The following is a 337482-nucleotide window of genomic DNA, read 5'->3' as shown; positions in this document are numbered from 1 at the left end:
TCTATATATAAAAAAAATTGTTTTTTTTCCTTTCTAAAAAAACAACAAAAAAAAAAACTTCCCACCCCCCGCACCCCCCCTTCCCCCCCCCCCGCCCCCCCACCCCCCGGGCCCCCCCCGGCGCTGTACCATCGCATTCAGGATTGCCGACATGTCGCTGCTGACCCGCATCCGAATTCTTCCCAAGATCCTCTCCGTGATCGCCCTGCTGGGCGCCGTCGCCGGCGGCGGCACCTGGTACGCCGGCCGCACCATGACGGCCATCGACGCCGGCTACTCCCACTTCCTGGATACCGACATGACCGCCTGGATGGCGATCGCGCGGATGTACCGGGCCGTGTACCAGCAGGGGATGTTCACGGTCCGGGCGATCGCCGAGACCGACGAGGGCGAGAAGCGGACCAATGCCGCGCGGGCCGAGAAGGCCCTCGACGACGTCCTCGCCTATGCCGCGGTCGCCAAGTCGAAGATGCCGCGCCTTTCCGCGCGCCTCGACGAGGCGGATCGCACCGTCGCGGAGATCAGGTCCAAGATGAAGCCGGTCCTCGATCTCGCGATGAAAGGCGAGCAGGCCCGCGCCAACGAGCTGATGCGCGCGACCGTCGATCCGCCGATCCGCAAGGTGCTCGCCGATGTCCTGGAGATGGCCAACCAGCTCGACCACGAGGTCAAGCAGGGCTCGTCGGACCTGACCGCGACGACCGAGGCCGCCGTCGTCACCACCTACACCATCGTCGGCTTCGGCATCGCGCTGGCGGTCCTGCTCGCCTTCGCGGTGGCGCAGTTCGGCATCGCCCGGCCGATCACGCAGCTCGGTACCGGCATGCGCCGGCTCGCCGACGGCGACTTCGACGTCGTGCTGGCGGGCGTCGGCCGCAAGGACGAGGTCGGCGAGATCGCCGACGCCGTGGAGGCGTTCAAGATCAAGGCGGCCGAGAAGGCCCGCCACGAGGCCGAGCAGAAGGCCGAGCAGGACCGCATCGCCGAGGCCCAGCGCAAGGCCGAGATGATCAGGCTCGCCGACGGCTTCGAGGCGGCGGTGGGCGACATCGTGAAGTCCGTGTCGTCGGCCTCGACCGAGCTCGAGGCGGCCGCCGGCACGCTCACCCGCACGGCGGAGAGCACCCAGGAGCTGTCGACCACGGTCGCGGCCGCGTCCGAGCAGGCGTCCGCCAACGTCCAGAGCGTCGCCTCGGCGACCAACGAGATGTCGTCGTCGGTCGGCGAGATCGGCCGGCAGGTCCAGGAGGCGACCCGCATCGCCGGCGAGGCGGTGCGTCAGGCCGAGAAGACCGACGGCCAGATCAACGAACTGTCGCAGGCGGCGAACCGCATCGGCGACGTCGTCAAGCTGATCACGGCGATCGCCGAGCAGACCAATCTGCTCGCCCTCAACGCCACCATCGAGGCGGCGCGGGCCGGCGAGGCAGGCAAGGGCTTCGCGGTCGTCGCCCAGGAGGTCAAGGCGCTGGCCGCCCAGACCGCCAAGGCGACCGGCGACATCGGGTCCCAGATCGCCGGAATGCAGAGCGCCACCCAGGTCTCGGTCGGGGCCATCAAGGAGATCTCCGGCACCATCGGGCGCATCGCCGAGATCTCGGCGGCGATCGCCGCGGCCGTGGAGGAGCAGGGCGCCGCGACCCACGAGATCGCCCGCAACGTCCAGCAGGCGGCGGCGGGCACCACCCAGGTCGCCGCCAACATCACCGAGGTCAATCGCGGCGCCGGCGAGACCGGCTCGGCGTCGAGCCAGGTGCTCGCCTCGGCCCAGTCGCTCGCCCACGAGAGCGCCCGGCTGCGCGTCGAGGTCGATCGCTTCCTCTCCGGCGTGCGCGCCGCCTGACGGCCGGAGTCGGACAGTGTCGCGCGTGGAGCATCCGATGCACCCGGTCTCGCCGTCCGCCGACGACGAGGCCGCGGATCACCGCCTCGCCGAGGTGCGGCGGCGCTCCGACCGGCTGTGGACGCTGCTGTTCTGCGTCGGCAGCTGCCTCGACGTGCTGGCCGAGGCGGCGCTCGAGCTGGAGGCGCGCGACGCGCAGGCCCTGCAGGACCGGATCGCCGGCGCGAGGGAGAGGACCGCCGAGGTCCGGCGCCGTCTCCAGGAGACCGAGCGGCTGCTCGGCCGCCGCGCCTGCGCGCCGCCCGACGACGTGGTGTGGCGCTTCGAGGCGTGACGCCCGTGCCGGCGCCGGCGGTCTCACGCCGGCGTCGGGAACTCCGCGCCGCTCCACTCGTGCGGCACCGTCAGCCGGCCGGCGACGATGTCGGCGGTCAGCCCGGCGATGCGGTCCCGCACCTCCGCGGGCACCCGCGGCGCCATGGCGAGGCGCACCGCCTCCGGCGTCTCCAGCCCGACCTGGCGGACGTGGCCCGCGGCGAAGCGGCCCGCCGCCTTGTCGGCGACCGCCTGGTAGACGGCGCGGCCGGAGTCGGCGCAGGCCGAGGCGACGAACACGTCGGGCACGATGGTGGTCCAGTCGACCACGTTGCCGATCTGCTGCGCGCCGGTCTCGCGGCACGCCTCCACGGCCCCCGTGCGGCCGGCATTGAGCATGGTGAAGACGATGTCGGCGCCGGCCGCGATCATCGCGGTCGCGACCTTGCGCGACAGGGCGTTGTCGTCCTGGCTGCCGGAGAAGTTGGTGAGCAGCTTCGCGCTCGGATTGACGTGGGCGACGCCGGCCGCGTAGCCGGCCCGGCCCTTGAGGCCCGGCGTCACCCGGATCCCCGACATGTGGCCGACGATGCCCGTCTTGGTCATCAGGCCGGCGAGGGCGCCGGCCAGGAACGCCGACTGCTCCTGCAGCACCTCGTAGCTCGCGAGATTCGGGCCCGTCACGTTGCCCTGGGTGACCACGAAGGCGACGTCGGGAAACTCCGCCGCCACCGCCTTGGCGGCCGCATTGTTCTGTCCGCCATGGGCGACGACGAGGTGGGGCTTCTGCCGCGCCAGCTCGCGCAGCGCGGCGGCGAGCGCCTCGGGTTGCGGCGGGATGCCCTGGGTGAAGGCGATGGTGGCCGGCACCTGCCGCTCGGCGAGCTTCAGCCCGTCGTAGCCGGCCTGCATGAAGCCGCGATCGTCGACCTTGCCGGCGAACAGCGCGGCGACGGTCGTGGATGCCGCGGCGGCCGCGAGGGGCCCGAGCAGCGGCAGCAGGCCGGCGGCGGTCGCGGTCGTCAGCAGCGCGCGGCGGTCGGTGATCGGTCCCAATGGCGGTCCTCCTGGCTTGCCGGGCCTCAGGCAAATGCGGTGCCAGCCATAGTCGATGCCGCGCATCGTGCAAGCCCGGCTTCTCCCCGCATGCGGGGAGAAGCCGGGAAACGGCGTCGGCGGATCTCAGTCCAGCGCGATGTTGGCCTCCTTGATCACTTCGGCCCAGCGGGCCCGGTCGGTCTCGACGAGCGTCCGCAGCACCGCAGGCGGGCCGCCCATCGGAGTCTGGCCCTGCGTCTCCATCGCCTTCCTCACCTCGGGCAGCTTCAGCACCTCGTTGACGCGGGCGTTGAGCTCGCTCACCACGGCGGCCGGCGTGCCGGCGGGCGCGAACATGGCCCACCAGTTGTCGACGTCGACGTCCTTGATGCCCTGCTCGGCGAAGGTGGCGATCTCCGGGGCGATCGGGTTGCGGGTGCTGCCCATCAGGGCGAGCACATGCACGCGGCCCTGCTTGGCGAGCTCGGTCGCGGCGTTGATCTGCATGAACATCGCGCTGATGTGGCCGCCGGCGAGGTCGGTGACGGCCGGCGCGAGGCCGCGATAGGGCACGTGGACGAGCTCGATGCCGGCGCGGCGGCGGAACAGCTCCATGCACAGGTGGTGCGGCGTGCCGATGCCGGGCGAGCCGTAGTTGATCGGGTCCTTCGCCGCCTTCGCCTTGGCGACGAACTCGGCGAGCGTCTTCGTCCCGAGCCCGGCGCTGACCACGAGGGCGAAGTTCGCCGTCACCAGCGCGGCCACCGGCTCGAAGCTCTTCACCGGGTCGTACTGCAGCGACTTGAACAGGCTCGGATTCATCACGATCGTGTTGGCCGTGACGAGCAGCGTGGTGCCGTCCGGCGTCGCCCGCGCGACGCTGAGCGTGCCGAGATTGCCGCTGGCGCCGACCCGGTTCTCGACGATCATGGTGCGGTCCATCAGCTTGTGCAGGTGCTCGGTCAGCAGCCGGCCGAACAGGTCGGGGGCGCTGCCGGCCGTGTAGGGCACCACCACCGTGACGTTCGGGCCGCGCTGTGCGAGGGCCGGCGGCGCGAGGCCGAGCCCGGAGAGGGCGAGCCCGGACACGGCGAGGCCGTTGAAGGTGCGCCGCGAGATTCTTGTCATGACGGATCTCCTTGTGCGGGGGCGAAGCTCCGGAGAGCGGGGTCGATGCCGTAGAGGCGCGCGGCGTTGCCGGCGAGGATCGCGGCCTTCTGGGTCGCGTCGAGGAAATCGGCGTCGGTGACGAAGGTGGTCGGCCGCGGGTCGCCGACCGGATAGTCGGAGCCGAGCAGCACCCGCTCGGCGCCGACGGTCTCGACCAGGATCCGCAGCGCGCGCGGATCGTAGACGCAGGAATCGTAGTGCAGCATGCGCAGATAGTCGGCGGGCCGCTTCGTCATGTTCTTCCGGGTCGCCGGCTTCTCGACGTAGTTCCGCTCCACCCGGCCCGTGTAGAACGGCATGTAGCCGCCGCCGTGCGAGATGCAGATGCGCAGGTTCGGAAACGCGTCGAGCACGCCCTCGTAGAACAGCGAGGCGATCGCGAAGGTCTCCTCGATCGACTGGCCGAGGCTGTTCCACATCATGTAGGGCGAAAGGCGCGCGTCGGGATTGCCGGCCGGGTGGACGTAGACGACGGCGCCGAGCGCTTCCGCCCTGGCCCAGAACGGCCGCAGGGACGGGTCGCCGATCTCCCGGTCGCGGACGCGGCTCGAGATCTGCACGCCTTTCAGCCCGAGCGCGCCGACGCAGCGTTCGAGCTCGGCGGCGGCGAGATCCGGTGCGTGCAGCGGCACGCCGCCGAGGCCGGCGAAGCGTGTCGGCGCGGCGCGCACGATCGCGGCGATGGCGTCGTTGTTGCGCCGCTCGATCGCCAAGCTCTCGTCCGGGTCCGCGAAGTAGCTGCACTGGTGCACGAGGCTGGCGCTCAGCACCTGCACGGCGATGCCGGTGCGGTCCATGACGGCGAGGCGCTCTGTCACGTCGGCCATGCGCCGTGCGACGTCGTCGTTGCGGGCGACGACCGCGGCCTTCTGCTCCGGGCCGAGCGACGGGTCCGATTCGGCGCGCGCGAACAGGCTGTGCGGCTTGGTCACGGCGTAGACGGACGGCACGATCACGTGCGCATGCACGTCGATCGCGAAGGGCCGCGGGGCCGGGTCGGTCGCTGGGGTCATGGCTGGCGCAATGTGAGATCGGTGAGCACTGACGCGGAGACGTGCGCGCGCCGTCGACTGTAGGCGTGGTGATAACGCCCGCTCAAGCCGGCGCGTCCGGGAGGTGATCCCCGATCAGCGCATGGACGCGCGTTTCGGGCGGTGGGTCTGCGCGGCGCGCGCATGCGATGCTGATTGTGCCTGCGGCATAGGCACTTCTTGCACTGCGGCGAGGATCGTCGGGGCACCGCGGGAGCGCGTCCCATAAGGCGCACCAATGGTCATCGAACAAATCACTATTTTACGGTCGGGCCGCGCCTGCGTAGCCTTCGCCCCACGGGCGATAGTCCGGCGTTGGGCCGCGCGTCTCCGCACACCGCCCGTCTTCTGAAACGATGAAGCCCCGGGGAGGGTCCCCGGGGCTCCGATCGCTCGCTCCGGCCCGGATCGGGGCCCGGTCCGGACGCGCGAGAGAGACCGGCCAGCTCCTGGTCAGTACCGGGCGAGCACCGGCGCGCCGCCGAAATTGAACAGGTAGTTCACGCCGACCTTGAAGATGTGCTTGTCGGCGCTCGCCGGGAAGCTCCCGACATAGCCGCAGCCGCCGCCATCGCACGCGGTCCAGTCCAGGCTCTTCGAGCCGAAGCCGATGTAGTTGTACTCGAACTTCGTGGTCCAGTTCGGTGCGAAGGCGTATTCGGCGCCGACGCCGAGCAGCAGGCCGTCCAGCGTGCCGGACGCCGAGGCGGAGCCGACGACCGCGCCGGCGGTCGTGAACACGTTCGAGTAGTCGAACCCGCCCCAGGCCCAGCCGATCTTGCCGTAGACCAGGGTGCGGTCGAGGGCGTAGCCGAAGCGGGCCGCGACCGTCGCATCCCACTTGTTCTTCGCCTCGAAACTGGAGCCGAAGCCGAACCCGAAGTTGGTGTCCTCCTCGACCTTCAGGCCGGACCAGTAGCCCTCGCCCTCGATACCGAACACGAACTGGCCGGTCTGGTAGTTGCAGCCGACCTGGCCGCCGGCGACCGCGCCGGCGCCGCGGCCCGCGATGAAGCCGTCTCCGAACCCGGTGTCGTCCTGCAGCACGCCGCCGCCGACATGGGCGCCGATGTAGCAGCCGGTCCAGGAGAACACCGGCGCCGGGATCGGCGCGGGCGGAGCCTTGACCGCCATGTCGGCCGCGAAGGTCGAACCGGTGAGCGCGAGCAGCGCCGCCGTCGTCAGAAGAACCCGTTTCATGATCACCCCCCGTGGATCAGTTCGATGGGCGAAACGGTACTCCGGGTACGCGCCAAAGTGGTGATATAATCGCCACACGTGTGCACGCTAAAGTGGCTGAAATATCATGAACAATCAAGATGATATCCACTTCGTGACGATTCGGTCGAAAAGGCGGCTAGCCGCCGGGCGTTAGTCGGCGCAGCGCCGGGCTGTGCGCATTGGCGCCAACCGCGCAAACGCCGGGCGTCAGAACGCCCAGCGGCCGACTCAGGAGCTCAGGAGCAGCTCATCACCTTGAACTCGACGCGGCGGTCGAGCGCGTCGGAGGCGTCGTCGCGGCCGGTGCCGACGATCGTCTCGCGCGAGCCGGCGCCGCGGGCGACGAGCCGCGGTCCCAGGCCGCGCGAGGCCGAGTCGAGCCGGTCGCGCACCGTCTCGGCCCGCAGGGCGGAGAGCCGCTCGTTGACGGCGGCCGGACCGGTCGGGCTGGTGTGACCGACGATCTCCAGGCAGGCCTCGCCGGCCGCGGCGCGCGCCGCGATCCGCGACAGCCACATCGGATAGGCGCGCGCCTCGCGGGTTCGCACGAACTCCGGCGTGCCGGGCCGGAACAGGATCTTCACGGCGAGGTCGCGCCGGCCGAGGCCGTGGTCGATCAGCCGGGCGAAGGCGGCCTCGGCCTCCGTCTTGCGGCCGAGCCGGTCGAGCGCGAGATAGACCCCGTTGAGCACCCGCAGCTGCTCGCCCTCCGGCATGGCGGCGGCCCGGCGGTAGAGCGCCAGCGCCTCCTTGTAGCGCTTCGCCGCGTAGGCCCGGTTGGCGTCCGCCACCACGGCGGCGACCGGAAGCTGCGCCACATAGGCGGGCCGAAGCTCCTCGCCCACCTTGGTCTCGCGGCAGCTCTCGATATAGGCCGCGGTGGCGGCCTCGCGCCGCCACGCCGGGCTGTCGGCCTCGGCCGCGAGCGGCGAGGCGTTGACGTCGTTGGCCACCGCGGGGGCCTGCGCCTTGGCGACGATGCGGTTCGTGCCGGTGTCGGCGAGCGTGAACCACACCGTGTAGGCGCCGGGCGTCTGGGCGGCGGCGGCGTCCGCGCCGCCGGCCTGGCCGGCGCCCTGCTCGGCGTTCTGCACGGCCGTGATGGTGCCGATCAGCAGCAGCGGCTTGCGGGCCAGCGCCTCGGGCGTGAACGGCACGATGCGCAGATGCGGATAGGCGCGGGCGATCTCGGCGGCCCGGCGCCCCGCCTGGGCGGCCGAGGCGGTGTGCAGCCCGGTCTTTCCGTCGACCAGCGGATCGACGACGATCTCGACCACGACGCCGTCCTTCGGCCGCTCGATCCTGTCGAACAGCGCCCGCGTCACCTTCGAGACGGCGTCGCCGAATCGGATCGGTGCGGGCCTCGGGGACGGCGCCGCCGGGGCGGCTGCGGGGGCAGGGGCGGTCGCGGGAGCGTCGACGGGCGCCGGCGCCTGGGCGCGACCGTCCCGCGGTCCTGCTCCGAGCCAAGCTGCCGCCGCCGCGACGGCCAGCATGGTGGCCCGCCTGCATCGCCTGTTCCCCGTCATCGCCGCCCCGCTTCCATCTCGTTTCGTGGCCGGATTGTCGTCCGCGCCCGGGAGCGGGTCAAACCCACCCGGCCCGTCGGAGTAGTGGCTAGGATGACGAGACGGTTCGAGGGGACAGGACGGGACGGTCGCCCGGTGCATCGATGCGGGCCGCGCCGGCATGGTGCACGGGGGACGTGCGGACGCCCGGCGGTCGCGGCGCATCCGCCGACGCGGAGCCCGGATGTCGGCGCGGAGCCCGGGTATCGGTGCGCCTTTACGCCTCCGGGGCCGGCGTCGTCGGCGTGCTCGGGATTTCGAGCGGGGTGCCGGGAGGTACGCCGATGGGCTCGCCCGGCGCCGGCGCGTCGGCGGGCGACGTGGGCGGAATGCCGATCGGCTCCGCCGGAGGCGTCTGGTTCGGCTCCGGCGGTCGCGCCGGCGTCGGGTTCGGATCCCCCGGGGTCGGCGTGGTCGGCGGCGGTTTCGGCTCGGGTGTGTCGGTCATTCGGCTGTCCCTGTTCGAGGACAAGCCCGGGAGCGGCCACGCCGTTCCGCGATTCGCAGCAGCGCACCGAACGGCTCCCTCCGTCCGCCCCTGCGACGGCATCCGCGGTGAGCCGCCGCCAGCAACACCCGCGCCGGGACATGATCTCGGCAGGAGAACGAGGCGCCGCCCCGACCGAGGCAAACGAGCCGGCCTGGAGAACTCTTCCAAGTCAGGGGCGGCGATCTTCCAGAACCTTCGGCGGCGCCCGTGCTCGGCACGGCCTCACGCAATCGTTATGGTCGCGGGACGAAAGAAATGCGATCTGCAGTTGATTGGCATTCCGTTCGTATCACAATTTCTGGTGGCGTTTTGTCTCGATCCACGATCGGAGGGGGCAGATGGGGGTCGGGTATTCTCTCCATATCGGACTTAACAGCGTCGATCCCGATCATTACGCGGGATGGGATGGTCGGCTGAAGGCGTGCGAGGCGGATGCACGCGACGTGGCGGAGATCGCCAAGTCGCTCGGCTATCAGCAGACCGAACTCCTGCTGACCAAGGACGCCACCTCGGCGAACGTGATCCGCAAGGTCCTGGACCACGCCAAGACGCTTCGCGCCGGCGACATCCTGCTGCTGAGCTATGCGGGCCACGGCGGCCAGATGCCCGACACATCGAACGACGAGGACGACAAGCGAGACGAGACGTGGTGCCTGTACGACCGCGAGCTGATCGACGACGAGATCTATCGCATCCTCGGGCGGTTCAGGCCGGGCGTGCGGATCGTGATGCTGTCCGACAGCTGCCACAGCGGCACGGTCGCGCGCGCCAGGGTCGACGCCGGCGGTCCCTCCGCCGAGGAGGTCGCACGGCGAACGGCGCGTGAAGCCGTCCTGGACGGCACGGACCCGGACGACGTCCGCCCGCGCATGATGCCGTTCGAGGTTGCCGTCAGGACGTTCGAGCGCAACAGCGATCTCTACGTCGCGCTACAGTCCGCCAGCGCCGGCGCGGACGAGACGCCTCCGCAGGCGTCCGTGATCCTGTTGTCGGGCTGCATGGATCATCAGCTCTCGCTGGACGGGGCGCGGAACGGGCTATTCACGGCGACGCTGCTCAAGGTCTGGGCCGACGGCGGGTTCGACGGCGGATACAATCGCTTCCATCAGGACATCGTGAGTCGCATGCCGCCCGGGCAGACCCCCAACCTCTTCAAGGTCGGGCCGGTCACCGCGGATTTCATGAACCAGAAGCCGTTCTCGATCTGATCGGGTCGGCACCCGCGGACGGCTGCCGTTCCGGTCAGAACCGGCTCCAGCGACGGCCCGACAGGGGAGGGAGCGATGGCACGGATCCGTGTTCCGGGAGAACGTGACGCCAATCCGCCTCCGCCGGAGCTCGGCGTTCTCCGCGGCGTCGCCGAGGTCAAGAACGTCCAGGCCATGCAGGCCGGCTCCGTGCGCGCTGCCGCCCAGCCGCGGGAGCTCGACGGCCTCACGTCCGACACGATCGTCGAGCTGACGCTGGATACCGGCGCGCGCTTCTATCACCGCTACGGACAGCTCGTGGAGGACCTGACGCCGAGCGCCAAGCGGGGTGGTGACGGGGATCGCGACACCCTCGAGCTCCCGGTCGTGCTTCCCGGGCCGGCCACCCGCAGCGGCGTCGGTCGCGCCGTCATCCAGACGGTCCGCACCTTCGACATCGATCTGTCCGCTCTCGGCGACGCCGCCGGCGGGCTGGCCGGCAAGCCGGTCGCCGAATGGTTCGACGGGCGGCGCAGCGCGGATTACGGGCTGCATCGCTGGGACCTGTCGTCGCTGCCGGCGGCGACGTACACGGCGGACGACGGCGCCTCCGGGAAGCCGCAGCTCCTGTTCATCCACGGCACCGGTTCGAGCACGATCGGCGGCTTCGGCGCCTTCGCGGCGACCGACCGGCCGTGGTGCGCGGCCGCAGCCGCGACGCTGCGCGCCCGATACGGCGACCGCATCCTGGCGTTCGACCATCCGACCCTCAGCGTCAGCCCGAGTGCGAATGCGCGCGCACTGCTGGAGGCCCTGCCGACCGGCGCCCGCCTGCACCTCGTGAGTCACTCGCGCGGCGGCATGATCGGCGAGCTGCTGTGCTGGCCGCAGGACGGCGACGGGCGCACCTTCAGGGACACGCTCGACAAGCTGAAGAAGGCGGCCGAGCGGAAGGGGGCGTCGGGCTACGAGGTGGAGATCGAGACCCTGGAGCAGGTCGGGCGGCTGCTGCGCGAGAAGCGGCCGGTCGTCGAGCGGTTCGTCCGGGTCGCCTGCCCGGCCGCCGGCACCACGCTCGCTTCGGAGCGGCTCGACCGCTGGCTGTCGCTGGCGACCAGCGTCCTCGACCTGAGCGGCCTCGGTGGATCGCAGGTCTACTCGTTCCTGAAAGGATTCCTGCTGGCTGTCATCAGGTCGCGCACCGACCCGAAGTCGGTCCCCGGCCTCGAAGCGATGATGCCGCAGTCGCTGCTCACCACACTCCTGAACCGGCCCGGCGTGGAGACGAGCGCCGACCTCTCGGTCCTCGCCGGGGACATCGACGGTGGCTCGCTGCTCGCGCGTCTCGGGTTGCGGGCGGTCGACTGGTTCTACGGCGGCGACCACGATCTCGTCGTCGACACGGTCTCGATGTACGGCGGCCTCGCCCGCGTGAATCGCGCCGCCCGCTTCTACTTCGACAAGGGCGCGGAGGTGAGCCACTTCAACTATTTCCGCAACGACAAGACGCTGAAGCGGCTGCTCGCCGGGCTGTCGCGGCCGGACGGGGACGAGGCGGGCTTCCGCCGGCTCGAAAAGGCCGAGGAGGTGAGCGCCTTCCTGGCGACCAAGCGCGGCGGTGGCGCGAGGCCGACCGTCATCGTCGTGCCGGACTGCATGGGGGCGACCCTCGAGGCGAGCGGCAAGCGACTCTGGATCGACGTGGCGGCGCTGGCGCAGGACGGGCTCGACAAGCTCGCGCTCGGCAGCCCCTCGGCCGTGATGCCGCAATCGATCCTCGCCGAGGCGTACGGCGCTCTCGCCCGACGGCTCGACAAGACCTACGACGTGGTGGCGTTCCCCTACGACTGGCGCCTCTCGCTCGAGGACAACGGCGGCCGGTTCGCGGCCTTGCTGAAGAGCCATCTGGAGGCCGGAGCGGCCGACGAGTCCGTGCCGGTCCGGATCGTCGCCCACGGCACCGGCGGGCTCGTCGTGCTGGCCGGGTTCGCCGGCTGCACCGAGCTCATGGAAGCCTACGTGCGCCGCAGGGGCGGGCGGATCCTGCTGCTCGACATTCCGCGCTGCGGATCGTTGCGCATCGCCCGTCTGCTCGCCGGGCAGCACCGGCTGACGCGGCATCTCGCGCTCCTCTCGCTCGGCGACGAGATCGACATCGTCGAATCGTTCCGCGGCTTTCCCGGTCTCGTCGATCTGCTCCCGCGGGAGCTGCTGGACGCGGCGGTGTGGGCGCGCATCGGCGGCACCGGCAGGCCGGTGTCGCCGTCGGCGAAGCTCCTGGAATGCGCTCGCCGGGTCCGCGACGCCATCGACGGGTTCGACGCGACCCGCCTGCCGCTTGTCCAGGTGAACGGGACGCCGGCGGTCGAGATCGAGATGGATGTGAACGCCGGGCTGCAGTTCTTCATCGGCCGGGCGTCGGCCCGCACCTCCGCCACCGTGGCGGTTCCGGGCCGGACCTGGTGGGCTCCGGCGGAGCCGGGAGAGCTCGCCTGCTACGAGCCGGCCTTCGACGCCTATCTCGATCTGCTGGCGAGCGGCGGGACGATCAGGCTGCCGGAGCAGGCCCCCTCGTTCACGACCGGCTTCGGCGAGCGCCGGGCTCTGCCGGCCGAGATGCCCAGCGTCTTTCCGGACGAGGCGGAGCTGGTCGCCGCCGCGCTGGACTATGCGCGCCGTCCGCCTGCCGCGGAGCGGCACAGGACCCGGCTCCGTGTGGTTCACGGCAGCCTCGCCTTCGCGCGCTGGCCGGTGGCGGTCGGGCATTACGAGGGCGACACGATCGCCGGCAGCGAGGCGTATCTCGATCGTGCGCTGAACGGCCGGCTCGGCCGACGCCTCGGGGTGCGCGTCTACCCCGGTCCGATCGGCACGGCCGAGATCGTGCTCGACGGCACCCAGTCGCCGCCCGGCGCCGTGATCGTCGGACTCGGGCCGATCGGCTCGCTCACGCCGGGCAACCTCAAGCGGACGGTGTCGCGGGCGCTTCGACGCTACGCCCTGGCGGTGCGTGAGATGCGCACGCAGCCGGCCGACGAGATGGGACTATCGATGATCCTGATCGGCACCGGCGAGGGCGGCCTGCGGACCCGGGACGCGCTCGCCGCGCTGCTCGGAGCGATCCGCTCCGCCAACGACGTGCTCGGCACCGACGCCTTCACGAACGTGGAGTTCGTCGAGCTCTACCGCGATCGCGCCATCGAGGCCGCGCACCTGCTCGACGATCTCGGAGTCGGCGCCCACGGGGCGTTCGACGATTTCGCGTTCGATCGTCTCGTGGCGACCGTCTCGGGCGGCCTGGAGCGCCAGACCGCGCGGGAGGATCAGGCGTGGTGGCGCCGGCTCAAGATCGAGATGGACGAGACGGGCTCGCTGCGCTTCACCGACCTGACCGACCGGGCACGCGCGTCGGTGTCTCTGGTCGGCTCGCCCCGCAAGGTGAGGGAGTTCGTCGATCGCGCCGTGACCGAGGTGAAGGCGGCCGGCGAGGCGTCCGCCGCGGAGGTTCTTTACGAGCTGCTGCTGCCGGCCGACTTCAAGGGCGAATCGGCCGACGATCGGCACCGCGTGCTGGTGATCGACGGCGAGGCCGCGAGCTATCCGTGGGAGCTGCTGCGGCGGCCCCGCGCCTGGGGCGACAAGCCGCTCTCGGTGCGGGCCGGCATGGTGCGCCAGTTCACCAAGCCGAGCTTCGCCGACCGGCGGATCGTGACCAAGGGGGTCGAAGCGCTGGTGGTCGGCAATCCGCCGACCGGGCTGTCCGTCTTCCCGTCGCTCGGGGGCGCCGCCGAGGAGGCCGCACGGGTGCGCGATCTCCTGAAGGCGAACGGCTTCCTGGTCACCGAGCGGATCGGCAAGAGCAACGGGACCAGCAGCCTTCCGGCGATCTTGTGCGGGCAATGGCGGATCATGCATCTCGCCGGGCACGGTGCCGTCGGTTTCCGCAAGCCCGGTGCGGCGGACGGCACGCGGACGGCCAGCCGCGACGAACCGCGCCGATGCGACTCGGATCCGGCGAGCCAGGCCTTCACCGGCATGGTGCTGGAAGGCGGCCTGTTCTTCGAGCCCGAGGACGTCGCCCAGATGGAGGCGATCCCCGAGCTCGTGTTCCTCAACTGCTGCTATCTCGGGTCGACGGACCCGAGCGCGGAGCGTCGCGCCACGGCGCGGTTCCACGAGCTCGCCGCCAATCTCGGAACCGCGTTCATCACGCTCGGGGCACGGGCCGTGATCGCGGCCGGATGGGCCGTGGACGACGCCGCGGCGAAACGATTCGCGGAAGTCTTCTATCAGGAGATGTTCGCGCGGCGCTCCTTCGGCGACGCGACCCTGGCGGCCCGGCAAGCCGTCTACGACGATCCCGCCTATGCGAACAGCAACACGTGGGGGGCGTACCAGTGCTATGGCGATCCGTCGTACCGCCTGCTGATCGACGGCACCCGCATCGAGGCCCCGCGCCAGGCCGCCACCCGCGTGCACGTGCAGGAGCTGATCAGCGAAATCCGGGACATCGAGCAGAACGCCCAGACGCTCGGGATGCGCGATCCGAAGCCGCTGCGCGACCAGCTCCGGACGATCTCCGATTCCCTGTCCGGCGCCGCCGCCCGCTGGGCGGACGATCCCGAGGTGCTGACGGCGCTCGGGGCGGCCCATGCGGCGCTCGGCAAGTTCGACGACGGAATCGCAGCCTACGAAAGAGCCCTGAAAGCGGAGACGGCGAAGATCTCCATCTGCGTGATCGAGCAGCTCGCGCAGCTCAAGGCGCGGCATGCGGCCCGGACCTGGGCGAGGGCGAAGCCCGGCACCGAGCCGGAGGCGAGACGACACATCGAGGACGCGATCCGGTTGATCGAGAGCCTGAAGCCCTACGGTCCCGGGGGCGACTACACGGCCGCCCGCTGGTGCATCCTCGGCGACTGTTACAAGCGGCTCGCCCAGGTGCTGGCGGACCAGGAGCAGATCGAGGCCCTGAGCCAGATGTGGCACTGCTTCTGCAGAGCGCAGGCGTGCCAGGTCGGCGGCGGTGCCGGCTCCACCGGCGCCCTGCTCAATCGCCTGCTGGCGGAAGCTCTGCTGAAGGCGCTGAAGGTCGAGGCGCCGATGCCGTCGCACTATGCGGCAGCGGGGGCGAGCCTGGCCTGGCTCGCTCCGGCCGAGCGGGAGGACCGTCTGCGCCGGACCGAAAACGCGGTCCAGGAAGCCGATCAGGACAGGCCGAGCTTCGAGAACGGCGTGGCGCTCGCCGACATCGCGCTCGGCCGCGCCCTGCTCAAGGATGGGCTCGAAGAGAACGAGCAGCGCGAGATCGTCGCGGCCTATCTGCAGTCGTGGCGGCGCGGCGCCTCGGAGTTCGCCTTCGCGGAGGTGCTTGAGCAGATCGAGTTCGTGGCGACCGTGGTCGAGAAAGCCGGGACGGTCCAGGCGAGCCTCGCCGCCAAGCTGCGGGCCATGTCGCATCAGCTCCAGACCGCCACCGGCGTGGTGGTGTGAAGGTTCGGGATGTCCGCGCCGCCCGCGGCGGGCGGGGCGACGAGCGCGGGCGGCGTCCGTTCACGTCATCGTGGACAGCGACGGCGCGAGCATGCGTGCCTCGGCGACGAGCGCGGCGGTGAGCGGCGTCTGCGGGTCACGCTTGGCGACGACGAGGCCGATCAGGGTCGACGCGTCGGGGGCGACGATCGGGATCGAGACGATGCCGTCCGGCATGGCGAGCTCCTCGGCCATCGCGCGCGGCATGACGGTGGAGAGGACCCCGGCGCGCAGATGCGTCGCCAGCACGGCGATCGAGCTCGACTCGAGCGCCGGCTCGACGGCGACGCCGGCCTCCGCAGCCCGTGCGGCCGGCCAGCGCGCGCTTGCGGGTGGCGTCGGATCATCGTCAGTATAGACGATCGAATCAACAGCTGGATACGGATAGGCCGGCGATGGATCGCGAGGCGCGCATCGACGCCGGCCGGGTGATCGTCTCGATCGACCTCCGGGCCGGCCGTGTCGCCTCGGCCACCGTGCGCAGCGAGCGGCCGCGTGGCTTGGCGACGCTGTTCGTCGGCCGCGCGCCGGATGCCGTTCCCGATCTCGCCCGGCGCCTGTTCGCGCTGTGCGGCCTGTCGCAGGCGACGGCGGCGCGGCACGCGCTGCGCGCCGCCGGTGCGGCGCTCGCGGGGCCGGCGCCGGACGCCGAGCGCGACGCGCTCGCCGCCGAGCGGCTGGCCGAGCACCTGCGGGCGACCGTGATCGACTGGAGCGGCGCGGTGCCGCTGGCGGCGGCCGAGCGTGCCGCCGTCCCGGCGGCGTTGTCGGCGCTCGCCGGGACGGCCGTGGACGCGGCCGCCCTCGGTCCCGCGCTGGCGGCGCTCGGCCTCGCCGGGGGTGCCTCGGCCGAGTGGGTGGCCGGCTCCTGGGCGGGCCGCCTACTGGGCTTCGCGCGGACGGCCCTGCCGCGGCTCGCGGCGGGCTGGCCCGATCCGCTGTCGGCCGCCGACGACGCGGCCGTTCTGGCGGCGCTCGACCGCGACGGCGACGCCTTCGCGGCGCAACCCGGGCTGCCCGGCCGTGCGCCGCAGACCGGGCCGGCGGCGCGGGCGGCGCTCGGCGGCGCCCCGGCGACGCAGCCGGCCGCGCGGCTCGCGGCGCGGCTCGCCGAGATCGCCGCGGCGGCCGCCCATCTGTCGGGCGTGCGGCCGCTCGACGCGACGCCCGTCACCGCCGGCCGGCTCGACACCGGCACGGGCTTCGCGGCCGTCGAGACGCCGCGCGGCCGGCTTCATCATCTGGCGGCGCTGGATCGCTCCGACCGGGTCGCCCGCTATCTGATCCTGGCGCCGACCGAGTGGAACTTCGCGGCCGGCGGCCCGTGCGCCGCGGCGCTCGCCGGGATCGAGATCGGTCCGGGCGACCCGTCCGGCACCATCCGGCGGCTCGCTTCGCTGTTCGACCCGTGCGTCGAATGCCGGGTCGAGGTCCGCGGCACGGCCGGCGGGGCCGACGACCGGCAGGAGGGGTCGTGATGTGCCGCGTGTGCGGGTGCGGGTCTGGATCGGTCGAGGGGGCCGCGGGCGCCCCGGAGCACGGCCATCGGCACGCTCAGATCACGCGCTTGCGCACGATCACGTCCACGGCGCGGACCGCACCGGTCCGGCGTCGCGATCGCGATCGAGGAGGAGGCGGCCCCGGAGAGGCCGAAGGTGCCCGCCGAGGTCCTGCTCGATCGTCGGGTCGGGCCTCGGCGCGCCTCACCATCCGCGTCCGTCCGCTCAGGCGGAGACGGCGTCCGTGCAGGCAGGCAGCCGCACGGTGACGCAGGCGCCGCCGCGCTCGCGGCCGCCGAGCGACAGCGAGCCGCCGTGCTCGGTGACGATCGAGTAGGAGATCCACAGGCCGAGGCCGGTGCCCTTGCCGACCGGCTTGGTGGTGAAGAACGGCTCGAACACCTTGTCGGCGATCGCCGGCTCGATGCCCGGACCGTTGTCGGCGATGGTGATCACGGCGTCGCCGCCCTCGGCCGCGAGCGTCACCACCACCTCCGGATCGGCGACCGCGGCGACGGCGTCGAGCGCATTGTCGACGAGGTTGACGACCACCTGGTGGATCTTGCCCTCGTCGCCGACGGCGCAGACGCCGGCGGCGAGATCGAGCGTCACCCGGGCGGCGCCGGCCTTGGCGCGCTGCGCGAGCTGGGCGGCGGTGCGCACCGTCGCCTCCAGGTCGACCGGATGCCGCTCGCGCGGGCTCGTGAACGACAGCCGGCGCAGGTTGCGGACGATCTCGCTGATGCGGACGGCGCCTTCGAGCGTGCCGTCGAGCAGCGGGGCGAGGTCGGCCAGGATGGCGTCGATCTTCAGCTCGCGCCGCAGCCGCCCGGCGTCCGGGGGCTGCGGCGTCGCGTGCAGGGCGTCGAGATAGCGCACGATCGTGTCGCGGTAGCGGGCGAGCGCGTGCAGATTGCCGTAGACGAAGCTGATCGGATTGTTCAGCTCGTGCGCGACGCCGGCGACCAGCCGGCCGATGCTCGCCATCTTCTCCTGCTCGATCAGGGTGCGCTGCGCGTCCTTGAGATCGCGATGCGCGTTGTCGAGCGCCATGTAGGCGCGCCGGAGCTCGCCGATCGGCCGGCCGGTGAGCACGGCACCGGCCCGGCGGGCGTTGCGGCCGCGGCGGACCGAGGCGGCGATCGCCATCAGGTCGGAGGATCCGGCGGTCGTGCGGAACCGCACCTCCACTTCGCCGGTGCCGGCGCCGCGGGCGAGGGCGTCGGCCAGCGGCCGCCGGTCCGGGGGTTCGACGAGGTCGAGGAGCGAGCGGCCGATCAGCGCCGCCTCGGGCTCGCCGACCAGCCGCTCGAAGGCGGCATTGACCTGGACGATGGCGGCGCGCTCGTCGACCACCACCAGGATGTCCGACACCGAGGCGAGCACGCTCGCGATGAAGGCCTGCGCCTCCTCCAGCGCGGTGTTCTTGCGCTCAAGGTCGCTCTCGTAGCGGAGCAGGTCGGAATAGACCTCGTCGATCTTGTCGATCACGTCGATCCACACCCGCTCGTGGTCGCCGTCGAGCGTGATGGTGCCGTCGCGCGCCATGTGGGCGACGAGGTTCTTCGGGCGCTGTGCCTCGATCGGATGCGGCCGCGACCGCGGCGCGGCGGGCGGCGGCAGGCGGCGGCCGTCAGTGCCCATCGGCCGCTCCGCCGCTGCCGTTCCGGCGCGGCACGCCGAGGCGCTGCATCTTGGCGCGCAGGCCGACGCGGGACAGGCCGAGATGGCCGGCGACGCGGCTGATGTTGCCGCCGCAGCGCTCCAGCGCCTCCTGGATTTCCGCCCGCTCCAGCGCCTCGATGCGGTCCCTCAGGCTTCTCCCTGTCGCATCGCGTCGCGTCGGACGCAGGATGCGGGGCGAGAGGAGATGCGGAGCGAGCGGCAGGTCGGCGTCCGAGAGGGCGACCATGCGCTGGATCTCGTTGTGCAGCTCGCGCACGTTGCCGGGCCAGTCGTAGGTCGCCATCCGCCGCAGCGTCTCCGCCTGGAAGCCGGCGACGGCGCGATGGAACGACTGGTTGACGTCGCGCAGGATGCGGGCGGCGATCGGCGGAATGTCCATGGGCCGGTCGGCGAGGGCCGGCACGTGCAGCGGGAAGGCGGCGAGGCGATAGTACAGGTCGCGGCGGAAGCGGCCGGCCGCCACCTCGGTCTCGAGGTCGCGGTTGGTGGCGGAGACGACCCGCACGTTCACCTTGCGGGGGCGCTGCGCCCCGAGCGGACGGATCTCGCCCTCCTGCAGCACGCGCAGCAGCTTGACCTGGAACGACGGCGACGTCTCGCCGATCTCGTCGAGGAAGATGGTGCCGCCGTCCGCCACCTCGAACAGGCCGATGCGATCCTGATAGGCGCCCGTGAAGGCGCCCTTCTTGCAGCCGAACAGCTCGCTTTCCAGGAGCTGGTCGGGCAGGGCCCCGCAGTTCTCGATCACGAACGGCTGTCCGGCGCGGCTCGACCCGTGGTGAATGGCGCGCGCCAGGAGCTCCTTGCCGGTCCCGGAGGCGCCGGTGATCAGCACCGAGATGTCGTACTCGGTGGCGCGGCGGGCGAGGCCGATCACCTCCGCGATGGGGCTTTCCGGCGCGTGCACGATGGCGTCGAAGCCGGAGCCGGCACGCTCGGCGCCGCGGCGGGCGGCGACGACGCTGCGCAGCCTCGCCTCGCTCGGCTTCGCCTCGACCGTGACGCCGCCGGCCTCCTTCTGCAGGCGGAACAGCTCGGCCGCCTCGCGCACGCTCTCGATCAGCTTGTCGGGCTGCCACGGCTTGGTGATGAACTGATAGATGCCGGCCTCGTTGATGCCGGCGATGATGTCCTCGGAATCCATGTAGCCCGAGATGATCAGGCGGACCGGATCCGGCCACTGCTCGCGCACCCGCTTCAGGAAGGCGACGCCGGTCTCGCCCGGCATGCGCTGGTCGCACAGGATCACCTGCACCATCTCTCCGGCCAGGACGGTCTCGGCCTCGGCGGCGTCGTGGGCGCCGATCACCTCGAACTCGTCGGCGAGGACGCGGCGGATCGATTCCACCGAGCGGATCTCGTCGTCCACCACCAGGACCGTGTTGGGCGAGGGCATGCGGGCGGCCTCAGCAGATTCTGGGGAGCTGCTCGCCGGCGAGCCAGTCGACGATTCGGCCGCCGCCGAACGCGGTGGTCATCTGGACGAAGCGGTGAGGATCGTCGACGACGGTGCCGACGCACGCGGCGTCGCGGCCGAGCGGATGGGCCCGCATGGCGGCGAGCAGCGTGTCGGCGACCTCCGCCGCGACCACGGCCACCAGCTTGCCCTCGTTCGCCACGTTCAGCGGCTCCAGCCCGAGCAGCTCGCAGGCGGCGGCGACCTCCGGCTTCACCGGGATCGCCTCCTCCTCGATCACGATCCCGACGCCGGACTGGTGGGCGACCTCGTTGAGGGTCGCGGCCAGCCCGCCCCGCGTCGGGTCGCGCATCAGCCGCAGCGACGGGCCCGCCGCCGCCACCATGGCGGCCACCAGCCCGTGCAGGGCGGCCGAGTCGGACACGATCGCGGTCTCGAACTCCAGGTTCTCGCGGCTCGACATGATGGCGACCCCGTGGTCGCCGATCGAGCCGGACAGCAGCACCGCGTCGCCGGGCCGTGCCCGGTCGCCCGACAGCTCGAGCCCGGCCGGCACCAGCCCGACCCCCGCCGTCGCGACGAACACCCCGTCCGCCTTGCCGCGCTCCACCACCTTGGTGTCGCCCGTCACCACCGGCACGCCGGCGTCCCTTGCCGCCGCGCCCATGCTCGCGGCGATGCGCTGCAGGTCGGCGAGCGGAAAACCCTCCTCGATGATGAAGCTCGCCGACAGCCACAGCGGCACCGCCCCGCTCATCGCGATGTCGTTGATGGTGCCGTGCACGGCGAGCGAGCCGATGTCGCCGCCCGGGAAGAACAGCGGCGACACCACGTAGCCGTCGGTCGTCATCACCAGCCGCCCGCCCGCCGCGCCGGCCGGCAGCGGCATCGCGGCCTGATCGTTGCCCTGCGCCAGATACGGGTTCGCCAGCGCCGGCGCGAAGATGTCGGCGATCAGCTGCGCCATGGCTCGCCCGCCCGCCCCATGGGTCAGCTCCACCCGGCCGGTCCTCACGTCGAGCCGGCGATGCCGCGGGCGCGGGAGTGTCTGGTCGTTCATGCCGAAGCTCCTTCGACCACGCCGGCCTCGCGCGCCCGGGCGTGCTGGCGGAACCGCCCATAGGTCCAGTGCGCCGCGCAGGCGCCCTCCGAGGACACCATGCACGACCCCATCGGCGTCTCCGGCGTGCACGCCGTGCCGAACAGCCGGCAGTCCGCCGGCCGCTTCACGCCGCGCAGGATGGCGCCGCAGTCGCAGGCCGGATTGTCGCGCGCCGGCACCGTGACGATGCCGAAGCGCCGCTCCGCGTCGAAGCTCGCATAGTCTTCGCGCAGCCGCAGCGCCCCGAACGGCACCTCGCCCAGCCCACGCCACTCGAAGCTCTCGCGCGGCTCGAACAGCTTCGCCACCAGCGCCTGCGCGGTGCGGTTGCCCTCCGGCGTCACGGCCCGGATGTACTGGTTCTCGATCTCGGTCCGGCCCTCGTTCACCTGCCGCACCAGCATCAGGATCGCGTGCATCACGTCGAGCGGCTCGAATCCCGCCACCACCACGGGCTTGCCGTACTGCGCGGCACAGAACCCGTAGGGCGCCGTGCCGATCACGGTCGACACGTGCGCCGGCCCGACGAAGCCGTCGAGCGACACCTCGCCGCGCTTCGCCTCCGGGCTCTCCATGATCGCCCGGATCGCCGCCGGCGTGAGCACGTGATTGCAGAAGATCGTGAAGTTCTTCAGCCCCCGGCGCGCCGCCGTCTCGATCGCCACCGCGGTCGGCGGCGTCGTCGTCTCGAACCCGATGGCGAAGAACACCACCTCGCGGCCGGGCTCCGCCGCGGCGATCTTCAGCGCGTCGAGGGTCGAGTACACCATCCGGATGTCGGCCCCGGCCGCCTTGGCCTTCAGCAGGCTCGATCCGTCCGAGCCCGGCACCCGCATCAGGTCGCCATAGGTGCACAGCGTCACGCCGGGCCGCTGCGCCAGCCGGATCGCGTCGTCCATGCGGCCCACCGGCAGCACGCAGACCGGGCAGCCGGGCCCGTGGATCATCCTCACGCCGCGGGGGAGCAGATCCTCGATGCCGTAGCGCGAGATCGCGTGGGTGTGGCCACCGCAGAACTCCATGAAGTGATAACGGCGGTCGGATCGGGCCTCGGCCGCGATCGCCGCGGCGATCCGCTTCGCCAGCGCGCCGTCGCGGTACTCGTCGACATACTTCATGGCGAAGCCTCCCTCAGAGCGCCGCGGCCGGTCGCGCCCCCGCCTCGGCGAGCAGCGCCAGGGTGCGCTCCGCCTCGGCGGCGTCGATCCTCGCCAGCGCGTAGCCGACATGCAGCACCACGTAGTCGCCCGGCGCGACGCCCTCGACCAGCGCCACCGAGATCACCTTGCTCACCCCGTCCAGGCTCACCTTGGCCATCCCATCGGGCAGCAGCGCCGTCACCCGGGCCGGTATCGCGAGGCACATGGCACTCTCCTTCACTGCGACCCGCCGGCCGCGGCCGAGGCCGAGGCCATGGCGGCGCGCGCCATCACGGCCTGGCCGAGCGACAGCCCGCCGTCGTTGGGGGGAAGCTTCCGGGCGAGCAGCGGCACGAGGCCGCGCCCGCGCAGGTCCGCGGCGAGGCCCTCGGCCAGCACCCGGTTCATCAGGCAGCCGCCGCCGAGCGCGACGGTTCGGTGATCGCGCGCCTGCGCCGCCTCGCCGATCCAGGCGCCGAGCCCGGCGATCAGCGTTCCGTGGAACAGGGCGGCGCCGGCGCGCGCGTCGTCGCAGTCGGCGAGCGCCGCCAGCAGCGGGGCGAAGTCGAGCACGCCGTCGGCGAGGACGAACCCGTGAGCGAGCGTCCGGGGCGCGCCGCAGAGCGCCTCGAGCTCCATGGCGGCCTGCCCCTCGTGGGCCTGATGTGTGCGCACGCCGAGCAGTCCGGCCGCCGCGTCGAACAGCCGCCCGAGGCTGGTGGTGACCGGCGCTCCGTCGATGCGCGCCGCCAGCGCGCCGGCGATCGTAACGGCGGGGAAACGGCACGCCGCCTCGCCGGCGCGCCCGATCGCGGCGAGCGCCGCCACCGCCATGCGCCACGGCTCCCGCGCCGCCCGGTCGCCGCCCGGCAGCGCCAGCGGCGCCAGATGGCCGAGCCGGCGCCAGCCGGCACCGTCGACCTCGATCAGCTCGCCGCCCCAGTTGCCGCCCGGCTGGCCGTCGGTCTCGCCGATGCCATGGCCGTCGAGGGCGACCCCCAGCACCGGTCCCGGCACGCCGTGTTCGGCCGCGACGGCGGCGACGTGCGCCGCATGGTGCTGGACGCGCACGACCGGGGGTCCGAGCTCCTCGGCGAGCCGGGTCGAGCGGTAGTCGGGATGCAGGTCGCAGGCGACGCCCTCGGGCGTCACGTCCAGGATCGCGGTCAGATGCGCGATCGTCTCGCGATAGAACGTCACCGTCTCGGCGGTGTCGAGGTCGCCGACATGCTGGGACACGAAGGCCTCGCGGCCGCGCGTCACGCACACGGTCGCCTTCAGGTGGGCGCCGAGGGCCAGCACGCAGGGACCGTCGCGGCCGAGGTCGACCGGGTCCGGCACGACGCCGCGGGCCCGGCGGACGAAGGCCGGTGCGCCGTCGATCACGGTCATGACCGAATCGTCGGCCCGCACCACGATCGGCCGGCCGTGGCCGACGATCAGGTCGGCGATGCCGGCGAGGCGGCGTCGCGCATCGGCGTCGTCGACCACCAGCGGCTCGCCGCCCGGATTGGCGCTGGTCGCCACCAGCGCCACGGGATGCGGGGCCTCGCGCCACGCGCGGCCGTCCGGACAGCCCAGCAGTGCATGGAACAGGAGATGGTGCACGGGCGCGTAGGGGAGCACCAGGCCGACCTGGGCGAGGCTCGGGGCGACGGACGGTGCGAGTCTCTCACCATCGCCTCGCAGCGGCATCAGCACGATCGGCCGTGCCGGGGTCTCGGCCAGCGCCAGATGGGCGGCGCCCGGTGCCGCGAACAGCGCGAGCGAGGCGGCGTTCGCCACCATCACGGCGAACGGCTTGGCGTCGCGGCGCTTGCGTCGGCGCAGCTCGGCGACCACGGCCTCGTCCGTCGCGTCGCACATCAGGTGGAAGCCGCCGATGCCCTTCAGCGCGACGATCCTGCCGGCCCGAATCGCTGCGGCGATCTCGCCGGCGGAGTGGCTCAGCTGCGGGCCACAGACCGGGCACGCCACCGGCTCGGCATGGAAACGGCGGTCGCGCGGATTCTCGTAAGCCGCCGCGCAGGCCGGGCACATGGCGAAGCCCGCCATCGCGGTGTTCGGCCGGTCGTAGGGCACCCGCCGCGTGATGGTGTAGCGCGGCCCGCAATGGGTGCAGTTGACGAACGGGTACAGATGGAACCGGCTCGCCGGGTCGAACAGCTCGTCCAGGCAGGCCGTGCAGGTCGCGGCGTCGGCCGGGACCAGGGTCGCGGCGCGGCCGCCGACGCTCGCGACGATGGCGAAGCCGCGCTCGCCGGTCGGCACCAGCACGGTGCGCTCGACCGCGTCGATCCGCGCCAGCGGCGGCGCATTCTCGCGCAGCGCCGCGACGAAGGCCTCGATCGCGGATCCCTCGGCCTCGATCAGCACCCCCTCGGCGTCGTTGCGCACCGACCCGGCGAGGCCGAACCGCTCGGCGAGCCCGAACACGAACGGCCGCATGCCGACGCCCTGCACGACCCCGCGCAGCCGCAGCCGCTCGCGCGACACCGGCGCGCCGGGCTCTTTCGGCGGGGCGGAGAGCATCGCGGGTCACTCCGGCGGGATCGGCGCGGCGGCCGCGGCCGAGGCCGAGGCCTTGGCCAGTGCCGCGCCCGCCTCCAGCCAGGCGTAGAACGCCGGCAGCCCCTCGCCGGTGCGGGCCGACACGACCAGCGTCTTCAGCCGCGGATTGACCCGCAGCGCGGCGGCGACGCACGCCGCGACGTCGAACTCGACATGCGGCAGCAGGTCCGACTTGTTCAGCAGCATCAGGTCGGCCGCCGCGAACATGTCCGGATACTTGAGCGGCTTGTCCTCGCCCTCGGTGACCGACAGCACCACCACCTTGTGGGCCTCGCCGAGGTCGAAGGCGGCCGGGCAGACCAGGTTGCCGACGTTCTCGACGAACAGCACGCCGCCGGCCGCGAGCGGCAGCTGCGCCAGCGCGTGGCCGACCATGTGGGCGTCGAGGTGGCAGCCCTTGCCGGTGTTGATCTGGATCGCCGGTGCGCCGGTGGCGCGGATGCGGGCGGCGTCGTTCGAGGTCTGCTGGTCGCCCTCGATCACGGCGACCGGCAGCCGGCCGGCCAGATCCGCGATGGTGCGCACCAGCAGGGTCGTCTTGCCCGAGCCCGGGCTCGACACCAGGTTGAGGGCGAACACGCCGGCGGCGGCGAGCCGCACCCGGTTGTCGTGCGCATGGGCGTCGTTGTGGGCGAGGATGTCGCGCTCGATGCGGACGATCCGGGCCTGGCTCAGCCCCGGCACCGACGCGCCGCCCGTCCCGGCCCCGTAGTCGAGCGTGCCGTCCGCGCCGTGGACGTGGTCGTGCGCATGGTCGTGCGGCGCCCCCTCGGCATGCAGGTGCGCGTGATCATGATCGTGCGGGGTCCGATCGTGATCATTGTCATGGTCATGGCCGTGATCGTGCGAATGGCCGTGCGCATGGGTGTGGCCGTGGGCGTGGCTGTGCACGGTCCCGTCGGCATGCATGTGCGTGTGGGCGTGCACGTGCTCGTGCGCATGGTCGTGATCATGGCTGTGCGGATGCGCATGCCCGTGCACGTCCGCCGTGCCCACCCCCTCCACCGACCCCGTCCCGCATCCGCACACGCTGCACATCAGTCGACCTCCAGCTCGCGCACCCGAAGCTCGTCGCCCGCGGTCATCTGCACCCGGCGGCCGCCGCAGTCGGGGCAGGCCCCGAACCGTTCCGACAGGGCCACCGTCCTGGCGCAGTCGAGGCACCAGCCGGCGCCCGGCACCCGCACGATGTCGAGCCGCGCGCCCTCCGCCACGGTGCCGCGGCTCACCGCGTCGAAGCAGAACAGCATCGCCTCCGGCTCGACATGGCCGAGCTCGCCGAGCTCCAGCACCACGACCCGGGCGCGCGAGAAGTTCTCGCGGCGGGCCGCGTCCTCGACCAGGGCGATCACGCTCGCGCTCAGCGCCATCTCGTGCATGCCGATCCGTCCGGGTCCGGCGGGGCGAGGTGATCAGTCCGCATGGGCGAGCCTGAGGAAGCGGTCGCGCGGCGCGTCGCAGTGGGGACAGCGCCAGTCCTCGGGCAGCGCCGCGAACGGCGTGCCGGGGGCCACCTGCCAGACCGGGTCGCCGCTCGCCGGATCGTACACGGTCCAGCACACGCCGCATTCCATGCGGTCGCCGGGGGCCGGAGGATCGGGGAGCGCCGGATCGCGGCTCATCGGAAATAGGCCTCCTCGATCTGGCGCAGCCGCGCGGCGGAGTCGCGGAAATCGTCGGCCGCCGCGCAGGCGGCCGCCGGCACGTCGCCGATCTCCAGCGTGTCGAGGACGATCTCGTCGGCGGCGTTGAAGAACTGCACCGACCAGACGTGACGGGCCCCGGTGGCGAGCACCCGGCAGCTCCCGTAGCCGCTCGACACGATGCGCACCGGTCCGTCGCCCAGCGTCGCCTGCAGGAAGGCCATGTCGTCGGGCGACATCGGCAGCAGCGAGAACGTGATGGTGTGGTTCGGCGCGCCCGGCCGCCAGGCCGTCATGCGCTCGCGGATCTCGGCGAGCACCGGCAGCGCGTTCATGGCGCCGGCCGGCGGCGCGCCGACCGCGATCGCCGGTGCCGTCATGGCGGCGGCGCGGCGGACCGCCTCGGGGATCGCACCGACCTCCAGATAGTCGGCGAGCGGCCGCCCCTCGGCGTCGACGAAGCGGACCCGCCACAGGCCGGCCATCACGGCCTCGCAGATCTGCGCGACGACCCCGTCCGGCAGCGCCACCGTGGCGGCGACCTCGCCTTCCCCGATGACGTCGGCGATCAGCTTCAGCTCGGTCTCGTCGAGCCCGGCGAGGTCGAACAGCCGCCCGGGCCGGTCGGCCGTCTGGGCGGCGAGCGCCTCGACCAGCAGCGGGACCAGGGCGGCGACGCGCGGGCAGCGGGCGATCGTGTCGGCGCCGTCGCGGCCGGCGAGCAGGGCGCCGGGACGGCGGTCCCGCTCGGCGCCGACCGGCAGGAGCGTCACGACGCTGTCGGCGCCCTCCGGCGCGATCCAGAATCCGGCCTTCATGCCGAGGCCCTCGCCGGCGTGACGATCTCGACCTGCGGCCCGCGCGAGGGCGCCAGCACGGGCGCCGACGGATCGAGCCAGACGGCGATGCGGGCCGTGTAGTCGGCCCAGTCGCAGATGCGCGGCAGGACGCCGAGCGGCTCGGTGCCGCGGGTCATCACCAGGCTCGGCAGCACCGCGACGTGGAACCGGCGCTTCAGCGTGTCCTCCGCCGTGCGGGCCACCACGGCGGCCCGCAGCCGGCCCCGGAAGGCGGCCAGGAGCTCGGGCAGGACGACCGCCACATCCGGGGTCTCGCGATGCGCGGCCGGATCACCGGCGAAGAACAGGAGGACGTGCGCGGGCGCGCCGGCGGCGGGCGCCAGGACGGCATCGATCGAGGCGGCATCGACCACGGGCAGGTCGTATCTCTCGATCAGGCGGTCGACACATGACGGCGTCACGTCATCCTCCCGGGCGTGCTTGCGCGGCGGCATCGTTCGGTGCGCCCGGCCTTGTCGCGGCGAAGAGGATGGCCGGGTGGAAACATTGCTGCCACTTCGGAAGATCACTTATCAGGTGGCGGGGTCCCGGCGGGATCCGCCGCAGCGACGAGGTGGGCGGGCAGCGCGGGCTCGCGATCGATCAGGTCGGCGAACAGGTGCTCGAAGGCGCCGCCCGCGAGGGCCGCCGCGACCCCGTCGAGCGCATCGTCGATGCGTCGCGCCTCGTCCGGGTCGAGCACCCGCACGGCGGTGCCGAGATGCACCAGCACCGGCGTGCCGACCGGCTGCGGGCCGACGAGCAGGAGCGAGACGATCTCGACGGCGCCGCGCCGTTCGCAGGTCGCCGTGAACGCGTCGGCCGCGACGATCCGCATGGGAAGGCCGATGCACATGGTCAGACGGCCCGCCGTTCGTAGGAGGCGAAGTCGAGGTCGTGGGCGAGCAGGCGCGCCCGTGCGCAGCCGCCGGCGCCGCGCGGCGACACGGCGACGCCCCACTCGCGCAGGATGTCGACAGCGGCCGCGATCGCCGGCGCGACGGCGTTCCGCACCGGGTCGGTGAGGGCGCCGCCCCAGTTCTCCAGATCCAGCGGCTGACAGCCGACCAGCGCGAGCCGCGCCGGATAGCGGCCGAGCAGGTCGGCCGCCGAGAGGACCTCCTGGAAGCCGGTCTGGTGCAGGCTCATCTTCTTGGCGCCGGTGAACTTCGGCACCTCGCCGTCGCGCACGATCTTCAGCGTTCCGGGCGGCAGGCCGTAGTCGATCGCGTCGAACACCAGCAGGCGATCCGCCCCGGTGACGAACTGCACGAGGTAGAGGCCCTGGGTGCCGCCGTCGATCACGGCCACGTCCTCGGGCATCGACCAGGCGCGGAAGAACTCCTCCACGGCGCGGATGCCGAAGCCCTCGTCGCCCCACAGGATGTTGCCGATCCCGAGCACCAGGGTCCGGGGCATGTCGTGCGTCGTGTCCACGGGCTCACTCCCGGAAGTCGTCGCGGAACACGCGCTCGCCCGAGACGATCGACGAGATCATGCTCTGGCGCGACAGGATGTCCTCGCGCACCGCCGCGTAGACGTGGCCGATGACGAAGACGACGATGCCCCACATGCCGAGGTGATGCCAGGTGTGGACGTCCTGCGAGTTCGGGAAGATCGCGAACACCCAGCCGAACATCCGGTACTGCCAGGACTCGATGCCGGCGCCCTCGCCGTACATGGCGAAGCCGGTGCAGATCATGAAGGTGAGCATCAGCACCAGCGCGAACATCGAGGCGTGGCCGGCCGGGTTGTGGCCGATGTACTTCTTCGGGTCGCGGACGAGGAACAGGTACCACTTTATCTCGTAGATCAGGCCCCACCACCAGGCGCGGTCCCACACCGGCAGGACGAAGATCTGGCGCGACCACTTGTTGCCGACGAAGGCCCAGAGGAAGCGGAAGACGAAGCCGATCGCCAGCACGTAGCCGGCGGCGAAATGGGCGAAGCGGATGTAGCCCATCTGGTAATGGGCGCTCGCCTCGCCGGACAGCGAGGGCGGCGGCGAGCCGATCAGATAGCCGGTGACGCCGAGCACCAGGATGCACAGCACCGTCGTCCAGTGCCAGATGCGCACCGGCGCCTGATAGACGTAGACGGTCTGCCGGCGCGGCGCGCGCTCGTCGACGCGATCGATGACACCGGGGAGACCGGATGCCTGGGCCATGGCGTTTCCCCTCTCCTGTACGAGATTCTTTCTCGTTCTTCGTCATGGCCGGGCTCCTCCCGGCCATCCACGTCCTGGTCTGCGGCTCGGCCGTGACTACCTCACCCGGACCGCTCCGCGGTCCGACCTCTCCCCGCAGGGGAGAGGTGAAGATCGCCGCTGCGGCGGGCGGAGCTACCGCACCGTGACGGTCGCCATCTCCCGGCCGTCCGGACTCATCACATGGGTCGAGCAGGCGAGGCACGGGTCGAAGGAGTGCAGGGTGCGGATGATCTCCAGCGGCTGGTTCGGATCCGCCATCGGGGTGTCGAGGAGGGCGGCCTCGAAGGCGCCGATGTTGCCCTTGGGGTCGCGCGGGCTGCCGTTCCAGGTGGTCGGCACGACGCACTGGTAGTTGTCGATCTTGGTGTCCTTGATCCTGATCCAGTGCGCGAGCGCGCCGCGCGGCGCCTCGGTGAAGCCGACGCCCTTCGCCTCCTTGGGCCAGCTCGCCGGCTGCCAACGGTCGGTGTTGGCGGTCGCGAGATCGCCGGCCTTGATGGTGGCGACCAGCTTGTCCTGGTAGTACCGGAGCTTCTGCGCCGCCCACTGGCACTCGAGGCCGCGCGCCGCGGTGCGGCCCAGCGTCGAGAACAGCGCCGTCACCGGCACGTCGAGCGTCTTCAGGAGCTTGTCGACCGGCTCCTTGAACTCGGGCTTGCCCTGGGCGTAGCCGATGATGTAGCGGGCGAGCGGCCCGACCTCGACGGCGTTGCCCTTCCAGCGCGGCGCCTTGATGAACGAGTATTTCGCGCCCTCGTCCAGCGCCTCGATGTTGGTCCTGGTGCCCTTGGTCGCCGGGCCGAGCGCGAAGTTCGGCTCGGTGACGCCGTCGTAAGGATGCAGGCCGCGGCTCTCGTCCGGATATCTGTACCAGGAGTGGGTGACGAACTCCTGCACCTCTCCGGGCGCCTCGAGGTCGATCGGGAAGATTTCCTTCAGATTGCCGCCGAGGATGACGCCGCGCGGCAGCTGCAGGCTCCGGTCGGAGTAGTCGTTGGCGTATTCGGGAATGTCGCCGTACGACATCACCGAGGTCGACGACAGGCCGCCGCCGTAGAGCCAGTCCTTGTAGAATCCGGCGATCGCCACCAGGTCCGGGATGTAGACCTGCTCGACGAAGGCGAGCGTCTGGTCGATGATCGACGAGACGAGATTGAGCCGCTCCATGTTGACGGCGCCGACCGCCCCGGTTCCGTCGACGTTGATGGCGCACGGAACGCCGCCGACCAGCCAGTTCGGATGCGGGTTCTTGCCGCCGTAGACCGTGTGGATCTTGACGATCTCCTTCTGGAAGTCGAGGGCCTCGAGATAGTGCGCGACTGCCATCAGGTTGGCCTCGGGCGGCAGCTTGTAGGCCGGGTGCCCCCAGTAGCCGTTCTTGAACGGTCCGAGCTGTCCCGAATCGACGAACTTCTGCAGCCGGATCTGAAGGTCCTTGAAGTAGCCGGGCGACGACAGCGGCCACGGCGAGATCGACTGGGCGAGCGCCGAGGTCGCCTTCGGGTCGGCCCTGAGCGCCGAGACCACGTCGACCCAGTCGAGCGCATGCAGATGATAGAAGTGCACCAGATGGTCGTGCACCTGCAGGGTCAGCTGCATGATGTTGCGGATCGTGTTGGCGTTCTCGGGGATCGCGATCCCGAGCGCGTTCTCCACGGCCCGCACCGAGGTCAGCGCGTGGGTGCCGGTGCACACGCCGCAGATCCGCTCGGTGAACGCCCAAGCGTCGCGCGGATCGCGGCCCTTCAGGATCACCTCGATGCCGCGCCACATGGTGCCGGTCGACACCGCGTTGCGGATCACGTTGTTCTGGTCGAGGTTCACCTCGACGCGCAGGTGGCCTTCGATCCGGGTCACCGGGTCGACGACGACGCGCTTGCCGGCGTTGTCGAGCGAGAAGCCGTTCGGAGTCTGGATGGTCATGGCGCGCTCCTGGGGGCTCAGGCGTGCGGGTGATGGTCGTCTCGGCCGCTCAGCTTGCGCACCGCCGTGACCCCGGCGTGCACGGCGAGGCCGGCCGCCACGGTGCCGGCCGCCACCATGCCGATCTGGTCGGCATTGGCCTCGATCCCGAAGGCCGAGATGTTGGTCAGCCGGTCGTAGAACGAGCCCTTGTCCCAGAAGCCGTCCTCCGAGCAGCCGATGCAGCCGTGGCCCGACTGGATCGGGAACGAGACGCCGCCGTTCCAGCGCGTCGTCGAGCAGGCGTTGTAGGTGGTCGGGCCCTTGCAGCCCATCTTGTAGAGGCAGTAGCCCTTGCGCGCGCCCTCGTCGTCCCACTCCTCGACGAACTGGCCGGCGTCGAAATGCGGCCGCCGGTAGCACTTGTCGTGGATGCGCTGCGAGTAGAACATCTTCGGCCGGCCCTGGCGGTCGAGCTCGGGGAGCCTGCCGAACGTCACCACGTAGCCGACAACGCCGGTCATCACCTCGGCGATCGGCGGGCAGCCCGGCACCTTGATGATCGGCTTGTTCCTGATCACCTTGTCGATCGGCACCGCCTGGGTCGGGTTGGGCTTGGCCGCCTGCACGCAGCCCCACGAGGCGCAGGCGCCCCAGGCGATCACGGCGAGCGAATCGTCCGCCATCTCGACGAGCTTCTCGACGAACGGGCGGCCGCCGTCGATGCAGTACATGCCGTTCTCGTTGAGCGGCGGATTGCCCTCGACGGCTAGGATGTACTGGCCCTTGTGCTTCTGCCGCGTCTCCTGGAGGATGGCGTCGGCCTGATGGCCGGCCGCCGCCATGATCGTGTCGTCGTAGTCGAGCGAGATCATCGACAGGACGACGTCCTTCACCAGCGGATGGGCGGACCTGATGAAGCTCTCGGAGCAGCAGGTGCATTCGAGCCCGTGCATCCAGATCACCGGGATGCGCGGCTTGGTCTCCAGCGCGTTCGCGACCGTCGTGGCGCCGCTGGCGCCGAGCCCGAGGCTCGCCGCGGTGAGGCTGCAGAATTTCACGAAGCTGCGGCGCGAAATCCCCTGGCGCCGGATCACGTCGTAGAACGTCTCGCGCGGAGCGTCCATCGGCCGTTTCCCCCTGGTGTGGCGAGGCCCGTTGGCCGGGCCGTTCGGAGAGGGATCGGCAAGAAGCGGGCCAGCCGGCCGGCCGTCACCTTCGAATTGGACTATTGCTGATAATAGAACGTTCTACTCGGCCGCGTGCGGCGCAGCAGAACGCGGCGGGTCCGCGGCGGGCCTGGAAACCTGGTTGTCAGTGTCGGTCGTTCTGTTTCCAGACGCGGTTCGCCCGGGCCTCGTCTCAATGCGCCGTGCAGACCATGCAGGGGTCGAAGGACCGCACGACGTGCTGGATCGCGGCGGCACCGGCACCGCGCTCGCCGACCGCGGTGCCGACCAGCGCCTGCTCGAGCGGGCCGGGCACGCCGGCGGAATCGCGAGGTGAGAAGTTCCACGTCGTGGGAGAAATGATCTGATAACGCGCGATCTCGCCGTCCTGGATGGTGATCCAGTGGCCGAGGCTGCCACGGGCCGCTTCGACCAGACCGTCGGCGGCGGCGTCCGATACGGGCGGGGCGGCGGTGCTGAACGGCTGGCCGGGATCCAGGGCGCCGACCCAGCGCTCCATCGCGAGGGCGACGCGGGCCACCTCCACGAGCCGCGCCACCACCCGGGCCAGGACGTTCGAGCCGCCGCCGTCGATCAGGGCGCGGGCGAGCGGAAGGCCGTCGACGACCTGGCGGGCGAGCGCGCCGACCTCGACCGGCTCGCCGGCGAGCCGCGGGGCCTTCGACCAGCCGTAGGCGCCGGGCTTGTCCGGCGCCGGATGGGTGTCGGCCTCGGCCGGATGCGCAGGGCCGCCGGCGAGCCAGGCCGAGCTCGTGTCCTCGCGAATGTCGGCGCCGGCGACGGGGCGGACCTCGCCGGTCGCCGGATCGAACACCCCGGCCCGGAACAGCGGTTCGCCGCCGCCCCGATAGGCGCCGTAGCTCATCAGCGCGGTCGTGCCGCGCCCGAGGCTCTGCAGGTCGAGGTCGCCGGCTATCCTCAGGAACGCGGCGAAGTCGCCGCCGCGGCTGGACGACGCCTCGGCGAAGGCGTTCAGCGCCGCCGGATCGGCCAGGGCCGCGACGGCGTCCAGCGGCGCGGCGAACAGCGTCCGTTCGAGAAACCGGCGGAGCTGCGCGACCGTGGCGACGAGCCGCATCGTCTCGCCGAGATCGACCGCGCGGGTCGTGCCGCCGGGGCGGAAGGCGAGGGCGTGCGGCCACTTGCCGGCCAGGATCCCGACCACGTGGAGAAGCCGGGCGCGGGCGGGTAGCAGGTCGCCGGCGGCGCTTCCCTCGACGGCCTTGAAGCGCGCGGTGATCGCCTCGAACCACGGCCGGCCCGCATATTCGGCCCGGCAGAAGTCCGGCATGAAGAACAGGTAGAAGTGGCTCAGATGGTCGGCGATGTTCTCGGCCGCGTGGGCGAGGTCGGCGGCGAGCCCGCCGTTCGGGGGCGGCGTCACGCCCATGGCGGCGCGCAGCGCCGCGGCCGCCGCCATCGACTGCGACACCGAGCAGATGCCGCAGATGCGCGGCACGATGGCGAGCGCGTCCTCGGGCGGCCGCCCGACCAGGATGCGCTCGAAGCCGCGGAACAGCGGCGCCGACACCCGCGCCGCTGCGACGGCGCCGTCGGCGACGTCGAGCGTGAGCTCGAGGTCGCCTTCCACGCGGTTGAACGGACCGACGACGAGACGCGTCATCCGGCGCCGCCGCCCGGCGGGGCACCGCGCGGCGGCACCACGGTGCGATCGGCGCTCGCATTGTCGCGCACGCGCCGCGGCGTCGCCGACTTCGACAGAGCGGCGAGGGCGATGAACCACGCCTTCGGCATGTCGAGCGGCAGGCCGACCGGGATGCCGGCGACCTTCGGGGTCGTGGTGAAGCCGCGGATGTCCTCGAACCCCGGCGACGTGCAGGCGATGCAGGCGTAGCCGGCGTGCGTGCAGCCGCCACCCCCCGACCAGCTCCGCTGATTGCAGTCGCCGACCGACTGGGTCGCCTTGCAGCCGAGATGCTCCATCAGGCAGCCGCGCTCGCCGGCCGCGGTGGCGCTCGCCTTGTACTCGTAGAACTCGTTGCGGCTGCAGCCGTGATGGGCGAGGTGGTCGGCGAAGAAGCGCGGCCGGCCGTGGGCGTCGAGCCCGTCGGCGTCGAGGGCGCCGGCCGCCAGCGCGGTCAGCGTCTCGACCACCCAGCCGGAGTGCGGCGCGCAGCCGGCGATGTTGACGACCGGCAGTCCGTTGCGGGAGCGGAAGTCGGACCCGAGCAGGCCGCCGAAGAAGTCCTTCTCGAACTGCAGGCCGGTCGCCTCCATCGGATCGGGGCTCGCGGCCGAGACGCCGCCATAGGCGGCGCAGCTTCCGACCGCGACGCAGCAGCCGGCCCGCGGCGCGAGCGCGCGCACGATCTCCAGCATGGTCCGGCCGGTGCCGGCGAGGCGCTGGGCGAGGCCGGTGCCGTGCGGGCCGCGCAGCACCGCGCCCTCGATCAGCAGGGCGTCGAGCGGCCGCTCGCCGCGCTCGATCGCCGCGAGAAGGTCGACGACGGCGCTGCCGGTCTCCTCGCTGAAGGACGGATGCCACAGGAGCCGGATGCCGAGCGCCCGCAGCTCGTCGAACAGGCCGGCGTCGCGGTCGAGCAGGGCCATGGTGCAGCCGCCGCATCCCGCCGCCTGGAGCCACAGCACCTCGAAGGTCCGTCCCGCCATGCATGCTCTCCCGCTCGCCAGGATAGAGCAGCGGCCGGAGCCGGCAAGGGCGGGCCGGGCGAGCCCGGCGGGGACGCGGTCGTGATCAGCGCAGCGCCGGCAGCTCGCACGCGGCGATGCTGCACTGCACGGGCGGCTCGAACCGGGCGAGCAGCCGCGCCTTGATCACCGGCGCGAGATCGGTGCGCAGCACGGTGGCGATCAGGCGCGCCGCCTCGAAGTCGGTCGCCTCGCGCAGCGCGGCGTCCGGCCAGCGCGCCGCGAACGTCGCCGCCTCGTCGGCCCGCGCCGGCGCCGACAGCGCGACGCCGGCGAGCACGAGGGCGATGGCCGTGATGGTTCGCATTGTTCCGTCTCCCGTCCCCTGTCGACGGGAGGTATAGGCCGGAGACCTTAGGCCGCGCTTTCCGGAGCTGGTTAACCGACTGCGAGCGCACGACATGCCTTCGCGACCGTAAACGCCGGCGGTCGCTCCGGTTGCCGGGATCGAGACGCCGGCCCCGGCGACAGGTCGGGCGTGCGGCCGGCCGGTCGCACTCGGCGGTGCGGAGGGCGGCCTGTTCCATCTGTCGTGAACCTGTGACGTTCGGCGCCTATCTCGACAGAATGCCGACGAGGCGCAGGCCGGCGCCGTCCGGTCTGGCGTGGTGCGCCGTTGCCGCGGATACGGCGCCGCGACGGTGCCCGAGCCCGGCGGCAGCGGTCACCGGTCGTCGGACGAGGATATGGACGGCTCCTCGGGGGGGGGACGCGTGTTCGGGGGTCGAGGGCGGCCGGCGGTCGCAGCGATCGTGGCGCTGTCGCTCGGGCTGACGCCTGCCGTGGCGAGCGACGCGGGATCGCGCATCGGACCCGAGCTCTCCTTCGACATTCCGGCGCAGGATCTCGACCGGGCGCTCGATGCGTTCGGCGCCGCCACCGGCGTCCAGATTCTGTACGAGACCGCCCTGGTGGCCAACCGCCGCTCCGGCGCGGTGGCCGGCGTCCTCGATCGCGACGCCGCCCTGCGCCGCCTGCTCGCCGGGTCGGGCCTGGTGCCCCGGGTGATCGCGACCGGCACGATCGCCATCGCGCCGTCGCGCGAGGCGGTCACGGATCCGGGGCTTCTGCGCGCCAAGCAGGCGGCCCACGTCTATTACGGCCACGCCCAGTCCGGCCTGGTCGCGGCGCTGTGCCGGGACGCCGCCACCCGGCAGCCCGGCTACCGGGTCGTCCTGCAGTACTGGCTCGATCCGGCCGGCCGGATCGTCCGCCTGCGGGTGATCGGCTCGTCCGGCGACGACGCACGCGACCGCGCGGTCGCCCGGGTGGTGACGGCGGCGCGCTTCGATCCGCCGCCCGCCGGCATGCCGCAGCCCGTCACCGTGGCGGTCGAGCCGGGCCGGGGCGGGGCGGCGGGCTGCCGGTCCGAGGCATCGCTGGTGAGATGATGTCCGAGACCCGCCCGGCCACGCTGCGCGAGACCATCGTGTCGCGATACGAGCACGTCCGGGCGCGGCTCGCCCGCCTGCTCGGGCGCGATCTCGCCGAGGACGTGCTGCAGGAGACATGGCTCCGGCTCGAGCAGGGCGAGACGGCCGGAGCGATCCGGCAGCCCGAATCCTACATCTTCCGGGTCGCCCTCAATCTCGCCACCGACCGGCGTCGCGCCGAGCGGCGGCTCGCGACCCGGGCCGAGGTGCTGGCCACCATCGGGCGGGCCGATCCCCCCGACCTCGCCCGCGAGATGGAGGCACGGCTCGAGGTCGAGGCGCTGAAGAAGGCGATGGCGGAGCTGTCGCCGCGCCGGCGGGCGATCCTGATCGCCGCCCGGGTCGACGGCCTGAGCCACGACACCATCGCGTCCCGGCTCGGCATTTCGCGGACCATGGTCCAGAAGGAGCTGCGGCGTGCCGTCCAGCACTGCGCCGCGCGGCTCGGACAGTCGCCGGACGATCAAAAATCGTCGGAGGACCGGTGAGCGATCGCCCGGCCGAAACCGTCTCTGTAGAGAGAGGCACGCGCCTCCCTGATCACCGGATCATGACCACGACCCCTCCCGACAGGCTGCAACGTGCCGCGCTCGACCTCCTGGTCCGGGCGACCTCCGGACGTGCGACCCTCGCCGATCTGCGCGCCCTGGAGGCGTGGCGCGCACAGAGCCCGGCCCATGCGGCAGCCTATCGCTCCGCCCTGCGGGCCTGGGAGACGGCGGCGGCCGCGGCCGCGACGGCGGCGACCCCGGCGGACCGGGCGATGCTGATGGCGCCGACCCGTCCGGTGCTGCTCGGCCGCCGGGCGCTGCTCGCCGGCGGCGGTCTCGCGGCCGCTGCGGCCGTCGTCGGCCTGGCGGTGCGGCCGCCCCTCGATCTCTGGCCCTCCCTGTCGGATCTCCGGGCCGATTTCCGCACCGGCACCGGCGAGCAGCGCTCGGTGGCGCTGGCGGAGGGCGTCTCGGTCGAGATGAACACGCGCACCAGCATCGTGCGGCGGCCGGCCGACAGCGGGCTCGGCATCGAGCTGATCGCCGGCGAGGCGGAGATCGCCGCCGCCCACGCCGTGCCGCTGACCGTCGTCGCCGGCGCCGGCCGCATCGTCGCGACCGATGCTGTGTTCAACGTCCGCCGGGACGCCGCCCGGGTGGTGGTCACCTGCCTGGCCGGAGGCGTTCGGGTGGAGTGCGCCGGCCACACCGCGCCGGTGACCGCGGGACGGCAGCTCGCCTACACGGAGGAGGGGAGCGACGCCGCCGCCGCGGTCGATGCCGCCACCGTGACGGCGTGGCGGCGCGGACTCCTGATCTTCCACGACGAGCCGTTCGCCCGGATCGTCGACGAGGTGAACCGCTATCGGCCGGGCCGCATCGTCCTGCTCGACGCCGAGCTCGCGGCGCGGCGGGTGTCGGCCCGGCTCGAGCTCGGACGGATCGACGACGTGATCGCCTATGCGGGCAGCGTGCTGGGCGCCGGCGTCCGCACCCTGCCGGGCGGCGTCGTGCTGCTGATCTGAATCGATCGTTAAAAAAATCGCGGGCCCGGTTAGCCGCCGGCCCGCAGCGGTCGTCTCATGGCTGGAACGGGATGCCGGCGCGGTTCGCCGGCCGGAACAGTCGTGACGGGAGCCATGCCGGTGTCGATCGGTCAGTGCGGAACAATCCGGGGTCGTGCGCGCGCGATCCTGCTCGCCGGAGCAAGCGCCGCCGCCCTCGCGGCCTCGACCGGGGCGGCCACGGCCGACATGCGGGCGATGCGCTCGACCTCCGGCACGGCGGCCGCGGCGGCGGCGACCGCCGCCACGGCATCGGCACAGGCGGCCCAGACGGCCGCGGCGCAGGCGATGACGCGGGTCAACACGTCGCTGCGCGCCATGCGCGACGCCCAGGCGGCGGCGCGGGCGGCCGCGCAGGCGGCGGCCGGCACGGTGCCGAACGGGCTCGGCGCCGGCGGCCTGGTGGTCGCGCCGGGGGCGGTGCCGAGCGCCACCGACGGCGGCGTGGGCCTGTGGCAGGGCGCCAACCTGCCGACCCAGACGACCACCTCGGGCGGCCGCACCCAGGTCGAGGTGAAGCAGACCGAATCCAAGGCGATCCTGACCTGGGAGAGCTTCAATGTCGGCCGCGAGACCGATCTGTATTTCAACCAGACCGCCGGCGGCAGCAATGTCGCCAATTGGATCGCGCTCAACCGCGTGCTCGACCCGACCGCGGCGCCGAGCAAGATCCTGGGCACCATCAAGGCCGAGGGGCAGGTCTACGTCATCAACCGGAACGGCATCATCTTCGGCGGATCGAGCCAGGTCAACGTACACACGCTGGTCGCCTCGTCGCTGAGCCTGTCGAATGCGCAGTTCATGGCCGGCATCGGTACGACCTTGGTTGCAAAGGCTGACTTCGTACTGGGCGGAGCCGACACTGTCGCGTTGCCGACCTTCGGTGAGCACGGATCCCTTCTGGATTACTGGCAAAGTGCTGCCGCCCAATCGAAACCGGCCTTCGTTCCGGGAAATCCTCCCGGCGACGTCCGCGTCGAGTCCGGCGCGGTCATCGAGACGGCGGCCGGCGGCAAGGCTATGTTGTTCGCACCCCACGTCATCAACGCCGGTACTGTCAGGGCAATCGACGGCCAAGTGATACTGGCGGCCGGCGAGCAGGTCTCTCTCTATCCGTCGCTCGACGTTCGCGGCTTCGACGTTGCCGTCTCGGCTCCGATGCCCTGGTTGTTTTCCCGCAACTGGGTGACACAGGTGCTCCTCGGCGAGCCGAGTGACTGGCAGTATGCGTTTCAAACCGATTTGGTCAATTCGATCCTGCCGGGCATGGATCAGCGCGCAGCCGATGTCGGTTACAGCGTAGCCAACACGGGCATCGTGTCATCGCTCCGCGGCGACATCACCTTTCAGGGGCGCGACATCGCTCAGAGTGGGCTCATTTATGCCAACACCGCGCTCAACAACCAAGGCGGCTCAGTGCGTCTGCAGGCGTGGTCGCAAGGGTCGCTTGCATACAGCACGGACGGCGATCCGTCGGCATCGAGCTGGAGAGCGGGCACCCTGACGCTCTCGGAAGGTAGCATCATTCTGGTCGAGCCCGATCTCGGCGACACCTCGACCATCGAGCTGAGTTCGCTGTCGACCCGCTACGAGCCCGGCCGGGTCGAACTGCGCGGCTACGAGATCACGGTGGAATCGAACGCCGGCGTGGTGGTGCCGGCCGGCAGCATCAGCGTGGTGGCGAGCGCCCAGCCGACGGCACCGGACGAACCCAACGGCGTGAACGGCGGGGTCGCCGACGGCAGCCTGATCACCATTGCCGAGAACGCTTATCTCAGCACGGCCGGATTGATCGGCGTCACGCTGTCGATGGAGAGCAATGTCGTCGCGGTCGAGCTGCGCATCGCCGAGCTGGCGGATTCAGCCCTCTATCGGGATTCGTGGCTGCGCGGCGAGACCATCTATGTCGACAGGCGCGAGAGCGGCATCTTCACCGACGGCGTCATGGCCGGCGTCGAGTGGATCGAGGGCGAGACCGGCAAATGGGTCGGCACGCCGCTCGCCAACGTCTCCGCCTGGCTCGGCACCTCGACGACGACGCTGGGCGAGCTGTCGACCGTGGGCGGCAGCATCGTCCTGAAGTCGGGCGGCTCGGTGATCACCCGCGCCGGCTCGGTGCTCGACGTCGCCGGCGGCTCGATCACCTACACGGGCGGCTGGGTCAACACCACCAAGCTGGTCGGGGCGGACGGCAGGATCTACGATATCGCCGACGCGACGCCGGACCGGGTCTATGTCGGCTTCGCCGGTGATACGACCGTCGATCACGCGCACTGGCGCATCACAGAGGTCTATTCATCGCGGCTGCGCCGGGCGGAAAGCCGCTACGAAGCCGGCTATACCGAGGGCCGCGCCGCCGGCGCGATCCAGATCTGGGCCGGCGAGGCCATCGTGCTGGAGGGCGGATACGCGGGCGGCACCGTGGTCGGCGAACGCCAGGCCGCCAAGGGCACGACGGCCGCAGCCGGCACGCTGACCATCGGCGACGCGAGCAACTCGAACCGCATGTGGCTTCCCGACAACGTGGTCATCTCGAACTCACCTCTGTTGCTCGCAGAGGATCTTAGCAATCTGCGTGAGTTCTACGATTCCGCTACCCAGACCACCACGCTGCGGCTGGACAGCGACCTGCTGGCGGCGTCACAGCTGGGCACGATCGAACTCAATCTGCGCACGGGCTTCGAGCTGACGGAGGGCACGCGTCTCGAGCTCGATTCGGGAGCGGCATTTACGGCTAACGCCAACTCGGGTGCCGCTACGGATGTCCACTACACGGTCAATGGCAGCATCCGCATTGCTGGCGGTAGCGTCCACCTGATCGGGGATATCGATAATATCAAGATCGGCTCCAAAGCCAGCATCGACGTATCAGGACAATGGATCAACGAGGTCAGCGATCGTTTCATCACGCTGAACCGGCGCGTCGACGGCGGCTCGGTCCGCGTTGAAGCCGGGATGTTCGACGTGGCGGCCGGCGCGCGCATCGATGTTTCGGGTGGCGGTTTTATTGCTGTGCACAACGGCGAGATCGGTGCGACGGCAGGTGACGGTGGCAGCATAACACTGCGCGGCATCGACGGCGAGAGCTTGGGCAACCTCGATCTTAGCGCCTATGCGGCAGGCGCTGGTGGAAGTCTCGAGCTTACGACCCCTGCCCAGGTGCAGCTCGGTGGTGGCACGCCATCCGATGCTGCCGTGATGCACATCGGCGATGCGCTTTATTCAGACCGCGGCTTCCGCTTGCTTTCGATCGAGACCACTCAGGGCATTGAGGTGCCCGAGGGTGCTCACCTCTCGCAAGTGCCGGTCAGCATCGACCTCTTGGGCAGCAACTACTTCTCGGTTGCGTCGGGAAGTCACATCCTTGATGTCGCGAGCCCTACTGTGCTGCCGCTTTGGCGGCGTGCGGGTATGCCGGGCACAAGCGTCGACCTGACCGCGGGTCAGAGTGTTGTGTTTGGCCATGAGGCCTCTCTCGTTACCGATGTCCTTGGCAGTGTTGGCATTGGGGGCGCCAACATCAGGCTGAGCGGCACCATCGAGGCCCCGGCGGGAAACATCCACCTGTTCTCACCGGCAGGGGAGATCGTCCTCGGCGATGGTGCGGCCCTGCTCGCCCGCGGTGTCCCGATCATCTACGCAGGTCAGGGGCAGCGTCGTATCGGCGACGTTTTGGACGGGGGAACTGTGGTGCTCGACGCTCCGGGCGTCGAGATAGGTGCCGGCAGTCTAATTGACGTGTCGGGCGCCTCCGGGGTGATCGATGTCGGTGGTCGCGTTGCTGAGGCGGTGACGCTGGGGAGCGACGGCGGCTTTCTGAGCATCACTGCGAATTTCTTCGATCTCACCGAGGACGCCGACCACATCGTCAGGGCGGACGGAGGCGTCGGTGCGACGAACGGCAGATTCTCATTCTCCGCAGGGAAATCCGGCACCGACGGTACCACGCTTTCGGCACATGTCGGGGCGAGCGGCGTCGGCTCCTTCTACGGCACCACAACGCCGGGTGGCCCCACAGCCAGCTTGGGCAATGTGTACCTGACGAACCTGTTCGCAAATGCAAGCGCCGAGGATCTTGCGGCGGCGGCGACCGCCTACGACGCCAATCCCACGGCATACGGTGGCGCGGCGGGCGCGACATTTGCTGCGGCGAGACTGACCAGCGGTCTGCTGAACCCGTTCCGGACATTGCTGGTCAACTCGGCGAAGACCATGACGCTTTCGGTGGGTGAGGGAGGAACCGGCGGGTCTGCCAGCCTCGGCATCACCGATCCTGTGTTCAAGCTGCTGCTCGGGATCATGACCGGTGACTTGGTCCCAAAAAATAACAGCAGTCTGAATGTCACCATTGTCAACAAGGTCAATTTGGCGGCGATCAATCCCACCACCGGCACTTACAATTACATGAATCGAGCGGCGTTCGATACACGCCTGCTCGAGCATGCGGGGTTCAGCAGCATCAGCCTCCAGACGAACGGTGGGGCGATCAACTTCGGATCAGGCGCATCGTTGCCGGCCGCCGACTTGATCACGCTCAATGCAAGCATCATCGGCACCGCAGCAAGCGGTGCGACAAAGCTGTCTGCTGGATACGTCAGGCTGATCGGGGCAGGAAGCGCCACGCCTCAACAAAGCGGTTCCGCTGTTCTCGACATCGACGCCAGTGTCATCGCGATCAAGGGCAGCATTGGGTTTGCAGGCTACGACGTCGTTAACCTCACCGCATCATCCGACCTTCAGTTGGAGGGAGGTTACAACGGAGCGGGGGCGAGCATCTATGCGCCCGGCGACATCATCATGACCGCGGCCCAGATCTATCCGCTGACCCAGGCGAGCCAGAGCATACAAGCTGGCAGGACGATCATCGTGAATAAGGCGTTGGACGGAACGGGCGCGCCAATCCGAGCTCCATTGCCGCTGTCGGTGGCAGGCTCGCTGACGCTCGAAGCGCCGATGATCGCGCAGAACGGCACGCTGGTGGCGCCGTTCGGCGCGATCACGCTCACGGCGGACGATCTCACCCTCGGGGCCGGCAGCGTCACCTCGGTGTCGGGCGCCGGGCTGACGGCGCTCTACGGCACGTTGCTCAACGGCGAGCAGTGGCAGGTCGATAGCGGCAGCGGCACGGCGACGACCATCACCGGCCTGCCCGAGAAGACGATCACGCTGAACGGGTCGACCGTCGGCGTCAGCAGCGGCGCCATGGTGGACATTTCCGGCGGCGGCGACCTCCTGGCCTGGGAATTCGTCGCCGGCACCGGCGGCTCGCACGACGTCCTGGCGATGAGCGGCATGTACGCGATCCTGCCGTCGCAGGCGTCGGCGGCGACGTCGAGCGGCCAGCGCATCTGGCTCGACGGCGGCAACGGCCTCGTGGCCGGCTGGTACACGCTGCTGCCGGCGCGCTATGCGCTGCTGCCGGGCGCCTACGCCATCCAGTTGGTCGATGGCAGTGCCGGCAAGGCGATCGCCAAGTCGGTGACGCTGGCCGACGGCACCGTGCTGATGTCCGGCAAGCTTGGCAATGTCTACACCGGCACCAGCGACGTCCTGTCGTCGACCGTCCGGATCATGTCCGGCGAGGTGGTCCGCAGTTACTCCGATTATAACGAAGCCACCGCCAACACCTACTTCGCCTCCGACGCGTTCAAGACCACCATCTACCGCCTGACCGGCGTCCGGGTGGCGACGCCGCGGCTGCCGATGGACGGCGGGTCGGTGGTGTTCAATGCCAGCCGGACCCTGGTGCTCGACGGCAGCCTCGAGGCGCAGGGTGAACGCGACGGTCTCAGCGGCCTGGTCGACATCACAGGCAGCAAGATCGCAATCGTCGGCACGGGCGTCGCGACCGGCGATCTTTCCGGCTATCTGCTGCTCGACGCCGACAGCCTGACCGCCTTCGGCGGCAGCCTGCTGATCGGCGGCACCCGCACCGAGGGCACCGACGGCCTGCATCTCACCGTGACGGCGAGCGACATCGTGGTGCGCAACGACGCCGGCAGCGAATTGTCGGCGCCCGAGGCCGTGCTGGCGGCAACGGGATCGATCATCGTCGCCGACGGCAGCGTGGTGACGGCGGCCGGCTCGACCGAGAGCAGCGCGATCCTGATCGTCGATCCGCAGTCCGGCACCCAGGATTTCGGTTCACTCATCCGGGTGTCGAGCGGCGGCGCGGTTATGGTGACGCGCACCAATGCCGACAGCAGCGTCGCCGCCGGAACCATCACGATCGGGGCCGGCGCGGTCCTGCGCGGCCGCTCGGTGCTGATCGACGCCACCAACGCGGCCGGTGTCACCATGGCGGCGAGCGCCAGCTTGATCGCCGACAACCTGTCGCTGGCCTCCGGACGCATCGGCTTCGGCGGCGGCAGCGGCCTGGTGCTCGACCAGGCGAGCCTGACGCAGCTCGCCACCGCGCAGAACCTGACTCTGCGCAGCTACACCACCTTCGACTTCTACACCGGCCTCGACCTGACCGGCCTGACCGCGGTGACGCTCGACGGTGCCGGCTTGGTCGGATACGGCGACCACGCCATCGCCATCACGGGCAACACCATCACGCTCGCCAACACCGGGAGCGACTTTGCCGAGCCGACCGGCACCGGCAGCGGCAGCCTGGCGATTGGTGCCGACGAGTTGATCCTCGGCGCCGGCGCCAAGGCGTTGCGTGGGTTCGCGACAGTGACGCTGACCGGCGCCAACGGCATCGTCGGCGAGGGCAAGGGCTCGCTCGATGCCGGCGCCGCGGCGGTGACGCTGGCGACGCCGGTGCTGACCGGGCGCAACGCCGCCAACCAGGCGGTGACGACCACCGGTGCGCTGAGCCTGGTCTCGACCGGCGGCAACACCACGCTGTCGGCCGCCGACAGTCTCGGGTCGATCGTCTCGCTCACCGGCGGCAACGTGCTTGTCGCCGGCACCATCGTGGCGCAGGGCGGCGCGGCCAATGTGGCGGCGACCGGCGGCGCCCTGACGTTGGCGGATGGGACGGTGATCGACGTCGGGGCGGTGTCGAAGACCTTCTACGACGTGGCCGAGTACGGCGACGCCGGAACGATCGCGCTGACCGCGATCGGCGGCGACCTGCTGCTCGCGTCGGGCGCGACCCTGAACCTCGCTGGCGGGACGGATGGCGGAGCCGCCGGCACCTTGTCGCTCACCTCCTCGGGCGGAAACGTGTCGCTTCTGGGTACGATCGACGCGCATGCGGCGGCGGGCGAGGCCGGCGGCACATTCGCGCTCGACACGCTCACCCTCACGAGCTTCTCCGGCCTCAACCGGGCTCTCGACAGCGCCGGCTTCACCGCCTCGCGCCAGTTCCGTATACGCGAGGGTGACGTGACACTGGATGGCGCGACGGTGGCGGAGGAGTTCGTGCTGGTGGCCGACGCGGGTTCCGTCACCATCACCGGCAGCGTCGATGCGCGCGCGACCTATGGCGGCACGATCTCGATCTCGGCCGGCAACGGCCTGGTGATGACGAGCAGCACCGTGCTGGTGGCCGGCGCCACCGACACGACCGATGGCATCGGCAGCGGCCGCGTCACCCTGGAGGCGAGCGGCGGTTCGCTCGACATCCGCGGCGGCACCATCGACGTTTCGGGTGGAGACGGCGGCAAGGTGCGCTTCCGCGCCGTGCAGACCGCGACCCACGACGGCGTCGCCGTCGAAGACCTGATCGTCGCCATCGTCGGCTCGCGCTCGTCGATGCTGGAAGGCGTCGCCGTCTACGACGCCAGCGCCACCGGCACGGTCGAGCAGGTGTGGTCGGCGGCGGTCGGCGATGCCGGTACCTTCATGGCAGCGGCGCCCGCCATCGCCGCCACCATCAGTCCCGGCATCGCGGTGATGGCAGGAATTGACATTAGAAGCTCCGGCGATCTGACGCTCGGCTCCAACATCGATCTTTACAACACCTTCATTTCGGCTCGTGAAGGCGGGCTGACACTGCGGGCAGGCGGCAATCTCAACATCAACGGCAGCATCAGCGACGGATTCTCGACCGCTACGACAACGGGCACGCTGCTCAATACGAAGTCCTGGGACCTGCGGCTCGTGGCCGGTGCGGATCTCCAGTCAGCCAGCGCGGTCGCCCTCCAGAGGACAGAGGCACTGCCTGCGAGCAAGGGGTCGCTGATCGTCGGCGACGCGACGCACGGCTATCTCATTCGCACCGGTAGCGGCGACATCGACATCGCCGCCGGTCGCGACATTCGTCTCACTGACTACGCCGCCGCGATCTATACCGCCGGTCGGGCGGACACCACCGTCTATTCGGACTTCACACCCAAGGTCGGCGCCGTCTATGGTATCGAAGGCGGCAACCTGTCCGTGGCCGCCGGCGGCAGCATCGCCGTCGACATCGCATCGACTGAAAATCTGTCCTTTGTCAACTGGCTGAGCCGAACCGGGACGATGAATGCGACCACTGGTCTGTTCTCGACCGCGGCCGGCGGCCAGTCGAGCTGGTGGGTCAACTATGGCGGCTTCCGGCAGGGCGTGGGGGCGCTCGGCGGTGGCAATGTTGCCGTAAAAGCCGGCGGCGACATCGGCAACCTCGTGGTGGCGCTTGCGACCACGGGCCGCGTACACGGCGGGACGGTCACGCCCGACAGCAAGATCCTGGAAACCGACAACGGCGGCGCCCTGACGGTGAGCGCCGGCGGCGCGATCCGTGGCGGCCAGTATTACGTGGGCCGCGGCAGTGCCGACATCCGTGCGAACGAGCTGGGTGTCGGAACCGGCTCCGGCGGCACGGCCAACACGTTCGGGCTTGCTCCACTGCTGGCGCTCGACGACGCAACGATAAATGTCACGACGTCCGCAAACATGGTGGTGCAAACGGTTGCCGATCCGCTGCTCGCCAACGCGAGCTTCGGCGCCTACATGAGTGGCTACACCGTCGATACCGCAATCGATCTGCTGTCGATCGGTGGGGACATCGTTCTCGTCAATCCGAATTCGAGGTCCAACGCGACCAGACACACTGATCGCTATCCCGCCAAGACCCGGATCACAGCCCTCAATGGCTCGGTGGAAAATAGGGGCTACATATCGATGATGCCGAGCTCGAGTACCGAGCTTCGTATCCTCGCCGCCGAGAACGTGGTGACTGGCGCCATCGTGATGGGGCGAGCATTGACGACGGCGATGCCGTCTCCGTTCAAGCCGTTCGCAACCATCCACAGCAACAATGCCACCAATGATCCGGATTGGCTCTTGCTGAACGACCTGACACGTTCGGCGTACGCCATTTACGGGGGCGGAAACCCGGACGTTCTCGAACTCGCGGATGATTACGAGCCCAGCCGCATCTATGCGTTGGCCGGATCCATCGACTTCAAGAGCTTGCTCGCAGTCGAAGCGAATTTTTCAGGTGTGGCGACCAGCGAGCAGACCTGGTTCAGGGCCGGCACGGATATCCGCAACCTGAACTTCCATTTGCGCAACATCCACGCCACCGACGTCAGCCTGCTCGAGGCCGGCAACGACATCATCGGCCCGGCGATCTTGCCCACAGTCTACGGCAATGAAATACAAGGGCCCGGGTCGCTGTTGCTATCCGCAGGGCGCGAGATTTATGCCCCCGTTCTGCCGATCTACAGCACCGGCAACCGCGCTTTCGACTACACGACCAACACTCCGATCTTGAACTCGGAGATCAAGGGCTTGCCGGCGCGAGGCGCCAGCGTCACCCTGATGGCCGGCATCAACGCCGCGGTCGGCTACGACGCCTTCGCGGCCGCCTATCTCGATCCTACCAACGTGTCGTCGATGGCGAGCTGGCTCACCACCACGGTGAACGGCGTCGTGGTGCCGCTCTATCTCACCGACGCCTACGAAACCAGCGTCGGCGGCGCGACGCATCGATCGCGTCAGGGGCTCGTCTCCTTCGTCGAGGAGGTGACCGGCGAGACGCTGTCGCCGCTCGATGCCTGGGCGCGCTTCCAGACCCTGCCGGCGCTGACGCGGCAGCAGTTTATCCGCAGCGTCTATTTCCAGGAGCTGCGTGCCGCCGGCCGCGACCAGACCGGCGGCCTCGCCAGCGGCGGCTACAACCGCGGCTATACGGCGATCGAAACGCTTTTCCCCGGCGACTCGTGGAGCGGCGACGTGAAGTTCGACAACGCCCTCGTCCGCACCATGGCGGGCGGCGACATCCATGTCCTCACCCCCGGCGGCGGCTTTCAGGTGGCGGCGCTCAACCAGGCGGTCGAATCGGGCTACGGGCTGGTGACGCTCGGCTACGGCCACATCAATGTCTTCGCGCAGGACGATATCGTGGTGAACCAGTCGCGCGTCCTCACCTTCTCGGGTGGCGGCATCGTCATGTGGTCGACCGAAGGGGACATCGACGCCGGCCGCGGCGCCAAGACCCAGCGCGTGCCGTCCGCGCCCGTGGTCGATACCGACGCCGACGGCGTCACCCGCGTGACGGAGCGCGCCGACATCTCCGGCTCCGGCATCGGCACCATCGAAGGCTACACTGGCGTCGAGCCCGGCGACGTCGATCTGATCGCGCCGCAGGGCACGGTCAACGCCGGCGACGCCGGCATCCGGGTCTCGGGCGACTTCACGGTGGCGGCGCGCTTCGTCCTCAACATGGACAACATCAAGGTGTCCGGCGAGACCAAGGGCGTGCCCAAGGAGGACACCAAGGTCGCCCCGCTCACCGTCGAGACCAAGGACAAGACCGCCGCGGAGGCGGCCGCCGCCGCGACCCAGCAGGCGACCGGCGACCGCCCCTCGGTCATCATCGTCGAGATCCTCGGCTACGGCGGCGGCGATGGCCAGATGCGCAGCCCGGAAGAGGGCGACTTGGACGAGCGCAGGAGGGATCGGCGGAGCGGCCCGGCGCCGGTCTACGATCCGGCCGGCCCGGTGCAGATCATCGGCGTCGGCCCGCTGACCGAGGAGGAGCGGCTGCGGCTGCGGGCGGAGGAGCGCGGCCGGCTGTGACGCCGAGGTGCTGGAGCGATGCGGGGGGGGGCAGGCGGTGCCCCTGCTCGCCAAGGCGGGTGGCGCGGTTGCCTTGCGATCAACGCGTGTGTCACAGGCGTGAAAGACAGAACCGTTACGTCTAGTAATAATCGCCTACCTATGTGTTCGCCGTGTCCAATGTGATCATCGTCCGTCATTGAGTGCCGTCGATGGCCGTCCCGATTCGCCGATCGTTCATGGCGCGTGCCTGGCAGGGTCTGGTGATGACCGTGCTGGCGCTGCCGGGGGGCCATTCCGCGGCTGCCCAGGGCGCCGCCTACCAGGCCGGCGACCAGGCCCCCGCATCGTGGACGCAATTCGCCCAGCTGGTGAAGGTGCGGTTCGAGGAATGGGTCGCGGCCGATGACGAGGTCGCGGGGCGCTTCCGCAGCTACGTGAAGGACCGGGCCGGTCAGGCGGGCGGGCCGCCCGCTTCCGTCGTCGTGCGGGCCTGGGTGAACCCGGACGGGTCGGTGGAGCGGGTGTCCTTTCCGCCGCTTCCGGATGCCCGGGCGGATGCCGACCTGAGGACAATCCTGCAGCGAGGCAATGTCGGCGGGGCACCGCCACCCGAGATGCTGCAGCCGCTGAACCTGCGGTTTGCGATCGGAACGGGGCCGTGACGATCCGCTGGCGATGGCCGAGGGGCGGCGTCCCAGATGCGGTTCGGTGCGGCGCCATCATCATCGGCGCGGCGGGAGCCGCGTGACGGTAAGGTGACGTGAGGCCGGCGCATGCAAGGGGCTCCTGGCGGACCCTGGTGTCCTGTCCGGAGGTGAGGGGCCACTCGTGATGGCGACGCAGCCGGGGATGCGAGGGTGCATCCGCGAACGGCGCTTACGGCCGCGTCACCGGCCGGGGCACGGTGAGGCGGGTGGTAGCACGACGGGGTGACGTGGTGGGTGGAACGACGCGGACGAAGACCTGGGGCCGGGCGGCGGTGCTGCCGCTGACGGCCTGGGGCCTGCTCGTCGTTCGGGCGCTGGCGGGTCTCGCGCTCGCGCCCGACGCCCTCGTGGTCGCGGCGGCCATGGGCGTCTCGACGTTCGGTGCCTCCGCGGCCGCGGCCGCGGCGGAGCCGGACCGCCGCGCGGCCGGCGGCCTCGTGCGCTTCGACATCCCCTTGCAGCCGCTGGCGACGGCGCTCGACGAGTTCAGCCGCGTCACCGGCGTGCAGGTCCTGTATGAAAGCCGGCTGGCGCACGGCATGCTGTCGCCGGGGCTTCGCCGCACCGCCACGGTGGAAGCGGCCCTCGCCGCCCTTATCGACGGGACCGATCTCACGGCGCGTTTCGTCGGCCCGAAGGCCGTGACCCTGGTGCGGCCGGTCGCCGCCGATGCGAGCGAGCTCCCGTCGCGTCGCGCGCTCGGCGCGCCGCAGCTCGTGCTGCGGACCATGCGGGTCGTCGAGGAGAACGACGACGGCAAGCTGCGCGCCTACGACATGGTGCTGCGATCCGACATCGAGCAGGCGCTGAAGCGCGATCCGATGACGCGCGCCGGTCCCTACGTGGCGAGCCTCCGGCTGTGGGTCGATCCGTCCCGCGTCGTGCGCCGGATGGAGCTGGTCGACACCACGGGCGACGACCGCTACGACGCGGCCATCTCCAAGGCGCTGCGGGGGCTGGTGGTCAGCCAGCCGCCGCCGCCGGCGATGCCCAACCCGATCAACGTCAAGATCAGCGTGCGGGGCCTATGAGACGCCGGCCGGAGCAGGCGCCGGTGCCGATCTGGCCCCTGCCCGGGGAGGAGGAGCCCGACCGCTCGGCGCGCGTGCTCCTGGTCGGCGCCGGCCTGTCGGTGCTGGCTGTCGCCGGCATCGTCCTGCTGGTCTGGACGCTCGCCGTCACCGGCGACCGCGTCGCCGGCCGGCGCGGGGACGGCGTTCGGGTCACGCTGATCGATCCGCAGCCGTCGGCCACGACTGCACCGGCTCCCCGCAATCCGACGCCGGCCGAGACCGCCGAGACGGTGCCGCCGCCGGCGCACGCCCCCGCGCAAGACGCCGCCGAACCCGCCGCGGCGCCGGCGCCGCGACCCTATGTCGATCTGCCGCGGGTCAGTGGCAGGGCCGCGACCGATGCGCTGGTCGACGATCCCGGCCTCGGCGCCGCCGCGTCGTCCTATCAGGCGAGCCTGGAGACCCATATCGGGCGGTTCCGCCGCTACCCGGATTCGGCGCGGCGGCAGCGTCTGCAGGGAACCGTCCAGGTCAGGTTCGAGGTCGATCGCGACGGCACGGTTCTCGACGTCCGGGTCGTCTCCAGCTCGGGCCACGCGGCGCTCGATTCCGCCGCCATGGACACGATCCGGCGCGCCGCCCCGCTGCCGCCGATTCCGCAGGGTTTCCCGGATCGGCTCGACGTGCTGCTGCCGGTCGAGTTCGCCCTGTCGCGCACCGGGGCGGACGCCCGCCGGCTCTGAGCGGGAGCGGCGGTGCGGCCGTACTCCGTCCATCCGGCACGACTTCATGTGACACGAGCATGTCACATGGCTGTCGAGAATGGGGCCTATCCCAGCGTCGGGTGAGGGCGGACCTTCGGGGTCCGGGAGAGCATGCAGATCGCGTCTCCGGAGACCAACCGAGCGATCCTCCGTGAGTTGCTCGTCGAGCACTATCATGATCTCGGTCGGCAGCTCGCGCAGCGGCTCGGCTCGATGGAGCTCGCCCGCGAAGCCCTCCAGGAGACCTTCCTGCGCCTGGAGCGGATCGGCGACATCGGGCCGATGCGCAGCCCGAAGGCCTATCTGCTCAGGATCGCGCTCAACGTGGCGATCGACGGCCGCCGCGCCGAAAGCCGTCGCTTGACTGACGACGAGGTCGATTCTCTATTGGCCCTGCCCGATGATTCACCGGACCCGTACCGGACCATCGAGGCGCGTTCCGACGTCGAGGCACTGAAGCGCGCGATCGCCGAACTGCCGCAACGCCGGCGTGATATTCTGGTCGCCGCCCGGGTGGGCGACGTGTCGCACCGCGATCTGGCGGAGCGGTTCGGCGTCTCGGTGCGGACCATCGAGATCGAGCTGAAGTCCGCCGTCGAGCATTGTGCGGCGCGACTCGGACGAAAATGGAAACGTCGATTCGGTCCGCGGCCCCGAGACGCGTCTTCTGAGTAGAGCCGGAGCGAAGGGCGCGACCCGGCACGAAAGCGGCGGGCCGTGACGGACAGCGACCACACCTTCCTGGATCACGATCCCCTGAAGCGCGAGGCCCTCGACTGGGTCGTCCGTCTCACGTCGGGCACGGCGACCGTCGCGGATGCCGACCGCCTCACGGCGTGGCGCGCGGCGCATCCCGATCACGAGGCGGCGTTCCGTGACGCGGTCCGCACCTGGAAGCTCCTGGGCGATGCCGCCCGTGCAGCCGGCGCTGCGCCGGCCACCGCGGCGCCGGCACGTCGGCCGGCGGTGCTCGGCCGACGCGCCCTGCTGGTCGGCTCCGTCGCCGCCTCGGTCGCCGCCGTGGCGGTTCTCGGCCGCAATCCGCCGCTCGGCCTGTGGCCATCCTTCGACGAGCTCGCGGCGGACTACCGCACGGCCAAAGGCGAGCGTCGGCGGATCGTGCTGTCCGACGACGTGTCGGTTCACCTCAACACCCAGAGCAGCGTCGCTGTGCGGACCTCGCCCCACCGGCTCTCCCTTGTCGCCGGCGAGGCGATCGTGACCTGCCGGGCCGGCGCCGGCGAGGCGGTCGAGCTGGTGGCCGGCCACGGCCGTGTCGTCGCCGGCGAGGCGGAGTTCAGCGCCCGGCTCGACGGTCAGACCGCGAGCGTCGTGTGCCTGGAGGGTGACGTCGTGATCCATCACGGCAGCCGTCGCCTGCGGCTGTTGCGCGGCCAGCAGGCACGCTACTCGGCCGATGGGCTCGACTCCGCCGCTCCGGCCGACGTCGAGACCGCGACGGCGTGGACGAACGGACTCCTCGTCTTCAAGAATCGTCCGCTCGCCGAGGTGATCGACGAGGTGAACCGCTATCGGCCGGGCCGCATTCTGGTGACGCGATCCGAGCTCGGCGGCCGTCTGGTCAACGCATCGTTCCACATCGATCGCCTCGACCTGATCCCGGCCCAGATCCGCGACGTGTTCGGCGTCTCCGTCACGGAGCTTCCCGGCGGCCTCGTGCTGATCGGCTGACGGACGTCTGCGCCTGGCGATCGACACCGCGGGGGCCGCCCGTGGCGCGCCGTCGCGGCTCGTCGTCTCCCCTGCTTCACCAGATGGTCGGGGCCCGGCCCGGTGGACGCGCGTTCGCGCACCGCATCGGTGGGGCGTCTTCTGCGCCGCGCCGGTGCGACATCGCTACGGCGTCCGGTGCCGGCCGACGGCGATCAAAATTTTAGAGATTCGTAACTCCTCCCTCCGGCGCGTCTGTGATTCGGAAGCAGGGATCCGGGCGCGTCTCACCGCCGTGTCCGGAAGGAGGTGCATGTTGTCCGGTGGTCTACGAGCGAGCCGTCGCGTCCAAAAATCCGCCGGTCAGCCCGGGCGAACCGAGCGGCGCGCGATCGAGGTCGCGACGGCGCTCGCCGCGGCGCTCGCGGCCTGCCCGCCGGCAATCGCGGCGCCGGAGCGAGGCCCCGAGCCGCCGGCGGCGACGAGCCCGGAGAGCAAGCGGCCGGCCCGTTTCGACATCGACGAGTTCGAGATCCGCGGCGCCGACGCGCTGGCGCAGATCGACATCGAGGAGGTTCTCTATCCCTTCACCGGCTCCGGAAAGAGCGGAGCCGACGTGGAGAAGGCGCGGGCCGCGCTCGAGAAAGCCTATCACGACCGGGGTCTCCAGACCGTCGGCGTCGCGATCCTGACCGAGGAGCCGGCGGGTGGCGTCGTCGTGCTGAAGGTGACGGAGCAGAAGGTCGGCCAGCTCCGGGTGAACGGATCGCGGTTCTTCGACATCGACCGGATCAAGCGCACGGCGCCGTCCGTGCAGGAAGGCAAGCTGCCGAACTTCAACGACATCAGCCGCGACATCGTCCGCCTGAACCAGTGGCCCGACCGCCGGGTGACGCCGGCGCTGCGGGCCGGCGTCTCGCCCGGGACCGTCGACATCGACCTCAATGTCGAGGACAAGCTTCCGCTCCACGCCACGGTCGAGGTCAACAACCGGCAGAGCCCGAACACGCGGCCGCTGCGGACCACGGCGACGGTCCGTTACGACAATCTCTGGCAGCTCGGGCACTCCGCCAGCTTCACTTATCAGGTGGCGCCGCAGGCGCCCGATCAGGTCGAGGTCTTCTCCGGCTCCTACCTCTGGCGGCCGACCTTCACGGACCGGTTCAACCTGCTGTTCTACGGCGTGAAATCGAAGAGCAGCGTCGCCACGATCGGGGGCATCAACGTGGTCGGCCCCGGCGAAATCCTCGGCAGCCGGGCCGTCATCACGCTGCCCGGGTTCGAGAACTTCTTCCACACGCTCTCGGCCGGCATCGACTACAAGCACTTCGATCAGACCACGGAGCTCGGCGGCGTCCAATCCTCCTCGCCGGTCACCTATTGGCCGGGCTCCGTCAACTACAACGCGACCTGGCAGCGCGAGAACTCGCTGACCCAGCTCGGCGCCGGCCTCGTGTACGGCTTCCGCGGCCTCGGCAGCGACTACGACACCTTCGACATCAAGCGATACAAGGCGACCGCCGCCTTCACGGTGCTGAAGGGCGACCTCACCCAGACCTTCGACCTGCCTGGCCGCTTCCAGGCCTACGGCAAGGTCCAGGGCCAGATCTCCGACCAGCCGCTGGTGTCGAGCGAGCAGTTCAGCCTCGGCGGGCTGGACACGGTGCGGGGCTATCTCGAGTCCGAGACGGTCGGCGACTACGGCGTCGCCGGCACGGTCGAGCTGCGCACGCCCGACATCGCCGGCTGGTTCCGCGAGACGTTCAAGCCGCCGGCGCCGCCGCCCAAGCCGTTCGACATCACGATGGTGAACGAGCTGCGCCTGTTCGCCTTCGGCGACGCCGGCTTCGTTCGAATCCACGAGCCGCTGCCCGAGCAGCAGCAGCAGTTCGATCTCGCCAGCTACGGGTTCGGCACGCGGTTCCGCGTGTTCGACTACTTCAACGGGTCGGTCGCCTACGCCATGCCGGTGATCGGCCAGACCTACACGACCGCGAACAACCCCCGTGTGCTGTTCCGCTTCTGGGGCGAATTCTGAAGGGACCGCTTCGATGACTCTCGGCCTTGTATCACGCGTGCGGCGCCGGCCCGGAGCGGCCTCGTGTCACGCCTTCCGCAGCGTCGCCATGGCTCTGGCGATCGGGCTCGCGGCGGCGGCGCTCTGGCCTGCCGGCGCCGCACAGGCGTGGTGGAACGACGAATGGTCGATGCGCAAGAAGATCACGCTCGACACCAGTCCCTCCGGCGCCAACGTCGTCGAGCCGGTCGGCACGGTTCCGGTCCTGGTGCGGCTGCACGTGGGCAACTTCCGCTTCGCCGTCGCCAAGGAGGACGGGGCGGATCTGCGCTTCGTCGCCGGCGACGACAAGACGCCGCTCAAGCATCACGTCGAGAAATACGACTCGCTGCTCGGCGAGGCGCTGGTCTGGGTGCAGGTGCCGAACGTGGCGCCGGGCGCCAAGAGCGACCTGTGGCTCTACTACGGGAACAAGAAGGCGGTCTCGGTCGCCGACGCCAAGACGACCTACGATCCCGATTCCGTGCTGGTCTATCACTTCGGCGAGCGCGGCACGCCGGCGCAGGACTCCTCGCCCTGGGCGAACCACGCCCAGAGCGCCGGCCAGCCGGCCGACGGGGCGATGATCGGCACCGGTCTGCGGCTCGACGGCCGCACGCCGCTGACGCTGCCCGGCAATCCCTCGCTGGCGCTGGCCGACGCCGCGCCGTTCACCTGGTCCACCTGGGTGAAGATGGCGGCGCCGCAGCCCAACGCGGTCCTGTACGCGCGCCGCGACGGCCGCAACGCGCTGGTGATCGGTCTCGACAACGGAGCACCCTTCGTCGAGGTGACGCGCGACGGCGTCACCGACCGCAGTGCGACCGCGGCTCCGATCGCGCCCAACGCCTGGCGCCACATCGCCGTGGTGTCGAGCGGGACGCAGATGTCGGTGGTGCTGGACGGTCAGCCCTACGGCGTGCTCGCCGCCGCCACGCCTGCGCTGAGCGCGGCCGCGACGGTCGGCGGCGACAGCGCGCGACCGGTGACGCCGCCCCCATCGTCGGCACCGCTCGAGGTGTCCCCCTCGTCGGGTGTCGACGGTGCAGCGGCCGAGGGCGCCGGAGCTTCAACCCCACCGGCGTCCTCGGCCGAGCCCGGGGCGACGCCGGTCGATCCGGTGGTCGCGCCAGTGCCGGTGTCCGTGCCGGTCGTCATGTCGACCTTCGCCGGCGACATCGACGAGCTGCAGATCGCCAAGGTGGCGCGTCCCGCCGGCTTCGTCCGGGTGCAGGCGATCGGGCAGGGCGGCGACGTCGGCAAGCTGATCGGCTTCGCGCCCGACGAGGAGACGGCGAGCTGGTTCACCGGCTACTTCGCCGTGATCCTGCGCTCGGTCACGATCGACGGCTGGGTCGTCATCGCGCTCCTCGGGGTGATGGCGGTGATCAGCTGGGTCGTGATGATCGACAAGGCGTCCTATCTGGCCCGGCAGGCCAAGGCGAACGCCCGCTTCATGGCGGCCTTCCGGGAGCTCTCCGCCGACATCACGGCGATCGACGACGGCGATCCGGACGACGTGTCGAGCCTCGGCGGGCGGTTCAAGCCGTCCGACGCCAAGATGCTGCGCAACGCCTCGCTTTACCGGCTCTATCACGTCGGTGTCGCCGAGCTGAAGCACCGCTTCACCGACGGGCAGAAGCGTAAGCTCAAGGGCGCCTCGCTCGCCGCCATCCGGGCGACGCTCGACGCCACGCTGGTGCGTGAGTCGCAGCGGCTCAGCCGGCTGATGGTGATCCTCACCATCGCCATCTCGGGCGGACCGTTCCTCGGCCTCCTCGGCACCGTGGTCGGCGTGATGATCACGTTCGCGGCGATCGCGGCGAGCGGCGACGTCAACATCAACGCCATCGCGCCCGGCATCGCGGCGGCCCTGGTCGCCACCGTCGCCGGCCTCGTCGTCGCGATCCCGGCGCTGTTCGGCTACAACTACCTGATCACCCAGATCCAGAACCTGAACGCCGACATGCAGGTCTTCGTGGACGAGTACGTCACGAAGATGGGCGAGGCGTATCGGGCCGACGGTGCCGATCATGCGCGCGCCATCGCGGCGGAGTGAGCCATGAAGATCCAGAGCCAAGCCAAGCCGTACGACGACATCAACATCACGCCGATGTTGGATCTCGCCTACGTGCTCCTGGTGATCTTCATCATCATGACCACCGCGACCGTGCAGGGCATGAAGGTCAACCTGCCGAAGGCGACTGCGGCGCCCAGCCTGGCGCAGCAGACCACCAAGGCGATCACGGTGACCAACGAGGGCCGCATCTTCCTCGACACCATCCCGGTCACGCTGGCCGAGCTGGAGCAGCGGCTGGTGCAGCAGAAGGCGCTGACGCCCGAGTTCCCCGTGGTCCTGCGGGGCGACAGCCAGACCCAGTACCAGAACGTGATGGACGTGCTCGACCTGCTCGGTCGTCTCGGCATCACCCAGGTGGGCCTGGCGACCAAGCCCCTCGTGATGTGAGACGGCGACCATGACCGCAAATCGCGACTCGCGGGACGGCAGGCGGCGCTTCGGGATCGCCGCCGGGGGGGCGGCGATCGTCCTGGCGCTGGCCGCCGCCGGCATCGTGCTGGTGCAGGGATCGGAGTCCGATCCGCCACGACGTGTCCAGGAGTTCGTCGTGGTCGTGCTGCCGCCACCACCGCCTCCGCCTCAGGTGCAGCCGCCGCCCGAGGAGAAGATGATCGAGGCGCCGAAGATGGCGGAGCCGGAGTTCAAGCCGGAGAAGCCGGCCGAGAAGCCGATCGACGAGAAGCCGGCCGAGTCCGCGAGCGACGAGCCGCCGGGCCCCCCGGCGCTCGACGTCGACGCCAGCGGTCCGGGCGACATGGCGGCCAAGAAGGGCGGCCGCTCGCTCACCGCCGGCGGCGGCGGCAGCCTGTTCGCCTGGTACAACGGCGTCGTCACCAGTCAGATTCAGCGTGCCCTGATGGCCAACCCGAAGACGCGAAGCTCGGTGGCCCAGATGCAGGTGCGGGTGTGGGTCGACGGCACCGGGCGGATCGTCCGGATCGTGCTGGGCTCGTCGAGCGGCAATGCGGAAATCGACAGCGCGGTGCGCGACGAGATTCTCTCCGGGCTGGTTCTCCGCGAGCCGCCGCCGCCGAACATGCCGATGCCGATGGTGGCCCGCATCGTCATGCGGCGACCGACATGAACCGAACATACGACGACGCCGGCGCGCAGGCGACCGGCGCGAATGACCAGATCGAAGCAGTGAAGGGGCGGGGGTGATGTTCCAGACGAAACACGAGAGCGCGCGGCGGTCGATGCTCGCGATGACGATCGGCGCGATCTGCGTGGCCGCTCCCGCGGTGGCCCAGGACGCCAAGCCGGCGGCGAAGCGGCCGACCGTCTCCACCGAGAAGGCGATGAGCCCGAACGCGATGGTCAACCTGGTCAACCGCCTGGTGAAGCGCGGCGTGTTCACCGAGGAGGAAGGCGAGCTCCTGATCAAGCAGGCGCAGGACGAATCCTATGTGGTCCAGGAGGCCGCGCGCGGGGCTTCGGCTCGAGCCGAGGAGGCCGCCAAGACGGCGGCCGCGGCGGCCGCCGCCGCGTCGCCGCCCGGCACCAAGCGGGTCAGCCACGTCCCCGAGGTGGTCAAGCGCCAGCTGCGCGAGGAGCTCCGGCAGGAGGTGTTCGCCAAGGCGAAGGCGGAAGGCTGGGCGTCCCCCGGCACCTATCCCGAATGGGCCTCGCGCATGCGCTTCTACGGCGACATGCGGGTGCGCTACGAGAACCAGTTCTTTCCCAAGGGAAACCTGCAGGACTACGCTTACGACTTCAATTCCATCAACACCGGAAATCCCTACGACTACGGCTGGTCGGAGGCCTGGTATCCGACCTACAACGTGACCGAGGATCGCAACCGCCTGCGGCTGCGGGCACGGCTCGGCTTCGACGCCGACCTCACCAATGGGTTCACGGCCGGAATGCGGATCGCGACCGGCGATTCCAGTGCCCCGGTGTCGACCAACCAGACGCTCGGGGGATCGGGGAGCAACTTCAGCAAGTACTCGCTGTGGCTCGATCGCGCCTTCATCCAGTACCAGCCGGCCTACGAGTACATGGGGGTGATCGGCCGGTTCGACAATCCGTTCTTCACGGCCGGCGACATGGTGTGGAACCGGGATATCGGCTTCGACGGCGGCGCGATCAAGTTCAAGCGCGACCTGGTGCCGGACTTCACCGGCTTCCTGAACGCCGGCGTGTTCCCGATCTACAACACGTCGCTCAACGCCGGCATCAATCTCGGCTCGCAGGCCGACGACGAGCCCTACAAGTACAAGAGTCACGACAAGTGGCTGCAGGGCGCCCAGGTCGGCTTCTCGACGCGCTTCGCCGAGTTCTGGGACTTCACGGTCGGCGGCGCCTTCTACAACTTCACCGGCGTCAAGGGCCGTCTGTCGAGCCTGTGCGACACGACTCAGAGCAGCATCGCCTGCGACACCGACCTCTACCGTCCGCTGTTCGCCCAGAAGGGAAACACCTATATGCTGCTCCGCAGCCAGGATCTGGCCGCGTTGGCGCAGTATCAGCTCGACAACAGCGGTGCCGGTCACAATTATCAGTATTTCGGCCTCGCCACCGAGTTCCGGCCGCTGGTCGTCTCCGCTCGTCTCCAGAACAAGATCTTCGCGCCGATCTGGATCACGCTCGAAGGCGAGTTCGTGAAGAACATGGCGTTCGACAAGGCCGAGGTGGCGGCCCTGGCGGTCAACAATCGCGGCCCGAACATCACCTACAGCGACGGAACGACGGTCGAGGGCGGCTACGAGGGCGGCGACACCGGCTACTACGGCCGGCTGACGGTAGGCCACCCGGCGCTCAAGCAGCTGTGGGACTGGCAGGCGCATGTCGGCTACAAGTACGTCGAATCCGACGCCACCGTCGACGCCTTCACGGACTCGGATTTCGGCCTCGGCGGCACCAATCTCAAGGGCTATTTCGTCGGCGCCAGCCTCGGCCTGAGCCCCAATGTCTGGGCCACGGTGCGCTGGATGAGCGCCAACGTGATCGCCGGTCCGGCAGCTTCGGTCGACATCCTCCAGGTCGACCTCAACGCGAAGTTCTGATCATGGTCCGGCTCGTTCTCATCTCCGCCGTCGCGGCGCTGGCGTTCGCCGGCCCGGCGCAGGCCCAATCCGAAACCGACCGGCTGCGCGAGGCGCTGCGCAGCGCCACGGCGCAGACCCGGATGCTGGAGGACCAGCGCACCCAGCTCCAGGCCCGCCTCGCCGAGGCGGATCGCGCCCGCACCGCGCTGCAGGGCCAGGTCGACCAGCTCAAGGGTCAGCTCAAGGAGGTGGAGGTGGCCCACCGCACGGCAGTCGAGACGTTCAACCAGAAGCTCGAGGAACGCAACGAGGTGCTCGAGCGCTGGAAGTCCGCCTATGCCGAGGCCGCCACGGTGGCCCGCACCAAGGACGCCGAGCGCGCCAAGTTCGAGGGCGAATCCAACGCGTGCAAGGTCCGGGCGAAGAGCTGCGAGGGGAAGAACAAGGAGCTGGTCAAGATCGGCCAGGAGCTGATGAGGGCCTACGAGGGCGTCACCATCGGCGACATCGTCGGCGGGCGGGAACCGATGTTCGGCCTCCGTCGCGTGGATGTCCAAAACCTGCTGCAGGATTACGGCGGCAAAATCCGTGAACAGAAGGTCGCTCCATGACGTCGCTCGTCTCGTATCGCGTTCGCGCAGGTGTCCTCACGGCCTTGACGATGGTCCTGTCCGGTTCGGTGGCGCTGGCCCAGGCCACGGTGCCGGCCGCCCGGCCGAACCCCAGGCCCGCCGCCACGGCGGCGGCGCCGGCGGCGAGGCCTGCCGCCGCGCCGGCCGCCCGCGCGGCGCCCGCGGCACCCGCGGCGGACGTCGTCGCGCGGATCGGATCGATCGACGTGAAGGCGGACGAGGTTCGAGCCCTGGTGGCGGGGTTGGGCGAGCGCGAACGGGCGGCGCTCGACGCCGATCCGTCGCGGCTCGGGCAGGCGGTCCGCTCCATGCTGGCGACCCGGATGCTGCTCAAGGAGGCGCTGGACAAGAAGTGGGATCAGACCCCGGCCGTCGCCGAGCATCTCCGCAAGGTCCGCGAGGCGGCGATCGCCGAGACCTATCTCGCCTCCGTCGCCAAGGTGCCGGCGGACTATCCGCCGGAGGCCGACATCCGGGCCGCCTACGAGGCGAACCGGACGGCCCTGGTGGTGCCGCGGTCCTTCCAGGTCGCCCAGATCTTCGTGGCGGGCGCCCGCGACGCCGACAAGCCGACGCTCGACGCCGCCCGCAAGAAGCTCGCCGAGATCGAGGCGAAGCTGAAGCAGCCGGGTGCCGACTTCGGCGCGGTCGCGCGTGACCTCAGCGACTCGCGCCAGACGGCCGAGCGCGGCGGCGAGATCGGCTGGGTGTCCGAGTCGCAGATCCGCCCGGAGCTGCGCGCCATCCTGCTCGGCCTGGCCAAGAACGGCGTGGCCGATCCGGTCCAGCTCGACGACGGCTGGCACATCCTCAAGCTGGTCGACACGCGGGCGGCCGCGACGCGGCCTTACGACGAGGTCCGCGACCAGCTCGCCGGACGGCTGCGCGAGGAGCGGGCCACGCAGATGCGACGGGCCTACATGGCCGAGCTCCTGCGGCGCACGCCGCCGGTCGTCAACGAGTTCGCCCTCTCCAAGGCGCTCGAGGACGGCAAGTCCGCCAAGCCGTGACGCCGGTCGATGCCGGCGATCCATCCATTCTGTCCGTGACAACGAGTGAATTCCGACCCATGGCCATCGATCCGAACGTCCCGTTCCTCGACATCGACTTCGACCGCTTGACCGAGCTCCTGCAACAGCAGGGCTATCGGGTCGAGCGCGTGACCGAGCCCTCCGGCCGCGAGGTCCTGCGCTCCGCCACCGGCGGTCTCGCCTTCGAGATCCAGGGCGGCAGCCCGGCCCCGGCGGGCGCCGGCCGCTATCTCGATGTCCGTTGCGTCGCCGCCTTGAAAGTGGAGGGCGAGCTGAGCTTCGTGGTGGTGAACGCCTGGAACGACTCGCGGCGCTACGCCCGGATGCTGCGTCACGGCGACATGCTGGTGCTCACCCAGGACGTCTCGGTCGCCGGCGGCGTGCTGCCGGCCCATGTCGCGACGCAGTTCACGCTGTGGGATCGGCTCGTCCAGGATCTTCCGAGCTTCCTCCGTACCGAGATCGCACGCGTCACGTCCCGGGCCCCATCGACCCGTCCGGCCGCCGCGACGGTGGCCGAGGCGGCGGCGCCGGCGGCCTAGCCGCCGGGCGTTTTCCCGGCGCGAGTCGATCTGCAGAGGAGGCTGTCGTGGCAGAGCGAGCGGGATCCAGGCACGGGGCGCACGCCGCGGCGGCGCTCACGGTCGCGACCTCGGTGATGATCGCGATCCCGATCGCGGTCGTCGCGGCAGCCACGCCGGCGGCGGCGCAGTTGTCGGAGGCGATGAAGCGCTGCATCGAGGTGCAGATCGGCAACGAGAAGTCGCTCGACTGCTTCAATCTGCACTTCAAGAGAGAGGTCGACCGCGTCAACCCGACCCTCAATACGCCGCCGATCGGGCCCGGCTCGACCGACCTGCAGAAGGGAATCGTGAACCTTCCGGCCGTGCAGCAGCAATATGGCCCGAACTTCGGCCGGTCCGTGGTGCCGTTCCGGCCGACCACGACCTTTTCGACACCGATGCGCTGAGACGAGCAGCCGAACGGGACGGCGGCTGCGGCCGCCGCGGCGGGGGACGACGATGATGCACACGCGACGGCTCCGCCGCTCGGCCGTGCCGGCTGTCCTGCTCGGCATCGCGCTGGTCGGCGTCGCGCTGGTCGGCTCGGCGATCGGGATCCCCGGCCGGGCCGGCGGAACCTCGCTGCCGAACGAGGCGGTTCCGAACGAGGCAGTGCCGGCCGTCGCCGCGAATCCGGTGGACCCGCGGGGAGACGAGACGGTCCCGTCCGGCAGCGTGCCGGACCCCGGGACCGCCGACGGGGCGACGGTCCCCGGCGACACGGCGGCTCCCGGCGACACGGCGTCGCTCGAAAACCCGGCGGCGCGTGCCGAGGAGCCGGAGGCGGCGGACGGGCTGATCAGCGCGGACACGATCCTGGCGAGCATCGCCCGGGTCGACGCTGCGGCGTCGGCGGACGAGCCGCCGTCCTCGGTCTACGGGCGGGTGCGGCTGCGCCTGTCGCTGGCGGGCTACGGCGTCGGCGCCGGCATTTATCGTCCGCTGATCGAGGCAGAGGCGCGTCTCGCCGGGATGCCGGCCGAGGTGGCCGAGGCCGTGATGGGCGTCGAGAGCAGCTACAACCCGCGCACCGTCGGTGCCGTCGGCGAGATCGGCCTGATGCAGGTGCTGCCCTCGACGGCGCGCATGATGGGATTCACCGGAACGCTCGAGCAGCTCGCGGTGCCGGAGATCAACATCCATTACGGCGTGCGGTATCTGGCGCAGGCGTGGAGCCTCGCCGGCGGCGATCTCTGCACGGCCGTGATGAAGTATCGGGCCGGCCACGGCGAGCGGCGCTTCTCCTACCGCTCGGTCGACTACTGCCTGAAGGTGCGGGCGCGTCTCGCGGCCCGCGGCCATCCGGTGATCGGCAGCGTGCCGGTCGCCACCTTCGGCGAGCCGGTCGGAGCCTGCGGCACCTGCGGACGGGGCGCCCGCCGCGGCGCCGCCGCCGACTATGCCGAGATCAACGCCCGGCTGGATCGCGCCGTGGCGCGCCTGTCCGGAAAGACCGAGCCGGAGCGGTGACGGCGATCGTCCAGGCGGCTGGGTACGGCCGGGGCAGGGCTCGCCGGTCGAGGCGCCCGGCGACGCCGGGCCGTTACATTAGCTTCGCGCTTCTCCGAATAAGATGGAGGTCGGCCGTCGGCGGCCCGGCTTCTCGGGGGCGCGTGCTTGCATATTCGGACGGTCCTGCGGCACTGGACGGCCGTCGTCGTTCTCGGTCTTTCCCTGGACGTCGCCGGGAGCGTGCCGTCCTGGTCCGGCACGACCGCGGATTCCGGCACGACCGCCGACGAGGCCGCTCGGGCGCTCGGGCGCGAGGTCGTGCTGTCGATTCCGGCGCAGCCGCTCGCCGATGCCCTGACGGCGTTCGCCCGTGCGACCGGGATCGAGATCTTCGTCGAGCACGGTCTCGTCGCCGGGCTGCGTTCGGATGGGATCGCCGGACCGTTCGAGGCCGAGGCGGCGTTGCGCCGGCTGCTGGCCGGAACCGGGCTCGACTATCGCCGGGCCGGGCCGCGGGGCTACACGCTGATCGCCCGACCGGCCGTGGATCTGCCCGCGGACCGGGTGCCGGCGTGGGCGCACGATCCGCGGCAGAGCCGCTTTCTCGCCACCCTGCAAGCGAATCTGCGGGCGGCGCTGTGTGCGCGGCCGGACGCGCTTCCCGGCCGTTACCGCGCCGCCCTGGCGCTCTGGATCGACGCCTCCGGGCGGGTGACCCGGGGGCGCCTGCTGGGGGAGCAGGAGGCGGCGCGCGCCGAGGCGATCCTGGACAGCGTGAAACGGATGCCGGCCGGGCCGCCGCCGCCCGCGGGCCTCGGGCAGCCCGTCGTCCTCGTCGTCCTGCCGCGCCTGCCGGACGAGACCGGCGACTGCGGTCCGCGCGCGGTCGGAGCCCGATGACGATGGCGGGTGCGACGATGGCGGGCGTGCCGGTGCGGGCCACGGTTCGGCGCGCGGGCTCCGCGCCATGACCGAGGGACCGCCCGGGTCGCTGCGGCGCCGTCTGGCCGCGCGCTACGGCGAGCTCAAGCGGCGCCTGTCGCGGCGCCTCGGCTCGGCCGACCTCGCCGGCGACGTCCTGCACGAGACCTATCTGCGCCTCGATCCGAGCAGCGACGTCGCCGCCATCCGGCGGCCCGAGGACTACATCATTCGCGTGGCGCTCAACATCGCCAGCGATCACCGGCGCAGCGACGTCCGGCGCCTGAAATACTCCGAGGTCGAGGCGCTTTATCACCTCGCCGACGCGTCGATCGATCCGGAGCGCCGGACCGCGGCCCGCTCCGAGCTCGCCGCGCTGGGGCGCGCCCTCGAGACGCTGACGGCGCGTCAGCGCGCCATCCTGATCGCCGTCCGGGTGAACCGCACGCCCCATGCCGAGCTGGCTCGCCGCTTCGGAGTTTCCGAACGGATGGTCGTCAAGGATCTGCGGCGCGCCTTGGAGCATTGCGCGGATCAGCTCGAGCGGACCGCGATCACCCGCTTCGGGTCCTGCGGCGCCGACCCGCCCGGGGAACAGGCCGGGAGCAAGGACCGGAGATCGAATGGGCGGTGATCGCGACGAACACGGCGTGCGGCCGGCGGACGAAGCAAGCGAGCGCAGGCGGCAGCTGACGCGTGAGGCCGTGGCCTGGATGGCGCGCGTGTCGTCCGGCGAGGCGACCACGGTCGACGCCGCCGCATTGCGCCGCTGGTGCGAGGAGAGCCCGGAGCATCGCGCGGCGTTCGCCGGCATCGCGCGGGCCTGGGACATGCTCCTGCCGGTGGCGGCCGAGGCCGCGCGTCGGGCGCCCTGTCCGATCGGCCGCGACCGCCCCCCGCGCCTCGCCCGGCGCGCCTTCCTGGGCGGCGCCGCCATGGCCGCGACGACCGGTGCGGCGGTCGCGGTCCTGCACCCGCCGTTGAGCCTGTGGCCGTCCTTGTCGGAGATGCATGCGGACGTCCGCACCGGCCCGGGCGAGCTGCGCGTGATCGACGTCACCGGCGTGTCGGTTCATCTCAACACCCGCAGCAGTGTCGACCTGCAGGCGGACGGCGAGGTCCAGTTGATCGCCGGCGAGATCGTCGTCACGGCCGATCGCGAGACCGGCCGGGCCGTCGTGGCGGTCGGCGACGCCCGCGTCGAGGCCCGGGAGGGGCGGGTCGATGTCCGGCACGACGGCGCCGGAACTTGCGTCGCCTGCCTGGACGGAACCGCCCGGGTGACGCGCCGGTCCGCCCAAATCTCCCTTTCGGGGCGACAGCAGGTCGTTTTCGCGCGGGCCGGCTTCGGCGAGGTGTCGCCGGTCGACCCGACCGTCGTCACGGCATGGCAGCAGGGACAGCTCGTGTTCCGCGGCGAGCCGCTGGCCCGTGTCGTCGACGAGGTGAACCGGTACCGGGCGGGCCGCATCGTCCTGGTGGACGCGGCCCTGGGCCGCCGTCTGGTCGACGCGGTCTTTCACATCGACCGGCTCGACGCGGTGACGATCTATCTCGAGCAGGCCTTCTCGGCCCGCATCACCCGACTTCCCGCCGGCCTGGTCCTGATCGGCTGAGCGGCGGCGTCCCGCCGTCCGCCGGTCGCCGCCCGGCGGCCGAACGATGGCCGCCGGAAATTTTCGCCGGTGCGGTTCCGATGGCGACGCCGTCGCTCGTCGAGGAGGCGGGGAGAGACGACAGGGTCGGGCCTTGCCGGGTCTCCTCGCGTCGTCTCTCGAGATCGCGCCGGATCGCCGCGCCAGGAAGCCGCCATGTCCAACGATCGTCAGCCGTGCCCGCCGTCCGCGACGGGCGGTGCGGGCCCCCGCGGGATCCTGCGGCCGTGCTTCACGAATGCCGGCCGGTCGCGGCGGCCGCTGTTGCTGGCGGGCGTCAGCCTCGCGGCCCTGCTGATCGCCGGCACCCCGGCCGCGGCCGACATGCGGGCCAACCGGTCGTCCTCGAGCGCGACTGCCGCGGCGGCGTCGGCCGCCACCACGGCCGCCCAGGCCGCCCAGGCGGCCGCCGCGCAGGCGATGACCCGGGTGGACGCCTCGCTCCGCAGCATGCGGGCGATCCAGGCGGCGGCGCAGGCGGCCGCCCGGGCTGCGAGCGTCACGGTGCCGAACGGGCTGACCCCGGGGGGCCTGGTGGTCGCGCCGGGGGCCGTGCCGGGCCCGGCCGACGGCGGCAGCGGGCTGTGGCAGGGTGCCAACCTGCCGACCCAGACGACGACGAGCGGGCGCACCCAGGTCGAGGTCGTGCAGACCGAGAAGAAGGCGATCCTCACCTGGGAGAGCTTCAATGTCGGCCGCGAGACCGACCTCTATTTCAACCAGACGGCCGGCGGCGCGGACGTGGCGAACTGGATCGCCCTCAACCGCGTGCTCGATCCCACCGCGGCGCCGAGCCGCATCCTCGGCAGCATCAAGGCCGACGGTCAGGTCTACATCGTCAACCGCAACGGCATCATCTTCGGCGGCTCGAGCCAGGTGAATGTCGGCTCGCTCGTCGTCTCGTCGCTGGCGCTCTCGAACGCGCAGTTCCTCGCCGGCATCAACACGTCGCTCGTCGGCGAGATCGCCGGCAACTCCATCGACCGCCTGCCCACCTTCGGGGAGCTGGCGCAGACGACCGATCCGAGCGCGCCGCCGCCGGCGGCGGCGGGCGACGTGCTGGTCGAGGCCGGTGCCGAGATCGCGAGCGGCCAGCACGGGCTGATCGGGCTGTTCGGCACCAACGTGACGAACCGCGGCACGATCACCACCGACGGCGGCCAGGTTCTGATGGCCGCCGGGGAGCGGATCTTCCTGCTGCCGCACGACGCCGACACGGGCATGATCGGGCTGCGCGCCTACGTCTCGGCGGCGACCGGCTACTACACCGGCTACGTCGACGATGCAGCATATTATGCCGCGCTCGCCGCACGCACCGCCGAGGTCGGCATGGTGGTCCGCAACGACGGCCTGATCACGGCCGACGGCGGCAACGTCACGCTGGTCGGCTCGACCGTGGCGCAGAACGGCATCGTGCGCGCCGTGACCACACTCGAGTCCCCCGGCAGCATCTTCCTCGCCGGCGAGGATTCGGTGCTGTGGAACTACTACGGAACGATCAAGCGGCGCGCCGGCACGGTCGTGTTCGGAGAGGACAGCATTACCCAAGTGGTGGTGGATCGCAGCGGCGAGCTCGGCACCGGCGGCTCCGACGGCAACTCCTCGACCGTGCGGATCGTCGGGCAAACCGTCGAGCTGAAGGGCAAGACGTCGGCGGCGCAACATGAGCTGCAGGGCGCCTACGTGCAGGCCGAGGCCGGCACGATCGACATCGACCTGCGCGGCATCGAACTCGTCTATGCCAATCTGAACGAGGGTTTCCCGGTCTCGCCGAACGAGCCGATGACCGGCACGCGGCTGCTGATGCAGTCCGGCTCCGTCCTCGACGTCGCCGGCGCCAAGGACGTGGTGGTGCCGATGGAGCGCAACTCCGTCGCGGTCGAGGTGCGGGCCAACGAGGTGCGCGACGCGCCCCTGCAGCGCGACGGGATCCTGATCGGCGAGACGGTCCATGTCGACCGCCGCGTCAGCGGAAAACGGGCCGACGGCTCGGTCTGGTACGGCAGCGAGGTCGTCGACGCCAACGACTACATCGCCAACGCGCCGAGCTCGATGGCGGAGCGCGCCGTGGCGGGCGGCAGCGTCACCGTCCACGCCGCCGAGGTGGTGGTCGCGTCGGGCGCCACGATCGACATCTCGGGGGGATCGATCCGCTATCTCGACGGCGTGGTCAGGACGACCCAGCTCACCGGCATCGACGGCAAGCGGTACGATATCGGCAACGCCCCGGCCGACATGATCTACGTGGCGGTCGGGGACGGCAGGGTCGTCTCGCACGGCCGCTGGAGCATCACCGAGACCTGGACGAACTCGTTTCGGCGATCGACATCGTCGGTCGCCGAGAAGGGCTATGTCGAGGGCACCACGGGCGGCTCGCTCTCCGTCTACGCGCCGACCGTGGTGCTCGACGGCACGATCGACGCCCACGCCGTCGCCGGGGAGCGCCAGATCGTGTCGCCGCCGGCGGGCGGCACCCTGAAGATCGGCTCGACCTCGCTCCCGGATTCGAACTTCAACGCCGAGAACGTCTATTTCCGGGCGGCGGCGCCGGCGCTCGCCGACGTCACGGCGACGTCACCGCTGCCGGCCGAGCGGGCCGGAACCGTGGTGCTCTCGACCGACATGCTGAGCGACAGCGGGCTCGCCAAGATCGAGGTGCAGGTTCGCGGCGACGTGACGTTCGATCACGACGTCGATCTGCTGCTTTCCCCCGGCGCCTCGCTGATCGTCGTCTCGGGCGGTGCCGGCCGGTCGGTCGTGGTCGACGGGTCGATCCGCATACCCGGCGGCAGCGTCGGAATCACCGGCACGGGCGCAACGACGCTCCGGGCCGGCACCGTGATCGACGTGAGCGGCCTGTGGACCAACCAGCTCCTCGCCCCGTCCTCCGGGCCGGTGGCGGTCGACGGCGGCACCATCGACCTGGGAGGGGCACTGGTGTTCGAGCCCGGCGTCGTCCTCGACGTCAGCGCCGGGGCGCGTCTGACCTATGGCGGCGACGTCGAGATCGGCACCGCCGGGACCATCCAGCTCGGCGTCACCGATGCCGCAGGCCTCGACCTCGATCTGGTGACATTGCGCGGATACGGCGTCACGTCGGGCGAGGGGGCGCTCGCCTCGACGGGCGGCAAGCTGATCCTGCGGGTTCCGGACGTGGTGGTCGCCGCCGACGGCGGCGCGACCGGCGGTGCCACTTGGCTGGACCCGTCCTTCTTCGAGACCGGCGGCTTCACCACCTATGTCGTGCGTGCCGACACGATCACGATCGCCGACGGGCTGACGCTCGCGCCGGCGCCCCAGACCCGGGTGTTGGACGGAAGCTTCCGCTGGCAGGCATCCGGCGATGTCGCGGCCGTGACGTCGCCGACGACGCCTGCGCCCGAACTGCGCGCCGGCAGCGCGCTGACGTTCCAGGCGGCCGGCGACCTGGTGCTGCCGTCCGGCAGCACCCTCGCGCCCGGCGTCGGCGGCAGCGTCGCGCTGTCGGGCGCGACCGTGACGGTCGCCGGCACCATCGACACGCCGGCCGGGACCGTGACCCTGAGCGGCGACGACGTCACCCTGGCGGCGACGGGCCGCCTCCTGGCGCGGGGCGCGACCCGGATCGTCACCGACGCGCTCGGCCATCGCAGCGGCGAGGTGCTGGCGGGCGGGGAGGTCGACATCCTGGCCGAGGGGTTCGTGGCGCTGGAGGAGGGCTCGCTGATCGACGTGTCAGGTGTCAGCGGCACGATCGACGTGGTCGACGCCGGGGCCGGCGCGCGCCCCGCCTACCGGCCGCTGACCCTTGCCGGCGACGCCGGCGGCATCACCATCACGGCCAGCGGCGGCACGATCGCGGGCACGCTGCGTGGCGAGCCCGGCGGCGCCGGCGCATCGGGCGGCACGCTCAGCATCTCGATGACGGCGAGCGGCGATCCCAGCCTGCCCGCGCCGCGCACGATGCTCGAGCAGTTCCTGCTCATGCTGGAGCCCGGCTGTTACGGCTATGGCGACGGCTCGTGCGACGGGGATTCGCAGGAGGCGATCGGCTTCGACTTCGGGCCGATGTTCCAGGACTTCGGGCTGATCGGCGACGGCACCGACTTCCCCTACATGTCGCTCGTCTTCACCCAGGCGCTGTACGACGCGCTGTCGCCGACCTCGACCGGTGGCATCGTGTTCTCGCAGACCGCCGCGGGTGGCGGCCCGATGGACCTCGCGAGCTACGGCATCACGCCGGAGTTCATCGCGGTCATGGAGTACGGGATCGATTCCTCGTTCGGACAGGTCTTCCGGCCGGTCAGCCCCCTGGTGGTGCGCCCGTCCTCGTTCCAATCGGGCGGCTTCGCGACCATCGCCGCCGCCGGCGCCAACATCGAGCTCGACGGCGTCACGTTGTCCGCCACCCGCTCGATCACCCTGGACGGCGCCCTGATCAACCGCAACGGCACCAGCTCGCGGATCGAAGCGCCATACATCCAGCTCGGCGGGAGCGGCCTGACCGCCGATCCGGCGGCGGCGCTCGCCGGCCAGCTCACGCTCGCCGCGTCGCTGCTCGACGTCGGGCGGGTGGACTTGCGCGGCTGGTCGCAGACCCGCATCGAGACCGACGACCTGCGCATGGCCGGCGCTCCGGTGTCGCGCCTCGACGTCGACGGTGCGCTGGTGATCGTCGCCGGTCAGGTCTATCCCGCCACACAGACGACGGCGACCATCAGGGCCACCGACTCGATCACCATCCTGCCCAACGGTACCCAGCCGCTGCCCCTCTCCGCCGGCGGCACGCTGACGCTGTCGGCACCGGTCATCACCCAGGGCGGCACGCTGCGGGCGCCGTTCGGCCAGATCGTCCTCGACGCGAGCGACACGCTCACGCTCGCGGCGGGAAGCATCACCTCGGTCTCCGGCGCCGGCCTCGTGGTGCCCTACGGCACCATCGTCGATCAGAGCCTCTGGTACGGCGACGATCCCAACAACCCGCTCACCGCCCCGCCCGAGAAGCGGGTGACACTGAAGGCGCCGACCGTGGACATGCAGGCCGGCGCGGTCGTGGACCTGTCGGGCGGCGGCGACCTGCTCGCCTACCAGTTCGTGCCGGGCTCGGGCGGCTCCTCCGACTATCTGACCTACGGCAACGCGGTCGCGATCCTGCCGATCGCGATGGTGTCGGCGAGCGCCGGCCAGGAGATCGTCCATCTCGACGGCGGCAATGGGATCCCGGCCGGTGACTACGTGGTGATGCCGGCCGGCTACGCGCTGCTGCCGGGTGCCTACCGGCTCGAGGTGGTGACCAGCAACGGCCAGCCCGTTTACGACATCGCCGGCTCGGCCCGGTTGCTGGACGGCTCGGTCGTCGTGTCCGGCTACGGCGCGGTCGGGGGCACCGACATCCGCGACCAGCGCCGCACCGCATACAAGGCGGCGGGGCGCGAGACCATCGCGCTGCGGTCCGAGTACGAGATCTGGACCGCGAACGACTACTTCTCGTCCGACACCTTCGTCGAGACGATGCGCCGCCAGCTCGGGCTCGAGGTGACGGCCGTGCCGCGCCTGCCGCGGGACGCCGGCGCGCTGCAGATCCAGGCCACCCTGTCGGCGACGCTCGACGCGACGCTGCTCGGCGCGGCGGTCGACGGCGGCCGCGGCGCGGCGGTCGACATCGCGGCGGACAAGATCGCGGTGGTCGGCGGCATCGACGGCACGGCCTACGCCGCCTCCGGCTATCTGGTCCTCGATTCCTCGGCGCTCTCCGCCCTCGGCGCCGAGAGCATCCTGCTCGGCGGCGTCCGCCGGCAGACCGCGAGCGGGCTGGAGATCGACCCCACGGCGACGGGCGTCGTCGTCGCGACCGACGGCAGCATCGCGAACGCGTTGGCCGCGCCGGAAATCCTGCTCGCCGCGACGGACACGGTCACGATCACGGATGGCAGTCTGGTCGAGGCGCGCGGCACCGTCGGGACCGGCTCCGGCGACATCCTGATCACGCCGGTGGTCGCCGCCGTGATCGACACCCGCGGCACCACCGACCCGTCCGACGACGTGGTCCTGACGCCGGCGCGGGACTACGGCGCGCTGGTGCGGGTCTCGAACGGCGGATCCGTGGGCGTGGTCCGCGACGGCGCCGAGCAGAGCGCGGGCACGCTGGCGATCGGCGCTGCGACCCTGCGCGGCAATGCCGTGACGCTCGACGCGACCCGGACCACCACGGTCGCCGCCGACGCCACCATCGTCGCCGAGGCGCTGGACGTCGCGAGCGGCCGGATCAGCATCGGCGCCCCGACCGGCACGCCCGACGGCCTCGTGCTGTCGGGCGGCTCGCTCGGCGCTCTCGCCGGCGCGCGCGACCTGCGCCTGCGCAGCTACTCGTCGATCGACTTCTACGGCGACGTGACGCTCGGCACCCGCTCGGCCGGCGGCGGCTACGCCCTCGAGACCTTGCGCCTCGACGCCGCGGCCGTCACGGCCGACGCCCGCGTCGACATCGTGGCCGGCGAGGTGGTGTTCGCCAACACCAGCGACGTGACGGCGACGACCGGCGCCGGCACGGCGGGGCAGCTCGCCGTCGTCGCGAAGACCGTGGTGCTCGACGCCGGCGCCAAGGCGTTCGGCGGCATCGGCCGGGTCGAGGTGACGGCCGACACCGCGATCCTCGGGCGGGGCACCGGCTCGGCCGACTTCGGCACCGCCGATCTCGTCTTCTCCGCGCCGGTGCTCACCGCAGAGAGCGGTGCCTCGCAGGAGTGGACGACTGCCGGAACGTTCGATTTCTCCGGCGCGACGAACGGGGCCGGCATCGAGACCCTCGGCGCCCGCCTGGCGATCACGGCGGCGGCGATCCGCCAGGCCGGGCTCGTCGATCTCACCGCCGGCTCGGTGACGCTGCGTGCCACCACGGGCGACGTGGTCCTGGCGTCCGGCTCGGTGACGCGGGCGACCGGGTTCACGCGGACCTTCTTCGACCAGGGGGCCGACATCGCCGGCGGCACCATCAGCCTCGTCGCCGACCACGGCGAGGTGACGGCGCAGGCGGGATCGCTGGTCGACGTCTCCGGCCGCGGGGCGGGGGCCGCTGGAACGCTGAAGATCGCGACGCCGGAGCGCACGCTGCATCTCGACGGCGAGATCCGCGCCGGCCGCGGAGGCGGCTTCGAGCTCGACACCGCTTCGCTCGCGAGCTTCGCCGACCTCGCAGCCGGCCTCGCGGCCGGCGGCTTCGACGGTGCACTGAGCGTCCGGCTGCGCACCGGCGACGTGATCCTCGACGGCACCACCCGGGCGAGCACGTTCTCGCTCTCGACCGACGTCGGCAGCATCACGGTCACCGGCGTCGTCGACGCGAGCGGCAGCGCCGGCGGCACCATCCGGCTCGCCGCCCAGGGCGACCTCACCGTCGCGAGCGGCGCCCGCCTGCTCGCCGACGCGTCCGATGCCGACGAGTCGTCCGGCACCATCGCGCTCGTCGCCGCGACCGGCACCATGGATCTCGCGGCGGGCGCGACCCTCTCGGCGACCGGCGGGCGCGCCGGCGGCGGCGAGATCCACCTGCGCTTCCAGCGGGACGATGCGGCCGGCACGGTGAAGCTGGCGAGCGCGGCCGCCACCATGACGGCGCGCACGATCGTCGCCGAGGCCTATCGCAGTTACGCCACGACCTCGGTCGATGCGTCGCTGCCCGGCGCGCTCGCGGACGCCGCCGCCTTCATGTCGGCCCACGCCGCCACGATCGAGGCGGCGCTCGGCCGCGCCGGCGACGCGACGTTCCACCTCGTCCCCGGCGTCGAGCTGGCATCGACCGGCGACCTGACGCTGACCGCGGCGGTCGACCTGCACGGCGAGCGCACCGGCGGGGAGGCCGGCGTGCTCACGCTGCGCGCCGCCGGCAACTTGGTCCTGAACGGCAGCCTGTCGGACGGCTTCTCCTCGGCCGCAGCGAGCGCCGAGGTGCTCGCCGACACCGCGTCGTGGTCCTACCGCCTGGTCGGGGGGGCCGACCTCGCCGCCGCCGACCCGCTGTCGGTGCAGCCGCTCGGGGCACTGGCCGCCGACACCGGCAGCGTGCGGCTCGGCACCGACGTCCGCGTCCGCACCGGCACCGGCTCGATCGCGGTCGCGGCCGGGCGCGACGTCGTGCTGACCGACCAGACCTCGGTGATCTACAGCGCGGGCGCCAGGGTCGCCGATGCCTCGCTCGGCGGCACCTACACGGGCAACGTCTACGATCCGGTGTTCACGCAGGGCGGCGGCGACGTGTCGGTGACGGCCCAGAACGACGTGGTGACGCTGACGGCGAGCGACCAGATGATCGTCGACTGGCTGTGGCGGGAGGGCGCCTCCGACACCGGCGTTCCCAACGCCGGCGACATCGGCACCGGCGCCTTCACGGAGAACCGCCAGACCGCGTGGTGGATCAGGTTCTCGAACTTCCAGCAGGGCATCGGTGCCCTGGGCGGTGGCGACGTCACGCTGACCGCCGGCCGCGACGTCGTCAACGTCTCGGCCGCGACGCCGACCCAGGGCCGGGTCGGCGGCGGACGCACCGCCAACGAGGCCAAGACCGTCGCGATCACCGGCGGCGGCGACCTGCGCGTGCAGGCCGGCCGCGACATCGTCGGCGGGGCGTACTATGTCGACGGCGGCAGCGGCACCGTGGCGGCGGGCGGCGCCGTCACCTCGAACCGCACCACCAACATCCATTACGACTACAGCCCGGACAGCTACGTCATCGGCGAGGTGGTGCCGATCCGCACCGTGCTGGCGCTCGGCGACGCCGATCTCACGGTCACGGCCGGCGGCTCGATCGACGTGCTGTCGGCCAGCAATCCGACCCTGTGGGCCCAGTCCAAGGATCAGGTCGGGACCGAGTACAACGCCCCCCGCAGCGCGTTCTCGACCTATGGCGAGAGCTCGTCGGTGACGCTGCTGTCGGTCGGCGGTGACGTCGACGTCTCGGTCGACGCCGAGTCGCTGCGGGTCGTGACGCCGGCCTGGTCCAACTACAATTCGGAGAACGGCTCGAGCCGCGCCGGTGCGATGACGGCGTTCGCCTATCTGCCGGCGCGCACCAAGGTGATCGCGGCCGACGGCGATGTCGGCCTGTCGGCCGTCACGATCTATCCGGCCGCCGACGGCAACATCGACATCTGGGCGCGGGGATCGGTCGAGCTGCGCTCGAACATCTATCTGTCGCCGGTCGCGCTCGACTTCATCGGCACCGTCCTGCGCCCGCTCGCGAACGCCCCCTCGGTGACGGCGTTGGTCGGGCTTCCCACCGTCGACGGCGGCGAGCTGTTCGGAACCGTCCGGATCGGGTCGCGCGGTGACTATCGCGACGGGCTGCTGCACGCGGACGACGACGAGCCGAGCCGGATCTACGCCGTCACCGGCGACATCACCAACGGAGATCCCGCGAGCTCCACCTCCATCGTGCCGGCGCATTTCTTCGCCGAGCAGACCTGGTTCCGGGCCGGGCACGACGTCGTCAACCTGCAGGCGCGCATCCAGAACAACCGCGCCTCCGACCTCACGCTGATCGCCGCCGGCCGCGACCTCAATCTCGGCCGCGGCTACATCACGGTGGACGGGCCGGGCTTCGTCCTGGCCGAGGCCGGGCGCGACGTGTTCCTCGGCCGCGGCGGCGGCATCGAGACGGTCGGCAACGGCGAGACGCCGCCGGCCGCGACCGCACCGGCGGGCTCGCCCGTCACTTACCGGAACCCGGACCTGCCCCGCGAGGGCGCCGATCTCACGGTGCTGGCCGGCACGGCGGACGATCCGCGCTACGACGCCTTCGCGGCCGCCTATCTCGACCCGGCCAATGTCTCGGCCATGCCGTCCCATCTGGTGAAGGACGGGCGGCCGCTCTACCTCGACGACCTCGTCGCCTTCATGCGCCAGGTCACGGGCGACGCGACGCTGTCCGAGGCTGCGGCTTTCTCGGCCTTCCAGGATCCGCGCTACGCCGAGCATCGCAAGATTCTCGTCGAGCGCGTGCTCTCCGCCGAGCTGAAGGCAGCGGGCCGCGGTCAGGTCGACGGCCTCGGTCCCGACGGGCTCGGCTACGAGCGCGGCTACGCCGCCATCGCCACCCTGTTTCCCGGTGCCGAGCAGGCCGGCGGCCCCGGCTGGCAGGGCGACGTGATCATGGACGTGTCGGCGATCCGCACCTACCGCGGCGGCGATCTCGACATCGTCGCGCCGGGCGGCATCCTGCAGGTCAGCGCGCTCTCCTCGACCGCGACCGGCGAGCGGAACGGTGTGCTCACCATCAACGGCGGCGACATCCGGATCGTCACCGGCGAGGGCACGATCATCAACAAGTCGCGCGTCCTCACCGCGCGCGGCGGCGACATCACGGTGTGAGCGACCTTCGGCGACATCGACGCCGGCAAGGGCAGGAAGTCGGCCCTCACCACGCCGGCGCGCAGCTATTCGCTCACCGACGACGGCAACATCTCCTACCGGACCAACCCGAGCTTCACCGGCAGCGGCATCTCGACCCAGAAGGGCACCGCCGACGCCCTGCCGTCGGACATCGATCTCTATGCCCCGAACGGCATCATCAATGCCGGCGACGCCGGCATCAGCAGCTCCGGCTTCGTCTATGTCGGGGCGTTGGAGATCCGCGGCGTCGACAACATCTCGTCCTCCGGCGAGATCAAGGGACTGGCGAAGCCGGCTCCGTCGGTCGCCACGCTCGCGGTGGAGACCAAGGACAAGGCGGCGGCGGACGCCGTCAGGGACGCGGCCCAGCAGGCGACCCCGGGCGATCGCCCCTCGGTGATCATCGTCGAGATCCTCGGCTATGGCGGTGGCGGCGACCCGGCGCGCGACGGCGACGAGGACGAGCGCCGCCGCCTCGGTCCGCGGTCCGACGCGGCCGGCGACTCCCTCCAGCCCCGGTACGACACCCGGAGCGCCGTCCAGGTGATCGGCGCCGGGGCGCTGGGCGACGATGAGCGCCGCTACCTCACCCCGGCCGAGCGGCGCAGCCTCGCCGATGCCGGTGCGGAGGAGGGGACGCCCGGAGGGCGGTGACGACGGTCGTGCAGTTCCGATCGGTGCGCCGGGGCGGCGGGTCGAGCCGAGCCCGATCGGCCCCGACGTCATCCGTCCTCCGGCTCCGTCGGCGCCGTCCTGCCGCGGATCATCGATCTGTCACATCCGGTTCGTAAACGGGTGGGCTCGTGAGGATCAGGCGCTGCCCGCCGGGATCCGGCGGAGACGTCGCGAGACCGTGGCGCGGTCCCGGTGAGCCGCCCGTCACGGCTCTGTCGCCGGCCGGCCTGTATCCTCGTGGTCGAGGTGCGACCCGCGTGGCCAGATCGGACGGTGGCAGAAGAGTGCGGCTCGGAGCGGCCGAGCCGGAACGTGGCCGTGCCGGCCGGCGGCGCGCGCGCGTGCTCGCCGTCGCGATCGCGCTGCTCACCGTCCCGGGCCTGCCGGGAGCGCGCGACGCCGGCGCCGAGACGGCGTCCGTCGCGCCGGCCGGGCCGCATTGGTTCGACATCCCGACCCAACCGCTCGCCGCCGCGCTGGAGGCCTACAGCCGGCGAACCGGGCGCATGGCCGCTTACAACGGAACGCTGGCGACGGGGCGCAGCTCCCATACCGTCCAGGGAACGCTCGACGCCGACGAGGCTCTCGATTTGCTTCTGAGAGACACGGGATTGCAGGCGGTGCGCACGACCGAGACGACCTTCGTCGTGGTTCCCGAGGATCCCCGCACCCGCCCCGTGACGTCGGCACGGGCGGTCGCCGCCGCGGCGCTGGCCCGCCAGACGGTGACCGAGCGTCGCTACTCGGGCGTGCTGCAGGCGGCCGTCAACGACGTCCTCTGCCTGCGCGCCGTCACCCGCCCGGGCGGCTATCGGCTGGCGGTCAGCTTCTGGATCACGCCCTCGGGGGGCATCACGACGCCGAGACTTCTGGGCTCCACCGGCTCGCCCGAGCGCGACGCGGCCGTCCTCGGCGCGTTGCGGTCGGCGTCGGTGGGCGAGGCTCCGCCCCCCCGCATGGCGCAGCCGTTCACGATCCTGCTCCTGCCGCAGCCGCCGGGGGCCCGTACCGGCTGTCCGTCGCTCGAGGCGTCGCAGCGCCATGGATGACCAGGGCGCGCCGGCCGGGCGGATGCCGCCGGCACGGCAGGGGTCGCACGCCGACACGCTGCGGACCTATCTCGTCGAGCGCTACACCGATCTCCGCGATCGTCTCGCACGGCGTCTCGGTTCCTCCGACCGCGCCGACGATGCGCTCCAGGACACCTATCTGCGTCTCCACGGCACCGAGATCGCCGGCGAGCTCCGCAATCCGGGCGCCTATCTGCTGCGGGCCGCGTACAATGCCGCGCTCAACCGGATCCGCTCGGAGAACCGCCTGCTCGGGCCCGGCGACATCGACGCGCTGATGCACGTCGCCGACGACGCGCCGAGCGCCCAGCGCGTTCTGGAGGACCGCCTGGATCTCGACCGGCTGAGCGCCGCGCTGCGCGAGCTGCCGCCCCGCCGGCGGGACATCCTGCTCGCCGTGCGGCTCGACGGTGCGTCGCATCGGGAGATCGCCGCCCGCTTCGGGATTTCGGCGAGCCTGGTCGAGAAGGAGCTGAAGAAGGCGCAGGAGCACTGCGCGCGCCGCGTGAAGCGGAGGAGGGCGGGGACGTGACCACCGACGTCGAGCTCTCGTCGATCGAGGTGGAGGCACACGCCTGGGTGCGTCGCCTTCATTCCGGTGCAGCGACGGTGGCGGATGCGCGCGCCCTGGAGAGCTGGTGCGCGCGCAGCCCCACGCATGCCGCCGCGTTCGACGACGCGAGCCGGCTCTGGCGGGCCCTGGGGTTCGCCGGCCAGGGCCTGCGCGACGACGAGCGGCGCCTCCTGCGGGCGCGCCGGGCGGGGCCGATCGGCCGCCGCGCCCTGCTCGGCGGGGCGCTCGCCGCCTCGGCCGCGGGTCTCCTGCTCACCCGCCCGCCACTGTCGCTGTGGCCGTCGCTTTCCGAGCTGGCGGCGGACTACCGCACGGGTGCGGGCGAGCAGCGGAGCATCGCCGTGGCCTCCGACGTCTCGGTCCAGCTCAACAGCCGAACCAGCATGTCCGTGTCGCTCGGCCCGACCGCCGATGTCATCCAGCTGATCGCCGGGGAGGCGTCGTTCCGGACCGGTGCGGCGCGCTCGAAGCCACTCGACGTCGACGCCGCGTCCGGGCGGGCCTCGGCGCGGGCCGCTCACTTCGACGTCCGGGTGACCGGCGCGCGCGTCTGCGTGACCTGTCTGTCCGGAGAACACGTGCGGGTGGCCGTCGGGGCCGCGACGGTCGATCTGGCGCCGCGCGAGCGGGTCGTCTACGACGCCGGCGCGCTGGGCCGGGTCGCACCGGTCGACCCGGCGGTCGCGGCGGCGTGGCAGGAGGGCGTCCTGGTCTTCGAGATGACGCCGCTCGCCGAGGTGATCGAGGAGCTCAATCGCCATCGCAACGGCCGCATCGTCCTGCTCAATGCCGAAGCCGGCCGCGCGCCCGTCAATGCGCGATTCCGGATCGACCGGCCGAACGACGCCCTGCTGCAGATCGAGCGGGGCTTCGGGCTCCGCGGCCACACCCTGCCGGGCGGACTCGTGCTCCTGACCTGACCCGACCCGACGGGCATCGCCGGCCGACATCGGAAATTCATAAAAAACCGTTGAGGATTCTCCGCCGGGCCGGTGTCTCCGGGTGACTCGGCGCTTCAGACGGGCGCCTTCCCGATCGACAATCGAGAGACGACGATGCCCATTCGCGCGCTCGCCCCCCGCTCCCCGCTGTCGCTCCGAGGGCTCCGCTGGGCGGGCCTTCTCGCCGGCACCAGCATGATCGCCCTCGCGGCCGGCTCGGATGCCCATGCCGGCAGCCTCCGCGACACGCGGGCGACCGCGAGCGCCGCCGCCGCGGCGGCGACCGCCGCAACGGCATCGACGCAGGCGGCCCAGACGGCCGCCACGCAGGCGCTCACCCGGCTCAAGACCTCGCTCAGGAGCATGCGCGACGCCCAGGCGGCGGCGCGAGCCGCCGCCGCGGCGGCGGCCAGCACGGTGCCGAACGGGCTCACGGCGGGCGGGCTGGTGCCGGCGAGCGGCGCCACCCCGACCGCGACCACCTACAGCACCACGGACCTTTGGCAGGGCGCGAATCTGCCGACCTCGTCGACCACCGCCGCCGGCCGCACGACGGTCGAGGTGAAGCAGACCGAGCAGAAGGCGATCCTGACCTGGGAGAGCTTCAACGTCGGCGCCGCGACCGACCTCTACTTCAACCAGACGGCGGGCGGCAGCGACGTCGCCAACTGGGTCGCGCTCAACCGCGTGCTCGACCCGACCGCGGCGCCGAGCCAGATCCTGGGCACCATCAAGGCCGAGGGGCAGGTCTACGTCATCAACCAGAACGGCATCGTGTTCGGCGGCACGTCCCAGGTGAATGTCGGCGCGCTGGTCGCCTCCTCGCTCAGCCTCACCAACGCCCAGCTCCAGGCGGGCATCAACACGCAGCTCTACGTCGCCGTGACCGGCGGCAATAATTACGGCATCCCCACGTTCGGCGTCTACGGCTCCGCACCGGCCACCAACAAGGCGGCCGACAGCCAGACCGGCGCGCTGGTGCTCGGCGACGCCCCGGGCGACGTGACGGTCGAGGCCGGTGCCGTGATCACGACCGCGAGCGGCGGCAAGGCGTTGCTGTTCGCGCCGCACGTCACCAATGCCGGCATCATCGCGGCGCCCGACGGTCAGGTCATCCTGGCGGCGGGCGAGAACGTCTGGCTGAGCGACCGGCTCGGATACGTCGACGGTCTCCTGACGACGGTCCGCGGCCTCGACGTGGCGGTCTCGGCGCCCTCGAAGTTCCTGTACAACTACTCCGATTACATGGGCGCAATCGGCAAGTGGACCGCCTACGGCAATTACACCAAGAGCCTCTACGCCCAGGTGCTGACGCCGATGGTCGAGCGGGCGGCCTCGGTCGGCTACAGCGTCACCAACACCGGCATCGTCACGTCGGAGCGCGGCGTGATCATCATGCAGGGACGCGAGGTGAACCAGCTCGGCGCCCTGTACGCGACGACCGCGCTGGACAACCAGGCCGGCGAGATCATCCTGCGCGCCTGGGGCCAGGGCATGTACGCCCACTCCTCCTCGCTCGACTACAGTCGCCTGGATCACTGGTCGCCCGGGACGCTGACGCTCGGCGTGGGCAGCGTGACCCTGGTCGAGCCCGATCTCACCGACACCTCGACGATCGAGACGAGCGCGACGGACACACTCTACACGCCGGGCAGCATCACGCTGCGCGGCCTGCTGATCGACATCGAATCCAACGCCAGCGTGGTCGCGGTCTCCGGCACCATCGTCGCGGTGGCGAGCGCGGCTGCGGACGCCTCCGACGAGCCGAACTCGTCCGACACCAGCAAGCAGAACGACGGCAGCCGCATCTACATCGGAGAAGACGCCTATGTGAGCGTCGCGGGTCTCGCCGACGTGACGTTGTCGGTGAGCAGCAACGTCGTCGCGGCCGAGCTGCGGGTCAACGAGCTGCGCGACAGCGTGCTCTACGCGGACTCCTGGCTGACCGGCGAGACCATCTATGTCGACAAGCGCAAGAGCGGCACCTTCACGGACAGCGTCATGTCCGGGGTCGACTGGGTGGACGGCGAGACCGGCGCCTGGGTCGGCACCCCGCTCGCCGACGTCACCGGATGGGTCGGCACCGGGACGACGACGCTGGCCGAGCTGGCGACGACCGGCGGCACGATCACGCTGAAGTCCGGCGGCGACATCATCACCCGCTCCGGCTCGGTGATCGACATCTCGGGTGGTGCCGTCACCTACACGGCGGGGTTGGTCGATACGACCAAGCTGCTCGGCGCGGACGGCAAGATCTACGACATCAGCGAGGCGACGCCGGACCGCGTCTATGTCGGCCTCGCCGGCGACACGGTGGTCGGCCACGACCGCTGGGGCGTCACGGAAACCTACTCCAACAAGCTTCGCCGCACCTCGACCTGGGAGGAGGGCTACACCGAGGGTCGAGCCGCCGGGTCGCTGGCGATCTATCAGGGGTCGGGCCTCGTGCTCGAAGGCGCGATCGAGGCCGGGGTCATCACCGGCGAGCACCAGGCGGCGAGCGGGCAGACGGCGACGGCGGGCACGCTGATCGTCGGCGGCGCCGGCAACGAAGACCGGCTCTGGCTCGCCTCGAACATCGTGATCACGTCGAATCCCGTGACGCTTCCGTCCGGCTTCACGGCGTCGTCGGCTCTGCCGTCGTCGTTCTCCGACATCTCCGGCGGCACCAATGCGGTCTACGCCAAGACGGTCTATCTGAACGACGACATGCTGTCCGGCTCCGGCCTCGGGACGATCGAGCTCTATTTCAACGGCACGTTCACGCTGGCGGCCGACGCCCGTGTCGACCTGGCGGCCGGCACGAGCCTTTCGATCGGCGCGAACGCCGCGACCAGCATCACGACACACGCGGTGCTCGACGGCTCCATCACGAGTCCCGGCGGTTCCGTCTACGTCACCACGGGCAACCTGACGCTCGGCTCGACGGCGGTGCTGGACGTCGGCGGGGAGTGGTACAATAGCGCCTCCACCGGCGCGGTCGCACCGACCGTCGACGGCGGCTCGGTCGCGCTCAACGGGGCGCTCACGGTCGCGCCGGGCGCGATCATCGACGTGTCCGGCGGCGGCTGGTACAAATCACTGGCGGGCGAGGTCGGCGTCAGCTACGGCGATGCCGGCTCGATCAGGCTCGGCGGCCTCGACAGCGCCGCCCTCGCGGCCCTCGATTTGCGGGCCTTTGCGGCCGGATCCGGCGGCAGCCTCGTCCTGACGCTCGATGGTGCGGTGCAGATCGGCGGCACCGACCCCGGCGACGGCACGTTCTATCTTCCGGCCACGCTCTTCGGCGACAGCGGCTTCCGCTCCGTCTCGATCACGGCGGACACGATCACGGTGCCGGACGGCGTCACGGCGACGTTGGTGCCGACCAGCATCGACCTGATCGGCGTCGACCTGGCCAGCGTGGCGACCGGGACCAGGCTGAGCGAGGTCGGCACCATCCGGGTGCTGGATCTGGTGGATCGGGCGAACCTGGACACGACTTCGATCGACCTGAGCTCCACCACGAGCATCACGATCGGAACCGGTGCCAGCCTCACCTCCGACGTCGGCGGCAGTATCGACCTGACACAGTTAGATACGAGCACGACCACGGGCATCGTACGGGTGAACGGCACCGTCTCGGCGCCGGCGGGACGCATTTCCGTCTCGGCGAGCAACGTCGTGCTGGGGGAAGCGGCGCGGCTGCATGCGCTGGGAGAGGCGGTCGTCTACACCGACCCGACCACCGGCCTGCGCTCCGGCGAGGTGCTGGACGGCGGATCGATCACTCTGTCGGGGACCACCCTCGACATCGCGACGACCGTGGTGATCGACGCCTCCGGCACCTCGGCGACGATCGACGTCGTCACCGGCCGCTCGGTCCAGCCGCTGACCCTGGCGAGCGACGGCGGATCGATCAGCATCACTCTGCCGGGACAAACCGATCTCGAAGCCACGCTGATCGCTCGGGCGGGCGGATCCGGCGCGGCCGGCGGCACGCTGACGCTGATCGATGGTGCGACAGCGTCGAGCAGCAGCGGAAGCACCACGACGATTCCCACCTATCTCGGATACTACGATCCCACGACCGGCAAATTCACACGCAAGTCCTATTCGAGCTTCGATCTCGATCTCTACGACGAGTTCGGAACGGACGCGATCAAGCTGACGTCCGCGGAACGGACCGCGATCAATGCCCTCAAACAATCGATGGCGGGGGGAATCGTCATCGTCGACGGATCGATTCCGGACGAGGCCATTTCCATGGCTGTCGATCCATGGGTGACGAATTCGGCGATCCGCGAGGCCGTCGTCTACTTGATCAACAAGTACTTCTACAACACGGTCAACGCGACGACTCCATCGACCAAGATCACCATCGCGGATGTCGCGCTGACATTCTCGCGGGTATCCGACACGAGCTTCCGGAACGGTGGCTTCTCGACGATAAACATCAACACGACGAACGCGCTGGGCCTCACCGATGGGCTCGATCTCAGCCTGCCGCAGACGGTCCTGAACATCACGGCACAGAAGATCATTCCGGTTTCCGACGATACGGTGGCACGGATTCAGGCCGCAGCGATAACGTTGGCCCGGGGCACGTCGACGGTTCCTGCGTGGAGTGCGACCTCGTCCGGCACCGTCACGCTCGAAGCGTCGCTGATCGAGATCGAGCGCGCCTCCCTCCGCGGCTTCGCCGAAACCGAGCTGGCCGCCGACGAGATCCGTTTCGTCTATCCGGCTCTCGGCACGGCCGCGACGCTCGATGTCGACGGCACGCTGGTGATGACGGCGGCGCAGATCTATCCCGCGACCGAGACCACCGCGACCGTCACGGCGGCCGACAAGATCGTGGTGCTGGGCAACGGCAGCTCGACCACGCCGCTGTCCGCGGGCGGGTCGCTGACGCTGTCCGCGCCCGATATCGAGGTCTACGGCACATTGAGGGCGCCGTTCGGGTCGGTCACGCTCGCGGCCACCAATTCCGTGACCCTGGGCGAGGGCGCGCTGGTGTCGGTCTCGGGTGATGGTCTGGTGGTGCCCTACGGGGTGATCTACGACGGCGAGTATTGGGCGCGGTACGCCAGCTCGAGCGACCCGGAACCCGACAGCATCACCGAGCTGCCGGCCAAGTCGGTGACCCTCGACGCGCCGACCGTGACGATCGCCGGCGGCGCGACGATCGACGTCTCCGGCGGCGGCGATCTGTTCGCCTCGCAGTTCATCGCCGGCACCGGCGGGTCGCACAGCGTGCTGGCGATGAGCAACACCTACGCCATCGTGCCGCTCGCCTCCTACGCGTCGGTGACGGCGCCGGCCGGCAGCGGCATCGCCGCGGGCAGCAAGATCTATCTCGCGGGCGGCAACGGCGTCGCCGCCGGCTGGTATGTGCTGCTGCCGGCGCAATACGCCCTCGTCGATGGCGCCTATGCGGTCCAGCTCGTCTCGGGCACGACCGGCACCAGCATCAAGTCTGCGGTGACGCTGGCCGACGGCTCGGTGCTGATGGCCGGCTCGCTGGCCAACGGGCTGACCGGCACGTTCGACCAGCAGAGCTCGCTGTGGCGAGTGATGTCCGGCGACGTGGTCCGCTCCTACAGCGAGTACGCCGAGGCCCGCGCCAACACCTATTTCGCCTCGGACGACTTCAAGACCCTGCAGTATCGCCTGACCGGGACCACCGTGGTGACGCCGCGCCTGCCGATGGACGGCGGCTCGCTGGTGCTGCAGGCCACCTCCAGCCTGACGCTGGACGGCACGCTCCGGTCCTCGGGCGTCGACGGCGGGCGCGGCGGGCTCGTCGACATCGCCGGGGCCAAGATCGCGGTGGTCGGCGCCGGCCAGTCGACCAGCGATCTCACCGGCTACCTGATCATCGACGCCGACCAGCTCTCCGCCTTCGGGATCGAGAGCCTGCTGCTCGGCGGCGTGCGCACCCCCACGGCCTCCGGCATGACGATCGCCGTCACGGCCGGCAGCATCGTGGTGCGCAACGACGAGGACACGGCGCTCACCGGCCCGGAGATCGTCCTCGCGGCGACCGGGGACGTCACCGTGGCGGCGGGCAGCGTGATCCGCGCCGAGGGCACGATCGCGGGCGGCGGCGGTGACCTGATCATGACCGAGGCGGAGGCCACCGGCGACCACGGCGTGCTGCTGCGGGTCTCCAACGGCGACGCGGTCGGCGTGATCCGCGCCAATGTGGACAGCAGCAGCCATGCATTGCTCACCATCGGCGAGGGCGCGGTGGTGGCGGGCGGGGCGTCGCTGATGCTCGACGCCACGGGCGAGTTCACGCTCGCCGGGTCGGCCGGGATCTCGGGAACGGCGGTCACGCTCGGCAGCAGCCGGATCAGCTTCGGCGCCACCGGTGCGGTCACCGGCGTGGCGTTCGGGACCGACGCGCTGACGCGGTTCGCCGGCACCGAGGTGCTGACGCTGCAGAGCTACTCGACCATCGACTTCTACGCCGGCGTCGATTTCGGCGCGATCGGGCTCGACACCGTGGTGCTCGATACTGCGGGCCTGGTCGGCTACACCTCGGGCACCGTCACGGTGGCGGCCGGCACCATCGCGCTGCAGAACACCAGCGGCCGCTATGCCGGCACCAGCACGTCGTCGGGCACGCTGGTGGTCGCGGCCGACGACCTGGTGCTGGCCGCCGGCGACAAGACGCTCGGCGGCTTCGCCGCCGTGACGTTGTCCGGCGCGACGACGATCCGCGGGCTCGGCACCGGCAGCCTCGATGCGGGGTCGGCCGGCCTCACCCTGGCGGCGCCGCTGATCACCAGCGAGGGCGGATCGAACCAGTCCGTCGTCACCACCGGCATGCTGGCGGTGATCCCGGGAGGGGGCGGCGTGTCGACCGCCGCGCGGGATTTCGGGAGCCAGGGCGGCGTCTGGTCGTTCACCGGCGCCAGCGTGTCGCTCGCCGGCCGCATCGATGCGCTCGGCGGCAGCGTCGGCCTGACCGCGACGGCGGGCGACGTGACGCTGGCGAGCGGCGCCGTGATCGACGTCGGCGGCTACGCCAAGACGTTCTACGACGTGGTGGCCTACGCGGATTCCGGCGACATCGCCCTGACCGCGGTCGGCGGTGACGTGCGGGTGCTCGCGGGCTCGGCCCTGACTCTGTCGGCCGACGCCGGCGGCGGCGACGCCGGCAGCCTGTCGGCGACCGCCTCGGGCGGCGGAACCGTGGTGCTGGCCGGTGCCATCGACGCGCATGCGGCGAGCGGGCGAGGCGGATCGTTCGCGCTCGACGTCGCGGCGCTCGCCGACTTCTCCGCCTTCTCGTCCTGGCTCGACACGGCCGGCTTCAGCGGCGCGCGGACGTTCCGCATCCGCAACGGCGACGTCGTCATCGACGGCACCACCACGGCCGAGACCTTCGTGCTGTCCGCCGATACCGGATCGGTGACGGTCTCCGGCACCATCGACGCACGCTCGACCTATGGCGGCACGATCACCATCACGGGCGGCGGCGGCCTGACGATGACGAGCGACGCCGTGCTGACGGCGGCCGCCACCAGCTCCGACGATCTGGGCAGCGCCCGGGTGACGCTGGAGGCGACCGGCGGCACGCTCGACATCCGGGGCGGCAGCATCGACGTCTCCGGCGGCGACGGCGGCAAGGTGGTGTTCCGGGCGCTGCAGAACGCCACCCACGACGGCATCGCCGTCGCCTCTCTGGCCCCCGTCATCACGGGCGCGCGCCTGTCGACGCTGGACGGCGTCGCCGTCTATTCCTACGACAGCGACGTCACCATCGATTCGGCGCTGGCCGCCGCCTACACGGCAGACGCTGCGACCTTCGTGACCTGGGCCGCGACCTCGAGCCTCGGCGCGGCCAGCGGCATCCTCGTGATGCCGGCGATCGAGGTGCGCAGCACCGGCGACATCGCGGTGACGGCCGACTGGGACCTGTCCACCATGAGCGCGCATGCGGGCACGCTGACGCTGCGCGCGGCGGGCAATCTCGTCGTCACCGGCAATATCAGCGACGGCTTCGACGGCGCGACGCGGTCGAGCAACACGCTGCTCGGCCGGGAGTCCTGGAACCTGCGGCTGGCCGCGGGGGCGGATCTGTCATCCGCCGGCGCGAGTGCGGTCCGGCCCAATGCGGCGCTCGCCGACGGCGAGGGCGGCCTGACGCTCGGCAGCACCACGGCCGGGTCGCTGGTCCGGACCGGGACCGGCGACATCACGATCGCGGCCGCGGGCGACATCGGCCTCGTCCATTACCAGTCGGCGATCTACACGGCCGGCCGCGCCGACCCGACCGTGTACAGCAACTTCAGCGCGCCCAGCGGCGCCCAGTACGGGGTCTGGGGCGGCAACCTCGCCATCAGCGCCGGGGGCGACATCAGCTCGGTCTATCTGACGGGCAGCAGCAGCACCTCCAACATGAACTATGCGCAATGGCTGAAGACGGCCGGCTCGGTGAACAGCGCCTTCCTGTTCCTCGACTACACCGCCAGCGGCATCACCAATCGGGGCCAGCAGTCCACCTGGTACGTCGATTACAGTGGCTTCGTGCAGGGCGTGGGCGCGCTCGGCGGCGGCAATGTCGGGGTCGATGCGGGTGGCGACCTCGACAACCTGGTGGTGGCGCTGGCCACCACCGGCCGCGTGCTCGGCGGCACCACGACGACGACCGACAAGCAACTGGTGACGAACAACGGCGGCCTCCTGAGCGTCGATGCCGGCGGCACCATCTACGCCGGCTACTACTACATCGCCCGCGGCGCCGGCGAGATCGAGGCCGCCGCGCTGGCCGTCGGCCACACCGTGACGGTCGGCAGCACGGTCTATTCGGTCGCCCCGGTGCTGTCGCTCGGCGACGCCTCGCTCCGCGTCACCACCAAGGGCGACATGCGCGTGCAGGGCGTGATCGATCCGCTGATGGCCTACGATGCCGCGACGGGCATTTATGTTCAGGCGTACATGCTGGGAGTGAGCGAGCGCGCGACCCTCGAGCTCGTCTCGGTCGGCGGCGACGTCGTCCTGGTCAATCAGGCGAACCACGTCTCCGACGACAGCTCGGACTCGTACGCCGCCTACTACGATCGCGCCAATCTCTATCCTTCGATCACCACCGTCGTCGCCCTCGACGGGAATGTCAGCAATCTGGCCAGGATGATCATCCTGCCGGGCAGCGAGATCGACCTGCGCATCCTGGCGGCCGACGACGTCACGCCGGGCACGATCCTGATGAGCCGCGCGGTCCGCGAGATGCTGCCCTCCGCCTTCGTGCCCTCCGGCGGCTCCGGCTCGGCCACGCAATACGTCAAGTATTCGGGCACCGACAATTGGGTCACGGTGTTGACCAACTATGCGGGAGCCCAATACTTCTCGTCCACTCCGACCTTCGAGAATTATCTGGAAAGCGTCAGGAATCCGACCACGTTGCCCAATGCGGGCGACCACGAGCCGAGCCGCATCTATGCCCTCGACGGGACCATCTGGGGCGGCAGCCTGACCGCCAACGAGTCGGTCCAGATCCTCGCCGGAACCGACATCCGCAACCCCACCTACGCGATGCGCAACCTCCACGAGGCCGACACGACGTGGATCAGTGCCGGGCGCGACATCGTCGGCGGCACCTACCAGATCGATGGTCCGGGCAGCCTGCTGCTGACCGCCGGCCGCGACGTCTACTCGACCAGCGGTCTCTACTCCGCGTCTCCCATGTCCATCCTGGCCAGCGGCAATCAGGTCTACAGCCTGACCGACGGCGCCGTCACCTCGTACGGGACCATCAACGGCCTGCCCGAGACCGGCGCCTCGATCGAGGTGATCGCCGGCCTCAATGGCCAGCAGCCGGCCTATGCGGCGTTCATGGCGGCCTATCTCGATCCGACCAACGTCGCCGTCATGTCGGGCTGGCTCACCACCACGGTCGGTGGCGTCACCGTGCCGCTCTATCTCACCGACGCGTACGAGACGCTGTCGGACGGGACGGTGAAGCAGACCCGCTTCGGCCTCGTCTCCTATGTCGCGCAGGTCACCGGCCGGACGCTGTCGGCGAGCGAGGCCTGGGACGTGTTCCAGACCCTGCCGGCCCTGACGCAGCAGCGCTTCGTCCGCTCGGTCTATGTCCAGGAGCTGCGGGCGGCCGGACGCGACCAGTCCGGCGACCTGACCACCGGCGGCTACGATCGCGGCTACACGGCGATCGCGACCCTGTTCCCGGGCGACGGCTGGGACGGCGACATCCAGTTCGGCAACGCCTTCGTCCGAACCAATGCGAGCGACGGCGACATCCGCCTGCTGGCCCCGGGTGGCGGCGTCCAGGTGGCGAGCCTCAACACGGCACCCGACGCCGGCTACGGCATCGTCTCCCTCGACTACGGCCGGATCGAGATCGTCGCCCGGGACGACGTGATGGTGAACGCCTCGCGCATCCTGACCTTCGGCGGCGGCGACGTGACCATCTGGTCGACGGTGGGTGACGTCGATGCCGGACGCGGCGCCAAGACCACCCGCATCCCGGTCTCGTCGATCATCGATACCGACGAGGACGGCGTCACCCGCATCATCCCGCAGGCGGACTTCAGCGGCTCGGGCATCGGCACGGTCGAGGGCTTCACCGACGTCGAGCCCGGCGACGTCGACCTGATCGCGCCGGAGGGCACGGTCAATGCCGGCGACGCCGGCATCCGGGTCTCCGGCGACTTCAACGTCGCGGCGCGCTTCGTCCTCAACATGGACAACATCAAGGTGAGCGGCGAGACCAAGGGCGTGCCCAAGGAGGACACCAAGGTCGCGCCCCTCGCGGTCGAGACCCAGGACAAGACGGCCGCGGAGGCGGCCGCCGCCGCGACCCAGCAGGCCACCGGCGATCGCCCCTCGGTCATCATCGTCGAGATCCTCGGCTATGGCGGTGGCGGAGAGGAGCGCACGCCCGACGCGGACGAACGCGACCGGCGGTCTCAGGTGCCGCGTCCCTACGATGTCGACAGCGCCGTGCAGCTCGTCGGCAACGGTTCGCTCGGAGAGGCCCAGCTCCAGGCGCTCACGGTCGGCGAGCGGCGGAACCTCGCGCGGCGGTGAGAGCCGGTCGGAGCTCGGGAGAGCCGTTGCACGTTTCGACGTCGTCCGGGACGCGCCGACCCCCGCCCGAAGACTTGCTCGGTCGATCCCGTGGCCGCGGCGCCTTCCGCGACCGGCAGGTCAGGCGACGGCGAGAGCCGTCAGGCTGACGGTGGGATCATCGCTCGAACCGGGCGATGGTTTCCAGCACGTCGGTTTCGGCCTCGTTCGGCTGGGGTGTGCCAGTACGCGGCCGGGGTACCGGTTGCGCCGGGCGATCCGCTCGGCGCTCGTCTCGCCGGAGGCCGCTCCGGTCCGTTCCTCGATCTCCAGCTCCATCAGCGGCTGGGCGGCGAAGCCGCCCATCTCCCGCAGCACATCGGCGTCCGGGGGCTCCGCCACGAGGGCGTGCAGGTCCACGCCTCGGCTCGCCATTCTCTGCCGGATCGCGGCGGTGGTACGCCAGCGTCCGGCCGGTTCGCTGGACCGGTCGCGAATTCGGGCATCGATCAGGTGGTGCGAGACCGCGCACGCCGAGCGAGATTCCGTCCCGGTGTCTCCACGGCGAAATTTCGCTCGCGACCCGTCCCGGTGCGGAATTTTGATCGAATTTCAGGAAGTTATACTGACCGCATCCCCGGCGCGGCCCGCGCGGGCGTGACCGCGACCTCGGGCTGGCGGTGGGGATCGAGCGGCCGTCCGGTCACGAACGGAGTGCGCCGGCGGAAGCCGCGACCGGAGAGTCTGACCGGCTCTGTCTGGAACGGCGCTTCTCGGGCTCGACGAGGTGCGAAGGAATTGCCCTGCTCCACGGCTTCCGGAGAGACGAGCAGGAGCCTTCGAAGCCGGTCAGGTCGTCGCGAGGCTTTTCCGCAGCGCTTCGCGCAGGTCGCGGCGGCTGGTCTTGCCCACCGCGGTCTCCGGGAAGGCGGCGACGAAGACGATGCGGTCGGGGATCTTGAAGGCGGCGATGCCGCGCTCCGTCAGCCAGGCCTTGAGGGCGCGCGCCGTCGGCGCGTCGTCGCGCGGCAGGACGAAGGCGCAGGCGCGCTCGCCCCAGACCGGGTCCGGCACCGACACCACGGCGGCGTCGCGCACCTGCGGATGGGCGAGCAGATGGTCCTCGACCTCCTCGGGGGAGAACTTCTCGCCGCCGCGATTGATGCGGTCGGTGAGCCGGCCCTGCACCGAAAGGTAGCCGTCCGGCCTCATGATCACGACGTCGCCGGTGCGGTAGAAGCCGTCCGGCGTGAAGGCGGCGGCGTTCGCCGCGTCGTCGTCGTGATAGGCCCGGATCGTGTAGGGGCCGCGGGTCAGCAGGGCGCCGGGCGTGCCGGGCGGCACCGGCCGGTCGTCCGGGTCGACGACCAGAAGCTCGTCGTCGGGGCTGATCGGCCGTCCCTGGGTTTCCAGGACGCGATCCGGGTCGTCGTCGAGCCGCGTGTAGGCGACCAGGCCCTCGGCCATGCCGAACACCTGCTGCAGCCGCGGCCCGAAGGCGGCGACGATGCGGCGCGCCATCGCGGGCGTCAGCTTGGCGCCGCCGACCTGCAGCACCTTCAGGCTCGACAGGTCGTGCGGCAGGCCCGGCGCCGCCTCGGCCCACAGCAGCGCCAGCGGCGGCACCAGACCGGTGATGGTGACGCGCTCGCGCGCGATCAGGGCGAAGGCCTCCTCGGGGCTCGCCGACGGCGCCATCACGACGGTGCCGCCGGCGTGGAGCGTGCCGAGGCTGCCGGGCGAGCTCATCGGGAAGTTGTGGGCCGCCGGCAGGGCGGTCAGATACACGCTGTCGCGGCCGAGGCCGCAGATCGCGGCGCTGCCGCGCAGGCTGTAGATGTAGTCGTCGTGGGTGCGCGGGATCAGCTTGGGCAGGCCGGTCGAGCCGCCGGAGAGCTGCAGGAACGCGACTTCCGAGGGAGATCGTTCGGGCAGGTCGCGCGGCGCCTCGGCTTCGAGCTGATCGAGCGGCACGCAGTCTGCGGCGTCGCCGGCCACCACGACATGGCGCAGGCCGGGGCAGAGCGTGCGCATCTCGCGGGCGAGGCCGCGGTGGTCGAAGCCGTCGATGGTGTCGCGCACCACACAGGCGGCCGCCTCGGCGCGCGTGATCAGATGGCGGATCTCGGTGCGGCGGTGGGCCGGCAGCGCGAACACCGGCAAGAGCCCGGCCCGGAAGAGCCCGAACACCAGCGACAGGAACCGCGCCTCGTTGCCGAGCTGCAGCAGCACCCGCTCGCCCGGCACGAGACCGAGTCGCAGAAATCCGGCGGCGAGCGCGTCGGCGCGGGCGTCGAGGTCGGCGTAGCTCCAGCGGTCGCAGCCGCCGACGACGGCGAGATGCGCCGGATCGGCGGCGGCGCGCGCCCGCAGCAGCGCCCCGAAGGTCTCGCCGCGCCAGTAGCCGAGCCGGCGATAGCGCTCGGCGAAGTCCTCCGGCCAGATCTGCCGCGCCGGGATCATGCGTCCCTCCCGTCGGAACCGGCGACGGCCGGCGCGGCCAGGCCCGCGGCAATGGCGTCCGGAGCGGCGACGGCCGGGCGCAGCGGCCGGCCGAGCGGGCCGTCGAGGAAGCGGCGCTCGAACAGATGGAACGACAGCGCCGCCAAGGCGATCGTCAGCGTGTAGCCGATCGCGAAGACGGCGAGGCGCTGCAGCGGCGAGCCGGCGATCCAGCCGGGCAGAGCGATCATCGCCGCGAACAGCGCGAGCGCGTGGTAGACGTAGCCGCCATACGAGATGCGGCCGATGTAGCGGACCACCAGCGGCCGGCACATCCACACGATCGGCGGCAGGCGCGCCAGGATGGCGAGGATGGTGGCCACGGCGGCGAGGATCAGCACCGAGTAGACGATCGCCTCGCGGCCGGCGCCGATCGCGAGGCCGAGCCGCGGCGTGCCCGCATGGTCCCAGTAGACGACGAGATAGAGCGCCGCTGCGGTCACGGCGAGCAGCACCGCCGTCCAGGCGAGGCGGGGCGTGACGGCGCGCTCGTGGGCGGCGATCGCGACCAGAGCGCCGGCCGCGAAGCCGTCGAACTGGCCCGGGCTCAGCATGAACACGCCGAGCGCCCGCATCTCCTCGGGGACCCCGAGGGCGCCCAGCCACTGGCTCTCGCCCCAGCGGATCAGCGGGCTCAGCGCGACGACGGCGAGCAGCAGCACGACGACGCGGCGCGGCGCCACGACGGCGAAGACGAGCGGCAGCAGCAGATAGAACTGCTCCTCCAGGCTCAGCGACCACAGATGGCCGACGCCGCCCACCTTGAACAGTGCCGGATCGTGGAGCCCCGCCAGATTGTACGTGAAGGTCGCGAGGAACGGCAGGGCCTCCGGAAAGCGCGAACCGGGGTCGAGCAGGCCGAGCCCGCCGACGATCGACAGATAGAGGACGTAGACGGGCAGGATCCGCGCCGCCCGCCGTCGGACGAAGCCGAGCAGGAACGCCGTCCGGGTCGGGCGGCGCTCGGGGTGCTCGAGGATCGACCGCGTGATCACGAAACCGCTGATCACGAAGAACAGCCAGAGCGCCCCCCAGCCGGAGGCGACGACGTTGCTGTGCAGGAGCACGATGGCGGTCAGCGCGAAGCAGCGCAGCGCGTCGATCTCGGGCACGAAGCCGCGCTGCGGCCGGGGTGCGGTGGGGATGGAGTCCATGTCGGGTCCGTCGTTAGGCATGGGCGACGGCGGGGCGGCCGGATGGCCCGAGGCGGGGCGACAGGCGGTCGACGACGATCCGGCAGATCGCGTCGACGCTGTCGTGGATGAAGAAGTGGCGCCCCGGCATCACCGTGAGCGTGAAGGCGCCGGTGGTGTGGGCGCGCCAGCGGTCGAGCTCGCGATGGTCGACCTCCTGGTCGTCGTCGGCGCCGATCACGTCGAGCGGACAGGCGACCGCGTCGGTTCGCGGCGCCCGGGTCATCAGCTCGCTGGCGACGAAGTCGGCCCGGATGATCGGGCCCATCAGGGCCATCAGCTCGGTGCTGGCGAGCGCCTCGTCCGGGGTGCCGCCGAGGAAGCGCAGCTCGGCGAGCAGCGCCGCGTCGGAGAGGCCGATGCGCGGCCGCAGCCGGCCCGCGAAGGAGGGCGCATGGCGTCCGGAGACGAACAGATGCGCCGGCGGTCGTCCGGCCCGCTCGGCCGCGAGCGCCACCCGGAAGGCGAGCGCGGCGCCGAAGCTGTGGCCGAGCAGCGCGAAGGGGCGGTGCTGCGCCCCGATCAGCTCGGCCGCGAGCTGCGCCACCAGCGCCTCGGGGTCGGCCAGCGGCGGCTCGCCCATGCGGGCGCCGTGGCCGGGCAGCTCGATCGGGCGCACGCTGATCCACGCCGGCAGCCGCTCGTCCCAGCGGCGGAACACGGCGGCGTTGCCGCCCGCGTAGTGGAAGCAGATCAGGTCGAGCGCCGCGAGCGGCTTGCGGCAGCGATAGGGCAGGCAGGGCGGAACTGTCATGCGGGAGGCGTGTCCGGGCGCGGCTCCGCCGCGCGGTGGGCGAGCGCGGCGTTGAGGCTCGCGAGGGTCGGATGGGCGAACAGATCCGTCACCGACAGGGCGACACCGAGTTCGTCGCGCAGCCGCCCGTGCGCCTCGACGAGCAGCACCGAGGTGGCGCCGAGCTCGAAGAAGTTCTCGTCGGGCGGGATGTCGGCGCGGCCGAGCAGGCGCCCGAGCACGGCGGCGATCCGGCGCTCCAGCTGTGACGCGGGGCGTGCGGAAGGCGCCGCGGCGGCGAGCACCGGCAGGGCGCGGCGGTCGATCTTGCCGTTGACGGTGAGCGGCGGCGCGGCGAGGCGCCCGATCAGCCGCGGCACCATGTGGCGCGGTAGCAGGCCCTGCACATGCGCCCGCAGCGCCTCCGGCTCGACCGTCGCGCCGGGCCGCGGAACCACATGGGCGACCAGCATCGGGGCGCCGCCGGCCTGCACGGCGGCGACGGCGCGGGCGACGGCGGGATGGGATTCGAGGGCGTGCTCGATCTCGCCCAGCTCGACCCGGTGGCCGCCGATCTTCACTTGTGTGTCGGCGCGGCCGAGGAACTCCAGCGTGCCGTCCGGCCAGAAGCGGCCGAGATCGCCGGTCCGGTAGAGCCGCTCGCCGTCGGCGGGGTGCCGGACGAACGCCGCGGCGGTCCTCTCGGCGTCGTCCCAGTAGCCGAGGGCCAGCCCGGCGCCGCCGATGTGGAGCTCGCCGCAGACGAGGTCGGGCCGGTCGGCGCCGGCGCGGTCGAGCACCCGATAGTGCTGGCCGCGCAGCGGCCGGCCGTAGGGCACCGCGCGCCACTGCGGCGGCACGGTCTCGACCTCCTGGGCATTCGACCAGATCGCCGCCTCGGTGGCGCCGCCGAGCACGATCAGCCGCGCCGCCGGGGCGAGCCGACGCAGCCGGCCGGCGAGGTCGAGCGGCATCCAGTCGCCGCTCGCCAGCACGAGGCGCAGCCCGGCGAGCGCCGCCGCGTCGATCCGCCAGGCGGCGAGCAGCATGGCCAGGAAGGTCGGCACCGAGTTCCACACCGTGACCCGGTGGGCGGCGAGGAGCGCCAGCCAGTGGTCGGGATCGCGGGTCCTGTCCGGGTCCGGCATCACCACGGCGCCGCCGGCGGCGAGCGGCGCGAACAGGTCGTAGACCGAGAGGTCGAAATCGAGCGCCGAGAGCGCCAGCACGCGATCGTCGGGGCCGAAGCCGAACCGCGCGATCATGTCGTCGATGGTGTTGCGCACCGCGCCGTGCGCCATGGCGACGCCCTTCGGCACGCCGGTCGAGCCCGACGTGAACAGCACATAGGCGAGGTCGTCGGGACCATTGGGGCGGCGCGCGAAGCGCGCGGCGGGCGCGATGTCGAGCGGATCGTCGAGCCCGACCGCGACCGTCGGGAGCCCGGTCTCGAAGGCGTCGCCCGCGCCGTCGCGCGAAGAAATCACGGCGGCGGGCCGCGCCTGGGCCGTCATGGCGGCGGCGCGCGCCGCCGGCTGGTCGGGGGCGATCGGGACATAGGCGGCGCCGAGCGCGTGCACGGCGAGCACCGCGACCGCCTGCAGCGGCCCCTTGGCGAGCCGGATCGCGACCCGGTCGCCGGGCGCGACGCCGGCGGCGTCGAGCCGTGCGGCGAGCGCCAGCGCCCGCTCCGCCAGCGCGCCGTGAGTGAGCGTGCCGCCCGACCAGATCACGGCCGGCCGCTCCGCCCGTGCGTCGAGGCCCGCCCAGAACGGCGCGTCGAGGCCGGCGTCGGGTCCGGCCGGAATGCGGGCGGCGCCCGCCTCGGCCCGCACGGCGGCCCGCGTCGCCCGTTGCGCGCCCGGCAGCGTGCGCGGCAGCGGCTGCGTCCAGGCTTCGGGCTCGCAGGCGAGCCGGTCGAGCGCCGCCTCGTAGGCGGCCAGCATCGGCGGCACGGCGTTGAGGTCGATGCCGGCCGCCGAGATGTCCCAGTTGAACAGCATGGCGCCGTCGCGCTCGATCACCTGATGGTCGAGCGCCACCTGCGGGGTCTGGCTCAGGCCGTAGACCTGCCGCCAGGAGATCGGCCGCGCGGCGCGGGCGTCGCCCATCAGCATGCTGGTGAAGACGACCGGCATCAGCGCGCCGCCGAAGTCGCCGCGCAGCCGGGCGAGCTCGCGCAGCAGCGTCACGCCGTCGACGGCGCCGTGCTCGATGTGCTCCAGGAGCGCCGTGCCGGCATCGCGCATCTGATCGGCGAGCGGCCGCTCGATGCCGCAGAAGCCCAGGAACGTGACGTCGGTGAACTCGCCCAGCACCCGCTCGATCTCGGGATGGATCGGCGGCCGGTTGAACAGCGTCACGTCGAGGGCGACGTCCTCGTTGCGGCTCCAGCGCGACAGCACGTTGGCGAACACGGTGCACAGCGCGATCGACGGCGTCACGCCGGTCGCCCGGCAGGTCGCCTTGAAGGCCGCCCAGCGCGGCGCCTCCAGGCGGCCGGCGAAGCGGCGGAAGCGGTTCGGCGTGCCGGCGGCGGGCGGCGGCAGGGTCGGGGCCGGCGGCAGCGCCGGAAGCGCGTCCCGCCAATAGGCCCGGGCGGCGGCGCGGCGCGCCGCGCCGGTGTCGCGGCCGGAGAGCAGCACGTCGCGGAACAGCAGCGTCGGCGCCGGCGGCGGCACGATGCCGTCGACGAGGTCGAGCCATTCCTGGAAGAAGAGCTGCCAGCTGAAGGCGTCGAGCGCGATCAGGTCGACGCTCACATGCAGCCGCACGACGTCGCCGCGGCGCGTCGCCCGGATCTCGAACAGCGGCCAGGTGCCGGGATCGCGGGTGCAGCTCTCCATCTCGCGCCGGATCGCCACCAGCGCCGCGGCCCAGTCCGACTCGGACAGCCCGGTCAGGTCCGTGGTCGCGATCTCGTAGGCCGGCACCGTCTCCAGCACGCGCTGCTGCCCGCCCTCGCACATCACCACCCGCAGCATGTCGTGGCGGGTGATCACCTCGTCGAGGCAGCGCGCCACGGTCTCGACCCCGACGCCGCTCCGCTCCAGCTCGACATAGCTGTGGGCGGCGACGCCGCCGAGCGCCATCGCCTCCGACCGGCCGACCCGGTAGGCCTCCTGGATCGGCGTCTGCGGAAACGGGCGGAACCGGTCGGCCGGGCAGGGGACGATCGGCGACGCAGGCGCCGCCGGAGGTACGGCAGCGGCTGCGAGCGTCGCGAGCCGGGCCATCAGGTCCGGCTTCCTCGCGGCGATCTCGGCACGCAGGGGAGCGTCGAGCGCACCGGCGCGAGCCTGGTAGCGGAGCTGGCCGTCCTCGACCCACAGGCGGATGCCGCGCGCATCGAGCCGGTCGAGCAGATCCGAGAGGCTCACAGGCTGCCCTCCAGGGTCGGCGCCACCGATCCGACCGGCGCGGCCCGCCACGCCGCGAGATCGGCGGCCGCGATGGCGCCGCCGGCGGCGACGTGCAGGCAGGGCTGGTCGGGGCCGAGCCGCAGCGCGGCGTGCAGAGTCTCCAGCGGCGCGTCGCCGACCTGGCAGAGGCCGAGGCCGTTCTCCATCGCCGCCGTCTCCAGGAGCTGGCAGACGGCGCCGCACTCGATCAGCCCGAAGGCGAGGCTGGCCCGATCGTAGAGTGGTGCGACGACGTCGAGGGCGAGCGCGAAGCAGAGGACGAAGGCGGCGCCGTCGAGCCAGCCGGCATTGCCGGGCGTGGCGATCGGCGGACAGGGCGCCGCCACGCGATGCACCAGCCGGTGGCTCTGCGGATCGTACCACCACGCGCCGGCCGCCAGCCCGGCGACGCGGCCGGGCGCGATCCACACATGCGTCTCGAGCGGGTACCGGCCGCCGGCGGACGCATAGGCCCGGCGCGGCTGGCCCGCCACCTCGGCCTCGCGCAGCACGGCGAGCGTCGCGGCGAGCCTGTCGCGCGCGAACGGCGCCCGGTCGAAGGCCCGCCAGCTCCGCCGCGCGAGGATCAGGTCGTCGATCGGCGCCGCCGCGAGGTCGATCGCCTCGCCGGCCGGTCGCCACCGGCGCAGGCTCCGCTTGAACAGGCGGCGCGCCTCGGCGTCGAGGATCGGCGGGCGCTTCGCGACATAGTCGTCGAGCCGCCGCTCGGCCGCCGACCAGGCGGCCCGCGCCGGCGGCCGGCCCGCCTCGGCGCCGGTGCCGGTGCCGCCGAGCTCGGCGACCAGCGCGGCGAGGTCGCGCAGCTGCGCCGCCGCGGCGAGCCGCGGCAGCGGCGGCCGGGTGCCGGTCGCCGCCTCGATCCGGGTCGCCAGCGTGATCAGGTCGACCGACGAGGCGCCGAGTGCGACCAGCGAGTCGTCCGCCGTCGGGGCCGGCCCGCCGAGGATGTCCCGGACCATGGCCAGCACCGTCGCCATCGCGGGGCTGTCGTCGATCGGGTCCGCCGCGGCGGCGGGCGGGGCGACGCCGGCGGCTGCGTCCGGCTGTGCCGGCACCGTCTCGGCGCGGCGGAGCGCGGCGCGGTCGACCTTGCCGTTCGCGGTCAGCGGCCAGCGCGTCACCCTGGACCAGCGCGCCGGCACGAAATGGTCCGGCAGGCGGCTGCGCAGCCAGCGGTCGAGCTCGACGAAGGCGACGTCGTCGGCCTCGACATGGGCGACGAGGCGCCGATGCGCGCGGCCCTCGGTGGCGAGAACGACCGCCTCGCGCACCGCCGGATGGGCGCGCAGCGCCGCCACCACCTCGCCGGTCTCGACCCGGTGGCCGTCGATCTTCACCTGCTCGTCGCGGCGGCCGAGGAACTCGATCGTCCCGTCCTCGCGGTAGCGGCCGAGATCGCCGGTGCGGTAGAGCCGCAGTCCGGTGCGCGGATGCGCGAGGAACTGCGCCGCGGTCCGCTCGCCGTCGCCGTAGTAGCCGCAGGCGAGGCCGCGGCCGGCGACGAACAGCTCGCCGGTCTTTCCGGGCGGCGCGATCGCCAGCCCCTCGTCCAGCACGAACACCTGCTGGCCGCCGAGGGCCCGGCCGTAGGGGATGCTGGTCCAGGCCGGATCGACCGTCTCGATGCGATGGAAGATCGACCAGATCGCCGCCTCGGTGGCGCCGCCGAGGCTGATCATTTCAAGGTTCGGCCACAGCGCCCGCGCCCTGCCGGGCAGGTCGACCGGGATCCAGTCGCCGCTCAGCAGCGCGGTGCGCAGCGCCAGGCTCCGGCTGGCGGCGGGCGCCAGCGCGCAGGTCTCGACGAACAACCCGAACAGGCTCGGCACCGTGTTCCACACGGTCACGCCGTGCTGCCGGCACAGCGCCAGCCAATGGCTCGGATTGCGCTGCTCGGCCGCGTCGGGCAGCACCAGGCAGCCGCCGGCGCCGAGCACGCCGAACACGTCGTGCACCGACAGGTCGAAATGCAGCGCCGACAGGCCGAGCACCACGTCGCCCATGCCGAGGCCGAAGCGGGCGTTCACGTCCAGCACGGTGTTCACGGCGGCGGCGTGCGAGACCGCGACGCCCTTCGGCGCGCCGGTCGAGCCGGACGTGTAGATCACGTAGGCGAGGTGGTCCGCCGAAGCACCGGCGTGGCCGGTCAGGTCTTCGGTGTCGCCCGGCGGCACCGTCGCCACGTCGATCACGGTGCCGGCGAAGCTGTCCGGCGGCCGGGCTCCGGCGGCGAGCGTGAGGCGCGGCGCGAGGTCGGCCAGGATGGCCGACTGGCGGGCCGCCGGCTGCGCGGCGTCGATCGGCACATAGGCGCCGCCGGCGATCGCGACGGCGAGGCAGGCGGCGATCTGGTCGACGCCCTTGACGCCGAGCAGGGCCACCGGCTCGCCCGGCCGGACGCCGTGCCGGCGCAGCAGGTCGGCGATGCCGGCGACCCGGGCGGCGAGTTCGCCGTGCGTCACGGTGCCGGAGGCGGTGGCGACGGCGGGGCGGGCCGCGGCGGCGGGCAGGCGGTCGAGCCAGAGGTCGTGCAGTCGCGTGGCGGGCGCCGGCGCGACCAGCGGCGGCACCAGGTCGGCGGCGCTCGGGTCGGGCCGCGCCGGCGGCGCGTCGATCAGGCCGGGATCGTCGGCGAGCGCGGCGAGGTGGTCCATCATGGCGGCGAGCAGGCGAGCCGGCACCGGACCGGCGAAGGCGGCCGGCACCACGTCCCAGCGCAGCCGCAGCGCGCCCTCCCACTCGATCATCTGGTTGTCGAGGATCACCTGCGGGGTGCGGCTGCGCACGCAGATCTGGCGGCCCGGTTGCGCCCTGGCCCGGCCGAGCAGGCGGGTGTCGTTCTGGGTCAGCGTGCTGGTGAACACCACCGGCATCGGCACGCCGTCGAGCCGGCCGCGATACCGCGCGAGGTCGGCCGCCATCGCGAGCCCGCTGCAGGCGCGGTGCTCCATGTCGCGCCAGAGGTCGCGCTGCAGCCGCTCGATCAGCCCCCGCCACGTCTCGCCCGGCTGCACCTCCATCTCGAACAGCATGGTCGAGGTGAAGTCGCCGACCAGGGCGTCGACGTCGGGATGCAACGGGCGGCGGTCGTACATGGTGGTGTTCAGGCAGAAGCGCGGCGCGTCCGAGAAGCGTGCCAAAACCTCGCCGAACACCGCGAGCAGCAGCACCGACGGCGTCACCGCGAGCCGGCCGGCGAGCGCCTGGAGCCGGCTCCAGCGGGCCGGGTCGATCTCGGCGTCGAGCGTCTCGAACGCCGGCGGGGTCGGCACCGCGCCGAGCGGGCCGGCGAGCGGCAGCGCCGGCGCGTCCGGCAGCGTGTCGCGCTTCGCCCGCCAGTAGCCGCGGTCGCGCGCCTGCGCCTCCGGCTCGTCGCGGACCTGCAGCACGTAGTCGCGGAACGACAGGCCGATCGGCGGCAGCACGGTGTCGGGATCGGCGTAGAGGGTCGCGACGTCGTCGAGGATGCGCAAGAAGCTCTGCTGGTCGCAGATCAGCATGTCCATGGCGACGTGGACGCGCCGGTGGCCGTCGGGCAGCAGCGAGATCTCGACGGCGAACAGCGGCCACGCGTCGTGCGGCCGCGTCTCGCCGGCGAGCCGGGTGCGGATCGGCTCCAGCATCGCCTCGGGATCGGCGGCGTCGCGCAGGTCGTGCACGGGCGGCACCAGCGGCGGCACGGCGGGCAGGATGCGCTGGCGCGTCGCGTCCTCGATCACGGCGCGCAGCATGCCGTGGCGCGCGATCGTCCGGTTCCACGCGCTCGCGTAGCGGTCGATGTCGAGCGCGTCGCAGTCGATCTCGTAATAGACTTGGCAGGAGGTGCCGCCGAGCGGCAGCGAGGGATCACGCCCGATCAGGTAGCTGCGCTGGATCTCGGTGAGCGGGAACGGCGCCGCCTCGCGGGCCGGATCGGCGACGATCGACGCCGCGGCGTCCGCCGCGGTGCCCGGTGGTCCGACCGTGCCGTCGAGTCGCAGCAGGCGCTCCAGCAGGGCGCTGTCGAAGCCGGTCGGGTCGGTCGTCGAGAGCGTCATGGCAGCCTCGTGTCAGGTCGGGCACGCCAGCCGGCGGGCGAGGTCTCGGCGCTCGCCGGCCGACAGCGCGTGGAGATGCAGCAGCGCCGCGGCGGTGCGCTCGATGTCGGGGCGGTCGGCGAGAAGGCCGGCCAGCGCCGCGGGCGAGCGGTGCGCGACGAAGTCGGGCAGGCTCAGCTCGGTCTGGAAGGTGCGGCGCAGCCGCGACAGCAGCCGCACCGCGGCGAGCGAGTCGCCGCCCAGCGCGAGGAAGTCGTCGGCCGGCCGCACCGCCGGCTCGCCCAGGGCCTGGGCGAAGATCAGGCAGAGCGCCCGCTCCAGCGGGCTGCCGTCGGACGGCGGCGCGGCGGCGCCGGCCGCGCCGCCGTCCGACGGCAGGACGATCGGCGCGTCGCGGCGGGCCGCGAGCGCGTCGATCTCGCGGCGGCGGGCGTCGATGTCGCCGGTGCAGACCAGCACCCTGCGCAGCCCGCTCGTCAGGATGCGCCACAGCGTGTCGAGCCCTTCGGACGGCGTGATCGCGCGGGCGATGTCGCGGGCGAACAGGCCGGAGTCGTCGGTGCCGGCCAGCGCCCGGCCGAGCGCGCCGACGTCGCGCCACGCGTCCCAGGCGATCGAGACGATCGGGAACGGCTGCGGCTCCGCCGCGGCGATCGCGTCGAGCCCCCGGTTGGCGGCCGCGTAATCGGCGACGCCGACGCCCGAGATCTCCGCCGTGATCGAGGAGAACAGCGCCAGGAAGCCCGGCCGCAGCGGCGCGAGGACGTCGCGCAGCATCAGCGTCGCCTCGATCTTCGCCCGAAAATTGCTGTCCGTCTCAGCGAGCGAGAGGTCGGCCAGCGTCTGGTTGACGTAGAGGCCGGCGAGCTGGAAGACGCCGTCGAGCCGGCCGGGCTGCGCCGCGAGGTCGGCGGCGACGCGGCCGAGCAGGGCGCGGTCGGCGGCGTCGCCGCGCCAGGCCGTGACCCGCGCGCCGCGATCGAGGCACGCTTTCAGGACCGGGTGGCGCGCCGGCGTCGCGACCACGTCCGGGTCGATCGAGCGGCCGACCACCACGATCCGGCTTCCCGGTCCGGCGAGCGCCGGCAGCAGCACCGATCCGATGCCGCCGAGCCCGCCGATCACCAGCCAGGTGCCGCCGGGCGCCGGCGGGCCGGCCGCGGCGAGCGTCACCGGCGCGAGGCTGCGCCGCCAGGCGCGGCCCTGACGGACCGCCAGCGCGACGGGCCGGGCGCCGTCCGGCCGGGTGGCGAGCAGGTGGCGCAGCAGCGTCGGGTCGGGCAGGGCATCGACGTCGAGCCAGGCGGTCCGCACGGCCAGCTCGACCGCGATGCTGTGCAGGGCGCCGAGCGCCGCCGCCTGGACGGGCTCGTCCGGCTCGCCCGCCTGGATCGCGGCGAGGCGCCGCGTCATCAGCACCAGCGGGCCGACGATGTCGTTCGTTCGCTTGGCATCGATCGCCTGGGCGAGCCGCACCAGACTGCCGTAGCCGAGCGCCCGGCGCTCGCGCGGGCCGGTCGGGGTGTCGTCGAGCAGCCAGGCGTGCAGGATCGTGCCGAGCCGGGCGCCGCGCGGCGCGAGCGCGTCGACGAGGGCGCGATGATCGGCGGCGGCGTCCGGGCGGACCCGGAACGAACCGTCGGCGAGGCGGCGGAACTCGCGGCCGGGCCGGACCACGGTGCCGCCGGCGCCGGTCGGCGGCGACAGCCCGTCGGGCAGGAACCAGACGGCGTCCTCGGGCCACGGCGGGGCGTTCGTGAACGGCCCCGGATGCTGGCTCCACACCGGGACGTGGCACCATTTTTCGGGCGGCCGGCGTGGTGACGCGGCGTCTGGAGCAAGAGCGTCGACCGCCGGGCCGCCGGCCGCGGCGAGCAGCGGCAGGCGATGCGGCGTGCGGCGGAACGGGTAGAGCGGCAGCGGCACGCGGCGGCGCGGCGGGCCGCCCAGGCGCAGCTCCGGCGCCACCGCGCAGCCCTCGACCCAGGCCTTGCCCATGGCGGCGAGGAAGTCGGCCCGCTGCGTCGCCGCGCTCCGCATGGTCGGGGTCGCGTCGGCGAGCGCGGCGGCGCCGCATTTGCGGGCGAGCCCGCAGAGCGTCGCGCCGGGGCCGAGCTCCAGCGCCAGCGCGTCCGGGACGGCGCTCGCGAGGCTGGAGAAGCCGTCGTGCAGCCGCACCGGGGCGCGCAGGTGCCGCACCCAATAGTCGGGCGTCGCCACCGCGTCGGGGTCGGCGAGCGCCCCGCTCGCGTTGCTCACCAGCGGGATCGTGGGCCGGGCGAGCCGGATCGTGGCCAAAGCCTCGGCGAAGCGGTCGAGGATCGGCTCCAGCCGGTGCGAGTGGAAGGCGTGCGAGACACGCAGCCGGCTCGCCGGCACGTCGCGCGCCGAAAGCGCCGTTTCGAGCCGCGCGATCGCCTCGCCGTCGCCGGCCACGACGCAGCGATCCGGCGCGGCGACGACGGCGATCGACAGGTCCTCGCCGAGCAGCGGCCCGAGCTCCCCCTCCGGCAGCCCGACCGCCAGCATGGCGGCCGGCGGCAGCGACGCGACCAGCCGGCCGCGCGCCGCGACCAGCGTCAGCGCGTCGCGGAACGACATCACGCCGGCGACGCAGGCGGCGACGTACTCGCCGATGCTGTGGCCGAGCAGGGCGGCCGGCCGCAGCCCGGCGTCGACCAGCGGCCGCGCCTGCGCATAGGAGACGACGAACAGCGCGAGCTGGGTGTTGAGCGTCCGGCGCAGCGCCGCCTCGTCGTCGCCGAACACGATCGATCGCAGGTCGCAGCCGAGCGTGGGGGCGAGCAGCGCGGCGGCTTCGTCGATGATCTCCCGCGCCGGCGCGTGGGTCGCGTGGAGCCACGCGCACATGCCGGGGAACTGGCTGCCCTGGCCGGGAAACAGGAAGACCGGATCGCGCCGGGCGCCCGGCACGCGCGCCGCCAGCACGGCGCCGGTCGCGACGGCGCGGCCGGCCTCCGCGGCGCTCGCGGCGACGACGGCATGGCGATGCGGGAAGGCGCGGCGGCCGAGGGCCAGCGTCGCCGCCTGGTCGGCCAGGGTGTCCGGCCTCTCGCCCGCGAGAGGTCCGGTCCAGTGCGCCGCCATCGCGGCATCGAGGGCGGCGAGGTCCTCGGGCGTCCGGGCCGACCAGCCGAGCAAATGCGGCGCGTCGACCGCGGCCGGCTCGCGCGCCGTCGGCGGCTCGGAGACGATGGCGTGCACATTGGTGCCGCCGAAGCCGAACGAGGAGACGGCGGCGACCCGCGGACCCTCGGGCCGCCAAGTCTCGGGGGCCGTGGCGATGCGGAAGCGCGTCGCCGCGAGGCCGAGCCGCGGGTCGGTGCCGCGATGGCCGGCCAGCGGCGGCACCACCCCGTCGCGCACCACCAGCACGGCCGCGATCAGCCCGGCGATGCCGGCGGCGGCGTTGAGGTGGCCGACATTCGCCTTGATCGAGCCGAGCCGGCAGGGCGTCGCGGCGCCGCCATAGACCTGCGTCAGCGCCTCCAGCTCGATCGGGTCGCCGAGCGGCGTCCCGGTGCCGTGGGTCTCGACGAAGCCGATCTCGCCGGCGTCACGGCCGCTCAGTCCGAGCGCCTCGGCGAGCGCGCGGGCCTGGCCGGCGGCGCTCGGCGCGGTGAAGCCGGCCTTCAGGCGGCCGTCGTTGTTGGCGACCGTCGCCTCGATCACGGCGTGGATGGTGTCGCCGTCGCGCTCGGCGTCCGCGAGCCGCTTGAGCACCACGGCGGCGGCGCCGTTTCCGCCGACGATGCCGTCGGCGTCGTGGCCGAACGGCGCGATGCGCCCGCTCGGCGACAGCGCGCCGCCCTCGTCGGCCGCGTAGCCGTCCTCCAGGTCGAGGCAGATCGAGGCGCCGCCGGCCAGCGCCATGTCGGTCTCGCCGGCGAGCAGCGACTGGACCGCGACATGCACGGCGAGCAGCGCGCTCGAGCAGGCGCTCTGCACCACCACGGCCGGTCCTTGCAGGCCGAGATGATAGGCGACCCGCGACGCCAGGAAGTCCTTGTCGTTGCCGAGCAGCATGGCGAAGTAGTCGGCGGCGCCGTCGCGATAGGACCGCGGCCCGACATGCTTGAGGACGTGGTCGTTGAAGCCGCAGCCGGCGAACACGCCGACCGGGCCGGCGTCCCCGCGGCCGCCCGCGTCGCCGTGGCCGGCATGCTCCAGCGCGTGCCAAGCGACCTCGAGGAAGACGCGCTGCTGCGGATCCATGGCGGCGGCCTCGGCGGCCGGGATGCCGAAGAACGCCGCGTCGAAGCAGTCGGCATGCGGCAGCCGGAAGGCGCGGCGGACCAGCCGGCCGACGGGTCCGGGTCGATCCTGCGTCGCGTCTGGCCCGGTCGCGGCCTCGCTCCCGTCCCCGTCGAGCACGACGAGGCCGCTCCGCCCGGCCTTCAGCATCGCCCACAGGGCGTCGACATCGTCGGCCCCCGGGAACCGCCCGGCGAGCCCGATCACGGCGATGTGGCGGTCGGTCGACACGGTCCGGGCCGTCACGGTCCGGTCCGACACGATCGGTGTCGCCATGGCCGGTGTCGCCATGGCTGGTGCCGCCACGGTCGGCGGACCGTCGCCGCGTGCGTGCGCGCCATCGCCGTCGTGCTCCCCCTCGTCGTCCACGGGGCTTGATAGAGGGCAGGGTCGCCGCCGAGCGCCCGGTTTTGTGCTTGTCCGGGACGTATTGTGCGATCGCACTTCGGAACACCTCAAAGCTTTGTGTCGGATATCCGCCAGCAATGAAAGAATTACCGGGAAAGGAGGAAATCGACGGGTTCTTTTCAGAAGCTTTCGAAACAAGAGCTCGACCGTGGACAAAAACCCCATGGGCGGCCGGTCCTCGTATAGATGAAAGGAAAGGGGCGCCGCCGCGGAGCGACGCGGAGGAGGTGGAAGATGGCCGAACCGATCGCCGTGCTGGGACTGGCCTGTCGTGTGCCGGGTGCGCGCGACATCGACCGGTTCTGGTGCAATCTGCTGGAGGGACGCTCGTCCATCGAGGCGCTGTCGGACGACCGGCTCGCGGCGCTCGGCCGCGGCGACTTCGCCGGCGATCCGGACTTCGTCAATGCCGGCACGGCGGTGCCGGACGTCGCGGCCTTCGATCACGCCTATTTCGGCTACGGGCGCGACGAGGCGATGCTGATCGACCCGCAGCAGCGCCTGTTCCTCGAGGAGTGCGTGCGGGCGCTCGATCACGCGAACCGCCCGCCGGCGTTGCTGCGGGCGCTGTGCGGCAGCCGCGTCGGGGTGTTCGCCAGCTGCCGCAGGTCGAGCTACGAGGCGCTGCTGCCGCGCTTCGCCGCCGAGGAGACGTCGGACCCGCTCGCCTTCGCGGTGCTGGCCGGCACCGACAAGGACTATCTGGCGACCCGCGTCGCCTACAAGCTCGGCCTGTCGGGGCCGGCCCTGTCGGTGCAGACCGCGTGCTCGAGCTCGCTCGTGGCGATCCATCTCGCCTGCCGCAGCCTGCAGAGCGGCGAGTGCGATCTGGCGCTCGCCGGCGGCGTCGGGATCTCGCTGCCGCAGGGCGTCGGCTATCGCCGCCGCGACGGCTCCGTCTTCGCGAAGGACGGCGTGTGCCGTCCGTTCGGCCGCGACGGCAGCGGCATCGTCACCGGCAACGGGCTCGCGGTCGTGGTGCTGGCGCGGCTCGCCGACGTCGTGGCGAGCGGCGACGTCGTGCACGCCGTGATCCTCGGCTCGGCGGTCGGCAACGACGGCGCCGAGCGGGTCGGCTTCGCGGCGCCCGGCCTCGCCGGGCAGCGGCGGGTGATCGAGGCGGCGCTCGCGTCGGCCGGCGTCTCGGCGCGCGAGATCGGCCTCGTCGAGGCGCACGGCACCGGCACGCCGCTCGGCGATTCGATCGAGGTCGCGGCGCTCGCGGCGGCGTTCCGCCGCGACACCGCCGCGCGCGGCTTCTGCGGGCTCGGCTCCGTGAAGGGCAATGTCGGCCATCTCGACACCGCGGCCGGCGTCGTCTCCTTCGCCAAGGCCGTTCTCGCGGTGCGCGACGGCGTCCGCCCGCCGACGCTGTTCTGCCGGCCGGTCAATCCGTGGCTCGACCTCGACGCCTCGCCGTTCGTGCTGGTCGAGGCGGCGGCGGCATGGGAGGCGGACGGCGGCCGGCGCATCGCCGGGGTCAGCTCGTTCGGGGTCGGCGGCACCAATTGCCACGTCGTCGTCGCGGGGCCGCCGCCGTGCAACGATGAGATGGAGCCGGCCGGCCGCACCGTGATCGCGCTGTCGGCGCACAGCGAGACGAGCCTCGCGGCGCTGATCGCCGCGACCGCGCCCGTGCTCGACGATCGTATGCTCGCCCGCCAGGCCCGCACCCTCGCGCTGCGACGGAGCCCGCGGCCGTGGCGGATCGCGGTCGCCGCGGCGACCGCCGCCGAGGCGCGTACCGCGCTCGCCGGCACGCCGCCGCGCCGTGCGGCGGCTCCCTCCAGAATCGCCCTGCTGGTGCCGCACGATCCGGAGCCGGGAGACGCCGCGCTGTCACGCCGTGTCGCGCTCGGCGGACGGCTCGCCGCCTGGCAGGTGACGCCGGTGGCGATCGCCGGCGTCGGCACCGGCGTCTTCGCGGCGGCCGTGCTGGCGGGCGCGGCCGATCTCGCCGACGCTTCGGCGCGATCGCAGGCCGATCGATCCGGCGTTGGTCCGGATGGCTGGCCCGCGCGCGAGGGCGATGTCCCGCTGTTCGGCGACGCCGCGTCGCTGTGCGCGCACGATCCGGATCTCGTCATCGTGCTCGGCGAGGCCGACGACCGCCGCGACGCGGATCTCCGGGCCACGCTCTCCGGTGCCGATGTCTTCGTGTGCGCCGGCGACGACGCGGGTCTCACCGATCTCGTCGCGGCGCTGTTCCGGCACGGCGTCGACGCGCCGCTGCGTGCCCTCCACGCCGCCCGGCCGGGCCCGTGGGCGTCGCTGCCGCCGACCGTCTTCGACGCGACCGAGGTGTGGCCGGATGCCGGCGCGCCGACGTCGAGGGGCGACCCGGCCGAGACGTGTGCCGACGTCGCGGCGGACCCCGTCGCATCGGACGACCTCGCGGCGCAGATGGAGGAGGGCGTTCTCTGAACGGCCTCACTGCGTGTGCCGGCGCCACGCGGTCGGGTTCATGCCGGTGTGGGCCCGGAACGTCGAGGCGAAGATGCTCGGATTGCTGAAGCCGAGCGAGAAGGCGATCTCGGTGATCGACTCCTCGCTCGTCTCCAGCAGATGCGTCGCCTTGGCGATGCGCTGCTTCTGCAGGAACCGGTGCGGCGTCATGCCGGTCGCGGCCCGGAACGCGCGGGTGAAGTGCGAGCGGCTCAGCCCCACTGTCTCGGCCAGCTCGGTGATCTTCAGGTCCTTCGAGAGATTCGCCTCGATGTAGTCGCTCACCCGCCGCAGGCGGGCCGGCGTCAACGCCGTCGCGGCCGAGTCGGGCACCGGCGTCTCCTGGCCGGCGAGCACGAGGTCGAGCAGGCCGGAGGCGAGCAGCTGCCGCGCGCGGGCCTCGCACAGCGTGCCGCGCAGCACCTCGCGCCGCACCGCCAGCAGGCCCTCGCGCAGCAGCGCCGAGCGGTGCGGCCGCGACGCCAGCCGGGAGGCGTCGGACTCGCCGTAGGCACAGGCCGCCGACATGACCTCGCGCACGAAGTCCGGCGCGACGCCGATGCCGAATCCGCAGGCGCGCGGCCATTCGCCGGTGCCGTGGCTGTTCGCCGGCGTGATGGTCACGCTGCCCGGCTCCACGAAGCCGGAGAGGTTCTGGGCCGCGCTGCGCTGGACGATGCGGCCGCGGCCGGCGAGGCACAGCGTGAAGCACTCGAGCGGTGGCGCCCGGAACGGCCCGGTGCAGCAGGAGCAGGACAGCTCGACGACGCACAGGCCGGGGCTGCAATACAGGACCGAGCTGTGCATCCCTTTGAGCTTTAAACACTCTCCGAGCATCATTATCTCCAAATTCCGATCTGGCACTTTTGAATTGTTCTTATGTAAGCACTGAGATCGCTAAATAGTTTACGGTCGACGATACAACACCATCTGTCGCAGCGCAAAATAGGTAGAGTACGTTATCCCGTCGGCTTAACTGGTGGTCGAAACGGGATCGGGGCGGCGCGCTGTCGCGCCGGTGGGTCCCGGGGCTGTGCCCCACGAGGCTGTCCCTCACGTCCGTGCGCAGCACGGCGCGGGCGGAGCGCCGGGGATCGGCCGTCCGACGACATCGGGGAATCGCGGCGTGTCGATCGACGCCTTCATGACCCGCCTGCGGGCGGACGGGATCGAGATCTGGGCCGAGGACGGGCGGCTGCGCTTCCGCGGTCCGCCGGGACGTCTGGACCAGCCGACCCGCGACGCGATCGCGGCGCGGCGGGAGGCGATCCTGGCGGCGCTGTGCGCGGCCTCGCCCGGCGGTGGCGACACGGCGGATGCCCGCGGGGCCGACGCCCGCGCGATCGTGGCGGCCTGCTGGCGGCGCGTGCTCGGGAGCACGGTGCCGGACGACCGGCCGTTCTTCGAGGCCGGCGGCTCGTCGCGCCTCGCGCTTCGCCTGCAGGCCGAGCTGGAGGCGGGCTTCTCGCGCGTCGTGCCGATCGCGGCGCTGTTCGAGCACCCGACCATCGCGGCCCAGGCGGCGTTCCTGGACAGCCGCCATCGTGATCAGGAGGACGTCGCGTCGTGACCACTCGCGCGTTGCAGGGCGTCGCCGTCGTCGGCATGGCCGGCCGGTTCCCCGGATGCCCCGACATCGCGGCGTTCTGGTCGGCGCTCGTCGCCGGCCGCATGCCGCTCACCCGCTTCACGGACGACGAGATGGAGGAGAGGCAGGCGGCCGAGGTGCTGGCCGATCCGCGCTTCGTCCGGGCCGCCTACGTGCTCGACGACATCGACCGTTTCGACGCCGCCTTCTTCGGCATCGCCCCGCGCGAGGCGGCGGCCCTCGATCCGCAGCATCGGCTGTTCCTCGAATGCGCCTGGGCGGCGCTCGAGGATGCCGGCCACGTCCCGGACAAGACGGCGGCCGTGATCGGCGTCTATGCCGGCGTCAACTACAACAGCTATGCGCCCCTCCTGCGCCGCACCATGCCGGTCTCGCGGCCGGAGGACTACGTCGATGTCGTGCTCACCGACGACAAGGACTACGTGGCCGGGCGCACCGCCCACCGGCTCGGGCTCACCGGTCCGGCGCTGTGCGTGCAGACGGCGTGCTCGACCTCGCTCGCGGCCGTCGCCGTCGCCGCGCGCGACCTGCTCGCCGGCGGCTGCGACATGGCGCTCGCCGGGGGCGCCGGCGTGCGGGCGATCCAGCGCAGCGGCTATCTGCGCCAGCACGAGGGCGTGCTGGCGCGCGACGGCGTCTGCCGGCCGTTCGACGCCGGCGCCTCCGGCCTGGTCGACAGCAGTGGCGTCGGTGTGGTGGTGCTCCGGCGGCTCGCCGACGCGATCGCCGATCGTGATCACGTCCATGCGGTGATCACCGGCATCGGGATGACCAACGACGGCGCCGTCAAGGCGAGCTTCATCGCGCCGAGCGTCGAGGGGCAGGCGCGCGCCATCCGGGCGGCGCTCGACATGGCCGGGGTGCCGGCCGGGAGCGTCGGCTTCGTCGAGACCCACGGCACCGGCACGGCGATCGGCGATCCGATCGAGATCGCGGCGCTGCGGCGGGCGCGCGGCACGACGGACCCGTGCCGGCTCGGCGCCCTCAAGGCGAATTTCGGGCACATGGGGGCGGCCGCCGGCGTCGCCGGCCTGATCAAGGCGGCGCTGGTGGTCGAGCGCGGCGTCGTCCCGCCGCATCCGACCTTCGCGGCGCCCAGTCCGGAATGTCGGCTCGCCGACGGCGGCTTCGTGATCGACACGGCCCCCGTGGCATGGCGGCCGGACGGGCCGCGCCGCGCCGGCGTCAGCTCGTTCGGCATCGGCGGCACCAACGTCCATCTGGTGATCGAGGAGGCGCCGTCGCGCGAGCTGCCGTCGGGATCGCCGGACGGCGTCGTGGTGCTGCCGCTGTCGGCCCGCACCGAGGCGGCGCTGGCGGCCGCGCGCGCGCGGCTGCTCGACCGTCTGGAGTCCGCCGATCCGCCCGATCTCGCCGACGTCGCCCACACGCTGGTGCACGGCCGCCGCGATTTCGAGCGGCGGCTCGCCGCCGCCGGCCGGACCGCCGCCGAGGCCGCTGCGTCGCTGCGCGCCGCGATGCCGGCCTGCGCCGTGTCGCGTCGCCCGGTCGTGTTTCTGTTCCCGGGCGCCGGGACCCCGTGCCGTGGCCGCGGGGCCGCCCTCTACGCGGCCGAGCCGGCGTTCCGCGCCGCGGTCGACCGGGTGGCGGCGGCGGCCGTGGCCCACGGCGCCGCCGATCCGCGCGACCTGCTGTTCGCGCGCCCGGATGCTCGCGGATCGGACGAGACGACGCCGGACGATCCGGCGACGCCTCCCGCCGACCAGATGATCGCGCTGCTCGCCCTGGAGATCGGCCTCGCCACGGCGCTGGTCGAGGCCGGCGTCGAGCCGGCCGGGATGATCGGCCACAGCCTCGGCGAGTACGCGGCGGCCTGCCTGGCCGGCGTGTTCCCGGTCGAGGCTGCCGTGGCGATCGTGCTGCGCCGGACCGCCCTGATCGAGGCGACGGCCGCAGGCGGCATGCTGCTGATGCCGGCGGACGCCCGCACGGCGGACGACCTCGCCCGCGCCGGCCTGTCGGTCGCCGCCGTCAACACGCCGTCGCTCGTGATGGTCTCCGGCCCGGTCGATGCGGTGGACGCGCTGGAGCGCGCGCTGCGGGCCGAGCGGCGCGTCGTGTCGCGCCTGCCGGTGACGCGGGCCGGGCATTCGGCGCTGCTCGATCCGGTGCTGCCGGACTTCGCGGGGGCGCTCGCCGCCCATCCGCTGGCGCGTCCGACCCGCCCCTTCGTCTCCAACTTGAGCGGCGACTGGGCCGATCCCGATCTCGTCGCGACTGCCGGCTACTGGGTCCGCCACCTGCGCGAGACGGTGCGGTTTTCGGACGGCCTCGACGCCGCCGTGCAGCGTCTCGACGCCCCGGTGCTCGTCGAGGTCGGGCCGGGGCAGGGGCTGACCGCGCTGGCGAAACGGCATCCGGCGGCCAAGGCCCTGCAGCTCGTCCCGCTGCTGCGGGCCGCCGAGGCGTCGGACGGCGACGACGTGGCGATCGGGGCCGCGCTCGCCCGGCTGTGGACCCTCGGCGCGGCCGACGGCGCGCCGGCGCGGCTCGCCGCCCGCCGGCCGGGGAACCGGATTCCACTGCCGACCTACGCGTTCGCCCGCGAGCGCCACTGGCTGCCGGTGGCGTCGCGGCAGGAGGGGACCCACGACGGCGAGGCGGCGTCGGCAGGTGCCGCGGGCCGGCCGGCGGCAGCCCCGGTCGACGCCTGGCTGGCGCATCCGGTGTGGGCCCAGCATCCGTTGCCTGCCTGGGCGTCGCTCGCCGGCGAGACCCATCTGCTGGTCGGCGGCGGGGCGTTCGCTGCGCCGCTGAAAGCCCGGCTCGAGGCCGCCGGGGCGGCGGTGCGGGCCGTGGACGACGCCGACATCGACCCGGCCGCGACGCTCTGGTGCCTGTGGCCGCTCGACACGCCGCCGCGCAGCACCCACGAGACGGCGCTCGACCACTATCGCCGCGTCGCCGCGCCGGCCTTCGATCGCCTGGTGGCGCTGATCGGCACGCATGCCCGCCTGTCCGCAGGACGACCGCCGCGGCTCGTCCTGCTGGTCCACGGCCTCGGCCGGATCGGCGGCGGCGAGGCGATGGCGCCGGAGCTGGCGCCGCTCGACGGGCTGCTGCGCACGCTGCCGCAGGAGATCCCCGGCGCGGTCTGCCGGACCGTCGATCTCGACCGGCTGGAGGTGGCGGTCGATGCGCCCGAGGTGGCCGACCGGCTGGTCCGCATCGTCGCCGCGCCGCCGCCCGAGACGCCGCTCGACCAGCTCTTCGCCGTGCGCAACCGGGCGATCTGGCGCGAGGAGCTGCGCGCCAGCGACACCTTCCTGCGCCGGGCGCCGTCGCCACCGGACCCGGCACCGCTGCCGCTGCGCGAGCGCGGCCGTTATCTGGTGCTGGGCGGCACCGGCGGCATCGGCACGACACTCGCCCGCGTGCTGGCCGAGGCGAGCCCCGGCGCCCGCCTCGTGCTGGTCGGGTCGGCGCCGCCGGAGCCCGGATCGTCGCGCGCGGCCGAGCTTCAGGCGCTGCGGCGCGAGCTCGCCGACCGGCACGGCGCCACCGTGGTGCTCGATCACGCCGACCTCGCCGATCCGGCCGCGCTGCGCGCCGTGGTGCTTCGCGCCGTCGCGGCGCTCGACGGGCTCGACGGCGTGATCCACGCGGCCGGCGTCACCGGCGGCGGCCTCGTCCAGGCGGCGCTGCCGACCGGCCGCGACAGCAACCGCGAGATCAAGGTCGCGGCGGTGCTCGGCCTGCAGGATCTGCTGCAGGATCAGCTGCGCGACCAGCCCCTCGACGTCCTGGTGCTCACCTCGTCGCTCGGCTCGCGCTTCGGCGCCGCCGGGCAGGCCGACAACGTCGCCGCCAACCGGTTTCTCGACGTCTACGCAGGCGCCGGCCGGCTGCCGCGCTGCGCCCGCGTGATCACCATCGCCTGGGACGTCTGGCGCGAGGTCGGCCTGGTCCGCCGCCTGGCGCAACGCCACAAGGAGCTGACCGGCCACGATCTCGACCACGGCCTGCGGCCCGACGACGGTGCGCTGTGGTTCCGCCGCCTGCTCGCCGACGGGCGGCGCGAGGCGGTGGTGTCGACGCTGCCGCTCGACGTGCTGCGCGAGGCGGTGCGCCAGACCATGGGCGGCGCGATGGCGCGCTTCGCGGTCGCCGGCGCCGGGGCCGGGACGGTGCCGAGCGGCGATGCGGCGGTGGTGCCGGAGGCCGGCGACGGGGAGGCGCCGTCGGGCGCGCTGGAGCGGCTGATCGCGCGGCTCTTCGCCGACCGGCTGGGCCGTCCGTCGCCGGGCCGCGACGACAGCTTCCTGGCGCTCGGCGGCGACTCGCTCGCGGCGCTCGCCGTGATCGCCGCGCTGCGCGACAGCCTCGGCGTCGAGGTGTCGGTGCGCACCCTCTACGAGACCGCGAGCCCGCGCCGCGTCGCCGCGCATCTGCGCGACACGGCCGCCGATCCGGCCCGCCTGGAGAGCGACGCCGGCCTCTATCTGGAGGTGCTCGACATGTCGGACGAGGCGGTCGAGCAGGCGCTGGCGGACGAGCCGCCGGCGCGACGCGCGGCGGTCGGTTCCCCCGCCGCCCTGGAGGTCGGATCATGCGGCTGAGCCCGGCCCGCGAGCGGCTGCTCGAACGCCTGCGCGGCAACGGCACCGGCGGCCCGCCGGCCCCGGCCGCCGAGTCGTCCCGTGGACCGGCACCCGGCTGGGCCCCCGTCTGGGCACCGGACCCGGCGAGCCGGTACGCGCCGTTCCCGCTCACCGACATCCAGCATGCCTACTGGCTCGGCCGCTCGGCCGACCTGGCGCTCGGCAGCGTCGCCAGCCACGGCTACCAGGAGGTCGTCTTCCGCGATCTCGACGTCGACCGCTACGAGGCCGCCTGGAACCGGCTGATCCGGCGCCACGACATGCTGCGCGCCGTGGTGCGGCCGGACGGGCTGCAGCAGATTCTCCCAGAGGTGCCGCACTTCCCCGTTCCGCGCGACGATTTCCGCATGCTGTCGGCGGAGGCGGCCGAGGCGGCGCTGCAGGCGGCGCGCGAGGTCATGTCGCACCGGACCTACGACCCGGCCCGCTGGCCGGCCTACGAGGTGCGGGTGGCGCTGATGCCGGACGGGACGACCGTGATCCGGGTCAGCGCCGACGCGCTGTTCGGCGACGTCTACAGCGCCGTCGTGATCCGCGGCGAGCTGGAGCGGCTCTACGACGATCCCGCCGCCGAGCTGCCGCCGCTCGGTGTCACGTTCCGCGACTACGTGACCTGGCTGAAGGCGCAGGAGGAGGGGCCGGCCTGTGCGGCGGCGCGCGACCACTGGGCCGCCCGGGTGGCGACCATGCCGCCGGCCCCGGCGCTGCCGACGCTGCGGCCGCCGTCCGGCGGCGGCGCGCCGCGCTTCGCCCGCCGCGAGACGCGCCTCGCCCCCGAGGACTGGCGGAGGCTGCGCGCCGCCGCCGCCAAGGCCGGCGCGACGCCCTCGGTCGTCGTGCTCGCCGCCTTCGCGGACCTGCTGCGCCGGTGGAGCGGCAGCGACCGCTTCACCGTCAACGTGACGCTGTTCAACCGGGCGCCGATCCATCCCGACATCGGCGGCATCGTCGGCGACTTCACCGAGACGCTGCTGTTCGTCTGCGACCTCGAGCCGGACGAGGACTTCGCGGCGACGGTCGCCCGGCTGCAGCGCGACTTCGCGGCCGATCTCGACCATCGCGCCTATGGCGGCGTGAAGGTCCTGCGCGACTACGTGCGGACGCGGGCGACCGAGGGGGCGGCCGCGCTGATGCCGATCGTGTTCACCAGCGGGCTCGGCGCCGGCGACCTCGCCGGGCGGACGGGCGACGCGGCGCGGCGCTTCGGCGAGCCCGGCTTCGAGATCACCCAGACGCCGCAGGTGCTGATCGACCATCAGGTGCTGGAGGACGGCGGCGCCCTCGTGGTGCGCTGGGATCACGTCCGCGACGCCTTCCCGCCGGGCCTGATCGAGGACATGTTCGCCACTTACGCGGCGGTCCTGCACGACCTCGCCCGGGTGCCGGCGAGCTGGATGCGCCGTGGCCTCGCGCAGGCGCCGGCCGCCCAGCTCGCCGCGCGCGACGTCGTCAACGCGACCACGGAGCCGCGGCCGCCACGCGCCCTGCATGCCGCCTTCGCGACGCGGGCGCTGGAGACGCCGGCCGCCGTGGCGGTGGTCGCCGGCGACCGCCTCTGCGGCTATGGCGAGCTGCTCGGGCGCGCCCGCGCGGTCGCGCGTGCTCTCGGCGAAGGCGCCGGTCCGGACGAGACGCGGGTCGGCGTGTCGATGCCGGCCGGGATCGAACAGGTCGCCGCCGTGCTCGGCGCCAGCATGGCGGGCCTCGCCTATGTGCCGATCGATCCGGCTTGGCCGCCGGCGCGGCGCGACCAGGTCGCCCGCGCCGCCGGCCTGCGCCGGGTGCTGGTCGCGGCGAACGACGCGGCCGGCGGGCCGCTGCCGGGCGGCTGCGCCGCCGTGCCGGTCGCCGTGCCGGAAGCGACGCCGGCGCTGCCCGACCCGAGCGACGCCGCCGGCCCCGATCCGGATCCGCGCACGCCGGCCTATGTGATCTTCACCTCGGGCTCGACCGGGCAGCCGAAGGGCGTCGTCGTCACCCATGCGGCCGCGTGGAACACCATCGCCGACGTCACGGCGCGGTTCGGCATCGGCCCGGACGACCGGCTGCTCGGCCTGTCGCCGCTCGCTTTCGACCTCTCGGTCTACGACGTGTTCGGCGTGCTCGGCGCCGGCGCGACCCTGGTGCTGCCGGAGCCGGAGCGGCGGCGCGACGTCGGCCACTGGATCGAGCTTATGGTGCGCCACCGGGTCACCGTGTGGAACAGCGTGCCGGCGCTGCTCGACCTCGTGCTGCGCGCCGGCCATGCCGGCTACGCCGCGGCGGCCGGGCTGCGCACCGTGCTGCTCTCCGGCGACTGGATCCCGCTCGACCTGGTGCGGCGCTTCCGCGCCATCGCCCCGCAGGCGGCGCTGCACGGGCTCGGCGGCGCCACCGAGGCGGCGATCTGGTCGATCGCGCACCCGATCCTCGGGGCCGAGGAGGGCTGGACCTCGGTGCCCTACGGGCTGCCACTGGCGAACCAGCGCTGGCACGTGCTCGACGCGCGGCTCGACCCGTGCCCGGACTGGGTGGCGGGCGACCTCCACATCGCCGGCGACGGGCTGGCGCTCGGCTATCTGGACGATCCGCAGCGCACCGCCGCGGCCTTCTTCCGGCACCCGCGGACCGGCGAGCGGCTGTACCACACCGGCGATCGCGGCCGCTACCGGCCGGGCGGCGTGATCGAGTTCCTGGGCCGGCGCGACGGCCAGGTGAAGATCGGCGGCCAGCGCATCGAGCTGGGCGAGATCGAGGCCGTGCTGGAGCAGCATCCGGCGGTGCGCCGGGCCGTGGTCGTCGCCGCCGGGGAGGGGAGCGCCAGGCGCCCGGTGGCCTATGTGGTGCCCGAGCGCGCCGCCGACGCCGGGAGGCTCGCCCCTGAGACGCCGGCCCAGGAGACTTTGGCGCAGGAGATTCTGGCCCATGTCGAGGCCCGGCTGCCGCGCGTGATGGTGCCGGCCGCCGTGATCCCGATCGCGGCGGTGCCGCTGACCCGCAACGGCAAGGTCGACCGCGCCGCCCTGCCGGCACCCGACTGCACCGCCGAGAGTCACGTCGCGCCGGCGACCGCGCTGGAACGCAGCCTCGCGGCACTCGTCGCCGCCGAGCTGAAGGTCGAGCGGGTCGGCGTCACCACGCGGCTCGCCGAGCTCGGGGTGACCTCGATCCACCTCGTGGCACTGCATCAGGCGATCGGGCGCGAGCTCGAGACGGCGGTGCCGCTCGCCGCGCTGCTCGGTGCCGCGACGGTGCGGGATCTCGCGGCCGCGATCGCGGCCGGGGGCGATGCGGCCGCGCCCGTGGCGGCGACCGCCGACGGGGCGCTCGCCGCCCGGCGCCAGGCCCGCCGCCACGCGGCGGAGCGGCGCCCGCCCGGCGCGCGCGTGGATTGACCGAAGCGGCGAGCCGGTCGCCGACCGGCAGGACCGGAAACCAGACCCAGATGGCGGAGCCGACCATGTCCCTGTTGTCGAAATCGCCGATGTCGCCGGAGGCGCTGGCCGGCCTGGCCTGTTTCGGCCGCGCCGGCATCGCCGATCTCCTCGAGATGCCGGGGCTGACCGTGCGCGACTACGCCGCGATCGCGCTGCCGGAGGAGATGTCGGCGCTCGCCGTGCTGGCCGAGGACGAGGAGCGCGTCGCCGCGGTGCCGCCGCCGGACCGGCGCGCCTCGATGTTCCTCCATCATGTCCGGGTGCGGACGCCGGAGCCCGGACCCGGCGAGGTGCTGATCGCCGTGATGGCGGCCGGGCTGAACTACAACAGCGTCTGGTCGGCGACCTTCCAGCCGGCCTCGCCGTTCCGCTACCTCAAGCAGTTCTCGTCGTACCGTCCGAAGAACCGGGCTCATCTCGCGCCCTACATGATCATCGGCAGCGACGCCGCCGGCATCGTGCTGCGGCTCGGCCCGGGCGTCGAGAACTGCCGGCCCGGCGACCATGTCTGCATCCATCCCCTGGTGGCCGACGAGCAGGTGAGCGAATGCCACGAGGACTCCATGCTGGCGCCGACCAGCCGGGCGTGGGGGTTCGAGACCAATTTCGGCGCCTATGCCGAGTTCGCGCTGGTGCGGGCCACCCAGATCCTGCCCAAGCCGGCGCATCTCACCTGGGAGGAGGCGGCGACCCTGCCGCTGGTCAACTGCACCGTCTACCGGATGCTGGTGAGCGAGCACGGGGCGAAGCTGCGGGTCGGCGAGAACATGCTGATCTGGGGCGCCGGCGGCGGCCTGGGCATGCTGGCCTGCCAGTACGCGCTGCTGGCCGGCGCGCGGCCACTCGCCGTGGTGTCGAGCGACGAGCGCGCCGCGGCGGTGAGACGCATCGGGGTCGAGGCGGTGATCGACCGCCGCCGCGAGGGCCTGTCGCTGTGGACCGCGGACGGCGCGCCGGACGAGCGCGGCATTGTCAAGCTGCGTCGCATCATGCGCCGCCTGCTCGACGACGAGGATCCGGACGTGGTGTTCGAGCATCCGGGCGCCGAGACGTTCTACGCCAGCGTCACGCTGCTCCGCCACGGCGGCCGGGTCGTCACCTGCGGCTCCAGCAGTGGATACGAGCACCGCTTCGACAATCGCCGCCTGTGGATGCACGTGAAGTCGATCATCGGCAGCCACGGCGCCAACTATCACGAGGCGTGGCTCGCCAACCGGCTGGTCTGCAAGGGGCTGGTGCAGCCGGTGCTGACGCGCTGCGCCCCGATGGCGGAGGGGCCGGCGATGATCGACCTGCTCCAGTCCAACCGCCATGTCGGCAAGTGCGCGCTGCTGTGCCTCGCCCGCGAGGAGGGGCGCGGCGTCACCGATCCGGCGGCGCGCGAGCGCTTCGGAACCGAAGCGTTCCTGGCTGCGGTGAGGCCGCAATGACGGCGCGCGACCCGGCGCCGCCGCACGCCGTCGCGGTGGTCGGCATGGCGGTGCGCAGCGGCGGGGCGGCCGATCTCGCCGGCTTCGATCGCCTGGTGCGCAGCGGCGGCACGGCGATCCGCCGCCTGGAGCGGAGCGAGCTGATCGCCGCCGGCGTGCCGGCCGCGGTCGCCGACGATCCCGACTACCTGCCGTTCGCCGCCCCGATGCCGACCGCGCCGGCGGACGATCTCGTGACTCTCGATCTCGCGGCGCTCGGCATCGCGCCGGAGGAGCGCGACCTCGTCGATCCCCAGCACGTGCTGTTCCTCGACGGGGTGCGGGCGGCGCTCGACGACGCCGGTTACGGGGCGGAGCGGGCGCGACCGCGCACCGGCGTGTTCGCCTGCGCCCGCTACGGGACGCATGGCGGGCTCGCGCTCGATCCCGGCGGGCGCGATCTCGCCGCCGTGGTGCGGCGGCTGGTCGCCACCGAGAAGGACTATCTGGCGACCCGGGTGTCGTTCGCGTTCGATCTGCGCGGCCCCAGCATGACGGTGCAGAGCGCCTGCTCGTCGTCGCTGGTCGCGGTGCATCTCGCCGTACAGCACCTCCTCGCCGGCGAATGCGACATGGCGGTCGCCGGTGGGGTCGCGGTGCTGGATCCGCAATGCGTCGGCTGGTTCGCCCAGGACGGCATCAATCTGTCGCACGACGGCGCTTGCCGGCCGTTCGACGCCGAGGCCTCCGGCACGGTCGGCGGCCACGGGCTCGGCGTCGTGGTGCTGCGCCGGCTCGCCGACGCGCGCGCCGCCGGCGACCGCGTCCACGCGGTCCTGCGCGGCTCCGCCGTCAACAACGACGGCGCCGGCCGGCCCGGCTACACGGCGGCGAGCGCCGCCGGCCAGGCCGAGGTGATGCGCGAGGCGATGGGCATCGCCGAGGTGGCGCCCGAGCACATCGGCTTCGTCGAGACCCACGGCACCGCGGCGCCGCTCGGCGACCTGATCGAGATGACGGCGCTGCGGGCGGCCTTCGGCGATACCGGCCGCTGTGCGCCGGGCGGCTGCGCGCTCGGCGCCGTCAAGGCGAACATCGGCCATCTCGGCGCCGCCGGCGGCGTCGTCGGCCTCATCCGCACCGTTCTGGCCCTGAAGGCGGCGGAGATCCCGCCGCTCGCCGGCTTCCGCCGCCCGCATCCGCAGCTCGGCCTCGACGGCTCGCCGTTTCGCGCCCCGGTCGCGGCGGAGCCGTGGCGGGCGAACGGCGGACCGCGCTGCGCCGGCGTCCATTCGACCGGCTATGGCGGCACCAACGCCCACGTGATCCTGCAGGAGTGGTCCCATGACTGACGCGACGTCGCTTCCGGCGTCCGATGCGGCGGCGGTCGAGGCCGCGGCCGTGCCGCACGACGCGGATGCCGCGCGACAGGCCAAGCCGGTCGTCTTCCTCGGCGTCTTCGCCTGCTATCTCGGCATGACCGTGATCCTGCCGATCGTCTCGCCGCTGGTGCGCGAGCTCGGGCTGAGCGAGAGCCAGGGCGGCTGGATGGTGTCGATCGGCGCCGTCGCGGTGGCGCTGGCGAGCACCGGCTGGGGCCGCTGGAGCGACCGGGTCGGCCGCCGTCCGGTGATCCTGGCCGGCTTCGCCGGGCTCGCCGCGAGCTACGCCGTGTTCACGGCGAGCGCGCTCGCGGGGCTGTCCGGCGTCCTCGCCGGCACCGCGCTGTTCGCCGCCCTGGTGGCCGGGCGCGCCCTGGTCGGCGCCTTCGTCCCGGCGGTGCCGACCGCCGCCCAGGCCTACATGGCGGACGTGACCGACGCGGCCGGACGCAGCGGCGGCATGGCCCTGATCGGCGCCGCCAACGGCATGGCGATGGTGCTCGGCCCGGCGCTCGGCGGCCTGCTGCTGCTCGGCGGCCTGATGTGGCCGCTCTACGCCGCCACGCTGCTGCCGCTGGCGAGCCTCGTGCTGGTGACGGCTCTGCTGCGGCGGACCGCGCCGCGGCCGGCGGCCGTGCCGGAGCGGCTGCCGCCGTGGCGCGCCGGGCTGTGGCCGTGGCTGCTGGTCGGCCTCGCGGTGATGACCGCGATCGTCACGCTGCAGATCAATGCCGGATTCTTCCTCCAGGACCGGCTCGGCCTGACCGCGCTCGCCACCGCCCGGACGCTGGCCGTCGCCCTCACCCTGACGGGGCTCGCCCTCCTGGTCGTGCAGGCGCTGCAGATGCGGCTGCGGTGGCCGGCCGTCCGTCTGGTGGCGGTCGGCCTCCCGGTGCTCGTCGCCGGCGTCGTGGCGCTGCTGCTCGCCGGCGCCTCGCCGTGGGGCTGCTACGCCGCCTTCGTGCTGATCGGGCTCGGCGCCGGGCTGATCCTGCCCGGCTACATGGCGGGCGCCTCGCTGGCCGTGTCCGAGACCCTGCAGGGCTCGGTCGCCGGGCTGGCCTCCGCCGTGCAGGGGGCCGGCATGATCGTCGCCCCGGTGGTGACGACCCGGCTGTACGAGATCGATGCGGCACTGCCGTTCTGGCTGATCGTCGCCGTGCTGGCCGTGGCCCTCGTCGTGTGGGCCGGCGCGCTGCGGATTCGTCCGGCCCGCGGGGGAGACGCCGATGGACATCCGTGACGAGCACGCGCCGGACGGTGGCGCGGCGCTCCCCGGCACCGCTCCCGACCTCGACAGCATCGACGGCCTGTGCGGCTGGCTCGCCCGGGCGACAGGCGTCGACCCGTGCGAGATCGAGCCGGACGTCCCGATGCTCGAGCTCGGCGTCGACTCGATCACCGTGATGCGGCTCGCCACCGCCTGCGCCCGCCAGGGCGTGACGGTGACGTTCGCCGAGCTGATGCGAGAGCCGACCGTCACGGCCTGGGTGAAGATCATCGCGGCCCGGCGGGCGAGCGGGTCGCTTGCGGGCGACACCCCGAACGCCGTGGCTCCACCGGCCGCCGACGCGGTTCCGGCCGCGGACGACGCGGCGTCGTCGTCCGTCGACGATCCGCACGCCCCGTTCCCGCTGACCGACGTGCAGCGCGCCTACTGGCTCGGGCGCAGCGACCTGTTCGAGCTCGGCCGGGTGGCGGCGCACGGCTATGCCGAGATCGAGGCCGGCCTCCTCGACCTCGACCGGCTGGAGCGGGCCCTCGACGCGACGATCGCGCGGCACCCGATGCTGCGGGCCGTGGTCGGCTCCGACGGGACCCAGCGTGTCCTCGCGTCGGTGCCCCGCTATCGCATCGCCCGCGGCGACTGGCGCGGTCTCGCCGAGGCCGACGCCGAGCAGCGCCTGCTCGACACGCGGCAGGCCATGGAGGCGGCCGTGCTCCCGGCCGAGCGCTGGCCGCTGTTCGACATCCGCGCCTCGCTGCTGCCCGGCGAGCGCACCGTGCTGCATGTCGGCTTCGACGTGCTGATCATCGACCTCGCCTCGCTCGAGCGCTGGATGACCGAGTGGCGGGCCGAGTACGACGAGCCCGGCCGCCTCGGCCGCGCCGCGCCGACCGCGCGCTTCGCCGACTATGTCCGGCGGATCGCGACCCTGCGGGCCGAGCTCGCCGGCACCCGCGCCCGGGCCTACTGGGATGCGCGTCGGTCCACCCTGCCGCCGTGCCCGGATCTGCCGCTGGCGCGCGATCCCGCCGAGATCGACGTCTCGCGCTTCGTCCGACGGCAGGCGACGATCGCGCCCGGCGACTGGCTGGTCCTCAAGCATCGCGCCGCCCAGGAGGGGCTGACGCCGTCGAGCCTGCTGCTCGCCGTCTATGCCCAGGCGCTGGCGCAGTGGAGCCGCAGCCGGCACTTCACCATCAACCTGACGCTGTTCAACCGCGACCTCGCCGGCCCGGGGTTCGAGGAGACGCTCGGCGACTTCACCTCGCTGGTGCTGGTCGAGGCGGATCTGCGCCCCTGCGAGGGGTTTTCGGCGGCGGCCCGGCACATCCAGTCGCAGCTCTGGTGCGACCTCGACCACCGGCTGGTGAGCGGCGTCGAGGTGATGGCCCGCTCGGCCGAGCGTCAGCGCGCCCCGCGGCGTGCCACCATGCCGGTGGTGTTCACCAGCGGGGTCGGGATCGGCGGCTATCTCGAGGCGTTCGAGCGGTTCGGGCGGCTGCGCCACGGCGCCACCCAGACGCCGCAGACCTGGATCGACTATCAGGTCGTCGAATATCGGGGCGGAGTCCGCCTGATCTGGGATTCGGTCGACGCGCTGTTTCCCGACGGGCTGATCGGCGACCTGTTCGCCGCCCACACCGGCCTGTTGCGGCGCCTGGTGGCGACGCCGGAGGCCTGGACCACGCCGGTGCCGGCGCTGCGGCCGCCGGCCCAGGCCGCCCGCGCGGCCGCCGCCAATCGCACCGGCCGGCCGGTGGCCGCGGGCCTGCTGCACGCGCCGTTCGTCGAGCAGGCGCGGCTGCGGCCGGAGGCCGTCGCCGTGGTCGCGCCCGACCGCACCCTGACCTACGCGGCGCTCGACCGGGCGAGCGACCGGCTGGCGCAGGCGCTCCTCGACGCGGTGCCGCTCGGGCCCGGCCGGCTGGTCGCCGTCTGTCTGCCGTCGGGCTGGCGGCGGATCGTCGCCGTGCTGGCGGTGCTCAAGGCGGGGGCCGCCTATGTGCCGCTCGATCCGGCGGCCCCGCCGCTGCGGCTGCGCGGCCTGATGGCGACGACGCGCGCCGCCGTGGTCCTCGCCGCGCCCGGCGACGCGCTGCCTTGGGCGGCCGGCGTCGGGGCGCTCGCGGTCGACGACGCCCTGCTCGACGACGCCCTGCTCGACGGTGCCGAAGTCGCCGCGGTCGCCGCGCCGGCGGCGCCGGAGGATCTCGCCTACGTGATCTTCACGTCCGGCTCCACGGGCGAGCCGAAGGGCGTGATGATCGAGCACCGCGCGGCGCTCAACACCGTGCTCGACGTCGCCGCGCGGTACCGCATCGGGGCCGACGACCGGGTGCTCGCCGTGTCGGCGCTGACCTTCGACCTCTCGGTCTTCGACATCTTCGGCGTGCTGGCGGCCGGCGGTGCGCTGGTGCTGCCGGCGCCCGACGAGACGACCGATCCGGCCGCCTGGGCGCGGCTGATCGGGGCGCACCGCGTGACGGTGTGGAACAGCGTGCCGGCGCTGATGCGCCTGCTCGTCGACCACCTGCGCGATCACGACGCGCTCGCCGTGCTGGAGCGCCTGCGCGTCGTGCTGCTGAGCGGCGACTGGCTGCCGCTGCCGCTGGCGCGGGAGATCGCGGCGCTGCCGGGCACGCGCCGCTTCGTCTGCCTGGGCGGTGCCACCGAGGCGGCGATCTGGTCGATCGCGCAGCCGATCGACGCGGTGCCGCCCGACTGGCCGAGCGTTCCCTACGGGTGCCCGCTCGCCAACCAGAGCGTCCACGTGCTCGACGGGCAGCTCGCGCCGCGGCCGGACTGGGTGCCGGGCGATCTCTACATCGGCGGGGCGGGGCTGGCGCGCGGCTACTGGGAGGACGCGGCCCGCACGGCGGCGAGCTTCCTGATCCATCCGGAGACCGGCGAGCGGCTCTACCGCACCGGCGATCTCGGCTGCCGGCTGCCCGACGGGTCGATCCGCTTCCTCGGCCGCGAGGACGATCAGGTCAAGGTCAACGGCCTGCGGGTCGAACTCGGCGAGATCGAGAGCGCGCTGTGCCACGACGAGCGCATCCGCCAGGCCGCCGCGCTGGTGATCCGCTCCGCCGAGGGCGACCGGCTGGTGGCGTTCGTCGTCGACGGCGGCGACGCGGCCGAGGTCGACGCGGCCGGTGTCGGGCCGGTCGACGGCGAGGCCGTCCGCGTCGCCCTGCGCGAGCGGCTGCCGGCCGCCCTGATCCCGACCACCGTGCATCGCATCGCGGCGCTGCCGCTCACCCGCAACGGCAAGATCGACCGGGCGGCGCTGCTCGCCGAGGCGGTCCGGCGGGACGAGGGCGCGGCTCGCGCGGCGGCACCGGCGGCGAGCGAGACCGAGCGGGCCGTGGCGGAGGTCTGGGCCGAGGTGCTGTCGCGGCCGCCGGCCGGCGTCGATCTCAACTTCTTCGAGGCCGGCGGCACATCGCTGCTCGCCATCCGGCTCGGCGACCGGCTGGCGCGCCGGTTCGGGCGGCCCGTCCCGGTGCTGACGGTCTTCCGCAACCCGACCGTCGCGGCGCAGGCCCGCCTGTTCGCCGGCGAGGAGAAGAGCGCCGCGGCCGAGACCGCGATGGTGGAGGCGGCGATGCGGCGCGGCGCCCGCCGCCGCGCGCTGCCGAGCGGCGCGGCGTGACGGCGCCGCCGCAAGCCGACGCCGGCGGGGCGCTCGCGTCCGCGTGCCGGCGCACGCTCGCCGACGGCGGCGTGCTCGTCGTGATGACGACGCTCGACTCCTGGCCGGTCTCCGGCGCCTGCCTGAGCGCGGCGGAGACCGAGCGGCGCGCCCGCTACATGCGCGACGGCGACCGGCGCCGCTTCGCGCTCGGCCGCGCGCTCTTGCGCGCCGCTCTGCCCGGGCAGGCCGGCGTGCCGCTGCTGTTCGGACCCTACGGCAAGCCGTGGCTGCCCGACGGCCCGGCCTTCAGCATCTCGCACGCGGCCGGGACGGTGGCGCTCGCCGTGGCGCCGGCCGAGCCGATCGGGCTCGACGTCGAGGCGCAGGCCGCGTTCGCGCGCCGTGCCGACGAAGCGTTCGCCATCGCCGATGCGGACGAGCGCGCCTGGCTCGGCGCGGGCGACGACGCCGAGCGGCCGATGCGCAGGCTGCGCTGCTGGACCCGCAAGGAGGCGGTGCTGAAGGCGCTCGGGGTCGGCTTCGCCCGGGAGCCGACGACGATCGCGACGCGGCCCGACCTGGTCGCGCCGGTGCTGCCGATCGGCGAGGGGCTGCGGGTCGTGGATCTGGAGGAAGATGGCGGCCGTCACGGCGGCGCCGTCGCCTTCGACGCCGCGACGACATTCGTCCGCGTGATCGCGATCGGCTGCGTCTGGTCGTCACCGTGGGACGGCTGCCGGAGCCTGGCGCGGAATGGCGCGGCGACGTGACATTACAATTCCTATCGAGAGGACCGATTGAGCAAATAACGAGGGCGAGCCGCACGAAACGCGTCGCCGCTCTCGACCTTCTCGCCTAACCAACCCTCGCGCCTGCAACGAACGAGAGGATGGACCGCGGCCATGGACGACTGCAGTCGGATCGACGTCGTCGGCGTGGCGATGCCGTTCGCGCTGGTCCGCGACGGCGAGCAGATCTGCGGCGAAGGCGTGCGCCGCCGCCTGCCGCTGGCGGTGCGTGAACTCGGCACGAACGTCGTGCGGGACTTCCTCGCCGCCGGCGAGCCGGGCGATCCGGCGATCGTCGTCGGCGCGCTGCCGTTCGATCGCGACCGCCCCGCGCATCTCTATCAGCCGTGCCGGTTCGGCCGTGCCCGCACCGCGCCGTGGGCGGAGCCGTCGCCCGCACCTTGCGCCGGCGACGCCGTGCTGTCGGCGATGCCGCATCCGCAGATCTACGCCGCCGGCGTGGCGAGCGCGCTCGCGGCGATCGCCGGCTCGGCGCACGAGGCCTGCCCGCTGCGCAAGGTGGTGCTGGCGCGCAGCCTCGTCGTGAGTGCGGCCGGCGGCTTCGACCTCGCCGCCGTGATCCGCCGCCTCGCCCGCGACCGTGCCGTGACCATCTTCCGGGTGCCGCTCGACACCGGGATGCTGATCGGGGCGACGCCCGAGCTGCTGGTCGAGAAGACCGGCGGGACGGTGGTGTCGTGGCCGCTCGCCGGATCGGCGTGCCGGCGCGCCGACCCGGCCGCCGACGCCGCCGCGGCGCGCGCGCTCCTCGCCTCCGACAAGGACCGGCGTGAGCACGCCGCCGTGGTCGAGGCGATCGCCGACGGCCTGGCGCCGTTCTGCCGGCGCCTCGACGTTCCGTCCGTCCCGTCGCCGGTCGCCACCGCCACCATGTGGCATCTCGGCAGCCGCATCGCGGGCGAGCTGAAGGATCCGGAAGTGTCGTCGCTCGAGCTGGCGGCGCGCCTGCATCCGACGCCGGCGGTGTGCGGCGAGCCGCGCGAGCGCGCCGCCGCGCTGATCCGCGAGCTGGAGCCGTTCGACCGCGGCTTCTACGCCGGCGCGATCGGCTGGACGGACGCCCGTGGCGACGGCCGCTGGTACGTGACGCTGCGTTGCGCCGAGTTCACCGGCTGTACGGCGCGGCTCTATGCCGGCGCCGGCATCGTGCCGGGGTCGGATCCGGGCGAGGAGACCCGCGAGACGCGGGCCAAGTTCGGTGCGCTGCTGGCGGCGCTCGGCGTCGCCGTCGTGGACGACGTCTGAGACACGCACGCGGCCGGGAGGGAGAGACCGACACCATGGGACTGCCCGAGATCGCCGGCTATGCGCTGCCGGCCCGGGACGAGCTGCCGACGTGCCGGGTCGGCTGGCGGCCCGACGCGGCTGCGGCGGCGCTGCTCGTCCACGACATGCAGGGCTACTTCGTGCGCGCCTTTCCGCCGCGCGCGGCGCCGATCGCGCCGATGCTGGCCAACATCGCGCGGCTCGCCGCGCACTGCCGGGCCCGCGGCGTGCCGGTGATCTACAGCGCCCAGCCGGGCCGCCAGGATCCGCGCGACCGCGGCCTGCAGGGCGACATCTGGGGCCCCGGCATGGGCGAGGACGGAGCCGACAGCGACATCGTCGCCGAGCTCGCGCCGGAGCCGGGCGACCTCGTGATCACCAAGTGGCGCTACAGCGCCTTCCAGCGCACCACCCTCGAGCCGATGCTGCGCGCCCGCGGTCGCCGTCAGCTGATCGTGGTCGGCGTCTATGCGCATATCGGCTGCATGCTGACCGCGGCGGACGCCTTCATGCGCGACATCGAGCCCTTCCTGGTGGCCGACGCCGTCGCCGATTTTTCACGCACACGGCACGACGCGGCGCTCGCTTACGTGGCCGACCGCTGCGGCCGCGTGATCTCCACCGACGATCTCCTGAAGATCTTGTGAGGACTGCGATGGAGCTGGCCGGGTTCGACGAACGGGTCGCGATCGTCACCGGGGCCACCGGAGGCATCGGGCGCGCCGTGATGAAGAGCCTGCACGACGCGGGCGCCGTCGTCGCGGCGCTGGATCGCGACGCTGCCGCCTGCGCGGCGCTGGCCCGGGAGATCGGCGCCGGCGCCCATGGCTACGGTCTCGACCTGCGCCGGGCGGACGACATCGATCCCGTGGTCGACCGCGTCGAGCGCGATCTCGGACCGATCGCCTGTCTGGTCAACGTCGCCGGCGTGCTGGTGGCGGCGCCTGCGCTGGAGACCGACGCGGCGGCGTGGGACGCCATGTTCGACGTCAACGCCCGCGGCGCCTTTCTCGTCTCCCGCGCCGTGGCGCGCCGGATGCTGCCGCGCCGGCAGGGCGGCATCGTCACGGTGGCGTCCAACGCGGCCGGCGTGCCGCGCCACGGCATGGCGGCCTATGCGGCCTCGAAGGCGGCGGCCGTGATGATCACGCGCAGCCTCGGCCTCGAGCTCGGCCGCCACGGCATCCGCTGCAACGTGGTGGCGCCGGGCTCGACCCGCACCGCCATGCTCTCCGCCCTGTGGAGGGATCCGTCGGACGAGGCGCAGGTGATCGCCGGCTCGCTGGAGACGTTCAAGCCCGGGATTCCGCTCGGCCGCATCGGCGAGCCGCAGGATGTCGCGAACGCCGTGCTGTTCCTGCTTTCCGACCAAGCTGCGCACGTCACCATGGCGGTGGTCGCTGTCGACGGAGGTGCCGCCCAGACGACGTGAGCGGCGCCGGTGCGGTCGTCGTCCGTCCGGTCGTCGCAGCCCGGCGCGTGCGCCGTGGTCGGGGCACAAAATCGATAGCGGGATCGGCCGCCGTGCCGCATGGTCGATGCTCGGTTCCCCGCTTGTTTCGAGAGTTTCCAGACAGTTCCGGGCTGCGTGCCCGCATCCGTGGACCGGTTCGGCCGTGAAGCTCCTGCGCTCCGTTTCCATCGTCGGCGTCCTCGGCCTCCTCGCCGCCGGGAGCTGGTGGTGGCTCGTCGGACGCGGCCCGGCGGTCGCGACGGTCGGGCTCACCCGCGGCACCGCGGCCCAGATCGTCTACGCGACCGGCGTGGTCGAGCCGGTGACCTGGGCCAAGATCGGGCCGGCGGTGCGCGGCCGCATCGTCGCGCGCTGCCGCTGCGAGGGGCAGACCGTCGCCGCCGGGCACGTGCTCGCGCGGCTCGACGACCGCGAGGCGCGCCATACCCTGCAGGAGCTCGAGGCGCGGCGTGATCAGGCGCGGCGCGATCGCGACCGTCAGGTCGAGCTCGCCGCCCGCGGCGTCGCGGCGCCGCAGGCGCAGGAGCGCGCCCTCACCGAGCTGCGTCAGCTCGAGGCGCTGATCGCCGCCCAGGCCGAGCGCATCGAGAACTACCGCCTGGTGGCGCCGCTCGCCGGCATGGTGCTGCGCGAGGACGGCGAGGTCGGCGAGATGGTCGACACCGCGGCGGTGCTCTACCGGGTCGGCGAGCCGCGGCCGCTGCGGCTCGTCGCCGAGGTGAACGAGGAGGACATCCCGCTCGTCGCGGTCGGCCAGCGCGTCTGGATCCGGGCCGACGCGTTCCCGGACCGCGACCTCGAAGCCCGCGTGCACGACATCACGCCGGCCGGCGACGCGGTCGCCAAGACGTTCCGGGTGCGCATCCGGCTGCCCGACGACACGCCGCTGGCGATCGGGATGAGCGTCGAGGCCAACATCGTGGTGCGCGAGCAGGCCGGTGCGCTGCTGGCGCCGATCGAGGCGGTGCGCGACGGCGCCGTGTTCGTCATCGAGGGCGGCCGTGCAGTGCGCCGCCCGGTCCGCACCGGCATCCGCGGTCCACGCACCGTCGAGATCGTCGCCGGCCTCGCCGACGAGGACCGGCCGATCTCGCCGGCGCCGCCGGCGAGCCGGGCCGGCGGCCGGGTCCGCGACGTCGCGGCCGCGGCTGCCGCGACCCCGACCGCCACCGCCGCAGCGCAGAGTGGCCCGCGATGAGCCTGGTGCTGGAGATCGCCACGACGCATGTGCGGGCGCGGGCCCGCCAGTCGCTGGTCGCGGTGCTCGGCGTCGCCACCGGGGTCGGATTCGCCATCATGATGTCCGCTCTGATGCAGGGCTCTCAGGTCGATTTCGTCCAGGCCCTGGTGAACGCCCTGCCGCACATCACGCTGAGCGACGACCGGCCGGCTCCCACCGTGCAGCCGGCCGAGCGCCTCTACGCCAGTGCCGAGATTCACGGGCTGATCCCGCACAGGCGGCGCAAGGGCATCAAGAACCCGCTCGCCACCATGGCGGCGCTGGAAGGCTGGATGCCGGGGGCGATCGCGCCGGCCGTCAACACCCAGGTGATCATGAGCTACTCCGGCCGCGACGTCTCGGCGACCGTGGTGGGGGTCGACCCGGCGCGCGAGCCGCAGGTCTCCAACCTCGCCGTCAAGATGCGGCAGGGCACGATCCGCTCGCTCTATCGCGCCACCAACGGGGTGCTGCTCGGCTCGCGGCTGGCCCGCAAGATCGGCGCGCGCGTCGGCTCCAACGTGTCCCTGACGCCGCCCAACAACGTGCGCATGAATGCCGAGGTGGTCGGCATCTTCCATCTCGGCGTGCGGACCGCCGACGAGGGGACCATCTACACGCTGGCCAAGACGGCGCAGATCCTCGCCGACCAGATCGGGCTCGTCAACGAGATGCGCTTCAAGCTCGCCGATCCGATGATCGCCCGCGACGTCGCCGGACGGATCACGGCCGAGACCGGCTACCTCGCGGTGAGCTGGGACGAGGCGCACGAGGAGCTGCTGTCGGCCTTCCGGCTGCGCGAGAACATCACGGTGCTGATGATCGGGGCGATCCTGCTGGTGGCGAGCTTCGGCACCTACAACATCGTCTCCACCATCACGCACGAGAAGGCGCGCGACATCGCCATCATGAAGTCGCTCGGGCTGCGCGAGCGGACGGTGCGGCGCATCTTCGTGCTGGAGGCGCTGATGATCGGCGCCGCCGGCGCGGCCCTCGGCTCGCTGCTCGGATTCGCGCTGTGCCTGTTCCTCGGCTCGCTGGAGTTCGAGTTCTCCGCCTTCACCGACATGACCCGGATGCCGATCCTCTATTCGCCGGCCCACTACGTGACGGCGACGGCGGTCGCGCTGGTGTCGTCGGGTGTCGCCGGCTTCCTGCCGGCCCGCAAGGCGGCGCGCCAGCATCCGGTCGCGATCATCCGGGGGGCGACGTGAGCGCCGCCGCCCCGGTAGCCCCCACCGGTCCGCTGATCGAGGCGGTGCGGCTCACCCGCGTGCTGCCCGAGACCGTGCCGGTGACGCTGGTCGAGGATGCCGACCTCGCCGTGGCGGCCGGCGAGTTCGTCGCCGTCACCGGCCCGTCCGGCTCGGGCAAGTCGTCGCTGCTCTATCTGCTCGGCCTGCTCGACCAGCCGAGCCGCGGCGAGATCCGGCTGCTCGGGGCGCCGACCGCGGGGCTCGACGGCGACGCGCGGGCGCGGCTGCGGCTCGCGACGCTCGGCTTCGTCTTCCAGTTCCACTTCCTGCTGCCCGAGTTCACGGCGCGCGACAACGTCATGCTGCCGATGCGGGCGCTCGGTCGCGTGGGCGCGGCCGAGATGCGCGAGCGGGCCGAGGCGATCCTGGCGAGCCTCGGCCTCGCCGACCACGCCGGCAAGCGGCCGGACCAGATGTCGGGCGGCCAGCGGCAGCGGGTCGCCGTGGCGCGCGCGCTCGCCAACGCGCCGGCCGTGATCCTCGCCGACGAGCCGACCGGCTCGCTCGACACCCGCTCGGGCGAGCAGGTGTTCCGGCTGCTGCGCGACCTCGTCGACCGTGACGGCACCACCGTGGTGGCCGTCACCCATTCGCCCGAGTTCGCCGCCGGGGCCGACCGGCGCATCCACATGGTCGACGGCCGCATCGTCGACGACGAGAGGCGGCCGTGACGACGCTCTCCGAGCCCGCGACGATCACCGGCGACGGCACCGCCGCGCGCGCGCCGGCGGGACGGCCCGACCAGGCCGCGGCGCTGCGCTTCCTGCTCGGCGAGATGCGGGCGCACCGGGCCGCCGTGGTCGCCGGCGTCGGGCTCGCCGTGCTGGGCGGCGTGCTCTCCTTCGCGCCGCAGTTCTGGCTGTGGTGGCTGTTCGGGCCGGGCGCCGGCGATCATCAGGCCGCGGGCGTCGCCGTGGTGATCGCCGCCGTGGTGGCGGGGCGCGCCGCGACGGCGCTGTCGGGCGGGCTCGCCCATCGGGTCGCCTTCCGGATCCAGGCGCGGCTGCGGGTCGCGGCGCTCGCGGCGCTCGGGCGCACCGCGCTCGGCTTCCTGGTCGGGCGGCATTCCGGATCGCTGCGCAAGATCGTGCTCGACGACATCGACAAGCTGGAGGACGGCATCGCCCATCTGGTGCCGGAGACGACCGCGGCCGTGTGCGCGCCGCTGGTGGCGCTGGCGAGCCTCGTCGTGCTGGACTGGCGGCTGGCGCTGGCGGCGCTTCTCCCGTCGCTCGCCGGCCTCGCGCTGTTCGCCGGCTTCATGCGGCGCGGCGAGGGCGCGGCACGCGCCTATTACGAGATCGTCGGCCGCATCGGCGCGGCGACCGCGGACGCGGTGCGCGCCGTGCCGACCATGAAGGTGTTCCGCCAGGACGGCGCGGCGCTGGCCGAGATCGACCGGCTGTACGACCGCTACGTCGCCTTCGCGCACGCCTGGATCGCCGACCTCGCGCGGCCGATGGGGATCGCCAACGGGGTGATGTCGTCGAGCGCCGCCGCGACGGCGGCGGCCGGCGTCGTGCTGGTCGGCCTCGGCGCCGTCGACTGGCCGACCGCGCTGGTCGCGGTCGCCTTCGCGCTCGGCATCGACGACCTGTTCACCTCGGCCACCAGCCTGTCGTTCCGGGTCGAGCAGATCGCCGAGTCGCACGCGCTCGTGCGCACGCTGCTCGACGCGCCGCCACAGGCCGTGCCGGCCGTGCCGCGGCGGCCCGCCGGGGCCGCGCTCGCCTTCGAGGACGTGAGCTTCCGTTACGGGGCGCGATCGGCCCTCGACCGCGTGAGCTTCGTCGTCCCGGCCGGATCGGTCGCCGCGGTGGTCGGCCCGAGCGGCGCCGGCAAGAGCACGATCGTTCGGCTGATCGGACGCTTCTTCGACGTCGACGAAGGGCGCATCGCGATCGGCGGCGTCGACCTGCGCGACATGGATGCGGACACGCTCGCCGCCACGGTGTCGTTCGTGCTGCAGGACGTCTTCCTGTTCCGCGGGACCATCGCCGACAACATCGCGCTCGGCCGCCCCGGCGCCTCCCGGGCCGAGATCGAGACGGCCGCCCGGCGGGCCCGCGCCGACGATTTCGTCCGCCGCCTGCCGGACGGCTACGACACCGTGCTGGACGATCGCGGCGCCGGCCTCTCGGGCGGCGAGCGCCAGCGCCTGTCGATCGCCCGGGCACTGCTGCGCGACACGCCCGTGCTGGTGCTCGACGAGGCGACCGCCTACGCGGATCCGGAGAACGAGGTGCTGATCCAGGCGGCGCTCGACGAGATCGTCCGCGGCCGCACCGTGATCGTGGTGGCGCACCGGCTGCGCACCGTCTGCCGGGCCGACCGCATCCTGGTGCTCGATCGCGGCCGGCTGGTGGAGGCGGGCCGCCACGACGACCTGATGGGGGCGGACGGACTCTATGCGCGGCTGTGGCGCCGCCAGACGGACGATGCGCCTGACGCCGGCGACGCGGCCGGCATCGCGGGGGAGGGGGCGGCATGAGGCTGACCGGTCTTCTCGCCCGCGTGCCGCCCGGCGTCCGGCGCGGGCTCCTGCTGCAACTCGTGCTCCACGCCGTCGCCGGGCTGGCCGGGGCGCTCGCGGTCGCCGCCGTCGCCCTGCCGGGCCTCGTAGCGCCGGGCGACGTCGCCGGGCCGGGCCTGCTCGCCGGGCTCGGCGTGGCGGCCGCCGTCGCCGGGCGGATCGTCGCCACGGTCGCGGCCGGCCGGGTCGGCATGCCGGCGGCCTTCGCGCTGACCACGGGGCTGCGCCGCATGCTGCTCCGCCACGTCGTCGACGTGCCGCTCGGCACCTTCTCGCGCTGGTCTTCGGCACGGCTCGGCCTGGTCGCCACCGACCAGGTCCGCAAGGTCGAGATCGCCGTCAGCTTCGCGGCCGGGGAACTCGCAGCCTGCGCCGGGACGGCGGCGGCCCTGGTCGCGCTGGCCGCGGTGTTGAGCGTGCCGGTCGGCCTCGCAGCGGTCGCCGGCGTCGCGCTGCACGCCGCGACCAGCCTGTGGAGCGACCGCCTGATCGGCGGCGCCCTCGCGCAGCTCGCGCCGGCGACCACCGACGCGGCGCGGCGGATCGAGGAGCACGTGCAGGGGCTCGCCACCATCCGGGCGCAGGGCGCGCGGGCTTCGCGCGAGGCGGCGCTCGCCACGGCGGTCGGGCGCGTCCGCGACATCCTGACGGCGCAGAGCCTGATGGTCTCCGGAGCGGTGCGATCGGGCGCCGTGGTGACCGACGTCGCCGTGATCCTCGGGGTCGCTCTCGCGTTGGCGTCCGCGGCGGACGTGCCCGGCGGGGCGGCGCCCGGCGGTCTGGCGCTCGTCGCCTGCGCCGGCGTGCTGGCGCTCGGCGCCAACCGGGCGCTGGCGCGCGCCTCGGCCTATCTCGCCTTCCTGCGGCTCGGCGAGGGCGCCGCCCGCGAGGTCGACGCCTTCCTGGCCGAGCCGGTGCTGCCGCGGGCGGCCCCGGCCGCGACGCCGGAGCGGTTCGACATCACCTTCCGGGACGTCGCGCTGACCTACGAGGGACGGGACGCGACCGCCTTGTCCGGCCTCTCCTTCGCGGCGCCGGCCGGGCGCGTGACGGCGATCGTCGGCCCGAGCGGCGCCGGCAAGAGCTCGATCCTCGGCCTCGTCGCCCGCCATCGCGATCCGGTCGCCGGGACGGTCGAGATCGGCGGCGTCGACATCCGCCGCATCCCGCCCGACGACCTCGCCCGGCTGGTCACCTTCGTCGAGCAGGAGCCGTTCCTGTTCGACCGCTCGCTCGCCGAGAACGTGAGGCTGGGACGGCCCGGCGCGACCGACGCCGAGCTCGAGGCGCTCGCCCGCGACGTCGGCCTCGACGAGGTGGTGGCGAATCTGGCGGCCGGCTGGGACACGGTCGTCGGCGAGGCCGGCGGCACGCTGTCGGGGGGCGAGCGCCAGCGCGTGGCGATCGCCCGCGCCGTGCTGGCCGAGGCGCCGATCGTGCTGCTCGACGAGGCGACCTCGTCGCTCGACGCCGACACCGAGGCCCTGGTCCGCCGCGCGCTGGCGCGCCGCTTCGCCGGCCGCACCGTGCTGATCGTCACGCATCGCCTGTCGATCGCCGCGGCGGCGGACCGCATCGTCGTCGTCGACGACGGCCGCGTCGTCGGGACCGGCACGCATGCGGAACTCGTCGCCGCCGGCGGCGTCTATGCGCGCTTCTGGGCGGCCGAGCAGCGGGCCGCCGCGTGGCGCCTGTCGACAGCCGCGGGCGACGGCGAGGCGACGCCGGCCGCGACGTGATCAGTTTCGAAGCGTTCTGATCGGTGGCTCCGACGTGTGTCGGCGCACATTTCCACGATTCGGCGCACCATCCACCGCGTCATGATTCCTCGGCTGTGCCTAGAGTTGCCGGACCGCCGGTGCTGTGGGGCTCAGGGGACGCCGGCCGGTCCTGTCCTGTCCGTGTGGCGGGACGGTGCGAGCATGCTCGGAGAACGCCGGCGGCGCCGGCGAGAACAATCCGGTCGCTGCGGTCGCTCGTCCCAGGCCGTCGCGGAGCGCGGGAGACTGTCCGCGCGCCGCAGTTCGAGAGGACAGACACATGATCATCACGACTCGCGACGCCGCGATCCGTCGGGCCGACGGGCGCAGGCCTGGGCGCGGACTGCTCACCGGCTCGATCGCGGCGCTGCTCGGCAGCACGATCCTGATGCCGGTCGTCGACGTCGCCGTCCACCGCGCGCTCGCCCAGACGGCCGAGACCGCGGGCGCGGTGCAGCTCGACGAGCTCGTCGTCACCTCGCGCCGCCGCGACGAGAAGCTGTGGGAGATCCCGTTCTCGGTCGACGTGCAGAGCGGCGAGCAGCTCGAGGAGAAGCGCGCCCTCGACACGCTCGAGGCCCTGCGGGACGTTCCGGGCGTCGGGGTGACCAGCTCCGGCGACCGGATCAACAACACCATCACGATCCGCGGCGTCGGCCCGATCGGCGGTGCGCTCAGCCCGGACGACAGCTCCGTCATCACCTTCGTCGACGGCGTGCCGCTGCCGGTCGGCGCCGCCAACTCGGCGATCTTCGACGTCGAGCGCGTCGAGGTGCTGAAGGGGCCGCAGAACGTGCTGTTCGGCCGCAACACCATGGGCGGCGCGATCAGCGTCGTCCCGGTCGAGCCGGCCTTCGCGACGAGCGGCTACATCCGCGCCGAGTACGGCACCGACTCCACCCACCGGATCGAGGGCGCGGTGGGCGGCACGCTGGTGCAGGACAAGCTGGCGGCCCGCTTCGCCTTCCGCAAGAGCGGCGCCGGCGGCTATGTCACCAACATCGCCGGGTCCGATCTCGGCGAGGACCAGGTGCTGGCCGGACGCGCGTCGTTCCTGTTCACGCCGACCTCGGACATCCGCTGGCTGGTCAGCGCGACCTACGAGAAGGCCGACGCGGTTCCGGTCTACTCGATGCTGGACGCGCCCGGGCTCGGCATGCTCGCGGCCCGCAATCTCGGCAAGGACAACAACGAGCTCGCGGTGCTCAACTCGAAGTTCGAGTACACCATGGACTGGTCGACGCTGACCGTGCAGACCTCCTACAGCAAGCTCGACAACGTCCAGAACTTCAACAATTTCGACATGCTCCTCGGCCAGCAGGTCGTGCAGGGCCTGGATCCCATGATCCAGATGCTCATCGCCACGTACGGGCAGCCGCTCACCGATCCCCGCTACAACTACACCAACACGGAGCGGGAGATCTCGAGGTTCACCCAGGAGGTCCGGCTGACCTCGCCCGAGAACGCGACGACGACCTGGATCGGCGGCCTCGCCTACTATCGCGACACGGCGAACATCGACCGCAGCATGAACCTGATGAACTTCTTTCCGTCGTTCTCGGGCCTGACCACCTACGATCTGACGACCACCGGCTACTCGGGCTTCGGCGAGGTCACGCAGCCGCTGGTCGATCGCCTCAAGCTGTCGCTGGGCGGCCGGCTCTCGCGCGAGACGAAGGAGTTCTCCAGCGAGTACTTCGCCGACGGCACGATCGCCAACAACCCGATCTTCGTCATGGCCGGGGGCTTGCCCATCGTGCCGTACTTCGCGGAGGAGGACGAGACCGTCTACAAGTTCTGGACCGGCCGGGCGGCGCTCTCCTACGAATGGAACAACCACCTCACCACCTATGCCAGCGCGGCGCGCAGCTACAAGACCGGCGGCTACGGGGAGTACTTCTCGCTCACCTACGCGGGCGTGGCGCGGGAGCCTTACGACCCGGCCAAGGGCATGACCTACGAGGCCGGCGGGCGGGCGTCGCTGCTCGACGGGCGGCTGCTGATCAACGCCGCGGCGTTCTACAACGACGTGAAGGACGAGCAGATCCTGCAGCTCGACCCGAGCGGCCTCACCGCCTACTACGTCAACATCGACACGACCAGCAAAGGCTTCGAGGTCGAAGCGACCTGGAAGGCGACGCCGTATTGGACGCTGGCGGGCGGCGTCGGCTACACCGACGCGCGGCTCTACAACGTCACGGCGGGACTCGCCGCGACCACGCCGGGTCTCGCCGACGGCAACCAGGTTCCGAACGTGCCGCCGTGGTCGGTCAAGGCGTCGGTCGCCTACCGGGCGCCGGCGAGCGAGCTCGGCTTCGGCGGCTGGATCGGCGGCCAGACCGTGTACGGCCGCGTCGGCTACAACTACTACTCCGAACGCTTCTACGACACCGGCAATCAGAACGAGCTCGACGCCATCCATCTGGTGTCGGCGCGGCTGGGCTTCGACTGGGGCGGCGGCGAGGCCTATGTGTTCGGCGAGAACCTGCTCGATCAGCAGTACCTGATCCTGACCCAGCTCATCAACCTGAGCGGCAACTCCGCGATCCGCGGCAGCGCGTGGTCGCGCGGGGCAGTGGTCGGCGTCGGCGCGGCGGTGCGGTTCTGACGGCCGCGGCGACGGGCGCCGCGTCGGTGCCGCCGGCGGTCTTCTCCCGCGAAGCAGGCTGCCGGTCCTCCGGCAGCCTGTGAGCCGGCGGTCGCAGGTCGGCCTCCAGTCCCTGCGATGTGCCGGCCCGTCTGTCCGGTGCCGTCTTCGGCGGTCGCCATGCCCGGCCTCGTCCGCCGTGCCACGTCAGGGACCGGTCGTGCTGTCTCGTCTCCTCACTCGCCGCAGCGGCCGCATCGCGGCGACGCTCCTCTGCCTGGTCGTGATGCTCGGACGATCTCCGGGCGTCGCGCAGGACCTGCCTGCCAGGGGCGATGCAGCCGAGCAACCGGCCGCGTCCGACGGCGTGGAACGACGTGATCCGGAACGACCAGTCCCCGGAGGCGTGAACGCACCCGCCGGGAGCGGGGAGGGCCCTCCGGCGACGCTGGCGGCGCTGCCGCGCGACCTCTCGCCATGGGGCATGTTCCTGGCCGCCGACATCGTGGCGAAGATCGTGATGGGGGGACTCGCGGCCGTCTCGGTGCTGACCTGGACGGTGGCGATCGCCGAGATCTCCGAGCTCGGCGGCGAGCGGCGGCGCGTCGCCGGCGCACGCGCCGCGCTGACCGGTGGGATGCGCTTCACCGATACGGCGGCGGTGCTGGAGGCGCGCGGCGGCGTCCCGGCCATGGTGGCCGCGGCGGCGGCCGAGGAGCTCGCGCAGTCCGACGGGCTGCCGTCGGATGGTGTGAAGGACCGGATCGCCCTCGCCCTGTCGCAGAGCGTGGCCGTGACGATCCGACGGCTGCGGCGCGGCGCCGGCTCGCTCGCCACCATCGGGGCGACGGCACCGTTCGTCGGGCTGTTCGGGACCGTCTGGGGCATCATGAACAGCTTCATCGGCATCTCGCGGGCGCAGACCACCAATCTCGCCGTGGTGGCGCCCGGCATCGCCGGGGCACTGCTCGCCACCGCGCTCGGCCTGTTCGCGGCGATCCCGGCCGTGGTGATCTACAACGCCACAACCCGCAGGATCGCCGACCACCGCGCGGCGCTCGAGGATCTGTCGAACGACCTCCTGCGCCTGGCGGGCCGCGATACGACATCGTCAACCGCGCCGATGGCATTCTGCTCGCATCGGTGGCGTCGCGGCTGGCGACTGCGGGCTGATCACGACGGTCCTGCGGCTCCGGACACCCCCGGTGGCGCCGGCGCGCGCGGCGGATGCGACGCCCGCGTTTCATCGGCCCGGCTTTCGGCGCGGCCGTGGCGCGTTGCTTCGCGGGCGGCGATCACGATCCGCAGCATGTGAGCCTGCCCGTCCAGGGGGGCGCGCGCGACGCCGGCGATCGGCATGGGGACGCCGTCGAGCCAAGCCTGTGCGGGGGTGCCGGGCGGCGCCGTCTCGACCCGAATGTCGTAACCGGTCGACCCCACGCTCACCCGCGCCTCGAAGCCCGGCCAGCTGGCCGGGATACAGGGGTCTACGACGAGCTCCGCGCCTTCCCGGCGCAGCCCGAGAATACCCTCGATGCCGGCCCGGTACATCCAGCCGGCGGCGCCCGTGTACCAGCTCCAGCCGCCGTGCCCGACATGCGGCGTGACCGAGTAGACGTCGCCTGCCACCACATAGGGCTCGATCCTGTAGCGCGCGACCGCGCCGGGCGTGCGGGCATGGTTGATCGGGTTGACCATGGCGAACAGGCCGGCCGCCCTGTCGCCGTCGCGCAGCGTCGCGAAGGCCAGGATCGCCCACATGGCGGCGTGGCTGTACTGGCCACCGTTCTCGCGCAGGCCCGGCGGGTAGCCCTTGATGTAGCCGGGATCGTGCAAGGTGCGGTCGAAGGGCGGCGTGAACAGGAGCGCGAGGCCGTCGCCACGCCGCAGGAGACGCTCGTCCAGCGACGCCATCGCGGTCGCCGCCCGGGCCGGGTCGGCGGCCCCCGACAGCACCGCCCAGGACTGGGCGATGGAATCGATCCGGCATTCGTCGCTGTCCTGTGAGCCGAGCCAGGTCCCATCGTCGAACGTGGCGCGGCGATACCAGGCGCCGTCCCACGCCTCGCGTTCGATCGCCGCGCGCACCGTCTCTGCATGCGCGGTCCAGCGTCGCGTCCGGTCGGCGTCGCGGTCCTTGGCGATCGGCGCGAACAGCGCGATCGTGCGCACCAGGAGCCAGCCGAGCCATACGCTCTCGCCGCGGCCCTCGTGGCCGACCCGGTTCATGCCGTCGTTCCAGTCGCCGCTGCCGATCAGCGGCAGGCCGTGGGCCCCGGTGAGGGCGACGCTCTGATCGAGTGCGCGGGCGCAGTGCTCGAAGAGCGTGGCCGGCGCGTCGCCGATCGTCGGCTGGAACAGCGCGTCGTGCTGGCCGGGCGCGAGCGCCGGCCCCTCGAGGAACGGCACCGACTCGTCGAGCACGCCGGTGTCGCGCGACCAGGCCACATAGGTCGCGGTGGCGAAGGCGAGCCAGGCCCGGTCGTCGGAGATGCGGGTGCGCACGCCGAGGCCCGAGGTCGGCAGCCACCAATGCTGGACGTCACCTTCGACGAACTGCCGCGACGCGACGCGCAGGAGGTGGCTGCGCATCGCGCCCGGCTCGGCGAAGGTCAGCGCCATGCTGTCCTGGAGCTGATCACGAAACCCGTAGGCACCGCTCGCCTGATAGAAGGCCGCGCGGGCCCGGATGCGGCAGGCGATGGTCTGGTAGAGCAACCAGCCGTTCAGCATGATGTCCATGGCGCGGTCGGGCGTCTTCACCTCCACGGCCCGCAGCCGCGTCTCCCAATCCGCCGTCACCTCCGCCAGCATCGCGTCGAGATCGGCCGTTCGATAACGAACGATCAACGCCCGCGCGCCGTCGGCCGTGGGGCATTGTCCGAGGACCATCGGGATCTCGGCCGTCTCGCCCGGCGCAAGCTCGACGACGCGTTGCTGGGCGACGCAGGGGTCGAGGCCGGCGCCGGTGGCGCGCGACAGCGGTCCCCGTCCGGAGAGCGCGGCCGGTGCCGCGAGCGAGCCGTCGCGACCGATGAACTCGGTCCGGTCCGCCGTCCAGGCGGTCTGCCGGCCGGCCATGTCGGCAAAGGCGACACGGCCGGCGAACGCGACGCTCCACGGGTTGCGGGCCAGGATGGCGCCGGTCTCGCGGTCGAGCTCGGTGGTGATGAACGGCCCCGACGCCGACCGCGAGGCGCCCAGCACCCACTCGGCATAGCGGGTGACCGAGAGCCGGCGGGGCCGCCCCGAGAGGTTTCGCAGCGTCAACCGCGAGATCTTGATCGGATCCATGATCGGCACGTAGTGGAGGAGGTCGGACACGATGCCGTCGGCCCGATGCTCGAACCGGCTGTAGCCCCAGCCATGGCGTGCCAGATAGGTGCCGCCGTCGTCGATCGGCCGCGCCGTCGGGCACCACAAATCCCCGGTCTCCTCGTCGCGGATGAAGATCGCCTCGCCGGCCGGGTCGGTGACCGGATCGTTCGACCACGGCGTGAGCTGGTTCTCGCGACTGTTCTCGGCGAAGGTGAAGCCGGTCCCCTCCGCCGCCACCTGGAAGCCAAAGCCCGGGTTGGCGATCACGTTGATCCACGGCGCCGGAGTCGTCCGGCCGCCATCGAGCACGATCACGTATTCGCGGCCGTCCCGGTCGAAGCCGCCGAGGCCGTTGAACAGCTCCAGGGTCGTGGGCATCCGGATTTGCACATGCCGCGGCGGCAGCGACGGCTTGCGCCTCGGCTCGGCCGGCGCCCGGCGCGGCGGCACAGGCAATCGAGCGATCTGGGCGGCGATCGACCCGCGTCGCGCCACCAGCACGACGCGGGCGACCGACTGGAGCAGGGCGCGCGCTTCGGCGCCCATCAGATCGGCACGCAGCGTGTGGACCGACCCCTGCGCGAGCGCGTCGCCGAGCCGCGGCCGGGTCTGGCTGCTGCGCACTGCGGTCTCGATCGCGACCTGGAGATCCTGCAGATAGGACGAGGCGTGCTCGTTGACGATGACGAGATCGACCGCGAGCCGCTTGATGCGCCAGTACTCGTGCGCCCGCAGGAGCTGGCGGACCTGGGCGATGTCCTCGACGTCGTCGATGCGCAGGAGCACGATCGGCAGGTCGCCCGAGATGGCGAGCGGCCACAGGCCGGTTTGCGAGCCGGCCCCGCGCAGGATCGCGTCGGGGGCCGCCCGGAAGCGCCGGTCGGCATAGAGGATCGGGGCCGCGAGATCCTGGAAGTCCGCGGCTTCCTCGGCGTCGATGCCGAGATGGCGGAGCTGGACCTGGGCTTGCGTCCAGGCGAGCGTCCCGGCGCGGTCGTAAGCGTTGCGGTCGTGCAGCGTGTCGACGAGATCGAGCAGCTCGGCACGCGACGATGCGACGACGGTCCAGAACGCCACCCGCACGGTCCGTCCCGGCGGAACCACCACGCGCCGCCGCTGCGCGAAGATCGGGTCGAGGACCGTGCCGACCGTGTTGGACAACGGCCGGCCGTCGAGGAACCCGGCCGCCGTGGCGACGGTGCGGCCGCGTCCGACGAAGCGGGCCCGATCCGTCTCGTATTGCGGATCGGCGGCGATCTCGCCCTCCACAACGGCGAAGTGCGCGGCGAACACCTGCGGCTCGCCGTGCGCGCGTGGGCGGCGTGTCGCGACGAGCGCCCCGAGCTCGGCGACGTGCTCGGTCTCGACGAACAGCTTGGCGAAGGCCGGATGCGCCGCGTCGGCGGCTGGCGTCGTCAGCACCACCTCGGCATAAGAGGTGAGCTCGATGTCGCACGTCTGACGTCCGTTGTTGGTCAGCGTGACGCGGCGGACCTCGCCGTCGTGCTCGCCGGAGACCAGCACCTCCATGGCGGTCGTCAGCGTGCCGTCGTGGCGGACGAACGCGGCGTGATCCTCGCCGAACACGACGTCGCTGCTGTCGGCTGCACCGATCGGCTGTACGCCGGCCGACCAGACGCGCCCGCTGCGCACATCGCGAAGGACGATATAGGAGCCCCAGTCGTCCTGGGTCGCGTCCTCGCGCCAGCGGGTGACGGCGATGTCGCGCCAGCGACTGTAGCCGGAGCCGGCGGCCGTCAGCATCACGCTGTAACGGCCGTTCGACAGGAGATGGGTGATCGGGGCGTGGCCGGTCGTCGCCGACACGCGGCGCACCATCGGCACAGCGGCGCCGGCCTGCAGCGTCGCGGTGTTCAGCTCCTCGGCGCGCGGACGCGCGACCACGACCTCGCGCGGCATGCGCTCCTGGAGCAGCAGCTCGCTGGCCTGGATCATCGGCTCGCGGTGGAACCGGGCCCGCATGCGGCCGCCCTGGACCGTGTTGGCGATCGCCACGATGGTCATGCCCTGGTGATGGGCCATGACGGTGCGGACGACGGCGACGCGCTCGCCCTCGGGCAGCCGCGCCGGGGTGAAGTCGAGGGCTTCGTAGAAGCCGTAGCGGCCGCGCCCGCCCATCGTGGCGATCCGCGCATAGTTGTCGCAGGCGCCGTGCGGATCCACCATGGCCGCGAGTCCCGTCGCGTAAGGCGCGATCACCACGTCGTCGGAAAGGCCGCGCTTCAGGCCGAGGCCGGGGACGCCGAAGTTTGAATACTGATAGGTGAATTCTGCGTCGCGGGCGTTGTAGGCGGATTCCGAGATGCCCCATGGAACGCCGAGCGAGCGCCCGTAGGCCTGCTGGCGCGCCACCACCAGCCGGCTGGTCTGCTCCAGCAGGCTGCCGGCCGGCGCCCGCATCACCAGGGCCGGCATCAGATACTCGAACATCGAGCCCGACCAGGACACGAGCGCCGAGCCGCTGCCGAGCGGCGTCGCGGTGCGGCCGAGCCGGAACCAGTGACGGGTCGGGACGTCGCCCTTGGCGACGGCGAACAGGCTCGCGAGCCGAGCCTCCGATGCGAGCAGGTCGTAGCAGCCCGGATCGAGCCGGCGATCGGCCACCGAATAGCCGATCGACAGGAGCTTGCGGTCGGGATTGACCAGGAAGGCGAAGTCCATCGCCATCGCCATGGCGCGCGCCGTGTCGGCGAGCGCCGCCAAGCGGGCTCCGAGGTCGTGACGGGCGTGGTCCCGGTCACGGTCGTGCTCTGTCACCGACCGGCTCAGCGCCTCGATCCAGAACACCAGATCCGGAGCATCGTCGCTCGCGGCGGCCGGCACCAGCGCGCGGGCCATCCGGCCGGCCTTCTCGGCGAGCCGCTTCAGGGCCGGCGACGCCGCCTCGATCGTCTGCCCGCTCCCGAGCTGGACGTCGATATCGTCGAGTGCGGCGGCGAGCCGCCGTCCGGCCTCGCTGGCCGCCGCGGGCAGCGACCCGGCCGCCTCGCGTGCCAGGTGGAGGTGATCGCGCATGCCGCTTCGCGCGTCCGGCGCCTGGACGGCATCGACCCATTCCTCGCAGGCATTGGCGAGCGCGAGCAGGTAGCCGGCGAGATTGCCGCTGTCGACCGACGAGACATAGGCGGGCTCCAGCACCCGGCGGTCGCGGGTGCCGTACCAGTTGTAGAAGTGCCCCCTGAAGCGCGGCAGCGCCCGCATCGCGCCGAGCGTCGCCTCCAGGCGCTCGACCGTCTCGCTGGTGCCGGCCCAGCCGAGGTCGCGCGCCGAGACGGCGGAGAGCAGATAGAGGCCCATGTTGGTCGGCGAGGTGCGGTGGGCGACGACCGGCCTCGGGTCCTCCTGGAAATTGTCCGGCGGCAGCATGCCGTCGTCCGGCGTCACGAAGGTCTCGAAGAACCGCCAGGTCCGCCGCGCCACGAGGCGCAGCGCCCGCGCGTCCTGATCGGAGACCGCGAGTCGTCCGGCGATGCTCGGCGACCGGCTCACCCGTTGGGCCAGCGCCGGCGCCGCCAGCCACAGGAGCCCGAACGGCAGCGCCACCGGCCACGACGACGGCGCGAGCGCCACGGCGCCGACCGCGACCGCGATCCCGAGTGCGGTGCCGCCCGCCATGTCGCGATAGAAGCCGCGGACCCCGAGGTGCGGCTTGCCGGTCGACTGCGCCGCCGTGGTCCATTCGAGCAGATGCCGGCGTGTCGTCAGCAGGCGGACCAGCGTCCGCACGATCGCATCGCCCGCCCGCCAGGCCTGATCGGCGAGGAGCGCGACCGTCATGGCGGTCTGCAGCCCGGCGAGCCGCAGATCGTCGGCGAGCGTGCGGAGATGGTTGCGGATGCGGATGCCGCTCCGGCGCGGCAGTACCGCGAAGGCCGTGGGCAGAAAGGCCGGCACGGCGACGGCGGCGACGAGCATCAGCGTCGCGGTCGCGGCGGCGGACCACGGCAGCAGCCAGCCGGCTCCGAACGTGGCGAGCGTGAACGGCGCGAGCAGCGAGCGGCGGAGATTGTCCAGCATCTTCCAGCGCCCGACCGCCGGCACGGCGCGCGATCCGGTGCGCCGGCCGAACACCCAGGGGAGGAGCTGCCAGTCGCCACGCACCCAGCGGTGCTGGCGCTTGGCGGCGACGTCGTAGCGCGATGGAAAGTCCTCGACCACCTCGATGTCGGAGGCGAGGCCGGCCCGCGCGAAGATGCCCTCGAACAGATCGTGGCTGAGCATGGTGTTCTCGGGCACGCGGCCTTCGAGGGCGGCTTCGAACGCGTCGACGTCGTAGATGCCCTTTCCCGTGTAGGACCCCTCGCCGAACAGATCCTGATAGACGTCGGAGACCGCGGCCGCATAGGGATCGATCCCGCCCGGCCCGGACACGATCCGCTGGTAGAGCGAGCCCTCGCGCCCGACCGGCAGCGACGGGGTGACGCGCGGCTGGAGGATGGCGTAGCCGTTGACGACGCGCTGCTCCGCGGCACTGAACTTCGGGCGGTTGAGCGGATGCGCCATCTTCCCGATCAGTCGCAGCGCCGCGTCGCGCGGCAGCCGCGTGTCGGCATCGAGCGTGACGACGTAGCGCACGTCGGCGGGAACGTGCGGGGCTCTCCCGCCGACCGGCATGAAAGTGGTGTCGTTCGCGCCGCGCAGCAGCCGGTTCAGCTCGTGCAACTTGCCGCGTTTGCGCTCCCACCCCATCCACTTGCCCTGGCCGGGATTGTAGACGCGGCGGCGATGCAGCAGCAGGAAGCGGTCGCCGTCCGGACCGGGGCCGTGCCGGTGGTTCAGCGTCGCGATGGCGGTGGCCGTCGCGGCGAGCAGGACGGCGTCGCGCGCCACGACCTCCTTGTCGGCATCGATGCCGTCCGACAGCAGCGCGTAGGTGAGATCGCCGCCGGTGGCGAGGTGATGGACCTCCATCCGCTCGACCTGCTCCAGGAGATCGGCTTCGCCGGTCAACAGCGTCGGCATCACGACGAGCGTCCGCGACGAGGGCGGGATGCCGTCGGTCAGGCCGAGGCCCGGAAGCGTCACGGCGCCGAAGTTCCAGGTGATCGCGCGGTCGACGAGCGCGACTGCGGTGGAACTCGCCGGCAGCACGCCGACCAGCGCGAGGAGAAGCAGGGGGCCCGCTCCGGCGACGGAGGCCAGCATCCAGACCACTCCGGCCAGCAGGACCGCTGTGACGAGAGCGATCGCGCCGACATAGCCGCCGATCCCGAGCCGCACGTTGAAACGGCTGATCCGCAGCCGCGCCGGCGGCCGGAAGCCGATGGCGTGCTCGAGCGCGCGACGGCCTTCGGCGATGAGATGGTACCCGGGATCGCCGGCCCGCTCCTTGTCGATGGAGTCGGCACCATCGGCCGGATCCTGCCCGCTGCGGCGGGCCGCATCGAGCGCGTGATCGGTGACCTCGAGCTCGGTACTGGCCGACCCCCGCGCCAGGAGCTCGATCGCGCTTCGGTACAGGTTGCGGGTCGGGAAATCCATCGCGGCGAAATCACTCGCCGCACGCAGGCGCGCGTCCACGAGACTGACGCTCTCGAACAGATCCGACCAGTCGAGATCGGAGATCCGCCGCATGCTGGTGATGACGTTGCGCACCGAGACATTCGACGCGCCCTGCCGCTGCTGGGCGTGCCGCACGGCGTCGTCGATGGTGATGCCCTGGCGTGCGAGACGCTTCTCCAGCCAATCGAGGGTCGGGGTGGTCTGCGGATCCTGGTCCCTCAGCCGCTTGGCGAGCTGCGCGGCGAAGATCTCGGACAGCGGCGCGGACGACCGCGCGGCGATGTCAAAATCGAGGGCGGAGCGGGCGCCGTCCGGGGCGAGCAGGCGGTCGGCCAGCGCATCGGCGTCGGCTCGCGCGGCGCGGCCGGCCGTGATCTGATCGGAGAGGCGCCGCAGGTTCTCGACGAGGACGATCCGCAGCGTGATGGCGACGGCCCACAGCTCGCCGATGGTCAGCGGCTGCACCCGCTGATAGGCGACGATGAAGTGGCGCAGCGTCTCCGGATCGAAATGGCTGTCGGTGTGTGCCGTGTACGCCCAGGCGAGCCCGAAGACGCGCGGATAGCCGGCGAACGGGCCGGTCGCGAGCTTCGGAAGCTGGCGATAGTAGCCGGCCGGCAGGTCGTCGCGGATCTCTCGGATCTGATCCTCGACGAGATGATAATTGTCGAGCAGCCACTCCGCCGCTGGGACGATGCCGCGACCGCAGGCGAGTTCCGCCGCGCTCGCCCGGTAGGCCGCGAGGAGAGCGGCGGCGTCGGCCTCCAGGCGCGTCCGAAGCGGCAGGACCCGCGGTGGTCTCGTGGTGACCGACTGGGCCTCGGCGAGGCTCTCGGCATGCTGCTCGAGGCGCTCGACGCCGAACAGCTCCTCGCGCACCGGCGCCGGGTCGTTCCATGGCGAGGCGCCGCGACGTGCTCCGAGCACGCGAGAGAGACGGATGGTCATGTCTGCCTTTCAGGTCGGGATCGACGCGCGGGGACTTCGGTCGGTCGGAGACGGAAGGATGTCCGGTTCCGAGGAGGAGGCCAACGCGGGACGTGACTTCGGGTGAAGCCGCGGGACGTTGTCGCTGGTCTGCGGGACACGGAGGCCTGCCACCGCGTCCGGCGATGGCGTGAGCCGGATCACAAATTCTTCGACGCGCGATATCGAACGATGCGATATCGTTCCTTGCACGAGACGTTGGTGCACGAGACGTTGGTGCACGAGGCGGGACGAGTGCGAGCGCCGACACAGCTGCCGGCTCGACCGAGCGCCTCAATCGAGGACGGTCAGCCTCTCAGCCCAGGTCCTTCCGGTCTCGGGATCGGTGGCGACCTCGAAGTCACCTTCTGTCCTTCGTGCAGCCGGTGAGGCAGGCACGCTCGATCGCATCGATGTGAACGAAGGTCTCGATCTCGGCGCCGTCCGCCGAGATGAAGCCGTAACCCTTCTGCGGGTCGAACCACTTCACGGTGCCGTTCATCGCCGGGACCACCTCCGTCGAAGGAACGCCGCCCTGCGTCGCGGGCGATCGGCGTACTGCGTTCCAGCAGGACTGTCCGGGCGCGGATCCCGATGAGCTTCCGATCCGCCTCGCCGGATCATCTATCGATGGACATCCTCATAATGGAGATCGAACCCGGGAATTACAAGCGCGTCGTCGCTCGAAGAGCGTGAGAGACGGATCAGACGATCGACGGATCTTGTCACGAACCGGTGACGATGTCGCGCAGCTGTGTAGAGTAAGTTGAGAGTTCCGTCCGTGCCGTATCAGGCGCTCGCTCGCCGCGTCCCCATGTCATGACAGAGCGCCCGAGCAGCACGGCAAGATGGAGCTGGTGGAGTTTCGCGCCGGCCTGATGCAACTGCCTTACGATCAGCGGGAATCGCTGATCCTCGTAGGCGCGTCGGGCTTTTCGTACGCCGATGCCGCGACGATTTGCGAGGTCGCGATCGGAACGATAAAGAGCCGTGTAAATCTTACCCGGCAGCGCCTCGCGGCACTTCTCGCGATAAATCGTCTCGACACCCATGGACCGGCCCCGACGACGCGCGCTGTCCTGAACGGCACCGGCAGACCTGATAGCCGGAAGGTCTGACGTCGTGCGGTCAATGGAGCCGTGTGGTTCGTGATGGAGCTCGCCGCGGATCACAGCCGGGTCGGCACGAGCTTCGCCGCCTGCCGTGGCGATCGAGTTCGGCCAACCAAAATCGCGCGACAATCGACCTTCCGGCCCAGCGCCGCAGATGCGGCCCGATCGAGAACGCTCTCTCCGAGCCGAGGACAGTCTCCGCAAGGGGCCGAACGGCCGAGATGCGAATGACACTGTCGTGCCCGATCGCGAAAGGATAGGGACGAAGTCTCCGCCGCCCTCTAGCTCTGCTCGGCTCGGTGGACCTCGCCGGCAAGATCGTCACGGCCGTCTCGCTGCACTGCCATCGTCGGATGGAGAACCGCATCGTCGCCCGGGCAGCGGCCACAGCTTCGCCTGAAAGGGAACCAGGAGTCGCTGCGGAGAGATGCCGACGTTTGATTCCTGACGATGAAAAAGACACACATCCCACGCCGAGACGACCGAGCGCCGCCTCGGTCGCACCGAGACGCGGTCGCGGCCGCCGTCGGACCGGCGATCTCGGCGGCTGGCATCAGCTTCCCGGGCCTAAGGCCTCCGGCCGAGAGCTCGCGTCGCCGGTGTGTCTCCAGCGGGAACGTGCTGGCCAACCGTCTCGGTGCGGAATTTTTTGATCGGATTTCAGGACGTTAGATGGTGCCCAGGGGCGGAATCGAACCACCGACACCGTGATTTTCAGTCACGTGCTCTACCAACTGAGCTACCTGGGCGTGCCCGCGAGAGCGCGATGCCCAGGGGGCATCGGCGAGCGGGGGCGGTTATAGAGGCTCGCCGGACGGATGGCAAGCCGACGCGACGGGATTGCGACACGCGTCGGCGGCGCCTTGACGTCCATGCCGAATCCGGCCGGGCATCGCCGCGTCCGGGACCGGGCAGGGGGCTTGCCAGGAGGCCCGGGCAAGGAGGCCTGGCAAGAGGCGTTCGCGCCGGTCACGCCGGCACGTCGGCGCCGGCGGTCGCCCGCACCGCCGGGGTCGGCGGATCCTCGGGAGGCGCCATCAGCACCGTGAGGGCGCGCGGCGCGACGCCGTAGTGCAGCGGCATCGGGGCGCGGACGAGCTCGCCGTCGGTCGCCGTCCAGGCGCGCCGGCGGACATGGGCGATCGTCACCTCGCGGGCCGTGATGCTGCGGATGCCGGGGTTGTCCCGCCAGCCGCCGGTGAGGAGATCGGCGCCGGCGCGCGCGAGGCCGAGCGTGCTCGCATCCTCGGCGATGTGGACCTCGAGCAGGCCCTCGTCGAGGCGCTGCCGCCGCCAGTCGGGGCCGAAGCGATTGTTGGTCACCAGCACCGCATAGGCGTCGACGACCTCGCGCCGGCCGTCGAGCGCCACCGCGAAGCGGAAGCGGCCGGTCCGCCGCAGCGCCTTCACGGCCGCCCAGGCGACGCCGAGCAGGCGGCCGAACGGGTGGCCGCGGGTCTCCTCGCGGGCCCGCGCCATCTGGCTGAAGAAGCCGATGCCGGAGAGCGAGTGGAACGCCCGGCCGTCGAGGGTGGCGAGGTCGACCTCGGCCGGCGCGGCGGTCTTCAGCGCCGCCACGGCCGCGTCGATGCCGGCCGGCATGCGCAGGTCGCGGGCGAACAGGTTCATGGTGCCGAACGGCAGCACGCCGAGGACCTTGGAGGTCCCGGCGAGCGCCCGGGCGGCGAGATTGACCGAGCCGTCGCCGCCGCCCACCACCAGCGCGTCGTGCGAGGCGCGGGCGCCTTCGGCGATCGCGGCCGGCATCGCCTTGGGGGCGACCATGTGGACGTCGATCTGGCGGCCGCCCTCGCCGAGGGCGGCGAGCGCCGCCGTCACCGTCTCCGGCCCGCAGTCGACCACGGTGCCGGCACGGGCGTTGAGCAGGACGAGAATGCGGCGCATGGCGGATCCGGGGTGTTCGCGTGCGCGCCCGGCCGGGAGAGCCGGGCGGCAGAGCACGTCGGGGCATCAACGCCGCACCGGCGGAGTGGTTCGGTCCGCCGGGGCCGCCGCCCGCGCGGCGCTCGGCCGCAGCCGGGCCATGCCGCCGCCATGCTGGAGCGGCGCGCGATGCGCCGTTATGAGGTGGACCGTCGAGGGAGAAGCGGATGAGCGTGCCCGAAGAGCTCGTGTACAAGATCTGCCCGGCCGGGCTGTGGCGCGAGGCCGAGGCGACCGGCGTGTTCAAGGGCGCGGCCGTCGACCTCGCCGACGGCTTCATCCACTTCTCCACCGCCGGGCAGGTCGCAGAGACGGCGCGGAAGCATTTTTCCGGGCAGCGCGATCTCCTGCTCGTCGCGGTCGCGACGGCGGCGCTCGGCAACGCCCTGCGCTTCGAGCCGTCGCGCGGCGGGGCGCTGTTCCCGCATCTCTACGGGCCGCTGCCGCTCACCGCGGTGCGCGGCGTGGTGCCGCTCGACACCGCCCCCGACGGCACGGTGCGCATCCCCGCCGTGCTCGGCTGATCGCGCCGGCGTGATCGCCGATCGGCGGTGGTCCTGAACCTCCGGGGCCGGGGCTGCGACCAAAAGCCCGGGACACGTTTTCGCGTGGTCATTGCCAGGGGCGTCGCGCCGCATCTTCGGCCGGCGACGCCGTTCGTTTCGGAGGGGAGTCATGCCCGATCTCGTCCGCCGGCGCCTCGTCGCCGGCACGCTCGCCGCCGCCGCGGCGCCGGTCACGGCCGCATTCGGCCAGGCCGGGTCCGACCCCGCGACCTCCGCGACCGAGACCCGCACGCTGCACGCCCAGGCCACGCTGACCGAGACCACCATGACCACGCTGTTCAAGATCGTCACCGTCAAGGACGAGATCGTCATCGGCCTCACCGACGCCGAGCTCGACGCGCTCGGCGGCCGCGACGCCGGGGCGGTGGCGCGGGCGCTGAAGACCCGCGGCGAGCTCACGGCGTGGCAGTACGCGGTGCGCAAGGCGGCCACCGGAGAGCTCGAGCAGGCGCCGCGCCAGAAGGTCGGTCTGCTCGCCCACGAGTCGCTGCGCGTCGAGCCCTATCCGACCCCGCTCGCCGTGCGGGCGCACGACTGATCCTCCCGTCGTGACGGCATCTCTTCTTCCGACCCTCCCTGCGTGACCTTTCGGTTCGGGTGAGCGGGCCGGCCCGCCGAGGCCCCCCGCGGCTGCGCGCCGTCCGCCGGCCAGCGCGCCGCGTGGCGGGCCGGTCCCTCACCCGGGCCATCACGATTCGCGGGCGACGCCGGTGTCGGCGGTGTCGCGGTCTTCGCGGGGCGGTGGGTCGGCGTCGATCACTGGGCGGCGAGATCGGACGGGTGGGTGGCGAGCGGCGTCACCTCGATCGTCATGTAGGGGTAGAGCGGCAGGTCCTGGAGGATCTGGTGCAGCTCGTCGTTTCCCGCCACGTCGAAGATCGAATAGTTGCTGTACTGGCCGACGACGCGCCAGATGTGGCGCCAGCGGCCGTCGCGCTGCAGGCCGAGCGCGTAGTCCTTCTCGCGCGCCTTGATGCGGGAGAACGCCTCCGGATCCATGTCGCGCGGCGGCGTCACGTCCATGCGGACCAGATAGAGCATCGTCCTTCTCCCATGCGAGCGGGTGGTGTCGACAGGACCGGTGTCGACGCCGAGCCTGCTAGCAATTCCGACGCATCGTTTCAATGACGGTTGCCCTCGCACAAGTCCAGGATCGAAGAAGACATTGTTCAGGGATCGGCAACAATCGCGACGACTTCGAGACAATCGAATGCCCGAAGTATTGTCTCTGAAGATGCGTTGACAGGCCGGTCCCGCGTCAAATAGAGACCTCGGTCGGAGCCGACCGGCGCACGACCCCCCGAACGTCATTCTCCGCCCGTCGGACCGCCGCTTCGGCGCGGGTCTCGTCCTCTCGGAACGCCACGTGGCCGGAACGCCACGCGGCCCCGGGGCGCCACGTGCCGCCGCTCGCCTGTCCTCGATCGTCAACGCCTGAGGGTGCCTCATGACTCTGCTCAAGCGCCTGTCCCTGATCGTCGCCGCCGCGATCGTCGTCGCATCGCCTGCCGCCTCGGCCCAGGAGTTTCCGTCCGGCCAGATGCGGTTGATCGTCCCGTTCGCGGCCGGCGGTGCCGCCGACATCATCGGCCGCACCATCGCCGAGAAGCTCGGCGCGCTGTACGGCAAGACGATCATCGTCGAGAACATGCCGGGGGCGGGCTCCAATCTCGGGGTCACGGCCGCGGTGCGGGCGCAGCCCGACGGGCACACCCTGGTGCTCGCCTCGGTCGCGGTCGCGGCCAACGTGGCGCTGTTCAAGTCGCTGCCCTTCGATCCGCTGAAGGACCTCGCGCCGCTGACGCTCGCGCTCGAGACGCCCAACGTGGTGATCGTGCCGGCGAGCGGGAGCATCAAGACCGTCCAGGATCTGCTCGCCCATGCGAAGAAGACCCCGTCGAGCTACGCGTCGGCGGGGGTCGGCTCGTCGCTGCATCTGGCGGCCGAGCTGTTCAAGCAGCAGGCCGGCGTCGACATCACCCATGTGCCTTATCGCGGCAGCAGCCCGGCCCTGACCGACCTGATCACCGGACGCATCGACGTGATGTTCGACAACGCCTCGACGGCGCTGCCGCAGGTGCAGGGCGGCAAGGTCCGCGCCATCGCGGTGACCACCAAGGCCCGCATCGACCAGCTCCCCGACGTGCCGACCGTCGCCGAGAGCGGCCTTCCGGGCTACGAGATGAGCAACTGGTGGGCCCTCTACGTCACCGCCAAGACGCCGCCCGCCGTCGCCGCGAAGCTCTCGGCCGATCTGCGCAAGGTTCTCGCCGATCCGGATCTCAAGAAGCGCTTCGACGAGGTGAGCGGCAGGATCGTCGCCTCGACGGCGGAGGAGCTCGGGGCGCACACGGCGCGCGAGGTCAAGAAGTGGGAGCAGGTGGTCGAATCCGCCGGGATCCGCGCGAGCCAGTGAGAGGCTCGTGTCGAGGGCCGCGACCGTGAGAGACTGCGCGGCGGCGCGCGTGCCGACGGCACGGGTTCCGCCGCGCGTCACGGCACGCTCGGGTGATGGCCATGGATCTCGGTGACCTGCGGGCCTTCGTCGCGGTGGCGGAGGAACGGCATTTCGGACGCGCCGCGGAGCGCCTCGGCATCTCGCTCGCCCAGGTGTCGCAGCGCGTGCGGCGGCTGGAGGACTCGCTCAAGACGGAGCTCCTGTTCCGCACCACCCGGTCCGTGTCGGTCACGCGGGCCGGCGAGGAGCTCCTGGCCGAGGGCCGGTCGCTGCTCGCGCTGGTCACGCGCGTGGAGGAGCAGGTCCGGCAGTTCGGTGCCGGCAAGGACGGCATCCTGCGGCTCGGCGCGGTCGGCTCGGTGAGCCACACGCTCCTGCCGCGTCTCGTGCGGATCGTCGAGCGGACGATGCCGGGCGTCCGGCTCAAGATCACGGCCGGCATGTTCACCTCGGCCCAGGAGCGGGCTCTGCGGGAGCGCGAGATCGATCTCGCGCTGCTGCGGCTGCCGGTCCGCCTCGCCGGCCTGGCGTATCGGCTGGTCGGGCGGGATCCGCTCGTCCTCGTGCTCGCGTCCGACCATCCGCTGGCGGCGCGCGATCAGGTCCGGGTCGAGGATCTGTGCAGCGAGGCGTTCGTGACGTTCCCGGAGTCGTCCGGCTCGGTCGTGCGCGAGGCGGTGCTGACGCAGTGCGCGCGCGCCGGCTTCATCCCCAACAGCCTCGTCGAGGTCGGCGACACGGGCACGCTGCTCGGGCTGGTCGCGGCGGGGCTCGGGGTCGCGCTGGTGCCGCGGTCGGCCCAGAACCTGACGCGGTCCGGGGTCAGGTTCGTCGACCTCGGCGTGACCGAAAACATCGACATCGCGCTCGCCTGGCTGCCGCAGAGCGGTTCTGCGCTCGTCCGTCAGGTCCTGACCGCCCTCGAACAGGACGGGCTGTTCCTCGGCGCGACGCGATATTCCGAGAGTGACACATGAAGATCACCAAGGTCGAAGCCATTCCGTTCTCGATTCCGTACACGCATCCGCTCAAGTTCGCCTCGGGCGAGGCGCACGTGGCCGACCATGTGCTGATCCGCGTCCACGGCGAGGACGGGGTCGTCGGCCATGCCGAGGCGCCGCCGCGGCCCTACACCTACGGCGAGACGCAGGACGGCATCAGGGCCGTGGTCGAGACGATCTTCGCGCCCCAGATCGTCGGGCTCGACGTGTTCGACCGGGAGAAGATCCACGCCCGGCTCGACCGCACGGTGGGCAACCCCTGCGCCAAGGGGGCGGTCGACATCGCGATCTGGGACGTCATCGGGAAGGTGCTCGGACGGCCCGTGACCGCGCTGCTCGGTGGCTACACGGACCGCATGCGGGTCAGCCACATGGTGGGCTTCGACGACCCGGCGCGGACGGTCGAGATCGCGCAGCGGTTCAAGGAGACCTACGGGATCACGACCTTCAAGATCAAGGTCGGCCGCCGTCCCTGGACGCTCGACGTCGCGGTCTGCCGGGCGATGCGGGCGCATTTCGGCGACGCCGTCGATCTCTACATCGACGGCAACCGCGGCTGGACCGCGGCCGAGGCGGCGCGGGCGCTGCGCGCCATGGAGGATCTCGACCTGCTGATGGCCGAGGAGCTCAATCCGGCCGACGACGTGCTCGGGCGCCGCTGGCTGGTCGGCCGCACGAAAATCCCGTTCTACGCCGACGAATCGGTGTCGCGCCCGGCCGAGGCGGCGCGGGCGCTGCTCGACGGCGCGGCGACCGCGATCTCGATCAAGACCGCGCGGACCGGCTTCACCGGCTCGCAGCGCGTCCACTTCCTGTGCGAGTCGCTGGGCATCGAGAACTACATCGGCAACCAGATCGACGGGCAGGTCGGCACGATGGCATCGCTGGTGTTCGGCGCCGCCTACAAGGGCACGGCCGAGCGGGCCGGCGAGCTGTCGAACTTCCTGGACATGAGCGACGATCTCCTGGCGGAGCCGCTGCGGATCGAGCACGGCGAGCTGAAGATCCGCGACCTGCCGGGCACCGGCGTCGTCATCGACGAGGACAAGCTGTCGCGCTACCGCTGCGACCGGTGACCGTGGGGCGGCCATGCGCCGCCCCATCTGCCTGCGGACGAAATCGCGCTATGATGCCGGCCCCCCGGGGACGGCCGGCCGGCGCCTCCGGCGCGGTGATTTCGACGAGGACGCGATGGACGCCATCCTGCAGCAGAACCCCGACTTCTCGTCCGAGGAGCGCGATGCCGTCTACCGCTGCATCGCCACCCGGCGCGACGTGCGCGGCCAGTTCCTGCCCGATCCGATTCCCGACGAGGTGCTGGCGCGCCTGCTCGACGCCGCCCACCACGCCCCGTCGGTCGGCTTCATGCAGCCGTGGGACTTCGTCGTTGTGCGCGATCCCGAGGTGAAGAAGCGGGTGCACGCCGCCTTCGCGACGGCGCACGACGAGGCGGCCGGCATGTTCGACGACGGCCGCGCCGCGACCTATCGCCGGCTGAAGCTCGAAGGGATCCTCGAGGCGCCGGTCGGCCTGTGCATCACCTGCGACCGCGAGCGCACCGGCCCGGTGGTGATCGGCCGCACCCACCAGCCCGAGATGGACCTCTACAGCGCGGTGTGCGCCGTGCAGACCCTGTGGCTGGCCGCGCGGGCGGAGAATCTCGGCGTCGGCTGGGTCAGCATCGTGCGCTACGACGACCTGCGCGCCGCCCTCGGCATTCCGCCGCGCATCCAGCCGGTGGCCTATCTGTGCATCGGCAGGGTGTCGCACTTCTTCGACAAGCCCGAGCTGGAGACCGCCGGCTGGCTGCCACGTCTGCCGCTGCGCGACCTCGTCTGGTTCGACGGCTGGCACCAACGCCGCGGCGACGAGAGCCTGCTCGACGCGCTCGGGTGAGGGGCACGTTTCGGCCTGCGCGCCGTGCCGGGCCGCCGGGCCGAGTTCGTCGGTCAAAAGCAAACAGGGCGGCCCGTGGGCCGCCCTGTCGCATTCGGTCGGTCGCTGACGCGGGCGGCGATTACTCGCCGGCCTCGCGCGGCTGCTCGCCGGTGCCGTCGGCCTTCTGCTTGGCCTCGAGGTCCTCGCCGGTCTCCTGGTCGACCACCCGCATCGACAGGCGGACCTTGCCGCGCTCGTCGAAGCCGAGCAGCTTCACCTTGACCTTGTCGCCTTCCTTGACGACCTCGTTGACCTTCTGGACCCGGCGCGAGGCGAGCTGGCTGATGTGCACCAGGCCGTCCTTGGAGCCGAAGAAGTTCACGAAGGCGCCGAAGTCCATCACCTTGACGACCGTGCCCTCGTAGATCTGGCCGACCTCGGGCTCCGAGGCGATCGACTTGATCCAGTTGATGGCCGCGCGGATCGACTCGCCGTTGGCCGAGGCGACCTTGACGGTGCCGTCGTCCTGGATGTCGATCTTGGCGCCGGTCTTCTCGACGATCTCGCGGATCACCTTGCCGCCCGAGCCGATCACCTCGCGGATCTTGTCGACCGGGATCGAGAACATCTCGATGCGCGGCGCGTGCTCGCCGAGCTGGGCGCGGGCCGAGGTCAGCGCCTTCGACATCTCGCCGAGGATGTGGTGACGGCCCTCCTTCGCCTGGGCGAGGGCGACCCGCATGATCTCCTCGGTGATGCCGGCGATCTTGATGTCCATCTGCAGCGAGGTGACGCCCTTCTCGGTGCCGGCCACCTTGAAATCCATGTCGCCGAGATGATCCTCGTCGCCGAGGATGTCGGAGAGCACCGCGAAGCGCTCGCCCTCGAGGATCAGGCCCATGGCGATGCCGGCGGTCGGCGCGCGCAGCGGCACGCCGGCGTCCATCAGCGCGAGCGAGGTGCCGCACACGGTCGCCATCGAGGACGAGCCGTTCGATTCGGTGATCTCCGAGACGACGCGGATCGTGTAGGGGAACTCGTGCTTGAGCGGCAGCATCGGCCGGATGGCGCGCCAGGCGAGCTTGCCGTGGCCGATCTCGCGGCGGCCCGGCGAACCGATGCGGCCCGTCTCGCCCACCGAGAAGGGCGGGAAGTTGTAGTGCAGCATGAAGGTTTCCTTGTAGGTCCCCTCCAGCGCGTCGATGAACTGCTCGTCCTCGCCGGTGCCGAGCGTCGCGACGACCAGCGCCTGCGTCTCGCCGCGGGTGAACAGCGCCGAGCCGTGGGTGCGCGGCAGCACGCCGACCTCGGCCACGATCGGACGCACGGTCTTGACGTCACGCCCGTCGATGCGGCGGCCGGTGTCGAGGATGTTCCAGCGGACGATCTTGGCCTCGAGCTCCTTGAAGACGCCCTTGACGCGCAGCTCGTCCCAGCGCGGCGTCTCGCCCTCCGGGAAGAAGTGCGCCTTCATCTTGGCCTTGGCGGCGTCGACGGCCTTGTAGCGCTCCTGCTTCTGCGGGATCGCGTAGGCGGCGCGCAGATCCTGCTCGACGACGGAGAGCATCTCCTTCTCGATCTCGGAGTTGTCCTCGGTGACGAGATCGCGCGGCTCCTTGGCGCACTTCTCGGCGAGCTGGATGATCGCCTCGATGACCGGCTGGAAGTGACGGTGGCCGAACATCACGGCGCCGAGCATCACCTCCTCGGGGAGCTCCTTGGCCTCGGACTCGACCATCAGCACGGCGTCCTGGGTGCCGGCCACGACGAGATCGAGCTGGCTCTCGGTCATCTCGTCGAGCTGCGGGTTGAGGACGAACTCGCCGTTGATGAAGCTGACCCGGGCGGCGCCGATCGGGCCCATGAAGGGAATGCCCGAGATGGTCAGCGCGGCCGAGGCGGCCACCATGGCGACGATGTCGGGATCGTTCTCGAGGTCGTGCGACATGGTCGTCACGATGACCTGCGTGTCGTTGCGCCAGCCGTCGGCGAACAGCGGGCGGATCGGGCGGTCGATCAGGCGGGAGGTCAGCGTCTCCTTCTCGCTCGGCCGGCCCTCGCGCTTGAAGAAGCCGCCGGGGATGCGGCCCGCTGCGTAGGTCTTCTCCTGGTAGTTGACGGTCAGCGGCATGAAGTCGATGCCGGGACGCGGGGTCTTCTCGGCCACCACGGTGGCGAGCACCGTGGTCTCGCCGTAGGTGGCGAGCACGGCGCCGTCGGCCTGCCGGGCGATGCGGCCGGTCTCCAGCACGAGCTTGCGGCCGGCCCAGTCGATCTCCACGCTATGCTTGTCGAACATGTTGGTCTTCTCTCATGGTTTGGGGGATGCCTCGGACAGCCATGAGCAAGACGGCGAGAGGCTGCCGCGCGCGCGTCATGCGCGATCCGCGACAGCGTCCGGCGATCCTGCCATGGCGATCTCCAGCGTTCGCCGGGCGATCTCGCCCGGCTCGGTCGGCGGCGACGTGCCGCCGCGTTCGGCGCGGCGCGCGGACCCGTCCGGTCCTGGACCGTCGTGTCCCGCCGCCGGAGCGCCACTCCGACCGAATTCGCTGCGCTCCGGACCTTTCGGCCGCCTGTCGTCCGCGGTCCCGCCGCGGGACCGGCCGTTCCGGCACGGCGATCTGCGCCGTGCCGCCTCGTCGTGCGGGCCGTGCCCGTGCGGGCTGTGCCCGCCAGCGGGTCTCGGCCCGCAGGCCGCGCTCAGCGACGGATGCCGAGCTTCTCGATGATGGTCTTGTACCGGCCCTCTTCCGTCCGCTTGAGATAGTCGAGGAGCTGGCGACGCTGCGACACGAGCTTCAGCAGGCCACGCCGGGAATGGTTGTCCTTGGTGTGGGTCTTGAAGTGCTCGGTCAGGTTGGTGATGCGCTCGGACAGAATCGCGATCTGCACCTCCGGCGAACCCGTGTCGCCGGCCTTCGTACCGTACGTGGTGATCAGCTCGGCCTTGCGGCCCGTCGTGATCGACATCGGTCAAACACCCTGCTTTCGGCCGGCTCTGCCATGCAGGCCGGCGAGGTTGAACACGCGCTTGGGGACGATCTCGCCACGGTCCATGTCGGCGAGGGCCAGAAGCTGGCCCGCGACCGTGACGGAGACCGTGCCGCGGACGATGGGGGCGTCCCGCCCGCGCACCAGAACGGCCTGGCCCCGCTGGAGCCTGGCCGCATCCGCCCGACTGACGGCCAGCGCCGGGATGTCGTCCAGCGCGGTCGAGACAGGCAGAAGTGCGTCGGCGAGGCTGCCCTCGCCAACTGCGGCTCTATCGCACACCGCCTGCAGATCCGCCAGAGGAATCATGTCCTCTCGGGCGAACGGGCCGACGGCGGTGCGGCGCAGCGCCGAGACGTGGCCGCGGCAGCCGAGCAGGCGGCCCATGTCGCGGGCGATCGCCCGGACATAGGTGCCCTTGCCGCATTCGGCCGCGAACACGGCGTGGTCGGCGTCCGGGGTGGCGATCAGCTCCAGGGTGTGGATCTCGACCGGCCGGGCCTTGAGCTCGACCGTCTCGCCGTCGCGGGCGATGTCGTAGGCGCGTTCGCCCTCGATCTTGATCGCCGAGTAGCGCGGCGGCACCTGCTCGATGGTGCCGGTGAACTGCGGCAGCACCGCCCGGATCGCCTCGGGGGTGGGGCGGTCGGCGCTCTCGGCCACCACCCGGCCCTCGGCGTCGTCGGTATCCCGCTCCTCGCCCCAGCGCACCGTGAACTCGTAGCGCTTGCGGCCGTCCATCACGAACATGACCGTCTTGGTCGCCTCGCCGAGTGCGATCGGCAGGCAGCCCGACGCCAGCGGGTCGAGCGTGCCGGCGTGGCCGGCGCGCTTGGCCGAGAACAGCCGCTTGGCGATCGACACCGCATGGGTCGAGGTCATGCCGACCGGCTTGTCGAGCACCAGCCAGCCGTGGACGTCGCGCTTGTCGCGCTTCTTCTGCGGGCCGCGCTCGCGCCGGGGCCGGGCCTCGCCCGGCGTGCCGGCCCCGGCCGCCGGGGCGGCATCGGTCGGCACGGCAGCATCGGTCGGCACGGCGGCCTGAACGGCCGGCGCGTCCGCGCCCGGGATGTCGTCGTCGGCGATGGAGGGCGTCATTCGTCGTCGCTCGTCTTGTTGTCCGTGGCGTCGCCGTCCAGGTCGCGCTTCACGGCGGGCGAGCGCAGCAGGCCGTCGATGCGGGCGGCCTCGGCGAAGCGGTCGTCGATGCGGAAGCGGATGTCGGGCGCGAATTTGAGGTTCACCCGGTGGGCGATCTCGCCGCGCAGGAAGCGCCTGTTGCGCTCCAGCGCCGCGAGCACTTCCTTCTCGTCGCTGCCGCCGAGCGGCATGACGTAGATGGTGGCGAGCCGCAGATCCGGGCTCATCCGCACCTCGGGCACGGTGATCAGATGCGTCTCGAGGACGGGGTCGTGCACGTCGCCGCGCTGGAGAATCTCGGCGATCGCGTGGCGGATCAGCTCGCCGGCGCGCAGCGCGCGTTGCGACGGGCCGGCGCCCTGGTCACGATTGTGGTGATGCTTGGCCATGATCTTCTTGCCGGTGGCGCGGGATTCGAACCTGCGCCGGCTGCGCTCCGCCGACCCCGTCGGTCTCCACGGTCCCGAACCGGGAGGGGAGGCGAGGGAGTCGTCGGCGGGGCTGGATACGGAAACGGCGTGCCCGGCGAAATCGGCCGGGCACGCCCGATCCTCGATGAAACCACCTACAGCGAGCGCTGCACCGTCTCGAGCCGGTAGCACTCGATCACGTCGCCGACCCGGATGTCCTGGTAGTTCTCGAACGACATGCCGCACTCGTGGCCGGACGTGACCTCGCGGACGTCGTCCTTGAGGTGCTTGAGCTGGCCGAGCTTGCCTTCGTGGATCACCACGTTGTCGCGGATCAGGCGGACATTGGCGCCGCGCTGGACGACGCCGTCGGTGACCCGGCAGCCGGCCACCTTGCCGACCTTGGTGATGTTGAAGACCTGCAGGATCGAGGCGTTGCCCAGCATGGTCTCCCGCGTCGTCGGCGCGAGCAGGCCGGACATGGCCTTCTTCACGTCGTCCACGAGGTCGTAGATGATGTTGTAGTAGCGGATCTCGATGCCGAGCCGTTCGGCCGCCTCGCGCGCCTCCTTGTGGGCACGCACGTTGAAGCCGATGATCGCGGCGTTCGAGGCCTCGGCGAGCGTCACGTCGGACTCGGTGATGCCGCCGACGCCGGACAGCAGCACGCGGGCCGCCACCTCGTCGGTGCCGAGCTTCTCCAGGGCGCCGACGATGGCCTCGATCGAGCCCTGCACGTCGCCCTTGATGACCAGCGGGAATTCCTTCTGCCCCGAGGTCTTCAGCTGGCTCATCATCTGCTCGAGCGAGCCGCGCATGCCGCTGGCGCGGGCCGCCTGCTTCTCGCGCTTCTGGCGGGCCCGGTAGTCCGTCACCTCGCGGGCGCGGCTCTCGTTCTCGACCACCGCCAGGCGGTCGCCCGCCTCCGGGGTGCCGTTGAAGCCGAGCACCTCGACCGGAACCGACGGGCCGGCCGTGTCGATCGTCTTGCCGGTGTCGGAGACGAGGGCGCGGACGCGGCCCCACTCGGCGCCGGCCACGACGATGTCGCCGACCTTGAGGGTGCCGCGCTGGACCAGCACGGTCGCCACCGGGCCGCGGCCGCGGTCGAGCTTGGCCTCGATCACGGTGCCCTCGGCCGGGCGGTTCGGGTTGGCCTTCAGCTCGAGGATTTCCGACTGCAGCCCGATCACGTCGAGCAGCTTGTCGAGATTGGTCTTCTGCTTGGCCGAGACCTCGACCTCGAGGGTCTCGCCGCCGAAGGTCTCGACCTGCACCTCGTGCTGCAGGAGCTCGGTGCGGACCCGCTCCGGCTTGGCGTCGGGCTTGTCGATCTTGTTGATCGCGACGATCAGCGGGACCTTGGCGGCCTTGGCGTGCTGGATCGCCTCGACCGTCTGCGGCATCACGCCGTCGTCGGCCGCGACCACCAGCACGACGACGTCCGTCACCTTGGCGCCGCGGGCGCGCATCGCCGTGAAGGCGGCGTGGCCGGGCGTGTCGATGAAGGTGATCTTGGCGCCGGACGGCGCCGTCACCTGGTAGGCGCCGATGTGCTGGGTGATGCCGCCGGCCTCGCCGGCCACCACGTTGGCGTGGCGGATGGCGTCGAGCAGCGACGTCTTGCCGTGGTCGACATGGCCCATGATGGTGACGACCGGCGGCCGCGGCTCCAGGTCCTCGGACGCGTCGGCGACGTCGAACAGGCCTTCCTCGACGTCCGCCTCCGACACGCGCTTGACCGTGTGGCCGAGCTCCTCGGCGATCAGCTGGGCCGTGTCGGCGTCGATCGTGTCGGTGATCTTCGCCATCTGGCCCTGTTTCATCAGGAGCTTGATCACGTCCACGGCGCGCTCGGCCATGCGGTTGGCGAGCTCCTGGATGGTGATCACCTCCGGAATCGTCACCTCGCGCACGAGCTTCTCCTTCGGCTCGTTCGACGCGTGGCCCTTCAGGCGCTGGACGCGACGGCGGAACGCGGCCACCGAGCGCTCGCGCTCCTCGCCGGCGTCGAGCGCCGTGACCACGGTCAGACGGCCGCGGCTCTTCTGGGTGGTGGTCTTGGTCGGCTTGGGAGCCGGGACCGGGCGGGCCGGACCGGCGCCGCTGCGGCGGACCGGCCGGCGCTCGTCCTCGTCGGGCTCCTGCACGGCGGTCCGGGCATTGACCGACGGGGCGGCACCGGCGGGCGTCGCGGCACCGGCCGGGCGGGCCTGCGTACCGGCGGGCCGGGTCGTCGGCGCCCCCGCGGGCCGGGCCGCCGGCTTGGCGGCCGGGGCGGATGCGGCGGCCTTGGCGGCCTCGTCGTCACCGAAGCGCTTCTTGGCCTCCTGCTCGGCCTTGCGCTTGGCCTCGTCCTCGACGCGGCGGCGCTCGTCCTCTTCGCGCTTGCGGGCCTCGGCGGCCTCGCGCTCGGCGCGCTCGGCGGCCTCGCGCTCCTTGCGGCGGCGGGCCTCCTCCTCGGCGATCTTGCGCTCCTCGGCCTCGCGCACCCGGGCGTCGGCGAGCGCCAGGGCACGGGCGGAGCGCTCCTCCTCGGTGAGGGTGCGCAGGACCACGCCGGACGAGCGCGACCCGCCGCCCTGCGGGCGCGGACCCCCGCCGGAGCCGGACGAGCGCTGTCCGCCGGCGCCGCCGCCCTGCGGCGGGCGCTGCTGCGGACGGGCATGGCTCGGGGCCGGCGGCGGCGGCGGCTCGGACTTGCCCTCGGGACCGTGGGCGCGGCGCTTCACCTTCTCCACGACGACAGCCTTGGTGCGGCCGTGGCTGAAGCTCTGCCGCACGACGCCCTGCTCCACCCCGGAACGCTTGAGCGTCAGGGTCTTCGGCTGCGCGACCGACAACGTCTTCTCGCCGGGATTCTTGGTATCAGTCATTACGATCCTAGTCTCGGGCCGGGTCTGCGGCCGTCTGCCTGGCGCCCCGCGGATCGGGGACGCCGGTTCGGAACATTTCGAGCATGCGCCAACGCCCCAGGACCGCCTCGCTCGCGCGCCCGGGCAGAAGGGCAGCATGTATCACATTTGTCCGTCCGAGTGCCAAATCCAAATCGACGGATTCGAACGAACCGACCACCGGAATCGGCATGGCGTCCGTTCTGGGACGGCGCGCCGCGGCGGCGTCGATCTTGCGGACCCCGTCGGGGCTCGCGTCGCGGGCCCGGACCAGCCCCACCGGGGTGCCGGCCGCGAGCGCCGCCTCGACCTTGGTGTAGCCGGCCACCACGGCGCCGGCCTTGTGGGCGATCGCCAGCGCGTCGAGCACGGCGCGCTCGAGCAGCCGCTCGGTCGCCTCGACCAGGCCGGCCTCGGCCGTCGCCTTGCCCTTGAAGGCGCGCTTGAACGCGCCCTGCTTCACGGCCGTGGCGAGCGGCCCGCGGGCCGCCGTCACCCAGGCGCCGCGGCCCGGCAGCTTGCGCTTGACGTCCGGCACGACGCGGCCGTCCGGGCCGGCGACGAAGCGGATCATCTCGTCGATCGGGCGGACCGTGCGGGTCGCGATGCACAGACGCTCCCGCCCGGCGGCGGCGCCCTTCGGGCCGCCGTCCAGCAGGGTCTCGTCCGGTGCGCCCTGGGTCGCGCCGGACGGCGCGTCCACCTCGATCCGGGCCAGCATCGCGATCGTGGTCCTCCGGTCAGGCCTGCGGCGCCGCGGCGCCCTCGCCCTCGCCCTCGCCCTCGCCTTCGCCGTCCTCGGCGCCGTCCTCGCCGTCCTCGGCCGGGCGGGCGAGGTCCGCCTCGCTGATCCAGCCGGCCTTGACGCGGGCCTGCATGATCATCGCCTCGCACTCGTCACGGGACAGCTCGAAGCCGTCGAGAATGCCGGCCTCGCGCTTGGTCTCGCCGTCCTTGCGCTCGGTCCAGCCGGCGAGGTCGTCGGTGGCGCAGCCGGCCAGGTCCTCGACCGTCTTGATGCCGTTCTCGCCGAAGGCGACCAGCATCTTGCCGGTGACGCCCGGCACCTCGCGGACCTCGTCTTCGACCCCGAGCGCGCGGCGCTTGTCGTCGTACTCGGCCTCGATCTGGGCGAGGTACTCGCGGGCGCGGGTCTGCAGCTCCTGGGCCGTCTCCTCGTCGAAGCCCTCGATCCCGGCGATCTCCTTCTCGTCGACCACCGCGAGATCCTCGACCGAGCCGAAGCCTTCCGAGGCGAGCAGCTGGCCGACCACCTCGTCGACGTTCAGGGCTTCCATGAACAGCTTCGAGCGCTTCTCGAAATCGGCCTGGCGGCGCTCCGACTCCTCCTGCTCGGTGAGGATGTCGATGTCCCAGCCGGTGAGCTGCGAGGCGAGGCGGACGTTCTGGCCGCGCCGGCCGATGGCGAGCGACAGCTGCTGGTCCGGCACCACCACGGCGATGCGCTCCTTGTCCTCGTCGAGGACCACCTTGGCGACCTCGGCGGGGGCGAGCGCGTTGACCACGAAGGTCGCGATGTCGGGCGACCACGGGATGATGTCGATCTTCTCGCCCTGCAGCTCGTTCACCACGGCCTGCACGCGCGAGCCGCGCATGCCGACGCAGGCGCCGACCGGGTCGACCGAGGAGTCGCGCGAGATCACGGCGATCTTGGCGCGGGAGCCGGGGTCGCGGGCCACCGCCTTCACCTCGACGATGCCGTCGTAGATCTCCGGCACCTCCTGGGTGAACAGCTTGGCCATGAACTGCGGATGGGTGCGGGACAGGAAGATCTGCGGCCCGCGCGGCTCGCGGCGGACGTCGTAGATGTAGGCGCGGATGCGGTCCCCGTTGCGGAACACTTCGCGCGGCAGCATCTCGTCGCGCCGCACGATCGCCTCGCCGCGGCCGAGATCGACGACGACGTTGCCGTACTCGACCCGCTTGACGATGCCGTTGACGATGTCGCCGATGCGGTCCTTGTACTCCTGGTACTGCCGGTCGCGCTCGGCCTCGCGCACCTTCTGCACGATCACCTGCTTGGCCGACTGGGCGGCGATGCGCCCGTATTCGAGCGGCGGCAGCGTGTCCGCGATGGTGTCGCCGACCTGGGCGGCGGGATTGTGCTTGCGGGCGTCCTCGAGGCTGATCTGGTTGGCGGGGTTCTCCACCGCCTCGACCACCAGCATGTGGCGGGCCAGCCGCAGCTCGCCCTTCTTGGGATCGATCTCGGCATGGACGTCGGTCTCGCTGCCGTAGCGCGAGCGCGCCGCCTTGGCGATCGCATCCTCCATGGCCTGGATGACGATGCTGCGGTCGATCGACTTCTCGCGCGCGACGGCGTCCGCGATCTGCAGAAGCTCGAGCTTGTTGGCGCTGACGACAGCCATGGATCAGTCTCCGTCGGGAGGCGGGGGAGCCGGCTCTTGCGCCGCGGTCCGTCCGTCGTGAATCGAATTGCCTCGGGTCGATTTGCGGGATTCGATGCGATCCTTGCGGCGCGCCGCCCGCTCCCGGCGCGCCTCTTTCTCTTCCGCCTTGCCGCGACGCAGCGCGTCGGCGACCAGCGCGTCGGTGAGGAGGAGCTTGGCGTCCGCCATGTCCTCGATCGGCAGGAGCACCTCCTGCGGCGTGCCGTCGCTGCCCTGGATATGGAGGCGGGCCGTGTGCCCGTCCACCCCGGCGAGCGTCCCGCGGAAGCGCTTCTTGCCGGCGGCCGGAACCGCCATCTCGATCTTGGCGAGATGGCCCGCGGCGCGGACGAAGTCGCAGAGCCGGACCAGCGGCCGGTCGATGCCGGGCGAGGAGATCTCCAGCCGGTACTCGCGGTCGATCGGGTCGACCTCGTCGAGCACCGGCGACAGGGTGCGCGACACCGTCTCGCAGTCCTCGATCTGCATGGTGCCGTCGGGACGCTCGGCCATCACCTGCACGGTGCAGCCGTCGAGCCCCGAGATCCTCACCCGGACCAGGCGGTAGCCGAGCGGCTCCAGCACCGGCACGACGATGGCGGCGACCCGCGCGGCGAGGCCGGTCTCGGCGATCAGCCGCGGCTCGTCGAGCGCGCTGTCGGCCGGGGCCTTCGCCGTCTCGGCGTTGTCGGTCGTCTCCGTCATGTGTCGCCCAGTGGGTCCTTTCGAAGGCTCGCCCGGGGTGCGCGCCGGCTTCAGGGCCGGCCGCAAGTAACAAAAAAGAGCGGGTCCCGGGCGGGCCCCACTCTCACGAACCGATCGACGAGCCGACCGTTATGAGGTGTCCTCAGACACGCCGGAATATAGCGAAGGCTGCCGATATCGCAAGAGGAACCGGCAGAGGGGGCGAACGCAGCCGCCCCGGGGTGGAGCGGCACCGCCCGGCCCGAGAGTCGACCGGGGCGGGCGGATCGGCGATCCTGGTGCCCCTGGAACAGCGGGAGGAAGGCATGACGGAGGCGGGGATCGGGGCGGGCGACGATCGGCGGCCCGCGCTGGACGTCTGGTTCGAGTTCGCCTCGACCTATTCGTATCCGGCCCTGGTGCGGATCGGGCCGCTCGCCCGGGCGGCCGCGGTGCGGCTGCGGTTCCGTCCGTTCCTGCTCGGCCCGATCTTCAAGCGGCAGGGCTGGGATACCTCGCCCTTCGTCATCTATCCGGCCAAGGGCCGCTACATGTGGCGCGACCTGGAGCGCATCTGCGTCGATCTCGGCCTGCCGCTGCGGCGGCCGCCGGTGTTTCCGGCGAGCAGCGTGCTGGCCGCCCGGGTGGCGCTGGTCGGCCTCGACGTGGCCGCGGGCGCGGCGGGCGAGGGGGCCGGCTGGGGCGAGGCGTTCTGCGTCGCCGTGTTCCGGGCCTGCCTGGGGGAGGGGCGGGCGATCGACGATCCCGCCGTGATCGCCGACCTCCTGTCCGGCCTCGGTGTCCCGCCCGAGCCCGTGCTGGCGCAGGCCGCGACCCCGGCCGCCAAGGCGCGGCTGCGCGAGGAGACCGAGGAGGCCGAGCGGATCGGGGTCTTCGGCGCCCCGAGCTTCGTCACCGCGGACGGCGAACTGTTCTGGGGCAACGACCGACTGGAGCAGGCGCTCGCCTGGGCGACGCGGCGGGCGTGAGCCGCCCGAGTCGTCGGCGCCTCGCGGTGTGGCGGCGTTCCCCCTCCCTGTCCCTCCCCCGCGAGCGGGGGAGGGACAGGGAGGGGCGCCGCGCGACGGACGCTCTCGGTGTCGGACCGCGCCTTCACCCTCGCGGCCGGCGGCGGAACACCAGGTAGCAGGGCCTGCGGCCCTCGCGGATCGCCTTGGCCTCGTAGCGGGTGCGGGTCCAGCCGGCCCAGGGCTCGCGCCAGTCGGCGGCGCGCTCGGCCGTCCATTCGAAGTCGGGCGAGCGCATCAGGTGCTCCAGCGTCCAGGCGGCGTAGTGCTCCCAGTCGGTGGCGAAGCGGAATTCTCCGCCGTCGGCGAGGAGGCGGGCGAGCGTCGCCACGGTCTCGTCCTGGACGAAGCGGCGCTTCCAGTGCCGGCGCTTCCGCCAGGGGTCGGGATAGAGCAGGTCGACCCGGGCGAGCGACGCCTCCGGCAGCCAGGCCAGCACCTCGGCGGCGTCGCCGTGATGGATGCGGATGTTCGAGAGGCCGGCCGGCTCGACATGGGCGAGGAGCTGGGCGACGCCGTTGACGAAGCCCTCGCAGCCGATGAAGCCGGTCTCCGGCGCGCCGGCCGCCTGCGCGGCGAGATGCTCGCCGCCGCCGAAGCCGATCTCCAGCCGCACCTCTCGCGCCGGCGGATCGAACAGATCGCCGAGCCGCGGCGGAGCGGGGCGCGAGACGTCGAGCGCGAGGCGGGGCAGCAGCGCGTCGAGGAGATCGGTGTGGTGCCGGCGCAGCGTGTGGCCCTTGCGGCGGCCGAAGAAGGCGCGGGCCGGCGTCGGGTTCGGGTCCAACGAAAGCGGCTCCATGGGCTCGGACCGCGTAGGGTGGGCAAAGGCGCGGAACGCGCCGTGCCCACGCGGTCCTGGCCGGCCGCGGACCGCGTGGGCACGGGCCGCCTTCGGCGCCCCTTTGCCCACCCTACAATTCGACGATTCTACGACTCGATCACGGGTCGGGGTGAACACGAAAGAAGCCGGCGAAGCAGCACTCCGCCGGCTTCCGGTCGGTGAGGTGCGGCCCGCGTCGGCTCAGCCGACGGCGCTCTTGATCGCGTCGACGAGGTCGGTCTTCTCCCAGGAGAAGCCGCCCTCGGCGTCCGGCGTCCGGCCGAAATGGCCGTAGGACGAGGTGCGCGCATAGATCGGCTTGTTGAGGTCGAGATGCCTGCGGATGCCGCGCGGGGTGAGGTCCATCACCTCGGCGACCGCCTTCTCGAGCTGCGCCTCGCTCACCTTCCCGGTGCCGTGCGTGTCGATGTAGATCGACAGCGGCCGCGCCACGCCGATCGCGTAGGCGAGCTGCAGGGTGCAGCGGTCGGCGAGCCCCGCCGCCACGATGTTCTTGGCCAGATAGCGGGCCGCATAGGCGGCCGAGCGGTCGACCTTGGTCGGGTCCTTGCCCGAGAAGGCACCGCCGCCGTGCGGCGCGGCGCCGCCATAGGTGTCGACGATGATCTTGCGGCCGGTCAGGCCGGTGTCGCCGTCGGGACCGCCGATGTGGAACTTGCCGGTCGGGTTGATGTGCCAGATCGTCCCGTCGGTGATCCAGCCCTCCGGCAGCGCTTGGCGCACATAGGGCTCGACCCGCTCGCGCACCTGGCTCGAGGTCATGTCGGCGATCAGGTGCTGATGCGACACCACGATCTCGCGCACGCCGACCGGCTTGCCGTTCTCGTACTGCACCGTGACCTGGCTCTTGGAGTCGGGGCCGAGCACCTTCTCCCGGCCGGAGTGGCGGGCTTCCGAGATCAGCCGCAGGATCTTGTGGGCGTAGAACAGCGGCGCCGGCATCAGGTCGGGCGTCTCGCTGGTGGCGTAGCCGAACATGATGCCCTGGTCGCCGGCGCCCTCTTCCTTGTTGGAGCCGGGCTGCAGCGCATCGACGCCCTGGGCGATGTCGGCCGACTGCGGATGCAGCAGGATCTCGATGTCGCAGGTCTCCCAGTGGAAGCCTTCCTGCTCGTAGCCGATGTCCTTGATGGCGGCGCGGACGACGCTTTCGATCTGCGCGTTGTCGACCGAGGCGGGGCCGCGGGTCTCGCCGGCGATCACCACCTTGTTGGTGGTGGCGAGCGTCTCGCAGGCGGCGCGGATTGCCCACGGGTCGATGCCGGCCTTCGGGCCTTCACGGAAAAAAAGGTCGACGATCTCGTCGGAGATGCGGTCGCAAACCTTGTCGGGATGGCCTTCGGAAACAGACTCGCTGGTGAAAAGATAGCTCGCGCGGGACACGTTCGACTCTCCAGTCGGGGACGCGGACCTCCGCGTCGTCCACAATTCGGCGCCTGTTCTTGCAGCGTCACCCTGCCCGGTCAAGATGCACGGGGGCGGGGAAAAGCCGCGCGACGGCGCCGACGACGGCTCGGGGAGCGGTCTGGCGGCGGCTCGGAGAGGCGAGGGGGTCCGCGCGTCCGGCAGACGCGCGGTCCGGGGCGGGCGGGCCGGCACGGTCCGCCCGGTCCGAAAAACACGAACGGCGCGCCACGGGGGCGCGCCTGGGTCGTGTCTCGCGATGGGGGCGGGTCGGAGGCCGCCCCAGGGTCAATGCTCGGCGCCGTTCCCGTTGCCGTTCTCGACCGGCTCGCCCGCGATGTGCTCGACGAGATCGACGATGCGCCGACGCAGCTTGGCGTCGCGGATGCGCATGAAGGCCTTGGTCAGGGCGAGCCCGTCCGAGGTCGCCAGGAAGTCGGAGATGTAGGCCGGCGACGGAGCCTCTGCGAGGCCGTTGGTCGGACCACCGTCACCGAGATCGGGGGCACCTTCGAAGAAGAACGCCACCGGAACCTGCAGGATATGAGCGATCTGCTGCAGTCGGCTGGCGCCGATCCGGTTGGTGCCCTTCTCGTACTTCTGCACCTGCTGGAAGGTCAGGCTGAGCGCGTCGCCGAGCTTCTCCTGGCTCATCCCCAACATCATGCGACGCATTCGAACACGGCTCCCGACATGTCTGTCGATGGGGTTCGGAGCCTTCTTGGCCATCATTTTCTGTCTCTCCTCATGTCCCCGCCGACCACCTTCTCGTCCTATCTCTCTCTCGATGCAATCACAGGATTGCATAGCTGTTCCAAGCGCCGTTCAAACAGAGTCGAAATCGTTTAGAGTTGGAACAAAATAGATGCTACCCTCGTTTGAGAGGGTTTACCAATGCAAGTTAATAAACAATGCTGTAACTTGCTTGATCAATCCGACGACTTCTGCAGGCGAGCGATTGCAGGACCGAGCAGAATTTGCCTGGAGCGTGGATTTCGGACAGCGTGTGGCCGCGGGTTGTGCCCGTCCTATGTAGCGCTCCGAGGCGTCCGTGTCAGCAGGATGGTACCTGTAATTGTACTGGTTTTGGCCGCTCCCGGCGCAGAACGGCTATGCACACGGTAGGGCTGTCGACAGCCGAAGTTCATCTTCTTTGTCGGCATTGTTGTGGCAATCGCTACCAAAATACCATCGTCAGCGCGACAATTCGTCGCGCCGCCGCACGCGACTCTCTCAACCCTACGGTAATAAACGGCGCGATTCGCCAGATCGGGCGCGGCGTCGCCATCCGGATGCGACCAGAACGAGAACAACGAGGGCCGTCACCGGCGCATCGCCGACCTGCGCATAAGGCGGCGGATCGACCGCCGCCGGCAGCTCCGAATCGAGAATGCCCTCGCGGCCCAGGCCGAGCTGCGCGATCGTGCGGCCGGCCGGGTCGATGACGGCCGAGATGCCGGTGTTGGCGGCCCGCACCAGCGGCAGTCCCTCCTCGACGGCGCGCATGCGGGCCTGCAGCAGGTGCTGCCACGGCCCCGGCGTGATCCCGAACCAGGCGTCGTTGGTCACGTTGAGGAGCCAGCCCGGGCGGGAGCCGCGCGGCACCACGGCGTTCGGGAAGATCGCCTCGTAGCAGACCAGCGGCACGAAGGCGGGAGCGCCGGGCGTCTGCAGGCTGCGCAGCCGGTCGCCGGGCAGGAAGCCGCCCGGCACCCGCACGAGCTGCTCGATCCCCAGCCGCTGCAACAGGCCGCGCAGCGGCACGTACTCGCCGAACGGCACCAGATGGACCTTGTCGTAGATCGACAGGATGGTGCCGTCGTGGTCGAAGACGTAGACCGAGTTGTAGGCCTGGATGTTGCCGGGCCGCGACGATTCGGCGAGCCGCGCCGCCCCGGTGATCAGCACGGTGCCTTCGGGCAGCAGGTCGGCGATCGCGGCGAGCGCGTCGGGCTCGCGGGCGACGAAGAACGGAAACGCCGACTCGGGCCAGATCAGATGGGTGGTGCCGGCGAGGCCATGGCCGCCGGCCGGCCGCTGCGACAGCGCGAGATAGCGGCGCATCACGTCGGACTTGGCGGCGTAGTTGAAGCGCTGGTCCTGCTGGATGTTGGGCTGCATCAGGCGCAGCCGCACCCCGTCCACGGTGGCGGTCGGCAGGGCGGCCAGCCGCACGGCGCCGAACAGGCCGAGGGCGATCAGCAGCACCCCGGCGACCGCCGGCAGCAGGGCCGGGCGCGGCGTGTCGGCCGGGGCGTCGGCGAGGGCGGCCGGGGCGGCGAACACCAGCACGGCCAGGAACGTCATCCCCCACAGGCCGACCAAGGCGAACCCCTGCGCCAGCGACAGCGGCTCGGCGAGCGCGTAGCCGAAGGCGTTCCACGGGAAGCCGCCGAGCAGGTGACCGCGCAGCCACTCGCTGGTGGTCAGCGCCGCCGCCAGCGTCACGATCCGGAACGCCCCCGGCGCCCACAGGAGGCGGGCGAGCGCGAAGCCCGCCGCCATGAACAGCGCCAGTCCGGCGGGCAACGCCAGCACGGCCGGGGCGAGCAGCCAGCCGAACTTGTCGGCGTCGACCAGGAAGGCCGATCCGATCCAGTAGAGACCGGCCAGGAAGTAGCCGAAGCCGTACCACCAGCCCGCCGCCGCGGCGGCGCCGAGCCCGTTCCAGCGGCCGGCGCCGGAGCCGTCGACCAGCCAGACGATCACCGGGAAGGTGAGGAACAGGGCGGGCCAGGCGTGCAGCGGCGCCATCGCCAGCGTCGAGGCGGCGCCGGCCAGGACGGCGATCAGGGCGCGGCGGAGTCCCCAGGCGAGAACCACCGGCTGCGCGACCCGGGCGAGCGCGAGGGTCACGGCGGAGGCCGTCACGGCGACGCCGCGCCGCGTCGCGATTCGGGTCCTGCCGGTCCGGCGCCGTCGGGCGGAGCGGCATGCGCCTCCGCCGTGGTCTCGCGCTTCGCGTCGCGGCCGGCCCGGCGCTGCTTGCTGCGCGAGATCTTCACCTTCTTGACCCGGCGGGGATCGGCGTCGAGCACCTCGATCTCGAACGGCTCCGGCCCGGGCACGATCTCGCCGCGCACCGGCACGCGGCCGACCCGCGTCACCAGATAGCCGCCGAGCGTGTCCACCTCCTCGGCGGCGTCGCCGACGTCGAACTCGGCGCCGACGATCGCGACGACGTCCTCGAGCGGCGCCCGCGCGTCGGCCAGGAAGGAGCCGTCGGGCTGACGCACCACGCTGCGCGCCTCGCGCTCGTCGTGCTCGTCCTCGATGTCGCCGACGATCTGCTCGACCAGATCCTCGATCGAGATGATGCCGTCGGTGCCGCCGTACTCGTCGATGACGAGGGCGAGATGGACGTGCGTCGCCTGCATCTTGGCGAGCAGGTCGAGGGCCGGCATCGACGGCGGCACGAACAGGATGTCGCGGACGATATTGGCCTCGCCGAGCGGCATCGCGAGATCGATGGCGCGCAGATCCAGGTCGGCCGGAAAGCGCTTCTTGCGCTTGGAGGTCGGCGGCGGCGTGGCGGCGCGCGTCGCCATGAAGCCGACGAGGTCGCGGATGTGCACCATGCCGACGGGATCGTCGAGCGTGTCGTCGTAGACGACGAGGCGCGAGTGGCCGGCCTTCTCGAACACCTTGACGAGCTCGCCGAGCGAAATGTCCTTCTGCACCGCGACGATGTCGGCGCGCGGCACCATGATGTCCTCGCTGCGCCGCTCGCGCAGGCCGAGGATGTTCTTGAGCATGGTCCGCTCTTCGGCCGAGAAGCCGGTGTCGGTCGGCGTCGTGCCCTCGAGCAGCACGGCGATGTCGGAGCGCACCGAGCCGGGCTTCCAGCCGAACAGGGCGCGCAGCATGCGCTGCACCCAGCCTTCGCCGTTCTCGCGCGGCAGCACCTCGCCGCGCAGGGCCGGCACGGCCGGGCTGTGGAACTCGTCCGCCGCGGCGGAGCCGTCGGCTGCCGCGGCGCCGCGGGACTGGCCCGCCGGCTCGTTCGGTTCGCTTCGACTGGGAGGTTCGTCGGGCATGATGGCTGCTGTCAGGCGCATTCGCGTCCGGCATAAGGATCGGGGATCGCGAGCGACGCCAACACGTCGCGCTCGCGGGCCTCCATGGTTTCGGCGTCGGAATCGGTCTCGTGGTCGTAGCCGAGAAGATGCAGCACGCCGTGGACGACCAGATGACCGAGGTGATGGGCGAAGGGCTTGCCGTCGCGCTCCGCCTCGGCCCGCACCGTCTCGTAGGCGAGCACCACGTCGCCGAGCAGGGTCGGCATCGCGGTGTCGGTCGGGCCGGGACCCGGGACGGCCGGGAAGGACAGGACGTTGGTCGGCGCGTCGCGGCCGCGATACTGGCCGTTCAGCGTCTTCACGGTGGCGTCGTCGGCGAGCACGACGGCGAGCTCGCACGGACCGCGGTCGGCCGGCAGCGCCGCCGCGACGGCGCGCAGCACCTGCGCCTCCGCCTCGGGCACCGCGGCCCACAGCGGCGATTCGACCACCACGTCGATGGTGGTGCCGTCGTGCTCGACGGTCGCGCCCGTGTGGGCGATCGGGGGAGCCGGCAGGGTCATGCGCCGTCCTCGCGTCTGCGGGCGGCCGGCCGCGCCGCCGCCCCGCCGTTGCGCTCGCCGGCCGCGGCGCGGTCGTAGGCCGCGACGATGCGGGCGACGAGCTCGTGCCGCACCACGTCCTCGTGGCTGAACATCGCGGTGCCGATGCCCTCGACGTCGGCGAGCAGGCGCATCGCCTCGGCGAGGCCCGACGTCTGGCCGGTCGGCAGATCCACCTGGCTCGGGTCGCCGGTGACGATCATCCGGGCGTTTTCGCCGAGCCGGGTGAGGAACATCTTCATCTGCATCGAGGTGGTGTTCTGCGCCTCGTCCAGGATCACGGCCGCGTTGGCCAGCGTCCGGCCGCGCATGAAGGCGAGCGGCGCGATCTCGATCTCGCCGGTCTGCAGCGCGCGCTCGACGATGCGGGCGTCCATCAGGTCGAACAGCGCGTCGTAGATCGGCCGCAGATAGGGATCGACCTTCTCCTTCATGTCGCCGGGCAGGAAGCCCAGCCGCTCGCCGGCCTCGACGGCCGGCCGCGACAGGATGATGCGGTCGACCTCCTTGCGCTCGAACAGCGCCACCGCGTGGGCGACGGCGAGCCAGGTCTTGCCGGTGCCGGCCGGGCCGGCGCCGAACACCAGCGCGTTCTTGCGCAGCGCCCGGATATAGGCGTCCTGGGCCGGCGTGCGGGCCCGCACCAGGCGCTTGCGGAGATTGATCTCCTCGAAGCTCGCGCGCTGCGTCGCCGCGTCGTAGTCGAACAGCGAGCCCTGCGCGATGGCGAGCCGGATCGCGCCCTCGACGTCGCCCTGGCCGAGATCGTGGCCGCGCTGGAGCTGCTCGTAGAGGGTCTCGAGCACGCGGCGCGCCTGCTCGCAGGCGTCGCGCGGGCCGCCCAGCGTGACGTGGTTGCCGCGCGAGTCGGCGGTGACGCCGAGCCGCCGCTCGATCAGCGCCAGGTTCTGGCCGTACTGGCCGAACAGCGCGAGCGCCAGACGGTTGTCGTCGAAGGCGAGCACGATCTGGGCCTCCTCGACGGGAGGCGACATCAGCGACGACGTCTCGGGGCTGCGTCTCGGCACGGCGGGTTCAGTGGCCTCCGCTGGCGACGCGCATGGCCGCGTCCGGTGCGTCCCGCCCGCCGTGCACGTCGTGCCGGAGCGGCGACACCAGCGCGCCGTACAGGCTGTTGGTGCCGGTGCCGGTGATCCGCACGGTGTGGATCTCGCCCTTCACCGAGGGCGGCGCCATCACCTGCACGGCCTGCATCCACGGCGACTTGCCCGTCATCTGGCCGTCGTGGCGGCCCGGATTCTCGAACAGCACCGCGGCGGTGCGCCCGACCGTCGCGGCGTTGAAGGCGGCCGCGTGGTGGTCGATGCGGGCCTGCAGCCGGGCGAGGCGGTCGGCCTTCTCGGCCTCGCTCACCTGGTCGTCGCTGTCGGCCGCCGGAGTGCCGGGACGAGGCGAGTACTTGAACGAGTAGGCCGAGGCGAAGCCGACCTCGTCGACGAGGGCGAGGGTGTCGCGGAACTCCGCCTCGGTCTCGCCCGGGAAGCCGACGATGAAGTCGGACGACAGGGCGATGTCGGGCCGCGCCGTCTTGAGCCGCTCGATCACGCGCAGGTACTCGGCGCGGTCGTGCCGGCGGTTCATGGCGTCGAGCACGCGGTCCGAGCCCGACTGCACCGGCAAGTGGAGCTGCGGCATCAGGGCGGGCAGGTCGCGATGGGCGGCGATCAGGGCGTCGTCCATGTCGCGCGGGTGGCTCGTCGTGTAGCGCAGCCGGGCGACGCCCGGCACCTCGGCGAGCCGGTGCAGCAGGCGGGCGAGCGACCAGGCGCGGCCGTCCGGGCCGTCGCCGTGCCAGGCGTTGACGTTCTGGCCGATCAGCCGGATTTCCTTCACCCCGGCGGCGACCAGGCCCTCGACCTCGGCCAGGATCTTGGCGACCGGGCGGGAGAACTCGGCGCCGCGTGTGTAGGGGACCACGCAGAAGCTGCAGAACTTGTCGCAGCCCTCCTGCACGGTGACGAAGGCGGCGGCGCCGCGCGACCGGGTCGCCGCGGCGCTCGGGGCGGCGAGGTGGTCGAACTTGTCCTCGGCCGGGAACTCGGTGTCGACGACCCGGCCGGTCTCGGCGGCGCGGGCGACCAGGTCCGGCAGGCGGTGGTAGCTCTGCGGGCCGACCACGAGATCGACCACGGGGGCGCGGCGGATGATCTCCTCGCCCTCGGCCTGGGCGACGCACCCGGCCACCGCCACGGTGAGCCTGCGGCCGTCGCGGGCGGCGTCCTGCTTGAGGACGCGCAGCCGGCCGAGCTCGGAATAGACCTTCTCGGCCGCCTTCTCGCGGATGTGGCAGGTGTTGAGCACCAGCACGTCGGCGTCGTCCGGGGTCGACGTCTCGACATAGCCCTCGCGCGCCAGCACGTCGGCCATGCGCTGGGAATCGTAGACGTTCATCTGGCAGCCGTACGATTTCACGTAGAGCTTGCGCGGGCCGCGGGTCACGCTCGACATGCTTCTACGTCTTCTCCCGGCCGGCGGCCGTCCTCGTCCTGGTTCCGCCCGTGGCCGCTGCCATTGCAGCCGTCCCGGGCGTGGTCACGATGCGTGACCTCCATGTAGTGCACGATCGCCGCGACGCCATCGCCCCGGCGGGATTTGGCGCCGGCGGGATTTGGCGCCCGATCCGCCGCGGATCGATTCCGACCGGTCCGTCCGGTCAGGACGGCGGAACGCGTCACCCTCGATCGCAGGCCCGCGGCGCTCGTGTGCTTCGACCCCGGTCTAGCGGGTTTTGGCCCGAAATGGAATGCCGGCTGCTCGGCCGGGCCCGAGAATCCGAGAAATCTCCAGGATTCGTGTGACCTTGGCCGTCACCGCCGGGCGCCGGCGCGGCCCCGCAGGGCCTCGGCGGTGAGGCGGCGGACGCTCGTTTCGAGGCTTCGGGCGACCGCCTTGCGCTCGGCGGCGGTGCCGAGCCGCACCGGGGCGCCCCAGGTCAGCGTCACGTCGATGCCGCCGTGACGGCCGAGATGGAGGAGGTGGGGCACGAGGTCGGCGGCGCCGTACCACGCGGCCACCGGCCGGTGCTGGCGGCCCATCGGAATGCCCTGGAAGCCCGTATAGGCGATCGACAGCGGCTGGATCGTCACCGCGCCGCCCTCGGCGAGGGCGTCGCCGGCGGCGCCGATCAGGGCGGAGCGGAACGGCAGCACCCGGTTGCCGTCGCTCGACGTGCCCTCGCCGAACAGCACGACGGGGTCGCCGCCGGCCAGCCGCTCGGCGATCTCGGCATTGACCTCGCGGGTCTTCTGCCGCCGCGCGCGGTCGACGAAGACGGAGCGCTGGAGCTTGGCGAACAGGCCGAACAGCGGCCAGGCGGCGATCTCGGACTTGGCGACGAACACCACCGGCAGGCGCGACGTGATCACCGCGATGTCGAGCCAGGAGACGTGGTTCGAGACGATCAGCAGCGGCCGCTGCGCCGCCGGCCGGCCGACCTCCCGCACCCTCACGCCGAACAGCAGGCAGACGATGCGGTGGAACAGGGTCGGCACCAGCCGCCGCAGCGGCCAGGTGAAGCGCACCGAGACCCACTGGACCGGCAGCAGCGCCGCCGTCGCCAGCGCGAATCCCGCCCCGGTGACGGCCAGGCGGAGCATCAGGACCCCGTGTCGTCCAGCGGCACCGCGTAGAGCTCGAGGCGGTGGTCGATCAGCCGGTAGCCGAGCCGGCGCGCCACCTCGCGCTGCAGCTGCTCGATCTCCTCCGACTGGAACTCGATCACCTCGCCGGTGCGGAGATTCACCAGGTGGTCGTGGTGGCTCTCGCGGATCTGCTCGTAGCGGGCGCGCCCTTCGCGGAAATCGTGCCGCTCGATGATGCCGGCATCCTCGAACAGCTTGACGGTGCGGTAGACGGTCGAGATCGAGATGTGCGGATCGACCAGCGCGCAGCGGCGGTAGAGCTCCTCGACGTCCGGATGGTCGTCGGAGCGGGCGAGAACGCGGGCGATCACCCGTCGCTGCTCGGTCATCCGCATCCCCTTGGAGACGCACATCGCCTCGATGTTGGTCACGACCTGCTCGCTCACCCGTCGCTCCGCCGTTCGATCCTGCCGGGCGGCCGGATCATAGGAGCCGCCGGATGCATCGTCCATCGAGCGGCGTCAAGACGGTACCCGTCTCGTCAGGCGAGATCGCGCCGGAGCACCAGGGCGACGGCGGCCGGGCCGCCCCCCCGGTCGTAGTAGCCCGGGCGCTGGCCGACCTCCCTGAAGCCGGCCGAATCGTAGAGGCGGCGGGCCGGCACGTTGTCCCTGTCGACCTCCAGGAACACCCGCTCGACCCCGGTGCTCGCCAGCCGGCCGAGATGCACGGCGAGCAGGCGCGAGGCGACGCCGCGGTTGCGCCGCGCCGGCGCCACCGCGACCGACAGGATCTCCGCCTCGTCGACGGCCTTGCGCGACATGACGAACCCGGCCGCCTCCTCGCCCATCACGGCCATGTCGGCGACGACGTTGCGCTCGGCGAGCAGGCGCTCGAACTCCTCCTCGCTCCAGCCGCGGCGGAACGAGGCGGCGTGCAAGGCGGCGAGCGCCGCCGCGTCGGCCGGTTCCGCCTCGCCGAGGCGGGCGTCGCCGCCTTTCCACCAGCGGCGCACCAGCTCGATCATCGGCGCGCCACCCGGGCGGCGTCCTGCGGCCGGGCGTCGGGGGCGCGCAGGTAGAGCGGCTTGGGCGAGGCCATGGTGTCGGCCGCGACGGCGCCGAGCCGCGCCACCCAGTCGATGTCGGGGGCCGGGGTGGTGTCGACGCACAGCGGCGGCTGCGCGCCGGTCATCCAGGCGGCGTGCACCAGGCTCGCGGCCGAGCCGACGATGCGGGTCGGGGCCGCGGTGGCGACGCGCGCCGCCTCGCGCAGGCTGGCGATGCGCGGCGCGATGACGGCGCGGCCGCCTTCGCCGACGAGCTGCATGTAGACCTGCTCGTGGCGGGCGTCGATGACGGCGAGCAGTGGCGTGCGGTCGTCGCTCGCCACGTGCGGGGCGGCGAAGCAGGCGAGCGTGGTCAGCCCGACCACCGGCTTGCTGGCGGCCAGCGCGATGCCGCGCGCCGCCGCGACCCCGACGCGCAGCCCGGTGAAGCTGCCCGGCCCGAGCGTGACGGCGATGCGGTCGAGATCGGTGAACTCCAGGTCCGCCTCGCTCATCACGCGGGCGATCATCGGCATCAGCGCCTCGGCGTGGCCGCGCTCCATCGGCTGCGATTCGTGCGCCAGCACCCCCCCGTAATCGAGGTCGAAGACCGCCGCGGAGCAGGCCGCGAGGGCGGTATCGATGGCGAGAACACGCACGACGGAACGGCTCCGGAGGACTCTGCGATGAATTTTCAGGCAGCGTGCCGTCCCGGGCCGGACCGTGCAAGCAAAACCGGTGACGCAGGGACGAGGGGACGGGATGCGTCCGGGCCCGGCCTCCGCTTTTTCATCGGTCCCGTTGCGGCTACCATGCCGCGCGCAGCCCAGGAGGCGCCCCGTGGCCGATTTCAGCTTCTCCGTCGTGCTCGAGCCGCAGCCGGACGGCGGGTTCACCGTAGCGGTCCCGGCCCTGCCCGAGGTGGTCACCGAAGGCGATACCGAGGACGAGGCGCTCGCCAATGCCGGGGAGGCGATCCGCGCGATCCTGGCCTATCGTCGGGACAAGGGCCTGACGATCCCCGACGACGCAGACCCGAAGATCAGGCGGGTGACCGTGGCGGCCTGATATGACCCCCGGCCGATTGCCGACCGCGACCGGACAGCGGGTCGTGAAGGCCTCGGTGCGCGGCGGCTTCGTCGTCGACCGGGTGGTCGGCAGTCATCACGTCCTGGTCATGCCGGACGACCCGGACCGTGACGGTGCCGGTCCATGCCGGCCGAGACCTCAAGCCGGGAACGATGCGCGCCGTCATCCGACAAGCCGGACTGAGCGTGGAGGAGTTCACGGCGCTGCTCTGAAAAAAAGAGCGGGCCCGCCGGAGCCCGCTCTCGAACGCGCGGCGATGGCCGTCCGGCTCACACCGGGCGGACCTCCTCGACCTCCGGGACGAAGTGGCGGAGCAGGTTCTGGATGCCGTGGCGCAGCGTCGCCGTGGAGGAGGGGCAGCCCGAGCAGGCGCCCTTCATGGCGAGATAGACGATGCCGTTCTCGAAGCCGCGGAACGTGATGTCGCCGCCGTCGTTGGCGACCGCCGGGCGCACCCGGGTCTCGATCAGGTCCTTGATCAGCTCGACCGTCTCGGCGTCCTTCTCGTCGTAGAACTCGTCGTCCGCCTTGCCGCCGGCGCTGTCGAGCATCACCGGCTGGTCGGTCATGAAGTGCTCCATGATCACGCCCAGGACGCCCGGCTTGATGTGCTGCCAGTCGGTGTCGGTCTTGGTGACGGCGATGAAGTCGGAGCCGAAGAACACGGCGGCGACGCCCGGCACGTCGAACAGGCGCTGCGCGAGCGGCGAGGCGTCGGCCTCGTCCTTGCTGCGGAACTCGAGCGTGCCGTAGTCCAGCACGGTGCGGCCGGGCAGGAACTTCAGGGTGGCGGGATTCGGGGTCGATTCGGTCTGGATGAACATCGTGCCTCTCCGGGTCGCGGTTCAAGGCCGCGGCGGGTGGTCCATGGTCCACAGATGTCCCTTCACGGGACGGGCGTCAACCGTAGCACCGGCGCGGTCCGCCGTCGCCCCGCCGGCCGCGCCCGCCCCAGCCGGGGCCCTCGTCGGGTGCTGCCGGGTGCCCCGGCGGCCTCAGGTCATGGCGTCGAGATCGTCGTCGCTGAGGTGGCCGGGCACGATCGCCATCGGGATCGGGAACGAGCCGGCCGACTTGGTCAGGCCGGTGACGAGCGGTCCGGGGCCTTCCTTCTCGTCGCCGGCCGCCAGCACCAGCACGGCGATGTCCTCGTCCTCGTCGATCAGCCGGGTGATCTCGGCGGTCGGATCGCCCTCGCGGATCACCCGGTCGGGCGTGATGCCGGCGATGCCGTTGGCGCGCGCCGCGAAGCGGGCCAGCATGGCCTCCGCCTCCTCGTGCTGCTCGGCCTGCATGATGCCGGCGACGCCGAGCCACTGCGGCGCCCGGTCGGCGGTCGGGATGACCCGCAGCATGATCACCCCGGCACCGGTACGGCCGGCGCGCCGGGCGGCGAAATAGACCGCGCGGTCGCATTCCGGCGTCTCGTCGATGACCACGAGGAACTTGGGCCTGTGCCCGGCCTCGTAGCTGCGGCGCTTCCGGCTCATGGCTCGTCCCGGCGGCGTCCCGGCGCCGCCCATCTCCGGACGCGAATCTGGCACGGCAGGGCCGGCCCGGGCAAGGCGGCGCGACGATACGGGTCGCCCCGCGCGCGCCGTCGGGCGCGAGCCCGGGACCCCGGTATCTCGTGCGGTTCCGGAAAAGATGTCGTGCGCCCCGCGCTCCAGTCGTCTCGTGCGACTTACACCTCTGTGTCATGAATTCGAGACGCCTCGTTAAGGAAAGGGCGTGCAGTATTATGATGCCGCATGCAGTTCTGGTTGTGGGCACCTTTCGTGCTTGCAGCTATAAGTTTAGCTAAGGATTTCTGCTGTAATGAGACTGAACATAAGCCGTAAAATCTACGTGCTGATCGTCCTCGGATTTCTTGGGTTGCTTGGGATAACTTGCGTCGGAACCCAGCAGCTCGCCGATGGTCTGAAACGACAGAAGGAGAACGAGCTGCGCCATCTCGCCGAACTCGCCATGTCGATCATCAAGGAGGAGCACGCGACGGCGCAGCGGGGCCAGATCACGAACGAAGACGCCCAAAAGGCCGCCAAGGCACGGATTTCCACGCTTCGGTACGACGGCTCCGAATACTTCTGGATCGCCGATTTGCAGAACCGGATGTTGATGCATCCGATCAGGCCGGAGCTGATCGGACAAGACCTCTCCGACCAGAAGGATGCGACCGGGAAGCCGCTGACCCCGGCGTTGACGGCAGCCGTACGGCGGAGCGGGAGCGGATTCGTCGAGTATCAATGGCCCAAACCCGGTGCGGAGAAGCCGCAGCCGAAGCTGTCCTTCGCGACCGGATACATGCCGTGGAACTGGATGGTGGTGACCGGCGTCTATATCGACGACCTGGAGGCGCAGACCTGGTCCGCCGCCAGGCTGTCGCTGACGGTCGCGGGGCTTCTGCTGCTCGCGACGGTGGTCGTGTCCGGGCTGGTCGCTCGCTCGATCACCCGTCCGTTGTCGAGCATGACGACCGCGATGAAGGCGCTGGCGACCGGCAATCTCGACGTCGCCGTCCCGGGCGTGGGGCGTCGCGACGAGATCGGCGACATGGCCGAGGCTGTCCAGGTCTTCAAGACCAATGCCATCGACCGGGAGCGGCTCGAGGCGGAGCAGAAGGCGAGCGAAACACGGGCGGCCGCTCGGCGCCGCATCGATATGCAGAGGCTCGCGGACCAATTCGAGGAGGCGGTGGGCGGGATCATCGGGACCGTGTCGTCGGCCGCGACGGAACTCGAGGCGACGGCGACGACGCTCACCCGGACGGCCGATACGACCCAGCAGATGTCGGCACGGGTGAGTTCGGCCGCCGAAGAGGCCTCGGCCAACGTCCAGGCGGTCGCTGCCGCGACCGACGAGATGACCTCGTCGGTCGGCGAGATCAGCCGTCAGGTCCAGCAGTCCAGCCGCATCGCCGGCGAAGCGGTTCGCCGAGCGGAACGGACCGATGGCCGTGTCCATGAGCTCTCGCAGGCCGCAGCCCGGATCGGCGACGTGGTCAAGCTGATCACGGCGATCGCCGAACAGACCAATCTCCTGGCGCTGAACGCCACGATCGAGGCCGCGCGCGCCGGAGAAGCCGGCAAGGGGTTCGCCGTCGTCGCCCAGGAGGTCAAGGCGCTCGCCGCCCAGACCGGGAAGGCGACGGGCGAGATTTCGTCCCAGATCGCCGAGATGCAATCGGCGACGCAAGAGTCGGTCGTCGCCATCAAGGAGATCGGCGGCACCATCGGTCAGATCGCCGAGATCGCCACGGTGATCGCCGCCGCGGTCGAGGAGCAAGGCGCCGCGACCGGTGAAATCGCCCGCAACGTCCAGAACGCCGCGACGGGAACGACGCAGGTGGCATCGACCATCACCGAGGTGAGTCGCGGCGCCGAGGAGACGGGCGCCGCCTCGAATCAGGTTCTGGCGTCGGCGGGCCAGCTCGCGCGGGACAGTGAGCGGTTGCGAACGGAGGTTGCCGCCTTCCTCGCCACCGTGAGAGCTGCGTAGGTCCGACGGCGCCGGCCGCCGATCGTGCCTCGCGTCGTGGCCGGGGGTATCCCCGGCCATCGGCGTCCAAGGTCACCTGCCGGTTTCGCGGCCTGTCGGTCCGGGGCGGGCAGACAGGCAGCCGGTGCCTACGGCCCGACGAAGCCGACGATCTGCTTGACGTGCCGCATCGTCTCGGAGGCGAGCGCGCGGGCCCGTGCGCTGCCGTCGGCGAGAATCCCGTCGATATAGGTGACGTCGCTGGTCAGCCGCTTCATCTCGGCGCCGACCGGGCCGAGCTTGTCCACCGCGAGGTCGATGAGCGCGCCCTTGAAGGTGGAGAACTGGCCGCCGCCGTACTCGGACAGCACCTGCGCGGGCGTGCTGCCGGCGAGCGCCGCGTAGATGCCGACCAGATTGTCGGCCTCCGGACGGCCCTCCAGGCCCTTCTCCTCGCTCGGCAGCGGCTCCGGGTCGGTCTTCGCCTTCTTGATCTTCTGGGCGATGGTGTCGGCGTCGTCGGCGAGATTGATGCGCGAGTAGTCCGAAGGATCCGACTTCGACATCTTCTTGGTGCCGTCGCGCAGGCTCATCACCCGGGTCGCCGGACCGGTGATCACCGGCTCGGCCATCGGGAAGAACAGCCCGTCGGCGAAGCCCGCCGTCTCGATCTGCGCCTTGAAGTCGTTGTTGAACTTCTGGGCGATGTCGCGGGTCAGCTCGAGGTGCTGCTTCTGGTCCTCGCCGATCGGCACGTGGGTGGCGCGATAGACGAGGATGTCGGCCGCCATCAGGCTCGGATAGGCATAGAGGCCGAGCGAGGCGTTCTCGCGGTCCTTGCCGGCCTTCTCCTTGAACTGGGTCATCCGGTTCATCCAGCCGAGCCGGGCGACGCAGTTGAACACCCAGGCGAGCTCGGCGTGCTCCGGTACCTGGCTCTGGTTGAACACGATGTGGGCCTTGGGGTCGATGCCGGCGGCGATGAAGGCGGCGGCGACCTCGCGGATGCTCTTCCGCAGCTCCGCCGGCTCCTGCCACACCGTGATGGCGTGCATGTCGACCACGCAGTAGATGCACTCGTAGCGCGACTGCAGCTTCACGAAGTTGACGATGGCGCCGAGATAGTTGCCGAGATGCAGGTTCCCGGTCGGCTGGACGCCGGAAAACACCAGTTCCTTGAACGCCATCGGTCACTCCTCCGGATCCACGCCTGGATCGCGGCGGCGGTTTGCCACGCGCCGCCAGGGGGCGCAAGGGGCCGGCCGGATATATGCGGTCAGGCGGGCCGGCGGGGACCGCGGCGCAGCGCGGCGGCAATCTCGGTCGGACGGACGATCCGCAGCAGCCCCAGCATCGCCACATAGGTGCCGAGGCCGGCTGCCAGCAGCGCGAGCAGCACGGCGAACCGGCCGAGCGTCCCGGAGGGGATCCCGGCCGCGTCGGTGAGCGTCCGGGCGGCGAGCACCACGATCCCGGTGACGACGGCCGCCAGCACGATGCGGGGAATGCGGGTCGCGGCGGCCGGGTCGAAGCGCAGCCAGCCGCGCCGGGCCAGCACCAGCGCCAGCAGCGCCGGGGCGACATAGCCGCCCGCCGCGATGCCGGCCGCGACCCCGACATGGCCGTGATGCGGGAAGAGGGCGAGCGCCGCGGCGCTCGACGCGGCGAGCCCGCCGAGCGCCGTCCACATCGGGGTGCGGGTGTCCTCGCGGGCGAACGAGATGGCACCCAGAACCTTTTCGGCGACATGGCCGGGCAGGCCCGAAGCGAGGGCGGCGAGCGCCGCCGACACCATGGCGGTGTCGTGCGCCGAGAACGCGCCGCGCTCGAACAGGGCGCGGGCGATCGGCTCGGCGAGCAGCACGAAGCCGACCATGGACGGCAAGGCGAGGCCGAGCGCCAGCTCCATGGCGCGGCCCTGCGCGGCGGCGATCTGCGCGGCCGTGCCGGTCCGCACCGTGCCGGCGATCGCCGGCCCCATCACGGCGGCGATCGCCACCGAGACGACGCCGAGCGGAAACTCGTAGAGCCGGTCGGCGTAGTAGAGCCACGACACGGCGGCCGGCGACGGCGACGCGATCATGGCGCCGGCCATCAGGGTGATCTGCGGGATGCCGCCGGCGAGCAGGCCGGGCCCGGCGAGCGCGAACAGGCGGCGCAGCTCCGGGTCGGCGGCGAGGCGGGGGCGCCGCGGATGCGCCGGGAGGCGCCGCGCGGCGCTTCCGATCAGCACCGTCTGGCCGAGGCCGGCGACCACGATGGCGATCGCCAGCACGGCGCCGGCCTGGGCCGTCAGGGCCGGTCCGCCGAGCAGCAGGCCGGCGACGGCCGCGATCAGCACGCCGTTGAACACGATCGGCCCGAAGGCGACCGCCGTCACCCGGCCCTCGGCATTGAGGATCGCCCCCAGCACGGCGACGCAGCCGGCGATCGCCACATAGGGGGCGGACAGCCGCACCAGCGACACGGCGGCATCGAACCGCGCGCCGTCGGCCGAGAAGCCCGGCGCGATCACGTGGACGACGGCGGGCGCCGCGGCGATCAGCAGAAGCGTGGCGAGCCCGAGCCCGGCCGCCATCGCGCCGAGCGCGCCCTCTCCGAAGGCCCGGACGGCGTGCCGTCCCTTCGTCTCGCGCAGCCGCAGCCACAGCGGCACGAAGGCGCCGTTCAGAGCGCCTTCGGCGAGCAGCCGGCGGAACAGGTTCGGCACCTGCAGGGCGGCGAAATAGGCGTCCGCCATCGGCCCGGCGCCGAGCAGGGCCGCGATGCCGGCATCGCGCAGGAAGGCGAGCAGGCGCGAGCCGAGCGTCGCGGCGCCGACCGTGCCGACCTTCCGGGCGAGCCCGCCCGTGGCGGTCGCACCGGTCCCCTCCGGTCCTGCCCTGTCGGGTTCGAGCATGCGGTCCGGGCTCCGGACGTGCGGCGGGGGCGTCGCGGGCCGTGCCGCGCGCTGGCGTTGAAACGAGGCGGCCCGTCGGTATAGTGCGCCGCCGCTTCGCGACGCGCCCGGCCGGGCACGCGCGTTTTCATGACCTATGCAGGGTCGACGGGCCCCCGGCAAGCGCGGCGCGCGCCGGCGGGGACCGGACCATCGCGAGTGACCGGATGACCGCACCCCGCTACGACGTGCTCGGAATCGGCAATGCCATCGTCGACGTGATCGCCCATGCCGAGGACGACTTCCTGGTCGCGCACGGCATGCGCAAGGGCAGCATGTCCCTGATCGACGAGGACCGCGCCGAGGCCGTCTACGCGGCGATGGGCCCGGCCGTCGAGATCTCCGGCGGCTCGGCCGCCAACACGATCGTCGGAATCGCCGGGTTCGGGGCGCGCGCCTGCTTCGTCGGCAAGGTGAAGAACGACGGGCTCGGCGGCGTCTTCACCCACGACATCCGGGCCGCCAGGGTGGCGTTCGACACGCCGCCCGCCGCCGCCGGCCCGGCGACCGCCCGCTGCTTCATCATGGTCACGCCGGACGGCGAGCGCACCATGAACACCTATCTGGGCGCCGCCCAGGACCTGCATCCGATCGACATCGACGTCGACGCGGTGGCGGGCGCCGCCATCACCTATCTCGAAGGCTATCTGTGGGACCCGGAGAACGCCAAGAACGCGTTCCTCAAGGCCGCCGAGATCGCCCACGGGGCCGGCCGGATCGTCGCGCTGACGCTGTCGGACGCCTTCTGCGTCGACCGCTGGCGCGACGAGTTCCTGCACCTGATGCGCTCCGGCACGGTCGACCTCGTCTTCGCCAACGAGGCGGAGCTGCACAGTCTCTATCAGACCGCCGATCTCGACGCCGCGCTGGCGCAGCTCCGCAGCGACGTGAAGCTCGCCGCCGTCACCCGCAGCGAGCAGGGCTGCCTGGTCGTGTCGCGCGAGGAGACCGCCGCCGTGAAGGCCGTTCCGGTGCAGCGGGTGGTCGACACCACGGGCGCCGGCGACCTGTTCGCGGCGGGCTTCCTGGTCGGGCTCGCCCGCGGCCGCTCGCACGAGGAGTCGGCGCGGCTCGGCGCGCTCGCCGCGGCCGAGGTGATCCAGCATCTCGGCGCCCGTCCCGGGGTCTCGCTGGCCGCTCTCGCCGGCGAGAGCGGGCTCGCCGTCTGACCGTGTGACCCACACGGCCCCAACTTTAAGAGAGTTTTCAGCATGCCGCAGCCTGCCGCCGGGGCGCCACAGTCCGCCACGACGGGGCCGCGATTCGGCCAAAGCCGCCTGCGAAGAGGAGAACCGTAACGATTTGGTAAGCGCGCATCGTTAACGGTTGGTTGAACCGTTCGACGCGATTCGAAGTGGAGCCCCCGCCATGGGCGAGCACGACACGGGCGAGCGCGGCTTCGGCCGCCGGGACACCGGCCCGACCTCCTTCGGCCCCGAGGCCATCGGTTCCGATCCGATCGACCCGAACCACGAGGCCTTCCCGGCCGGCGAGCCCGCGGTCGGGCCCACTTCGGCGCAGGCCCAGGCCCGGCCGCCGGGCCAGCCGCGCCTGCCGCGTCCGGAGCCGGAGACGGCGGCGGGATCGGGCGGCGGCCGTGGCGGCGCCGACGACCGGCACGGTCAGGCGTTCCTCGAAGGGCCCTCGCGCGGGCCGCGTCGCAGCATGCCGATCCCGGCCGCGCCCGCGGTCGAGCACGACGGCTGGCGCGCCGGCGACACGATCGACATCGACGAGACGCCGCGCCGGCGTTTCTCGTTCCAGCTGCCGCCCTACATGAAGGTCGCGGCCGTGATCGCGGTGGCGACCTCGTTCGGGGCGCTCGCCGGCACCTTCGCGGCCACCAGCTTCGCCCCCGAGCCGGCCGCTCCGGCGGTGGTGCGGGTGCCCGACGACGGCGCCCTGCGGGCGACGGTCGCCGATCTCCAGCGCGACGTCGCCGGGCTGCGCACCAGCCTGGAGAACTCGACCAAGGCGCTGCAGACCCAGACCGCCAAGCTCACCGACCGGATGGAGCGCACCGAGCGGGCCCAGGCGGAGCCCGCCCAGAAGCTCGCCAGGCTCGGCGACGCGATCGACCGGCTGGAGAAGCGGGTCGGCCAGACGGCGAGCCAGACCCAGGGGAGCGGCGCCCCCCCGAGCACCCTGCAGGCCCAGGCGGCTGCCGCCCAGGGCGGCCAAGCGAGCACGGTCCAGGCGTCGAGCGCCCAGGCCGCCGCACCGCTCGCCGTGGCCTCGGCCGACGTGACCGCCTCGCTCGGCGATCCGCGCCCGCCGGCGCCGCCGGTGGTCAACGGCTGGGTGGTGCGCGACGTACGCCGCGGCATCGCGCTGCTGGAGGGCCGCTACGGCTATGTCGAGGTGGAGCCCGGCGACCGGCTGCCCGACGGCCTGCGGGTCGAGAGCATCCGCAAGCAGGACGGCCGCTGGATCGTCGTCACCTCGCGCGGGCTCATCGTCGCCCGCTGACCGGCGAGCCGAAGGATAATCGTTTCCGTGTGTTTCGATCGGGCGGGCCGCCGCGAGGCGCCCGCCCGATCCGCGTTCGCGGCGGGCGATCCCGCGGCCGTTCGCCCGCGACGCGCGGTTTCGGCCATCACGTTGTGGTCAGGCGGGCACGAGGGGGATTTCCGGCGGCCCCGGGGCACGGGTTATGCTTGGCGTGCAGACACCAAGGAGCCCGCATGCCCGAGACCCCCGTCCGGCGTGCGACCCCGATCCGGTCGCCCGCCCTCCTGCTCGCTCTGCTGATCCTGCCCTTCGCCGTCCTGCCGTCCGGCGCCCAGCCGGCCGCCCCGGCGGCGCCCGCTCCGCCCGAGCGGCTCGATACCTGCCCGGGGCTCGTGTCCGGGACGTCGCCGCGGGTCAGGCCGGCGGCCTTCCTGCCGGCCGCGCTCGCGCCCGACCAGGCGCGCATCACCTATGTCGGCCACTCCACCTTCCTGATCGAGAGCCCGCGGCTGGTGCGGGTGGCCACCGACTACAACGACTACGTCAAGCCGCCGGTGCTGCCCGACATCGCCACCATGAACCGGGCGCACTCGACCCACTACACGCTGTCGCCCGATCCCGGCATCCGCTTCGTGCTGCACGGCTGGCGCGACGACGGCAAGCCGGCCGGGCACGACGTCTCGTATCAGGACGTCCATGTGCGCAGCGTCGCCACCAACATCCGCGACTGGGCCGGCGGCACGACGCGGCACGGCAACTCGATCTTCGTCATCGAGGTCGGCACGCTGTGCATCGCCCATCTCGGCCACCTGCATCACACGCTGACGCCCCAGCAGATCGCCGAGATCGGCCGCGTCGACGTGGTGCTGGTGCCGGTCGACGGCAGCTACACGCTCGATCTCGAAGGCATGGTCGAGGTGATCGCCGCCCTCAAGGCGCCGCTGATGATCCCGATGCACTACTTCAGCCGCTACACGCTCGACCGCTTCCTCGAGCGGGTGAAGGCCGACTACGAGGTGGAGTTCTCCGACACGCCCTCGGTCGTGCTGGCGAAGACGACGCTGCCGCAGAAGCCGAAGTTCCTGGTGCTGCCGGGCCGGTGAGGCGGGGAGGTCAGCCCGGCAGCCGCCGGCACGGCAGCGGCGGATAACCCCCGGAGATGCGGGCTGAACATGAGCGATTGTCGCGCGTCCCCGGGCCGTTGTGACGCCGTGGCTGCGTGACCTCCGGTCGCCGATCGTGCGCCGGGTCGGAACGAGGTCTCGAGCCGGAGGCTGCCGTCGCGGGAGCGCGCACACGATGACCCGGAGGCCAATCTCGCGATTGGTTCCGGGTCCCGCCGCAACGCTCCGGGAAGGAGTGACGACAGCCCCCGCAACGAGAAACGCCTCGTCGGCGGTGGATCGGCCCGCCAGTGGCGTTCTAGAACCGCCTCCGGCCGACTTCCTACGTCCCCGATGGCTCACGACAGGTGCGCCCCGGCACAGTCAGGGCGACTGTCACCATCGGACCCGCAGGCCACGCTCGCCGGTCCGGACCTCGGCGGGGAGCCGATCCCCGGACCAGGATCGAGAATGCTCAGGCATTTTGCTTAAGGCCCGGTGAAGAGTCGAGCCCGAGTTCCCGGCAGTCTGTCGGGTTTTTTGTCGGCGGCCGTGCGCAGCCGGGCCGCGTCCGTCTGTCGACCGTCGCGGGCGACCGTGCACGGTCAGGCCTCGGCGCGCGAGGGCCGGCCGATGGCATGGGTGGCGAAGCGGGCCGCCGCCGCGGTGGGCGGCAGCGCCTCCGGCACGACGAGGCGGATCTCCTTGACGAGCGCCGCGTCGGCGACCGGCAGGGCGACCAGATGGCCGGCCGCCACCTCGTCGGCGACCGACGAGGCGAGCACGATCGACACGCCGAGGCCGGCCCGCACGGCGCGCTTCACCGCCTCGGTGCTGCCGAAGCCGTCGACGGTGGCGATGCGGTCGGCGGCCGGCCCGAGCGCCGCGCGCAGCAGCGTGCCGGTGCCGGTGCCGGGCTCGCCGCCGAGCAGCGGCGCGGCGAGCAGATCCGCCGTCGTCACGCTCTCGCGGGCCGCCCACGCGTGCGACGGCGGCACGATGACGACCAGCGGCTCGCGCCGCCAGGTGTGGGCCCGGAAACCGGGGCGCCCGTCCCACCACTCCATCATGGCGAGGTCGGCGCGGCCGCGCACCAGCCGCTCCGCCACGTCGCGATTGGGGCCGATCCACAGGTCGACGGCGCAGGACTCCGACCGTTGGAACTCGGCCAGCACCACGTTGAGCAGATAGACCCCGACATTGCTGGCGGCGGCGATTCGCAGCGGCGCGGTGCGCACCAGCCGGCGCGCCTCCTCGGCGGTCGTGATCAGCGCGCGGGCGAGCGGCAGGAAGGCGAGGCCCTGGGCGGTCGGGGCGACGCGGCCGCGGGCGCGGTCGACCAGTGGCGCGGCCAGGTCGTCCTCGAGCAGATCGAGATGCGCCAGCACGGTCGACGGCGACAGCGCGAGGCGGCGTGCCGCGGCGCGAACGCCGGCGTGCTCGATGACGGCCAGGAACGAGCGGACATGGACGAGGTTCAGCATGGCATGGTTTCACGCAACGTGACGGCGTGCACGGGCGGGCGGCCCTGCAGCACGTCGAGGATGCTCTCGGCGGCGGAGCGTTCGATCTCCCGGCGCAGCTCCGTCACGGCGGAGCCGATGTGGGGCGTCAGCACGGTGGGCGCGTCCGGTGCGGCGAGGCGCGGCTCGATCGCGGCCGGCCGGTCGCGGCGGGCCCAGTCCTCGCATTCGAACACGTCGGCCGCATAGCCGGCGAGCCGGCCCGCCGCGAGCGCGTCGGCGACGGCGGCCTCGTCCACCAGCGAGCCGCGTGCCGGGTTGACGAGATGCGCCGACGGCTTCATGCGGGCGAGCGCGGCGGCGTCGATCAGGTGCAGGGTGTCGGCGGTGAGCGGCAGCGCCAGCACGACGACATCGGAGTCTCGAAGGAGCATGTCGCGACCGGCGAGCGTCACGGCGGCGTCCAGCGGCGGCGCGATCGTGGTGACGGACGCGTCGTGCGCCAGCAGGCGGCAGCCGAACGGGACCAGCCGCGCCGCGATCGCCTGGCCGACCTTGCCGAAGCCCAGGATCCCGACCGTCGCGCCGGCGAGCCCGGCACCGTAGAGGCGCGGGCGCCAGCCGGAGAAGCCGTTCCGGCGGATGTCGCGGTCGCCGGCGACGATGTGGCGGCCGAGCGCCAGCATCAGGCCGATGGCGAGCTCGGCGGTCGGCACGGTCAGGAGATCCGGAACGATCGTGACGGTGACACCGCGCGCCGCCGCGGCGGCGACGTCGATGTTGTCGTAGCCCTTCAGCGCCGCGCCGATCACCCGCAGCGACGGGCAGGCGTCGAGAAAACCGGCGTCGATGCGGTCGGTCATGAAGGCGAGCAGGCCGGTCGCCTCACGGCAGCGGTCGCGCACCTCCTCGGGCGTCCACGGCTCGGGCGAGCCGTTGACGTCCAGCTGGGCATGGGGGGCGAGCAGCGCGACCGTCTCGGGGAACGGCTGATTGGTGATCACGACACGCGGAAGCGACATAAGCGTTCAATCTCGATTCTGAGCAGGCTTTCGCTCGGTCATTCCGGGGCGCACCGCAGGTGCGAACCCGGAATCCAGCGACATCGTCCGAACGTGGGGCTGGATTCCGGGTCCGCGCTCCGCGCGTCCCGGAATGACCGGTTCCGACGCAAGACCGATCACTTCAGCCCGCGCCGCAGCGCGGCGCCGAGGCCGTCGACCAGCGTCACGCAGGCCAGCATGCAGATCAGGATCGCCGACACCTGGGCGTAGTCGAGCACCCGCAGCGCCGCGATCAGCTCGAAGCCGATGCCGCCGGCGCCGACCGCGCCCAGCACCGTGGAGGCGCGGAAGTTGTATTCCCAGCGGTAGATCGTGGTGTCGGCGAGCTGCGGCATCACCTGGGCGACGACGGCGTGCCAGACCACCTGCGGCGTCGTCGCGCCGGCGGCGCGCGCCGCCTCGACCGGCTTGGGGTCGACATGCTCGATGCTCTCGGCGAAGAACTTGCCCACCATGCCGACGGAGTGCAGGCCGAGCGCCAGCACGCCGGGCAGCGCCCCGAAGCCGACCATCGCCACCAGGATGATGCCCATGATCAGCTCGGGAATCGAGCGCAGGAGATTCAGCACCAGCCGGGCGACGTGATAGACGGCGCGGTTGGGCGTCGTGTTGCCGGCGGCGGCGAGCGCGAGCGGCAGCGACAGGCCGACCGCGATCGCGGTGCCGGCGATCGACATGGCGAGCGTGTCGGCGAGCGGCCGCAGCCAGCCGGGGAAGCGGCCGAAGTCCGGCGGGAACATCTCGCGCGAGAGCTGGACCACGGCCGGCCACGCGTCGGCGAAGCGGGCCGGGTCGAGCAGGCCGGTCGCGGCCATCGCCGTGATCACGACGGCGGCGACCGCGGCGGCGATGGCGGCACGGCGCAGCCGCGCCGCGCCGTCGCGCGCCAGGATGGCGTCGTAGGCGAGGCTCATCCCTTCACCTTCGAGAGGTCGAGATTCAGCACCTGGGCGGTGTCGCGCAGGATGTCGTAGGCGCGGTCGTCGGTGGCGGCGAAGCCCTCGGCCCGGAACGTCTTGAGGATCGCGGGATCCTTCAGCTCCAGGAAGGCGGCCCGGATGGCGTCCTTGAGGGCCGGCGCCAGCGTGCCCTGCATCACCATCGGATAGTTCGGAATCGGATCGCTCTCGGCCAGCACCGTCACCCGGGCGCCGTCGATGGTGCCGCGGGCGACCAGCGCGGCGAAGATCTCCTGGCTCAGCCCGCCGGCCTGGACCTGACCGGCCTGCACGGCGCGGGCGACGGCGTCGTGGGCGCCGAGATGGACGAACTTGTAGTCGCGCTCGCCGACCAGGCCGTTGCGGGCCAGCAGGGCGCGCGGGATCAGGTGGCTCGAGGTCGAGGCGGCGTCGCCGTAGCCGACCATCTTGCCGCGGATGTCGGCGATGCTCTTCACGCCGGCGTCGGCCTTGGCGATCACCACGGCCTTGTAGGTCGGCGAGCCCTTGGAGACGCCGACCGCGAAGGGCTCGATGCCGGGCGCGCGCTGCTTGGCGAGCACGTAGGAGAGCGGGCCGAAATAGGCGACCTCGATGCGGCCGAACCGCATCGCCTCGATCATCGACGAGTAGTCGGTGGTGACGACGAGCTCGATGTCCTTCTTCAGACGGCCTTCCAGATAGACCTTCAGCGGCTGCGCGTTCTGGATGAGGGTCGAGGCGTTCTCGTCGGGCAGCAGCGCGACGCGCAGCTTCGCCGGGTCGGCGGTCTGGGCGAGGGCGGTGCGGGTCGCGAAGGCCGTGCCGGCGAGGCCGGCGGCCCCGAGCAGGGCGGCGGAGAGGAAGCTGCGGCGATCCATCGGGAGAGTCCTTCCGTTGTGATGTCGGTGCGGCGGACGCGGCGCGTCCGTCACTCGGCGGCGTCGACGAGCGGCAGCGGCGGCCTGTCGTAGATGACGTCGAGCACGCGGGGGCCGACCTCGCCGGGCCGTCCGTCGTGGACGACGCGGCCGTGCGCCAGCGCGATCACGCGGTCGGCGAAGCGGCGGGCGAGCTCGACCTGGTGCAGGCTCACGATCGCGGCGATGCCGTCCTCGCGGCAGATGCGGTGGAGGTCCGACAGCACCCGCTCGGCGCTGCCGGGATCGAGGCTGGCCACCGGCTCGTCGGCCAGCACGATCTCCGGCTCCTGGGCCATCGCGCGGGCGATGCCGACGCGCTGCTGCTGGCCGCCGGACAGCCGGTCGGCGCGGTCGAGGGCGCGGTCGAGAAGGCCGACGCGGTCGAGCGCGGCGAGCGCGAGGCGCCGGTCGGCGCGCGGCAGCGGGAACAGCGAGCGGACGAAGCCGTGCGCGGCGAGGCGGCCGGTCAGCACGTTGTCGAGCGCGGTCAGCCGGCCGATCAGGTGGTGCTGCTGGAACACCATGCCGGTGCGCCGGCGGTGGCGGCGCAGCGCGCGGCGGTCGTGGACGATCGAGCCGACGCCATCGGCGATCACGTCGCCGGCCGTCGGTGTCACGAGGCCGTTGAGGCAGCGCAGCAGAGTCGACTTGCCGGCGCCCGAGGCGCCGAGCAGCACCGTGAACTCGCCCGGCCGGAAGGCGAGCGAGGTCGGCTGCAGGGCCGTGAGGCCGTTCGGGTAGGTGACGGTCGCCTGGTCGAGCCGCAGCATGAAACCCCCGTCCGGCCGATGTTCGGTTCTTGCGAACGATCTGGACGATCGTTCGCGAAGCTCGATCTAGCGGACGGACGTGACAGGGGGACGACAGGGCGATGCGGCGCGTCGGTGTGGCGCGACGCTACGCCCGAAAGCGCGTCATGGCCGGCCTCGTGCCGGCCATCCACGACCTTGCGGCGTTCCGAGACTCGGAGGCGTGGATGGCCGGGACGAGCCCGGCCATGACGAACTCCGAGTGTGACACTGGACGGAGGTCGGCGCTCGTTCAGTTGATCAGCGCCTGCAGGGGCGAGGGGATGCGGCCGCCGCGGGCGACGAAGCGGGCGCTCGACTGGGTGTGCACCGGGATGATCGGGGCGCGGCCGAGCAGGCCGCCGAAGTTCACCGTGTCGCCGACGCGCTTGCCGGCCACCGGGATGATGCGCACCGCCGTGGTCTTGCGGTTGATCATGCCGATCGCCGCCTCGTCGGCCATGATGGCCGACAGCGTCTCGGCCGGCGTGTCGCCCGGCACCGCGATCATGTCGAGCCCGACCGAGCAGACCGAGGTCATCGCCTCCAGCTTGTCGATCGTGAGGGTGCCGCGCTCGGCCGCCTCGATCATGCCGGCGTCCTCGGAGAGCGGGATGAAGGCGCCCGACAGGCCGCCGACATAGCTGGACGCCATCGCGCCGCCCTTCTTCACCGCGTCGTTGAGCAGCGCCAGCGCCGCCGTCGAACCGTGGGTGCCGACGCCCTCGAGCCCGATCGCCTCGAGGATGCGGGCGACGCTGTCGCGCTCAGCCGGGGTCGGCGCGAGCGACAGGTCGATGATGCCGAACGGGATGCCGAGGCGGGCCGCGGCGGCGCGGCCGACCAGCTCGCCGGCCCGGGTGATCTTGAAGGCGGTGCCCCGGATCACCGCGGTCAGCGCCCCGAAGTCGACGTCGCCGGCCTCCTCGACGGCGCGCAGCACGACGCCCGGCCCGCTGACCCCGACGTTCACGACGCAGTCCGATTCGCTGGCGCCGTGGAAGGCGCCGGCCATGAACGGGTTGTCCTCGACCGCGTTGCAGAACACCACGAGCTTGGCGCAGCCGATCGACTCGCTCTGCGCCGTCGCCGCGGCGATGGCCTTCACGGTGCGGCCCATCAGGCCGATGGCGTCCATGTTGAGGCCGGCCCGGGTCGAGCCGACGTTCACCGACGCGCAGACGCGCTTCGTCGCGGCCAGCGCCTCCGGCAGCGCCGTGATCAGGGCCTTGTCGATCGCGGTCGTGCCCTTCTCGACATGGGCCGAGAAGCCGCCGATGAAGTCGATGCCGAGGTCGTCGGCGGCGCGGTCGAGCGTCTGCGCGATCCGGATCATCTCGTCGGGGCCGCAGCGGCCGGCGATCAGCGACACCGGCGTCACCGCGATGCGGTTGTTGACGATCGGGATGCCGAACTCGCGGGCGATCTCGGCGCTGGTCTTCGTGAGATCCCGGGCGATGCGCGTCACCTTGGCATGGATGTTGTCGCACAGGGTCGCGCAGTCGTCGGCGACGCAGTCGAACAGGCTGATGCCGATGGTGACGGTGCGGATGTCGAGCTTCTCCTGCCGCACCATGCCGATGGTCTCGAGGATCTCTTCGCCCGAGAAGCCGAGGTGTTTCATGGACCGTCTCTCGTGTCGGTGGCGTGATCGGCTCGCCGGTCATTCCGGGACGATGCGAAGCATCGGACCCGGAATCCAGCGACATGCTCGGAATTGACTTCTGGGTTCCGGGTCCGCGTCTTCGGCGCGCCCCGGAATGACGGTGCCGCAGCGGCGGCGGCTCACACCCGGTGCATCGCCTTGAAGATCTCCTCGCGCTCGATCTCGACCTTGACGGCCAGCTCGGCGCCCTTGCGGGAGAGCCGCTCGCGCAGATCGTCGAAGGAGACGTCGGAGGCGGAGAGATCCACCATCATGATCATGGTGAAGAAGTCGCGCATCACCGACTGGCTGATGTCGAGGATGTTGACGCCGGCCTCGGCGATCACGGCCGAGATGCCGGCGATGATGCCGACGCGGTCCGAGCCGATGATCGTCACGATGGCGCGGCCGGAGAGGTCCTTGGCGGTCTGTGGCATGGCGTGTCCAGGCGGTCGACGGGGCTCGCGCCGACGGCCGGCCGCGAGAGGGGCTGTTCTTAGCCGTTTGCGGCGCCGTCGGCCAATGGTCCCTGCCGCGCGAGGACGCCGCGCACGAACCGGACCCGTTCGGCGACCGGGGCGAGCGGCAGCATGCAGAGCTCGTAGCCGTAGTCCCGCCATGTCGCGACCATGGCCTCGAAGGTGCGCACCGCCTCGTCGAAGTCCTGCTTCCGTTCGGCGTCGCGGGTGAAGATCGCCGGCCAGGGCGGGGCGACGAGGACGAGCCGGGCGTAACGGAAATGCCGCGCCGCCCGGTCCATGTGGGGTGGCACCGTGCGGCCGAGCATGCGCAGATAGCCGATCACGTCGGGGACGCCGCGGTCGAACACCACCGGGCCGGGCATCGCCCGCGCCGCGTGGTGCGAGCGCATCTCCAGCGCCAGCATGGCCTCGGCGAAGGCCTCCGGGTCGCGCCAGGGCAGGGCGGGGCCGTCGATCGCCACCTGGTCCTGGATGACGGCGCGGCCGGCCTCGACCGAGCGGGCGAAGCCCGCCTCTTCCAGGGCGTCGATCAGGGTGCTCTTGCCCGAGCCGGGGCCGCCGGTGACGACGACGAAGCTGGCGGGATCGCTCATGCGGACGGCCTCGACGATACCGAAGATCGGCACCAGCCTCCGCCCGGAACCAGACGCCGTCAACGCGCCGGCGACATCGCCCCGGCTGCGTCGTGCGGCGACCGGCCGGCGGTGCGGGCGGCGCGGCTCTGGGCGCGCAGCGCGGCGGCCTCCGCGCGGGCCTGCTCGCAGAGCGAGCGCAGGTGGCGGCTCTGGGCCAGCAGGGTCCGGCTTTCGGCGTGGAGGGACTGCAGATCGTCGGAAAAGGTCTTCATGGGGGCGTGAAATGGGACGGCGTTGAACGGGATCGTGGCTGACCGGTCTGGTGACTCGAACGACGCGGCCATCCGATTTGCTATTTTATGGTTAACAAATGGTAAAAGCGGGATCCAACGGCGCGGGAGCCTTGGCGTCCGGGCATCGCCCGTGCCCGCGGCTGTCCGGCGGGGGTCTTCCGGCGGGCCGGGTGCCACCCCAAATCGACGGCAGGGCCGCCGCCCGTCCGGGTTGCGGCGTCGAGGGAGCCCGCCATGTCGATCGTGACGTCCATTCTGCAGGGCACCGCCGGGGTGGTCGGGATCCGCTCCGGCACCGAGGAGCCGCGCTTCGAGATGCTGGAGCGGATCGGCGACGCGGTGGAGATCCGCCGCTACGCGCCGCGCCTCGCCGCCGACGTGACGGTCGCGGCCGAGGAGACGGCAGCCCGCTCGCTCGGCTTCCGTCGGCTCGCGGCCTTCATCTTCGGCGCCAATCGAAAGCGGGATAAGATCGCCATGACGGCGCCCGTGACGGTCGCGCCCGCTGATCGGGCCGGGTCCGAGCGCATCGCCATGACGGCGCCGGTGGTCCAGCGTCCGGCCGCGGACGAGTCCGCGACGGACCAGTCCCCGACGGGCGAGTCCCCGACGGGCGGAGACGGACCGCGCTGGACGATCCGCTTCACCATGCCGGCCGCGTTCACCCGCGACACGCTCCCGGTGCCGGACGACGCCGGCATCGCCATCGTCGACGTCCCGGCCGAGACGGTCGCCGTGATCACGTTCTCCGGGTCCACGGCGCCGGAGGCGGTGCAGCACCAGGCCCGGCTGCTGAACCGCATCCTCGCGACCACGGCGTGGAGGCCGGTCGGCCCGCCGGCCGCCCAGTTCTACGATCCGCCCTGGACCCTGCCGTTCCTGCGCCGCAACGAGGTCGCGGTGCGGGTGGAGCGGTGAGGCGGGATCAGAGCATCCCGCTCGAAAATCCTTCGAGGCCCGGTGCTGCGCCGCGTCACAGGCTGTCGCCGAAATCCGCGCGGAACTTCGCCACCAGACGCTGCTGCCAGTCGGAGACTGGCTTCAGGAGCCCGTAGAAGAACCGCAGCACCTCGGGCTCCTCGACGAAGACGAGGCCCTCGACCAGCCGGCGGTTCTCGTGCAGCCACGACAGGCGGTCCACGGCGTACTTCACCTGGCTCAGCGTGAACACCCGGCGCGGCATCGCGAGGCGCACCAGCTCCATGTTGGAGAAGACCTCGCGGCCGTCCGGCTCGCGCTGCTCGGAGAGCGTGCCGCGCTCCATGCCGCGGATGCCGCCGGCGATGTAGAGGGCGGAGGCGAGCGCGCCGGCCGGATACTGCGACTGCGGGATGTGGTCGACGAAGCGCTTGGCGTCGACGTGGCAGCCCAGCCCGCCGGCGGGCGTGATCACCGGGACGCCGCGCCGCTCCAGCTCGTCCACCATGTAGGCGATGAACTGCGGGCCCTGGTCGATCATGTCCTCGTCCATGGTCTCCTCGAGGCCGACCGTGATCGCCTCGATCTCGCGGACCGACATGCCGCCATAGGTGAGGAAGCCCTCGAAGAGCGGCACGAGGCCGCGCATCCGCAGATACAGGTCCTTGTCGCGGATGCAGATGCCGCCGCCGCGCGCGCAGCCGAGCTTGCGCGCCGAGAAGTAGATGATGTCGCACAGATCGGCGATCCTGCGGGTGATCTCGCGGATCGTCAGGTCCCTGCAGGAGGCCTCGCGGGTCTTGTTGAAGTGCAGGTTGTCGGCGAGCAGGCTGGCGTCCAGCACGAGCACGATGCCGTGCGCGCGGCACACCGCGCTGACCTCGGCGAGATTGGCGAGCGACACCGGCTGGCCGCCGATCAGGTTGGTGCCGGACTCGACCCGCACGAAGGCGACCTTGTCGGCGCCGTACCTGGCGATCACGGCCTTCAGCTTGCCGATGTCCATGTCGCCCTTGAACGGCAGGGTGCTGACCACCTCGAGCCCGGCGTCCGACACCAGCTCCTCGACGACGCCGCCCTGCAGCGTGATGTGCGCCTTGGTGGTGGTGAAGTGATAGTTCATCGGCACCACGGAGCCCGGCGTCACCAGCACCTTGGCGAGGATGTGCTCGCAGGCGCGGCCCTGGTGGGCGGGCAGGAAATACTCCATGCCGAAGATCTCGCGCAGCTTCGTCTCCAGCCGCGTGTAGGTGGCGCTCCCCGCATAGGCGTCGTCGGCCACCATCATGGCGGCGAGCTGGCGGTCGCTCATGGCGTTGACGCCGGAATCCGTCAGCATGTCGAGGAACACCTCCTCGTTGGGCAGCAGGAAGGTGTTGTTGCCGGCCTTGGTCATCACCTCCAGGCGGCGCTCGATCGGCGGCAAGGCGAGCTTCTGGACGATCCGCACCTTGTGCATCTCGAGCGGAATCGTCTCGCCGCCGTAATACTTGATCTTCGACATCACTGTTCCCCAGCCATCGATATTCGAAATGGATCAGAAGGGCGGGCAGGCCCTGCGGACGCGTCACGGCGCATGGCCGGGTCGTCGCGAGGCCAGCCGTCGCAAAAAATCGTTGGTACCATGGTCCGGGTCGACGAACTCGACCAGCCGGGGCAATCCCGTACGTCCTCGGACCCCTCGGCGGGCAACGATGTTGGGCAGTTCCGTGGGATTGGCGGGATCTCGGCGGATTGTTCGACGGACGCATCTCGGGCGGACGGCGTCGAGCAGGCGTCGGACGGAGCACGATCGAGTCCGGGGCGAGTTCCGGGCGTGACCTCGTCGGCGCCCTCGTGACCGCGCCGGGCGGCGAGTCCTTCGCGCAGATCGTCACGTGCGCTCACGGCCGCTGGGCCGGGTGGGTGGCGGCGGGTGTGGCATACCAATTGTGATAACCTTGACGGCTCCCGCCCGGATCCCTCGACATGGCCGGTGCTCCTGCCACCGTCCGAGCGGCGGGCAACCGGAAGCCCCGCCTTTGTGGACAGGCGGCAAAGCCCCTACGACTTCGGCGACCGCCACGGTGAAGGACGATGCAAGCACGCGATCTTGAAAAGCTGGCCACGGATGTCGTGAACGCCGCCGAGTGGCGGCATCCCCTCGGCGGCCTTTCCACCGAGGCGATCCAGTCCTGGATCGCAGGCAACCGCATCGACCCGCACGCGATGCTGGCGGACCTCGTCTACCGAGCGTCCGACATCTTGGGCATCCTTCTCGAGCGCGACATCTCTCCGGAGGAGCGAGTCGCGCTCGCAGGCGAATTGCGGACGCTGCTGGTGTCGATCGACGCCGAGCTCTCGTCCACCGGCTATCGTGGCTGAGCAGAGCCGCGGCCGGGCGGACTGGAGATCCGAACCGCAGCGACCCACAGGGTGGGCAAAGGCGCGTAGCGCCGTGCCCACGCGGTGTCGCGCTGCCGGTCTATCGGACCGCGTGGGCACGGCGCGCCTCTCGGCGCACCTTTGCCCACCTACGTCTCTCGCAAAGACACCCCGCGTCCGCGTCAGATGTCCACGCTGGCGGCCAGCGCGTTCTCCTGGATGAACTCGCGGCGCGGGTCGACGACGTCGCCCATCAGCTTGGTGAAGATGTCCTCGGCCTCGTCGACCTCCTTGATCTTCACCTGGAGGAGCGAGCGGGCGTTGACGTCGAGGGTGGTCTCCCACAGCTGGTCGGGGTTCATCTCGCCCAGCCCCTTGTAGCGCTGCAGCGCGACGCCCTTGCGGCCGGCCGCGATGACCGCCTCGATCAGGTCGATCGGTCCGTGGATCGGCGTCTCGTCGCCCTTGCGGCGGAGCACGCCGGGTCGCGGATAGACCTGCTGCAGGAGCGGCGCGAGGTCGTCGAGCTTCTTGGCCTCCAGCGAGCCGAGCAGCGCACCGTCGATCACCGCGACCTCCTTCACGCCGCGCACCGTGCGCTCGAACGTGAAGCCGTCGCCCTCGACGAAGCGGCCTTCCCAGCCGCGCTCGGTCTCGTCGGCGAGCGCATCGAGGCGGCGGGCGATGTAGGCGGCGGCGCGGTCGGCGGTTTCGCGGTCGAGCGCGATCGCCGGGTTGAGCACGCCGGCGATGGCGGCCTGCTCGACGACGGCGCGCCGGTAGCGGCTGTGCAGGCCGGCCAGCACGCCCCGCACGGTGCGGGCCTGGTCGATCAGCAGCTTGAGGTCGGGGCCGGCGCGGTCCTCGCCCGAATGGGCGCGGAACACCGCCTCGTCGAGGCCGGTGGCGATCAGATAGTCCTCCAGGGCCCGCTCGTCCTTGAGGTACTGCTCCGACTTGCCGCGGTTCACCTTGTAGAGCGGCGGCTGCGCGATGAAGATGTGGCCGCGCTCGATCAGCTCGCGCATCTGCCGGTAGAAGAAGGTCAGCAGCAGGGTGCGGATGTGGGCGCCGTCGACGTCGGCGTCCGTCATGATGATGATCTTGTGGTAGCGCAGCTTGTCGGCCGTGAACTCCTCGGAGATGCCGGTGCCGAGCGCCGTGATCAGCGTGCCGATCTCCTGGCTCGACAGCATCTTGTCGATGCGGGCGCGCTCCACGTTGAGGATCTTGCCGCGCAACGGGAGAACGGCCTGGAACTCGCGGTTGCGGCCCTGCTTGGCGGAGCCGCCGGCCGAGTCGCCCTCGACGATGAACAGTTCGGACTTCGCCGGATCGCGTTCCTGGCAGTCGGCCAGCTTTCCGGGCAGCGAGGCGACGTCGAGCGCGCCCTTGCGCCGTGTCAGCTCGCGCGCCTTTCGCGCAGCCTCGCGGGCCGTGGCGGCTTCCACCACCTTTCCGACGACGGTCTTGGCCTCGCTCGGATGCTCCTCGAGCCAGGCGGCCAGCGCCTCGTTGAGCACGCCCTCGACGGCGGGACGCACCTCGGAGGAGACCAGCTTGTCCTTGGTCTGCGACGAGAACTTCGGATCCGGCACCTTCACCGAGAGCACCGCGGTGAGACCCTCGCGGCAGTCGTCGCCGGTCAGCGCGACCTTCTCCTTCTTGGAGACGCCGCCGGACTCCGCGTAGCCGGTGATCTGGCGCGTCAGCGCGCCGCGGAAGCCGGCCAGATGGGTGCCGCCGTCACGCTGCGGGATGTTGTTGGTGAAGCACAGCACGGCTTCGTGATAGCCGTCGTTCCACCACAGCGCGCACTCGACCTCGATGCCGTCGCGCGCCGACTTGATCACGATCGGATCGGCGATCAGCGGCTTCTTGTTGCGGTCGATGAAGCGCACGAAGGCCTCGACGCCGCCCTCGTAATGCATCTCCTCGCGCCGCTCGACGGCGTGGCGCCGGTCGCACAGCACGATGCGCACGCCGGAGTTCAGGAAGGCGAGCTCGCGCAGGCGATGCTCCAGCGTCGCCCAGTCGAACTCGGTCATCGTGAAGGTTTCGGTCGAGGCCAGGAACGTCACCTCGGTGCCGCGCTGGCCCTGGGCGTCGCCGACCACGGCGAGCGGCGCCACCGCCTCGCCGTGGCGGAACTCCATGAAATGCTCGTGGCCGTCGCGCCAGATGCGCAGCTTCAGCCAGCTCGACAGCGCGTTGACGACCGAGACGCCGACGCCGTGCAGGCCGCCGGAGACCTTGTAGGAGTTCTGGTCGAATTTTCCGCCGGCGTGGAGCTGGGTCATGATGACCTCGGCGGCCGACACGCCCTCGCCCTTGTGGATCGCGGTCGGGATGCCGCGGCCGTCGTCCCGCACCGTCACCGAGCCGTCCGGATTGAGGGCGACCGAGACCTCGCGGGCGTAGCCGGCCAGCGCCTCGTCGATGGCGTTGTCGACGACCTCGTACACCATGTGGTGCAGGCCGGAGCCGTCGTCGGTGTCGCCGATATACATCCCCGGCCGCTTGCGCACGGCGTCGAGGCCCTTGAGGACCTTGATCGATTCGGCGCCGTAGTCGGAGCCGTCGGCGGGGAGGCGCGAGGGAGTGGGATCGTCCATGCAACGAGCTTCGGAGGTGGTTCTGGGACGGGGGACTTCGCCGCACCGGTGTGGCACGAAAGCCGGGACGCGTACAGGACAATGTGCCCGTCCGTAAATGGTTATTCGACAAAGGAAATTCAAGCGATTCCGCGACGCGGCGAACGGCCCCGCGGACGGAGCGCGCCGGCGCGAATCGGCGGCGCCGTCGACGACGCCGGAACGGTGCTTCGGCACCACGACGAAACGCCCGCCGCGGCCTCTCCGGCCGGGCGGGCGTCACCGATGTCTCGGGCGTGCGGGGAGGCCGCGCCGGGGCGGGGCCGGCCTCGGCGGCCTCAGGCGACCTTCAGGACCTCCTCGCCCTTCTGCCAGTTGCAGGGGCACAGCTCGTCGGTCTGCAGGGCGTCGAGCACGCGCAGCACCTCCTGCGGATTGCGGCCGACCGAGAGGTCGTTGACCGAGACGAAGCGGATGATGCCCTGCGGGTCGACCACGAAGGTGGCGCGCAGGCACACGCCTTCCTCCGGATGCAGGATGCCGAGCGCGGCCGACAGCTCGCGCTTGATGTCGGACAGCATCGGGAAGGGCAGGGCCTTCAGGTCCTTGTGGTTCTGCCGCCAGGCGAGATGCACGAACTCGCTGTCCGTCGAGGCGCCCCAGATCACCGCGTCGCGGTCGGCGAACTCGCCGTTCAGGGCGCCGAAGGCGGCGATCTCGGTCGGGCACACGAAGGTGAAGTCCTTCGGCCAGAAGAACAGGATCTTCCACTTGCCCGCCTCGCTCGCGTCGGTGATCCGCGTGAAGGCGGAGCCGGGCTCGGTGGACACCACGGCCTGGAGATCGAAGGCCGGGAGCTTGTCGCCTACCGTCAGCATGGTCGTCACATTCCTCGGAGGTTGGTCGGGGGTCTCAGGCGACCGCCAGGGGACGCGCGTCCCCCTCGGCCGGCGTGTCGGCGGCTGTCGCGGCGTCCAGCACGGTCGCGGCGGCGTGCACCACGGCGGCGATGCGCAGCACCGCCTGGATGGCGGGCAGGGGAACGCCGTGCTTGCGGGCGCCGTCGACATGGGCGCGGGTACAGCCCTCGCAGCCCTTCACGGCCGAGGCGGCGAGGCCGAACAGCTCGAAGTCGGCCTGGGCGATGCCGTGCCGGGTCAGCGCGTTCATGCGCAGGCCGGCCGGCAGCCGGGCGAGCTCGGCGTCGCCCGCCATGTGGACGGCCCGGTAGTAGACATTGGTCATCGCCATCAGGGCGGCGGCGGTGCGGGCCGCCTCGATGGTCGCGGCATCGGTGGTGCCGGCGGCCTCCGCCGCGATGGCGGCCAGAAGGCGCGGCTGGCGGGCCGCAATGGCGGCGGCCACGGCGCTGCCCCAGCGCTGCGCCGCGGTCAGCTCCGGCACGGCTCCTGCACCGAGCAGCGAGCCGAGGTTCAGCTTGATGTCCTTGCCGTAGTCCGGCAGCTCCTGCCGGAGCGTCTCGAGCAGGCTCATGGGGGTCTCCGGTGCGCGTCCTGCCGCTGCGGCGCCGGATGCGTCGCCGCGAGACGGTTGCATGCGTCGCGGCAGACCCTATGAAGCTGAATTTTTCATGCAACTAATTTGCAGTTGTTGCGCTGCAGCGACTCCGCCCGCAGCGCGGTATCTGCCCTGAAAAACCGCGTCCGGCGAAGAATTCGCGCAGCCGCGCCGTCGCAGACCGGCGGTTCAGCGTGCCGGGGCGACGTGCTGGGGCGCGATCTCGAAGACGTCGGCCTCGGTCGCGACGCCGGCGAAGGCGGCCGGGTCGGCGCCCGCCATCCACACCTGGGCGCCGAGCGCGCCGAGCGCATCGAACAGCGCGCTGCGCCGGCCCGGATCCAGATGCGCCACCACCTCGTCGAGCAGCACGATCGGCGCGATGCCGGTCATGGTGGCGACCAGCTCGGCATGGGCCAGCACCAGCGAGATCAGCAGCGCCTTCTGCTCGCCCGTCGAGGCGTCGCGGGCGGCGATGCCCTTTGGCGCGAAGCTGACGAGCAGGTCGGTGAGGTGCGGGCCGTCGAGGGTGCGCCCGGCGGCGGCGTCGCGTCCGCGGTTCTCACGCAGCACCCGGCGATACTGGTCCTCCACCTCGATCGCCGGACGGTCGAGCGCCGCCTGCTCCATCCAGCCGTCGAGGATCAACCCGGCCGAGGGGAACGGCCCGGCGCCGCGCTCGAACAGCGTGGCGGCGAGGCGCTGCACGGTCTCGGCCCGGGCGGCCGCGACGGCGACGGCGAGCTCGGCCGTCTCGTGCTCGGCCGCCTCGAGCCAGTGGGGATCGGGCGAGGGGCTTTCCAGGAGCCGGTTGCGGGCGCGCAGCGCGCGTTCGAGCGCCGACACCCGGGTGCCGTGGTCGGGATGGACGGCGAGCACCAGCCGGTCGAGGAAGCGGCGGCGCTCCGCGGCGGGACCGAGGAACAGGCCGTCCATGGTCGGCACCAGCCAGACCAGCCGCAGATGCTCGGCGAAGGCGGTGGCCGAGCCGACCGGCTCGCGGTCGATCCGGCATTTTCGCGCATGGGGGCCGTCGCCGCCGGCCGGCGTCGCGAGCCCGGTGCCGAGCGTCGCCAGCCCCTGCGCGCCCTCGACCTCGGCCGCCACGGCCCAGGTGCCGGGCCCGTCCTCGCGCGCCACCGCGTCGAGCGTCGCCCGCCGCAGGCCGCGGCCGGGCCCGAGAAAGGAGATCGCCTCCAGGATGTTGGTCTTGCCGGCGCCGTTCGGCCCGGTGAGCACGACCAGCCGGCGCGCCACCTGCAGGGTCGCGCTCCGCCAGCTGCGGAAGTCGGTCAGGCTGAGGCGAAGGATCTGCGGGGCGACGGTCATGTCTCTCACCTGTCATGGCCGGGCTCGTCCCGGCCATCCACGCTCTTGAAGACGTGGATGCCCGGCACGAGGCCGGGCATGACGACTCGGAGATTGCCGCGCGACGGCCGCGTTACACCCGCATGGGCATCAGGACGTAGAGGGCGCCCTTGGCGTCCTTGTCCTGGATGAGGGTCGGCGAGCCCGGGTCGGCGAGCTTGAGGACCGCTGTGTCGCCCTCGATCTGGGCCGCGATGTCGAGCAGGTAGCGCGAGTTGAAGCCGATATCGATGGGGTCGGCGTCGTAGGCGACCTCGATCTCCTCGGTGGCGCTGCCGGAGTCCGGATTGGTCACCGAGAGGATCAGCTTGCCGCCCGAGACCGACAGCTTGACGGCGCGGCCGCGCTCGCTCGACACCGTCGAGACGCGGTCGACCGCCTGCTCGAAGTCGCGCTTCTCGACCTCCAGGAGCTTGTCGTTGCCGGCCGGGATGACCCGGCCGTAGTCCGGGAAGGTGCCGTCGATCAGCTTGGAGGTGAGCACCACGGGGCCGATGGAGCAGCGGATCTTGGTCGACGACAGCTCGATCTTCACCTCGCCGGAGGGATCCTCGATCAGCCGGTGCACCTCGCCGACCGTCTTGCGCGGGACGATGACGCCCGGCATGCCCTCGGTGCCGGCCGGGGCCGGGAACTCGACCTGGGCGAGGCGGTGGCCGTCGGTCGCGACGGCGCGCAGCGTCGCGACCGGCCCCTCGCCGGCGACGTGCAGGTAGATGCCGTTGAGATAGTAGCGCGTCTCCTCGGTGGAGATGGCGAACTGGGTCTTGTCGATCAGCCGCTTGAGGTCGGACGCCGGCATCGCGAAGGCGTGCGTCATCTCGCCGGCGGCGAGATCCGGGAAGTCGCTCTCCGGCAGCGTCTGCAGCGTGAACTTGGAGCGCCCGGCCCGGATCGTCAGCACGGCGCGGTCGCCGGTGGCGTCGAGCGTCACCTGGGTGCCCTCGGGCAGCTTGCGGACGATCTCGTAGAACATGTGCGCCGGCACCGTGGTGACGCCGCCCGACGCCACCTCGGCCGGGATCGTCTCGATGATCTCGAGGTCGAGGTCGGTCGCCTTGAAGGACAGCTCCGAACGGTCGGCGCGGATCAGGACGTTGGCGAGGATCGGGATGGTGTTGCGCCGCTCGACCACGCGGTGGACATGCGACAGCGATCGCAAGAGCTCGGATCGCTCGACCGTGACCTTCATGCGGAACCCCGCTCGACTGGATACGCGCGCTCGACTGGATACGCGTACACGACTGAAGACGCTCGTGGCCCGGACGACCCCGGGCCGGGCCGCCTGCTCACCTGGGACCCGGATGGGCGCCGGGGCGCGCCGGAACACGGGAAAGTGCCGCGCCGGCGCGGATTCGGCAAGGGTAACGACGGCGAACCCCAGGAATATTCCAGGCTTTCGGGGCACCTCGGGGGCCCCGGCGGCTCACAGCGCGATGCCGCCCGGTGGCGTCTCGATGCCGGCCCGGTAGGCGCGCAGCTGGTCGACCCGGCTCCACGGGGTGAGGTGGTGGGCGGCGATATGGGCGCGCGCCGCGGTGGCGATGCGGCGCAGCCGCTCGGGGTCGGCGAGCGCCTCCTCGACCACCCGCGTGAGGCTGCCCGGCAGGTCGGCGTCGTAGTGGAGCGCGTGGACGCCCTCGAGCAGCGGGGCGAAGCGCACGATCGTCGGCTGGTTGATCACCGGGACCGAGTAGACCGAGGCCGCCTCGTAGTGGCGGATGCAGTCCCAGCCGAAGCCTTCGGGCGACCAGGTCAGCCAGGCGGATGCCATCCTGCGCATGAACTCGTCGTGCAGCATGCGCGCGTCGGCGATCACCACGTCCCGGCGCCGCGCCGCCAGCGCCCGCAGCTCCTCGAGCCCGGTGGCCCGCACCGTCGAGGAGTTGGCGGCGACCGCGACGAACAGGCCGATGGTCTTGTCCGGAAACGCCATCTCGGGCAGCGCCGGGCCGTCGCTCGGCAGCCCGATCGCCCACGGCCGCAGCTTCTCGATCCGGGCGCGGTTACGCGGCTTGTTGCGGTAGCGCGTCGACGGCATCTCCGGATGGCAGGTGCGCTGGAACACCTGCCAGCGGTCGATCGGCAGCTCGCGCTTGAAGTACCAGGTGCAGCGGTCGAGCAGGAAGGCGTTGCAGCACGGGATGGTGCGCATGTCGTCGCCGTCGACCACGATCACGATCATGCGGCGAGGCAGGAGCCGGATCGCCTGGATGCCGAACAGGCGGACGAGGCGGGCCCAGGGCCGCGGCGGCCAGTGGAACACGCTGCGCAGCGGCCGCCAGTGCCAGGGCGGATGGCGGGTCGCCGGATGCACCACGATGGTGTCGATCTCGTAGCGCCACGCCCGCCGCCACAGCTGCCAGAACTCCCGCAGCCCGAACTCGCGGACGTTCTCCGGCGTCGGCCGGGCGAGGTCCTCCTCGCTGGTCCACAGGAGCTCGGCATTGGCCGGGTCGACGCGCGCCAGGAGCCCGGCATTGCCGATCTCGACGATCGGCGGCGAGGCTTTGACGGGGTCGGACGCGGTCGGCGGCATCGGAATCTCTCGCTCGGCGTGCGCCGGCGGGGACGCCGGCGTCACGTGCGCGGGACCCTACTCCGGTGCGGCCGGCCGGGTCACGATTCCCATTGTGTCGAAGTGTAACGTGGTTTCGATCGCCGGTCCGGCCGGCCCGGGCGGTCGTGCCGCCCGGGCCGCGCGCCGGCCGCGTCAGTCCTGCAGCTCGCGCTTGATCGCCTCGATCTCCTCGGCAAGCGCGAGATCGGCGCCGACCAGGCCCTCGATCTTGCGGACGGCGTGCAGCACGGTGGTGTGGTCGCGGCCGCCGAACCGCCGCCCGATCTCCGGCAGCGAGCGCAGCGTCAGGGTCTTGGCCAGGTACATGGCGATCTGGCGCGGCCGCACCACGTTGGCGGTGCGCCGGGAGGAGAGCAGGTCGCCGCGGCTGACATTGTAGCGGCGGGCGACGATGCGCTGGATCTCCTCGATCTTCACCTTGCGCGGCTCCTGCGGCCGCACGAGGTCGCGGATCTCGCGCTCGGCGAGCTCCATGGTGATCGGCTGGCCGGTCAGCTTCGAATGGGCGAGCAGGCGGTTGAGCGCCCCTTCGAGGTCGCGGCCGTTGTGGGTGACCGACCGGGCGATGAAGGCGAGCACCGGCGCCGGCACGTCGAAGTCGGCGTGGTGCGACCGGGCGCTCGCCACCCGCGACTGCAGGATCTCGAGCCGCAGATCCTCGCCGAACGACCCCATCTCGACGACGAGCCCGCCGGCGAGCCGCGAGCGGACGCGGTCGTCGAGGTTCTCCAGATCGAGGGGCGGGCGGTCGGCCGCCACCACGACCTGCCGGCCGGCATCGATCATGGCATTGAGGGTGTGGGAGAACTCGGCGAAGGTCGACTTGCCCTGGAGGAACTGCAGGTCGTCGATCAGCAGCACGTCGGTCGCCCGCAGCACCTCCTTGAAGGCCAGGGTCGTCTGGGTGCGCAGCGACGAGACGAAGCCGTACACGAACTTCTCGGCCGTCAGATAGAGCACGCGGCGCTCGCCGCCGGCATTGCCGGCCCAGGCGATCGCCTGCAGCAGGTGGGTCTTGCCGAGACCGACCGAGGCGTGGACGTAGAGCGGATTGAACATCACCGGGTCGCCGCGGCGGGCGCTGGCGAGCTGCTTGGCCGCCGCATGGGCGAGGGTGTTCGAGCGGCCGACCACGAAGGTGTCGAAGGTGAGCCGCGGATCGAGGGGCGAGCCGCCGATGGCGTCGGGGCTGGCGGCAGGCGCCGCGGCGTGGCCGTTGGCGAAGCCGCCGCTGCCGCCGAAGGCGGTCGCGAAATGGGCCGGCGCCGTCTCGCTGCGCACCACCGCGGGCGCGGAGGTGGCCGGGCGCGGCGCCGCGACGGCCGGACGCATCATGGCGGAGCGCACCGACAGGTCGATGCGGCGGACCAGCGGCTCCTCGCCCTGCCAGCACGCCAGCACCCGCTCAGCGTAATGGGACTGGATCCAGCTCTTCAGGAAGCGGGTGGGCACGGACAGCCGCACCGTCTCGGTCTCGACGCTCTCGAGCTCCATCCGGGCGAACCAGCTCGAGAAGATGTCCTCCCCGACCTCCGCCCGCAGACGCCCTTTGACCCGCGTCCAGCGTTCCTGTTGGTTGTTCGTCATCGACATGGCCTCACGCATTCCGCCCCGGGCGGACAACTGACGGTCGGGTGCTCGCGCGCCCGGAGCGGACTCCGTCGCGTTCACACGCGGTGGATCGGGTGGGCGCCGCAGCGCCTCCTGTCGGGAGGGCGCGGACGTCCGCCGCGACGTCAGCTTCCGGGGGGCCAGAGCGTCGCCCGTCCTGCCGCGGACGGGCCATTGAGGCGGGACACCGGCGGGGGAGTCGTCGGAGCGAGATCGGAGGTGCCGGAGCTTGCGGAAGGGATCGACACCGACCGGGTGCCGAATGAATTGTGCCACATTTCAGTCATGTTCGCCCCTGGACTTAAAGTCTGTAGTTCGGCCTCGAAGCCACAGAATTCCCGAGCGTCCGCCAAAGTATCGCTTCGGCGAGCGTCGATCAGTCCTGCTATTTCATGTACAAGAAGGCGGGTCGATACGCCGTACGAGTCTCCGGCACGTTCACGTTGTTACTTAAGACACTGCCTTTCCGTGTGAACGCGACGCCTCTGACTCACGATCTCGACCTCTTCTCAGTGAACCCGCCGTATCGGCAGGGCCTGTCCCCAACCAATACACAGGCCCTCCCCGCCTCGCAATGGCCTGTATGATGAAGCCCCACGCCGGCACAGCCGCAGGCTACCACCCACCCACCGAGGAATCCGCTTGCATATGGCAACTGCCTGTCCATGCGCGGTATTTCATCGTCTTGTGACAAACCGGGTGGGTTAACCAAACCCGTCCCCGACCGGCCCGGCCGGAGAGCCTCCGGCGGGGCGGCGGCCCGAATGCAGAGCGCTCCCCGCCGCATTCACGTTAACATCTTGTTAGGACTTCGAAATCCGTGCGCGCTGAGAGAGGGTAACCCGCGGAAATGGCGGCGCTTTTCGAGAGCCGGGCGGACCGTCATGCCTATACGAGAAACTACGTAGGCGGCCGATCGTCGTTAACTCTCCGACGGGATTGTTGCGCCAGGGCAACATTGATGCGTTCCGGCAACAAAACGCCGCGCTACTCCGTACGGACTTCGGCGGATGTTTCAAATCCGGTCAGTACGACAGTCGACAGCAGCGGCGGCTCATGCGGCGCTGTTCGGATCATCGCAACAGCACCGCAGCGCTTCAAGGCCGGAATGCGACAGCGGCATGGCTGTCACCGTCTTTTTTTGACGGCCGGCCGGGAGGCGCTGGACCGGGGCCGCACCGGATTTTCGCTGTCGCAGCCCGGGGCGTGAGCGCCGCGGCGGGAGAGTCGCGCCAGGACGGTCGGGGGGGCAGGGAACCCGGGTCGGGGGCCGGGGAGCCCGGCCGCCCGTCATCGGCGTCCCGAAACGCCGAAGGCCGGGACGAGCCCGGCCTTCGCAAAACTGTCGGAGAAAGGCGATGTCGCCGTCAGGCGAGCTTGCTCAGCGCATGGGTGAGGCGAGCCACCTTGCGGCTGGCGCTGCGCTTGTGGACGACGCCCTTCTGGGCAGCCCGCATCAGCACCGGCTGGGCCGCCGCGAGGGCCGCCGTGGCCGCCGCCTTGTCGCCGCTCGCCAGCGCGTCCTCGACCTTGCGGACGAAGGTCCGCATGCGCGACCGCCGCGCCTTGTTCACCTCGGTGCGGCGCGCGATCTTGCGGGTGGCCTTCTTGGCGGAAGTCGTGTTGGCCATCTGGCGTAGTCCGTCCGGTTGTCCGTTGCCCGTGATCCGGTTTGGCGCCACGCTCGAAAGGGGCGCACAAAAACCGCCGCGGCACGCCCTCGCGCCGCCGGGTGAGCGACGCTTATAAGTGCGCGCCCCGGCGCCGTCAACGGCCCTCTGTCGGAAGTTTGCGGCGCACGCTATGATTCCCACATCCTTCCCCCCAGCGCGGCCTCTCCCCATGATCCGCTTCGTCTTCCGGTTTGTCGGCCTGTGGATTTTGGCCGCCGCCTTCATTTTCCTGATCTACGACGGCACCAAGTCGATCGCCGCCGGGGTGGTGCTGATCAAGCCGTTCGGCGAGACCTGGAACGACATCCATTCGGGCAGCCTGCAGGCGCTCCAGCCGCTGATGGAGCGCCACTCCCCGTGGCTGTGGGATCCGGCGATGCTCAAGGTCCTGACCGCGCCGACCTGGCTGGTGCTCGGGGTGATCGGCATGATCCTGGTGCTGCTCGGCCGCAAGAAGAAGCCGCTGATCGGCTACGCCCGCCGCTGACCGCCGTCGCGTTCCGGACCTGATCGAGATGTGATCGGCGGCCGGCCTGCGCCGCGCCGTCCGGCGCCCCATATCTCGGACCGGCGGGCCGGGCGCCCGGCGCCGCCCGCCAGAGGCCGCCAGAGAAGGAGACCCCCGATGTTTCTGTTCCGCAAGAAGGCCGAGATGCCGTCCCCGGACGAGATGCTGCCGGGCCGTGCCCAGGCGATTCCGACCGCCTCGCATCACTTCGTCAACGGCCGCGCGTTGAAGGGGCCGTATCCGGACGGGCTCGAGACCGCGATCTTCGGCCTCGGCTGCTTCTGGGGGGCGGAGCGGAAGTTCTGGCAGCTCGGCGACGGGATCCACGTCACCGCGGTCGGCTATGCGGGCGGCGGCACGCCGAACCCGACCTACGAGGAGGTCTGCTCCGGCCGCACCGGCCACAACGAGGTGGTGCTGGTGGTCTTCGATCCGGCGACGATTTCCTACGGGCGCCTGCTGCAGACCTTCTGGGAGAGCCACGACCCGACCCAGGGCATGCGCCAGGGCAACGACGTCGGCACCCAGTACCGGTCCGGCGTCTACGTCACCTCGCCGGCGCAGCGCGCCGCCGCGGTGGCGTCGCGCGACGCGTATCAGGCGGCGCTCTCGGCGCGCGGCTTCGGCACGATCACGACGGAGATTGTGGACGCTCCGCCGTTCTATTTCGCCGAGGACTATCACCAGCAGTATCTCGCCAAGAATCCGGCCGGCTATTGCGGGCTCGGCGGCACCGGCGTGAGCTGCCCGGTGGGCGCCGGAGTGCCGGCGGCCTGAGCGGCGGCCGGGCGGCGGGGCCGTGCGGCGTGACGCGCACGCCGCACGGCCCGCTGAAACCGCAGCGTGCAGGCGTCGAAAACCCGCGTGCGGTGAGGCTTTGTTAACGATAATGGGGTGTTAATCCGGACAGTAGAGTTCATCACCCGTCCGGATTCCCATGCGGCACGTTCGTACCCTGGTCGTGATCCTCGCCGCTCTCGCGGTGTCCGGCTGCGTGACGACGCCGCGCTTCCTGATGCCCGGCCCGCCGGCGCCTCCGCCGTCGATCGACAACGTGGTCTATGGCGGGCCCGGCGACGTGACCGGTGGGATTTCCGGGCCGTCCCCCGCCGTCGCGGCGGCGCTGGTGAAGGCGGACGATCCGGATCCGCCCTACACGCTCGATTCCGGCGACCGCCTGCGTGTCATGGTCTACGGGCAGGACGGTCTCACCAACACCTACGCGGTGGATGCCTCCGGCCGCATCACGCTGCCGCTGATCGGCGGCGTCTCGGCGCGCGGGCGCACCACGGCGGACCTGGCCAAGGTCATCGCCGCCCGGCTGCGCGACGGCTACATCCGCGAGCCGCACGTCGCCGTCGAGGTCGAGGCCTATCGGCCGTTCTTCATCCTCGGCGAGGTGACGTTCCCGGGCCAGTATCCGTTCGTCGCCCACATGTCGGCCGAGACCGCGGTGGCGATCGCCGGCGGCTTCACGCCGCGGGCCTACCGGACCGAGATCGAGATCACCCGGCCGACTCCGCAGGGGCCGGTCCGGCTGAAAGGCCCGATGCTCACCCCGGTGCGTCCGGGCGACACCGTGGTGGTGTCGGAGCGGTGGTTCTGACGCTTCGTCGCGGGCCGCGAGCCTCGTACCGGGAGTTCTCCCAGTCTTCTGCGATTCGCCCCGCCGCTCGTCCCCGCGAGGGCGCCATGGGATGCACGCATCCCAGAAGCGCCGGCGAATTCAACGCGTCGCGTTTTGTCGGCGTCGTCGCCGGGCTTGACGCGGCGATCCACCCGCTTCGAAAAACAGGACTGTTCGCGCAACATGACTGTTCGCGAAGAGTGCATGACTGTTCGCGAAGAGTGATGGACGCGCGGGTCGGGCCCGCGCATGACGGTCGGCATGCGCAGCGCACGATGTGTGCATGCCATAGCGCGAAGGCGGGGACCCGGGGGGCTGCGACGTGCCGCTCCGGGAGTCCCGCTTGCGCCGGACTGAGCGGCGTCGGCTGCTGCCGAAGCGATCAGATCACCGGTGATGCACGGCGAGCCAGACGGTCGGGTGCTCCGGGTCGGTCGCCTCGACGCGGTGGCGGACATGCGCCGGAATGTGGACGTAGTCGCCGGGGGCGAGCGCCCGCGGCGTCGGCTCGGCCTCGAAGCGCAGCGTCGCCGATCCGGTCAGCAGCACCACCCATTCGGCCCAGGCCTGATCGTACCAGAAGCCCGGGGGGCTCGCCTGGCCGTGCGAGACGATGCGCTCGATCTTGAGATCCGGGGTGGCGAGCAGGGTGGCGATCAGCTCCTCGGCCCGCCGCGCCTGCGCCCCGGCGAACAGGTTGCCGCTGGTAATCATTCCGGCTCGCTCCGATCCCGTCCGCCGCGGGCGTCCCGGCGGAACAGGGCGCCTGCCTCGGCCGTTCCCACGGTGATCGAAACGGGGTCCCCTGTCCATTGCCGCCTTCCTCCCTCCCTGCGCTCCTCCTCGGCCGGCCGCTCGCCAACGAGGAGCACGCGGGCCGCAAGGTCGGCCTCGCCACCGGGGTCCCGACGGTCGGGCTCGGCGCCTTCGGGTCGCCGGCCTATGGCCCGGAATCGGCGCTGCTGGTGCTGGCGCCGCTCGGGGCCGTGGGGCTCGCCGTGTTCGCGGCCGTGCAGGGCGCCGTGGTGCTCGTCCTGCTGCTGCTGTGGCTGACCTTCCGGCGTGCGCTGGCAGCGTTTCCGGGAAACGGCGGCGCCTACACGATCGCCCGCGACACGCTGGGGCCTGCCGGCGGGCTGCTCGCCGCCGCCGTGCTGATGCTCGACTACGTGCTCAACGTCGCGGTCGGCATCTCGGCCGGCGTCGCGGCGCTCGTCTCGGCGGTGCCGGCGCTGGCGCCCTACCGCCTGACGCTCTGCCTGGCCGTGCTGGCCCTCCTCACCGTGATCAATATGCGCGGGGCGCTCGACGCCGGGCGCCTGTTCGCGGTGCCGGTCTACGGATTCCTGGCCGCCTTCGCCGTGGTGATCGCGGCCGGCGTCGGGCTGGCGCTCGTGGGGCCGCCGGCTGCCGCGCCCGCGCCGGCCCCCGTCGCGGACGAGGCCGGCGGGTGGACCGTGGTGCTGCTCGCCTATGCGGTCGGCTGCACCGCGATGACCGGGATCGAGGCGGTCGGCAACAGCATCGACACCTTCCGGGATCCGGCCGTGCGGACGGCGCGGCGTGCGCTCGCCATGGTGGTCGTGGTGCTGGCGGTCTTTCTGGTTGCGCTCGCCGTCCTGGTGCCGGCCTTCGGGATCGTCGCGATGCCGCAGACGGCCACGGACTATCGCAGCGTGCTGGCGCAGCTCGCCGCGGCGACGATCGGGCAGGGCGCTCTCTATTTCGTCTGCATGGGCACGCTGCTGTGCGTCCTGGTGCTCTCCGCCCATACGAGCTTCGTCGGCCTGCCGGCCTTCTTCCGCCTGGTGGCGGCGGACGGCTGGCTGCCGCGGCCGTTCGCCGTGCTGGGCCGGCGCCTGGTGCTGACCGTCGGGGTGCTGTTCCTCGCCGCCTGCGCAGGCGCGCTGCTGATCCTGTTCGCGGGCGTGACCGACCGCCTGGTGCCGCTGTTCGCGGCGGCGGCCCTCACCGTCTTCCTGCTCATCCAGCTCGGCATGGCGGTGCACGACCTGCGGGTGCGGAGGCGGGTGGCGCGCGAGCGCGCGGCGGCCCGCCGGGGAGCGGCGTTCAACCTCGCCGTCGACGTCGCCGGCGGGCTCGCGACCGCGATCGCGCTGGTGATCACGATCGTCGCCTGGTTCCTGGCCGGCGTGTGGATCGTGCTGCTCGTCGTGCCCGCCCTCATGGGGCTGCTGGTCGCGGTGCGGCGCTATTACGCCGCGGTCGATCGCGCGCTGAGCAGCCCGGCGCCGCTCGATCTCGCCGACCTGAGGCCGCCGGTCGTGTTGGTCCCGACCGAGGATCTGAGCCGCCTCTCCGACCGGGCGCTCACCTTCGCGCTCGCCATCTCGCCCGACGTGATCGCCGTCCACCTCGCCGCCCTCGAAGGCCCCGGCTCCGAGGACAAGGAGCGGTCGCTGCGCGAATCCTGGGCGACCGACGTCGAGGCACCGGCGCGCGCCGCCGGTCGCGAGCCGCCGCGGCTCGTGACGCTGCGCACGCCCTACCGGCACGTCTACGCGCCGCTGCTCCAGCTGATCGACGGGCTCGCCGACCGGGATCCGGGCCGCCGCATCGCGGTGCTGACGCCCGAGGTGGTGAAGCAGCACTGGTGGCAGTATCCGCTGCACACGCTGCGGGCCCGGCGCATGCGCGCCGGCCTCGTCGCCTATGGCGGCTCGCGCGTCGTGGTGATGAGCATGCCGTGGTATCTCGACGAGCCCGATCCGGCCCGCGCGGCGCGCGAGACGACGCCGGCTCCGTCGCCCGGAATCGCGCCGGTCGCGTGACGCGGGCGACGCCGGATCACTCCGCCGACAGTCCGAGCCGCTTCGAAAGCCAGGCGGCGACGAGGGCCGCCACGGCGTCCTCGCGGCCCTTGTAGAAGTGATCGCAGTCGGGAACGATCTCGACGTCGCACGGGCCGCCGGCGCGGGCCTGGAATTTCTCCGCCGGATAGTGCGCGGCCGGCTCCCGGTCGCCGCGGACGTAGAGAACCGGGCAGGTGATCTGCGGCGCCAGGTCGAGCGTGAACGGCATCGCCGTGATGCGGTCGATGAAGGCTTCCGCCGAGGTTACGTACCACCAGTGCGGCAGGAGGATCAGCTCCTTGCCGCGGCCGGCGGCGACCAGCGCCTCGGCCTGCGCCTTGATCTCGGCGAATCGCTCGCCGGCGAACAGGCCGATCTGGCTCACCCGCTCGTTCTGCTTGCCGCCCGCATGCGCCGACAGCAGCACCAGGCACGGCGTCTTCGGATGCGCCACCACGTGCGGCACCGCCAGCATGCCGCCGTTGCTGTGGCCGATGACGATCGGGGCGTCGTGGCCGCGGTCGGCCAGCCAGGCGGCGGCGAGCCGGTTGTCCTCGATCGCCTCGTGCGTGAGCTGGAAGGCGGCGCCTTCCGCGGCGCGGCTGTCGCGGATCGCGAGGATGTCGTGGCCGCGCCGGTTGAAGGCGAGGCAGGCGAGGCCGAGCCGGGTCAGCGCCGGCGGCAGGAAGCGCGGGGCCCCGGTGTAGAAGTTCATCGTGTTGCCGTGGAACAGCAGCACGGCGCCGCGGATCGGCCGGTCGTCGGGCCAGTGGAACGCGCCGTCGAGCGGCAGCGTGTCGGTCGGGATGGTGATCAGCTCGGTGCGCATGGGCCGGCCTCGGGGGTGTCGCCACGGGGAGAGCGAGAGGCAGCAGACGGAAGGCGCGGAGGAGGGGAGCGGCGGCGGACGGCCGCCGGGGAAGACGAATGCGACACAGGCTGCCGGCGGAGGCGCATGTTGCGCAACCGTCCGGCCACCCGCAGCGGTGCAGGCCTCACGCCGGGCGGGCGAGCCAGGCGGCGATGTCGTCGCGGTGCCGGTTCAGGTAGTGGCGGAACCAGACCGCGTAGTTGTCGGGATTGGCCTGCTGGTCGGCCCAGAGCGCGTCGAACGGCACCCAGGCGTACTCGCTCACCTCGTCCGGCGCCGGCGCAACCGGTCCCTCCCAGGTGCCCCCGAAGGCGTGCACCAGCTCGTCCTCGATGAAGCCGTTGGAGAGCGTCGCGCGGTAGTGCGTCTTGAAGATCGGCGCGAGATCGCAGGCGAAGCCCATCTCCTCGGGGAGCCGGCGCAGCGCCGCGTCGAGCGTCGACTCGCCCGGCCGCGGATGGCTGCAGCAGGTGTTCGCCCACAGCCCGCCCGAGTGGTACTTGGCCGGGTTGCGCCGCTGGATCAGGATCTCGCCGCGCGCGTTGCGGACCAGCACCGAGATGGCGCGATGCGGCAGGCCGCGGCGGTGCACCTCGGTCTTGCCGGCGACGCCGAGCGGGCGGTCGTCGGCATCGACCAGGATGATCTGCTCCTCGGTCGCGGGGTCGGCGATCACATCGACCGGCATTTCTGGCTCTCTCGTGCTGCAGCGCGAAACGACATCCGGCGTCGTGCGCGGCGGCCGCAGTATAGGCGCGGAGGACGGGGCGACAACCCTGCCGCCCGGCCGGCGCGACGCCAAACGGCCGGCGCGGGCGCCGGCCGTGATCGGTTCCGGGAAGGAAGAGTTCGGTTCGACCGCGCTCAGACGGCGGCCGTGATCCACTGCTCGAGCTTCGCCTTGGGCGCCGCGCCGACCTGGCGCGAGGACAGCTCGCCGTTCTTGAACAGCATCAGGGTCGGGATCGACATGATGTTGTACTGCGCCGCGACCTTGGGATTCTCGTCGACGTTGAGCTTGACGATCTTCACCTTGCCGGCGAGCGAGCCGGCGATCTCCTCGAGGGCGGGCGCGATCATGCGGCAGGGGCCGCACCACTCGGCCCAGAAGTCCACCACGACGGGCTTGTCCGACTTCAGCACCTCGGTCTCGAAGTCCTGGTCGGAAACCTTGGTCACGCCCATGCCATACCTCGTTGGGTTCGATGATCGGGCCTGAACGTATGAATGCGCCCCGGGTGCGTCAAGGCGCCGCCGGGTCGACCCCCAGCCGGGCCAGGGCGGCGGCCCGGGCCTCCTCCGAAACTTCCATCAGATCAGGCGTCTCGGTCCACACCAGGGCGGTGCGGACCGGCCGCCCGGGCCACAGCCGGCCGAGCACCGCCGCATAGAGGCCGAGCTGCGCGACATAGTCGGCCGGGGCGTCGGCGAGACGGCGCGGGGCGCCGCGATTCGTCTTGAAGTCGGCGATCAGCACGACCGCGTCCGTCACCGCGAGGCGGTCGACCTGCCCGGAGACGAGGAGCGGCGGCCCCTCGCGCCGGACGAGCCGGCCGAGGATCGGCACCTCGGCCCGGCTGCCGGGGCCGAACAGGGGCGCGAAGCGGGCGTCCCGGAGGATCGCCAGGGTCTCGGCCAGCAGCGCCTCGCGCACCCCTTCGGGCAGCGCGCCGGCGGCGCGGGCCATCACGGCGCGGGCGGTCCCGGCCCGCTCCTCGGGCGCGATCTCGGGCAGCGACTGCAGCAGCCGGTGGGCGAGGCTGCCGCGCAGCCGGGCGGCCCTGCGGGCCGTCTCGGATTCGGCCGTGCGCGGCGCGGTCGTCCGCGGGCCGTCGTCGAGGGCGCGCGACGGCGACACGGTGGCGCGCGACGGCGCCTCGCCGGCGACCGGGCGGCGCAGCCAGGCCGGCTCGGGCGCCGCGGCCGGGACGTCCGCGTCGCGCGGCGCCGGGTCCGGCGCCGGCGCGGGCGGTGCCTCGACCTTGCGGTAGATGCGGACCGGCTCGTCGTGGCCGTCGACGATCTCCTCGACGACGCCCGGCTTCCCCGACAGCTGCGTCCTGATCAGGTCGTGCCAGCAGCCCTCGGGCGGCTTCCGCGCGCCGGCGCAGCCGCAGACGATCAGCCGGTGGGCGGCGCGGGTCATCGCCACGTAGAGAAGGCGCCGGTACTCGTCCTCGGCCTCGCGGGCGGCGGCGCCGCGCGCCGCGGCGACGGCGGGCGGGTCCTGCTCCTTGCGCCCGGCCCACACCGGGGCGCCCGGCGTGCCGGGCGGGAGGCCCTCGGCGGCGAGCGTCAGGAGCCGGGGCGGCCGCGGCCCGGACGGCGGCTGCGTCGTGTCGGCCAGAAAGACCAGCGGCGCCTCCAGGCCCTTGGCGCCGTGCACGGTCATCACCCGCACCTCGTCGCGGATGATCTCCATGTCGCGCTTGATCTCGCTCTCGGCGGCGCGCAGCCAGGCGACGAAACCCTGCAGCGACGGCGTCTCGCGCCGCTCGTAGTCGAGCGCGAGCGACAGGAACTCGTCGATCGCGTCGTTCGCCTCGGGACCGAGCCGGGCGAGGATCTTCGACCGGCCGCCCTCGGCGCCGAGCAGCCAAGCGTAGAAATCGAACGGCCCGCAGCGTCGCGCCGCCTCGGTGCAGCGCGCGAAGCAGGCCGCCGCCGCGGCGAAGGCGGGCTCGTCGCCGGCCGCCTCCTGCAGGGCGGCGTGAAGCGTGCCGCGGCGGCCGTGGGCGAGCCGGAACAGGAGGTCGTCGTCGAAGCCGAACAGCGGGCTCTTGAGCGCGATCGCCAGCGCGAGGTCGTCGGCGGGCAGCAGGATCGCGTCGGCGAGCGCCATCAGGTCGACGACCGCGACGTGCTCGGTCAGCGTCAGCCGGTCGGCGCCGGCGACCGGCACCCGCGCCTCGCCGAGCGCCCGGATCACCGCCTCGAACATGGCGCCGCGCTGGCGCACCAGCACCAGCACGTCGCCGGCGCGCAGCGGCCGGTTCTCGTGCCCGGCCGGCGCGCCGCGGTCGATCAGATCCCGGATCGTCCGGGCGATCTTGCGGGCGAGCTTCACCTGCGGGCTGGTCTCGACCGTCTCGTCGAACGGCGCCGCCCAGCCCTCCGTCTCCTCGCGCGGGTCGGCCGGCGTCAGCGGCCACAGCTCGACGACGCCGGGGGCGGCGTCGGGAAGGGCGATGTGGGGCGGGATGCCGTCGGCGTCCGAGGTGACGCTCGCATACATCTCCTGCGCCGCGAATACCGCGTCCACGGCGCCCAGGATGTTGGCGCCGGAGCGGAACGAATACTTGAAGTCGCGCTTCAGGAAGGTCAGCCCGCTCGCCGCATGCGCCGTCTCGAAATGGCGCCGCATGCGGGCGAACTCCTTCGGCACCGCGCCCTGGAACGAGAAGATCGACTGCTTCTCGTCGCCGACCGCGAAGACGGTGCGGCGCAGGCGGCGGGCCCCTTCGCCGGCCGTGAACTCGGCGACCAGGAGGCGGATGATCTCCCACTGCTTCGGACTGGTGTCCTGCGCCTCGTCGATCAGCACGTGGTCGATGGCGCGGTCGAGCTTGTAGTGCACCCAGCCCGGGGCGGTCCTGCCGAGCAGGTCGAGGGTGCGGTCGATCAGGTCGTCGTAGTCGAGGAAGCCGCGGCGGTTCTTCTCGGCGACGGTGCGGGCGATCACGGCGGCCGCGATGGTCACGAGCGCGGCGGTGCGATCGCGGCAGCGCACGGCGTCGCGCCGCGCCACCAGCGCGACGATGCGGTCGCGCTCGTCGAGCAGCCGCGCGGCGAGCGCCGGGTGCTGGGTGGCGATGCCCTTGGTGACGAGGGATTTCCGCGGCTCCCGCTTGCCGGTGAGGAAGACGTCGAGATACGCCGCGATGCGCTCCGCGCCGCTCGCCGCCGCCGCGGCCGTGAAGCGGGCGCACTGGGTCTGGTCGGTCTTGGTGCCGGCCCGGCAGACCTCGGCGACCGCGGCCCATTCGGAGGACGGCAGCAGCGGCCCCTCGACGATCGCCTTGTCGATCGCCTCGACGGTGTCGTCGGGCGCGACGCCGAGCGACGCCGACAGGTTTTCCAATGCGCCGGGCAGGCCGCCGTGGCGGTCGATCCACGCCGTCAGCGCGTGCCGCCGGAACACCGCCTCGCGCACGAGGTCGCGCAGCGTCTGGTCGGCGGCGGCGCCGAGCGCGGTCGCCAGCGCCCGGCCGAGCGGCGTGTCGCGCGCCGTCGTCGCGTCGAGCAGCACCGCGAGCGTCGCGCGGTCCAGGAGCTCGTCGGTCGCCCGGTCGTCGAGCACGGCGAAATGCGCCGGCACGCCGGCCTCGAACGGAAACCGCTGCAGCAGCCGCGTGCAGAAGGCGTGGATGGTCTCCACCTTCAGGCCGCCCGGTGTGTCGAGCGCCGCCGCGAACAGTTTTCGCGCCTGCTCGCGGTCGGCGGCCGTGATGGTGCCGACGCCGAGGCTTCTCAGCTTCTGATCGAGCGCCGCGTCGTCCAGGGAAATCCAGCCGGCGAGCTGGCCGAACACGCGGTCCGCCATGTTGGCGGCCGCCGCCTTGGTGAAGGTGATGCAGAGGATCTTCGCCGGATCGACGCCGGCCAGCAGCAGCCGGATCACGCGCTGCGCCAGCACGTGGGTCTTGCCCGACCCGGCGTTCGCCGACACGAAGGCCGACACCGCCGGATCCGCCGCCTCGGCCTGCACCCGCGTGACGTCGACCGGAATCGTCTTGGCGCGGCTCATGGGCGGGCTCGAGCTTGGTTCCGTGTCAGGAGAGAACGACCACGTCGCGCATTCAGGGGTTCTCCTCGAGCCCGTGCTGCAGCGAGCGCAAACTCGAGCCCGTCATCCCGAGAGGCTCGACCGCAGGTCGAGCCTCGAAGGATGAACGCCCCAGGCCGTCGCCCTGCGAGGGCCGCGTTGTGCGCGGCCGCCTCAGCGTGAAGGAGAGAGGTCTCGTGAATCGGACTGAAGCTCACTCCCCGCCCCCCTCTCCGGTGGACCATTCCTTGACGCGGGCGAGGTCGTCGTAGGTGCCGTAGCGGCTCTTCCACATGGAGAGCACCAGCGAGCGGTAGGGCGTGGTCTCGTCGTCGAACGTCTTCACCAGCGCGATCAGCTTTCCGAGCGCCCGGTCGGCGGCGGCGTCGGGCGTCTGCGTCTCGAGATCGACCGGGCAGCAGTCGCCGGCCGGGTCGCCGCCGGTCAGCCGCACATAGGCGATCTCGGCGAGCGAGGCGCCGGCCGGCAGGCCCTCGAAGCCGCCGCCGCGCAGGATCGCGCCCTCCAGGGTGAGCTGCGGCGACAGGCCGAGCCGCACCTGCTTCGAGGTCGGCGGCGCGCCGGTCTTGAAGTCGAGGATCGCGAAGCTGCCGTCGGAACGGCGCTCGATGCGGTCGGCCCGCGTCTTCAGCCGGAACGCCCGGCCGTCGCGCAGCGGGATGTCGAGGGTGCCGCGGATCTCGGCCGTGACGGCGGTGCCGTCGGCCCGGCGCTCGCGCTCGAAGCGCACGAACCAGCGGGCGATCTCGGTGAAGCGCGGCCACCAGAAGGCCCGCGCCTCCGGCGTGTCGTCCAGCTTGTCGAACTCCTTGCGGCCGATCTCCAGCAGCGCGGCGAGCGGGTCCTCCGGGAGCGCCTCGGCGTAGCGGGCCGAGAAGGTGCCGATCGCCGCGTGGATGGCGATGCCGCGGTCCTTGACGCCCGGCGGCAGGTCGACCGGGTCGAGCGGCGCCAGCCCGAGAATGTGCTTGGCGTAGATCGTGTACGGGTCGCGCAGCCAGTGCTCGATCTCGGTGACCGAGAGCGACACCGGGCGCGCGTCGCGCGGCGGCCTCGGCTCCGGCCGCGGCACCCGCTTCGGCGGCCCCTCCGGCCGGTCGAGTTTTCGCGCGAGATCGAGCCAGGCCTCGCCCCTTCGCACCACGTCTGTCCAGGCCGGCCCGGCCACGGCGGCGAGCCGCTGCAGGAACCGCGAGGCCGCGACCGGGGCGCCGCCGACCTTGCCGGGCCGCGTCAGCACCACCTCGGGCGCGGAGCCGGCGAGCTGGGCGAAGTCGTGCGCCGAGAGGCCGATGCGCCGCTCCGGCAGGTCGAGGCCCAGCGCGTGGCGCATGCCGCGGCTGAGCCAGGGGTCGCTGGTGGCGGCCGGCGGCCACACCCCTTCGGCGAGGCCGCCCAGCACGAAGCGGTCGACCGTGACGAGGCGGGCCTCGAGCAGGCCGAGAATGTGCAGGCGGGCGCCCGGCACCGGCGGCGGCCGCACCACGCGGTCGGCGACCGCGGTGCGGAACAGCTCGGCATAGTCCTCGGTCGCCACCGGAAAGCCTTGGGCCGCCTCCTCGTCGGCGAGCGCCTCGAAGGTGTCGGCGAGCGCGTTGCCGTCCGGACCGGCGAAGGCCTCGACGCCGCCGCCGCCGTCGGACAGCGCCTCGACGACCTGCCGGTGCGCCGCGGCGAGGACCGCCAGCGGCTGCGGCTTTCGCGAATCGAGCGTTTCGAGCGGCGCCAGCGCCGCGGTCAGCCGCTCGACCAGGGCCGTCGCGGCGGCGAGCTCGTGCGGCTGCAGCCGGGCCCGCGGATCGGCCGGATGGATCGCCGACTCCTCGCCGGCCTGCAGCTTCGCCACCTCGCGGCACACCGTCGCCAGCGCATGGGCGAGGCCGGCCGTGCCGGGGCGAGGCCGGGGCCCGCGCAGCGCGGCGCGCTCCAGCGCCGCCACGGCGCGGCCGTGCTCCGGCGCGTCGCGGCCGAGCCGGGCGAGCGGATGCTTGAGCAGCGCCAGCAGCGGCACCGGAGCGACGTCGTCCAGCGCCGTCTCGGCGGCGAGGCGGGCGAACACGCCGGCCGGCGCGTCGGCGAGCGGCTGGCCGCCGGTGTCCGAGACCGTCACGCCCCAGCGGCCGAGCGCGGCGGCGACCCGCCGGGCGAGCGCCCGGTCGGGGGTCGCCAGCGCCGCGGTGCGGCCGGGATGCTCCAGCGTCTCGCGCAGCACCACGGCGATGGCGAGCGCCTCCTCCTCGGCATTGGCGGCCTCGATCACGGATAGGCCCGGCAGGCCGTCCCGCACGGCGCCGGTGAAGTCCTCGGCCAGCAGCCGCTGCTGCCACAGATGCGTGGTCGGCGCCGGCCGCAGCGCCTCCGACATCAGCGCGGCACGGTCGTGCCGGGGACTCGCGCCGAGCACGACGATCTCGCCGCGCCTCAGGCCGATCGTCTCCAGGAGCCCGTGCAGGGCGAACTGCGGATGGCCCGATTCGGGCTCCGGGGCGAGGCCGGAGCCGTCGGCGAGGCCGGCGATGGCGTCCCAGGAGGCGTCGTCGAGCGCCGTGTCGAGGCCGGGCAGAACCACGGCGCCGTGCGGCAGCCGGGCGACCGTGGCGATGAAGCGGGCCGTCGCCGGCATCGAGCCGGTCGAGCCGGCGACGATCACGGGCCCCTCGGCGCGCGCCGCCACACGGGCGGCCTCGGCCCGGATCAGGAGGTCGCGGCGGGCGGCCGGCTCGATGGTCTGGCGCTCGGCCAGCACGGCCGGCCAGTGCTCGCGGGCGACCCGCAGGAAATCCAGGGTCAGGCCCCAGTAGCGGTCGTGCTCGTCCGGCACGAGCGTGTCGAGCGCCGTCCAGGGCACGTCGCGCGTCGTCATGTCGTCGATCAGCCGCGCGAGCTGGTCGGCCATGGCCAGCGCCGCCGCCGGGGTGTCGACCACCACGGGCGCCTCCCCGGCCGTCTTCGGCCGCAGGCTCCTGGCCCAGGCGAGGACCAGCCGGGCGAGCAGCAGCCGCCGCGACAGGCCGGGCAGGGCGGGCGGCAGCTCCAGCGCCTCGGGCAGGGCGCCTCCCTCGGTGGCCGGCCCGGCCGGTCCGGCGGCCGAGAAGGCGAGCTCGTCCTCGTCGATGTCGCCGAGCGCGACGATGCGGGGCAGCACGGCGCCGTCGCGCCCGGCCGCCTCGAACAGGATCTCCCGGGCGGTCCGGCAGGCCCGGCGGGTCGGCAGGTAGAGCGTCACCGCGGCGAGCGCCAGCGGGTCGGCCGCGGGCGCAAAGCCCGGCACCAGCCGGCCCTCCAGGAGGGCGGCGGCGAGTGTGGGCAAGAACGGCACGGCGGCCGGAATGGTGAACACGCGGGGCAGGGAAGCCATGTCCCACCTTAACCGGATTCGGCCCACCATCGTGCAGGGCTCGGCCCCGGCGGACGGGCCGGGGACGGGCGGCCGAAATGGCCGCGCGGGTCCGCATTTGCCTTTCTTGTGCGGCCCTGCGGTTCCGACTAGTGTGCCGGGTCGCCGGGCTTCGGGTTCGGCACCAGTCCCGGAACGGCAAGCTTTCCAGAGATTTGGTAGACCGGCCGGCAGCTCCGTCGGCGGCGGCAGGAGGGATCGGCGCGCGGCCGCGCGCGGCCCCAAGGCAGCGAGAGGACGCGTGCAGTACATCTCCACCCGCGGCGAGGCGCCGCCGCTCGGCTTCATGGACGTGACCCTGGCCGGGCTCGCCCGCGACGGCGGTCTCTACGTCCCCGAGACGTGGCCCGGGCTCGACGCCGCGACCATCGCGGGCTTCGCCGGCCGTCCCTATGCGGAAGTGTTCGCCGAGGTGGTGATGCCGTTCGTCGGCGACCAGCTCGCGGCGACCGACCTCGCCCGCATGGCCCGCGAGGCCTATGACAGCTTCCGCCATCCGGCCGTGGTGCCGCTCGTCCAGGTGGCCCCGTCGACCTTCGTGCTCGAGCTGTTCCACGGGCCGACGCTCGCCTTCAAGGACCTCGCCATGCAGGTCCTGTCGCGGCTGATGGACCACGCGCTCATGGCGCGCGGCGAGCGCTCCACCATCGTGGTGGCGACCTCGGGCGACACCGGCGGCGCCGCCGTCGAGGCGTTCCGCGGCTCGGCCCAGGCGGATCTGTTCGTGCTGTTCCCGCAGGGGCGCATCTCCGACGTCCAGCGCCGGATGATGACCACGGCGGCCGCCGACAACGTCCATGCGCTCGCCATCGAGGGCACGTTCGACGACTGCCAGGCGATCGTGAAGGGCCTGTTCAACGACCACCCGTTCCGCGACGGGGTGCGGCTCTCCGGCGTCAACTCGATCAACTTCGCCCGCCTGGTCGCCCAGGTCGTGTATTACTTCGCCGCCGCCGCCGCCCTCGGCGCGCCGCACCGGAAGGTGGCGTTCACGGTGCCGACCGGCAATTTCGGCGACGTGTTCTCGGGCTATGTGGCGGCCCGCATGGGCCTGCCGGTCGACAAGCTCCTGGTCGCCACCAACGTCAACGACATCCTCGCGCGGACGCTGGCCACCGGCACCTACCAGGTGCGCGACGTGGTGCCGACCTCCTCGCCCTCGATGGACATCCAGGTGTCGTCGAACTTCGAGCGGCTGCTGTTCGAGGCGTGCGAGCGCGACCCCAAGCCGGTGCGCGCCGCCATGGCGTCGCTCGCCCGCAGCCAGAGCTTCTCGGTCACGGCCCGCTCGCTCGGCGCCATGCGGGCGCTGTTCTCGGCCGACCGCGCCGCCGAGGAGGAGGTCGCCGCGACCATCCGCACGGTGCGGCGCGAGGCCGGCTATCTGGTCGATCCGCACACGGCGGTCGCGCTGGCGGTCGCCGAGAAGGAGCCGCGCGACCCGTCGGTGCCGATGGTCGTGCTCTCGACCGCCCATCCGGCCAAGTTTCCGGACGCCGTCGAGGCCGCCTGCGGCATCCGCCCGGCGCTGCCGGACTGGCTCGCCGATCTCGGCGGCCGCACCGAGCATTCGACCGTGCTGCCGGCCGACCAGTCCGCCGTCGCGCGTTACATCCAGAGCCACAGCCGCGCGGCGAGCGCGGGCGCAGGAGCAGCCGCATGACCGTCGAGGTGTCGCGTCTTCCGTCCGGCCTGGTCGTCGTCACCGACGACATGCCGCATCTCGAGACGGCGTCCCTCGGCGTCTGGGTCAACTGCGGCAGCCGCCACGAGCGGCCGGACGAGCACGGCATCTCACACTTCCTCGAGCACATGGCGTTCAAGGGCACGGACAGCCGCACCGCCCGCCAGATCGCCGAGGAGATCGAGGCTGTGGGCGGCGACCTCAACGCCGCGACCGGCGTCGAGGTGACGGCCTACTACGCCCGCATGCTGCGCGAGGACGTGCCGCTGGCGCTCGAGGTGCTGGCCGACATCCTGTCGCACCCGCGCTTCGACGACAACGAGATCGTCCGCGAGAAGAACGTCATCATCCAGGAGATCGGCGCCCTCGAGGACACGCCCGACGACCTGGTGTTCGACTTCCTGCAGGCGACCGCCTATGCGGGCCAGCCGGTCGGCCGCTCGATCCTCGGCACCCCGGCGACCGTGCGGTCGATCGATGCGTCGATGCTGCGTGACTATCTGGGCCGCAACTATCGCGGGCCCGGCACCGTGGTGGCGGCGGCGGGGGCGGTGAACCACCGGGCGATCGTCGAGAAGGTCGACCGGCTGTTCGGCGGCTTCGCCGGCCCGGCGCCGGGCCGGCCGGAGGCGGCGCATTTCCACGGCGGCGTCCATGTCGAGCGCCGCGACCTCGAGCAGGCCCATCTGGCGCTGGCGCTGGAAGGCGTGCCGCAGCGCGACCCGACCCTCTACAGCCTGCAGGTGTTCACCAACGTGCTCGGCGGCGGGATGTCGTCGCGGCTGTTCCAGGAGGTCCGCGAGACCCGCGGCCTGTGCTACTCGATCTACTGCTTCCACTCGCCCTATGCCGACACCGGCCTGTTCGGGCTCTATGCCGGCACCGACGCCGCCGACGCCAAGGAGCTGATGCGGGTCGTGGTCGACGAGATGGAGGCGGCCGCCCACGGCCTCACCGAGGCCGAGGTCGCCCGCGCCAAGGCGCAGATGAAGTCGGGCCTGCTGATGGCGCTGGAGAGCTCCGGCGCGCGGGCCGAGCAGCTCGCCCGCCAGATGATCATCCACGACCGGGTGATGCCGGTGGAGGAGATCGTCGCGCGGGTGGACGCCGTGACGGTGGAGAGCGCGCGGGCCGCCGGACGGGCCCTGCTCGCCCGTTCGCGCCCGGCTGTCGCCGCCCTCGGCCCCGGCGGGCTTGAATCGGCGGCGGCGATCGCCGAAAGTCTCGCCCTGAAGGCCGCGTGACCGCGCCGGTGCCCGACACCGGCCCCGGCCATCGCGAGCTCGAGACCGCGACCCGGATCATGGCGTTCTTCCGCACCGTGAGTCTCGCCGAACCGGCGGGAACCATCGAGGGCAAGGGGGTGGTCCTGCGGCCGCCCCAGATGTCCGATTTCGAGGAATGGGCGGCGCTGCGCGAGCGGAGCCGGGCGTTCCTGACGCCGTGGGAGCCGACCTGGCCGATGGACGACCTCACCCGCGGCGCCTTCCGCCGCCGGCTGAAGCGTTACGCCGAGGACCAGCGGGCCGATCAGTCCTACGCCTTCTTCATCTTCCGGAGCCCCGACCGGGCGCTGGTCGGCGGGCTGACGCTGGCCAATGTCCGGCGCGGCGTCGCCCAGGCCGGCAGCATCGGCTACTGGATGGGCGAGCCGTTCGCGCGCCGCGGCTTCATGACCGAGGCGGTGCGGGCGCTGATCCCCTACGCCTTCTCGGCGCTGCGGCTGCACCGGCTGGAGGCGGCCTGCATCCCGACCAACACGCCCTCGATGCGGCTCCTCGAGTCCTGCGGCTTCGAGCGCGAGGGCTACGCACGCCAGTATCTCTGCATCAACGGGCTGTGGCAGGACCACCTGCTCTACGCCCGGCTGAAGGACGATCCACAGCGGTGACCGCGGCGGACCGGCATGGCCGGCCCGTGGCCGGGTGCCTTGCGTCCGCCACGGTTGGGCCCGACAAGGCGGGTCCTGACAGCGTTACGGGTGGGACAACATGGTGGGGCGAAACAGCATCGGCACGGCGCGGCGACTCGGATGCCTCGGCGCTGCCCTTCTGGTCACCGGGCTGGTCGGGGCGTGCTCGTCGACCGACGAGTTCTTCAGCGGCCAGCCGGCCCCGAGCCAGGGGTCGTCGAGCTCGGGCGGCTTCGCCGATCGCTTCCGGAACCTGTTCGGCGTCGGCAACGAGGTTCCGGCGGGGGGCGGCCGGCCCGTCGACCAGGGAAGCGGGCAGGCGCCCGGAACCGGCTCGACGCTGTCGTCGCTCGAGGTGGACTGCCCGCCGGTCGACATCCGCCAGGGGGCCGGGACGCTGCAGCTCAACGCCCCCGGGAGCGACCAGGCGATGGCGCTGCGCTATCAGGCGACCTTCGGGCGCACGGCGCGGCAGTGCTCGGTCAATGCGGGGACGCTCGCCATCAAGGTCGGCGTGCAGGGTCGGTTGATCCTCGGGCCGGCCGGCAGCCCCGGCGAGACCCGGATCCCGCTGCGCTACGCCCTGGTGAAGGAGGGCATCGAGCCCAAGACCATCTGGTCGAAGCTCTACATGCTGCCCGTCACGGTGCCGCCCGGACAGCCGAACGTGCTGTTCACGCACGTCGCCGAGGACATGGCGATCCCGGTGCCGCCGCCGGCCGAGCTCGACAGCTACGTCATCTATGTCGGCTTCGACCCCCAGGGCGCCGTCCCGGAGAAGAAGCCCGCCCGCAAGCCGCGCCAGGGGTAGGCCGCGAGGCGCTCTCTTTCTCGCCGCGCTCGTTCTCGCCGCTCCGGGGCGCGCGGGCTGCTCGGGGCCGGCCAGCGGCCGGCCGCGATGGCGCCGGCCCGGGCCGACGCGATGACGTTCGCCGCTGCGACGTTCGCCGCTGCCGCCCACGCGGCCCGCGATCCGCAAGCAAAAAGACGCCCGCGAATCCCGCGGGCGTCTCGATTCGGAGGACGTTCTCGGCCGGCTCATACTGCTTCCGAGCGATCCGTTCGCCGTCATTCCGGGGCGCGGCGAAGCCGCGAACCCGGAATCCAGCGACAATCTCGGAGTTCTCGGCTGGATTCCGGGGGCGGCGCTGCGCGCCGCCCCCGAATGACCACCGAACTGATCAGCCGAATGCGGTATCAGTTGAGCTTGGCGGCGAGGCCCTTGATGCCGTCGCTGACCAGCTTGCCGGCGAGCTTGCCCTTCACGGTCTCGGTGAGCAGCATCTCGGCGGCGGCGACCGCGGCGTCCGCGGCGGCGCTCTTCACCTCGGCGATGGCCTGCGCCTCGGCCTGGGCGATCTTGGTCTCCGCCATCCTGGTGCGGCGGGCCACGAACTCCTCGACCTTCGCCTTGCCCTCGGCCTGCAGGCGCTCGCCCTCGGCCTTGGCGTTGGCGACGATCTGGGCGGCCTCCTGCTCGGCCGCCTGGCGGCGGCGCTGATACTCGGCGAGCAGCGCCTCGGCTTCGGCGCGCAGCCGGCTCGCCTCGTCGAGCTCCGCCTGGACCCGGCGGGTGCGGTCGTCGAGCGCTCCGGTGACCGTCTTGTGCGCCCCGAGCTTGAGGAGCGCGAGGACGAGCAGCACGAAGGCGACGGCCACCCAGAATTCGGCTTCGTAGATCATGGCGGCGTCCTCAGCGCTCGAGCACGTGGTCGACGGCGGCGGCCGCCGCGGCCTCGCTCGGCGCCTTGCCGATCAGCTGCGTCACGATCGCCTGGGCGGCGTCGACCGCGATGCCGCGCACGTTCGACATCGCCTGGGTCTTCGACGCCGCGATCGACGTCTCGGCCGCCGCGAGCCTGGCGGCGAGCTCCGCCTCCACGGCCTTGCGGTGCGCCTCGGATTCGGCGGCGAGCCGGTCGCGCGTCTCGGCGGCGATCGCGTGGGCATTGTTGCGGGCGTCGGCGAGCGCCTTCTCGTAGGCCGCCACCGCCGCGTCGGCGTCCCCCTTCAGGCGAACCGCCTGGGCGAGGTCGCCGTCGATGCGGGCCCGCCGGTCGGCCAGGATGCCGGCCATCCGGGGCAGGGCGACCTTGGCCACCATCGCGTAGAGGACGACGAAGCAGAGCGCGAGCCAGAACAGCTGGGACGCGTAGGTCTCCGCCTTGAAGGGCGGAAAGCCGCCGCCGTGCCCGGATGCCGGGGCGTGCTCCGTCGTCGCCTGGGTCGGCTGGGCCATCGGCCCCTCCCTGTCGGTACTGTCGAACGTCGGACCGTCGAACGTCGAGACTGCCGGAACCGTGACCGTCGAAACGTCGCGACACCTCGCCCGTGCCGCGCGGACGCCGGGCGTCCGCGGGTCACGGCAAGCGGTGCGTCAGACGGCGAACAGCAGCAGGAGCGCGATCAGCAGCGAGAAGATGCCGAGCGCTTCCGTGATGGCGAAGCCGAAGATCAGGTTGCCGAACTGGCCCTGGGCGGCGGACGGATTGCGCAGCGCGGCCGACAGATAGCTGCCGAAAATCTGGCCGACGCCGAGCGCGGCGCCACCCATGCCGATGCAGGCGATGCCGGCGCCGATGTACTTGGCGGCGATCGGATCCATGTGGAAGCTCCTTCTTTCGTGCTGGATTGGAGATCGAGGGGTCGTCAGTGGCCCGGATGCAGGGCGTCGCTCAGATAGATGCAGGTGAGAAGCGTGAAGACGTAGGCTTGCAGGAACGCGACCAGGAGCTCGAGCGCGGTCAGCGCCGTCACCATCGCGAGCGGCAGCACGCCGCCGACCCAGCCGACCAGGCCGAGCGCACCGCCCAGTCCGGCGACGAAGCCGGCGAACACCTTCAGCGTGATGTGGCCGGCCAGCATGTTCGCGAACAGACGCACGCTGTGCGAGATGGGCCGCGACAGGAACGACACGATCTCGATCAGCACCACGAAGGGCAGGATGTAGCCCGGAATGCCGTGCGGCACGAACAGGCGGAAGAAGCCGAGGCCGTGCGAATAGAGGCCGTAGCCGATGACCGTGAAGAAGACGAGCAGCGCCAGCGTCGCCGTCACCACGATGTGGCTCGTCACCGTGAACGTGTAGGGCACGATGCCGACGATGTTGGCGAAGAGGATGAAGGTGAACAGCGAGAACACCAGCGGAAAGAAGCGCAGCCCCTCCTCGCCGGCGGTCGAGCGGATCATGTCGGCGACGAACTCGTAGGTCACCTCCGCCATCGACTGCAGGCGTCCGGGAACGAGCTGGCGGCCGGCGGTCGCGCCGATCATGAGAAAGGCCGTGATGCCGACCGCGACCATCATGAAGACGGCCGAGTTGGTGAGCTGGATCTCGGTCGCACCGATCTTCACGAGGGGGGCGAGATTGACGATCTCGAACTGATGAATCGGATCAGCCATGACCTCTCGGGTCCCCTTCCTCTGTTGCCGCCTGCCGCGCCCCGGACGGTGCCGAACGCCGCCGTTCCGATTCGCGCGTCAGGTGTCGCGCCGGCGCGCATCCTGCTCCGGCATCACGCCGGCGGCGCGCATCACATTGACCACGCCGGCCACGAAGCCGACCAGCAGAAACACGATCATCCCCCACGGCGCAATGCCGAGCCAATGGTCGAGCGACCAGCCGATCGCAGCGCCGACGAGCACACCCGCCACCAACTCGGATGAGAGTCGAAATCCGCGGGCGAACCCCGCGAAGCGCGTGCCCGATCGCGGTGCCGACGCATCGCTCGACGCCTTGCTCGGCCGATGCTGGTCGAGCTTTTCGCCGAGACGCTGGAGCCTCGCGGAGAGATCGGCTTCCTCGGCCGGGCGGTCGTCCCTGTCGTGCGCGTTCGGGGCCATGATGTCGCCTCCCGCGCAACGACGTCCGGTCGGACGTCCGCCCCCCGCCAAAGCCGCGCGGACCATACTGACCGCGTTCGGGCGAGTCAAGAATTCGACAACCCGTTTTGGGCGCTGCAGCGAAACCGCTAAACCCGTGTCACGGCCGCGAAATCCGGCGCGGACCGGGCGTGGTCGCGGCGCCGGTCGCGGGTGCCGATTTGCCGCAATCGGCGTTAAGCTCGGAGCGACGTCGCATGGCGACGGCCCGATGGCAGACACTCCGAGGATCCCCCGATGATTCGACGCCCCCTGGCGGCGGCCGTGCTCGCCGCTCCCGTGCTGGTCGCCGCGGCGACCTTCGCCTTCGGCCAGAGCCCGCCGGCCGGCGGCGCGCTGCCGCCCGACGCCGACACCAACCGGTTCAGCTATCACAGGACCGACGAGGGCTTCGCCCGGCTCGACCTGCGCACCGGCCAGGTGTCGCTGTGCAGCCTGAAGTCGTCTGGCTGGGCCTGCCTGTCGGCGCCCGACGACCGCACCGCCTACGAGGCCGAGATCAGCCGGCTCCAGGCCGAGAACGTCGCCCTCAAGAAGGCGCTGCTCGACCGCGGCCTGCCGCTGCCGGGCGGCGTCAAGCCGGAGGCGGCGGTGCCGCCGTCCGATCAGGGGCGCAGCGGCGACGCCGAGCTCGACCGGGCGCTCAACTTCATGGAGCGGGCCTGGCGGCGGCTCATCGAGATGATGAACAGCCTGCAGCGCGACCTCGGCAAGACCTGATCCGGAGGACGGCCGCATGCCCGGAACCCTGACGCCGGTCCGCACCGCTGCGGCTGCCACGGTCGCCACCGCCACCCTGACGGTGGCGACCCGCGGCACCGGCTTCGTCGACATCACCGACGAGGCCCGGCGCTTCGTCGCGGCGGCGGGCGGCCGGCACGGCACGCTCCTCCTGTTCATGCGCCACACCTCGGCGTCGCTGACGATCCAGGAGAACGCCGACCCGGACGTCCGGGTCGACCTCGTCACGGCGCTCGACCGGCTCGCCCCGGCCGAGGCCGGCTGGGTCCACGACGCCGAGGGGCCGGACGACATGCCGGCCCATGTGAAGACCCTGCTGACCGGGGTGTCGCTCGCCGTCCCGGTGGTCGGCGGCGATCTCGCGCTCGGCACCTGGCAGGGGATCTACGTGGCCGAGCACCGGACCCGGCCGCACCGGCGCGAGGTGGTCCTGCAATTTCTGGGCGAGGCGGGTTGACCGGGCGCGCGCTCCGGTCGGCGGTGCGGCCGTCTCCGGGGGAGCCCGCCCCCCGTCCGGGACCCGCCGTCAACGGACCTTGACGATCGGCACAAGCCCCGATTGGGCTACGGCTATAATTGTCCTATGATTACATCCAGCGGGCGGAGGCCGCGGGCCGGAATCCCCGGCCGGGCCGCGCACGACACGCCCGAATCAAGGGGCAGGATTCGACTTGAGTGACATCACGTTCTACCGGCTGGTGATCGCCGACGACCATCCTCTCTTCCGTGGCGCCATGCGGGAGGCCGTCGCGGGGCTGTTCGAGAAGGTCGAGATCGCCGAGGCCGGGTCGTTCGAGCAGATTTCCGAGATTCTCGATCGCGGCGGCGACGTCGACCTGATTCTGCTCGACCTCGCCATGCCCGGGGTGCGCGGCTTTTCGGGCCTTCTCTATCTGCGGGCCCAGTATCCGAGCGTGCCGGTCGTGGTGGTGTCGGCCACCGACGATCCCGGCGTGATCCGCCGCTGCATGGATTTCGGCGCCGCCGGCTACATTCCCAAGACGCTCGGCGTCGACGTCATGCGCCAGGGCATCACGGCGGTGCTGCAGGGCGGCCTGTGGACGCCGCCCGACATCGACCTCGACGCCACCGCGGATCCCGAGACCTCGGCGGCGCTCGCCCGCTTCGCCACGCTGACGCCGCAGCAGGTGCGGGTCCTGATGATGCTGTCGGAGGGGCTGCTCAACAAGCAGATCGCCTACGAGCTGTCGGTGTCGGAGGCGACCGTCAAGGCGCACGTCTCGGCGATCCTGCAGAAGCTCGGGGTCGAGAGCCGCACCCAGGCCGTCATCGCCGCCTCCAAGATCGAGATCGGCCAGTGGCCGCCGGCCACCGCCGCGCAGCACTGAGGCGAAGGAGCCGAACCGTCGGGCGATCGGTTCCTGCGGTCCCTCCCCCACAAGGGGGGAGAGAGCAGGCTGCGGCGAGTGGCTTCGCTTCGGGCGACAGCGAAACGCCGGATGCCACGAATCCCCTCACTCCGCCGCCGCCACCCGCAGGGCCTGCCACTGGGTGAGCTGGGCGCGCAGCGGGGCCGGGCGGACCGGCTTGTTGAGGATGCGGATGTCGCGCTCGCGGGCGGTGTCGCGCACCTCGCGGGTGCGGTCGGCGGTGAGCAGGATGGCCGGCAGCGATTCGCCGTAGCGGCGGCGCAGCGCCACGATCGTGTCGATGCCGTTGCCGACGTCGAGATGGTAGTCGACCAGGAGCACGGTCGGCCGCCGGCCGGTGCGCTCCACCGCGGCGACGGCGCGGTCGAGGTCCGGCGCCTTGAGGACCTCGCAGCCCCAGCCGGTCAGCAGCGTCTCCATCCCGTCCAGGATCGCCGGCTCGTTGTCGATGCACAGCGCGACCGAGCCGGCGAGATGGCCGTGCGGGCGCAGCGCCGGCGGCTCGCCGGGCTCCGGCGTCGCCACCGCGGCGCGCGGCAGCGTCACCGAGAAGTGCGAGCCGCGCCCGACCTCCGAGGTGAGCGCGACGGTGTGGTCGAGCACCCGGGCGATGCGTTCGACGATCGACAGGCCGAGGCCCAGGCCGCGCGCCACCAGGGCGCCACGCTCCAGCCGGTGGAACTCCTCGAAGATGGCGCGCTGGCTCGCCGTCGCGATGCCGATGCCGGTGTCGTAGACGTCGATGCGCACGTCCTTGCCGCAGCGCCGGCAGCCGACCAGGACGCGCCCGTGCTCCGTGTACTTGATGGCGTTGGAGACGAGATTGCGCACCAGGCGGCGCAGCAGCCGGCGGTCGGAGCGCACCACCAGCCGGCTGTGCACGAAGGCGAGGGCGAGGTTCTTCTCGCGGGCGAGCGGAGCGAACTCGACCTCGAGCTGGCGGAACAGCTCGTCGACCCCGAAGGTGGTGATCTCGGTCTTCAGCACGCCGGTGTCGAGGCGCGAGATGTCGAGCAGCGCGCCGAGGATCTCCTCGACGGCCTCGAGCGAGGCGTCGACATGGCCGGCGAGCCGCGCCTCCTCGCCGCCGCTCTGGCGTTCGACCAGGCTGGTCACGTAGAGCCGCGCGGCGTTGAGCGGCTGCAGGATGTCGTGGCTCGCCGCGGCCAGGAAGCGGGTCTTCGACAGGTTGGCGTTCTCGGCCGCCGCCTTGGCGTCGGCGAGCTCGGCGTTCAGGCGCTCGAGCTCGGCGGTGCGCTCGCGCACGCGCCGCTCCAGCTCGTCGTTGGCGCGCTCCAGCGCCTCGGCCGCCTCGACGCTCGGGGTTATGTCGGTGAAGGTGAGCACGAAGCCGCCGCCCGGCATCTGGTTCACCCGCACCTCGATGATCAGGCCGCGGGCCGGGAAGCGCTCCAGGAACGGCTCGGCGCTGGTGGCGTAGCGGGCGGCGCGCTCGCGCACCAGCAGGTCGACCTCGCCGGGCCCGAAGGCGCCCTTGGCGGCGTTGAAGCGCAGCACGTCGTCGAGCGTCGCGCCGACCCGGACCAGGGCCGGCGGCAGGTCGAGCAGCTCGCCGAACTGCCGGTTCCAGCAGACCAGCGCCAGCTCCTTGGAGAACACCGCGATGCCCTGGCGCACGTGGTCGAGGGCGGTCTGCAGGATCTCGCGGTTGTAGTGGATCGCCGCGTTGGCGTCGTCGAGCAGCTTGAGGGCCGCCTTGGTCGACATCAGCCGCTTGCGCAGCAGGAGCGACAGGACGAGCCGCGACGAGGCGGCGCCGATCGCCGAGGCGAGCAGGTGCTCGGCGTGCTGGAGGAGCTGGAAGTCGGCCTCGTGCTTCGGGTCGAGGGTGATGCGGCGCGACACCGCGAACGCCTCGAAGGCGGTGCGGGTGCGCTCCTCGCCGAGATAGCGGGCGACGGTCGCGGTCAGCTCGCCGACCGTGACGGCGGAGCGCCACAGCCGGAAGCTCGGCGTCGTCGGGGTCAGGCGCGACGGCACGAAGATGTCGGCCTGCAGCCGCTCGATCGCCGAGGGGGCGCGTCGCAGCGACACCGTCACATAGGCGAACAGGTTGAGGGCGAGGCTGACGACGACGCCGTGCACCAGCGGCGGCAGGTCGAGGCCGAGCAGCGCCTCCGGCCGCAGCAGGGCGAGGCCGAACGGGCCGTGGGTCAGCAGGCTGCGGTCGATCATCCCGGCGTCGACGAAGCTCGGCAGCAGCAGCGTCCAGGTCCAGGCCGAGAAGCCCACCACCATGCCGGCGACCGCGCCGCGCGCCGTCGCCCGCCGCCAGAACAGGCCGCCGAAGAAGGCCGGCGCGAGCTGGCTGATCGCCGCGAAGGACAGGAGCCCGATCGAGGCGAGCTGCGCCGGCCCGGCGGAGCGGTGGTACAGCCAGGCGAGAAGCAGGATGCCGAGGATGGCGAAACGACGCACCCGCAGCAGCAGGGCGCCGGCATTGGCGCTGCCGAGCGAGCCGCGCCGGCGCAGCACCAGCGGGACGAAGAGGTCGTTGGACACCATGATGGCGAGCGCCACCGATTCGACGATCACCATGGCGGTCGCCGCCGACAGGCCGCCCACGAAGGCGACCAGCGCCAGGGTCTGCGACCCGGCGGCGAGCGGCAGCGCCAGGACGTACATGTCGCCGTCGACCGTGCCGTTCGGGAAGGTGAGCAGGCCGGCGAGCGCGATCGGAACGACGAACAGGTTGATCAGCACGAGATAGATCGGGAACAGCCAGGCGGCGCGGCGGACCTCGGCCTCGCTGTTGTTCTCCACCACGGCGACGTGGAACTGGCGCGGCAGCAGCAGGATCGCGAAGGCGGCCAGGAGCGTCATCGCGGCGAAGGTCGAGAAGCTCTGCTCGCCGGTGAGCACGCGGGCGACCTCGGGCCGCTCCAGGGCCCGCACGAACAGCGACGCCGGGCCGCCGAACATGCCGTAGGTGACGAACACGCCGACCGCCAGGAAAGCGACGAGCTTGACCAGCGATTCGGTCGCCACCGCGAGGATCAGGCCGTCCTGGTGCTCGGTCGCGTCGATGTGGCGCGTGCCGAACAGGATGGCGAACAGCGCCATCGACACCGCCACCACGAGGCCGATGTCGCCGAGCACGACATGGGCGCTCCAGCTCTCCGGGTCGACCTCCGCCAGGATGGTGCCGAGCGAGGACGACACCGCCTTGAGCTGCAGGGCGATGTAGGGGATCGTGCCGGCGATGGCGATCACCGCGACGATGGCGGCGACCGCCTGGTTCTTGCCGTGGCGGGCGGCGATGAAGTCGGCGATCGAGGTGATGTTCTGGCCCTTGGCGAGCCGGACGATGCGGGTCACCAGCGGCGAGGCGAGGCCGATCACCAGGATCGGGCCGACATAGATGGCGAGGAAGTCGAAGCCGGAGCGCGAGGCGAGGCCGACCGAGCCGAAGAAGGTCCACGAGGTGCAGTAGATCGCCAGCGACAGCGGGTAGATCAGCCGGGACCGCCGGCGCCTCTCGCTGGCGCGGATCCGGTCGCCCCAGCTCGCCACCAGGAACAGCATCCCGATATAGCCGAGCGCGACCCCGACTGCGACCCAGCCGTGTGGCATGGCGGCTCCTGCGGCCGGACGTGGCGGCGGCCGCTCCCGCCGGGAAGGTCAGCACAACCGGGCCGGGCTTGTCCATCGCGACCGCCGCCCCGGCCGACGGACGGGCCCAGATCAATTCTCGTTGCAATCGCGTGCGGTGGTGCCGTACTTATGGGATAAATACTTACGATTATCGCACCCCGAGGGCGGATTCGAGGACCGGTCGGCATGTCCATGAAACCCTTCGATCGCGCCGAAGCCCCGCCCGGTGGCAGTGCGAGCAACAGCCAACGGACGGTCCCCGCGATTTCCGACGCCCAGCTCGCCAGCGTTCTCGACACCGCCGCCGACGGAATCATCATCATCGACGAACGCGGGATCGTGCTCACCTACAACAAGGCGTGCGAGCGCCTGTTCGGCTACACGGCGGTCGAGATGCTCGGCCGCAACGTCAACGCCATCATGCCGAACGACCATGCGCGGGCGCACGACGGCTACATCGGAAACTACCTCTCCAGCGGTCGCCGCAAGATCATCGGCATCGGCCGCGAGGTCATGGCGCAGCACCGCGACGGCACGGTGATCCCGGTCCACCTCTCGGTCGGCGAGGCGGTCACCTCGGCGGGCCGGCAGTTCATCGGCATCATGCGGGATCTCCGCGCCCGCAACGAGAGCGAGCAGAGGCTCGCCCAGCTCCAGGCCAACCTGGTGCGGATGGCGCGGGTCTCCGCCGTCGACGAGATGGGGGCGGCGCTCGCCCACGAGCTCAACCAGCCGCTGACCGCCCTGATGCTCTACCTGCAGGCGGTCGAGCGCTCCTGCGCCAAGCAGGGCGCCGCCAACGCCATCCCGGCCAGCGTGATGACGATCCTCGAGAAGGCCGTGCACGAGGCCGAGCGGGCCGGCAGCATCATCCAGCGGATGCGCCAGTTCATCGAGAAGCGCGACCCGGTGCGCAAGCTGGTCGAGCTCAATCCGATGATCGAGGACGCGCTCGAGCTCACCATCCTGGGCAGCCCGCCCGGCACCCGCATCGTGCGCGATCTCGGCGTCGACCTGCCGCGCGTGCAGGTCGACCCGGTGCAGATCCAGCAGGTGGTGGTCAACCTGGTGCGCAACGCCCTGGAAGCCATCAAGAGTTGCGACGTCCAGGTGGTGCGGGTCTCCACCACGCTGCGGCCCGACGGGGTGGCGATGAGCGTGCTGGACAGCGGCCCCGGCATCCCGCCGGAGGGCATCGCCGAATTGTTCAAGGCTTTTTCGTCGTCCAAGAGCCAGGGGCTCGGACTCGGCCTTGCTATTTCGAAATCTATCGCTCAGACCCACGGCGGCGATCTCATCGTCGATCCGGGCGGTCGAGGGCGTGGAGCCTGCTTCACCTTGCTCCTTCCGCTGCCGGACGAGGCGAACGCCGGCGCGACGTCAGAAACCAAGGACGGACACAATGGGTCAGAACGCCACCGCGGCTGGTGAGATCCACATCATCGACGACGATCCCGCGGTCCGCGACGCCCTCTCGGTCGTGCTGACCCTGGAAGGCTATCACGTCACCACCTTCGCGGACGGGCATTCGTTCCTGGCGGCCGTGCGGTCGCGTGCGCCGGCCTGCATCATTCTCGACGTGCACATGCCGGGGCGGTCCGGGCTCGACATCCTCAAGGAGCTGAACGCCAAGAACTATCCGGCGCCGGTGTTCATCATCTCGGGGCAGGGCGACATCCCGATGGCCGTCGAGGCGATCAAGAACGGCGCCTTCGACTTCATCGAGAAGCCGTTCGATGCCGAGACGGTGGTCAACCGGGTGCGCGACGCGATCGAGGCGGCCAGCCGCCGCCAGGCCCGTGCCGGTCTCGGCGAGACGCTCACCCAGTTCCCGGGCAGCGACCTCCTCACGGCGCGCGAGCGCGAGGTGCTCAACCTGATCGCCGCCGGCGCCTCCAACAAGGAGGCCGGACGCCAGCTCGGCATCAGCCCGCGCACCATCGAGGTGCACCGGGCCCGAATCATGGAGAAGCTCGGCGCCAAGAACGCCGCCGACCTCGTCCGCATCGTTCTCTCGGAGTCGCCCCGCAACTCCTGAACGTTCCCCGACCCCCTCCCCATATCCTCCGGCCGACAGCTCATAAGTAGTAGCACTTAGCGTTTTATACGAATTGAGCTGTTGGCGAGGTGCTCCGATCTTGGAGGCTGGGCAGCTCGTGAGCTGCGAGCTGACAGGTCTCTCCATGGCCGTGTATGTTGTCGAGGATGATCCCGGGGTGAGCGACTCGCTCGCCATCCTGTTGGAACATCTGGGGTTCGAGGTCGTTTGCCATGCCGATGCGGAGGACTTCTTCCGCAGCGCGCCGCCGTCCGGGAAGGACATCGTCTTCGTCGACCTGATCCTGCCCGGGATCAGTGGCGCCGAGCTGATCCGGTGGCTGAACAGCCTCAAGGACCCGCCCCGCATCGTCGCCATGTCGGGGCAGTCGCAGAACACGATCGATCTGCAGCTTCGCGGCATCCCGGGGCTCGGCGAGATGAGCATCATCCGCAAGCCGCTGTCGCACGGCGCCATCACGCAGCAGCTCGCCAGCCTGCGCGCCTGAGCGCGGCGGCCTCGCGTCGCCCGTCCGGCACCCGGCCGATGACGTGCCTCGGGATCGGGCCGGTCGGCGATCACCGCCGCCGCCGTTCCGGGCGGTCTCGCGCGTGTGGAAAACCGCGTTCTTCGCGCGCCTGCGGCTGATCCGGAAAAGCTCGTAGGTCGAAAGTTCAAAACGCCGAGGCGCCGTCGAAACGTAAAGCCCGCTTGACAGTCGATTGCTGCGATGCAATCACCGAGGCACGGCAGAAATCCACCCCGATCGACCTCTCCGAGGCCTCCGAAACGGCTCTTCGGGGGTCCGCACGTGCCCGTTCAACTCACTGGAATTAAAAGCATTTTAGGATAAGGGTTTCTCCGTAAGCATTCATGCCAGATTACGCCTCGGCGATCACCTCCGCTAATGTCTCATTGCGCTGCCGAGCGTTTCAACCCCCGGCTCGTCCGGCGAGGACCCCCATGAAGCCAGCCGTCGCACAGCGATCCTTTTCTGTTGCGGTCGAGTCGCCCTGCCGACTCCCTTCCTCTCATCGCCCAGCCCCCGTCCAGACGTCCAATCGTCGTGACGAGGAGCCCCAGGGGCAGCGCCAGCGGGTGGGCCAGCACGCCCACATCTTCCGCGAGGGCGATCGTGCCGATCGCATGTATCAGCTCGTCGACGGCGCCGTGATGCTCTACAAGCTCCTCCCCGACGGTCGTCGGCAGGTGGTCGAGCTGCTCAGCGCCGGCGACGTGTTCGGCCTCTCGGCCCTTCCCGTGTACGACTGCTCGGCCGAGACGCTGGTCTCCTGCAACGTGATCGCCTACGAGCGCGCCGCCGTGGAGCAGTCGCCCGAGCTGCTCCGCCGTCTCAGCGCCCATGTCCACGCCCAGCTCTGCGCCCTGCACGAGCACGCCGTCCTGCTCGGCCGCAAGTCGGCGCTGGAGCGGGTCGCCACCTTCGTCATGCACTGCGTGCCGGGCCGCGGCGGCTTCAACTGCGCCGGGCCGCGCTGTGGCGGCGACTCCGCCGTCGTCCGCCTCGGCATGACCCGCCAGGAGATCGCCGACTATCTCGGCCTGACGCTGGAGACCGTGTCGCGTGCCTTCTCGGAGCTGCGTCGTCGCGGCATCATCGCGATCGACAAGCAGGAAGAGGTGCGGGTCCACGACGTCTGTCGCATCTGCCAGCTCACCGGGGCGCACTGACGGGTGCACCGGCACGCGTGCGTCTCGCCGCACGGCGACGGCTGATCGCGACACTCCGTTTCGGAGCGATCGTCCATCTCCTCCCCGGGCGATCCTCTTCAACTCGAAGCGCCGTACGATTCGTACGGCGCTTTTTTTTGCCCGCGTGACGCGAAGGAGCGCACGCGACGCGCGACGTGGCGGTGCAGACAGATGCGGAGTCGTGCATGAGAGGCCGGTCGCGGGACGGCCGGTGCGACGGCTCAAAATTCTCTCACGAAGCGGGGTCCCGTTCGGTTTGAAAATGCTCTAAGAGAACGCGCAACGCAGGACCCCCGATGCAGACGCGTTCGAACGACAGTGTGCGCCCAGACCCGGGCAGCAAGCGGCCGCTCCCGAGCCCGCGCCATCTTTTCGAGACCCTGGTGATCGCCACCGTCGGCGCGGTGCTGTTCGATCTCGCCAAGATTCCCGCCGCCTGGCTCGCCGGCGCCATGGTGACCACGGCGGTCGCGGCGCTCGCCGGTCGCCCGGTCGGCGTGCCACGCGCGGTCGCGCGCGGCTTCTTCGTCATCGTCGGCCTGTCGCTCGGCGGGGTCGTCAGCCCGGCCTCGCTGCACGGAATCGCCGCCTGGCCGATCAGCATCGCGGCCGTCGTGGTGGCGATGGGATGCGTGACCGTCGCCACCACCTTCTATCTCCGCAAGGTGCACGGCTGGGACGCCATGACGGCGTTGTTCGCCGGCGTGCCCGGTGCGCTCTCCCAGGTGCTCGCCCACGCGGTCGAGGAGAAGTGCGACGTGCGCGGCATCGCCATCGTCCAGACCATGCGGGTCGTCATCCTCACGGTCGGCGTCCCGGTGGTGCTGGCGGCGTTCGGGCAGGGCGGCCCGACCGGACTCGCGGCGCCGCCCTCCGGCCTGCTCGCCGCGCCGGCCGAGCTCGCCGTCCTGGTCGTCCTCGCCATCGCGGTCGGCCTGCTCTTGATGCGGATCGGCTTCCCGGGCGGCCTGATGATCGGCCCGATGACGGTCTCGGCGGTGCTGCACGGCACCGGTCTCGTCACCGTGACGCTGCCGGCCTGGGTGACGATCGCCGGCATGATCGGGCTCGGCGCGGTCAGCGGCTCGCGCTTCGCCGGCACCTCGGTCACGCTGGTGCTGTCCTATCTGGCCGCCGCGCTCGGATCGTTCACGGTCGCCGTCGGCGTCTCGGCCGTGTTCGTGCTGGCGCTCACGCTGCTGCTCGGCCTGAGGGTCGGCGATCTCACCGTCGCGTTCTCGCCGGGTGCCATCGACGCGATGATGGTGCTGTCCCTGGCTTTGCATATCGACCCGGTCTTCGTCGGCGCCCATCACATCGCGCGGGTCTTCGCAGTGTCCTTTTCCTTGCCGGTGGTGATCCGATACGTGGCGAGACTGCGCAGACGCAAGGGAGACGATACCGTTGTCAAGTAATCTGGACAATCAACGGCCCCTGACACTCGCCAGGATTGACTTTCATCAATGCGAGCGTGCCGAGCATCCTGACTAGTCCGACACGCTCCTCGTTCAGCCCGACCTTGTAACGCCGCAACCCAAGGCCCCATCCATGGCTCAATCGACGGTTCGCAAGACCATGACTTTCGGAGAAGGCGGACTGGCGTTCGTCTTCGCCGTGACGACGTTGCTCTGTCTCGTCGGAGCCGCGAAGGCGCAGGACGCGCCGTTCGCGTTTCACGCCTATCTGTCCGCGGCGGCGAGCGTCGCGGCCGTGTTCATGATCTTCCGGGGCTACTTCAACCGTCCGGCCGAACTGCCCGGCCAGGAGACCGACGACGGGCGGGCCAACTACAACGACGCCCCGATCAAGTTCGCCACGGCGGCGGCGGTGTTCTGGGGCGTCGCCGGCTTCACGGTCGGCCTGTGGATCGCGCTCGAGCTCGCCTATCCGGTGCTGAACTTCGATCTGCCGTTCCTCAACTTCGGGCGCCTGCGGCCGCTGCACACCTCGGCCGTCATCTTCGCCTTCGGCGGCAACGTGCTGATCGCGAGCTCCTTCTACGTGGTGCAGCGCACCTGCCGGACGCGGCTCGCCGGCCACATGGCGCCGTGGTTCGTGGTGCTCGGCTACAACTTCTTCATCGTCATCGCCGGCACGGGCTATCTGCTCGGCGTCACCCAGTCGAAGGAGTACGCCGAGCCGGAGTGGTACGCCGACCTGTGGCTGACCATCGTCTGGGTCGTGTATCTGCTCGTCTACCTGGTGACGATCATCAAGCGGAAAGAGCCGCACATCTACGTCGCCAACTGGTTCTATCTCGCCTTCATCGTCACCATCGCGGTGCTGCACCTCGGCAACAATCCGACCCTGCCGGTCTCGGTCTTCGGGTCGAAGTCCTACATCGTCTGGTCGGGCGTGCAGGACGCGATGTTCCAGTGGTGGTACGGCCACAACGCGGTGGGCTTCTTCCTGACCGCCGGCTTCCTCGGCATCATGTACTACTTCGTGCCCAAGCGGGCGGAGCGGCCGGTCTACTCCTACCGGCTGTCGATCGTGCACTTCTGGGCCCTGATCTTCCTCTACATCTGGGCCGGCCCGCACCATCTCCACTACACGTCGCTGCCCGACTGGACGCAGACGCTCGGCATGACCTTCTCGATCATGCTGTGGATGCCGTCCTGGGGCGGCATGATCAACGGCCTGATGACCCTGTCGGGCGCCTGGGACAAGCTGCGCACCGACCCGGTCCTGCGCATGCTGGTCGTGTCGGTCGCCTTCTACGGCATGTCGACCTTCGAAGGGCCGATGATGTCCATCAAGGCCGTCAACTCGCTCAGCCACTACACCGACTGGACCGTCGGTCACGTCCACTCCGGCGCGCTCGGCTGGGTCGGCTTCGTCTCGTTCGGCGCCGTCTACTGCCTGGTGCCTTGGCTGTGGAACAAGAAGCAGCTCTACAGCCTCAAGGCCGTCAACTGGCACTTCTGGATCGCCACCATCGGCATCGTGCTCTACGTCTCGGCGATGTGGGTGTCCGGCATCCTGCAGGGCCTGATGTGGCGCGCCTACACGTCGCTCGGCTTCCTCGAGTACTCGTTCATCGAGACCGTCGAGGCGATGCATCCGTTCTACGCCATCCGGGCGCTCGGCGGCGCCCTGTTCGTGATCGGCTCGCTGATCATGGCCTGGAACGTCTGGATGACGGTGCGGTCGGGCGAACCGGCCCCCGTCGCGCGGCCCGCCATGCAGCCGGCCGAGTAAGGGAGGAACGACCATGTCGCTCATGGCCAAGCACGAGATTCTCGAGAAGAACTCGATCCTCCTCCTGATCGGCATCCTGCTGGTCGTCTCGATCGGCGGGCTCGTCGAGATCGCGCCGCTCTTCTACCTGAAGAGCACCATCGAGAAGGTGGAGGGCATGCGGCCCTACACCCCGCTCGAGCTCGCCGGACGCAACGTCTACATCCGCGAGGGCTGCTACACCTGCCATTCGCAGCAGGTGCGGCCGCTGCGGGACGAGGTCGAGCGCTACGGCCACTACTCGCTCGCCGCCGAGTCGATGTACGACCACCCGTTCCAGTGGGGCTCCAAGCGCACCGGGCCGGACCTGTCGCGGGTGGGCGGCAAGTACTCGGACGAGTGGCACGTCGCGCATCTGAAGAACCCGCGCGCCGTGGTGCCGCAGTCGGTGATGCCGGGCTACCCGTTCCTGGCGCAGGCCGATCTCGATCTCAAGGGGCTCGCCGCCCACATGAAGGCGCTGCAGACCGTCGGGGTTCCCTACAGCGAAGAGCAGATCAAGAACGCCGCCAAGGACGCCAAGGTCCAGGCGACGCTCGACGATCCCAGCGCCGCCGATCTCCAGGGGCGTTACCCGAAGAGCACGGCGCGCGACTACGACGGCAACCCGTCGCGCGTCACCGAGATGGACGCCCTCGTCGCCTATCTCCAGATGATGGGCACGCTCGTCGACCTCAAGCTCTACAACGACAAAGCAAACCTGCGCTGAGAGGGACCATGCGACCCGAACCCGGCCTGTCGCTGATCACCACCTTCGTCGCGAACTGGTGGACGCCCATCTTCGTCGCCCTGTTCCTGGCGGTGCTCGCCTATGCCCTGTGGCCGCGCAACGGCGCGGCCTTCGACGACGCGGCCAAGCTGCCTCTGCGGGAGGACTGAAGACCATGGCGAAGAACGAGATCGACGCCGTCACCGGCACCGCGACGACCGGGCACGAGTGGGACGGCATCAAGGAGCTGAACACGCCGCTGCCGCGCTGGTGGCTGTGGACCTTCTACGCCTGCTGCATCTGGGCCGCCCTGTACATGGTCGCCTATCCGGCCTGGCCGCTGGTCTCCAGCTACACGTCCGGCCTGCTCGGCTACTCGTCGCGGGCGAACGTCGCGGCCGACATGGCGGCGCTCCAGGCGCTGCGCGGCGAGAAGGCCGCGCTGCTCGCCAAGGCCGACCTCGCCGACATCGAGAAGGACCAGGCGCTGCTCGCCTTCGCGCGGGCGCAGGGACGGGCCGCCTTCGGCGACAACTGCGCCCCCTGCCACGGCTCCGGCGCCACCGGCTCGAAGGGGTACCCGAACCTCAACGACGACGACTGGCTGTGGGGCGGCACGCTCGACGCCCTCCACCAGACGATCCAGTACGGCATCCGCTCCGGAAACGCCCAGGCGCGCGAGAACCAGATGCCGGCCTTCGGCAAGGACGGGACCCTGAAGAAGGACGAGATCGTCCAGGTGGCGAACTACGTGCTCTCGCTGTCCGGCCAGCCGACCCGCCAGGGCGTCGATCTCGCCGCCGGCAAGCAGCTGTTCGCCGACAACTGCGCGGTCTGCCACGGCGAGGACGCCAAGGGGAACCAGGAGCTCGGTGCGCCCAACCTCACCGACCGCATCTGGCTCTACGGCGGCGACGAGGCGAGCCTGGTCGAGACCATCACCAACTCGCGCGGCGGCGTGATGCCGGCCTGGGCCGACCGGCTCGACCCGGTCACCATCAAGGCGCTCGCCGTCTACGTCCATACGCTCGGCGGAGGCCGCTGACGTATTCAAGTTTGAGAATAATCAACCTCGCGGTCACGACCGCGGCGTAAGAATGGACCGTCCCGGCCCGGGGCCGGGGCGGTCCCTCCTCCGGAGCACATGGTACCCCCGCCCATGAACATGCCCGTCAAGCCGCCCGTCGCCGCCCTCGACGCCCCTCTCTACGAGGCGGCCAAGAAGAACTATCCGCAGAGCGTCCACGGCCGCTTCCGCACCGTCAAATGGGTGCTGATGGCGGTGTTCCTCGGCATCTACTACCTGCTGCCCTTTGTCCGGTGGGATCGCGGCCCGAACTCGCCCAGCCAGGCCGTCCTGGTCGACCTGCCGAACCGGCGCTTCTACTTCTTCTTCATCGAGCTGTGGCCCCAGGAGGTGTACTACTTCACCGGCCTCCTGGTGATCGCCGCGATGGTGCTGTTCCTGATGAACGCCGTCGCCGGCCGGGTCTGGTGCGGCTACGCCTGCCCGCAGACGGTCTGGACCGACCTGTTCTACGCGGTCGAGCGCTGGATCGAGGGCGACCGCCGCGAGCGCATGAAGAAGGCGAAGGAAGGGCTGACCGCGCGCCGCGTCGGCGAGCTCGCCCTCAAGCACTCCATCTGGCTGGTGATCGCCTGGTGGACGGGCGGCGCCTGGGTGCTCTACTTCGCCGACGCCCCGACCCTGGTGAAGGATCTCGCCACCTTCCAGGCCCCCATGGTCGCCTATGCGGCGATCGGCATCCTGACCTTCACGACCTACACGCTCGCCGGCCACATGCGCGAGCAGGTCTGCATCTACATGTGCCCGTGGCCGCGCATCCAGGCGGCCCTGACCGACGAGTGGGCCCTCAACGTCACCTATCGCTACGACCGCGGCGAGCCGCGTACCTCGATCAAGAAGGCGGCCGACCTGCGGGCGCTCGGCCAGAAGGCCGGCGACTGCGTGGACTGCCTGCAGTGCGTCGCCGTCTGCCCGACCGGCGTCGACATCCGGCACGGGGCGCAGCTCGGCTGCATCCAGTGCGGCCTGTGCATCGACGCCTGCGACGCCGTGATGGCCAAGGTCGGCCGACCGACCGGCCTGATCGCCTACGACAACGACGTCAACATCGAGCGTCGGCTCGCCGGGGAGGCGCCGATCTACCGCTTCGTCCGCGCCCGCACCATCATCTACACCGGCGTCATCGCGCTGGTCGGCGCCGTGATGCTCTACACGCTCTCCACCCGCACGCTGATCGACATCAACGTGCTGCACGATCGCAATCCCCTGTTCGTCGCCCTGTCGGACGGGTCGATCCGCAACGCCTACACGATCCGTTTCCTCAACAAGCGCTCGGATCTGCGCACCCTTGAGCTCACCGCCTCCGGGGTGCCGATCCCGACCCTGCACGTGATCGGCGAGGAGCCGGCGAGCCGCACCATCGTGGCGGTCGGCCCCGACCAGACCCGCGAGGTCCGCGTGCTCGTCACGGTGCCGCCCGCCGCCCGCATCGAGAAGTCGAACGCCATCACGTTCACGGTGCGCGACGTCGACTCCGGCGACACGGCGACGGTCGGCGATCATTTCTTCGGCCCGTGACGGCCACGACAGGGAGCGTTGGAATGGAGACGGAGACTCCGGCCGCCGGCCGGCCTCTGACCGGACGGCGGGTCGCGATCTACATCGTCGCCTTCTTCGCCGTGGTCATCGGGGTCAACGGCATCATGATGAAGCTCGCCATCGACACGCTGCCGGGCACCGTGGTCGACAGCGCCTACCGGGCCAGCCTCGCCTACAACGGCGAGATCACCGCGGCGCAGGCGCAGGCGTCGCGCGCGTGGCAGGTCGCCGCGCATGTCGAGCGGAACGGCGACAAGGCGAGCGTGCGCATCGAGGCGCGCGACGCCACCGACCGGCCGGTGAGCGGGCTCGCCGTCACGGCCCGGCTGGCGCGGCCGACCGACAGGCGCGAGGACCGCCCGGTCGAGATCGCCGAGCGCGGCATCGGGATCTATCGCGGCGAGGCCGAGAACGTCCCCGCCGGCCTGTGGGAGCTGGTGATCGAGGCGGAGCGCGGCGGCGACCGCGTCTACCTGTCGAAGAACCGCGTCGTGCTGCCCTGATCGGGGCCGCTCGGCGTGATTCCATGCGAGGCACTCGCGCCGACGAGCCCTCTCCCCCCGTGGGAGAGGGTGCCCTCGCGGAACGCGAGGGCGGGTGAGGGGGCTCTCCGCGAACTCCGAGCCTGTGGAGGGCCCCCTCACCCGTCTCGCCGCTTTGCGGCGAGCCACCCTCTCCCGCGAGGGGAGAGGGGCAGCGCCGTGCCGCGTGACGGGCTCTGAGGGCATACCGACATGACCGAGACCCCCGATCTCACCCATCCGGATCTCTCGCACTTCGTCGAGAAGCTCGACGACGGCCGGGCGCGCCTGAACCTCGCGGTCGAGGGCATGACCTGCGCGGCCTGCATGTTCGAGATCGAGGGCGGGCTCGGGGCGCTGCCGCACGTCACCCAGGCGCGCGCCAACCTGACCAGCGGCCGGGTCGCCATCGAGTGGGAGGAGGGCGAGGGGCCCGAGCGGCTCGATCCGACCGCGATCGTCGGTCGCCTCGCCGCGCTCGGCTACAAGGCCTATCCCTACGACTCGCGCCGGATGGAGGCGGACGAGCAGCAGGAGGCCAGGTTCCTGCTGCGCTGCCTCGGCGTCGCCGCCTTCGCGGCCATGAACGTGATGCTGCTGTCGGTCTCGGTGTGGTCCGGCAACGTCTCCGACATCACCCCGGAGCAGCGCGACTTCTTCCACTGGCTCTCCGCCCTGATCGCGCTGCCGGCCGTCGCCTATGCGGGCCAGCCCTTCTTCCGCTCGGCGACCCGCGCCCTGATGGCCGGCCGCCTCAACATGGACGTGCCGATCACGCTCGGCGTGTTGCTGGCGCTCGGACTGTCGGTGTTCGAGACCCTGCATCACGCCGAGCACGCCTATTTCGATTCGGCCGTCATGCTGCTCGCCTTCCTGCTGGCGGGCCGCTGGCTCGACCAGAACATGCGCCGCCGCACCCGCGCCGTGGCGGCGAACCTCGCCGCGCTCAAGGCCGAGACGGCGACCAAGTTCGTCTCCGCCGACGAGATCAGCGAGGTGCCGGTCGCGGCGATCCGGCCGGGCGACCTCGTGCTGGTGCGGCCGGGCGAGCGCATCGCGGTCGACGGGGAGGTCGAGGACGGCCGCTCGGAGATCGACCAGAGCCTCGTCACGGGCGAGACCGCACACGTGACGGCCGAGCGCGGCACGCTCGTCTATGCCGGCACCCTCAACGTCAACGGCACGCTCCGGGTGCGGGTCGGCGCCGCCGACCGCGGCACCCTGCTCGACGAGGTGACGCGGCTCCTCGACCGCGCCGTCGAGGCGCGCTCGCATTATGTGAGGCTCGCCGAGCGGGCGGCGCGGCTCTATGCGCCGGTCGTCCACCTCACGGCGCTCGCCACGGTGGTCGGCTGGCTGCTGCTCGGCGCCGGCTGGCACTTCGCCGTCGTCACCGCCGTGGCGGTGCTGATCATCACCTGCCCGTGCGCCCTCGGCCTCGCCATTCCGGCCGTCCAGGTGGTCGCGTCGGGGGCGCTGTTCCGCGGCGGCGTGCTGCTGTCCTCGGGCGACGCCATCGAGCGGCTGGCCGGCGTCGACACCATCGTGTTCGACAAGACCGGCACCCTGACGCTGCCCGAGCCCGAGCTGGTCGACGCCGGCCGCGTCCCGCCGGAGACGCTGGCGCTCGCCGGGCGGCTCGCGCTGACCAGCCGGCACCCGCTCGCCGCCGCCATCGCCCGCGCCGCCGGTGCCAACGCGCCGCTCGACGGCGCCAGCGAGGAGCCGGGGCAGGGGGTGAGCGCGACCGTGGACGGCGACGACGGCCTCGTCCGCGAGGTCCTGCTCGGCCGGCCGTCCTGGTGCGGCGCCGAGCAGGAGGCCGCCCGGGTCGCCGCCACCGATCCGGAGGCCTCGGTGATCGCCTTCCGGGACGGCACCCGGACCGCCGTGTTCGCGGTGCGTCAGCGGCTGCGTGAGGACGCGACCGCCGTGCTGGCCGGCCTGCGGGCGAAGGGCTACGCGGTGGAGATCCTCTCCGGCGACCGCGAGGCCGCCGTGGCCCATGTGGCGCGCCAGCTCGGGGTGTCGACCGTCCGGGCCGGCGCCACGCCGGCCGACAAGATCGCCCATGTCGAGGCGCTGCGCGCCGCCGGCCGCAAGGTGCTGATGGTCGGCGACGGCATCAACGACGCGCCGGCGCTCGCCGCGGCCGACGTGTCGCTGTCGCCCGTCACGGCCGCGCACCTCACCCAGTCGGCGTCCGACGCGGTGTTCCTCGGCGACCGGCTGCAGCCGGTGGCGACGGCGCTCGCGGTGACGCGCCGCGCCCGCCGGATCATGACCGAGAACCTGTGGCTGGCCGTCGTCTACAACGCCGTCGCCGTGCCGATCGCGATCATCGGCTACGCGACCCCGCTGGTCGCGGCGGTCGCGATGTCGGGCTCCTCGATGCTGGTGATCCTCAACGCCCTGCGGGCGCGGCCGCGTCGGGCCGCCGCCGATGCGGACTTTGCGCCGGCCGCCGCCCGCCCCATATGACCCCCTGAGAGCGAAGGCCGGACCCGGGCGCCGCCGCCCCGGCGCCCGGCGCCGCCGCAGCCTTCGGGAGACGCGCCATGGAAGTCCTGGTCTATCTGGTGCCGCTCGCGCTGCTGCTCGGCCTCGCCGGCCTCGCCGCCTTCCTGTGGTCGCTGAAGTCCGGTCAGTACGACGACCTCGACGGCGCCGCCTGGCGTGCCATCCAGGACGACGACAAGCTGCCGCCGTCGCCCGGGCGGCAGAAGGCGAAGGCGCCGCCGCCGCGGTGAGCCGGCTGCTCATGCCGATTCCGGCCGGTCGGTTCGCCGTCGTTCCGGGTTCGGCGCGGAGCCTGAGCTCGGGCGGCGCGAAGCGCCGACCCGACTACGCCGCCCCGCAGTGGCCACCGAGGTGATCAGCCGGATCGCGCCTCAGTCGATCTCCACCTCGGCCTCGATCTCGACCGCGATTCCGAACGGCAGCTCGGCGACGCCGATCGCCGAGCGGGCGTGCTGGCCGCGCTCGGGACCCCAGACGGCGAGGATCAGGTCGGAGAAGCCGTTGATCACCGCCGGCATCGCCTGGAAGCCCGGAGCGGTCGTCACCATCCCGAACGCCCGCACCCAGGTGGTGACGCGGTCGAGGCTGCCGAGCTCGCGCTGCAGGCTCGCCAGGATGGCGAGCCCGGTGAGCCGCGCCGCCTCGCGGGCCTGATCGAGGGTGACGCCGTCGCCGACCCGGCCCGGCGGCGCGAAGAAGCTGCCGTCCGGAAGCAGCGGCCCGTGGCCCGAGATGGCGGCCCGGCGGCCGACGACGCGCACCGGCGCGAACGGCAGCACCGTGCCGGGCGGCAGCCGCGGCGGCTGCGGCAGCACCAGCCCGAGCTCTTGCAGGCGGGATTCGATCGACATGACGAGCACTCCGGAGGGATGCGCCAAGCGCTGGACGTGCCGGCGTCCGGACGAACGAAAATGCGCGGGCCGGGGCCCGCGCAAGGTCGTCCAGGTCGAAAGCGTAGCGTCCGAGACCGCCGAGGTCGACCCGCCTGCGGGGCGCCGCGAAGACGGCGCCCCGGCCGGCGGAGCTACTCGGCCGCGATGGCGTTGAACGGCTTGCGCGGGAGCTCGAGCCGCTCCCACACGTCGACCAGGGCCTCGGCCAGCGCGTGCACCAGCGCGTCTTCGTGATACGGCGAGGGCGTGATGCGCAGCCGCTCGGTGCCCTTCGGCACCGTCGGATAGTTGATCGGCTGGATGTAGATGCCGTGCTCCTCGAGCAGGATGTCGGTCGCCTGCTTGCACTTGTCGGCGTCGCACACCATCACGGGCACGATGTGGGTGTCGGTCGGCATCACCGGCAGGCCGGCGGCCGAGAGCACGGCCTTCACCTTGGCGGCACGCTCCTGGTGGCGCTCGCGCTCCCAGGTCGAATCCTTGAGGTGGCGGATCGCGGCGGTCGCGGCGGCGCAGACGGCCGGCGGCAGCGCGGTGGTGAAGATGAAGCCCGGCGCATAGGAGCGGACCGCGTCGACCAGCGCATGGCTGCCGGCGATGTAGCCGCCGAGGCAGCCGAACGCCTTGGCGAGCGTCGCCTCGATCACGTCGATGCGGCCCATCTCACCCTGCTGCTCGGCCTGGCCGCCGCCGCGCGCCCCGTACATGCCGACCGCGTGGACCTCGTCGATATAGGTCATCGCGTTGTACTTCTCGGCGAGGTCGCAGATCTTGCCGATCGGGGAGACGTCGCCGTCCATCGAGTAGAGGCCCTCGAAGACGATCAGCTTGGCCCGCTCCTTGCCGGCCTTCTTCAGCAGATCCTCGAGGTGCTCGACGTCGTTGTGGCGCCACACCACCTTGTCGGTGCCGGCGTTGCGCACGCCGGTGATCATCGAGTTGTGGTTGAGCGCGTCCGACAGGATCAGGCAGTTCGGCAGCAGCTTGGCGATCGTCGAGATGCCGGCGTCGTTGGAGACGTAGCCGGACGTGAAGACGAGGCCGGCCTCCTTGCCGTGCAGGTCCGCGAGCTCCTGCTCGAGCAGAACCAGCGGGTGGTTGTTGCCGGCGATGTTGCGCGTGCCGCCGGCGCCGGTGCCCATCCGGGTCGCCGTCTCGACCATGGCGCCGACCACCTTCGGGTGCTGGCCCATGCCGAGATAATCGTTGGAGCACCACACGATGACGTCGCGCGGACCGTCCGGGGTATGGTGGATGGCGCGGGGGAAACGACCGGCCAGCCGCTCGAGATGGGCGAACACCCGATAACGACGCTCCTCGTGCAGGCGATTCAGGGCGTCGACGAAATAAGTGTTGTATCCCATTGATTTAAACTCCCCGATCTCGGTCGGAAGGCCGCGAGAATAACACGTGGTGTGAGGAGTTGACAACGACTGCTGTCATGCTGCCTTGACGTTTATCAATGGGCGAACGGCGAACGCGCATCGGATTCGGGCTCCCTTCGGGGGCAGGGCGGGGGGTCGGTCCCGGTCGGACGCCGGGGCACGGCGCACCTCAACAGCATCGGTTTGGAATTGTCCTAGACGGAGATCAACGATCTTGAAAGTCCATGCGCGCCTTTTTGGTGGGCGGCCGGCCCGTGCGGCGCTGCGGTGGGATGTGACCGGCGGTTGCCGCTTGTGGCGGCGGCCCCGGCGGACTATGGGTGTGCGGGCGCCGGCGGGGCGCCGAGGTATTGCTTAAGTCGTTGTCAACATGGCTCCATTCGTATCGGATCTGGTCGAGCGGGCACGCCTCGCCGCACGGGCGATCGCCGACTTCGGCGAGAATCTGGTCCGGCCCACGGTCCGGATCGGGGTGACGGGCCTGTCGCGGGCCGGCAAGACCGTCTTCATCACCGCGCTGGTGCACGGGCTCGCCCGCGGCGGCCGCTTTCCGGTGTTCACGCCGCTCGCCGACGACGCCGTCCTGCGCGCCTATCTGGCGCCGCAGCCGGACGACGCGGTGCCGCGCTTCGAGTACGAGACCCATGTCCGGGCCCTGGTCGGCGACCGGCTCTGGCCTGAATCGACGCGCCAGATCAGCGAGCTGCGGATCGTCATCGAGTACAAGGGCAAGGACGGCCAGGCCAAGACCCTGACGCTCGACATCGTCGACTATCCGGGCGAGTGGCTGCTCGATCTGCCGCTGCTCGACAAGACCTACGAGCAGTGGGCCAAGGAGAGCCTGGCGCTGTCGCGCAGCGGGCCGCGGGCCATGCTGGCAGCCTCCTGGCACGCCTTCAACGCCACCCTCGACCCCGACGCGCCGGCCGACGAGCAGGCGGCCATCACGGCGGCGCAGCTCTACACCGAGTATCTGCGCAGCTGCCGCGACGAGCGCTGGGCGCTCAGCCTGCTGCCCCCCGGCCGCTTCCTGCTGCCCGGCGACCTCGCCGGCTCGCCGGCCCTCACCTTCGCGCCGCTCGCCCTGCCGGCCGAGGCTGGGCCGCACGAGGGCTCGCTGTGGGCGATGATGAAACGGCGCTACGATGCCTACAAGGATATCGTGGTGAAGCCGTTCTTCCGCGACCACTTCGCCCGGCTGGACCGGCAGATCGTGCTGGTCGACGTGCTCGCCGCCCTGAACGCCGGGCCGGCCGCGGTGCGCGACCTGGAGTTCGCGCTCGCCGCGATCCTCGACTGCTTCCAGGTCGGCCGGCGGACGCTGCTGTCGAGCCTGATCAGCCCCAGGGTCGACAAGGTCCTGTTCGCCGCCACCAAGGCCGACCACCTCAACCAGGTCAGCCACGACCGGCTGGAGGCGATCCTCCACCGCATGATCGAGCGGGCGGCGAGCCGCGCCCACTATGCCGGTGCCGAGACCGACGTGGTGGCGCTCGCCGCCGTGCGGGCCACCCGCGAGGCGCGGGTGCGCTCCAACGGCGACGAACTGCCGGCGATCGTCGGCGTGCCGCAGGCGGGCGAGCGTGCCGCCGGCCACGTGTTCGACGGCGAGCGCGAGATCGCCCTGTTCCCGGGCGACCTGCCGGCCGACCCCGAGCGGGTGTTCGATCTCGGCCGCACCGGCTACCACGGCCTCACCGCCGGCTCGCCGGAGGATGCCGAGTTCCGGTTCCTGCGCTTCCGGCCGCCGCGGATCGAGCGTACGGTGGACGGACTGCCGACTCTGCCCCATATCCGCCTGGACCGCGTGCTGCAGTTTCTCATCGGAGATCGATTTCAATGAGCAGCCCCGCCGAATCCCGCCGTCCCGCCGCGTTCAGTGTCGACGATCCCAACGTGCTGATCGGGCCGGCCCCGGCCGCCGATCCGCCGCGCCGCGCGATGGCGCGCGAGGCGGTGCGCGAGGTCCCGCGGCGTCCGGTCGCGGTCGCCGGCGTCGTGGTGCCGCCCGAGGCCGAGACGCCGGCCACGGTGCCGTCCGCCGTGGTCTCGGCCGCCGCGACGACCGTGGTCGCCGGGCAGGACGCGCCGGCCGGCAGCGCGGTCGGCCGCCAGGTGCCGTGGGGGCTCCTGTTCTGGGGCTCCGCCGGCGGCCTCGTGGTGCTCGGCATGGCCCTGTCGGTGATCGACCTGGTCGCCGACCTGTACGGTCGCTCCGGCTGGCTCGGCACGCTGGGCTTCGTGCTGGCCGCCGCCGCCGCCGTGGCCTTCGTGGTGATCGCCGGCCGCGAGGCGGCGGGCCTGCTGCGCCTGAAGGCGATCGACCAGGTGCGCGACCGTGCCGCGGCGGCGATCGAGACCGACGACCGCGCCACCGGCCGCGCCGCCGTGTCCGAGCTGCTCGCCGTCACCCGCGGCATGCCGGCGCTGGCGAGCGCCCGCATGCGGGTCCAGTTCCACCTCAACGAGATCATCGACGGCCGCGACGTCGTCCAGCTCGCCGAGCGCGAGCTGCTCGCCTCCCTCGACGAGGAGGCCTCGCGGCTGGTCACCAACGCGGCCAAGCGCGTCTCGGTGGTCACCGCGGTGAGCCCGCGGGCCGCCATCGACATGCTGTTCGTGCTGGTCACGGCGCTCGGCCTGGTGCGCAAGCTGGCGCTGCTCTACGGCGGCCGGCCGGGCGCGCTCGGCATGATCCGGCTGATGCGGCACGTCGTCACCCATCTCGCCCTCACGGGCGGCCTCTCGGTCGGCGACGGCGTCGTCCAGCAGATGATCGGGCAGGGGCTCGCCGCCAAGGTCTCGGCCAAGCTCGGCGAGGGCGTGCTCAACGGCCTGCTCACCGCCCGGCTCGGCCTCGCGGCGATCGACGTGACGCGGCCGCTGCCGTTCTCGGCGCTCAAGCGGCCGACCCTCCAGGATCTGGCCGGCGGCCTGCTGCGCGCGCCCGACAAGGGCGACGCGGTGGCGGCCGGCGCCGTGCCGCGGGCCGCCACCGCCGACTGACCGGACCAGCGCCCCGTCGCCGGCCGCGGCGCCCCCCCCCCGGGCCCGCGCGGCGGCGACGCCGTTGCGGCCTCTGCCGAGGCCGCAGGGCGGCCCTGCGGAACCTTCGCCCCGCCTTTGCGTTGGTGCGACACGCTTTTGTCGCATCGATCGAGCCCCGCCGCCGACACGCGTGGCGCGCGACGCCACGAGACCAGGAGATCCGGACTGATGGTGAGCGCACGGCGCGGGACGCTTCGTCTGCTCCGTGCGCTGATGATCGGAGCCGTGCTGGTGCCCGCCGCCCTGTTCGCCTACGTGGCCTGGGTGTCCTGGCATTCGGCCGACGCGATCACCGACGACCGCCTCGCCCGCTCGCTCGACGTGCTGCACGAGCACGCCCTGAAGGTGCTCACCACCGGCAATCTCGTCCTCGACGAGATCGTCGAGTCGGTGGAGGGGGAGACGTCCGAGGAGATCGCGGCGCGCGAGCCCGAGATGCACCGCCGGCTCAAGCGGGTCGCCGACCTCCTGCCGCAGGTGCAGTCGATCTGGGTCATCGGCCGCGACGGCCTCGCCCTCGCCAACAGCTATTTCGTCCCGGCGCCGCGCGGCGCGTCGCTCGCCGACCGCGACTTCTTCCGCGCCCTGGTCGACCGCGACATCGGCACGTATGTGAGCAGCGTGTTCGTGCCGCGGCTGATCGAAGGGCCGTCCTTCTTCAGCATGAGCCGCCGCCTGAACGGCCCGGACGGCGGCCTGCAGGGCGTCGCCAGCGTGTCGATGCTGCCCGACGACTTCCAGAAGTTCTACCGGGAGATCGCCCGCGGGCCGGGCGAGGTGTTCGCGCTGATGCGCGAGGACGGCGCGTTCCTGGCCCGCTGGCCGGGCGGGCCGTCCTCCACCGACAAGCTGCCGCCGTCGGCGCTGTTCTTCGGCGAGATCGCCCGTCGGCCCGAGCGCGGCCTCTACACCGGCGTGTCGCGGCTCGACGGCGTCGAGCGGCGGGTCGGCTATCGTCGCGTCGAGGGCTTCCCGATCTACGTGATCGCCTCGATCGACACCGCGACGATCCGCGACGAGTGGCTCCGCGGGCTGCTCGGCCACCTCGTCTTCGGCCTGCCGGCGACGCTCCTGCTGCTCTGGGTGCTGTGGGTGGCCCACCAGCGGACCGCCGGCCTCTATGCCGAGGCGGTGCGCCGCGAGGCGGCCGAGACGGCGCTGCGCCACGCCCAGCGCCTCGAGGCGGTCGGCCGGCTGACCGGCGGGGTGGCGCACGACTTCAACAACCTCCTGATGGTGATCTCCGGCAGCGCCGACCGTCTGCGCCGCATCGTCCAGGGCGAGAAGGAGAGCCGGCTCGTCGAGATGATCACGACCGCGGCCAAGCGCGGCGAGACGCTCACCCGCCAGCTCCTGTCGTTCTCCCGCCAGCAGGCGCTGAGCCCGCAGGGCATCGACCTGTCCCAGCGCATGCCGGAGCTCTCGGAGCTGGTCCGCCGCTCGCTCGCCGACGACGTCGAGGTGACGATCGACGTGCCGGATCGCGCCTGTCCGGTGAAGGTCGACCCGGGCGAGTTCGAGGTGGCGGTGCTCAACATCTGCGTCAACGCCCGCGACGCCATGCCGAACGGCGGGCGGCTCGTCGTGCGGGTGCGGGACGCGGTCCTCGACGAGGCCGGCGACGGCGGCCTCGAAGGCGCCTTCGTGGCGCTGTCGTTCACCGACACCGGGAGCGGCATTCCGGACGACGTTCTGCCGCGCGTGTTCGAGCCGTTCTTCACCACCAAGGAGACCGCCAAGGGGACCGGCCTCGGGCTGAGCCAGGTCTACGGCTTCGCCCGCCAGGCCGGCGGCGACGTGCGCATCGACAGCCGGGTCGGCGCCGGCACCACGGTGACGCTGTGGCTGCCGCGGGTGCCGTTCGAGCCGGTGGCGGCGGAGCCGCGGCCCGAGCCGGCGGCCGCACCGGCCGGCCGCAAGACCGTGCTGGTGGTCGAGGACAACCTCTCGGTCGCGGACGTCTGCCGGTCCTATCTCGACCAGCTCGGCTACGAGGCCGCCTTCGCCGCGTCGCCGCGCGAGGCGCTGGCCGCGCTCGCCGACGGGCACGGCGTCGATCTCGTGCTCTCGGACATCCTGATGCCGGGCGGCATGAGCGGGTTCGATCTCGCGCGCGAGCTGCGCACCCTGCAGCCGTCGCTGCCGATCGTGCTGATGACCGGCTTCAGCGACCGCGCCGGCGAGGTGGCGTGCGACGGCTTCCCGGTGCTGCGCAAGCCGTTCGACATCGACGCCCTGCAGCGCGAGCTCGCCGCCGCCTTCGCTCGCCGCGACGGCACCGCCGCGGCGTGACGGCCTCGTCGTTCCGGGCCGCTGTGCAGCAGCGGAGCCGGACTCCGGCCAAGCGTCAGCCACGCGCCCGGTGCTCGCCGCCGGAGTCCGGGCGCGCGGGCCTGAGGCCCGTGCCCCGGACCGACCGGGAAGGCTCACCCGCGCCGGCGCTCGTCCGGGCCGGTGGCGACCGGGCGCGACGGCTCCTCGGTCCATTCCGACATCGAGCCGTCGTAGAGCGACACGTCGGGCCGCCCGAGGAGTTCCGCCAGCACGAACCACGGGGTCGCCGCCTGGTGGCCGGTGTTGCAGTAGGCGATGACCGGGGCGGCCGGCAGGGGAGCGACCAGCGCCGCCAGCGCGTCCCTGTCCTTCAGCCGGCCGGTCGCGGCGTCCCAGGCCGTGGTGTGGTCGAGCAGGAAGGCTCCGGGCAGCCGGCCCGGGACCCGCGCCTGCGGGCTCTTCGATCGCCCCTCGAAGAAGGCGAGCGCCCGGGTGTCGAGCAGCACGGCGTCGTCGGTCGCCAGCGCCCGCACCACCCGCTGGATCTCCGCCCGCGCTGCCGGCGCGACCGCGACCGGGTAGGGGGCTGCCTCGGGGCGTCGGCTGGGCCCGCCGACCACCGGACGGGACGGATCGGCGCTCCACGCCGCCATGCCGCCGTCCAGGATCGTGATGCGCCGGTGGCCGGCCATCCGCAGCGTCCAGTAGACGCGCGCGGCGGCGGCGAAGTCGCCGGCGGAGGTGCCGGCCGAGATCACGACCGCGGTCTGGTCCGGCCCGAGGCCGAGGCCGCCCAGCAGCGCGGCGAGTGCCTCGGGCTCCGGCAGCAAGCCGGTCGCCATGCCGCGCGTGGCGCGCCAGCCGTCCTCGACATAGTCGGAGTGCACGGCGCCGGGAATGTGGGCCGTCAGATACGCGGCGCGGCCGCCGCCGTCGACCACCGAGCGGATGTCGATCAGCCGCAGCGCCGGATCACCCAGGCGGGCGGCGAGCCACTCGGCCGAGACGAGCGGCGGGACGGCGTCGGAGGTGGCGGTCTCGGATTCGGGCATGGCGCACTCCTGGGCGGGAGGGCGTTATAGCATCGGGGCGGGGCTGTCCCGAGGCCGTCATGGCCGGGCTCGTGCTCTGCACGCGACCGGGGCGAGGGTTTACGGAGCCGATGGAGGCCTCGACACCCCCTCACCCGGATCTCGCGCTGTCGCGCGGGAACCGACCTCTTCCCGCCGGGGAGAGGTGAAAAGGAGCCTTCACACCGAAAAGTCACCCGTGAGCGGCGTCGAGCGCTGGCGCGGGATGCGGGCGCCGCGGCGCTGCATGTCCTTGAGGATCACGTACATCTGCGCCGCCGTCAGGGCGTCGTTGAAGGCGTCGTGCTGGGGCAGCATGGTCAGCCCGAGGTCGGCCGCGATGGCCGCGTAGCGCAGGTCGATCTCGGTGCCGGGCGGCGCCTTGCCGTATTTGCGCTCGTAATACAGCTCGGAGACGTCGATCTGGCGGTTCGGCAGGTTGATGTTGAGCATGCCGAACAGGTACTTGTTGATCATCCGGACGTCGAACGACACCCAGTAGCCGACCAGCGGCCGGCTGCCGATGAAGCGCAGGAACTCGGGCATCACCTCGCGGATGGTGCGCCCCTGCTTGACGTCGGTCTCGCGCAGCTGGTGCACCTTGATGGCCGACACCTCCATGGCGGCGCCGGGGCGGACCAGCGCCCGGAACGTCTCGCTGGTCAGGATGGTGTTGCCGCGGATCTTGATCGCCGCGATGCTGATCACGTCGTCGGCCAGGATGTTGAAGCCCGACGTCTCGCAGTCGAACGACACCACCTCGCCCGAGTCGTCCTGGTCGAACAGGAACGCGTAGGCGTTGTCGGCCAGCAGGATGCGGTCGAACAGGGCGCGGCTGCGGCGGAGGAGCTCGGAGCGCATCAGAACACGCTCAGATGGTAGCGGTTGCGGACGATCTCGCGGAAGCGCTTGACGACCCGCAGGGCGTCGCGCAGCAGGTCGCGGTCGCGGGTCGTCAGCTCGCCGAGCTTGACGATCGATTCGCGCTCGCGCCGGCCGGTGGCGATGGCGGAGAGCTGCGAGCGCAGCCGGATCTCCATGAAGTAGGACAGCGCGCTGGCGAGCTCGCGGCCGAGATCGGCGCCGAACAGGCCGGCCTCGGCCAGCGCCTCGATGCGCCGCGCCGTCGACACCTCGCGGATGCCCTGGTCGATCGCCAGCGTGCGCACGCCGTGGACGATCGGGAAGGTGCCGGACTTCTTCACGTCGATCTCGTCCGAGCCCACCCCGACCGAGGCCATGAAGGCGGTGAGCATGCCGGCGCTCGCCCCGGCGAACAGGTCGATGGCGCGGGCGAAGCGGGCGAGATACGCGGTCTCGCCGCGCATCATCTCGACCATCACGGTCTTGGTGCGGTCGAGCAGCTCGGCATGGCCCGTCACCGAGACGGCGTCGAAGAAGATGCCGAGATTCATCGGCCCGTCCTCGGCGGGGGAGCGGATCCAGCCTTCGATCTGCACGAGGAAGTCGTCGATCGGCTGTGACCAGCGCGGGTTCTTCACCATCACGTCGCCGGGGCAGGGCGGAAAGCCGAAGCTCTCCAGCGCGCCCGAGAAGGCGGCGCGGAACGCCTGCAGATCCGCCTCCGGCACCGGCTGCGCGAGCAGCAGGCCGTTGTCCTGGTCGGTGCGCACCGTCTGCTCGCCGCGGCCCTCCGAGCCCATCACCAGGAGGCAGCCGTGCTCGCGGATCGAGGGCGGCGCCACCATGTCGAACAGCTTCGCGAACAGCCGGCGGTTGAGGTCCGAGGTGATCTCGGCGATCACCTCGACGCGGGCGCCCTGGCGGTGCAGCCGCTCGACCTGGCTCTGGATGTCGAGCGCGCAGGACTTCAGGTCCGCCGGCAGCTTGGCCTGCTCGATCTGGCCGGGGATCAGCTGCGGGTTGCCGGCGACCAGCCCGAGGATGTCGATGTCCTCCAGCACGCCGACATAGGCGCCGCCGGACCGGATGGCGAGGCGGCGCTTGTTGTTGCGGGTCATCGCGATGACGGCGGCGAACACGAAGTCGTCGATGTCGATCGAGACGACGTCGAAGTGGCAGACCTCGCGCACCGGCGCGTCCAGCGGCTTGCGGTCGACCACGAAGGCCTTGGCCAGGTTGGCGCCGGTGACGATGCCGGTGCGCTCGCCGTCGCGCACGAACAGGGTGTTGTTGTTGCGCTCCTGCATGAGCTGGCCGGCGTCGTGCAGGCTGGTCGCGCCGTCGACGAAGATCGCCCCGTGGTAGCGCACCTCGCGCACATGGGCGCGCAGCGCCGAGTCGACGCCCTCGCGGTCGCGCCGGTCGTAGGATCGCAGCTTTCGCGAGATCTCCGAATAGAAGAAGGCGGCGAAGCCGGGATTGCGGGAGATCAGATCCTGCACCACCGCCTTGGGCAGCAGGTAGCAGAGCGTCTCCTCGGCGGCCACGAAGGTGGTGCCGGCGGGCCCGTGCACCAGCGAGCGTGCGTCGAACGTGTCCTTCGGTCCGAGGCTCGACTCGACCGTCTCGCCGTCGCGCTCCTCGACCCGGCCCTTGATGACGACGTGCAGGCGCTCGGAGCGCTGCCCGGCCGGGATGATCGTGTCGCCGGGCGGGAAGTAGCCGATGTCGATCGCCGCCCTCAGGGTGCCGATCTCGTCGTGGCTGAGCCGGTCGAAGGGTGGGTTCTGGGCGTCGAAGGCCTGCGACATGGATCTTCCGACCACACGGATCCGAGACGGCCGGTCCTGGATCGCGCGGGGGCGTCGCGGCGGGACCCGAGGCGGGGACGGCCGATCCGGTCGGGTCGGCCGCCGGAGGAAGTGGCCGGCCCGCCCGCGGCGGACCGGCCGGTCGTCTAGTGCGACACCGCCTTGGTGGCGCCGATGCCGGTCTCCGAACGCACGTACTGCGACTCGAAGCCGGCCTTGTCGATGGCGCCGCGCTTGGACCCGTCCAGCTTGGAGAACAGCCAGATGCCGGCGAACGCGATGGTCATCGAGAACAGCGCCGGGTTGTCGTAGGGGAACGGCGCCGAGGCGAAGCCGAAGGTCTTCACCCAGACGGCGGGGCTGAGCACGACCAGCGACACCGAGCTGATCAGGCCGAGCAGGCCGCCGAACAGCACGCCGCGCGTCGTGGTGCCGCCCCACAGGATCGACATCAGCAGGACCGGGAAGTTGCAGCTCGCCGCCACCGCGAAGGCGAGGCCGACCATGAAGGCGACGTTCTGGTTCTCGAAGATGTAGCCGAGCACGATGGCGACGATGCCGATCACCACGGCCGTGATCTTCGACACCCTGACCTCGCGGTCCTCGGAGACGCGGCCCTTGGCGATCACCGAGGCGTAGAGGTCGTGGCTGACCGCCGAGGCGCCGGCGAGGGTCAGGCCGGCGACCACGGCCAGGATGGTGGCGAAGGCGACGGCCGAGATGAAGCCGAGGAAGAGCGAGCCGCCGACCGCGTTGGAGAGATGGATCGCCGCCATGTTGGTCCCGCCCAGCAGGGCCGTGACCTTGTTGTAGGCGCCGTCCGCCCCGACCTTGTAGAAGCTCGGGTCGTTCATCAGGAACGTGATGGCGCCGAAGCCGATGATGAAGGTCAGGATGTAGAAGTAGCCGATGAAGCCGGTCGCGTAGAACACCGACTTGCGGGCCGCCTTGGCGTCCGACACGGTGAAGAAGCGCATCAGGATGTGGGGCAGGCCGGCGGTGCCGAACATCAGGGCGAGGCCGAGCGACAGCGCCGAGACCGGATCCGACACGAGGTTGCCGGGCGCCATGATCGAGGCGCCCCTGGGGTGCGTCTCGACCGCCTTCTGGAACAGGGCCTCGGGCGAGAAGCCGAACGTGATCAGCACCATCAGGGCCATGAAGGTGGCGCCGCCGAGCAGCAGGCAGGCCTTGATGATCTGCACCCAGGTGGTCGCCACCATGCCGCCGAAGGCGACGTAGATGATCATCAGGGCGCCGACCGAGATGACGGCGTAGAGATAGGGCAGGCCGAACAGGAGCTCGATCAGCTTGCCGGCGCCGACCATCTGGGCGATAAGGTAGAACGCCACCACGGTGAGGGTGCCGATCGCCGACAGGCTGCGGATCTGGGTCTGCTCCATGCGGAACGACACCACGTCGGCGAACGTGTACTTGCCGAGATTGCGCAGCCGCTCGGCGATCAGGAACAGGATCACGGGCCAGCCGACGAGCCAGCCGACCGAGTAGATCAGCCCGTCGAAGCCGGAGGCGAAGACGAGGCCGGAAATCCCGAGGAACGAGGCGGCCGACATGTAGTCGCCGGCGATCGCGAGGCCGTTCTGGCCGGCCGTGATGCCGCCGCCGGCGGCGTAGAAGTCGGCGGCCGAGCGGGTGCGCCGCGCCGCCCAGTACGTGATCCCGAGGGTCGCCGCCACGAAGGCGAAGAACATCAGGATGGCGGGGAGGTTCAGGGCCTGCTTGCCGCCGCCTTCGATCGGGCCGGCGGCGAGCGCCGCGCCACCGAGCGCCGCGAGCGCGAGGACCGCCGTGAGGGTGGCGGCCGTGGTGCGGAGCGCGCGCATCACTTCTGCCTCCCGACGATGTTCGTGGTGATGTCGTCGAACTCGGAGTTGGCCCGGCGCACGTAGATGCCGGTCAACAGGAAGGCCGAGACGATGACGCCGAGACCGATCGGGATGCCGACCGTGGTCACGCCGGTGCCGATCTTGATGGCGAGCACGCCCGGCGCGAAGGCGATGACGAAGATGAAGCCGAAATAGATGACCAGCATCGTCAGCGTCAGCGTCCACGCGAAGCGTGCGCGCTTGGTGACGAGTTCCTGGAACTGCGGATCTTTCTTGATCGTGTCGTACGACGGCGTACTCACGGCGTCCCCCTTGGTTAGAGCCTCCCGCTCCATTGTCGGCCGCCTGTTTGTCGCGGCTCTGATTTGTGCGGCACGATAGTCACGGCGACCATGCGGCGCAATGAGACCAAAGACGCAACTCGCCCGTCCTGCCATCCGAAGAATCACGTGGAGCGGGGCCGCCGGCCGACACGATCACGTGCGTGGTCCCGAACCGGTCGACGGCGCGTGGGCCGGTCGACCGGTGGGGTGCTCCCCGGCGCCGGCCCGCGCCGCGGGCCCGGGCCTCCGGCCGGCGGCGCGGGTCGTCCGGACGGCCGGGCTGCGGCGCTTTGGCGCGACCGGCGCCGGTCCGGTTCTGCTGGATGACGGCCGCCGCGTCCCTATATCGTCAGGGTCACCGATCCGGGCCCCTCTGGCGGCGTCGACGCCGCGATGTCGGATCTTTCACCTGCCGCTCATTTCGCATCGATTCCGATGCGGCCGGAGCGACATCTGGAGGATTGCGATGGAGCTCCTGTCCGGAGTCGGTCTTCACGACGTCATGGTCTCGGCCGGGTTGACGGCCGACGTGCTCGGCAAGCCCGCCTGGGCCTGGCTGGTGTTTCTCGGCATCGTCACCACGCTCCTGGTGCTCGATCTCGGCGTCCTGCACCGCAAGGCGCGCGAGATCCGGGCCGGCGAGAGCCTCGCGCTCTCCGCCGCCTACATCCTGATCGCGCTCGTCTTCGGCGCCTGGGTGTGGTCCGGCATGGGCCGCGAGGCCGGCGTCGCCTGGCTCACCGGGTTCTTCGTCGAGAAGACGCTGGCGCTCGACAACGTCTTCGTCATCTCGCTGATCTTCGCGACGCTCGCGGTGCCGCCGCATCTGCAGCACCGGGTGCTGTTCTACGGCATTCTCGGCGTCATCGTGCTGCGCGCCGTGATGATCGGGCTCGGCACCGCGATCGTGTCGTCCTTCGCCTGGGTGCTGTTCCTGTTCGGCGCGATCCTGATCGCCACCGGCATCAAGATGATGGTGGTGGCGGAGAACCCCTCCGCCTGGGTCGACAACCGGGTGATGCGGTGGATGCACCGCCGCCTGCGGGTCACCCGCGAGCTGCACGGCGAGGCGTTCTTCGTCCGCCGGGCGGCGGCGGAGGGCGGTCCGGCGCTCCTCCACGCGACGCCGCTGTTCGTCGCCCTGGTGCTGATCGAGTTCGCCGATCTCGTGTTCGCGGTCGACAGCGTGCCGGCGATCTTCGCCATCACGACCGACCCCTACATCGTCTACACGTCCAACATCTTCGCGATCCTCGGCCTGCGCGCCCTCTACTTCGCGCTCGCCGCCTCGGTGCACCGCTTCCGCTACCTGAAATACGCGCTGTCGCTGGTGCTGGTGTTCATCGGCGCGAAGATTTTCTGGAACCAGATCGTCGGCAAGGTCGATCCCCTGGTGTCGCTCGGCGTCACCGCGACCCTGCTGGCCGGCGGCGTGATCTACTCGATCGTCCGGACGCGCCGCGAGCCGGCCGCCGCCGATCCGGAGCGCGCCGCGCCGCGCACCACGCTGCTCGGACCTTTGTTCGAGGAGAAGCGCGCCCCCGCCGCGCCGGGCGCGCCGGTGGCGCGATCGGCCGAGCTCCCGTCGCTGCCCCGCGAGGGCTGACCCCCGCGCCGCCCGCTCCGCCGGGCGGTGCTCCTGCAAGACCGAAGGACCGACCATGATCGACGTGAACAAGATCCTGACCGCCGTGCTGGCCGGCGATGCCGCGCCCGGTGCGCCGGCCCCGGCGACCAGCCGGGAGACCGGCTTCCTCACCCGCGGGCGCAGCCTGCCGCCCTCGACGCTCGACCGCGGCGGGGGCGGCGCGCCCTTCGACCTCGCGAGCCTCGCCGGCCGGCTGGGCGGGCTCGGCGGGCTGGGTGGGCTGGGCGGGCTCGCCGGCGGCGGGGCCGGCCGCGGCGGCGCGGGCGGGGGCGGACTCGGCGACCTGCTCGGCCGCCATGCCGGGACGCTCGGCGCCGGCGGTCTCGCCGGGGGCCTGGCCGGCGTCCTCCTCGGCTCCAAGCACGCGCGGAAATACGCCGGCACGGCCCTGCAGGTCGGCGCCGCCGCCGTGCTGGGCGGCCTCGCCTACAAGGCGTATCAGGACTATCGCGCCGGCCGGCCGGTGCTGCCGCAGGGCGTCGGCGACATGCTCGGGCAGATGCTCGGCCAGGGCACCGGAGGAGCGGCGGGCGGCGCCGCACCGGCCGGTGCGGCCGGCGGCAGCGAGGCCGATGCGGCGCAGACGACCCTGCTCCTGCTGCGCGCCATGATCGGCGCCGCCCTGGCGGACGGCCGCATCGACGAGGCCGAGCGCGCGCGGCTGATCGACCGGGTCGAGGCGAGCGCGCTCACGCCGGACGAGCGGCAGGTCCTGGAGGCGCTGATCGCCCGGCCCGACACGCCGGCCTCGCTCGCCGCCGATGCGCGCACCCCGGAGGAGGGCGCCGAGGTCTATCTCGCCGCCTATGTGGCGATCGACGCCGACACGCCGGCCGAGCGCGCCTGGCTCGACGACCTCGCGGCACGCCTGAACCTCGATCCGCGGCTGCGGCAGAACCTGGAGACGGCCGGCGACGCGGCGGTCGCGGCCGCGTGAGCGACGAAGTGTCCGGGTGATTGCTTCGCTGGTCATTCCGGGGCGCGCGAAACCCGCGAACCCGGAATCCTGCCCCCTGCAGAGTTTCGTCGCTGGAGTCCGGGCTCGCGGCTTCGCCGCGCCCCGGAATGACGACCACCACCCCGTGGCTTACTCGGCGGCCAGTCCGGCGCGGGAGTGGTTCGCGTAGGTCGCCCAGGTCGGCGCGTAGGCGTCGTCGGCCTGGTTGCCCCAGGTGCTCCAGCCGGGCCGGGTGCCGCGGGCGAACAGCTCGAGATAGGGCCCCGGCGAGCACGCCTCGATCAGGGCGTACTGCTCGTCTGGCTTTCGCGAGTGCTCGCGCTTGCGGGTGGCGAGGAAGTTCACCTGGCGGCGGCCGGCCTCGCGGGTGCGGGCGTTCCTGCCCCGCACCCCGAACAGGATCAGCTCGGTGACGTTGCGGAAGTAGAACCCCACCCCGCGCCCGTCCGGGCCGCCGTCCTTCCTCACCTTGTGCCAGACGATGTTGGACTTGTAGGTGAAGCCCCAGGCCCGCATCACGGCGAGCCCTTCGGGCAGCAGCGCGTTGGGCACCCACAGATAGAGATGGGCCGGCTCGGCGGCGAGCGCCGCGACCGGCAGCGCCTCGATCTCGGCCAGCGTCAGCGTGCCGTAGCGCGACAGCCGCCGGTGCTCCGGCGCCATCTTGCCGGTGCGGTTGACGAACTGCCAGGGCGGGTCGGCCAGCACGGTGGCGAAGCGGCGGCCGGCCGCGAAGGCGGCGAGATCGGCGGCGGCGGTGCGATCGGCGGCCATCGTTCGTTCGGTCCAGCGGCACACGACTCGCGGCGGTCACGCCGCGTTCCGTTACATAGCGCGCCGACGTCGGCCGCCGCCAGGGGCGGCGGTCGTGCGGGGATCGTGCGAGGCGGTCGGCCCGCCGCGGCTGCCGTGAATATCACACGCGCGGCAGCGGGGGGGCGGCCGGCTTCTCCTCGGCCGGCGCCAGCCGGGAGGTCAGCGACTGGATGAGATCGATCGGGACCGGGAACACGATGGTCGAGTTCTTCTCGCCGGCGATGTCCTGCAGGGTGGAGAGGAAGCGCAGCTGCATCGACTGCGGCGTGCGGGCCAGCATCTCGCCGGCCTCGACCAGCTTCTCGGCCGCCTGCTGCTCGGCCTCGGCGCCGATGATGCGGGCGCGGCGGTAGCGCTCCGCCTCGGCCTGGCGGGCGATGGCGCGGATCATGCTCTCGTCGATGTCGACGTGCTTGATCTCGACATTGGCGACCTTGATGCCCCAGGCGTCGGTCTGGCTGTCGAGGATCACCTGGATGTCGCGGTTGAGTTTGTCGCGCTCGGCCAGCATCTCGTCGAGCTCGTGCTTGCCGAGCACCGAGCGCAGCGTCGTCTGCGCCAGCTGGCTCGTCGCCATCATGAAGTTCTCGACCTGGATCACCGCCTTGTCGGCGTCGACGACGCGGAAATAGACGACGGCGTTGACCTTCACCGAGACGTTGTCGCGCGAGATCACGTCCTGGGTCGGGACGTCGAGCACGAGGGTGCGCAGGTCGACCCGCACCATCTGCTGCACGAGCGGGACCAGGATGATCAGCCCCGGCCCCTTCACGCCGGAGAAGCGGCCGAGCGTGAACACCACGGCGCGCTCGTACTCCCGCAGGACGCGCACCGCGGCGACGGCGAGACCGACCGCCAGCGCGGCGATCAGCAGCCAGGGAAGGGCGGACGCGAACACGGTCATGGCGGATCTCCTTGCGCGAGCGGATCGGGGGCGGGCGCGACCCGCAGCGTGAGCCCGTGCCGGGCGACGATCCGCACGGTGCGGCCCGGGGCCAGCGACCCGGGGGCGAGGGAGCCGTGCGCCCGCGCCTGCCAGACTTCGCCGTGGATCCGGACCTCGCCCGCGCGGTCGGTCCAGGTGATCACCGTGCCTTCGCTGCCGACCAGGGCCCGGTCGCCGGTGACGACGCGGTGGCGATACGCCCGCCGGGCGACGACGGCCGCCAGCAGCGCATACACCGCGAGCACGGCGGCGAGCCCGGCCAGGACCGGACCGGTCAGCCCGGCCGTCACGGCCGGCCCGTCGAAGACGAGCAGCAGGCCGGCGGCCAGCAGGACGAAGCCGCCGAAGCCCAGCACGCCGAGCGTCGGCAGCACCAGCTCGGCGGCGATGAGGGCGCCCCCGAGCATCGCCAGACCGTATCCGGACCAGCTGCCCAAGACGCCCGCGACGGCCGATGATTCGCCCGGTCCGGCGACCGCCGGCAGGGCGGCCGCCGCCCCCACGAAGGCTGCGGAAAGAACCATCGGACCGCCTGCGACCTCGGTGATGTCGGCGATCGCCGGCGGGGCGGTCCGAAGCCGCCACCGCCCGCCGCCTCGCCGGGACTCGCAGGGGTAACGGTCGGCCGTCGACGGCGTTCCGGTGGCCCGCCTCGGCCGCCCGCGACCCGATGACACCTGCGGCGACAACGGCTAAGACAGGAGGCGATGACAGTGGGCGATTGCCCATCCTCCTTTTGGGAGGCGCCGATGCCGTCGGAATCGTTGCTTCCGCAGCTCAGAAACGCCGCGCTGTTCTGGCTCCTCCTGTTCGCGATCGCCTTCGCGAACGGGGCGCTTCGCGAGCTGGTGCTGGTGCGCCTGCTCGGGCCCGACGCGCTTCCCGTCTCGGGGGTGACCGGCATCCTGGCGATGGTGACCGCCATCGCCCTGTTCGTGCGCGCGGCGCGGCCCGGCTTCGGCGTCGCCTTCGCGATCGGGACGATGTGGCTGGTCCTCACCCTCGGGGCCGAGGCCGCGCTGGTGCTGGCGAGCGGCAAGCCGTTGCGTGCCGTGGTCGACGCCTTCTCGGCCGGTGCGGTGGCGGAGGGCGACCTGTTCGCGCCGCTGGTGGTGTTCGTCGCGCTGGCGCCGCCGCTGTTCGCGCTGCTGCGCCGTCCGCTTCACTGATTCGTCCGCGCCGGAACGCCCGGACTCGCGGGCCTGCTCCGCAGGCGACGGAGTGGAAATCCGCCGCGATCGGGCGCCACTGGCGCCGAAAGCCGCTATCATCGAATCGAAATCGTATCCGAGTATCGAGGCTCGCCATGACCCACCGTCCGTTCCGTCTGCCGCTCGTCGCCGGCCCGTCCGCCCTCGGCCTCCGGGTGGCTGGTCTTCTCGCCGCGAGCCTCGTCGTCGCCGTCTGCGTCCCGGCACGGGCCCAGTCGCCCTGGCCGTCGCAGCCGGAATCGCAGGCCCAGGTCCAGGACCGCTGGCCGGCGCCCACCCAGCAGATGGAGCAGCGCGCTCCGGAGGCGACCGGGGCCCCGGCGTCCGAGCCGGCCGCCAAGCCCCGCCCGGCCCGCAAGCCGAAACCGAAGCCGGCGCCGGCCGCCGAGGGCGATCCCGCCGCCGCGCCGGCCGCCGCTCCCCGCGCCGCCGCCCGCGCCGGGGCAAAGCCGGCCGCCGGCGCGCCCAAGGCGATCGCCTGCTCGGGCGTGTTCGCCAAGAGCTCCACACATCTCGCGCTCGCCACCGCGTTCGATGCCAAGAACGTCGACTTCACCGAGGTCGACGGACCGGAGGGCAGCAAGCTCAACGCCTCGGTGCTGTTCCCGACCGAGCCGAAGCGCCGTCTCGAGGTGCTGTGGCAGAACGAGGCGGCGCGCAGCGACATCGCCCTCATCGTCATCACCGGCCAGTCGGCCTGGACCGGCCCGAAGGGGCTGAAGCTCGGCCTCGGGCTCGCCCAGCTCGAGAAGATCAACGGAAAGCCGTTCAAGCTCTCCGGCTTCGACCAGGACAACGGCGGCTCGGTGGTGGACTGGCAGGGTGGCGCGCTCGACGCGCTGCCGGGCGGCTGCAAGGTGGGCATCCGGCTGGTGCCGGACGCCAAGGCGACCGACGCGGCCAAGGCGCAGGCGGCCGGCAAGGAGTTCGTCTCCACCGACGCCGCCGTCAAGGGCGTCAAGCCGTCGGTCGCCGAGATCCTGTTCGGCTATCCGCAGCAGCAGTAGAGCAGCAGGAGAACCGTCGGTCTCCCGGCGCCGCCTCGTCGCGGCGCCGCCGGGCGCCTGCGCGTCGGGTCAGGCCGGCTTCGGCACGGTCGGCGGCGACGCGGTCGACCGGGTGCCCGCCGCCGCACCGGGGCCCGCGCCCATGCCCCCGCTCGCCGGGGCGGACGCCGACGCGAACGGCCCGGAGCGGGCCGCCTGCAGGGCGGCGCGCGCCCGCGCCCCCGAATCCCCGGCCTTCGGAAGGTCGGCATAGTCGCCGCGCAGCGCCTTGAGGGCGTTGCGCTCGACGTCGATCTCGCGCGCCGTGCGGAAGCCCATCCGCCGCATCACCGGCAGCGGCGGGCACCAGCCCTGGGTGGCGTGCTGCAGCAGGAACCCGCCGACCACGGCCGGGAGGGCGAACCAGCCGCCGCCGCGCGTCAGCGCCAGGAGCGAGCCGGCGAGCCCGATCGCCGCGGCGTTCGCCTGCAGGGCGCGCTCGACGTCCCACTCGGCATCGAGAGCCCGCAGCCGGATCGGGATCTCGTCGGGATGCTCGGCGTAGAACAGCACGTTGCGTTCGATCTGGCGGTCGATCGCCGCGTTGACCTCGGCGTCGGTCATGCGGCGCACGCGCTGCGGCGTGCCGGGAAGCGTGGTGGTGTGGCGGATGGTCATCGGGGGTGTCCGGCTCGTGCGTTCGAAGGGGCGGAGGGAGTGAAGGCGTGGCGCCGCGGCAGCGCCGGGCGCCGCCGCGACGGGCGAGGCGGTGCCGCCGTCAGCGCACGACGTCGGCCACCACGGTGCCGCTCGCGGGCTCGACCAGCAGGACCCGGCCGTTCACCACCGTGTACTGGTAGCCGCGGGTCTGCGGCACCTGGGCCACGATCCGGCGCGGCACCGGCGCCAGCGCGACCGTCTCGGGGACGACCGAGCCGACCGTGTAGGTCACGGTGCGGGGCGCCGGCGCTGCGGCGTATCCGGCGTAGCCGGGCTGCCAGCCGGTGCCCCAGGACTGGCCCCAGGACGGCTGCGCATAGGTCTGCTGCGCATAGGTCGGCGTCACCCGCTCGAGGGTCGCCGGGTCGTAGGAGGACTGCTGGCCCAGCGTCCGGTAGATGACGCTGCGCTGGGTCGGCGCGAGCGCCATCGGCTCGCTGGTGACCCGTCGCGTCGCCGTGCGGGTGCGGGCGGTGCGGGTCGGTTCCGGCTCCACGGCGCGGGCCATGATGGGCGGGGTGCCGCGCCGCACGGTGCGCACCGGCGGCACCGGATCGTCGACCGACTCCTCGATCACCACGGTGCGGGGCGCCGCGGCCTCCGGCGGGGCCGGTTCGGCATAGGGCCGGACCATCACCCCGCCGGCCGGCGGGGGCGGCGCCGCATAGGCCGGAGGCGGCGCGTAGCCGGGCGTCCAGCCGGGCGCCGGGGCCCAGCCCTGCCCATAGGCTTCGCCGGACGGCCCCCAGGTCGGGAACACGGGCACGGTCGAGACCACGGGCGGCGCCATGGTCTGCAGCGGCCGGCGCGTCACCGTGATGCCCTCCGGCCCCCGGGTGATCAGCGTCTCCACCGGCTCGTTGGTGATCTCGCGCGAGATGACGGTCTGGGCCTGGGCGAGGGCGGTTCCGGACAGGAGCGCCACGCCGACGGCGAGCATGCGGGTTGCGGTCATCGAGCTTCTCCGACCTGCGGACGGTACAGCCCAACGCCGGCCCGGAGGTGCCGTTCCGGCGTACCGCCACACGGCTGCGTGAGGCGCTTCGGATCCGTGAATTGCGACGAAGATTCGGCGGCGGCGCGGCAGAGAAAGCCCAATTGAGGCCGCGACCACGTCAAATTGCGCTGAGCTAATCGGGGGATGGCGTGTCGTCACGCCGGCGCCCCGAGGGGGCCCGCCGCGAGGCGGGTCGGGGGCCGGTCCGGATGCGCCGCGGGGACCAGTTCCAACGCAGGAGTACGGGGAAGCATGACCATCACCACCCAGGCGCCGCTGCAGCCGAACGACGACGTCGAGGCTGCCGCCACCTCGTTCGAGGGCGAGATCCGCGAGTTCGTGCGGCGCGACTTCACGCCGGTGCGGCGGCCCGACACGGGCTCGGGCGAGTTCGCCGCGAGCAACATCTCGACGCTGGTGCAGCGTGTCGCCGGCACCTCGCTGGCCGAGATCGAGAACCTGATCGGCGAGCTGCAGACGCTGCGCGACTACATCGCCAGCGAGGGCGAGCGCGTGCAGCGCGAGCTCGCCGGCTACGCCCAGCTCAACCAGGCCGCCATGGCCTCGACCCGCATCATCGCGGAGAGCATGTCGAAGTGGAAGACGCACGTCGACAGCAGCGTGGACGACACCAAGACGGCGTGAGCGGCGGGCAGGCCCGCCGTGACGTGATCAGATCATCGGATGTGGGCGTCGGGCACGACGCCCGACTGCGTCATGCCCGGCCTCGTGCCGGGCATCGACGTTTACGGGCAGGGGCCGGGCGGGCCGCCGGCGGCGCCCGGCGCGGTGTCTCACCCGCGCGACTTGTCCAGCGACAGCTTCTCCTTCAGCGCGTCGATCCGCTGCGAGGCCTCGGCCTTGGTGAGGTCGGGAGCGAAGGCGGCGGGATCGTGTGCCTGCTCGGACAGCGTCTTCAGATAGGACGCCTGAGCGCCCGTCATCGGCTCGCCGCCCGACACCCAGTCGCTCGGATCCTTCTCGGTGTTGCCGGGCGGAGCGGGATCGCGCTTGGGGTCGTGATCAGGACCGGCCGCCGTTTCGGTGTCGCTTCGCTTCGCCATCGCGCGTCCTCACTCGTTCGCCGTGATCACCACCGCGACGCGGCGCGACTCCGGCTCGACCAGCACGACCTGCTTCTCCACCATCGCCACCGCGAACGGCTTCGCCTCGGGCATCAGCGTCACCAGCGTGTCGGGCATCGGCGCCAGATCGACGCCGGGCGGCAGCGTCGCGCCGATCGACACGCGGAAGCCGGTCGGCGCCGCGTGGTTCTTCTGGGTGCGGCTGACGCTCTGATAGATCGTGTGGCGCTGGGCGTCCGTGAAGGTGACGCGCGGTGCCGCGCCCGGGTTCTGGGTGTCCTGGGCCGGCGTCTGCGCCGGCGCGCTCTCCGGGCCGACGATCGCGAGGGCGGCCGCGAGCATCAGGACGGGCAGGCATCGGCGCATGGGGAACTCCTCGGGGGTATGATCCGGGGTTCAACGCCGCCCTTTCGGGCCGGTTCCTGCCGCGGCGCGCCGCCGCCCGCCGCCATGCGGCCGCCGCACGTCTTGATGCGCCGTTAACCCTGTTTCGAATAAGATCCGGCGGGGGAATCGCTCCGGTCCATCGCGCCGCATGGCGCAGCGCTTGCTTCGCGACGCGCGTCGGCGCGCCGCCGGGGCGGGTGCCGCCGGGCAAAAAGGGGGCTGCCGATGATCATGGCACCGCTGTTCGCCGCGCCGCTGCTCGCGGCCTCGCTCGCCGTGACGGTCGCGACCGCGCCGCTCGATCCGGGGCGTGCGGCCGGATCCGGGCGCGCCGCGCTGCAGGGGCGGGTCGACGCCACCACCGACTGCATCGTCCGCGCCATCGCGGCCGATCCGCGCTCCCGGCAGGCGAGCGCCGACCCGGCGGGCCTCGGCGAGCTGATCGTCGATTCGATGCCGGCCTGCGCGACGACCGTGCGCGAGATGATCGACGCCTGGGACGCGTCCTACGGCGACGGGGCCGGCGAGACGTTCTTCATGGGCCCCTATCTCGACGTGCTGCCCACCGCCGCCGGACGGCTGCTGAAGGCCCGCGAGGGCCGGTGACCGGGACGGCTACTTCGCCAGCACCTCGACGACCCGCATGTTGGTCGGGTCGACCAGCACGACGCGGTCCTCGACGACGGTGTATCGGTAGGGCTTCGCCTCCGGGATGTCGGCGAGCGCCCGGTCCGGGAGCATGAGCAGCTCCATCGAGGCGGGCAGCTCGGCGCCGACCTGCGGCTGCACCCCGGGCGGCACCTTCACGTCGCGACGATTCTGACGCACCGCCTGGACGATCGCCACCTTCTGCTCCTCGGTGAGCGGCCGCGGCTGCGCCGGCACGGTGCCGATGCCGCCGGTCGACGGCGCGGCGGGCAGCGGCGGCGGCGACTCCTGGGCGATGGCGGGCGCGACCATCAGGGCGGGCGCGGCGATCAGCGCGCCGGCGACCGCGAACAGCAAAGGACGTGGCATCCGGACAGGCATGGCAACCTCGCGAGCGTCATGGATGTTCGAGAGGCAATGCCGCGCCGCGGCATTCGTTCCCGCGGCGAGGAGTCCAGCCGTCGTCGCGCCTCGTGCCGAGGAGCGTTCGCACAGCGCGGCTTCCATCGTTCCCGGGCCGGCCACCCGGATCGGCGCTTCGTGCCGTCCGGGCACAGGCTCCGGTCGGAGGCCGGAACCCAATCCCCGGACTTTCCGCAACAATTCCGACCGGGGCTATGGATTCCGGACAGCCGCTTCGCGGCTTCCGGAATGACCAGGCGTATCGCTCAACGACCTGCTACGCGCTGATGCGCTCGATCTCGGCGCCGCAGGCGACGAGCTTGTTCTCCAGCCGCTCGAAGCCGCGGTCGAGGTGATAGACGCGGTTGACCTGCGTCTCGCCCTCGGCGGCGAGCGCCGCGATGACCAGCGACACCGAGGCGCGCAGATCGGTCGCCATCACGGGCGCGCCCTTGAGGCGCGGCACGCCGGCGATGGTGGCGGTCTCGCCGTCGAGCCGGATGTCGGCGCCGAACCGGGCGAGCTCCTGCACGTGCATGAAGCGGTTCTCGAAGATCGTCTCGGTGATGTGCGAGGTGCCCTTGGCGCGGGTCATCAGCGCCATCAGCTGCGCCTGCAGATCGGTCGGGAAGCCCGGGAAGGGCGCCGTGGTGACGTCCACCGGGGCGATGCCGGCGCCGTTGCGCCTCACCCTTATGCCCTCGTTGGTGGCGGCGATCTCGGCGCCGGCCTCGACCAGCACGTCGAGCGCGGCCTGCAGGAGCTCGGGCCGCGCGCCCTCCAGCATCACGTCGCCGCCCGTCATCGCCACGGCCATCGCATAGGTGCCGGTCTCGATGCGGTCGGCGAGGACGCGGTGGCGGGTGCCGTCGAGCCGGGCCACGCCCTCGATCTCGATGCGCGACGTGCCGGCGCCCTTGATGCGGGCGCCCATCTTGATCAGGCAGTCGGCGACGTCGACGATCTCGGGCTCCTGCGCGGCGTTCTCGATGACCGAGCTGCCGCGCGCCAGCACGGCCGCCATCAGGGCCGTGTGGGTGCCACCGACCGTCACCTTGGGGAACACCACCTCGCCGCCCTTCAGCCCGTGCGGGGCGCGGGCCAGCACGTAGCCGCCGTCGATCTCGATGTCGGCTCCGAGATTGCGCAGCGCCATCAGGAGAAGGTCCACGGGCCGGGTGCCGATGGCGCAGCCGCCCGGCAGCGACACCTTGGCCTCGCCCATGCGGGCGACCAGCGGCGCGATCACCCAGAAGCTCGCGCGCATGCGCGAGACGAGGTCGTAGGGCGCCGTGGTGTCGACGATGCGCTTGGCCGAGATGTGCAGGGTCTGGCCGTCGTACTCGCCGTCGCCGGGCCGCTTGCCGCCGACCATCACGTCGACGCCGTGATTGCCGAGGATGCGCTGGAGCAGCGCGACGTCGGCGAGGCGCGGCACGTTCTCCAGCACCAGCGGCTCGTCGGTCAGCAGGCTCGCGATCATCAGCGGCAGGGTGGCGTTCTTGGCGCCCGAGATCGGAATCCGCCCGATCAGCGGCCTGCCGCCCACGATGCGAATCCGGTCCATGCTGCCCCCTCTGCCCACCCCGGGCCGGCCCGCGGCATCCTGCCGCCGGCGTGTCTATCCGTCCGTGCCGGATTGCTTGTCAGTGACGATTCCGGCGGAATCGTGGGTCCCGGGCGGGTCGGCCGGCGCGCCGGGCGCCTGCGAGCCGGTCGGTCCGGCGCCGCTGCGGGCCCGCGACTGGGCCTTGCGGCGCTTGAGATTCTCGCGCAACGCGGCGGACAGGCGCTGCTCCCGCGCGTCGCGTTCCCGATCCTTTCCGGTCCCCGCCATGGCGGCCTTAGAGCATGCCGGCCGGACCGGCGCAACGCGGCCGCAGGGGGCCCGGGCCGTCCGAATCACCGCCGGACGGCTCAGTGCGGGGCGCGCTCGACCACGGTCCAGCCGTGCTCGCGCAGCGACCGGCCGGCGAGCGGCGTCACCGTGCCGGACAGCCGCAGCTCGACGCCGCTGCCGAGCCGGCGCTGCTTCACGTCCTGGTCGATGACCGCGACGAGGTCGTTGGCCGGCCCGGTCCAGGCCAGCACGTCGCAAATCATGATCGCCACCAGCTTGCCACCACGGCTGCGGTTGAGCGGGAAGTCGCGCACGTCGACGAAGTCGGCGAGCCGCTCGACCGTCTCGTGATGGGCCGCGATCATCTCGATGCGCTTGCGCATGAACCAGGCGAGCTCGCGGCTCGGCGCCTGGGCGGCGCGGGCGACGAACAGCTCGCGGCCGCCGACGCCGTCGAGCCGGGCCAGCGCCGCGACGATGGCGGTCTGGTCGGCCGGCGTGAACACGGTGGTGTCGAGGAAGGCGGCGGTCGCCTCCGCCGAGATCCTCATGGCGGCGAGCCTCGCCCGGTTGGCGTCACGCAGCTCCGCCGGGGTCTTGTCGCGCACCATCAGGCCCAGATCGGCCGTCGCCTTGCCGGCCGAGACGGCGGTGCCGGCGGCGCCCGGGATGGCCGAGAAGGCCGCGCCGACCGACAGGTTGCCGAGCGCCGTCACCCGTGCCACCTGGGTCATGGCGTCCGACAGCGGCGTGAAGTCGGTGTAGGGGTCGACGCCGAGCCGCCAGGCGATCTCGCGCTTCGCCGCGGCGATGCCGAGCGCGCTCGCCGCCGGCCGGTCCGGGCTGTGGCCGATGTTGGAGAGGGTGGAGCCCATGCGGGTGAACACCTCGCCGACCCCGGTCATGGTGCGGTCGAGCGTACCGGCCGGGTCGCGAATCAGCCCGGTGGCGAGGCCGATCGGCTTCATCGCGGCGCGTGCCGCCGATTCGACGAACACGCTCGAGCGGTTCATCCGCTCCAGCGTGGCGAGGGCGGCGAGCTCGCGCAGCCGCATCTCCAGCATGTCGCGGCCTTCCACCCGGTAGCGGCCGAACGGCGTCTCCAGCCCGAACACCTGCAGGAAGCCGTCGCTCCGCACCGTGTCCTCGACCCGGTAGTTGGGCCCGTGCGCCCGCTCGCCCAGCACGGCGGCGGCCGAGACCATCGGCGGCTCCTCCAGGCCGGCCGCCGGCGCCGCCGGCCCGGGCGCGAAAACGAGGGTCAGCAGGGCCGTCCAGGCGAGGGCGAGCGTGACGGCGACGGCTGTCGGGGATCGAAACGAAAACGAATCGGTCATGGCGATGGTCCTGCCCGCCGCGATCATACCCCCGGCCCGCCGGGTCGGCCTCCGAAATCCCCGCCTCGCCCTTGCGCCCCCCCGGCCCTTGTGGCATGGAACCGCCGTTCCCGCCCGGTGCGTCGCACGGACCGCGCGAGCCTGATGCTGCCGTAGCTCAGTGGTAGAGCACTCCCTTGGTAAGGGAGAGGTCGACAGTTCAATCCTGTCCGGCAGCACCAGCAGAACCGCTGATTTCTCGAACGAATGACGATCGCGTCCGCTCTCGACAGCGGAGGCTGTCGCTGGTCGCCGGGGTCCCAGCCCGTCATCCCGGGGCGGCGCACTCGGGTCGGCGCTTCGCGCCGCCCGAGCACAGGCTCCGCGCCGAGCCCGGGATCCATAGCCCCTGTCGTTCCGGGAAGCCCCCGCCCTGCTGGGGCCCATCGAAACCGGGAGCATGGATTTCGGGGCGGGGCTGCGCGCGCGGTCAGCTCGCCTTCGTCACGGCCGGGATGATCCAGGAGCCGTCCAGGATCGACGGGGCGTTCTCGTCCGGCCAGTAGAGCCGCAGCATGAGGTAGAACTTGCCCTTCGGTGCCGGCAGCCAGTTCGCCTCCTTGTCCGGCCCGGGGCTCTCGGCCTGGACGTAGACGATCAGCGATCCGTCCGGCTCGAGCCTGGGGTTCGTCCGCATGCTCATCGAGTAGCGGTTGATCGGGTTCGCGACGAAGAAATACTTGTCGTCGTACATGGTCAACGACCAGAACCCCTTGGCCGGCGGCAGCTCGCCCTTGGCGAAGCGGAGGACGTACTTGTTCGACCCCTCGTAGGCCTTGCCGTGGGCGTCCTTGAGCGAGGTCGGGTACACGGCGTCCTGCGGCCGGTTGGCACCGAGCCCGATCGCCGTGACGAGGGCCCGCTGCAGGTAGTCGGTGCCGTAGGTGCCGGTCTTCAGGGTGAAGCCCCAGCCGTTGACGTCGGAGACGTCGCCGCCGCTGAACTTGAAGTGCAGCATGATGCGGTCGAACGACAGCTCCGGCAGCCGCCTGTCCCAGCGATGATCGACGGTGTTCGGATCGAACGGCTGCCCGGCGACGAGGCCGATCCGGCGGAAGTGCTCCATCGCCGGAGCGTCCTTGGCGGATGGCGGATTGCGCTTCATCAGGTCGGCCAGCAGCGTGAAGTACTCGACCGCGGTCATGCGGTTCACCTGGTCGCGGACCGGAGTCGTCATGTCGATCGCCGGGTCGACCTTGCCGGCCGGAGCCTCCCAGCTCTTGCCGCGCACCGACAGCGGATACAGCCTGAACTGGTCCTGCAGGGCGTGCACGGCGGCGTAGTCTTCCGGCGTGCCGGTGCAGTAGATGCGCCCGAGCATCCAGACGACGCTGGTCGGCGACTTCAGCTGGGTGAGCCCGGTCGGGACCGGTCCCGACCAGTTCGGGCCGGTGATCAGATAGGCCTGTGCCTGCGTCCCGGTGGTTCGGGTGCCGGGCACCGCGAACACGTCGGTCCAGCCGCTGAGGAACGGCAGCAGGAAGTAGCGCCCCTTCATGTCGGGCACCTCGACCACCCACGGCTCGTCGCCGACATCGATCCACGCCGTGGTGTAGAGCGTGTCGGCGTTCGGCGCCGTGACGTCGCGGAAGCTCGCGTCCGGGTACTGCCGCAGCTTGACGACCCGGCCCATCGGCGCGCGCGTGCCCTCCGGCGCGGCCACGTTGGTCATCACCCGCCGCGTCATCTCCATCGTCACGAGCGGGTAGCCGAACACATAGGCGTCCGACGCGATCTTGAACTCCTCGGCGCCGTAGATCAGGTCGCGCAACGGCCCGTCGAAGGACAGGGCCGGGTGGCCCGTCGCGCTCGCGGCGAGAAGTGAAAGTCCGCCCAGCATCGTGTCTCTGCGGGAAACCATGAAGCACCTCGTGAGCCAGCCAAGTGCATCGCAGTACCTCTTCGAAGCTACTACGACCGGCCCGCAGCGATATGCAGAATTGGACCAGCGACGCGCGATGACGCGCATGTGATGGTGCTGTCACAGGCGCGGGAGACTGGTCGGGCTAGCCGGATTATGCGAGAGGCCGCGGTTCCTGGACAATTGTCGATCGCAACGGCAGCCCGAGCCTGCAATGGCAGGTCTGGGCTCGTCCCGCGAGGTGCCCCCTCACGCCCCCGCCGGCACCGGCGGGACGTAGGTCAGCGGGGTGTGCGGCAGGGGCGGGAGCGTGACGGTGATCGGGTCGCCGGGCTTCACCTCGCCGCCCCGGACCACGATGCTCATCACGCCGCATTTGCGCACGACGCCTGCGGCCGTGCGCGCGACGAGCTGGCTCATCAGGCCGGGCTGGAACCGGTCGATCTGGACGCACGGGTTCCGCAGGCCGGTCAGCTCGATCACGGCCTCGGGGCCGAGGGCGAGCCGGGTGCCGGTCGGCAGCGCCAGCAGGTCGAGATCGCGGGTGGCGATGTTCTCGCCGAGCTCGCCGGGCCGGACGACGTGGCCCCTGCCGCGCAGCTCGTCCAGCGTCTCGGTCTGGATCAGGTGCACCTGGCGCAGGTTCGGAACCTTGCCGAACTTCCGGATGTGATAGACGTGCTGGTCGTGCGGGCCGGCATGCGCGTCGCCCTCGACGCCGAGTCCCGCGATCAGCTGGACGGCGTGGCTCGCCGCCTTGCTGAAGGCGTGCGCCGCGCTGCGATGCACGGAGACCACGACAGGCCGGGTGATCACGTCGGGCATTCGGGGGCGCCTCCTGGTTGCGGCGCGACCGCCGCCTGCGCGGCATGCGGCCGTCACCGGCCGCCGACATACACCATCGCGCGGCGGCTGCCGATCTCCGATCGGACGAACGCATTCGTCTGGAGCCGTGCAAGGCGGCGGACAGGCCCCTTCACCCCAGGATCGCCTTCACCTCCAGGTACTCCTCGAAGCCGAACACGCCGAACTCGCGGCCGTTGCCGGACTGCTTGTAGCCGCCGAACGGCAGGCTGCGGTCGAAGGCGGCGCCGTTGATGTAGACGCGGCCGGCCCGGATGCGCTCGGCGACCGTTCGGGCCCGCGCGCGGTCCTTCGACTGCACGAAGCCGGCGAGGCCGAACGGCGTGTCGTTGGCGATGGCGATCGCCTCGTCCTCGCTGTCGTAGCCGATGATCGACAGGACGGGGCCGAAGATCTCCTCCCGCGCGATGCGCATCTGCGGCGTCACGTCGCCGAACACGGTGGGGCGGACGTAATGGCCGCGGTTCAGCCCGGCCGGCCGGCCGGGACCGCCGGCGACCAGCGTCGCCCCCTCGTCGATGCCGGACTGGATCAGATCCTGCACCTTGTCGTACTGGGCCCGGCTCACCAGCGGCCCCATGGTGGTCGCCGGATCGAGCGGGTCACCGAGCCGGATGGTGTCGATCGCGTCGCGCGCCGCCGCGAACGCCGCCTCGCGCGCCGCGCGCGGGATCAGCATGCGGGTCGGCGACTGGCAGTTCTGGCCGGCATTGGTGTTACAGGCATGGACGCCGGCGATCACGGCGGCGCGCAGGTCGGCATCGGCCAGGATGATGTTGGCGGACTTGCCGCCGAGCTCCTGGGCGACGCGCTTCACCGTGTCGGCGGCGAGCTTCGCCACCCGCACGCCGGCCGCCGTCGAGCCGGTGAACGACACCATGTCGATCTCCGGGTGCGAGGCGATCGTCTCGCCGACCGTCGGCCCGTCGCCGTTGACCAGATTGAACACGCCCGCCGGCACGCCGGCGTCGTGCAGGATCTCGGCGAACAGCAGGGCGCTGAGCGGCGCGATCTCGCTCGGCTTCAGCACCACGGTGCAGCCGGTCGCCAGCGCCGGCGCGACCTTGGACGCGACCTGGTTGAGCGGCCAGTTCCACGGCGTGATCAGGCCGCAGACGCCGATCGGCTCGCGCCGCACGGTGCCGGCGCCCATCGGCTCCTCGAACCGGTAGGTCGCGAGCACGCGCTCGGCCTCCTCGAAATGGAACAGCGCCACGGTCGCCTGCCGCTCGGTCGCGAAGGTGATCGGGGCGCCCATCTCGAGCGTCATCGTCCGGGCGAGCTCCGGCAGCCGCGCGCGGAAGCCGGCGATGACGGCGCGAAGAACGGCGAGGCGGTGGTCGACCGGCGTCTCCGACCAGGTGGCGAAGGCACGGCGCGCCGCCCGCGCAGCCCGGTCGACGTCGTCGCGGGAGCCGAGACTGATCTGCGCGACGATCTCCTCGGTCGCCGGGTTCGCCACGCCGAGCGTGGCCGGCACGGCCGGATCCACCCAGGCGCCGTCGATGTAGAACGTCAGATGGTCCATGATCTCCTCCCCGCGTCCTCGTTTTCTCGTTGGGCTCGCTGGCTGGTGCGGCATCACAGATGCCGGCCCTCGTCCACCGGCACGACGATGCCGGTCGCACTGGTCAGGTGGACAAGGCAGGCGATCACGGCGCGCGCGACGTCGTCGGGCGTGGTGACGTGGGCGAGCGGCAGCCGTTCGGCCGTCTTCTGCAGCTGCTCGCGGGTGCGGCCGGCGACGAAGTCCGTGTCGACGCCGGCGGGCGAGACCGAGAAGACGCGGATGCGCGGCGCCAGCACCTTGGCGAGCCCGACCGTGAGCGCGTCGACCCCGGCCTTCGCGGCGACATAGGCGAGGCTGCTGCCGATCCCGGTTCGGGCCGCGATCGAGGAGATGTTGACGACGGCGGCGCCGCGGCCGCGCTCCAGCAGCGGCCGGAAGGCCCGCACCATCGCGAACGGTCCGCGCAGATTGATCGTGACGGTGCGGTCGAAGATCGCGTCGGTCAGCCCGTCGAGATCGGCGGCCGGCACCGGCGTGGTCGCGCCGCCGCAGTTCACCAGCGCGTCGAGCCGGCCGTGGCGGTCCTCGACGGCGGCGACCGCCGCGGCGATCGAGGCCGGATCGTCGATGGCGATGCGCAATGCGAGATGCCCGCTGCCGGCGAGGCCCGCGACCACCTCGTCCGCCGCCGCGCCGCGGCTGTTGTAGCCGACCACCACGGCGGAGCCGAGGGCGGCGAGGCGCGCCGCCGTCGCCCGGCCGATGCCGCTGCTGCCGCCCGTGACCAGCGCGACGGTCGGAATCGCCAGCGCAGGAACGTCGATGCCGGTCATTCCCGGTCCTCCCAGACTCTCGTGGCGTGGTTGTTCTATCCTGGTCCGCGACGCTAGCGGATCCGCGTCGCGCGCCGCCGGGCGAATGCGCTTCATTTCGTAGGGTGAAATACGGACACAAAGGCAGGCCGGCGGTGGCCCGGTCGGCTAAGGTTCGCAAAACAAACCCGCGCCGTTCCGCCGCGGGACAAGGGAGGATGTCATGCAAGCTCGTTTCACACGACGGATGGCTCTCGTCCTGGCCGCGGCCGGCCTGTGGGCGGGGCCGTCGATCGTCTCCGGTCAGGCTCATGCCCAGGCCCAGTCCTGGCCGTCTCGCCCCATCACCCTGATCATGCCGTTCGCCGCCGGCGGCGGCACCGACCTGCTGGCCCGGGCGCTGGCGCAGGATCTCGGCGAGCGGCTCGGCCAGCAGGTCGTCGTCGACAATCGCGCCGGCGCGGGCGGCAACATCGCCGCCGGGATGGTCGCCAAGGCGCCGCCCGACGGCTACACGATCATGTTCGGCACGCCCGGGCCGCTCGCCAACAACAAGCTGATGTACAAGAGCCTGCCGTTCGATCCGGAGCAGGCCTTTGCGCCGATCGTGCTGATCGCCAAGTCGCCCCTGATCGTCGCGGCGAAGGCGTCGCTGCCGGTCAAGACCCTCGCGGAGCTGAAGGCCTACGCGACGGCCAATCCCGGCAAGCTCAACGTCGGCGTTCCGGGCAGCGGAACGCTGGGCCACATCACCTCGGTGCTGCTGCAGAAGGCTCTCGGGATCACCATGACCAACGTGCCGTATCGCGGCACCGCGCCGGTGGTCAACGACCTGCTCGGCGACCAGGTCGACCTCGCCATGGACTTCATGCCCTCCTACGTGCCGCTGGTGAAGGACGGGCGCGTCCGCGCCCTCGCCGTCACGACGACCGAACGGTCGCGCGATCTGCCCGACGTGCCGACCGTGCAGGACGCCGGCGTGAAGGGGTTCGAGGCCACCGCCTGGTATGCGCTCGCGGCCCCGGCCGGCACGCCCGCCGAGATCATCGACAAGCTCAACGCCGCCACCAACGCGTTCCTGAAGAGCCCGAAGGGCCAGGACGCGCTCGCCCAGCTCAGCATGCAGGCGGTCGGCGGCACCCCGGCCGAGCTGAAGGCGTTCATCTCGTCCGAGCTCGAGAAGTGGGGCCCGGTGGTCAAGGACGCCAAGATCTCGATGTGAGGCGCGCGGGGCCGATCGCAGGCGACGGACATGGAGCGGCGCCCGTCCCCGGGCGCCCGAGCGGGAAGGGCGATGCCGAAATACCTCGAGGACTTTCGCGAAGGCGAGATCTGGCAGAGCGGATCGGTCGTGCTCGGCGAGCAGGAGATGATCGCCTATGCCCGGGCGAACGATCCGCAGCCGTTCCATGTCGATCCCGCCGTCGCCCGGGCCGGGCCGTTCGGCGGCCTCATCGCCAGCGGCTGGCAGATCGCCGCGCTGTCGATGCGGCTGTTCCTCGAAGCCGGCGGCCACGGCGACACGCCGATCGTCGGCATCGGGATCGACGAGCTGCGCTGGCGGCAGGTGGTGCGGCCCGGCGACGCGCTCCGCACCACCCGCGAGATCGTCGAGGTGCGCCGCTCCGCCTCCAAGCCGGATCGCGGCACCATCCGCACCCGGGTGACGGTGCTGAACCAGCGCGACGAGGTCGTGATGACGTATTACGCCCTCGGCCAGGTGCGGGCGCGCGCCATCGCGCCGGAGCGGACCCGATCATGATCACGGTCGAGACGCCGCTGGATCTGAAGGCGTACGAGGGACAGGATCTGGGCCGCTCCGACTGGACGACGGTCGATCAGGCGATGCTCTCCGGCTTCGCGGCGCTGACCGGGGACGACCACTGGATCCACGTGGACGTCGCACGCGCCGCCGCCGAGATGCCGGACGGCCGGACGATCGCTCACGGGCTCCTGGTCCTCTCCCTCGGGCCCGCCCTGCAGCGGCAGATCTATGCGATCCGCCGGCGCGGCAAGGGGCTCAACTACGGCTACGACAAGGTGCGGTTCGTCTCGCCGATCCCGGTGGACGCCCGGGTGCGGCTGGCGCTGTCGCTGGTCTCGGTCGCGCCGCACGCCATGGGGGCCCGCATCGTCACCCGCCAGACCTTCGAGGTCGAGGGCGCCGACAAGCCGGCCGTGGCGGCCGAGCACATCCTGCTGATCACGAATGCATGAGGGCCGGCGCATGAGCGGCACCGACACCATCCTGGACCGGCTGTTCGCCCGCGCCGTCTCGTCGCCCGATGCTTCGGCGCTGACGGCCGGGGACAAGCACCTGTCGTGGCAGGAGCTCGCGGAGCGCATCGCCCGGTTCGTCGGCGGGGTCCGGCGCGCCGGCGTCGCCGAGGGCGAGCGGATCGCCATTCATGCCGCCAACAGCGCCGAGGCGGTCGTCGCCTATCTGGGCAGCGTCGCGGCCGGCTGCATCGCGGTGCCGCTGCCGACATCGCTGCTGCGCACGGATCTGGCGCGACTGATCGACGATTGCGCCCCGGCGCTGATCGTCGCCGATCCGGCGGGGGCGGAGGCCGTCGCGGGCGCGAGCGACGCGCCGCTGGTCTTCGTCGGCGGTGCGGGTCCGGCGCAGGCTGGCTTCGAGGCCTTCCTCGACGGCGGGGAGCCGATCATGCGTCCCGCGGCGGTGGCACCGGAGGCGGGCTTCAACATCATCTACAGCTCCGGCACCACCGGCCGCCCGAAGGGCATCGTGCATTCGCATGGCATGCGGAACAGCCAGGCGGGGCGCGGCGTGTTCGACATCGGGCCGGACAGCGTGATGCTGCTGGCGACGCCGCTCTACTCCAACACCACCCTGATGCCGCTGCTGGCGAGCCTCTTCCACGGCGGCCACGTGGTGCTGATGCCGAAGTTCGACGTCGCGCGCTATCTCGCGCTGGCCGAGGCCTTTCGCGCCACCCACACCATGCTGGTCCCGGTGCAGTACCAGCGCCTGCTCGCGCACGAGAGCTTCGCCGCGCACAACCTGTCGGCCTTCAGGGTGAAGCAGTGCACCAGCGCGCCCATGCCGGTCGCCCTGAAGCGCGACATCCTGGCCCGCTGGCCGGGGCGGTTCGTCGAGGTGTACGGCCTGACCGAGGGCGGCGTGACGCTCATCCTCGACGCGGCCCGCCACCCCGACAAGCTGCACACGGTCGGCCGGCCGGCGCCGGGCAACGACATCCGTGTGATCGACGAGGACGGCCGCGAGGTCCCGCGCGGCGCGACCGGCGAGGTGGTCGGACGCTCGCCCTTCATGATGACCGGCTACTGGCGCCGGCCCGACGCCGACGCGGCGCTCGCCTGGCAGGCGCCGGACGGCACGGCCTTCTTCCGCTCCGGCGATCTCGGCGCGTTCGACCCGGACGGCTTCCTCACCCTGCAGGGCCGCAAGAAGGACCTGATCATCTCGGGCGGGTTCAACATCTATCCGGGCGATCTCGAGGCGGTGCTGCTGGAGCATCCGGACGTCGCCGAGGCCGCCGTCGTCGGGGCGGCCAGCAGGGAATGGGGCGAGACGCCGTTCGCCTTCGTGGTGCCCCATCCCGGCCGGAAGATCGACGGCGGCACGCTGCGGGAGTGGGCCAATGCCCGGCTCGGCCGCATGCAGCGGCTGGCCGGCGTCTCGGTGCGGCCGCAGCTGCCGCGCTCCGGCATCGGCAAGGTGCTGAAGACCGAGCTGGCGACGGATCCGGCGCTGCGCACGGTGGCGTGAGCCGCCGGGGCCGGGGCCCCGCCGCCGAGTCTTTACGCCGGCTTTACGCCGGCCGCCCGCCTTCGGCATCGCGGCTTTACGCCCTCCGATCCTAGCTTTCTCCCTGTCGCGATCCATTCTCGCAAGGGAGCCCCCCGTGCTCGACATCCTGTTCCTGGTCGGAGGCCTGGCCGGCTTCGGCCTGTTCGGCCTCGCCGTGCTCGCCGCCGAGCGGCTGTGAGGCGGCCATGGCGATCTTCGACATCGTCCTCGGGCTGACCGCCGCGGCCGGCCTCGCCGTCTACCTGGTCGCGGCGCTGCTGCGCCCCGAGCGCTTCTGAGAGCCGCTCATGTCCCCCACGCTCATCTCCGACCTGATCCAGATCGGCCTCTATCTGGTCCTGCTCACGGCGCTCGCGGTGCCCCTCGGCCTCTACATGGCCAAGGTGTTCACCGGCGAGATCGCGCTCCTGGGCGCGGTCGAGCGCGCCGTGCTGGCGCCGGCCGGCGTGCCGCGCAAGCACGAGCAGCACTGGACGGCCTACGCGCTGTCGCTCCTCGCCTTCAACGCCGCGGGCTTCGTGGTGCTCTACCTGGTGCTGCGCTTCCAGGATCTGTTGCCGCTGAACCCGCAGGGCTTCGACGGCGTGGCGCCGCACCTCGCGTTCAACACGGCGCTGTCGTTCGTCACCAACACCAACTGGCAGAGCTACGGCGGCGAGACGACGCTGTCGAACCTCTCGCAGATGGCCGGGCTGACGACCCAGAACTTCGTCTCGGCGGCGAGCGGCATGGCGGTCGCCGCCGCCGTGGCGCGAGGCCTCGCCTCGCGCCAGGCACGCGCGATCGGCAGCTTCTGGACCGACCTCGTCCGCGCCATCCTCTACGTGCTGCTGCCGGCCTCGATCCTGCTCGCGCTGGTGCTGGTGTGGCTCGGCGTGCCGCAGACGCTCGACGCCTCGGCGACGGCGACGACGCTGGAGGGGGCGCAGCAGACGATCGCGCTCGGCCCGGTGGCGAGCCAGATCGCCATCAAGCAGCTCGGCACCAACGGCGGCGGCTTCTTCAACGTCAACTCGGCGCATCCGTTCGAGAACCCGTCGGCGCTCTCGAATCTCCTCGAGATGCTGGCCATCCTCGTCGTCCCGGCGGCGTTCTGCGTCACCTTCGGCCGCATGGTCGGCGACCGCCGCCAGGGCCGTGCCCTGTTCGCCGCCATGGGGGTCATGCTGGTCGTCGCGATCGCGATCCTCTACGGCGCCGAGCAGATCGGCAATCCGCTGCAGGCGGGCGTGGTCGAGGCGGGCGCCGGCAGCATGGAGGGCAAGGAGGTCCGCTTCGGCGTCGTCGGCTCGGCGCTGTGGGCGGCCCTCACCACGGCGGCCTCCAACGGCTCCGTCAACGCCATGCACGACTCGCTGACCCCGATCGGCGGGCTCGTGGCGATGCTGCAGATGCAGCTCGGGGAGGTGGTGTTCGGCGGCGTCGGCGTCGGCCTCACCGGCATGCTGCTGTTCGTGATCCTCACCGTCTTCCTGGCCGGCCTGATGGTCGGGCGCACGCCCGAGTATCTCGGCAAGAAGATCGAGGCCCGCGAGGTGAAGCTCGCCGCGCTGACGCTGCTGATCATGCCGATCGGCGTGCTCGTCCTCGCCGCCCTCGCCGTCGCCACCGGCGACGCCCAGACCTCGATCCAGGACGCCGGGCCTCACGGGCTCTCCGAGCTGCTCTACGCCTACTCGTCGGCGACCGGCAACAACGGCTCGGCCTTCGCCGGCTTCAACGCGAACGTCCCGTGGCACGACACCTGGCTCGGTCTCGCCATGCTGCTCGGACGGTTCGGCACCATCGTGCCGATCCTCGCCATCGCCGGCTCGCTCGCCGGCAAACGGACGACGCCCGAATCCGCCGGCACCTTCCCGACCCACGGCCCGCTGTTCGTCGGGCTCCTGATCGCGACGATCCTGATCGTCGGCGCGCTCACCTTCCTGCCCGTGCTGGCACTCGGGCCGATCGCCGAGCAGGTCTCCATCCTGGCCGGGCAGACGTTCTGAGAGACACATCCATGAGCAAGCACCCCCCTGCCGACATCTCGCTCTTCGCCCCGGGCATCCTCGGTCCGGCTGCGTTGCAGGCCTTCAAGAAGCTCGATCCGCGCAGCCTGGTGCGCAACCCGGTGATCTTCACCACGGCCGTCGTCTCGATGCTCGCCACCGTGCTGGTCGTGCGCGAGGGGCTGTCCGGCGGCCCGACCTTCAGGATCGGTCTGCAGATCGCGATCTGGCTGTGGATCACCGTGCTGTTCGCCAACTTCGCCGAAGCCGTCGCCGAAGGCCGCGGCAAGGCCCGGGCCGACTCGTTCCGCGCCACCCGCCGCACGGCGCGGGCCAAGGTGCTGATCATGGAGGGCAAGCGCGACCTGTGGGAGGGCAAGGATCTCGACCGCCTCGAGCCCGGCGAGCTGATCGTGGTCGAGGCCGGCGACACCGTGCCGACCGACGGCGAGGTGGTCGAGGGCATCGCCTCGGTCGACGAGAGCGCCATCACGGGCGAGAGCGCGCCGGTGATCCGCGAGGCCGGCGGCGACCGCTCGTCGGTGACGGGCGGCACGCGGCTGGTGTCCGACTGGCTGGTCGTCCGGGTGACGGCGAAGCCGGGCCAGACCTTCCTCGATCGCATGATCGGGCTGGTCGAGGGCGCCAAGCGGCAGAAGACCCCCAACGAGATCGCGCTCGACATCCTGCTCGCCGGGCTGACGCTGGTGTTCCTGCTGGTGGTCGTCACGCTGCCGTTCTTCGCCGGCTGGTCCGGCACCACGATTCCGGTCGTCTATCTGGTGGCGCTGTTCGTCACCCTGATCCCGACCACGATCGGTGGGCTCCTGTCGGCGATCGGCATCGCCGGCATGGACCGGCTGATCAAGGCGAACGTGGTGGCGAAGTCCGGGCGCGCCGTCGAGGCGGCGGGCGACATCGACGTGCTGCTGCTCGACAAGACCGGAACCATCACGTTCGGCAACCGCATGGCGGACGCCTTCGTGCCGGCGCCGGGCGTCGCCGAGCGCGAGGTCGCCGAGGCGGCATGGCTCGCCTCGCTCGCCGACGAGACGCCGGAAGGCAAGTCGATCGTCGACCTCGCGATGCGACGCTTCCGGTTCCAGGACGGCACCGTGCGGTCGAGCGCCACCTTCGTGCCGTTCACGGCGCAGACCCGCATGTCGGGGGCCGATCTCGCCGACGGCACCGTGGTGCGCAAGGGTGCCGTGGACGCCGTGGTGGCGCAGGCCGTGCGGCGGATCGATCCGACGCTCGACGCCGCCGTGCACCGCATCGCCAGCGCCGGCGGCACGCCGCTCGCGGTGGCGCGCAACGGCCGGGTGCTCGGCGTCGTGCACCTGAAGGACGTGGTGAAGCCCGGCATCCGGGCCCGCTTCGCCGAGCTGCGCCGGATGGGCATCCGCACCGTGATGATCACGGGCGACAATCCGCTCACCGCGGCGGCGATCGCGGCGGAGGCCGGCGTGGACGACTTCCTGGCCGAGGCGACGCCGGAGAAGAAGCTCGCGCTGATCCGCGCCGAGCAGGCGGAGGGGCGCCTCGTCGCCATGTGCGGCGACGGCTCCAACGACGCCCCGGCGCTCGCCCAGGCCGATGTCGGCGTCGCCATGAACTCCGGCACGCCGGCCGCCAAGGAGGCCGGCAACCTGATCGACCTCGACAGCGATCCGACCAAGCTGATCGAGATCGTCATGGTCGGCAAGCAGCTGCTGATCTCGCGCGGCGCCCTGACCACCTTCTCGATCGCCAACGACGTCGCCAAGTACTTCGCCATCCTGCCGGCCCTGTTCGTCGCCGCCTATCCGGGGCTCGCGGTGCTCGACGTGATGGGGCTCGGCTCGCCGCAGTCGGCGATCCTGTCGGCCATCGTGTTCAACGCCCTGGTCATCGTCGCGCTGATCCCGATCGCCCTGAAGGGCGTCCGCTACACCCCCGCCTCGGCGTCGGCCTTGCTGTCCCGCAACCTCGTGGTCTACGGATTGGGCGGGCTGGTGGCGCCGTTCGTCGGCATCAAGCTGATCGACCTGGTCGTCGATCTCCTGCATCTCGCCTGAGAGGACGCCATGCTCTCGATTCTCCGTCCGGCGCTCGTGCTGCTGGCTCTCTTCACGCTGCTGACCGGCGTCGCCTATCCGCTCGCCGTCACCGGCCTCGCGCGGATCCTGGCGCCGGCGCAGGCCGGCGGCAGCCTGGTCGTGCGCGACGGCGCCGTGGTCGGCTCCGCGCTGATCGGCCAGGCCTTCGGCGCGGACCGGTACTTCCACGGCCGTCCTTCGGCCACGACGGCGCCGGATCCGGCCGATCCGGCCAAGACGGTCGAGGCGCCCTACAACGCCGCCGCGTCGTCGGGGTCAAATCTCGCGCCGAGCGCGACGGCCCTGAAGGAGGCGGTCGCCGCCCGCGCCGCGGCGCTCGGCGTCACGCCGGCGCCGGCCGACCTCGTCACCGCCTCTGCCTCCGGCCTCGATCCGCACGTCTCGCCGCAGGGCGCGCTCGTCCAGGTGGCGCGGGTCGCCGCGGCGCGCGGGCTGCCGGAAGCCGCCGTGCGCGGCCTGGTGGAGCGCCATGTCGAGGACCGGACCTTCGGCGTGCTCGGCGAGCCGCGCGTCAACGTGCTCGCCCTCAACCTCGCGCTCGATGCGCTGACGCGATGAGACGCCGGACCCGATGAGCCCCGAGCCCGACCGCCCCGATCCCGACGCCCTGCTGGCCGAGGCCCGCAAGGCCGGGCGCGGCCGGCTCAAGGTCTTCCTCGGTGCAGCGCCCGGGGTCGGCAAGACCTACGCGATGCTGGAGGAGGCGCGCGCCCGCCGGACGGCGGGCGTCGAGGTCGTGGTGGCGCTGGTCGAGACCCATGGCCGGCCCGAGACCGCGGCGCTGCTCGAGGGGCTCGAGCAGCTGCCGCGCCGCGAGCTGCCCTACAAGGGCCGGTTGATCGCCGAGCTCGATCTCGACGCGCTGCTGGCGCGCCGCCCGCAGCTCGCCCTGATCGACGAGTTCGCCCACACCAACGTGCCCGGCAGCCGCCACGCCAAGCGCTGGCAGGACATCATGGAGGTGCTGGACGCCGGCATCGACGTGGTCACCACGGTCAACATTCAGCACGTCGAGAGCCTCAACGACGTCGTCGCCAGCATCACCGGCGTGCGCGTGCAGGAGACCGTGCCGGACGACGTGCTGGCGCGCGCCGACGACATCGAGCTGATCGACCTCACCCCGGAGGCGCTGGCCGAGCGGCTGAAGGAGGGCAAGGTCTACGTGCCCGATCAGGCCGGGCTGGCGCTCGACAACTTCTTCTCCAAGGGCAACCTGACCGCGCTGCGCGAGCTGGCGCTGCGCACCGCGGCGAGCCGGGTCGACGCCGACGTCCTCGCCTGGATGCGCTCGCACGGCGTGCGCGGGCCGTGGCCGACCCAGGACCGGCTTCTGGTCTGCCTGAGCGACGCGCCGACCGCGAAGACCCTGGTCCGGGCAGCCCGCCGCATGGCCGACCGCGCCCGCATCCCGTGGATCGCCGTGACGGTGCTGACCCCGCGCCACGAGAGCCTGGGCGGCGAGGCGCGCGAGAACCTGCGCGCGGCCCTGCGGCTGGCCGAGACGCTCGGCGGCGAGGCCGTGCAGCTGCACGCCGAGTCGGACGTCGCCGCGGAGCTGCTCGCCTATGCGCGCAAGCGCAACGTGACCCGGCTGGTGATCGGCCGTCCGCGCACCGCGGGCTGGGGCGTGGTCGCCCGCTGGTTCCGCGAGCCGGTGTTCCGGCGGCTGATCGACGGCGCGGGCGACTTCGAGGTGACCGTGGTCACGCCGAAGAGCGAGGCGCGCCGGCGCAAGCCGGCGGTGGCCGCCGTGCTGGCCCGGCGCTGGCGGGCCTGGGGGCAGGCGGCGTTCGAGACCGCCGCCGTGATCACCATCGCGACCGCGGTCGCCTGGCCGCTGTGGCGGCTGGTGCCGCTCGGCTCCCTCGCGGTCGTCTATCTGTTCGGCGTCCTGCTGATCGGCATGCGGCACGGCCTCGCCGGCGCGCTGATCGGCGCCGTGGCGGGATTCCTGGCCTACAACTTCTTCTTCACCCGGCCCTACTTCACCTTCGCGGTCGAGCAGGAGGAGGCGATCGCGGCGCTGCTGGTCTTCCTGGTCAGCGCCGTCTTCACCGGCACGCTGGCGAGCCGGCTGAAGATGCAGGTGGAGAGCATGCGGGCCTCGCAGCGGCGGACCGAGACGCTCTACGATTTCGCCCGCAAGATCGCGTCCGCCACCAAGGCCGACGACGTGCTGTGGGCGGCCGCCGCCCACATCGCCACGACGCTGAACTGCCGCTCGCTGATCCTGATGCCGGATCCGGACGGCCGGCTGGAGCAGGTACAGGGCCATCCCTCGATCGAGGAGAGCCTCGATCCGCGCGACGAGATGGCGGCCCAGTGGGCCTTCACCCGCAACGAGCCGGCCGGCGCCGGCACCGACACGCTGCCCACCGCGCCCTGGCTGTTCGTGCCGCTCGCCACGGCGAAGAACGTGATCGGCGTGGTGGGCGTCTGGTTCCGCGACCGCTCGCAGACCCTCGATCCCGAGACGCGGCGGCTGCTCACCGCCGTCGAGGACCAGGTGGCGGTCGCGGTCGAGCGGCTGAAGCTGACCGCCGACCTCGAGGCCTCGCGCCTCGAGGCGGAAAGCGAGAAGCTGCGCGCCGCGCTCCTCAACTCGGTGAGCCACGACCTGCGCACGCCGCTGGTCAGCGTCATCGGCGCCCTCACCGGTCTCGCCGACGACGACGGCAGCCTGGACCCGGAGGACCGGCGCGAGCTGCTCGCCACCGCGCTCGACGAGGCGCGGCGGCTCGATCGCTTCGTCCAGAATCTGCTCGACATGACGCGTCTCGGCTACGGGGCGCTGACGCTGCGGCGGGCGCCGGTCGCGCTGCGCGAGATCGTCGGCCGGGCGCGGGCCGATCTCGCCCGTCCGCTCGCCGGTCATCCGGTCGAGGTCGACGTGCCGCGCGACATCCATGTCGACGTCGATCCGGTGCTGATCGGCCAGGCCGTCATCAACGTCCTGGAGAACGCCGCCAAATACGCCCCGCCCGGCACGCCGGTGCGGATCGCCGCGACGACCAACGGCGCGATCGTGACTCTCACCATCGCCGACCGCGGACCCGGGATTCCGCCCGAGGATAGCGAGCGGGTGTTCGACCTGTTCTATCGGGTGCGCCAGGGCGACGGCCAGCCGGCCGGCACCGGGCTCGGGCTCGCCATCGTGCGCGGACTCGTCGAGGCGCACGGTGGCGAGGTGAAGGCCCGGCCCGGCGAGGACGGGCGCGGCACCGCGATCGAGCTGATCCTGCCCGCCGCGCTGCCCGAGACCGACACGGGAGACTTTCCATGACCGAGGCGGTCGCCGCACGGGTGCTGGTGATCGAGGACGAGGTGGCGATCCGCCGCTTCCTCAGGATCGCGCTGCCGAGCGGCGGGTTCGCCGTGGCCGAGGCGGATCGCGGCCGCACCGGCATCGAGCTCGCCGCGACCACGGCGCCGGATCTCGTGCTGCTCGATCTCGGCCTGCCCGACATGGACGGCAAGGCCGTGGTCGCCGCCATCCGGGAATGGTCTCAGGTGCCGATCCTGGTGCTGTCGGTGCGCGACGCCGAGGCCGAGAAGATCGCCGCGCTCGACGCCGGCGCCGACGACTACGTGACCAAGCCGTTCGCCACCGGCGAGCTGATGGCGCGGCTGCGGGCGCTGCTGCGCAGCCGGCGGGCCGGGGCAGGCGACAGTCCCGTGCTGCAGGCGGGCCGGCTGCGGATCGATCTCGCGCGCCGCGTCGTGACGGTCGCCGGCGCCGAGGTGAAGCTGACCCGCAAGGAGTTCGACGTGCTGGCGCTGCTCGCCCGCCATGCCGGCCGGCTGGTCACCCACAAGCAGCTGCTCACCGCGGTGTGGGGGCCGGCGCATGTGCAGGACACGCATTATCTGCGGATCGCGATCGGCCACATCCGCGACAAGCTCGGCGACGACGCCGGGGCGCCCGAGTTCGTCGTCACCGAGCCTGGTGTTGGCTATCGACTCGCCCCGTGAGGCCGGGCAGCGAGGCCGGGAGCCCCGGCAGGCGGCGGACGCGCTGCCACAGATGCCGCGCCCGCAGGCCGAGCACGGTGGCGTGGCCGCCGGCACGGAACGGCGGAGCGGCGACGGCGCGGGCGAGCGTCTCCGCCCATAGCGGGGCGATCCGGTCGGCCGAGAACAGCGCGACCGCCCGGGCGCGGGCGCGCGCCGACATCGCGGCGATGTCGATCGTCCCGTCGAGCACGGCGCGCAGCTGCAGCCGGGCCTCCTCGACCGAGTCGTAGAGGAGGCCGGCGCCGCCGGCGAGGATCTCGGGCACCTCGTAGCGCCGCGCATGCCAGTTGGCGTCGCGGGCGCGCCGCGCCACGAAGCGGGCCGAGGGAGCGACGACCGGCACGCCCGACATCAGCGCCTCGATGAGGTTCAGCGTGTAGCAGGCGAGCTCGCTGTGGACGTAGAGATAGGCGCCGCAGCGCCGGAACAGCGCGGCCTGCAGGTCCGGCGGCGCGAAGCCGCGCGCGGCCGACAGCCCGTCATTGCCCGGGCCGTACAGATCCGCGTCGAAGCCGGCGACGATGGCCGCGTAGTCGGCATCGCCGGGGATCGCGTCGCCGCGCCCGATGGTGTTGAAGAAGGTGAGGATGCGACCGCCGGCGCCCGCCCACGGGCCGTGGTCGGCCGGATGCTTGGCGAACGGCACGACGGCGTCGGTCGGCAGAAACCCGGGCATCTGCGCCTCGCGGTTCGAGCAGCGCACGACGAACAGATCACGTCCCGCCTTCCACACGCTCCGCTCGGTGAGGCGTCGCGCCTGGCCGACCGTCCGCCAGATCACGTGGCGACCCGCCAGGGCGGCGGCGTTGTGCGTGACGAAGCGTGGATCCTGGTTGGCGACGATCACGTCGAAGCGATCGAGAAAGGCCGGCGCGAGGATCGGGATGCCGCCGTGAAAGGCCGGCGGCTGCCGGACGAAGGCGTCGTGATGCTCGGGCGAGCCCAGGTCGTGCTCCGCGCCGCGCAGCGCCGAGGCGAAGCCGGGCCGGCCGAACGGACCGGTGCTGAACGCCGTGTGCCCGAGCGCTTTGAAGAGCCGCAGATCGTCGAACTCGAGGACCTCGTGGATCGGCAGATAGAGAAGATTCATCGGACCCGTTCGGAGGTGGACGGCGCGGGCGCGCCGGGACGGCGGTGGAACGCCGCGCTGCCCCCCCATTCCAAACGGCAGCGGCGGCCGAAATTGCGGCCGCCGCGTTTCTGCTCCGAATCGTTATGTTTCCGCCGGACGTGAATCACGATCAGGCGGCGACGCCGCCTACATCGCCACCTTCCTGTTGTCGCCGAGGGCCGGCCGCGTGTTGGTCACGGCGGCGGCGGCCATCTTCACGTAGCTCACCACGGTGCCGGGCGAGTCCCAGTACTCGGCGTCGTTCGGCGTGACGGTGAGGATGCGGATGTTGGGATCTTGCGGGCCGTCCCACCAGGCCTTGGCCGGCGTCGACCACAGCTCCTTGATCTTGGCGAGATCGTAGGAGACGGCGGCGCGGCCGGTGAGCGAGACATAGGTCTGGCCGCGCGAATCCGCGAAGGCGAGGCAGACATGCGGATCGCGGGCGATCTCGTCGTCCTTGTGGCGACGGATGTCGGTGAGGAACAGGATCGCGTTCTCCTCGCGGCGCACATAGGCGCCCATCGGCCGGGCCCGGATCTCGGCGCCGTCGCGCGTCGCCAGCATGCAGATGCCGACCTTCTCCATGAGGCCCCACACCTTGTCGGCGTCCTGCCGGTCCTTGCTCACATCGCTCATGCGGTCCTCCTCGCGCGGGTCCTCGGCCGAGCGGAGCGCCCGGCGGTCGTCGGACCAACAGAGCCGCGCGGGCGAGGTTCCCCGCGGCCGGTCCGGCGCGCCTCGCCGGCCGCGTCCCGCCGCGACACGGCCCCCGCGCCCCGAGCGGCCAGCACCGCTCAGGCGGCATGCCGTGAGCGAGGCATCATGGTGCCTCCATATTGTGCGACTTCTCGTACGTATTCGCACTATATGTTGTGCCGATCGCGGATTTTAAGAGTTTGTTAGGCGCCCGGCGCAACCAATGGACGTACTGCAGAACGGATCAGCGGACCCTCGGGTGCGGCGCATGGATGACCCATCGCCGGCCGACCTCTCCGCGCGTCCCCGATCCGCGACGTTGTCCATGTGCCGAGGTCATCATGAAACTGTCCGACGTGCGAATTCTCTGGAAAGTCCTGGCCTGCATCGGCCTGCTCGCCGTCATCTTCGCCGGCACGGTCTGGTACGCGACCGGCCAGATGCGGGAGATCGACACACGCTACACCGAACTGGTCGGACAGAAGGCGGTCGGCATCCGGTCGAGCCTGCGCACCAACATCTCGGGCTACAATTTCGGCCGCCTCACCTGGCGGCTGGTGGCGCAGACGGACCCGGCCGAGATCGCGGCGGTGATCCGCGACGTCGCCGCCAACAACAAGGAGTTCCTCTCCCGGCTCGAGGAGACCCGACGCCTGCTGCCCGAGATGAGCCGCCGGCTCGACGACGCCAGACGCCTGGCGGAGGCGGCGATCGGCGTGTTCGCCCAGCTCGAGCGCGCCATGCTGGACGGCCGGCGCGACGAGGCCATGCGGCTCACCCACGAGGTGGCTCGGCAGCTCGACCCGATGCGCGAGATCCTGCGCACCGTCACGGTCGAGTCCGACAAGGCCATGCAGGCGACCTCGGCGGAGGAATCCGCCGCGACGGACCGGACGATCGTGACCACCGTGACGGCCGCCGCGGTCGCTTTGGCGGTGGTGCTGGCGCTGTGCGTGATGCTGATCCAGCGCGGCGTCGTGCAGCCGCTGCGGCGGCTCGCCGGGACGATGGAGCGGCTCGCCCACGGCGAGTACGACGTCGAGATCGAGGGGCTCGGCCGCCGGGACGAGGTCGGCATGATGGCGCGCAGCGCCGGCGTGTTCAAGGCGAACGGCCTCGAGATGGCGCGTCTGCGCGACGAGCAGGTCGAGGCCGAGAAGCGGGCGGCCGGCGAGCGGCAGGCCGCCGTCCACAAGATCGCCGACGACTTCGAGGCGGCGGTGAGCGAGATCATCGGCACCGTCTCGGCGGCCTCGAGCGAGCTCGAGGCGGCGGCGACCTCGCTCACCCGCACGGCGCAGACGACGCGCGACCTCTCGACCACGGTCGCCGCCGCCTCCGAGCAGGCCTCCGCCAACGTGCAGTCGGTGTCGGCGGGCGGGCAGGAGATGGCGGCCTCGGTCAACGAGATCAGCCGCCAGGTGACCGAGTCGACCCGCATCGCCGGCGAGGCGGTGCGGCAGGCCGAGAAGACCGACACGCGGATCGGCCAGCTCTCGCACGCCGCCGGCCGGATCGGCGACGTGGTCAAGCTGATCACGGCGATCGCCGAGCAGACCAACCTGCTCGCGCTCAACGCCACCATCGAGGCGGCGAGGGCCGGCGAGGCCGGGAAGGGCTTCGCGGTGGTCGCCCAGGAGGTCAAGGCGCTCGCCGCCCAGACCGCCAAGGCGACCGGCGACATCTCCACCCAGATCGCCGACATGCAGATGGCGACCCAGGATTCGGTCGGTGCGATCAAGGAGATCGTCGCGACCATCGCCCGCATCGCCGAGATCGCCTCGGCCATCGCGGCGGCCGTCGAGGAGCAGGGGGCCGCGACCCACGAGGTCGCCCGCAACATCCAGCAGGCGTCGATCGGCACCGGCGAGGTGGCGCGCACCATCGTCGAGGTGAGCCGCGGCGCCAACGCCACCGAGGCGGCCTCCGAGCAGGTCCGCTCCTCGTCCGCCATGCTGGCCTACGAGGGTGCCAAGCTGAAGGACGCGGTGCGCGACTTCCTGATGAGCGTGCGCACCGGCCCGCTCGATCGCCGCAAGCAGGACGACCCGAACTACAAGGGCCCGGAGCGCCGTGCCGACCGGCAGGCCGCCTCGCGCGGCGCGGCGGTGCTCAGAAAGGCCGGCTGACCGTCGCCACGACCCGGCGGGCGGTATGGGGCGGGGGAGCCGCGCCATGCCGCCCAGGAACCCGCGCGCCGACCCGCCGTTGTCCATCCAACGGTAGGGAGTTGCAGAATGCGCACGCGGATCCTGGTGACGGGGCTGGTCTACATGATGGTGCAGGCGGTGCTGTTCGGCATCGGCACCATCCTGATCGTGTCGACGCCGCTCGCCGCCGACGCGCGGACCCTGATGCCGCTGCACATCGTGATCAGCTTCGTGGTCGCCGTGCCGATCGCGTGGTATCTGGCGCCGCGCCTGCGGGCCCGCTACTGGCGGCGGCAGGAGGCCCGGGTCGCGGCCGGGATGGAGCCGGAGTCGGCCGGATCGCCGCCGCGGCGGGTCTGATCAGGATCGTGACACGCTCACCGGGCGCCCCCAGCCCGGCGAGCCGACCGGCCGCCCGTCGAGGGCGACGGTTCGCCCGCGCACCAGCGTGCGCACCGGCATGCCCTGCACCGCGAATCCCTCGAAGGGCGTGGCGTTGCCGATCGAATGCAGCCCGTCGGCCGTGATCCGGCCGCTGCGCGCCATGTCGACCAGCACGATGTCGGCATCGGCGCCGATCGCCAGCGTCCCCTTGCGCGGCCACAGGCCGAACGCCCGCGCCGGCGCCTCGCACGCCATGCCCACGTACCGGCCGAGCGTCAGGCGCCCGCGCGACACCTCGGTCAGCATCAGCGGCATCGAGGTCTCGACGCCCGGGAAGCCGGGCGCGCAGTCCCAGATCACCTCGCGCGTCTTCTCGGATCTCAGGTGCGGCGCGTGGTCGGTCGAGAGGATGTCGATGGTGCCGTCGAGCAGCGCCTCCCACAGCGGCCCGGCATGGCCCGGCTCGCGCACCGGCGGCTTCACCCGCATGAAGGTGTCGCCCAGCCGCGCGCCGTCCTCGGTCGAGAGGAGCAGGTAGTGCGGGCAGGTCTCGACCGTCAGGTCGACGCCGCGCGCCTTGGCGAAGCGGATGTGCGGCAGCGAATGCCGCGTGCTCTCGTGGGCGATGTGCACCTTGGCGCCGGTCCACGCGGCGAACACGGCGGTGCGGCTCACCGCCTCGACGGCGGCGAGGTCGATGTGTTGCTCGAGGTGGGCGGCCGCGTCGGTGCGGCCGGCGGCGCGCAGCCGTTCGCCGCGCCACGTCAGCAGCGGCGTGTTCTCCGCGTGCACGGTGCAGCGGATGCTGAGCCGCGCGAGAATCTCGAAGGCCTCGACGATGGCGCCGTCGGGCGGGCAGGGCACCAGCGGGTTCTCGCTGCCCATGTAGAGCTTGAAGCTGGCCGCGCCGGCCGCCGCCATGTCGCCGAGCTGATCGAGATTGTGCTCGCCGATCAGCCCGTAGAGCCCGTAGTCGACGATCGCCTGGCGGGCCGCGATGGCGTGCTTCTGCGCCAGCGCCGCGACGCTCGCGGTGGGCGGGTTCGTGTTCGGCATGTCGAACACGGTGGTGACGCCGCCGACCGCGGCGGCCTGCGTCGCGCTCGTCCAGGTCTCCTTGTGCGAGAAGCCCGGCTCGCGGACATGCACGTGCACGTCGATGGCGCCGGGAAGGACGTGCAGCCCGGACGCGTCGATGGTCTCGCGCGCCGGCGGCATGGCGTCGGCCGTGCCGATCGCGACGATGCGGCCGTGGTCGACGGCGATGGCGGCTGCGATCGTCGTCTCGGGCGAGACGACGAGGCCGCCCGAGATCACCAGGTCGACGGGACGCCGCCCCTCTGTCTCGGTCACGGCACGATCTCCGCGATGGCGGTCGCGACCCCGAACAGATCGGCGTTGCGGACCCGCAGCGAGGCCGCCATGTCCCGCACCTCGCGCACCAGGGCGTCGGTGTCGAAGGTGGTGACACGGCCGTGGTCGAGCACGATCCGGCCGTCGACCATCACGGTGTCCACGGCCGCTCCGGTCTCGGCGAACACCAGCTGGGCGACCGGATCGTTGAGCGGCGTCCACCATGGCGTGTCGAGCCGGTAGAGCACGAGATCGGCCGGCGCCCCGGGAGCGATCGCGCCCAGGCCCGGCCGACGCAGCGCCGCGGCGCCGCCCGCGGTCGCCATGCGGAGGACGTCGCGCGCCGTGATCCAGCGGCTGCGGTCCGGCTCCGCCGCGCGGTGGCTGGTCGCGACCGCCCGCATCGCCTCGTGCAGCACCATGTTGTCGTTGGCGCTCGCCCCGTCGGTGCCGAGCGCGAGCGTCACGCCCGCCCGCAGCATCTCGGGTGCGCGGGCGAGGCCGGTGCCGAGCCGCGCGTTGCTCTCCGGGTTCAGCACGGCGACGACGCCGCGCTGCGCCATCAGCTCGATGTCGGCGTCGTCGAGCCAGATCGCATGCGCGCAGGACCAGCGCGGCGACAGCACGCCGAGCGTCTCCAGGTGGCGCACCGCGGTCTCGCCGTATTTGTCCGCGGCGAGGCGGGCCTGCTTCCTGGTCTCCAGCAGATGCGTGTGGATTCCGGTGTCGTGCTTCTCGGCGAGCTCGGCGCAGAGGAGCAGTGCCGCGTCTGTGCAGCGGTCGGGATTGGACGGCGCCGGGAACACCGAGAGCCGGCCGGCGCGGCCGTGCCAGTGTGCGATGGTGTCGCCCATCAGGTCGCGCAGCTCGTCGACGCCCTGGGGCTTCAGGATTTCCACCTGCGCGATGCGGGCCTTCAGATCCTCCGGCAGCGGTGCCTCGGGAAAGATGTCGGCGAAGGCGCCGTCGAAGAAGCGCATGCCGAGCGCGGCGCGCAGGCCGGTCTCCTCCCAGGCGGCGAGCACGGCGTCCATGTCGGCCGCGGTGAAGCGCTGGCCCGGAAAGTGGTCGATCGCGGCGGTGCTGCCGCTCGCCATCATGCCCCAGGCGGTGAGCAGCACGGCGAGGCGGATCTCGTCGGCGGTGCGGCGCGAGGTGTGCGCCTGGGTCAGCCACATGAAGGCGGGATGGCTCAGCCGGTCGCCGAAGCCCGCCATGGTGCTCGACTGCGAATGCGTGTGGGCGTTGATCAGCCCCGGCGCGACGAGGCGGTTCGTCCCGTCGATGGTGGTGTCGGGACGCTCGGCGCCCGCATAGTCGCCGTCGCCCACCGCCGTGATGATGCCGTCGCGCACCAGCACGTGGCCGCGCCGATGAATCGCGTCGGACGCATCGAGCGTCAGGATCGTCGCGTCGCGGATCAGCGTGATCATGCTGTCGGTTCGGTCTGGGGCTCGGTCGCCGGCGCGACCGGAACCACGGCGCCGTCGCGCATGTCGAACTCGAGGCCGATGCCCTCGCGGACGGCGCGGTCGTAGACCATGCCGGCCGTGATCACGTCCTGGGCCGCGATGCCGATCGACTTGAACACCGTGATGTCGAGCCCGGGAGGCACCGGCGGCACCGCACCCGCGGCGAGGAACGTCCCGATTTCGCCCGCGATCTGCTCCCGGCGCAGCACGCCGCTGGCGAGCGTCAGCGCGAGGTCGCCGGCCCGGGTCGTCGCGCCGTCGAAGTGGTCCATGAACACGCGGGCGCGGCGCATGAATCCGTCGTCGACCTCGCGATGGGCCGGGCGGTTGCCGCCGCCGAGGATCACGAAGGTGCCGGGCCGCACCGCGTCGCCCGGAAAGATCGGCGTCTCGGCCGTGGTGACGGTGGCGATCACGTCGGCGTCCGAGGCGGCGCGCGCCGCGTCGGTCTCCACCGTGATGTCGGTGCCGTCGAGCTCCGGCCGGCCGGCGAGCTGGGCGGCGAGGCCGCGGGCCCGCTCGGCGTTGCGGCCGACGATCACGACGCGAGCGAAGCGCCGCACCGTCGCGAGATACAGCACCGTGGCGGGCGCGATCTTGCCGGCCCCGAACACGGCGAGCGTGTGCGGCGCCGCGGGTGCCAGCAGGCGCGCCGCCGCGGCGAAGCCGGCGGCGGTGCGGTGGTCGTTGAACGACGAGGTCGCCATGTGGGCGAGCGGCACGCAGGCGACGCCGTCCCACAGGACGAGGCCGCTCGACGCGGTGCGCGACAGCCCGGCGTCGCCCGCATAGGCGTGGATGTTGGTCTTCACCACGAAGCGGCGGTCGAAGGAGTGGCCGGCCAGCACCAGGGCGCCGCCCTTCGGATCGGAGCGCAGGACGTCGAGCCGGCCGGGCGCCGGCATCTCGCCGGCCGACTGGCGGCGATACGCCTCGTCGGAGGCCGCGATCGCGGCGGCGGGATCGATCAGGCGCTCGATGTCCCGTTCGGACAGAAGCCTCATGATGCAGTCTCGTGGGAGCCGGCGGGCGCGGGCCCGCCGAGGGGATGGGACGGGCTCAGGCCCGCCAATGGACGAAGCGCTTCTCGCCGGCCGAGGTGAGCCAGAAGACCGACATGGCGATGGTAACCGAGGTGACGACCGCAGCCCAGAGGAGTTCGGTCTCGCGCATCTCGCCGGAATCGAGGATCAGGTTGCCGAGCCCCTTGGAGCCGGTGATCCACTCCGACAGCATGGCGCCGAGGATGGCGCTCGACGCGGCGATGCGCATGCCGGTGAACAGGAAGGGCAGCGCGTAGGGGATGCGCACGTAGCGCATCTGCTGCCAGCGGCTGGCGCCGTAGACGTGCATCAGCTCGGCGGCGTTGCGGTCGGCGCCGGCGAGCCCGCGCATCAGGTTCACCAGCAGCGGGAAGAACGAGACGATGGTCACCACGGCCATGCTGGTGCTGATGCCGCGGCCGAGGAACAGCATCGCGAGCGGCGCCACCGCGGCCACCGGGGTCGAGCGGAAGGCGATCACCACCGGCAGCGAGGCCTGGGCGAGGTTGCGGCTCATCGAGAAGGCGAGCGCGATGCCGGTGGCGAGCACGGTGCTGACCGCGAGGCCGAGCGCCGCAGCGGTCAGGGTGAAGGCGGTCTGCGTCCCGATCACGCCGATATTGGCGACGAAGGCCTGCGCCACCGGTCCGGGCGGCGGCACCAGATAGGGCGGGATCTTCAGGCCGACGACGATCAGCTGCCAGGCCAGCACGAGGACGCCGACGGTGAGGACGACCAGGGCGAGGTTCCGCCCCGCGCGGAGCGCCGGGCTGGGCCTGTCGAGGGAGACGGTCGCGTCGCTCATGGCTGGTCCGCCAGCTCGGTGGCCGGCTCCCAATAGATGGCGAACCGCTCGATCGCGGCCCACACGGCGTAGCCGCTCGCCGCCAGGAGGCAGGTGAGCACCACCGAGAGCCAGACCTTCGGCGTGTCGTAGGCGAACAAGGCGTAGAGCATCATCGCCCCGACGCCGCGGTCGGCACCCGCCCACTCGGCCGTGATGGCGCCGAGCACGGCGGAGGGCGCCGCGATCTTCAGCCCGGCGAACAGATAGGGCAGGGCGCTCGGCACCAGCAGATAGCGCAGCATCTGCAGCCGCGTCGCCGAGAGCACGTGCAGCATCTCGCGCTGGCGAGCGTCGGCGGCGCGCAGGCCCTGGATGGTGCCGACCAGCATGGCGAACTGGCTGGTCAGGGCGGCGATGGCGATCTGCAGCTGCGAGCCGGTGCCGATCCAGGTGGCGAGCAGCGGCGCCAGCGCGATGATCGGGATCGAGTGCAGCGTGACGCCGAGATTGTAGACCGGGCCGTAGAGCGGCCGCACCAGCACGGCGAGCGAGGCGGCCGTGATGGCGATCGAGGCGGAGATCGCGTAGCCGATGGCGGCGCGCAGCGCCGTCTGGCCGACATTCTCGGTGATCAGCCGCGGATCCCGGATCGCCTCGGCGATGACCTGGCTGGGCGACGGGATGAACACCGGGAGCAGGCCGGCGCGCTGCGCCGCCTCGGCGGCGCCGAGCAGCACCGTCACGGTGAGGAGCGGGCGCCACGAAGCGGCCGCCGTCCGGCGCAGGGTCGCGGCGGCGTCCATCAATAGGCCTCGACCGGCTCGCCGGCGCGGGCCGGCTCGCTCTCGCGGCCGAACAGGCCGTCGCGCACCTCGTTGACGCAGTCGTAGAACGCCGGCGTGCGCATCATGTCGAGGCTGCGCGGGCGCGGCAGCGGCACGTCGACGACGCCGGCGATGCGGCCCGGGCGCGCGCTCATCACGTGGACGTGGTCGGACATGAACACGGCCTCGGCGATCGAGTGGGTGACCAGCAGCGCCGTGGTGCCGGACTCGGCCCAGATGCGCAAGAGCTCGAGGTTCATGCGCTGGCGGGTGATCTCGTCGAGCGCGCCGAACGGCTCGTCGAGCAGCAGGATGTCGGGCTGCAGCACCAGCGAGCGGGCGATGGCGACGCGCTGCTGCATGCCGCCCGACAGCTCGTGCGGCAGGGCCCGCTCGAAGCCCTTGAGGCCGACGAGCTCGATAAGCTCGTCGGGCGTCTTGCTGGAGCGACGCGTGCTCTTGCGGCCGACGACGTCGAGCGGCAGCTCGACGTTCTGCCGCACGGTGCGCCACGGCAGCAGCGTCGGGCTCTGGAACACGAAGCCGATCGCGTGCTCGTGGCGCGCGGTTCGCGGCGAGTCGCCGGACAGCGTGACGGTTCCCGCGAAGGGCTGCATCACGTCGGCGACGAGACGCAGCAGCGTCGACTTTCCGCAGCCGCTCGGCCCGATGATCGAGCCGAAGCTGCCGGCCGGAACGTGCAGGTCGACCTTGTCGAGGGCGACGACCGGCTGGCCGCGCCCTTCGAACACCATCGTGACCTGCTCGACCTTGATATTTCGCGACACTGCTGCGTCCGTCCCTTCGTCAGGCCTTGGCGGCCGCTTCGGCGAAGCTCGGATCGCACAGATCCGTCGCCTTCATGTCGCCCTTCACGAGGCCGACGCTGCGATAGAGCGCGATGATCTTGCCGAACAGATCCATGTCGAGCGTCAGGAGGCCCTTGGTCGCCGCCGGGCCGGCCTCGATGAACGCTTTGCTCTCCTTGATCTCGGCGAGCTGCGCGTCGTAGACGAGGCCCGGATTGCCGTACTTCTCCACCATCAGCTTGGCGGTGGCCTCCGGATTGGCGAGCGCCCAGCGCCACGACTCCGCCGAGGCGCGCAGGAATTTCACCACGAGCTCGCGGTTGTCCTTCAGGAAGTCCTCGCGGGCGTAGATGGTGCCGGTGGTCTCGGGCAGGCCGAGGTCGTGGGCGTTGAGCGTCACGATGTCGATGCCGCGCGTCTTCAGCATCACGCCCTGGTTGGTGGAGTAGCCGGCGTAGCCGTCGATCTGGCCGGAGACGAGCGCCGACGGATCGGGCGCGGACGGCACCAGATTGACCGAGGACGGGTCGAGGCCGGCCTCCTTGATCAGATAGAGCATCATGGGCCGGCCGGAGGTCGCGGTCGCGATGGTCTTGCCGGCGAGCTGCTTGACGTCGGTGATCGGCGTCTTGGCGAGGCTGATGATGCTGTACGGGCTCTTCTGGAACACCGTGCCGATCACCTTGATCGGGATGCCCTTCTCGCGCGCGACGATGAGCGGGCCGATCGGCCGGTCGCCGATCTGCGAGCGGCCGCTCGCCACGTTGGCGACCGGGTCGATGTTGGGGCCGCCCGACACGAAGGTCGGGTCGATACCGGCCTTCTTGTAGATGCCCTGGTCGATGCCGGCGAAGTAGCCGCCGTACTGGATGCTCTTGATCCACGAGAGCTGGAACGACACCGCCGTCTCGGCCGCGAAGGCGCGCGATGCGCCGCCGAGCCCGCCGAGCGACAGCATCGCGGCCGACGCGGCGGCGCCGCCGCCGATCTCCAAGAGCCTGCGCCGGCTGAGCGAGCGCTCGTCTGAGGTCATCGCGGTCTTCCTTTCTGGCTGGATGGGCGCGGGCGGGCGTCCCGGGTGACCCGGCGGCGCGCGGGGGAACGTGCGGGCGTCTCAGCAAGCGACGTGCCACGCGCCGGCCGCGCCGCTTCGGCATCCGGAAAACGCGGGGCGCCCATGCGGGCGATGTCGGCCGCCGCCTCGGCGATGTGGCGGTCGAGCAGCGTCGCGGCGCGGTCGGCGTCGCGGGCGAGCGCCGCCTCGACGATCGCGGCGTGGGCGCTGCCGGTGATCCGCGGGTGGCGGCCGGCCGCCTGCACGGCGATGCGCCGGTAGCGGTCGAAGCGGTCGTGCAGGTCGTGACAGAAGGCGAGCAGGAGGGGCGAGCCGCAGGCGTCGATCAGGGCGAGATGGAAGCCGCGATGCAGCGTCTCCCAGTCCTCGTCGACCAGCTTGTCGGGGGTGCGCGGGCGTCGCGCCAGGCGGTGATGGGCGGCGAGAATCCGCGCCTCCCAGGCGTCGTCGCCATGCGCGATGGCGTCGCGCAGCGCCATGCCCTCGAGCCGGATGCGGGTTGCCGCGATGTCGTCGAGGTCGCGGCGCGAGATCGGCGCGACGCGGAAGCCGCGCTGGCCGTCCTGGATGACGAGGCCGCGCCCGACCAGCTGCGCCAGCGCCTCGCGAATCGGGCTCATGCCGACCGCATAGGCCTCGCACAAGGGCTCCAGCCGCAGCCGGTCGTCGGGCTTCAGCCGGCCGAACAGGATGTCGGTCGAGAGCCGGCCCTGCACGGCCTGGGCGATGGTGCGGATGTCGGGCTGGTCCATGGCGGATCCTCCGCCGTGCCCTCAGCAAGCCCCGGGCCAGCACACTTTGCATGCCAGGCCGTGCCGCGCCGCGCGCCATGCCGACAAATTAGGCAGTGTCGTAGGCAAAGTGCATCTTTGTACGCAAAAAGGCAGAATTTCGAAAATCCAGGCGCGGGCGCCGGGGCCACCGAGTCCGGGACGCGGACCCGCGGCCGGGGCCTCGGACCGAGGACAGTCCGCTGCGCTACCGGCGGGAGGCGAAACCGCATGCGGCGCCCATGGAGAAGATGGCACACGCATTGCTGAACCCGGATCACGACCCCGCCGCGTGAGGCCCGCATGACCGAACCGATGGATCTGATCCGCCCGCGCCGGCCGGAGCGCCGCATCGTGCTGGAGGCGAAGGGGCGGCCGGTCGCCATCGACGCGTCGCGCACCGCGCTCGTCGTCGTCGACATGCAGAACGACTTCCTGAGCGACGACGGCTGGTTCGCGGCGCGCGGCATCGACGGCAGCTGGGCGAAGGCGCTGTGTCCGGTCATCGATCGCGCCACGGCGCTGGCGCGGCGCGAGGGGCTTCCGGTGATCTGGGTCAACTGGGGCACGCGGCCCGATCTCCTGGAGATCCATCCCTCGCACCGCAGGAAGGCGCGGCCCTCGTCCGGCGATCCGGGCTACGAGCAACGGGTGAGGAACGGCCGCGGTCCGGTGCTGGAGCGCGGCAGCTGGGGCGCTGCCATCGTGCCGGAGCTGACCGTCGCGGACACCGACCTCCAGGTGGAGAAGCACCGCTACACCGGCTTCTTCGACAACGAGCTCGACAGCGTGCTGCGCAACCTCGACGTGACGACCCTGCTGGTCGCCGGCATCAATCTCGACCGCTGCGTGCTGGCGACCGTGATGGACGCCTGCCACGCCGGCTATGACGCCGTGCTGCTCGCTGACGCGACCGGCACGCACGCGCCGGCCTTCTGCGCCGAGGCGGCGCTCGTGCTGATCGAGCAGGTGTTCGGCTTCGTCTCCTCGTCGGCGGCGCTGGCCGCCGCGTTCGCGGCGGCCGATCCTCCGCCGTCACCTCGAGACGGTGGCGCAGCGGTCTGATGGCGCTCGGCATGTCCGGCCATGACGGAGAGAGCGATCGAAGACCTCCGCGGCCGGGACTGAGCGCAGGCCGGGGGCGCTTCGGTGGAAAGAGGGCTCGGGCTACGGCAGCGCCGCGGCGATCTCGGCGGCCAGGCCGTGCAGCGCGACGTTGCGGGCGCGCAGGTGCTTCACGAGATCGCGCACCTCGCGCAGGACGGGCTCGGGATCGAAGGCGCGAATCCGCCCGCCCTCGACCAGCACGCGGCCGTCCACCACCACGGTGTCGACCGTCGCGCCCGAGGCGCCGAACACGAGCTGCGCCAGCGGGTCGTTGAGCGGCGTCCAGAACGGCGCCGCGAGATCGTGCAGCACGAAGTCGGCCGGCGCGCCGGGCGCGATACGCCCGAGCTCCGGCACCCGCATCACGGCGGCGCCCGATCGCGTCGCCATGGTCAGCGCGTCCGCCGCGGTCGGCCAGCGGCGGCGGTCGGGCTCGCCCGGCCGCTGCAGCATGACGGCGAGCCGCATCACCTCGTGCATGTCGAGATTGTCGTTGGTGGAGGCGCCGTCGGAGCCGAGCGCCACCCGCATGCCCGCCGCGAGCATGCGGGCGACCGGCGCGATGCCGGCGCCGAGCTTGAGATTGCTCTCCGGATTGTGGACCGCGATGGCGCCGCCCGCCGCCATGCGGGCGATGTCGTCGTCGCCGATCCAGATCGTGTGGGCGCAGGAGAGCCGGTCGGTGACGAGGCCGAGCCGCTCCAGATGCGCCACCATGGTGGTGCCGTAGCGCGTCTGCGCGATCTCGGCCTGGATCCGGGTCTCCAGCAGATGCATGTGCACGGCGGTGTCGTGGGCGACGCCGATGTCGCGCACCGCTTCGAGCAGCGCGTCGCTGCAGCGGCTGGGGTTGGACGGCGCCGGGCACAGGCGGATGCGGCCGTCGGCCGCGCCGTCGTGGCGGGCGATCGCGTCCTCGATCAGCGCCAGGCAGTCGGCGAGCGGCGGCGGCGCGAGCGGATTGCCCGTGACGGAGGCCGGCAGGCCGCCGGGCGGGTCGATGTCCGTGTAGGGCTCGTCGAACACGCGCAGCGCCACCAGGGCGCGCAGCCCCGACATCGCATAGGCCTCCACCACGGCATCGACGTCGCCGGAGAGGAAGCCCTGCTCGGGAAAATGATCCACCACCGCCGTGGTGCCGCTCTTCAGATGCTCGATGCAGCCGAGCAGGGCGGAGAGCCGGATCTCGTCGGCCGTGCGCCCCGCCGTGTCGGCCTGGTTGAGCCACATGAAGGCCGGATGGCTCAGCACGTCGCCCGTCCCCTTCAGCACGTTGAGGGGCGAGTGCGTGTGGGCGTTGACGAGGCCCGGGACCAGCAGCCTGTCGCGTCCGTCGATCGTCGTCGTGCCGGGCTCGACGGTGGCGGAGGGATCCCGCACCGCGGCGATCCGCGGTCCTTCGACCAGCACGTCTCTCCGGGCGGGCGCCGAGACGGCGTCGAGCACGAGCACGTCGCGGACGAGGAGGCGGTTCTTCATTGTCGGCCTGTGAAATCGAGGGCGGGTGCGCAGGCTTCTGCAATGCGCATGCCAGAGCAATGCGCATGCCAGAGCAATGCGCATGCCAGCGCAATGCGCATGCCATGGCAATGCGCCCCGCCAGGTCATGGACGCATGCCGCCCGCCGCCGTCACGCCCCGTGCGCGGTCGCCGTCTTCCGCGCGGGGATGCGGGTCGCCTGCGGCGCGGCGGGGGCCTCGCCGGCGTCGACGTCCTGGGCGTGCGCGGCGTCGTCGGGCGGCAGCGCCGACTTGGGCCGTGCGCCGCACGGGATCTCCAGCGTGCAGGCGAGCCCGGTCGGCCGCCAGTCGAGCGTCACCCGGCCGGCGATCTGCTGGTTGATGCTGGCCTCCAGGATCTTGGTGCCGAAGCCGCGCGATTCGGGCTTGCGCACCGGCGGGCCGCCGGTCTCGGTCCAGCGCAGGATCACGCGTTCGCCGTCGAACCGCCAGGCGACGTCGAGCGCGCCGGTCTCGACCGACAGGGCGCCGTACTTCACCGAGTTGGTAGCGAGCTCGTGCAGGGCGAGTGCCAGCACCTGGGCGCGGTCGGGCGGCAGCGAGACGGTCGGCCCGTCGGTGGCGACCCGCGGGCCGCCGCGCCGATAGGCCTCCAGCTCCTCGTCGACGAGCCGGCGCACGTCGGCCCCCTGCCAGCGCGACTCGGAGAGCAGGGTGTGCGCCTGGGCGAGCGCCCGGATGCGGCCCTCGACGGCCGCCATGTAGGCCTGCGGATCGCGCGCCGTGGTGAGCCGGACGATCGCCTGCACGATGGCGAGCGCGTTGCGGGCGCGATGGTCGACCTCGCGGGCGAGCAGGAGCTGGCGCTCCTCGGCGAGCTTGCGGTCGGTGATGTCGATCGTCACGCCGCTCACCCGGGCCGGGCGGCCGCGCTCGTCGGGCGTCACGGCGGCGGCGCAGATGCACCAGCGCTGCTCGCCGTCGGGCCGCACGATGCGGGCCTCGACCTGGAAGGTCTGGCGCTCGCCTTCGGACCGCAGGATGCCGCGGATTCGTTCCAGGTCTTCCGCCACGATCATCGGCCGGATGACCTCGAAGGTCGGCCGGAAGCTGTCGGGATCGACCCCGAAGATGCGGTACTGGCCGGGGTCCCACACGCAGTCGCCGGTGCGCACGTCCCAGTCCCACGCGCCCATCTGGCCGGCGGCGAGCGCGACGCTCCGCCGCCGCTCGCTCTCGCGCAGCCGCTCGGTGGAAGCTTCGAGCGCGGCGGTGCGCTCGGCCACCCGCTGCTCGAGATCGCGCGCCAGCGCCTCGAGCTGCCGCGTCTTGCGGAACAGGTCGACGAAGACCCTGACCTTCGCCCGCAGCACCTCCGGAATGACCGGCACGGGCACGTAGTCGACGGCGCCCATCTCGTATCCGCGCACCCGGTCCTCGTCGGACAGGTGCACGGCCGAGATGAAGATGATGGCGGTCTGCTCGAACCGCGGGTGGTCGCGGATCATGCGGGCGAGCTCGAAGCCGTCGAGCTCGGGCATGCACACGTCGACCAGCACGACGGCGACGTCGGTGCGCAAGAGGTGGCGCAGCGCGTCGCGGGCCGAGGTGGCGGTGATCAGCCGCTCGCCCAGCTCGCGCAGGATCACCTCGTAGCTCATCAGCTTGGCCGGCTGGTCGTCGACCAGCAGGATGTCCACCGGTTCGTGCCTGTCCGTGTCGCGGCGGTCGGTCTCACGCATGATCGAGTGCGCCTCAGCGGTGGAGCCACATGCGCAGCGCCGAGAGGAGCTGCTCGGTGTTCACCGGCTTCGCCAGATAGTCGGACGCGCCGGCCTCCAGGCACTTCTCGCGGTCGCCCTTCATGGCCTTGGCGGTGAGGGCGATGATCGGCAGGCGGCCGAAGCGCGGATCGCGCCGGATCGTCTCCATGGTCTCGTAGCCGTCCATCTCGGGCATCATGATGTCCATCAGCACGAGGGCGAGGTCCGGCGTCGCCTCGATGAAGTCGATCGCCTCGCGCCCGGTCGTCGCGGTGAGCACCCGCATGCCGCGGCGCTCCAGCACGCTCGACAGGGCGAAGATGTTGCGGGCGTCGTCGTCGACCAGCAGCACGGTGCGGCCGACCAGCAGGTCGTCGGACTCGTGCAGCCGTTCGAGCATGCGGCGCTTCTCCGGGCTCATGCGGGAGACCTGGCGGTGCAGCACCAGTGCCGTCTCGTCGAGCAGCCGCTCGGGCGATTCGACGCCCTTCACCACGATGCTGCGGGCGAGCGTGCGCAGCCTCGCGTGCTCCTCGGCGCCGAGCGCCCGGCCCGTGTAGACGACGACCGGCACCTCGGCGAGCGCCGGGTCGTCGCGCATCGCCTCCAGCACGTCGAAGCCGCTGGTGTCGGGAAGCCGCAGGTCGAGCACCACGCAGTCGTGCGGGTCGTGGCGCAGCAGGGCGAGCGCCTCGGCACCGGTCTCGGCGGCGGCGATCTCGATGTCGTCGTCGCCGAGCAGCGCGGCGATCGCGGTGCGGGCCGCCCGGTCGTCGTCGACGATCAGCAGCCGCTTGCGGCGTGGCCTGGCATAGGCCTCGATCCGCTCCAGCGCCGCGCCGATCCCCTCGGTGGTCGTCGGCTTGCGGATATAGGCGAAGGCGCCGCGGGCGAGCCCGTGCTGGCGGTCCTCGTCGACCGTGACCACCTGCACCGGGATGTGGCGGGTCAGCGGATCCTGCTTGAGCCGGCCGAGCACGCTCCAGCCGAGCATGTCGGGGAGGTGCACGTCGAGCGAGATGGCGGAGGGCTGGTGCCGGCGCGCGAGCTCCGGCACGTCGGCGCCGCGCGTGGCGATCAGCACCTTGAAGCCGCGACGGTGGGCGAGGTCGGCGATGACGCCGGCATAGGCCGCGTCGTCCTCGACGATCAGCAGCACGAAGTCGCCGGGCGCGATCGCCTGCCGGTCGTCCCGGATCGTCTCGACCACCGAAGCCGGCTCGGCCGGGGCGTCGCCGGTCCGGCCCTCCAGGGCGAACGGCGACACGCCGCCGGCCGGCTGGGGCGGGCGGCGGGGCGGCAGCGCGGCCGCGGGCCGCAGCGCCGTCGACGGCCCGGTGTAGCGCGACGGCAGGTAGAGCACGAAGGTGCTGCCGGTGCCGGGCGTCGAGTGGAGCTGGATCTCGCCGCCGAGCAGTGCTGCGAGCTCGCGGCTGATGGCGAGGCCGAGGCCGGTGCCGCCGAACCGGCGGCTGGTGGACGCGTCGGCCTGCTGGAACGCCTCGAACACGATCTTCTGCTTGTCGGTCGGAATGCCGATGCCGGTATCCGACACCTCGAAGGCGACCACGCTCGCGGCGCGGGAGAGCACCGGGTGGGTCGGCGTCCAGCCAGAGGTCGCCCGCGTCACGCCGAGCCGCACGGAGCCGCGCTCGGTGAACTTGAAGGCGTTGGAGAGCAGGTTCTTCAGCACCTGCTGGAGCCGCTTCGGATCGGTGACGATGCTGCGGCCGAGCGCCGCGTCGGCGTCGACCGAGAAGTCGAGCTGGCGGGTCTCCGCCTCGTGCCGGAACGGCCGCGCCACCGCGTCGAGCAGGTCGGAGAACAGAAGCTCCTCGGCCTCCACCGTGACGGTGCCGGACTCGATCTTGGAGAGGTCGAGGATGTCGCTGATCAGGTTGAGCAGGTCGGTGCCGGCGCCGTGGATGGTGCGGGCGAACTCGACCTGCCGGTCGGAGAGGTTGCGGTCGGGATTGTCGGCGAGCTGCTGGCCGAGGATCAGGATCGAGTTCAGCGGCGTGCGCAGCTCGTGCGACATGTTGGCGAGGAACTCGGACTTGTACTTCGAGGTCAGCGCCAGCTCGGCCGCTTGCTCCTCCAGCGCGCGGCGGGCGTGCTCGATCTCCTGGTTCTTGCGCTCCACCTCGACGTTGCGCTCGGCGAGCTGCTGGGCCTTCTGCTCGAGCTGCTCGTTGGTCTGCTGCAGCTCGCGCTGCTGCGCCTGCAGCTCGGCGGCGAGCTGCTGCGACTGCTGCAGCAGGCCCTCCGTCTGCATGGTCGCCTCGATCGAGTTGAGCACGATGCCGATGCTGGCTGTGAGCTGCTCCAGGAAGGCGATCTGCAGCGGCTTGAAGTTGCCGATCGAGGCGAGCTCGATCACCGCCTTGACCTGGTTCTCGAACAGCACCGGCAGCACGACGATGTTGCGCGGCGTCGCCTTGAACAGCGAGGAGACGATCGGCGGCGCGTCGGGCGGGATCTCGGTGACGAGCTGGCGGCGCTTGTCGACGGCGCACTGGCCGGCGAGCCCCTCGCCCGGCACCAGGATGGGCTTGTGACCTTCGTCGAGACTGTCGGCATAGGCGGAGAGCAGCCGCAGCCGCGGCGCCGCGTCGACCTCCATCTGATAGATCACGCCCTGCTGGGCGCCGACCAGCGGGGTCAGCTCGTCGAGCAGCAGGCGGCCCACCGTTCCGAGGTCGCGCTGGCCCTGCAGCATGTTGGTGAAGCGGGCGAGGTTCGTCTTCAGCCAGTCCTGCTCGGTGTTGCGCTCGGTGGTGAGGCGCAGGTTGTCGATCATGGTGTTGATGTTGTCTTTCAGCTGCGCCACTTCGCCGCGCGCCTCCACCTGGATCGAACGGGTGAGATCGCCCTTGGTCACCGCGGTGGCCACCTCGGCGATGGCGCGCACCTGGTTGGTCAGGTTGGCGGCGAGCAGGTTCACGTTGCCGGTGAGGTCCTTCCAGGTGCCGGCGGCGCCCGGCACCACGGCCTGGCCGCCGAGCCGTCCTTCCACGCCGACCTCGTGGGCGACGCGCGTCACCTCGGAGGCGAAGCTGCGCAGCTGCTCCACCATGGTGTTGAGCGTCTCCTTGAGGAGCAGGATCTCGCCGCGCACGTCGACCGTGATCTTCTTGGAGAGGTCGCCGCCCGCGATGGCGGTCGCCACCTCGGCGATGTTGCGGACCTGGGCGGTCAGGTTCGACGCCATGAAGTTGACGTTGTCGGTGAGGTCCTTCCAGGTGCCGGCGACGCCGGGAACGCCGGCCTGGCCGCCGAGCTTGCCCTCGGTGCCGACCTCGCGGGCGACGCGCGTCACCTCGGCCGCGAAGGCGTTGAGCTGGTCCACCATGGTGTTGATGGTGTTCTTCAGCTCGAGAATCTCGCCCTTCACGTCGACGGTGATCTTTCGCGACAGGTCGCCCCGCGCGACCGCGGTCGTCACCTCGGCGATGTTGCGGACCTGGGTGGTGAGGTTGGCGGCGAGCAGGTTCACGTTGTCGGTGAGGTCCTTCCAGGTGCCGGCGACGCCCGGCACGTTGGCCTGGCCGCCGAGCCGCCCCTCGGTGCCGACCTCGCGGGCGACGCGCGTCACCTCGTTGGCGAAGCGGTTGAGCTGGTCGACCATCGTGTTGAGGGTCTCCTTCAGCTCCAGGATCTCGCCGCGCACGTCCACGGTGATCTTGCGCGACAGGTCGCCCGAGGCGATCGCGGTCGCCACCTCGGCGATGTTGCGCACCTGCGCGGTGAGGTTGCCGGCCATGGAGTTCACCGAGTCGGTGAGGTCCTTCCAGGTGCCGGCGACGCCGCGTACCTCGGCCTGGCCGCCGAGCTTGCCGTCGGTGCCGACCTCGCGGGCGACGCGCGTCACCTCCGAGGCGAAGCCGTTGAGCTGGTCCACCATGGTGTTGAGCGTGTCCTTCAGCTCCAGGATCTCGCCCCGCACGTCCACGGTGATCTTCTTGGAGAGGTCGCCCTTGGCGACCGCGGTCGCCACCTCGGCGATGTTGCGGACCTGCGCCGTCAGGTTCGACGCCATCGAGTTGACCGAGTCGGTGAGGTCCTTCCAGGTGCCGGCGACGCCCGGCACGGTCGCCTGGCCGCCGAGCTTGCCTTCGGTGCCGACCTCGCGGGCGACGCGCGTCACTTCCGAGGCGAAGCCGTTGAGCTGGTCCACCATGGTGTTGATGGTGTCCTTCAGCTCCAGGATCTCGCCCCGTACGTCGACCGTGATCTTGCGGGAGAGGTCGCCGCGCGCCACCGCCGTGGTGACCTGGGCGATGTTGCGCACCTGGTCGGTGAGGTTGCCGCACATGGCGTTCACCGAGTCGGTGAGATCCTTCCAGATGCCGGCGACGCCCGGCACCACGGCCTGGCCGCCGAGCTCGCCCTCGGTGCCGACCTCGCGCGCCACGCGCGTCACCTCGCCCGCGAAGGCGTTGAGCCGGTCGACCATCGTGTTGATGGTCTCCTTGAGCTGCAGGATCTCGCCCGACACCGTCACGGTGATCTTTTTGCCGAGATCGCCGCCCGCGATGGCGGTCGCCACCTCGGCGATGTTGCGCACCTGCGCGGTCAGGTTCGACGCCATGAAGTTGACCGAGTCGGTCAGATCCTTCCAGGTGCCGGCGACGCCCGGCACGGCCGCCTGGCCGCCGAGCTTGCCCTCGGTGCCGACCTCGCGGGCGACGCGCGTCACCTCCGAGGCGAAGCCGTTGAGCTGGTCCACCATGGTGTTGATGGTGTCCTTCAGCTCCAGGATCTCGCCGCGCACGTCGACCGTGATCTTGCGCGAGAGGTCGCCGCGCGCCACCGCGGTGGTCACCTCGGCGATGTTGCGCACCTGGTCGGTGAGGTTGCCGCACATGGCGTTCACCGAGTCGGTCAGATCCTTCCAGGTGCCGGCGACGCCCGGCACGGTCGCCTGGCCGCCGAGCTTGCCGTCGGTGCCGACCTCGCGCGCCACCCGCGTCACCTCGGAGGCGAAGCTGCGCAGCTGGTCGACCATGGTGTTGATCGCCTCCTTGAGCAGGAGGATCTCGCCGCGTACGTCCACGGTGATCTTCTTGGAGAGATCGCCGTTCGCCACCGCGATCGTCACCTCGGCGATGTTGCGCACCTGCGCCGTGAGGTTGGACGCCATCGAGTTGACGTTCTCGGTGAGGTCCTTCCACACGCCCGAGACCTCGCGCACCTGCGCCTGGCCGCCGAGCTTGCCCTCGGTGCCGACCTCGCGGGCGACGCGCGTCACCTCCGACGTGAACACGCCGAGCTGCTTGATCATCGTGTTGACGATGGTGGCGGACTCCAGGAACTCGCCCTCCAGCGGCCGGCCGTCCACCTCGAGCCGCACCGTCTTCAGGAGATCGCCCTGCGCCACCGCGGCGACCGCGCGGGTCACCTCCTTGGTCGGCCACAGGAGGTCGTCGATCAGGCCGTTGACCGAGGTCTCCATGTCGGCCCAGGCGCCGACCGCCGGGCTGAAGCGGACGCGATGCCGGGTGCGGCCCTTGCGGCCCACCGCCTCGCCGACGCGGGCGAGCTCCTGGGCCATGCGCTCGTTGGTGGCGACGATGTCGTTGAACGCGTCGGCGATCTTGCCGGCGAGGCCGAGATGGTCGCCGCGCATGCGCACCGAGAAGTCGCCGCCCCGCATCGCCTGCAGGGCGGCGAGGAGCTCGCGGAGCGCTTCGCGGTCGGCGTCCGGCGCGGTCTCGGCCTCCTGCCGGGCCAGGGCGGCCGCCACCACGGGTGCGTCGGCCTCCGTGGGGCCCTTCCGGCTCTCGCGCCTGACCGTCATGGTTCGCTCCTCGAGGGTGGATGGGCCGCAGACGGGCCGAGGCGCCGCGGGCGGCCCGGTCGCGCCCAGGGCGCGGCGCGTGAGTACCGTTCATGCGAACGACGCCGGGCCCGTTCGGTTCCGCCGAAAGACGTCAACGGACGACTCTTTCCTGGGGTTCCGTCTGCGGCGGGCCGCAGCGGCGGACTCCGGAGGGACGCTTCTCGCGGCCCGGTCGCGGCGTCGCCGGGGCACGGAAAGGTCCCGGCTCACCCTCGCACGTCGGCACGGCGCGCGCGCGGTATGAAGGTGCCGGCGAGACGGTGCGTCGGAGCCGGTTTCGGCAGCGACGGGCGAAGAGGGCGGAAAATCGTGTCGGCAGAAAGGACGCGCTGAACCCATGGGGTCTTGTTGTCCGGCTTCGCGGCGTCTTTATGAACCGTGCACGCCGCATGCGCCGTGTGAGGGGGCGCACGGAACGGTCGAGACCGCCATGCCCTCATGCACGCGGCCTCGTCCGCCGCGTGGGTCGCGCGAGGCCGTTCCCGCAACCCCCTGGAGGCCGCCATGACGCCCGATGCCGCCGTCAGCCCGCTGTCGCACCGTCTCGCCGGCTTCGCGCTCCACGCGCTCGTCTCCGGCCTGCCGATGGCCGCCTCGATCGTGCTGCTGACCCGGCTGCTGGGCTGGGGCTCGTTCTCCGAGGGCCCGGTCGGGCCGATCGTCTTTTCGGTGCTGTACGTGATCTTCTCGGCCGCCCTCGAAGCCTGGGCGGGCCCGCGCTGGCCGCGCCTTCATCCCGCCGGCATCGGCCACATCTGCTTCGACGTCAGCCTGCCGCTGGCCGAGCGCCTCGAGCGCCTGCGCCTCGACCCGCTCGCCTTCCGCCACATCCTCACCCAGCTCGCCATGGTCTCGCTGCTCGCGCTCGCCGTGCTGACGGTGCGGTGAGGGCGGGCGCCAGATCGAATCCTGACGGATTGATCACGGCAGGCCGATCCGGGCTATGGTCGAACCTCGGGTGTGACGCCCGAGGTTCAACAAGCGAGACTTCCATGATCGTGACCATCGTGACGTTCGAGCTGCCGCAGCCGACGACACTCGCCGAGATCACCACGACCTTCCAGTCCACGGCGCCCAAGTATCGCGGCCTGCCGGGCCTGTTGCGCAAGAACTACTGGCTCAGCGAGGACGGACGCCGGGCCGGCGGAGTCTATGTGTGGGAGAGCCGGGCCGCGGCCGAGGCGCTCTACACGGACACGTGGACGGCGTTCGTCACCGAGAAGTACGGCAAGCCCCCGAAGATCGAGTGGCTGCTGTCGCCCGTGATGGTCGACAATCGCAGCGACACGATCGAGGTCGCGGCGTAGCGGGGTTCGCCGCGCGTCTGGTCACGCACCGGGCGCGCGGCGCTGCCGCCTTCGGTTTGCCGCCGGCGCGCTTCTGCGGGCGCGCACCCGCCGGGCTGACCCCGGCGGAGGCGGCGCGGCGGTTGAAGACGACCCGGACCGCGGTCGCCCGCCTCGAAGGCGGTTGCTTGAGCCCATCGGCCCGGACAGTGGAAAACCACGCCGCGGCGCCGGGGCACAGGGCTGGTCATCGATCTGGTGCCGGTGAAGGGACGCGGGGCGGAAAAGAACCGGGGAGGTCACTCCGCCGCCAGCACCCGAACACGCCGCTCGATCTTCGGCCAGCCCTCGGCGCGCGCCCGACGCAGCTCGTAGCCGGCCTGCAGGTTCATCCACAGTTCCGGCGTGGTGCCGAAATACTTTGCGAGGCGCAGGGCGATCGGCGCCGTGATGGCGGAGCGGCCATGCACGATGTCGTTCACCCGGGCCGGCCCGAGATCGATGTCACGGGCGAGGCGATTCTGACTGATCCCGTTCGGCTTCATGTATTCCTCCAGGAGGATCTCGCCGGGTGGGATGGGGGGAAGCGGCTTCTTGGTCATGAGGCACCTCGACCCTCGATGATAGTCCACGATTTCGACCTCGTCGGCGCCGCCGTCGCGCCGGATGAAGCAGATCCGCCACTGCTCGTTGATCCGGATCGAGTGCTGGCCGGCGCGGTCGCCTTTCAGTGCTTCCAGCCGATTTCCGGGCGGGATCCGCAACTCGGCCAGCGAGCCGACGGCATCCAGCAGAAGCAGTTTCCGACGCGCCTGCCGCTCGATGGCGCGGAACCGCGGGACATCCTGGTCGGCGAAAAGCGGCGCCGTCGCTGCATCCCTGAACGAGCGGATCATGACCCGGCATGCTGTTCCACTTCATGGAATAGCAACAGTGGTGTGTCCTCTCCGTCACCGCCGCTTCGGCTTGAACCCGCCGCGCTGACCCGGGCGGCCCATCGTCGAGCGGGGCCCGGCGGGCTTGTCGCCCGACCGGTCGCCCTCGGGCCTCTCGCGCCCGAACGGGATCGCCTCGACGCCCGGCCCCATCTCGTCGAGCGTCGGCTTTCGCGGGCGTTTCGCGTCGCGGCCACCGTCATTCCGGCCCTTGGCGTCCGGGCGATGCACGCCGCGCTCGTGCCAGAGGGCGATGCCCATCTCGTCGAGATCCGGCTTGTGCGGGCGGGCGCGGGCCGGTCCGGCGGCGGCCCGGGCCTTGGCGAGGTCCACCACCTTCGCCGTGGGATCGTCCGTCACGGCGAGCTCGGTGGCGCGCAGGCGCTTGACCTCGTCGCGCAGGCGGGCGGCCTCCTCGAAGTTCAGGTCGGCCGCGGCCTCGCGCATGCGGACCTCGAGGTCGGCGATGACGGCCTCGAAATTGTGCCCGATGGTCGCCGCGTCCTCGAAGCCGCCGGCGGCCGACAGGCCGTCGCCGCGGCCGGTCGCGACCAGCACGTGATCGCGCTCGTACGGGCTGTCGAGAATGTCGGCGATGCCCTTCTTGACGCTCTCGGGCGTGATGCCGTGCTCGGTGTTGTAGGCCTGCTGCTTCTCGCGCCGCCGATTTGTTTCAGCCATCGCCCGCTCCATCGAGCCGGTGACGTGGTCGGCATAGAGCAGCACCTTGCCGTCGACGTTTCGCGCGGCGCGGCCGATGGTCTGGATCAGCGACGTCTCGCTGCGCAGGAACCCTTCCTTGTCGGCGTCCAGGATCGCCACCAGGGCACATTCCGGAATATCGAGGCCTTCGCGCAGCAGGTTGATGCCCACGAGCACATCGAAAGCGCCGAGGCGAAGATCGCGAATGATCTCGATGCGCTCGATGGTGTCGATGTCGGAGTGCATGTAGCGCACCCGCAGGCCCTGCTCGTGCAGATACTCGGTCAGGTCCTCGGCCATGCGCTTGGTCAGCACCGTGACGAGCGACCGGTAGCCTTGCGCCGCGACCTGGCGCACCTCGCCGACCAGATCGTCGACCTGGGTGCGGGCGGGCCGCACCTCGACGGGCGGGTCGATCAGGCCGGTCGGGCGGATCACCTGCTCGGCGAACACGCCGCCGGATTCCTCCATCTCCCAGCCGCCCGGCGTGGCGGACACCGCGACCGTCTGCGGCCGCATGGCGTCCCATTCCTCGAAGCGCAGCGGCCGGTTGTCCATGCAGGAGGGCAGGCGGAATCCGTACTCGGCGAGCGTCGCCTTGCGCCGGAAGTCGCCCCGGTACATGCCGCCGATCTGCGGAATGGTGACGTGACTCTCGTCGACGAAGACGAGGGCGTTGTCCGGGACGTATTCGAACAGGGTCGGCGGCGGCTCGCCGGGCTTTCGGCCGGTGAGATAGCGCGAATAGTTCTCGATGCCGGCGCAGCTGCCGGTCGCCTCCATCATCTCCAGGTCGAACAGCGTGCGCTGCTCCAGCCGCTGCGCCTCCAGCAGGCGCCCGGCGTCGGTGAGCTGGGCGAGCCGCCAGCGCAGCTCCTTCTTGATGCCGTCGATCGCCTGCAGCAGCGTCGGGCGCGGCGTCACGTAATGCGAGTTGGCGTAGATCTTCACGAAGGACAGCTCGTCGGTCTTGTGGCCGGTGAGCGGGTCGAACTCCTCGATGCTCTCCACCTCGTCGCCGAACAGGTTGATGCGCCAGGCGCGATCCTCGTAGTGGGCCGGGAACACGTCGACGGTGTCGCCGCGCACCCGGAAGGTGCCGCGGGAAAAGTCCGGCGTGCGCTTGTAGTGCAGGGCGACGAGATCGCCGATCAGCCGGCGCTGGTCGATGCGGTCGCCGCGCTTCAGCGTGAACGTCATGGCCGAGTAGGTCTCGACCGAGCCGATGCCGTAGATGCAGGACACCGAGGCGACGATCACGACGTCGTCGCGCTCCAGGAGCGCGCGCGTCGCCGAGTGGCGCATCCGGTCGATCTGGTCGTTGATCGACGATTCCTTCTCGATATAGGTGTCGGTGCGCGGGACGTAGGCCTCGGGCTGATAGTAGTCGTAGTAGCTGACGAAGTACTCGACCGCGTTGTCCGGAAAGAAGCTCTTGAACTCGCCGTAGAGCTGAGCCGCCAGCGTCTTGTTGGGCGCCAGGATGATGGCCGGGCGCTGCGTCGCCTCGATCACCTTGGCCATCGTGAAGGTCTTGCCGGAGCCGGTGACGCCGAGCAGCACCTGGGTGCGGTCGTGGCGGCCGATGCCCTCGACCAGCTCGGCGATGGCGGTCGGCTGGTCGCCCTTGGGCTCGAAGTCGGACTTGACCACCAGGCGGACGCCGCCCTCGCTCTTCTCCGGCCGCGGCGGCCGGTGCGGCGTCCACGCCTGCTCGGCGAGTTCCGGTCGCCCCTCGCGCAGCAGTCGCTCCAGCGACTCCGCCGTGGCCGTGGTGCCGAGCTCGGACAGCGCGGGGCGCGCGGGCCGGCGGCGGGTGGGCTTGTCTGCCGCGGCACCGGCGTCCGGCTCGGCCTGCTCCCTCCTCCCTCGTGGGGGAGGGCCGGGGAGGGGGGGAGTCCCGGGGGCCGTGCCGGCGATCTCCGCATCATCCCCGGTCAGCCCGAGCGCGCGGGCGAGCTCCGGGGAGGCCTCGCGCAGCTCTTCGGCGTCGAGATAGGCCGCCTGCGGCGCCTCGCCGAAGCCGAGGCGGCCGGGCTCCTCGGTCTGCTGCAGCGGCGTCGGACGGCGCCCGCCGGCCGATTGCCGGGCCAGATGCGCGGCGGAGAAATCGGCGCGGCGGTCGCGCGAATTGTCGGAGGGCGGCTGCAGCCCGGACTTTTGCGCCGGCGCGTCGACCCGGGCGCCCGGGGCGCGCTTGCGCTCGGGGCCGGCCCCCCGCCCGGCCGGCCGGTCGAGGCCGGTCTGCGAGCCGATCCCCGCCTCGCCGCGGGCGATGCCGGGATTGAGCAGCGATTCCAGCGCCGGGGCGATCGGCGGCAGCGTCTCGCGCGAGGCCTTCGCCCGGGTCGGGCGGGCCGGATCCTTGCTCGGCCTGGGAGAACGGCCGGCGGGCTTCGAGGGGGGCTTGCCGGCAGGCGGCTTGGGGGGCTCGGACATGGCCGCAATATGGGCCGGCGAGCGTGGCGGGGAAAGGGCGGCGACCGGACCACCGGTGGACCTGTCGGGCGGCGTGCGCGATCCTATATACCTCCGGCCGGCAGGGGCCGGCGACAACCCGGGAGTTCTCGATGGTCACGCCTCCGGACGCCTATCTCGACCTGCTGCAGGACAAGAAGGCCTTCGCCAGCATCGCCACCGTGATGGCCGACGGTTCGCCTCAGGTCACGTCGGTGTGGTTCGACTACACGGACGGGATGGTGCGGGTGAACACCGCCAAGGGCCGCGTCAAGGCCAGGACGCTGACGCCCGGCAAGCCGGTGGCGCTCGCCATCGTCGATCCCGACAATCCCTACCGCTACCTGCAGATCCGCGGGACGGTGCGCAGCGTCACCGAGGACGGCGCCGACGCCCACATCGATTCGCTGGCCAAGAAGTACCTCGGCGTCGACACCTACCCGTACCGCCAGCCGGGCGAGCAGCGCCTGTCGATCGCGATCGAGCCGACCTCGGCCTCGGGCATGAACTGAGGCGCCGCGCCGGTCGCGCGGGGGAACCGAGGCGGGCCCGGGCCGGCGTTGCGGCGGTGCGGGCTTTCCGCCATCCTGACCGGACACCGCGCCGCCCGCACGGCGTCGCCCGGAGGAGCCCGGCAGCATGGCCGTGTCGAAACGCGTCGGCCTTCTGGTCACCTGCCTGGTCGACCTCGTCCGCCCCTCGGTCGGCTTCGCGGCCGCGCGCCTGCTGGAGGACGCCGGCTGCGCCGTCGCGGTGCCGTCGCAGACCTGCTGCGGCCAGCCGGCGTTCAACGCCGGCGACCGCCGGACGGCGCGGCGGATCGCCGAGCAGGTGATCGCCGTCTTCGAGCCGTTCGACTACGTGGTGGTGCCGTCCGGCTCCTGCGCCGGCCAGGTCCGGCTGCACTATCCGGAGATCTTCCAGGGCGACCCGGCCTGGCAGCCGCGCGCCGACGCGGTCGCCGACAAGACCTTCGAGCTGACCCAGTTCCTGGTCGACGTCTGCGGCGTGACCGGGGTCGCGTCACGCTTCTCCGGCCGTGCGACCTATCATGATTCCTGCTCCAGCCTCCGCGAGCTCGGCGTCAGGCTCCAGCCGCGGAAGCTGCTGGCCAGCGTCGAGGGGCTCGACCTGATCGAGCTCGCCGACACCGACGTCTGCTGCGGCTTCGGCGGCACCTTCTGCGTCAAGTATCCCGAGATCTCGGACCGCATGGTCGGCAAGAAGGCGACCGCCGTGACGGCCACCGGCGCCGACCTGCTGCTCGCCGGCGATCTCGGCTGTCTGCTCAACATCGCCGGCAAGCTCTCGCGCGACGGCAGCGGCGTCACGGTGCGGCACGTCGCCGAGGTGCTGGCCGGCGCCGTCGACGCGCCGGCGATCGGCACCGCGCCGCCCGCCGTGCCGACGCCGACGGAGGCGAAGCCGTGACGCGCGCCGCCACCTCGGACACGTTCGCCGACAATGCGCGGCACGCGCTCGCCGATCCGGCCCTGCAGGGGGCGCTCGCCTTCGTCGAGACCAACTTCCCGGCGCGCCGCCGCGCCGTCGTCGACGCGCTGCCGGAGTTCGAGGCGCTGCGCGACTCCGCCCGCGACATCAAGGCTCACACGCTGGCGCATCTCGACCTCTATCTGGAGGCCTGGGAGGCGCGCGTCACGGAGCAGGGCGGACAGGTGCACTACGCGCCGACCGCCGCCGACGCCAACCGCATCGTGCTCGACATCTGTCGCGCCGCCGGGGCCCGCACCGTCAGCAAGGGCAAGTCGATGGTGGGCGAGGAGATCGGGATCAACGAGCATCTCGAGCAGCACGGCATCGTGCCGGTCGAGACCGATCTCGGCGAGTACATCATTCAGATTCGCGGCGAGATGCCGTCGCACATCATCATGCCGGCCGTGCATCTGAACCGGCATCAGGTCGCCGCCGATTTCCGCCGCGTCCACGCGGACCTGCCGAAGGATCGCGACCTCGACAGCGCGGCCGCGCTGCTGAACGAGGCCCGCGCGACGCTGCGCAGGACGTTCCTGTCCGCCGATGTCGGCATCACGGGAGCGAACTTCCTGGTCGCCGAGACCGGCTCCTCGGTGATCGTCACCAACGAGGGCAACGGCGACCTCACCTGCACGCTGCCGCGCGTCCACATCGTGCTCGCCTCGATCGAGAAGCTGGTGCCGACGCTCGAGGACATGGCGCAGCTGGTGCGCGTGCTGGCGCGCTCGGCGACCGCGCAGGAGATGTCGGTCTACACCACGATCACCACCGGCCCGCGCCGCGCCGCCGATCCCGACGGCCCGCACGAGTATCACGTGGTGATCGTCGACAACGGCCGCTCGGCCATGCTGGCGGGCGAGTTCCGCGACATGCTCCGCTGCATCCGCTGCGGCGCCTGCCTGAACCACTGCCCGGTCTATCACGCGGTCGGCGGCCACGCCTACGGCTTCGTCTATCCGGGCCCGATGGGCGCGGTGCTGACGCCGAGCCTGATCGGCGTCGACCGCGCCGGGGCGCTGCCCGAGGCCTCGACCTTCTGCGGCCGCTGCGAGGAGGTGTGCCCGGTGCGAATCCCGCTGCCGCGGCTGATGCGCTTCTGGCGCGACCGCGCCTTCGCGCAGCACCTGCCCTCGCCGGTGTCGCGCGCCGCGCTCGCCGCCTGGGGATTTCTCGCCGCACGGCCGTGGCTCTATCGCGGCGTCACCGGCCTCGGCACGCGGCTGCTGGCGCGGCTCGGCCGGGTGCGGGGACGCTTCGCCTGGCTGCCCTTGGCCGGCGGCTTCACGGCGACGCGCGACCTCGCCGCCCCGCAGGGCGCGACCTTCCAGCAGCAGTGGCGGCAGCGCGCCGCCTCGGGTCCCGAGCGGCCGCGGCCGAGGACCGTGCCGTCCGGCAATCCGCACGGCCGCGGCAGCGAGCCGCTGGTCGCCGAGCCGCGCGCCGCCCCCGCGCCGGCGGCGGACCGGCCCTCCGGCCGGCCGCGACCCGTCGCCGTCGGCGAGCCCGAACGCCCGCGCGGGCCGGAGGCGCGGCCGTGAGCGCGCGCGATCAGGTGCTCGGGGCGATCCGCCGGGCGCTCGCCGTCACCGGTGAGGAGCCGTCGCGCCGCAAGATCGTCGCCGACCGGCTCGCCGACCATCCGTGCGGCGTGATCCCGGCGCGCGGCCAGCTTCTCCCGGCGGCGCGGCTGGCGCTGTTCCAGAAGCGCGTCGAGCTCGTCGCCGGCACGGTGGCGCGGGTCGCCACCGCGGAGGACGTGCCGGCGGCCGTCGCCGCCTATTTGCGGGCCGACGGCCTGCCGCCGGCGGTGCGGCGCGGGGCCGACCCGCGGCTCGGGGCGATGCCGTGGGAGCGGGAGCCGTCGCTCGCCGTCGCGGTCGGCGCCTCGGCGGGCGACGACCTGGTCGGCGTCTCGCACGCGGTCGCCGCCGTCGCCGAGACCGGCACCCTGGTGCTGCTGTCCGGCCCCGACAACCCGACGACGCTGAACTTCCTGCCCGACCATCATCTCGTCGTGGTCGACGCCGCGACCGTGGCGGGCGATCTCGAGACCGTGCTGTCGCGCCTGCGCGACACATGGGGGCAGGGCGGCGGTCCCGGAGGCCTGCCACGCAACGTGCACCTGATCACCGGGCCGTCGCGCACCGCCGACATCGAGCAGACCCTGATCCTCGGCGCCCACGGCCCGCGCCGCCTGCACGTGATCCTGGTCGGCGAACCGTGATCCGTCGCGGTCGCCGGCTGGTGGCCGCTTCCTGCGGCGCACGGGCCGACACCGCACCATGAAACCATGACAGGGCTCCGGCGTTGACCCGCCGAGACTGCGCCTGCGGGTGGTGCCTGCGGGCAGTCTCGTCACGCCCGAACCCGAGGAGTCCCCGATGGCGCACCCCGACGACAAGAAGACTGCCGACAAGCACGTCACCGATCCGGAGCGCCGCGAGAAGCTGCCGACCGGGACGTCGAAGGAGGCGATGGACAGGAAGCTCGACGAGGCGCTGGAGGAGAGCTTCCCGGGCTCCGACCCGGTGTCGATCTCCCAGCCCTCGCCGAGCCCGGCCGACAAGGACGCGGACTGACGGAGCTTCGGGGCCCGGGCGCGCCGCAGACGCGAACCGGGACCCGGGGCCGCGGCGTCCGGCGCCCGCCTGCACCGACCCCGGCCGCATTGCACCGCCGGCACGGTACGACGCGGGCTGGGCACGATGGCCCAGGCGCCGCTTCGGGCGGCCCGCGCGCCGCGTCCGTGGGCCTTCGCCCGTTCACGATAAGACAATTTTCTTAAAGCGCGGGCGCTCCCGAAGCCCTAAGATGCCCCCGACCCGGCCGCGCGTTCTCCGCGCGGCCGTCCGACTCTACGACCGAGGGGGCTCATGACTCGGAAATATTTCGGCACCGACGGCATCCGCGGGCGCGCCAACGGCGTCATCACGGCGGATCTGGCGTTGCGGGTGGGGCAGGCCACCGGGCTGGTGTTCCGGCGCGGCGAGCATCGCCATCGCGTCGTCATCGGCAAGGATACCCGGCTGTCCGGCTACATGATCGAGACCGCCATGGTGGCGGGCTTCACCTCGGTCGGCTTCGACGTGCTGCTGCTCGGCCCGATGCCGACCCCGGCCGTCGCCATGCTGACCCGCTCGATGCGGGCCGATCTCGGCGTGATGATCTCGGCCTCGCACAACCCGTTCGACGACAACGGCATCAAGCTGTTCGGCCCGGACGGCTTCAAGCTGTCGGACGACGACGAGCTCGAGATCGAGCGGATGATCGACGCCGACCTGACGAAGAAGTTCGCCAAGTCGGCGGCGCTCGGCCGCGCCAAGCGCATCGAGGGCGTGCACGACCGCTACATCGAGTTCGCCAAGCGCACGCTGCCGCGCGCCATGTCGCTCGACGGGCTGCGCGTCGTCGTCGACTGCGCCAACGGCGCCGCCTACCGGGTGGTGCCGGAGGCGCTGTGGGAGCTCGGCGCCGAGGTGATCTCGATCGGGGTCGAGCCCGACGGCCTCAACATCAACCGCGAATGCGGCTCGACGTCGCCTCAGGCATTGCGCGCAAAGGTGCGCGAGCTGCGCGCCGACATCGGCATCGCGCTCGACGGCGACGCCGACCGCGTCGTGATGATCGACGAGCAGGGCCATCTGATCGACGGCGACCAGCTGCTCGCCGTCATCGCCGAGAGCTGGCTGGAGGACGGGCGGCTGTCGAAGCCCGGCATCGTCGCCACCGTGATGAGCAATCTCGGGCTCGAGCGGCATCTCGCGGCGAAGGGCCTGTCGCTGGTGCGCACCGCGGTCGGCGACCGCTACGTGCTCGAGCAGATGCGCGAGCAGGGCTACAATGTCGGCGGCGAGCCCTCCGGCCACATCATCCTGTCCGACTACGCGACCACGGGCGACGGCTTCGTCGCCGCGCTGCAGGTGCTGGCGGTGCTCAAGAAGCTCGATCAGCCGATGTCGAAGGTGTGCCGCCGCTTCGAGCCGCTGCCGCAGGTGACCAAGAACGTCCGCTACGCCAAGGGGACGGCCGGACGGCCGACCGAGCACGCCAAGGTGCTGGGTGCGATCGCCGCCGCCGAGAGCCGCCTCAACGGCCACGGCCGGCTGATCGTGCGGCCCTCCGGCACCGAGCCGGTGATCCGCGTCACCGGCGAGGGCGACGACCCGGACCTGGTCGAGGCGGTGGTCGACGACATCGTCGGCGCCATCTCCGAGGTCTCGGCGGGCTGACGCCTCCGGCCGGGCGCCGCGAGGCCGCGGCGCCGGCCGAAGCACCGTCCCTCCGACGGATCGCGCGGGCCCGATCCCGAAATGTTCGTCGTATCAGAGCCCCGGACGAGGCGCGCTACGTCGCGTCCGGGACACGGACGTGGCCGCGGGTGCGTCCGCTCCGGCCGGGATGCTCGCCTCCTGCCTGGCGCGGGCGACACCATCCCCCCGCGCGGCGCCCGCCGTTGACGTCTCGTTAACCCTGTGTCGGCGACCGGGCGCTCCGCGGCTGGGTTTTCGCGGCGTGCCGGCCCGGCGTTAATCCTCCGTAAATCCTTTCTGTCGCGACCGGTCGGATTAACATTCCGTCAACCAATAAGATCAAGCGGATGTTAGGGTTAAGTTTTAGGGTTAAGTTGCCTTTAACCCTTGGTTGCCATGATCGCCCTGCCAGTGAGTAAACAGTTGGGTCGCGTCCCTCGCGCCCTGCCACACGGAAGGACGAAGTCATGGCAAGCGTGAAAATGTTCGCAGTCGCGGGGTCGGCCGTGCTCCTCTCCCTGACCGCAGCCGGTGCCGCCGATCTCCCCCTCGCCCCGCCCCCGATGCCCGTCGTCCAGGACTTCTCGGGCTGGTACCTGCGCGGCGACATCGGGTTCAGCAACCAGAAGGTCAAGGAGATCTACAACGTGCTCGAGTCGGCGCCGGGGACCTCGGTGACGACCCCGCACGCCTCCTTCGACGCGGCGCCGTTCTTCGGCATCGGCATCGGCTATCAGTACAACAACTGGCTGCGCTTCGACGTGACCGGCGAGTACCGGGCGGGCGCCACTTTCCACGGCCTGCAGGTCGTCTCGTTCAACGGCGCCGTGACCGGCACCGACGAGTACTCGGCGACCAAGTCCGAGTGGCTGGCGATGGCCAACATGTACGTCGATCTCGGCACCTGGTGGTGCGTGACGCCGTTCGTCGGCGCCGGCATCGGCGCGTCCTACAACCGGATCAGCAACTTCGTCGACGTGAACACCCCGAACCAGGGCGTCGCCTACGCGGCCGACACCGGCAAGTGGAACTTCGCCTGGGCCCTGCACGCCGGTCTCGCCTACAAGGTGACCCCCGGCTTCACGGTCGAGCTCGCCTACCGCTACCTCGATCTCGGCGACGCCGTCTCGGGCGACCTCGTCACCTACACGGGCGTCAACGCCCTGGTGAATCCCGAGCAGTTCAACAACATCACGTCGCACGACATCAAGCTCGGCGTGCGCTGGATGCTGAACGCGCCGGAGCCGGTCTACGCGCCGCCGCTGATGCGCAAGGGCTGATCCCCCCGGGGCGAGCCTCTCGAACCCTCTTCCGCCGGGCCGGCTTCAGGTCTCGCGTATCGGCACCGGCGAAGACAAGCGGCGCGGAGCGTTTCTCCGCGCCGTTTTCATTTCCGCCGATGGTTTTTGTCAACTTTCGCGCCTGCGCTTTTAACGGTTTCGTGTGCTTTCGCCGCGATCGGGTAACCCGACATTAAGGTTAATGCCCGATGATCGGTTGTGGTCGCGGGCGTTGCGCCCGTCAGGATCAGAGGATCAGTCCCATGCGTATCGCCGGCCTGTGCGGCCTTTTCCTCGTCGGTCTCGCCAGTCTCGGCCCGGCCCACGCCGCCGACATGCCGTTCCTGCGCGGCTCCCAGGGCCTGATGCCGAGCGAGCCGGTCTATTTCCGCTGGCAGGGCGTCTATGTCGGTGGACAGGCGAGCTACTCGTCGGGCAAGTCCGACTTCTCGCAGGGCACCGGCGACCTGGTCTCCTACATGCTCCGCAACACCATCGAGGAGGCGGAGATGGGGGTGTCGAGCTGGACGACGCTGCCGTCGAACAACGGCATGACCGGCACCGGCTGGGGCGGCTTCATCGGCTACAACGCGCAGTGGGACGATGCCGTGCTCGGCCTCGAGTTCAACTACACGCGGGTGGGCCTGAAGGCCACGGCGGCCGATTCGATGGGGCGCTACAACCTGCTGTCCGACAGCGTCTATCATCTCGTCGACCTGACCAGCACGGCCGGCGTCGATCTCACCGACATCGCCACCCTGCGGCTGCGCGGCGGCTGGGCCGCCTCGTGGTTCATGCCCTACGCCTTCATCGGCGTCGCGGCCGGCCGCGCCGACGTCACGCGATCGGCGACGGTCGCCGGCTACACGTCGACGGTCAGTCCCACCGATTCCGGCTTCACCGGCTGGACCCCGGCCTACGCCGAGACCCGCTCCGACAACCGCTCCGGCGCCTGGGGCTTCGGCTACTCGGCGGGCGCCGGCATCGACGTGGCCCTGATGGCCAACGTGTTCCTGCGCGCCGAGTACGAGTATGTCTATTTCGGCGATTTCCAAGGCATGAAGGTGACGGTCAACACGGTGCGGGGCG

Annotated in this window: 248 protein-coding genes, 2 tRNA genes and 4 pseudogenes (1 of these 254 cut by a window edge); 125 read left to right on the top strand and 129 right to left on the bottom strand. The window is 71.8% G+C overall.

All coding sequences use genetic code 11. The features are described 5' to 3' along the window. Positions 1-151 precede the first annotated feature (151 nt). Positions 152-1843: a methyl-accepting chemotaxis protein gene (locus J2S22_RS06020; protein ID WP_272777824.1), complete on the top strand. Its 1692-nt coding sequence runs from the start codon at positions 152-154 to the stop codon at positions 1841-1843. A gap of 37 nt (positions 1844-1880) precedes the next feature. Next, entirely contained in the window at positions 1881-2177 is a 297-nt protein-coding gene (locus J2S22_RS06015) for a hypothetical protein (RefSeq protein WP_272777825.1), read from the top strand. Between the two features lie 23 nt (positions 2178-2200). Here J2S22_RS06015 and J2S22_RS06010 read toward each other — a convergent pair whose 3' ends face one another. The 5 genes from J2S22_RS06010 to J2S22_RS05990 all read right to left on the bottom strand — a co-directional run bounded on the left by J2S22_RS06010 (position 2201) and on the right by J2S22_RS05990 (position 7943). Continuing rightward, positions 2201-3214 (bottom strand): BMP family protein, encoded by a 1014-nt coding sequence (locus J2S22_RS06010; RefSeq protein WP_272777826.1) that lies wholly within the window; start codon positions 3212-3214, stop codon positions 2201-2203. Between the two features lie 126 nt (positions 3215-3340). Then, positions 3341-4324, bottom strand: a complete 984-nt coding sequence (locus J2S22_RS06005; protein WP_272777827.1) for a Bug family tripartite tricarboxylate transporter substrate binding protein — start codon at positions 4322-4324, stop codon at positions 3341-3343. After that, positions 4321-5379, bottom strand: a complete 1059-nt coding sequence (locus tag J2S22_RS06000; RefSeq protein WP_272777828.1) for an amidohydrolase family protein — start codon at positions 5377-5379, stop codon at positions 4321-4323. Before J2S22_RS06000 ends, J2S22_RS06005 begins: the two co-directional genes overlap by 4 nt. 471 nt (positions 5380-5850) lie before the next feature. Beyond that, on the bottom strand, positions 5851-6597 hold the full coding sequence (locus J2S22_RS05995) for an outer membrane protein (RefSeq protein ID WP_272777829.1): 747 nt from the start codon (positions 6595-6597) through the stop codon (positions 5851-5853). Positions 6598-6854: 257 nt separating this feature from the next. Further along, positions 6855-7943 (bottom strand): OmpA family protein, encoded by a 1089-nt coding sequence (locus J2S22_RS05990; RefSeq protein ID WP_272777830.1) that lies wholly within the window; start codon positions 7941-7943, stop codon positions 6855-6857. A 1005-nt stretch (positions 7944-8948) separates the two neighbouring features. Between J2S22_RS05990 and J2S22_RS05985 the strand changes: the two genes are divergently transcribed. Together J2S22_RS05985 and J2S22_RS05980 are read left to right on the top strand one after the other, a co-directional pair. Further along, positions 8949-9884 carry a caspase family protein gene (locus J2S22_RS05985; protein WP_272777831.1) on the top strand — a complete coding sequence of 312 codons (936 nt, stop codon included), beginning with the start codon at positions 8949-8951 and terminating at the stop codon, positions 9882-9884. A gap of 75 nt (positions 9885-9959) precedes the next feature. Further along, entirely contained in the window at positions 9960-15353 is a 5394-nt protein-coding gene (locus J2S22_RS05980; RefSeq protein WP_272777832.1) for a DUF7379 domain-containing protein, read from the top strand. A 60-nt stretch (positions 15354-15413) separates the two neighbouring features. Here J2S22_RS05980 and J2S22_RS05975 read toward each other — a convergent pair whose 3' ends face one another. Then, positions 15414-15755 carry a LysR family transcriptional regulator substrate-binding protein gene (locus J2S22_RS05975; RefSeq protein WP_272777883.1) on the bottom strand — a complete coding sequence of 114 codons (342 nt, stop codon included), beginning with the start codon at positions 15753-15755 and terminating at the stop codon, positions 15414-15416. A gap of 32 nt (positions 15756-15787) precedes the next feature. Here J2S22_RS05975 and J2S22_RS05970 point away from each other — a divergent pair, with 32 nt between their 5' ends. Continuing rightward, a complete protein-coding gene (locus J2S22_RS05970) occupies positions 15788-16870 on the top strand; it encodes a nickel-dependent hydrogenase large subunit (protein WP_272777833.1) in 1083 nt (360 codons plus the stop codon). Positions 16871-17116: 246 nt separating this feature from the next. Here the strand turns inward: J2S22_RS05970 and J2S22_RS05965 are convergent, their stop codons facing one another. From J2S22_RS05965 to J2S22_RS05875, 19 genes are all read right to left on the bottom strand, one after another. After that, complete coding sequence (locus tag J2S22_RS05965; protein WP_272777834.1) at positions 17117-18535, bottom strand: sensor histidine kinase; 1419 nt, start codon at positions 18533-18535, stop codon at positions 17117-17119. Next, a complete protein-coding gene (locus J2S22_RS05960; RefSeq protein ID WP_272777835.1) occupies positions 18525-19973 on the bottom strand; it encodes a sigma-54-dependent transcriptional regulator in 1449 nt (482 codons plus the stop codon). The genes J2S22_RS05965 and J2S22_RS05960 overlap by 11 nt, the downstream gene beginning before the upstream one ends. Positions 19974-19983: 10 nt before the next feature. Beyond that, positions 19984-21054 (bottom strand): hydrogenase expression/formation protein HypE, encoded by a 1071-nt coding sequence (gene hypE / locus J2S22_RS05955; RefSeq protein ID WP_272777836.1) that lies wholly within the window; start codon positions 21052-21054, stop codon positions 19984-19986. Next, positions 21051-22214 carry a hydrogenase formation protein HypD gene (hypD, locus tag J2S22_RS05950; RefSeq protein ID WP_272777837.1) on the bottom strand — a complete coding sequence of 388 codons (1164 nt, stop codon included), beginning with the start codon at positions 22212-22214 and terminating at the stop codon, positions 21051-21053. Before hypD ends, hypE begins: the two co-directional genes overlap by 4 nt. 13 nt (positions 22215-22227) lie before the next feature. Continuing rightward, entirely contained in the window at positions 22228-22461 is a 234-nt protein-coding gene (locus J2S22_RS05945; RefSeq protein ID WP_272777838.1) for a HypC/HybG/HupF family hydrogenase formation chaperone, read from the bottom strand. An 11-nt stretch (positions 22462-22472) separates the two neighbouring features. Continuing rightward, complete coding sequence (hypF, locus tag J2S22_RS05940; RefSeq protein WP_272777839.1) at positions 22473-24767, bottom strand: carbamoyltransferase HypF; 2295 nt, start codon at positions 24765-24767, stop codon at positions 22473-22475. A 6-nt stretch (positions 24768-24773) separates the two neighbouring features. Continuing rightward, positions 24774-25844, bottom strand: a complete 1071-nt coding sequence (hypB, locus tag J2S22_RS05935; protein ID WP_272777840.1) for a hydrogenase nickel incorporation protein HypB — start codon at positions 25842-25844, stop codon at positions 24774-24776. Then, positions 25844-26185, bottom strand: coding sequence for a hydrogenase maturation nickel metallochaperone HypA (gene hypA / locus J2S22_RS05930; protein ID WP_272777841.1), 342 nt, complete (start codon positions 26183-26185; stop codon positions 25844-25846). Before hypA ends, hypB begins: the two co-directional genes overlap by 1 nt. A gap of 33 nt (positions 26186-26218) precedes the next feature. After that, complete coding sequence (locus tag J2S22_RS05925; RefSeq protein ID WP_272777842.1) at positions 26219-26428, bottom strand: rubredoxin; 210 nt, start codon at positions 26426-26428, stop codon at positions 26219-26221. Next, positions 26425-27267: a hydrogenase expression/formation protein gene (locus tag J2S22_RS05920; protein ID WP_272777843.1), complete on the bottom strand. Its 843-nt coding sequence runs from the start codon at positions 27265-27267 to the stop codon at positions 26425-26427. Before J2S22_RS05920 ends, J2S22_RS05925 begins: the two co-directional genes overlap by 4 nt. Further along, on the bottom strand, positions 27264-27710 hold the full coding sequence (locus tag J2S22_RS05915; RefSeq protein ID WP_272777844.1) for a thioredoxin domain-containing protein: 447 nt from the start codon (positions 27708-27710) through the stop codon (positions 27264-27266). Before J2S22_RS05915 ends, J2S22_RS05920 begins: the two co-directional genes overlap by 4 nt. A gap of 104 nt (positions 27711-27814) precedes the next feature. After that, positions 27815-28144, bottom strand: coding sequence for a HypC/HybG/HupF family hydrogenase formation chaperone (locus J2S22_RS05910; protein WP_272777845.1), 330 nt, complete (start codon positions 28142-28144; stop codon positions 27815-27817). Positions 28145-28146: 2 nt separating this feature from the next. Then, complete coding sequence (locus J2S22_RS05905) at positions 28147-28707, bottom strand: HyaD/HybD family hydrogenase maturation endopeptidase (RefSeq protein ID WP_272777884.1); 561 nt, start codon at positions 28705-28707, stop codon at positions 28147-28149. A gap of 22 nt (positions 28708-28729) precedes the next feature. Continuing rightward, on the bottom strand, positions 28730-29455 hold the full coding sequence (gene cybH, locus J2S22_RS05900) for a Ni/Fe-hydrogenase, b-type cytochrome subunit (protein WP_272777846.1): 726 nt from the start codon (positions 29453-29455) through the stop codon (positions 28730-28732). 174 nt (positions 29456-29629) lie between these two features. Beyond that, complete coding sequence (locus J2S22_RS05895) at positions 29630-31420, bottom strand: nickel-dependent hydrogenase large subunit (protein ID WP_272777847.1); 1791 nt, start codon at positions 31418-31420, stop codon at positions 29630-29632. Between the two features lie 17 nt (positions 31421-31437). Beyond that, positions 31438-32526, bottom strand: coding sequence for a hydrogenase small subunit (locus tag J2S22_RS05890; RefSeq protein WP_272777848.1), 1089 nt, complete (start codon positions 32524-32526; stop codon positions 31438-31440). A gap of 235 nt (positions 32527-32761) precedes the next feature. After that, positions 32762-34213, bottom strand: coding sequence for a nickel-dependent hydrogenase large subunit (locus J2S22_RS05885; protein ID WP_272777849.1), 1452 nt, complete (start codon positions 34211-34213; stop codon positions 32762-32764). After that, the gene (locus tag J2S22_RS05880) at positions 34210-35220 is read right to left on the bottom strand and encodes an NADH-quinone oxidoreductase subunit B family protein (protein ID WP_272777850.1); all 1011 of its coding nucleotides are present in this window, start codon (positions 35218-35220) and stop codon (positions 34210-34212) included. The genes J2S22_RS05885 and J2S22_RS05880 overlap by 4 nt, the downstream gene beginning before the upstream one ends. A gap of 85 nt (positions 35221-35305) precedes the next feature. Continuing rightward, entirely contained in the window at positions 35306-35566 is a 261-nt protein-coding gene (locus J2S22_RS05875; RefSeq protein WP_272777851.1) for a hypothetical protein, read from the bottom strand. 406 nt (positions 35567-35972) lie between these two features. Between J2S22_RS05875 and J2S22_RS05870 the strand changes: the two genes are divergently transcribed. From J2S22_RS05870 to J2S22_RS05735, 28 genes are all read left to right on the top strand, one after another. Further along, entirely contained in the window at positions 35973-36650 is a 678-nt protein-coding gene (locus tag J2S22_RS05870) for a TonB family protein (RefSeq protein WP_272777852.1), read from the top strand. After that, a complete protein-coding gene (locus J2S22_RS05865; RefSeq protein WP_272777853.1) occupies positions 36650-37180 on the top strand; it encodes an RNA polymerase sigma factor in 531 nt (176 codons plus the stop codon). The genes J2S22_RS05870 and J2S22_RS05865 overlap by 1 nt, the downstream gene beginning before the upstream one ends. Before the next feature lie 62 nt (positions 37181-37242). Beyond that, positions 37243-38208 (top strand): FecR family protein, encoded by a 966-nt coding sequence (locus J2S22_RS05860; RefSeq protein ID WP_272777854.1) that lies wholly within the window; start codon positions 37243-37245, stop codon positions 38206-38208. Between the two features lie 114 nt (positions 38209-38322). Then, positions 38323-49206: a filamentous hemagglutinin family protein gene (locus J2S22_RS05855; RefSeq protein WP_272777855.1), complete on the top strand. Its 10884-nt coding sequence runs from the start codon at positions 38323-38325 to the stop codon at positions 49204-49206. 191 nt (positions 49207-49397) lie between these two features. Beyond that, complete coding sequence (locus J2S22_RS05850; protein WP_272777856.1) at positions 49398-49850, top strand: hypothetical protein; 453 nt, start codon at positions 49398-49400, stop codon at positions 49848-49850. A 272-nt stretch (positions 49851-50122) separates the two neighbouring features. Continuing rightward, entirely contained in the window at positions 50123-50926 is an 804-nt protein-coding gene (locus J2S22_RS05845; RefSeq protein ID WP_272777857.1) for an STN domain-containing protein, read from the top strand. A gap of 23 nt (positions 50927-50949) precedes the next feature. After that, a complete protein-coding gene (locus tag J2S22_RS05840; RefSeq protein ID WP_272777858.1) occupies positions 50950-51651 on the top strand; it encodes an energy transducer TonB in 702 nt (233 codons plus the stop codon). Between the two features lie 132 nt (positions 51652-51783). Continuing rightward, entirely contained in the window at positions 51784-52347 is a 564-nt protein-coding gene (locus tag J2S22_RS05835; protein WP_272777859.1) for an RNA polymerase sigma factor, read from the top strand. A 42-nt stretch (positions 52348-52389) separates the two neighbouring features. After that, entirely contained in the window at positions 52390-53364 is a 975-nt protein-coding gene (locus J2S22_RS05830; RefSeq protein WP_272777860.1) for a FecR family protein, read from the top strand. A gap of 292 nt (positions 53365-53656) precedes the next feature. Continuing rightward, entirely contained in the window at positions 53657-55381 is a 1725-nt protein-coding gene (locus tag J2S22_RS05825; protein ID WP_272777861.1) for a ShlB/FhaC/HecB family hemolysin secretion/activation protein, read from the top strand. Between the two features lie 88 nt (positions 55382-55469). Further along, complete coding sequence (locus tag J2S22_RS05820; protein ID WP_272777862.1) at positions 55470-57458, top strand: DUF2341 domain-containing protein; 1989 nt, start codon at positions 55470-55472, stop codon at positions 57456-57458. Positions 57459-57461: 3 nt separating this feature from the next. Next, positions 57462-57866: an ExbD/TolR family protein gene (locus J2S22_RS05815; protein ID WP_272777863.1), complete on the top strand. Its 405-nt coding sequence runs from the start codon at positions 57462-57464 to the stop codon at positions 57864-57866. A gap of 10 nt (positions 57867-57876) precedes the next feature. Next, positions 57877-58563, top strand: a complete 687-nt coding sequence (locus tag J2S22_RS05810) for a TonB C-terminal domain-containing protein (RefSeq protein WP_272777864.1) — start codon at positions 57877-57879, stop codon at positions 58561-58563. A 76-nt stretch (positions 58564-58639) separates the two neighbouring features. Continuing rightward, complete coding sequence (locus J2S22_RS05805) at positions 58640-60484, top strand: putative porin (protein ID WP_272777865.1); 1845 nt, start codon at positions 58640-58642, stop codon at positions 60482-60484. Between the two features lie 2 nt (positions 60485-60486). Then, the gene (locus tag J2S22_RS05800; protein ID WP_272777866.1) at positions 60487-61077 is read left to right on the top strand and encodes a hypothetical protein; all 591 of its coding nucleotides are present in this window, start codon (positions 60487-60489) and stop codon (positions 61075-61077) included. 50 nt (positions 61078-61127) lie between these two features. After that, the gene (locus tag J2S22_RS05795) at positions 61128-62108 is read left to right on the top strand and encodes a peptidylprolyl isomerase (RefSeq protein WP_272777867.1); all 981 of its coding nucleotides are present in this window, start codon (positions 61128-61130) and stop codon (positions 62106-62108) included. Positions 62109-62167: 59 nt separating this feature from the next. Continuing rightward, a complete protein-coding gene (locus J2S22_RS05790) occupies positions 62168-62671 on the top strand; it encodes a YbjN domain-containing protein (RefSeq protein ID WP_272777868.1) in 504 nt (167 codons plus the stop codon). 47 nt (positions 62672-62718) lie between these two features. After that, complete coding sequence (locus J2S22_RS05785; RefSeq protein WP_272777869.1) at positions 62719-63099, top strand: hypothetical protein; 381 nt, start codon at positions 62719-62721, stop codon at positions 63097-63099. 52 nt (positions 63100-63151) lie between these two features. Beyond that, positions 63152-64162 (top strand): lytic transglycosylase domain-containing protein, encoded by a 1011-nt coding sequence (locus tag J2S22_RS05780; RefSeq protein WP_307155805.1) that lies wholly within the window; start codon positions 63152-63154, stop codon positions 64160-64162. Positions 64163-64384: 222 nt separating this feature from the next. Further along, positions 64385-65044: an STN domain-containing protein gene (locus J2S22_RS05775; protein WP_272777870.1), complete on the top strand. Its 660-nt coding sequence runs from the start codon at positions 64385-64387 to the stop codon at positions 65042-65044. Positions 65045-65111: 67 nt separating this feature from the next. Continuing rightward, positions 65112-65699: an RNA polymerase sigma factor gene (locus J2S22_RS05770; RefSeq protein ID WP_272777871.1), complete on the top strand. Its 588-nt coding sequence runs from the start codon at positions 65112-65114 to the stop codon at positions 65697-65699. Continuing rightward, complete coding sequence (locus J2S22_RS05765; protein WP_272777872.1) at positions 65689-66681, top strand: FecR family protein; 993 nt, start codon at positions 65689-65691, stop codon at positions 66679-66681. The genes J2S22_RS05770 and J2S22_RS05765 overlap by 11 nt, the downstream gene beginning before the upstream one ends. 195 nt (positions 66682-66876) lie before the next feature. After that, entirely contained in the window at positions 66877-77061 is a 10185-nt protein-coding gene (locus J2S22_RS05760) for a filamentous hemagglutinin N-terminal domain-containing protein (RefSeq protein WP_272777873.1), read from the top strand. 15 nt (positions 77062-77076) lie between these two features. Continuing rightward, positions 77077-77736: a filamentous hemagglutinin family protein gene (locus J2S22_RS05755; protein WP_272777885.1), complete on the top strand. Its 660-nt coding sequence runs from the start codon at positions 77077-77079 to the stop codon at positions 77734-77736. A 362-nt stretch (positions 77737-78098) separates the two neighbouring features. Next, positions 78099-78806, top strand: coding sequence for a TonB family protein (locus J2S22_RS05750; protein ID WP_272777874.1), 708 nt, complete (start codon positions 78099-78101; stop codon positions 78804-78806). Then, complete coding sequence (locus J2S22_RS05745) at positions 78799-79359, top strand: RNA polymerase sigma factor (RefSeq protein WP_272777875.1); 561 nt, start codon at positions 78799-78801, stop codon at positions 79357-79359. The genes J2S22_RS05750 and J2S22_RS05745 overlap by 8 nt, the downstream gene beginning before the upstream one ends. Beyond that, on the top strand, positions 79356-80321 hold the full coding sequence (locus tag J2S22_RS05740; RefSeq protein ID WP_272777876.1) for a FecR family protein: 966 nt from the start codon (positions 79356-79358) through the stop codon (positions 80319-80321). The genes J2S22_RS05745 and J2S22_RS05740 overlap by 4 nt, the downstream gene beginning before the upstream one ends. Before the next feature lie 135 nt (positions 80322-80456). Next, a complete protein-coding gene (locus tag J2S22_RS05735; RefSeq protein ID WP_272777877.1) occupies positions 80457-91382 on the top strand; it encodes a filamentous hemagglutinin family protein in 10926 nt (3641 codons plus the stop codon). A gap of 228 nt (positions 91383-91610) precedes the next feature. Here the strand turns inward: J2S22_RS05735 and J2S22_RS05730 are convergent. From J2S22_RS05730 to J2S22_RS05700, 7 genes and pseudogenes are all read right to left on the bottom strand, one after another. Further along, positions 91611-91796: pseudogene (locus J2S22_RS05730) on the bottom strand (IS256 family transposase); the annotation flags it as partial. A 414-nt stretch (positions 91797-92210) separates the two neighbouring features. Beyond that, entirely contained in the window at positions 92211-93824 is a 1614-nt protein-coding gene (locus J2S22_RS05725) for a (2,3-dihydroxybenzoyl)adenylate synthase (protein ID WP_272777878.1), read from the bottom strand. After that, positions 93821-95017 (bottom strand): acyltransferase family protein, encoded by a 1197-nt coding sequence (locus J2S22_RS05720; protein WP_272777879.1) that lies wholly within the window; start codon positions 95015-95017, stop codon positions 93821-93823. Before J2S22_RS05720 ends, J2S22_RS05725 begins: the two co-directional genes overlap by 4 nt. A 13-nt stretch (positions 95018-95030) precedes the next feature. Continuing rightward, positions 95031-95810: a thioesterase II family protein gene (locus J2S22_RS05715; protein ID WP_272777880.1), complete on the bottom strand. Its 780-nt coding sequence runs from the start codon at positions 95808-95810 to the stop codon at positions 95031-95033. After that, entirely contained in the window at positions 95807-99169 is a 3363-nt protein-coding gene (locus J2S22_RS05710; RefSeq protein ID WP_272777881.1) for a non-ribosomal peptide synthetase, read from the bottom strand. Before J2S22_RS05710 ends, J2S22_RS05715 begins: the two co-directional genes overlap by 4 nt. Then, positions 99166-103248 carry a non-ribosomal peptide synthetase gene (locus J2S22_RS05705; RefSeq protein WP_272777882.1) on the bottom strand — a complete coding sequence of 1361 codons (4083 nt, stop codon included), beginning with the start codon at positions 103246-103248 and terminating at the stop codon, positions 99166-99168. Before J2S22_RS05705 ends, J2S22_RS05710 begins: the two co-directional genes overlap by 4 nt. Before the next feature lie 12 nt (positions 103249-103260). Further along, positions 103261-107799 carry an SDR family NAD(P)-dependent oxidoreductase gene (locus J2S22_RS05700; protein WP_307155804.1) on the bottom strand — a complete coding sequence of 1513 codons (4539 nt, stop codon included), beginning with the start codon at positions 107797-107799 and terminating at the stop codon, positions 103261-103263. Between the two features lie 366 nt (positions 107800-108165). Here J2S22_RS05700 and J2S22_RS05695 point away from each other — a divergent pair, with 366 nt between their 5' ends. After that, positions 108166-110355, top strand: coding sequence for a polyketide synthase (locus tag J2S22_RS05695; RefSeq protein WP_272779024.1), 2190 nt, complete (start codon positions 108166-108168; stop codon positions 110353-110355). A gap of 6 nt (positions 110356-110361) precedes the next feature. Here J2S22_RS05695 and J2S22_RS05690 read toward each other — a convergent pair whose 3' ends face one another. After that, complete coding sequence (locus J2S22_RS05690; RefSeq protein ID WP_272779025.1) at positions 110362-111183, bottom strand: helix-turn-helix domain-containing protein; 822 nt, start codon at positions 111181-111183, stop codon at positions 110362-110364. 319 nt (positions 111184-111502) lie between these two features. Between J2S22_RS05690 and J2S22_RS05685 the strand changes: the two genes are divergently transcribed. The 18 genes and pseudogenes from J2S22_RS05685 to exbB all read left to right on the top strand — a co-directional run. Further along, positions 111503-111946: a phosphopantetheine-binding protein gene (locus J2S22_RS05685; protein WP_272779026.1), complete on the top strand. Its 444-nt coding sequence runs from the start codon at positions 111503-111505 to the stop codon at positions 111944-111946. After that, positions 111943-116565 (top strand): type I polyketide synthase, encoded by a 4623-nt coding sequence (locus J2S22_RS05680; protein WP_272779027.1) that lies wholly within the window; start codon positions 111943-111945, stop codon positions 116563-116565. Before J2S22_RS05685 ends, J2S22_RS05680 begins: the two co-directional genes overlap by 4 nt. Continuing rightward, entirely contained in the window at positions 116556-119981 is a 3426-nt protein-coding gene (locus tag J2S22_RS05675; protein WP_272779028.1) for a non-ribosomal peptide synthetase, read from the top strand. The genes J2S22_RS05680 and J2S22_RS05675 overlap by 10 nt, the downstream gene beginning before the upstream one ends. Before the next feature lie 65 nt (positions 119982-120046). Further along, entirely contained in the window at positions 120047-121453 is a 1407-nt protein-coding gene (gene ccrA / locus J2S22_RS05670) for a crotonyl-CoA carboxylase/reductase (protein ID WP_272779029.1), read from the top strand. Further along, a complete protein-coding gene (locus tag J2S22_RS05665) occupies positions 121450-122784 on the top strand; it encodes a beta-ketoacyl [acyl carrier protein] synthase domain-containing protein (protein ID WP_272779030.1) in 1335 nt (444 codons plus the stop codon). The genes ccrA and J2S22_RS05665 overlap by 4 nt, the downstream gene beginning before the upstream one ends. Next, the gene (locus J2S22_RS05660) at positions 122777-124057 is read left to right on the top strand and encodes an MFS transporter (protein WP_272779031.1); all 1281 of its coding nucleotides are present in this window, start codon (positions 122777-122779) and stop codon (positions 124055-124057) included. Before J2S22_RS05665 ends, J2S22_RS05660 begins: the two co-directional genes overlap by 8 nt. Next, positions 124044-127697: a non-ribosomal peptide synthetase gene (locus J2S22_RS05655; RefSeq protein ID WP_272779032.1), complete on the top strand. Its 3654-nt coding sequence runs from the start codon at positions 124044-124046 to the stop codon at positions 127695-127697. Before J2S22_RS05660 ends, J2S22_RS05655 begins: the two co-directional genes overlap by 14 nt. Then, a complete protein-coding gene (locus J2S22_RS05650) occupies positions 127694-128449 on the top strand; it encodes a 4'-phosphopantetheinyl transferase family protein (RefSeq protein ID WP_272779033.1) in 756 nt (251 codons plus the stop codon). The genes J2S22_RS05655 and J2S22_RS05650 overlap by 4 nt, the downstream gene beginning before the upstream one ends. A gap of 132 nt (positions 128450-128581) precedes the next feature. Continuing rightward, positions 128582-129733 carry an isochorismate synthase gene (locus tag J2S22_RS05645; RefSeq protein WP_272779034.1) on the top strand — a complete coding sequence of 384 codons (1152 nt, stop codon included), beginning with the start codon at positions 128582-128584 and terminating at the stop codon, positions 129731-129733. A gap of 35 nt (positions 129734-129768) precedes the next feature. After that, entirely contained in the window at positions 129769-130401 is a 633-nt protein-coding gene (locus J2S22_RS05640; protein WP_272779035.1) for an isochorismatase family protein, read from the top strand. After that, positions 130398-131186, top strand: a complete 789-nt coding sequence (locus J2S22_RS05635; protein ID WP_272779036.1) for an SDR family oxidoreductase — start codon at positions 130398-130400, stop codon at positions 131184-131186. Before J2S22_RS05640 ends, J2S22_RS05635 begins: the two co-directional genes overlap by 4 nt. A gap of 193 nt (positions 131187-131379) precedes the next feature. Then, complete coding sequence (locus tag J2S22_RS05630; RefSeq protein ID WP_284701114.1) at positions 131380-132426, top strand: efflux RND transporter periplasmic adaptor subunit; 1047 nt, start codon at positions 131380-131382, stop codon at positions 132424-132426. Continuing rightward, positions 132423-133661 (top strand): ABC transporter permease, encoded by a 1239-nt coding sequence (locus tag J2S22_RS05625; RefSeq protein ID WP_272779038.1) that lies wholly within the window; start codon positions 132423-132425, stop codon positions 133659-133661. The genes J2S22_RS05630 and J2S22_RS05625 overlap by 4 nt, the downstream gene beginning before the upstream one ends. Next, a complete protein-coding gene (locus tag J2S22_RS05620; protein ID WP_272840350.1) occupies positions 133658-134374 on the top strand; it encodes an ABC transporter ATP-binding protein in 717 nt (238 codons plus the stop codon). Before J2S22_RS05625 ends, J2S22_RS05620 begins: the two co-directional genes overlap by 4 nt. Further along, positions 134371-136194 carry an ABC transporter ATP-binding protein gene (locus J2S22_RS05615; RefSeq protein WP_272779040.1) on the top strand — a complete coding sequence of 608 codons (1824 nt, stop codon included), beginning with the start codon at positions 134371-134373 and terminating at the stop codon, positions 136192-136194. Before J2S22_RS05620 ends, J2S22_RS05615 begins: the two co-directional genes overlap by 4 nt. Further along, positions 136191-137975: an ABC transporter ATP-binding protein gene (locus tag J2S22_RS05610; protein ID WP_272779041.1), complete on the top strand. Its 1785-nt coding sequence runs from the start codon at positions 136191-136193 to the stop codon at positions 137973-137975. Before J2S22_RS05615 ends, J2S22_RS05610 begins: the two co-directional genes overlap by 4 nt. Before the next feature lie 301 nt (positions 137976-138276). Beyond that, positions 138277-140604: a TonB-dependent receptor gene (locus tag J2S22_RS05605; protein WP_272779042.1), complete on the top strand. Its 2328-nt coding sequence runs from the start codon at positions 138277-138279 to the stop codon at positions 140602-140604. 265 nt (positions 140605-140869) lie between these two features. Beyond that, positions 140870-141667, top strand: a pseudogene (exbB, locus tag J2S22_RS05600) (tonB-system energizer ExbB); the annotation flags it as partial. 89 nt (positions 141668-141756) lie between these two features. Here the strand turns inward: exbB and J2S22_RS05595 are convergent. Both J2S22_RS05595 and J2S22_RS05590 read right to left on the bottom strand, forming a co-directional pair. Then, positions 141757-150372 carry a glycoside hydrolase family 94 protein gene (locus J2S22_RS05595; RefSeq protein ID WP_272779043.1) on the bottom strand — a complete coding sequence of 2872 codons (8616 nt, stop codon included), beginning with the start codon at positions 150370-150372 and terminating at the stop codon, positions 141757-141759. A 379-nt stretch (positions 150373-150751) separates the two neighbouring features. After that, positions 150752-150892, bottom strand: a complete 141-nt coding sequence (locus J2S22_RS05590) for a cold shock domain-containing protein (protein ID WP_272779044.1) — start codon at positions 150890-150892, stop codon at positions 150752-150754. 346 nt (positions 150893-151238) lie between these two features. On the opposite strand from J2S22_RS05590, the gene J2S22_RS05585 reads away from it, so the two are divergent. After that, on the top strand, positions 151239-151508 hold the full coding sequence (locus J2S22_RS05585; protein ID WP_307155803.1) for a sigma factor-like helix-turn-helix DNA-binding protein: 270 nt from the start codon (positions 151239-151241) through the stop codon (positions 151506-151508). Positions 151509-152175: 667 nt separating this feature from the next. Here the strand turns inward: J2S22_RS05585 and J2S22_RS05580 are convergent. Together J2S22_RS05580 and J2S22_RS05575 are read right to left on the bottom strand one after the other, a co-directional pair. Further along, positions 152176-152251, bottom strand: a tRNA-Phe gene (locus J2S22_RS05580). Positions 152252-152471: 220 nt separating this feature from the next. Next, entirely contained in the window at positions 152472-153407 is a 936-nt protein-coding gene (locus J2S22_RS05575; protein WP_272779045.1) for a diacylglycerol/lipid kinase family protein, read from the bottom strand. A 206-nt stretch (positions 153408-153613) separates the two neighbouring features. Here J2S22_RS05575 and J2S22_RS05570 point away from each other — a divergent pair, with 206 nt between their 5' ends. Both J2S22_RS05570 and J2S22_RS05565 read left to right on the top strand, forming a co-directional pair. Continuing rightward, on the top strand, positions 153614-153970 hold the full coding sequence (locus J2S22_RS05570; protein WP_272779046.1) for a DUF952 domain-containing protein: 357 nt from the start codon (positions 153614-153616) through the stop codon (positions 153968-153970). Positions 153971-154121: 151 nt separating this feature from the next. Further along, entirely contained in the window at positions 154122-154550 is a 429-nt protein-coding gene (locus tag J2S22_RS05565; protein ID WP_307155802.1) for a hypothetical protein, read from the top strand. 218 nt (positions 154551-154768) lie between these two features. Here the strand turns inward: J2S22_RS05565 and catC are convergent, their stop codons facing one another. Then, entirely contained in the window at positions 154769-155053 is a 285-nt protein-coding gene (catC, locus tag J2S22_RS05560) for a muconolactone Delta-isomerase (RefSeq protein ID WP_272779047.1), read from the bottom strand. 406 nt (positions 155054-155459) lie between these two features. Between catC and J2S22_RS05555 the strand changes: the two genes are divergently transcribed. The 4 genes from J2S22_RS05555 (at position 155460) to bluB (ending at position 159367) form a co-directional block, all read left to right on the top strand. Then, entirely contained in the window at positions 155460-156428 is a 969-nt protein-coding gene (locus tag J2S22_RS05555) for a Bug family tripartite tricarboxylate transporter substrate binding protein (RefSeq protein WP_272779048.1), read from the top strand. 101 nt (positions 156429-156529) lie between these two features. Next, positions 156530-157447, top strand: a complete 918-nt coding sequence (locus tag J2S22_RS05550; RefSeq protein ID WP_272779049.1) for a LysR family transcriptional regulator — start codon at positions 156530-156532, stop codon at positions 157445-157447. Beyond that, positions 157444-158547 (top strand): mandelate racemase/muconate lactonizing enzyme family protein, encoded by a 1104-nt coding sequence (locus tag J2S22_RS05545; RefSeq protein WP_272779050.1) that lies wholly within the window; start codon positions 157444-157446, stop codon positions 158545-158547. Before J2S22_RS05550 ends, J2S22_RS05545 begins: the two co-directional genes overlap by 4 nt. Positions 158548-158662: 115 nt before the next feature. Continuing rightward, positions 158663-159367, top strand: a complete 705-nt coding sequence (bluB, locus tag J2S22_RS05540; protein WP_272779051.1) for a 5,6-dimethylbenzimidazole synthase — start codon at positions 158663-158665, stop codon at positions 159365-159367. Between the two features lie 121 nt (positions 159368-159488). On the opposite strand, the gene pnp is transcribed toward bluB, so the two are convergent. The 8 genes from pnp to rimP form a co-directional block, all read right to left on the bottom strand. Next, positions 159489-161648 (bottom strand): polyribonucleotide nucleotidyltransferase, encoded by a 2160-nt coding sequence (pnp, locus tag J2S22_RS05535; RefSeq protein ID WP_272779052.1) that lies wholly within the window; start codon positions 161646-161648, stop codon positions 159489-159491. Positions 161649-162052: 404 nt separating this feature from the next. Beyond that, on the bottom strand, positions 162053-162322 hold the full coding sequence (gene rpsO, locus J2S22_RS05530; RefSeq protein WP_272779053.1) for a 30S ribosomal protein S15: 270 nt from the start codon (positions 162320-162322) through the stop codon (positions 162053-162055). Between the two features lie 3 nt (positions 162323-162325). Further along, positions 162326-163441: a tRNA pseudouridine(55) synthase TruB gene (truB, locus tag J2S22_RS05525; protein WP_272779054.1), complete on the bottom strand. Its 1116-nt coding sequence runs from the start codon at positions 163439-163441 to the stop codon at positions 162326-162328. Next, positions 163438-163872: a 30S ribosome-binding factor RbfA gene (rbfA, locus tag J2S22_RS05520; protein WP_272779055.1), complete on the bottom strand. Its 435-nt coding sequence runs from the start codon at positions 163870-163872 to the stop codon at positions 163438-163440. Before rbfA ends, truB begins: the two co-directional genes overlap by 4 nt. Positions 163873-164048: 176 nt before the next feature. Continuing rightward, entirely contained in the window at positions 164049-166769 is a 2721-nt protein-coding gene (gene infB / locus J2S22_RS05515) for a translation initiation factor IF-2 (protein ID WP_272779253.1), read from the bottom strand. Positions 166770-166776: 7 nt separating this feature from the next. Continuing rightward, positions 166777-167508, bottom strand: a complete 732-nt coding sequence (locus tag J2S22_RS05510) for an RNA-binding protein (protein WP_272840351.1) — start codon at positions 167506-167508, stop codon at positions 166777-166779. Between the two features lie 19 nt (positions 167509-167527). Continuing rightward, positions 167528-169177 carry a transcription termination factor NusA gene (gene nusA / locus J2S22_RS05505; RefSeq protein ID WP_272779255.1) on the bottom strand — a complete coding sequence of 550 codons (1650 nt, stop codon included), beginning with the start codon at positions 169175-169177 and terminating at the stop codon, positions 167528-167530. 3 nt (positions 169178-169180) lie between these two features. Next, a complete protein-coding gene (gene rimP / locus J2S22_RS05500; protein ID WP_272779256.1) occupies positions 169181-169903 on the bottom strand; it encodes a ribosome maturation factor RimP in 723 nt (240 codons plus the stop codon). A gap of 305 nt (positions 169904-170208) precedes the next feature. Here rimP and J2S22_RS05495 point away from each other — a divergent pair, with 305 nt between their 5' ends. Then, a complete protein-coding gene (locus J2S22_RS05495) occupies positions 170209-170871 on the top strand; it encodes a 2-hydroxychromene-2-carboxylate isomerase (protein ID WP_272779257.1) in 663 nt (220 codons plus the stop codon). A gap of 124 nt (positions 170872-170995) precedes the next feature. On the opposite strand, the gene trmB is transcribed toward J2S22_RS05495, so the two are convergent. From trmB to tsaB, 12 genes are all read right to left on the bottom strand, one after another. Further along, the gene (gene trmB / locus J2S22_RS05490) at positions 170996-171712 is read right to left on the bottom strand and encodes a tRNA (guanosine(46)-N7)-methyltransferase TrmB (protein WP_370878179.1); all 717 of its coding nucleotides are present in this window, start codon (positions 171710-171712) and stop codon (positions 170996-170998) included. 222 nt (positions 171713-171934) lie between these two features. After that, positions 171935-173137, bottom strand: coding sequence for a methionine adenosyltransferase (metK, locus tag J2S22_RS05485; protein WP_272779259.1), 1203 nt, complete (start codon positions 173135-173137; stop codon positions 171935-171937). A 309-nt stretch (positions 173138-173446) separates the two neighbouring features. Further along, positions 173447-173887 (bottom strand): helix-turn-helix domain-containing protein, encoded by a 441-nt coding sequence (locus J2S22_RS05480; RefSeq protein ID WP_272779299.1) that lies wholly within the window; start codon positions 173885-173887, stop codon positions 173447-173449. A 510-nt stretch (positions 173888-174397) separates the two neighbouring features. Continuing rightward, positions 174398-176029: an apolipoprotein N-acyltransferase gene (gene lnt / locus J2S22_RS05475; RefSeq protein ID WP_272779260.1), complete on the bottom strand. Its 1632-nt coding sequence runs from the start codon at positions 176027-176029 to the stop codon at positions 174398-174400. Beyond that, entirely contained in the window at positions 176026-177195 is a 1170-nt protein-coding gene (locus J2S22_RS05470) for a hemolysin family protein (protein ID WP_272779261.1), read from the bottom strand. The genes lnt and J2S22_RS05470 overlap by 4 nt, the downstream gene beginning before the upstream one ends. A gap of 11 nt (positions 177196-177206) precedes the next feature. Further along, a complete protein-coding gene (gene ybeY, locus J2S22_RS05465) occupies positions 177207-177740 on the bottom strand; it encodes an rRNA maturation RNase YbeY (protein WP_272779262.1) in 534 nt (177 codons plus the stop codon). Then, positions 177737-178774 carry a PhoH family protein gene (locus J2S22_RS05460; protein ID WP_272779263.1) on the bottom strand — a complete coding sequence of 346 codons (1038 nt, stop codon included), beginning with the start codon at positions 178772-178774 and terminating at the stop codon, positions 177737-177739. The genes ybeY and J2S22_RS05460 overlap by 4 nt, the downstream gene beginning before the upstream one ends. 40 nt (positions 178775-178814) lie before the next feature. Next, positions 178815-180248: a tRNA (N6-isopentenyl adenosine(37)-C2)-methylthiotransferase MiaB gene (gene miaB / locus J2S22_RS05455; protein WP_272779264.1), complete on the bottom strand. Its 1434-nt coding sequence runs from the start codon at positions 180246-180248 to the stop codon at positions 178815-178817. 359 nt (positions 180249-180607) lie between these two features. Then, complete coding sequence (gene olsA / locus J2S22_RS05450; RefSeq protein ID WP_272779265.1) at positions 180608-181396, bottom strand: lyso-ornithine lipid O-acyltransferase; 789 nt, start codon at positions 181394-181396, stop codon at positions 180608-180610. Next, positions 181396-181794 (bottom strand): Fur family transcriptional regulator, encoded by a 399-nt coding sequence (locus tag J2S22_RS05445; protein WP_272779300.1) that lies wholly within the window; start codon positions 181792-181794, stop codon positions 181396-181398. Before J2S22_RS05445 ends, olsA begins: the two co-directional genes overlap by 1 nt. A gap of 128 nt (positions 181795-181922) precedes the next feature. Next, a complete protein-coding gene (gene rimI, locus J2S22_RS05440) occupies positions 181923-182408 on the bottom strand; it encodes a ribosomal protein S18-alanine N-acetyltransferase (protein WP_272779266.1) in 486 nt (161 codons plus the stop codon). Continuing rightward, positions 182405-183088 (bottom strand): tRNA (adenosine(37)-N6)-threonylcarbamoyltransferase complex dimerization subunit type 1 TsaB, encoded by a 684-nt coding sequence (gene tsaB, locus J2S22_RS05435; protein WP_272779267.1) that lies wholly within the window; start codon positions 183086-183088, stop codon positions 182405-182407. The genes rimI and tsaB overlap by 4 nt, the downstream gene beginning before the upstream one ends. A 181-nt stretch (positions 183089-183269) precedes the next feature. Between tsaB and J2S22_RS05430 the strand changes: the two genes are divergently transcribed. Both J2S22_RS05430 and J2S22_RS30885 read left to right on the top strand, forming a co-directional pair. After that, complete coding sequence (locus J2S22_RS05430; RefSeq protein ID WP_272779268.1) at positions 183270-183497, top strand: type II toxin-antitoxin system HicB family antitoxin; 228 nt, start codon at positions 183270-183272, stop codon at positions 183495-183497. A 128-nt stretch (positions 183498-183625) separates the two neighbouring features. Further along, on the top strand, positions 183626-183730 hold the full coding sequence (locus tag J2S22_RS30885) for a type II toxin-antitoxin system HicA family toxin (protein ID WP_370878178.1): 105 nt from the start codon (positions 183626-183628) through the stop codon (positions 183728-183730). Positions 183731-183787: 57 nt separating this feature from the next. On the opposite strand, the gene J2S22_RS05425 is transcribed toward J2S22_RS30885, so the two are convergent. Together J2S22_RS05425 and J2S22_RS05420 are read right to left on the bottom strand one after the other, a co-directional pair. Next, positions 183788-184342 carry a NifU family protein gene (locus J2S22_RS05425; RefSeq protein ID WP_272779269.1) on the bottom strand — a complete coding sequence of 185 codons (555 nt, stop codon included), beginning with the start codon at positions 184340-184342 and terminating at the stop codon, positions 183788-183790. Positions 184343-184513: 171 nt separating this feature from the next. Further along, positions 184514-185008 (bottom strand): universal stress protein, encoded by a 495-nt coding sequence (locus J2S22_RS05420; protein ID WP_272779270.1) that lies wholly within the window; start codon positions 185006-185008, stop codon positions 184514-184516. A gap of 328 nt (positions 185009-185336) precedes the next feature. On the opposite strand from J2S22_RS05420, the gene J2S22_RS05415 reads away from it, so the two are divergent. Further along, complete coding sequence (locus tag J2S22_RS05415; protein ID WP_272779271.1) at positions 185337-187016, top strand: methyl-accepting chemotaxis protein; 1680 nt, start codon at positions 185337-185339, stop codon at positions 187014-187016. Between the two features lie 128 nt (positions 187017-187144). Here the strand turns inward: J2S22_RS05415 and trpS are convergent, their stop codons facing one another. Both trpS and murJ read right to left on the bottom strand, forming a co-directional pair. Then, positions 187145-188182: a tryptophan--tRNA ligase gene (trpS, locus tag J2S22_RS05410; protein WP_272779272.1), complete on the bottom strand. Its 1038-nt coding sequence runs from the start codon at positions 188180-188182 to the stop codon at positions 187145-187147. Between the two features lie 89 nt (positions 188183-188271). After that, positions 188272-189894 carry a murein biosynthesis integral membrane protein MurJ gene (gene murJ, locus J2S22_RS05405; protein ID WP_272779273.1) on the bottom strand — a complete coding sequence of 541 codons (1623 nt, stop codon included), beginning with the start codon at positions 189892-189894 and terminating at the stop codon, positions 188272-188274. Positions 189895-190100: 206 nt separating this feature from the next. Here murJ and J2S22_RS05400 point away from each other — a divergent pair, with 206 nt between their 5' ends. The 3 genes from J2S22_RS05400 to J2S22_RS05390 all read left to right on the top strand — a co-directional run bounded on the left by J2S22_RS05400 (position 190101) and on the right by J2S22_RS05390 (position 193487). Beyond that, positions 190101-191102 (top strand): adenosine kinase, encoded by a 1002-nt coding sequence (locus J2S22_RS05400; RefSeq protein ID WP_272779274.1) that lies wholly within the window; start codon positions 190101-190103, stop codon positions 191100-191102. A gap of 199 nt (positions 191103-191301) precedes the next feature. Continuing rightward, positions 191302-192402, top strand: a complete 1101-nt coding sequence (locus tag J2S22_RS05395) for a hypothetical protein (RefSeq protein ID WP_272779275.1) — start codon at positions 191302-191304, stop codon at positions 192400-192402. Between the two features lie 215 nt (positions 192403-192617). Then, positions 192618-193487 carry an MBL fold metallo-hydrolase gene (locus tag J2S22_RS05390; protein ID WP_272779276.1) on the top strand — a complete coding sequence of 290 codons (870 nt, stop codon included), beginning with the start codon at positions 192618-192620 and terminating at the stop codon, positions 193485-193487. Between the two features lie 605 nt (positions 193488-194092). Here the strand turns inward: J2S22_RS05390 and J2S22_RS05385 are convergent. The 9 genes from J2S22_RS05385 to J2S22_RS05345 all read right to left on the bottom strand — a co-directional run bounded on the left by J2S22_RS05385 (position 194093) and on the right by J2S22_RS05345 (position 201688). Further along, positions 194093-194971, bottom strand: coding sequence for a LysR family transcriptional regulator (locus J2S22_RS05385; RefSeq protein ID WP_272779277.1), 879 nt, complete (start codon positions 194969-194971; stop codon positions 194093-194095). Further along, on the bottom strand, positions 194965-195972 hold the full coding sequence (locus tag J2S22_RS05380) for an NAD(P)-dependent oxidoreductase (RefSeq protein WP_272779278.1): 1008 nt from the start codon (positions 195970-195972) through the stop codon (positions 194965-194967). Before J2S22_RS05380 ends, J2S22_RS05385 begins: the two co-directional genes overlap by 7 nt. A 158-nt stretch (positions 195973-196130) precedes the next feature. Then, entirely contained in the window at positions 196131-196928 is a 798-nt protein-coding gene (phnE, locus tag J2S22_RS05375) for a phosphonate ABC transporter, permease protein PhnE (protein ID WP_272779279.1), read from the bottom strand. Further along, on the bottom strand, positions 196925-197812 hold the full coding sequence (gene phnD, locus J2S22_RS05370) for a phosphate/phosphite/phosphonate ABC transporter substrate-binding protein (protein ID WP_272779280.1): 888 nt from the start codon (positions 197810-197812) through the stop codon (positions 196925-196927). Before phnD ends, phnE begins: the two co-directional genes overlap by 4 nt. Before the next feature lie 50 nt (positions 197813-197862). After that, positions 197863-198624 carry a phosphonate ABC transporter ATP-binding protein gene (gene phnC / locus J2S22_RS05365; RefSeq protein ID WP_272779281.1) on the bottom strand — a complete coding sequence of 254 codons (762 nt, stop codon included), beginning with the start codon at positions 198622-198624 and terminating at the stop codon, positions 197863-197865. 271 nt (positions 198625-198895) lie between these two features. Beyond that, positions 198896-200266, bottom strand: a complete 1371-nt coding sequence (locus J2S22_RS05360; protein WP_272779282.1) for a PFL family protein — start codon at positions 200264-200266, stop codon at positions 198896-198898. A 161-nt stretch (positions 200267-200427) separates the two neighbouring features. Then, positions 200428-200724, bottom strand: coding sequence for an ACT domain-containing protein (locus tag J2S22_RS05355; protein ID WP_272779283.1), 297 nt, complete (start codon positions 200722-200724; stop codon positions 200428-200430). A 59-nt stretch (positions 200725-200783) separates the two neighbouring features. After that, on the bottom strand, positions 200784-201362 hold the full coding sequence (locus J2S22_RS05350) for an AAA family ATPase (RefSeq protein ID WP_272779284.1): 579 nt from the start codon (positions 201360-201362) through the stop codon (positions 200784-200786). Between the two features lie 59 nt (positions 201363-201421). Continuing rightward, positions 201422-201688, bottom strand: coding sequence for a hypothetical protein (locus J2S22_RS05345; RefSeq protein WP_272779285.1), 267 nt, complete (start codon positions 201686-201688; stop codon positions 201422-201424). A gap of 183 nt (positions 201689-201871) precedes the next feature. Between J2S22_RS05345 and J2S22_RS05340 the strand changes: the two genes are divergently transcribed. Continuing rightward, the gene (locus J2S22_RS05340; protein ID WP_272779286.1) at positions 201872-202555 is read left to right on the top strand and encodes an SOUL family heme-binding protein; all 684 of its coding nucleotides are present in this window, start codon (positions 201872-201874) and stop codon (positions 202553-202555) included. Between the two features lie 55 nt (positions 202556-202610). Here J2S22_RS05340 and J2S22_RS05335 read toward each other — a convergent pair whose 3' ends face one another. After that, the gene (locus J2S22_RS05335; protein WP_272779287.1) at positions 202611-204059 is read right to left on the bottom strand and encodes a tryptophanase; all 1449 of its coding nucleotides are present in this window, start codon (positions 204057-204059) and stop codon (positions 202611-202613) included. A gap of 572 nt (positions 204060-204631) precedes the next feature. Here J2S22_RS05335 and J2S22_RS05330 point away from each other — a divergent pair. Next, positions 204632-204919, top strand: a complete 288-nt coding sequence (locus tag J2S22_RS05330; RefSeq protein WP_272779288.1) for a hypothetical protein — start codon at positions 204632-204634, stop codon at positions 204917-204919. A gap of 182 nt (positions 204920-205101) precedes the next feature. Here the strand turns inward: J2S22_RS05330 and gyrB are convergent, their stop codons facing one another. The 8 genes from gyrB to rpsT form a co-directional block, all read right to left on the bottom strand. Further along, positions 205102-207534 (bottom strand): DNA topoisomerase (ATP-hydrolyzing) subunit B, encoded by a 2433-nt coding sequence (gene gyrB, locus J2S22_RS05325; RefSeq protein ID WP_272779289.1) that lies wholly within the window; start codon positions 207532-207534, stop codon positions 205102-205104. 317 nt (positions 207535-207851) lie between these two features. Next, positions 207852-208391, bottom strand: coding sequence for a peroxiredoxin (locus J2S22_RS05320; RefSeq protein WP_272779290.1), 540 nt, complete (start codon positions 208389-208391; stop codon positions 207852-207854). Between the two features lie 34 nt (positions 208392-208425). Then, a complete protein-coding gene (locus J2S22_RS05315) occupies positions 208426-209007 on the bottom strand; it encodes a carboxymuconolactone decarboxylase family protein (protein ID WP_272779291.1) in 582 nt (193 codons plus the stop codon). A gap of 213 nt (positions 209008-209220) precedes the next feature. Next, positions 209221-210360 (bottom strand): DNA replication/repair protein RecF, encoded by a 1140-nt coding sequence (recF, locus tag J2S22_RS05310; protein WP_272779292.1) that lies wholly within the window; start codon positions 210358-210360, stop codon positions 209221-209223. Positions 210361-210472: 112 nt separating this feature from the next. Next, on the bottom strand, positions 210473-211591 hold the full coding sequence (gene dnaN / locus J2S22_RS05305; RefSeq protein WP_272779293.1) for a DNA polymerase III subunit beta: 1119 nt from the start codon (positions 211589-211591) through the stop codon (positions 210473-210475). 234 nt (positions 211592-211825) lie between these two features. Continuing rightward, positions 211826-212938 carry a glycosyltransferase family 1 protein gene (locus tag J2S22_RS05300; RefSeq protein ID WP_272779294.1) on the bottom strand — a complete coding sequence of 371 codons (1113 nt, stop codon included), beginning with the start codon at positions 212936-212938 and terminating at the stop codon, positions 211826-211828. 174 nt (positions 212939-213112) lie between these two features. Further along, positions 213113-214567, bottom strand: a complete 1455-nt coding sequence (gene dnaA / locus J2S22_RS05295; protein ID WP_272779295.1) for a chromosomal replication initiator protein DnaA — start codon at positions 214565-214567, stop codon at positions 213113-213115. A gap of 1391 nt (positions 214568-215958) precedes the next feature. Continuing rightward, positions 215959-216222 (bottom strand): 30S ribosomal protein S20, encoded by a 264-nt coding sequence (gene rpsT / locus J2S22_RS05290; protein WP_272779296.1) that lies wholly within the window; start codon positions 216220-216222, stop codon positions 215959-215961. A 211-nt stretch (positions 216223-216433) separates the two neighbouring features. Here rpsT and J2S22_RS05285 point away from each other — a divergent pair, with 211 nt between their 5' ends. From J2S22_RS05285 to J2S22_RS05275, 3 genes are all read left to right on the top strand, one after another. Beyond that, positions 216434-216751: a hypothetical protein gene (locus J2S22_RS05285; protein WP_272779297.1), complete on the top strand. Its 318-nt coding sequence runs from the start codon at positions 216434-216436 to the stop codon at positions 216749-216751. Between the two features lie 138 nt (positions 216752-216889). After that, positions 216890-217549 (top strand): peptide-methionine (S)-S-oxide reductase MsrA, encoded by a 660-nt coding sequence (gene msrA, locus J2S22_RS05280; RefSeq protein ID WP_272779298.1) that lies wholly within the window; start codon positions 216890-216892, stop codon positions 217547-217549. 160 nt (positions 217550-217709) lie between these two features. Further along, a complete protein-coding gene (locus J2S22_RS05275) occupies positions 217710-218378 on the top strand; it encodes a polysaccharide biosynthesis/export family protein (RefSeq protein ID WP_272777244.1) in 669 nt (222 codons plus the stop codon). A 408-nt stretch (positions 218379-218786) separates the two neighbouring features. Here J2S22_RS05275 and J2S22_RS05270 read toward each other — a convergent pair whose 3' ends face one another. Then, positions 218787-219113: a cupin domain-containing protein gene (locus J2S22_RS05270; protein ID WP_272777243.1), complete on the bottom strand. Its 327-nt coding sequence runs from the start codon at positions 219111-219113 to the stop codon at positions 218787-218789. Positions 219114-219211: 98 nt separating this feature from the next. Here J2S22_RS05270 and J2S22_RS05265 point away from each other — a divergent pair, with 98 nt between their 5' ends. Then, positions 219212-221191, top strand: a complete 1980-nt coding sequence (locus tag J2S22_RS05265) for an APC family permease (protein WP_272777242.1) — start codon at positions 219212-219214, stop codon at positions 221189-221191. A gap of 16 nt (positions 221192-221207) precedes the next feature. Here J2S22_RS05265 and J2S22_RS05260 read toward each other — a convergent pair whose 3' ends face one another. From J2S22_RS05260 to addB, 5 genes are all read right to left on the bottom strand, one after another. Then, positions 221208-222041 carry an alpha/beta hydrolase gene (locus J2S22_RS05260; protein ID WP_272777241.1) on the bottom strand — a complete coding sequence of 278 codons (834 nt, stop codon included), beginning with the start codon at positions 222039-222041 and terminating at the stop codon, positions 221208-221210. Between the two features lie 166 nt (positions 222042-222207). After that, complete coding sequence (gene idi / locus J2S22_RS05255; protein ID WP_272777240.1) at positions 222208-222771, bottom strand: isopentenyl-diphosphate Delta-isomerase; 564 nt, start codon at positions 222769-222771, stop codon at positions 222208-222210. A 176-nt stretch (positions 222772-222947) separates the two neighbouring features. Next, a complete protein-coding gene (gene trxA, locus J2S22_RS05250; protein ID WP_272777239.1) occupies positions 222948-223268 on the bottom strand; it encodes a thioredoxin in 321 nt (106 codons plus the stop codon). A gap of 58 nt (positions 223269-223326) precedes the next feature. Continuing rightward, positions 223327-226830 (bottom strand): double-strand break repair helicase AddA, encoded by a 3504-nt coding sequence (addA, locus tag J2S22_RS05245; RefSeq protein WP_272777238.1) that lies wholly within the window; start codon positions 226828-226830, stop codon positions 223327-223329. A 232-nt stretch (positions 226831-227062) separates the two neighbouring features. Next, complete coding sequence (addB, locus tag J2S22_RS05240) at positions 227063-230227, bottom strand: double-strand break repair protein AddB (protein WP_272777237.1); 3165 nt, start codon at positions 230225-230227, stop codon at positions 227063-227065. Positions 230228-230507: 280 nt separating this feature from the next. Between addB and thrC the strand changes: the two genes are divergently transcribed. The 4 genes from thrC to J2S22_RS05220 all read left to right on the top strand — a co-directional run bounded on the left by thrC (position 230508) and on the right by J2S22_RS05220 (position 234673). Next, positions 230508-231929: a threonine synthase gene (thrC, locus tag J2S22_RS05235; protein WP_272777236.1), complete on the top strand. Its 1422-nt coding sequence runs from the start codon at positions 230508-230510 to the stop codon at positions 231927-231929. Further along, positions 231926-233194, top strand: a complete 1269-nt coding sequence (locus tag J2S22_RS05230; protein WP_272777235.1) for a M16 family metallopeptidase — start codon at positions 231926-231928, stop codon at positions 233192-233194. Before thrC ends, J2S22_RS05230 begins: the two co-directional genes overlap by 4 nt. A gap of 59 nt (positions 233195-233253) precedes the next feature. Beyond that, complete coding sequence (locus J2S22_RS05225) at positions 233254-233841, top strand: GNAT family N-acetyltransferase (protein ID WP_272777249.1); 588 nt, start codon at positions 233254-233256, stop codon at positions 233839-233841. Positions 233842-233941: 100 nt separating this feature from the next. Beyond that, entirely contained in the window at positions 233942-234673 is a 732-nt protein-coding gene (locus J2S22_RS05220) for a hypothetical protein (RefSeq protein ID WP_272777234.1), read from the top strand. A 386-nt stretch (positions 234674-235059) separates the two neighbouring features. Here J2S22_RS05220 and J2S22_RS05215 read toward each other — a convergent pair whose 3' ends face one another. The 5 genes and pseudogenes from J2S22_RS05215 to J2S22_RS05195 form a co-directional block, all read right to left on the bottom strand. Further along, positions 235060-235545 carry a F0F1 ATP synthase subunit B family protein gene (locus J2S22_RS05215; protein WP_272777233.1) on the bottom strand — a complete coding sequence of 162 codons (486 nt, stop codon included), beginning with the start codon at positions 235543-235545 and terminating at the stop codon, positions 235060-235062. A 10-nt stretch (positions 235546-235555) separates the two neighbouring features. Then, positions 235556-236137: pseudogene (locus J2S22_RS05210) on the bottom strand (F0F1 ATP synthase subunit B); the annotation flags it as partial. A gap of 102 nt (positions 236138-236239) precedes the next feature. After that, the gene (locus J2S22_RS05205; protein WP_111360051.1) at positions 236240-236467 is read right to left on the bottom strand and encodes a F0F1 ATP synthase subunit C; all 228 of its coding nucleotides are present in this window, start codon (positions 236465-236467) and stop codon (positions 236240-236242) included. Positions 236468-236511: 44 nt separating this feature from the next. Further along, positions 236512-237264 (bottom strand): F0F1 ATP synthase subunit A, encoded by a 753-nt coding sequence (locus J2S22_RS05200; protein WP_272777232.1) that lies wholly within the window; start codon positions 237262-237264, stop codon positions 236512-236514. Positions 237265-237342: 78 nt separating this feature from the next. Continuing rightward, positions 237343-237705, bottom strand: a complete 363-nt coding sequence (locus J2S22_RS05195) for an AtpZ/AtpI family protein (RefSeq protein WP_272777231.1) — start codon at positions 237703-237705, stop codon at positions 237343-237345. A gap of 276 nt (positions 237706-237981) precedes the next feature. On the opposite strand from J2S22_RS05195, the gene J2S22_RS05190 reads away from it, so the two are divergent. From J2S22_RS05190 to J2S22_RS05180, 3 genes are all read left to right on the top strand, one after another. Beyond that, positions 237982-238464 carry a hypothetical protein gene (locus tag J2S22_RS05190; protein ID WP_272777230.1) on the top strand — a complete coding sequence of 161 codons (483 nt, stop codon included), beginning with the start codon at positions 237982-237984 and terminating at the stop codon, positions 238462-238464. A gap of 16 nt (positions 238465-238480) precedes the next feature. Further along, positions 238481-238942, top strand: coding sequence for a secondary thiamine-phosphate synthase enzyme YjbQ (locus J2S22_RS05185; protein WP_272777229.1), 462 nt, complete (start codon positions 238481-238483; stop codon positions 238940-238942). 214 nt (positions 238943-239156) lie between these two features. Continuing rightward, positions 239157-239834 (top strand): response regulator, encoded by a 678-nt coding sequence (locus J2S22_RS05180; protein WP_272777228.1) that lies wholly within the window; start codon positions 239157-239159, stop codon positions 239832-239834. A 126-nt stretch (positions 239835-239960) separates the two neighbouring features. Here the strand turns inward: J2S22_RS05180 and J2S22_RS05175 are convergent, their stop codons facing one another. After that, the gene (locus J2S22_RS05175; RefSeq protein WP_272777227.1) at positions 239961-243470 is read right to left on the bottom strand and encodes a PAS domain-containing hybrid sensor histidine kinase/response regulator; all 3510 of its coding nucleotides are present in this window, start codon (positions 243468-243470) and stop codon (positions 239961-239963) included. Positions 243471-243677: 207 nt separating this feature from the next. Between J2S22_RS05175 and J2S22_RS05170 the strand changes: the two genes are divergently transcribed. From J2S22_RS05170 to ccoS, 13 genes are all read left to right on the top strand, one after another. Further along, on the top strand, positions 243678-244922 hold the full coding sequence (locus J2S22_RS05170) for a two-component system sensor histidine kinase NtrB (RefSeq protein WP_272777226.1): 1245 nt from the start codon (positions 243678-243680) through the stop codon (positions 244920-244922). After that, positions 244894-245529, top strand: a complete 636-nt coding sequence (locus tag J2S22_RS05165) for a response regulator transcription factor (RefSeq protein ID WP_272777225.1) — start codon at positions 244894-244896, stop codon at positions 245527-245529. Before J2S22_RS05170 ends, J2S22_RS05165 begins: the two co-directional genes overlap by 29 nt. A 145-nt stretch (positions 245530-245674) precedes the next feature. Continuing rightward, positions 245675-246037: a response regulator gene (locus J2S22_RS05160; protein ID WP_272777224.1), complete on the top strand. Its 363-nt coding sequence runs from the start codon at positions 245675-245677 to the stop codon at positions 246035-246037. A gap of 365 nt (positions 246038-246402) precedes the next feature. Continuing rightward, positions 246403-247221 carry a helix-turn-helix domain-containing protein gene (locus J2S22_RS05155; RefSeq protein ID WP_307155801.1) on the top strand — a complete coding sequence of 273 codons (819 nt, stop codon included), beginning with the start codon at positions 246403-246405 and terminating at the stop codon, positions 247219-247221. 317 nt (positions 247222-247538) lie between these two features. Beyond that, complete coding sequence (locus J2S22_RS05150; RefSeq protein WP_272777222.1) at positions 247539-248657, top strand: AbrB family transcriptional regulator; 1119 nt, start codon at positions 247539-247541, stop codon at positions 248655-248657. A gap of 133 nt (positions 248658-248790) precedes the next feature. Next, positions 248791-250443 carry a cytochrome-c oxidase, cbb3-type subunit I gene (ccoN, locus tag J2S22_RS05145; RefSeq protein ID WP_272777221.1) on the top strand — a complete coding sequence of 551 codons (1653 nt, stop codon included), beginning with the start codon at positions 248791-248793 and terminating at the stop codon, positions 250441-250443. Positions 250444-250456: 13 nt separating this feature from the next. Beyond that, entirely contained in the window at positions 250457-251191 is a 735-nt protein-coding gene (ccoO, locus tag J2S22_RS05140; RefSeq protein WP_272777220.1) for a cytochrome-c oxidase, cbb3-type subunit II, read from the top strand. A gap of 8 nt (positions 251192-251199) precedes the next feature. Beyond that, positions 251200-251361, top strand: coding sequence for a cbb3-type cytochrome c oxidase subunit 3 (locus J2S22_RS05135; RefSeq protein WP_272777219.1), 162 nt, complete (start codon positions 251200-251202; stop codon positions 251359-251361). A 5-nt stretch (positions 251362-251366) separates the two neighbouring features. Then, on the top strand, positions 251367-252236 hold the full coding sequence (gene ccoP / locus J2S22_RS05130; RefSeq protein WP_272777218.1) for a cytochrome-c oxidase, cbb3-type subunit III: 870 nt from the start codon (positions 251367-251369) through the stop codon (positions 252234-252236). Positions 252237-252350: 114 nt separating this feature from the next. Further along, positions 252351-253796, top strand: coding sequence for a cytochrome c oxidase accessory protein CcoG (gene ccoG / locus J2S22_RS05125; RefSeq protein WP_272777217.1), 1446 nt, complete (start codon positions 252351-252353; stop codon positions 253794-253796). Between the two features lie 23 nt (positions 253797-253819). Beyond that, complete coding sequence (locus J2S22_RS05120; RefSeq protein ID WP_272777216.1) at positions 253820-254320, top strand: FixH family protein; 501 nt, start codon at positions 253820-253822, stop codon at positions 254318-254320. A gap of 231 nt (positions 254321-254551) precedes the next feature. Beyond that, positions 254552-256819, top strand: coding sequence for a heavy metal translocating P-type ATPase (locus tag J2S22_RS05115; protein WP_272777215.1), 2268 nt, complete (start codon positions 254552-254554; stop codon positions 256817-256819). 77 nt (positions 256820-256896) lie between these two features. Then, entirely contained in the window at positions 256897-257088 is a 192-nt protein-coding gene (ccoS, locus tag J2S22_RS05110) for a cbb3-type cytochrome oxidase assembly protein CcoS (RefSeq protein WP_272777214.1), read from the top strand. A 141-nt stretch (positions 257089-257229) separates the two neighbouring features. On the opposite strand, the gene J2S22_RS05105 is transcribed toward ccoS, so the two are convergent. Next, a complete protein-coding gene (locus tag J2S22_RS05105; RefSeq protein ID WP_272777213.1) occupies positions 257230-257709 on the bottom strand; it encodes a RidA family protein in 480 nt (159 codons plus the stop codon). A gap of 173 nt (positions 257710-257882) precedes the next feature. Continuing rightward, a complete protein-coding gene (gene hemA, locus J2S22_RS05100; RefSeq protein ID WP_272777212.1) occupies positions 257883-259115 on the bottom strand; it encodes a 5-aminolevulinate synthase in 1233 nt (410 codons plus the stop codon). 391 nt (positions 259116-259506) lie between these two features. On the opposite strand from hemA, the gene J2S22_RS05095 reads away from it, so the two are divergent. The 3 genes from J2S22_RS05095 (at position 259507) to J2S22_RS05085 (ending at position 264476) form a co-directional block, all read left to right on the top strand. Then, positions 259507-260979 (top strand): YcjX family GTP-binding protein, encoded by a 1473-nt coding sequence (locus J2S22_RS05095; RefSeq protein ID WP_272777211.1) that lies wholly within the window; start codon positions 259507-259509, stop codon positions 260977-260979. Further along, positions 260976-262142: a YcjF family protein gene (locus tag J2S22_RS05090; RefSeq protein ID WP_272777210.1), complete on the top strand. Its 1167-nt coding sequence runs from the start codon at positions 260976-260978 to the stop codon at positions 262140-262142. The genes J2S22_RS05095 and J2S22_RS05090 overlap by 4 nt, the downstream gene beginning before the upstream one ends. Positions 262143-262352: 210 nt before the next feature. Continuing rightward, positions 262353-264476, top strand: a complete 2124-nt coding sequence (locus tag J2S22_RS05085; RefSeq protein WP_272777209.1) for a hybrid sensor histidine kinase/response regulator family protein — start codon at positions 262353-262355, stop codon at positions 264474-264476. Between the two features lie 134 nt (positions 264477-264610). Here the strand turns inward: J2S22_RS05085 and J2S22_RS05080 are convergent, their stop codons facing one another. The 5 genes from J2S22_RS05080 to J2S22_RS05060 all read right to left on the bottom strand — a co-directional run bounded on the left by J2S22_RS05080 (position 264611) and on the right by J2S22_RS05060 (position 270352). Beyond that, positions 264611-265510 (bottom strand): sulfurtransferase, encoded by a 900-nt coding sequence (locus tag J2S22_RS05080; RefSeq protein WP_272777208.1) that lies wholly within the window; start codon positions 265508-265510, stop codon positions 264611-264613. Positions 265511-265708: 198 nt separating this feature from the next. Beyond that, positions 265709-266389: a 3'-5' exonuclease gene (locus J2S22_RS05075; protein ID WP_272777207.1), complete on the bottom strand. Its 681-nt coding sequence runs from the start codon at positions 266387-266389 to the stop codon at positions 265709-265711. Next, positions 266389-268203 carry a DUF294 nucleotidyltransferase-like domain-containing protein gene (locus J2S22_RS05070; RefSeq protein ID WP_272777206.1) on the bottom strand — a complete coding sequence of 605 codons (1815 nt, stop codon included), beginning with the start codon at positions 268201-268203 and terminating at the stop codon, positions 266389-266391. Before J2S22_RS05070 ends, J2S22_RS05075 begins: the two co-directional genes overlap by 1 nt. Before the next feature lie 146 nt (positions 268204-268349). After that, a complete protein-coding gene (locus J2S22_RS05065; protein WP_272777205.1) occupies positions 268350-270047 on the bottom strand; it encodes a cation acetate symporter in 1698 nt (565 codons plus the stop codon). Next, positions 270047-270352 carry a DUF485 domain-containing protein gene (locus tag J2S22_RS05060; RefSeq protein WP_272777204.1) on the bottom strand — a complete coding sequence of 102 codons (306 nt, stop codon included), beginning with the start codon at positions 270350-270352 and terminating at the stop codon, positions 270047-270049. The genes J2S22_RS05065 and J2S22_RS05060 overlap by 1 nt, the downstream gene beginning before the upstream one ends. 523 nt (positions 270353-270875) lie before the next feature. Between J2S22_RS05060 and J2S22_RS05055 the strand changes: the two genes are divergently transcribed. Then, positions 270876-271979 carry a TerC family protein gene (locus tag J2S22_RS05055; protein ID WP_272777248.1) on the top strand — a complete coding sequence of 368 codons (1104 nt, stop codon included), beginning with the start codon at positions 270876-270878 and terminating at the stop codon, positions 271977-271979. Positions 271980-272034: 55 nt separating this feature from the next. Continuing rightward, positions 272035-272958, top strand: a complete 924-nt coding sequence (locus J2S22_RS05050; RefSeq protein ID WP_272777203.1) for a tellurite resistance TerB family protein — start codon at positions 272035-272037, stop codon at positions 272956-272958. A gap of 150 nt (positions 272959-273108) precedes the next feature. Here the strand turns inward: J2S22_RS05050 and J2S22_RS05045 are convergent, their stop codons facing one another. The 3 genes from J2S22_RS05045 to J2S22_RS05035 all read right to left on the bottom strand — a co-directional run bounded on the left by J2S22_RS05045 (position 273109) and on the right by J2S22_RS05035 (position 275265). Next, a complete protein-coding gene (locus J2S22_RS05045) occupies positions 273109-273753 on the bottom strand; it encodes an MT-A70 family methyltransferase (protein WP_272777202.1) in 645 nt (214 codons plus the stop codon). Between the two features lie 142 nt (positions 273754-273895). Next, positions 273896-274699 (bottom strand): slipin family protein, encoded by an 804-nt coding sequence (locus J2S22_RS05040; RefSeq protein ID WP_272777201.1) that lies wholly within the window; start codon positions 274697-274699, stop codon positions 273896-273898. Continuing rightward, positions 274696-275265 (bottom strand): NfeD family protein, encoded by a 570-nt coding sequence (locus tag J2S22_RS05035; protein WP_272777200.1) that lies wholly within the window; start codon positions 275263-275265, stop codon positions 274696-274698. The genes J2S22_RS05040 and J2S22_RS05035 overlap by 4 nt, the downstream gene beginning before the upstream one ends. A 225-nt stretch (positions 275266-275490) precedes the next feature. On the opposite strand from J2S22_RS05035, the gene J2S22_RS05030 reads away from it, so the two are divergent. Both J2S22_RS05030 and J2S22_RS05025 read left to right on the top strand, forming a co-directional pair. Beyond that, on the top strand, positions 275491-275910 hold the full coding sequence (locus J2S22_RS05030; RefSeq protein ID WP_272777199.1) for a hypothetical protein: 420 nt from the start codon (positions 275491-275493) through the stop codon (positions 275908-275910). 137 nt (positions 275911-276047) lie between these two features. Beyond that, complete coding sequence (locus J2S22_RS05025) at positions 276048-276959, top strand: hypothetical protein (protein ID WP_272777198.1); 912 nt, start codon at positions 276048-276050, stop codon at positions 276957-276959. A gap of 69 nt (positions 276960-277028) precedes the next feature. Here the strand turns inward: J2S22_RS05025 and J2S22_RS05020 are convergent, their stop codons facing one another. Both J2S22_RS05020 and J2S22_RS05015 read right to left on the bottom strand, forming a co-directional pair. Then, positions 277029-277616 carry a YgaP family membrane protein gene (locus J2S22_RS05020; RefSeq protein ID WP_272777197.1) on the bottom strand — a complete coding sequence of 196 codons (588 nt, stop codon included), beginning with the start codon at positions 277614-277616 and terminating at the stop codon, positions 277029-277031. Positions 277617-277716: 100 nt separating this feature from the next. Continuing rightward, positions 277717-278613, bottom strand: a complete 897-nt coding sequence (locus J2S22_RS05015; protein WP_272777196.1) for a DUF1236 domain-containing protein — start codon at positions 278611-278613, stop codon at positions 277717-277719. Between the two features lie 294 nt (positions 278614-278907). Between J2S22_RS05015 and J2S22_RS05010 the strand changes: the two genes are divergently transcribed. Then, on the top strand, positions 278908-279300 hold the full coding sequence (locus J2S22_RS05010) for a hypothetical protein (RefSeq protein WP_272777195.1): 393 nt from the start codon (positions 278908-278910) through the stop codon (positions 279298-279300). Between the two features lie 149 nt (positions 279301-279449). On the opposite strand, the gene J2S22_RS05005 is transcribed toward J2S22_RS05010, so the two are convergent. After that, positions 279450-279719 (bottom strand): DUF3072 domain-containing protein, encoded by a 270-nt coding sequence (locus tag J2S22_RS05005; protein ID WP_272777194.1) that lies wholly within the window; start codon positions 279717-279719, stop codon positions 279450-279452. Positions 279720-279728: 9 nt separating this feature from the next. After that, positions 279729-280106: a DUF1236 domain-containing protein gene (locus J2S22_RS05000; RefSeq protein WP_272777193.1), complete on the bottom strand. Its 378-nt coding sequence runs from the start codon at positions 280104-280106 to the stop codon at positions 279729-279731. A gap of 246 nt (positions 280107-280352) precedes the next feature. Between J2S22_RS05000 and J2S22_RS04995 the strand changes: the two genes are divergently transcribed. Continuing rightward, a complete protein-coding gene (locus J2S22_RS04995; protein WP_272777192.1) occupies positions 280353-280733 on the top strand; it encodes a hypothetical protein in 381 nt (126 codons plus the stop codon). A 9-nt stretch (positions 280734-280742) separates the two neighbouring features. On the opposite strand, the gene J2S22_RS04990 is transcribed toward J2S22_RS04995, so the two are convergent. From J2S22_RS04990 to J2S22_RS04980, 3 genes are all read right to left on the bottom strand, one after another. Further along, on the bottom strand, positions 280743-281144 hold the full coding sequence (locus J2S22_RS04990; RefSeq protein WP_272777191.1) for a DUF1236 domain-containing protein: 402 nt from the start codon (positions 281142-281144) through the stop codon (positions 280743-280745). Positions 281145-281454: 310 nt separating this feature from the next. Then, a complete protein-coding gene (gene murA / locus J2S22_RS04985) occupies positions 281455-282744 on the bottom strand; it encodes a UDP-N-acetylglucosamine 1-carboxyvinyltransferase (protein ID WP_272777190.1) in 1290 nt (429 codons plus the stop codon). A 350-nt stretch (positions 282745-283094) separates the two neighbouring features. After that, the gene (locus tag J2S22_RS04980) at positions 283095-284354 is read right to left on the bottom strand and encodes a hypothetical protein (protein ID WP_272777189.1); all 1260 of its coding nucleotides are present in this window, start codon (positions 284352-284354) and stop codon (positions 283095-283097) included. Between the two features lie 146 nt (positions 284355-284500). Between J2S22_RS04980 and J2S22_RS04975 the strand changes: the two genes are divergently transcribed. Further along, positions 284501-284575: transfer RNA gene (locus J2S22_RS04975), tRNA-Thr, on the top strand. Between the two features lie 248 nt (positions 284576-284823). Here J2S22_RS04975 and J2S22_RS04970 read toward each other — a convergent pair. From J2S22_RS04970 to J2S22_RS04955, 4 genes are all read right to left on the bottom strand, one after another. Further along, positions 284824-286254, bottom strand: a complete 1431-nt coding sequence (locus J2S22_RS04970) for a DUF1254 domain-containing protein (RefSeq protein WP_272777188.1) — start codon at positions 286252-286254, stop codon at positions 284824-284826. A gap of 249 nt (positions 286255-286503) precedes the next feature. Further along, a complete protein-coding gene (locus J2S22_RS04965; protein ID WP_272777187.1) occupies positions 286504-287079 on the bottom strand; it encodes an MOSC domain-containing protein in 576 nt (191 codons plus the stop codon). Positions 287080-287230: 151 nt separating this feature from the next. Further along, positions 287231-288649, bottom strand: a complete 1419-nt coding sequence (locus J2S22_RS04960; protein WP_272777247.1) for an aldehyde dehydrogenase family protein — start codon at positions 288647-288649, stop codon at positions 287231-287233. A gap of 50 nt (positions 288650-288699) precedes the next feature. Next, positions 288700-289461, bottom strand: a complete 762-nt coding sequence (locus J2S22_RS04955; protein ID WP_272777186.1) for an SDR family NAD(P)-dependent oxidoreductase — start codon at positions 289459-289461, stop codon at positions 288700-288702. 202 nt (positions 289462-289663) lie between these two features. On the opposite strand from J2S22_RS04955, the gene J2S22_RS04950 reads away from it, so the two are divergent. The 10 genes from J2S22_RS04950 to J2S22_RS04905 all read left to right on the top strand — a co-directional run bounded on the left by J2S22_RS04950 (position 289664) and on the right by J2S22_RS04905 (position 301298). After that, positions 289664-290662 (top strand): Bug family tripartite tricarboxylate transporter substrate binding protein, encoded by a 999-nt coding sequence (locus J2S22_RS04950; RefSeq protein ID WP_272777185.1) that lies wholly within the window; start codon positions 289664-289666, stop codon positions 290660-290662. A gap of 72 nt (positions 290663-290734) precedes the next feature. Further along, positions 290735-291202 (top strand): MaoC family dehydratase, encoded by a 468-nt coding sequence (locus J2S22_RS04945; protein WP_272777184.1) that lies wholly within the window; start codon positions 290735-290737, stop codon positions 291200-291202. Further along, complete coding sequence (locus J2S22_RS04940) at positions 291199-291657, top strand: MaoC family dehydratase (RefSeq protein ID WP_272777183.1); 459 nt, start codon at positions 291199-291201, stop codon at positions 291655-291657. The genes J2S22_RS04945 and J2S22_RS04940 overlap by 4 nt, the downstream gene beginning before the upstream one ends. A gap of 10 nt (positions 291658-291667) precedes the next feature. Next, positions 291668-293194 (top strand): class I adenylate-forming enzyme family protein, encoded by a 1527-nt coding sequence (locus J2S22_RS04935; RefSeq protein ID WP_272777182.1) that lies wholly within the window; start codon positions 291668-291670, stop codon positions 293192-293194. Positions 293195-293421: 227 nt separating this feature from the next. Further along, positions 293422-293514: a K(+)-transporting ATPase subunit F gene (kdpF, locus tag J2S22_RS04930; RefSeq protein ID WP_272777181.1), complete on the top strand. Its 93-nt coding sequence runs from the start codon at positions 293422-293424 to the stop codon at positions 293512-293514. A 9-nt stretch (positions 293515-293523) separates the two neighbouring features. After that, on the top strand, positions 293524-295227 hold the full coding sequence (gene kdpA / locus J2S22_RS04925) for a potassium-transporting ATPase subunit KdpA (RefSeq protein WP_272840394.1): 1704 nt from the start codon (positions 293524-293526) through the stop codon (positions 295225-295227). An 11-nt stretch (positions 295228-295238) separates the two neighbouring features. Then, entirely contained in the window at positions 295239-297284 is a 2046-nt protein-coding gene (gene kdpB, locus J2S22_RS04920; protein WP_272777179.1) for a potassium-transporting ATPase subunit KdpB, read from the top strand. Positions 297285-297293: 9 nt separating this feature from the next. Next, positions 297294-297884, top strand: a complete 591-nt coding sequence (gene kdpC / locus J2S22_RS04915; protein WP_272777178.1) for a potassium-transporting ATPase subunit KdpC — start codon at positions 297294-297296, stop codon at positions 297882-297884. A gap of 13 nt (positions 297885-297897) precedes the next feature. Beyond that, a complete protein-coding gene (locus tag J2S22_RS04910) occupies positions 297898-300609 on the top strand; it encodes an ATP-binding protein (RefSeq protein WP_272777177.1) in 2712 nt (903 codons plus the stop codon). Next, on the top strand, positions 300606-301298 hold the full coding sequence (locus tag J2S22_RS04905) for a response regulator (RefSeq protein ID WP_272777176.1): 693 nt from the start codon (positions 300606-300608) through the stop codon (positions 301296-301298). The genes J2S22_RS04910 and J2S22_RS04905 overlap by 4 nt, the downstream gene beginning before the upstream one ends. Here the strand turns inward: J2S22_RS04905 and J2S22_RS04900 are convergent. Further along, the gene (locus J2S22_RS04900; RefSeq protein WP_272777175.1) at positions 301261-302430 is read right to left on the bottom strand and encodes a hypothetical protein; all 1170 of its coding nucleotides are present in this window, start codon (positions 302428-302430) and stop codon (positions 301261-301263) included. The two genes, J2S22_RS04905 and J2S22_RS04900, sit on opposite strands and share 38 nt — an antisense overlap. 168 nt (positions 302431-302598) lie before the next feature. Then, entirely contained in the window at positions 302599-303090 is a 492-nt protein-coding gene (locus J2S22_RS04895) for a pyridoxamine 5'-phosphate oxidase family protein (protein WP_272777174.1), read from the bottom strand. Positions 303091-303491: 401 nt separating this feature from the next. Here J2S22_RS04895 and J2S22_RS04890 point away from each other — a divergent pair, with 401 nt between their 5' ends. Further along, positions 303492-305279, top strand: a complete 1788-nt coding sequence (locus J2S22_RS04890; protein WP_272777173.1) for a methyl-accepting chemotaxis protein — start codon at positions 303492-303494, stop codon at positions 305277-305279. A 108-nt stretch (positions 305280-305387) separates the two neighbouring features. Then, on the top strand, positions 305388-305660 hold the full coding sequence (locus tag J2S22_RS04885) for a hypothetical protein (protein ID WP_272777172.1): 273 nt from the start codon (positions 305388-305390) through the stop codon (positions 305658-305660). Here the strand turns inward: J2S22_RS04885 and J2S22_RS04880 are convergent, their stop codons facing one another. From J2S22_RS04880 to J2S22_RS04845, 8 genes are read right to left on the bottom strand one after another with little or no spacing between them, the layout of a single operon-like run. Next, complete coding sequence (locus J2S22_RS04880; protein WP_272777171.1) at positions 305661-307037, bottom strand: dihydroorotase; 1377 nt, start codon at positions 307035-307037, stop codon at positions 305661-305663. Further along, complete coding sequence (locus J2S22_RS04875; protein WP_272777170.1) at positions 307034-308470, bottom strand: amidohydrolase family protein; 1437 nt, start codon at positions 308468-308470, stop codon at positions 307034-307036. Before J2S22_RS04875 ends, J2S22_RS04880 begins: the two co-directional genes overlap by 4 nt. Further along, entirely contained in the window at positions 308467-309513 is a 1047-nt protein-coding gene (locus J2S22_RS04870) for an ornithine cyclodeaminase family protein (protein WP_272777169.1), read from the bottom strand. The genes J2S22_RS04875 and J2S22_RS04870 overlap by 4 nt, the downstream gene beginning before the upstream one ends. A 55-nt stretch (positions 309514-309568) precedes the next feature. Then, the gene (locus J2S22_RS04865; RefSeq protein WP_272777168.1) at positions 309569-310357 is read right to left on the bottom strand and encodes an ABC transporter permease; all 789 of its coding nucleotides are present in this window, start codon (positions 310355-310357) and stop codon (positions 309569-309571) included. Next, positions 310354-311142, bottom strand: a complete 789-nt coding sequence (locus J2S22_RS04860; protein ID WP_272777167.1) for an ABC transporter permease — start codon at positions 311140-311142, stop codon at positions 310354-310356. Before J2S22_RS04860 ends, J2S22_RS04865 begins: the two co-directional genes overlap by 4 nt. Then, positions 311142-311951 (bottom strand): ABC transporter ATP-binding protein, encoded by an 810-nt coding sequence (locus tag J2S22_RS04855; RefSeq protein ID WP_272777166.1) that lies wholly within the window; start codon positions 311949-311951, stop codon positions 311142-311144. Before J2S22_RS04855 ends, J2S22_RS04860 begins: the two co-directional genes overlap by 1 nt. Before the next feature lie 19 nt (positions 311952-311970). After that, positions 311971-313005: an ABC transporter substrate-binding protein gene (locus J2S22_RS04850; protein WP_272777165.1), complete on the bottom strand. Its 1035-nt coding sequence runs from the start codon at positions 313003-313005 to the stop codon at positions 311971-311973. Next, positions 313002-313799, bottom strand: coding sequence for a GntR family transcriptional regulator (locus tag J2S22_RS04845; RefSeq protein WP_272777164.1), 798 nt, complete (start codon positions 313797-313799; stop codon positions 313002-313004). The genes J2S22_RS04850 and J2S22_RS04845 overlap by 4 nt, the downstream gene beginning before the upstream one ends. Before the next feature lie 321 nt (positions 313800-314120). On the opposite strand from J2S22_RS04845, the gene J2S22_RS04840 reads away from it, so the two are divergent. Next, entirely contained in the window at positions 314121-314882 is a 762-nt protein-coding gene (locus J2S22_RS04840; RefSeq protein WP_272777163.1) for a cysteine hydrolase family protein, read from the top strand. Between the two features lie 102 nt (positions 314883-314984). Here J2S22_RS04840 and J2S22_RS04835 read toward each other — a convergent pair whose 3' ends face one another. The 3 genes from J2S22_RS04835 to J2S22_RS04825 all read right to left on the bottom strand — a co-directional run bounded on the left by J2S22_RS04835 (position 314985) and on the right by J2S22_RS04825 (position 323803). Beyond that, on the bottom strand, positions 314985-316403 hold the full coding sequence (locus J2S22_RS04835; RefSeq protein ID WP_272777162.1) for an amidohydrolase family protein: 1419 nt from the start codon (positions 316401-316403) through the stop codon (positions 314985-314987). A 151-nt stretch (positions 316404-316554) separates the two neighbouring features. After that, positions 316555-318126: an HWE histidine kinase domain-containing protein gene (locus J2S22_RS04830; protein WP_272777161.1), complete on the bottom strand. Its 1572-nt coding sequence runs from the start codon at positions 318124-318126 to the stop codon at positions 316555-316557. 13 nt (positions 318127-318139) lie between these two features. Then, entirely contained in the window at positions 318140-323803 is a 5664-nt protein-coding gene (locus J2S22_RS04825) for a HAMP domain-containing protein (RefSeq protein WP_272777246.1), read from the bottom strand. A 690-nt stretch (positions 323804-324493) separates the two neighbouring features. Between J2S22_RS04825 and J2S22_RS04820 the strand changes: the two genes are divergently transcribed. Next, positions 324494-324877: a hypothetical protein gene (locus J2S22_RS04820; protein ID WP_272777160.1), complete on the top strand. Its 384-nt coding sequence runs from the start codon at positions 324494-324496 to the stop codon at positions 324875-324877. Positions 324878-324981: 104 nt separating this feature from the next. Further along, positions 324982-325296, top strand: coding sequence for a YdhR family protein (locus J2S22_RS04815; RefSeq protein ID WP_272777159.1), 315 nt, complete (start codon positions 324982-324984; stop codon positions 325294-325296). Positions 325297-325574: 278 nt separating this feature from the next. Here J2S22_RS04815 and J2S22_RS04810 read toward each other — a convergent pair whose 3' ends face one another. From J2S22_RS04810 to uvrB, 3 genes and pseudogenes are all read right to left on the bottom strand, one after another. After that, positions 325575-325877: a HigA family addiction module antitoxin gene (locus J2S22_RS04810; RefSeq protein ID WP_272777245.1), complete on the bottom strand. Its 303-nt coding sequence runs from the start codon at positions 325875-325877 to the stop codon at positions 325575-325577. 18 nt (positions 325878-325895) lie between these two features. Beyond that, positions 325896-326171, bottom strand: a pseudogene (locus J2S22_RS04805) (type II toxin-antitoxin system RelE/ParE family toxin); the annotation flags it as partial. Between the two features lie 54 nt (positions 326172-326225). Then, the gene (uvrB, locus tag J2S22_RS04800; RefSeq protein ID WP_272777158.1) at positions 326226-329351 is read right to left on the bottom strand and encodes an excinuclease ABC subunit UvrB; all 3126 of its coding nucleotides are present in this window, start codon (positions 329349-329351) and stop codon (positions 326226-326228) included. A gap of 131 nt (positions 329352-329482) precedes the next feature. Here uvrB and J2S22_RS04795 point away from each other — a divergent pair, with 131 nt between their 5' ends. The 8 genes from J2S22_RS04795 to J2S22_RS04760 form a co-directional block, all read left to right on the top strand. Continuing rightward, complete coding sequence (locus J2S22_RS04795; RefSeq protein WP_272777157.1) at positions 329483-329881, top strand: PPOX class F420-dependent oxidoreductase; 399 nt, start codon at positions 329483-329485, stop codon at positions 329879-329881. Positions 329882-330008: 127 nt separating this feature from the next. Beyond that, the gene (locus J2S22_RS04790; RefSeq protein WP_272777156.1) at positions 330009-330800 is read left to right on the top strand and encodes a (Fe-S)-binding protein; all 792 of its coding nucleotides are present in this window, start codon (positions 330009-330011) and stop codon (positions 330798-330800) included. Then, positions 330797-332401 (top strand): lactate utilization protein B, encoded by a 1605-nt coding sequence (locus J2S22_RS04785; protein WP_272777155.1) that lies wholly within the window; start codon positions 330797-330799, stop codon positions 332399-332401. The genes J2S22_RS04790 and J2S22_RS04785 overlap by 4 nt, the downstream gene beginning before the upstream one ends. Then, positions 332398-333087 (top strand): LutC/YkgG family protein, encoded by a 690-nt coding sequence (locus J2S22_RS04780; RefSeq protein ID WP_272777154.1) that lies wholly within the window; start codon positions 332398-332400, stop codon positions 333085-333087. The genes J2S22_RS04785 and J2S22_RS04780 overlap by 4 nt, the downstream gene beginning before the upstream one ends. A gap of 157 nt (positions 333088-333244) precedes the next feature. After that, positions 333245-333442 carry a hypothetical protein gene (locus tag J2S22_RS04775; RefSeq protein WP_272777250.1) on the top strand — a complete coding sequence of 66 codons (198 nt, stop codon included), beginning with the start codon at positions 333245-333247 and terminating at the stop codon, positions 333440-333442. A gap of 294 nt (positions 333443-333736) precedes the next feature. Then, a complete protein-coding gene (gene glmM / locus J2S22_RS04770) occupies positions 333737-335092 on the top strand; it encodes a phosphoglucosamine mutase (RefSeq protein WP_272780720.1) in 1356 nt (451 codons plus the stop codon). Positions 335093-335580: 488 nt separating this feature from the next. Further along, a complete protein-coding gene (locus tag J2S22_RS04765; protein WP_272780721.1) occupies positions 335581-336393 on the top strand; it encodes an outer membrane protein in 813 nt (270 codons plus the stop codon). A gap of 263 nt (positions 336394-336656) precedes the next feature. Further along, a protein-coding gene (locus J2S22_RS04760; RefSeq protein WP_272780722.1) for an outer membrane protein crosses the window boundary here: on the top strand, positions 336657-337482 show its 5' portion. Its footprint extends 20 nt past the window's final position; only the first 826 of its 846 coding nucleotides appear in the window; its start codon is at positions 336657-336659; the stop codon falls past the right edge of the window.

The sequence above is a fragment of the Rhodoplanes tepidamans genome (assembly GCF_030813915.1).
Classification (GTDB): Bacteria; Pseudomonadota; Alphaproteobacteria; order Rhizobiales; family Xanthobacteraceae; genus Rhodoplanes; species Rhodoplanes tepidamans.
Note: the sequence above shows the minus strand (reverse complement) of the source record. Positions and strands in the feature narration are given on the sequence as shown.

What these genes read in the sequence shown, in the direction of transcription:
- J2S22_RS06020 (WP_272777824.1), top strand. Translation starts at nt 152, where the DNA reads ATGTCGCTGCTGACCCGCATCCGAATTCTTCCCAAGATCCTCTCCGTG.
- J2S22_RS06015 (WP_272777825.1), top strand. Translation starts at nt 1,881, where the DNA reads ATGCACCCGGTCTCGCCGTCCGCCGACGACGAGGCCGCGGATCACCGC.
- J2S22_RS06005 (WP_272777827.1), bottom strand. Translation starts at nt 4,324, where the DNA reads ATGACAAGAATCTCGCGGCGCACCTTCAACGGCCTCGCCGTGTCCGGG.
- J2S22_RS06000 (WP_272777828.1), bottom strand. Translation starts at nt 5,379, where the DNA reads ATGACCCCAGCGACCGACCCGGCCCCGCGGCCCTTCGCGATCGACGTG.
- J2S22_RS05995 (WP_272777829.1), bottom strand. Translation starts at nt 6,597, where the DNA reads ATGAAACGGGTTCTTCTGACGACGGCGGCGCTGCTCGCGCTCACCGGT.
- J2S22_RS05980 (WP_272777832.1), top strand. Translation starts at nt 9,960, where the DNA reads ATGGCACGGATCCGTGTTCCGGGAGAACGTGACGCCAATCCGCCTCCG.
- J2S22_RS05970 (WP_272777833.1), top strand. Translation starts at nt 15,788, where the DNA reads ATGGATCGCGAGGCGCGCATCGACGCCGGCCGGGTGATCGTCTCGATC.
- J2S22_RS05965 (WP_272777834.1), bottom strand. Translation starts at nt 18,535, where the DNA reads ATGGGCACTGACGGCCGCCGCCTGCCGCCGCCCGCCGCGCCGCGGTCG.
- J2S22_RS05960 (WP_272777835.1), bottom strand. Translation starts at nt 19,973, where the DNA reads ATGCCCTCGCCCAACACGGTCCTGGTGGTGGACGACGAGATCCGCTCG.
- hypE (WP_272777836.1), bottom strand. Translation starts at nt 21,054, where the DNA reads ATGAACGACCAGACACTCCCGCGCCCGCGGCATCGCCGGCTCGACGTG.
- hypD (WP_272777837.1), bottom strand. Translation starts at nt 22,214, where the DNA reads ATGAAGTATGTCGACGAGTACCGCGACGGCGCGCTGGCGAAGCGGATC.
- J2S22_RS05945 (WP_272777838.1), bottom strand. Translation starts at nt 22,461, where the DNA reads ATGTGCCTCGCGATACCGGCCCGGGTGACGGCGCTGCTGCCCGATGGG.
- hypF (WP_272777839.1), bottom strand. Translation starts at nt 24,767, where the DNA reads ATGCTCTCCGCCCCGCCGAAAGAGCCCGGCGCGCCGGTGTCGCGCGAG.
- hypB (WP_272777840.1), bottom strand. Translation starts at nt 25,844, where the DNA reads ATGTGCAGCGTGTGCGGATGCGGGACGGGGTCGGTGGAGGGGGTGGGC.
- hypA (WP_272777841.1), bottom strand. Translation starts at nt 26,185, where the DNA reads ATGCACGAGATGGCGCTGAGCGCGAGCGTGATCGCCCTGGTCGAGGAC.
- J2S22_RS05925 (WP_272777842.1), bottom strand. Translation starts at nt 26,428, where the DNA reads ATGAGCCGCGATCCGGCGCTCCCCGATCCTCCGGCCCCCGGCGACCGC.
- J2S22_RS05920 (WP_272777843.1), bottom strand. Translation starts at nt 27,267, where the DNA reads ATGAAGGCCGGATTCTGGATCGCGCCGGAGGGCGCCGACAGCGTCGTG.
- J2S22_RS05910 (WP_272777845.1), bottom strand. Translation starts at nt 28,144, where the DNA reads ATGTGCATCGGCCTTCCCATGCGGATCGTCGCGGCCGACGCGTTCACG.
- J2S22_RS05905 (WP_272777884.1), bottom strand. Translation starts at nt 28,707, where the DNA reads ATGCCCCGGACCCTGGTGCTCGGGATCGGCAACATCCTGTGGGGCGAC.
- cybH (WP_272777846.1), bottom strand. Translation starts at nt 29,455, where the DNA reads ATGGCCCAGGCATCCGGTCTCCCCGGTGTCATCGATCGCGTCGACGAG.
- J2S22_RS05895 (WP_272777847.1), bottom strand. Translation starts at nt 31,420, where the DNA reads ATGACCATCCAGACTCCGAACGGCTTCTCGCTCGACAACGCCGGCAAG.
- J2S22_RS05890 (WP_272777848.1), bottom strand. Translation starts at nt 32,526, where the DNA reads ATGGACGCTCCGCGCGAGACGTTCTACGACGTGATCCGGCGCCAGGGG.
- J2S22_RS05885 (WP_272777849.1), bottom strand. Translation starts at nt 34,213, where the DNA reads ATGACGCGTCTCGTCGTCGGTCCGTTCAACCGCGTGGAAGGCGACCTC.
- J2S22_RS05880 (WP_272777850.1), bottom strand. Translation starts at nt 35,220, where the DNA reads ATGGCGGGACGGACCTTCGAGGTGCTGTGGCTCCAGGCGGCGGGATGC.
- J2S22_RS05875 (WP_272777851.1), bottom strand. Translation starts at nt 35,566, where the DNA reads ATGCGAACCATCACGGCCATCGCCCTCGTGCTCGCCGGCGTCGCGCTG.
- J2S22_RS05865 (WP_272777853.1), top strand. Translation starts at nt 36,650, where the DNA reads ATGTCCGAGACCCGCCCGGCCACGCTGCGCGAGACCATCGTGTCGCGA.
- J2S22_RS05860 (WP_272777854.1), top strand. Translation starts at nt 37,243, where the DNA reads ATGACCACGACCCCTCCCGACAGGCTGCAACGTGCCGCGCTCGACCTC.
- J2S22_RS05855 (WP_272777855.1), top strand. Translation starts at nt 38,323, where the DNA reads ATGCCGGTGTCGATCGGTCAGTGCGGAACAATCCGGGGTCGTGCGCGC.
- J2S22_RS05850 (WP_272777856.1), top strand. Translation starts at nt 49,398, where the DNA reads ATGGCCGTCCCGATTCGCCGATCGTTCATGGCGCGTGCCTGGCAGGGT.
- J2S22_RS05835 (WP_272777859.1), top strand. Translation starts at nt 51,784, where the DNA reads ATGCAGATCGCGTCTCCGGAGACCAACCGAGCGATCCTCCGTGAGTTG.
- J2S22_RS05825 (WP_272777861.1), top strand. Translation starts at nt 53,657, where the DNA reads ATGTTGTCCGGTGGTCTACGAGCGAGCCGTCGCGTCCAAAAATCCGCC.
- J2S22_RS05820 (WP_272777862.1), top strand. Translation starts at nt 55,470, where the DNA reads ATGGCTCTGGCGATCGGGCTCGCGGCGGCGGCGCTCTGGCCTGCCGGC.
- J2S22_RS05815 (WP_272777863.1), top strand. Translation starts at nt 57,462, where the DNA reads ATGAAGATCCAGAGCCAAGCCAAGCCGTACGACGACATCAACATCACG.
- J2S22_RS05810 (WP_272777864.1), top strand. Translation starts at nt 57,877, where the DNA reads ATGACCGCAAATCGCGACTCGCGGGACGGCAGGCGGCGCTTCGGGATC.
- J2S22_RS05805 (WP_272777865.1), top strand. Translation starts at nt 58,640, where the DNA reads ATGTTCCAGACGAAACACGAGAGCGCGCGGCGGTCGATGCTCGCGATG.
- J2S22_RS05800 (WP_272777866.1), top strand. Translation starts at nt 60,487, where the DNA reads ATGGTCCGGCTCGTTCTCATCTCCGCCGTCGCGGCGCTGGCGTTCGCC.
- J2S22_RS05795 (WP_272777867.1), top strand. Translation starts at nt 61,128, where the DNA reads ATGGTCCTGTCCGGTTCGGTGGCGCTGGCCCAGGCCACGGTGCCGGCC.
- J2S22_RS05790 (WP_272777868.1), top strand. Translation starts at nt 62,168, where the DNA reads ATGGCCATCGATCCGAACGTCCCGTTCCTCGACATCGACTTCGACCGC.
- J2S22_RS05780 (WP_307155805.1), top strand. Translation starts at nt 63,152, where the DNA reads ATGATGCACACGCGACGGCTCCGCCGCTCGGCCGTGCCGGCTGTCCTG.
- J2S22_RS05770 (WP_272777871.1), top strand. Translation starts at nt 65,112, where the DNA reads ATGACCGAGGGACCGCCCGGGTCGCTGCGGCGCCGTCTGGCCGCGCGC.
- J2S22_RS05765 (WP_272777872.1), top strand. Translation starts at nt 65,689, where the DNA reads ATGGGCGGTGATCGCGACGAACACGGCGTGCGGCCGGCGGACGAAGCA.
- J2S22_RS05760 (WP_272777873.1), top strand. Translation starts at nt 66,877, where the DNA reads ATGTCCAACGATCGTCAGCCGTGCCCGCCGTCCGCGACGGGCGGTGCG.
- J2S22_RS05745 (WP_272777875.1), top strand. Translation starts at nt 78,799, where the DNA reads ATGGATGACCAGGGCGCGCCGGCCGGGCGGATGCCGCCGGCACGGCAG.
- J2S22_RS05735 (WP_272777877.1), top strand. Translation starts at nt 80,457, where the DNA reads ATGCCCATTCGCGCGCTCGCCCCCCGCTCCCCGCTGTCGCTCCGAGGG.
- J2S22_RS05725 (WP_272777878.1), bottom strand. Translation starts at nt 93,824, where the DNA reads ATGATCCCGGCGCGGCAGATCTGGCCGGAGGACTTCGCCGAGCGCTAT.
- J2S22_RS05720 (WP_272777879.1), bottom strand. Translation starts at nt 95,017, where the DNA reads ATGGACTCCATCCCCACCGCACCCCGGCCGCAGCGCGGCTTCGTGCCC.
- J2S22_RS05715 (WP_272777880.1), bottom strand. Translation starts at nt 95,810, where the DNA reads ATGACAGTTCCGCCCTGCCTGCCCTATCGCTGCCGCAAGCCGCTCGCG.
- J2S22_RS05705 (WP_272777882.1), bottom strand. Translation starts at nt 103,248, where the DNA reads ATGACGCTCTCGACGACCGACCCGACCGGCTTCGACAGCGCCCTGCTG.
- J2S22_RS05700 (WP_307155804.1), bottom strand. Translation starts at nt 107,799, where the DNA reads ATGGCGACACCGATCGTGTCGGACCGGACCGTGACGGCCCGGACCGTG.
- J2S22_RS05695 (WP_272779024.1), top strand. Translation starts at nt 108,166, where the DNA reads ATGGCCGAACCGATCGCCGTGCTGGGACTGGCCTGTCGTGTGCCGGGT.
- J2S22_RS05690 (WP_272779025.1), bottom strand. Translation starts at nt 111,183, where the DNA reads ATGCACAGCTCGGTCCTGTATTGCAGCCCCGGCCTGTGCGTCGTCGAG.
- J2S22_RS05675 (WP_272779028.1), top strand. Translation starts at nt 116,556, where the DNA reads ATGCGGCTGAGCCCGGCCCGCGAGCGGCTGCTCGAACGCCTGCGCGGC.
- ccrA (WP_272779029.1), top strand. Translation starts at nt 120,047, where the DNA reads ATGTCCCTGTTGTCGAAATCGCCGATGTCGCCGGAGGCGCTGGCCGGC.
- J2S22_RS05665 (WP_272779030.1), top strand. Translation starts at nt 121,450, where the DNA reads ATGACGGCGCGCGACCCGGCGCCGCCGCACGCCGTCGCGGTGGTCGGC.
- J2S22_RS05660 (WP_272779031.1), top strand. Translation starts at nt 122,777, where the DNA reads ATGACTGACGCGACGTCGCTTCCGGCGTCCGATGCGGCGGCGGTCGAG.
- J2S22_RS05655 (WP_272779032.1), top strand. Translation starts at nt 124,044, where the DNA reads ATGGACATCCGTGACGAGCACGCGCCGGACGGTGGCGCGGCGCTCCCC.
- J2S22_RS05645 (WP_272779034.1), top strand. Translation starts at nt 128,582, where the DNA reads ATGGACGACTGCAGTCGGATCGACGTCGTCGGCGTGGCGATGCCGTTC.
- J2S22_RS05640 (WP_272779035.1), top strand. Translation starts at nt 129,769, where the DNA reads ATGGGACTGCCCGAGATCGCCGGCTATGCGCTGCCGGCCCGGGACGAG.
- J2S22_RS05625 (WP_272779038.1), top strand. Translation starts at nt 132,423, where the DNA reads ATGAGCCTGGTGCTGGAGATCGCCACGACGCATGTGCGGGCGCGGGCC.
- J2S22_RS05610 (WP_272779041.1), top strand. Translation starts at nt 136,191, where the DNA reads ATGAGGCTGACCGGTCTTCTCGCCCGCGTGCCGCCCGGCGTCCGGCGC.
- J2S22_RS05605 (WP_272779042.1), top strand. Translation starts at nt 138,277, where the DNA reads ATGATCATCACGACTCGCGACGCCGCGATCCGTCGGGCCGACGGGCGC.
- J2S22_RS05595 (WP_272779043.1), bottom strand. Translation starts at nt 150,372, where the DNA reads ATGACCATCCGTCTCTCTCGCGTGCTCGGAGCACGTCGCGGCGCCTCG.
- J2S22_RS05590 (WP_272779044.1), bottom strand. Translation starts at nt 150,892, where the DNA reads ATGAACGGCACCGTGAAGTGGTTCGACCCGCAGAAGGGTTACGGCTTC.
- J2S22_RS05585 (WP_307155803.1), top strand. Translation starts at nt 151,239, where the DNA reads ATGGAGCTGGTGGAGTTTCGCGCCGGCCTGATGCAACTGCCTTACGAT.
- J2S22_RS05575 (WP_272779045.1), bottom strand. Translation starts at nt 153,407, where the DNA reads ATGCGCCGCATTCTCGTCCTGCTCAACGCCCGTGCCGGCACCGTGGTC.
- J2S22_RS05570 (WP_272779046.1), top strand. Translation starts at nt 153,614, where the DNA reads ATGAGCGTGCCCGAAGAGCTCGTGTACAAGATCTGCCCGGCCGGGCTG.
- J2S22_RS05565 (WP_307155802.1), top strand. Translation starts at nt 154,122, where the DNA reads ATGCCCGATCTCGTCCGCCGGCGCCTCGTCGCCGGCACGCTCGCCGCC.
- catC (WP_272779047.1), bottom strand. Translation starts at nt 155,053, where the DNA reads ATGCTCTATCTGGTCCGCATGGACGTGACGCCGCCGCGCGACATGGAT.
- J2S22_RS05555 (WP_272779048.1), top strand. Translation starts at nt 155,460, where the DNA reads ATGACTCTGCTCAAGCGCCTGTCCCTGATCGTCGCCGCCGCGATCGTC.
- J2S22_RS05550 (WP_272779049.1), top strand. Translation starts at nt 156,530, where the DNA reads ATGGATCTCGGTGACCTGCGGGCCTTCGTCGCGGTGGCGGAGGAACGG.
- J2S22_RS05545 (WP_272779050.1), top strand. Translation starts at nt 157,444, where the DNA reads ATGAAGATCACCAAGGTCGAAGCCATTCCGTTCTCGATTCCGTACACG.
- bluB (WP_272779051.1), top strand. Translation starts at nt 158,663, where the DNA reads ATGGACGCCATCCTGCAGCAGAACCCCGACTTCTCGTCCGAGGAGCGC.
- pnp (WP_272779052.1), bottom strand. Translation starts at nt 161,648, where the DNA reads ATGTTCGACAAGCATAGCGTGGAGATCGACTGGGCCGGCCGCAAGCTC.
- rpsO (WP_272779053.1), bottom strand. Translation starts at nt 162,322, where the DNA reads ATGTCGATCACGACGGGCCGCAAGGCCGAGCTGATCACCACGTACGGT.
- truB (WP_272779054.1), bottom strand. Translation starts at nt 163,441, where the DNA reads ATGACGCCCTCCATCGCCGACGACGACATCCCGGGCGCGGACGCGCCG.
- rbfA (WP_272779055.1), bottom strand. Translation starts at nt 163,872, where the DNA reads ATGGCCAAGCATCACCACAATCGTGACCAGGGCGCCGGCCCGTCGCAA.
- infB (WP_272779253.1), bottom strand. Translation starts at nt 166,769, where the DNA reads ATGACTGATACCAAGAATCCCGGCGAGAAGACGTTGTCGGTCGCGCAG.
- J2S22_RS05510 (WP_272840351.1), bottom strand. Translation starts at nt 167,508, where the DNA reads ATGCTGGCCCGGATCGAGGTGGACGCGCCGTCCGGCGCGACCCAGGGC.
- nusA (WP_272779255.1), bottom strand. Translation starts at nt 169,177, where the DNA reads ATGGCTGTCGTCAGCGCCAACAAGCTCGAGCTTCTGCAGATCGCGGAC.
- rimP (WP_272779256.1), bottom strand. Translation starts at nt 169,903, where the DNA reads ATGACGGAGACGACCGACAACGCCGAGACGGCGAAGGCCCCGGCCGAC.
- J2S22_RS05495 (WP_272779257.1), top strand. Translation starts at nt 170,209, where the DNA reads ATGACGGAGGCGGGGATCGGGGCGGGCGACGATCGGCGGCCCGCGCTG.
- trmB (WP_370878179.1), bottom strand. Translation starts at nt 171,712, where the DNA reads ATGGAGCCGCTTTCGTTGGACCCGAACCCGACGCCGGCCCGCGCCTTC.
- J2S22_RS05480 (WP_272779299.1), bottom strand. Translation starts at nt 173,887, where the DNA reads ATGGCCAAGAAGGCTCCGAACCCCATCGACAGACATGTCGGGAGCCGT.
- J2S22_RS05470 (WP_272779261.1), bottom strand. Translation starts at nt 177,195, where the DNA reads ATGCCCGACGAACCTCCCAGTCGAAGCGAACCGAACGAGCCGGCGGGC.
- ybeY (WP_272779262.1), bottom strand. Translation starts at nt 177,740, where the DNA reads ATGACCCTGCCGGCTCCCCCGATCGCCCACACGGGCGCGACCGTCGAG.
- J2S22_RS05460 (WP_272779263.1), bottom strand. Translation starts at nt 178,774, where the DNA reads ATGTCGCCTCCCGTCGAGGAGGCCCAGATCGTGCTCGCCTTCGACGAC.
- miaB (WP_272779264.1), bottom strand. Translation starts at nt 180,248, where the DNA reads ATGTCGAGCGTGACCCGCGGCCCGCGCAAGCTCTACGTGAAATCGTAC.
- olsA (WP_272779265.1), bottom strand. Translation starts at nt 181,396, where the DNA reads ATGCTCCGCCTGGCCGTCACCGGGGCGGGATTCGCGCTGGCGACGGCG.
- J2S22_RS05445 (WP_272779300.1), bottom strand. Translation starts at nt 181,794, where the DNA reads ATGTGCGTCTCCAAGGGGATGCGGATGACCGAGCAGCGACGGGTGATC.
- rimI (WP_272779266.1), bottom strand. Translation starts at nt 182,408, where the DNA reads ATGATCGAGCTGGTGCGCCGCTGGTGGAAAGGCGGCGACGCCCGCCTC.
- J2S22_RS05425 (WP_272779269.1), bottom strand. Translation starts at nt 184,342, where the DNA reads ATGTTCATCCAGACCGAATCGACCCCGAATCCCGCCACCCTGAAGTTC.
- J2S22_RS05420 (WP_272779270.1), bottom strand. Translation starts at nt 185,008, where the DNA reads ATGAGCCGGAAGCGCCGCAGCTACGAGGCCGGGCACAGGCCCAAGTTC.
- J2S22_RS05415 (WP_272779271.1), top strand. Translation starts at nt 185,337, where the DNA reads ATGAGACTGAACATAAGCCGTAAAATCTACGTGCTGATCGTCCTCGGA.
- trpS (WP_272779272.1), bottom strand. Translation starts at nt 188,182, where the DNA reads ATGGCGTTCAAGGAACTGGTGTTTTCCGGCGTCCAGCCGACCGGGAAC.
- murJ (WP_272779273.1), bottom strand. Translation starts at nt 189,894, where the DNA reads ATGCTCGAACCCGACAGGGCAGGACCGGAGGGGACCGGTGCGACCGCC.
- J2S22_RS05400 (WP_272779274.1), top strand. Translation starts at nt 190,101, where the DNA reads ATGACCGCACCCCGCTACGACGTGCTCGGAATCGGCAATGCCATCGTC.
- J2S22_RS05395 (WP_272779275.1), top strand. Translation starts at nt 191,302, where the DNA reads ATGGGCGAGCACGACACGGGCGAGCGCGGCTTCGGCCGCCGGGACACC.
- J2S22_RS05390 (WP_272779276.1), top strand. Translation starts at nt 192,618, where the DNA reads ATGCCCGAGACCCCCGTCCGGCGTGCGACCCCGATCCGGTCGCCCGCC.
- J2S22_RS05385 (WP_272779277.1), bottom strand. Translation starts at nt 194,971, where the DNA reads ATGCTGAACCTCGTCCATGTCCGCTCGTTCCTGGCCGTCATCGAGCAC.
- J2S22_RS05380 (WP_272779278.1), bottom strand. Translation starts at nt 195,972, where the DNA reads ATGTCGCTTCCGCGTGTCGTGATCACCAATCAGCCGTTCCCCGAGACG.
- phnE (WP_272779279.1), bottom strand. Translation starts at nt 196,928, where the DNA reads ATGAGCCTCGCCTACGACGCCATCCTGGCGCGCGACGGCGCGGCGCGG.
- phnD (WP_272779280.1), bottom strand. Translation starts at nt 197,812, where the DNA reads ATGGATCGCCGCAGCTTCCTCTCCGCCGCCCTGCTCGGGGCCGCCGGC.
- phnC (WP_272779281.1), bottom strand. Translation starts at nt 198,624, where the DNA reads ATGCTGCGGCTCGACCAGGCGACCGTCACCTACCCGAACGGCCTCACG.
- J2S22_RS05360 (WP_272779282.1), bottom strand. Translation starts at nt 200,266, where the DNA reads ATGAAACACCTCGGCTTCTCGGGCGAAGAGATCCTCGAGACCATCGGC.
- J2S22_RS05355 (WP_272779283.1), bottom strand. Translation starts at nt 200,724, where the DNA reads ATGCCACAGACCGCCAAGGACCTCTCCGGCCGCGCCATCGTGACGATC.
- J2S22_RS05350 (WP_272779284.1), bottom strand. Translation starts at nt 201,362, where the DNA reads ATGAGCGATCCCGCCAGCTTCGTCGTCGTCACCGGCGGCCCCGGCTCG.
- J2S22_RS05345 (WP_272779285.1), bottom strand. Translation starts at nt 201,688, where the DNA reads ATGGCCGCGTCGTTCGAGTCACCAGACCGGTCAGCCACGATCCCGTTC.
- J2S22_RS05340 (WP_272779286.1), top strand. Translation starts at nt 201,872, where the DNA reads ATGTCGATCGTGACGTCCATTCTGCAGGGCACCGCCGGGGTGGTCGGG.
- J2S22_RS05335 (WP_272779287.1), bottom strand. Translation starts at nt 204,059, where the DNA reads ATGTCGAAGATCAAGTATTACGGCGGCGAGACGATTCCGCTCGAGATG.
- J2S22_RS05330 (WP_272779288.1), top strand. Translation starts at nt 204,632, where the DNA reads ATGCAAGCACGCGATCTTGAAAAGCTGGCCACGGATGTCGTGAACGCC.
- gyrB (WP_272779289.1), bottom strand. Translation starts at nt 207,534, where the DNA reads ATGGACGATCCCACTCCCTCGCGCCTCCCCGCCGACGGCTCCGACTAC.
- J2S22_RS05320 (WP_272779290.1), bottom strand. Translation starts at nt 208,391, where the DNA reads ATGCTGACGGTAGGCGACAAGCTCCCGGCCTTCGATCTCCAGGCCGTG.
- J2S22_RS05315 (WP_272779291.1), bottom strand. Translation starts at nt 209,007, where the DNA reads ATGAGCCTGCTCGAGACGCTCCGGCAGGAGCTGCCGGACTACGGCAAG.
- recF (WP_272779292.1), bottom strand. Translation starts at nt 210,360, where the DNA reads ATGACCGTCGCCCCGCAGATCCTTCGCCTCAGCCTGACCGACTTCCGC.
- dnaN (WP_272779293.1), bottom strand. Translation starts at nt 211,591, where the DNA reads ATGAAGGTCACGGTCGAGCGATCCGAGCTCTTGCGATCGCTGTCGCAT.
- J2S22_RS05300 (WP_272779294.1), bottom strand. Translation starts at nt 212,938, where the DNA reads ATGCCGCCGACCGCGTCCGACCCCGTCAAAGCCTCGCCGCCGATCGTC.
- dnaA (WP_272779295.1), bottom strand. Translation starts at nt 214,567, where the DNA reads ATGACGAACAACCAACAGGAACGCTGGACGCGGGTCAAAGGGCGTCTG.
- rpsT (WP_272779296.1), bottom strand. Translation starts at nt 216,222, where the DNA reads ATGGCCAACACGACTTCCGCCAAGAAGGCCACCCGCAAGATCGCGCGC.
- J2S22_RS05285 (WP_272779297.1), top strand. Translation starts at nt 216,434, where the DNA reads ATGATCCGCTTCGTCTTCCGGTTTGTCGGCCTGTGGATTTTGGCCGCC.
- msrA (WP_272779298.1), top strand. Translation starts at nt 216,890, where the DNA reads ATGTTTCTGTTCCGCAAGAAGGCCGAGATGCCGTCCCCGGACGAGATG.
- J2S22_RS05275 (WP_272777244.1), top strand. Translation starts at nt 217,710, where the DNA reads ATGCGGCACGTTCGTACCCTGGTCGTGATCCTCGCCGCTCTCGCGGTG.
- J2S22_RS05270 (WP_272777243.1), bottom strand. Translation starts at nt 219,113, where the DNA reads ATGATTACCAGCGGCAACCTGTTCGCCGGGGCGCAGGCGCGGCGGGCC.
- J2S22_RS05260 (WP_272777241.1), bottom strand. Translation starts at nt 222,041, where the DNA reads ATGCGCACCGAGCTGATCACCATCCCGACCGACACGCTGCCGCTCGAC.
- idi (WP_272777240.1), bottom strand. Translation starts at nt 222,771, where the DNA reads ATGCCGGTCGATGTGATCGCCGACCCCGCGACCGAGGAGCAGATCATC.
- trxA (WP_272777239.1), bottom strand. Translation starts at nt 223,268, where the DNA reads ATGGGCGTGACCAAGGTTTCCGACCAGGACTTCGAGACCGAGGTGCTG.
- addA (WP_272777238.1), bottom strand. Translation starts at nt 226,830, where the DNA reads ATGAGCCGCGCCAAGACGATTCCGGTCGACGTCACGCGGGTGCAGGCC.
- addB (WP_272777237.1), bottom strand. Translation starts at nt 230,227, where the DNA reads ATGGCTTCCCTGCCCCGCGTGTTCACCATTCCGGCCGCCGTGCCGTTC.
- J2S22_RS05230 (WP_272777235.1), top strand. Translation starts at nt 231,926, where the DNA reads ATGACCGTCGAGGTGTCGCGTCTTCCGTCCGGCCTGGTCGTCGTCACC.
- J2S22_RS05225 (WP_272777249.1), top strand. Translation starts at nt 233,254, where the DNA reads ATGGCGTTCTTCCGCACCGTGAGTCTCGCCGAACCGGCGGGAACCATC.
- J2S22_RS05220 (WP_272777234.1), top strand. Translation starts at nt 233,942, where the DNA reads ATGGTGGGGCGAAACAGCATCGGCACGGCGCGGCGACTCGGATGCCTC.
- J2S22_RS05215 (WP_272777233.1), bottom strand. Translation starts at nt 235,545, where the DNA reads ATGATCTACGAAGCCGAATTCTGGGTGGCCGTCGCCTTCGTGCTGCTC.
- J2S22_RS05205 (WP_111360051.1), bottom strand. Translation starts at nt 236,467, where the DNA reads ATGGATCCGATCGCCGCCAAGTACATCGGCGCCGGCATCGCCTGCATC.
- J2S22_RS05200 (WP_272777232.1), bottom strand. Translation starts at nt 237,264, where the DNA reads ATGGCTGATCCGATTCATCAGTTCGAGATCGTCAATCTCGCCCCCCTC.
- J2S22_RS05195 (WP_272777231.1), bottom strand. Translation starts at nt 237,705, where the DNA reads ATGGCCCCGAACGCGCACGACAGGGACGACCGCCCGGCCGAGGAAGCC.
- J2S22_RS05190 (WP_272777230.1), top strand. Translation starts at nt 237,982, where the DNA reads ATGATTCGACGCCCCCTGGCGGCGGCCGTGCTCGCCGCTCCCGTGCTG.
- J2S22_RS05185 (WP_272777229.1), top strand. Translation starts at nt 238,481, where the DNA reads ATGCCCGGAACCCTGACGCCGGTCCGCACCGCTGCGGCTGCCACGGTC.
- J2S22_RS05175 (WP_272777227.1), bottom strand. Translation starts at nt 243,470, where the DNA reads ATGCCACACGGCTGGGTCGCAGTCGGGGTCGCGCTCGGCTATATCGGG.
- J2S22_RS05170 (WP_272777226.1), top strand. Translation starts at nt 243,678, where the DNA reads ATGTCCATGAAACCCTTCGATCGCGCCGAAGCCCCGCCCGGTGGCAGT.
- J2S22_RS05165 (WP_272777225.1), top strand. Translation starts at nt 244,894, where the DNA reads ATGGGTCAGAACGCCACCGCGGCTGGTGAGATCCACATCATCGACGAC.
- J2S22_RS05160 (WP_272777224.1), top strand. Translation starts at nt 245,675, where the DNA reads ATGGCCGTGTATGTTGTCGAGGATGATCCCGGGGTGAGCGACTCGCTC.
- J2S22_RS05155 (WP_307155801.1), top strand. Translation starts at nt 246,403, where the DNA reads ATGCCAGATTACGCCTCGGCGATCACCTCCGCTAATGTCTCATTGCGC.
- J2S22_RS05150 (WP_272777222.1), top strand. Translation starts at nt 247,539, where the DNA reads ATGCAGACGCGTTCGAACGACAGTGTGCGCCCAGACCCGGGCAGCAAG.
- ccoN (WP_272777221.1), top strand. Translation starts at nt 248,791, where the DNA reads ATGGCTCAATCGACGGTTCGCAAGACCATGACTTTCGGAGAAGGCGGA.
- ccoO (WP_272777220.1), top strand. Translation starts at nt 250,457, where the DNA reads ATGTCGCTCATGGCCAAGCACGAGATTCTCGAGAAGAACTCGATCCTC.
- J2S22_RS05135 (WP_272777219.1), top strand. Translation starts at nt 251,200, where the DNA reads ATGCGACCCGAACCCGGCCTGTCGCTGATCACCACCTTCGTCGCGAAC.
- ccoP (WP_272777218.1), top strand. Translation starts at nt 251,367, where the DNA reads ATGGCGAAGAACGAGATCGACGCCGTCACCGGCACCGCGACGACCGGG.
- ccoG (WP_272777217.1), top strand. Translation starts at nt 252,351, where the DNA reads ATGAACATGCCCGTCAAGCCGCCCGTCGCCGCCCTCGACGCCCCTCTC.
- J2S22_RS05120 (WP_272777216.1), top strand. Translation starts at nt 253,820, where the DNA reads ATGGAGACGGAGACTCCGGCCGCCGGCCGGCCTCTGACCGGACGGCGG.
- J2S22_RS05115 (WP_272777215.1), top strand. Translation starts at nt 254,552, where the DNA reads ATGACCGAGACCCCCGATCTCACCCATCCGGATCTCTCGCACTTCGTC.
- ccoS (WP_272777214.1), top strand. Translation starts at nt 256,897, where the DNA reads ATGGAAGTCCTGGTCTATCTGGTGCCGCTCGCGCTGCTGCTCGGCCTC.
- J2S22_RS05105 (WP_272777213.1), bottom strand. Translation starts at nt 257,709, where the DNA reads ATGTCGATCGAATCCCGCCTGCAAGAGCTCGGGCTGGTGCTGCCGCAG.
- hemA (WP_272777212.1), bottom strand. Translation starts at nt 259,115, where the DNA reads ATGGGATACAACACTTATTTCGTCGACGCCCTGAATCGCCTGCACGAG.
- J2S22_RS05095 (WP_272777211.1), top strand. Translation starts at nt 259,507, where the DNA reads ATGGCTCCATTCGTATCGGATCTGGTCGAGCGGGCACGCCTCGCCGCA.
- J2S22_RS05090 (WP_272777210.1), top strand. Translation starts at nt 260,976, where the DNA reads ATGAGCAGCCCCGCCGAATCCCGCCGTCCCGCCGCGTTCAGTGTCGAC.
- J2S22_RS05085 (WP_272777209.1), top strand. Translation starts at nt 262,353, where the DNA reads ATGGTGAGCGCACGGCGCGGGACGCTTCGTCTGCTCCGTGCGCTGATG.
- J2S22_RS05080 (WP_272777208.1), bottom strand. Translation starts at nt 265,510, where the DNA reads ATGCCCGAATCCGAGACCGCCACCTCCGACGCCGTCCCGCCGCTCGTC.
- J2S22_RS05075 (WP_272777207.1), bottom strand. Translation starts at nt 266,389, where the DNA reads ATGCGCTCCGAGCTCCTCCGCCGCAGCCGCGCCCTGTTCGACCGCATC.
- J2S22_RS05070 (WP_272777206.1), bottom strand. Translation starts at nt 268,203, where the DNA reads ATGTCGCAGGCCTTCGACGCCCAGAACCCACCCTTCGACCGGCTCAGC.
- J2S22_RS05065 (WP_272777205.1), bottom strand. Translation starts at nt 270,047, where the DNA reads ATGCGCGCGCTCCGCACCACGGCCGCCACCCTCACGGCGGTCCTCGCG.
- J2S22_RS05055 (WP_272777248.1), top strand. Translation starts at nt 270,876, where the DNA reads ATGGTCTCGGCCGGGTTGACGGCCGACGTGCTCGGCAAGCCCGCCTGG.
- J2S22_RS05050 (WP_272777203.1), top strand. Translation starts at nt 272,035, where the DNA reads ATGATCGACGTGAACAAGATCCTGACCGCCGTGCTGGCCGGCGATGCC.
- J2S22_RS05045 (WP_272777202.1), bottom strand. Translation starts at nt 273,753, where the DNA reads ATGGCCGCCGATCGCACCGCCGCCGCCGATCTCGCCGCCTTCGCGGCC.
- J2S22_RS05040 (WP_272777201.1), bottom strand. Translation starts at nt 274,699, where the DNA reads ATGACCGTGTTCGCGTCCGCCCTTCCCTGGCTGCTGATCGCCGCGCTG.
- J2S22_RS05035 (WP_272777200.1), bottom strand. Translation starts at nt 275,265, where the DNA reads ATGGTTCTTTCCGCAGCCTTCGTGGGGGCGGCGGCCGCCCTGCCGGCG.
- J2S22_RS05030 (WP_272777199.1), top strand. Translation starts at nt 275,491, where the DNA reads ATGCCGTCGGAATCGTTGCTTCCGCAGCTCAGAAACGCCGCGCTGTTC.
- J2S22_RS05025 (WP_272777198.1), top strand. Translation starts at nt 276,048, where the DNA reads ATGACCCACCGTCCGTTCCGTCTGCCGCTCGTCGCCGGCCCGTCCGCC.
- J2S22_RS05020 (WP_272777197.1), bottom strand. Translation starts at nt 277,616, where the DNA reads ATGACCATCCGCCACACCACCACGCTTCCCGGCACGCCGCAGCGCGTG.
- J2S22_RS05015 (WP_272777196.1), bottom strand. Translation starts at nt 278,613, where the DNA reads ATGACCGCAACCCGCATGCTCGCCGTCGGCGTGGCGCTCCTGTCCGGA.
- J2S22_RS05010 (WP_272777195.1), top strand. Translation starts at nt 278,908, where the DNA reads ATGACCATCACCACCCAGGCGCCGCTGCAGCCGAACGACGACGTCGAG.
- J2S22_RS05005 (WP_272777194.1), bottom strand. Translation starts at nt 279,719, where the DNA reads ATGGCGAAGCGAAGCGACACCGAAACGGCGGCCGGTCCTGATCACGAC.
- J2S22_RS05000 (WP_272777193.1), bottom strand. Translation starts at nt 280,106, where the DNA reads ATGCGCCGATGCCTGCCCGTCCTGATGCTCGCGGCCGCCCTCGCGATC.
- J2S22_RS04995 (WP_272777192.1), top strand. Translation starts at nt 280,353, where the DNA reads ATGATCATGGCACCGCTGTTCGCCGCGCCGCTGCTCGCGGCCTCGCTC.
- J2S22_RS04990 (WP_272777191.1), bottom strand. Translation starts at nt 281,144, where the DNA reads ATGCCACGTCCTTTGCTGTTCGCGGTCGCCGGCGCGCTGATCGCCGCG.
- murA (WP_272777190.1), bottom strand. Translation starts at nt 282,744, where the DNA reads ATGGACCGGATTCGCATCGTGGGCGGCAGGCCGCTGATCGGGCGGATT.
- J2S22_RS04980 (WP_272777189.1), bottom strand. Translation starts at nt 284,354, where the DNA reads ATGACCGATTCGTTTTCGTTTCGATCCCCGACAGCCGTCGCCGTCACG.
- J2S22_RS04970 (WP_272777188.1), bottom strand. Translation starts at nt 286,254, where the DNA reads ATGGTTTCCCGCAGAGACACGATGCTGGGCGGACTTTCACTTCTCGCC.
- J2S22_RS04965 (WP_272777187.1), bottom strand. Translation starts at nt 287,079, where the DNA reads ATGCCCGACGTGATCACCCGGCCTGTCGTGGTCTCCGTGCATCGCAGC.
- J2S22_RS04955 (WP_272777186.1), bottom strand. Translation starts at nt 289,461, where the DNA reads ATGACCGGCATCGACGTTCCTGCGCTGGCGATTCCGACCGTCGCGCTG.
- J2S22_RS04950 (WP_272777185.1), top strand. Translation starts at nt 289,664, where the DNA reads ATGCAAGCTCGTTTCACACGACGGATGGCTCTCGTCCTGGCCGCGGCC.
- J2S22_RS04945 (WP_272777184.1), top strand. Translation starts at nt 290,735, where the DNA reads ATGCCGAAATACCTCGAGGACTTTCGCGAAGGCGAGATCTGGCAGAGC.
- J2S22_RS04940 (WP_272777183.1), top strand. Translation starts at nt 291,199, where the DNA reads ATGATCACGGTCGAGACGCCGCTGGATCTGAAGGCGTACGAGGGACAG.
- J2S22_RS04935 (WP_272777182.1), top strand. Translation starts at nt 291,668, where the DNA reads ATGAGCGGCACCGACACCATCCTGGACCGGCTGTTCGCCCGCGCCGTC.
- kdpF (WP_272777181.1), top strand. Translation starts at nt 293,422, where the DNA reads ATGGCGATCTTCGACATCGTCCTCGGGCTGACCGCCGCGGCCGGCCTC.
- kdpA (WP_272840394.1), top strand. Translation starts at nt 293,524, where the DNA reads ATGTCCCCCACGCTCATCTCCGACCTGATCCAGATCGGCCTCTATCTG.
- kdpB (WP_272777179.1), top strand. Translation starts at nt 295,239, where the DNA reads ATGAGCAAGCACCCCCCTGCCGACATCTCGCTCTTCGCCCCGGGCATC.
- kdpC (WP_272777178.1), top strand. Translation starts at nt 297,294, where the DNA reads ATGCTCTCGATTCTCCGTCCGGCGCTCGTGCTGCTGGCTCTCTTCACG.
- J2S22_RS04910 (WP_272777177.1), top strand. Translation starts at nt 297,898, where the DNA reads ATGAGCCCCGAGCCCGACCGCCCCGATCCCGACGCCCTGCTGGCCGAG.
- J2S22_RS04905 (WP_272777176.1), top strand. Translation starts at nt 300,606, where the DNA reads ATGACCGAGGCGGTCGCCGCACGGGTGCTGGTGATCGAGGACGAGGTG.
- J2S22_RS04900 (WP_272777175.1), bottom strand. Translation starts at nt 302,430, where the DNA reads ATGAATCTTCTCTATCTGCCGATCCACGAGGTCCTCGAGTTCGACGAT.
- J2S22_RS04895 (WP_272777174.1), bottom strand. Translation starts at nt 303,090, where the DNA reads ATGAGCGATGTGAGCAAGGACCGGCAGGACGCCGACAAGGTGTGGGGC.
- J2S22_RS04890 (WP_272777173.1), top strand. Translation starts at nt 303,492, where the DNA reads ATGAAACTGTCCGACGTGCGAATTCTCTGGAAAGTCCTGGCCTGCATC.
- J2S22_RS04885 (WP_272777172.1), top strand. Translation starts at nt 305,388, where the DNA reads ATGCGCACGCGGATCCTGGTGACGGGGCTGGTCTACATGATGGTGCAG.
- J2S22_RS04875 (WP_272777170.1), bottom strand. Translation starts at nt 308,470, where the DNA reads ATGATCACGCTGATCCGCGACGCGACGATCCTGACGCTCGATGCGTCC.
- J2S22_RS04870 (WP_272777169.1), bottom strand. Translation starts at nt 309,513, where the DNA reads ATGAGGCTTCTGTCCGAACGGGACATCGAGCGCCTGATCGATCCCGCC.
- J2S22_RS04865 (WP_272777168.1), bottom strand. Translation starts at nt 310,357, where the DNA reads ATGAGCGACGCGACCGTCTCCCTCGACAGGCCCAGCCCGGCGCTCCGC.
- J2S22_RS04860 (WP_272777167.1), bottom strand. Translation starts at nt 311,142, where the DNA reads ATGGACGCCGCCGCGACCCTGCGCCGGACGGCGGCCGCTTCGTGGCGC.
- J2S22_RS04850 (WP_272777165.1), bottom strand. Translation starts at nt 313,005, where the DNA reads ATGACCTCAGACGAGCGCTCGCTCAGCCGGCGCAGGCTCTTGGAGATC.
- J2S22_RS04845 (WP_272777164.1), bottom strand. Translation starts at nt 313,799, where the DNA reads ATGGACCAGCCCGACATCCGCACCATCGCCCAGGCCGTGCAGGGCCGG.
- J2S22_RS04840 (WP_272777163.1), top strand. Translation starts at nt 314,121, where the DNA reads ATGACCGAACCGATGGATCTGATCCGCCCGCGCCGGCCGGAGCGCCGC.
- J2S22_RS04835 (WP_272777162.1), bottom strand. Translation starts at nt 316,403, where the DNA reads ATGAAGAACCGCCTCCTCGTCCGCGACGTGCTCGTGCTCGACGCCGTC.
- J2S22_RS04830 (WP_272777161.1), bottom strand. Translation starts at nt 318,126, where the DNA reads ATGCGTGAGACCGACCGCCGCGACACGGACAGGCACGAACCGGTGGAC.
- J2S22_RS04825 (WP_272777246.1), bottom strand. Translation starts at nt 323,803, where the DNA reads ATGCGGGGCGGCGACTTCTCGGTGCGCATGCGCGGCGACCATCTCGGC.
- J2S22_RS04820 (WP_272777160.1), top strand. Translation starts at nt 324,494, where the DNA reads ATGACGCCCGATGCCGCCGTCAGCCCGCTGTCGCACCGTCTCGCCGGC.
- J2S22_RS04815 (WP_272777159.1), top strand. Translation starts at nt 324,982, where the DNA reads ATGATCGTGACCATCGTGACGTTCGAGCTGCCGCAGCCGACGACACTC.
- J2S22_RS04810 (WP_272777245.1), bottom strand. Translation starts at nt 325,877, where the DNA reads ATGACCAAGAAGCCGCTTCCCCCCATCCCACCCGGCGAGATCCTCCTG.
- uvrB (WP_272777158.1), bottom strand. Translation starts at nt 329,351, where the DNA reads ATGTCCGAGCCCCCCAAGCCGCCTGCCGGCAAGCCCCCCTCGAAGCCC.
- J2S22_RS04795 (WP_272777157.1), top strand. Translation starts at nt 329,483, where the DNA reads ATGGTCACGCCTCCGGACGCCTATCTCGACCTGCTGCAGGACAAGAAG.
- J2S22_RS04790 (WP_272777156.1), top strand. Translation starts at nt 330,009, where the DNA reads ATGGCCGTGTCGAAACGCGTCGGCCTTCTGGTCACCTGCCTGGTCGAC.
- J2S22_RS04775 (WP_272777250.1), top strand. Translation starts at nt 333,245, where the DNA reads ATGGCGCACCCCGACGACAAGAAGACTGCCGACAAGCACGTCACCGAT.
- glmM (WP_272780720.1), top strand. Translation starts at nt 333,737, where the DNA reads ATGACTCGGAAATATTTCGGCACCGACGGCATCCGCGGGCGCGCCAAC.
- J2S22_RS04765 (WP_272780721.1), top strand. Translation starts at nt 335,581, where the DNA reads ATGGCAAGCGTGAAAATGTTCGCAGTCGCGGGGTCGGCCGTGCTCCTC.